This window comes from Lentzea sp. NPDC037011, assembly GCF_055607425.1.
Genome location: NZ_JBVJRT010000005.1, coordinates 224186 through 653033, shown reverse-complemented (window position 1 = coordinate 653033; position 428848 = coordinate 224186). Strand labels below are relative to the sequence as shown.

426 protein-coding genes, 4 tRNA genes and 1 riboswitch (1 of these 431 only partly in view) are annotated in these 428848 nt (G+C 70.6%); of the genes, 180 read left to right on the top strand and 250 right to left on the bottom strand.

The features are described 5' to 3' along the window. Window positions 1–158 precede the first annotated feature (158 nt). From ACZ7CH_RS18695 to ACZ7CH_RS18680, 4 genes are all read right to left on the bottom strand, one after another. Complete coding sequence (locus ACZ7CH_RS18695; RefSeq protein WP_470374406.1) at window positions 159–422, bottom strand: hypothetical protein; 264 nt, start codon at window positions 420–422, stop codon at window positions 159–161. Between the two features lie 198 nt (window positions 423–620). Continuing rightward, window positions 621–3758, bottom strand: a complete 3138-nt coding sequence (locus ACZ7CH_RS18690; protein ID WP_470374405.1) for an ATP-dependent helicase — start codon at window positions 3756–3758, stop codon at window positions 621–623. A 196-nt stretch (window positions 3759–3954) separates the two neighbouring features. After that, window positions 3955–6075: a putative bifunctional diguanylate cyclase/phosphodiesterase gene (locus ACZ7CH_RS18685; protein WP_470374404.1), complete on the bottom strand. Its 2121-nt coding sequence runs from the start codon at window positions 6073–6075 to the stop codon at window positions 3955–3957. Between the two features lie 105 nt (window positions 6076–6180). Next, complete coding sequence (locus ACZ7CH_RS18680; RefSeq protein ID WP_360386375.1) at window positions 6181–6993, bottom strand: SAM-dependent methyltransferase; 813 nt, start codon at window positions 6991–6993, stop codon at window positions 6181–6183. Window positions 6994–7155: 162 nt separating this feature from the next. On the opposite strand from ACZ7CH_RS18680, the gene ACZ7CH_RS18675 reads away from it, so the two are divergent. After that, complete coding sequence (locus ACZ7CH_RS18675; protein ID WP_470374403.1) at window positions 7156–8469, top strand: cytochrome P450; 1314 nt, start codon at window positions 7156–7158, stop codon at window positions 8467–8469. A gap of 18 nt (window positions 8470–8487) precedes the next feature. Continuing rightward, window positions 8488–9486, top strand: coding sequence for an alpha/beta hydrolase (locus ACZ7CH_RS18670; RefSeq protein WP_360386369.1), 999 nt, complete (start codon window positions 8488–8490; stop codon window positions 9484–9486). A 17-nt stretch (window positions 9487–9503) separates the two neighbouring features. On the opposite strand, the gene ACZ7CH_RS18665 is transcribed toward ACZ7CH_RS18670, so the two are convergent. Further along, entirely contained in the window at window positions 9504–11585 is a 2082-nt protein-coding gene (locus tag ACZ7CH_RS18665; RefSeq protein ID WP_470374402.1) for a putative bifunctional diguanylate cyclase/phosphodiesterase, read from the bottom strand. A gap of 235 nt (window positions 11586–11820) precedes the next feature. Between ACZ7CH_RS18665 and ACZ7CH_RS18660 the strand changes: the two genes are divergently transcribed. Beyond that, window positions 11821–12138: an MGMT family protein gene (locus ACZ7CH_RS18660; protein WP_360386363.1), complete on the top strand. Its 318-nt coding sequence runs from the start codon at window positions 11821–11823 to the stop codon at window positions 12136–12138. Window positions 12139–12169: 31 nt separating this feature from the next. Here the strand turns inward: ACZ7CH_RS18660 and ACZ7CH_RS18655 are convergent, their stop codons facing one another. From ACZ7CH_RS18655 to ACZ7CH_RS18605, 11 genes are all read right to left on the bottom strand, one after another. Next, window positions 12170–12817 carry a sirohydrochlorin chelatase gene (locus ACZ7CH_RS18655; protein ID WP_470374401.1) on the bottom strand — a complete coding sequence of 216 codons (648 nt, stop codon included), beginning with the start codon at window positions 12815–12817 and terminating at the stop codon, window positions 12170–12172. Next, complete coding sequence (locus tag ACZ7CH_RS18650) at window positions 12814–13908, bottom strand: uroporphyrinogen-III synthase (protein ID WP_470374400.1); 1095 nt, start codon at window positions 13906–13908, stop codon at window positions 12814–12816. The genes ACZ7CH_RS18655 and ACZ7CH_RS18650 overlap by 4 nt, the downstream gene beginning before the upstream one ends. After that, complete coding sequence (gene nirD, locus ACZ7CH_RS18645; RefSeq protein WP_360386357.1) at window positions 13905–14219, bottom strand: nitrite reductase small subunit NirD; 315 nt, start codon at window positions 14217–14219, stop codon at window positions 13905–13907. The genes ACZ7CH_RS18650 and nirD overlap by 4 nt, the downstream gene beginning before the upstream one ends. Further along, on the bottom strand, window positions 14216–16672 hold the full coding sequence (nirB, locus tag ACZ7CH_RS18640; protein WP_470369374.1) for a nitrite reductase large subunit NirB: 2457 nt from the start codon (window positions 16670–16672) through the stop codon (window positions 14216–14218). Before nirB ends, nirD begins: the two co-directional genes overlap by 4 nt. A gap of 73 nt (window positions 16673–16745) precedes the next feature. Then, window positions 16746–18047 (bottom strand): MFS transporter, encoded by a 1302-nt coding sequence (locus ACZ7CH_RS18635; RefSeq protein WP_470374399.1) that lies wholly within the window; start codon window positions 18045–18047, stop codon window positions 16746–16748. Window positions 18048–18145: 98 nt separating this feature from the next. Then, window positions 18146–19684 (bottom strand): FAD-dependent oxidoreductase, encoded by a 1539-nt coding sequence (locus ACZ7CH_RS18630; protein WP_470374398.1) that lies wholly within the window; start codon window positions 19682–19684, stop codon window positions 18146–18148. After that, entirely contained in the window at window positions 19669–21600 is a 1932-nt protein-coding gene (locus tag ACZ7CH_RS18625) for a molybdopterin oxidoreductase family protein (RefSeq protein WP_470374452.1), read from the bottom strand. The genes ACZ7CH_RS18630 and ACZ7CH_RS18625 overlap by 16 nt, the downstream gene beginning before the upstream one ends. 105 nt (window positions 21601–21705) lie before the next feature. Beyond that, window positions 21706–22503, bottom strand: a complete 798-nt coding sequence (locus ACZ7CH_RS18620; protein WP_360386346.1) for a TIGR02569 family protein — start codon at window positions 22501–22503, stop codon at window positions 21706–21708. A gap of 154 nt (window positions 22504–22657) precedes the next feature. Further along, window positions 22658–23830 carry an adenylyltransferase/sulfurtransferase MoeZ gene (moeZ, locus tag ACZ7CH_RS18615; RefSeq protein WP_360386343.1) on the bottom strand — a complete coding sequence of 391 codons (1173 nt, stop codon included), beginning with the start codon at window positions 23828–23830 and terminating at the stop codon, window positions 22658–22660. A 79-nt stretch (window positions 23831–23909) separates the two neighbouring features. After that, complete coding sequence (locus ACZ7CH_RS18610; RefSeq protein ID WP_470369377.1) at window positions 23910–24902, bottom strand: DUF3152 domain-containing protein; 993 nt, start codon at window positions 24900–24902, stop codon at window positions 23910–23912. Between the two features lie 40 nt (window positions 24903–24942). After that, window positions 24943–25896: an alpha/beta fold hydrolase gene (locus tag ACZ7CH_RS18605; protein ID WP_360386339.1), complete on the bottom strand. Its 954-nt coding sequence runs from the start codon at window positions 25894–25896 to the stop codon at window positions 24943–24945. A gap of 127 nt (window positions 25897–26023) precedes the next feature. On the opposite strand from ACZ7CH_RS18605, the gene ACZ7CH_RS18600 reads away from it, so the two are divergent. Beyond that, complete coding sequence (locus tag ACZ7CH_RS18600; protein WP_360386336.1) at window positions 26024–26653, top strand: TetR/AcrR family transcriptional regulator; 630 nt, start codon at window positions 26024–26026, stop codon at window positions 26651–26653. Between the two features lie 59 nt (window positions 26654–26712). Here the strand turns inward: ACZ7CH_RS18600 and ACZ7CH_RS18595 are convergent, their stop codons facing one another. Both ACZ7CH_RS18595 and ACZ7CH_RS18590 read right to left on the bottom strand, forming a co-directional pair. Continuing rightward, entirely contained in the window at window positions 26713–27501 is a 789-nt protein-coding gene (locus ACZ7CH_RS18595) for an alpha/beta fold hydrolase (protein ID WP_470369381.1), read from the bottom strand. After that, window positions 27474–28361 (bottom strand): AurF N-oxygenase family protein, encoded by an 888-nt coding sequence (locus tag ACZ7CH_RS18590; protein ID WP_360386331.1) that lies wholly within the window; start codon window positions 28359–28361, stop codon window positions 27474–27476. The genes ACZ7CH_RS18595 and ACZ7CH_RS18590 overlap by 28 nt, the downstream gene beginning before the upstream one ends. Before the next feature lie 61 nt (window positions 28362–28422). Here ACZ7CH_RS18590 and ACZ7CH_RS18585 point away from each other — a divergent pair, with 61 nt between their 5' ends. Both ACZ7CH_RS18585 and ACZ7CH_RS18580 read left to right on the top strand, forming a co-directional pair. Then, window positions 28423–29106 (top strand): TetR/AcrR family transcriptional regulator, encoded by a 684-nt coding sequence (locus tag ACZ7CH_RS18585; protein ID WP_360386328.1) that lies wholly within the window; start codon window positions 28423–28425, stop codon window positions 29104–29106. After that, entirely contained in the window at window positions 29106–29420 is a 315-nt protein-coding gene (locus tag ACZ7CH_RS18580) for a DUF4873 domain-containing protein (protein WP_360386325.1), read from the top strand. Before ACZ7CH_RS18585 ends, ACZ7CH_RS18580 begins: the two co-directional genes overlap by 1 nt. A gap of 60 nt (window positions 29421–29480) precedes the next feature. On the opposite strand, the gene ACZ7CH_RS18575 is transcribed toward ACZ7CH_RS18580, so the two are convergent. Further along, window positions 29481–29705 (bottom strand): DUF3107 domain-containing protein, encoded by a 225-nt coding sequence (locus ACZ7CH_RS18575; protein WP_053739329.1) that lies wholly within the window; start codon window positions 29703–29705, stop codon window positions 29481–29483. 43 nt (window positions 29706–29748) lie between these two features. Continuing rightward, window positions 29749–30393: a ferritin-like fold-containing protein gene (locus ACZ7CH_RS18570; RefSeq protein WP_360386323.1), complete on the bottom strand. Its 645-nt coding sequence runs from the start codon at window positions 30391–30393 to the stop codon at window positions 29749–29751. Between the two features lie 265 nt (window positions 30394–30658). Between ACZ7CH_RS18570 and ACZ7CH_RS18565 the strand changes: the two genes are divergently transcribed. Genes ACZ7CH_RS18565 through ACZ7CH_RS18555 form a run of 3 tightly spaced genes read left to right on the top strand, consistent with a single transcriptional unit; the run spans window position 30659 to window position 34583 of the window. After that, window positions 30659–32362 carry a DEAD/DEAH box helicase gene (locus ACZ7CH_RS18565; RefSeq protein ID WP_360386320.1) on the top strand — a complete coding sequence of 568 codons (1704 nt, stop codon included), beginning with the start codon at window positions 30659–30661 and terminating at the stop codon, window positions 32360–32362. 5 nt (window positions 32363–32367) lie between these two features. Beyond that, window positions 32368–33699 carry an Rv3212 family protein gene (locus ACZ7CH_RS18560; protein ID WP_360386318.1) on the top strand — a complete coding sequence of 444 codons (1332 nt, stop codon included), beginning with the start codon at window positions 32368–32370 and terminating at the stop codon, window positions 33697–33699. Window positions 33700–33707: 8 nt separating this feature from the next. After that, window positions 33708–34583 (top strand): alpha/beta fold hydrolase, encoded by an 876-nt coding sequence (locus ACZ7CH_RS18555; RefSeq protein WP_360386315.1) that lies wholly within the window; start codon window positions 33708–33710, stop codon window positions 34581–34583. Between the two features lie 206 nt (window positions 34584–34789). Here the strand turns inward: ACZ7CH_RS18555 and ACZ7CH_RS18550 are convergent, their stop codons facing one another. Together ACZ7CH_RS18550 and ACZ7CH_RS18545 are read right to left on the bottom strand one after the other, a co-directional pair. Continuing rightward, the gene (locus ACZ7CH_RS18550) at window positions 34790–35089 is read right to left on the bottom strand and encodes a hypothetical protein (protein WP_360386312.1); all 300 of its coding nucleotides are present in this window, start codon (window positions 35087–35089) and stop codon (window positions 34790–34792) included. Between the two features lie 54 nt (window positions 35090–35143). Beyond that, the gene (locus ACZ7CH_RS18545) at window positions 35144–35983 is read right to left on the bottom strand and encodes a RecB family exonuclease (protein WP_360386310.1); all 840 of its coding nucleotides are present in this window, start codon (window positions 35981–35983) and stop codon (window positions 35144–35146) included. Between the two features lie 84 nt (window positions 35984–36067). Here ACZ7CH_RS18545 and ACZ7CH_RS18540 point away from each other — a divergent pair, with 84 nt between their 5' ends. Beyond that, window positions 36068–36370 carry an ArsC/Spx/MgsR family protein gene (locus ACZ7CH_RS18540; RefSeq protein ID WP_360386308.1) on the top strand — a complete coding sequence of 101 codons (303 nt, stop codon included), beginning with the start codon at window positions 36068–36070 and terminating at the stop codon, window positions 36368–36370. 5 nt (window positions 36371–36375) lie between these two features. Here the strand turns inward: ACZ7CH_RS18540 and ACZ7CH_RS18535 are convergent, their stop codons facing one another. From ACZ7CH_RS18535 to ACZ7CH_RS18520, 4 genes are all read right to left on the bottom strand, one after another. Beyond that, complete coding sequence (locus tag ACZ7CH_RS18535; RefSeq protein WP_360386305.1) at window positions 36376–36990, bottom strand: MarC family protein; 615 nt, start codon at window positions 36988–36990, stop codon at window positions 36376–36378. A 7-nt stretch (window positions 36991–36997) separates the two neighbouring features. Then, complete coding sequence (locus ACZ7CH_RS18530; RefSeq protein ID WP_360386303.1) at window positions 36998–37855, bottom strand: PHP domain-containing protein; 858 nt, start codon at window positions 37853–37855, stop codon at window positions 36998–37000. Between the two features lie 36 nt (window positions 37856–37891). Beyond that, window positions 37892–38452: a PH domain-containing protein gene (locus tag ACZ7CH_RS18525; protein WP_360386300.1), complete on the bottom strand. Its 561-nt coding sequence runs from the start codon at window positions 38450–38452 to the stop codon at window positions 37892–37894. A gap of 76 nt (window positions 38453–38528) precedes the next feature. Continuing rightward, window positions 38529–38687 (bottom strand): hypothetical protein, encoded by a 159-nt coding sequence (locus tag ACZ7CH_RS18520; protein WP_170067890.1) that lies wholly within the window; start codon window positions 38685–38687, stop codon window positions 38529–38531. 141 nt (window positions 38688–38828) lie between these two features. Here ACZ7CH_RS18520 and ACZ7CH_RS18515 point away from each other — a divergent pair, with 141 nt between their 5' ends. Next, the gene (locus ACZ7CH_RS18515) at window positions 38829–39242 is read left to right on the top strand and encodes an NUDIX hydrolase (RefSeq protein WP_360386298.1); all 414 of its coding nucleotides are present in this window, start codon (window positions 38829–38831) and stop codon (window positions 39240–39242) included. A 29-nt stretch (window positions 39243–39271) separates the two neighbouring features. Here the strand turns inward: ACZ7CH_RS18515 and ACZ7CH_RS18510 are convergent, their stop codons facing one another. Both ACZ7CH_RS18510 and ACZ7CH_RS18505 read right to left on the bottom strand, forming a co-directional pair. Then, entirely contained in the window at window positions 39272–40267 is a 996-nt protein-coding gene (locus ACZ7CH_RS18510) for a DUF2332 domain-containing protein (protein WP_470369385.1), read from the bottom strand. A gap of 15 nt (window positions 40268–40282) precedes the next feature. Continuing rightward, window positions 40283–40789, bottom strand: coding sequence for a MaoC family dehydratase (locus ACZ7CH_RS18505; RefSeq protein ID WP_360386292.1), 507 nt, complete (start codon window positions 40787–40789; stop codon window positions 40283–40285). A gap of 290 nt (window positions 40790–41079) precedes the next feature. Here ACZ7CH_RS18505 and corA point away from each other — a divergent pair, with 290 nt between their 5' ends. Then, window positions 41080–42153 (top strand): magnesium/cobalt transporter CorA, encoded by a 1074-nt coding sequence (gene corA / locus ACZ7CH_RS18500; protein ID WP_360386290.1) that lies wholly within the window; start codon window positions 41080–41082, stop codon window positions 42151–42153. A gap of 140 nt (window positions 42154–42293) precedes the next feature. After that, window positions 42294–42671: a hypothetical protein gene (locus ACZ7CH_RS18495; protein WP_360386287.1), complete on the top strand. Its 378-nt coding sequence runs from the start codon at window positions 42294–42296 to the stop codon at window positions 42669–42671. Here ACZ7CH_RS18495 and ACZ7CH_RS18490 read toward each other — a convergent pair. After that, a complete protein-coding gene (locus ACZ7CH_RS18490; protein WP_470374397.1) occupies window positions 42655–43731 on the bottom strand; it encodes a DUF2332 domain-containing protein in 1077 nt (358 codons plus the stop codon). The genes ACZ7CH_RS18495 and ACZ7CH_RS18490 overlap by 17 nt on opposite strands. A 64-nt stretch (window positions 43732–43795) precedes the next feature. On the opposite strand from ACZ7CH_RS18490, the gene ACZ7CH_RS18485 reads away from it, so the two are divergent. Both ACZ7CH_RS18485 and ACZ7CH_RS18480 read left to right on the top strand, forming a co-directional pair. Next, window positions 43796–44467, top strand: coding sequence for a metallophosphoesterase family protein (locus ACZ7CH_RS18485; RefSeq protein ID WP_458429289.1), 672 nt, complete (start codon window positions 43796–43798; stop codon window positions 44465–44467). Next, window positions 44457–45323 carry a ParB N-terminal domain-containing protein gene (locus tag ACZ7CH_RS18480; protein ID WP_360386279.1) on the top strand — a complete coding sequence of 289 codons (867 nt, stop codon included), beginning with the start codon at window positions 44457–44459 and terminating at the stop codon, window positions 45321–45323. Before ACZ7CH_RS18485 ends, ACZ7CH_RS18480 begins: the two co-directional genes overlap by 11 nt. A gap of 651 nt (window positions 45324–45974) precedes the next feature. Here ACZ7CH_RS18480 and ACZ7CH_RS18475 read toward each other — a convergent pair. The 11 genes from ACZ7CH_RS18475 to ACZ7CH_RS18425 all read right to left on the bottom strand — a co-directional run bounded on the left by ACZ7CH_RS18475 (window position 45975) and on the right by ACZ7CH_RS18425 (window position 55419). After that, on the bottom strand, window positions 45975–46247 hold the full coding sequence (locus ACZ7CH_RS18475; protein WP_360386276.1) for a hypothetical protein: 273 nt from the start codon (window positions 46245–46247) through the stop codon (window positions 45975–45977). A 167-nt stretch (window positions 46248–46414) separates the two neighbouring features. Then, window positions 46415–47407, bottom strand: a complete 993-nt coding sequence (locus ACZ7CH_RS18470) for a hypothetical protein (RefSeq protein WP_360386274.1) — start codon at window positions 47405–47407, stop codon at window positions 46415–46417. A gap of 139 nt (window positions 47408–47546) precedes the next feature. Further along, complete coding sequence (locus ACZ7CH_RS18465; RefSeq protein ID WP_360386271.1) at window positions 47547–48434, bottom strand: SDR family NAD(P)-dependent oxidoreductase; 888 nt, start codon at window positions 48432–48434, stop codon at window positions 47547–47549. A 308-nt stretch (window positions 48435–48742) separates the two neighbouring features. Beyond that, a complete protein-coding gene (locus ACZ7CH_RS18460) occupies window positions 48743–49927 on the bottom strand; it encodes an ABC transporter ATP-binding protein (protein WP_360386268.1) in 1185 nt (394 codons plus the stop codon). Between the two features lie 8 nt (window positions 49928–49935). Beyond that, the gene (locus tag ACZ7CH_RS18455) at window positions 49936–50781 is read right to left on the bottom strand and encodes a carbohydrate ABC transporter permease (RefSeq protein ID WP_360386265.1); all 846 of its coding nucleotides are present in this window, start codon (window positions 50779–50781) and stop codon (window positions 49936–49938) included. Further along, complete coding sequence (locus ACZ7CH_RS18450) at window positions 50781–51734, bottom strand: carbohydrate ABC transporter permease (protein ID WP_360386262.1); 954 nt, start codon at window positions 51732–51734, stop codon at window positions 50781–50783. Before ACZ7CH_RS18450 ends, ACZ7CH_RS18455 begins: the two co-directional genes overlap by 1 nt. After that, window positions 51731–52984, bottom strand: a complete 1254-nt coding sequence (locus tag ACZ7CH_RS18445; RefSeq protein ID WP_470374396.1) for an ABC transporter substrate-binding protein — start codon at window positions 52982–52984, stop codon at window positions 51731–51733. Before ACZ7CH_RS18445 ends, ACZ7CH_RS18450 begins: the two co-directional genes overlap by 4 nt. Window positions 52985–53159: 175 nt before the next feature. Further along, window positions 53160–53678, bottom strand: coding sequence for a YflT domain-containing protein (locus ACZ7CH_RS18440; protein ID WP_360386258.1), 519 nt, complete (start codon window positions 53676–53678; stop codon window positions 53160–53162). A gap of 120 nt (window positions 53679–53798) precedes the next feature. Further along, window positions 53799–54089 carry a barstar family protein gene (locus ACZ7CH_RS18435; RefSeq protein ID WP_470369386.1) on the bottom strand — a complete coding sequence of 97 codons (291 nt, stop codon included), beginning with the start codon at window positions 54087–54089 and terminating at the stop codon, window positions 53799–53801. Beyond that, entirely contained in the window at window positions 54086–54553 is a 468-nt protein-coding gene (locus tag ACZ7CH_RS18430; protein ID WP_470374395.1) for a hypothetical protein, read from the bottom strand. Before ACZ7CH_RS18430 ends, ACZ7CH_RS18435 begins: the two co-directional genes overlap by 4 nt. Before the next feature lie 236 nt (window positions 54554–54789). Further along, complete coding sequence (locus ACZ7CH_RS18425) at window positions 54790–55419, bottom strand: hypothetical protein (protein ID WP_470374394.1); 630 nt, start codon at window positions 55417–55419, stop codon at window positions 54790–54792. A 26-nt stretch (window positions 55420–55445) separates the two neighbouring features. On the opposite strand from ACZ7CH_RS18425, the gene ACZ7CH_RS18420 reads away from it, so the two are divergent. After that, complete coding sequence (locus ACZ7CH_RS18420) at window positions 55446–55688, top strand: hypothetical protein (protein WP_360386248.1); 243 nt, start codon at window positions 55446–55448, stop codon at window positions 55686–55688. Between the two features lie 19 nt (window positions 55689–55707). Here ACZ7CH_RS18420 and ACZ7CH_RS18415 read toward each other — a convergent pair whose 3' ends face one another. Further along, complete coding sequence (locus ACZ7CH_RS18415; protein ID WP_360386246.1) at window positions 55708–56904, bottom strand: acyl-CoA dehydrogenase family protein; 1197 nt, start codon at window positions 56902–56904, stop codon at window positions 55708–55710. Window positions 56905–57105: 201 nt separating this feature from the next. On the opposite strand from ACZ7CH_RS18415, the gene ACZ7CH_RS18410 reads away from it, so the two are divergent. Continuing rightward, complete coding sequence (locus tag ACZ7CH_RS18410) at window positions 57106–57489, top strand: DUF4190 domain-containing protein (protein WP_458429294.1); 384 nt, start codon at window positions 57106–57108, stop codon at window positions 57487–57489. A gap of 8 nt (window positions 57490–57497) precedes the next feature. Here the strand turns inward: ACZ7CH_RS18410 and ACZ7CH_RS18405 are convergent, their stop codons facing one another. Both ACZ7CH_RS18405 and ACZ7CH_RS18400 read right to left on the bottom strand, forming a co-directional pair. Continuing rightward, window positions 57498–57674 (bottom strand): hypothetical protein, encoded by a 177-nt coding sequence (locus ACZ7CH_RS18405; protein ID WP_360386241.1) that lies wholly within the window; start codon window positions 57672–57674, stop codon window positions 57498–57500. 147 nt (window positions 57675–57821) lie between these two features. Beyond that, a complete protein-coding gene (locus ACZ7CH_RS18400) occupies window positions 57822–58781 on the bottom strand; it encodes an HpcH/HpaI aldolase/citrate lyase family protein (protein ID WP_360386239.1) in 960 nt (319 codons plus the stop codon). Window positions 58782–58891: 110 nt separating this feature from the next. Between ACZ7CH_RS18400 and ACZ7CH_RS18395 the strand changes: the two genes are divergently transcribed. From ACZ7CH_RS18395 to ACZ7CH_RS18380, 4 genes are read left to right on the top strand one after another with little or no spacing between them, the layout of a single operon-like run. After that, on the top strand, window positions 58892–59230 hold the full coding sequence (locus ACZ7CH_RS18395) for a hypothetical protein (protein ID WP_470374393.1): 339 nt from the start codon (window positions 58892–58894) through the stop codon (window positions 59228–59230). Then, window positions 59227–60060: an aminoglycoside phosphotransferase family protein gene (locus ACZ7CH_RS18390; protein WP_470374392.1), complete on the top strand. Its 834-nt coding sequence runs from the start codon at window positions 59227–59229 to the stop codon at window positions 60058–60060. Before ACZ7CH_RS18395 ends, ACZ7CH_RS18390 begins: the two co-directional genes overlap by 4 nt. A gap of 15 nt (window positions 60061–60075) precedes the next feature. Then, window positions 60076–61329 (top strand): magnesium transporter MgtE N-terminal domain-containing protein, encoded by a 1254-nt coding sequence (locus ACZ7CH_RS18385; protein WP_360386232.1) that lies wholly within the window; start codon window positions 60076–60078, stop codon window positions 61327–61329. Then, a complete protein-coding gene (locus ACZ7CH_RS18380) occupies window positions 61322–61807 on the top strand; it encodes a DUF1003 domain-containing protein (protein WP_360386229.1) in 486 nt (161 codons plus the stop codon). The genes ACZ7CH_RS18385 and ACZ7CH_RS18380 overlap by 8 nt, the downstream gene beginning before the upstream one ends. A gap of 24 nt (window positions 61808–61831) precedes the next feature. Here ACZ7CH_RS18380 and ACZ7CH_RS18375 read toward each other — a convergent pair whose 3' ends face one another. Next, entirely contained in the window at window positions 61832–62230 is a 399-nt protein-coding gene (locus ACZ7CH_RS18375; protein ID WP_360386226.1) for an NUDIX hydrolase, read from the bottom strand. Then, complete coding sequence (locus ACZ7CH_RS18370; RefSeq protein ID WP_360386224.1) at window positions 62227–62694, bottom strand: MarR family winged helix-turn-helix transcriptional regulator; 468 nt, start codon at window positions 62692–62694, stop codon at window positions 62227–62229. The genes ACZ7CH_RS18375 and ACZ7CH_RS18370 overlap by 4 nt, the downstream gene beginning before the upstream one ends. 103 nt (window positions 62695–62797) lie before the next feature. On the opposite strand from ACZ7CH_RS18370, the gene ACZ7CH_RS18365 reads away from it, so the two are divergent. Beyond that, entirely contained in the window at window positions 62798–63943 is a 1146-nt protein-coding gene (locus ACZ7CH_RS18365) for an Mrp/NBP35 family ATP-binding protein (RefSeq protein ID WP_360386221.1), read from the top strand. A gap of 66 nt (window positions 63944–64009) precedes the next feature. Here ACZ7CH_RS18365 and tatB read toward each other — a convergent pair whose 3' ends face one another. From tatB to sigE, 4 genes are all read right to left on the bottom strand, one after another. Continuing rightward, entirely contained in the window at window positions 64010–64387 is a 378-nt protein-coding gene (gene tatB / locus ACZ7CH_RS18360) for a Sec-independent protein translocase protein TatB (RefSeq protein ID WP_360386219.1), read from the bottom strand. 17 nt (window positions 64388–64404) lie between these two features. Beyond that, on the bottom strand, window positions 64405–65931 hold the full coding sequence (locus ACZ7CH_RS18355; protein WP_360386217.1) for a S1C family serine protease: 1527 nt from the start codon (window positions 65929–65931) through the stop codon (window positions 64405–64407). A 65-nt stretch (window positions 65932–65996) separates the two neighbouring features. Continuing rightward, the gene (locus ACZ7CH_RS18350; protein ID WP_360386214.1) at window positions 65997–66539 is read right to left on the bottom strand and encodes an anti-sigma factor; all 543 of its coding nucleotides are present in this window, start codon (window positions 66537–66539) and stop codon (window positions 65997–65999) included. Further along, on the bottom strand, window positions 66536–67138 hold the full coding sequence (gene sigE, locus ACZ7CH_RS18345; protein WP_045312713.1) for an RNA polymerase sigma factor SigE: 603 nt from the start codon (window positions 67136–67138) through the stop codon (window positions 66536–66538). Before sigE ends, ACZ7CH_RS18350 begins: the two co-directional genes overlap by 4 nt. 198 nt (window positions 67139–67336) lie before the next feature. On the opposite strand from sigE, the gene ACZ7CH_RS18340 reads away from it, so the two are divergent. After that, window positions 67337–67969: an O-methyltransferase gene (locus ACZ7CH_RS18340; protein ID WP_360386211.1), complete on the top strand. Its 633-nt coding sequence runs from the start codon at window positions 67337–67339 to the stop codon at window positions 67967–67969. A 185-nt stretch (window positions 67970–68154) separates the two neighbouring features. On the opposite strand, the gene glgC is transcribed toward ACZ7CH_RS18340, so the two are convergent. Continuing rightward, entirely contained in the window at window positions 68155–69369 is a 1215-nt protein-coding gene (gene glgC, locus ACZ7CH_RS18335; RefSeq protein ID WP_360386208.1) for a glucose-1-phosphate adenylyltransferase, read from the bottom strand. An 88-nt stretch (window positions 69370–69457) separates the two neighbouring features. Between glgC and glgA the strand changes: the two genes are divergently transcribed. Then, window positions 69458–70609, top strand: a complete 1152-nt coding sequence (gene glgA / locus ACZ7CH_RS18330; protein WP_360386206.1) for a glycogen synthase — start codon at window positions 69458–69460, stop codon at window positions 70607–70609. 1328 nt (window positions 70610–71937) lie between these two features. Here glgA and ACZ7CH_RS18325 read toward each other — a convergent pair. Continuing rightward, window positions 71938–73185: an MFS transporter gene (locus ACZ7CH_RS18325; RefSeq protein WP_470374391.1), complete on the bottom strand. Its 1248-nt coding sequence runs from the start codon at window positions 73183–73185 to the stop codon at window positions 71938–71940. A 52-nt stretch (window positions 73186–73237) separates the two neighbouring features. Here ACZ7CH_RS18325 and ACZ7CH_RS18320 point away from each other — a divergent pair, with 52 nt between their 5' ends. Beyond that, window positions 73238–74131: a LysR family transcriptional regulator gene (locus ACZ7CH_RS18320; RefSeq protein ID WP_470374390.1), complete on the top strand. Its 894-nt coding sequence runs from the start codon at window positions 73238–73240 to the stop codon at window positions 74129–74131. On the opposite strand, the gene ACZ7CH_RS18315 is transcribed toward ACZ7CH_RS18320, so the two are convergent. The 3 genes from ACZ7CH_RS18315 to ACZ7CH_RS18305 all read right to left on the bottom strand — a co-directional run bounded on the left by ACZ7CH_RS18315 (window position 74113) and on the right by ACZ7CH_RS18305 (window position 77541). Further along, complete coding sequence (locus ACZ7CH_RS18315) at window positions 74113–75711, bottom strand: hypothetical protein (protein WP_470369393.1); 1599 nt, start codon at window positions 75709–75711, stop codon at window positions 74113–74115. The two genes, ACZ7CH_RS18320 and ACZ7CH_RS18315, sit on opposite strands and share 19 nt — an antisense overlap. Before the next feature lie 78 nt (window positions 75712–75789). Further along, window positions 75790–77208, bottom strand: coding sequence for a leucyl aminopeptidase family protein (locus ACZ7CH_RS18310; protein WP_470374389.1), 1419 nt, complete (start codon window positions 77206–77208; stop codon window positions 75790–75792). A gap of 165 nt (window positions 77209–77373) precedes the next feature. Next, window positions 77374–77541 (bottom strand): DUF3117 domain-containing protein, encoded by a 168-nt coding sequence (locus tag ACZ7CH_RS18305; RefSeq protein ID WP_065914675.1) that lies wholly within the window; start codon window positions 77539–77541, stop codon window positions 77374–77376. A 208-nt stretch (window positions 77542–77749) separates the two neighbouring features. Here ACZ7CH_RS18305 and ACZ7CH_RS18300 point away from each other — a divergent pair, with 208 nt between their 5' ends. Together ACZ7CH_RS18300 and ACZ7CH_RS18295 are read left to right on the top strand one after the other, a co-directional pair. Next, window positions 77750–78547, top strand: coding sequence for a PaaX family transcriptional regulator (locus ACZ7CH_RS18300; RefSeq protein ID WP_470369395.1), 798 nt, complete (start codon window positions 77750–77752; stop codon window positions 78545–78547). A gap of 12 nt (window positions 78548–78559) precedes the next feature. Further along, window positions 78560–79345, top strand: coding sequence for an enoyl-CoA hydratase-related protein (locus ACZ7CH_RS18295; protein WP_360386192.1), 786 nt, complete (start codon window positions 78560–78562; stop codon window positions 79343–79345). Between the two features lie 64 nt (window positions 79346–79409). Here ACZ7CH_RS18295 and ACZ7CH_RS18290 read toward each other — a convergent pair whose 3' ends face one another. Genes ACZ7CH_RS18290 through ACZ7CH_RS18275 form a run of 4 tightly spaced genes read right to left on the bottom strand, consistent with a single transcriptional unit; the run spans window position 79410 to window position 81259 of the window. Continuing rightward, window positions 79410–79958: a DNA-3-methyladenine glycosylase I gene (locus ACZ7CH_RS18290; protein ID WP_470369396.1), complete on the bottom strand. Its 549-nt coding sequence runs from the start codon at window positions 79956–79958 to the stop codon at window positions 79410–79412. Further along, the gene (locus ACZ7CH_RS18285; protein WP_360386186.1) at window positions 79945–80247 is read right to left on the bottom strand and encodes a DivIVA domain-containing protein; all 303 of its coding nucleotides are present in this window, start codon (window positions 80245–80247) and stop codon (window positions 79945–79947) included. Before ACZ7CH_RS18285 ends, ACZ7CH_RS18290 begins: the two co-directional genes overlap by 14 nt. Next, entirely contained in the window at window positions 80244–80936 is a 693-nt protein-coding gene (locus ACZ7CH_RS18280; protein WP_470374388.1) for a permease prefix domain 1-containing protein, read from the bottom strand. Before ACZ7CH_RS18280 ends, ACZ7CH_RS18285 begins: the two co-directional genes overlap by 4 nt. Then, window positions 80921–81259: a PadR family transcriptional regulator gene (locus ACZ7CH_RS18275; protein WP_360386180.1), complete on the bottom strand. Its 339-nt coding sequence runs from the start codon at window positions 81257–81259 to the stop codon at window positions 80921–80923. The genes ACZ7CH_RS18280 and ACZ7CH_RS18275 overlap by 16 nt, the downstream gene beginning before the upstream one ends. Window positions 81260–81365: 106 nt before the next feature. Here ACZ7CH_RS18275 and ACZ7CH_RS18270 point away from each other — a divergent pair, with 106 nt between their 5' ends. From ACZ7CH_RS18270 to ACZ7CH_RS18255, 4 genes are read left to right on the top strand one after another with little or no spacing between them, the layout of a single operon-like run. Beyond that, window positions 81366–82526 carry a cytochrome ubiquinol oxidase subunit I gene (locus ACZ7CH_RS18270; protein WP_470374387.1) on the top strand — a complete coding sequence of 387 codons (1161 nt, stop codon included), beginning with the start codon at window positions 81366–81368 and terminating at the stop codon, window positions 82524–82526. Beyond that, the gene (locus ACZ7CH_RS18265) at window positions 82526–83149 is read left to right on the top strand and encodes a cytochrome d ubiquinol oxidase subunit II (protein ID WP_470374386.1); all 624 of its coding nucleotides are present in this window, start codon (window positions 82526–82528) and stop codon (window positions 83147–83149) included. Before ACZ7CH_RS18270 ends, ACZ7CH_RS18265 begins: the two co-directional genes overlap by 1 nt. Then, the gene (locus ACZ7CH_RS18260) at window positions 83119–84468 is read left to right on the top strand and encodes an ABC transporter ATP-binding protein/permease (RefSeq protein WP_470374385.1); all 1350 of its coding nucleotides are present in this window, start codon (window positions 83119–83121) and stop codon (window positions 84466–84468) included. The genes ACZ7CH_RS18265 and ACZ7CH_RS18260 overlap by 31 nt, the downstream gene beginning before the upstream one ends. Next, window positions 84465–85766 carry an ATP-binding cassette domain-containing protein gene (locus ACZ7CH_RS18255; RefSeq protein ID WP_470369401.1) on the top strand — a complete coding sequence of 434 codons (1302 nt, stop codon included), beginning with the start codon at window positions 84465–84467 and terminating at the stop codon, window positions 85764–85766. Before ACZ7CH_RS18260 ends, ACZ7CH_RS18255 begins: the two co-directional genes overlap by 4 nt. Here ACZ7CH_RS18255 and ACZ7CH_RS18250 read toward each other — a convergent pair. Continuing rightward, the gene (locus ACZ7CH_RS18250; protein ID WP_470374384.1) at window positions 85698–86609 is read right to left on the bottom strand and encodes a glucosyl-3-phosphoglycerate synthase; all 912 of its coding nucleotides are present in this window, start codon (window positions 86607–86609) and stop codon (window positions 85698–85700) included. The two genes, ACZ7CH_RS18255 and ACZ7CH_RS18250, sit on opposite strands and share 69 nt — an antisense overlap. Further along, entirely contained in the window at window positions 86609–86947 is a 339-nt protein-coding gene (locus ACZ7CH_RS18245) for a hypothetical protein (protein WP_458429308.1), read from the bottom strand. Before ACZ7CH_RS18245 ends, ACZ7CH_RS18250 begins: the two co-directional genes overlap by 1 nt. Window positions 86948–87064: 117 nt before the next feature. On the opposite strand from ACZ7CH_RS18245, the gene ACZ7CH_RS18240 reads away from it, so the two are divergent. Continuing rightward, window positions 87065–88558 (top strand): CocE/NonD family hydrolase, encoded by a 1494-nt coding sequence (locus tag ACZ7CH_RS18240; RefSeq protein ID WP_470374383.1) that lies wholly within the window; start codon window positions 87065–87067, stop codon window positions 88556–88558. Between the two features lie 10 nt (window positions 88559–88568). Next, on the top strand, window positions 88569–89618 hold the full coding sequence (locus tag ACZ7CH_RS18235) for a winged helix DNA-binding domain-containing protein (protein WP_470374382.1): 1050 nt from the start codon (window positions 88569–88571) through the stop codon (window positions 89616–89618). Here ACZ7CH_RS18235 and ACZ7CH_RS18230 read toward each other — a convergent pair. The 3 genes from ACZ7CH_RS18230 to dapE are packed head-to-tail and all read right to left on the bottom strand — an operon-like array spanning window position 89589 to window position 91988. Then, window positions 89589–90122, bottom strand: a complete 534-nt coding sequence (locus ACZ7CH_RS18230) for an LOG family protein (RefSeq protein ID WP_458434247.1) — start codon at window positions 90120–90122, stop codon at window positions 89589–89591. The genes ACZ7CH_RS18235 and ACZ7CH_RS18230 overlap by 30 nt on opposite strands. Next, complete coding sequence (locus ACZ7CH_RS18225) at window positions 90122–90904, bottom strand: LOG family protein (protein ID WP_470374381.1); 783 nt, start codon at window positions 90902–90904, stop codon at window positions 90122–90124. The genes ACZ7CH_RS18230 and ACZ7CH_RS18225 overlap by 1 nt, the downstream gene beginning before the upstream one ends. A 16-nt stretch (window positions 90905–90920) precedes the next feature. Next, window positions 90921–91988, bottom strand: a complete 1068-nt coding sequence (gene dapE, locus ACZ7CH_RS18220; protein WP_470374380.1) for a succinyl-diaminopimelate desuccinylase — start codon at window positions 91986–91988, stop codon at window positions 90921–90923. 60 nt (window positions 91989–92048) lie between these two features. On the opposite strand from dapE, the gene ACZ7CH_RS18215 reads away from it, so the two are divergent. The 3 genes from ACZ7CH_RS18215 (at window position 92049) to ACZ7CH_RS18205 (ending at window position 94471) form a co-directional block, all read left to right on the top strand. Continuing rightward, the gene (locus tag ACZ7CH_RS18215; RefSeq protein WP_360386148.1) at window positions 92049–92462 is read left to right on the top strand and encodes a hypothetical protein; all 414 of its coding nucleotides are present in this window, start codon (window positions 92049–92051) and stop codon (window positions 92460–92462) included. Window positions 92463–92532: 70 nt separating this feature from the next. Beyond that, window positions 92533–93489, top strand: coding sequence for a 2,3,4,5-tetrahydropyridine-2,6-dicarboxylate N-succinyltransferase (dapD, locus tag ACZ7CH_RS18210; RefSeq protein ID WP_360386145.1), 957 nt, complete (start codon window positions 92533–92535; stop codon window positions 93487–93489). Between the two features lie 76 nt (window positions 93490–93565). Continuing rightward, the gene (locus ACZ7CH_RS18205) at window positions 93566–94471 is read left to right on the top strand and encodes a hypothetical protein (RefSeq protein WP_360386142.1); all 906 of its coding nucleotides are present in this window, start codon (window positions 93566–93568) and stop codon (window positions 94469–94471) included. A 30-nt stretch (window positions 94472–94501) separates the two neighbouring features. Here ACZ7CH_RS18205 and dapC read toward each other — a convergent pair whose 3' ends face one another. Then, window positions 94502–95593, bottom strand: a complete 1092-nt coding sequence (dapC, locus tag ACZ7CH_RS18200; RefSeq protein WP_360386687.1) for a succinyldiaminopimelate transaminase — start codon at window positions 95591–95593, stop codon at window positions 94502–94504. 2 nt (window positions 95594–95595) lie between these two features. Next, window positions 95596–95925 carry a ferredoxin gene (fdxA, locus tag ACZ7CH_RS18195; RefSeq protein ID WP_218130387.1) on the bottom strand — a complete coding sequence of 110 codons (330 nt, stop codon included), beginning with the start codon at window positions 95923–95925 and terminating at the stop codon, window positions 95596–95598. Between the two features lie 150 nt (window positions 95926–96075). Between fdxA and ACZ7CH_RS18190 the strand changes: the two genes are divergently transcribed. Continuing rightward, entirely contained in the window at window positions 96076–96795 is a 720-nt protein-coding gene (locus ACZ7CH_RS18190) for a GNAT family N-acetyltransferase (protein ID WP_470374379.1), read from the top strand. Here ACZ7CH_RS18190 and ACZ7CH_RS18185 read toward each other — a convergent pair. The 9 genes from ACZ7CH_RS18185 to typA all read right to left on the bottom strand — a co-directional run bounded on the left by ACZ7CH_RS18185 (window position 96771) and on the right by typA (window position 108452). Further along, complete coding sequence (locus tag ACZ7CH_RS18185) at window positions 96771–97202, bottom strand: hypothetical protein (protein ID WP_360386137.1); 432 nt, start codon at window positions 97200–97202, stop codon at window positions 96771–96773. The two genes, ACZ7CH_RS18190 and ACZ7CH_RS18185, sit on opposite strands and share 25 nt — an antisense overlap. Further along, the gene (gene mshB, locus ACZ7CH_RS18180) at window positions 97192–98028 is read right to left on the bottom strand and encodes an N-acetyl-1-D-myo-inositol-2-amino-2-deoxy-alpha-D-glucopyranoside deacetylase (protein WP_360386134.1); all 837 of its coding nucleotides are present in this window, start codon (window positions 98026–98028) and stop codon (window positions 97192–97194) included. Before mshB ends, ACZ7CH_RS18185 begins: the two co-directional genes overlap by 11 nt. A gap of 56 nt (window positions 98029–98084) precedes the next feature. Then, on the bottom strand, window positions 98085–99077 hold the full coding sequence (locus ACZ7CH_RS18175) for an ABC transporter ATP-binding protein (protein WP_360386131.1): 993 nt from the start codon (window positions 99075–99077) through the stop codon (window positions 98085–98087). After that, entirely contained in the window at window positions 99074–100240 is a 1167-nt protein-coding gene (locus ACZ7CH_RS18170; protein ID WP_360386128.1) for an ABC transporter ATP-binding protein, read from the bottom strand. Before ACZ7CH_RS18170 ends, ACZ7CH_RS18175 begins: the two co-directional genes overlap by 4 nt. A gap of 2 nt (window positions 100241–100242) precedes the next feature. Next, the gene (locus ACZ7CH_RS18165; RefSeq protein ID WP_458429314.1) at window positions 100243–101175 is read right to left on the bottom strand and encodes an ABC transporter permease; all 933 of its coding nucleotides are present in this window, start codon (window positions 101173–101175) and stop codon (window positions 100243–100245) included. Continuing rightward, a complete protein-coding gene (locus ACZ7CH_RS18160) occupies window positions 101168–102166 on the bottom strand; it encodes an ABC transporter permease (RefSeq protein ID WP_360386125.1) in 999 nt (332 codons plus the stop codon). Before ACZ7CH_RS18160 ends, ACZ7CH_RS18165 begins: the two co-directional genes overlap by 8 nt. A 174-nt stretch (window positions 102167–102340) precedes the next feature. Next, window positions 102341–104125, bottom strand: coding sequence for an ABC transporter family substrate-binding protein (locus ACZ7CH_RS18155; protein WP_470369409.1), 1785 nt, complete (start codon window positions 104123–104125; stop codon window positions 102341–102343). Window positions 104126–104547: 422 nt separating this feature from the next. Continuing rightward, window positions 104548–106209, bottom strand: a complete 1662-nt coding sequence (locus tag ACZ7CH_RS18150; RefSeq protein ID WP_360386119.1) for an ABC transporter family substrate-binding protein — start codon at window positions 106207–106209, stop codon at window positions 104548–104550. Between the two features lie 347 nt (window positions 106210–106556). Then, window positions 106557–108452, bottom strand: a complete 1896-nt coding sequence (gene typA, locus ACZ7CH_RS18145) for a translational GTPase TypA (protein ID WP_360386117.1) — start codon at window positions 108450–108452, stop codon at window positions 106557–106559. Window positions 108453–108616: 164 nt separating this feature from the next. On the opposite strand from typA, the gene ACZ7CH_RS18140 reads away from it, so the two are divergent. After that, window positions 108617–108769, top strand: a complete 153-nt coding sequence (locus tag ACZ7CH_RS18140) for a hypothetical protein (RefSeq protein ID WP_360386115.1) — start codon at window positions 108617–108619, stop codon at window positions 108767–108769. A 133-nt stretch (window positions 108770–108902) separates the two neighbouring features. Here ACZ7CH_RS18140 and ACZ7CH_RS18135 read toward each other — a convergent pair whose 3' ends face one another. After that, window positions 108903–109208 (bottom strand): YciI family protein, encoded by a 306-nt coding sequence (locus ACZ7CH_RS18135; protein WP_360386113.1) that lies wholly within the window; start codon window positions 109206–109208, stop codon window positions 108903–108905. Window positions 109209–109379: 171 nt separating this feature from the next. Between ACZ7CH_RS18135 and trpS the strand changes: the two genes are divergently transcribed. Continuing rightward, window positions 109380–110303: a tryptophan--tRNA ligase gene (gene trpS, locus ACZ7CH_RS18130; RefSeq protein ID WP_360386110.1), complete on the top strand. Its 924-nt coding sequence runs from the start codon at window positions 109380–109382 to the stop codon at window positions 110301–110303. Here the strand turns inward: trpS and ACZ7CH_RS18125 are convergent. From ACZ7CH_RS18125 to ACZ7CH_RS18115, 3 genes are read right to left on the bottom strand one after another with little or no spacing between them, the layout of a single operon-like run. Further along, complete coding sequence (locus ACZ7CH_RS18125) at window positions 110296–111075, bottom strand: (deoxy)nucleoside triphosphate pyrophosphohydrolase (RefSeq protein WP_470374378.1); 780 nt, start codon at window positions 111073–111075, stop codon at window positions 110296–110298. The two genes, trpS and ACZ7CH_RS18125, sit on opposite strands and share 8 nt — an antisense overlap. A 9-nt stretch (window positions 111076–111084) precedes the next feature. Further along, window positions 111085–112344 (bottom strand): sensor histidine kinase, encoded by a 1260-nt coding sequence (locus ACZ7CH_RS18120; RefSeq protein WP_360386104.1) that lies wholly within the window; start codon window positions 112342–112344, stop codon window positions 111085–111087. Then, window positions 112341–113042, bottom strand: coding sequence for a response regulator transcription factor (locus ACZ7CH_RS18115; RefSeq protein WP_360386101.1), 702 nt, complete (start codon window positions 113040–113042; stop codon window positions 112341–112343). The genes ACZ7CH_RS18120 and ACZ7CH_RS18115 overlap by 4 nt, the downstream gene beginning before the upstream one ends. Before the next feature lie 190 nt (window positions 113043–113232). Between ACZ7CH_RS18115 and ACZ7CH_RS18110 the strand changes: the two genes are divergently transcribed. From ACZ7CH_RS18110 to ACZ7CH_RS18100, 3 genes are read left to right on the top strand one after another with little or no spacing between them, the layout of a single operon-like run. Continuing rightward, the gene (locus ACZ7CH_RS18110; protein ID WP_458429319.1) at window positions 113233–114300 is read left to right on the top strand and encodes a LolA family protein; all 1068 of its coding nucleotides are present in this window, start codon (window positions 113233–113235) and stop codon (window positions 114298–114300) included. Then, window positions 114297–115301 carry an ABC transporter ATP-binding protein gene (locus ACZ7CH_RS18105; protein ID WP_360386096.1) on the top strand — a complete coding sequence of 335 codons (1005 nt, stop codon included), beginning with the start codon at window positions 114297–114299 and terminating at the stop codon, window positions 115299–115301. The genes ACZ7CH_RS18110 and ACZ7CH_RS18105 overlap by 4 nt, the downstream gene beginning before the upstream one ends. Then, entirely contained in the window at window positions 115298–116098 is an 801-nt protein-coding gene (locus ACZ7CH_RS18100) for an ABC transporter permease (RefSeq protein WP_360386094.1), read from the top strand. The genes ACZ7CH_RS18105 and ACZ7CH_RS18100 overlap by 4 nt, the downstream gene beginning before the upstream one ends. A gap of 24 nt (window positions 116099–116122) precedes the next feature. On the opposite strand, the gene ACZ7CH_RS18095 is transcribed toward ACZ7CH_RS18100, so the two are convergent. The 4 genes from ACZ7CH_RS18095 to ACZ7CH_RS18080 are packed head-to-tail and all read right to left on the bottom strand — an operon-like array spanning window position 116123 to window position 120438. Further along, complete coding sequence (locus tag ACZ7CH_RS18095; protein ID WP_470369411.1) at window positions 116123–116881, bottom strand: SDR family oxidoreductase; 759 nt, start codon at window positions 116879–116881, stop codon at window positions 116123–116125. A gap of 10 nt (window positions 116882–116891) precedes the next feature. Beyond that, complete coding sequence (locus ACZ7CH_RS18090) at window positions 116892–117842, bottom strand: ABC transporter ATP-binding protein (protein WP_360386089.1); 951 nt, start codon at window positions 117840–117842, stop codon at window positions 116892–116894. Beyond that, complete coding sequence (locus tag ACZ7CH_RS18085; RefSeq protein WP_470374377.1) at window positions 117842–119458, bottom strand: ABC transporter permease; 1617 nt, start codon at window positions 119456–119458, stop codon at window positions 117842–117844. Before ACZ7CH_RS18085 ends, ACZ7CH_RS18090 begins: the two co-directional genes overlap by 1 nt. Further along, window positions 119434–120438, bottom strand: a complete 1005-nt coding sequence (locus tag ACZ7CH_RS18080) for a thiamine ABC transporter substrate-binding protein (RefSeq protein ID WP_458429323.1) — start codon at window positions 120436–120438, stop codon at window positions 119434–119436. The genes ACZ7CH_RS18085 and ACZ7CH_RS18080 overlap by 25 nt, the downstream gene beginning before the upstream one ends. 131 nt (window positions 120439–120569) lie before the next feature. On the opposite strand from ACZ7CH_RS18080, the gene ACZ7CH_RS18075 reads away from it, so the two are divergent. After that, window positions 120570–120863, top strand: a complete 294-nt coding sequence (locus tag ACZ7CH_RS18075; RefSeq protein ID WP_360386084.1) for a 4a-hydroxytetrahydrobiopterin dehydratase — start codon at window positions 120570–120572, stop codon at window positions 120861–120863. A gap of 12 nt (window positions 120864–120875) precedes the next feature. Here ACZ7CH_RS18075 and ACZ7CH_RS18070 read toward each other — a convergent pair whose 3' ends face one another. The 6 genes from ACZ7CH_RS18070 to ychF all read right to left on the bottom strand — a co-directional run bounded on the left by ACZ7CH_RS18070 (window position 120876) and on the right by ychF (window position 130454). Then, window positions 120876–122177 (bottom strand): mannosyltransferase, encoded by a 1302-nt coding sequence (locus tag ACZ7CH_RS18070; RefSeq protein WP_470374376.1) that lies wholly within the window; start codon window positions 122175–122177, stop codon window positions 120876–120878. Between the two features lie 231 nt (window positions 122178–122408). Next, on the bottom strand, window positions 122409–122564 hold the full coding sequence (locus ACZ7CH_RS18065; RefSeq protein WP_170067891.1) for a DUF6131 family protein: 156 nt from the start codon (window positions 122562–122564) through the stop codon (window positions 122409–122411). A gap of 66 nt (window positions 122565–122630) precedes the next feature. After that, entirely contained in the window at window positions 122631–125333 is a 2703-nt protein-coding gene (locus ACZ7CH_RS18060) for an AfsR/SARP family transcriptional regulator (protein WP_470374375.1), read from the bottom strand. Next, entirely contained in the window at window positions 125330–128080 is a 2751-nt protein-coding gene (locus ACZ7CH_RS18055) for an AfsR/SARP family transcriptional regulator (protein WP_470374374.1), read from the bottom strand. Before ACZ7CH_RS18055 ends, ACZ7CH_RS18060 begins: the two co-directional genes overlap by 4 nt. A gap of 77 nt (window positions 128081–128157) precedes the next feature. Next, window positions 128158–129294 (bottom strand): Fic family protein, encoded by a 1137-nt coding sequence (locus tag ACZ7CH_RS18050; protein ID WP_458429328.1) that lies wholly within the window; start codon window positions 129292–129294, stop codon window positions 128158–128160. 80 nt (window positions 129295–129374) lie between these two features. Continuing rightward, on the bottom strand, window positions 129375–130454 hold the full coding sequence (ychF, locus tag ACZ7CH_RS18045; RefSeq protein ID WP_360386074.1) for a redox-regulated ATPase YchF: 1080 nt from the start codon (window positions 130452–130454) through the stop codon (window positions 129375–129377). A gap of 80 nt (window positions 130455–130534) precedes the next feature. Between ychF and ACZ7CH_RS18040 the strand changes: the two genes are divergently transcribed. Together ACZ7CH_RS18040 and ACZ7CH_RS18035 are read left to right on the top strand one after the other, a co-directional pair. Next, entirely contained in the window at window positions 130535–131821 is a 1287-nt protein-coding gene (locus ACZ7CH_RS18040; RefSeq protein ID WP_470374373.1) for a bifunctional transcriptional activator/DNA repair enzyme AdaA, read from the top strand. Further along, window positions 131818–132315, top strand: coding sequence for a methylated-DNA--[protein]-cysteine S-methyltransferase (locus tag ACZ7CH_RS18035; protein WP_458429329.1), 498 nt, complete (start codon window positions 131818–131820; stop codon window positions 132313–132315). The genes ACZ7CH_RS18040 and ACZ7CH_RS18035 overlap by 4 nt, the downstream gene beginning before the upstream one ends. A gap of 322 nt (window positions 132316–132637) precedes the next feature. Here the strand turns inward: ACZ7CH_RS18035 and ACZ7CH_RS18030 are convergent, their stop codons facing one another. Together ACZ7CH_RS18030 and ACZ7CH_RS18025 are read right to left on the bottom strand one after the other, a co-directional pair. Beyond that, entirely contained in the window at window positions 132638–135514 is a 2877-nt protein-coding gene (locus tag ACZ7CH_RS18030) for an AAA family ATPase (RefSeq protein ID WP_470374372.1), read from the bottom strand. Next, window positions 135511–136650, bottom strand: a complete 1140-nt coding sequence (locus ACZ7CH_RS18025; protein WP_470374371.1) for an exonuclease SbcCD subunit D — start codon at window positions 136648–136650, stop codon at window positions 135511–135513. The genes ACZ7CH_RS18030 and ACZ7CH_RS18025 overlap by 4 nt, the downstream gene beginning before the upstream one ends. Window positions 136651–136748: 98 nt before the next feature. Here ACZ7CH_RS18025 and ACZ7CH_RS18020 point away from each other — a divergent pair, with 98 nt between their 5' ends. Both ACZ7CH_RS18020 and ACZ7CH_RS18015 read left to right on the top strand, forming a co-directional pair. Then, a complete protein-coding gene (locus ACZ7CH_RS18020) occupies window positions 136749–137660 on the top strand; it encodes a DNA recombination protein RmuC (protein ID WP_470369420.1) in 912 nt (303 codons plus the stop codon). Window positions 137661–137749: 89 nt separating this feature from the next. Next, window positions 137750–138469, top strand: coding sequence for a DUF6542 domain-containing protein (locus ACZ7CH_RS18015; RefSeq protein ID WP_470374370.1), 720 nt, complete (start codon window positions 137750–137752; stop codon window positions 138467–138469). A gap of 134 nt (window positions 138470–138603) precedes the next feature. Here ACZ7CH_RS18015 and ACZ7CH_RS18010 read toward each other — a convergent pair whose 3' ends face one another. Beyond that, window positions 138604–139548, bottom strand: a complete 945-nt coding sequence (locus ACZ7CH_RS18010; RefSeq protein ID WP_458429332.1) for a 4-hydroxy-3-methylbut-2-enyl diphosphate reductase — start codon at window positions 139546–139548, stop codon at window positions 138604–138606. Between the two features lie 63 nt (window positions 139549–139611). Between ACZ7CH_RS18010 and ACZ7CH_RS18005 the strand changes: the two genes are divergently transcribed. The 7 genes from ACZ7CH_RS18005 to ACZ7CH_RS17975 all read left to right on the top strand — a co-directional run bounded on the left by ACZ7CH_RS18005 (window position 139612) and on the right by ACZ7CH_RS17975 (window position 144494). Further along, complete coding sequence (locus tag ACZ7CH_RS18005; RefSeq protein WP_360386061.1) at window positions 139612–140103, top strand: lipid droplet-associated protein; 492 nt, start codon at window positions 139612–139614, stop codon at window positions 140101–140103. After that, complete coding sequence (gene xseA / locus ACZ7CH_RS18000; protein WP_360386059.1) at window positions 140100–141347, top strand: exodeoxyribonuclease VII large subunit; 1248 nt, start codon at window positions 140100–140102, stop codon at window positions 141345–141347. The genes ACZ7CH_RS18005 and xseA overlap by 4 nt, the downstream gene beginning before the upstream one ends. After that, on the top strand, window positions 141337–141681 hold the full coding sequence (locus ACZ7CH_RS17995) for a sugar ABC transporter substrate-binding protein (protein WP_360386057.1): 345 nt from the start codon (window positions 141337–141339) through the stop codon (window positions 141679–141681). Before xseA ends, ACZ7CH_RS17995 begins: the two co-directional genes overlap by 11 nt. Then, window positions 141678–141905, top strand: a complete 228-nt coding sequence (locus tag ACZ7CH_RS17990; RefSeq protein WP_360386055.1) for an exodeoxyribonuclease VII small subunit — start codon at window positions 141678–141680, stop codon at window positions 141903–141905. Before ACZ7CH_RS17995 ends, ACZ7CH_RS17990 begins: the two co-directional genes overlap by 4 nt. A 67-nt stretch (window positions 141906–141972) precedes the next feature. Then, window positions 141973–143013: a class II fructose-bisphosphatase gene (gene glpX, locus ACZ7CH_RS17985; RefSeq protein ID WP_360386053.1), complete on the top strand. Its 1041-nt coding sequence runs from the start codon at window positions 141973–141975 to the stop codon at window positions 143011–143013. 131 nt (window positions 143014–143144) lie between these two features. Then, a complete protein-coding gene (locus tag ACZ7CH_RS17980; RefSeq protein WP_360386051.1) occupies window positions 143145–143915 on the top strand; it encodes a S1 family peptidase in 771 nt (256 codons plus the stop codon). Window positions 143916–144074: 159 nt separating this feature from the next. Continuing rightward, window positions 144075–144494 carry a L,D-transpeptidase gene (locus ACZ7CH_RS17975; protein ID WP_470374369.1) on the top strand — a complete coding sequence of 140 codons (420 nt, stop codon included), beginning with the start codon at window positions 144075–144077 and terminating at the stop codon, window positions 144492–144494. A gap of 58 nt (window positions 144495–144552) precedes the next feature. On the opposite strand, the gene ACZ7CH_RS17970 is transcribed toward ACZ7CH_RS17975, so the two are convergent. After that, complete coding sequence (locus ACZ7CH_RS17970; RefSeq protein WP_470374368.1) at window positions 144553–145491, bottom strand: Glu/Leu/Phe/Val dehydrogenase dimerization domain-containing protein; 939 nt, start codon at window positions 145489–145491, stop codon at window positions 144553–144555. Window positions 145492–145601: 110 nt separating this feature from the next. Between ACZ7CH_RS17970 and ACZ7CH_RS17965 the strand changes: the two genes are divergently transcribed. Further along, window positions 145602–146057 (top strand): Lrp/AsnC family transcriptional regulator, encoded by a 456-nt coding sequence (locus ACZ7CH_RS17965; RefSeq protein ID WP_360386045.1) that lies wholly within the window; start codon window positions 145602–145604, stop codon window positions 146055–146057. Window positions 146058–146077: 20 nt separating this feature from the next. Here the strand turns inward: ACZ7CH_RS17965 and ACZ7CH_RS17960 are convergent, their stop codons facing one another. Beyond that, the gene (locus tag ACZ7CH_RS17960; protein ID WP_360386043.1) at window positions 146078–147046 is read right to left on the bottom strand and encodes an NAD(P)/FAD-dependent oxidoreductase; all 969 of its coding nucleotides are present in this window, start codon (window positions 147044–147046) and stop codon (window positions 146078–146080) included. 62 nt (window positions 147047–147108) lie between these two features. On the opposite strand from ACZ7CH_RS17960, the gene ACZ7CH_RS17955 reads away from it, so the two are divergent. Then, on the top strand, window positions 147109–148503 hold the full coding sequence (locus ACZ7CH_RS17955; RefSeq protein ID WP_470374367.1) for a class II fumarate hydratase: 1395 nt from the start codon (window positions 147109–147111) through the stop codon (window positions 148501–148503). 209 nt (window positions 148504–148712) lie between these two features. On the opposite strand, the gene ACZ7CH_RS17950 is transcribed toward ACZ7CH_RS17955, so the two are convergent. Both ACZ7CH_RS17950 and trhA read right to left on the bottom strand, forming a co-directional pair. Beyond that, window positions 148713–149000 carry a hypothetical protein gene (locus ACZ7CH_RS17950; protein ID WP_470374366.1) on the bottom strand — a complete coding sequence of 96 codons (288 nt, stop codon included), beginning with the start codon at window positions 148998–149000 and terminating at the stop codon, window positions 148713–148715. An 82-nt stretch (window positions 149001–149082) separates the two neighbouring features. Continuing rightward, window positions 149083–149757 carry a PAQR family membrane homeostasis protein TrhA gene (gene trhA / locus ACZ7CH_RS17945; RefSeq protein ID WP_360386037.1) on the bottom strand — a complete coding sequence of 225 codons (675 nt, stop codon included), beginning with the start codon at window positions 149755–149757 and terminating at the stop codon, window positions 149083–149085. Window positions 149758–149834: 77 nt separating this feature from the next. Between trhA and ACZ7CH_RS17940 the strand changes: the two genes are divergently transcribed. After that, entirely contained in the window at window positions 149835–150614 is a 780-nt protein-coding gene (locus ACZ7CH_RS17940) for an isoprenyl transferase (protein WP_360386035.1), read from the top strand. Between the two features lie 62 nt (window positions 150615–150676). On the opposite strand, the gene ACZ7CH_RS17935 is transcribed toward ACZ7CH_RS17940, so the two are convergent. Continuing rightward, entirely contained in the window at window positions 150677–150946 is a 270-nt protein-coding gene (locus ACZ7CH_RS17935; RefSeq protein ID WP_360386033.1) for a hypothetical protein, read from the bottom strand. A gap of 94 nt (window positions 150947–151040) precedes the next feature. Further along, the gene (locus tag ACZ7CH_RS17930; protein WP_360386031.1) at window positions 151041–151355 is read right to left on the bottom strand and encodes a hypothetical protein; all 315 of its coding nucleotides are present in this window, start codon (window positions 151353–151355) and stop codon (window positions 151041–151043) included. A 227-nt stretch (window positions 151356–151582) separates the two neighbouring features. Here ACZ7CH_RS17930 and ACZ7CH_RS17925 point away from each other — a divergent pair, with 227 nt between their 5' ends. Together ACZ7CH_RS17925 and ACZ7CH_RS17920 are read left to right on the top strand one after the other, a co-directional pair. Continuing rightward, on the top strand, window positions 151583–152836 hold the full coding sequence (locus ACZ7CH_RS17925) for a DUF885 domain-containing protein (protein WP_360386029.1): 1254 nt from the start codon (window positions 151583–151585) through the stop codon (window positions 152834–152836). A gap of 387 nt (window positions 152837–153223) precedes the next feature. Then, window positions 153224–154516 carry a PhoH family protein gene (locus ACZ7CH_RS17920; protein ID WP_360386027.1) on the top strand — a complete coding sequence of 431 codons (1293 nt, stop codon included), beginning with the start codon at window positions 153224–153226 and terminating at the stop codon, window positions 154514–154516. Between the two features lie 75 nt (window positions 154517–154591). Here ACZ7CH_RS17920 and ACZ7CH_RS17915 read toward each other — a convergent pair whose 3' ends face one another. Genes ACZ7CH_RS17915 through ACZ7CH_RS17895 form a run of 5 tightly spaced genes read right to left on the bottom strand, consistent with a single transcriptional unit; the run spans window position 154592 to window position 159435 of the window. Continuing rightward, the gene (locus ACZ7CH_RS17915; RefSeq protein ID WP_360386025.1) at window positions 154592–155362 is read right to left on the bottom strand and encodes an ABC transporter permease; all 771 of its coding nucleotides are present in this window, start codon (window positions 155360–155362) and stop codon (window positions 154592–154594) included. Beyond that, window positions 155359–156312 carry an ABC transporter ATP-binding protein gene (locus ACZ7CH_RS17910; RefSeq protein WP_360386023.1) on the bottom strand — a complete coding sequence of 318 codons (954 nt, stop codon included), beginning with the start codon at window positions 156310–156312 and terminating at the stop codon, window positions 155359–155361. The genes ACZ7CH_RS17915 and ACZ7CH_RS17910 overlap by 4 nt, the downstream gene beginning before the upstream one ends. A 3-nt stretch (window positions 156313–156315) precedes the next feature. Beyond that, complete coding sequence (locus tag ACZ7CH_RS17905; protein WP_360386021.1) at window positions 156316–157755, bottom strand: GuaB1 family IMP dehydrogenase-related protein; 1440 nt, start codon at window positions 157753–157755, stop codon at window positions 156316–156318. Window positions 157756–157798: 43 nt separating this feature from the next. Beyond that, window positions 157799–158575, bottom strand: a complete 777-nt coding sequence (locus tag ACZ7CH_RS17900; RefSeq protein WP_470374365.1) for a GNAT family N-acetyltransferase — start codon at window positions 158573–158575, stop codon at window positions 157799–157801. Further along, window positions 158572–159435, bottom strand: a complete 864-nt coding sequence (locus tag ACZ7CH_RS17895) for a DMT family transporter (RefSeq protein ID WP_470374364.1) — start codon at window positions 159433–159435, stop codon at window positions 158572–158574. The genes ACZ7CH_RS17900 and ACZ7CH_RS17895 overlap by 4 nt, the downstream gene beginning before the upstream one ends. Window positions 159436–159482: 47 nt before the next feature. Between ACZ7CH_RS17895 and pdxR the strand changes: the two genes are divergently transcribed. Continuing rightward, a complete protein-coding gene (gene pdxR / locus ACZ7CH_RS17890; protein ID WP_470374363.1) occupies window positions 159483–160829 on the top strand; it encodes a MocR-like pyridoxine biosynthesis transcription factor PdxR in 1347 nt (448 codons plus the stop codon). A gap of 118 nt (window positions 160830–160947) precedes the next feature. On the opposite strand, the gene ACZ7CH_RS17885 is transcribed toward pdxR, so the two are convergent. Next, window positions 160948–161088, bottom strand: a complete 141-nt coding sequence (locus ACZ7CH_RS17885) for a hypothetical protein (protein ID WP_470374362.1) — start codon at window positions 161086–161088, stop codon at window positions 160948–160950. A gap of 90 nt (window positions 161089–161178) precedes the next feature. Between ACZ7CH_RS17885 and ACZ7CH_RS17880 the strand changes: the two genes are divergently transcribed. Next, window positions 161179–162810, top strand: a complete 1632-nt coding sequence (locus ACZ7CH_RS17880) for an ATP-dependent DNA ligase (RefSeq protein ID WP_470374361.1) — start codon at window positions 161179–161181, stop codon at window positions 162808–162810. On the opposite strand, the gene ACZ7CH_RS17875 is transcribed toward ACZ7CH_RS17880, so the two are convergent. The 3 genes from ACZ7CH_RS17875 to ACZ7CH_RS17865 all read right to left on the bottom strand — a co-directional run bounded on the left by ACZ7CH_RS17875 (window position 162794) and on the right by ACZ7CH_RS17865 (window position 166073). Further along, window positions 162794–163381 carry a hypothetical protein gene (locus ACZ7CH_RS17875; RefSeq protein WP_470374360.1) on the bottom strand — a complete coding sequence of 196 codons (588 nt, stop codon included), beginning with the start codon at window positions 163379–163381 and terminating at the stop codon, window positions 162794–162796. The two genes, ACZ7CH_RS17880 and ACZ7CH_RS17875, sit on opposite strands and share 17 nt — an antisense overlap. Window positions 163382–163480: 99 nt before the next feature. Then, window positions 163481–164035 carry a hypothetical protein gene (locus tag ACZ7CH_RS17870; protein ID WP_470374359.1) on the bottom strand — a complete coding sequence of 185 codons (555 nt, stop codon included), beginning with the start codon at window positions 164033–164035 and terminating at the stop codon, window positions 163481–163483. Between the two features lie 58 nt (window positions 164036–164093). Beyond that, window positions 164094–166073, bottom strand: a complete 1980-nt coding sequence (locus tag ACZ7CH_RS17865) for a thioredoxin domain-containing protein (protein ID WP_470374358.1) — start codon at window positions 166071–166073, stop codon at window positions 164094–164096. 55 nt (window positions 166074–166128) lie between these two features. Here ACZ7CH_RS17865 and ACZ7CH_RS17860 point away from each other — a divergent pair, with 55 nt between their 5' ends. Both ACZ7CH_RS17860 and ACZ7CH_RS17855 read left to right on the top strand, forming a co-directional pair. Next, the gene (locus ACZ7CH_RS17860) at window positions 166129–167466 is read left to right on the top strand and encodes a 3' terminal RNA ribose 2'-O-methyltransferase Hen1 (protein ID WP_470374357.1); all 1338 of its coding nucleotides are present in this window, start codon (window positions 166129–166131) and stop codon (window positions 167464–167466) included. Next, window positions 167466–169934, top strand: coding sequence for a polynucleotide kinase-phosphatase (locus ACZ7CH_RS17855; protein WP_470374356.1), 2469 nt, complete (start codon window positions 167466–167468; stop codon window positions 169932–169934). The genes ACZ7CH_RS17860 and ACZ7CH_RS17855 overlap by 1 nt, the downstream gene beginning before the upstream one ends. Before the next feature lie 48 nt (window positions 169935–169982). Here the strand turns inward: ACZ7CH_RS17855 and ACZ7CH_RS17850 are convergent, their stop codons facing one another. Together ACZ7CH_RS17850 and mca are read right to left on the bottom strand one after the other, a co-directional pair. After that, complete coding sequence (locus ACZ7CH_RS17850) at window positions 169983–170231, bottom strand: hypothetical protein (RefSeq protein ID WP_458429349.1); 249 nt, start codon at window positions 170229–170231, stop codon at window positions 169983–169985. 2 nt (window positions 170232–170233) lie between these two features. After that, complete coding sequence (mca, locus tag ACZ7CH_RS17845) at window positions 170234–171103, bottom strand: mycothiol conjugate amidase Mca (RefSeq protein WP_360386001.1); 870 nt, start codon at window positions 171101–171103, stop codon at window positions 170234–170236. A gap of 96 nt (window positions 171104–171199) precedes the next feature. Between mca and ACZ7CH_RS17840 the strand changes: the two genes are divergently transcribed. Together ACZ7CH_RS17840 and greA are read left to right on the top strand one after the other, a co-directional pair. After that, the gene (locus ACZ7CH_RS17840; protein ID WP_360385999.1) at window positions 171200–171622 is read left to right on the top strand and encodes a DUF4307 domain-containing protein; all 423 of its coding nucleotides are present in this window, start codon (window positions 171200–171202) and stop codon (window positions 171620–171622) included. Between the two features lie 184 nt (window positions 171623–171806). After that, complete coding sequence (gene greA / locus ACZ7CH_RS17835; protein WP_360385997.1) at window positions 171807–172304, top strand: transcription elongation factor GreA; 498 nt, start codon at window positions 171807–171809, stop codon at window positions 172302–172304. A gap of 24 nt (window positions 172305–172328) precedes the next feature. Here greA and ACZ7CH_RS17830 read toward each other — a convergent pair whose 3' ends face one another. Then, window positions 172329–172838 carry an Lrp/AsnC family transcriptional regulator gene (locus ACZ7CH_RS17830; RefSeq protein WP_458429350.1) on the bottom strand — a complete coding sequence of 170 codons (510 nt, stop codon included), beginning with the start codon at window positions 172836–172838 and terminating at the stop codon, window positions 172329–172331. Window positions 172839–172912: 74 nt separating this feature from the next. Between ACZ7CH_RS17830 and hppD the strand changes: the two genes are divergently transcribed. After that, on the top strand, window positions 172913–174094 hold the full coding sequence (hppD, locus tag ACZ7CH_RS17825) for a 4-hydroxyphenylpyruvate dioxygenase (protein WP_458429351.1): 1182 nt from the start codon (window positions 172913–172915) through the stop codon (window positions 174092–174094). A 54-nt stretch (window positions 174095–174148) separates the two neighbouring features. After that, window positions 174149–174397, top strand: a complete 249-nt coding sequence (locus ACZ7CH_RS17820; protein ID WP_360385992.1) for a hypothetical protein — start codon at window positions 174149–174151, stop codon at window positions 174395–174397. A 241-nt stretch (window positions 174398–174638) separates the two neighbouring features. On the opposite strand, the gene ACZ7CH_RS17815 is transcribed toward ACZ7CH_RS17820, so the two are convergent. The 3 genes from ACZ7CH_RS17815 to ACZ7CH_RS17805 all read right to left on the bottom strand — a co-directional run bounded on the left by ACZ7CH_RS17815 (window position 174639) and on the right by ACZ7CH_RS17805 (window position 178363). Next, a complete protein-coding gene (locus tag ACZ7CH_RS17815; RefSeq protein ID WP_360385990.1) occupies window positions 174639–175784 on the bottom strand; it encodes a cystathionine gamma-synthase in 1146 nt (381 codons plus the stop codon). A gap of 97 nt (window positions 175785–175881) precedes the next feature. Then, complete coding sequence (locus ACZ7CH_RS17810) at window positions 175882–176904, bottom strand: RDD family protein (protein ID WP_470374355.1); 1023 nt, start codon at window positions 176902–176904, stop codon at window positions 175882–175884. 88 nt (window positions 176905–176992) lie between these two features. Then, entirely contained in the window at window positions 176993–178363 is a 1371-nt protein-coding gene (locus ACZ7CH_RS17805; RefSeq protein ID WP_360385986.1) for a cystathionine beta-synthase, read from the bottom strand. Between the two features lie 115 nt (window positions 178364–178478). On the opposite strand from ACZ7CH_RS17805, the gene ACZ7CH_RS17800 reads away from it, so the two are divergent. From ACZ7CH_RS17800 to ACZ7CH_RS17790, 3 genes are all read left to right on the top strand, one after another. Next, window positions 178479–179351, top strand: a complete 873-nt coding sequence (locus tag ACZ7CH_RS17800) for an SGNH/GDSL hydrolase family protein (protein WP_360385984.1) — start codon at window positions 178479–178481, stop codon at window positions 179349–179351. Window positions 179352–179443: 92 nt separating this feature from the next. Further along, entirely contained in the window at window positions 179444–180664 is a 1221-nt protein-coding gene (locus tag ACZ7CH_RS17795; protein ID WP_458429354.1) for an acetyl-CoA C-acetyltransferase, read from the top strand. A 167-nt stretch (window positions 180665–180831) separates the two neighbouring features. Then, window positions 180832–181044 carry a hypothetical protein gene (locus ACZ7CH_RS17790; protein ID WP_360385980.1) on the top strand — a complete coding sequence of 71 codons (213 nt, stop codon included), beginning with the start codon at window positions 180832–180834 and terminating at the stop codon, window positions 181042–181044. Here the strand turns inward: ACZ7CH_RS17790 and ACZ7CH_RS17785 are convergent. Together ACZ7CH_RS17785 and ACZ7CH_RS17780 are read right to left on the bottom strand one after the other, a co-directional pair. Next, complete coding sequence (locus ACZ7CH_RS17785; protein ID WP_470369446.1) at window positions 181041–181430, bottom strand: GNAT family N-acetyltransferase; 390 nt, start codon at window positions 181428–181430, stop codon at window positions 181041–181043. The genes ACZ7CH_RS17790 and ACZ7CH_RS17785 overlap by 4 nt on opposite strands. A 94-nt stretch (window positions 181431–181524) precedes the next feature. After that, a complete protein-coding gene (locus ACZ7CH_RS17780) occupies window positions 181525–182328 on the bottom strand; it encodes a Bax inhibitor-1/YccA family protein (RefSeq protein ID WP_360385976.1) in 804 nt (267 codons plus the stop codon). A 354-nt stretch (window positions 182329–182682) separates the two neighbouring features. Between ACZ7CH_RS17780 and ACZ7CH_RS17775 the strand changes: the two genes are divergently transcribed. From ACZ7CH_RS17775 to ACZ7CH_RS17765, 3 genes are all read left to right on the top strand, one after another. Next, entirely contained in the window at window positions 182683–184047 is a 1365-nt protein-coding gene (locus ACZ7CH_RS17775) for an MSCRAMM family protein (RefSeq protein ID WP_458429355.1), read from the top strand. After that, complete coding sequence (locus ACZ7CH_RS17770; RefSeq protein WP_360385972.1) at window positions 184044–184745, top strand: class F sortase; 702 nt, start codon at window positions 184044–184046, stop codon at window positions 184743–184745. Before ACZ7CH_RS17775 ends, ACZ7CH_RS17770 begins: the two co-directional genes overlap by 4 nt. Before the next feature lie 82 nt (window positions 184746–184827). Further along, window positions 184828–185964, top strand: coding sequence for a polysaccharide deacetylase family protein (locus tag ACZ7CH_RS17765; protein ID WP_360385970.1), 1137 nt, complete (start codon window positions 184828–184830; stop codon window positions 185962–185964). Between the two features lie 116 nt (window positions 185965–186080). Here ACZ7CH_RS17765 and ACZ7CH_RS17760 read toward each other — a convergent pair whose 3' ends face one another. Beyond that, the gene (locus ACZ7CH_RS17760; protein WP_470369447.1) at window positions 186081–187118 is read right to left on the bottom strand and encodes a PQQ-dependent sugar dehydrogenase; all 1038 of its coding nucleotides are present in this window, start codon (window positions 187116–187118) and stop codon (window positions 186081–186083) included. A 289-nt stretch (window positions 187119–187407) separates the two neighbouring features. On the opposite strand from ACZ7CH_RS17760, the gene pqqA reads away from it, so the two are divergent. The 6 genes from pqqA to ACZ7CH_RS17730 all read left to right on the top strand — a co-directional run bounded on the left by pqqA (window position 187408) and on the right by ACZ7CH_RS17730 (window position 191793). Continuing rightward, window positions 187408–187530: a pyrroloquinoline quinone precursor peptide PqqA gene (gene pqqA / locus ACZ7CH_RS17755; protein ID WP_360385966.1), complete on the top strand. Its 123-nt coding sequence runs from the start codon at window positions 187408–187410 to the stop codon at window positions 187528–187530. Window positions 187531–187700: 170 nt separating this feature from the next. Continuing rightward, complete coding sequence (pqqC, locus tag ACZ7CH_RS17750) at window positions 187701–188399, top strand: pyrroloquinoline-quinone synthase PqqC (protein ID WP_458429357.1); 699 nt, start codon at window positions 187701–187703, stop codon at window positions 188397–188399. Further along, window positions 188393–188662 carry a pyrroloquinoline quinone biosynthesis peptide chaperone PqqD gene (gene pqqD / locus ACZ7CH_RS17745; RefSeq protein ID WP_360385962.1) on the top strand — a complete coding sequence of 90 codons (270 nt, stop codon included), beginning with the start codon at window positions 188393–188395 and terminating at the stop codon, window positions 188660–188662. The genes pqqC and pqqD overlap by 7 nt, the downstream gene beginning before the upstream one ends. Then, window positions 188655–189734, top strand: coding sequence for a pyrroloquinoline quinone biosynthesis protein PqqE (pqqE, locus tag ACZ7CH_RS17740; RefSeq protein ID WP_470374354.1), 1080 nt, complete (start codon window positions 188655–188657; stop codon window positions 189732–189734). The genes pqqD and pqqE overlap by 8 nt, the downstream gene beginning before the upstream one ends. Then, entirely contained in the window at window positions 189731–190609 is an 879-nt protein-coding gene (gene pqqB, locus ACZ7CH_RS17735; RefSeq protein WP_470374353.1) for a pyrroloquinoline quinone biosynthesis protein PqqB, read from the top strand. The genes pqqE and pqqB overlap by 4 nt, the downstream gene beginning before the upstream one ends. 35 nt (window positions 190610–190644) lie before the next feature. Continuing rightward, window positions 190645–191793, top strand: coding sequence for a PucR family transcriptional regulator (locus tag ACZ7CH_RS17730; RefSeq protein WP_470374352.1), 1149 nt, complete (start codon window positions 190645–190647; stop codon window positions 191791–191793). Here ACZ7CH_RS17730 and ACZ7CH_RS17725 read toward each other — a convergent pair. After that, window positions 191747–192592 (bottom strand): SGNH/GDSL hydrolase family protein, encoded by an 846-nt coding sequence (locus ACZ7CH_RS17725; protein ID WP_470374351.1) that lies wholly within the window; start codon window positions 192590–192592, stop codon window positions 191747–191749. The two genes, ACZ7CH_RS17730 and ACZ7CH_RS17725, sit on opposite strands and share 47 nt — an antisense overlap. Before the next feature lie 116 nt (window positions 192593–192708). On the opposite strand from ACZ7CH_RS17725, the gene ACZ7CH_RS17720 reads away from it, so the two are divergent. Next, window positions 192709–193458: an inositol monophosphatase family protein gene (locus tag ACZ7CH_RS17720; protein WP_470374350.1), complete on the top strand. Its 750-nt coding sequence runs from the start codon at window positions 192709–192711 to the stop codon at window positions 193456–193458. Next, a complete protein-coding gene (locus ACZ7CH_RS17715) occupies window positions 193455–194135 on the top strand; it encodes an SDR family NAD(P)-dependent oxidoreductase (RefSeq protein WP_360385950.1) in 681 nt (226 codons plus the stop codon). The genes ACZ7CH_RS17720 and ACZ7CH_RS17715 overlap by 4 nt, the downstream gene beginning before the upstream one ends. Window positions 194136–194141: 6 nt before the next feature. On the opposite strand, the gene ACZ7CH_RS17710 is transcribed toward ACZ7CH_RS17715, so the two are convergent. From ACZ7CH_RS17710 to ACZ7CH_RS17695, 4 genes are all read right to left on the bottom strand, one after another. Then, complete coding sequence (locus ACZ7CH_RS17710) at window positions 194142–197726, bottom strand: DUF4082 domain-containing protein (RefSeq protein ID WP_470374349.1); 3585 nt, start codon at window positions 197724–197726, stop codon at window positions 194142–194144. Window positions 197727–198024: 298 nt separating this feature from the next. Continuing rightward, a complete protein-coding gene (locus ACZ7CH_RS17705) occupies window positions 198025–199851 on the bottom strand; it encodes a DEAD/DEAH box helicase (RefSeq protein ID WP_470374348.1) in 1827 nt (608 codons plus the stop codon). Further along, window positions 199848–201242, bottom strand: coding sequence for a ParB N-terminal domain-containing protein (locus ACZ7CH_RS17700; RefSeq protein ID WP_470374347.1), 1395 nt, complete (start codon window positions 201240–201242; stop codon window positions 199848–199850). Before ACZ7CH_RS17700 ends, ACZ7CH_RS17705 begins: the two co-directional genes overlap by 4 nt. 49 nt (window positions 201243–201291) lie before the next feature. Continuing rightward, a complete protein-coding gene (locus tag ACZ7CH_RS17695; RefSeq protein WP_470374346.1) occupies window positions 201292–201996 on the bottom strand; it encodes a hypothetical protein in 705 nt (234 codons plus the stop codon). A 284-nt stretch (window positions 201997–202280) separates the two neighbouring features. On the opposite strand from ACZ7CH_RS17695, the gene ACZ7CH_RS17690 reads away from it, so the two are divergent. Further along, window positions 202281–203090, top strand: a complete 810-nt coding sequence (locus tag ACZ7CH_RS17690; protein ID WP_470374345.1) for a hypothetical protein — start codon at window positions 202281–202283, stop codon at window positions 203088–203090. 28 nt (window positions 203091–203118) lie between these two features. On the opposite strand, the gene ACZ7CH_RS17685 is transcribed toward ACZ7CH_RS17690, so the two are convergent. Further along, window positions 203119–204501, bottom strand: a complete 1383-nt coding sequence (locus ACZ7CH_RS17685; RefSeq protein ID WP_470374344.1) for a DNA cytosine methyltransferase — start codon at window positions 204499–204501, stop codon at window positions 203119–203121. Window positions 204502–204604: 103 nt separating this feature from the next. Here ACZ7CH_RS17685 and ACZ7CH_RS17680 point away from each other — a divergent pair, with 103 nt between their 5' ends. Beyond that, window positions 204605–205084, top strand: a complete 480-nt coding sequence (locus tag ACZ7CH_RS17680; protein ID WP_470374343.1) for a very short patch repair endonuclease — start codon at window positions 204605–204607, stop codon at window positions 205082–205084. A gap of 155 nt (window positions 205085–205239) precedes the next feature. Here the strand turns inward: ACZ7CH_RS17680 and ACZ7CH_RS17675 are convergent. The 12 genes from ACZ7CH_RS17675 to ACZ7CH_RS17620 all read right to left on the bottom strand — a co-directional run bounded on the left by ACZ7CH_RS17675 (window position 205240) and on the right by ACZ7CH_RS17620 (window position 215026). Beyond that, a tRNA-Leu gene (locus ACZ7CH_RS17675) sits at window positions 205240–205316 on the bottom strand. Window positions 205317–205435: 119 nt separating this feature from the next. After that, window positions 205436–206539, bottom strand: coding sequence for an ATP-grasp domain-containing protein (locus tag ACZ7CH_RS17670; protein ID WP_360385946.1), 1104 nt, complete (start codon window positions 206537–206539; stop codon window positions 205436–205438). Further along, window positions 206536–206658 carry a hypothetical protein gene (locus ACZ7CH_RS17665; protein WP_360385944.1) on the bottom strand — a complete coding sequence of 41 codons (123 nt, stop codon included), beginning with the start codon at window positions 206656–206658 and terminating at the stop codon, window positions 206536–206538. Before ACZ7CH_RS17665 ends, ACZ7CH_RS17670 begins: the two co-directional genes overlap by 4 nt. Window positions 206659–206889: 231 nt before the next feature. After that, window positions 206890–208215, bottom strand: coding sequence for an NAD(P)/FAD-dependent oxidoreductase (locus tag ACZ7CH_RS17660; RefSeq protein WP_360385942.1), 1326 nt, complete (start codon window positions 208213–208215; stop codon window positions 206890–206892). A gap of 142 nt (window positions 208216–208357) precedes the next feature. After that, complete coding sequence (locus tag ACZ7CH_RS17655; protein WP_470369455.1) at window positions 208358–208819, bottom strand: hypothetical protein; 462 nt, start codon at window positions 208817–208819, stop codon at window positions 208358–208360. Beyond that, entirely contained in the window at window positions 208813–210042 is a 1230-nt protein-coding gene (locus ACZ7CH_RS17650; RefSeq protein WP_470374342.1) for a DUF58 domain-containing protein, read from the bottom strand. Before ACZ7CH_RS17650 ends, ACZ7CH_RS17655 begins: the two co-directional genes overlap by 7 nt. Then, window positions 210039–210980 carry an AAA family ATPase gene (locus ACZ7CH_RS17645; RefSeq protein WP_360385936.1) on the bottom strand — a complete coding sequence of 314 codons (942 nt, stop codon included), beginning with the start codon at window positions 210978–210980 and terminating at the stop codon, window positions 210039–210041. Before ACZ7CH_RS17645 ends, ACZ7CH_RS17650 begins: the two co-directional genes overlap by 4 nt. Window positions 210981–211089: 109 nt before the next feature. Then, a complete protein-coding gene (locus ACZ7CH_RS17640; protein WP_360385934.1) occupies window positions 211090–211440 on the bottom strand; it encodes a hypothetical protein in 351 nt (116 codons plus the stop codon). Beyond that, window positions 211437–212288, bottom strand: coding sequence for a hypothetical protein (locus tag ACZ7CH_RS17635; protein WP_470374341.1), 852 nt, complete (start codon window positions 212286–212288; stop codon window positions 211437–211439). The genes ACZ7CH_RS17640 and ACZ7CH_RS17635 overlap by 4 nt, the downstream gene beginning before the upstream one ends. 16 nt (window positions 212289–212304) lie before the next feature. Beyond that, window positions 212305–213129 carry a hypothetical protein gene (locus ACZ7CH_RS17630; protein WP_470374340.1) on the bottom strand — a complete coding sequence of 275 codons (825 nt, stop codon included), beginning with the start codon at window positions 213127–213129 and terminating at the stop codon, window positions 212305–212307. Beyond that, entirely contained in the window at window positions 213126–214256 is a 1131-nt protein-coding gene (locus ACZ7CH_RS17625) for a type IV toxin-antitoxin system AbiEi family antitoxin (protein WP_470374339.1), read from the bottom strand. The genes ACZ7CH_RS17630 and ACZ7CH_RS17625 overlap by 4 nt, the downstream gene beginning before the upstream one ends. Before the next feature lie 62 nt (window positions 214257–214318). Beyond that, entirely contained in the window at window positions 214319–215026 is a 708-nt protein-coding gene (locus ACZ7CH_RS17620) for a uracil-DNA glycosylase (RefSeq protein ID WP_470374451.1), read from the bottom strand. Between ACZ7CH_RS17620 and ACZ7CH_RS17615 the strand changes: the two genes are divergently transcribed. Beyond that, a complete protein-coding gene (locus ACZ7CH_RS17615; RefSeq protein WP_360385930.1) occupies window positions 214982–216439 on the top strand; it encodes a S10 family peptidase in 1458 nt (485 codons plus the stop codon). The two genes, ACZ7CH_RS17620 and ACZ7CH_RS17615, sit on opposite strands and share 45 nt — an antisense overlap. Continuing rightward, entirely contained in the window at window positions 216436–216864 is a 429-nt protein-coding gene (locus ACZ7CH_RS17610) for a GNAT family N-acetyltransferase (protein ID WP_458429427.1), read from the top strand. Before ACZ7CH_RS17615 ends, ACZ7CH_RS17610 begins: the two co-directional genes overlap by 4 nt. A 99-nt stretch (window positions 216865–216963) precedes the next feature. Here the strand turns inward: ACZ7CH_RS17610 and ACZ7CH_RS17605 are convergent, their stop codons facing one another. The 13 genes from ACZ7CH_RS17605 to ACZ7CH_RS17545 form a co-directional block, all read right to left on the bottom strand. Continuing rightward, on the bottom strand, window positions 216964–217959 hold the full coding sequence (locus ACZ7CH_RS17605; protein ID WP_360385926.1) for an ABC transporter ATP-binding protein: 996 nt from the start codon (window positions 217957–217959) through the stop codon (window positions 216964–216966). Further along, window positions 217952–218938: an ABC transporter ATP-binding protein gene (locus tag ACZ7CH_RS17600; RefSeq protein ID WP_360385924.1), complete on the bottom strand. Its 987-nt coding sequence runs from the start codon at window positions 218936–218938 to the stop codon at window positions 217952–217954. The genes ACZ7CH_RS17605 and ACZ7CH_RS17600 overlap by 8 nt, the downstream gene beginning before the upstream one ends. 10 nt (window positions 218939–218948) lie before the next feature. Next, complete coding sequence (locus ACZ7CH_RS17595) at window positions 218949–219923, bottom strand: ABC transporter permease (RefSeq protein ID WP_360385922.1); 975 nt, start codon at window positions 219921–219923, stop codon at window positions 218949–218951. Then, on the bottom strand, window positions 219916–220845 hold the full coding sequence (locus tag ACZ7CH_RS17590; protein WP_360385920.1) for an ABC transporter permease: 930 nt from the start codon (window positions 220843–220845) through the stop codon (window positions 219916–219918). Before ACZ7CH_RS17590 ends, ACZ7CH_RS17595 begins: the two co-directional genes overlap by 8 nt. A gap of 122 nt (window positions 220846–220967) precedes the next feature. Further along, a complete protein-coding gene (locus ACZ7CH_RS17585) occupies window positions 220968–222587 on the bottom strand; it encodes a peptide ABC transporter substrate-binding protein (RefSeq protein ID WP_360385918.1) in 1620 nt (539 codons plus the stop codon). 170 nt (window positions 222588–222757) lie between these two features. Then, window positions 222758–223705, bottom strand: coding sequence for a Ppx/GppA phosphatase family protein (locus ACZ7CH_RS17580; RefSeq protein WP_458429429.1), 948 nt, complete (start codon window positions 223703–223705; stop codon window positions 222758–222760). Window positions 223706–223708: 3 nt separating this feature from the next. Beyond that, entirely contained in the window at window positions 223709–224260 is a 552-nt protein-coding gene (locus ACZ7CH_RS17575) for a GNAT family N-acetyltransferase (protein ID WP_360385914.1), read from the bottom strand. A gap of 49 nt (window positions 224261–224309) precedes the next feature. Continuing rightward, window positions 224310–224867, bottom strand: a complete 558-nt coding sequence (locus ACZ7CH_RS17570) for a GNAT family N-acetyltransferase (RefSeq protein ID WP_360385912.1) — start codon at window positions 224865–224867, stop codon at window positions 224310–224312. Between the two features lie 104 nt (window positions 224868–224971). Further along, on the bottom strand, window positions 224972–226294 hold the full coding sequence (locus ACZ7CH_RS17565) for a lytic transglycosylase domain-containing protein (RefSeq protein WP_470374450.1): 1323 nt from the start codon (window positions 226292–226294) through the stop codon (window positions 224972–224974). 152 nt (window positions 226295–226446) lie between these two features. Then, window positions 226447–226950, bottom strand: coding sequence for a DUF501 domain-containing protein (locus ACZ7CH_RS17560; RefSeq protein WP_458429431.1), 504 nt, complete (start codon window positions 226948–226950; stop codon window positions 226447–226449). Beyond that, window positions 226926–227420 carry an FtsB family cell division protein gene (locus ACZ7CH_RS17555; protein WP_360385906.1) on the bottom strand — a complete coding sequence of 165 codons (495 nt, stop codon included), beginning with the start codon at window positions 227418–227420 and terminating at the stop codon, window positions 226926–226928. Before ACZ7CH_RS17555 ends, ACZ7CH_RS17560 begins: the two co-directional genes overlap by 25 nt. 3 nt (window positions 227421–227423) lie before the next feature. Further along, window positions 227424–228710: a phosphopyruvate hydratase gene (gene eno, locus ACZ7CH_RS17550; protein ID WP_360385904.1), complete on the bottom strand. Its 1287-nt coding sequence runs from the start codon at window positions 228708–228710 to the stop codon at window positions 227424–227426. Window positions 228711–228857: 147 nt separating this feature from the next. Next, window positions 228858–230078, bottom strand: a complete 1221-nt coding sequence (locus ACZ7CH_RS17545; RefSeq protein ID WP_360385902.1) for a cytochrome P450 — start codon at window positions 230076–230078, stop codon at window positions 228858–228860. A 16-nt stretch (window positions 230079–230094) separates the two neighbouring features. Between ACZ7CH_RS17545 and ACZ7CH_RS17540 the strand changes: the two genes are divergently transcribed. Then, the gene (locus tag ACZ7CH_RS17540; protein ID WP_360385900.1) at window positions 230095–230796 is read left to right on the top strand and encodes an alpha/beta fold hydrolase; all 702 of its coding nucleotides are present in this window, start codon (window positions 230095–230097) and stop codon (window positions 230794–230796) included. On the opposite strand, the gene ACZ7CH_RS17535 is transcribed toward ACZ7CH_RS17540, so the two are convergent. The 3 genes from ACZ7CH_RS17535 to ACZ7CH_RS17525 all read right to left on the bottom strand — a co-directional run bounded on the left by ACZ7CH_RS17535 (window position 230781) and on the right by ACZ7CH_RS17525 (window position 233591). Continuing rightward, complete coding sequence (locus ACZ7CH_RS17535) at window positions 230781–231521, bottom strand: SDR family NAD(P)-dependent oxidoreductase (RefSeq protein WP_360385898.1); 741 nt, start codon at window positions 231519–231521, stop codon at window positions 230781–230783. The two genes, ACZ7CH_RS17540 and ACZ7CH_RS17535, sit on opposite strands and share 16 nt — an antisense overlap. A 50-nt stretch (window positions 231522–231571) precedes the next feature. Further along, complete coding sequence (locus ACZ7CH_RS17530) at window positions 231572–233089, bottom strand: BTAD domain-containing putative transcriptional regulator (RefSeq protein ID WP_458429433.1); 1518 nt, start codon at window positions 233087–233089, stop codon at window positions 231572–231574. 61 nt (window positions 233090–233150) lie between these two features. Beyond that, window positions 233151–233591, bottom strand: a complete 441-nt coding sequence (locus tag ACZ7CH_RS17525) for an Lrp/AsnC family transcriptional regulator (protein WP_360385894.1) — start codon at window positions 233589–233591, stop codon at window positions 233151–233153. Between the two features lie 81 nt (window positions 233592–233672). Between ACZ7CH_RS17525 and ACZ7CH_RS17520 the strand changes: the two genes are divergently transcribed. Together ACZ7CH_RS17520 and ACZ7CH_RS17515 are read left to right on the top strand one after the other, a co-directional pair. After that, entirely contained in the window at window positions 233673–234827 is a 1155-nt protein-coding gene (locus tag ACZ7CH_RS17520; protein WP_470374338.1) for a MalY/PatB family protein, read from the top strand. 107 nt (window positions 234828–234934) lie between these two features. After that, window positions 234935–235318, top strand: a complete 384-nt coding sequence (locus ACZ7CH_RS17515; RefSeq protein ID WP_360385890.1) for a tetratricopeptide repeat protein — start codon at window positions 234935–234937, stop codon at window positions 235316–235318. A 7-nt stretch (window positions 235319–235325) separates the two neighbouring features. Here the strand turns inward: ACZ7CH_RS17515 and efeB are convergent, their stop codons facing one another. From efeB to efeU, 3 genes are read right to left on the bottom strand one after another with little or no spacing between them, the layout of a single operon-like run. Next, a complete protein-coding gene (gene efeB / locus ACZ7CH_RS17510) occupies window positions 235326–236564 on the bottom strand; it encodes an iron uptake transporter deferrochelatase/peroxidase subunit (protein ID WP_470374337.1) in 1239 nt (412 codons plus the stop codon). Beyond that, complete coding sequence (efeO, locus tag ACZ7CH_RS17505; protein WP_470374336.1) at window positions 236561–237676, bottom strand: iron uptake system protein EfeO; 1116 nt, start codon at window positions 237674–237676, stop codon at window positions 236561–236563. Before efeO ends, efeB begins: the two co-directional genes overlap by 4 nt. A gap of 20 nt (window positions 237677–237696) precedes the next feature. Next, window positions 237697–238515, bottom strand: a complete 819-nt coding sequence (gene efeU / locus ACZ7CH_RS17500) for an iron uptake transporter permease EfeU (protein ID WP_470374335.1) — start codon at window positions 238513–238515, stop codon at window positions 237697–237699. Window positions 238516–238645: 130 nt separating this feature from the next. On the opposite strand from efeU, the gene ACZ7CH_RS17495 reads away from it, so the two are divergent. Then, on the top strand, window positions 238646–239452 hold the full coding sequence (locus tag ACZ7CH_RS17495; protein ID WP_458429435.1) for a lysozyme family protein: 807 nt from the start codon (window positions 238646–238648) through the stop codon (window positions 239450–239452). Here the strand turns inward: ACZ7CH_RS17495 and ACZ7CH_RS17490 are convergent, their stop codons facing one another. Genes ACZ7CH_RS17490 through mfd form a run of 5 tightly spaced genes read right to left on the bottom strand, consistent with a single transcriptional unit; the run spans window position 239453 to window position 248759 of the window. Next, window positions 239453–240085, bottom strand: a complete 633-nt coding sequence (locus ACZ7CH_RS17490; RefSeq protein WP_470374334.1) for a hypothetical protein — start codon at window positions 240083–240085, stop codon at window positions 239453–239455. Between the two features lie 41 nt (window positions 240086–240126). Beyond that, window positions 240127–243303, bottom strand: coding sequence for a S41 family peptidase (locus tag ACZ7CH_RS17485; protein ID WP_470374333.1), 3177 nt, complete (start codon window positions 243301–243303; stop codon window positions 240127–240129). A gap of 29 nt (window positions 243304–243332) precedes the next feature. Continuing rightward, window positions 243333–244253, bottom strand: a complete 921-nt coding sequence (locus tag ACZ7CH_RS17480) for a nucleoside triphosphate pyrophosphohydrolase (RefSeq protein ID WP_470374332.1) — start codon at window positions 244251–244253, stop codon at window positions 243333–243335. Further along, the gene (locus ACZ7CH_RS17475) at window positions 244250–245191 is read right to left on the bottom strand and encodes a hypothetical protein (protein WP_360385875.1); all 942 of its coding nucleotides are present in this window, start codon (window positions 245189–245191) and stop codon (window positions 244250–244252) included. The genes ACZ7CH_RS17480 and ACZ7CH_RS17475 overlap by 4 nt, the downstream gene beginning before the upstream one ends. A gap of 13 nt (window positions 245192–245204) precedes the next feature. Continuing rightward, window positions 245205–248759: a transcription-repair coupling factor gene (gene mfd / locus ACZ7CH_RS17470; protein ID WP_360385873.1), complete on the bottom strand. Its 3555-nt coding sequence runs from the start codon at window positions 248757–248759 to the stop codon at window positions 245205–245207. 95 nt (window positions 248760–248854) lie between these two features. Between mfd and ACZ7CH_RS17465 the strand changes: the two genes are divergently transcribed. After that, complete coding sequence (locus tag ACZ7CH_RS17465; protein ID WP_470374449.1) at window positions 248855–249187, top strand: DUF4291 family protein; 333 nt, start codon at window positions 248855–248857, stop codon at window positions 249185–249187. A 7-nt stretch (window positions 249188–249194) separates the two neighbouring features. Further along, entirely contained in the window at window positions 249195–250304 is a 1110-nt protein-coding gene (locus tag ACZ7CH_RS17460) for a PQQ-dependent sugar dehydrogenase (protein WP_458429440.1), read from the top strand. A 123-nt stretch (window positions 250305–250427) separates the two neighbouring features. Here ACZ7CH_RS17460 and ACZ7CH_RS17455 read toward each other — a convergent pair whose 3' ends face one another. Then, a complete protein-coding gene (locus ACZ7CH_RS17455) occupies window positions 250428–251027 on the bottom strand; it encodes a TetR family transcriptional regulator (RefSeq protein ID WP_458434252.1) in 600 nt (199 codons plus the stop codon). A gap of 73 nt (window positions 251028–251100) precedes the next feature. On the opposite strand from ACZ7CH_RS17455, the gene ACZ7CH_RS17450 reads away from it, so the two are divergent. The 9 genes from ACZ7CH_RS17450 (at window position 251101) to ACZ7CH_RS17410 (ending at window position 259019) form a co-directional block, all read left to right on the top strand. Further along, window positions 251101–252240 carry an alpha/beta hydrolase family protein gene (locus ACZ7CH_RS17450; RefSeq protein WP_470374331.1) on the top strand — a complete coding sequence of 380 codons (1140 nt, stop codon included), beginning with the start codon at window positions 251101–251103 and terminating at the stop codon, window positions 252238–252240. Window positions 252241–252340: 100 nt separating this feature from the next. Beyond that, window positions 252341–252411, top strand: a tRNA-Gln gene (locus ACZ7CH_RS17445). Further along, window positions 252382–254124 carry a GGDEF domain-containing protein gene (locus ACZ7CH_RS17440; protein ID WP_360385867.1) on the top strand — a complete coding sequence of 581 codons (1743 nt, stop codon included), beginning with the start codon at window positions 252382–252384 and terminating at the stop codon, window positions 254122–254124. The genes ACZ7CH_RS17445 and ACZ7CH_RS17440 overlap by 30 nt, the downstream gene beginning before the upstream one ends. Before the next feature lie 47 nt (window positions 254125–254171). Continuing rightward, complete coding sequence (gene glmU / locus ACZ7CH_RS17435) at window positions 254172–255641, top strand: bifunctional UDP-N-acetylglucosamine diphosphorylase/glucosamine-1-phosphate N-acetyltransferase GlmU (RefSeq protein ID WP_360385865.1); 1470 nt, start codon at window positions 254172–254174, stop codon at window positions 255639–255641. A gap of 14 nt (window positions 255642–255655) precedes the next feature. Beyond that, the gene (locus ACZ7CH_RS17430) at window positions 255656–256627 is read left to right on the top strand and encodes a ribose-phosphate diphosphokinase (protein WP_360386664.1); all 972 of its coding nucleotides are present in this window, start codon (window positions 255656–255658) and stop codon (window positions 256625–256627) included. Window positions 256628–256926: 299 nt separating this feature from the next. After that, a complete protein-coding gene (locus tag ACZ7CH_RS17425) occupies window positions 256927–257532 on the top strand; it encodes a 50S ribosomal protein L25/general stress protein Ctc (RefSeq protein WP_360385863.1) in 606 nt (201 codons plus the stop codon). Window positions 257533–257594: 62 nt separating this feature from the next. Further along, window positions 257595–258101: a DivIVA domain-containing protein gene (locus ACZ7CH_RS17420; RefSeq protein ID WP_470374330.1), complete on the top strand. Its 507-nt coding sequence runs from the start codon at window positions 257595–257597 to the stop codon at window positions 258099–258101. Further along, window positions 258091–258669, top strand: a complete 579-nt coding sequence (gene pth / locus ACZ7CH_RS17415) for an aminoacyl-tRNA hydrolase (protein WP_360385859.1) — start codon at window positions 258091–258093, stop codon at window positions 258667–258669. The genes ACZ7CH_RS17420 and pth overlap by 11 nt, the downstream gene beginning before the upstream one ends. A gap of 35 nt (window positions 258670–258704) precedes the next feature. Beyond that, window positions 258705–259019 (top strand): hypothetical protein, encoded by a 315-nt coding sequence (locus ACZ7CH_RS17410; protein WP_470374329.1) that lies wholly within the window; start codon window positions 258705–258707, stop codon window positions 259017–259019. Here ACZ7CH_RS17410 and ACZ7CH_RS17405 read toward each other — a convergent pair. Then, window positions 259016–260629, bottom strand: coding sequence for a fatty acyl-AMP ligase (locus ACZ7CH_RS17405; protein WP_470374328.1), 1614 nt, complete (start codon window positions 260627–260629; stop codon window positions 259016–259018). The genes ACZ7CH_RS17410 and ACZ7CH_RS17405 overlap by 4 nt on opposite strands. 100 nt (window positions 260630–260729) lie before the next feature. On the opposite strand from ACZ7CH_RS17405, the gene ACZ7CH_RS17400 reads away from it, so the two are divergent. After that, window positions 260730–262064 carry a DivIVA domain-containing protein gene (locus ACZ7CH_RS17400; protein WP_470374327.1) on the top strand — a complete coding sequence of 445 codons (1335 nt, stop codon included), beginning with the start codon at window positions 260730–260732 and terminating at the stop codon, window positions 262062–262064. 64 nt (window positions 262065–262128) lie between these two features. On the opposite strand, the gene ACZ7CH_RS17395 is transcribed toward ACZ7CH_RS17400, so the two are convergent. The 10 genes from ACZ7CH_RS17395 to metG form a co-directional block, all read right to left on the bottom strand. Then, window positions 262129–262536: a hypothetical protein gene (locus ACZ7CH_RS17395; RefSeq protein ID WP_458429447.1), complete on the bottom strand. Its 408-nt coding sequence runs from the start codon at window positions 262534–262536 to the stop codon at window positions 262129–262131. A 111-nt stretch (window positions 262537–262647) separates the two neighbouring features. Then, window positions 262648–264414: an ABC-F family ATP-binding cassette domain-containing protein gene (locus tag ACZ7CH_RS17390; protein WP_360385851.1), complete on the bottom strand. Its 1767-nt coding sequence runs from the start codon at window positions 264412–264414 to the stop codon at window positions 262648–262650. Between the two features lie 186 nt (window positions 264415–264600). Next, the gene (locus tag ACZ7CH_RS17385) at window positions 264601–265563 is read right to left on the bottom strand and encodes a 4-(cytidine 5'-diphospho)-2-C-methyl-D-erythritol kinase (protein ID WP_360385849.1); all 963 of its coding nucleotides are present in this window, start codon (window positions 265561–265563) and stop codon (window positions 264601–264603) included. A gap of 57 nt (window positions 265564–265620) precedes the next feature. Beyond that, complete coding sequence (locus ACZ7CH_RS17380) at window positions 265621–266421, bottom strand: MetQ/NlpA family ABC transporter substrate-binding protein (RefSeq protein WP_360385847.1); 801 nt, start codon at window positions 266419–266421, stop codon at window positions 265621–265623. Between the two features lie 28 nt (window positions 266422–266449). Next, window positions 266450–267133 (bottom strand): methionine ABC transporter permease, encoded by a 684-nt coding sequence (locus tag ACZ7CH_RS17375; RefSeq protein ID WP_360385845.1) that lies wholly within the window; start codon window positions 267131–267133, stop codon window positions 266450–266452. After that, window positions 267130–268128, bottom strand: a complete 999-nt coding sequence (locus ACZ7CH_RS17370) for a methionine ABC transporter ATP-binding protein (protein WP_360385843.1) — start codon at window positions 268126–268128, stop codon at window positions 267130–267132. Before ACZ7CH_RS17370 ends, ACZ7CH_RS17375 begins: the two co-directional genes overlap by 4 nt. Before the next feature lie 218 nt (window positions 268129–268346). Next, window positions 268347–268440: riboswitch (SAM riboswitch) on the bottom strand. Between the two features lie 88 nt (window positions 268441–268528). Beyond that, window positions 268529–269350, bottom strand: coding sequence for a 16S rRNA (adenine(1518)-N(6)/adenine(1519)-N(6))-dimethyltransferase RsmA (rsmA, locus tag ACZ7CH_RS17365; protein WP_360386659.1), 822 nt, complete (start codon window positions 269348–269350; stop codon window positions 268529–268531). A gap of 213 nt (window positions 269351–269563) precedes the next feature. Continuing rightward, a complete protein-coding gene (locus tag ACZ7CH_RS17360) occupies window positions 269564–270973 on the bottom strand; it encodes a transglycosylase family protein (protein ID WP_360385841.1) in 1410 nt (469 codons plus the stop codon). A 301-nt stretch (window positions 270974–271274) separates the two neighbouring features. Further along, window positions 271275–272069 carry a TatD family hydrolase gene (locus ACZ7CH_RS17355; protein ID WP_360385839.1) on the bottom strand — a complete coding sequence of 265 codons (795 nt, stop codon included), beginning with the start codon at window positions 272067–272069 and terminating at the stop codon, window positions 271275–271277. Window positions 272070–272095: 26 nt separating this feature from the next. Then, complete coding sequence (gene metG, locus ACZ7CH_RS17350) at window positions 272096–273889, bottom strand: methionine--tRNA ligase (RefSeq protein ID WP_360385837.1); 1794 nt, start codon at window positions 273887–273889, stop codon at window positions 272096–272098. Between the two features lie 54 nt (window positions 273890–273943). Here metG and ACZ7CH_RS17345 point away from each other — a divergent pair, with 54 nt between their 5' ends. Genes ACZ7CH_RS17345 through ACZ7CH_RS17335 form a run of 3 tightly spaced genes read left to right on the top strand, consistent with a single transcriptional unit; the run spans window position 273944 to window position 276189 of the window. Further along, window positions 273944–274495, top strand: coding sequence for a PadR family transcriptional regulator (locus tag ACZ7CH_RS17345; protein ID WP_360385835.1), 552 nt, complete (start codon window positions 273944–273946; stop codon window positions 274493–274495). 58 nt (window positions 274496–274553) lie between these two features. Continuing rightward, a complete protein-coding gene (locus ACZ7CH_RS17340; RefSeq protein ID WP_470374326.1) occupies window positions 274554–275486 on the top strand; it encodes an ATP-binding cassette domain-containing protein in 933 nt (310 codons plus the stop codon). Beyond that, window positions 275476–276189: an ABC transporter permease gene (locus ACZ7CH_RS17335; RefSeq protein WP_458429451.1), complete on the top strand. Its 714-nt coding sequence runs from the start codon at window positions 275476–275478 to the stop codon at window positions 276187–276189. The genes ACZ7CH_RS17340 and ACZ7CH_RS17335 overlap by 11 nt, the downstream gene beginning before the upstream one ends. Window positions 276190–276256: 67 nt before the next feature. Here ACZ7CH_RS17335 and rsmI read toward each other — a convergent pair whose 3' ends face one another. Next, complete coding sequence (rsmI, locus tag ACZ7CH_RS17330) at window positions 276257–277102, bottom strand: 16S rRNA (cytidine(1402)-2'-O)-methyltransferase (RefSeq protein ID WP_458429452.1); 846 nt, start codon at window positions 277100–277102, stop codon at window positions 276257–276259. Between the two features lie 24 nt (window positions 277103–277126). Here rsmI and ACZ7CH_RS17325 point away from each other — a divergent pair, with 24 nt between their 5' ends. Then, complete coding sequence (locus tag ACZ7CH_RS17325; RefSeq protein ID WP_470374325.1) at window positions 277127–278668, top strand: dolichyl-phosphate-mannose--protein mannosyltransferase; 1542 nt, start codon at window positions 277127–277129, stop codon at window positions 278666–278668. 175 nt (window positions 278669–278843) lie between these two features. On the opposite strand, the gene ACZ7CH_RS17320 is transcribed toward ACZ7CH_RS17325, so the two are convergent. From ACZ7CH_RS17320 to ACZ7CH_RS17305, 4 genes are all read right to left on the bottom strand, one after another. Further along, window positions 278844–280817, bottom strand: a complete 1974-nt coding sequence (locus ACZ7CH_RS17320; protein WP_360385825.1) for a serine/threonine-protein kinase — start codon at window positions 280815–280817, stop codon at window positions 278844–278846. A 243-nt stretch (window positions 280818–281060) separates the two neighbouring features. Further along, the gene (locus ACZ7CH_RS17315; protein WP_360385823.1) at window positions 281061–281645 is read right to left on the bottom strand and encodes a hypothetical protein; all 585 of its coding nucleotides are present in this window, start codon (window positions 281643–281645) and stop codon (window positions 281061–281063) included. Further along, on the bottom strand, window positions 281642–281905 hold the full coding sequence (locus ACZ7CH_RS17310) for a hypothetical protein (protein ID WP_360385821.1): 264 nt from the start codon (window positions 281903–281905) through the stop codon (window positions 281642–281644). The genes ACZ7CH_RS17315 and ACZ7CH_RS17310 overlap by 4 nt, the downstream gene beginning before the upstream one ends. 45 nt (window positions 281906–281950) lie before the next feature. After that, window positions 281951–282784 (bottom strand): hypothetical protein, encoded by an 834-nt coding sequence (locus ACZ7CH_RS17305; RefSeq protein WP_360385819.1) that lies wholly within the window; start codon window positions 282782–282784, stop codon window positions 281951–281953. A 63-nt stretch (window positions 282785–282847) separates the two neighbouring features. Here ACZ7CH_RS17305 and ACZ7CH_RS17300 point away from each other — a divergent pair, with 63 nt between their 5' ends. The 3 genes from ACZ7CH_RS17300 (at window position 282848) to ACZ7CH_RS17290 (ending at window position 286342) form a co-directional block, all read left to right on the top strand. Next, on the top strand, window positions 282848–283510 hold the full coding sequence (locus ACZ7CH_RS17300) for a Crp/Fnr family transcriptional regulator (protein ID WP_470374324.1): 663 nt from the start codon (window positions 282848–282850) through the stop codon (window positions 283508–283510). Between the two features lie 94 nt (window positions 283511–283604). After that, window positions 283605–284333, top strand: a complete 729-nt coding sequence (locus ACZ7CH_RS17295; protein WP_360385813.1) for a nucleotidyl cyclase domain-containing protein — start codon at window positions 283605–283607, stop codon at window positions 284331–284333. Beyond that, window positions 284330–286342, top strand: coding sequence for a hypothetical protein (locus ACZ7CH_RS17290; RefSeq protein WP_470374323.1), 2013 nt, complete (start codon window positions 284330–284332; stop codon window positions 286340–286342). The genes ACZ7CH_RS17295 and ACZ7CH_RS17290 overlap by 4 nt, the downstream gene beginning before the upstream one ends. A gap of 595 nt (window positions 286343–286937) precedes the next feature. Here ACZ7CH_RS17290 and ACZ7CH_RS17285 read toward each other — a convergent pair. The 7 genes from ACZ7CH_RS17285 to ACZ7CH_RS17255 form a co-directional block, all read right to left on the bottom strand. Then, window positions 286938–287309, bottom strand: a complete 372-nt coding sequence (locus ACZ7CH_RS17285; protein WP_360385809.1) for a cupin domain-containing protein — start codon at window positions 287307–287309, stop codon at window positions 286938–286940. 89 nt (window positions 287310–287398) lie between these two features. Continuing rightward, window positions 287399–288160, bottom strand: a complete 762-nt coding sequence (locus tag ACZ7CH_RS17280) for an excalibur calcium-binding domain-containing protein (RefSeq protein WP_470374322.1) — start codon at window positions 288158–288160, stop codon at window positions 287399–287401. Between the two features lie 130 nt (window positions 288161–288290). Next, window positions 288291–288363, bottom strand: a tRNA-Ala gene (locus ACZ7CH_RS17275). Between the two features lie 58 nt (window positions 288364–288421). After that, entirely contained in the window at window positions 288422–289150 is a 729-nt protein-coding gene (gene sepX, locus ACZ7CH_RS17270; protein WP_360385805.1) for a divisome protein SepX/GlpR, read from the bottom strand. Between the two features lie 155 nt (window positions 289151–289305). Next, window positions 289306–289959 (bottom strand): GNAT family N-acetyltransferase, encoded by a 654-nt coding sequence (locus tag ACZ7CH_RS17265; RefSeq protein ID WP_470374321.1) that lies wholly within the window; start codon window positions 289957–289959, stop codon window positions 289306–289308. Beyond that, window positions 289959–291182: a molybdotransferase-like divisome protein Glp gene (gene glp / locus ACZ7CH_RS17260; protein ID WP_470374320.1), complete on the bottom strand. Its 1224-nt coding sequence runs from the start codon at window positions 291180–291182 to the stop codon at window positions 289959–289961. The genes ACZ7CH_RS17265 and glp overlap by 1 nt, the downstream gene beginning before the upstream one ends. A gap of 32 nt (window positions 291183–291214) precedes the next feature. After that, window positions 291215–292099: a UTP--glucose-1-phosphate uridylyltransferase gene (locus ACZ7CH_RS17255; RefSeq protein WP_360385799.1), complete on the bottom strand. Its 885-nt coding sequence runs from the start codon at window positions 292097–292099 to the stop codon at window positions 291215–291217. 38 nt (window positions 292100–292137) lie between these two features. Between ACZ7CH_RS17255 and ACZ7CH_RS17250 the strand changes: the two genes are divergently transcribed. From ACZ7CH_RS17250 to mscL, 4 genes are all read left to right on the top strand, one after another. Then, window positions 292138–292704 (top strand): 5-formyltetrahydrofolate cyclo-ligase, encoded by a 567-nt coding sequence (locus tag ACZ7CH_RS17250; RefSeq protein ID WP_360385797.1) that lies wholly within the window; start codon window positions 292138–292140, stop codon window positions 292702–292704. Window positions 292705–292798: 94 nt separating this feature from the next. Next, a complete protein-coding gene (locus tag ACZ7CH_RS17245; protein ID WP_470374319.1) occupies window positions 292799–293119 on the top strand; it encodes an FmdB family zinc ribbon protein in 321 nt (106 codons plus the stop codon). Between the two features lie 72 nt (window positions 293120–293191). After that, a complete protein-coding gene (locus ACZ7CH_RS17240) occupies window positions 293192–293746 on the top strand; it encodes an SAF domain-containing protein (protein ID WP_360385793.1) in 555 nt (184 codons plus the stop codon). Next, window positions 293746–294195, top strand: a complete 450-nt coding sequence (gene mscL, locus ACZ7CH_RS17235) for a large-conductance mechanosensitive channel protein MscL (RefSeq protein ID WP_458429461.1) — start codon at window positions 293746–293748, stop codon at window positions 294193–294195. The genes ACZ7CH_RS17240 and mscL overlap by 1 nt, the downstream gene beginning before the upstream one ends. A gap of 195 nt (window positions 294196–294390) precedes the next feature. Here the strand turns inward: mscL and ACZ7CH_RS17230 are convergent, their stop codons facing one another. The 8 genes from ACZ7CH_RS17230 to ACZ7CH_RS17195 all read right to left on the bottom strand — a co-directional run bounded on the left by ACZ7CH_RS17230 (window position 294391) and on the right by ACZ7CH_RS17195 (window position 302381). Next, complete coding sequence (locus ACZ7CH_RS17230; protein ID WP_458429462.1) at window positions 294391–294576, bottom strand: hypothetical protein; 186 nt, start codon at window positions 294574–294576, stop codon at window positions 294391–294393. A gap of 7 nt (window positions 294577–294583) precedes the next feature. After that, the gene (locus ACZ7CH_RS17225) at window positions 294584–295084 is read right to left on the bottom strand and encodes a MogA/MoaB family molybdenum cofactor biosynthesis protein (RefSeq protein ID WP_360385787.1); all 501 of its coding nucleotides are present in this window, start codon (window positions 295082–295084) and stop codon (window positions 294584–294586) included. A 5-nt stretch (window positions 295085–295089) separates the two neighbouring features. Next, window positions 295090–295950, bottom strand: a complete 861-nt coding sequence (locus ACZ7CH_RS17220; protein WP_360386657.1) for a sensor histidine kinase — start codon at window positions 295948–295950, stop codon at window positions 295090–295092. A gap of 23 nt (window positions 295951–295973) precedes the next feature. Continuing rightward, a complete protein-coding gene (locus tag ACZ7CH_RS17215; protein ID WP_360385785.1) occupies window positions 295974–296660 on the bottom strand; it encodes a response regulator transcription factor in 687 nt (228 codons plus the stop codon). Between the two features lie 225 nt (window positions 296661–296885). Continuing rightward, window positions 296886–298454 carry a S1C family serine protease gene (locus ACZ7CH_RS17210; protein WP_470374318.1) on the bottom strand — a complete coding sequence of 523 codons (1569 nt, stop codon included), beginning with the start codon at window positions 298452–298454 and terminating at the stop codon, window positions 296886–296888. Window positions 298455–298520: 66 nt separating this feature from the next. Then, entirely contained in the window at window positions 298521–299603 is a 1083-nt protein-coding gene (gene galT, locus ACZ7CH_RS17205; RefSeq protein WP_470374317.1) for a galactose-1-phosphate uridylyltransferase, read from the bottom strand. Next, a complete protein-coding gene (locus ACZ7CH_RS17200; protein WP_360385779.1) occupies window positions 299600–300397 on the bottom strand; it encodes a DeoR/GlpR family DNA-binding transcription regulator in 798 nt (265 codons plus the stop codon). Before ACZ7CH_RS17200 ends, galT begins: the two co-directional genes overlap by 4 nt. Before the next feature lies 1 nt (window position 300398). Continuing rightward, the gene (locus ACZ7CH_RS17195) at window positions 300399–302381 is read right to left on the bottom strand and encodes a beta-galactosidase (RefSeq protein ID WP_470374316.1); all 1983 of its coding nucleotides are present in this window, start codon (window positions 302379–302381) and stop codon (window positions 300399–300401) included. A 248-nt stretch (window positions 302382–302629) separates the two neighbouring features. Between ACZ7CH_RS17195 and ACZ7CH_RS17190 the strand changes: the two genes are divergently transcribed. The 3 genes from ACZ7CH_RS17190 to ACZ7CH_RS17180 are packed head-to-tail and all read left to right on the top strand — an operon-like array spanning window position 302630 to window position 305792. After that, entirely contained in the window at window positions 302630–303940 is a 1311-nt protein-coding gene (locus tag ACZ7CH_RS17190; protein ID WP_470374315.1) for an ABC transporter substrate-binding protein, read from the top strand. Beyond that, window positions 303937–304893: a carbohydrate ABC transporter permease gene (locus ACZ7CH_RS17185; RefSeq protein ID WP_360385773.1), complete on the top strand. Its 957-nt coding sequence runs from the start codon at window positions 303937–303939 to the stop codon at window positions 304891–304893. The genes ACZ7CH_RS17190 and ACZ7CH_RS17185 overlap by 4 nt, the downstream gene beginning before the upstream one ends. Continuing rightward, on the top strand, window positions 304890–305792 hold the full coding sequence (locus ACZ7CH_RS17180) for a carbohydrate ABC transporter permease (RefSeq protein WP_470374314.1): 903 nt from the start codon (window positions 304890–304892) through the stop codon (window positions 305790–305792). Before ACZ7CH_RS17185 ends, ACZ7CH_RS17180 begins: the two co-directional genes overlap by 4 nt. 56 nt (window positions 305793–305848) lie before the next feature. Here ACZ7CH_RS17180 and lepB read toward each other — a convergent pair whose 3' ends face one another. The 8 genes from lepB to ACZ7CH_RS17140 form a co-directional block, all read right to left on the bottom strand. Beyond that, a complete protein-coding gene (lepB, locus tag ACZ7CH_RS17175; protein ID WP_360385769.1) occupies window positions 305849–306700 on the bottom strand; it encodes a signal peptidase I in 852 nt (283 codons plus the stop codon). A gap of 9 nt (window positions 306701–306709) precedes the next feature. Next, window positions 306710–308095 carry a sensor histidine kinase gene (locus ACZ7CH_RS17170; protein WP_458429467.1) on the bottom strand — a complete coding sequence of 462 codons (1386 nt, stop codon included), beginning with the start codon at window positions 308093–308095 and terminating at the stop codon, window positions 306710–306712. After that, window positions 308092–308787 carry a response regulator transcription factor gene (locus ACZ7CH_RS17165; RefSeq protein ID WP_360385767.1) on the bottom strand — a complete coding sequence of 232 codons (696 nt, stop codon included), beginning with the start codon at window positions 308785–308787 and terminating at the stop codon, window positions 308092–308094. Before ACZ7CH_RS17165 ends, ACZ7CH_RS17170 begins: the two co-directional genes overlap by 4 nt. An 81-nt stretch (window positions 308788–308868) precedes the next feature. Continuing rightward, the gene (locus ACZ7CH_RS17160) at window positions 308869–309480 is read right to left on the bottom strand and encodes a trimeric intracellular cation channel family protein (RefSeq protein WP_360385765.1); all 612 of its coding nucleotides are present in this window, start codon (window positions 309478–309480) and stop codon (window positions 308869–308871) included. Between the two features lie 19 nt (window positions 309481–309499). Then, a complete protein-coding gene (locus ACZ7CH_RS17155) occupies window positions 309500–310261 on the bottom strand; it encodes a nucleotidyltransferase domain-containing protein (RefSeq protein WP_360385763.1) in 762 nt (253 codons plus the stop codon). Between the two features lie 69 nt (window positions 310262–310330). Continuing rightward, window positions 310331–311500 carry a GNAT family N-acetyltransferase gene (locus ACZ7CH_RS17150; protein ID WP_470374313.1) on the bottom strand — a complete coding sequence of 390 codons (1170 nt, stop codon included), beginning with the start codon at window positions 311498–311500 and terminating at the stop codon, window positions 310331–310333. 10 nt (window positions 311501–311510) lie between these two features. Beyond that, complete coding sequence (locus ACZ7CH_RS17145) at window positions 311511–312326, bottom strand: 3-hydroxyacyl-CoA dehydrogenase family protein (RefSeq protein WP_470374312.1); 816 nt, start codon at window positions 312324–312326, stop codon at window positions 311511–311513. Beyond that, on the bottom strand, window positions 312323–312643 hold the full coding sequence (locus ACZ7CH_RS17140) for an EthD family reductase (RefSeq protein ID WP_458429470.1): 321 nt from the start codon (window positions 312641–312643) through the stop codon (window positions 312323–312325). Before ACZ7CH_RS17140 ends, ACZ7CH_RS17145 begins: the two co-directional genes overlap by 4 nt. Before the next feature lie 74 nt (window positions 312644–312717). On the opposite strand from ACZ7CH_RS17140, the gene ACZ7CH_RS17135 reads away from it, so the two are divergent. Continuing rightward, window positions 312718–313365, top strand: coding sequence for a histidine phosphatase family protein (locus tag ACZ7CH_RS17135; RefSeq protein ID WP_360385755.1), 648 nt, complete (start codon window positions 312718–312720; stop codon window positions 313363–313365). Here the strand turns inward: ACZ7CH_RS17135 and rpmF are convergent. From rpmF to ACZ7CH_RS17120, 3 genes are read right to left on the bottom strand one after another with little or no spacing between them, the layout of a single operon-like run. Further along, the gene (rpmF, locus tag ACZ7CH_RS17130; protein ID WP_360385753.1) at window positions 313362–313523 is read right to left on the bottom strand and encodes a 50S ribosomal protein L32; all 162 of its coding nucleotides are present in this window, start codon (window positions 313521–313523) and stop codon (window positions 313362–313364) included. The two genes, ACZ7CH_RS17135 and rpmF, sit on opposite strands and share 4 nt — an antisense overlap. Further along, window positions 313523–313774, bottom strand: a complete 252-nt coding sequence (locus tag ACZ7CH_RS17125) for a type B 50S ribosomal protein L31 (protein ID WP_360385751.1) — start codon at window positions 313772–313774, stop codon at window positions 313523–313525. Before ACZ7CH_RS17125 ends, rpmF begins: the two co-directional genes overlap by 1 nt. Beyond that, window positions 313771–314655 (bottom strand): GTP-binding protein, encoded by an 885-nt coding sequence (locus ACZ7CH_RS17120; RefSeq protein WP_470374311.1) that lies wholly within the window; start codon window positions 314653–314655, stop codon window positions 313771–313773. Before ACZ7CH_RS17120 ends, ACZ7CH_RS17125 begins: the two co-directional genes overlap by 4 nt. A gap of 66 nt (window positions 314656–314721) precedes the next feature. On the opposite strand from ACZ7CH_RS17120, the gene rpmB reads away from it, so the two are divergent. Genes rpmB through rpsR form a run of 4 tightly spaced genes read left to right on the top strand, consistent with a single transcriptional unit; the run spans window position 314722 to window position 315639 of the window. Then, window positions 314722–314952, top strand: a complete 231-nt coding sequence (gene rpmB / locus ACZ7CH_RS17115) for a 50S ribosomal protein L28 (RefSeq protein WP_360385748.1) — start codon at window positions 314722–314724, stop codon at window positions 314950–314952. Then, a complete protein-coding gene (gene rpmG, locus ACZ7CH_RS17110; RefSeq protein ID WP_065914914.1) occupies window positions 314952–315119 on the top strand; it encodes a 50S ribosomal protein L33 in 168 nt (55 codons plus the stop codon). The genes rpmB and rpmG overlap by 1 nt, the downstream gene beginning before the upstream one ends. Further along, on the top strand, window positions 315119–315412 hold the full coding sequence (gene rpsN, locus ACZ7CH_RS17105) for a 30S ribosomal protein S14 (RefSeq protein ID WP_360385745.1): 294 nt from the start codon (window positions 315119–315121) through the stop codon (window positions 315410–315412). The genes rpmG and rpsN overlap by 1 nt, the downstream gene beginning before the upstream one ends. Then, window positions 315406–315639, top strand: coding sequence for a 30S ribosomal protein S18 (gene rpsR, locus ACZ7CH_RS17100; protein ID WP_360386651.1), 234 nt, complete (start codon window positions 315406–315408; stop codon window positions 315637–315639). Before rpsN ends, rpsR begins: the two co-directional genes overlap by 7 nt. Here rpsR and ACZ7CH_RS17095 read toward each other — a convergent pair. Then, complete coding sequence (locus tag ACZ7CH_RS17095) at window positions 315587–315943, bottom strand: hypothetical protein (protein ID WP_360385743.1); 357 nt, start codon at window positions 315941–315943, stop codon at window positions 315587–315589. The two genes, rpsR and ACZ7CH_RS17095, sit on opposite strands and share 53 nt — an antisense overlap. An 83-nt stretch (window positions 315944–316026) precedes the next feature. Here ACZ7CH_RS17095 and bluB point away from each other — a divergent pair, with 83 nt between their 5' ends. Together bluB and ACZ7CH_RS17085 are read left to right on the top strand one after the other, a co-directional pair. Beyond that, window positions 316027–316659, top strand: coding sequence for a 5,6-dimethylbenzimidazole synthase (bluB, locus tag ACZ7CH_RS17090; protein WP_360385741.1), 633 nt, complete (start codon window positions 316027–316029; stop codon window positions 316657–316659). A 44-nt stretch (window positions 316660–316703) separates the two neighbouring features. Further along, the gene (locus tag ACZ7CH_RS17085) at window positions 316704–318203 is read left to right on the top strand and encodes a tetratricopeptide repeat-containing diguanylate cyclase (RefSeq protein WP_360385739.1); all 1500 of its coding nucleotides are present in this window, start codon (window positions 316704–316706) and stop codon (window positions 318201–318203) included. A gap of 36 nt (window positions 318204–318239) precedes the next feature. On the opposite strand, the gene ACZ7CH_RS17080 is transcribed toward ACZ7CH_RS17085, so the two are convergent. After that, on the bottom strand, window positions 318240–318887 hold the full coding sequence (locus ACZ7CH_RS17080) for a response regulator (protein ID WP_470374310.1): 648 nt from the start codon (window positions 318885–318887) through the stop codon (window positions 318240–318242). 134 nt (window positions 318888–319021) lie between these two features. After that, window positions 319022–319654: a peptidoglycan recognition protein family protein gene (locus tag ACZ7CH_RS17075; RefSeq protein WP_360385737.1), complete on the bottom strand. Its 633-nt coding sequence runs from the start codon at window positions 319652–319654 to the stop codon at window positions 319022–319024. Window positions 319655–319787: 133 nt separating this feature from the next. On the opposite strand from ACZ7CH_RS17075, the gene ACZ7CH_RS17070 reads away from it, so the two are divergent. Next, window positions 319788–322985 carry a penicillin acylase family protein gene (locus ACZ7CH_RS17070; RefSeq protein WP_470374309.1) on the top strand — a complete coding sequence of 1066 codons (3198 nt, stop codon included), beginning with the start codon at window positions 319788–319790 and terminating at the stop codon, window positions 322983–322985. 46 nt (window positions 322986–323031) lie between these two features. Here the strand turns inward: ACZ7CH_RS17070 and ACZ7CH_RS17065 are convergent, their stop codons facing one another. Next, window positions 323032–323889, bottom strand: coding sequence for a hypothetical protein (locus ACZ7CH_RS17065; RefSeq protein ID WP_458429475.1), 858 nt, complete (start codon window positions 323887–323889; stop codon window positions 323032–323034). 162 nt (window positions 323890–324051) lie between these two features. On the opposite strand from ACZ7CH_RS17065, the gene ACZ7CH_RS17060 reads away from it, so the two are divergent. Next, window positions 324052–324127: transfer RNA gene (locus ACZ7CH_RS17060), tRNA-Arg, on the top strand. 135 nt (window positions 324128–324262) lie between these two features. After that, entirely contained in the window at window positions 324263–325840 is a 1578-nt protein-coding gene (locus ACZ7CH_RS17055) for a site-specific integrase (protein WP_470374308.1), read from the top strand. Here the strand turns inward: ACZ7CH_RS17055 and ACZ7CH_RS17050 are convergent. Further along, window positions 325815–327104, bottom strand: a complete 1290-nt coding sequence (locus ACZ7CH_RS17050) for a hypothetical protein (protein ID WP_470374307.1) — start codon at window positions 327102–327104, stop codon at window positions 325815–325817. The two genes, ACZ7CH_RS17055 and ACZ7CH_RS17050, sit on opposite strands and share 26 nt — an antisense overlap. Window positions 327105–327124: 20 nt before the next feature. Here ACZ7CH_RS17050 and ACZ7CH_RS17045 point away from each other — a divergent pair, with 20 nt between their 5' ends. The 4 genes from ACZ7CH_RS17045 to ACZ7CH_RS17030 all read left to right on the top strand — a co-directional run bounded on the left by ACZ7CH_RS17045 (window position 327125) and on the right by ACZ7CH_RS17030 (window position 329583). After that, the gene (locus ACZ7CH_RS17045; RefSeq protein WP_470374306.1) at window positions 327125–327463 is read left to right on the top strand and encodes a hypothetical protein; all 339 of its coding nucleotides are present in this window, start codon (window positions 327125–327127) and stop codon (window positions 327461–327463) included. Beyond that, window positions 327460–327720: a hypothetical protein gene (locus ACZ7CH_RS17040; RefSeq protein ID WP_470374305.1), complete on the top strand. Its 261-nt coding sequence runs from the start codon at window positions 327460–327462 to the stop codon at window positions 327718–327720. The genes ACZ7CH_RS17045 and ACZ7CH_RS17040 overlap by 4 nt, the downstream gene beginning before the upstream one ends. A 122-nt stretch (window positions 327721–327842) precedes the next feature. Next, the gene (locus ACZ7CH_RS17035; RefSeq protein ID WP_470374304.1) at window positions 327843–328727 is read left to right on the top strand and encodes a helix-turn-helix domain-containing protein; all 885 of its coding nucleotides are present in this window, start codon (window positions 327843–327845) and stop codon (window positions 328725–328727) included. Further along, the gene (locus ACZ7CH_RS17030; protein ID WP_470374303.1) at window positions 328720–329583 is read left to right on the top strand and encodes a helix-turn-helix domain-containing protein; all 864 of its coding nucleotides are present in this window, start codon (window positions 328720–328722) and stop codon (window positions 329581–329583) included. Before ACZ7CH_RS17035 ends, ACZ7CH_RS17030 begins: the two co-directional genes overlap by 8 nt. A gap of 224 nt (window positions 329584–329807) precedes the next feature. Here ACZ7CH_RS17030 and ACZ7CH_RS17025 read toward each other — a convergent pair whose 3' ends face one another. From ACZ7CH_RS17025 to ACZ7CH_RS17005, 5 genes are read right to left on the bottom strand one after another with little or no spacing between them, the layout of a single operon-like run. Further along, window positions 329808–331976 (bottom strand): cell division protein FtsK, encoded by a 2169-nt coding sequence (locus tag ACZ7CH_RS17025; protein ID WP_470374448.1) that lies wholly within the window; start codon window positions 331974–331976, stop codon window positions 329808–329810. Then, a complete protein-coding gene (locus tag ACZ7CH_RS17020) occupies window positions 331969–332799 on the bottom strand; it encodes a hypothetical protein (protein WP_470374302.1) in 831 nt (276 codons plus the stop codon). The genes ACZ7CH_RS17025 and ACZ7CH_RS17020 overlap by 8 nt, the downstream gene beginning before the upstream one ends. Beyond that, window positions 332796–333125: a hypothetical protein gene (locus tag ACZ7CH_RS17015; RefSeq protein WP_470374301.1), complete on the bottom strand. Its 330-nt coding sequence runs from the start codon at window positions 333123–333125 to the stop codon at window positions 332796–332798. The genes ACZ7CH_RS17020 and ACZ7CH_RS17015 overlap by 4 nt, the downstream gene beginning before the upstream one ends. Beyond that, window positions 333122–333460: a WhiB family transcriptional regulator gene (locus tag ACZ7CH_RS17010; protein ID WP_470374300.1), complete on the bottom strand. Its 339-nt coding sequence runs from the start codon at window positions 333458–333460 to the stop codon at window positions 333122–333124. Before ACZ7CH_RS17010 ends, ACZ7CH_RS17015 begins: the two co-directional genes overlap by 4 nt. After that, window positions 333457–333738 (bottom strand): helix-turn-helix domain-containing protein, encoded by a 282-nt coding sequence (locus ACZ7CH_RS17005; protein WP_470374299.1) that lies wholly within the window; start codon window positions 333736–333738, stop codon window positions 333457–333459. Before ACZ7CH_RS17005 ends, ACZ7CH_RS17010 begins: the two co-directional genes overlap by 4 nt. A gap of 152 nt (window positions 333739–333890) precedes the next feature. Between ACZ7CH_RS17005 and ACZ7CH_RS17000 the strand changes: the two genes are divergently transcribed. Further along, window positions 333891–334289, top strand: coding sequence for a helix-turn-helix domain-containing protein (locus tag ACZ7CH_RS17000; protein WP_470374298.1), 399 nt, complete (start codon window positions 333891–333893; stop codon window positions 334287–334289). 228 nt (window positions 334290–334517) lie between these two features. Next, window positions 334518–335615, top strand: coding sequence for a tetratricopeptide repeat protein (locus tag ACZ7CH_RS16995; protein WP_470374297.1), 1098 nt, complete (start codon window positions 334518–334520; stop codon window positions 335613–335615). Here the strand turns inward: ACZ7CH_RS16995 and ACZ7CH_RS16990 are convergent. Continuing rightward, window positions 335580–336155: an NUDIX hydrolase gene (locus ACZ7CH_RS16990; protein WP_470374296.1), complete on the bottom strand. Its 576-nt coding sequence runs from the start codon at window positions 336153–336155 to the stop codon at window positions 335580–335582. The two genes, ACZ7CH_RS16995 and ACZ7CH_RS16990, sit on opposite strands and share 36 nt — an antisense overlap. Window positions 336156–336435: 280 nt before the next feature. On the opposite strand from ACZ7CH_RS16990, the gene ACZ7CH_RS16985 reads away from it, so the two are divergent. Then, the gene (locus ACZ7CH_RS16985; RefSeq protein ID WP_470374295.1) at window positions 336436–337746 is read left to right on the top strand and encodes a pentapeptide repeat-containing protein; all 1311 of its coding nucleotides are present in this window, start codon (window positions 336436–336438) and stop codon (window positions 337744–337746) included. Between the two features lie 359 nt (window positions 337747–338105). On the opposite strand, the gene ACZ7CH_RS16980 is transcribed toward ACZ7CH_RS16985, so the two are convergent. After that, window positions 338106–338591 carry a hypothetical protein gene (locus ACZ7CH_RS16980; RefSeq protein WP_360385723.1) on the bottom strand — a complete coding sequence of 162 codons (486 nt, stop codon included), beginning with the start codon at window positions 338589–338591 and terminating at the stop codon, window positions 338106–338108. A 35-nt stretch (window positions 338592–338626) separates the two neighbouring features. Next, window positions 338627–339097, bottom strand: a complete 471-nt coding sequence (locus tag ACZ7CH_RS16975; RefSeq protein ID WP_360385721.1) for a GNAT family N-acetyltransferase — start codon at window positions 339095–339097, stop codon at window positions 338627–338629. Between the two features lie 183 nt (window positions 339098–339280). Here ACZ7CH_RS16975 and ACZ7CH_RS16970 point away from each other — a divergent pair, with 183 nt between their 5' ends. Next, entirely contained in the window at window positions 339281–340201 is a 921-nt protein-coding gene (locus ACZ7CH_RS16970; protein ID WP_458429497.1) for an LCP family protein, read from the top strand. A gap of 251 nt (window positions 340202–340452) precedes the next feature. After that, the gene (locus tag ACZ7CH_RS16965; protein ID WP_470374294.1) at window positions 340453–344262 is read left to right on the top strand and encodes a WD40 repeat domain-containing protein; all 3810 of its coding nucleotides are present in this window, start codon (window positions 340453–340455) and stop codon (window positions 344260–344262) included. Here ACZ7CH_RS16965 and ACZ7CH_RS16960 read toward each other — a convergent pair. Next, window positions 344246–345304 (bottom strand): glycosyltransferase family 4 protein, encoded by a 1059-nt coding sequence (locus tag ACZ7CH_RS16960; protein WP_470369509.1) that lies wholly within the window; start codon window positions 345302–345304, stop codon window positions 344246–344248. The genes ACZ7CH_RS16965 and ACZ7CH_RS16960 overlap by 17 nt on opposite strands. Before the next feature lie 31 nt (window positions 345305–345335). Here ACZ7CH_RS16960 and ACZ7CH_RS16955 point away from each other — a divergent pair, with 31 nt between their 5' ends. Then, window positions 345336–345833, top strand: coding sequence for a DUF2165 domain-containing protein (locus tag ACZ7CH_RS16955; protein ID WP_360385713.1), 498 nt, complete (start codon window positions 345336–345338; stop codon window positions 345831–345833). Here ACZ7CH_RS16955 and ACZ7CH_RS16950 read toward each other — a convergent pair. From ACZ7CH_RS16950 to ACZ7CH_RS16940, 3 genes are all read right to left on the bottom strand, one after another. Beyond that, entirely contained in the window at window positions 345808–347802 is a 1995-nt protein-coding gene (locus ACZ7CH_RS16950) for a diguanylate cyclase domain-containing protein (RefSeq protein WP_470369510.1), read from the bottom strand. The genes ACZ7CH_RS16955 and ACZ7CH_RS16950 overlap by 26 nt on opposite strands. 175 nt (window positions 347803–347977) lie before the next feature. Further along, entirely contained in the window at window positions 347978–350290 is a 2313-nt protein-coding gene (locus ACZ7CH_RS16945; protein WP_470369511.1) for a helix-turn-helix transcriptional regulator, read from the bottom strand. Between the two features lie 31 nt (window positions 350291–350321). Next, complete coding sequence (locus tag ACZ7CH_RS16940) at window positions 350322–351509, bottom strand: Hsp70 family protein (RefSeq protein ID WP_458429502.1); 1188 nt, start codon at window positions 351507–351509, stop codon at window positions 350322–350324. Between the two features lie 224 nt (window positions 351510–351733). Between ACZ7CH_RS16940 and ACZ7CH_RS16935 the strand changes: the two genes are divergently transcribed. The 7 genes from ACZ7CH_RS16935 to ACZ7CH_RS16905 all read left to right on the top strand — a co-directional run bounded on the left by ACZ7CH_RS16935 (window position 351734) and on the right by ACZ7CH_RS16905 (window position 359452). Then, window positions 351734–352657 carry an IniB N-terminal domain-containing protein gene (locus ACZ7CH_RS16935; RefSeq protein ID WP_470374293.1) on the top strand — a complete coding sequence of 308 codons (924 nt, stop codon included), beginning with the start codon at window positions 351734–351736 and terminating at the stop codon, window positions 352655–352657. A gap of 195 nt (window positions 352658–352852) precedes the next feature. Further along, complete coding sequence (locus tag ACZ7CH_RS16930; protein ID WP_360386645.1) at window positions 352853–354661, top strand: dynamin family protein; 1809 nt, start codon at window positions 352853–352855, stop codon at window positions 354659–354661. Then, window positions 354658–356052, top strand: a complete 1395-nt coding sequence (locus ACZ7CH_RS16925; protein WP_470374292.1) for a GTPase family protein — start codon at window positions 354658–354660, stop codon at window positions 356050–356052. The genes ACZ7CH_RS16930 and ACZ7CH_RS16925 overlap by 4 nt, the downstream gene beginning before the upstream one ends. A 31-nt stretch (window positions 356053–356083) precedes the next feature. Beyond that, window positions 356084–357364 carry a PhzF family phenazine biosynthesis isomerase gene (locus ACZ7CH_RS16920; RefSeq protein WP_470374291.1) on the top strand — a complete coding sequence of 427 codons (1281 nt, stop codon included), beginning with the start codon at window positions 356084–356086 and terminating at the stop codon, window positions 357362–357364. Between the two features lie 247 nt (window positions 357365–357611). After that, a complete protein-coding gene (locus ACZ7CH_RS16915; RefSeq protein ID WP_360385691.1) occupies window positions 357612–358562 on the top strand; it encodes a LysR family transcriptional regulator in 951 nt (316 codons plus the stop codon). A 61-nt stretch (window positions 358563–358623) separates the two neighbouring features. After that, a complete protein-coding gene (locus ACZ7CH_RS16910; RefSeq protein WP_470374290.1) occupies window positions 358624–359304 on the top strand; it encodes a Scr1 family TA system antitoxin-like transcriptional regulator in 681 nt (226 codons plus the stop codon). Further along, on the top strand, window positions 359279–359452 hold the full coding sequence (locus tag ACZ7CH_RS16905; RefSeq protein ID WP_360385687.1) for a DUF397 domain-containing protein: 174 nt from the start codon (window positions 359279–359281) through the stop codon (window positions 359450–359452). Before ACZ7CH_RS16910 ends, ACZ7CH_RS16905 begins: the two co-directional genes overlap by 26 nt. On the opposite strand, the gene ACZ7CH_RS16900 is transcribed toward ACZ7CH_RS16905, so the two are convergent. Then, the gene (locus tag ACZ7CH_RS16900; RefSeq protein ID WP_470374289.1) at window positions 359449–360207 is read right to left on the bottom strand and encodes an SDR family oxidoreductase; all 759 of its coding nucleotides are present in this window, start codon (window positions 360205–360207) and stop codon (window positions 359449–359451) included. The genes ACZ7CH_RS16905 and ACZ7CH_RS16900 overlap by 4 nt on opposite strands. A 108-nt stretch (window positions 360208–360315) precedes the next feature. Here ACZ7CH_RS16900 and ACZ7CH_RS16895 point away from each other — a divergent pair, with 108 nt between their 5' ends. The 10 genes from ACZ7CH_RS16895 (at window position 360316) to ACZ7CH_RS16850 (ending at window position 368953) form a co-directional block, all read left to right on the top strand. Further along, on the top strand, window positions 360316–360627 hold the full coding sequence (locus tag ACZ7CH_RS16895) for a winged helix-turn-helix transcriptional regulator (protein ID WP_470374288.1): 312 nt from the start codon (window positions 360316–360318) through the stop codon (window positions 360625–360627). 250 nt (window positions 360628–360877) lie between these two features. Continuing rightward, on the top strand, window positions 360878–361840 hold the full coding sequence (locus ACZ7CH_RS16890) for a gamma-glutamylcyclotransferase family protein (RefSeq protein WP_360385681.1): 963 nt from the start codon (window positions 360878–360880) through the stop codon (window positions 361838–361840). A 65-nt stretch (window positions 361841–361905) separates the two neighbouring features. Next, a complete protein-coding gene (locus ACZ7CH_RS16885; protein WP_360385679.1) occupies window positions 361906–362508 on the top strand; it encodes a DUF4232 domain-containing protein in 603 nt (200 codons plus the stop codon). Between the two features lie 197 nt (window positions 362509–362705). Continuing rightward, window positions 362706–363137: a hypothetical protein gene (locus ACZ7CH_RS16880; RefSeq protein ID WP_470374287.1), complete on the top strand. Its 432-nt coding sequence runs from the start codon at window positions 362706–362708 to the stop codon at window positions 363135–363137. 238 nt (window positions 363138–363375) lie between these two features. Beyond that, window positions 363376–363636, top strand: a complete 261-nt coding sequence (locus ACZ7CH_RS16875) for a hypothetical protein (protein ID WP_360385675.1) — start codon at window positions 363376–363378, stop codon at window positions 363634–363636. Next, a complete protein-coding gene (locus ACZ7CH_RS16870; RefSeq protein ID WP_360385673.1) occupies window positions 363636–363887 on the top strand; it encodes a hypothetical protein in 252 nt (83 codons plus the stop codon). Before ACZ7CH_RS16875 ends, ACZ7CH_RS16870 begins: the two co-directional genes overlap by 1 nt. Then, window positions 363887–366706, top strand: coding sequence for an FtsK/SpoIIIE domain-containing protein (locus ACZ7CH_RS16865; protein ID WP_360385671.1), 2820 nt, complete (start codon window positions 363887–363889; stop codon window positions 366704–366706). The genes ACZ7CH_RS16870 and ACZ7CH_RS16865 overlap by 1 nt, the downstream gene beginning before the upstream one ends. After that, entirely contained in the window at window positions 366703–367146 is a 444-nt protein-coding gene (locus ACZ7CH_RS16860) for a hypothetical protein (protein WP_470374286.1), read from the top strand. Before ACZ7CH_RS16865 ends, ACZ7CH_RS16860 begins: the two co-directional genes overlap by 4 nt. After that, entirely contained in the window at window positions 367147–367860 is a 714-nt protein-coding gene (locus ACZ7CH_RS16855; RefSeq protein WP_470369517.1) for a GNAT family N-acetyltransferase, read from the top strand. A gap of 85 nt (window positions 367861–367945) precedes the next feature. Then, window positions 367946–368953, top strand: a complete 1008-nt coding sequence (locus ACZ7CH_RS16850) for an NADP-dependent oxidoreductase (RefSeq protein ID WP_470374285.1) — start codon at window positions 367946–367948, stop codon at window positions 368951–368953. Between the two features lie 61 nt (window positions 368954–369014). On the opposite strand, the gene ACZ7CH_RS16845 is transcribed toward ACZ7CH_RS16850, so the two are convergent. Next, on the bottom strand, window positions 369015–370583 hold the full coding sequence (locus ACZ7CH_RS16845; RefSeq protein ID WP_470374284.1) for an FAD-binding oxidoreductase: 1569 nt from the start codon (window positions 370581–370583) through the stop codon (window positions 369015–369017). Here ACZ7CH_RS16845 and ACZ7CH_RS16840 point away from each other — a divergent pair. Together ACZ7CH_RS16840 and ACZ7CH_RS16835 are read left to right on the top strand one after the other, a co-directional pair. Then, entirely contained in the window at window positions 370582–371148 is a 567-nt protein-coding gene (locus ACZ7CH_RS16840) for a TetR/AcrR family transcriptional regulator (RefSeq protein WP_458429516.1), read from the top strand. The two genes, ACZ7CH_RS16845 and ACZ7CH_RS16840, sit on opposite strands and share 2 nt — an antisense overlap. Beyond that, window positions 371145–372530 carry a glycerol-3-phosphate dehydrogenase/oxidase gene (locus ACZ7CH_RS16835; protein ID WP_360385659.1) on the top strand — a complete coding sequence of 462 codons (1386 nt, stop codon included), beginning with the start codon at window positions 371145–371147 and terminating at the stop codon, window positions 372528–372530. The genes ACZ7CH_RS16840 and ACZ7CH_RS16835 overlap by 4 nt, the downstream gene beginning before the upstream one ends. Before the next feature lie 73 nt (window positions 372531–372603). Here ACZ7CH_RS16835 and ACZ7CH_RS16830 read toward each other — a convergent pair whose 3' ends face one another. Genes ACZ7CH_RS16830 through ACZ7CH_RS16820 form a run of 3 tightly spaced genes read right to left on the bottom strand, consistent with a single transcriptional unit; the run spans window position 372604 to window position 375148 of the window. Beyond that, window positions 372604–374370: a WXG100 family type VII secretion target gene (locus ACZ7CH_RS16830; RefSeq protein WP_470374283.1), complete on the bottom strand. Its 1767-nt coding sequence runs from the start codon at window positions 374368–374370 to the stop codon at window positions 372604–372606. Next, a complete protein-coding gene (locus ACZ7CH_RS16825; RefSeq protein ID WP_360385655.1) occupies window positions 374367–374675 on the bottom strand; it encodes a hypothetical protein in 309 nt (102 codons plus the stop codon). The genes ACZ7CH_RS16830 and ACZ7CH_RS16825 overlap by 4 nt, the downstream gene beginning before the upstream one ends. 20 nt (window positions 374676–374695) lie before the next feature. Continuing rightward, window positions 374696–375148: a YbaB/EbfC family nucleoid-associated protein gene (locus ACZ7CH_RS16820; protein ID WP_360385653.1), complete on the bottom strand. Its 453-nt coding sequence runs from the start codon at window positions 375146–375148 to the stop codon at window positions 374696–374698. 129 nt (window positions 375149–375277) lie between these two features. Between ACZ7CH_RS16820 and ACZ7CH_RS16815 the strand changes: the two genes are divergently transcribed. Next, window positions 375278–376186, top strand: coding sequence for an ABC transporter ATP-binding protein (locus tag ACZ7CH_RS16815; RefSeq protein ID WP_360385651.1), 909 nt, complete (start codon window positions 375278–375280; stop codon window positions 376184–376186). Continuing rightward, complete coding sequence (locus tag ACZ7CH_RS16810) at window positions 376183–377364, top strand: ABC transporter permease (protein ID WP_470374282.1); 1182 nt, start codon at window positions 376183–376185, stop codon at window positions 377362–377364. The genes ACZ7CH_RS16815 and ACZ7CH_RS16810 overlap by 4 nt, the downstream gene beginning before the upstream one ends. Here the strand turns inward: ACZ7CH_RS16810 and ACZ7CH_RS16805 are convergent. The 4 genes from ACZ7CH_RS16805 to ACZ7CH_RS16790 all read right to left on the bottom strand — a co-directional run bounded on the left by ACZ7CH_RS16805 (window position 377354) and on the right by ACZ7CH_RS16790 (window position 381736). Further along, the gene (locus ACZ7CH_RS16805) at window positions 377354–378601 is read right to left on the bottom strand and encodes a cryptochrome/photolyase family protein (RefSeq protein WP_470374447.1); all 1248 of its coding nucleotides are present in this window, start codon (window positions 378599–378601) and stop codon (window positions 377354–377356) included. The genes ACZ7CH_RS16810 and ACZ7CH_RS16805 overlap by 11 nt on opposite strands. Before the next feature lie 68 nt (window positions 378602–378669). Then, window positions 378670–379983: a citrate synthase gene (locus ACZ7CH_RS16800; protein ID WP_360385647.1), complete on the bottom strand. Its 1314-nt coding sequence runs from the start codon at window positions 379981–379983 to the stop codon at window positions 378670–378672. A 223-nt stretch (window positions 379984–380206) separates the two neighbouring features. Next, window positions 380207–381139, bottom strand: a complete 933-nt coding sequence (locus ACZ7CH_RS16795; RefSeq protein WP_360385645.1) for a carbohydrate kinase family protein — start codon at window positions 381137–381139, stop codon at window positions 380207–380209. A gap of 6 nt (window positions 381140–381145) precedes the next feature. Beyond that, window positions 381146–381736: a TetR/AcrR family transcriptional regulator gene (locus ACZ7CH_RS16790; protein WP_360385643.1), complete on the bottom strand. Its 591-nt coding sequence runs from the start codon at window positions 381734–381736 to the stop codon at window positions 381146–381148. Window positions 381737–381818: 82 nt separating this feature from the next. On the opposite strand from ACZ7CH_RS16790, the gene ACZ7CH_RS16785 reads away from it, so the two are divergent. After that, complete coding sequence (locus ACZ7CH_RS16785; RefSeq protein ID WP_360385641.1) at window positions 381819–382958, top strand: acyl-CoA dehydrogenase family protein; 1140 nt, start codon at window positions 381819–381821, stop codon at window positions 382956–382958. Here the strand turns inward: ACZ7CH_RS16785 and ACZ7CH_RS16780 are convergent. Both ACZ7CH_RS16780 and ACZ7CH_RS16775 read right to left on the bottom strand, forming a co-directional pair. After that, the gene (locus ACZ7CH_RS16780) at window positions 382955–384169 is read right to left on the bottom strand and encodes an amidohydrolase (protein WP_470369526.1); all 1215 of its coding nucleotides are present in this window, start codon (window positions 384167–384169) and stop codon (window positions 382955–382957) included. The two genes, ACZ7CH_RS16785 and ACZ7CH_RS16780, sit on opposite strands and share 4 nt — an antisense overlap. 702 nt (window positions 384170–384871) lie before the next feature. Beyond that, complete coding sequence (locus tag ACZ7CH_RS16775; protein WP_458429522.1) at window positions 384872–385756, bottom strand: aldose 1-epimerase family protein; 885 nt, start codon at window positions 385754–385756, stop codon at window positions 384872–384874. 38 nt (window positions 385757–385794) lie between these two features. Between ACZ7CH_RS16775 and ACZ7CH_RS16770 the strand changes: the two genes are divergently transcribed. After that, the gene (locus ACZ7CH_RS16770) at window positions 385795–386571 is read left to right on the top strand and encodes an MBL fold metallo-hydrolase (protein WP_360385635.1); all 777 of its coding nucleotides are present in this window, start codon (window positions 385795–385797) and stop codon (window positions 386569–386571) included. Window positions 386572–386650: 79 nt separating this feature from the next. On the opposite strand, the gene ACZ7CH_RS16765 is transcribed toward ACZ7CH_RS16770, so the two are convergent. Further along, a complete protein-coding gene (locus ACZ7CH_RS16765) occupies window positions 386651–388045 on the bottom strand; it encodes an APC family permease (protein WP_360385633.1) in 1395 nt (464 codons plus the stop codon). Window positions 388046–388149: 104 nt separating this feature from the next. On the opposite strand from ACZ7CH_RS16765, the gene ACZ7CH_RS16760 reads away from it, so the two are divergent. Then, a complete protein-coding gene (locus tag ACZ7CH_RS16760; RefSeq protein WP_470374281.1) occupies window positions 388150–388944 on the top strand; it encodes a hypothetical protein in 795 nt (264 codons plus the stop codon). On the opposite strand, the gene ACZ7CH_RS16755 is transcribed toward ACZ7CH_RS16760, so the two are convergent. From ACZ7CH_RS16755 to ACZ7CH_RS16720, 8 genes are all read right to left on the bottom strand, one after another. Continuing rightward, a complete protein-coding gene (locus tag ACZ7CH_RS16755) occupies window positions 388928–390181 on the bottom strand; it encodes an MFS transporter (RefSeq protein WP_458429525.1) in 1254 nt (417 codons plus the stop codon). The genes ACZ7CH_RS16760 and ACZ7CH_RS16755 overlap by 17 nt on opposite strands. A 67-nt stretch (window positions 390182–390248) precedes the next feature. Next, window positions 390249–392183, bottom strand: a complete 1935-nt coding sequence (gene asnB / locus ACZ7CH_RS16750; RefSeq protein WP_470374280.1) for an asparagine synthase (glutamine-hydrolyzing) — start codon at window positions 392181–392183, stop codon at window positions 390249–390251. 186 nt (window positions 392184–392369) lie between these two features. Continuing rightward, a complete protein-coding gene (pdxH, locus tag ACZ7CH_RS16745) occupies window positions 392370–393026 on the bottom strand; it encodes a pyridoxamine 5'-phosphate oxidase (RefSeq protein ID WP_360385627.1) in 657 nt (218 codons plus the stop codon). 156 nt (window positions 393027–393182) lie between these two features. Then, on the bottom strand, window positions 393183–393884 hold the full coding sequence (locus ACZ7CH_RS16740) for an urease accessory protein UreD (protein WP_360385625.1): 702 nt from the start codon (window positions 393882–393884) through the stop codon (window positions 393183–393185). After that, window positions 393881–394543 carry an urease accessory protein UreG gene (ureG, locus tag ACZ7CH_RS16735; protein ID WP_360385623.1) on the bottom strand — a complete coding sequence of 221 codons (663 nt, stop codon included), beginning with the start codon at window positions 394541–394543 and terminating at the stop codon, window positions 393881–393883. Before ureG ends, ACZ7CH_RS16740 begins: the two co-directional genes overlap by 4 nt. Beyond that, the gene (locus ACZ7CH_RS16730) at window positions 394506–395117 is read right to left on the bottom strand and encodes an urease accessory protein UreF (protein ID WP_360386636.1); all 612 of its coding nucleotides are present in this window, start codon (window positions 395115–395117) and stop codon (window positions 394506–394508) included. Before ACZ7CH_RS16730 ends, ureG begins: the two co-directional genes overlap by 38 nt. Beyond that, a complete protein-coding gene (locus tag ACZ7CH_RS16725; RefSeq protein ID WP_470369677.1) occupies window positions 395114–396793 on the bottom strand; it encodes an urease subunit alpha in 1680 nt (559 codons plus the stop codon). Before ACZ7CH_RS16725 ends, ACZ7CH_RS16730 begins: the two co-directional genes overlap by 4 nt. Then, window positions 396793–397392 (bottom strand): urease subunit gamma, encoded by a 600-nt coding sequence (locus ACZ7CH_RS16720; protein WP_470369533.1) that lies wholly within the window; start codon window positions 397390–397392, stop codon window positions 396793–396795. The genes ACZ7CH_RS16725 and ACZ7CH_RS16720 overlap by 1 nt, the downstream gene beginning before the upstream one ends. A gap of 197 nt (window positions 397393–397589) precedes the next feature. On the opposite strand from ACZ7CH_RS16720, the gene ACZ7CH_RS16715 reads away from it, so the two are divergent. From ACZ7CH_RS16715 to serC, 5 genes are all read left to right on the top strand, one after another. Beyond that, window positions 397590–398414 (top strand): ABC transporter ATP-binding protein, encoded by an 825-nt coding sequence (locus ACZ7CH_RS16715; protein ID WP_470369534.1) that lies wholly within the window; start codon window positions 397590–397592, stop codon window positions 398412–398414. Continuing rightward, entirely contained in the window at window positions 398411–399208 is a 798-nt protein-coding gene (locus tag ACZ7CH_RS16710) for an ABC transporter permease (RefSeq protein WP_470369535.1), read from the top strand. Before ACZ7CH_RS16715 ends, ACZ7CH_RS16710 begins: the two co-directional genes overlap by 4 nt. Next, entirely contained in the window at window positions 399187–400242 is a 1056-nt protein-coding gene (locus ACZ7CH_RS16705) for a sensor histidine kinase (protein ID WP_360385615.1), read from the top strand. Before ACZ7CH_RS16710 ends, ACZ7CH_RS16705 begins: the two co-directional genes overlap by 22 nt. After that, the gene (locus ACZ7CH_RS16700) at window positions 400239–400841 is read left to right on the top strand and encodes a response regulator transcription factor (protein WP_470374279.1); all 603 of its coding nucleotides are present in this window, start codon (window positions 400239–400241) and stop codon (window positions 400839–400841) included. The genes ACZ7CH_RS16705 and ACZ7CH_RS16700 overlap by 4 nt, the downstream gene beginning before the upstream one ends. Window positions 400842–401080: 239 nt before the next feature. Beyond that, complete coding sequence (gene serC / locus ACZ7CH_RS16695; protein ID WP_360385611.1) at window positions 401081–402208, top strand: phosphoserine transaminase; 1128 nt, start codon at window positions 401081–401083, stop codon at window positions 402206–402208. Window positions 402209–402265: 57 nt separating this feature from the next. Here serC and ACZ7CH_RS16690 read toward each other — a convergent pair whose 3' ends face one another. From ACZ7CH_RS16690 to ACZ7CH_RS16675, 4 genes are read right to left on the bottom strand one after another with little or no spacing between them, the layout of a single operon-like run. Further along, the gene (locus ACZ7CH_RS16690) at window positions 402266–403378 is read right to left on the bottom strand and encodes an ABC transporter permease (RefSeq protein WP_360386632.1); all 1113 of its coding nucleotides are present in this window, start codon (window positions 403376–403378) and stop codon (window positions 402266–402268) included. 29 nt (window positions 403379–403407) lie between these two features. Further along, on the bottom strand, window positions 403408–404058 hold the full coding sequence (locus tag ACZ7CH_RS16685) for an ABC transporter ATP-binding protein (RefSeq protein ID WP_360385609.1): 651 nt from the start codon (window positions 404056–404058) through the stop codon (window positions 403408–403410). Continuing rightward, entirely contained in the window at window positions 404055–405107 is a 1053-nt protein-coding gene (locus ACZ7CH_RS16680) for a peptidoglycan-binding protein (RefSeq protein ID WP_470374278.1), read from the bottom strand. The genes ACZ7CH_RS16685 and ACZ7CH_RS16680 overlap by 4 nt, the downstream gene beginning before the upstream one ends. Continuing rightward, window positions 405104–405589 carry a hypothetical protein gene (locus tag ACZ7CH_RS16675; protein WP_470374277.1) on the bottom strand — a complete coding sequence of 162 codons (486 nt, stop codon included), beginning with the start codon at window positions 405587–405589 and terminating at the stop codon, window positions 405104–405106. The genes ACZ7CH_RS16680 and ACZ7CH_RS16675 overlap by 4 nt, the downstream gene beginning before the upstream one ends. An 89-nt stretch (window positions 405590–405678) precedes the next feature. Here ACZ7CH_RS16675 and ACZ7CH_RS16670 point away from each other — a divergent pair, with 89 nt between their 5' ends. From ACZ7CH_RS16670 to ACZ7CH_RS16645, 6 genes are all read left to right on the top strand, one after another. After that, entirely contained in the window at window positions 405679–406338 is a 660-nt protein-coding gene (locus ACZ7CH_RS16670) for a response regulator transcription factor (protein ID WP_470374276.1), read from the top strand. Next, window positions 406335–407483 carry a sensor histidine kinase gene (locus ACZ7CH_RS16665; protein ID WP_470374275.1) on the top strand — a complete coding sequence of 383 codons (1149 nt, stop codon included), beginning with the start codon at window positions 406335–406337 and terminating at the stop codon, window positions 407481–407483. The genes ACZ7CH_RS16670 and ACZ7CH_RS16665 overlap by 4 nt, the downstream gene beginning before the upstream one ends. Before the next feature lie 101 nt (window positions 407484–407584). Next, window positions 407585–408508 (top strand): septation protein SepH, encoded by a 924-nt coding sequence (gene sepH / locus ACZ7CH_RS16660; protein ID WP_360385599.1) that lies wholly within the window; start codon window positions 407585–407587, stop codon window positions 408506–408508. A 49-nt stretch (window positions 408509–408557) separates the two neighbouring features. After that, window positions 408558–408875: a hypothetical protein gene (locus ACZ7CH_RS16655; RefSeq protein ID WP_470374274.1), complete on the top strand. Its 318-nt coding sequence runs from the start codon at window positions 408558–408560 to the stop codon at window positions 408873–408875. 64 nt (window positions 408876–408939) lie between these two features. Then, a complete protein-coding gene (locus ACZ7CH_RS16650) occupies window positions 408940–409323 on the top strand; it encodes a hypothetical protein (RefSeq protein WP_458429535.1) in 384 nt (127 codons plus the stop codon). A 76-nt stretch (window positions 409324–409399) separates the two neighbouring features. Continuing rightward, window positions 409400–409822 (top strand): hypothetical protein, encoded by a 423-nt coding sequence (locus tag ACZ7CH_RS16645; RefSeq protein ID WP_360385593.1) that lies wholly within the window; start codon window positions 409400–409402, stop codon window positions 409820–409822. Here ACZ7CH_RS16645 and ACZ7CH_RS16640 read toward each other — a convergent pair. Then, window positions 409809–410033: a hypothetical protein gene (locus tag ACZ7CH_RS16640; RefSeq protein WP_458429536.1), complete on the bottom strand. Its 225-nt coding sequence runs from the start codon at window positions 410031–410033 to the stop codon at window positions 409809–409811. The two genes, ACZ7CH_RS16645 and ACZ7CH_RS16640, sit on opposite strands and share 14 nt — an antisense overlap. A gap of 124 nt (window positions 410034–410157) precedes the next feature. On the opposite strand from ACZ7CH_RS16640, the gene ACZ7CH_RS16635 reads away from it, so the two are divergent. The 3 genes from ACZ7CH_RS16635 (at window position 410158) to ACZ7CH_RS16625 (ending at window position 414733) form a co-directional block, all read left to right on the top strand. Next, window positions 410158–411930: an ABC transporter ATP-binding protein gene (locus tag ACZ7CH_RS16635; RefSeq protein WP_360385589.1), complete on the top strand. Its 1773-nt coding sequence runs from the start codon at window positions 410158–410160 to the stop codon at window positions 411928–411930. Further along, window positions 411927–413768 carry an ABC transporter ATP-binding protein gene (locus ACZ7CH_RS16630; RefSeq protein WP_470374273.1) on the top strand — a complete coding sequence of 614 codons (1842 nt, stop codon included), beginning with the start codon at window positions 411927–411929 and terminating at the stop codon, window positions 413766–413768. The genes ACZ7CH_RS16635 and ACZ7CH_RS16630 overlap by 4 nt, the downstream gene beginning before the upstream one ends. Window positions 413769–414121: 353 nt before the next feature. After that, a complete protein-coding gene (locus tag ACZ7CH_RS16625; RefSeq protein ID WP_458429539.1) occupies window positions 414122–414733 on the top strand; it encodes a DUF2537 domain-containing protein in 612 nt (203 codons plus the stop codon). On the opposite strand, the gene ACZ7CH_RS16620 is transcribed toward ACZ7CH_RS16625, so the two are convergent. Then, window positions 414730–415521, bottom strand: a complete 792-nt coding sequence (locus tag ACZ7CH_RS16620) for a TrmH family RNA methyltransferase (RefSeq protein ID WP_360385583.1) — start codon at window positions 415519–415521, stop codon at window positions 414730–414732. The genes ACZ7CH_RS16625 and ACZ7CH_RS16620 overlap by 4 nt on opposite strands. A gap of 209 nt (window positions 415522–415730) precedes the next feature. Here ACZ7CH_RS16620 and ACZ7CH_RS16615 point away from each other — a divergent pair, with 209 nt between their 5' ends. Then, window positions 415731–417227 (top strand): glutamate-cysteine ligase family protein, encoded by a 1497-nt coding sequence (locus ACZ7CH_RS16615; protein WP_360385581.1) that lies wholly within the window; start codon window positions 415731–415733, stop codon window positions 417225–417227. A 64-nt stretch (window positions 417228–417291) separates the two neighbouring features. Here ACZ7CH_RS16615 and ACZ7CH_RS16610 read toward each other — a convergent pair whose 3' ends face one another. Next, window positions 417292–417702: a hypothetical protein gene (locus ACZ7CH_RS16610; RefSeq protein WP_360385579.1), complete on the bottom strand. Its 411-nt coding sequence runs from the start codon at window positions 417700–417702 to the stop codon at window positions 417292–417294. Window positions 417703–417706: 4 nt separating this feature from the next. Further along, window positions 417707–419350: an ABC-F family ATP-binding cassette domain-containing protein gene (locus ACZ7CH_RS16605; RefSeq protein WP_470374272.1), complete on the bottom strand. Its 1644-nt coding sequence runs from the start codon at window positions 419348–419350 to the stop codon at window positions 417707–417709. 91 nt (window positions 419351–419441) lie between these two features. Between ACZ7CH_RS16605 and ACZ7CH_RS16600 the strand changes: the two genes are divergently transcribed. After that, window positions 419442–420065: a superoxide dismutase gene (locus ACZ7CH_RS16600; RefSeq protein ID WP_360385575.1), complete on the top strand. Its 624-nt coding sequence runs from the start codon at window positions 419442–419444 to the stop codon at window positions 420063–420065. 125 nt (window positions 420066–420190) lie between these two features. Here ACZ7CH_RS16600 and ACZ7CH_RS16595 read toward each other — a convergent pair whose 3' ends face one another. Genes ACZ7CH_RS16595 through ACZ7CH_RS16585 form a run of 3 tightly spaced genes read right to left on the bottom strand, consistent with a single transcriptional unit; the run spans window position 420191 to window position 422097 of the window. After that, window positions 420191–420955: an ABC transporter permease gene (locus ACZ7CH_RS16595; protein ID WP_470374271.1), complete on the bottom strand. Its 765-nt coding sequence runs from the start codon at window positions 420953–420955 to the stop codon at window positions 420191–420193. Between the two features lie 9 nt (window positions 420956–420964). Further along, window positions 420965–421726, bottom strand: coding sequence for a Rossmann-fold NAD(P)-binding domain-containing protein (locus tag ACZ7CH_RS16590; RefSeq protein ID WP_360385571.1), 762 nt, complete (start codon window positions 421724–421726; stop codon window positions 420965–420967). Next, window positions 421723–422097, bottom strand: a complete 375-nt coding sequence (locus ACZ7CH_RS16585) for a nuclear transport factor 2 family protein (RefSeq protein WP_360385569.1) — start codon at window positions 422095–422097, stop codon at window positions 421723–421725. Before ACZ7CH_RS16585 ends, ACZ7CH_RS16590 begins: the two co-directional genes overlap by 4 nt. 81 nt (window positions 422098–422178) lie before the next feature. Between ACZ7CH_RS16585 and ACZ7CH_RS16580 the strand changes: the two genes are divergently transcribed. Beyond that, complete coding sequence (locus ACZ7CH_RS16580) at window positions 422179–422769, top strand: TetR/AcrR family transcriptional regulator (RefSeq protein ID WP_360385567.1); 591 nt, start codon at window positions 422179–422181, stop codon at window positions 422767–422769. Between the two features lie 7 nt (window positions 422770–422776). On the opposite strand, the gene ACZ7CH_RS16575 is transcribed toward ACZ7CH_RS16580, so the two are convergent. Continuing rightward, window positions 422777–423040: a DUF2530 domain-containing protein gene (locus ACZ7CH_RS16575; RefSeq protein WP_360385565.1), complete on the bottom strand. Its 264-nt coding sequence runs from the start codon at window positions 423038–423040 to the stop codon at window positions 422777–422779. Between the two features lie 16 nt (window positions 423041–423056). Between ACZ7CH_RS16575 and ACZ7CH_RS16570 the strand changes: the two genes are divergently transcribed. Genes ACZ7CH_RS16570 through ACZ7CH_RS16555 form a run of 4 tightly spaced genes read left to right on the top strand, consistent with a single transcriptional unit; the run spans window position 423057 to window position 426885 of the window. Continuing rightward, window positions 423057–424490 (top strand): NCS2 family permease, encoded by a 1434-nt coding sequence (locus ACZ7CH_RS16570; protein ID WP_360385563.1) that lies wholly within the window; start codon window positions 423057–423059, stop codon window positions 424488–424490. A 40-nt stretch (window positions 424491–424530) separates the two neighbouring features. Next, on the top strand, window positions 424531–424956 hold the full coding sequence (locus ACZ7CH_RS16565; protein WP_360385561.1) for a MarR family winged helix-turn-helix transcriptional regulator: 426 nt from the start codon (window positions 424531–424533) through the stop codon (window positions 424954–424956). Window positions 424957–425014: 58 nt separating this feature from the next. After that, the gene (locus ACZ7CH_RS16560) at window positions 425015–426295 is read left to right on the top strand and encodes an MFS transporter (protein WP_470374270.1); all 1281 of its coding nucleotides are present in this window, start codon (window positions 425015–425017) and stop codon (window positions 426293–426295) included. A 5-nt stretch (window positions 426296–426300) separates the two neighbouring features. Continuing rightward, window positions 426301–426885: a Uma2 family endonuclease gene (locus tag ACZ7CH_RS16555; RefSeq protein WP_470374269.1), complete on the top strand. Its 585-nt coding sequence runs from the start codon at window positions 426301–426303 to the stop codon at window positions 426883–426885. A 3-nt stretch (window positions 426886–426888) separates the two neighbouring features. Here ACZ7CH_RS16555 and ACZ7CH_RS16550 read toward each other — a convergent pair whose 3' ends face one another. Next, window positions 426889–428848: the 3' portion of a sacsin N-terminal ATP-binding-like domain-containing protein gene (locus ACZ7CH_RS16550; protein WP_360385557.1), read on the bottom strand. Its footprint extends 812 nt past the window's final position; the window shows 1960 of its 2772 coding nt (coding positions 813–2772); the start codon falls outside the window, past its right edge; it ends in the stop codon at window positions 426889–426891.

Here is a 428848-nt window from a genome sequence, read left to right as displayed (position 1 = left end):
ACGCCAGCCGACAGCTACACCGCGCTCAACACGCGCACGCCAGTCAACGCGCGCACGCCAGTCAACGCGCGCACGGCGGCCAACGCACGGCCGGTACTCAACGCGCGCTCGAAGCCCGACGCACGGCTCGTGCTCAACGCGCGCACGCCAGCCGACAGCTACACCGCGCTCAACACGCGCACGCCAGTCAACGCGCGCACGCCAGTCAACGCGCGCACGGCGGCCAACGCACGGCCGGTGCTCACCGCGCTCAACGCGCGCATGCCGTCCGACGGCTCCGTGCCGTCCCATGCGCGCCAGCGCGCCAGCCGCTGGGAGCCGCGCCGCGCCAGCAGGCCCCCCAGCACCCACACGTCGCTCCCCCGCCACACGCCCAACGCGCGCACGCCACTCAACAGCCCCACGCCACCCAACAACCCCACACCGCCCACCACGCGCGCGGCATGCGCCCGTGGCAAGGCGCGGCTCATCGCACGAGGCGAAGAGCCGGACCGGGGTGCTGAGCAACGTCACCGGCACATCTTCCTACCTGCTCCGAACGGCTCCGCACCAGCCGGGTGGACGCGGTCGCCCGGCGGTGCGCCGAGAGGGAGGTGCAGGTCACCGGCGGGCCTCACCACCTACTCGCTCACCTGGCGTCCGGACGGGTGGACCGGGCACGTGGTGCGGGCCGGGCAGCGGTCGCAGTCGGCGTTCTCGCGCGCCGTGTACGAGGGGCCGAGCACGGACTCGGCCGCGTCTTGGACGACCTCCAGCCACGCGCGGACGCCCTGTTCGTCCAGGGGGGCCTGGGTGCGTTCCACGGCGCCGGTCTTCTTGTCCTCGCGGGCCACGTACAGCAGGCGGGCGCCGCCCGGTTCGGTGCCGAGGCCGATGTGCGTGAAGCCGCCCAGGGAGGTGGCCAGCTGGTAGACGGCGAGCTGGGGGTGTTCCTGGCCGGCGTCGCGGGAGACCGGGTTCTTGCCGGTCTTGATGTCCACGACGATCGGGCGGCCGTCGGCGTCGTGTTCGAGGCGGTCGACGCGGCCGCGGACCTGGAGCCAGGGGCCGCCGTCGCGCTTCGGGACCTCGACGGACATCTCCTCCTCGACCGCCACCTGGGTGAGCTGGCTGCGGGTCATGGTGAGCCAGGCGAGGAACGTGTCCAGCATCTTCTCGACGCGCATGCGTTCGCGGCGGGAGAACCAGGGGGCGCCCGCGTCGACGGCGGCCCAGGCCTCGTCGAGCTTCACGCGCAGTTCACGGGCGTCGGCGCCCGAGGCGGCGGCCTGGGCGAGGGCGTGGACGAGGGTGCCGGTGACGGAGGCGAGCTCGGCCGGGTCCTGGCCGCCGTGGCGTTCGACGACCCAGCGCAGCGGGCACTTGGTGATCACCTCGATGGTCGAGGGGGTCACGCTGACCTTCTGCTCTTCCGTCCACAGTGGATCTTCCGACGACACGGCGGCGACGCCGTACCAGGACTCCGGGTGCGCGCCGGGAACGCCGGCCTCGGCCAGGCGGGCCAGCTGGGTGGCGGCGCGCGAACGGCGGTCGGCCGGCTCCGCGTCCGAGCACACCACCCGGCGCAGCTCGCCGACCAGCTCGGCGAGCACCAGGCCGCGCTGGGGGCGGTGGAGCTTGCGCTCGTCCTCGGCGGACGACTCGATCTCGTCCAGGAAGCGCGACGGCTGCTCGTCCTCGCCGCGGACGGCGCTGATCAGCAGCTTCGACCGGGCCCGCGACGCCGCCACGAGCAGCAGGCGGCGTTCCTCGGCCAGGATCGGCGCCACCGCGGACACCGACGGCTCCAGGCCGGCCAGCACGTCCACCATCCGCTCGACGCCCAGCACCGTGCCGCGCAGCCGCAGGTCGGGCCACGCGCCCTCCTGCACCCCCGGCACCGCGACGACCTCCCACTCCCGGCCGGCGGCGGCGTGCGCGGTCAGCACCGCCACGGCCTCGCCGACGGGTGCGGCGGCGGCCAGCGTGTCGCCGACGATCCGCTGCGACTCCAGGTAGTCCGCGAAACCGGCCACACCGGAGCCCGGCAACCGGTCGACGTACTTCGCGGCCGCCTCGAACAACGCCACGATCGCGTCGAGGTCGCGGTCGGCCTGCATGCCGGTCACGCCGCGGCGCGCCGACTGCGTGACCCACCGCTCCTGCAGCCCGGTGGCAGTCCACAGCTCCCACAGCACCGACTCGACCGTCGCACCGCGGCCGATCGCCTTGCGCGCCAGCGACAGCAGGTGCGAGATCCGGCGGGCGGGCAGCGACTCGACGTCCTCCAGCGCGGCCAGCCGGTCGTCGGTCAGCAGCACCTCGACCAGCAGCTCCCCGCTCGGCCGGTCACCGCCGGCGGCCATCTCCAGTCGCCGCAGACCACGCCGCAACCGCCGCAGCGCCAACGGGTCCGCACCACCGTACGACGACGACAGCAGCATCGCCGCCGTGTCCTCGTCCAACGCGGACGGTGAGGCCGCCGCACGCACCAAGGCCAGCAACGGGCGCACGGACGGCTGTTGCGCCAACGGCAGCTCGTCCGACGGCACCGCCACCGGTACGCCCGCGGCGAGCAGCGCGCGCTGCAACACCGGTAGCGACAACGTGGCCGACCGCACGATCACGGCCATCTGCGACCACGGCACCTCATCGGCCAGGTGGGACCGCCGCAGCTGGTCCGCCACCCACGTGGCCTCCTGCGCGGCCGAGGCGAGCAGCCGCACCTGCACCGTCCCCTCGCCGTCGACCGGCAGCACCGACCGCGTCGGCGACGCACCGGGCAACCGGGCGGCCAGCCGCGCCACCGCGTCGCGCACCTCGGGCAGCATCCGGTGCGACTGCGCCAGCACCACCGTCTCGCCCGGCACGTCCCGCAGGATGTCCGGGTCGGCGCCGCGGAACGTGAAGATCGCCTGGTCGGGGTCACCGGCGAGAACGAACCGCGCCGCACCCGTCCCCAGCGTCCTGATCAGCGAGTACTGCATCGGGTCGAGGTGCTGCGCGTCGTCGACCAGCAGGTACCGCACCCGCCGCCGCTCGGCCCACAGCAGGTCCTCGTCCGTCGCGAACGCCGCGTAGGCCATCGCCACCAGCTCGGCCGCGTCCAGCGCGGGGGCGAACGCCGTCGCGGAGTCCATCCCCGACAGCAGGTTCACCTCCTCGTACTGCTGCCCGAACCGCCCGGCCGCCACCCACTCGTCGCGCCCGTGCCGCTCGCCCAGCTCGACCAGGTCCTCCGGGCCCAGCCCGCGTTCGGCGGCGCGCAGCAGCAGGTCCCGCAGCTCGTGCGCGAACCCGGGCAGCTCCAGCGCCGGCCGCAACCGCTCCGGCCAGTGCGCGGCGCCCAGCTCGACGTCACCGGCGAGCAGGTCGCGCACCATCGCGTCCTGCTCCGGCCCGGACAGCAACCGCGGCGGCGGCTCGCCGAGCAGCACCGCCTGGTTGCGCAGCACCGCGAACGCGTACGAGTGCACGGTGCGCACCAGCGGCTCGCGCACCGTCGGGAACCGCCCGGTCAGCAGCCGCGTGACGTGGGCGCGCAACGCCACGGACGCGCGCCGGTTCGCCGTGAGCACCAGCACGTTCTCCGGGTCGGCGCCGTGCTCCAGCACCACGTGCGCGGCCAGCTCGGCCAGCAGCGTCGTCTTGCCCGTGCCGGGGCCGCCGAGGACGCGCACGAAGCCCTCGTGCGCGAAGACCCGCTGCGCAGCGGCGTCCCACCGGGGACGCGGACGCGTCTCCGGTCTCCTGCGGACCAGCTGGGGTGGAAGTGCCACGCCTCGATTTCACCACGCTGCACCGACAAGATCAGTCCCGCCCGCCGATCGGAGCACCCACCGCTGCCGTCCACCTCCTCGACAGGGAGCGGTGGTTCAGCCCGTTTTGACGGTGTTGTGAGCCTTGCCACTGCGCAGCCCGCAGCCGGTCCGGACGAACTCCCCGGTGATCGGACGTGACCCCGACCCCGTCCGGTCACCGGGGCTGCAGGCCCTCCAGGAACTCCCCGGCCGCGCGGGCCACGCCGAAGTGGTCGCCGGTCGCGAAGCTCGCCCCCGCCGCACGCCACCACTCCGCCTGCTCGGCGCTGGTGATCCCGTCGACCGCCACCGACACACCGCGTTCCCGCAGCAACGGCAGCAGCGCCGCGACGTACGGCGACCGGTTCTCCACCAGGCCGCGGGCCACCCGCACCGCGCGGACCGGCAGGTCGGAAGCGAGCAGGCCGAAGTCCAGCGGTCCCAGGCCGAAGTCGTCGATCGCCGTCAGCACGCCCATGCGGGTCAGGACGGCGACGTTGTCCGCGGCGTCGGCCATCGGCAGCACCGAGCCGGGCACGCTGATCATCAGCTGGTCGGTGGGCAGCCCGACCTGGTCGAGCACGCCCACGACCCGCGAGACCAGGTCCGCGTCGGCCGACTGGTGCGCGGTGAGCCGCATCGCGAGCGCGCGGTCGAACTGGCCGCGCTGGCGCCACCACACCGACTGGCCGGCGGCGACCCGCAGCGCCCACTCGCCGAGCGGCAGGATCAGCCCGGTCTGCTCGGCCAGCTCCGCGCACCGGTCGTGGCCCAGCTCGCCCGCGTCCGGCCGGTCCCAGTGCAGCGCGGCCTCGACACCGCTGACCACCCCGCCGACCAGGTCGACGACCGGCCGGTACCGCACGGTGATCTCGCCGTCCTCCCACGCGCTCGGCATCGCCACGGCCAGCGCGTCGTCACGGCGTTCCTCGGCGTCCTGGCCCGCGTGGAACAGCTCCCACTGGCCGCGGCGGCCCTTCTTGGCCCTGCGCAGCGCGCGTTCCGCCGAGCGCAGCACGTCGAGCGGCTCGCTGTCGGCGGCCGGCCGGTGCACGACGCCCGCGCTGACCGACACCGCCAGCCCGTGACCGTCCACATAGGTCGGTTCCAGCCCGAGGTCGTCGTTGATGCCGCGCATGACGGCGTCGATGCCCGGCGTGGTCGCGGTGTTCTCGACCAGCACGCCGAACTCGTCGCCGCCGAACCGGGCGATCATGACCTTCTCGTCCGCCAGCAACGCCTTCAGCCGCTGCGTGACGTGCTGCAGCAGGCGTTCGACGACCCGGCCGCCGAAGGTGTCGCGCAGCATGCCGAACGCGTCGAGGTCGAGGTGGAACACCGTGATGCCGTGCTCGGGGTCGCACTTGCGCAGCGCGATCTCCAGCTGGGTCGTGAAGAACTGCCGGTTCGGCAGGCCGGTGAGCACGTCGTGCAGCGCCTGCCGCTTGAGCTCGCCCTGCAGCAGCGCCAGCTCCGTGCCGTCCTCGACCACCACGACGAAGTGCATCGGCTTGTCGTCGGCGCCGCGCAGCAACGACGCCGTCAGCGTCACCCGCGCCGACTCGCCGTCCTTGCGCAGCAACCGCTGCGACTGCCGGACCCGCTCGGTGGCGCCGGCGGCCAGGTCGGCGAGCGCCTCCCGCAGCATGTCGGTGAAACCGGGCTGGATCAGGTCGAGCAGCGGCACACCGGTGAGCTCGTCGGAGGTGCTGCCGAGGATCTGCCCGATCGCGGCGTTGACCTGGAGCAACCGGCCGTCGAGGTCGACGATCAGCACGCCGTTGGTCGAGGAGGTGACCACCTCGTTGAAGCGGGCCTCGCTCTCCCTGAGGTTCCAGTTCGCGTCGCGGACAGCCTTGAGCAACGACTTCTGCATGCCCTCCTGCTGGGAGAGCACGGACTCGGTGCTGGCGGCGGTGAACCCGACGCCGAGGGCGCCCACGGCGAGCGCGACCCGTTCCGCGTACCGCTCGACGGGCTGGAACTCCGGCAGCGCCAGCAGGCCCTTGCCCAGCACCTCGGTGGTGCAGCGCAGACCGGCCTTCCCGAGGTGGCCCAGGCCCACCAGGTCGGCGCCCAGCTGCTCGACCGCGGTCGCGCGGAACGGTTCCTCGTGCAGCAGGGCGCACAACGCGTCGAGCCGGCCGCTCAGCTCCTCGTCGAGCTCCTGGCTGCCGCGCGGGATGACGACGGTGCCGAGCAGCCGGTAGGACCACTTGCGCGCGAGCGTCAGCCGCGCCCGGACGGCGTCCTCGGGCGACGGGGTTGCGTCACGTGCACGACTCGGCTTCGGCATTCGGGGCTGCCTCGTCACGGGCTCGGAGTGTCCGGCAGTTTAGCCACGCACCGTCGGTCCCACCTCAACCGGCGACGTGAATCGACATCACCCTATCGGTATCGGCTATGACTTACGACCGACCCCTGCGAAGGCGATCCGGTTCACCGCCGGGTCGTCGGAGATGTCACCAGGACCGGAAGGTCGCCATTCGGCGTACTTGACCAGTCCCGGTTCGACCAGCTCGAAATCACCGAAGAAGGCTTCGATCTCGGCGCGGTCGCGATAGGCGACGTCACCGCCGCCGGCCTTGCTCATCCGGTCGGTGACGGCCCTGGCCTCGTCGTTGACGTGGTCGCCGGCCATGTGCGAGATCGCGAGGTAGCTCCCGGCGGGCAACGCCTCGCGGTAGCGCTTGAGCAGCCCCTGCGGGTCGGCGTCGTCCGGCACCCAGTGGACCATGAACAGCAGCAGCAGCCCGACCGGCTGGTCGAAGTCGAGCAGCCGCCTGACCTCGCCGCTGCTCAGGATGCTCTCCGGGTCGCGCATGTCGGCCTGCAGCACGCCGACGCGGTCGTTGCCCGCGACGATCAGCTCACCGTGTGCCACGGCGACGGGATCGCGGTCCACGTAGACGACCCGGCACTCCGGAGCCTGCTCCTGCGCGACCTCGTGCACGTTCGCCACGGTCGGGATGCCGGAGCCGATGTCGAGGAACTGCCGCACCCCCTGCTCGGTCATGAACCGCACGGCACGGCGCAGAAAGGCCCGGTTGAGACGGGCCGCGCTGCGCGAGTGCGGCATCATCTCCTCGGCCTTGTCGCCCATCACGCGGTCGACCGCGAAGTTGTGCGCGCCGCCGAGCAGGTAGTCGTAGACCCGCGCCGCACTGGGCACGGACACGTCCACGCTCTGCGGGATCCAGTTCTCGTCGGCCACGGCGACCACCCTCTTGAGGTTGCGGACGCACAAGCTTAGTCATGCACGAAGCGCACTCGATTAGGCCGCAAGTGTGAACACACGCCACCCGAACGGGCACTGTCATCCTCACCCGAACGACTCATAAGGTGGTCCATCCTTTCCACGTCGCGAGGAGCGATGATGTCCGTCCCGGTGGCACCCGGTCGGCTGCCATTTCTCGGGCACACGTTGCCAATGCTCAGGAAAAGATTCGCCTTCACCGGGAATTTGCGTGATCGCGGTGATCTGGTGGAAGTCCACCTGGGTCCGATGCGCACCTATTTCGTCACCAGCCCGCGGTTGACGCACCAGGTGCTGGTCACCGACGCGCCGAAGTTCCACAAGGGCCGGATGTACGACAAGTTCCGCCCGTTCGTGGGCAACGGGCTCGCGGTGTCCAGCGGGTCGTTCCACCTGCGCCAGCGCCGGATGGTGCAGCCGGCGTTCCACCGCGACCGGATCGCGGGCTACGTCACCGTCATGGCCCGCGCGGCGCGCGAGGTCGTCGACGGCTGGCGGCCGGGCGAGGTGCGGCAGCTGGAGGCCGACATGCAGGGCCTCGCCGTCACGATCGTCGGTGAGGCGCTGTTCTCCACCGAGATCGGTCAGCGGGCGATCGACGAGGCCCGGCGGTCCGTCTTCGTGATCATCCGCAACGGCATCCTGCGCGCGTTGTCACCGGGGTTCGTGGAGAAGCTGCCCATCCCGGCGAACCGCGAGTTCGACGAGGCGGTCGACCGGATGCGGGCGATCGTGCAGGAGGTCATCGCGGCCCGCCGCGACGACCCGGCCGACCACGGCGACCTGCTGTCGACCATGCTGGCCGCCAGGGACGCCGAGACCGGCGAGCCGATGACCGACGAGCAGGTCTTCGACGAGGTCATCACGCTGCTGACGGCCGGGATCGAGACCACCGCGCTCGCGCTGGCGTGGATCTTCCACGAGATCGCCGCGAACCCCGACGTGCAGCGGCGGGTCGTGGCCGAGGTCGACGAGGTGCTCGCCGGGCGCGCGGTCACGGTCGACGACGTGCCGAGGCTGACCTACGTCGGCCAGGTGGCGAGCGAGGTGCTGCGGAAGTACCCGCTGTGGCTCGTCATGCGCCGCACCGCCGAGGAGGTCGACCTCGGCGGCGTCCGCCTGCCACCGGGCACCGAGGTGATCCTCAGCCCGCACACCCTGCACCACGACCCCGCGCAGTTCCCCGACCCCGAGCGCTTCGACCCGGACCGCTGGACGCCCGACCGCGTCCGGCAGCTGCCGAAGGGCGCGTTCGTCCCGTTCGGCGGCGGTATCCACCAGTGCATCGGCAACCACTTCGCGCTGACCGAGATCGCCGTCGTCGTTGCGGCGGTCTGCTCGCGCTACCGGCTGGTCCCGGACCGGCCCGTGCGCACCACGTTCACCAATGCGGCCTACCCCAACGACCTGATGATGAAGGTCGTCCCCCGCTAGTTGGAGGTTTGTTCCCCCATGCGTTTCCGTCGGCTCTGTGCCGCCGTGCTGCTCGCCGCGCTCTTACCGGTGCCCGCGCAGGCGAACGCCGCCCAGACCACCTGTGAGGACGTGTACACGCCCGTCCAGTTCGGACTGGTCAAGCAGACGATGTACGGCCGCCTCTGCGTCCCCCGCGGGGCCAGGGCGGTCCAGGTGCTCGTCCCCGGTGGCACCTACACCAGCGGCTACTGGGACATCCCGGTCGGTCCCGAGGCCCGGTCGGTCGTGCGCGCCATGAACAGCGCCGGCATCGCCACCATGGCGGTGGACCGGATCGGCACCGGCAAGAGCACCAAGCCGCTCAGCATCCTGGTCGACGTCCCCAACCAGGCCGAAGCGGTGCACCAGATCGTCGAGCGCCTGCGGCAGCGGTTCGCGAAGGTGCTGATCGGCGGGCACTCCATCGGTTCCGCGATCGCGATGGCCGAGGCCGGCCGGTACCGCGACGTCGACGGCGTGCTGGTCACCGGCATGACCCACCAGTGGGACTACGTCCGGGCCGTGCCCGCGCTGACGAACCTGATCCCCGCCGTGCTCGACGCGAAGCTGAGCCTGCGCGGTCTCGACCTCGGTTACCTGACCACGGCACCCGGCACCCGTTACACCATGTTCCACGCACCGGGCCCGAAGGTCACCGACGTGGTGAACCTCGACGAGTCCACCAAGGACGTCGTGTCGGCCGGTGAGTTCGTCACGACCGCGCTGATGTCGAACATCGTGCTCCCCGCGAGCGGTGCCATCGACGTGCCGGTGATGACCGTGCAGACCTCGGCCGACTACTTCTGCGGCACCCCGCCGCTCGGCGCCGACTGCTCGTCGTCCGCGGCACTGGCCCGCTCCGAGCGGCCGTTCTACCCGCGCGCACCGCGGCTGGACGCCTTCGTGGTCAACGGGTACGGCCACTGCTTCAACTTCTCGGTGACGGCCGCCGACGCCTACCACACGGCCGTCGTCACCTGGCAGCGCAGCGTCTGACGGCATCTGCAAGGGGGCTAGAGCTTCTGCAGGAACTCACCTGCGTCGCGTGGAACGCCGAAGTGGGTGCCGATCGCGAGGTCGGCGCCCGCTCGCGCCCACCACTCGGCCTGGGCGGCGGTCTCGACGCCGTCCACGCAGATGTTCACGCCCAGCTCGTGCACGGCGGGGATGAGCGCGGCGCACCGCTCGTCCTGCTTGCGCACCAGGTCCCCCGGCACCAGCACGGACGCGATCGGCAGCTCCGAGAGCCAGTTCAGGTCGCGCGGGCCGAGAGCGAAGTCCTCCAGCGCGATCCGCACTCCCCTGGCCGCCAGCGTGCCCAGGTTCTCCGCCGCGCAGGCCACGTCCAGCACGCCGACCGGCATGCTCAGCGTCAGCCGCTCGTGCGGCAGACCGGTCTCCTCGATCACCCGCGCCACGCGGGACACGAGGTCGCCGTCGGTCGACTGGTGGCGGGTGAGCCGGACGCCGAACTGCGCGTCGAGCTCACCGCGGTGCCGCCACCACTGGGCCTGACCGGCGACGATCCGGATCAGCCACTCGCCCATCGGCAGGATCATGCCCGTGGCGTCGGCGAGCTCGGCGCAGCGGTCGGTGAGGTCCCAGTGCAGCACGGCCTCCACGCCCGCCAGCTCACCGGTCGCGAGCGCGCGCACCGGCCGGTAGCAGACGCCGATGTCACCCTGTTCCCACGCGCCCGGCATCACGACGGCCAGCGCGTGGTCACGGCGCCGTTCGGTGTCCTGGTTGCTGTGGAACAACTCCCACTGGCCGCGCTGGTCCTTCTTGGCCTGCCGCAACGCGAGGTCGGCCATGCGCAGCAGCTCGACCGGGTCGACGTCCGGCGAGGGCCGGTGCACGACGCCCGCGCTCACCGACACCGCGAGCCCGTGCTCGTCGACGAACACCGGTTCGGCCAGGTCGGCGTTGATCGTGGTCATCATCGTCGCGATGTCCGGTGTGGCGGCGGAGTTCTCGACGACGACGCCGAACTCGTCACCGTCGAACCGGGCGACCATCGCCTGTTCGCGCGACAGCAACGCGCGCAGCCTGCGGGCCACGTGCTGCAGCAGCCGCTCGCCGACCCGGCCGCCGAGGCTGTTGCACACCAGGCCGAACGCGTCGAGGTCGAGGTGGAACACCGTCACGCCGAGCACGGGGTCGGCCCTGCGCAGCACGGTCTCCAGGTGGGTGGTGAAGAACTGCCGGTTCGGCAGGCCGGTCAGCACGTCGTGCAACGACTGCCTGCGCAGTTCTCCTTGCAGCAGCGCGAGTTCCGTGGCGTCGTCGGCGACCACCAGCACGTGGCTGGGCTTGTTGTCGCCGTCGCGCAGCAGTGACGCCGTCAGCGTCACCTTGGCCACGTCGTCCTCGCCGCGCAACAGGTGCAGCGGTTCCCGTTCGAACTCACGGCGTTCGGCCAGCACGCGTTCGACCATCTCGCGGAACACGACGACCGACCCCGGCGCGACCAGGTCCATGAGCCGCGTGCCCGGATCGGGCTTGTGGCCCAGGACGTCGCCGACGGCGTCGTTGACCCACACCACCTTGCCGTCGAGGCCGACGACGAAGATGCCGCTGGTCGACGACGTCGCGATGCCGGCGAACCTGGCCTCGCTGCGCCGCTGGTCCCGCTGCGCGTCACGGGCGGCCTTGAGCAGCGCGAGCTGCATGCTCTCCTGCTGGTCCAGGATGGAACGTGCCCGCGCCGCGCTGAAGGCGCACATCAGCGCGCCCATGCCGCCGACGACGCGCACGACGTGCTGCTTGCTCCCGCTGAACTCGTCCAGGCCCAGCAGGCCCTTGCCGAGCACGTCGACGGTGCGGCGCAGCCCGGGCTCGTTGACGTAGCCGACGCCGGCGAGCCGCTCGCCCACCTGCTCGAACGGAGCGGGGTCGAACGGCTCGCTGTGCAACGCCGTGCACAACGCGTCGAGCTGGTCGCCCAGTTCGGCGTCCAGCTCGTCCCGGCTCAACGCGACCATCACGACGCTGCTGAGCAGGTAGCTCCACTTGCGCGCCAAGGCTTCCCGCGCGCGGGCGGTGGCGGTGCCCGCGGGTGGAGCGGCATCGGGTCTACGGCTCGGTTTCGTCATTCCCGTTGCCCTGTATGGGTTGAAGAGTGCCCGGCAGTTTACCCACCACGAGTCGGCGTCCGTTGCGCCAACAGTGTGAAAGCGCCACTCCTTGGAGTGGTTTTAACCCTTACGACCTACTTCAGCGTACCGGAACACGTTCACGGGCGCCTCCGCAGCGACGCCGCCGGGACCGACCGGCCACCGCGCGGCCGTCGCCTCCTGGGCGGTGCGGATCTGACCCTAGACTCGGCGCATGGACGAAGAGATCCACGAGCGGATCCGCGACACCATCAAGGCGATCCCCCGCGGCCGCGTCGCCACCTACGGCGACATCGCCGATCTCGCCAAGGCACCGTCGCCCCGGCTGGTCGGCCGCATCCTGAACGAGGACGGCCACGACCTGCCATGGCAACGCGTCCTGAAGGCGGACGGCACCTGCGCCCCGCACCTGCGCGACACCCAGCTGCAGATGCTGCACGAGGAAGGGGTGCCGAACCTCGACGGGAAGGTCAACCTGCGGGAGTACCGGTGGGAGGACGCGCGCGAAGAGGAGCTCCCCGGGCTCTGGTAGGCGGCGCGCAGGTCGGCGACCGGCCTCGCGCTCACGCCGACCTGCGCACCCCCGCAACGCCCTCTCGGTACTTCCGCACCAACGCCTCGACCACCAGCGGATGCGCCCCGACCGGTTCCGCCACCACGTCCGCCCCGCACCCGGCCAGCCCGCCCTGGAAGACACCGGGCGCCAGCAACCACGACGCCACCACGACCCGCCGCCCGCCGTGGCGGACCGAGGCCACCACGTCCGCGATCCGGGGCGTGGCCGTGGCGACGTACCCGACGGCCTCCGCCCCCACCAGCACCGCGGCCCGCCGCACGTCCGCCAGGGCCCGCGCGTCCGACGAACCGGCCGCGCCGAGCACCACCAGGTCGCCGCGCCGGACCCCGGCCTCGCGCAACCGGTCCACCACCGCCGGCACCGCGGCCACGCCCAGCGGCTCGGTCACCACGACCCCGGGGCGTGACCCGATCTGCTCCGGGATGTCCACCCGCACGTGGTACCCGGCCGCCAGGAACACCGGCACGACGACGCACGGACCGTCCACAACGGACCGGACGTCCGGCTGGAGCACGTCGGCGTACGCGACCGCGACGGGTGCGTCCACCGCGGCGCGCACCAGGGCCGCGATCTCCTCGCACACCGCGACCCCGCGCGGGTTCCGCGTGCCGTGGAAGGCCAGGACGAGCTTCATGCGGGCTCCATCGCGAGTCGGTATCCGCGCTTGACCACGGTGCACACCATCTGCGGCGCCCCCAATGCCGTCCGCAGCCGTCCGATCGCCGTCTCCACGGCGTGTTCCTCGCCGCCGGAGGGCAGGGCGGCCAGCAGTTCCTGCCGGGACACCACCCGTCCGCGGGCGGCGACGAGGGTGCGCAGCACCGCCATCGGCGCCGGTGCGACGGGGCGCAGCTCGCCGTCGATCACCACGGCCTGGGCGCGCATCTCCATGTCCAGCGAAGCGATCCGCAGCCGGGTCGCCCGCGCGGGCAGCTCGACGGCCAGTTCGCGCACCATCGAGCCGATGCGCGAGCGGGCCGGCTGCACCACCGGGATTCCTGCGGCCACCAGGGGACCTGCGGTGATCGCGCCGACGCCGACCACCAGCACGGTGCGGCGCAGGGTCTCCACCAGGTCGGCGCGGCGGTCTCCGGCCGTGCGCAGCACCGACGAGGCGGCCGGGGCGCTGGTGAACGTCAGCGCGTCCACCTGGCCGTCGAGCACCGCGTCGATCAGCCGCTCCAGCGGGCCGGGGTCGGCGGGCGGTTCCCAGCGGTAGACCGGGATCTCGACGACGTCGGCGCCCGCGGCCTGGAGGGTGCCGACGAAGTCCGGCAGCGGTTCGCCGTGCAGCTGCACGGCCACGCGTTTGCCGGAGACGCCCATCCGCAGCAGGTACTGCAGCAGCTCGGCGTTCGACTCGGACGACGGCGACCACGTCTCGGTCAGGCCGGCGGCCCGCACCGCGCCCTTCGCCTTCGGGCCGCGCGGCAGCACCACGGCCGACGACAGGGCGCGGTGCAGGCGCGCGCCCAGACCCCAGCCCTCCGCGGCCTCGAACCAGCCGCGGAAGCCGATCGCGGTGGTCGCCACGACCACGTCGACCGGCGCCGACAGCAGGGCGGACGTCGCGGCCAGCAACGAGGTGTCGTCCGGCAGCGGCACGATGCGGATGGCCGGGCCGTGCAGGACCGCGGCACCCTTGCGTTCGAGCAGCGCGATGAGCTCGTCGGCACGGCGGGCGGCGGTGACGCCGATGGTGAACCCGGCCAGCGGACCGGTCACGTCAGCTCCACCACACCGTCACGCACACGCACCCCGTGCACGGCGACCGACACCTCGGGCGAGTCGAGGCACTTGCCCGTGGCCAGCTCGAAGGCCTGCTTGTAGACCGGGGACACGACCACGGGCACACCGCCGCGGTCACCGAGGATGCCGCGGGAGAGCACCGCAGCGCCGCTGAACGGGTCGACGTTGTCCAGCGCGTGCAGGGTGCCCTCCGCGGTCAGGAACACGGCCACCTGCGAGCCGTCGGGGAGCAGGGCCGCGACGCCCTGTTCCGGGCGCAGCAGGGCGAAGTCACAGACCTTCGTCATCGCACGACCTCCGGGATGCCGAGCTGGACGGGAACGCGCTGACCGCGTTCGGCGCGGAACGAGATCGACGGGTCGGGGGTGCCAGGGGCGTTGACGAACGACGTGAAGCGCGCCAGCTTCTCCGGGTCCTCCAGCACGCCCTTCCACTCGTCGGCGTACGAACCGACGTGGGCGTCCATCGCGGCCTCCAGGTCGGCGCAGATGCCGAGCTCGTCGTCCACGACCACCTCGCGCAGGTGGTCGAGGCCGCCGTCGAGGCCCTCCAGCCACGCCGAAGTGCGCTGCAACCGGTCCGCGGTGCGGATGTAGAACATCAGGAACCGGTCGATGGTGCGGATGAGCGTCTCCGTGTCCACATCGGACACCAGCAGGTCGGCGTGGCGGGGTGTGAAGCCGCCGTTGCCGCCGACGTAGAGGTTCCAGCCGTTCTCGGTCGCGATGATGCCGAAGTCCTTGCTGCGGGCCTCCGCGCACTCGCGCGCACACCCCGACACCGCGGACTTGAGCTTGTGCGGCGACCGCAGGCCGCGGTAGCGCAGCTCCAGGTCGATCGCGAGCCCGACGGAGTCCTGCACGCCGTAGCGGCACCAGGTCGTGCCGACGCAGGACTTCACCGTGCGCAGCGCCTTGCCGTACGCGTGCCCGGACTCGAAGCCGGCGTCGACCAGGCGGCGCCAGATCTGCGGCAGCTGGTCGACCGTCGCGCCGAACAGGTCGATCCGCTGCCCGCCGGTGATCTTCGTGTAGAGCCCGAAGTCGCGGGCGACCTCGCCGATCACGATGAGCTTCTCCGGCGTGATCTCGCCGCCGGGGATGCGCGGCACGACCGAGTAGGTGCCGTTGCGCTGCATGTTCGCGAGGAACCGGTCGTTGGTGTCCTGCAACGAGACCTGTGCCTCGCCGAGGATGTGCCCGTTGTTCAGCGACGCCAGGATCGAGGCCACGGCGGGCTTGCAGATGTCGCACCCGCGCCCGCTGCCGTGCTTCTCGACCAGCGCGGTGAACGTCGTGATCCGGGTCGCGCGGACGATCTCGAACAGCTCCGCGCGCGAGTGGGTGAAGTGCTCGCACAGCGCCTTGGACTGCTCGACGCCGCAGTCGGTCAGCAGCTTCTTCAGCATCGGCACGCACGAACCGCAGCCCGTGCCCGCCTTGGTGCACGCCTTCAGCTCGGCGACGTCGCACGCCACACCGGACCCGATGGCGTCGGTGATCGTCTGCTTGGTGACGGCGTGGCACGAGCAGACCTGGGCGTCCGCCGGCATGTCCACGTCGACGGCCGCACCCGGCTGCAACAGCGCCGCGGGGACCTCCTTGCCCACCAGCGGGCGCAGCGACGGGTAGGCCGACGCGTCACCGACCAGCACGCCGCCGAGCAGGGTCTTCGCGTCGTCGGACACCACGAGCTTGCTGTACGTGCCCGCGACGGCGTTGTTCACGACGACTTCCAGCGCACCCTCGGTCGTGGCGTGCGCGTCACCGAACGACGCCACGTCCACGCCGAGCAGCTTCAGCTTCGTCGACACGTCCGCACCGGGGAACACCTTCGTGCCACCGGAGAGCTGGTCCGCGACCACCTCGGCCATCGCGTAACCGGGTGCTACCAGCCCGTACGTCACGCCCTCGACCGCCGCGCACTCGCCGATCGCGAACACGTGCGGGTCGGCGGTGCGGCAGGAACCGTCGACCAGGTACCCGCCGCGCGGTCCCAGCTCCAGCCCGAGGTCCAGGTCGGTGCGGGGCCGGATGCCGGCGCTGAACACCACGACGTCGAGGTCGAGCTCCAGACCGCTGGCCAGCTTGGCGATCAACCGCGACCCGTCGCGTTCGATCGAGGAGGCGGAGGTGCCGGTGTGCACGGTCAGGTCGAGCTTCTCGACCAGCCGCTTCAGCAGTCCGGCGCCGCCGTCGTCGACCTGGATCGGCATCAGCCGGGGTGCGAGCTCCACGACGTGCGGCGAGACCCCCATGCCGCGCAGCGCGTTGGCCGCCTCCAGGCCGAGGAGGCCACCGCCGAGCACCATGCCGGAGTGCCGGCCCGGCCGGTCGGCGGCCTGGACCGTCGCCCGGATCTCGTCCAGGTCGTCGATGGTCCGGTAGACGTGGCAGCCGGGCAGGTCCCGGCCGGGGACGGGCGGCACGAACGGCACGGAGCCGGTGGCCAGCACCAGCGCGTCGTAGCCGACCTCGACACCGGAGGCGCCCACGACGACCCGGCGTTCCCGGTCGACGGAGACCGCTTTCTCGCCGAGGCGGAGCTCGCACCCGCTCAGCGCGGGCAGCTCCAGGCCGGCGGAGCTCCACGTGTCCACATAGGACGACAGGGCGACCCGGTCGTAGGCGGGGCGGGACTCCTCGCCGAACACGACGATCCGCCACCCGGAGTCGTGCAGGAGTTCGGTGAGCCGGTGGCCGACCATGCCGTGGCCGATCACGACCAGGGTTCGAGTCATCGGAGTCCCTCCTTCCACCCGGAATCGTCACCGGGCGGTGTGTCGTGCCGAGGTCAGCTGTGTGTCCGAGCTGTTACACGCCCGCGTAGGCCAAGGACGGCCGCGCCGCGAAGACGGTGCGCCGCAGGTAGAACCACCACGTGGTGCCCAGGCAGAACGCGTAGAACACGAGGATCGCGGTCAGCGCGGGCGTCAGCGTCTTCGAGCCCTCCAGCGAGAACTTGAAGACCAGGTTCACCAGCACGCCACCGGCCGCGCCGACCGCGCCCGCGATGCCGACCACGGCGGCGGCTTGGCGCTTGGCGGACTTGTCGTCGTCCGACTGCGTGCGGAAGATCGCCGGAATCATCCGGTACGTCGAGCCGTTGCCGACGCCGGCCAGCACGAACAGCGCGATGAACGAGCCGAAGAACAGCGCGAAGTTCTTCGTGTCGACGCTGATGATCACGCCGATCGTGCCGACGCCGAGCCCCACGAACGTGCCCAGCGTCACCTTCGCGCCACCGACCCGGTCGGCGAGCCACCCGCCGGCGGGCCGGGCGACCGAGCCGATCAGCGCGCCGAGGAACGCGAGCGCCACCCAGCCCCTGTGGTCCACGAAGCTGAGCTTGATCAGCGACGGGAACGCGAACGAGTAGCCGATGAACGACCCGAACGTCCCGATGTACAGGAACGACATCACCCAGGTGTGCTTGTTGGACAGCGCCAGCTTGTACGACTGGCCGTCCGGCTTGGCCTGGGTGAGGCTGTCCATGAAGAACCAGGCGCACAGCGTGGCGACCACGATGAACGGCATCCAGATCAGCGCCGCGTAGGCCAGGTGGATGCCGGTGCCGAGCGTGATGACGACCGGCACGATGAGCTGCGTGATCGCGACGCCGAGGTTGCCGCCGGCGGCGTTCATGCCGAGCGCGAGGCCCTTCTTGCCCTCCGGGTAGAAGAACGAGATGTTCGCCATCGACGACGAGAAGTTCCCGCCGCCCAGGCCCATGGCGGCCGAGGTGAGCAGGAAGAACCAGTACGGCGTGCCGGGCGTGGACACCGCGTGGGCGAGCATCGTGCAGGGGATCAGCAGGAGTCCCGCGCTGATCGTCGTCCAGACCCTCCCGCCGAACCGCGGCACCGCGAACGTGTAGGGCACCCGCAGCACCGCGCCCACCAGGTTCGGCACGATCAGCAGCCAGAACTGCTGGCCGACGCTGAAGTCGAACCCGACCGGGCCGAGGCTCACCACCACGATGCTCATCAGCACCCAGACGCTGAACCCGAGGTTCTCCGCGAAGATGGAGAGCGCGAGGTTCTTGCGTGCGATCCGCTTGCCGGTGGACTCCCAGAACTCGGGCTTCTCCGGCTCCCAGTGGTCGATCCAGCTCATGTACGTCCTCCGCGGGGTCGGCGATTGCCGAGAAACCTAGGAACCGCGCGTTACCAGGGGGTTCTGGTCGATGACGGCGGCGGCAACTCCGCCGCACATCACGCGGTGGCCGGTTGTGAGGCCCCGAGCCAGTCGAGCAGCCCGCACACGGCGTCCTTGCAGCCACCGCAGCCCGTGGTCGCCCGCGTGGCCTCCGCGAGCTGCGGCAACGACTCCGCGCCCGCACGCCACGCGGACACGATCTGTCCTTTGGAGACGGTGTTGCAGCGGCAGATCACCGCGCTGGACGGCAGGTCCGCCGGTGACGCGGCCTCCGCGGGCAGCGCCCGGCCCAGCAGCAGCGCCAGCCGGTCGGTCGGCGCGGGGATGCCGCGGTCGTAGAGCTGGGTGATCGTGGCGGCCGCGTCCGGTGCGCCCAGCACGATCGCGCCGGTGACCCGGTCGTCGCGCAGCACCAGCTTGGCGTAGCGGCCGCGGGAGGGTTCCTGGAAGCACAGGACCTCCGAGTCGGGGCAGTCCACGTCGGTGTGCACGTCACCCAGTGCCGCGAGGTCCACGTCGCGGGCCTTCAACCGGGTCACGACGGACGTGCCGCTGTAGCGCGCGGCCGGGTTCGCGCCGGTCAGCCGGTCGGCGAGCACGGCGGCCTGGTCCCACGCGGGCTGCACGAGACCGGAGACGGTGCCGGGGTGCTGGGCGCAGTCGCCGATCGCGTGGACGCGCGGGTCGCTGGTGCGCAGCGCGTCGTCCACGACGATGCCGCGGTCCACGTCCAGTCCCGCCCGCACCGCCAGCCCGGTCTCCGCCCGCACACCGGCGGAGACGACCACCAGCTCTGCGGGCACGTGCGTGCCGTCGTCGAGGACCAGGCCGTCACCGGGCAGGTACTTGGCGGCCAGCGCGTTCAGCCGGAACTCGATGCCGAGCTTGCCGAGGGTGCGCGCGAGGACACTGCCGGCGCCGGGGTCGAGCTGGCGTTCCATCAGGTGCCCGACCGGGTGCACGACCGTGACCAGGCAGCCCCGCCCGGCCAGGCCGCGTGCCGCCTCGATGCCCAGCAGGCCACCGCCCAGGACCGCGACCGGCATGCCCTTCTGCGCCTTGGCCTCGATCCGCGCGCAGTCGTCCAACGTCCGGAAGGCAACCACCCCGTCGGCGAGCTTCCCGTCCTCGACGAGCCCTTCGGCCGGCGGCACCCACGGCACACTCCCCGTCGCCAACACCAACGCGTCGTACGCGACGGTCACGCGGGGCCCCCGCGTACCCCCCAGGGGAACGCGGGACTCCCGCGTGACATCCAGGGGAAGGTGCACGCGGGGCCCTTCCGTGCTCTCTGAGGGTACGAAAGCGCCCCGCGTGCACCTGACGTCCACCGTTCGGGTGACGCGGTCGAGGGAGACGACCTCGTGGGAGAGGCGGAGGTCGATGTTGTGGGTGGCGGCCCAGGATTCGTCGTGGAGGCGGGTCGCTGAGGGAATCATGGTCCCGGCGACCACGGTTGAGAGCAGCACGCGGTTGTACGCCGCGTGCGGCTCGGCTCCGATGACGGTGATGGAGATGTCCTGGTCACGGCGGCGGAGCTCGTCCGCCAGCCGTGCACCCGCCATGCCGTACCCGACGATCACGACTCGTCGCATGCCCGCTCCAATCGCACCGCGCAGACCTTGAACTCGGGCATCCGGCTCGTGGGGTCGAGCGCGGGGTTGGTGAGCAGGTTCGCCCGCCCGTCACCGGGGAAGTGGAACGGCAGGAACACCGCGTCGACGCGCATGCTCGGCACGCAGCGCACGGTGGCCGTGACACGACCTCTTCTGGACACGACGTGCGCGGGCTCGCCGGGAACGAGTCCCGCCCGCGCGGCCGTATCGGGGTGCACCTCGACGTACGTCCCGGGAACGGCCGCGGCCAGCTCCCCGATCCGCCGCGTCTGCGCACCCGACTGGTAGTGCTGCAAGACCCGCCCGGTGGTGGCCTGCAACGGGAACTCGGCGTCCGGCGGTTCCGCCGGGCCGGTGTGGTCGACCGGGACGAACCGCGCCAGACCGTCGGCGTGGGCGAACCGGTCCAGGAACAACCTGGGGGTGCCGGGGTGGTCGGTCGAGGGCACCGGCCAGTGCAGCTGCTCGGCGTCGAGCCGCTCGTAGGTGATGCCGGAGTAGTCGGACAGGCCGCCCTGCGAGGCCTTCCGCAGCTCCTCGAACGCCTCGCGCGGCGACGTCGGGAACCCCGTCGGCACGCCGAGGCGCGCGGCCAGGCCGTTGATCAGCTCCAGGTCGCTGCGGACACCCGGCGGCGGGTCGAGCGCCTTGCGGCGGCGGATGACCCGGCCTTCGAGGTTGGTCATCGTGCCGTCCTCCTCGGCCCACTGCGTGACCGGGAACACGACGTCCGCCATCGCGGCGGTCTCCGACAGGACGAAGTCGGCGACCACCAGCAGGTCCAGCGCCTTCATCCGCTCGGTGACGTGGGCCGCGCGCGGCGCCGAGACGACCGGGTTGCTGCCGAACACGAGCATCGCCTTCAGGTCGTCGGCGGTGAGCAGCTCGTAGGCGCTGCGGCCGGGACCCGGCAGCTCGTCGACGCCCCAGACGGCCATGACGTGCGCGCGGGCCGCCGGGTCGTCGATCTTGCGGTAACCGGGCAGCTGGTCGGCCTTCTGACCGTGCTCGCGACCGCCCTGGCCGTTGCCCTGCCCGGTCAGGCAGCCGTAGCCGGAACCGGTCCTGCCCGGCAGGCCCAGCGCGAGCGCCAGGTTGATCCACGCGGAGACGGTGTCGGTGCCCGACGCGTGCTGCTCGGTGCCCCGCCCGGTGAGGACGTACGAGCTCCCGGCCAGCATCTGCACGGCCGCGCGCTGGTCGGCGGCGGACACGCCCGTGACGCGTTCGGTCTGCTCCGGCCACCACTGCGCGGCGATCCGCCAGGCGTCGTCGAACCCGGTGGTGCGCTCGGCGACGTACTCCTTGTCGACCAAGCCCTCGATCACCGCGGTGTGCAGCAGTCCCAGTGCCAGCGCCAGGTCCGTGCCCGGTGCGGGCTGCAGGTGCAGCGTGGCGCGTTCCGCCGTGGCCGTGCGGCGCGGGTCGATGACGATCAGCCGGGCGCCTTCGAGGTGCCGCAGGAACGGCGGCATGGTCTCGGCCGGGTTGGAGCCCGCGAGCAGCACCGTGTCGGCGGTCCGCAGATCGGTGAGCGGGAACGGCATGCCCCGGTCCAGCCCGAACGCCCGGTTGCCCGCCGCCGCGGCCGACGACATGCAGAACCGGCCGTTGTAGTCGATCTGCGAGGTCTTCAGCGCGACCCTGGCGAACTTGCCCAGCAGGTACGCCTTCTCGTTGGTCAGCCCGCCGCCACCGAACACGGCGACCTCGTCGGGTTCGCAAGTCCTGATCCTGTTGACCACGTAGTCCATCGCCTCGTCCCACGAGGCGGATTCGCCGTGGACCAACGGCGTGGTGAGGCGGCCTGGATGGCGCAGCAGCTCCCCCGCCGTCCAGCCCTTCTGGCACAGCCCACCGGGGCCGGGGGCCACCTGGCCGTCGATGACGCTCATGGCGCACTGGAGCGCGCAGTACGGGCAATGGGTCACGCCGCTGACGCTAAGAAGCGCGCGTTAACCCGAAGCTCCGCCATGTTTCGGGCCGGGAAAATGGCCCGCTCAGAGCAGCTCGGTCACGTGGTGAGCAGCTCGTTCCAAGCCCGCAAACGACCGCGGCGTTGACAACGGGTGCAACGCGTGCACGGCCAGCCGGTACAGCACCGCCCGCACCAGCGCCTGCTCCCACTCGGCCTGGTGGCTCCACCGGTGGAACAGGCCGGCGTCCGCGCCACCCCACGCGACGGCGTCCACCGCGACCACGGCCGCAGCCCACTCGGCCGGCCGCCAGTACGCGGCGAAGTCGATGACCGCGGGCGGCGCGGTGCCGGCGAACAGCACGTTGCCGAACAGGTCGCCGTGCACGACCTGCGGCTTGAGGTTGATCGGCTTCTGCACCTCGGCGAGCAGCTCGAACAGCCGGCCGCCGAGGTCGGCGTCGAGCGGCACGTCCTCCTCGCCCCACGCCAGGCGGTCGGCGACGGCGAACACGTCGGTGCGCGCGTCGAGGAACCGGGGTCTGGGCAGGTCCGCCGTGGCCTGGTGCAGGCGCTGGGCGACGGCGATCACCTCGTCGTGGCGTGCCTCGGCGCGGCCGGCGAGGAACTTGGTGGCCGACCAGCCGCCGACGACGTAGCGGCCGTCGGTGGACCGCAGCGGGCGGCCGATCCTGAGGTTCGGCACGTCGAGGTTGTCGAGGGTCTTGGCGATCCAGGTGGCCTCGGCGGGCCTGGGCGCCGGGCGGATCGTGGCGTCGCCACACCGCCACGCGGGGCCGCCGTCGATGAGCTCTGGTTCGGCGTCACGTGCCCCGAACGCCGCACGCACGTGCGCTGGGGGCGGTTCGGGACTGCGGGTCACGGCTGGGCACGCTACCTGGCTGGACCGTCCGGGTGGTGGACCACGACACGACCGATTTTCACGTCACCACGTTCGGGTCCCCTGCTCCGGCGTCTGCAAGTACCACCAACAGGGTGGTTGGCAGTACTTGCAGACGCCGTCGAGCGAGGAGGGATCAGTACGTCGGCAGGCTCGGGTCGACCTCGCGGGCCCACGCCAGCACACCGCCGCCGACGTGCACGGCGTCGGAGAAACCCGCCTTGTGCAGCGCCGCGAGCGCCTCCGCGGACCGGGCGCCGGACTTGCAGTGCAGCACGAGCGGCTTGTCCTGCGGCAGCTCCGAGAACGCCTCACCCGAAAGGATCTTGTCCTTCGGGATGAGCACCGAGCCCGGGATCTTCACGATCTCGTACTCGTGCGGCTCGCGGACGTCCACCAGCAGGAAGTCCTCGCCGGACTCCTGCTTGTGCTTGAGCTCGAGCGGCGTGATCGTGTTGCCCGCGGCGGCCTGCTGCGCGTCCGTGGACACGACACCGCAGAACGCCTCGTAGTCGATCAGCTCGGTGATCTTCGGCGACTCCGGGTCCTTGCGGATCTTGATGGTCCGGTAGGACATCTCCAGCGCGTCGTAGACCATCAGGCGGCCCAGCAGCGGGTCACCGATGCCCGTGAGCAGCTTGATCGCCTCGGTGACCATGATCGAGCCGATCGACGCGCACAGCACGCCCAGCACGCCGCCCTCGGCGCACGAGGGGACCATGCCGGGAGGCGGCGGCTCCGGGTAGAGGTCGCGGTAGTTGAGGCCCTGACCGTTCGGCGCGTCCTCCCAGAAGACGCTGACCTGGCCCTCGAACCGGAAGATCGAGCCCCACACGTACGGCTTGCCCAGCAGCACCGCGGCGTCGTTCACCAGGTACCGCGTGGCGAAGTTGTCCGTGCCGTCGAGGATCAGGTCGTAGTCGCGGAAGATCTCCAGCGCGTTCTCGGAGTTCAGGTGCGCCTGGTGGAGCACGACCTTGACGAACGGGTTGATCTCCGCGACCGAGTCGCGCGCGGACTCGGCCTTGGGGCGGCCGACGTCGGACTGGCCGTGGATGACCTGGCGTTGCAGGTTCGACTCGTCCACGACGTCGAAGTCGACGACGCCGAGCGTGCCGACCCCGGCCGCGGCCAGGTACAGCAGTGCCGGGCTGCCCAGGCCGCCCGCGCCGACGACGAGCACCTTCGCGTTCTTCAGCCGCTTCTGCCCGTCCACCCCGACGTCCGGGATGATCAGGTGCCGGCTGTAGCGCGCGACTTCTTCCTTGGTCAGCTCCGCGGCTGGCTCAACGAGCGGCGGAAGCGCCATGCTGGTCCTCCTCGACGAATGTCTCCGTGTCCGAGACAACGTCTACCCTGCCTCGACTCTTCCCCGTTGGAAAGCCGTCTCACCCAGCGGGAAACGCGTTCGGCTTGCACACCTTGCCGTCGGCGGGCACCACGTCCAGACCGGCGTTGAGCTGGGCGACGAAGTCGTTCGAGACGCCGAACGTCTGCTGCATCATCACCGGGGCCGGCGCGTCGGTCTCCTGGCAGGCCGCGTGGCCGCTGCCCAGGGCGTGACCGACCTCGTGGTTGATCACGTAGTTGCGGTACCCGGACAGGTCGCGGCTGTAGACCATGGCGCCGCGCACCCAGCGGGCCACGTTGATGATCACGCGCTTGCTCTGGTTGTCGTAGCACGACGTCTCGAACGGGATCTCCTTGCCGCAGATCGCGTGCGTCGTCTTCGTGCTGGTCAGGATGATCGTGAAGTCGGGGTTCTGGTTCGCCTCGACCCGTTGCAGCGCGACCGTCTTCGTGCCGATCCAGCTGCGCGGGTCGGACAGGAAGCCCTCGACCGTGCGCCCGAACGCCGCCGCGTCGTCGTTGTAGTCCGCGGGCCGCACGCCGTCCTCGATGGCGATCGCGTACCGGCGGAACTTGGCCGCGTTCGCCTCGCCGACGCGCGGGCCGCTGCCCGGCACGGCCTTGAACGTGCCGACGCCGTCCTGCGAGAAGTCCGGGCCCGGCGGCAGCTCGGCGGTGGGGATGTTGAGCTGCGGCTTCTGCCCCTGCACCTCGGTCGCGGGCGGCTCGACGGGGTTGACCGGCGTCTCGGCGGCGTTGGTGCCCCCGGCGTCGCCGGTCGGCGTCTTCGGCTGGACCGTGTCGAGCACCACGAGCGCGGTGAGCACGACCAGCACCGGGATCGCGTAGATCCGCCAGCCGTAGTGGGAGACGAGCCGCTTCACGCCACCGGGCCTGCGGGGTCGCTGCAGCCGCCCGGTGCCCTCCGGCTCCCAGGCGGCGGCGAGCGGTTCCGCACTGGTCCGCCGCGCGCCACGGCGGTAGCGGTCTGCGGGCGGAGCACTTCGTCCTCGCTCGGGGGCGCGATTCACGTCGCCCAGGGTCCCACACCCCCTGTATGGCCGTCGTTCGTCACCACGAGTGCCGGTCGACCGCCTCCCACATGCCCAGCACCGCCCTCGCGACGGTGGCGGGCCGTTCCATCTGGGCGACGTGCCCGGTGTTGGGCAGCACGAGCAGTCGTCCCTTGGGCAGCAGCTGCGCAGTGCGGGGTCCCTTGCGGACGCTGACCAGCCGGTCGTGCTCGCCCCACAGCACCAGCGTCGGCGCCTGGACCTGCGGCAACAACCGCCACAGCGACTTCGCGCCCGGCGTGAGCCAGTGCGTCATCAACCCGACGGTGCTGCGGTTGAGCGCCCGGCCGGCCCACCGCTGCCGCGCGCGTTCCTCGTTCTCCGCGATCGACTCCTCGATCCGGTTGTCGGGCACGATGCTCGGGTCCGCGAAGCAGAGCTGGAGCATCTGCCGGGTGCGGTCGTGCGGGGTCAGCTTCGCGAGCTCGCGGCGCACCCTCGCGCCGATGACCGGCAGCACGGCGAGCGCCATCCGCGGGTCGGACATGCGGTCCAGGCGCGGCCGCAGGTCGGGCACGGCCGGCGAGACCAGCGTGAGCGTGCGGACCAGGTCCGGCCTGGTCGCGGCGACGATGACCGAGATCGCACCGCCCATGGAGTTGCCGAACAGGTGCACGGGCTCGCCGCGGGTCTCCAGGTAGCCGATGACCGTGCGGGCGTGCGTGGCGAGGCTGAAGTCGTAGCCGGGGATCGGCTCCGACCGCCCGAAGCCGGGCAGGTCGATCGAGGAGCCGCTGACGTGGTCCCGCAGCTGCGCCGCGAGGTCTGTCCAGTTGGTCGCGCTCCCACCGAGCCCGTGCACGTAGACCGCGGGCGGCCCGTTCCCCGGCGTGACCCTGACGTGCACCTCGTGGTCGTCGATCCGGCAGAACTCACCCGGCCAGGGCGGCTGGTCGGTGTCCAGCGGCGGCAGCTCGGCCGTGGACAGCGGGGCGGGGATCAGCGTGCTCATCTCCCCAGGATGCGGGAACCGGGCGGGAGATGGTTCCCTCAAGTGGGCTACCAGCGAGTAAGGTTGGCCACGCCGCGGTCGGCCGGCGCTCGACCCGACGGCAGTGATGACCAGTGCTGGAGGCACCATGACGGAGACGGCGCAGAGCGCACCCGCAGGCAGGGGCGTTCGACTGCCGCGCACCGCACGCCGCGCGCAACTGCTGGCAGCGGCGCAGGACGTGTTCGTCACCAACGGCTACCACGCCGCGGCGATGGACGAGATCGCGGAACGCGCGGGCGTGTCCAAGCCGGTGCTGTACCAGCACTTCCCGGGCAAGCTGGAGCTGTACATGGCCCTGCTCGAGTCCCACGTGGACGAGCTGGTCGGCCGCGTGCGCACCGCCATCGGCTCCACGACGGACAACAAGCTCCGCGTCCGCGCCGCCGTGGCCGCGTTCTACGACTTCGTCGACGGCGAGGGCCAGGCCTTCCGCATGGTCTTCGAGTCGGACCTGCGCTCCGAACCGGCGGTCCAGTCCGCGGTCGAACGCGCCACCACCGACTCGGTCGACGCCATCACGGACACCATCACGGCCGACGCGGGCCTCGACCCGGAGCGCGCACGGCTGCTGGCCGTGGGTCTCGTCGGGTTGTCGCAGGTCACGGCCCGGTCGTGGCTCGCGGACAACCGCCGGGTGCCGAAGGAGGACGCGGTGGCGTTGATCTCCAACCTGGCGTGGCGCGGGATCGGCGGCGGGTTCCCGCTGCAGCACTGACGTGACGCGAACGGCCCCTCACCCACGCGGGCGAGGGGCCGTTCGACCGAGTGCGAAGCTCACATCAGCGCGGCGATGCGTCGCGCCACGTCCTCCGACCGTTCCAGCGGCAGCATGTGCCCGGTCTTCGGGTAGATCACGAACTCCGCCGACGGCAGCGCCTCGGCGATGGCCCGCGCGTGCCGCATCGGCGTCAGCAGGTCCCAGGACCCGGCCATCACCACGGTCGGCACGGACGACAGCACCGCGAGCGCTTCCCGGCGCTGGTGCCGGGTGAGCTCCTCGCGGAGGCCGACGAACGCGGTCCCGGTCGTGTTCCCCGCCATGGCCGCGGCGGCGCGCACGTCGGACCACCGGGGACGGCGCCCGAAGGTCACGCGCAGACCGGGCGCGAGCACGCGGCCGAACCCGATCTTCGGGCGTGTGACCAGCCATTTCGCGGCCAAGCGCTCGACGGCGTTCACCGCGGGGAGGTTCCCGCACGACGTGGCGATCAGCGCCACCCCCGTGACGCGCGCGAACAGTTCTGGGTGGGACTCGGCGAGCGCCATGATGGTCATGCCGCCCAGCGAGTGGCCGGCCAGCACGATCCGGCCCGTGGGGGCGTGCTCCGCCAGCACGGCGGCGAGGTCGTCGGCCAGTTCCGCCAGGGTCGGGGACGGGCCCTCGCCGGGGGAACGGCCGTGGCCGCGCACGTCGTAGCGGACGACCCGGCCCGGCAACGCCCCGGCGACGCGGTCCCACGTCGTGAGGTCCATGGTCCAGCCGTGCAGCAGGACGGCGGTCACGCCGGCGGACGAGGGCCCCGACGTGACGACGTTCAGGCGATCAAGAACGAGCGGCGCCACGAGCGCATCCCCGGCTTTCCGACGAGTCCGGCCTCCTGCAGGAACGACATGATCCGCTCACCGGACCAGCGGATGGTCTCCTGGAAGCGGGGGTTGGCGAGCGCCTGGCGGCGGGCCTCGCGCACGTCCAGGCCCACGGCCGCGTAGACGTCCGGGTTGACGATCGTGCGGGTGATCATCATCGAGACGTAGCCGATGAGCCACTTCTGGTACGGCTTCTCGAAGCCGCGCAGACCCTCCATGCCGCGCAGCAGCTCCTCGCGGGCGAACCGGACGTGGCGGGCCTCCTCCAGCACGTGGATGCGGTTCACCATCCGCACGAGCGGCTGCACGGTCTCGTCGTTCATCGCCTCGCGCTGCAGGCGGTCGAGGATCTCCTCGGCGACCAGGATCGAGCCGTACATCGCGGGGCCGTAGCCGATCGCCGGCAGCAGCTTGCCGAGGCGGTGGGTGTGCTTGACCGGGCCGTACGGCGGGCAGCCGACGCGTTCGACCAGGCGCGCGAACATCGTGGAGTGGCGGCACTCGTCGGCCACCTCGGTCAGGGCGTATTGGGCGTGCCGGGTCGTGGGATCGGAGTTGTAGACGACCTTCACCAGCATCTGCATCAGCAGCAGCTCGAACCACAGGCCGACGGACGCGATCGAGGCCAGCTCGTGCTTCGAGAGCTCGATGCGCTGCTCGTGCGTCAGCGAGTCGTACAGGGGTGTGCCGTAGAGCGAGATGCGCTGCTCAGGGATGTAGAAGAGACCGTCGACCAGCGGTGCGGACCAGTCGATGTCCACCTCCGGGTCGTAGAACTTCTCCGCGGACGACTTCAGCAGCCTCTCCGCCGTCTTCTCCCGATCGGCGACCCTCATCGGTTGCCCTCCCCGGTAAGTGTTACTTGAGGTAACGGTTACTTCTGGTAGCGTGCGTCACATGGCACGCACTGTCAAGGGGCCGGACGCGCGACGTGAGCGGTGGAAGGGTCATCGCGAGCAGCGCAGGGCGGAGTTCGTGGAGGCCACGATCGCCGTCGTGGCCAAGAAGGGCCCCGACGTCGGCATGGAGGACGTCGCCGCGGAGGCGGGCGTCAGCAAGCCCGTGCTGTACCGGCACTTCACCGACAAGTCGGACCTGTACCTCGCGGTCGGCCAGAAGGCCACCGAGCTGCTGATGGAGCGGATGGGGCCCGCGCTCGCCGCCGACGGCCCGATCCGCGCCCGCATCGAGCGGATCGTCGACGCCTACCTGTCGGTCATCGAGGAGAACCCGAACCTCTACCGGTTCGTCGTCAAGGGCTCGTTCGTGGACCGCCCGGTGGAGAAGGACGTCGCGCAGGAGGACAAGAACCTCATCGCCGCGACGCTGGCCCGAATCCTCGGCGACTACCTGCGCGCGTTCGACATGGACTCCGGCGGTGCCGAGCCGTGGGCGCACGGCCTCGTCGGCATGGTGCAGAACGCGGGCGACTGGTGGCTCGAACGGCAGACCATGTCCCGCGCGAACCTCAGCGACTACCTCGCCACGATCATCTGGCACGCCATCGACGGCCTGCTGCGCGCGGGCGGCATCCAGATCGACCCCGAACAGCCCCTCACCCAGCTGCGATTGGTGGACTGATGAGCGAGCACGACCACGACGAAGAGGGTTACACCGGCGCGGCCACGCTCGTCTTCGGGGAGGAGGAGGTCGCGGTCGAGGTCGAGCTGCGCGGCTACTTCCAGCCGATCGACGGCCGCTACCACTGGTACGGCCGCGTGAAGAAGAACGACGAGGTCACGAACCGGGTCGAAGCGGGCGCGCGGACCGCGCTGCTGCGCACCCCCACCGGGCAGGCGGAGGGGACGCTCACCGACCAGGACCCGTGGGGCCGGTACCGGGTCGGCGGCACCTCCACGCCGCCCTACCGGGTCGAAGAGCCCGCCGGGCACTGACGCCGAACAGCGAGAAGGGCCCCGGTCGCGGTGACCGGGGCCCTTCTCGTCGACCGTGCTTCAGGCGCCGAACCCGACCTTGCGCGAGTCCTGCGGGCCGATCTCCACGTACGCGACGCGGCCAGCGGGCACGACGAACCGCGCACCCTTGGCGTCCACCAGCGACAGCACGCTGGACTTGCCGGACACCGCGTCCGCCACCAGAGCCTCGACCTCGGACGGGTTGAGCTCACTGGTCACGACGAGTTCCCGCGGGCTGTCCGCGACGCCGATCCTGACCTCCACGCTGACCTCCGTGCTCAAGAGAAAAATCTACGGCCGAGCCTACCTAGCCCAGACCCAGCTGCGTCATGCGCCGCGCGTGCGACTGCTGGAGACGGCGGAACAGCTGACCGATCCCGGCGAGGTCCCCCGACCCCCTGATGATCAGCTCCGAGAGCCCGTCCCGCTCCGCCACCACGTACTGGGCCTGCGTCAACGCCTCTCCGAGCAGCCGGCGGCCCCACAGCGCGAGCCGGTCGCGCACCCGCGGATCCGACTCCACGGCGGCCCGGACTTCGCGCTCAGCGAACGCCGAGTGACCCGTGTCGGCGAGCACGGCGAGCACCAGCTCGCGGGTCGGCTCGTCGTCGAGCCACGCCGCGACCTCGCGGTAGAAGTCCGCGGCGAGGCCGTCGCCCACGTACGCCTTCACCAGCGACTCCAGCCACGACTTGGGGCTCGTCGACTCGTGGAAGGCGTCGAACCCGGTGACGAACGGCGCCATCGCGTCCTCGACCCTGAGGTCGTGCTCGGCCAGGTGCTTCTGCAGCAACGTGAAGTGCCCGATCTCCGCGGCGGCCATCTGCGCGAGCGCGGCACGCCCGGACAGCGTCGGCGCCGAGCGGGAGTCCTCCGTCATCCGGTCGAAGGCGGAGAGCTCGCCGTAGGCCAGCGCTCCAAGAAGATCAACAACACCCTCCGCAACACCCATGGCCCGAACTCTAGTGGCGCGACCGGTGCCCACCGCCCGTCACGCCGCCCGTCACGCGCTCGGCCTGCTCCGAACGCACCCGCCGCGTGCCCCCAGCACGTGCTCGTCAGGCGTGGGAGCGGTCCCGGCGGGCCCCGGTGCCGGTCGTGTTCGGCGTAGCAGGTGGTCAAAGGCGTCTTTCCAGGTAGAATGTGCAACAGGCGCCCGGCGTGACGAGTGTGACGACCACGCTGTGACCCCTGTCGTTCCTGGGCAGGCGCCGCGAATGGGTGCGTGCACACCTTTCCCGCAGCTCCATCGGAGAGCGCGGTCGAGAGGCCCGGCCAGGGCTGAGTGCGCGCTGGTACGAGAGAGGCTGATCACCCTGACCGCTGAAGTAGAAGCACATCTGGACCCGGTTCTCCTGGAGCACAGCGAGACCGTCCCCGTCGAAGACACGTCGCACCCGCTGCAGGCCGACGCCCCGGTGCGCACCGACTCCCCCACGTTCGCCGAGCTCGGCGTGCGCGACGAGATCGTCAAGGCGCTCGGCGAGGCCGGCATCGAGCGCACGTTCGCCATCCAGGAGCTGACGCTCCCCATCGCGCTCGCCGGTGACGACGTCATCGGCCAGGCGCGCACCGGCACCGGCAAGACCCTCGGGTTCGGCGTGCCGCTGCTGCACCGCCTCGACACGCCCGGCGACGGCACCCCGCAGGCCCTCGTGGTCGTACCCACCCGTGAGCTGTGTCTCCAGGTGACGCAGGACCTCACCGCCGCGGCGAAGCACCTGGGCGTGCGCGTGACCGCGATCTACGGCGGCATCCCCTACGAGCGGCAGATCGCACAGCTGCGCAAGGGCGTCGACGTGGTCATCGGCACGCCGGGCCGCCTGCTCGACCTGGCCGAACAGCGCCACCTGGTGCTCGGCAAGGTCGGGATGCTGGTGCTCGACGAGGCCGACGAGATGCTCGACCTGGGGTTCCTCCCCGACATCGAGCGCATCCTGAACATGGTCCCCGACCAGCGCCAGACGATGCTGTTCAGCGCGACCATGCCGGGCCCGATCATCACGCTGGCCCGCACGTTCCTGACGCAGCCGACGCACATCCGCGCCGAGGAGAACGACGCCGGTCAGACGCACGAGCGCACCAAGCAGTTCGTGTACCGGGCGCACTCGATGGACAAGCCGGAGATGCTGGCCCGCGTGCTGCAGGCGCGCGACCGCGGCCTGTCGATGATCTTCGCGCGGACCAAGCGGACCGCCCAGAAGGTCGCCGACGACCTGACCGAGCGCGGGTTCGCCGCGGCCGCCGTGCACGGTGACCTGGGCCAGGGCGCGCGCGAGAAGGCGCTGCGGGCGTTCCGCAGCGGCAAGGTCGACGTGCTGGTGGCCACCGACGTCGCGGCCCGCGGCATCGACATCGACGACGTGACGCACGTCATCAACTACCAGTGCCCCGAGGACGAGAAGACCTACGTCCACCGCATCGGCCGCACGGGTCGCGCCGGTCGCGAGGGTGTCGCCGTCACGTTCGTCGACTGGGACGAGACCGCGCGCTGGAAGTCGGTCAACGACCTGCTGAACCTGGGCCAGGACGAGCCGCTGGAGACCTACTCCACGAGCGACCACCTGTTCGCGGACCTGGGCATCCCGTCCGGTTCCACGGGCCGGCTGCCGCTCAGCCACCGCACGCGGGCCGGTCTGGACGCCGAGGAGGAGGAGAAGCTCGACGACGGCAAGCGCAAGCGCCGTCGCCGCACCGGCACCAAGGGCGCGGGCGAGCAGGCCGCACCCGAGGCGGCCGAGGAGACCAGGCCGAAGCGGTCCCGGTCGCGCACCCGCAGCCGCGGTGGCGTGTCGCTCGCGGGCGAGCAGACCGAGGCGCAGGCACCCGCCGAGGCCGCCGAGAGCTCCGCGTCGGACAAGCCGCGCCGGCGCCGTCGTCGTCGAACCTCTGCCGAACAGGCCGCTCCTTCGGCAGACTGATCACCATGTCCACCCCCGGTTCCGACGTCACCGATGTCGAGGACGTCCTCGACGAGCCCGAGCACGACCCGGCGCCCGTCGAGGAACGTCCGCGTGCCAGGTCCTGGCGCACCCGCGCCGACTTCGTCGCGGTCGCGCTGATCGCGGTCGCCGCGGTCGTCGCGTCCGTGCTGACCTGGGCGTTCAGCGATGCACGGGCCACGACGTCGGTCACCGGGCCGTCCACCTGGCCGCAGCTGCCCGAGGTGGCCGCCCTGCCGCCGACGCTCGGCGAGGTCTGGCGCGCGAAGAGCGGTGCGACGCCGTGGCCGGTGGTCGTCCAGACCCAGCTCAAGGAGACTGGCGAGGAGAAGCCGTCGACGGTCGTGACCGGCGACGGCGGCGAGGTCACCGGGCGCGACCCGCTGACGGGTGACGCGCGCTGGAGCTACACCCGTGACCTGCCGCTGTGCGTGGTGGGCACGGGCTGGGGCCGCGCGATGGCGCTGTACTCCAAGGGCACCAACTGCTCCGAGCTCACCTCGCTCGACGGGGTGAGCGGTGAGCGGAAGGCGCAGCGCACGGGTGACGCCGAACCGGGTGCCGCGCTGCTGAACGAGGGCTCGCACCTCATCACGACCGGCGACCGGTTCGTCGAGGTCTACCGCCGCGACGACCTGGTGCGCTCGATGGAGTACGGCGCGCTGCGGGCGATCGTGAACCCGGGCAAGCAGCCGCGGGTCGGCTGCTCCTACGGCTCGATGGCCGTCACGTCCGGCCGGGTGGCACTGGTGGAGCGCTGCCCGGACGACGGCTCCGACCGGATCACGGTCCTCAAGCCGAACCCGGACAAGTCCGACGAGCCCAAGGTGTTCGCGAGCGTGCTGACCGGCGGCAAGAACGCCCAGGTCGTCGCCGTCACCGACCGGCTGGTCGCGGTCGCGCTGCCCGACCCCGGCCGCATCGTCGTGTTCGACGCCGAGACCGGCTCGCAGGTCTCCGAGGCGCCGGTCGACCTCCCCTCCACCGACTTCACCGACCCGCCGCGCCACGTGGCGCGGTCGTTCACGACGGCCACGAACGTGTTCTGGTTCAGCGGCTCCAAGACGGTCGCGCTGGCGCAGGACTCGCTCACTCCACAGTGGACCGCGGACGCCACGTCCGGTGCCGGCACCACGCTCGCGGGGCGCGCGTTGGTCCCGGTGCGCGAGGGCCTGCGGGTGTACGAGCAGGCCACGGGCGCACTGGTGGGCACGATCCGGGTGAACCGCGACGGCTGGACCGGCCCTGTGCAGCTCGCCACAGCCGGACCCGTGGTCCTCGAGCAGCGTGGCGAAACCCTGGTGGCGCTGCGATAGTTCGTGAGGTGTACTCGCAGATCAGCCCGCACCGGGCAGCACGCGTCGACCTCCCCGGCCGCTACGGCACGATCGCGGCGTTGCGCGCGCCGGCGGTCGACGACGCGCTGCGGGTGACGGCACTGCTGGTGCCGGGGTACACGGGGTCCAAAGAGGACTTCTGCCCGATCCTCGACCCCATCGCGGACGCCGGGTTCGAGGTGGTCGCCATCGACCTGCCCGGCCAGCAGGACTCCGCCGGTCCCGACGACGAGGCGCTGTACCGGCCGGGCCCGCTGGGCGCGGTCGTGGCGGAGCTGGTCGAGAAGATCGCCGCGGAGGGCCGCCGGGTGCTGCTGCTCGGCCACTCCTACGGCGGTCTGGTGGCGCGTGCGGCGGTGTTCGCGGGCGCACCGGTCGCGGGGCTCACGCTGATGTCGTCCGGTCCGGCCGAGCTGCCCGCCGGGGAACGCCGTTCGGTGCTGGAGGTCGGCGAGCACGTGCTGGCCGAGCAGGGCGTCGAGGGCACGCAGCGGCTGAACGAGCTGCGGTCGTCGCGGAACCCGGCGTGGGCCGCGCTGCCGCAGGAGCTGAAGGACTTCTACCGCAACCGCTTCCTCAGGTCGCCGGCCGCCGCGTTGCTCGGCATGGGCAACGGGCTGCGCTCCGAACCGGACCAGGTCGCGAAGCTGTCGCGGGCGCTGCGGTCGTCCGGTGTGCCGGCGCTGGTGGTGTGCGGTGACGCCGACGACGCGTGGAGCCCGGCCGTCCAGCGGGACATGGCCGAGCGGCTGGACGCGGACTTCGCGGTGCTGCCGGGCGTGATGCACTCCCCGAACACCGAGGCACCGCACGAGCTCATCGCCACGCTGCTGCCGACCTGGCGGGCCTGGCTGGCCCCGTGACGAGCACAAGGCCAGCCGGAACGCGCGGTCGGTGGCCGTCACGTCGAGCGTGACGGTCTCGAACCCACCGGAGCAGACCAGGCCCTCGCGGTAGGTGCCGCCGCTCGCGATGCCGCCGGGAGGACGAACGCGAGCAGCACCGCCCAGTCCGCGCACCCGCCGTGCTCCGCGCCGACACTCAAGCCCTCAGGCCCGAGCCCAGCCCTCTAAGCCCACCAGAACGTCCACAGCGTCGCCCCCGACACCGCCAGCACCGCGAGCGAGGCCACCGGTGCGCGCCAGTCGGCGTAGCGGTCGGCCACGATCTGGCCCGCGATGACGAGCACCGCGGCCACCACGTGCGCGGTCACCGAGAGTCCACCGGGGCCCGGCAGGTCGCGGGAGTTCGCGTAGAACTGGACGCCGATGTTCCCCAGGGCGAGCAGCACCAGGCCCACCGCGAGCACCCCGCTCACGGCGCGCAGGACTCCGCTCATCCGCGCCGGCCGCTTTGCTTCGACTTCCACCTCAGCCACCCTACGGGTCCCCGATCACCCGCGGCCGGAGGGCCGCCGGCGGTGTCACGGCGCCAGCAGCGACCACGGCTCGATGGCCGGTGCCGCCGCCTGCCCCTCCGGGCAGCTGCGCCGGAAGTCGCACCACTGGCACTGCCTTCCGGTCTGCGGCGGGAACAGGACGTCCTCGTCACCGCCCGCCTTCAACGTCTCCGCGGCCAGGTCGATCTCGTCCGCCGCCTCCTCGGCCCGCCGCACGTGCCGGGCCAGCGACTCCTCCGTGTGCTCCCACACCGCCACCGACCCCGACGGCAGGTGGTGCAGCTCGACGCGGCGGCACGGCTTGCGCAGCGTGCGGCGCGCGGCCAGCGCGTACAGCGCCAGCGCCTGCGAGCCGCGGGCGTCGTCGGCGTCCAGGACGTGCCGCCCGGTCTTGTAGTCGACGATCACCAGCTCGCCGTCGCGGTGGTCGATCCGGTCGACCCGCCCCTCGGCCACGATCCGCTCGGTCGGCGACGACACCCACCGCTCCACGCCCAGCGGCTCGAAGTCGACGTCCAGCCCCGCCACGTAGTCGTGCACCCACCCGCCGGCGCGGGCCCGGTACTCGGCGGCCTGCTCGGCGTCGCGGAAGCCCTCCGACTTCCACTGCCGGTTCACCAGCGCCACGGCCTGGTCCGGCGTGCGCTTCTCGGCGGGCAGGTCGAACAACGCCTTCAACGCGTTGTGCACGACCGCGCCGAGCGTGTTGTGCGCCCAGGCCCCGCCCCTCGGTGGAGTGGGCCGGTCCAGGTACGTCATCCGGTAGCGGCGCCGGCAGCTCGTCCACGTCGAGAGCTTCGCGGGCGTGACGCGCACGAGCCGACGTGGTGCCGCGGTGCCGAAGTCGAAGCCGAGTTGTTCCACCCCAACCAAGTTACTCAGTCACCCTGACATTTTTGGATTGCCCCTGCTTCGCGGGCGGCGGTGCGTTCGCGGAAGATGAACGGCATGGAGATCTGGCACAACCCGCGCTGCTCCAAGAGCCGCGCCGCCAAGCAGCGCCTCGACGACGAGGGCGTCGAGTACACCGAACGCCGCTACCTCGACGACGCCCCCACCGCGGAGGAGCTCGACCACGTCCTCACGCTGCTGGGCAAGGAGCCGTGGGAGATCGCGCGCACCAAGGAACCGGCCTACCCCGCCACCCTGGAGCACGACCGCGTGAAGTGGATCGAGCACATGGTCGCCAACCCGAGCCTGATCGAGCGCCCGATCCTCATCGACGGCGACAAGGCGCACATCGAACGGTAGAAGCGCTAGACGCCCGACGTGATGAAACCCTGCACGGACGACGCGACGAGCTGCACGGCGATCGCGGCCAGCAGCAGACCGGCGATCTTGGCCATCAGCAGGATTCCGCTCTCCTTGAACACCTTGATCAGCAGCCCGGCCGACCGCAGCGTCCCGAGCAGCACGAGGTGGACGGCCACGATCGCCGCGGCCAGCGCCAGGTAGGAGCCCACCGCCCCGTCGGCCTGCCGGACGAACACGATGGTCGCCGCGATCGCACCCGGCCCGGCCAGCAGCGGCGTGCCCAGCGGCACCAGGGCGATGTTGACGTCCTCGACCTCGGGGTGGTTCGTCGCGCCCTTGCCGGTCAGCAGGTCGAGTGCGATGAGCAGCAACAGCAGCCCGCCCGCGCCCTGCAGGGCGGGGATGCCGATGTGCATGTAGGCCAGGATCGAGTTGCCCGCGACGGCGAACAGCGTGATCACCAGGAACGACACCAGCACGCCCTGCCGTGCGGCGCGTTTGCGGGCGTCGCGCGACTTGCGGCCGACCAGCCCCAGGAACACCGGCACGGTGCCGGGCGGGTCCATGATCACCAGCAGCGTGATCGTGGCCTCGATGAAGAGCCGCACGTTGAACACGAGTCACCTACCCCACGAGGATCTTGCCGCCCGTCGCCCGTTCGGCCAGAGCATCCAGCACCTCCGGCGCCGTCGTCTCCGCGCCGAGCCGGACGGTCTTGTTCGTGCCGTGGTAGTCACTCGACCCGGTGACGAGCAGCCCCAGTGACCCGGCCAGCGACCGCAGCGCCGCCCGCGTCTCCTGGTCGTGGTCGGGGTGGTCGACCTCGACACCGGTCAGGCCGATCGAGGCCAGCCACTCGACCACCGAGGGCGCCACGACCGGGCCGCGCGACCGGGCGAAGGGGTGGGCCAGCACCGTCACGCCGCCCGCCTCGGTGATCATCTCGATCGCGCGCTCGACGGGGGTGTCCGTGCGGCCCACGTAGTAGGCGCCGCCGGTGAGGAACGTCGCGAACGCCTCGTCGACCGACGCCACGACCCCGGCGCGGATCAGCGCCTGCGCGAGGTGCGGGCGACCGGCCGGCGCGTCGAACGGCAGCCGCTGCATCAGGTCGACCGGGTCGACCGGGAAGCCGTCGGCCTGCATCATCTCGGCCATCTTCTGCAGCCGCTGCCTGCGCTCCTGGCGCAGCCGCGACTGCTCGACCATCAACGCCGCGTGCGTCGGGTCGTAGAGGTAGGCCAGCAGGTGGACCGTGATCGTGCGGCCGTAGCCGTCAGGGCACTCGCACGACAGCTCGGCGCCGCGCACCAGCCGCAGGCCGGGTGGCAGCGCCGCCGTGGCCTCCGCCCAGCCGGCCGAGGTGTCGTGGTCGGTGATGGCCACCGCGTCGAGCCCGGCTCTGGCCGCCGCCCTCACCAGCTCGGCGGGGCTGTCGGTGCCGTCGGACTCGGACGAATGGGTGTGCAGATCGATGACCACGTCGTCCAGTGTGGACGACGTGGTGCACAGCCCGTGTTACGGGACCATCTTCTTCCCGCGGGCAGCCCGCTGCGCCTTGATCATCGAGAACCGCTCGGCCTGCGCCTTCTTGTCGCCGAAGGTCAGCTCCGAGATGGCGTCGTAGACGTCCTCCGGGTCGGGCAGGAACTCCAGGCGGTTCAACGCCTGGATCTGACCGGCCGACTCGACGATCAGCGTGCCGTAGCCGAACATGCGGCCGGCCACCGTGCGCTCGTAGGTGAGGTCGGTGACCTTGCCGATGGGCATCATCGCGACCTTGGTCTCGAAGACGCCCGACGTCAGCATGAACCGCTTGTCGGTCACGACGATGCGCTCGACCCACCACTCGATGATGAAGTAGGCGAGCCGCAGGAGCACCAGCAGCGCGCCGTACCACAGCACGTTCTGGATCACTCCGGCGTTGGCCGGGAGCAGGTACGAGATCATCATGAAGCCGGCGAGCAGCGCCGCCGCTTCGAGCACGTCCCAGATCAGGTACGACCAGTGCCTGCGCACCCGGATGACCCGACGCTCACTCGACAGCAGGTAGTCGTCTGGATCACGTGGTGCGAACATGCGCTACCAGCCCTTCCTGGTACCAGCCAGTGCCCTGTCTGCCCTGCTCCTGGCCTCCCAGCGGGAGCCGGGGAGCCTAGAACAATTGTCGCACGAAGGTGATCAGGGCCTCAGCCGCAGTGCGGAGCGAGTTGAGGATGTTCTGCACCAGCTGCGCTGCTTGCTGGGGCTCCGCGATGAGGAAGAACAGCAGCAAGGCAATACCGGCGAAAGTGAGGATCTTCTTCAAGTTCACGGTGTCCACCCCGTCCGCGTTCGCACCCGTTTGGCGCCGTTCGTGACCGTTGTACAGCACGACCGATCGCCTTGGGAGATTTGTACCGCAGCTGGGGTAGTCCACCGCACCGCCGTTCCGGTGTGACTACGCTTCGTGATCATGACGGGGAGCAGCGGGGGCATGATCCGGTGTGTCGGCGGCGTCGTGCATGACTCGAACGGGCGACTGCTGCTCGTGCGACGGGCCAACGCACCAGGTGAGGGCCTGTGGTCGATACCGGGTGGGCGCGTGGAGCCGGGTGAGGCGGATGAGGCTGCTGTGACCAGGGAACTGCTGGAGGAGACCGGTTTGGTGGTCACGGTTGGTCACCTCGTCGGCAGCGTCGAGCGACCGGCCCCGAACGGGGTTTTCCTCATCCACGACTACGAGTGCCAGGTCAGGTCGGGTGTGCTCCGAGCGGGCGATGACGCCTCGGAGGTCGCTTGGGTGGACAGTGCGACCTTGGCCACACTTCGGACCGCCGAAGGGCTCGTGGAAACGCTCTCCGGCTGGAACTGCCTGCCCAGGACCTGATCGGGGTTCACACGAACGGGCGGCGGCCTTCAGCGCCAAACGAGACGTTGCCCGTGCGCCTCGGTCGTCGCCAGGGTCGCACTGGAGGGTTCGCCGTCACGCACCCGGATGAGGCGCACCTCACCCTCCTCGTGCGCCGCCCACCAGGAGTCCCTGCCCAAAGTGGACAAAGCGGGCACCAGGTCGAGTCCCGACCCGCTGGTGACGACCACGAGCGGCGCGTCGATCGGGTCGGCCGCCTTCGCGAGGTCGGTCACCGGGTCGCCGGCGACCAGGCGGGGCGGGTTCTTGCGCAACACCCCCGACGCGACGCCGAAGAGCCGCAGCCGCTCCGGCTGGTCGGCCCACACGCAGGCCTCCAGCCACGCGTAGGCGTCCTCGTCGGCCAGGTCGGCGGGCGAGACCCCGATCCCCGCCTTCGCGGCCACCTTGACCGCCTTGGGCAGCTTCGGCAGGACGGCACCGGGCGCGAGCTCCAGCGCGCAGTGCAGGCCCAGCGCGGCCTTGGCCGGCCCGGCGACGACCTGGCCGGCCTCGGCTGTCTGGTAGCGGTAGGAGTACTGGTCGAGCCCGAGCAGCAGGCCCGCGGTCGTGGCGGCCTCGACGAGCCCGATCGGCCCGCCGGCCTGCTTGGCCGCGGCGGCCACCGCCGGGTAGAGCAACGCGGCCCGGCGCACCTCGTTCGTCTGGACCACCTGGGTGGAGACCAACGCGCGCACGCGTTCGGAACGCTCCAGCAGGAAGTCCCGGAAGAGCGGCCACGTGCTCTCGTCCGCGCCGTAGGTGCCGCCCAGCGACGGGTAGTAGTTCGAGAGCCGGTGGAACGGCTCGGCCTGCACGAGCCGGTGCGCCGCCGCCAGGAGGAGCTCGCCCGTGGCGTGCTCCTCGCCGGCGGCGGTCAGCAGGTCGGCGACCTCCGGATCCTCGGCGGCGCGCGACGCGAGGTGCTCGTAGAGCGGCGAGGTCGCCGCCGCCTCCAGGGCGAACTCGCGCAGGCGCTGTCGTGCCAGGTCCAGAGAAGTCACTTCACTACCCCACAATCAGTCCGCCGCAGGTTCAGGGCGCCCGGGCTGCTCGCCACCGCGGGCCTCGCCGTAGGACTGCTTCGGCACCATGACCTTGCGCCTGAAGATGCACACGACCGTGCCGTCCTGCTTGTAGCCGCGAGTTTCCACGTAGACCACGCCCCTGTCGTCCTTCGACTTGGACGGCGTCTTGTCGAGCACCTCGGTCTCACCGTAGATCGTGTCGCCGTGGAACGTCGGCTTCACGTGCCGCAGCGACTCGATCTCCAGGTTCGCGATCGCCTTGCCGGAGACGTCGGGCACGGACATGCCCAGCAGCAACGAGTAGACGTAGTTGCCGACGACGACGTTCTTGCCGAAGTCCGTCGTGTTCTCCGCGTAGTTCGCGTCCATGTGGAGCGGGTGGTGATTCATCGTGAGCAGGCAGAAGAGGTGGTCGTCGTATTCCGTCACCGTCTTGCCGGGCCAGTGCTTGTAGACCGCTCCGACCTCGAACTCCTCGTAGTACCGACCGAACTGCACCGCGCCTCCAACTACGTGTGATCGAGATCTGTCCCAGGTGGGGAGACAGTGTTATGGGAGGGGGAGTAGTCTCGGCAACCGGTGTGTGAGGATTTCCACCACCGACGACTTCGCCCCGAGGAGGTGAGGACCCCCAAATGAGCAAGGACCCCCACCCTGCCAGTACCAAGCGCGTCCTCACCGAGGTGGCCCGCTAGATCGTTCCAGTTCTAGGCGGTTCGAGCTTTCCCGGTCAGGACGCCCGTCGTGTTCACGATCTTCGACGACGTGTGGCCCTGGAGGAACTCACCATGCCCAGCCTGCCCTCGATCCGCGGCCGCGGTGCGCAGCAGCGCCCCGCACCGCCGCACATCTCCGTGCCGTTGTCGCACTACGTGGTCGACTGCGCGGTCTACGTCGACGGCAAGCGCCTGCCCGGCCGCTGGACCCACACCGACGCGGTGAAGGAGGTCCGCAAGCGCAAGGACGGGTTCGTCTGGATCGGCCTGCACGAGCCGGACGCCGAGCAGATCGAGGGCATCGCCGAGACGTTCGGGCTGCACGAGCTCGCCGTCGAGGACGCGGTGCACGCGCACCAGCGCCCGAAGCTGGAGCGCTACGACAACACGCTCTTCATGGTCTTCAAGACCGTGCGCTACGTGACGAACGAGTCGCCCGACACCGCCAACGAGATCGTCGAGTCCGGCGAGATCATGGTGTTCCTGGGCAAGGACTTCGTCATCACCGTGCGGCACGGCAACCACTCCGGCCTCTCCCGGCTGCGCCACGTGCTGGAGGACGACCCGGAGCGGCTGGAGATCGGCCCCGCCGCGGTGATGCACGCGATCGCCGACCAGGTCGTCGACAACTACCTCGAGGTCACCGACCACATCGAGGACGACATCGACCGCATGGAGGAGCGGGTCTTCGCGCCGCGCACCGAGGTGAGCGCCGAGCAGATCTACATGTTCAAGCGCGAGGTCGTCGAGCTGCGCCGCGCGGTCATGCCGCTCGCGAACCCGTTGCGGCGCTTGGCGGAGGGCTACACGCCGCTCATCCCCGAGCAGGTGCGGGCGTTCTTCCGCGACGTCGACGACCACCTCACCGAGGTCTCCGAACGCGTCACGGCGTTCGACGAGCTGCTGACCACGCTGGTCGACGCGACGCTCGCGAAGATCACGCTGCAGCAGAACACCGACATGCGCAAGATCACCTCGTGGGTCGCGATCATCTCCGTGCCCACCATGGTCGTCGGCGTGTACGGCATGAACTTCGACTACATGCCCGAGCTCAAGTGGAAGTTCGGCTACCCCCTGGTGATGAGCCTGGTCCTCATCGCCTGCCTGACGCTCTACCGAATACTGCGCCGAAATCGCTGGCTGTGAGTCCTGATTTCGCACGCATTCTTCGTTGTAGAAGGGCCCCGTCATGACCAGGCTGCTGACCAACATCCGGTTCTGGATCCTCGCGTTCCTGCTCTGCTGGATCACCACCGTGTTCGTGCTGATCTCCGGAACGCCCTGACGTGCACGACCGGCTGCGCAACCTGCGCTTCTGGATCCTCGTCTTCGCCGTCGGCTGGCTCGCGATGGTGTTCGTCTCCATCGCGACCTGGTCCGAACCCGGTGGGGACACGCCGGAGGAGCTGGCAGCGGAGGTGACGAGTGCGTTGCGCGCCAACGACTTCCACCGGCTCCAGCCGTTGCTCGCCGTCGGCGGCGAGGACGTGGCCAAGTCGACGGTCGAGCACTTCGCGACAGCGCGCGTGGACGGCGGGTTCTACCGCGACGGCGCCGTCGTCGTGCAGTACACCCGTTACGGCACGCGGTCGGAGTTCACGGCGCCCGTCGAGGAGAGGGACGGCCGGTACGTCGTGAACCTGGTGGTCACTCCCACGGGGTGACGTTCCAGGTGAACGGGATGCCGTGGCCCTCGCCGACGCCCAGGCACAGCGAGATCCCGGCCGGCCAGAGCTTGAGCATCAGCGCAAACCTGTAGTCGATCTCGCGGCGCGGTTCGAACACCAGCAGCGCCAACGGTGCCGTGGGCGTCGCCCTCGCCGCCGCGTCGGCGAGCACGGCCCTGCCCATCGCCCGGTCGGCCGGTGAGACGTACTGCCAGACCACCGAGTGCCACACGACGGTGAGCACGTCGCGTTCGGCGCGGGCCAGCTGCCGCGCGAGCCACTCCGGGCCCGCCGACCGGTCGACCCGCACCGGGTCCGCCGCGGCGAGGTCGAGCGCGGCGCGCAGCCGGTTCCACCGCCGCAGCTGGTCGGCCCAGACGAACGAGCTCAGGTGCAGCCGGCCGTCCTCGGTGGACACGTCGACCGGGTCGAGGTCGCAGCCGGCGCGCCCGACGACGCGCAGCCGGTGGCCGAGGTCGGCGGGCGGGCGGCCGGTCCACTCCGGGTCGAGCACGAGGGCGCTGCCGGGGTCGCCGAGCACCCTGTCCGGCAGCCGGTAGCCGACGTGGTGCGGGCGCAGGTTGAGCCCGCCGCTCGCACCGACCTCCAGCAGCCGCACGCAGAACGGCACGTGCCGGCCCGCCGCACTGGCCGCCTCCTGCGCCGCGACCAGCAGGCCGCCGTAGAGGGGCGCGCTGCGGCCGGGTTCGTTCGTCTGCACGACCGTGGCGCCGACCCGCCGCCGCAGCAGGTCGGCGTGCTCGTCGAGGGCGGGCAGCGCGTCCTCCCACAGCCGCGGCAGGTCGGGCCGGCCGCCGACGGACGGGTAGTGCTTCGCGAGCGCGGGCGCGCGTCCTTCGAGGACGAGCCGGTGCACGGCGCCCGCGAACCGCAGGCCGGGCACGCTGCCCTCGCGGTCGCGTTCGGCACCGGCCATGACCCGCGCGGTGACGCCTCCGCGCCGGAGGTCCTCGGCGGCGTCGGTGAGGAGTCGCTGGGTCAGCGGACTGCGGTCGCGGCACCCGTGGGCGGCCGCGGCGAACAGCTCGGCAAGCACGCCGTCGACGCTAGTGGCAGCGCTGTCCCGCGTCATCCCGGCGCAGCGTCATTACGCTGCTGGAATGCCTCGAATCCTGGCGGTGGCCGACGAAGTGGTCGAACAGCTGTGGACCGATCAGGTGCACCAGCACTCGGACGTCGACCTCGTCCTGGCGGCGGGCGACCTGCCGTTCGACTACCTGGAGTTCCTGGCCAACGCCCTGGACAAGCCGCTGGTGTTCGTCCCCGGCAACCACGACGCCGACCTGTCCGGCTACTCGAACGTGCGCGGCCTGTGGACCAAGGCAGGTGTGCCGGTCCGCTGGCCAGGTCCACCCGGTGCGGTGAACGCGGACGAACGCGTGGTCGACGTCGCCGGCCTGCGGATAGCGGGCCTCGGTGGTTCGATCCGCTACAACAGGGGTCCGAACCAGTGGACGGAACGGCAGCAGGCCCGCCGCGCCCGCCGGGTCTCCCGGCTGGCCGGGTGGCGCAGGCTGCGGGACGGACGTGGCGTGGACGTGCTGCTGACCCACTCACCGCCGCTCGGCTGCGGCGACGAGCCCGACCCACCCCACCGCGGCTTCTCCTGCCTGCACGACCTGGTCTCCCGCCTGCAGCCGGGCTTCCTGCTGCACGGCCACATCCACCCGCACGGCGTCCCGCGCCCCGACCGCCTGCTGGGCGGCACGCGCGTGGTCAACGTCGTCGGGCACAAGGTGCTGACGATCCCCGGAGCCCCCGATGAGACGTGACACCGGTTTCCCCCTCGCCGACGCCGAGAACGACTTCACCCGCGCCCGCCGCCGCCAGGTGATGTCCCGCCTGGCGGCCTGGCTGCGCCGCGAGCCGGACGACGTGAACATCATGCTGCCGTTCCACGAGGTCGTGGACGCCCTCGGCATGGTCTCGGAAAAACGCCTCGGCCTGCAGAACATCCGCCTCGACTCGATCGTCGGCAGCGTCGACCGCGGCCGCGACTTCGACCGCCGCTTCCGCCCGACCTCCGGCCGCGTGCGCGAACGCTGGCAACGCCTCGCCCTGGCCGCCCGGCGCGGCGAGAACGTCCCGCCGATCGAGGTGTACCGCATCGGCGAGCTGCACTTCATCATCGACGGCCACCACCGCGTGTCCGTCGCGCACGCCATGGGCCTGTCCACGATCGACGCCTACGTGACGCAGGTGATCACCCGGATCAACGCGGCCGGCATCCGCTACCGCGGCGACCTGATCGTGAAGGACTACCGCCGCCTGTTCCTGGACCGCGTGCCGCTGACCGGGGAGGCCCGCGCGGACGTCGTCCTGTCCGACCCGTGGGACTACGCCGAGCTCGGCGAGTGCGTGGAGGCGTGGGGCTTCCGCCTGTCGCAGGACGAGGGCGAGTTCCTGGACCGCGCCACGGTCGCCCGCCGCTGGTACACCGAGGAGTACCGGCCGGTCGTCGCACTGCTGCGGCAGGCCGACATGATCGGCGACCGCACCGAGGCCGAGGCCTACCTGTGGGTGGCGGCGGAGCGGTACCGCCTGATCAGAACGCACCGCTGGGACCCGGAGGTGATCAACGCCGTCCGCGCGGAGGCACGACCGCCCGGCCGGCCGACGCGCGGGTAGCGGGCTGGGAGTGTGGCGGCGCGGGCGGGGCGTGGGGTGCTGGGTTGCGGGCTAATGGCTTGCGGGCCGGGCGGGTGGTGGGCTGGCGGGTGGCGGGCTGGCGGGTGGCGGGCTGGCGGGTGGCGGGCTGGCGGGTGGCGGGCTGGCGGGTGGCGGGCTGGCGGGTGGCGGGCTGGCGGGTCACGGGCTGGCGGTCGCGGCCGAGCACACCGCCAACGCTGCCCGCGTGCCGGACACGGCTCGCGGGCGACGCGGGTCGCGGCCAAGCGGGTCGCGGCCAAGCGGGTCGCGGCCAAGCGGGTCGCGGCCAAGCGGGTCGCGGATGAGGCAGATCGCGGCCCACGCCGACCGCAGACCGGCGCCAACCGCAGACCGGCGCCCGTCGCGGACCGGCGGGACGCGGGCAGGCGGGACGCGGGCAGGCGGGACGCGGGCAGGCGGGACGCGGGCAGGCGGGACGCGGGCAGGCGGGACGCGGGCAGGCCGTGCGCCGACCACGGCTCACGGGCCGACGCTGATCGCGACCAGCGGGTCGCGGCTGAGGCGGATCGCGGACCGACGCCCGCCGTCACCCGCCCTCTGCCAGCCGCCCCTGCCAGCCGCTCGCTGCCAGCCGCCCGCCGTCACCCGCTCGCCGTCAGCCGCTCGCCGTCAGCCGCCGAACTCCCGCTCCACCACCTCCGGCCAGGTGCCGTCGGCGAGGCCGCCCGCCATCAGCACGTCCCGCCAGTCGACGTGGCTCAGCTCCACGAGCTTCCTCAGCTGCCCAAGGCTCCCTCCTGCCGCCAGCACCACGGCGGCGTGCACCCGTTCGACGTCCTGGTTGCCGGTTTCGGTGCCGGCCAGCTCCCGCAGGGCTTCGCCCGCTTCCTCGGGGCGGAAGTCGGCTCGCACCCGCGCGGCCACCCGCTCTGACGCGTTCATGACCGCGACGGTAACCGGCAACCAGCGCGGCTGGTCGGTGCGCGACCGTTCGGCCGACCACTCGGCGCGGCACGGCGAACGAACGGCCCGCCGCTGTCATGGGCACGCAGGACCACTCCGCCCCGCACCGGGCAGCCGTCGACCGGTCGGCGCGTCCGTCCTGCCGGTCAGCGCGGTGCGACGCGGGGGCTGTCCGCGTCCGGCAGGGGGCGGGCCTGGTCCAGCACCTCGTCGGTGTACTTGTCCAGCAGCCGCGTGCCGATCTGCTGCGCGTAGCCGAAGATGACCGCCCACAGCAGCAGTGCCGCGGCCGAGGGGATGCCGATCAGGCCGCTCGTCACGCCCGCTCCCAGGGCCAGGATGCCGACCACCGCCAGTGCCGCGCCGAGCATGATCTTGATCAGTGCCTGGTAGCCGATCATCACGTACGGCGAGAGCGATGGCCGGCGGCGCAAGAGCAGGACCACGGCGGCCAGCACCGCGCCGAACGCGCCGAGCACCTGCACGAGCCAGACGTCCACTCCGGACGCCTTGGCGGTGCCGCCGGGGCAGACCGTCGGCAGCGCGTTCTCCTTCGGGTCCACGCACAGCGGGATGATGCCCGGCTTCACGATGCTCACCACGCCGAGCACGGTGTTGATGACGAACAGCACCAGTGATGCCGCGATCAGCTTGTTGCGCAACGCTCGCGAGCCCGCGTGGGCGAAGTCCGAGTTGTCGTACGCCGCCCGCAGGGCGTCCACCACGATCGCGCGTTCCACCGCGGGCGTGAACTCCCCCGGCCGCAACGACTCCAGGGCGCGGCGGCGGGGGTCGTCGTCGTCCAGGTACTGCGCCACGCGCGCCTGCAGGCCCGGCAGCCGGCCGAGGAAACCGCGTTCCGCCGAGATCGTCGCCACCTCGGCCTCGTGCAGCGCGCGCCAGGCCCGCTCGATGTACCAGCCCGACCACCACGACGGCACCATGCGCCACCACGGCTCGCGGTCGGTCAGCATCGCCTCCACCACGGCGGCCTGCTCCTCGGCCGTGCGGCGCCAGACGTCGCCCTCCGGGTCGACCGGGTCGGACGGGCCGAGCGCAGCCAGATCCGCGCGGACCCGGTCCAACCGGGACTGCACGACGAGTCGCCAGTCGGTGACTCTGGGTTTGCGATCGGCCATGGACCGATGGTGACAGGCACCACTGACAATTTCCGCAGCCATCCGTGTGACGTGCGGAAACGTCACCCGAGCGCCCCAATCGGTGATCAGGTGCCCTGGAAGCGGACCGTGACGGCAGGTCCGCGCGGCCGCCGCGGGCTCAGGCGGTCTGCGACGGCTCCACCAGTGCGCGGAGCCGGGGAGGCATCCTCTTCTCCAGCCCGTACGGTTCGAGGTGGGCCTGCAGCACGCCCGTGAACGCCCGCTCCACGGAGGCGGTGTCCCAGTTGTCGCTCTCCAGGATCGGTTGCTTGAAGTACGGCTGCCCCACGATGTGCAGCTGCCTGCCGTTGCACCGCACGACCTGCCCGGTGATGCCCTCGGAGCGGTCCGACAGCAGGAACAGCACCAGCGGCGCCACCTTGCCCGGTGTGCGGTCGGCCGGAATGGCGCGCAGGGAACGTTCGGACTTCCACACCATTCGCGTGTGGGCGACGGGGCAGACGGCGTTCACGCGGATGCCCTCGGACTCCAGGTCGAGCGCCCACGAGTAGCTCAGCGACGCGACCGCGCCCTTGGTCGCGGAATAGGTGCCGAGTTTGCGCTGGCCGAAGGAGGCGCCGGAGGAAATGTTGATGATCGAGCCGCCGCCGGACCCGCGCATTGCGCGCATGGCGGCGATTCCGACGTAGATGACGCCGAGCACGTTCACCTCGACGACCTCCCGGATGGTCTCCGGGTCGTCCTCCCACGGCAGCGTCTCGTAGTTCAGGCCCGCGTTGTTGACCAGGCCGTCGATGCGGCCGAACTCGTCGACGCACAGGTCCACGATCTTCGCGGCCTCGCTCGGGTCCGCCACCGTGTGGTTGGAGGCGACCGCGCGGCCGCCGTAGCCGCGGATGTGCTCCGCCACGTTCTCGGCCAGGTCACCGTCGTTGTCGTTGACCACCACCGAGGCGCCCGCCAGCGCCGCGTGCATCGCGTAGGCCTCGCCGAGTCCTCGGCCCGCCCCTGTGATGACGACGGCTTTTCCGTCCAGGATCCCCATTGCACGCTCTCTTTCGGTTCTCGGCGGTGGTTCCCCTGACCCCCCTGTGGCCCTGTACCCGCCTTCGACAAGCGTGCGGACCAACCGAAGCGGTGCTCACCACGTTTCGTTGAGGTGACGCTGCCGAGCGCCCAATGGCGCAGCGAGTTCACCCCGGCAGATGACCCCGACTGATCGGCCCGGTGGTACCCCGGGCTTTTGCCCTCACCTGTTCGAGTGACAAATTGCGAGGAAAACACCCAAATGGTTCCCGAAAGCATCGAAAAGGGCCGCCTCCCGCTGGGGGAGGCGGCCCTGAATTCGACAGTTCACCGGTCCGTGTAGGTCAGGTTCTTGCCGCTGGACGGGTCGAAGAGCTGGATCTTGTCGGCGTCGAACCAGATCTCCGCGGGGGAGCCCGCGGTGGCACCCGACGCCGACGACAGCCGCGTGACGAGCGAGATGCCGTCACCCGGCACGTCGTCCGCGCCCATGTCCGCCGCGAGGTCCTGCAGGTCGGCCGAGGTGACCTGCTCGCCCTTGAGGTTGAAGTAGGCGTACTTGTCCGAGCCCATCGACTCCAGCACGTCCACGTTGGACGTGAACTTGCCGCCGGAGGACAGCACCGCGCCGTCCACCAGCGCCGCGTCCTCGAAGTGCTCCGGGCGGATGCCCATGATCACCTCGCGGGGCGCGTCGGCACCCTCCAGCAGCTGCCGCACCCGGTCGGTCAGCGTCACGTCGCCGAGCGCCGAGCGCAGGCCGCCGTTCTCCAGCGACGCCGGCACGAAGTTCATCGACGGCGAGCCGATGAAGCCCGCGACGAAGAGGTTGGCCGGGTTGTCGTAGAGGAACTGCGGCGCGCCGATCTGCTGCACGATCCCGCCGCGCATGACGACGACCCGGTCGCCGAGGGTCATGGCCTCGGTCTGGTCGTGCGTCACGTACACCGTGGTCGTGCCGAGCTGCTTCTGCAGGCGCGACACCGAGGTGCGCATCTGCACGCGCAGCTTGGCGTCCAGGTTGGACAGCGGCTCGTCCATGAGGAACGCCTTGGGGCTGCGCACGATCGCGCGGCCCATGGCCACGCGCTGCCGCTGGCCACCGGACAGGTTGGACGGCTTGCGGTCGAGGTGCTGCGACAGGTCGAGGATCTCCGCGGCCTCCTTGACCTTCTTCTCGACCGTGGCGTTGTCGACCTTGGCCAGCCGCAACGGGAAGGCCATGTTCTCCTTCACCGTCATGTGCGGGTACAGCGCGTAGGACTGGAACACCATCGCGATGTCGCGGTCCTTGGGCGCCTTCTCGTTGACGCGCTGCCCGCCGATGCGCAGCTCGCCGTCGGTGATGTCCTCCAGGCCCGCGATCATGTTGAGCGTGGTGGACTTCCCGCAGCCGGACGGTCCGACCAGGATGATGAACTCGCCGTCGGCGATCTCGAGGTTGACCTCCTGGACGGCCAGCGCGCCGTCGGGGTACCTCTTCGTCACCTTGTCCAGAACGATCTCTGCCATTGGTCAACTCACCCCTTGACGGCGCCGGAGGTCAGGCCGGCGACGATCCGGCGCTGGAAGAACAACACGAAGAGGATGATCGGGATGGTGATCACGACGGCGGCCGCCGCGATCGACCCGGCCGGGTCCTCGAACTGCGAGCTGCCGGTGAAGAACGACAGCGCCACCGGCACGGTCCGCGACTGCTCGGTCGAGGTGAGCGAGATCGCGAAGAGGAAGTCGTTCCAGCAGAAGATGAACACCAGGATCGCCGTCGTGAACACACCCGGCGCGGCCAGCGGCGCGATGACGCGACGGAACGCCTGCCCCGGCGTCGCACCGTCCATCTTGGCCGCCTTCTCGAGCTCCCAGGGGATCTCGCGGAAGAACGCCGACAGGGTGTAGATCGCGAGCGGCAGCGCGAACGTGATGTACGGCAGGATCAGGCCGGGCCACGTGTCGAAGAGGCCGAGCGAGCGCTCGATCTCGAACAACGGCGACACGAGCGAGACCTGCGGGAACATCGCGATCAGCAGCGAGACGCCGACCAGCAGGTTCTTCCCGGGGAAGTCGAGCCGGGCGATGGCGTAGGCGGCCATGGTGCCGAACACCACGGCGATCGCGGTCGCGATGAGCGCGATGCCGATGGAGTTGATCAGCGCCCGCGTGAACTCGGACGTCGAGAAGATGTTGCGGTAGTTCTCCAGACTCCACTCGCGCGGGATGAAGTTGCCGTCCGCCAGCGTCGCCGACGACTTGAACGACAACGACACGATCCACAGCACCGGCAACAGCGCGTAGATCACCACGACGGCGTTGAGCAGGCCCCAGCCGACCTTCTTGCCGGTGGTCTCCGCTCCTCCGATTCCAGCCATCAGCGCTTCCCCCCGTCGTCACTGCCGGGGGCAGCGGTGCCGAAGAGCTTGATGAACACGAACGCGATGATCGCGACCATGATGAAGATCAGCACGGACATGGTCGATCCGATGCCGAGGTTCAAGCCCTTGATCAGGTTGTTGTAGGTCAGCATCGACACCGACGACGTGCCCTGCGAGCCCGCGGTGAGCACGAAGAGGTTGTCGAAGATGCGGAACGCGTCGAGCGTGCGGAACAGCAGTGCCACCAGGATCGCCGGCTTCATGATCGGCACGGTGATCTTGATGAACCGCTGCCACCCGCTCGCGCCGTCCATCGCGGCGGCCTTGAGCAGGTCGTCCGGCACCAGTGCCAGACCGGCCATCAGCAGCAGGGCCATGAACGGCGTGGTCTTCCAGATCTCCGCGAGGCCCACGACCATGAGCGCGGGGATCTTCTCGGTCAGCACCGGCTCACCGCCGAGGGCCTCCGCGAGGTAGCCGGTGCCGGGCGTCCAGGCGAAGCGCCAGGAGAACGCGGCCACGACCGTCACGATGCCGTACGGGATCAACGTCGTCGTGCGGACGATGCCCCGGCCGACCAGCGCGCGGTGCATGATCAGGGCGAGCGACATGCCCAGCACCAGCTCGATCGCGACCGTGACGACGGTCAGCACGACCGTCACCCACACCGCGTTCCACCAGTACGGGCTGCTGAGCACGGCGACGTAGTTGTCGAACCACACCCATTCGGTGCGGTCGGGGAACTTCAGGTCGAACTTCTGCATCGACAGCAGCAGCGAGTAGAGGATCGGCCAGCCGGTCACCGCGACCATGGTGAGCGCGGCCGGCGCGCAGAGCAGCCAGCCGAGCCTGCGCTCGGCCTTCTTGCCCTCGCTGAGCGCTACCTTCTTCTTGGGAGCGACGGGCTCCGCTGTCGCTGCCCCGGTCTTCTCCGCAGTCGCGTGGCTCACGGCAGCACCCCCTTGGAGTCGAGTGCGTCCTGGAGTTCCTGGCGCAGCCGGTCACCGGTCGCCTTGGGGTCGATGCTCGCCGGCGGCGACAGGACCGTGGCGATCACGGTCGACGCGTTCTGGTAGGCGGGCGTGCGCGGCCGCACACTCGCGTTCTTCAGCGTCTCCTTGATGGTGTCGCGCATGGGGTACGCCTCGGCCATCTCGGGCTCGCCGTAGACGGCCTCGATGGTCGGCGGCACACCGTCCTTGAGCGCGGCGAGCTTCTGGTTCTCCGCGCTGCGCAGGCACAGCACCGCGTCGAACGACTCGTCCGGGTGCCTGGTGTACGCGCTGACGGCGAAGTTGATGCCACCGACGGTGACCTTCGACTTGTCACCGCCGAACGCGGGGTACGGCGCCCACTTGAAGTTCTTCGCGAAGTCCGGCTTCTTCTGCGCCGCCGCGTAGACGTAGGGCCAGTTGAGCTGGAACGCGGCGTTGCCGTTCTCCATGGCCAGGCGCGCGTTGTCCTCCGCGGCGTTGGAGAACGACGGGTCGATCGCCTTGGACGTGGCGAGCTTCTTCAGCGCCGCCAACGCTTCCACGGCCTTGTCGTCGACCACGGCCTTGGTGCCGCTCTCGTCGATGATCTTGCCACCGTTGGAGTTGACCAGGGTGTTGTACAGCACGACGAGCCCCTCGTACTGCTTGCCCTGCCCCACGATCCGGCCGGGTTTGCCCTGTGCGACCAGGTCCTCGGCCATCGTGATCATCTCGTCCCACGTCGTCGGCGCCTTCGGCACGAGGTCCGAGCGGTACCAGAGGAGCTGGACGTTCGTGTTGTCCGGGGCCGCGTAGAGCTTGCCCTCGTAGGTGGCGGTCTCCAGCGGCGTCCTCAGCGTGCCGCTCTCCACCTGCGACTTGACGGACCCGGTGAACTCCTTGAGCCAGCCCGCCTCCGCGAGCTCGGCCGTCCACGTGACGTCAAGACCGAGGACGTCCATGCTGTCGTCCTCGGCGGCGAGTCTGCGCACCATCTGCTCGCGCTGACCGTCCGCTTCCCGCGGCAGCTTGTTGTAGACGATCTTGTAGCGCCCCGCGGCCTTGGCATTGCAGTTGTCGACGATCGCCTGGAAGTTCTCCTGGGGGTATTTGTAGACGTTGACGGTGATGCCGTCGTCGCTCGACCCGCACGCCGTGACGGTTGATGCCGCGAGCAACGCGACCCCCACACCGGCGGCGAGTCGATGGCGTCGGTTCGCACCCATCGGCCCTGCCTCCTTCCCGACTGCACGGAGGAGCCAGACCGCAATGCCCGGCACCTCGTCGTGCCACCGGCCGCACCCGGCGGACCGGTGCACCGAACCTAGGCCTGGTGATCAGGAGCCGCAACCAAGAGAGGCAACGATTCAGAACCAATAGCTGTTCTTCATGTCTCAACAGCTAGGGGTTTGAAGGGCGCATGGCCAGCCTGGCCAGCAGGTCACGGCCCTTCTCCGCCGATTTCGGGTGGCACAGCACGTCGTACCGCCCTGCCACCAGCTGGCTCGCCGACTGGAAGTCCCGCTTGCCCCGCGCCGACCCGTAGCCGACCGCGGCGAACACGAGCCCGAAGAACACACCGGTGATCAGACCCGTGAGCACCGGCCCGACCGTCACCCCCGGTTCCGGGCTGAAGAGGGTCAGCAGCAGGCCGACGAACAGACCGAACCACGCACCGCTGGCGGCACCGGTCATGAGGACGCGCCCCCAGGTGAGCTTCCCGGTGACCCGCTCGACCAGCATCAGGTCCACGCCGACGATCGTCACGTCCTGCACCGGGAAGTCCTCGAGCGCCAGGAAGTCGACCGCCCGCTGCGCCTCCTCGTAGGTGGCGTACGACCCGACCGGCCACCCCGTCGGCGGCGTGGGCAGGCGTGGCGGGACACCGGGTCGGTTCGGGTTGGCGAACGGACTCGTCACAGGGGACCACCTCTGTCGGACGCGCTGATCGTCCCATCCTGCCAGTGCCCGGTGCGCCGTGCTGAGACGCCTACGGGTGTTTTGCCGGATTGCTCCACTGACCGCAACGCCCACAGCGCGCTACTCGAACCGGACGACGAACCTGTGCTCGGCGGGACGCGGCGCATCTCTCTCCGCCACGGCGGAGAGGATCTTGACGATCTTCTCGTACAGCTCGTCGCCGAGCAGTTCCCTGCTGACCTCGGAGTCCACCCACACCAGCTCCACCGGACGTTCGACGTCGGTGCTCAGGCGGTCCCAGAGCGCGGACAGGTTGTTGCCGTAGTACGGCCCGAAGTCGAGCGGGCCGGCAAGCGCATCGTGAAACGCCCGCTCCCCCGTGATCGACTTTCCGTCGACGACCACCTTCACGACTCCTCCTGCTTCGAAGGACGCCCTGCTACCTCGCCGAGGACGACCGTGAGCTCGTCAGCGACGACCACCGCCCGCACGAACACCGATCCGACCGAGAGCTCCACACCGGTCGTCTTACCGCTCTCGACCACCAGCGAGATGTCCTCGACCCGACGTCCTACGAGTTCTCGGTAGTCCCCCTCGGACGACACGTCGAAGGCGGTCCACTTCCCCGAGCGGGCCACGAAGTCCTGGTTCTCGGAGGACAGCGGACCAGCGAACGGGTCAGCCCATTCACCGGTGGACAGGCGGAGCGACTCGCCATCGGAGCCCGACTCGAAGAGGAGGACCGCACCGTTCTCCAGGGTGAGCTCGATCGGTCCCTCCTCGGCCTCGCGGTGGCCGCCGGGACGCACGTAGTTGACGCGTCTGACCTTGGCGATCGCATTGCCCAGCAGCTCTTCGAGCCGTCCGTCAGACATAGAAGCTTCCCCGATGATGATCCGACGACTTCCCACACGATCCGTGGGCCACTTGCCGCCCTCGAACTTAGGCGAAGACCAGCCCGAACCGGTGCACGAACGCACGGTGGGCGCGCGCGTAGGTGTCCTTCCCCCGCTCCCGCTCCTCGATCACCGCGGCGGCCTTGCCGAGGTCGCCGTCGACGACGTGGGTGATCGCCAGCGTGCGCGGCCGGTCGAAGCCGAGCAGCGAGCGGTCAGCGCCGGGTGGTCACCGCGGCCGCGGGAGGCAGGGTGTGCGGGGGTTCGTCGGTGACCCAGGCGTACTCGATGGCGGACAACCGGCCGTTGGCGACCCACAGCAGCAGTTCGCCGATGTACTCGCCGTTCGAGTGCACCTCGGCGCTGACCGGCAGCACGCCGTCGGGCACGTCAGCAGCGGGGCCGGAGGTGTCGAGGTCGAGGCTGGCCGATCCGTCGTACCACGGTGCGCGCACCTGGACGTGGTCGAGCTGGGCGTGCAGGCCGGGGAAGTCGGTGAGCAGGAGAGCCAGCAGTTCGCGTTCGGACGGGGCCAGTGGGCGCGGGTGGGCCGGGAGGTGGCGCAGGAGCTCGGCGGCGAGCAGGCGGAGCTCGGCCCACTGCGCGGCAGTGGCCAGTGAGGTGACGTGCCACACCGGGCCGGGGCCGCTCATCGTCTCCAGCAGGGTGTCGATGCGGTCGACGAACGGGCCGGCGGCCGGCGGGACCGGGTGCCGGCGGACGTCGTCGAACTCCAGGGCGAGCTCGTCGGTGGACGGAGCGGTGCCGATCGACTCCAGATGAGCGCGCTGGGCGGAGGCGGGCAGGGCGAGGCGGCGGGTCGGGCCGGCCAGGGGGTGCGTCATGAGGTCACCAGAGCATCGTCGAACGTGTGGTTCGAGTGTGGACCTGCGGGCAACCGGGTTTCAGTGCGGCACGGGCGGAGGAACGTCGTCAGCTCCGGCGGCACCTCGTCGAGGTGTTCGGTGAGCTGCAACAGGATCCGGCCACCGCCGAGGTGTTCGACGGCACGACGGGGTGCGGTGGCGAGAACCCGTTGCACGCCAACGAGCGCGGCGACCTGGCGCAGTCCCGGTGCGGGCCGGACGGGGAGCGTCAGGGGCCACTCCCGTGAAGGAGCGACCCCCAACGGGCTAACCCCGGCTCTGGTACTCCCGCAGCAGACCCCGGGAGATGATCGTCTTCTGGATCTCCGAGGTGCCCTCGCCGATCAGCAGGAACGGCGCCTCGCGCATCAGGCGCTCGATCTCGTACTCCTTGGAGTAGCCGTAGCCGCCGTGGATGCGGAACGCCTCCTGCGTCACCTCCGCGCAGTACTCCGAGGCGATGAGCTTGGCCATGCCGGCCTCGACGTCGTTGCGCTGACCGGAGTCCTTCAGGCGCGCCGCGTTGACCATCATCAGGTGCGCCGCCTCGACCTTGGTGGCCATCTCGGCGAGCTTGAACGCGATGGCCTGGTGCTCGGCGATGGCCTTGCCGAACGTCCTGCGCTGCTGCGAGTACTCGATCGCGAGCTCGAAGGCGCGGAGCGCGATGCCGCACGCGCGGGCGGCCACGTTCACGCGGCCCACCTCGACGCCGTCCATCATGTGCCGGAAGCCCTGGCCGGTGGCGCCGCCGAGGACCTGGTCGGCGGAGATCTCGAAGCCGTCGAACACCATCTCGGTGGTGTCGACGCCCTTGTAGCCCATCTTGTCGATCTTGCCGGGGATCGTGAGGCCGGGCAGGACCTCCCCGTAGCCCTCCGGCTTCTCCACCAGGAACGTCGTGAGGTTCTGGTGCGGCTTGTCCGCGCCCTCGTCGGTCTTCACGAGCACGGCGGTCAGGTTCGACGTGCCGCCGTTGGTCAGCCACATCTTCTGGCCGTTGATCGTGTAGCCGTCCGCGCCCTTGACGGCCTTCGTGCGGATCGCGGCCACGTCCGAGCCCAGCTCGGGCTCCGACATCGAGAACGAGCCGCGCACCTCGCCCGCGGCCATTCGCGGCAGGTACTTCTCCTTCTGCTCCTGCGTGCCGTGCTGCTTGAGCATGTGCGCCACGATGAAGTGGGTGTTGATGACACCGGAGACGCTCATCCAGCCGCGCGCGATCTGCTCGACGACGAGCGCGTAGGTCAGCAGCGACTCGCCGAGCCCGCCGAACTCCTCCGGGATCGTCAGGCCGAACAGGCCCATCTCCTTCATGCCCTCGACGATGTCGGCGGGGTAGGTGTCGCCGTGCTCCAGCGCCTGCGCGTGCGGGATGATCTCCTTGTCCACGAACGTGCGAACGGTCGCGAGGATTTCTTCCTGGATGTCCGTGAGACCCGCGGTCTGGGCGAGGCGCGCCATCGCACTTCCCTTCCGAAGCAAGAGTTACCGGCGAGTATGGACCGGTTAACGCTCGTTCGCGACCGTGGTGTGCTCTCCGCAACACAGCCATGGCGGCTGTACCGAAACAGCTTCCCCAACAGGTGTGATCGCGCACCCATGCGCGGCGAATGAACAGTGCGGACTTAAGATCCCGCCTCACCACACCTAGGGGGACCAGCGATGACCTACGACCCGTACAACCCGAAGCAGGACCCGTACGGCCAGCAGCCCGGCCAGCCCTACGGCCAGCAACCCGGCCCGTACGGCGCGCAGCCGATGTACGGCTACGGCTACCCGCCGCCCGTGCCGAAGCCGCAGACGAACGCGATCCTCGCGCTCGTGCTGTCCTGCGTGGGCATCGCGACCTGCGGCGTGACGTCCATCATCGGCGTCATCTTCGGCCACATCGCGATGGGGCGGATCAAGCGGGGCGAGGAGGACGGCCGTGGCCTGGCGCTCGCGGGCCTCATCGTCGGGTACCTGGTCATCGCCGGTTACCTGCTGTACTTCGCGATCGTCATCATCGCGATCATCGCGGCGGCCAAGCAGGGCAGCACGTACTAGCGGTGAGCTCAGCCCGCGAGGGCGATCTCCAGCGCACCACCGCAGTGGCGGCACACGTCGGCGAACACGTGGACGTCGGCATCGCATCCAGGGCAGCTGCGGAAGCTGCGCTCGAGCAGGTCGTCCTCGCGGCGCTTGAAGAGCCGCAGGCGCCTGCCCGCCTTGCCGTTACTCGAACGTGACATGCCCCAGAGCATGCACCCGCACCGGGGCGAGATCGCAAACCCCGGTCACGGATTGTGCGTCACCTCACCCGTTTTGAACGCAACCCGTGACGGTCGGCCACGTCCAGTGACATCAGGGGTGAAATGGCGCACAACCCGTGACGGAACTCAGTCCTCCGGGGGCGTCCACACGTTCGCACGCGACATGCCCGCGGCGCGTCCCTTGCCGGAGATCACGAGCGCCATCTTCCGCGACGCCTCGTCGATCATCTCGTCGCCGAGCATCACGGCGCCGCGCTTCCCGCCCGCCTCGGACGTGTAGTACTCGTAGGCGTCGAGGATGTTCTCGGCGTGGTCGTAGTCGTCCTGCTTGGGGCTGAAGACCTCGTTGGCCGCCTCGATCTGGCCGGGGTGCAGCACCCACTTGCCGTCGAAGCCCAGTGCCGCGGACCGGCCGGCGACGCGCTTGTAGCCCTCGACGTCGCGGATCTGCAGGTACGGGCCGTCGATGGCCTGCTTGTCGTGGGCCCGCGCGGCCATCAGGATCCGCATCAGGATGTAGTGGTAGGCGTCGCCCACGTCGTAGCCGGGCGGCTGCTCGCCGACGACCAGCGACTTCATGTTGATCGACGCCATGAAGTCCGCGGGGCCGAAGATGATCGTCTCGACGCGCGGGGACGCGGTGGCGATCGCGTTGACGTTGTTGAGACCCAGGGCGTTCTCGATCTGCGCCTCGATGCCGATCTTGCCGACCTCGTGGCCCATGGTCTTCTCGATCTGGGTGAGCAGGAGGTCGAGTGCCACGACCTGCTCCGGCGTCTGGACCTTCGGCAGCATGATGCAGTCGAGGTTCGCGCCCGCGCCCTCGACGACCTCGGTGACGTCGCGGTAGGTCCACTCCGTCGTCCAGTCGTTGACGCGCACGACGCGGGCCTTGCCGTCCCAGCCGCCCTCGTTGAGGGACGCGACGATGGTCTTGCGGGCGTCCGGCTTGGCCAGGGGCGCGCAGGCGTCCTCCAGGTCCAGGAACACCTGGTCCGCCGGCAGCGTGCGGGCCTTGTCGATCATCTTCTGGCTCGAGCCGGGGACCGCCAGACACGAGCGACGGGGACGCTGCTGGTCGACCACTGGAGTACCTCCTCGTACCGGCCGGTAACTATGTGGGCCACAGTGGCACGCATCGCTGCGGGGCGCATGTCCGCTGAGTCCCGTCTCACAGCCCCTGGCAGTCTGAACCGGTGGAGATCACGCGCATCCTCGACGCGGCGCTGCGGAAAGCGGCCGCCGTGTGGATCACCTCACCCGGCCGCGAACCGAAGCTGGTGCACGCCCACTGGCGCGACGACGCGTTGTGGGTGATCACCGGCGGCACGGAACAGCAGGTGCCCGGACTGACCGATGGCGCCGAGGTCACCGTCACCGTCCGCTCCCCCAGCACGCACTCGCACCTCGTCGACGCGCAGGCCACAGCCCGGCTCGTGGAACCGGACGACGAGACGGCCCAGGCGCTGAAGACCGCGCGGCTCAACACGAAACCCGAGTGGGACGCGGTGTACCGGCTGGAGTTCGGCGCGTGATCACCGTGCCGGAGGGCTTCGGGCTCGAGCTCGGCGAGGGCGCGCCGGAGTGGGTCGCGAAGCTGCCTTCACTGGCCACGAAGGCGTGCGCGCGCTGGCGGCTCACCCCGGACGGCGCGCTGATGAACGGGTTCTGCGCCGTCGTGCTCCCGGTGCGCCGGCCGGACGGGCACCCGGCCGTGCTGAAGCTGACGTGGGTCGACCGCGAGACCGAGCACGAGCCGATCGCGTTGCGGCTCTACGACGGCAACGGCGCGGTCCGGTTGCTCGGCCACGACGCGGAACTCGGCGCGTTGCTGCTGGAACGCCTCGACCAGCACTCGCTCGACGACGAACCGATCGACCTCGCCGTCGGCGTGATCGGCGACCTGCTGCGCCGCCACCGGCACCTCGAAGCGCCCGCGGGCTTCCGCCGGTTCACGGACACGCTGAAGGAGCACCCGGCCGTTCCCCGCAGGCTGCTCGACGCGGCCGGGGAAGCGGGCAGCCGGCCGATGGGCACGACACTCGTCAACGAGGACCTGCACTACCGGAACGTGCTGCGCGGCGACCGGGAACCGTGGCTCGTGATCGACCCCAAGCCGCTGTCCGGCGACCCCGAGTACTGCATGATCCCGTTGCTGTGGAACAGGTTCGGCGAGCTGGGCGGGCGCAGGGGGCTGACCGGCCGGTTCCTCGCGCTGTGCGACGCGGGCGAGCTGGACGTGGCGAAGGCCCGCGACTGGACGTTGCAGCGCGCGGTGGCGAACTGGATCTGGTGCCTGGAGGAGGACCTGCCGGACCAAGCGGCCATCTGCGCCGAGATCGCCGAGTGGGCGGTCAGGTCCTGATCTAGGCTCGCTGTCGTGGTGGCTGTGAACAGGGTCTACATCGCGCAGTTGGCCGGACTCCCCGTCTTCGGCCCCGATGGCGAACCCATCGGCAAGGCCAGGGACGTCGTGATCAGCCTCCGCATCGACCGGCAGCCACCTCGAGTGCTCGGCATGGTCGTCGAGCTCGCCACCCGCCGGCGGATCTTCGTGCCGATGCTGCGGGTCACCACGGTCGAGCCGAACGCGGTGACGCTCGCGACCGGGTCGGTGAACCTGCGGCCGTTCCACCAGCGGGTCAACGAGGTCCTGGTGATCGGCGAGGTGCTGGACGCCACGGTGGAGCTGGAGGACGGTTCGTCCGCGACCGTCACCGACGCCGCGATGGAGCTGACCCGCACCCGTGACTGGCGGATGGTCAAGGTCGCGGTCCGCCGGCGCTCCGGACGCCTCGGCCGGCGCGGACCGGTGCAGGTGTGGCGGTGGGAGGACGTCAGCGGTCTGAGCGTGAACCAGCTCGCCGGCCAGCCGCAGGGTGCGCAGCAGCTCGTCGCGGTGTTCGAGGGCATGCGCGCGGCCGACGTGGCCCACGCCCTCCACGAGCTGCCGCCCAAGCGCCGCCACGAGGTCGCGGACGCCCTCGACGACGAACGGCTCGCGGACGTCATCGAGGAACTGTCCGAAGAGGACCAGAAGGACGTCCTGTCGCACCTGGACGAGGAACGCGCCGCGGACGTCCTGGAGGCGATGAACCCGGACGACGCGGCCGACCTGCTCGCCGAGCTGTCCGAGGTGACGAAGGACCGGCTGCTCGACCTCATGGAACCCGAGGAGTCCGAACCGGTCCGCCGCCTGCTGGAGTACTCGTTCGACACCGCGGGCGGTCTGATGACGCCGGAACCGATCATCCTGACGCCGGACGCGACGATCGCGGAGGCGCTGGCACGGGTGCGCAACCCCGACCTCACGCCGGCGCTGGCGTCGATGGTCTTCGTCTGCCGCTCCCCCTCCGCGACGCCGACGGGCCGCTACCTCGGCTGCGTGCACATCCAGCGGCTGCTGCGCGAACCACCGTTCGACCTCGTCGCCGGCGTGCTCGACACCGACCTGGCCCGGTTGTCGCCGAACGCCTCGCTGAGCGACGTGACCCGTTACTTCGCCACCTACAACCTGGTGTGCGCACCGGTGATCGACGACACCGAGCACCTGCTCGGCGCGGTCACCGTCGACGACGTGCTGGACCACCTGCTGCCGGACAACTGGCGCGAGACGGGACTGAGCCATGCCTGAAGTACTGCCCCGCCGCAGGCTCGACCAGCCGCGCGAACCGAGGGGTTTCCGGTTCTCGATCGACCCCGACACGTTCGGACAGCTCTCCGAGCGGCTCGCGCGCTTCCTCGGCACCGGCAAGTTCCTGTTCTGGCAGACGCTGATCGTCGTCGTCTGGATCACGGTGAACCTCGTCGCGGTGTCGTTGCGGTGGGACCCGTACCCGTTCATCCTGCTGAACCTGGCGTTCTCGACCCAGGCCGCCTACGCCGCACCGCTGATCCTGCTCGCGCAGAACCGGCAGGACGACCGGGACCGGGTGTCGCTGGAGGAGGACCGCAAGCGGGCGGCGCAGACGAAGGCGGACACCGAGTACCTGGCGCGCGAACTGGCCGCGGTGCGACTGGCCCTCGGCGAGGTGGCGACGCGCGACTTCATCCGCGGTGAGCTGGAGAAGCTGGTGAAGGAGCAGGACAACCGCAAGAAGGTCAGGCCGTGACGGCCGACCGGGACCAGCCGCTGCTCACGGCCTGACGTGCCCGGCCTCGACCAGGTCGGCCAGCACGTCGTGGATCGCGGGTGCCGTCTCGGCGTGCGCGCGGTACTCGTCGCGGGTGACGTAGGTGAGCTCGGCGATCTCGCTCGTCGGCTGCGGTGTGCCGAGCAGCTCCGCCGTGAAGCAGGTCATGTCGACGATCGCGCCCTCTCCCTCGCCGTACGCGGGGGCGACGTAGCGCTGAAGGACCTCGGGGCGGTCGAGGTCGGTGCCGAGCTCCTCGCGGACCTCCCTGCGCAGCGCCTCGGCCGGGGTCTCGCCGGGTTCGATCTTGCCGCCGGGGAGGTAGAAGGCCTTCTTGTTGCGTGAGCGCACAACGAGGAGGCGGCCGGCCTCGACGTGCACGAGTCCCACGACGGTGATCACGGGAAGACGTCGTCCGCGGCCAGCCGGTCGCAGGTGCGTCCGAAGGCCTCCAGCTCACCGGGTCCGAAGCTCTCGCCGAAGTGCTCGGCGACGCCCGCCAGGTGGGTGGTGGAGGCGCTGCGGAGGCGTTCGGCACCGAGCGGTGTGAGCACGGCCACGATGCCGCGTCCGTCACCGTCGGCGCGTTCCCGCCCGACGAGCCCCGCGCGTTCCAGCCGGTCCACGAGCCGGGTCACGCCGGAGCGGGACAGCAGGACGGCGTCGGCGAGCTCGGTCATGCGCATGCGCGTGGAGGGCGACTCGGCCAGTTGAACCAGCACGTCGTACGCCGCGAGAGAAAGGCGCTGCTCAGCAATCAGTTCGGTCTCGAGGACCCGCGTGATCCGTGCATGCGCGCGGAGGAACGATCGCCACACCCCGAGCTCGACGCGGGTGGGCAATCGGGAACTACCCGATTCCGGCACGGACGTCGATGTTACGGACAGCGCTCCTCCCGCTACGACCTGGGCCTGCGCTGGAAAGTGACCGGCCGGTAGGACGGGCGTGAACCGGACGTAGCATGGATCGGTGACCACCACGCAGCCCCTCCCCACCGCGGAGGACGTCCGCAAGGCGCTCTCCGGTGTGCAGGACCCCGAAATCCGCCGTCCGATCACCGAGATCGGCATGGTCAAGGACGTCGAGGTGGCCGCGGACGGCTCGGTCGTGGTCGGGGTCTACCTGACGGTCGCCGGCTGCCCGATGCGCGACAAGATCACCGCCGACGTCACCGCGGCCGTGTCCGCGCTGGAAGGCGTCTCGTCGGTGCGCGTCGACCTCGACGTGATGAGCGACGCCCAGCGCACCGAGCTGCGCAAGACCCTGCGCGGCGGCACCGAGGAACCGGTCATCCCGTTCGCCCAGCCCGGCTCGCTGACCCGCGTGTACTGCGTCGCGTCCGGCAAGGGCGGTGTCGGCAAGTCCTCGGTCACCGTGAACCTGGCCGTCGCCATGGCCGCGCGCGGCCTGTCCGTCGGCATCGTCGACGCCGACATCTACGGCCACTCGATCCCCCGCATGCTCGGCGCGGACGGCCGTCCCACCCAGGTCGAGAAGATGATCATGCCGCCGCAGGCGCACGGCGTGAAGGTCATCTCGATCGGCATGTTCACCCCCGGCAACACCCCGGTGGTGTGGCGCGGCCCGATGCTGCACCGCGCGCTGCAGCAGTTCCTGGCCGACGTGTTCTGGGGCGACCTCGACGTCCTGCTCCTCGACCTCCCGCCGGGCACCGGTGACGTAGCCATCTCCGTGGCCCAGCTCGTGCCGAACGCCGAGATCCTGGTCGTCACGACCCCGCAGACCGCCGCCGCCGAGGTGGCCGAACGCGCCGGTTCCATCGCGTTGCAGACCCGGCAGCGGGTCGCGGGCGTGATCGAGAACATGTCGTGGCTGGAGATGCCCGACGGCTCCCGCATGGAGGTCTTCGGCGCGGGCGGCGGTGCGGCCGTCGCCGAGTCGCTGACCCGTGCGGTGGGCTCCGACGTGCCGTTGCTCGGCCAGATCCCGTTGGACCCGCGGCTGCGGGAGAACGGTGACGCGGGCACCCCGATCGTGCAGGCCGTGCCGGACTCGGCGGCCGCGCAGGTCCTCACCGAGGTGGCGACGAAGCTCTCGGTCCGCTCCCGCGGCCTGGCCGGCCGCCTGCTGAACGTCTCACCCGCCGGGCGGTAGCAGAACGAGGACGAGGGGCCCCGCGTCACCGGACCGGTGACGCGGGGCCCCTCGTTCGTTCTCGGGTCAGGTGGCGTCCGGGTCGAACGGCGGGCGTTCGCCGGGGGCCAGAGGGCGCTGCTCAGGGGTGGGAGGAGTGGGCGGCGTCGGGTAGCCGTTCGCCTTCGTCGTCGGCTCCGGGTCGTCGAAGAGGTGCTTCGTCACCGCGCGCTTCGGGTCGAAGTTGCGCAGCTCCCGCAGGTCCTCCAGGGGTTTGCGGAGCTGTTCGAACTCCGGGCCCATCTCCTGCTTGAGCTGCTCGCGTGCGCCGGTCGCGTACTCACGGACCTGGCGGACCGTCTTGCCCAGCCAGGCCGCCGCGGACGGCAGGCGTTCGGGGCCCAGGATGAAGAGACCCGCGACGACGATGATGAGGATCTCGACCCATCCGATGCTGTCGAACACGGGTCCCAGCCTACTTGTCAGTCGGACTTGAGCGTGACGTCGATTTTCAGCTCACGGCCCTGCCGCGCCAGCACGACCTGCACGGTTTCGCCGATTTCGTGTTCCCTGACCGCTACGACCAGTTCGGCGGCGTTGCGGACCATCCGGTCGCCGACCTTCGTGATGACGTCGCCCTCCTGGATGCCGGCGGTGGCCGCGGCCCCACCGGCGGGGACGTTCTGCACCTGGGCGCCCTCGGAGGTCTCGGCGGAGACCGACTTGACGTTGACGTTCATGTCGGCGTGCTTGACCGAGCCGCTGCGGATGAGCTCCTGGCCGATCTTGCGGGCCTGGTTGCCGGAGATGGCGAAGCCGAGGCCGACCGAACCGCCGGTCTCGGTGCGGATCGACGAGTTGATGCCGACCAGGGCGCCGCGCGAGTCGACCAGTGCGCCACCGGAGTTGCCGGGGTTGATGGCCGCGTCGGTCTGGATGGCGTCGTAGGTGACCTGGGGGCCGCCGTTCTCGCCTGCGGCGGTCACGGGGCGGTGCAGCGCGGAGACGATGCCCTCGGTGACGGTGTTCGACAACTGCAGCGGCGAACCGACGGCGATCACGGAGTCACCGACCTGGAGCTCGTCGGAGTTGCCGAACTGCAGCACCGTCGGGTTCGTCACCTCGACCTTGATGACGGCGAGGTCGGTCTTCGGGTCGCGGCCCACGACGCGGGCCGCGGCGCGGGTGCCGTCGGTGAACACGGCGCTCAGCTTCGCCGAGGAGTCCGCGGCGGCGGGGGCGACGACGTGGTCGTTGGTGAGGATGTAGCCGCCGCTCTCGATGACGACGCCGGAACCGACGCCCGCGACGTTCGCACCCTTGAACTCGATGGACACGACGCTCGGGGTCACGCGCTTGGCGATGTCGGACACCGAACCGGCCGGGCGTTCCTTGCCCTCCGAGACCTCGGCGAGGGTGACCGTCGAGTCGGTCAGCGGGTTGCCGGCGCGCCCGATCAGCCAGCCGACGAGGCCGCCGACGGAACCGACCAACAGGGCGGCGACCATCAGCAGGGCGAGGGCGGTGGGCTTCACGCGGCGGCCGAACAGCAGCTCGGGGACGCTCAGCTGGGGACCGGGCTCCTGGGCCTTCTCCGGCTCTCCCGGCGGGTCCTCGCCCACGGCGGGCGGGCCGATGACGGCACCGGCGGCGGGGTCGCGCCACGGGTCGGCGGCGGGCTTGCCGTCCCAGAAGACCGGGTCGACGTCGGGGTCGGGCGTGCTGTGCGGCTGGTGGCCGGGCGGGCGCTGCAACAGCTCACCGGAGCCCTGGCGGCCGAACGCGGTGGCCAGCGACTCGGGCGGGGGCGGCGCGGACTGCACCTGGGGAACCTGCACGGTGCGCGCGGCGAACGCGCCGTCGACACCGGCGGGGCGGCCGAAGGCGGTGGCGTGGGTGGGGTCGACCGGCGGCTGCACGAGCGGTCGCGGGCGCAGCCTGCGGTGTGCTCCGTCGTCCACTCCGGACACAGGTGTGGGCGTCTGGCCGTTGGGCGACTGCTGGCTCATCTCTCCCCGAGTTTTCCGCTAGGAGTGCTGAACCACAGCCTGCCTGACGAGCGGTGAAATAGCTGTCAGCGGGTGCCGACGAGCGCGCCGGTCAGGTCCTGGTGGATCAAGGGCGCCGGCTGCGCGGGCAGCTTCGGCTCGCCGTCCGGGGTGGCGAACGCGAGCGCGCCGAGCAGCATGCCGCTCACGACGACGCCCGCTCCCTGGCGGGCCCTGCGGCCGGTGAACCAGCCCTGGCTGCCCAGCGGCTTGGACGACCCCAGCACGGGACCGGAGCCGAACGCGGGCTTGTCGGTGCGCTGAACGGCGACGAACTGGCCGTCCTCGGTGATCGCGAGCCCGTCCGGTGCGGACGGCAGCTCGACCTCCTGCGGGATGGCGCCGAGCCGGTCGAGCAGCGAGGCCGACGCCGTGGGCGCCGACGCGGTGCGCACGGCTGCGCGCGCCTGCTGCTGCGTGTAGGTCTCGAACGCGCAGAAGCCGCAGCGCTGGATGTGCGCAGAGGCTCGCTCGTGTGCGACCGAGGACAGCTCTCCGTCCACGAACGCGACCACGGCATCCGGCAACAGGTGCTGCTCAGGCAGGCTCCAACCACGGAGGTCGGTCATGCAGAGTCCTCCAGCAACGATTCCCGACGACGGCGTTCCAAAGCGACCTTCAGGGCCTGGCGGCCCCGGTGGATCCTGCTCCTCACGGTACCCATCTTCACCCCGAGAGTGGCGCCGATCTCCTCGTAGGAGAGTCCTTCCACGTCACAGAGCACGACGGCGGCCCTGAACTCCGGGGGGAGCTCGTCGAGCGCGGCCTGCAGGTCCGGGTCGAGGTGGTTCTCGTCGTAGATCTCCTCGGGGGACAGGTCGTCACCCTCGAGGCGGTCGTTGTCCTCGGGCAGCGCCTCCATGCGCACGCGGCTGCGCCGGCGTGCCATGTCCAGGAAGAGGTTGGTGGTGATGCGGTGCAGCCACCCCTCGAAGGTGCCCGGCTTGTACGACGCCAGGGAGCGGAAGACGCGGATGAACGTCTCCTGCGTGAGGTCCTCGGCGTCGTGCTGGTTGCCGGTCAGGCGGTACGCGAGCCGGTAGACCCTGTCCGCGTGCTCGCGGACAATGCTGTCCCACGAGGGCGGCGTCCAGTCGGCCGTCTCGATGGGCGCGACGGCCTCCGGCGAACTCGACTGCGTGCGCATCAGGTGTTTCGGCACCTCCATGTGGGCCGCCCGGCGACCCTTGTGCGGCTCAACGGACGGCGGGTCCGGCTTGTTCCCGACCAGAGCCTGGCTTCTTGCCCCTGTACCTTCTCCCGCGCGGTTTAAACGATCGTGAGAGCTGGCTGAGAGCACCCTGAGAATCTCGGTTCGGGCGGCGTTCACCCGTTTTGGGCACAAGTGGCACTAGCCTTCGTCCTTGTGACACCGGAATCGGCCCTGCGGGAGTACGTCGAGCAGTACCTCCCCGAGGACGACGTGCACCTCGCCGCGCGCGCACGCGGTGAGGAACTGGGCTGCGTGCCCATCGGCGCGGGTGGCGGAGCCGCTCTCAGGTTCCTCGCGGCCGCCCTGCAGGCGAAGGCCGTCGTCGAGATCGGCACCGGCGCCGGCACCAGCGGCCTCTACCTGCTGTCGGGGATGCCGAGGTCCGGCGTGCTGACGTCCATCGACGTCGCCCCCGAACACCAGCGCGCCGCCCGCGAGGCGTACGCCGCCGCCGGCATCTCACCGTCGCGGACCCGCCTGATCATGGGCAAGGCCCTGGAGGTCCTCCCCCGCCTCACCGACGCGGCCTACGACCTCGTCTTCGTCGACGCCTACAAGCCCGAGTACCCGCAGTACCTCGAACACGGGGTGCGGATGCTGCGGCCCGGCGGCGTCATCGCGTTCGACAACGTCCTCTGGCACGGCAAGGTCGTCGACCCGAAGGTCAAGGACGAGTCGACCCTGGCCATGCGCGAGATCGCGCGCTCGTGCCGGGAGGACCCGCGGCTCGTTCCGGTCATCCTGCCGCTGGGCGACGGCCTCCTGGTCGCCGCCCGCCGCCCCTAGGACGGTCACGCGGGACCCCCACGTGCCCTCAGAGGGGAACGCGGGACTCCCGCGTGCCTTTTTGGAAGGGGACGCGGGGCCCTTTCGTGCGCTCCTGTCGCACGCGGGGACCTTTCGTGCGATCCGCGCGTGCGCGGGTTATCGGCGCATGCAAGGGGTGTGTAAGAGAAGAGGGGGTACGGGGGCTAGTAGGCGCGGACGCCCTTGCCTAGGACTGTGACGCCGCCTGCTGAGACGGTGTAGCGCTCACGGTCCATCGGGGCGTCCACGCCGATCAGCGCACCGTCGGGCACCACGACGTTCTTGTCCAGGATCGCCCGCCGGACCACCGCGCCCTTGCCGATCCGCACGCCCGGCAGCAGCACCGAGCCCTGCACGACCGAGCCGACCTCGACCACCACGTCCGACGAGATCACCGAGCCGTGGATCTTGCCGGAGATGATCGCGCCGGGGCCGACCATCGAGTCCTCAGCGGACCCTCCCGCGATGAACTTGGCCGGCGGCAGCGGCGGCGTCGCCGTGCGGATGGGCCACAGCTGGTTGTAGAGGTTGAAGATCGGGTGGACGGAGACCAGGTCCATGTGGGCGTCGTAGTAGGCGTCGATCGTTCCCACGTCGCGCCAGTAGCCGCGGTCGCGGTCCGTTGCGCCGGGCACCTCGTTGTCCTGGAAGTCGTAGACGTGCGCTTTGCCGCGGTCGACGAGCATCGGGATGATGTCGCCGCCCATGTCGTGGTCGGAGTCCGGGTTCAACGCGTCCCCGCGCAGCGCGTCGAGCAGCGCCTCGGTCGTGAAGACGTAGTTGCCCATCGACGCGAACGTCACGTCCGGGTCGTCCGGCACGTGCGGCGGCTCCGACGGCTTCTCCAGGAAGCGGGTGATCTTGCCGGAGGCGTCGGAGTCGATGCAGCCGAACGCCTTGGCCTCGGTCCGCGGCACGCGGATGCCGGCGACGGTCACCGCGGCACCCGACTCGACGTGCTGCGAGATCATCTGGCCGGGGTCCATCCGGTACACGTGGTCCGCGCCGAAGATCACGACGTGGTCCGGCTTCTCGTCGTGGACGAGGTTCAGCGACTGGAAGATCGCGTCGGCCGAGCCGGTGTACCAGCGCGGGCCCAGGCGTTGCTGGGCCGGGACCGGCGTCACGTACTGACCGAGCACATTGGACAGGCGCCACGTCGTCGAGATGTGGCGGTCCAGTGAGTGCGACTTGTACTGCGTCAGCACGCAGAGCTTCGCGAGCCCGGCGTTGACCAGGTTCGACAGCACGAAGTCGACCAGCCGGTAGTTGCCCCCGAAGGGCACGGCCGGTTTCGCGCGGTCTGCCGTCAGTGGCCACAGGCGCTTGCCTTCACCACCGGCAAGCACAATTCCGAGGACGTGCGGCTGCCCCTTCACAACACGTGACCCTATCCGGGCGATCGTCCGCGAACCAGACGCAAAGCAGTTCGTCCCACCGTGTCGCGCTGTGATCTACGGTGGGTGCGTGCGAGTTGCGCTCATGACGCGGGAGTACCCGCCGGAGGTCTACGGCGGCGCTGGTGTGCACGTGGGATTCCTCGTGCCGCACCTCAGAGAGCTGGTCGATGTCGACGTGCATTGTTTCGGGGCGCCCAGGGGAGACGCCACGGCGCACAACCCTCCCCATTCTTTGGAGCACGCAAACGCGGCGTTGACCACACTTGCCGTCGACCTCGAAATGGCGGCGGCGGTGTCCACGGCGAACCTCGTGCACTCGCACACCTGGTACGCCAACATGGGCGGCCACCTCGCGAAGCTGCTGCACGGGGTGCCGCACGTGGTGACCGCGCATTCGCTGGAGCCGCGCCGGCCGTGGAAGGCCGAACAGCTCGGCGGCGGGTACCGGATCTCGTCGTGGGCGGAACGCACCGCCTACGAGCACGCCGACGCGGTCATCGCGGTGAGCGAGGGCATGCGCGCGGACGTCCTGGACGCCTACCCGGCGCTGGACCCCGCGAAGGTCCACGTCGTCCGCAACGGGATCGACTCCGTCGCCTACCACCCGGTCGCCGAGACGGACGCCCTGACGTCCCGTGGGATCGATCCCACGAAGCCGATCGTCGCTTTCGTGGGGAGGATCACCCGGCAGAAGGGCGTCGGGCACCTCGTCGCCGCTGCGCACCAGATCTCGCCGGAGGCGCAGATCGTGCTGTGCGCGGGCGCGCCGGACACCCCGGAGATCGCCGAGGAGACCCGGCTCGCGGTGAGCGAGCTCGCGGCGGCGCGCGAGGGCGTGTTCTGGATCCAGAAGATGCTGCAGCCCGCGGAGGTCCGGCAGATCCTCAGCCACGCGACGGTGTTCGTGTGCCCGTCGGTCTACGAGCCGCTCGGCATCGTGAACCTGGAGGCGATGGCGTGCGGCACGGCGGTCGTGGCCTCCGACGTCGGCGGCATCCCCGAGGTCGTCGCGGACGGTGAGACCGGGCTCCTGGTTCACTACGACGAGCACGACCCGTCGACCTATCGATTGCAGTTGAGTGAGGCGATCAACTCACTCATCGCCGACCCGGAGCGGGCCAAGAGGTTCGGCGCGGCCGGTCGCAAGCGGGCTGAGCAGGAATTCTCCTGGGCCGCGATGGCGGAGCAGACGGTCGAGGTCTACCGCAGTGTGATTTGAGCCACACACGTCCGGGGCAACCCTGAAGTGTGAACGCCGCCTTTAACCAGTAGTGACTTTTGGTTCCAACTGGTGAGGGGCGCGAGGACTGTGCGTTGTGCGGTGCTGGGTCTGGCGGTCGTCCTGGCGGCGGCCGGATGTGCGTCAGCACCGAAGGCGGCCCCGCCCGCTCCCACGCTCACGGTCGACGGCAAGAAGCTCGCCGGCGCCTCCGACCTGCAGTCGGAGGCCGAGGCGCAGATCTCGTTCACGCTGGAGTACGGCTACGTGGCACGGGCGGGTGCCGCGGCGGTCAGCTGCTGGTTCGCCAAGACCGGCGTCGACTCCGAGGTGGACCGGCGGCTGTGGTGCGGCCCGGTGCAGGTGCCCGGCACCGGCGCCTCGACCGACTGGGTGCCCGTGCCGCTCAAGGAGGTCGGCAAGACCGACGACGAGGTCCGCTTCGAGGTCCAGTCGCCGCAGGTGCCCGAGAGCGGCAACCGCAGTTCCCCGGTGGGCACGCTGATCCGCACCGACGGCAAGCAGTTCGACCCGGCCAAGCAGCAGGACCTGACCGCGGGCAGGGACTTCCTCGCCGTGCTGCCCGACGACGGCAAGCGGTCGAACTCCGACCTCGGGCTCGGCAACGTCGACGTGCGGGTGCGCGACGACCTGCTCTCCACGGCCGTGACCGGCTGGGCGAACCCGGACCTGTGGCACACCTCCGACGGCACCGTGCGCGCAGAGCCGGGTTCCCGGCTGCGCGTGCTGCGGATGAAGGTCGAGAAGCTCAACGAGACCGACAGCGGCTACCTGCGCACCAACTGGCAGGGCTTCGCCCCGCAGCCCTCCGAGCTCGCGCTGGAGCTGCCCGGCAAGCGCCAGGTGCTGCCGCAGGACCGCCTGCCGGCCAACGGTTCGGTGTTCGTCGTCTACACCGTGCCCGACCCGCAGGCTGGCACCGAGACGCTCGCGCTGGGCACGCTCGGCGCCAAGTCGCTGGAGCAGCGGGTCGAGGTCCCGTCCGGCAAGCGCGCCGAGAACCCGCCCGCCGTGCTGCTGCGCGCGGCCGGTCCGGCGCAGTTCGCCGAGCAGACGCAGAAGTTCCGGCTCGGCGGCAACGCCATGGGCATGAAGGTCACCGGCGTCAAGCTCGGCCGACAGCGTCCGGTGAAGCTCGGTCCGAGCCAGTACGACGTCGCCACGGCCTCCGCGCCCGACAAGGCGCTGCTGGAGGTCCGGCTGGAGGCCACCGGTGACGTGCCGGACACCGCGGGCGGCCTGCTGACGAAGGACCTGGTCACGGTGACCCTGCCGGACGGTTCGGCGGCACCGCAGGTCGGTGCCCGCTACGACGGCGGCCCGCTGCCGTTCGCGGTCGTGGTGGAGATCCCGGCGGACACCCGCTCGGTCTCGGTGGGGCTGGTCGACGGCAACCCCGACCTGCCCCGGCTCGGCAAGGTCGCGCTGGTGCCGGTCGACGCGCGCCTCACGCTCGCGCTGGAGTTCTGAGCGAGCATCGCGGCGAGCGCCAGCCAGCCCACGACCACGGCGACCAGCCCGCCCCAGCCCCACTCGCCGAACGCCGTGCTGCCCGCCGTTCCGCCGACGCTGCTGCCCACGTAGAAGCCGAGCAGGTACAGCCCGGACGCCTGGCCGCGGGCGTGTTCCGGAGCGCGCGCACCGACCCAGGCGCTGGCCGTGGCGTGCGCGGCGAAGAACCCGCCGGTGACGACCGCCAGCCCGAGCGGCACCCACACCAGGCTCGCGAGCGCGCCCAGCGCGAGGACCCCGATGCACGCGAGCAGCACCCGGCCGCGGCCGAACCGGTCGGAGAACCGGCCCGCGAACGCCGACGCCACGCTGCCGACGCCGTAGAAGAGGAAGACCAGCGACTCGAGCCACGTCGGCCCGCCGAGCTGGAAGCCGACGACGTTGTAGAACGAGATGAACGACCCGACCAGCAGCACCGACACCGCGTAGAGCGACAGCAGCACCGGGTCCCGCAGCGCTGCCTTCAACGCCCGTGGCGCCCGCTTCGGCCGGGTGCGCGCCGGCGGCAGGAAGAACACCACCACGGCCGCCGCCACCAGCCCGAACACCCCCGCCGCCAGCAGCGAGCCGCGCCACCCCAGCCAGTCCGCGGTCAGTCCGGACGCGAGCCGGCCGAGCATGCCGCCCGCGCTGTTGCCCGCGATCATCGCGCCCATCGCCGCGCCGAGGCCGCCGCCGCCGTCGAGCTCGTCGGCCAGGTACGCCATGGCCGCGGCGGGCACCCCGGCCACCGCCGCGCCCTGCAGCACGCGCAGCACCAGGAACACGTCGTAGTTCGGCGCGAACGGCAGCGCGAGCCCGACCAGCCCGGCCAGCAGCACGCTCGCGACGATCACCGGCCGCCGCCCGATCCGTTCGGACAGCGCCGCGACCGGCACGACCACCAGCGCGAGCGCCAGCGTGGACGCCGAGATCGCCAGCGACGCACCGCCCGGCCCGAGGCCGTACTCGTCCGCGATCAGCGGCAGCAGCGGCTGCGGCGCGTACAGCAGCGCGAAGCTCGCGAGTCCGGACGCGGCGATGGACGCGGTCAGCCTGGTCATGCTTCCGACGCTAAAGCATCCGTCCAATACGGAAATGCGTCAGAATCAATCCGTGGACGAATTGGAGCTGGCTCCGAAGCTGGCCGTGCTGAAAGCGCTTGCCGCCGACGAGCACGTGACCCGTGCCGCGGAGCGCCTCGGCCTGCCGCAGCCCACGGTCAGCCGCTGGCTCGCCGAGCTGGGCGACGCACTGGGTGCTCCGGTGGTGGTCAGGTCCGGCCGCCGCGTCCGCCTGACCCGCGCGGGCCGCCTGCTCGCCGACGCCGCCACCCGGTCGCTGGCCGCGCTGGAGACGGGTCTGCGCGAGGTCGAGGAGGAGCTCGACCCGGAGAAGGGCCGCGTGGTGCTCGGGTTCCTGCACATGCTCGGCCGCTCGGTGGTGCCGGAGCTGGTCCGCGGCTTCCGCGCCGAGCACCCGCACGTGCGGTTCGGCCTGGTCCAGGACGCGCGTCAGGGCGTGGTGGACAAGCTCGTCTCCGGCGAGATCGACCTCGCGCTGGTCGCCCCGCCGCCGTCCGGCCCCGAGTTCTCCTCGGTGGTGCTGTTCGAGCAGGAACTGATCGTCGTCGTGCCCGCCGCGCACCGGCTGGCCACGCGCGGGGCGGTGCGGCTGACGGACCTGCGGGACGAGGACTTCATCGTCCTGGAGCACGGCTACGGGCTGCGGCAGATCACCGACGACCTGTGCGCGGCGGCCGGGTTCACGCCGCGCATCGCCTTCGAGGGGCAGGAGACCGAGACCGTGCGCGGGCTGGTGGCGGCGGGACTCGGGGTGGCGTTGCTGCCCCACCCCGAGTTCACGCCACCGGCAGGCGTGCGGGAGCTGCCGCTGACGCCGCGGTCGAGCCGGGTGTTCGGGTTGTCGTGGCTGACGGACCAGCCGCTGCCACCGGCGGTCAGGGCGTTCCGCGAGCACGCCCTGCGCACTCACGAGGTCCAGCGCTGAGTCCCCGACCACGTGCGCAGGTACGACTCCGCCCCGCCCAGCAGGTCCGCCACGACCTGGTCGCCGCCGAGCTGCCGCACCTGCTCGACCCAGTCCGGCAGCAGCCCGATGTGCGCGCCGCCGTCGGTGTTGACGTCCCACACGCGTTCGCCGGTGCGCTGCCGGTCCACCAGCGGGCCGTCCGGGTAGCTGCGGAACGGGTAGGTCACGCCGGTGCGCGGGGCCGGGTGGGAGCCGACGCCGTTGAAGTCGGAGCCGAAGCCGAGACCCACGTCGTACCTGCGGCGCAGGGCTTCGGTGGCGGCGGCCTGGGCGACGTAGCTGTCGGGGTCGTTCTCGTAGCCGGCGATGAACCCGCCGAGCCGGTAGACCTGCTCGGTCCACTGCGCGTCCATCCAGCCGTGGCTGGACAGGACACCGGGGTAGCGCGCGGCGGCGGCCAGCTCCAGCGTGCGGCCGGCGGCCTTCACGCTCATGTGGTCGACCTCGATCATCATGTGCCTGCGCATCATGCCCTGCACCGCGTACTCGCCCAGCGCGGTCAGGCCGCGCACGTTGCAGCGCCGGTCCGGGTCGTACGCCGGGGCGACGACGGTGGCGGGGATCAGGGCGTTCGGGCCGGCGAAGCCGATGGGGTTGTCCTGCTGCGGGCCCCTGCACCGCTCGGTCTGCCACCACGTGCCGGTGCGCAGGAACTGGCCGGCGTTGAGCACGCCGCCCTGCACGCCGGAGTCGAAGCGGACGCCGCACAGGGCGTTGTCGAACTTGTGGCACAGGAACGCGCTGCGCACGCCGAGCGCGTAGACCTCGTCGAGACCGCGGTCGATGTCACCCCGGCCGCACAGCGGGAGGTCCAGGAGCTGGCGGCAGCCGAACAGCTCCGAGGTCTCGATGCCGAGGACGACGGCGAGCTTGCCCTGCTCCACGACCGACCGCGCCTGCTCGGACGTCGTCACGATCCGGAACCAGCCCTTGCCGGGGCCGCCGAACATCCGGTCGACGTGGTCCTGCAGCTCGTACGTGCGCTTGGCCTGCAGCCGCACCGACGTCATCTCGTCGCACGGCCGGTCCTTGAACGGGTAGATCACGCACAGCTCGGCGTTGCTGGTCAGGTCCGTCACCAGGATTCGCTGGCCGCCGCGCCACGCCCGCTCCAGCCAGGCGTAGTAGTTCTGCTGGTGCGAGACGGTCGTGTACGACGGCCAGTCGCGGAACGTCGGCCAGCCCACCGGGTCGTGGCCGTCGAGGTCCGAGGTCACCACGGCCTCGAAGATCGCGCCGAGCCCGGCGGGGTGGTGCTCGGGGCAGTCCCGCAACGCCTCCGGCGCGCCACCCTCGGCGAACGGCGCGCCGCAGATCAGCCGGCCGCCGAACGCCTCGCTGGTCATCAGGTGGTTGTGCGCGTCGACGAGGCCGCGCACCCGGCCCTGGCCGTCGGTCCCGCGGAACGGCTCGCCGGTCACCCCGATCTGCGAGTCCTGCGCGGGCCGGGCCACCGGCTCCCACCACGGCGTGCTCGCCACGGCGGGGGTCAGCGCGGTCAGGAGCAACGAGACGGCGAGTGCCAGGCGGAGTAACACGAGCGCTCCTCTACGGCGTTGTGAAGGAGCTCACATCATGCCGTGAGGCACCGCCGTCTCGAACGGGCCGATCGGCTACTAACGCGAAAAATGTTCAGCAACTTCGACGAGGGTCCGCGCACCGAAGCCCGTGGCACCCGCGACGACCTCCTCGTAGACCTTCTCCGACCGCGCCGGACCCGCGATGTCGAGGTGCGCCCACAGCACGTCGCCCGCGAACTTCTGCAGGAACAGCGCCGCGGTGATGCCGCCGGGACCGGGCGGGCACTGCCGGTAGTCGGCGATCTCGCTGGTCACGGCCTCGACGTGCTCCTCCAGCAGCGGCATCCGCCACCACTTCTCCCCCACCCGCGCACCCGCGTCCACCACGGTGCGGGCCAGCGTGTCGTCAGCGGTGAACAGGCCGCCCGTGCGCAGGCCGAGCGACACCTTCATGGCACCGGTCAGCGTCGCCACGTCCACGACGAGGTCCGGCTTGAGCGTCTTCACCGCGTACGCCATCGCGTCGGCGAGCACCATGCGGCCCTCGGCGTCGGTGTTCTGCACCTCGGTGGTGGCGCCGCCGTAGTGCCGCACGACGTCGCCCGGCCGGTACGCCGAGCCGGAGACGTGGTTCTCGGCGCACGGCACGAGGCCGGTGACCCTGATCGGCAACCCGCGCCGGGCCACGGCCAGCAGCGCGGAGATCACCGCGGCGCCACCGGCCATGTCGGTGCGCATGAGGTGCATGCCGTCGGCCGGCTTCACGGAGATGCCGCCGGTGTCGAACGTGATGCCCTTGCCGACGAAGACCAGGTGCGGGCCGGTGCCGCCGTCGTAGGTCAGCTCGACCAGCCGCGGCGGGCGGGACGAGCCGCCGCCCACGGCGAGGACGCCGCCGAAGCCCTGCTGTGCCAGCCACTTCTCGTCGCGCACGACGGCGGACAGGCCGGGCACCCGGTCGGCGAGCTTGGCCGCGGTGGTCGCGAGCCAGCGCGGGTCCTTGACGTTGGACGGCGTGTTCGCGAGGTCGCGGGTCAGCGCGGTGGCCGTCGCGAGCGCGTGCGCCTTCAGCGCGGCGGAGGTCAGGACCTCCTCGAAGCCCTGGTCGGGCGTCACCAGGCGGAGCGAGCCGACCCGGCGAGGCGCCTCCTCGCCGGTGACCTTGAAGCGGTAGCCGCCGAGCGCCGCGCCCAGCACGAACGCCCGCACCTTGTCGGCGTCGAAGTCGGCGGTCAGCAGCACGTCGGCGGTCTTGGGAGCGTCGTCACCGCCCAACGCGCGCACGAGCGCCGCACCGGCCGTGCGGTAGTCGCTGAGCGTTCCGGTGCCCACACCGAGCGTCCACGTGCCGGTGGCCCGGTGGCGGACCGCCTCGCCGGCCTTGCCCGTCAGGTCGGCGGTGTCGATGCCCTCGCCACCCGGACCGAGCGCGGGACCGGTGCCCGCGAGCACGACCGCCGGCACGTTGCGCCGCGGCGTCACGGCCACCTCGACGTCCACGAGCTTGGTTGGCACTGCCGGAACCGTCGACCCCACGACCTGGACCTCTCGTTGTGCATCAGGGACCGCTCATTCTCACCCAGCGGCGCGGCCGTTCGCCCCCGCCCCTGGTTGCAACAAGCGATGCCCCGGTCTCCACTGTGGAAACCGGGGCTTCACGTGCTTCTCTCGCCGGGTGCCTCAGCCGGCGGCGGCCTTCAGCGCGTCGCCCAAGGCGCTGGCCTCGTCCGCCGACATCTCGACGACGAGGCGCCCACCACCCTCGAGCGGCACGCGCATGACGATGCCGCGTCCCTCCTTGGTGACCTCGAGGGGACCGTCGCCGGTCCGGGGCTTCATGGCCGCCATCGCGTGCTCCCTCCGTCAACTCTTCCCCGTCCGGCCAGGCCGGATCTGCTCCATTCTCCCCTATCGCGACTCAGGGGCGAAACCGAACCGATCTTTTGGCGAGTCCGGGTGACAGTTGTGGATCTTCACTTGTCCCTGGTCAGTACCCGGTTTCACGACCGCGCAACACTTTCGGCACTCCACGGCGCGGCGTGACAGACTCAACAGGGTGCGAGCCCGTTCCGCGCTATTCGACGTCTACGGCGGCCACCTGCGCGAACGCGGTGGTGCCGCCACCATCGCCGCCCTCGTCCGGCTGCTGGAGCCGCTGGGGTTCGCCGCGCCCGCCGTCCGCACGGCGGTCTCGCGCACCGTCCGGCAGGGCTGGCTGCACCCCGTGCGGCTGCCCGACGGGCCCGGCTACGCGATGACACCCCGCGGGGAACGGCGGCTCGACGAGGCCGCTGCCCGCATCTACCGCACCCGGCCGTCCACCTGGGACGGTCGCTGGCACGTCGTGGTCCTGGAGGAGCTGCCCGGCCGCGACTCGCGCGACCACCTGGCCTCCGAGCTCCAGCTGCTGGGCTACGGCGCCCTCGGCCCGGTGACGTGGATCGCACCCCGGCCTTCGCCGGAGCTGGCCGACGTGCTGGCCGCCGGAGAAGTTCCCGCACGAACTTTTCACGGTTCACACGACGGCGCGGACGCCGAGCTCGCGGCGAGGGCCTGGGACCTGGACGGACTGGGCCGCGACTACGCCGCGTTCGTCGCGCACTGGCAACCGGTGGTGTCCGTTGTGGACGAATCGGACGACGCGGCCGCCTTCGCCGCCTCCCAGCAGCTGCTGCACGCGTGGCGCAAGTTCCTGTTCCGCGATCCCGGTCTTCCTGCTGAACTGTTGCCCCAGGACTGGCCGGGCCGGGAGGCAGCGTCGTTCTTCGACGAACAGACGCTGCGGCTGGCACCGGGCACGAGCCGCTTCGTCGACGAGTGCCTGCGCCCGGTCCGCAACGTTTCCACTGCTTGATGGAGGTCCCGAGTGTCCGAGCTCCTCGTCGACGACGCTGACGGAGTGCGCACGTTCACGTTCAACCGCCCGGAGTCGTTCAACGCGTTCACCGTCGCGTTGAAGGTGGCGTTCCTGGAGGCGTTGAAGGAGACGGCTGCCGACTCCTCGGTGCGCGCGGTGGTGATCACGGGCGCCGGCCGGGCGTTCTGCGCGGGCCAGGACCTCAAGGAGCACATCGGGTTGCTCCAGGCCGGTGACCCCGCGCCGCTGCACACCGTGGAGCTGCACTACAACCCGATCGTGCGCGAGCTGATCGGCATGCCGAAGCCGGTGATCGCGGCGGTCAACGGCAGTGCGGCCGGCGCGGGCGCGTCGTTCGCCTACGCGGCCGACCTGCGGATCGCGGGCGCGTCGGCGAAGTTCCTGATGGCGTTCGCGAACGTCGGGCTGACCGCGGACTCGGGTGCCTCGTGGACGTTGCCGCGGCTGATCGGGCACGGCCGGGCGATGGAGATGATGCTGCTGGCGCAGCCGGTCGGTGCCGAGGAAGCGCTGCGGATCGGCATGGTCAACCAGGTCGTGCCGGACGCCGAGCTGCTCTCCACCGCGCACCTGCTCGCCGCGAAGCTCGCCGCCGGCCCGACGACGGCCTACGCGAAGATCAAGGAAGCCCTCGCGGCCGCCGCCGACGGCACGCTGGAGGACGCGCTGGAGGCCGAGCGCCGCACCCAGGCCGACTGCGGCGCCACCGCTGACCACCGCGAGGCCGTGGACGCGTTCGTGACCAAGCGCGCCCCGAAGTTCACCGGCCGCTGACCCCTGCTTGTTCCGGCATCTGCAAGTACCACCAACTCGCAGTTGGCGGTACTTGCAGATGCCCTCAGGAGGAGGCGCGGAAGCAGGTCGCGATGTGGTCGTCGACCATGCCGGTGGCCTGCATCAGCGCGTAGCACGTGGTGGGGCCGAGGAACTTGAAGCCGCGGCGCTTGAGCTCCTTGGCCATCGCCTTGGACTCGGGCGTGATCGCGGGCACGTCGGTGATCGTGGCGGGGCGGACGTGGTCCTGCGGCGCGAACGACCACAGCAGCGCGTCGAGGTCGAGGTCCTGCTCGGTGATCACGCGGGCGTTGTGGACCACCGCGTCGATCTTCATCCGGTTGCGGACGATGCCGGCGTCGGCCATCAGCCGTTCGACGTCGGCCGGTCCGAAACCGGCGACCAGCTCCGGGTCGAAGCCGGCGAACGCGGCGCGGAACGCCGGCCGCTTGCGCAGGATCGTGATCCACGACAGCCCGGACTGGAACGCCTCCAGCGACATCCGCTCGTACAGCTCGTTCGTGCCGTGCAGCTCGACGCCCCACTCGGTGTCGTGGTAGTCGACGTAGTCCGGCGTGGAGCCGCCCCACGGGCAACGCTCACGCTCGCTCATGGCTCTCCGGCTCCAGCTCCCGCACGCGCGCCCGCAGCGTCTCCACCTCGGTCGCGAGCCGTTGCAACGCCCAGTCGACCTCGCTCATCTTGTAGCCGCGGAACACCTGCTGGAACTTCAGCTCGCGGACGTCCTCCGCGGTGATGTCGTCGGCCGGCAGCCGCGTGGGCGAGGCGCCGGGCGGCAGCGGGGCGAGCTCCTCGCCGCGCCCGAACACCAACGCCGCGAGCAGGAACACCACTGCCGCGACGGCCACCATCACGATCAGGTAGATCAGGGCGTTGGTCACGCGACGATCGTGGCACAGCTCAGGCAGCGGCGAGCGAGCAGACCGAGCCGGACGACCACGGTCCAGGTGATGAGGCTGGCGACGCTCATCGGCACCGACTGCAGCAGCCGCGCCGGGTCGAGGTGCGCGGTGGCCGCGATGATCGCGAGGTTGCCCGCGAGCACCATGCCGACCGCGCCCAGCGCCACGCCCGCGCCGAGCCGGGCGAGCAGCCTCGTGTCGCACGTGCGCGCGAGGACCCGGCCGAGCACGAGGGCCACCAGCGCGATCCCGGACGCGACACCGCCGGCCAGGTCGTTCGCCTTGGCGATGAACAGGTACCACTGCGGCGGCACCGTCCCGAAGTCCTGCCACGGCCCGATGAGCAGCATCCGGACGAACTCCCACGCCATGTGCAGCAACGGCAGCACGATCGCGAGCCAGATGAGCGTCCGCGTGCCGTACGCGACGGCCAGTTCGGCCTGGTACTCGTTCGCGATCTCCTTGACCGGCCCGAACTCCGCGACGGCGCGCCGCTGCGCCTCCTGCTCGGTGAGACCGCTCTCGACGTGGGCCTCGGTGGCGTCGGACAGGCTGTCGCGGGTCTCCGCGAGGAGGTCGCGGACCTGCCGCTTCGAGCCACGCAGCCGGGACCCGAGGTCGGTCACGTACCGGTCGATCACGCGGTGGTCGATCACGTCCGGGCCCACCCGCCACCACCTCCCAGCACCCCGTCGATGACCGTCGTGAACTCCCGCCACGCGGTGCGTTCGGCGCTCAGCGCCCGCTGGCCGGCCGAGGTGAGCCGGTAGGTCCGCCGCTTGCGCCCGCCGACCGTGCTCCAGTCGCTCGTCACGTGGCCCGCCCGCTCCAGCCTGCGCAGCGCGGGGTAGACCGTGCCGGTGGGCAGGTCCAGCGCACCACCGCTGAGCTGCTGCAACGCCTCGATGATCGCGTAGCCGTGCAGCTGCTCGCCGTCGAGCGTGGCCAGCAGCAACGCGTCCAGGTGGCCACGCAGCGCGTCGGGCTTCATGAGTAGCGACTCTACTGATGCGCCGCCTCCGGGGAGCCCTGAGATGTCCCTGATGTTGCAGGAGATCCGCCTTGCTGTAGGCACGCTACATATAGCGTCCCTACTCATGAGCGCAGCAGACCTCGCCCGCCTCCAGTTCGCGTTGACGACGTCGTTCCACTTCCTGTTCGTGCTGCTCACGCTCGGGCTCGTGACGCTGCTGGTGGTCATGCAGACCCGGTACGCGGTCACCGGGAACCCGGTGCACGAGCGGATGACGCGGTTCTGGGGCCGCGTCTACGTCATCAACTACGCACTGGGCATCGTGACGGGCATCGTCATGGAGTTCCAGTTCGGCCTGAACTGGTCGGGGCTCGCGACCTACGCGGGCGACGTGTTCGGGGCGCCGCTCGCGCTGGAGACGCTCGTCGCGTTCTTCCTGGAGTCGACGTTCCTCGGCCTGTGGATCTTCGGCTGGGGCCGGCTCAACCGGTGGGTGCACCTGAGCCTGCTCTGGCTGACGGCGCTCACGGCGTTCGCGTCGGCGTTCTGGATCATGGCGGCGAACGGGTTCCTGCAGCACCCCGTCGGCCACCGGGTCGAGGGGAACGTGCTGCGGCTGGACGACTTCCCGGCCCTGCTCACCAACCCGACGTTCACCAGCGCGCTGATGCACGTCGTCTTCGCGTCGATCACCACCGGCGGCGTGTTCGTGACCGGCGTGTCGGCCTGCCACTTCCTCCGGCGCACCACCGAGACCGACTTCTTCCGGCGGTCGCTGCGGCTGGGCGTGGTGAGCACCGCGCTGGCCACGCCGTCGCTGATCGGCGCCGGGTTCGCGCAGTTCCCGGTCATCGCGCGGTACCAGCCGGGCAAGGCCGACGCGGCGCAGTGGCTCGGCGCGCCACTCGGGTTCATGATCATTATCGGGATGGTCCTGACGGCGGTCAGCTGGCTCACGCTGCCGCTGCTCCTGCGGGACGCGGTGATCCGCCTGCGCTTCCCGCTGCACCTCATGGTGGTCGGCATCCCGCTGCCGTTCGCGGCGGCGGTCTTCGGGTGGGTCTTCCGCGAGGTCGGCCGGCAACCCTGGCTCGTCCAGGGGCTGCTGCGGACCGAGGACGCGGTGTCGCACGTGGACGCCGGGCAGGTCCTGTTGTCCCTCATCGTCTTCACGTCCCTGTTCGCCGTGCTGGCCGTCGTCGACTGGACGCTGATCGCACGCGCGGTCCGCCGCGGTCCGGACACGACGCCCGCCCCTGTCTCGCCGTTGGTGGTGACGCTCTGATGGAAGCGCTGTGGCTGACGGTCCTCGGCACGCTGACGGCCGGCTACTTCGCGTTGGCGGGCTTCGACTACGGCAGCGGACTGCTGCTGCCGTTCCGCCGCCGGGACGAGGTGCTGCAGAGGATGACGCCGTTCTTCCTCGGCAACGAGGTGTGGCTGGTCGCCGCGGTCGGGGTGCTGTTCGCGGCGTTCCCGCGGCTGGAGGGCGAGCTGTTGTCCGGTGCGCACAGCGTGTTCACGCTCGTGCTGGCCGGGCTGGTGCTGTTCATGGCCGCGGTGCAGCTGCGGTTGTGGTGGTGGCTGGTGTTCACCGGCGCGCTGGCGGTGTCGGTGGGGTGGGGGCTGTTCCTGGCGCACCTGCTCGACGCGCCGTGGCCTGTCGCGCTGGTGATGCCGGTGCTGTTCGCGGTGCACGGGTGGGTGTTCCAGAGCGGCCACCGGCGGCTGTTCCCGGTGACGGCACTGCTGTGCGCGCTGCCGATCCCGCTCGCGTTCACCCGTGTCGACACGACCGGGCTCATGGCGCACGCCGACACGCTCGGCCTGCTCGCGTGGGTCGCGGTCCCGGTCATCCCGCTGGTGGTGGTTGTGCAGTGGTCGATCGTCGCCATCTCCTCGCGCTGATCCCGGTCCCGTTCCTGGTGCTGGCGCAGGCGGAGCTGCTCGCGTCGGTGCTGGCAGGCGGCACCGGGTACGCCCTGCTGTGCCTGGTCGTCGGCGCGCGGGTGCTGGTGTGGTGGGGGCACCGGGAGTGGGCGCACCGGGCCGCCGAACGCACCCGCACCCGGCTGCGGGAGGCGTTCCTGCGCGACCCCGGCACCAGGGCCGGCGAGGTCGCGACGCTGGTCACGCGCGGCGTGCACGACGTGACGCCGTACGTGACCGGGTACCTGCCGCAGCAGGTCCTCGCCGTCGTGGTGCCGCTGGCGGTGGTCGTCCGGCTGGCGTTCGCGGACCTCGCGGCGGCGCTCACGATCCTCGTCACGCTGCCGTTGGTCCCGGTCTTCGGCGCACTGGTCGGCGCGCACACCCGTGAGCGGACCGCACGGCAGTGGGACGCGCTGGCGACGCTCGGCGGGCACTTCCTGGACGTCGTCAAGGGCATCGGCACGCTGCGGGCGTTCGGGCGGGCGCGGGCGCAGTCGGCGACCGTCCGCGCACTGGCCGCACGGCACCTGACCGAGACGATGTCGGCGCTGCGGATCGCGTTCCTGTCGGCGTTCGTGCTGGAGCTGGTGGCCACGATGGCGGTGGCGCTGGTCGCCGTGCCGGTGGGGCTGCGGCTGCTCGGCGGCGGCGTGCCGCTGCACACCGCGCTGCTCGTGCTCTTCCTGGCGCCGGAGGCGTTCCTGCCGTTGCGCGCGGCCGGTGCGCAGTACCACGCCAGCGCGCAGGGCCGTGCGGTGCTGGACCGGGTCCCGGTCCGCGCCGAGCACACCGGGGTGGCGCCGCCGGACCTCGCCCGCGCCGAGATCGTGCTGGACGGCGTGAGCGTGCGCAGCCTGCGGAACTTCTCGCTGCGGATCTCCCCCGGCGAGCGGATCGCGCTGGTCGGCCCGAGCGGCGCCGGCAAGAGCACGGTCCTGGGGCTGCTGCTGGGGTTCGTGCGACCCGACGAGGGCCGCGTGCTGGTCGGTGGTGTCGACCTCGCGGAGATCGACCACGCGCAATGGCTCGCCGCGCTGTCGTGGGTGCCGCAACGCCCCACGCTCGTGCCGAAGGACCTCTCCTCCGGCGAGCAGCAACGGGTCGCGCTCGCCACCGCGCTCGACCGGCGCCACGCCGGGCTGTTCCTGCTGGACGAACCGACCGCGCACCTCGACGCGGAGACGGAGGCGCTCGTGCTCGCAGCGGTCAGGGAGTTCACCAGGGGCCGCACCGCCGTGGTCGTGGCGCACCGGCCGGCGCTGCTCGCCGAGGTCACGAGGGTGGTGGCGGTGTGAGGCTCGCGATCGTCGTCGGCACCCTCGCCGAGCTCGCCGGCGTCGGCCTCACCGCGACCGCCACGTGGCTCGTGCTGCGGGCCGCCGAGCACCCGCCGGTGCACGCGCTGACCGTCGCGATCGTCGCGGTCAGGGCGCTCGCGCTGGCCAAGGGCGCACTGCGCTACCTCGAACGCCTCACGAGCCACCGGGCCGTGCTCGGCGAGGCCGTCGAGCTGCGCGGCCGGGTCTACGACGACCTGGTGGCGCGCCGGCACGTCCCGTCCGGCACCGCGCTCACCCGGATCGTCACGAACGTCGACCAGCAGCTCGACGCCCGGCTCCGCACGACGTTGCCGTGGTGCACCGCCGTCCTCGCCGGCGTGGTCGTGGTGGTCGTCTCCGGCTTCTCGGTGCCGCTGGTCGCCGGTCTGCTGGTGAACCTCGGCCTGCTCCCCTGGCTCGCCACGCGGCGGGCGGAGGACCTGACGCCGTTGCGCGCCCTGCTCACCGAGCAGACCACCGAACTGGTGCACAGCCGTGAGGAGCTGATCGCCCACGGCCTCTACGACGCCCGGTTCGCGGTGGCGGCCCGGACGGCGAAGACGTTGTCCCGCGAGGAACGCGCCCGCGACCTGACCCCGCTCGCCATCGCCGTCCAGTTCGGCGCGGCGCTGCTGGTGCTGGCGCAGCACGAACCCGCGTGGCTGGTCATGGCCGCCATCGCGACGTTCGAGATCACCGTCCCGCTGGCCGCGCTGAGCAGGCCGGCCCCGGAACCGACCGGCGAACCCGAGCCCGCAGAACCCGCCGACGTGCCGGCACTGCGGGGGAAGACCGCGGTCGTCGGCCCGAGCGGGGCGGGCAAGACCACGCTGCTCAACGCCGTCGCGCGCCGGCTCGAACCCAGTGCGGGCGCGCTGGCCGACGCCCACGTCTTCCACACCACGGTCCGCGCGAACGTCCTGCTGGCCAAACCCGGTGCCACTCAAGAAGAACTGGACCGGGCCGCCGAGATCGCCGAGCTGGACCTCGACTGGGACCGGGTCGTCGGCGAACGCGGTGAGGAGATCTCCGGCGGCCAGCGGCAACGGCTCGTGCTCGCCCGGTCGGTGCTCGCCCGACCCGAGGTGCTGCTGCTGGACGAGCCGACCGAGGGCCTCGACCCCGAGCAGGCCGACCGGGTGCTCGGCAAGGTGCTCGGCCACTGCCGGGGAACGGCGCTCGTCGTGACGCACCGCGAGGAGCAGCTAGCGCTCTTCGACCACGTGCACCATCGGGGGCCGGTCCGCGACGACCACGTCGGTCGAGTCGGGTAGCCACTCGCCGTCGACCTGCACGAACTGCGTCAACGGCCCGGAGTCCGCGGACACCCCGCACCGGGCCAGCGCCGTTCCCATGATCTGCGCGGACATCACGCCGAGCTGCAGCAGCGACCGGTTGCGGTGCTTGCGCACGCCCAGGTTCACCTGCGCCAGCCCGGCCAGCCCGTGCAGGCGGTGCACGTCCAGCAGCAGGCCGATCTCCACGCCGTACCCGGCGGCGAACGGCACGGACTCCAGGAAGGAGCGGGTCGCCGCGTACTCGCCGCCGAGGGGTTGCACCACACCGGACAGCTCCGGCCGCAGGGTGTTCAGCAACGGCCGCGCCACCAGCTCCGTGACGCGCCCGCCGCCGGTGCTCTCCAGCCGCAGCGGCCGCCGGTAGAAGCCCTTCACCAGGTGCACGCCGGGGTCGAGCAGCAACGGCCCGAGCAACGCCGTGACGAACGCGGTCTCCGGGTCCACGAGGTCGGAGTCCAGGAAGACGACGAGGTCGCCGGTGGTCGCCGCGAGCGAGCGCCACAGCACCTCGCCCTTGCCGGGCACCGGTTCCAGCCACGGCACGACGTCCTCGCGCAGCACCACCCGCGCCCCGGCCTCCGCCGCCACGGCGACGGTCCGGTCGGTCGACCCGGAGTCCACCACCACCAGCTCGTCGACCAGCGTGCCGAGCAACGGCCGCACGACCGCGACGACGGCGCCGACGGTCTCCTCCTCGTCCAGCGCCGGCAGCACCACGGACACCGTGCGCCCGCGCTTCGACGCCACCAGCTCGTCGACCGTCCACGGGGGCTGCTGCCAGGTGTGCGTGCCGAACCAGGCTTCGACGGAGGGCAGCATCAGGCCAGCGCCCGCACCGCTCGGGCCGGCGGACGGGTGCCCGCCACGCTCGCGACCATCTCCACGACCTTCCTCGCCTGCCGCACGTCGGACGCCCGCACGGCGCGTGCTCCGGACAGCGCGGCCACCGTCGCGGCCGCCAGGGTGAAGTCCTCGTCGCCCGCGGGGACGGTCACGACGTCCAGCGTCCCGGTGAGCGGCGGCAGCTCCAGCTCGCCGTCGAACTCGACGACGTCGGCACCGTCGGCGACCGCCTGCTCCAAGGCATTCGCGCTGGTCAGATGCGCAACGACCAGCACCCGGTCTTTCGGCAGCTCACTGACGCGGAATCGGTTCACGCCACCCAGCGTAAACAGTGACCTGACTCACAGCTTCTTGCTACTCGCGAGTAGCCATCTGCTTTACTCCCGAACAGCAACCCTGTGTGATCTACGTCATGGTCAAGGAGGACCAGCGTGCGCCGGTCACTTGTTCTGTTCCTGGCACTCCTCACCACCCTGCTCGGTGCACCGGCGGCCATCGCGGCGCCGGGACACCAGATCACCTACCGCACCATCCCCGGCGTCGGCGGCACCGCGCTGAAGGCCTTCGTCATCGAGCCCACCGGCCGGGGTGACGGGCCGTTCCCGCTGCTCGTGATGCCGTCGAGCTGGTCGGTTCCGAACATCGAGTACGTCGGTGCCGCGGCCAAGCTCGCCAAGGAGTCCGGCTACGTCGTCGTGAGCTACACCAGCCGCGGCTTCTGGGACTCCGGCGGTGAGATCGACATCGCCGGTCCGGAGACCGTGGGCGACGTCAGCAAGGTCATCGACTGGGCGATCGCCCACGCCCGTGCCGACGGCACGAAGGTCGGTGCGGCCGGGATCTCCTACGGCGCCGGGCAGTCGTTGCTCGCCGCCGCGAACGACCGGCGGATCAGGGCGGCAGCGGCGCTGAGCACGTGGACCGACCTGGCCCGCTCGCTCTACCCCAACGACACCGTGAACAAGCAGGCCGTCGAGGTCCTGCTGGCGGCGGGCCACGCCACCGGGCGCCCAGGTCCCGTTCTGCTGGAGGCCGAGGACGCCTACCGCGACGGCCGGTTCCACGAGGTCGTGCCGATCTCCGCGGGCCGGTCAGCCGCCTCGAAGATCGCGCAGCTCAACGCCAACGGCACCGCCGTGCTGCTCGGCAACGCCTGGAACGACGGCATCTTCGCCCCCGGCCAGGTCGCGGACCTCTACTCGCGGCTGACCGGGCCGAAGCGGCTCATGCTCTCGCCCGGCGACCACGCCACCGCCGAGCTGTTCGGCGCGGCCGGTCTGCCCAACGAGATCTGGGAGTCGGTCGGCCGCTGGTTCGACCGGTACGTGAAGGGCACGGCCAACGGCATCGACGCCGAGCAGCCGGTGCAGCTCAAGCCCAACAACGGCGGCACGTGGAAGAAGTTCGGCGCCTGGCCGGACGGGGCCGCCGACACGGTGCAGCTCGAAGGCAAGCGGATCCACGCCGGCTGGAACACCGTCGCCGACAGCGGCACGATCCTGCTCTCCGGTGCGCTGCAAGGGTTCCTGAACATCCCGACCGGCGTCTCGCTGCCGTTCGTCGACCGCAACGTCGCCGGCGTCTGGTACGGGCCGCAGTACCCGGCCGGTGCCACGCTCGCCGGCACGCCGCAGCTGCGGTTGACGGTGACGCCGAGCGCGGAGGTCACCACGTTGTTCGCGTACCTGTACGAGGTCGGCCCGCTCGGACTGGGCGCGCTGGTCACGCACAAGCCGGTGAAGGTCACCGGTGCCGGCCGCACGCAGACGCTGGACGTGCCGCTGGAGCCGACGGTGTGGAACGTCGGCGCGGGCAACCGGCTGGCACTGGTGGTCGACACCGTGGACCCGCGGTACCTCAGCGAGTCGACCCGCGGCTCGACCGTCACCTTCGGACCGTCGAGCCTCACCGTGCCGAAGGCGTAAGAATGTCCGGGTGGACCTCACCCGGCAGCAGGTGCTCCTCCACCGGATCCACCAGCACGAGCTGGACCGGCGCGTCGGCGACGCGGCCGAGCTGGCGGTGTTCTCCCTGGGCGTCCAGGACAACACCGCCGGCTCGGCGTTGCTCAGCCTCGCCGCACGCCTCACCGCGCCGGCCACCGACGACTTCACCGTCACGTGGTCGGTGCGCGGTGCCCCGCACCTGCACCGGGCCGGTGAGCTGAAGGCGTTCGCCCGCGCGCTGTGGCCGTGGAGCGACGCCGACGCCCGCGCCCGCGCCTCCCGGCCGAAGGTCGACGACCTGCTGGCGGCGTTGCGGCACGTCGCCACGGCCATGCGGTCGATCGTGACGAAGCCGATGACCAAGGGCGACGTCAGCGCGGCACTGACCCCGTTGGCGCCGAAGCAGACCGTCGAGGACTGCCGGGGCTGCGGGACCGCGCACGTCAGCGACCCGATCTTCCGGCTCGCCGCGCTGCCCGCGGGTTTGCGAATCCTGCCCGAGTGCAAGACCGTCACGTTCGAACGGATTCACGGCTGGCCGGGGGTGCCGCGGCAGACCGCCGGGTTCGACGAGCTGGTGCACCGCTACCTGGCGCTGCACGGCCCGGCCGGACCGTCCGAAGTGGCCTCCTACTTCGGCACGACCGTGCGCGAGGTCAAGAAGAGGTGGCCGGACGACCTCGTCGAGGTGGCCGTGGAGGGGCAGCAGGCGTGGCTGCCGGAGGGTGTGGAGATCGCCGCCGCCGACCCGCCGGAGGTCAGGTTCCTGCCGCCGACCGACCCCTACCTGCAGGCGCGCGACCGCGACCTGCTGCTGCCGGACAAGGCCGCGCAGAAGGACGTCTTCCGCGTGCTGGGCCGGCGCGGCGCCGTGCTGGTGGACGGCGAGATCGCGGGCTCCTGGCAGGGCAGGGTGGTGTCCGGCAAGCGGTTCGCGGTGGCGGTCACGCCGTACCGGCCGCTGCCGGACCTCCTGCCGGAGGCCCAGTTCCTGGCCAGGGTCAGGAGACTAGCGGACGCAAGCGTCGAGAGCCGCTGACACGTCGCCGGTCACGACCAGCGAGGCCAGTGCGGCGGGCGAGACGAAACCCTTGTCCCGCAGCTCGGTCAGCCACTCGACGAGCCCCTTGTAGTGGTCGTCGACGTCGAGCAGCACGACCGGCTTCTCGTGCATCCTCAGCACCCCGGCCGTCCACACCTCGAAGAACTCCTCCGCGGTGCCGATGCCGCCGGGCAGCGTGAGGAACGCGTCGGCCTTGTCGTCCATCATCCGCTTGCGCTCGCGCATGGTGTCGACGACGTGCAGCTCGGTCGAGTCGGTGTCGGCGATCTCCCTGGTGGCCAGGCCCTTCGGGATCACGCCGTAGGTGCTCGCGCCGCCGGCGCGCGCCTCCCGTGCGACCGCGCCCATCATCGAGGTCTGCCCGCCACCCCACACGAGGTTCCAGCCGCGTGCGGCGATCTGCCTGCCCACCTCGGCGGCGACGTCCACGTAGCTCTGGGGAACGGTGGCGAGACTGCCGCAGTACACAGCCACGTACATCAGTGTGCGTCCGCCCATGCCTTGTGCGCTTCCTTGACCACGCGCACCGCGTCGTCGATGTCGTCGGTCAGGTGCAGCAGCGCGAGGTCCTTCTCGCTGACCTTGCCGCCCTCCAGGACCGAGCTCTGGATCCAGTCGTACAGGCCCTGCCAGTAGCTCTTGCCGAACAGCACGACCGGGAACTTCGTGACCTTCTTCGTCTGCACCAGGGTGAGCGCCTCGAACAGCTCGTCGAGCGTGCCGAAACCACCCGGCAGGCAGATGAACGCCTGCGAGTACTTGATGAACATCGTCTTGCGGACGAAGAAGTAGCGGAAGTTCACGCCGAGGTCGACCCACGGGTTGAGCCCCTGCTCGAACGGCAGCTCGATGCCCAGCCCGACCGAGAACCCGCCGGCCTCCGAACACCCGCGGTTGACCGCCTCCATGGCGCCGGGACCGCCACCGGTGATCGCCGCGAAACCGGCCTCCGCCAGCGCTTTCCCGAGGTCGCGCCCGAGCTGGTACTCCGGGTGGTCCCGCCCGGTCCGCGCCGACCCGAACACGGTCACCGCGCTCGGCACCTCGGCGAGCGCCCCGAAGCCCTCGACGAACTCGGCCTGGATGCGCAGCACCCGCCACGGGTCGGTGTGCACCCAGTCCGACGGCCCGCGCGAGTCGAGCAGGCGCTGGTCGGTGGTGGTGAGCTCGTCCTTCTGGTCGCGGCGCAGCACGACCGGCCCGCGCTGCTTCTCCTTGGGATGCTCGTCCACCGCGCCGTTGCTGTTCTTCTCTTCCGTCATCCGATGATCCTAATGATCAGGCCAGCAGAAAACGCTGAAGCACGGTGAAACACCCGGTGATCTGTTCGACCGGCACGTTCTCCTCCTGGGTGTGCGCGAGCGTCGGGTCGCCCGGCCCGAAGTTCACCGCGGGCATCCCCAGCGCCGCGAACCGCGCCACGTCCGTCCACCCCAGCTTGGCCACCGGCGTGCCCCCCGCGGCGGCCACCAACTCCTGCGCGGCGGGGGCGTGCAGCCCCGGCAGCGCACCGCCCGAGAAGTCCGTGACCGTGACGTCGTAGCCCGCGAAGACCTCCCGCAGGTGCTGCTCCGCCTGCTCCACCGACCGGTCCGGCGCGAACCGGTGGTTGACCGTCAGCACCGCCTCGTCCGGCACGACGTTGCCCGCGACCCCGCCGCTGATCTTCACGGCCTGCAGTCCCTCGTGGTAGCGGCAGCCGTCGATCTCGGGCTGCCGCGGCTCGTAGGCGGCGAGCCGGTTCAACGCCTCCCCGAGCCCGTGGATGGCGTTCTGCCCCATCCACGCCCGCGCGGTGTGGGCGCGCTTGCCGGTCGTCCTGATCTCGATGCGCATGGTGCCCTGGCAGCCGGCCTCGACCGTGCCGTTCGACGGCTCGCACACGATCGCGAGGTCGCCCCTCAGCCACTCGACGAGCTCCCGTTCGATGCGGGTGAGCCCGTTGCGCTCGGCCTCGATCTCCTCGCAGTCGTAGAAGACGAACGTGAGGTCGTGGCGCGCGTTCCGGCTCTGTGCGGCGATCGCGAGCATGACCGCGTCGCCGCCCTTCATGTCGACGGTGCCGCACCCGTGCAGCACATCGCCGTCGCGGCGGCTGGGGAAGTTCCGGTTGACCGGCACGGTGTCCAGGTGCCCGGCCAGCACGATCCTCTTGTCCTTGCCGAGGTTCGTCCGCGCCAGCACGGCGTTCCCCGATCGAGTGATCTCCAGGTGCGGCGCGTGCAGCCGCAGCGACCGTTCGACCAGATCGGCGATCTCGTCCTCCTCCCCGGACACGCTGCGCACATCCACCAGCGCGGTGGTGAGCTCGATCGGGTCGGCGAACAGGTCAAGGGTGTCGGACACGACCGCCACCCTAGCGCCGCGCGTTTCGCGCCTGCCCGATCAGCCGCTAGCGTGCGGTGCGTGACCAAACGCACACTTCTCGTCACCGCGCTCGTGCTGACGGCGACCGGCTGCGGCGAGGCGCCCGCGGCGTGCGACCAGCAGTGCGGCGAGATCAGGGCGCTGTTCGCCGCCCCGTGCGGCTCCCAGCACAGCGGCACCCCCGCCGAGTGCGCCGCGTGGGTCTCCCGGGTCGGCGGCATGACCCGCGCGCTCGACCGGTCGTTGCAGGGCAAGGAGGTCGAGCCCGGCGTGAACGAGGTGCTGCCCCGCCTCAAGACCTCGGTCGGCGACTTCGAGGCGAACCGCTGCGGCGAGGTGGCGGTGGACAACGTGTCCAGCACCGACGCCCGGCAGTGGAAGTGCAACGAGGCCCTGATCGCGACGCGCGGCGACCTCGGTTCCCTCTACTTCACAGCCGACGTCCCCGACTGAGCACGACCGCCGCCACCGGCGGTGACCTGCGGAACCCGGCCCCGTCCCACCAGGACTAAGCTCGGTCTCCGTGAGCACCGCATACGGCATCGGCTTGGCCACTGTGACCCCGGACGGCACCGTCCTCGACACCTGGTACCCGTCGCCCGTCCTGGAGGAGACGCCGGACCTGGGCACGACCCGGCTGGCCTCCACCGAGATCGCGGCAGCCCTCGGAGAGGCCGCGGCCAAGCTCCTCGGCGAGGACCCCGAGCGCGGCGTCGAGGTGGTCGGCGTCCGCGTGGCGGTCGACCTGGACGCCGCCCCGGCCGACACCTACGACGTCTGGCTGCGACTGCACCTGCTCAGCCACCGGTTGATCCAGCCGCACGGCGCGAACCTCGACGGCATCTTCGGCCTGCTCACCAACGTCGTGTGGACGAACCACGGCCCGTGCGCGGTCGAGGGCTTCGAGCAGACCCGCACCCGCCTGCGCGTCCGCGGACCGGTGACGGTCTACGGCGTCGACAAGTTCCCGCGCATGGTCGACTACGTGGTCCCGTCCGGTGTGCGCATCGGTGACGCGGACCGGGTGCGGCTCGGCGCGCACCTCGCGTCCGGCACCACGGTCATGCACGAGGGCTTCGTGAACTTCAACGCCGGCACGCTCGGCAGCTCGATGGTCGAGGGCCGCATCTCCGGCGGTGTCGTGGTCGGCGACGGCTCCGACGTCGGCGGCGGCGCGTCGATCATGGGCACGCTGTCCGGCGGCGGCAAGCAGGTCATCTCGCTCGGCGAGCGGAACCTGCTGGGCGCCAACGCCGGCCTGGGCATCTCGCTCGGCGACGACTGCGTGGTCGAGGCCGGGCTCTACATCACCGCCGGCACGAAGGTGACGCTGCCCGACGGCACGGTCACCAAGGCCGTGGAGCTGAGCGGGCAGTCGAACCTGCTGTTCCTGCGCGACTCCACCGACGGCGTGGTGAAGGTGAAACCGCGCAAGGGCACCGGCGTCGAGCTGAACGCCGCGCTGCACGCGAACGACTGACCGGAAACCAGGTGTCCGGGGCCCGGTCTGCGCAGGCAGGCTGGGCCCTTGCCGTCTCGACCCGCAGGAGGTGCACGTGCTGAAACAGCGACTCGAGTTGAACGCTCGCGCCGCCATCGAGCGTGCCCTGCAGGGTGCGCAGTCGGAGGACTCGTTCGTCGAGTTCAAGACGCAGTGGCCGGTCGACCACGGCAAGGCCGCACGGCAGATCGCCGCCCTCTGCAACGCCGCCAGGGGCTCCGAGGCGATGTGGGTGGTCGGTGTCGACGAGAAGGGCCGCTACGTCAAGGGCGCGCCGGCCGAGGAGCTGTCGAGCTGGTGGCCCAAGGTGGAGAGCCACTTCGACGGCGTCGCGCCCGGCCTCACGACCGTCGCGTTCGACTGGGCTCCGCGCCGGACGGTCGTGGTGCTGTCCCTGCAGACCGACAACGCGCCGTACGTGTTCGTCACGAAGAAGGAGCCCTACAGCCGGGAGATCCCGTGGCGCTCCGGTGAACGCACGCGGTCAGCACGCCGCGGCGAGATCCTGGAACTGCTGCTGCCCAGGCTGGAGATGCCGGGCTGGGAGTTCGTCAGCGCCCGCGCGACGCTCAGCCAGCACTCGCCGACGCTGCGGTTCGAGGGCGACCTCTACCTGGAGACGAACCAGCCGCTGAGCCTGCCGCACCACCGCTGCCACTCCTACGTCACGTACGGGCTGGACAGCGAGACCGTCGACCTCGGGTTCAGCTTCCGCACCAACAGCAGGGACGTGCGGGCCGTCGAACGGGTCGTGCGGGTCGCGGAACCGGCCGTGCTCCACGTCAGCGCGGACACCGACGTGGAGCTGGACGCCTTCCAGGACCTGTGGGACCTGCACTGGCACCTCGTGCTGGGCCTCGGCCTGAGCGGCGAGGAGATCAGCACGAGCGTGCGGCTCACCACAGACGCGGTGCCGCCCAACCAGTTCACCCGCCGGGTGTGGTCGGCGCTGAAGCCCTGACGCCCCTGACGCCGCGCCGGCAACGCCGGGTCAGGCCTTCAACCGCTCCGCGGCGGCCGCGACCCGTTCGTCGGTGGCCGTCAGCGCGATCCGCACGTGCCGGGCGCCCGCGGGACCGTAGAACGTGCCCGGTGCGGCCAGGATGCCCCGGTCCGCCAGCCAGGCGATGGTCTCCCAGGCGTCCTCGTCGCGCGAGGACCACAGGTACAGCCCCGCCTCGGAGTGCGACACGGTGAACCCGGCCGCCTCCAGCGCGGGCTTGAGCACCTCGCGCCGGGCCTGGTACCTGGCCCGCTGCTCGGCCACGTGCGCGTCGTCCTCCAGGGCGGCGCGCATGGCCTCCTGCACCGGCCGCGGCACGATCATGCCCGCGTGCTTGCGCAACTCCAGCAGGCCCGCGACCAGCTCGGGGTCGCCGAAGACGAACCCGGCCCGGTAACCGGCCAGCGAGGACGACTTCGACAGCGAGTGCACGGCGAGGACGCCGTCGAAGTCGTCCACGACGGACGGGTGGAGCACCGACACCGGCGCGGAGTCCCACGGCAGTGCGAGGTAGCACTCGTCCGACGCGACAACGGCTCCGGCCTCGCGCGCGGCGGCGACGGCGGAACGCAGCTGTTCGGTCGACAGGACACGGCCGGTCGGGTTCGACGGCGAGTTCAGCCACACCAGCTTCGTGCCGGGCGGAGGCCGCTCGTCGTCGGCCAGCCGGACGACCTCGGCACCGGCGAGCAGCGCGCCGACCTCGTAGGTCGGGTACGCCACCGACGGCACGGCCACGACGTCACCGGGACCGACGCCCAGCAACGTCGGCAGCCACGCCACCAGCTCCTTGGAGCCGATCGTGGGCAGCACCGCGTCGGCGGACAGGCCGGTGATCCCGTAGCGCCGCCGCACGGCCGCCACGAAGGCGGCGCGCAGCTCGGGCGTGCCGTGGGTGGTCGGGTAGCCGGGGACGTCCGCGACGGACGACAGCGCGGACTGGATCACCGCGGGAACCGGGTCGACGGGTGTGCCGACCGACAGGTCGACCACACCGCCGGGGTGCTTGCGCGCCTTGGCGGCGTGGCCGGCCAGCGAGTCCCACGGGAAGTCCGGCAGGCCCGGACCTCGGCGTTGGATGATCAATGCCCCTCAGCAGCCTGCGGTGCGAGTGCCTTCACGAACTCCGGGTCGGCGCTGACCTTGCCGACCTTCGAGGCGCCACCGGGTGAGCCGAGCTCGTTGAAGAAGTCGACGTTCGCCTTGGTGTAGTCCTTCCACTCGTCGGGGACGTCGTCCTCGTAGTAGATGGCTTCCACTGGGCACACCGGCTCGCACGCGCCACAGTCCACGCACTCGTCGGGGTGGATGTAGAGCATCCGGTCGCCTTCGTAGATGCAGTCGACGGGGCACTCTTCGATGCACGCCTTGTCGAGCAGATCCACGCACGGCTGGGCGATCACATAGGTCACTGCGCTCTCCTGCTTCTCACTGGTCCACACCGCGCAAGCCGGAGAGTACGCGGCACGTTCGAGTATCACCCGGTCAGGCTTGCCTTAGCTGCCTGGTGCGCCACGTCACACCACCCACCCCGGCTCGCTCCCTGAGACGAGGATGGACCCGTGCACACAGTGGATCACCTGGAATCGCTCTGCGCGCGAGCATGGCCCGCGGTGGCAGAAGAACGGCTTGGAGACTGGTTGATGCGCGCGGCCGCCGGCTTCACCGGCCGCGCGAACAGCACGCTCACCTGCGGCGATCCCGGTGTACCGGTTCCGTCGGCGCTGTCTGCCGTCGAGGGGTTCGCCCGTGTGCACGGCATCAAACCCACTGCTCACGTCGTGCGTGGCAGCGGTCACGAGCGGGCGATCGCCGACGCGGGCTGGCGGGTGGACCTCGACCACCCCGGCGGGGCGGAGTCGCTGGTCATGACGGGTCCGCTGGAGAAGTTCGCCGACGGTGCCGCCGAAAGCCGCGATCTTCCCGGATGGTGGGAACTGACGGCCGGATCCGAGGTGACCGCCGCGATGCGGCACGTGCTCGGCACCGGCCGGGTGTGCTTCGCGGGCGTCGAGGAGGACGGGGTCGTGGTCGCCGCCGTGCGCGGGGCGGTCGTCGAGGACGTGCTGCACGTGGCCCGGCTCGCCGTGCGGCCGGAGCACCGCCGCCGCGGTCTGGCCACGCGCCTGATGGGCGAGCTGGCCGGGTGGGGTCTCGCCGAGGGCGCCACGACGTGCGCGCTCCAGGTCGCCGAGCACAACACCGCGGCGATCCGGCTGTACGAGGAGCTCGGCTGCTCCGAGCACCACCGCTACCGCTACTGGGTGCCCGCAGGGTCGTAGAGGCCGGGCCGGTTGGCCGCGTTGCGTGCCATCGCCGCGCTCACGGCCACCGCGCCCGGCAGCGCGCCGCCGGCGATCAGCAGCAGCGTGCGCCAGTCGCCCAGCAGGAAGCTGACGCGGGCGACCCGGCCGGGCTCCAGGTAGGCGAGCGCGAAGATCGTGAAGAACCACACCAGCAGCGGCGCCGCGGCGGCGGACACCCGGTCCGACAGCGCCGCGGCCCACATGACCAGCACGGGCGTGGTGACCACCGCCACCACGACCATGACCGGGAACGGCCACGCGCCGAGGTCCGGCAGCAGCGTCCCGTCGAACCGGACGAGCAGGAAGAACACTTCCAGCACAGCGAGCACCGCTGCCTCGACGCACAGGAGCAGCAGCAACACCACTCGCCAGCTAGCGCTCACCCAGTCCTCCGAACAGATCCGCGGCGACGCCGTCCGCCGGTCCCTTGGCGAGCACGTAGTACTCGTTGCCGACCAGCGGCTGGGCGATGCCGTTCGACAACGCGTAACCCTCGTCCCACACACTGACCTGCGTGGAGTGCGCGCGCAACGCACGGCGCTTCGCGATCAGGTGCTCCGAGATGTCGATCACGGTGGTGATGTCCTCGTCCGGCGTCACCGGCAGCTCGCCGGGCTCCGGCAGCCGGAACGCCTCCGGCACCGCGGACAGCGCCGCGATGCCCGCCTCCGTGGCGTCGCGCGAGGTCACCGCGTAGAACACCCGCTCGACGTCCGAGACCTGCGCGCAGGCGGCCATCGTGATCTCGTGCGCGCGGATGTGGTCCGGGTGCCCGTACCCGCCGAACGCGTCGTAGCTCACCACGACCTGCGGCTTCACCTCGCGCAGCACGTCGGCGAGCTGCGCGGCCTGCTCCTGCACCGAGCCCTGGACGAACGCGCGCGGGTGGGCGTTGGACGGCACGTCGACCATGCCGGAGTCGCGCCACCTGCCGATGCCGCCGAGGAACCGGTGGTCGGTCACGCCCAGTGCCGCGCAGGCGGACCTCAGCTCCCCGACGCGGTAGCCGCCGAGCTGGTCGGCCTCCGCGGCGGCCAGGTGGGCGAGTGCGGGCGGGATGATCTCGCCCTCCTCCCCCAGCGTGCACGTGATCACCGTGACGTGGGCGCCGGCCGAGGCGTAGCGCGCGATGGTGCCGCCCGTCCACAGACTCTCGTCGTCTGGGTGGGCGTGCACGAAGAGCAACCGTGGTGGGGCAGTCAGCGTCACCAGAAAAGAGTAAAGGCCACCTTTGTCCAGGGACGAAGGTGGCCTTCACATCGGTCTCACACGACCGTTTTTTCCTCAGCGAAGTGGCAGGCGGACAACGTTCCGTCCGGCGCACCTCGCCTTTCCAGCTTCGGTTCTTCGGTGGCACAGATGTCCTGGGCCTTCCAGCACCGCGTGCGGAACCGGCAGCCCGACGGCGGGTTCACCGGCGACGGCACGTCACCGGTCAGCACGATCCGCTGACGCTTGCGCTCCTGCTTGGGGTCCGGCATCGGCACCGCCGACAGCAACGCCTGCGTGTACGGGTGCATCGGGCGGGTGTAGATCGCCTCCCGCTCGCCGATCTCGATGATCTTGCCGAGGTACATGACCGCGACCCGGTCCGAGATGTGCCGCACCACCGAGAGGTCGTGCGCGACGAACAGGTAGGCCAGCCCGAGCCGTTCCTGCAGCTCCTCCAGCAGGTTCACGACACCGGCCTGCACCGACACGTCCAGCGCGGACACCGGCTCGTCGAGCACCAGGAAGCGCGGGTTCAGCGCCAGCGCGCGGGCGATGCCGATGCGCTGCCGCTGACCGCCGGAGAACTCGTGCGGGTACCGGTTGCGGTGCTCCGGGTTCAGGCCGACGAGCTCCATCAGCTCGTTGACCCGCCGCTGCACGCCGCCCTCGACCCCGTGGATCACCAGCGGTTCCGCGATGATGTCGTTGACCTGCCACTTGGGGTTCAGCGACGCGTACGGGTCCTGGAAGACGATCTGGATGTCCTTGCGCAGCGGCCGCAGCTGCTTGGTGCTGAGCGACGTCAGCTCGCGGCCCTCGAACTTCACCGAGCCCGAGGTGGGCTTGTGCAGCTGCAGGATCGCGCGCCCGGTGGTGGACTTGCCGCAACCGGACTCGCCGACCAAGCCGAGCGTCTCACCGGGGCTCAGCGTGAACGACACACCGGACACGGCCTGCACGGTGCCGACGTTGCGCGGGATGATCCCCTTGCCGCGCACCGGGAACTCCTTGACGAGGTCGGTGACCTCCAACAGCGGGGTGGTCACTTCGACTCCTCGTCCAGCAGGGTTCCGTGCACGGCGGTGACTTCGAGCGACTCGTCGGGGTTGGCCGCGGCGAAGACCGCCGGGTTCTCCACGGTGCCGATCTCGTCGTGCAGGAACAGCCTCTGCGGCTGCTCGTGGGCCGCCAGGTGCTCCCAGCGGTGGCAGCGCGTGCGGTGGTCCGGCCGGCCCGCCTCCTCCAGGTGCGGTTCCCACTCGTGGCACACGTCGGTGACGAGCGGGCAGCGCGGGGAGAACGAGCAGCCGGTCGGCAGGTTCACCAGCGAGGGCGGCGCGCCCTTGATCGGGGTGAGCCGCTTGCCCAGCGAGGCCGGGTTCGGCACGGAGCCCAGCAGGCCCACGGTGTAGGGCATCCGCGGCCGTTCGAACACGTCGTCGACCGGGCCGGACTCGACCACGGTGCCGCCGTACATGACCTGGACGCGGTTGACCATGCCGGCGACGACGCCGAGGTCGTGGGTGATCATGATGATCGCCGCGTCGGTCTCGGCCTGCAGCCGCAGCATGGTGTCGAGGATCTGCGCCTGCACCGTCACGTCGAGCGCGGTGGTCGGCTCGTCCGCGATGATCACGCTGGGGTCGTTGATGATCGCCATCGCGATCACCACGCGCTGCCGCATGCCGCCGGAGAACTCGTGCGGGTACTGCGCCGCGCGCTTGTCCGGCTGCGGGATGCCGACGAGTTCCAGCGCCTCGACCGCCTTCGCCCACGCCGCCTTCTTCGAGACGTCGTGGTGCGCGCGGTAGGTCTCGGCGAGCTGCCACCCGACGCTGTAGACCGGGTTCAGCGACGTCATCGGGTCCTGGAAGATCATCGCGATGTGCTTGCTGCGGAACGGCTGCATCTGCTTGTAGGTGCGGCCGTTGAGCTCCTGGCCGCGGTAGCGGATGGAGCCCTCGATCCGCGCGCTGCCCGGCAGCAGGCCCATGATCGCCATGGACGACACCGACTTGCCGGAGCCCGACTCGCCGACGATGCCCAGCACGTCACCGGCGTTGAGGTCGAACGAGACGTTGCGCACGGCGCGGACGTCGCCGTCGTCGGTCGGGAAGGTGACCGACAGGTCCTTCACCGACAGCAGCGGTGCGGTGGACCCGTTGTCGGCCGGCAGGAAGTCCTCGGTCAGTTCGGGAACAGTGGTCATGGTCAGGCACGCACCTTCGTCTGCCGCGGGTCGAACGCGTCGCGCAGGCCGTCACCGATGAAGTTGACGGCGAGGGAGAGCGACACGAGCACGATGAACGGACCCCAGAACAGCCAGGGCCGGTTCAGGAACTGCCCGTAGTTCTCCAGCACGATCACGCCGAGCGAGGTGTCCGGGGGCTGGACGCCCAGTCCCAGGAACGACAGCGCGGCTTCGGTGAGCACTGCCGCCGCGATCGCCAGCGTGGCGTTCACGGTGATGCTGCCGATCATGTTCGGCACCAGGTGCTTGAAGATGATGCGCGGGGTGGTGGCACCGCAGGCGCGGGCCGCCTCGACGAACTCCCGCTGCGCGAGCGAGAGCGTCTCACCGCGGGTGATGCGGGCGATCTGCATCCACGCGAACGCGGCGAGCACCAGCGCGACCACGTACCAGCTGCCGGAGAAGCCCTTCACCACGATCGCGGCGACCGCGATCTGCGGGATGATCAGCAGCAGGTCGACCAGGCGCATCAGCGCCGCGTCGACGAACCCGCGCAGGTAGCCGGCGAGCGCGCCGAACGTCACGCCGATGGCGGTGGCCAGCGCGGCCACGATCAGCGCGATCTGCAGCGAGTAGCCGGTGCCGCGCATGAGCAGCGCGAGCATGTCCTTGCCGACCTGGGTGGTGCCGAGCGGGTGGGTGCCGCTCATCGGCTGGTAGGACCTGCTGGAGACGTCCTCGAAGTCGTAGGTCCAGATGAACGGGCCGACGAACGCGAAGAGCACCAGGAAGACGAACACGCCGAGGCTCACCATGGCGAGCCGGTGGCGCAGGAAGCGGCGGATGACGAGCTGCCCCTGCGTGCGGGTCTTCGCCGAGTCGAACTCGTGGGCGCCCGCCTCGGGCGCGGAGCTGACCACGCCGCCCTCGGACGCCAGGTTGATGTTAGCCAAGGCGAATCCTCGGGTCGAGGATGCCGTACACGACGTCGGCAACCAGGTTGAACAGCACGATCAGGGTCGCGGTGACCGCGAGCCAGCCCATGAGCATCGCCGGGTCGAACTGGCGCACGGAGTTCACGAGCAGCGTGCCCATGCCGGCCCAGCCGAAGACGGTCTCGGTGATGATCGCGCCGGAGAGCACCGCGCCGAAGTTCAGCGAGAACAGCGTGGCGACGGGGATGAGCGCGTTGCGGAACGCGTGCCGGAAGACCACCCGGCTCTGCGAGATGCCCTTCGCCCGCGCCGTGCGCACGAAGTCCGAGTGCAGGATCTCCAGCATGGAGGCCCGCTCGAACCGGCTGTAGGCGGCGAAGCTGATCAGCATCAGCGCGACCGTCGGCAACAGGAACGTGCCGGTGTACTTGAAGATCACGTCGCCGAGGTCGCCGCTGAAGCCACCCGGCCGCGGACCGGCGGTGGTGAGCCAGCGGTCCAGCCCCATCGACTCCAGGACGTTGTTGAACTGGATGCCGTAGTTCTTCACGATCACGGCGACGCAGAAGATCGGCATCGAGAACATGAGGAACGCGGTGCTGGTGGCGAGGTAGTCGAAGATCGAGTACTGCTTCACCGCGGCGAGCACGCCCACCGAGACGCCGAGGGTCAGCGCGAGGAGCTCGGCCCCGATGACCAGCCGCCCGGTGGTCCACAGCGCGTCGGTGACCGCCGGGAAAACCGCTTGCTTCGCCTGGCCGAGTGCGATGCTCTGTCCCCAGTCACCGGACAGGAAGTCGGTGAGCCAGTTCCAGTAGCGGACGACGATCGGCTTGTCGAGACCGAGCGAGATCTCGGCGGCCCTGATGTCGGCCTCGGTGACACCGGGGCGGAACCGCATCTCCGCCAGCGGGTTGCCCGCCGTGGCGACGAGGACGTAGCAGGCGAAGCTACCGATCAGCAGGATCGGTATGGATATGAGCAAACGACGAATGATGTAGCGAATCACGACAAGCTCCTGTTGGGCGGCACCCGGCTGCCGGGGGGTGAGGCCGGGCACGGGAACCCCGCAGCGCGGAATGTACGCGCGGTGGTGGCGTGCGGGGAACCCAGGCGAACGGGGCCGGACCTGTAGGCCCGGCCCCGTCCCCTCAGTTCAGCCTCGTGTACTGCTCAGGCCCGTCTAGTTCTTGGGCTGCCACTCGTTGGCGTTCCAGAGAGCGCCGTAGTAGCTCTGGAAGTACACGCGGTCGAGACCCTTGAACGCCCACATGTTCGGCATCTGGAACAGCGGGAGCGAACCGTACGCGTTCGCGATCTCCTCGTCGGCCTTCTGGAAGTACTTGAGCGAGTCCGCGATCGAGGTCTGGGACACGGCCGTCTTGAGGGCCTCGTCCGCAGCCGGGACGCTCATGTTCTGCCAGTTCTGGCCACCGCCGGTCTCGTAGATCGACTTCTTGGAGCTCTTGAACGGGTCACCGGACCACGCGAACAGGGCGACGTCGTAGTCACCGTTGGACACGCGCTCGTCGAGGAAGTTCGGGTCGGTGTCGTCCTTGACCTCGATGCCGGCTTCCTTGCACTGGCCCTGGATCAGCTCGACGGTCTGCTTGCGCCGCGGGATGTCGGTGTGGCTGATCCGGAAGGAGGCGCGGACGCCGTCCTTCGCGAACACGCCGTCCGCACCCTGCGTCCAGCCCGCGTCGGAGAGGATCTTCTTCGAGGCGGCCGCGTCACCCTTGGCCTTCTCGCCGTAGACGTCCTTGTAGCCCTCGTCCTTCGGGAAGAAGATCAGGCTGCCGAGCGGCTTCGCGTCGGCCTGGACCTCGGAGATCAGCTTGTCGATGATGTCCTGGCGCTTGACGCACATGAAGAAGGCCTTGCGGATCTCCTCCTTGGACAGCGCCGGGTGCTTGAACTGGATGTCCAGGTGCTCGAACGACAGGCCGGGGCCCGCGCCGAACGTGACGCCCTGGGCGTTCAGGCTCTTCAGCTTGGTGGCCGCGTTCGCGTCCGGCTGCGCGAAGGAGTTGACGGAGACCTCACCGTTCTCCAGCGCCTGCGCCTGCGCGACGGGGTCCGGGATCGCCTTCAGGATGATCTTGGCGGGACCACCGGGCTTGCCGGCCCACTTCGGGTTGCGCTCCAGCGTGACCGACTGGTTGGCCTCGTAGCTCGTCAGCATGTAGGGGCCCGCACCGGGCATGAGCGCCTTGTCGAAGCCGTTCCACTTCTCGTTCCAGAAAGCGGAGGCCTTCTCGAGCTCGGCGGGGTCGCTCGTCGCGGTCAGCTTGGTGACGTCCGCGACGCCGGCACCCTTCTCCAGGATGTGCGCGGGCAGGACGTCGCTGTTGAACAGGCCCTCGTAGTCCGGGTACGGGCTGTCGAAGGTGCCCACGAACGTCTGGTCGTCCTTGCACGAACCGGTCATCAGGTCGTAGCCCGTGGTACCGGCCGGCTTGAAGTACTTGCTGCCGTCGGCCTTCTTGGCCTTCGTGCTGGCCGAGAACCAGGCCAGGTAGAAGTCGTCGCAGTCCCACGCCTCGCCGTCGGACCAGGTGACGCCCTTCTTCAGCTTCCAGGTCACCGTCTGCGGGGACTTCGAGGTGAGCTCGACCCCGTCCATGACGTCCTTGTTCAGGATGACCTTGTTGTTGCCGTTCAGGATGTGCGCACCCGGCTGGACCAGCACCAGCGCGAACGTGTTGTACGAGTTGTTGCCGTCTTCCGTCGCGTTGTTGTACGTCGTGTACGGCTTGTCCGTGGACACGACGACCTGCTCGCTGGACTTCGTGTCCGGTGCGGTGTAGCCGTCTCCGGACTCGCCGCGCGCGGTCGCCATCTCGGCGACGGTCGCGTCGTTCCCGTTCGCGTCCGTGTTGCCGCCGCCACCACCACCGCACGCACCCAGCACGAGCGCCGCGCTGGAGATCAGCGCGATCGCCGGCAGTGCTTTGGTCTTCCTCATCGACACGTGCCCTCCTAGCACTGGGCGGCCGCACCTTCATCCGGTGTGCACACCCGTGACCGTGATGTGCCATACGCGCCCCGAACCGGCACATCGTGGGCAGCACCGTAAGAACCCGTTGAGGCGGCGGTCACTACCTGGGAGGGCGATCGTGACCCAATGGTGACGCCTTGTAGCCCAATGCAATGGCCCGATTACCGGGCGAAGGCGTTCGTTAACCGGGCACCGGGAATTCTGTCAACGAAGGCGACCGAACGTACCAACGCGGAATTGGGCCCACCCGGCCGTTTTTCCCGGCACGACGAGCCCGTTTCGAAGATCGACTTCCTCGGCGGCCGCAGCGAGGGTGCCCACTTCTCCACCGGTTGAACCTGCTCGACGACGATCCCGTGCGCGGTGTGGCTGGACGGCCGGGCGGCCCGTCACTTGGTGTCGAGACGGCGCCACTCGGGCGCACCGCTCAGCACACCCGCGAGCGGCGCTCCGGTGTCCACGCCGGACACCGTCGGCAGCACCCCGAGCAGGTCGGCCACCTGGAACAGCGGCAGCGCCACCGCCTGGGCCTGCAGCTGCGGCTCGATCCGGGTGAGCGCGTCGGCCAGCAGCACCTTGCCGCCCAGCGCCGCGTCGATCTCGGCCTGCAGCACCGGGTCGCAGAACCCGGCGGCGTTGGCCGGGTTCGGCGTGGCACCGTCCGGCGCGTCCCCGGTGCACCCGAACTGGCTCGCGAGCCCGGCCGCCGAGTCGCCCGCGTCCACGCGCGGCCCGACGACGACGTCGACGTCCTTCTGCAGCAGCTGGACGGTGAAGAGCTCGTCGGCCTTGGGCGTGACCACCTCGGCCGCGATCCCCCTGGCCCCGAGCTGCGCCTTGACCTGGTTCGCGACGGTCACGTACGGCTCGATCCCGTCCGCGGCGGCGATCCGCAGCTTCAGCGCCTTGCCCGCCTTGGTCCACCCCTCGGCGCCCTTGGCGTACCCCGCCTCGGTGAGCAGCTGCTCGGTCGCGGCCGGGTCGAGCGTGTTGCCCTGGATGACCGGCCGGTACCCGGCGCGGCTCGGCGGCACGACGTAGGAGTCGGCCCGCAGCTGCGCGCTCGGCCCGCTCTGCGCACCGCTCGCGATCAACGCGTCCCGGTCGAGGGCGGCCACGAGTGCCTTGCGCACCTTGAGATCCGCGAGCTGCTGGCTGGCGGGCCTGAACAGGACCTGCACGACCTCGTTGCGCGGCACGGGTTTCGTGTCGAGACCGGCGACCGTCCTCATGAGGTTGACGTCGGCGGCGTCCGCTCGCAGCAACACCACCTGGTTGTCGCCTTTGGACAGTGACTCGGCCATCGCGCTGTGCGTGGCCCGCCGCAGCACGAGCCGGTCGAGCGTGGTCGGCACCTCCCAGTACCGGTCGCTGCGCTCCAGGATCACCTCGCCGCGCGGCTCGTCGAGGCTCCGCACGGCGAACGGTCCCGCGGTGGCCGGGAAGTTGGTGGCGAGCACGTTGGACCACGTGCCGGGCGCGTCCTTGAGCAGGTGCGCCGGCAACAGGTTGCCGAACAGGCTGCGCCACCCCGGGTACGGCGTGCCGAAGGCGACCTCGACGACCTTGCCGCCCTCGCGGGCGCTGATGTTGTCGATGAGCCGGTAGCCGGCCGGGTCCACCACGCCGGGCTCGCTGCGCATGCGCTGCCAGAGGTAGTAGAAGTCCTCGGCGGCGATCGGCGCGCTGTCCGACCACGAGGCGTCCTTGCGGATCGTGTACGTGACCGTGAACGGCTCGGCCTTGGTGACCCTCGCGCTCACCATGAGGTTCCGGTCGAGCTCCGGCGCACCGTTCGGCCCGCTGCGGAACACCGACGGCAGCAGCAGGGAGCTGAGCGCGGTCGTGATCTGGCTCTGCGTCGCGGTGGCGTGCGGGTTGTAGCCGCCCGCCACGTCGTCGACGCCGACCACCACCTCCTTGACCTTCGGTCCCGTCGTGGTGATGACCGGGGCCTCGGACTTGGGGACCAGCGGTGGCGGAGGCGCGTTCGTGCAGGCCGCGGCGCCGCACAGGACGGCGGCTGCCAGCACTCCCCCGAGACGCCTCATGGGTCCTCACATTGCCAGAAGTGGTGTGAACGCGTGCGGGCAACCCGGTGTACCTGTCACCCGCGTCACTGGGAGGACGTCCCGGTCCGCGGCGGGGTTGCGTCGCTGCCGGGTAGTACGGCTCACCCCGGCGGGCGGTTCGGGCGGGTTCACCGATCAGGCGGGCCCGACCGGCCGCCAAACGCCGGTGGGCGGTTCGGGCGGGTTCACCGATCAGGCGGGCCCGACCGGCCGCCAAACGCCGGTGGGCGGTTCGGGCGGGTTCACCGGTCAGGCGGGCCCGACCGGCCGCCAAACGCCGGTGGGCGGCCCGGCAGGAGCCGGACCGCCCACCGACCGGGCGAAGATCAGCCGCGCTGCTTCAGCCGCGACCGCTCACGGCCGCGCATGTTGGCGTCCAGCGTCACCTTGCGCACGCGCACGACCTCCGGCGCGACCTCCACGCACTCGTCGGAGGCGCAGAACTCCAGCGCCTCCTCCAGCGAGAGCTTGCGGGGGCGGGCCAGGGTCTCCATCACGTCGGCCGTGGAGGACCGCATGTTGGTGAGCTTCTTCTCGCGGGTGACGTTGACGTCGAGGTCCTCGGCGCGCGGGTTCTCGCCCACGACCATGCCCTCGTAGGCGTCCGCGCCCGGCTCGACGAAGAACGTGCCGCGGTCGGCCAGCTGGATCATCGCGTAGGCGGTGATGGAGCCGGCGCGGTCGGCGACCAGGGAGCCGTTGTGGCGGGTGCGGATCTCGCCCGCCCACGGGCCGTAGCCCTCGGCGACGGCGTTGGCGATGCCGGTGCCGCGGGTCTCGGTGAGGAACTCGGTGCGGAAGCCGATCAGGCCGCGCGACGGGACCACGTAGTCGAGCTTGATGCGGCCGGTGCCGTGGCCCGACATGTTCTCCATGCGGCCCTTGCGGTTGGCCAGCAGCTGCGTGACGGCGCCGAGGTGTTCCTCGGGGCAGTCGACGGACAGGCGCTCGAACGGCTCGTGGACCTTGCCGTCGACCGTGCGCGTGACCACCTGGGGCTTGCCGACGGTCAGCTCGAAGCCCTCGCGGCGCATCTGCTCGACCAGGATGGCCAGCGCCAGCTCACCGCGGCCCTGCACCTCCCAGGTGTCCGGGCGCTCGGTCGGCAGGACCTTCACCGACACGTTGCCGACGAGCTCGGCGTCGAGCCGCGCCTTGAGGACGCGGGCGGTGAGCTTGGTGCCGCCGTTGCGACCGGCCAGGGGCGAGGTGTTCACGCCGACGGTCATCGAGATGGCGGGCTGGTCGACCGTGATCCGGGGCAGCGCCTCGGGGTTCTCGGCGTCGGCCAGCGTGTCACCGATGGTGATGTCCGCGATGCCGGCGATGGCGACCAGGTCGCCCGCGCGGGCCGACTCGGCGGGCACGCGGTCCAGCGCCTCGGTGATGAGGAGCTCGGTGATGCGGACCTTGACGGGCTCGCCGTCCTCGCGGCACCACGCCACGGTCTCGCCCTTGCGCATCGTGCCCTGGTGGATGCGGCACAGCGCGATGCGGCCGAGGAACGTCGAGGCGTCGAGGTTCGTGACCAGCGCCTGCAGCGGGCCGTCCACGTCGACGTGCGGCGCGGGGATGTGCTCCATCAGCACCTGGAACAGGGTGTCCAGGTTCTCCTCGTCCGGCAGGCCGCCGTCCTCCGGCTGGGTCAGCGAGGCGCGACCGGCGCGCGCGGAGGCGTAGACGACCGGCAGGTCCAGCACGGACTCGTCGGCGCCGACCTCGGTGGCCAGGTCGAGCAGCAGGTCGTGGGCCTCCTCGACGACCTCGGAGATCCGGGCGTCGGGGCGGTCGACCTTGTTGACCAGCAGGATCACCGGCAGGCCGGCGGCCAGCGTCTTGCGCAGCACGAAGCGCGTCTGGGGCAGCGGGCCCTCGGACGCGTCGACGAGCAGCACGACGCCGTCCACCATCGACAGCGCCCGCTCGACCTCGCCGCCGAAGTCGGCGTGGCCGGGGGTGTCGACGACGTTGATGATCACGTCACCGTCGGGCGTGTGACGACGCACGGCGGTGTTCTTCGCGAGGATGGTGATGCCCTTCTCGCGCTCGAGCTCGCCGGAGTCCATGACCCGGTCGACCAGCTCGGCCCGCGCGGAGAAGGCGCCGGACTGGCGCAGCATGGCGTCGACGAGAGTCGTCTTGCCGTGGTCGACGTGCGCGACGATAGCGACGTTGCGCAGGTCAGTGCGCGTCTGTAGGGCGGACGCGGTGGCCGTGGGCACGCAGAACTCCTAGAGCTTGAAAGTCGTGGAGGGGGCTCGCGCCGGACACGTCGATGCGCACAGCCGTACACCAGAGTACCGGCCGGGGCGGCATTACCACACAAGAGTGCCAGTGAAGTGAGCCTCACCTACTGTAGCGGCAGGAGTGAGGGGGAGTTCAACACGTGGGTAAAAAGCTCAAGAAGAAGTGCTGCAGGTCGAAGCCGCAGTGCAAGCGCTGCCCGGTGCCCTTCCTGCTCAAGGAGCGCGACAAGGCCAGGAAGAAGGCCGCGAAGAAGGCGGCGAAGGCCGCCAAGAAGGCCCAGAAGGCGGCGTGAGACCGCCTGCCGTCCACGCGTGGACGGGCCGTTCCACGTGCGCAAGCTCACTCCGCGAGGCCGTTCCCGGCACGAGCGGCACCCGCGGTCGAGGGCTCGACGCCTCGATCGGGTGGCAGGCCGGCCAACCGGGCTAGTGGGCCGGCAGCACGGCCTCGTTCAGCTTGGCGAGCTCGTCGGCGGTCCGCGTCGCCTCGAACTCGATGATCTTGTACTTCACCAACTTCTGCTCGGCCCACGGGTCCGTGGCGAGCAGCGCTTCGAGCCTGCCCCGGGGCATCGGGCGTGTGATGATCACGCCCCCGGTCCTCGGCACCTGACGCCCGGACGCGAGGAAGAGCCCCCGCCCGTACTGCTCCTCGACCCACTCGCGGTGGTCGGGGAGGGCGTAGTCGATCTGTTCCAGCGGCGCGGCGTACTCCAGCAACACTATGAACATGGAGCAACGGTAGTCCTATACTGCCGGGCATGCGCACGATGAACGCGTTCTGGTGGGCCGCTTCCAGGCGGCCGTAGCAGCTGTGCGCTGACGCGAACACAGGCCGCCCGGCAGGGGCGGCTTTTTCATGCGTTCCGTGCGGGCGGTCCCGAACCTCGAAGGGACCCGACCATGATCAGGCTGTCGGCCATCACCCCGTCCGGCCAGGTGCACCTGGGCAACTACCTGGGGGCGCTGCGCACGTGGGCGCGTGAGGGCACCAAGGACGACGTCTACTTCATCAGCGACCTGCACGCGATGACGTCCTCGCACAACGCGCAACGGCTGCGATCGCTCACCAGGGAGCAGTTCGCGGTGCTGATCGCGTGCGGCATCGAACCGGAGAGCACCTGCGTGCAGTCCGACCTGATCCGCGAGCTGGGGGCGTTGAACTGGGTCCTGGAGTGCACCTGCACCTACGGCGAGGCCGCGCGGATGATCCAGTTCAAGGAGAAGTCGCTCGGCCGCGAGTCGGTGCGGCTGAGCCTGCTCACCTACCCGGTGCTGATGGCGGCGGACATCCTGCTGCAGGGCACCGCGGAGGTACCGGTCGGGGAGGACCAGCTCCAGCACGTCGAGCTGGCCCGCGCGCTCGCCCGGCGGTTCAACCACGCCTACGGCGACGTGTTCGTCGTGCCGACCGCGGTGGTGCCGAAGGTGGGCGCGCGGATCAAGGACCTGTCCGACCCGGCGCGCAAGATGGACAAGTCGGCGCAGAGCTCGGCCGGCGTGGTCTTCGTGCTCGACGAACCGGACCTGGTTCGGCGCAAGATCCGGCGCGCGGTGTCGTCGACCGACGGCATCGCGAACCTGACCGACGTCCTCGCCTCGTGCACCGGTGCGGAACCGGAGGACTTCACGGGCCGGTTCTCCGAGCTCAAGGAGGCCGTGGCGGAGGCGGTGGTCGAGGAGCTGCGCCCGGTCCGCGACCGCACGCTCGCGCTGCTCGCCGACCCCGCGGAGCTGGACCGCATCCGCCGCGCGGGTGCCGACCGGGCCCGTGAACGCGCGCAGCCCCGCCTCGACGCGGCGCTGCGGTTGTCCGGGCTCAGCTGAGGAGGTCCAGCAGGGCCGGCACCAGCACCCGGTCCGCCGGCAGCCAGGGCAGTCCCGGCAGCTCGTCGGCGGTGAGCCACCGGACGGCGTTGTGCTCCAACGCCTCCGGCTCACCGCCCGCGGGGTCGAGCCGGGCGGCGTGGATCCGCAGCACGAGGTCCCGCTTCAGCGGCACGTCCGGTCCGACCCGGTCGCCGACCACGACCGGCACGCCGAGCTCCTCGACGCACTCGCGCACCAGCGCGTCCTCCGGCCGTTCCCCGTCCTCGACCCGGCCACCGGGCAGTTCCCACTGCCCCGCCTGGCCCTCCGGGTACGACCGCTGCTGCGCGAGCAACCGTCCGCCCCGGACGACGGCCGCTCCGACGACGACCCGCGCGGCCACCAGCTCGGCGCACCGCTTGGCCAGCGCCGCCGACCGCTTCTCCAGCAGGCGCAACGCCATCCCGCGCCCGACCACGACGTCGGCGAACCGCCCGACCGCGCCGCCGACGGTCGTCCAGCCCACCCGGTCGACCACCATCGTCCCGGCACCGGTGACCACGAGGTCCGTGTGCAGCTCCAGGAACGCCCCCGCCGCCGACACCCCGGACAGGTCGGCGCGCGTGACGGTGAGCTTCACCCCGAACGGCCCGGTGAGCACGTCCCCGGTGCACAGCAGCGGCCCCGGCACCCTCACACCGAGACCGGTCAGCAACGAGGTGTCCAGCAGGGCACCGGCGACCACCGCGACGGGCGCGTCGACCAACGCCGACGCTCGCAACTCAGGCACCCGCGTTGACTACCAGGACGGCCAGCGGATCTCCAAACGCGCGCCACCGGCCGGTGACTCGGCCGCGAGCACGGTCCCGCCGCGCCGCTGCACGAGGTGCGCGACCAGCGCGAGCCCCAGCCCGAAGCCGCCGGAGGCCCGCCCGCGGTCCTCCTCGACCCGGTAGAACCGGTCGAACACCTTCGCCCGGTGCTCCGCGGGGATGCCGTGCCCGTCGTCGTCGACGATGAGCCGCACGTCCCGCCCGACCGGCGCCAGCGTGACGGTGACCGTCGAGTACGCGTACCGCCCGGCGTTGCGCAGCAGGTTGTCCAGCACCAGCTCGACCTCGGACCGCGTCGCCGACACCAGGCACGCCGAGGGCGGCGCGTTCAGCCGCACCAGCAGCTCGGTGTCGAGCCGGGAGATCGCCGCCTCCGCCTCCAGCACCAGGTCGACCGCCTCGGCCCGTCCCGGTGCCGCGGTGTCCGCCCGCGCGAGGATCAGCAGCGAGTCGACGAGCCGGCTGAGCCTGATCGACTCCTCGACCACCGACTCCAGCACCTCGATGGAGAAGTCCGGGTCCGGGTGCGCCACCGCGACCTCGGCCTGCGCCCGCACCGACGCCACCGGTGACCGCAGCTCGTGCGCCGCGTCCCCGGTGAACCGCCGCAACCGGTCCGACGCCTCGTCCCGCCGCGCCAGCAACGCGTTCAGCGCCTGCGCCAGCGCCTGCAGCTCGTCGCGCGACGGCGGCACCGGCAACCGCTCCCCGTGCGGCAGCGCCCCCGCCGCCACCCGCATCCGCTCCACCGGCAGCAGCGACGACCGCACCGCGAGCCACGTGGCGGTGCCGACCAGCCCGGCCACCAGCACGGCGGCGACCGCGAGCCACCGCGTGCCGACCGTGTTGGCGTTCTCGTACCCCAGCAGCTTGTCGCCGTAGACCTCGAGCCGCGGCGTCCCGTCGCCGAGGAACACCACCTGCCCCCGCCACCGGTACGCGGACGCCCCGTCGAGCCGCAGCACCGGTTCCCCCGCCTTCAACGCGCGGACGTCCTGCCCGGTCAGCGGCAGCTCCGGCTTGCCGTCCACCGGCGTTCCCGCGAGGTCCAGCACCCGCGGCGGCTCCTGCGCCAGCTCCCGGTCCACCGCGGTGAGCTGGACCAGCCCGATCAACGACGGCGCCAGCCCCGTGAGCGCCAGCAGGCACAGCAGCGCCACCCCCGTCGCCACCACGGTGATGCGGAACCGCAGGCTGCGCCGCGACCACCAGCGACGAGGGTTCACCTGTTCCCCAGCGCGCTGTCCAGGTCCGGAGTCGACGCGATGTACCCGTGCCCCCTCACGGTCCGCACCACCTCCCCGGCCCCGACCGCCTCCAGCTTCCGCCGCAGGTACCCCACGTACACCTCGACGGCGTTGCGCGTGGCCGCCTGCTCATCGCCCCACACGGTCCGCAGCAGCTCGTCCTTCGTCACCACCGACCCGGCCCGCGACGCCAGCACGTCCAGCACCGCGTACTCCCGCGGGCTCAGCGACACGTCCTGCCCCGCCCAACTCACCTCCCGCAACCCGCGGTCGATGACGAGCTCCCCCAGCGTCAGCCTGCGGCGCGCACCCCCGCCCCTGCGCAGCAACGCGCGCACCTGCGCCACCAGCACCACGAAGCTGAACGGCTTCACCAGGTACCCGTCCGCCCCGAGGTCGAGCCCGTCGGCCTGGTCGACCTCACCGTCCTTGGCCGACACCATCAGCACCGGCGTCCGCACCCCGTCGGCCCGCATCCGCTGCAGCACCCGGTACCCCGACAGCCCCGGCAACATGATGTCCAGCAGCACCACGTCGAACGCCCCGGTCAACGCGACCCGCAACGCCGTCGGCCCGTCCGCGGCCGTGACGACTTCCATGCCCTCGGCCGACAACCCGCGCTCCAACGCCCGGCGCACGCCGGCTTCGTCGTCCACGACCAGCACTCGAGGCTTCACGAGATCAGCATGCACCCACGCCACCCCGGTCGCTCGCACGGTCTCAGCCGACTCTCAGCGGACCGGTGCCGGGCACGGGGCGACGCCGCGTCCCGATGCCGCCGACCAGCGACGACGTTAGTCTCAGCACCATCTCAGCTCGCCCCCAGCAAGCTGGTCCCACAAGCCCATGGAGGAGGGGACCACAGCGATGAACAAGCGAAAGGTGACCCTGGCCGCGGCAGCGGCCACGGTGGTCACCGGCGCGGCAGGCCTCAGCCTGCTCGCCATGCCCGCAGGCGCAGGTCAGCCGCCGACGCTTCCGCCCATCACCCCGGAAGCGCTGGTCGAGCAGGTCCTGACGACGAAGCCGGCCGCGTTCGGCGGCACCGTGCAGGCCGAGAACAAGCTCGGGTTGCCTGCGATCGCCGAGATCCCGCAGCTGGCCGACGGCAACCACACCGCGCGGATCTGGACCGACGGGGACGAGAAGTTCCGCCTCGCCCTGCCGACGGGCCAGTCCGAGCAGACGATCGTCAACGACGGCAAGACCACCTGGTCGTGGAACTCGCAGACCAACGAGGTCACGAAGGCCGAGCACGGGGCCGACGCCGGGAAGGCGCCCGCGGAGGCGAAGGCCGTCGACCCGACGACCGCGGCCAGGGAGATCGTGAACCTGACGAAGGAGTCGAGCGACCTCAGCGTCGACGGCACCGCGCGGGTCGCCGACCGCGCGGCCTACGAGCTCGTCCTCACCCCGAAGCCGACCGAGAAGACCCTCGTCCGCGAGGTCCGCATCGCCGTCGACTCCGAGACGAAGATGCCGCTGCGGGTCGCGATCCACACGAACGGCGCCAGCTCCCCCGCTGCCCAGGTCGGCTTCACCCAGCTGACCGTGGGACCGCAGGACGCGAAGCTGTTCGAGTTCACCCCGGCCGCCGGTGCGAAGGTCACGACGCCCGAGGCCAAGGAGCAGCGGGGTGACCGCAAGCCCGAGGCCGCGCTGGAGCAGGCGTTGCAGGGCAAGGACCCGCAGTTCTTCGGCGACGGCTGGGACACCGTGGTCGGCGCGCGCATCCCGGCTCAGGCCATGACCCGGGTGCCCGCCGAGGCGCAGGGGCTGGTCGACCGGTTCACGAAGAAGGTCAGCGGCAGCTGGGGCACCGGCAAGCTGTTCACCACGAAGGTCGCGAACGTCCTGATCGCGGACGACGGCCGCGTGGTCGCGGGTGCCGTTCCCGAGCAGGTCCTGTTCGACACGATCGGACAGGTGAAGTGACCACCTCGACCAGCGCGCCGGCGGCCGCACCGGTGCAGACCGGGGTCGCCGCGCGGACCAGGGGTCTGCGCAAGGAGTACGGGAGCACGGTCGCCGTGGACCGCGTCGACCTGGAGCTGCCGGAGGGGGCCGTGCTCGGCATGCTCGGCCCCAACGGGTCGGGCAAGACGACCACGATCCGGATGCTGCTCGGGTTGGTGCGGCCCACCAAGGGGGAGATCGAACTGCTCGGCCGGCCGCTTCCGGACGGGGCCGAGCAGGCGCTGCCGCACGTGGGCGCGCTGGTCGAGGGTCCGGGGTTCCACCCGTTCCTGAGCGGGCGGGAGAACCTCATCCGCTGTGCCGCGTTCGAGCCGCTGCTGCCGAAGAAGCAGGTCAAGCAGGCGGTGGAGGACGCACTCGAACGCGTCGGGCTTGCCCAGGCGGCCCACCGCAGGTTCCGCGGGTACTCGCTCGGCATGAAGCAACGTCTCGGCCTCGCCGGGGCGTTGCTCGTGCCGCGCAGGCTCGTCGTGCTGGACGAGCCCACCAACGGGCTCGACCCGGCCGGCACCAGGGAGATCCGCAAGATCATCGCCGAGCTGCACGCGAGCGGCAGCACCGTGATGGTGTCGAGCCACCTGCTCAGCGAGGTCGAGGCGACCTGCACCCACGTCGCCGTGCTGCACCGGGGAACCGTTGTGGCGCAAGGAGAGCTGACCGAGCTGCTGCAGGCGGGCGGTTCGGCGCTGCAGGTGGTCACGCCGGACGTGGAGGACGCGCTCGGCGCACTGCGCCAGGCCCGCATCTCCGCGCGGCCGCTCGGCGAGGGCCTGCGGGTCGAGCTCGCGGGGACCAGTGCCCCGCAGGTGATCGAGACGCTGGTCAAGGCCGGCGTGCACGTCCACGAGGCGACGCGCTGGAAGACCGGCCTGGAGGAGCTGTTCGCGCGGCTCACCGAGGCCGAGGAGGCCGAGCGCGGGATGTCCGCCGTGGACACGCTGGACGGGGGAACGCGATGATCACGCGTCAGCTGGGGTCCGAGGTGCGCTGGATGCTGCGCAGGCCGCGGACCCTCATCGGGTTGTTCGGCCTGGTGCTCGTGCCCATCGTCATCAGCTTCGGCATCTGGACGGCCGACGGCGACGGCGGCGGGCCCGGCCTGTCCGCGATCCTCACCGGCAACGGCCTGGTCGTGTCCATCTTCACGCTGTTCCTGTCGCTCAACCTGCTGCTGCCGCTGGTGGCGTCCATCTGGGCGGCGGACGGGCTCGCGGGCGAGGCGCAGCACGGCACGTTGCGCGGGCTGCTGGTCGCGCCGGTGTCACGGGTGCGGCTGCTGTTCGTGAAGCTGTTCGGCATCAGCGCGATGTCGCTGCTGGCCGTCACGCTGATGGCGGTCGTCGGCATGGCCGCGGGCACGGCGTTCCTGGGCAACGACGGCATGATGACGTTGTCCGGCAACACCCTGTCGACCGGTGAGGGCCTGCTGCGGATCGCGTTCTTCATCGTGCTGGTGACGTTCCAGATGATCGCGGTCGGCGCGGTGGCGCTGGCCGTCTCGTCGACCACCGAGCACCCGCTGGTGGTGCAGGCGGCCACGATGACCGGGATCATCGTGTTCCAGGTGCTGGGGCAGTTCCCGTCGCTCGACTGGCTGCACCCGTTCCTGCTCACGACCGGGTTCCCCGGCTTGGTCGACGTGATGCGCGACCCGATGCCGCTCGACCAGATCTGGGACAGCACCCTGCTCGCGGGCTGCTACCTGCTGATCGGCACCGGCCTGGCGGCGGCTCGCCTGATCACGAAGGACAACTGACGTCTGCCTGGGCAGGCAGGGGGGTCAGCGGAAGCCGCCCTCGCTGTTGATGACCTGGCCGGTGACCCAGCCGGCGTCGTCGGTGCAGAGCCACGAGACCAGCCGGGCGGCGTCGTCCGGCTGGCCCCAGCGGCCCAGCGGCATCCGCTCCCGCACCCACTCGTGCGCCTCCGGCGTCGCGTAGCCGGTGTCCGTCGGGCCGGGGTTCACGGCGTTGACCGTGATCCCCTGCCTGATCAGGTGGTGCGACAACGTCGGCAGGATTCCCACCAGGGCCCCCTTCGACGCCGCGTACGCGACCTCACCGGGCATCGGGCCCAGGTTCTGACCGGACGTCATGAGCACGACCCGTCCGCCGCGAGCACCGTCGTGCTGCCGGGCAAACGCTTGCGCGAGCAGGATCGTCGACCGCGTGTTCACCGCGTGGTGCGCGTCGAGCATCGCCGCGTCCAGCTCGCCCAACGGCCCGTCACCGCCGGAGCGGGCGTGGTTGCAGACCAGGACGTCGACCCGGCCGTACGCCTCGACCGCGGCCGCCACCAGCCGGTCGGGCGCGTCCGGCTCGGCCAGGTCGAGGCCCAGGTGCTCGACCCGTCCGCCGATGCCCGCGACGACCTCGTCGACCGAGTCGGCACCCCACGGCTGTTCGGCGTCGTGCGGCACGTGGTGCTGCACGAACAGCTCCGCGCCGAGTCCGGCCAAGCGCGTGGCGATCGCGTACCCGATGCCCTGCCGCCTGCTCACGCCCGTGACCAGTGCGACCCGCCCGTCGAGATGTCCCATGGGCCAACAACTACCCGACGCGCGCGACACCGTCCAAGTCGATTGCGAGCCGCACCCGGTCACCGACCGACACCGGTCCGACGGCCTCGTACTCCTCGCCGTCGATCTCCACGAGCAACCGCACGTGGTCGCGCCGGTGCACCCGTTCCACCACCGTCCCGGACAACGGCCCGTCGGCGTCGACGCGCAACGCCGTCGCCCGCAGCCCCACTCGCGCAACGTCCAGCCCGACGAACGAACCGGGCACGAACTTGCCGCACCCCAGGAACTTCGCCGTCTCCACGTCGACCGGCGCCGACCAGACCTCCGCGGGCGGCCCGACCTGGACGACCCGGCCGCGCGACATGATCGCCACCCGGTCGGCCAGCGTGAACGCCTCGTCGTGGTCGTGCGTCACGACCAGCGCCGTCGTGGCCGACTCCCGCAGCAGCCGCGCCAGGTCCACCGCGAGCTGCTCGCGCAACGCCCGGTCCAGCGCCGACAGCGGTTCGTCCAGCAGCAGCAACCGCGGTGACGGCGCCAGCGCCCGTGCCAGCGCCACCCGTTGCTGCTCGCCGCCGGACAGCTGCGTCACGCGCCGGTCGGCGTACCCGTCGAGGCCGACGAGCTCCAGCAGCGACACCACCCGCTTGTCGCGCTCCTCGCGGTCGACGCCCCGCATCCGCAGCCCGAACGCCACGTTGCCCGCCACCGACCGGTGCGGGAACAGCTGCCCGTCCTGGAACACCAGCCCGAACCCCCGCCGGTGCACCGGCACGCCGGCCAGGTCAGCGCCGTCCCAGCGCACCGCGCCCGCGGACGGCTTCTCCAGTCCCGCGACAGTGCGCAGCAGCGTCGACTTGCCGCAGCCGGACGGCCCGAGCAGCGCCACGACCTCGCCGTCGGCGACCTCCAGCGACACGCCGTCGACGGCCGTCGTCCGTCCATACCGGACGGTGATCGAGCCGAGTGCCAGTGCCATCAGAACTCCCCGCTGCTCGGCACGCGCAACCGCTCGATCAGCAGCACGCACCCGACCGTGACGACCATCAGCAGCGCGCACGCCGCGTAGGCCATCTGGCTGTTCAACTCCCCCGGCCGCGACATCAGCCGCGCGATCACCACCGGCAGCGTCGGCGACTCCGGCCGCGCCAGGAAGCTCGTGGCACCGAACTCCCCCAGCGCCACCACGTACCCGAACCCGGCCGCCGCCGCGAGCGAGCGCCCGACCAGCGGCAGGTCGACCTCGCGCCACACGCGGGCGGGCGAGGCGCCCAGCGTGGCCGCCGCCTGCCGCAGCCGTTCGTCGACCGCCCGCAGCACGGGCAGCACCATCCGCACGACCAGCGGCGTCACGACCAGCGCCTGCGCCAGCGGCACCAGCAGCGGCGAGGTGCGGAAGTCGCCCGGCAGCGCGTCCATCGTGATGAGGTACCCGAAGCCGACGGTCACCGCGGACACGCCCAGCGGCAGCATCAGCGCGGTGTCCAGCACCTCGGCGAACCGGCCGCCCGCGCGCCGCAACCCGACCAGCACGACCGCCGAGAACACCCCGACCACCAGCGCCACGGCGGTCGCGTCGAACGCCGTGCGCACCGAGTTGAGCGCCGCGTCGATCCCGGTGACCGCGAGCGTCCCGCGGTCACCGCGGGTGGCCAGCGCGGCGTACCCAGCGAGGCTCCAGCCGTCCCTTGTGGACAGCGAGCGCGTGACCAGCCCCACCACCGGCGTCAGCAGCGCGGCCACGACGGCGAACGCCGCGAGGACCACGTACCACTCACCACCGGACGGCCGGCGTGCCAGCTCCTCCCTGCCGCGCAACGACAGCGCGGTCTCCCGCCGCCTGCGGGCCAGTGCTCCGAGCACCAGCACCGCCAGCACTGCGGCGAACTGGAGCAACGACAGCGCGGCGGCACCGGACAGGTCGAACAGCTCGACCGTCCGCAGGTAGATCTCGGTCTCCAGGGTCCGGTACCGCGACCCGCCGAGCACCAGCACCACACCGAAGCTGGTGGCGCAGAACAGGAACACCACCGCCGCGGCCGACCCGACCGCGGGGGCCAGCGCCGGCAGCACCACCGACAGGAACGCCCGCGGCCGTGACGCCCCCAGCGCACGGGCGGCGTCCTCGGCCCGCCGGTCCGTGTGCGCCCACAGCCCGCCGACGGTCCGCGCGACCACGGCGACGTTGAAGAACGCGTTCGCCAGCACGATCGGCAGCACCCCGCCGTCGGGCCAGAACGTCCGGAACGCCAGGCCCACCACCACGGTCGGCAGCACGAACGGCACCATCACCGCCGCGCGCACGAACCCGAGCCCGCGAATCCGGCACCGGGCCAGCACGAACGCGAGCGGCATCCCGGCGAGCACCGCCACGGCCGTCGAGGCGAGGGCCTGGCCCAGGGTGAACCCGACCAGCTCCCAGGTCTCCCCGGCGAGGACCGCGTCGAGCACCCCGCCCTCGCGCAGGCCGAGGGTGACGATCGCCAGCACCGGCCACGCGAAGAAGAGTCCGAGGAAGGCCAGCGGCAGCAGCGCCGCCGCCGACCACCCGGTGCGGGCCGAGACCAGCGTCAGCCCTGCACGAGCTTGCGCCACTGCTCGACCCAGGCTTCGCGGTTGTCCTTCACCTTGTCGGCGGGCAGCGTCTGCGGGTTCGCCGGCAGCGGGGCGTCCTTCGTCCACGACTCGGGCAGTGCGACGCCCTCGCGCGACGGGTAGACGTACATCTGCTCGGCGACCTGCGCCTGGAACTTCTCGCCCAGCAGGAAGTCGAGGACCTTCTTCGCGTCCTCGGAGTTCTTCGCGCCGGACAGCACGCCCGCGTACTCGACCTGGCGGTAGCAGGTGCCGAGCACGGCCTTGGTCTTGCCGCCCTCCGCCGACGGCGACGACGCGTACGACACGACGATCGGCCGGTCGCCCTTGGTGGCGGAGAACTCCTGGTTGTAGGCCTCTTCCCAGCCGCTCACGACCTTGACGCCGTTGGCCTTGAGCTTGGTCCAGTACTCCTGCCAGCCGTTCTCGCCGAACTTCGCGATCGTGCCGAGCAGGAACGCGAGACCGGGCGAGGACGTGGCCGGGTTCTCCACGACCAGCTTGTCCTTGAACTTCGGGTCGACCAGGTCCTCGTAGGAGGCCGGCTCGACACCGCCGAGCTTCGCCGGGTCGATGTTGAGGCACACGTCACCGACGTCGACTGCCTGCAGCCGGTTCGTGCCGTCGACCTGGTAGCGCTGCGCGCCCTTGGCCGCCTCCGGTGAGGCGTACTCGGCGAAGACGCCCTCGGCCAGCGCCCGCGACGCGAACGTCGAGTCGACGCCGAACGCGACGTCGCCGATCGGGTTCGCCTTGGTGAGCACCAGCTTGTTGGTGAGCTCACCCGCGTCACCGCTCGCGATCTGCTTCACGGTGATGCCGGTGGCCTGCTTGAACTCGTCGAGCAGGCCGTCCTTCACCGCGAACGAGTCGTGCGTCACCAGCGTGACCTCGCGCGCCTGCGGGGCGGTCGACGTGCCGGCCGAGCACCCGGTGACCAGCGCCGCAGCGGTCAGAGCAGCGAAAATCCTTCTCATCATCTCTCCCTACGCCGGTATGACCCGGATCAGGTGGACGGTCGAGGGCTTGCGAGCCCTCCTCTCAGCCCGGCGCTTCACCGGACTCCCGTGGCGAACGCGCAGCTTACGTGACGTGGTGGGACGATCAGGACATGGCCGAGCTGTTGAGCGACGATCAGTTGAACGACGTGCTGCCCAAGCTGCCCGACTGGACCGCCCAGGACGCGGCACTGGTCCGGACGGTGGAGCTCGCGAGCTTCGCGCAGGCGATCATGGTCGTGAACCGGGTCGCGGAGATCGCGGAGAACGACAACCACCACCCGGACGTCGACATCCGGTACAGGACGCTGACATTCCGCCTGAGCACGCACTACAAGGGCGGGATCACCGCGCTGGACGTCTCCCTCGCCGAGGAGATCGACGGGGTGGTGGACGCGCTCTCCTGAGGGAGGCTGCCGTCAGCCGGCGACCCGGCTCGGTGCGCCGTCGGCGGCCTTCTCCTCACCGGAGGGCGGGCCGCCGGCCCGGCGCCGGGCCGCGAGCCCGATCGCGACCAGCGTCAGCAGGCCCGCGGCCGGGTAGCCCCAGCCGAGCACCACGAGGTACCAGGGGCGGGCGAAGTCCCAGATGTTCGGCTGGGCGAGCAGCAGGAACGAGATCAGGAAGCCGCCGGTCAGCAGCACCCACAGGCCGGCGGTGATCGTGCAGAGCACGTGGCCGCCCTCGTAGACCAGCCACAGCAGGGCGGGCACCACCCACACCCAGTGGTGGCTCCACGAGATCGGCGAGACCAGCAGGCCGAGGAACTGCACGCTGACGATCAACGCCAGCACGTCCCTGGTCCTGCTGACGGCGAACCACGTGAGCGCGGCCGCGACGACGACGGCGACGAGGTAGAGCGGCCCGGTCTGCACGTCGTGGCCGACCGTGCGGCTCAGCGCGCCGCGCATCGACTGGTTGATCGCGCTGCCGACCGGCCCGACCCGGCTCGCGTCGCCGAGCAGCTGGAACCAGAACCTGTCCGACTGCGACGGAGAGATCGCCCAGCCGATGCCGTACGTGGCCGCGAAAGCGACGAACGACCAAACGGCCGCCATCCACCTCTTCGTGATGAGGAAGTACAAACCGGAGATCGCGGGCGTCAGCTTGATGCCCGCGGTGAAACCGACACCCGCGCCACCGACCCAGTTGCGCGCGCTCGCGAGCGTGCCGATGAGGATCGCGCACAGCACCAGGTTGATCTGCCCGTAGTTGAGCGTGGTGCGCACCGGCTCGATCCACAGCACCAGCGCGGTCCACAGCATCGCGCGGCGCGGGTCGTCGAGCCTGAGCAGCTTCAGGCTCGTGCGGACGATGAAGTACAGGCACCCGAGGCAGATCAGCTGCCAGATCCAGCGGGAGGCCTCCCACGGCACCCAGCTCATCGGCGTGAAGATCGCGGCCGCGAACGGCGGGTAGGTGAACGGCAGCGGGAAGACGTCCGCGTACTGGTCGAGCCGCCACTCGTAGAGGTCGCCCCGGAACAGGTGCGGTGATCCGTTGCGGTAGACGAGCAGATCGATCATGGTCATCTTCGCCTGGAAGGCGACCATGAGCAGGTGTCCGACCACCGACAGGGCGAGCAGCCACGGCGCTACGGAGAGCACACGCGCTTCCACAGCACGGAGTTTCACGCGGAAAACGTTACTCGATGCAACGCGAGTGGGTACCCGAGCGTCATCAGAACGGGAGAGATCGCCGTAGGGAGTTTTTCTGATCATGTCTGTTGATCTTGTTGTTGCCGCTGTCGCCGCTCTGGGCATGCTGGGAGTCGCGTTCGGAGTGTTCGCGGCGGCCGCTCGGAGCAAGAGCAGCCTTTAGGCAGCTGAAGCCGGAGCAACGTCCACAAACCGTTGCCGCCCAAGCCGAAAGGGGGAGCCTCCACAGTGGAGGCTCCCCCTTCTGGCTTCGTAGCCCTGCTTCAGGACCGCGGTCCTGGCGTCAGGACCTTCTTAGAAGTAGTGCGCGCGACCGCCGATCGGCTTGCCGACCGCGCCGAGAACGGCGAGGATCGCGCCGATGACCAGCAGCACGACACCGATGGTCGTCAGAATGCTGATGCCGGCGAGCCATCCGACGACGAGCAGGATCAGTCCGAGGACGATCATGACACCTCCAGGTGGGGAAATCCTCAACTCGGATACCCCACGAAGGTCGGTACAAACACGAATTTTCTAGCCCCGCACCATGTTCAGCTCTCTGCGCACGTCTCGTGACGATCCGTCATCACGTTCGCCGATGATGTATTCCGCCTCGTGCAGACATTCCTCGCACCGCCGCAGGTCACCGGTCTGCTTGAGGACCTTCCCGAGCAGCACGAGCGTGTGCGCCAGGTCGTAGGTCGCCCGCATCTCCCGCAGCAGGCCCACGGACTCCTCGTAGTACGCGATGGCCTCGGCGTACCGCCCGGCCTTCAGGTGCAGGGCGGCGAGCCCCTCGATGTTGCGGCACAGCACCGGGGTCGGCCGGACGCCGGCCTCCCGCATCGCCGCCCGCGCCTGTTCCCCGACCACGAGCGCCTGCTCGTCGTCACCGGACATCAGGTAGAAGTCGCCGAGGCTCGCGAGGTAGTTCGCCCGCTCCACCCGGTCGGCGAGCCCGTCGGCCAGGTCCCGCACCCCGAGCAGGGCGGCCAGCCCGTCCGCCGCGCGGTCCTGGAACTGGTAGATCTGGGCGAGGCCCCTGGTCAGGTTCACCCTGGAGGCGGGGTCGTCCTCCTCCAGCCGCAGCGCCGCCCGCAGGTGCAGCTCGGCGTCGTCCAACGCTCGCATGGCGATGTACGTGCCGATCAGGCAGCGGTGCATCCGCGCACGGCCCCAGCGGCTGCCGGCGCGTTCCGCCGCCGCGAGCCCCTGGAGGTTGAGCGCCACGGCCACGGCGAGGTCACCGGCCCGCAGGACCGCCAGGTGCATCGAGAGAGCCAGCGCCCACGCGACGTCGTCGGCGCCGGATCGGGCCGCGTGCGCCACGACCCGCAGCAGCGCCGGTTTCTCCGCGGCGAACCACTCCCCCGCGGCGGCCAGGTCCGCGACCGGCCGGACCACCGCGTGCGCGACCGGCGGTGCGACCGGCGGCTCGACGACGACCGACCGGACCTGTGTCCAGGCGAGCAGCGAGGTGTGCAGGTAGTGGTCGAACATGCCGCGCAGCGCGTGCTCCCGTTCGGTCTCCGGCAGCTCGGCGGCCCGTTCCGCCGCGTAGTCGCGCAACAGGTCGTGCAGGGAGTACCGGTCGTCCGCGCCGTGCTGGACGAGGGTGCCGGCGACGAGCTCGCCGAGCGCCGCGCGAGCGGTCTCCACCGGCACCGCGGCGAGGCTGGCCGCGGCGTCGGCCGTGAAGTCGGGGCCGGGGTGCAGGCCGAGGAGCACGAACACCCTCGCCGCGGTCGCGCTGACCGACCGCAGCGACCACGAGAACACGCCGCGGATGCCGGTCGTGGGGTCGTCGATGTCCAGCGCGTCGAGCCGTTCGCCGTCCAGCTCGCCGGCGAGGGTGCCCAGCGCGTCGCCGTACGCGGCACGGGCAGCGACGATGCTCAGCGCGAGCGGCAGACCCGCGCAGCGCCGCACCAGGCGGGCCACCGCCTCGGGTTCCGCCGCCACCCTGGCCGGCCCGATCCGTTCGACCAGCAGGTCGACCGACTGCCGGTCGTCGAGCACGTCCAGCGCGACCGGCAGCGCACCCTCCCGTTCCACCAGCCCGCTGAGCCGGTTGCGACTGGTGACGACCACGAGGGTCGCCGCACCGCCGGGCAGCAACGGCCGCACCTGCTCGACATCACGCGCGTTGTCCAACAGCAGCAGCACGCGGCGTTCGGCCAGCGCCGACCGATAGGCCGCGAGGAGGGCGTCCTCCGCCGCCGGCACACCGGCCGCGGCGAAACCGAGCGCCACCAGGAAGTCACGGGCCACCGACAGCGGGTCGACCGGCTCGGCACGCGAGTCGAACCCGCGCAGGTTCACGTAGAGCTGCCCGTCGGGGAACCGGTCAGCCTGCTCGTGCGCCCACCGCACGGCCAGCGCGGTCTTGCCGACCCCGCCGATCCCGTTGATCGCCGAGATCAGCACCGGCTCACCCGGCCGCGCCCGCACCAGCTCGGTGAGCCGGTCGAGCTCCCGCTCCCTGCCCACGAAGTGCGGGACACCGGCCGGCAGCTGCCGGGGCACGTCGTCGGGCGGCACCTCACCGCTGAGCACCTGCCGGTGCGCGTCGCGCAGCCGTTGCCCGGGACCCGTTCCCAGCTCGGCGGCGAGGCGGGCGCGGACCTCCTCGTAGACCGCCAGCGCCTCCGCCTGCTGGTCCGACCGGTGCAACGCCAGCACCAGCTGCGCCCAGAACACCTCCCGCAACGGGTACCGCGCGACCAGCGCCCGCAGCTCGGGCACGAGCGCGCCGGTGTCGCGGGCGAGGTCCTGGTCGATCCGGCGTTCCAGCGCCACGACCTGTTCTTCGAGCAGCGGTGGCACGTCGTCGCGGTGCAGCGGCTCGGAGACCACGTCGGCCAGCACCGGGCCGCGCCACAGCGCCAGCGCCGCGTGCAGCTCCCCCTGCTCCACCAGCACGCGGAACCGCGTGAGGTCCAGCTGTTCCGGCGCCACCACGGCCGCGTAGCCGCCGCTGCGGGTGGTGACGCAGCCGGCCGCGCCGAGCGCCTGCCGCAGCCGCGTCACGACCATGTGCAACGTCTTGTGCGCCCGGTCCGGTGCGGGCGGTGCGCCGTCCCACAGTCGGTCCACCAGCTCGTCGACGGACACGAACTCGTTGGCGCGCAACAACAGCGTCGCGAGCAGCACCCGGCAGCGGCCGGCCGGGACGGTGACCGGCGCACCGTCGAGCAGGACCTCCAGCGGCCCCAGCACCCGGTACTCGGCCTTCACGCCGTCGTCCCGTCGGCGTCCTCGATCCGGTCGAGCCGGGCGAGCAGGTCCTGCAGGTCCTCCGCCCCCTGGTAGTACGTCGAGTCCTGGCTGCCCTTGATGATCTGCACGGCTTCGAGGAGGCACTCGCGCGCCTGGATGGCGTCCCCCATGGCGATGAACGCCTCGCTCATCTTGCGCAGGCAGTCGGCGATGTTGGTCCCGGTCCGCATGTCCCGCCACATCTGCAACGCCCGCCGGTAGATCACGACGGCCTCGGTGTGCCGCCCCAGCGCGTGGTGGATGTCGCCCAGCGTCTCCGTGTTGCCGCACGGTCCCTCGTCCTGGCCGTTGAAGTCGGTCTCCGCGAACTTCTCGGCCGCCTGCAGGCAGAGCTCCAGGGCCCGCTCGTGCTGCCCGACGGTGTGGTGGGCGCGACCCAGTGCGGCGAGGTGGCGGCCGACCTCGTAGCTGTCGTCCTGGCCCACGATCCGCGGGTGGATCTCCGCCAGCACGTCGAGCGCGTCCGCCAGCCGCCCCTGCCGTTCGTAGGCGAACGCGAGGCCGCGCCGCAGGTGCGCCTCCGCGAGGACGTTGCCGCCGGGCCGGGCGCACCGGATCGCCTCGCGCAGGTGGAACTCGGTCTCCCCGTAGTCGTCGAAGCTCATGAGGATCGCGGCGATCCTGCGGTGCATGAGGCTCTGCGCCTCCACGTCGCCGAGCCGCTGCGCCGCGGCCAGCCCGAGGCGGTGCAGGCCCACCGCCTCCCGCATGTAGCCCTGCCGGGAGAGGTAGCCGTGCAGCATGAACGGCACTCGCCAGACGACGTGGTCCGCACCCAGCTCGTTCGCGCGCTCGACGGTGCCGAACAGCACCGGGTACTCGGCGCCGAACCGCGCCCACGCCACGTCCGAGTCCGGGACCTCCTCGACGACCACCCCCGGCGAGGGCGGCTCCGTGACGACCGGCGGGATGTTGAACTGCAACCGCTGCCAGCAGTTCTGGGTCAGGTGCAGGTAGTGCTCGAACATCCGGTGCACCGCCGCGTCCCGCACCTGCGCCGGCAGCTCGGCCGCCCGTTCCGCCGCGTAGTCGCGCACCAGGTCGTGCTGCGAGTACCGGCCGCTCGCACCGACCTGCACGAGGCTGCCCGCGACCAGCTCGGCGAGCGCGCGCCGGGCCTCGGCCGCCGGCAGCGCGGTGAGGCTCGCCACGGCGCTCAACGCGAAGTCGGGGCCGGGGTGCAGCCCGAGCAGCACGAACGTCCTGGCCGCCGGCTCGCTGACCGACCGCAGCGACCACGAGAACACACCGCGGACGCCGGTGGTCGGGTCGTCGATGTCCAGCGCGTCGAGCCGTTCGTCGTCCAGCTCGTCGGCGAGGGTGCCCAGCGAGTCCCCGTACGCGGCACGCGCCGCGACGATGCTCAGCGCGAGCGGCAACCCGGCACACCGCTTGACCAGCCGCCGCACCGCGTCCGGCTCGGCCTCGACCCTGGCGGCGCCGACGCGTTCGACCAGCAGGGCGACCGCCTGCCGTTCGTCGAGCACGTCCAGCGCGACCGGCAGCGCCCCCTCCCGCGCCACCAGCCCGGCAAGCCGGTTGCGGCTCGTGACGACCACCAGGTTCGCCGCGCCACCGGGCAGCAACGGCCGCACCTGCTCGACGTCACGCGCGTTGTCGAGCACCAGCAACATCCGCCGCTCGGCCAGCGCCGACCGGTACGCCGCCACGAGCGGCTCCCCCGACGTCGGGATCTCGTGCGACGCGAAACCCAGCGCCACCAGGAAGTCGCGGGCCACCGACATCGGGTCCGCGGGCTCGGCCTGGGAGTCGAACCCGCGCAGGTTCACGTAGAGCTGCCCGTCGGGGAACCGGTCGGCCTGCTGGTGCGCCCACTGCACCGCGAGCGCGGTCTTCCCGACGCCGCCGATCCCGTTGATCGCCGAGATCAGCACGGGCTCACCCGGCCGCGTCCGCAACAACTCGGTGAGCCGGTCGAGCTCGCGCTCCCGACCGACGAAGTGCGGCACACCGGCCGGCAACTGCCGCGGCACACCGCCGGACGGCACCTCACCGCTGAGCACCTGCCGGTGCGCGTCGCGCAACCGCTGACCGGGGTCGACCCCGAGCTCGTCGGCGAGGCTCCTGCGCACCTCCTCGTAGACGGCGAGCGCCTCCGCCTGCTGGTTCGACCGGTGCAACGCCAGCACCAGCTGCGCCCAGAACGTCTCCCGCAACGGGTGCTTCCCGATCAACGCCCGCAGCTCGGGCACCAGCACGTCGGTGTCCCGCGCCAGGTCCTCGTCGATGCGCCGCTCCAACGCCACGACGTGCTCCTCCACCAGCGGCGGCACGTCCTCGCGGTGCAACGCCTCCGAAGCGACGTCGGCCAGCACCGGCCCCCGCCACAACCCCAGCGCCGCCCGGAACTCCCCCTGCTCCACCAACGCCCGGAACCGCGTGAGGTCCAGCTGCTCCGGCGCGACCTCCGCGCGGTACCCACCGGACACCGTCCGCACGCAGTTGGCCGCCCCCAACGCCCGCCGCAACCGCAACACGACCGTCTGCAACGTCTTGTGCGCCCGTTCCGCAGCCGGCGGCGCCCCTTCCCACACCCGGTCCACCAACTCGTCGACGGACACGAACTCGTTGGCGCGCAACAACAAGGTGGCCAGCAACACCCGTCCCCGCCCAGCCGGGACGGCGATCGGCTCGCCGTCGGCCAGCACCTCGAGCGGTCCCAGGACGCGGTACTCGACGATCACACAGCGAGAGTCTAGGTGTGATCGTCAACCGAGTACCCGCGCGTTCCGACCGCGCGAGCCGGGAGTCCAGGTCACCGTCAGGACGCGTACGGGTCGATAAGCGTCAGCGGTGTCCGAGCCGCTTCGAGGGCCGGTTCCGGAAAAGCCGAACCGGCCGTGTAGAAGCGCGCACGGGTGCGACCGACAGGTGTGAGGACCCCGGCGGCGACCAGGTCCCTGAGATCACGCTGGGCTCGTTGCAGGCCCAGGTCCTCGGCTCGCTCGTAGCGGGTACGGCGCACCCGGCCCGACATCGCGACGTCGTGCAGAGCCGACACCACCCTCTGCTCCAGCCCCCGGGACGCGGCGAACTCGTCGAGCAGCACCCACACGCGACCAGAACGGTCCAGGCGACTGCGCACGGTCTGCGCCTGCTGGTGGTAAGCGGTGAGGTTGAACCGAACCCAGCCGGAGACGTCCTGGTCAGGACGGTAGATCGCCCCGCGGCTCTGCAGTTCGCGGTAGTACTCCCAGGTGTTGCCCGGCCGCCCGAGCCACGCCTCGATCGAGGAGAACTCCGGCGCCAGCTCTCCCTCCCTGGCGATCATGAGCGTCTGGAGCGACCGGGACATGCGGCCGTTCCCGTCCGCCCACGGGTGGATGGAGACGAGGTGGAGATGCGCCATCGCGGCACGCACGAGCGGATGACTGCCGTCGTCCGCGTTCAGCCACTCCACCAGCTCGCCCATCAAATCCGGCACGTCGGCCGCTTCGGGCGCCGTGTACACCGCGATGCTGGGGTCTCGGGCATCCGTCACGTACACCGCGCCGCGACGCCACTGGCCAGCCGGCTTGCGCGGGGTGTTGCGGTGCCCCTGCAGCATCCAGTGGAGCGCGTTGAGGAGCTCCTTGCCGTACCGGAAGTCCTCGACGTCGTGCAGCGTCTGGATGTACGTCATCATCCGCTGGTAGGCGAGCGTCTCCTCGCGATCTTCTTCGGAGACGTCGACGTCCCGTTCACCGTCGATCAGGTCCTCGACGTCCACGGTGGACACCTTGAAGCCTTCGATCGAGTTGGAGGCGGCTACCGCGTCAGCGGTCAGGAACTTGCGCAGCCCGTCGGTCCACTTCGTCGGAGCGGACCGGACCTGGAGGCGCAACGAGCGCCGCAGTTCCTCGATCTCGTGCAGAACACGCTGATCTTCGGACCTGAGGGCGGGCGTGGGGTACAGCATCGACCAACAATAGAATGACGCAAACATTGCGTCAATGCGTCAGGTGCCGGACCTCCACGATCCGGCACCGTCGTCCGGGGTCAGACGTTGAAGCGGAACTCCACGACGTCGCCGTCCGCCATCACGTAGTCCTTGCCCTCCATGCGGACCTTGCCCGCCGCCTTCGCGTCGGCCTTCGAGCCCGCGGCCACCAGGTCGTCGAACGACACGACCTCGGCCTTGATGAAGCCCTTCTCGAAGTCGGTGTGGATGACGCCCGCGGCCTGCGGGGCCGTCGCGCCCTGCGGGATGGTCCACGCCCGCGCTTCCTTCGGGCCCGCGGTCAGGTAGGTCTGCAGGCCGAGGGTGTGGAAGCCGGCGCGGGCGAGCGAGTGCAGGCCCGGCTCGTGCTGGCCGATGGACTCCAGCAGTTCGAGGGCCGACTCCTGGTCGAGCTCCAGCAGCTCGGACTCGACCTTGGCGTCGAGGAACACCGCGTCGGCCGGGGCGACCAGCTCGCGCAGCTCCTTCTGGCGGGCCTCGTCGCCCAGCACGCCCTCGTCGGCGTTGAAGACGTAGAGGAACGGCTTGGTCGTGAGCAGGGACAGCTCGCGGATCAGCGCGTGGTCCACCTCGGACTTCGCGGAGAACAGCGTGCGGCCGGAGTCGAGGATCTCCTTGGCCTTCTGCGCGGCCTCGAGGGCGGGGCGGCGGTCCTTCTGCATCCGCGCCTCCTTCTCCAGGCGCGGGACGGCCTTCTCCAGGGTCTGGAGGTCGGCGAGGATCAGCTCGGTGTTGATCGTCTCCATGTCGGAGGCGGGGTCGACGCGGCCGTCGACGTGCACCACGTCGGGGTCGTCGAACACGCGGATGACCTGGCAGATCGCGTTGGCCTCGCGGATGTTGGCGAGGAACTTGTTGCCGAGGCCCTCGCCCTCCGACGCGCCCTTGACGATGCCTGCGATGTCGACGAACGACACCACGGCCGGCACCTCGCGCTCCGAGCCGAAGATCTCGGCGAGCTTGGTGAGGCGCGCGTCCGGCAGCGGCACGACGCCGACGTTCGGCTCGATGGTCGCGAACGGGTAGTTCGCGGCGAGCACGTCGTTGCGCGTCAGTGCGTTGAAGAGGGTGGACTTGCCGACGTTGGGCAGGCCGACGATACCGAGGGTCAAACTCACGGGTGACGAGTCTACGGCAGGCCACGGTGGTGTCCGATTCCCGCGAGCCATAGCGCGTTCTCGCTGGCAGGATCGCTGACATGGTCATCGACGAAGAACACGCGTACCGGGTGTGCGCCGCACGTGACGCCCGGTTCGACGGGTGCTTCATCCACGCGGTGCGCACGACCGGCATCTACTGCCGGCCGTCGTGCCCCGCGGTGACCCCGAAGCGCCGCAACAGCCGGTTCTTCCTCACCGCGGCCGCCGCGCAGTCCGCTGGCTTCCGCGCCTGCCGCCGCTGCCTGCCCGACGCCACGCCCGGTTCGCCGGAGTGGAACCTGCGCGCCGACCTGGCCGCCCGCGCGATGCGGCTGATCAGCGACGGCGTGGTCGAACGCGACGGCGTGTCCGGCCTGGCGACGAAGCTCGGCTACTCGGAACGCCACCTCACGCGGGTGCTGACCGCCGAGCTGGGCGCGGGTCCGCTGGCGCTGGCCCGTGCCCATCGCGCGCACGCCGCCCGTTTGCTGATCGAGACGACCGAGATGGCATTCGCCGACATCGCGTTCGCGGCCGGGTTCGCCTCGGTGCGGCAGTTCAACGACACCATCCGCATGGTGTTCGCCTCCACCCCCTCCGACATGCGCGGCCGCGGCAAGGCGCCGGTCGGCACGCCGGGCCGGATCGTGCTGCGCCTGCCCTACCGGCCCCCGTTCGACGTCGTCGGCCTGCTCGCGCACTTCCGCGCGCACGCACTGCCCGGCGTCGAGGAGGTCACCGACGACTCCTACGCGCGCACGCTGCTCCTGCCGCACGGCGAGGCGACCGTGCGGCTGACGTTCCCGGCCGACCACGTCCTGTGCTCGCTGCGCTTGGCCGACGTTCGCGACCTGGGCGCCGCCGTAGCGCGGGTGCGGCGCCTGCTGGACCTCGACGCCGACCCGGTGGCCGTGGACTCGTTCCTCGGCGCCGACCCGCTGATCGGCCCGCTGGTCCGCGCGGTCCCCGGCATCCGCGTCGCGGGCAGCGTCGACGGCGCCGAGACCCTGCTGCGCCTCGTGGCCCCGTTCGCGGGCGTCCCGCTGCGGGTCCCGGACGGCGCGCTGACGCACCTGTACTCGGCGGGTGACCACCCGGTGGCCGAGGCGCTGGCGAGCGGCAGACTCGTCGTGGACGTGGGCCGCTCCCTCGAAGACCTGACCGAAGAGCTCGCACCCCTGGTCGGCGCCCAGAACGCCGACGAGGTGGCCATGCGGGTCCTGGGCGCACCGGACGTCCTGGTGCTCCCCGCGCGACTGCGCGACCTGGCTCCCCACGGCCCGGACTGGCGGCCGTGGCGCTCCTACGCGAGCGCACACCTGACGAGGAAGGCAGCAACCCCATGAGCGTCGCCCACACGTCCACCGTGGACACCCCGACCGGCCCGTTCACCGCGGTCGTCGCGGCGGACGGAGCGGTGCTGGCCAGCGGCTGGACCGCGGACCTCGCCCTGCTGACGCCGCAGATCCACGCCTCGCTGATGCCGTCGGAGATCGTCCCGCGCCCCGACCTCGGCACCGTGACGAAGGCCGTCGAGGCCTATCACGAGGGTGACCTGGAGGTGATCGACACCGTCGAGGTGCGGCAGAAGTCCGGACCGTTCCTGCAGCACGCGTGGGACGTCCTGCGCACCGTCCGCGCCGGCGAGCCGGTCACCTACAGCGAGTACGCGTCCCTGTCCGGGCGTCCGGCGGCGGTGCGGGCGGCGGCGTCGGCGTGCGCGCGGAACTCCGCAGCCTTGTTCGTGCCGTGCCACCGCGTGATCCGGATCGGTGGGGACCTGGGTGGGTTCCGCTGGGGGTTGGACGTGAAGCGCTGGCTGCTCGCGCACGAGAGCTGAGCCCCGGGCGATAGGGACCGGGCGCGGAACGGCAGTTCGGGCAAGGCGGCGGAGCGAGACGCGTCCGGGCGAAGCGGAGCCAGCGACGAAGCGCGGCGCGTACGGGCGAAACACGAGCGGGCGAGGCGCAGGGCCGCTGTGCGGGCGGAGCGGTCGCGAGTGGCACCTGAGCAAAGCGGGTGGACGCGAGCGGAGCGCGAGCCTGCGGGCGCGCAGGCGAACCGCGTGCGAGCCGACGGCGGCGCGACGAACACCGAGCGAGCTGGTCGCGGCGCGACCAACCGCGTGACACCGGCTCCGCGCTGGAGGTGGTGCGGGACGGTCAGGCCAGCGACACCTCCAGCGTGGAACCGGTGCGGGCCTTGCGGACGCGCAGGCGGGTGGGGATGCGTTGGCGGAGCTCCTCGACGTGGGAGACCAAGCCGACGACGCGGCCACCGGCGCGGAGCTCGTCGAGGGTGTTCATGACGATGTCGAGGGTGTCGGAGTCGAGGGTGCCGAAGCCCTCGTCGACGAACAGGGTGTCGAGGAGGGCGCCGCCGGTCTCGTTGGCGACGACGTCGGCGAGGCCCAGGGCCAGGGAGAGGGAGGCGAGGAACGACTCGCCGCCGGACAGGGTCTTGGCCGGGCGTTCGCGGCCGGAGTAGTCGTCGAGGACGTCGAGGGTGAGGCCGCCGCGGGTGCCGCGGGCGCCGGCCGAGTCGGAGTGCACGAAGCTGTAGCGGCCCTGGCTCATGCGGTGCAGGCGGGCGGAGGCGGCGACGGCGACCTCCTCCAGGCGGGCGGCCAGGACGTAGGAGCGCAGCGTCATCCTCTTCGAGTTCTGGCCGCGGCCGTTGATCACGTCGGTGAGCGCGTCCAGCTCGGCGTAGGCGGCTTCCAGCGGTTCCAGTGCCTTGCGTTCGGCGCGCAGGCGGGCGGCCAGTTCGCCGACGCGGTCGAACGCGCCGCGGGCGCGGGCCAGGCGGGTGGCGGCCTCCGAGGCGGTCGTGCGGGCCGCGGTGGCCTGGGCGACCACCTCGTCGAGGTCCACGGCGGTGGCCGGGTCGACGCCGGCGAGCTCCTCCAGGGTGGCGGTGGCGCTGGCGCGGGCGCGTTCCCAGGCGGCGATGCGGTCGTCCAGGGCCTGCAGCTTCACCGGCGGGCGGGCGGCGGCCAGGGCGGTGGGCACGTCGGCGAAGCCGGCTTCCGCGGCGAGAGCGGCGACCAGCGCCTCCTGCTCGGTCACGCGGGCCAGCGCGGCGTCGCGGGCGGAACGGCGGTCGGCCAGCTCCACCAGGGCCTTGGCCAGGCGCAGGAGGTGGTCGCGGCGGGTCAGCACGTCGTCGTGCTCACCGCGCGCGGCGTCCAGGCGGGCGGCGCGGACCTCGACGGTCGTGGTCAGGGCGGTGTGCTCGGTGCGCAGGCCGACCAGGTCCTGCTCGACGCGCGACTTCTCCGCGCCCAGGTCGCGGGTCTTGGCCTCCAGCGCCACGAACTCCGTCTGCCGCTGCGACCGGGTCCGGGCGAGCTCCGCCGCTGCGCGGTGCTCGGCGACCACGACGGCGGGCTCGTCGGAGCCCAGCACCTCCCAGCACGACTGGATGCGCAGCTCGGCTGCGTGCTGGGCCTTCTCGGCCGCGTTGCGCTGCTCCAGCGCGGCCTGCTCGTCGCGCGCCGCGTCCTCCTCGTCGGCGGCACCGACACCGCCCAGCATCGGTTGCGCGGGGGCGGGGTGGCTGGGCGACCCGCACACCGCGCACGGCTTGCCCCGCTGCAACGCCGACGCCAGCTCGATCGCCATGTTCTCCAGGCGCTGCTGGCGGACCTGCTGCAGCACGTCCTTGGCCTTCTGGTGCACGTCGATCGCCTGGTGCAGCTCGTTCTTGCGCGCCTCCAACGCCTTCAGCGCACCGGGCAGCGCCTCGGCCGCGTCCGCCTTGGCCTTCAGGCCCTCCAGCCGCGCGGACGCCTCGGCCGCGGCGTCGAGCTGGGCACGGCACCGCGCCAGCTCCTCCGGCAGCACCTCCAGCTCGGCGTTCACCGCGAGCAGCCGCCGCTCGACCTGGTAGGACGCGTGCTTGAGCTCCGACAGCCGCCGCTCGTCGGCCTTCTGCCGCTCGGCCTCCGCGGCCAGCTCACCGAGCCCACCGGCCTCCTCGCGGAACCGCTCGGCGTCGGCCCGCAGCTCCGTACCCGCGTACCCCAGCCGCTCCAGCGCCTCGGCGGCCCGCGCCTCGTCGCGCAGCGCGAACTCGTGGGACTGCCGCAGCTTCGCGATCTCGCCATGCGCGGGCACGACCGGGACGGCCCGGCGGGCGGCGTCGCGTTCGGCGAACCAGGCGGCGGAGTCCGCGTCCTCCACCCGCTGCAACAGGTCGCGGGCCTCGCGGACGCGGCGGATCTGGTCGGCCTGCACGCGCGCCTGCGCGAGCAGCGCGTCGGCCGAGTCGGCGAGCCCCGCGGTCTCCACCGACCGCTCCTCCAGCTCCTTCACCGCGCGGGACAGCCGGTCGAGCAACGACTCAAGCCAGTCCGGCTCGTCGGACGGCTCCTCGCCTGCGGCCTCGGCGACCCGGTGCACCAGCTCGTTCGCACCGCGCCGGCGCTCGTCCAGCGCGCGGCCGGCCGTCAGCCGCCTGTCGCGGAACCACTTCTCCACGTCGAGGAACCGCTCGGTGCCGAAGAGCTTCTCCAGCAAGACCTCCCGCTCGGCCGTGTCCGACCGCAGGAACTTCGCGAACTCGCCCTGCGGCAGCAGCACGACCTGGAAGAACTGCTCGTACGACATGCCCAGCAGGTCCTCGACCGCGCGTGCCACGTCGTCGATGCGGGTGATGCCCTCGCCGTCCCAGCCCTCCAGCCAGGTCAGGGAACACTTCGCGGGCTGCGTGGTGAAGCCGCCGCCGCGCTTCTTCGGCCGGTCGAACTCCGGCGAGCGCACGATCCGGAACCGACGCGCCTGCACGGTGAGCTCCAGCGACACCTCGGTCGGCGTCTGCGGGTCGGCGTACTCGCAGCGCAGCTTCTTCACGTCGCCCCGAGCGCCAGGCACCCGGCCGAACAACGCGAACGCCACCGCGTCGAGCAGTGTCGTCTTGCCCGCGCCCGTGTCCCCGTGCAGCAGGAACAGCCCGTCCGCGCCGAGCTGGTCGAAGTCGACCGCCTCGGGTCGCGGGTAGGGCCCGAACGCCGTCAGCTCCAGGCGGTGCAGCCTCATCGCTCCCGCTCCCTCGCGACCGACGCGAAAGCCTCGCGCAGCAACGCCTTCTCCGCTTCCGACGGCTCGGACCCGCGCGCGTCGGAGACGAAGCAGCAGGCCACCTCCTCGTCGGTGCGGCCGCGCACCCGCTCGGCGTAGGTCATGGTGTGCTGCTGGCCCTGCTCCGGCCGCCACTCCACGTGCACCGCGTGCTCGAACCGCTTCTGCAGCTGCCGCAACGCGTCCATCGGCCGCACCCGGTCGGTCAGCACCACCGACAGGAAGTGGTCCTCCAGCGGCGTGTGCACCGGGTCGGACAGCACGTCCTCCAGCGTGCCCGTCACCGTCGCGAGCGCCCGCGGCACCGGCAGGTCGCGCCGCTCCACACCGACCAGGCCGCCCTCGTCGAGCTCCACCAGCCACACGGACTTGCGGTGCCGCGCCTCGGAGAACGAGTAGGCCAGCGGACTGCCCGAGTACCGCAGGTTGTCCGCCAGCGTCTGCGGCCCGTGCAGGTGCCCCAGCGCCACGTAGTCCACGCCCTCGAACACCCGGGAGGACACGTCCTGCACGCCGCCGACCGCGATGGTGCGCTCCGACTCCGACGGCGCCCCGCCGGTGACGAACGCGTGCGCCAGCACCACCGACCGCGCCGCGCGACCGGCCAGGTCGGCCCGCACCCGCCGCATCGCCTCGGTCAGCACCCCGGCGTGACCCTTCTCCACGACTCCCAGGACGTGCCGGGCCGGCTCCGGTTCCAGGAACGGGATGCCGTACAGCACAACGGGTCCGTGCTCGTCGGCCAGCTCGACGGGCGTGGCCAGCTCGGCGATCGAGGTGCGCAGGTGCAGCCCGCCGGCCGCCGCGAACTCGCCGAACACGCCGATCCGCGCCGCCGAGTCGTGGTTGCCCGGCGTGATCACGATCCGCGCGCCGGCCGCCCTGATCCGCATCAGCACCCGCGCGCACAACGACACCGCGTCCGCCGACGGCACCGCCCGGTCGTACAGGTCGCCGGAGATCACGACCACGTCGACCCGCTCGGAGGCGACCAGGTCGGCGAGGCCGCCCAGCACCGACTCCTGCTCCACGAGCAGGTCCCGGCCGTGGAACGTCCGCCCCACGTGCCAGTCGGAGGTGTGCAGGATCCGCATGGGCCCAACCGTAGAGACGGGGTCCGACAAAACTCCGCCAGGGTTCCCGGCGTGTCACCCGATCGAGTTCACATCGGTGGTGGAGCATCATCGGTGCCGTGACCGCAGTGATCATCACCGCCTCCCTCGTCCTGGCCCTCGTGTGCGCCGGGGCGCTGGTGTTCGTCTGGCGCCTGTACCAGGACGGCGTCCGCCGGACCGACGAGGCCATGCTCGCCATCCAGGCCGAACGCGCGCGCGTGGACGCCCAGCAAGCGGCTTTGCAACGGTACGAGGTGGCGTTCTCCAGCGTCTCCGGCCGCGGCGAGCTCGGCGAACAGGTGCTCGTCGAGACGGCGCGCGCGCTCGGCCTGAGGGAGAACCTGCACTACACGTTGCAGACGGACGTGGCCGGCGGCGGCTCGGTGCGGCCGGACATGGTGCTCAACGTCGGCGGCGGCCGCGCGGTCCCGGTCGACTCGAAGATGTCGATGGCGACCTGGGCGGAAGCGGTCGAGACCGACGACCCGCAGGAACGCCAGGACGCGCTGCGGGTGCACGTCCGCAACATCCGCTCGCGCGCCGCGGAGCTGGCCGGCAAGGGCTACCAGCGCTGGGCCGACGCGATCTACGGCACGATCATGTTCGTCCCCAACGACGGCGCCGTCGTCGCCGCCCTGGACACCGACCCGGAGCTGCTGCGCTGGCTGCTCGACCGCCGGGTGTTCCTGTGCGGCCCGACCGGGTTCGCGGTGATCGCGTCCTCCGCGATGTTCGCGGTGACCGAACGGGCACTGGCCGACGACGTCGAACAGGTCCGTGTGCAGGCCGGGCGGGCCCACCGGGCCGCAGACGCCGCGATCGACGCGGTCAACCTCTCCTCCACCCACCTGCAGCGCTTCCTCAGCGCGCGGCGCCGTGAGCTCGACGCGCTGGAGGGGTTCCGCGCGAGCGTGGAGCCGCTCACCGACGCCTCCGCCACCCCAACGCCCCTCCCGATCGTCCGAAGGGCGGACGAACAGTCCGCATAAAACGCACAGAGCGTGCAGTCGGGTTGCTTTCTCGTGAGATAACCACGGACTGACGAACACCGAATGGCCGAACGGCTACCGTGTGCCTCGTGAGTGAGCTGCGTGACCGTCAGGACGACCTCGACGAGGTCGAGGACTACGACGCCGTGCCGTGGAACTACCGGCCCATCGGCGGGTCGTTCAAGGGCATCCCGTGGTGGGCCGCGATCCTCTGCGCGTTCATCCCGGCGGCCATCAGTGCGTTCATCGACATCAGCGGCACCAAGACGGTCGGCTGGACGTTCAACGTGGCGTTCTTCCTCGGCGCGCTCGCCGCGATCCTGCTGGTGCAGCGCCGCAGCCTGTTCGCGCCGATGGTGCAGCCGCCGCTCGTCCTGGCCGCCACCGTGCCGCTGCTGGTCCTGATGACCGGCGGGGTGGAGAAGGGCGGCCTCGCCGCCATGGCGCTGGGCCTGGGCAAGCCGCTGATCGACAGCTTCCCGGTCATGGCGATCACCACCGCCGTCACCGTGGCGCTGGGCATCGTGCGGATCTTCCTGCAGAAGGACCCGAACCGGCCGAGCGCGGACGAGGTCCGCGAGGCGAAGGCCGAGATCAAGTCGCGCAACAAGCCCGCTCGCAAGCCCGCGCGCGAAGAGGTCGTCGACGAGCCGGAGGAGCGTCCGCGCCGCCCACGTCCCGAGGGGGCCCCTGCGCGCCGTCCGCGTCCGGAGGGCGCTCCGGCCCGCCGCCCGCGCCCGGAAGGTGCCGCCCGCGGCGAGCGCCCGGCCGGCCAGCGCCGTCCCCGCCCCCCACGCGACGACCGCTGAGCTGCTGCAACACCCGTGACTCATTGTCCGGGCCCGGCCCGCTCAACGCACCCCGCACGACCTCGGCTGAACGCACGCGGGGACCTTTCGTACTCAGTGAGAGTACGAAAGGTCCCCGCGTGCACTTCGGAGGACTAGCGGACGAGGTCCTTGCGGAGTTCGCGCGGCAACGAGAACGTGATCCGCTCGTTCGCCGTGGTGATCTCCTCGACCTCGCCGAAACCGTGCGTCTCCAGGAACTTCAGCAGCTCCATCACGAGCAGGTCCGGCACCGACGCGCCCGAGGTGACGCCGACGGTCTCGACGCCTTCGAGCCACGCCAGGTCGACCTCCTTGGCGTAGTCGATGAGGTACGAGGCCTTAGCGCCGTGCTGCAGCGCCACCTCGACCAGGCGGACCGAGTTGGAGGAGTTCTTGGAGCCCACGACCAGCACCAGGTCGCACGACGGCGCCATCGTCTTCACCGCGGTCTGGCGGTTCGACGTGGCGTAGCAGATGTCGTCCGAGGGCGGGTCCTGCAGCTCGGGGAAGCGGTCCTTGAGCTGCCGGACGCGCACCATGGTCTCGTCGACCGAGAGCGTCGTCTGCGACAGCCAGATCACCTTGTTCGGGTCGCGCACCTCGACGGTGGCCGCGTCCTCCGCGGTGTCGACGAGCTGCACGTGGTCGGGTGCCTCACCGGCGGTGCCCTCGACCTCCTCGTGGCCCTCGTGGCCGATCAGGAGGATGTCGTAGTCCTCCTTGGCGAACCGCACGGCCTCCTTGTGGACCTTGGTGACCAGCGGGCAGGTCGCGTCGATGGTGCGCAGCGACCGCTGCTCGGCCTCCGCGTGCACCGCGGGCGACACGCCGTGCGCCGAGAACACCACGAGCGCGCCCTCGGGGACCTCGTCCGTCTCGTTGACGAAGATCGCGCCTCGGTCGGACAGGGTCTCCACGACGTACTTGTTGTGGACGATCTCCTTGCGCACGTAGACGGGAGCGCCGTACTTCTCGAGGGCGAGCTCGACCGTCTCGACGGCACGATCAACGCCCGCGCAGTAACCACGCGGCTTCGCCAACAGGACTCGCTTGGGCATGCCTCCAGGGTACCCAGGACCGTTCCTAGGCATTTGCCGCGCTGGTGCGGCAGGCTAGGAGGTATGAAGCCACTGCCACTGGGTGTCCGAGTCGCCGCCGGGCTCGCGGTGACCGCCCTCGAACAGGCCCGCAAGCTGCCGCAGCAGCTGGCCGGACTTCCGTTGACGGTGGTCAGCGAGGCTATGCAGCTCTCCATGCGGGTGCAGCAGCATGTGACCGAACTCGCCATCAAGGGCGACGACGTCCTCTCCGGACTGAGGCCCGCGGAGGAGGAGCCGGAGTGGGCGACGTTCGACGAGGACGAGACGCCGGTCACGACTTCTCAGGAAACCCCCGCCGGTGACCCGTGGGAGGAAGAGGAACGCGCGCTCGCCGAGGTGCCGGAGTTCCTGCCGTCCTACGACGAGCTGACGATCGCCCAGCTGCGCGCCCGGTTGCGGAACCTGTCGCTGGAGCACCTCGAAGAGCTGTTGCGCTACGAGCTGGACCACGCCGCGCGGCCGGAGTTCATCGGCATGCTCAACCGGCGGATCGCGACGGTCAAGGCTCAGTGACCGACAAATCCACGCCGGAGAACCCGTGGCCGGTGCGGACGGTCGCGCGCAAGCTGCTCGACTGGATCAACCGGCTCGGCGAGGTCTGGGTCGAGGGCCAGGTGACGCAGCTGAACGCCCGCAGCTCCACGGCGTTCCTGACGCTGCGCGACCCGAGCGTCGACATGTCCATGTCGATCACCGCGAGCTCGGGGATGGTGCGCGAGCTGCAGCTGACCGAGGGCAGTCGCGTGATCGTGCACGGCAAGATCAGCTTCTACCCGAACCGCGGCACGCTCTCGTTGCGCGCGGACGAGATCCGCGCGGTCGGCATCGGCGAGCTGCTCGCCCGCATCGAACGGCTGCGCAAGCTGCTGCACGCCGAGGGCCTGTTCGACCCGCGCCGCAAGCGCAGGCCGCCGTTCCTGCCGCAGAAGATCGGGCTCGTCACCGGACGCGCCTCCGCGGCGGAGCGGGACGTGCTGACGAACGCGCGGAACCGCTGGCCCGGCGCGCACTTCCGCGTCATCAACGTCGCCGTGCAGGGCCCGACCGCGGTCACCCAGGTGATCACCGCACTGTCCACTTTGGATCGCGATCCGGAGTGCGACGTCATCATCATCGCCCGCGGCGGCGGCAGCGTGGAGGACCTGCTGCCGTTCTCCGACGAGGCGATGTGCCGCGCGGTCGCGTCGTGCCGCACTCCGGTGCTGTCCGCGATCGGGCACGAACCGGACACCCCGCTCATCGACCACGTCGCTGACGTGCGGTGTTCGACGCCCACCGACGCGGGCAAACGGGTGGTTCCCGATGTCGCCGAGGAGGGTGAACGGGTCAGGCAGATGCGCGACCGCGGCCGGCGCGCGCTGCACGGCTGGGTCGACCGCGAACGCCGCTTGCTCGACCAGCTGCGCTCACGACCTGTGCTTTCGGACCCGCACGGTCCGCTCGACCGCAGGGCAGAAGAGGTGAACCGGCTGCGGGAGCAGGGACGGCGAGCGGTCACGCAACGTCTCGACCGCGAGGACGTCCACCTCTCCGGGACGAAAGCCCGCTTGACGACCCTCGGACCAGCCGCCACGCTGGCGCGCGGATATGCCGTTGTGCAACTCGTCACACCCGACGGGCCGGACGGTGTGTTGCGGTCCGTGACGGACGCCCCCGGCGGAACACAGCTGCGGGTGCGCGTCGTTGACGGAGCAGTGCGCGCTGTGGTGACCAGCGCGGGAACCGATGCGGGAGGGGGAGGTACCGATGATGCGTGATGCCGTGTTCCTGCCCCTGACCATGGAGGCGGCCGGCGCGTGCGCGTCCGGGCTGCGCACCAAGGCGGAGGCGGCGAACAGGGCCGCGGCGGAGTGCTGGACCGATCTGGTGGGCGACTGCGACACCGCGAGCCGCCGGACGCTGATCCTGACGTTGCACGACCTGAGCGAGGCCACCGCGGGCACGGTGCAGTACCGGCGTGTCGCGGAGGCCGAGGCGCTCATCGACGAGGCGGTGCGAGAGGGTGACGGCGAGGAGTTCGCGGAGGCGCTGGTCGGGTACGACCTGGCCGTCGCGACCGTGCTGAGCCGTCTGAGGAGCCAGTCCGCGTGAGTCCGGAAGCGCAGAAGGAAACACTGGGTTACGAAGCCGCCCGCGACGAGCTGGTCGAGGTGGTCCGCAAGCTGGAGGCCGGTGGCCTGTCGCTGGAGGACTCGCTCGCGCTCTGGGAACGCGGTGAGGCGCTCGCCAAGACGTGTGAGCAGCATCTCGCCGGTGCGCGCGAGCGAATCGATGCAGCTCTCGCCGTGGTCGAGGAGGACGTTTCGCAGGCGTGATCCCGTGCAAGGATTCAGATTGCCGATCACAAGCCCGGCACGCTGAGTAGTCGCATGGAGGCGCGCAATGGTGAACACCCCCGCGGAACGACGTCGCGAAGCCCCGGACCGGAACCTGGCGCTGGAGCTCGTGCGCGTCACCGAGGCCGCGGCGATGGCCGCCGGCCGGTGGGTGGGACGCGGCGACAAGAACGGTGGTGACGGCGCCGCGGTCGACGCGATGCGCAAGCTGATCCACACCGTGTCGATGCGCGGTGTCGTCGTGATCGGCGAGGGCGAGAAGGACGAGGCGCCCATGCTGTTCAACGGCGAGGAGGTCGGCAACGGCGAGGGCCCCGAGTGCGACGTGGCCGTCGACCCGGTCGACGGCACCACGCTGATGTCGAAGGGCATGCCGAACGCGCTGGCCGTGCTGGCCGTGGCCGAGCGCGGCGCGATGTTCGACCCGTCCGCCGTGTTCTACATGGAGAAGCTGGCCGTGGGCCCGGAGGCGGCCGACGTCATCGACATCACCGCCCCGATCGCGGAGAACATCCGCCGGGTGGCGAAGGCCAAGCACAGCGACGTGTCCGACGTGAACGTGTGCATCCTCGACCGCCCCCGGCACGAGTCGATCGTGCGGGAGGTGCGCAAGGCCGGCGCGCGCATCCACTTCATCTCCGACGGCGACGTGGCGGGCGCGATCGCGGCTGCACGCCCCACGTCCGGTGTGGACATGCTCGTGGGCATCGGCGGCACGCCGGAGGGCATCATCGCGGCGGCGGCGCTCAAGTGCGTCGGCGGTGCGATCCAGGGCCGGTTGTGGCCCAAGGACGACGAGGAGCGCGAGAAGGCGATCGGCGCGGGCCACGACCTGTCGCGCGTGCTCACGACGAACGACCTCGTGTCGGGTGACAACGTCTTCTTCTGCGCCACCGGCGTGACCGACGGCGACCTCCTGCGCGGTGTGCACTACCGGGCGGGTGGCTGCACGACCCAGTCGATCGTCATGCGGTCCAAGTCCGGCACGGTGCGCATGATCGACGGCTTCCACAGCCTGCACAAGCTGCGCGAATACGCCTCGGTGGACTTCGACGCCCCCGAGAACGTCCAGCAGCCGCTGCCGTAGGTCGCTGTGAATCTGTGAACCGTCAACGGACTGTCACCCTCCGAGTGACCCTAGTGACCGGGTCGGTTTTGTCCTTAGTTTCCGTCCTGACCCCGGCAACCCTGCGCCGGGTTCAGGAAAGGAACTCAACGATGAGGGCACGTTCGTTGTTCTCCGCATTCGTCGTGGCCGCGGGCGCTCTGCTCGCCTCGGCCGTCTCGGCGACGGCGGCCCCCACCCCCACCGCTGACGGCGAGGTCTCGCCGATGATCGTGGGTGGCGGCAACGCCACGCAGGTCTACTCCTGGATGGTCTCCCTGCAGAGCACCTCCGGCAGCCACTTCTGCGGCGGCACGCTGATCAAGGCCAACTGGGTCGTGACGGCGAAGCACTGCGTCCAGGGCTCCTCGGCGGCCTCGATCCGCACCCGGATCGGCACGACCAACCGCACCAGCGGCGGCACGGTCACCGGCGCGTCCCGGATCGTCACGCACCCGTCGGCCGACCTGGCGCTGGTGCAGCTCAGCACCTCGGTCAGCCAGGCGCCCGCCCCCGTCGCGGCCACGTCCGGTCCGGTCGGCACCGCCACCCGCATCATCGGCTGGGGCCAGACCTGCCCGGTCCGCGGTGCCTGTGGCGCTCCGGTCACCCTGCAGGAGCTGAACACCTCGATCGTCTCGGACAGCCGTTGCTCCGGCATCAGCGCCGCGTCGGAAATCTGCACCAACAACACCGACGGCAACAAGGGCGCCTGCTACGGCGACTCGGGTGGCCCCGAGGTGAAGTCGATCAACGGCCGCTGGGAGCTCATCGGCGCGACCAGCCGCTCCGGTGGCGGCGCGAACTGCGCCCAGGCCCCGTCGATCTACGTGGACGTCCCGTACTTCCGCTCGTGGATCAGCCAGTACGCCGGCACCGTCTAGTCGCACGGCGGTAAGCGCAGCCCCGAGGACCCGTCTCCCCTTCATCGCGGGAGGCGGGTCCTCCGCGTCGCGACCGCCGCTCGTGCCGTGGCCGGGGTGCATCCGAACATGATTGAAGTCACCTGAGGGTGGTTATCCCATCACCGAGGGGTGATGAGGATGCGAGTTCTGATCACGACGGTGCTCCTGCTCCTCGGTGTGGCGGCCTTCGCCACTCCCGCTCAGGCTCAGGCGGGGTGCACCGTCTACAACGGAGCGTGTCTGGAGAAGCACTCGAACCTGGCATGGCTCGTCTACAACGGGAAGACGAGCTACGGCCCGGTGGAGGTGAGCCACGGCAAGCCGGGGCACGAAACCCCCGTCGGCACGTTCTCGGTACTGCGCAAGGTGAAGAACGACTGGAGCGTCCCCTACAACGGCCCGATGCCGAACGCGGTGTACTTCACCACGACCGGTATCGCGTTCCACCAGGGTGACATCGCGGTCCAGTCGCACGGTTGCATCCGGATGACGCTCGACGCCTCGCAGGTGTTCTACGACAACCTGGTGGTCGGCGAGCAGGTGCAGGTCCTTCCTTGATCGAGCGGTGACGTGCCCGCCGGGGTCCGAAGTGGACTCCGGCGGGCTCGTCGCGCGGTCAGCCGCCGTGCAGCAGGCGCCGGACGGTCCCGGCGATGCCGTCCACGCGCTTGAGGGCCGCCTCGTGGTCGAGGCCCTCGTCCTCCCGTGCGAGCGTGTAGACGACCCCGCCCGCGCCCGCGACGTGGTCGGGCACCCACACGATCCCGCGTTCGGCCAGCAGGTCCGCGACACCGTCGTCGGTCAGCTGGTTGTTCGCCGGGCCGACTACCAGCCGGACGTCCAGCGACCGCACCACCTCCGGGCTCAGCACTCCGCCGACGGCCGCGGGCACCAGCACGTCGGCCTTCGTCGTGTACGCCTGCTCCGGCTCCACCCAGCCGAACTCGCCGGTCCGCCTGCTCCGGTCCACATCGGACACCACGACGTCCGCGCCAGGAAGCCCCCGTGCGACGAGCTCGCCGACCGACCCGAACCCGCTGATGACGACCTTCCTCCCGGTCAGGTCCGCGCTCCCGAACACCTCCTCGGCCGCCGCGCGCAGCGCCGCCAGCACCCCGCGCGCCGTGGGCCCGCTCGACGAGCCCGTGCCGCCGTGCTCCTCCGGCAGGCAGTACGCGTGCGGGGTGATCTCGCGCAGCACCAGCATGTCGTCCGGCCCGGTCCCGACGTCCGGTCCCGCCCGGTACTGCCCGCCGAACTCCTCGATGAGCTCGGCGTGGTCGAGCAGCACCGCCCGCCGCAGCTCGGGCGTGAGCGGCCGGTCGGCCACGATCACGCTCTTCGCGCCTCCGTGCGCGAGGCCGGCCGCGGCGCACTTGAGCGTCATCGCCCTGGACAGCCGCAGCACGTCGGCGATGGCGTCCCCGACCGCCGGGTAGGCCTTCATCCGGCAGCCGCCGACCGCAGGGCCCGCCGCGGACGAGTGGACGGCGACCATCGTGGTCATCCCCGACCTCCGCCCGGTGCGCACGACCAGCCGCTCGTGTTCCCACATCTCGCGTCCTCCCCGAACTTCCGACAACATCCACACTTGAAGTTAGGGGGATGACCAAGGTCGTGGAGGCTGTGCTGAACGTTGTTCGGCAGAGGCAGGCAGGAGGCGTGGTGGACGAACTTGATTCGGCGATCGTGCGGGAACTGCAGCGCGATGCCCGGCAGTCGAACCGCGACATCGCGCGCAAGGTGGGCGTGGCGCCGTCGACGTGCCTCGAACGCACCCGGCTGCTGCGCGAACGCGGCGTGATCCGCGGCTACCACGCCGACATCAACCCGATCGCGCTGAACCGCTCGGTGCAGGCCCTGGTGTCGGTGCAGGTCCGCCCGCTCAGCAGAGCCGTGATCGACGCGTTCCAGAACTTCGCCGCCGGACTGCCGGAGGTGCAGTCGGTGTTCGTGATGGCGGGCAGCGACGACTTCGTGATCCACGTGAGCGCGCAGGACAACGAGCACCTGCACGCGTTCCTGGTGGACCGGCTGAGCCAGCGCAAGGAGATCGTCGGCTTCCGGACGTCGATCATCTTCCAGGCCATCGCGAAGCACGACCCGGCACCGCTGCCGTAGCGCGCGGTGCCGGGTCGTGGTCAGCCGGCGTTGCTGGAGTGTCCCGGGAAGAGGTGGGCGCCAGGGTTGAGCGCCACGGCGATGTTGTTGACCGCCGTGGCCGCCTCGCCGAACCCGGTCGCGATCAGCTTGACCTTGCCGGGGTACTGCGCGACGTCACCCGCCGCGTAGACGCGGTCGATCTTCGTCTGCATGGTGGTGTCGACGACGACCGCGCGGTGGTCGAGCTCCAGGCCCCACGACTCGATCGGTCCGAGGTCGGCGGTGAACCCGAGCGCGGCGACCACGGTGTGGGCTGGCAGCGTCTTGACGTCCTCGCCCTTGACCTTGACGTCCACTTCGGACAGCGGTGTGCCGCGCAGCGCGAGCACCTCGGCGTCGGTGATGATCTCGATGCCCAGCTCCCGGACCTGCCGCACGGTCGCGGCGTGTGCGCGGAAGTTCGCCCTGCGGTGCACCAGCGTGACGCTCGCGGCGATCGGGTGCAGCGCCAGCGCCCAGTCGAACGCCGAGTCGCCGCCGCCGACGATCACGACGTGCTGGTCGGCGTGCTCGGCGAGCACCGGCACGAAGTGCACCATGCCGCGCCCCAGCCAGCCGTCGCCCGCGGGCAGCGGACGCGGGTTGAACTCGCCCATGCCGGCGGTGATGAGCACCGCGCCGGCGTTGAGGGTGGTGCCGTCCGCGAGCCCGACCCGCAGACCGTCCTCAGTGGACTCGCAGGTGCGGGCCTGCCGCCCGAGCAGGTAGGTGGGCTTGAACTGGCCCGCCTGCTCGACGAGCCCGTTGACGAGGTCGCGGCCGCGGACCGCGGGGAACCCGGCCACGTCGAAAATCATCTTCTCCGGATACATCGCCGTCACCTGGCCGCCCGGTTCGGGCAGGGCGTCGACGAGTGCGACGGAGAGTTCCCGGAAGCCTGCGTAGTAAGCGGCGAACAACCCCGTGGGACCAGCGCCCACGATGAGGAGGTCGACGTCACGCTCCATGAGTGGTGCCCTTCTGCCAGTGGTGGGTGGCAGTGCTGTGATCGAGCGTAGAGACTCGGGGTATGTCTGAACAGGAGTACCGCGTCGAGCACGACACGATGGGCGAGGTCCGCGTGCCGGTCGACGCATTGTGGCGTGCCCAGACCCAACGCGCGGTCGAGAACTTCCCGATTTCCGGTCGAGGCCTGGAACGCGCGCAGATCCGCGCCCTCGGCCTGCTGAAGGCCGCGGCGGCCCGCGTGAACGCCCGCCTCGGTGTCCTCCCCGACGACGTCGCCGCCGCGATCGCCGCGGCCGCCGACGACGTCGCCTCCGGCGCCCACGACGAGCACTTCCCGGTCGACGTCTTCCAGACGGGCTCCGGCACGTCGTCGAACATGAACGCCAACGAGGTCATCGCCACCCTCGCCACGCGCTCCCTGGGCCGTGACGTCCACCCGAACGACCACGTCAACGCCTCCCAGTCGTCCAACGACACGTTCCCCACGACCCTGCGCGTGGCCGCCACGGAAGCCGTGGTGACCGACGTCGTCCCGGCACTGGAACACCTGGAGTCGGTGCTCGCGCAGCGTGCTCTTGAGTGGTCCGACCTGGTCAAGTCCGGCCGCACGCACCTGATGGACGCCGTGCCGATCACCCTGGGCCAGGAGGCGGGCGCCTGGGCCGCCCAGGTCCGCTACGGCGTCGAACGCCTGAACGCCTCGATCCCGCGCCTGGCCGAGCTCCCGATCGGCGGCACCGCCGTGGGCAGCGGCCTGAACGCCCCCGAGGGGTTCGGCGCCGCGGTCGCCGCCGAGCTCGCCACCGCGACCGGCCTCCCCTTGACCGAGGCCCGCGACCACTTCGAGGCCCAGGCCACCCAGGACGGCGTGGTCGAGATCTCCGGCCAGCTCCGCGCGACCGCCGTGGCCCTGTTCAAGATCGCCAACGACCTCCGCTGGCTCGGCTCCGGCCCCCGCACCGGCCTCGGCGAGCTCGCACTGCCCGACCTCCAGCCCGGCAGCTCGATCATGCCCGGCAAGGTCAACCCGGTGATCTCCGAGGCCACGATGATGGTCGTGGCCCAGGTCATCGGCAACGACGCCGCGGTCGCGTTCGCCGGCTCCCAGGGCAACTTCCAGCTGAACGTGATGCTGCCCGTGATCGCCCGCAACGTCCTGGAGTCCTCCCGCCTGCTCGCCGCCGTCGCCCGCCTGCTGGCCGACAAGGTGCTCTCGGGCGCCGAGGCCCAGGAGTCGCAGATGCGCGAGTACGCCGAGTCGTCGCCGTCGATCGTGACGCCGCTGAACCGCTACCTCGGCTACGAGGAGGCCGCCTCCATCGCCAAGCAGTCGCTGAAGGAGCGCAAGACGATCCGCGCGGTGGTGCTGGAGCGCGGTCACGTGCCCGGGAAGCTGAGCGAGGAGCAGCTGGACGAGGCGCTGGACGTGCTGCGGATGGCCCGCGGCGGACGTTGACGCCCAGGTCGTCCGTCGGGGCACGGCAGGACCGGGTGCGCGGGGGCGTCGCTTCGACGACCTCCGCGCGCTCGCGGCGGATCTGGCGCTGAGGGTGGAGTTCCCCGGAGGCTGGACGCGTCCGGTCCGTCGCGTCTACACGCACCTGATGCCGTTCAGCGGGCCAAGAGCAGGAAGGCCGTCAGCTTGGAGACGGCGTGATGCTGCAGCTAGGCACGGATGAGCTGACTTGGTGCGACCGTGAACCGGTCTCGGCCGGTCTCCGTTTCAACGCCCCGGGGACGCCGGGTCGAGATGATGATCAGATCGCGGCCGCCGGCGTCGGCTTGGCGCGACACGATCTCGCAGTCCAGCTCGACTTCGACCGGGTACACCGCGTCGGGCGTCAGCCGGTCATCCGCATCGAACACCGGCGGCTTGTCGAAGAGGCTCCAGACCGCTCCGTCGGCGTCGGTGAGCTGAACCTCGACCCAACCCGGCTGAGGTTCATCGCTCACCCAGCGCACCGCTTGGCATCTCACTCGTGTCATGCGGACGAGTATGACGGCCTGGAAGATCAGCTAGACCGAAAACAGCAGGTCAGGAGTACATCGCGAGCCAGATGGCGATGTAGTGGCAGATGGCCGCCACCACGGTCGCCGCGTGGAAGAACTCGTGGTACCCGAACACCTGCGGCCACGGGTTCGGCCACCGGGTCGCGTAGAACACGGCCCCGGCGGTGTACAGCAGCCCGCCGACGAGCAGCAGCACCAGAGCGGCCGCCCCGGCGTGGTGCAGCAGTTCGGGCAGGACGAAGACGGCCACCCAGCCCAGGGCGATGTAGATGGGCACGCCGAGCCAGCGGGGGGCGTGCGGCCAGACCAGTTTCAGGGTCACGCCGGCCAGTGCGCCGAGCCAGACCACCCAGAGCACGACGTGGCCGGTGTCGCGGTCCATCGCCAGCAGTGCGAACGGGGTGTAGGTGCCGGCGATGAACACGAAGATCATCGAGTGGTCGAGGCGCTTCATCCACGTGCGGACGCGTTCGGACTGCCACGTCACGCGGTGGTACAGCGCGGAGACGCCGAACAGGCCCACGACGGTGGCGCCGTAGACGGAGGTCGCCAGTGCGGCGAGGCCGGACACCGTGGAGGCCGCCAGCGCGATGAGCGTGGCACCGGTGGCGACGGAGACTATGAAGGACCAGAGGTGCAGCCATCCACGCAGGCGCGGCCGCAGTCCGGGCTGTGGGGGAAGAGGCGCAGCAGCGGTCACAGGACAACAGGTTACGCCACCGTAGGTTTCCGACCATGGATCAGTGATGAACTCCGCACGGCGTACGCTGTTCGGACGTGGCACTCCGCACGCGTGTGAAAGACGTCGCTATCCACCTCTACGAGTGGATTCTCCGGCGCGAGCTGAGCGGGACGCAGGTGCCCAAGCACGTCGGTGTCGTGCTCGACGGGAACCGGCGGTGGGCGCGGGAGGCCGGGTTCACCGACGTCGCGCACGGGCACCGGGCGGGGGCGCGGAAGATCCTGGAGCTGCTCGAGTGGTGCGGTGACGCGAAGGTCGAGGTCGTCACGCTCTGGATGTTGAGCACGGACAACCTCAACCGGCCGTCCGACGAGCTCGCGCCGCTGCTGGACATCATCGCCGACATCACCGACGAGCTCGCCGCCGACGGCAACCCGTTCCGGGTGCGGCACGTGGGTGCGATCGACATGTTGCCGCGGGAGCACGCCGAGCGGCTCACGACCGCGGCGGCCAAGACCAGGGACCGCACCGGCATCCAGGTCAACGTCGCCGTGGCGTACGGGGGGCGGCAGGAGATCGCGGACGCGGTCCGCAAGCTGTTGCAGGCGCACGCCGAGCGCGGCGGGACGATCGAGGAGCTCGCGGAGGTCTTGGACGTCGACCACATCGCCGAGCACCTCTACACCTCGGGGCAGCCGGACCCGGACCTGATCATCCGCACGTCCGGGGAGCAGCGGCTGTCCGGGTTCATGCTGTGGCAGTCGGCGCACTCGGAGTTCTGGTTCTGCGAGGCGTACTGGCCCGGCTTCCGGCGCACTGACTTCCTGCGGGCGATGCGCGAGTACGCCAAGCGCCACCGCCGTTACGGCGGTTAGTGACCCGCACGCGGAACGGGGCGCCCACGGCGAAGGTGGGCGCCCCGTTGTGCGTGAGGACGTCAGCCCTCGAAGTTGACGTCGTCGCCGTCCACGATGCCGCCGGCGGCGCAGGTCTCGGTGATGCTCGGCGAGTTCACCGGCACGGCCGCACCCAGCACGCCGACGTTGTTGCCGCAGACACCGACGACGGCGTCGACGTTGTTGCCGTTCAGCACGCTCAGCAGCCCGCCGTTGGACTGGTCGAAATCGGGGGCCGCGGAGGCCATGCCGACGCCGAGCATCATCAGGCCAGCCGCGGCGGCCGCAGCGGCACACGCCTTCTTCAGCATTTCTTCTCCTCGTGAACGGGTGCTACTGCCGGAAACGGTCCAGGGACGCCATCAAATGACGTCCCTGGACCCGGGAATTACCTGAAGGCGGAAATCAGCCCTCGAAGTTGACGTCGTCGCCGTCCACGATGCCGCCGGCGGCACAGGTTTCCGTGATGCTCGGCGAGTTGATCGGCACCGCGGCGCCCAGCACGCCGACGTTGTTGCCGCAGGCGCCGACGACGGCGTTGACGTTGTTGCCGTTCAGCACGCTGAGCAGCGGGCCGTTCGACTGGTGGAAGCCGTGGTAGTAGTTGTGGTGGCCCTGGTCGTGGCCGTGGTGGTCGTCGCCCTCGCCGGCCATGGCGGCCGGGGCGAACGCGAGCGACAGAGCGGCAGCAGCGGCGACCGCGGCGAAAACCTTCTTCACGTCGTTCTCCTTCATGTCGGGTCTCCCCGTCATTTCCGGAGTCTTCGGGGATCTCCGGACGGTGGGGTTCTCGTGCAGAAAAGCTACCCGCGGGAATCTGGCTTGATGCTCCCGTTGCCCCCATTGTGTGACGGCATGATCAACAACATTCCCCCTTCAGGTGGTGTTCGTTTCGCGATTCGGCCGCGACCGGGACGCTGTGGTACACGCTCTACGCTCTCCTGCTCATGGACGCAGGCGAGCTGGTGCGCAGGTACCTGGTGCTGGGGCTGCGGCTCGGGCGGCTGAGGTCGGGGTTCGTGGACTCGTACACCGGCGACCCGGCGCTGAGCCGCGCGGTCGACAACGAACCGCGCCTGGACCCGCGGGCGCTCGCCGGGCACGCCCGGCAGCTGCGCGCGGAGTTGCTGGACTGCGCCGACCTCGCCGACCAGCGCAAACAGTTCCTCGACGCGCACCTGAGGGCGATGGAGTGCAACGCGCGCAAGCTCGCCGGCGAGCGCATCTCGTTCGTCGACGAGGTGGAGCAGTACTTCCAGGTGCGCATCCGCCCCGGTGACGAGGACGCGTACGCGCAGGCGCACCGCAACCTCGACGCGCTGCTGCCCGGTCGCGGGTCGCTGGGCGACCGGCTGGCCGACTTCCGCGCGGACGACGAGGTGCCGAAACGGCGGCTCCAGGGGTGCGTGCAGGCCCTGTCCAGCGCCCTGCGGGACCGCGTGCGGCACCGGTACGCGCTGCCCGAGCAGGAGATCGTCGAGTACCAGGTCGTCACGAACAAGCCGTGGAGCGGCTTCAACTACTACCTGGGCGGCTACCGGTCCAGGGTCGCGATCAACGCCGACATGGGCCACCGCATGTCGAACCTGCCGCACCTGGTCGCGCACGAGTCCTACCCCGGCCACCACACCGAGCACTGCCGCAAGGAGGCCGGGCTCGTCCACCGGCGCGGGCACGCCGAGCAGTCGATCTTCCTGATCAACACGCCGCAGTGCCTGATGGCCGAGGGCATGGCCGACCTGGGGCTGCACGCCGTCGTCGGGCCCGGCTGGGGCCTGTGGACCGAGGAGGTCCTGCGCGACCTCGGGTTGCGAATGGACGGCCGACTGTCCGAAGAGGTCGAGGCCGCGGCGGCCGGTCTGCTCACCGTGCGGCAGGACGCCGCGCTGATGCTGCACGACCGAGGTGCCGACCAGGACGACGTCGTCGCGTACCTGCGCAAGTGGCTGTTGGTGCCGGACCGCCGCGCACGGCAGATGGTGCGTTTCCTGGCGGACCCGCTGTGGCGCGCGTACACGACGACGTACGTCGAGGGGGTGCGCCTGGTCAGGGCCTGGCTGGACGTCCGCGCGCCCGGTGAGTCGCTCGAGTCCCGGTACCTGAGGCTCCTCGACGAGCCGCTGGTGCCGGAGTCCCTGCGGGCCCAAGTGCGCGAAGGGCTGTCGTGGCTCGCCCGCAACGCCGCCGAGAGCGGCTCCTGACCTGCGGATAAACCTCTGCGACCACGTTTCGTCCAGTTTTCGCGGAGATGACAAGTTCGGATTCACCTGTGTGGCTTCATGCACACGTGGCACTTCCGCAGGTAACTTCGGAAGTGGCGGGACGCGACCACTGCGGACCGCGCAGGGAGGCTCTGATCGTGGCAGACGACGTCGCGAGGGGGCCGGCACCCGGCCCTCGTGGCCGACCAGCCTGAAAGGGCGGGACGGTCGATCAGGGTGGTGCCTGGCCCAGCGAGGAGCGGACGCGGGTGCCGCGTTCGTGAGGGAGTTGCCGTGAACGCACGACGTCCCGCGAGCCGTTCCTCAGGCTCATCGCGCACATCCTCCTCCCGGCGCAAGTCCGCCGCTCCGGCCATCACCACGTATGTGCTGGACACGTCGGTACTGCTGTCCGACCCGCTCGCCCCCACCCGGTTCGCGGAGCACGAGGTCGTGCTCCCGCTCGTGGTGATCAGCGAGCTGGAGGGCAAGCGCCACCACCCCGAACTGGGCTGGTTCGCGAGGGAGGCCCTGCGCCTGCTCGACGACCTGCGCTTGCGGCATGGTCGCCTCGACTCGCCGATCCCCATCGGGGATCTGGGGGGCACCTTGCACGTCGAGCTCAACCACTCCGACCAGGAGGTGTTGCCATCAGGCTTCCGAACGGACTCCAACGACGCCCGGATCCTCGCGTGCTCCCTCAACCTCGCTGCTGAGGGGCGCAACGTCACCCTGGTGACGAAGGACATGCCGCTGCGGGTCAAGGCCGGATCGGTCGGCCTGCCCGCGGAGGAGTACCGGGCGCACGACGTCACCTTGTCCGGCTGGACCGGGATGTCCGACCTGGACGCTCCGCAGTCCCTGGTGGACGGCCTGTTCAAGGAGAACGTCGTCGACCCGGCCCAGTACGAGGGCCTGGAGCACGTCGCCGAGCTGCCCTGCCACACCGGTCTGCGGTTGCTGGCGGGCACGTCGAGCGCTCTGGGCCGGGTGACCGCGGACAAGCAGATCAGGCTGGTGCGCGGGGATCGGGAGGCGTTCGGACTGCACGGGAGGTCCGCTGAGCAGCGGATCGCGCTGGACCTGCTGCTCGACGCCGATGTCGGCATCGTCTCGCTGGGCGGACGTGCGGGCACCGGCAAGTCGGCACTGGCGCTGTGCGCCGGTCTCGAAGCGGTGATGGAACGACGGCAGCACCGCAAGGTCGTGGTGTTCCGGCCGCTCTACGCGGTCGGCGGCCAGGAGCTCGGGTACCTGCCCGGCAGCGAGAACGAGAAGATGGGACCGTGGGCGCAGGCGGTGTTCGACACCCTCGGCGCGCTGGTGAGCCAGGCGGTGCTGGAGGAGGTGCTGGACCGCGGGATGCTGGAGGTCCTGCCGCTCACCCACATCCGCGGCCGCTCGCTGCACGACTCCTTCGTGATCGTGGACGAGGCGCAGTCGTTGGAGCGCAACGTCCTGCTGACCGTGCTGTCGCGGCTGGGCAGCAACTCGCGGGTGGTGCTGACGCACGACGTGGCGCAGCGCGACAACCTGCGGGTCGGGCGGCACGACGGCGTGGCGGCGGTGATCGAGAAGCTGAAGGGCCACCCGCTCTTCGCCCACATCACCCTGACCCGCTCGGAGCGGTCGCCGATCGCGGCGCTCGTCACGGAGATGCTGGAGGACTACGCCTCGTAGTGTCCTGAGTGGACGGAACGGCCCCGCGTTCCCACCGCGCGGGGCCGTTTCCCGTTCTCTGCCAGGACACAGACCCTAGTCGAGCGCGCGCCTCATGAAGCCGCGCAGACCGAGGCCGCCGAAGCCCGCGATCGCCACGACGAGCACCAGCAGCACGACCGGCAGCGGCATGTGCGGCACCTCCGGCACCAGCTCCGCCCGCATGCCCTCGCTGACGTACGTCAACGGGTTCAGCGCGCAGACCACCTTGAACCACAGCAGGTCGTCGCTCAGCGACCGCCACGGGAACTGCGACGAACCGGTGAACAGCAACGGCGTCAGGATCACCGCGAACATCACGTTGACCCGGCGCGCGGGCACCGACGTGCCGATGACCATGCCGACCGACCCGCCCGCGAGACAGCCCAGGACGATCACCAGCAGCGCACCGGGGATTCCCGACCACTGCCAGGAGACGTCGAGCATCACGAACCCGACCGGCACCATCAGCACCGCGGCGAAGAACCCGCGGATCGCGCCGAACACGATCTTCTCCACCGCGACCAGCGGGATGGAGATCGGCGCCAGCAGCCGGTCCTCGATCTCCCGCGTCCACGAGAAGTCCAGCACCAGCGGCAGCGTCGTGTTCTGCAGCGCGCCCAGGAACCCGTTCATCGCGATGATGCCGGGCAGCAGCACCTGCGCGAAGTCGTCCTGGACGTACCCGATGTCCCCCAGCACCTTCGCGAAGATGAAGAGGATGAAGAACGGCTGGATGATGACCTGCGCGAGGAAGCTCGGCAGCTCGCGTCCGGTGACGAAGACGTCGCGCCACAGGATCGCCTTGAACGTGCGCAACTGGCTCACCGCAGCTCCCGCCCGGTCAGGTGGATGAAGACGTCCTCCAGGCTGGGCTTGCCGATCGCCACGTCGCTGACGACGACGTCGAGGTCGCGCAGCACGTTCAGCACCGCCGGCAGCGTGACCGCGGTGTCGGCGTCGGTGTACACGCGGTACATCCCGCCGACCTCCTCGACCCGCTGCGCACCGTCCACCTCGGACAGCACCTGGTTGATCTTCGCGGGCTCGTGGCCGTTCGGGCTCACCGTGACGCTGACGGTGTTGCTGCCGGGCAGGTTCCTCGTGAGCTCCGCGGGCGTGTCGAGGGTGAGCAGCTTGCCGTGGTCGACGATGCCGACCCGGTCGCACAGCTTCGCCGCCTCGTCCATGTCGTGCGTGGTCAGCACGACCGTGACGCCCTCGGCGTGCAGTGCGGCGACGCGTTCGTGGACGAAGAGCCGGGCCTGCGGGTCGAGCCCGGTGCTCGGCTCGTCGAGGAACAGCACCTTCGGGCGGTGCATGAGCGCGCGGGCGATCATCAGCCGTTGCGCCTGACCGCCGGAGAGCGTGTCCACGAGCGCGTTGCGGTGGTCCTTCAGCCCCATGCGTTCGAGGATGTCGTCGGCGAGCTGCTGGCGTTCCTTCGGTCCGATGCCGTGGTAGGCGGCGTGGAACAGCAGGTTCTGCCGTGCGTTGAGCGAGCGGTCGAGGTTGTTGCGCTGCGGCACGACCGCGAGCAGCTGCCGTGCGCGCTTGGAGTCGGCGACCACGTCGACGCCCTCCACGAGCGCCTGCCCCGAGGTGGGGCGGACGCGCGTGGTGAGCACGCCGACCGTGGTCGTCTTGCCGGCCCCGTTCGGGCCGAGCAGGCCGAACACCTCACCGCGGCGGACGGTGAAGCTCAACCCGTCCACCGCCGGCTTTTGTCCTGGTTTGTAGATTTTGCGGAGTTCTCTCACGGAGACCGCGTCGTCCATTTCTCACCAACCCCCTGGCAACGGCCGCCCTTCCGCGAAGCCAGCAGCGGACTGGATGCCGAGAACTGCCTTGTCGTGGAACTCCTCCAGCGAGGTCGCACCCGCATACGTGCAGGCCGAGCGAACGCCGGACGTTATCGCGTCGAGCAGATCCTCCACGCTCGGGCGCGCCGGGTCCAACCGCATTTTCGACGTCGAGATGCCTTCTTCGAACAGGCCCTTCTTCGCACGGTCGAACGCGTTGTCGCTGCGCGTGCGCGCCGTGACCGCCCGCTTCGACGCCATTCCGAAGGATTCCTTGTAGAGATTCCCGCGTTCGTCGCGCTGCAGGTCACCGGGCGACTCGTAGGTGCCGGCGAACCAGCTGCCGACCATGACGCTGCTCGCGCCCGCCGCCAACGCCAGCGCCACGTCCCGCGGGTGCCGCACGCCGCCGTCGGCCCACACGTGCTTGCCGAGCCCGCGCGCCTCGGCGGAGCACTCGGCGACGGCGCTGAACTGCGGCCGGCCGACGCCGGTCATCATGCGGGTGGTGCACATCGCGCCCGGTCCCACGCCGACCTTGATGATGTCCGCGCCGGCCTCGACGAGGTCCCGCACGCCCTCCTTCGTGACCACGTTGCCCGCGGCGATCGGCACGGTCGGGCTCGCCTCGCGAACCGCGCGGATGGCGCCGATCATCTTCTCCTGGTGCCCGTGCGCGGTGTCGACGACCAGCACGTCCACCCCGGCCTTGAGCAGCGCCTCCGCCTTGGCCCTGACGTCGCCGTTGACCCCGACCGCCGCGGCGATCCGCAGCTGCCCGTCGTCGTCGGTGGCGGGCTTGTAGATCTCCGCCCGCAACGCCGAGAGCTCGGTCAGCACGCCGCGCAGCCGTTGCTGCTCATCGACGCCGAGCGCGATCTTGTGGGTGCTGTGGTGCAGGTGCTCGAAGACGTCCTGCGGCTTGGTGTCGAGCGGCAGCAGGAGGACGTCGGTGTTCATGACGTCGCCGATGCGCGCGAACCGGTCGACCCCGGTGCACGCGGCCTCGTCCACCACACCGATGGGCCGCCCACCGTCGTCGACGACGACAACCGCGCCGTGCGCACGCTTGTGCATGAGGTTGCGCGCGTCCGCCACGGCGTCACCGGTGGTGAGGGTGAGCGGCGTGTCCCAGACCGGGTGCCGCTCCTTGACCCAGGCGGTGATCTCCGCGACGGCCTCCGTGGGCACGTCCTGCGGGATGACCACGATCCCGCCGCGCCGCGCGATGGTCTCGGCCATCCTGCGCCCGGCCACGGCCGTCATGTTCGCCACGACGATCGGGATGGTGGCGCCGGTGCCGTCCGAGGTGGACAGGTCGACGCCGAACCGCGACTCCACGGCGCTGCGGCCGGGGACGAGGAAGACGTCGTCGTAGGTCAGGTCGTAAGAGGGTCGATGCCCTTCGATGAACCGCACGTGCTTCCACGATACGCGCAGCGCCCGGGATGGCCAGCCGCGTCTACGGCCGCCACACGTACGGCGTCGTGGTCGTCACAGCCGTGAACCCGAGCTGTTCCAGGATCGGCCGTGAGTCCTCCGACGCGTCCACCTGCAGGTACCGGACGCCGCGCTCGACCGCGATCCGCGCCCGGTGCGCCACCAGCGCCCGGTAGATGCCGCGCCCGCGCCACCGCTCCAGCGTCGAGCCGCCCCACAGCCCGCCGAACTCGGTGCCCGGCACGACCTCCAGCCGGGCCGACGACACGACCACGTCCCCGGCCTCCGCGACGACGATCACCACGTCCGGGTCGTCCTTGATCGACACCAGCCGGTCGACGAGCGCGCCGCAGTCCTTGCCCCACACTTCGCCGAGGCAGTCGCCGATGCGCCGCAGGTCGGCCTCGGCCCGCGTCTCCCGCAGCACCACGCCGGCGACCTCGACCGGCGCCGTCATCTCCTCGGCGAGGCCGATCAACACCGTCTCCCGGTCCTCGGCGGCGAACCCGGCGGCCTCCAGGCGCCGCGGCAGGCCGGCGGGCCGGTCGTGGGCCCAGGTCTTCCACTCGACCGGCTGACCGCGCCGCGCGAAGACGTCGCGCTGCCGTGCGATCAGGGCGTCCAGCTCGGCGCCGGTGACGCCCAGGTCGGGCAGGCCCGCGACGGTGCCTCCGTGCGGGCCCTCCACCCGGAACACCGGGCCGTCGCGGTGCACGGGGGCGCCGGGGACCGCGTTCGCCCACTCGGCGGGACGGGCCTGGGTGTCGTAGGCGCTCAGCAGAGCGGCAGCGTCGGTCACTGACCCAACGCTATGGGCGCCGGTTCCTCGATCGCACGCGATTTACCGCCCTTGTGCAGCGCGATGCCGCACCCGAGCGTCACGGTGACGACGCCGACCGCGGACGCGAACGTCAGGTCCTGCACGCCGAGCAGCACGGACGCCGCCAGCCCCGCGACCGGCATCAGGCCGATGAGCACGCCCGCGCGGTCGGAGCCGAGGCGGTGCACGGCGAAGTACCAGAGGCCGAACGCCAGCGCGGTGACGAGGACGGCGAGCGACACGAGCGCAAGCGCCTGCTTCGCGTCGGGCACCTGCCAGCCGCCGACGAACGTGCCCAGGACGGACCCGATGACGGCCGCGATGATGCACGTCCAGGTGGCCACGCCGAGCACGCCGAGCCGTTTCACCACACCGACCGCGAACAGCGTGAAGCAGACCTCGCCGGCCATCGTGAGCAGGGCGAGCAGCAGGCCGGGGCCGTGCCACGCGCCACCGCCGGACAACACCACCACACCCGCGGCCACCACCACCGCGCCGACGATCGCGGCAAGCGACCGTTGCCGGGCGAGCAGGGCGAGGGCGATCGGCGAGGCACCCATGACGGCGGCGACGAAACCGGGTTCCGCGTACTGCTGGGCGGCGATGAGCAGGGCGTTGAAGCCGAGCATGCCGGTGAGCACCACGCCGAGCAGCGGCGGGAGGTCGCGCCACGACGGCACCGGCAGCCGGCGCGCGACCAGCAGCAGGATGGCCGCCGCGAGGGCGTAGCGCAGGGCCTGGCCGGTCAGGACCGGGTAGCCGGCCAGCATTCCCGTGATCGGAACCGACGCACCGACGATCGTTGCCGCTGTCGCTCCCGCGGCCACCCCGAGTCTCATGCACCAGAGCTTTGCCGCGGACTGGTCCAGATTTAAGCTCCACTTCGATGTCTGCGAACTGGACCACTTTCCGCGAGCTGCTGCTGCCCGAGCACCAGCGGCGCCGTGGCGTGGAGGCAGCGCTGCGGCGGGCGGTCCGGGACGGGCGGCTCGCACCGGGCACGCGGCTGCCGTCGTCGCGCGACCTGGCCGCGCAGCTCGGCGTCGCGCGCGGCACCGTCACGTCGGCGTACGCGCAGCTCGTGGCGGAGGGCTACCTCACGGCCCGGCGCGGGTCGGGTACGACGGTCGCGGCGCTCGGGCCGGCCGGGGTGTGCGGGGTGCCGGAGCCGCCGCGGCGCTGGCGGTACAACCTGCGGCCGGGACTGCCCGCGCTGAGCGCGTTCCCGCGCGCCGACTGGGTCGCGGCGCACCGCGCGGCGCTGGCCGAGCTGCCCGACGACGACCTCGCCTACCCCGACCCGGCCGGGTTCGTGGGGCTGCGCAAGGAGATCGTCGACTACCTGGCGCGGGTGCGCGCGGTCGTGGCGCGCGACGCGGTGATCACCAACGGCTCGGCGGACGGGCTGCAGCTGACCGCGCGGATGCTGAACGGCAGCATCGCGATCGAGGAGCCGAGCCACTTCGGCGGCGCGGACCTGCTGCGGTCGCACGGCCTCAAGCCGGTGTCGGTTCCCGTTGACGACAAGGGAATCCGGGTCGACCTGTTGTCCAGAACGGACTGTCGCGCGGTGCTGGTGACGGCGGCGCACCAGTTCCCGCTGGGGGTGGTGCTGCACCCGGAACGGCGGCGGGCGCTGGTGGAGTGGGCGCGCGAGCGGGACGGCCTGATCATCGAGGACGACTACGACGCCGAGCACCGCTACGACCGGCCGGCGCTGGGCGCGTTGCAGGCGCTGGCGCCCGACCACGTCGTGTACCAGGGGACGACGAGCAAGGTGCTCGCGCCGGCCCTGCGGCTGGGGTGGCTGGTGGTGCCGGAGCGGTTGCGCGCGGGCGTCGTGGACCGCAAGAAGTACAACGACATGGGCACCGGCACGATCCCGCAGGCCGCCTTCGCGCACCTGCTGCGGACCGGTGGCTACGACCGGCATCTGCGCCGTACGCGCGCGCTCTACCGCAAGCGCCGGGATGCGTTGCTCGACGCCGTTGCGACGCACTTGCCGTCGTGGCAGCCGATCGGTGTCGCGGCCGGGTTGCACGTGGTGCTGCGCATGCCGGACGGCACGGACGACATGGCGTTGAAGCGCGTGCTGGAGGCGCGAGGTGTGCACGTGTGGGCGCTCGCGCAGTACGCGCGCACGCCCATGTGGCCCGGACTGGTGCTGGGCTACGCCGCGCTGACGCCGGACCGCCTGCGCGAGGCAGTCCGCGAGATCGCCGCGGTGGTCTAGAGGGCTGGTCTGAGCACCTGGCCAGAAGCCTTGCCCGCCCCTCCCCCTCCTTGCAGACGCCAGCAGAGCCAGGAGTGGGAGCTCGGAGGCGTCACAGGCACAACAGCTGGCAACCTGCTCAGAGGATGTGTTCGCGCTTCTCGGCGACGGTGTTGCCCTGGAGGATGTGCTCGCGGGCCTGACCGGCGGTGGCACCGGCCGTGACAGCGGCGACGGTGGCGACGAGCAGGGCGGCGGCGATGATCTTGACGGCTCGCATGGCGCGGTGAACCCCCAGGTAGAACGAATGTCGGGCCCAGCCTAGTCCGGCCCTCGAGAAATTGTCAGTGCACGGGTGCACCATGAAACCGTGCACCTCTCCGAAGTAGTCGACACGTCGGCCGCGGTGGCCGCGACGCGGTCGCGCCTGGCCAAGGTCAAGGCGCTGGCCGCGGTGCTGCGCGCGGCGGTGGCCCCCGCGGACGCCGAGGACGTTGCAGGGGCCGGAGGCGCCGCTGGCACCGGGGACGCCGCAGGAGCCGAGGGCACCTTGGACGCCGAGAACGCCGCCGGCACCGCGGACACGGTGGTCGCCGTCGTGTCGTTCCTCATCGGCACGCCCCGGCAGGGCCGCATCGGCACCGGCTGGCGGACGGTCCTCGACCTGTCCGTGCCCCCGGCCGCGGAGCCGTCGCTGACCGTGGCCGAGGTCGACCTGACGCTGGGGGCCGTCGCCACGACGTCCGGCAAGGGGTCGGCGCAGCGGCGGGTCGACCTGCTGGTGGGGCTGTTCGGCCTGGCCACGGCCGCCGAGCAGGACTTCCTGCGCCGCCTGCTGACCGGTGAGCTGCGGCAGGGCGCGCTGGAGGGCGTGATGCTCGACGCCATCGCCTCGGCGGCGGACGTGCCGGGTGAGGCGGTCCGCAGGGCGTTCATGCTGTCCGGTCGCCTGCCGGAGACGGCCGTGGCGGCGTTGCGGGGCGGTGCCGGGGAGCTGGAGGCGTTCCGGCTGGAGGTCGGCCGGCCGCTGCGCCCGATGCTGGCCTCCCCCGCCGAGTCGCTCGACGCGGCGCTGACCGAGCTGGGCGGCTGCGTCGTGGAGCACAAGCTCGACGGGGCCCGCATCCAGGTGCACCGCTCCGGCGACGAGGTGCACGTCTACACCCGCACGTTGCGGGAGATCACCAAGACCGTGCCGGAGCTGGTCGAGCTCGTCCGCGGCCTGCCGTGCACCTCGGTCGTGCTGGACGGCGAGACGCTGGCGCTGACCGACGAGGGCCGCCCGCGCCCGTTCCAGGAGACGATGAGCCGCTTCGGCGCGCAGGACGAACGCGAGCTGCTGCTGCACCCGTACTTCTTCGACTGCCTGCACCTCGACGGGGAGGACCTGCTCGACGAACCGCTGCGCGACCGCCTCGCCGCCCTGCGCTCGGTCGCGGGTGAGCACGTCATCCCCGGCGTCCTCGACCCGTCACCGGAAGAGGCAGGCGCGGTGGTGGCGGCGTCGCTGGGCGCTGGCCACGAGGGTGTGATGGTGAAGTCGCTGTCCTCGGTCTACGCGGCGGGCCGGCGCGGCCGCTCCTGGCAGAAGGTGAAGCCGGTCCACACCCTCGACCTCGTGGTCCTGGGCGTCGAGTGGGGCTCCGGGCGCCGCCGCGGCTGGCTGTCGAACCTCCACCTCGGCGCCCGCGACCCGGACGGTGGCCCGCCGATCATGGTCGGCAAGACCTTCAAGGGCCTCACCGACGAGCTGCTGACCTGGCAGACGAAGGCCCTGCAGGAGATCGCGGTCTCCGAGGACGAGTGGGTCGTGATGGTCCGCCCGGAGCTCGTGATCGAGATCGAGCTGGACGGCGTGCAGGTCTCGCCGCGCTACCCCGGCGGCGTGGCCCTGCGCTTCGCCCGCGTGGTCCGCTACCGCCCGGACAAGGACCCGTCCGAGGCCACGACGATCGAGGAGGTGCGCGCCCTCCTGCCGACGGCGCTCAGCACCGGCCCGTGACGACCGCGATCTGCGCGGCGAGCGCGAGCAGCTGCCGCAGCTCGTCGTAGCGCTGGTAGTCGTGCGTGCCGGCGGCGGCGAAGCGCTCCTCCAACCCGGCGTGCACCTCGTCTAACACGGCGAGCTGCATCGCCGTGAGCCGTCCGCGCCGCACGAGCGCGGCGGCGAGGCAGTGCAGGTCGACGTCGGCGATGGTGCCCTTCGAGTACCGGAACCAGACGGCGTGCAATGCCGCTTCCCGCCGTGCGCCGTGCCAGTGCGACGGCCGGTTGGGGTTGGGCGCGGCCGGGTGCGGCACCCGCAGACCGAGCCGCTTGGCCCGCCGCCGCAGCACGGCGTAGGCGCGGACCTCGGCCTGCCACGCGTCCCGGCCGGCCGTGAGCACCTCCACCGCCAGCGGCAACGCCGCCGGGTCGGAGGCGAAGTCACCGGCCACGGCCTCCAGGAAGCTCATCGACGCCGCGAACCCGATGGGGTGGTAGCGCTCGACGCAGCCCTTCAGGCCGTTGACCCGCTGGTTCAGCGGCAGCGAGACGTCGAGCGCCTTCCTGGCCGACCGGGCGCAGCTCACGCCGCAGGGCAACCGGACGGCGGCACCGAGCCGGGATGCGGCAGCGGCTCCCCCGCGGACGGAAGTCGCGGGGGGAGCCGGTCCACGCCGCCCTGGACCTCAGGTCAGGTCCGGGCCCTGCTCCCGCAGGTCGTCCACCTTCGACATCGCGTCCCGCAGCTCGGCCAGCCACGAGTCCGCGTGCTCCCCGACCAGCCGCACGGCCCACGCCAGCGCATCGGCCCGTGACCGCGCCACACCGGCGGCCACCAGGGTGTCGAGCACCTGGCGCTCCGGCTGACGCAGGCGCGTCATCACCGGCACGGCCAGGTGCGTGAAGAGCTCGCGGGTGCCGCCCTGCACGGCGCCCCACGCCACCTTGCGGCCGTAGCGGTGCTCGGCCTGGCGGGCGATCTCGATGCGTTCGTCGCGGGTCTGCTCGCGCCACCGGGAGATGCGGCCCGACTCGGCCGCCGCGCGGGAGACGTCGTCGAACTCGCCCTCCAGGTCGGGCAGCGTGCCGACGACGGTGATCTCCTCGCGGTCGACGACGACCTCGGGGGCGCCGGTGAACCAGCCGTCCGGCAGCCGGCCTGTGAACCAGGCCGCCGCGTCGTCGGCCGGTGGCAGGTCAGCCTGCTGCCAGCCTCCTCGTCCGCGCCATCCACGTCCCATTTCCACCACACCCTTGATTACATGATTACGTCGTTACCGACGTTACGCCTGCAATCAGTCAGAGGGTGTTCGCCGACAGTGAAGTGACCAGCGCGTCCACCGACACCACCGGCCGGTCGCACACGTAACCGCGGCACACGTACGCGGCGGGCGCCTCGTCCACCGGCGGACGGTCCTCCAGCAACGGCGCCGAGCCGGGTTCGCCGGCCACCACGACCCCACCGCCGGGCACGTGGGCCACCGCCGTCGCGAACAGCTCGACCAGGCGCGGATCGTCGACCGCCCCCACCACGGCGACCTGCACCGGGCCCGCCACCAGCGCCTCGGCGACGGTGAGCCAGTGACCCGCGAACCGGGGCGCGCGTGCGGCCAGCAGACCCGCGCGGGTCACCGCCGCAGCGGCGGCCTCGGCGTAGTGGGCCGACCGGTCCGCGCCGACCAGCAGGGACGCGGTCAGCAACGCCGAGGCCAGCGACGAGGCACCGGAGGGTGAGGCGTTGTCGGTCGAGTCGGCCGGACGGCGCACCAGCTCCTCGGCGTCGTCCGCGGTGTCGAAGTAGGCCCCTGCGGTGCCGGGGACGGCGAAGCGCGCCAGTGCCGTGTCCAGCAGGCCGCACGCCGTGTCGAGCCACCGCACCGACCCGGTGACCTGGTGCAGCGCGAGCAGGCCGTCCGCCAGGCACCCGTAGTCCTCCAGCACGCCCGCGGACGGGCCGGCGACACCGTCGCGCGAGGTCCGCAGCAGCCGTCCCTCGACCAGGTGCACGCCGGTCAGCGTCGTGGCCGCCGTCGTCGCCGCGAGCACCCAGGACGTCTCGCCGAAGAACGCGCCCGCCTCGGCCAGCGCCGCGATCGCCATGCCGTTCCAGGCCGCGACCACCTTGTCGTCGCGGCCGGGCTGCGGGCGCTCGGCACGCCGCGCGAGCAACGCCGCCCGCACGTCCTCCCCCGGCTCGGACACGAACCGCAGCGTGGACCTGCCGTCCTCGAAGTTCGGCTCCTCGGTGACGCCGAAGGCTTCTGCCGCCGCCGCACCCAGCTCGTCGTACGACCACACGTAGGTCAGGCCCTCGACGCCCTCGGTGTCCGCGTCCAGCGACGCCGCGAAGCCGCCCTCGTCCGTGCGCAGCTCGCGCAGCAGGAACCCGGCCGTGTCACGCGCGACCCGCTCATAGCGCGAAGAACCCGTGACACGCGTGAGGTGCGTGTAGAAGCGGAGCAGCAAAGCGTTGTCGTACAACATCTTCTCGAAGTGCGGCACGACCCAGGACGCGTCGACGCTGTATCGGGCGAACCCACCACCGAGCTGGTCGTACATGCCGCCGTCGGCCATCGCGTCGGCCGTGACGGTCGCCATCGACAGCGCCTGCACCGAGCCCGTGCGTTCGTGGTGGCGCAGCAGGAACTCCACCACCATCGACGGCGGGAACTTCGGTGCGCCGCCGAAGCCGCCGTTGCGCCGGTCGAACTCGCCCAGCAACGACACCACCGCACCGCCCAGCACCTCGGCGTCCACAGTGGATGGCGGTAGCGGCGTGGCGCGGCGCGAGATCTCCTCCACCACGGCCGAGGCGGACGCCAGCACCTCGTCACCCTGCGTCGTCCACGCCGAGGAGACCGCCTCGACCAGCTGCCGGAACGACGGCATGCCGGGCCGCGGCGACGGCGGGTAGTAGGTGCCCGCGTGGAACGGCTTGGCGTCGGGGGTGAGGAACACGGTCATCGGCCAGCCGCCGTGGCCGGTCATGGCCTGCGTGACCTCCATGTACACCGCGTCGACGTCCGGGCGTTCCTCGCGGTCGACCTTCACCGCCACGAAGTGCTCGTTCACGTACGCGGCGATGCCAGCGTCCTCGAACGACTCGTGTGCCATGACGTGGCACCAGTGGCAGGCCGCGTACCCGACGGAGAGCAGCACCGGGACGTCGCGCCGCCGGGCCTCCTCGAACGCCTCGGGGCACCACGGCCACCAGTCGACCGGGTTGTCCGCGTGCTGCAGCAGGTAGGGGCTGGTCGCGTCCGCTAGCCGGTTCGTCATGCGAACAACACTAAATGAGCAGCGGAAACGGCGACTCTCGATCAGACTCGACCGGGTGTTGCTCACCTTGACCACCACCCACCGGCCGGCAACCGACCTCGGTCACCTGCTGCACAAGCACCCGGACCGGGCCCAGTCGTTCACGACGAGCTCGGGTGTCGCGCACGTCTTCTACCCGAAGGCGACGCACGAGGAGTGCACGGTCGCCCTCCTGCTGGAGGTCGACCCGGTCGCGCTGGTGCGAGGTCCCGGCAGCACGCTCACCCAGTACGTCAACGACCGCCCGTACGCGGCCGGGTCGTTGCTCACGGTCGCGCTCGGCAGCGTGTTCCGCACCGCCATGAACGGCCGCAGCGACAGCTACCCGGAGCTGGCGCGCACGCCGATCCCGCTGGTGGTCCGCATTCCCGCGCTGCCGCACCGGCTCGCCGACCGGCTGTTCACGCCGCTGGGCTGGACCGTCGAGGTCGACGAGCACGGCGACTCCCGCTACGGCGACGTCACGCTGACCGGCACGGTCAAGCTCAGCGACGCGCTCCGGCACCTGTACGTGCTGCTGCCCGTGCTCGACGGCGGCAAGCACTACTGGGTCGCCGCCGACGAGGTCGACAAGCTGCTCAAGGCCGGTGACGGCTGGCTGGCGCGGCACCCGGACAAGGAACTGATCACCACCCGGTACCTGGCGCGCAAGCGGCCGCTGGTGCTGTCGGCGCTGGAACGGCTCGCCGAGGTCGACGAGGTCGAGCCGGAGGAGCTGGACAACGCGCTGGCCGAACCGGAGGTCTCGCTCGCCGCGCAGCGCAAGGTGGCCGTGGTCGAGGCGCTCAAGCAGGCGCGGGCCAAGCGCGTGCTCGACCTCGGCTGCGGTGGGGGCGCGCTGCTGCGGGTGCTCGTCGACGAACCCGAGTTCACCGAGCTGCACGGCGTCGACGTGTCCGCGAAGGCGCTGCAGGAGGCCGCGCGCAAGCTGAAGCTCGACCGCGTGAACGACCGGGCGCGCGAGCGGATCACGCTGCGGCAGTCGGCTCTGACCTACGCGGACCCCGAGCTCGCCGGGTACGACGCGGCGGTGCTGATGGAGGTCGTCGAGCACGTCGACCCGTCGCGGCTGCCCGCGCTGGAGCACTCGGTGTTCGTGGTCGCGCGCCCGGCGACGGTCCTCGTGACCACGCCGAACGTGGAGTACAACCCGCTCTTCGACACGTTGCCGGAGGGCCGGTTGCGGCACTCCGACCACCGTTTCGAGTGGACTCGCGCGGAGTTCCGGGAGTGGGCGGGAGGTGTGGCCGCACGACGCGGTTACACCGTGCGACATGTGCCGATCGGGCCGGAGGACGCCGAACGTGGCGCACCGACCCAGATGGCCGTGTTCAGCCTGGGGGCGGAGAACTGATGGAACTGAAGATCCCGGACCTGTGCCTGGTGGTGCTGGTGGGCGCCTCCGGCTCGGGCAAGTCCACGTTCGCGCGCAGGCACTTCCTGCCCACGCAGGTGCTGTCCAGCGACTACTTCCGCGGGCTCGTCTCCGACGACGAGAACGACCAGTCGGCGTCCGCGGCGGCGTTCGACGTGCTGCACCACGTCGCGGCGAAGCGGCTGGAAGCCGGCAAGGTCACCGTGGTCGACGCGACCAACGTGCAGGCGCCCGACCGCGCGAAGCTGGTCGAGATCGCGAAGCGCGCGAACGTGCTGCCGGTGGCGATCGTGCTGGACACGCCGGCCGACGTCTGCCTGCGGCGCAACGCATCGCGGCCGGACCGCGACTTCGGCGCGCACGTCGTGAAGCGGCACCGGGCCGCGTTGCACCGGTCGTTGAAGCATCTGGGCAAGGAGGGCTTCAAGCGCGTGCACGTGCTGCGCTCGGAGTCCGATGTGGACAACGCGACCGTCGTGCACGAGAAGCTGCTCAACGACCTGCGGCACGAGACCGGCCCGTTCGACGTGATCGGTGACGTGCACGGCTGCCGCGCCGAGCTGGAGGAGCTGCTCACCGAGTTGGGCTACGCGCTGGTCCGCGACGAGGAGGGGCGCGCGGTCGACGCGCTGCCGCCGGGTGACCGCAGGGCCGTGTTCGTCGGCGACCTGGTCGACCGCGGCCCGGACACGCCCGGTGTGCTGCGGCTCGTCATGGGCATGGTCGCGAACGGCCACGCGCTGAGCGTGCGCGGGAACCACGAGGAGAAGCTGGTCCGCGCGTTGCGCGGGCACAAGGTGACGGTCCGGCACGGGCTGGAGAAGTCGCTGGAGCAGCTCGCGCACGAGCCGGAGGAGTTCCGCCTGGCTGCGCAGAAGTTCTGCGACGGGCTGATCGCGCACTACGTGCTGGACGACGGCAAGCTCGTCGTGGCGCACGCGGGCCTGCCCGAGCGCTACCACGGCCGTGCGTCGGCGAAGGTGCGCAGCTTCGCGCTCTACGGCGACACGACCGGCGAGACCGACGAGTACGGCCTGCCCGTGCGGCTGCCGTGGGCGAACGACTACCGCGGCTCCGCGATGGTGCTGTACGGGCACGTGCTGGTGCCCGAGGCCGAGTGGGTCAACAACACCATGTGCCTGGAGACGGGCGTGGTGTTCGGCGGGAAGCTGACCGCGTTGCGCTACCCGGAGAAGGAGCTCGTCTCCGTCAAGGCGCACCAGGTCTGGTACGAGAACGACCGGCCGTTCCCGCCGCCGGTCGCCGAGCGCGCGCCGGACGTGCTGTCGCTGACCGACGTCACCGGCCTGCGCCGGATCGAGACGTCGGTGATGGGCGCGGTGACGGTGCGCGCGGAGCAGTCGGCCTCGGCGCTGGAGGTGATGAGCCGGTTCGCGATCGACCCGCACGACCTGCTGTACCTGCCGCCGACGATGGCGCCCACGGCGACCTCGCGGCGCGAGGACGTGCTGGAGCACCCCTCCGACGCGTTCGCCGAGTACCGCGCGGCCGGTGTCGCGCAGGTCATCTGCGAGGAGAAGCACATGGGCTCCCGCGCGGTGCTGCTGGTGCGCGAGGAGGGCGGGGCGGTGTACACGCGCACCGGCCGCGCGTTCTTCGACGGCGCGTTGGGCGAGGAACTGCTCGACCGGGTGCGGGAGGCCGTCCGGCCGCTGTTCGCCGAGCTCGCCACCGACTGGCTGCTCCTCGACGCCGAGCTGCTGCCGTGGAACGCCAAGGCCTCCGGCCTGATCCGCGAGCAGTACGCGGCGGTCGGCGCGGCGGCCGGTGGCGCGCTGCCGGTGGCGGTCGAGGCGTTGTCGGCTGCGGCGGCCCGTGGTGTGGACGTGTCGGACCTGCTGGCGCGTACTTCGCGTCGTGCCGCGAACGCCGTTGCGTACCAGGAGGCCTACTCGCGCTACTGCTGGCCCACGAACGGTCTGGAGGGCGTGCGGATCGCACCGTTCCAGCTGCTGGCGGCGGCCGGGCAGACGTTCCACGACCGCTCGCACCTGTGGCACCTGGAGAAGCTGGGTGCGCTGGAGGGTCCGCTGTGGCAGCAGACGCGGCACCTCGTGGTCGACGTCACCGACGAGTCCTCGGTGGCGCGCGGGGTCGGGTGGTGGGAGTCGCTGACAGCGGACGGCGGTGAGGGGATGGTCGTCAAGCCGCTGGCGAACCTGACCCGGCGGGCACAGCCGGGCGTGAAGGTGCGCGGGCGCGAGTACCTGCGGATCATCTACGGCCCCGACTACACCGGGCCGGCGAACCTGGCCCGTCTGCGCAAGCGCAGCCTCGGCCGCAAGCGCGGGCTGGCGTTGCGCGAGTACGCACTGGGCATCGAGGCACTGGAACGGGCAGCACGCGGCGAGCCGTTGTGGCGCGTGCACGAATGCGTGTTCGGCGTGCTGGCACTGGAGTCGGAACCGGTGGACCCGCGACTGTGACGGCCGGGACGCACGCCTGCCTCCTGGCGGGCGTGCGCCGGAACCCGGTCAGTCCTTCTTCGGCGCCTTCGCCGGCTCCGCGGTCTCCGCCGGCTCGTCGAACGACGCGGGCAGCTTCCTCAGGTGCTTGTTCATCGAGCGCACCAGGAAGAACACGGCGACGAAGAACAGGATGAGCAGGACGAGGCCGACCGGGGAGGACTTGCCGAAGTCCTCCCCCTGGCCGCCCTTGTCGTCGTTCGTGTTCGACGGCTGCTGAACAGCGACGATCGCAACCGTGTCGGTCCAGGGGTTCACCCCTAGACCTTAACTCCGGCGAACAGGTCGTCTTCGGGCAGCGTCGAGTCGACCTGCGAGCGCACGAGCTCGTACTCCTCGGTGGGCCACACCTCGACCTGGATGTCCATCGGGATGGCGAACCAGCGGCTGGTCGGGTCGATCTGGGTGGCGTGGGCCTTGAGGGCCTCGTCACGGACGTCGAAGTACTCGGAGCACTGGACGCGGGTGGTGACGCGGTCCATCACGTCGGGACGGGCGGCGTCCCAGTTCGCGAGCCACTCGGTGTAGGGCGACTCCAGGCCGCGGGCCTCCAGCGCCTCGTGGAACGCCACCAGCTTCGCGCGGGAGAACCCGTGCGAGTAGTAGACCTTCACCGTGTCCCACGCCCCGCCGAGCTCCGGCTTGTACGAGGCGTCGGCGGCCGCGTCGATCGCGGCCATCGAGATCTCGTGCGTGCGGATGTGGTCGGGGTGCGGGTAGCCGCCGTTCTCGTCGTAGGTGACGATCACGTGCGGGCGGAAGTCGCGGATCGCCTCGACCAGCGACGGGACCGACTCCTCCAGCGGGACGAGGGCGAAGCAGCCCTCGGGCAGCGGCGGCTTCGGGTCGCCCTCGGGCAGGCCGGAGTCCTTGAAGCCCAGCCAGCGGTGCTGGATGCCGAGGATCTTGGCCGCGTTGGCCATCTCCTCGCGGCGGACCTCGATGATGTTCTCGAGCACGTCCGGCTTGTCCATCGCCGGGTTCAGAATGCTGCCCGCACCACCGTCGGTGCAGGTCACAACCATGACGTCGTGCCCTTCCGCGATGTAGCGGGCCATCGTGGCCGCGCCCTTGCTCGACTCGTCGTCGGGATGTGCGTGCACTGCCATAAGGCGCAGCTTGTCGGCCATGACCCCCGTGGTCCTCCTGTGTGAACGGTCCTGCGACACTCAACAACTGAACGTCGAGCACCATTGTTCCCCAGAGGCTTGAGGAGGCGCGGGATAGTGGCACAGCGCGCTCTCCCCGAGGGGCGGTACGGCAAGAGCAGCCGCGCGGCGATGCCCAGGCTCGCGCGGTGGGCGTTACTCGCCGTAGCCGTGGTGGTCGGTGCGGTCGTCGCGTTCGTCGGTTACCGAAATCTCGGCACAAAACCGATCGAGGCCGAACAGACGGCGTTCCAGATCCTCGACAGCGAGCGGGTGCAGGTCACTTTCCAGGTTTCCCGAGACCAACCGGAGCGACCGGCCGTCTGCATCATTCGGGCCCGGTCCAAGGACGGGGACGAAGCGGGTCGGCGTGAAGTTCTGATCCCGCCGGGGAATTCGACCGTTGTCGAGACAACTGTTGTTCGCGGTTCGAAGCCGCCGGTCACCGGCGAAGTGTTCGGCTGCTCCTACCAGGTTCCCGCCTACTTGTCCACGACCTAGCGGCCAAGCGGGTGATCTGCGGTTTAAGCGGCGAGATGAGGAACAAATCGCCGTCGCTGAACGTTGTCTCCGTGTTACTATTGCAGCTCAAGCACGGCCCCGGCGCGGGCCGTGTTTTTCCGTTCCGGGCTGGCGGCCCGGGAACTATCTGGCACACACGCGTGCGCCGGAGCAAGACGAGGAGTTGGTGACCGTGAGCGACACCCAGGTGACCTGGCTGACCCAGGAGGCCTACGACCGGCTCAAGGCTGAGCTGGACGAACTGATCGCGTACCGCCCGGTCATGGCTGCCGAGATCAACGCTCGTCGCGAAGAGGGCGACCTCCGCGAGAACGGCGGCTACCACGCGGCTCGCGAGGAGCAGGGCAAGCAGGAGGCGCGCATCCGCCAGCTGCACGAGCTGCTCCAGGCCGCGAAGGTCGGCGAAGCTCCCACCACGAAGGGTGTCGCGGCACCGGGCACGGTGCTCACGATCCGCTACGAGGGCGACGACGAGACCGAGACCTTCCTGCTGGCGACGCGGGAAGAGGGCGCGCACGGCGAGATGGAGGTCTACTCCCCGTCCTCACCGCTGGGCAAGGCGCTGAACGGCTCGAAGGACGGCGAGACCGTCGAGTACGAGCTGCCCAACGGCAAGCTCCAGAAGGTCACGCTGATCTCCGCGGTGCCGTACTCGGGCTGATCACACGACGTTGCGGAGGGGCGGTCACTGCGGTGACCGCCCCTTCACGCGTTCCAGGAGCGGTCGCACCCGCGGCGGCACCGGCGTGGAGAGCGCGATGGAGGTCGACAGCCTGCGCACGTGCGGCACGTCGACGATGTGGTCGACCACGCGCTGCAGGTCCGCGTTGGACCGCGCGACCATCCGCACGAAGAGGTCGCCCTGCCCGGTCGTGGCGTGCACCTCGCACACCTCGCTGATCGCGGCCAGGCCCTCGCACACCTCCTGCCGGCGGCCCTGCGCGATCTCGACCGTCGCGAACGCGGTCAGCCCGTAGCCCATCGCCCCCAGGTCCAGCGCGGGCGGGAACCCGGTGAGCACACCGCGGCCGGTCAGCCGGTCCAGCCGGGCCTGCACGGTGCCACGTGCGACACCGAGCCTGCGGGAGCATTCGAGGACGCCCAGCCGCGGCTCGTCGGTGAGGAGCAGCAGCAGCCGTGCGTCCAGTTCGTCGACTGTCTGGTCAGAGTGCTCACTCTGCTGGTCTTCGGCCACGCATCACTGTACAAAATGCGCAGCTAAATTGAAGACTGTTGCTCACCCTGTCGGGTCATCTCATGCTGATGAGCATGACGCAGCAGCTTGACGACGTGAGCTACGACCAGCTCCGGCAGCTCGTGGGGTTGGTCGACTACGACGCGACCAAGGACCCCTTCCCCGTGCGCGCCATGGACGCCGTGGTGTTCGTCGCGGGCAACGCCACGCAGACCGCGTGGCTGTACCAGGTGGCGTTCGGCATGGAGCTCGTGGCCTACGCGGGCCCTGAGACCGGCCAGCGCACGCACAAGTCGTTCGTGCTGAAGTCGGGTTCGGCCCGCTTCGTGATCCACGGCGGCGTGCAGCCCGGTTCCCCGCTGCTCGACCACCACCGCAAGCACGGCGACGGCGTCGTCGACCTGGCGCTGGAGGTCGGCGACGTCGACCAGTGCATCGAGCACGCCCGCGCGCAGGGCGCGACCGTCCTGGAGGAGCCGCACGACGTCTCCGACGAGCACGGCACCGTCCGCCTCGCGGCCATCGCCACCTACGGCGAGACCCGCCACACCCTCGTGGACCGCTCGAAGTACACCGGCCCCTACCTGCCCGGTTACGTGGCCAAGACGTCGACCGTGAAGCGGCCGGAGGGTGCGCCGAAGCGCCTGTTCCAGGCCGTCGACCACTGCGTCGGCAACGTCGAGCTCGGCAAGATGGACTACTGGGTCGAGTGGTACAACCGCGTCATGGGCTTCGTGAACATGGCGGAGTTCATCGGCGACGACATCGCCACCGACTACTCGGCGCTGATGTCCAAGGTCGTCTCCAACGGCAACCACCGCGTCAAGTTCCCGCTGAACGAGCCGGCGGTCGCGAAGAAGAAGTCGCAGATCGACGAGTACCTCGAGTTCTACGAGGGCGCGGGCGTCCAGCACATCGCGCTGGCCACCAACGACATCATCAAGACCGTCACCGCCATGCGCGAGGCGGGCGTGGAGTTCCTGGAGACCCCGGACTCCTACTACGACGACCCCGAGCTGCGCGCCCGCATCGGCGAGGTCCGCGTGCCGATCGAGGTCCTCAAGGAGCACCGCATCCTGGTTGACCGCGACGAGGACGGCTACCTGCTGCAGATCTTCACCAAACCGATCGGCGACCGCCCCACCGTGTTCTACGAGCTGATCGAACGGCACGGCTCGCTGGGCTTCGGCAAGGGCAACTTCAAGGCGTTGTTCGAGGCCATCGAGCGGGAACAGGAGCGCCGCGGCAACCTCTGATGCGCGTTCCCCGGTAGGCTGCCTTACGGGGGACTCACATCGTGGGGAGGTGGCATGGCACTCGTACGACGCGTGGCCGCGGTGATTCCGCTGGTCGGAGCCGTGACCACGGCTGCGGCGCTGACCGGCGCGGCGTTCCTGACCGTGGCCCACGCGGGTTGCGACGAGGCCGGCCGCTTCGTCCGCACCGGCGAGTCGATCGAGTTCGTCGGCGGCTGCGTCAACGGCGCCGACCTACCGGCGGCGCCCACAGCCGACACCGCGGACAACGTGGACAGGTTCGGCGGCTCGAAGAAGCCGTAGTAGCGCTGAGGGCGTCTGCAAGTACCACCAACTCCACGTTGGCCGTACTTGCAGACGCCCTCTTCCCGTTGCTCGGAGTGCACGCGGGGCCCTTTCGTGCACCAGGAGCGCACGCGGGGAGCTTTCGTACTCCTGGTGTACGCGGGGAACTTTCGTGCTCCTGGAAGTGCACGCGGGGAGCTTTCGTGCACCAGGAGCGCACGAAAGGGCCCCGCGTGCGGTGGGGCAGCGGTGGGCGGGGTTAGCCGAGGGCGGCCAGCAGGTCGGACACCAGGTCGTCGCCCGACTCGATGCCCACCGAGACGCGGACCAGGTCGGCGGGGACCTCCAGCATCGAGCCCGCGGTCGAGGCGTGCGTCATCTTGCCGGGGTGCTCGATCAGCGACTCGACGCCGCCGAGCGACTCGGCCAAAGTGAAGAGCTTGGTGCGCGCGCAGACCGCGAGCGCCGCCTCCTCGCCGCCCTCGACGAGGAACGAGATCATGCCGCCGAAGCGGCGCATCTGCTTGGCCGCCACCGCGTGGCCGGGGTGCGACTCCAGGCCGGGGTAGATGACCTTCTTCACGCGCGGGTGGCGGGTGAGGGCCTCGGCGACCAGCTCGGCGTTGTCGGAGTGCTTCTCCATGCGCAGCTCGAGCGTCTTGAGGCCGCGCAGGGTCAGGTAGGCGTCGAACGGGCCGGGGACCGCGCCCGCGCCGTTCTGCAGGAAGCCGAACGCCGCGTCGGTCTCCTCGTCGGAGGTGACGAGGGCGCCGCCGACGACGTCGGAGTGGCCGCCGACGTACTTGGTGGTGGAGTGCAGCACCACGTCGGCGCCGAGCTCCAGCGGGGTCTGCAGGGCCGGGGACGCGAAGGTGTTGTCCACCACCAGCTTGGCGCCCGCGGAGTGGGCGACCTCGGCGATCGCGGCGATGTCGCCGATGTTCAGCAGCGGGTTGGTCGGCGTCTCGATCCACACGAGCTTCGTGGCCGGCGTGATGGCGGCGCGGATCGCGTCGACGTCGGAGACCGGGGCCGGCGAGTGGGTGACGCCCCACTGCGAGAAGACCTTGTCGATCAAGCGGAACGTGCCGCCGTAGGCGTCGTTCGGGATGACGATGTGGTCGCCGGGCTTGAGGAACGCGCGCAGGGCCGTGTCGGTGGCACCCATGCCCGACGAGAACGCACGGCCGAAGCGGCCGCGTTCCAGGGAGGCGAGGGCGGTCTCCAGTGCGCGGCGGGTCGGGTTGCCGGTGCGCGAGTACTCGAAGCCCTGGCGCAGCCCACCGACGCCGTCCTGGGCGTACGTCGACGTCGCGTAGATGGGCACGTTCACCGCACCCGTGGTCGGGTCCGGGTCCTGACCGGCGTGGATCGCCCTGGTCGCGAAGCCGTATGGGGTGCTCATGTCCGAAGGGTACTCACCCGTCCGGCCGCCGACCGGCAGGAGTGCGGAACAGAACAGCCCCCGGTCACGGGGACCGGGGGCTGTTGCTGGTGAGGTCTTACCAACCCTGCTGCTGGCCGTAGCCCTGCTGCGGCGGCTGGCCGTAGCCACCCTGCTGCGGGTAGCCGCCGGTGCCCGGCTGCTGGAAGCCGCCGGTGCCACCGCCGTACGGCGAGGCCGTCTCCGGGGCGTTGATCACGATGGTCTTCATGATCTTGTCGGCCCAGGTCTGGTTCTTCGGCTCCCACAACGGGGCCAGGAAGCCCGCGTTGCACGGCAGCGAGTCGACGACGTGGCACAGCTGGCGCACGAAGGTGGTGCCGGCGCCGAGCGGCTGCAGCGTCTCCTCGGAGACGAGCTTGATCTTGGCGATCTTCTTGCCGATCGTCTGACCGGTCGCGCCCTGCCTGATGATCAGGTTCCAGATGTAGAACCCGAACAGCGCCAGGTAGAGCACGATGCCGATGATCGCGAAGATCCACGCGGCGTCGGGGCCGATGCCCGCGCCGACGAGGCCCAGCACGAACGCGACGAGCCACACCACGACGACCGGCGCCGCGACGTCGATCAGGTAGCCCACGAACCGCGAACCCCACTCGGCGTAACCGGTGGGAGGCGGCGGCGGGAAGCCGGGAGCGCCGCCGTAGGAGGGCTGGCCGTAGGGCTGCTGCTGCGGCTGGCCGTACGGGCTCGACTGCGCGGGCTGGCCGTACGGGTTGGACTGCACGGGCTGCCCGTACGGGTTCGACTGCGGAGCGCCGTAGGCGGGCGGCTGCGGAGCACCGTACGGGGGCGGCTGCTGGGCGGGGAACCCGCCGGAGCCGGGACCCTGTGCCGGGAAACCGCCGGAGCCGGGAGCGCCGGCCGGGGGCACCTGCCCCGGGCTGACGACCTGGGTGGCGTCCGCGTTCTGCTGCGGCGCGGCAGGCGTCTGACCAGGCGAGACGACCTGCGTGGCGTCCGGGTTGTGGGACGCCTGCGGCTGCCCACCCCCTGGGACGACCTGCGTGGCGTCCGCGTTTGGCTGCTCGTGCTGCGGCTGACCGCCGAACGGATTTCCTGGCGGCTGCGGAGCGTTCATCCGGTTTCCAACCCCCTTGGCTGGGCCGTGTGTGTATGAGTCTGGTTGATCTGGGGCGTCACGCTATCGGACGTACGGCCTTCTACGTTCAGCGACCAGCCAAGAAACCGAGAATGTCCTGCCTCGTCACGACACCGGCGGGCTTCCCGTCCTCCAGCACCAGCGCGCCGTCGGCGTGGGTCATGGCGTTCATGGCCACACTCACCGGCTCACCGGCGCCCAGCGTGGGCAGCGGTGCGCCCATGTGCTTGTCGAGGCGGTCGGCCAGCTGGGCCTTGCCGGTGAACAGCGCGTCGAGCAGGTCGCGCTCGTTGACCGCGCCGGCGACCTCGGCCGCCATGACCGGCGGTTCGGCGTTCACGACGGGCATCTGCGAGACGCCGAACTCGCGCAGGATCGCCACCGCGTCGCCGACGGTCTCGTTCGGGTGCGCGTGCACCAGGTCGGGCAGCTGGCCGCCCTTGCGGCGCAGCACGTCGCCGACGGTCGCGCCGGTCGAGTCGGGCGGCAGGAAGCCGTAGGAGGCCATCCAGCGGTCGTTGAAGACCTTCGACAGGTAGCCGCGGCCGCCGTCGGGCAGCAGCACGACCACGACGGCGTCCTCGGGCAGGTCCCGCGCGATGCGCAGCGCCGCGGCGGCGGCCATGCCGCAGGAGCCGCCGACGAGCAGGCCCTCCTCGCGGGCCAGGCGCCGGGTGACGTCGAACGAGTCCGCGTCGGAGACCTCGACGATCTGGTCGCAGACGGTCTTGTCGTAGGTCTCCGGCCAGAAGTCCTCGCCGACACCCTCGACGAGGTACGGCCGGCCGGTGCCGCCGGAGTAGACCGAGCCCTCCGGGTCCGCGCCGATGATCTTCACCGCGCCGTCCGAGACCTCCTTGAGGTAACGGCCGGTGCCGGAGATCGTGCCGCCGGTGCCGACGCCCGCGACGAAGTGCGTGATCTTGCCCGCCGTCTGGCGCCACACCTCGGGGCCGGTCTGGTGGTAGTGGCTCGCCGGGTTCTCCGGGTTCGCGTACTGGTTGGGCTTCCACGCGCCGGGGATCTCGCGGACCAGCCGGTCGGAGACGTTGTAGTACGAGTCCGGGTGCTCGGGCGCGACGGCGGTCGGGCACACCACGACCTCGGCGCCGTAGGCCTTGAGGACGTTGCGCTTGTCCTCGCTGACCTTGTCGGGGCACACGAACACGCACTTGTAGCCCTTGCGCTGGGCGACCAGCGCGAGGCCGACACCGGTGTTGCCCGAGGTGGGCTCCACGATCGTGCCGCCGGGCTGCAGCTCGCCGGACTTCTCGGCCGCCTCCACCATGCGCAGCGCGATGCGGTCCTTCACGCTGCCGCCCGGGTTCAGGTACTCGACCTTGGCCAGGACGGTCGCCTTGATGCCCGAGGTCAGGGAGTTGAGCTTGACCAGCGGCGTGTTGCCCACCAGGTCGACGACGTGCTCGACGTACTCCACCGCTGTACTCCCCACTCCCACTCTCCGAGATAGCGCACGAAGCGTAGCTCTAGTGGCAGCGGAGGTTGATTCGAACGGTGATGCCGACGATTCCAGGGGAGAGGGGGTGGTGCGGATGCTCGGCACGGGACACCTGCGCGCGGCCGCCATGACCGCCGCGACGCTCGGCGGGCTGTCCGGGGCGCTCGTCGGGCTGCTGAACGAGCAGGGCAGACGGGCCCGCGTGGCCATCGGCGTGCTGGAACACCTGTGGCCCGCACCCGACGGCGTGTACCGCGACGACGGCCGGGACCCGCTGCGGCTGGCGGTGCTCGGCGACTCGATGGCGGTCGGCGTCGGTGTGACGCACCCCTCGCAGATGCCGGGCGTGTTGCTGGCCGGGGCGCTGGCCGAGGAGGCGGACCGGCCGGTGCGGCTGTCGACGTACGCGATCAGCGGCTCGACGACCCGCGACCTGGTGCCGCAGGTCGACGCGGCGCTGCCGGGCGAGCCGCAGGCGGCGCTGGTCATCATCGGCGCGAACGACGTGACGACGCGGACGCGGGTGCGCGACTCGGCGGCGTTGCTGGGCGAGCAGGTCCGCCGGCTGCGCGCCGCCGGGTGCGGTGTCGTGGTCGGCACCTGCCCCGACCTCGGGATCGTGCGGCCGATCCCGCAGCCGCTGCGGGCGATCGGGCGGCGGTACAGCCTGCGGCTGGCGGCGGCGCAGACGGCGCAGGTGCGGCGGGCCGGCGGTGTCGCGGTACCGCTGGGGAACCTGCTGGCACCGGAGTTCACCGCGCGGCACGCCGACATGTTCAGCTCCGACCGCTTCCACCCCAGCGCCGCCGGCTACGAGGCGGCGGCCGGTGTGCTGCTGGCGCCGTTGTGCCGGGTGGCGGGGTTCCTGCCGGAGTGGGCGGCGGCGCCGGTGCCGTTGCGCTCGGCGGCGGCGCTGGCGGTGGGCGCGTCGCGGTGGCCCGCGTGGCTGCACCGGCGGCACGCGTGAGTTCCGGAAATCCTCGTCACGTGCGCTGGCCGGGGTGAGCGGGCGTTAACTAGGCTCGGCTGCGACCTTGACCCCCAACGAGGAGCTCCCCGATGCCTGAGGCCGTGATCGTCTCCGCCGCCCGCTCCCCCATCGGTCGCGCGGGCAAGGGCTCGCTGAAGGACGTGCGGCCCGACGACCTCGCCGCGCGGATGGTGAAGGCGGCGCTGGACAAGGTGCCGCAGCTCGACCCGGCGCAGATCGACGACCTGATGCTCGGCTGCGGCCTGCCCGGCGGCGAGCAGGGCTTCAACATGGCGCGCGTCGTGTCCGTGCTGCTGGGCCACGACACCCTGCCCGGCACGACGGTCACCCGCTACTGCGCCTCGTCGCTGCAGACCACGCGCATGGCCCTGCACGCCATCAAGGCGGGCGAGGGCGACGTGTTCATCTCCGCGGGCGTCGAGACGGTGTCGCGCTTCGCCAAGGGCAGCTCCGACTCGTGGCCGGACACCCACAACCCGCTCTTCGCCGACGCCGAGGCCCGCACGGCCTCCGTCGCCGCCTCCGGCGCCTCGACGTGGGACGACCCGCGGGTGTCCGGTGCCCTGCCGGACGTCTACGTCCCGATGGGCCAGACCGCGGAGAACCTGGCACTGCTGAAGGGCGTCTCCCGCAAGGAGATGGACGAGTTCGGCGTCCGTTCGCAGAACCTCGCCGAGAAGGCGATCGCCGACGGCTTCTGGGCCCGCGAGATCACCCCGGTGACGCTGCCGGACGGCACTGTCGTCTCCACCGACGACGGCCCGCGCGCCGGCGTCACCTACGAGGCCGTGTCGCAGCTCAAGCCCGTGTTCCGCCCGGACGGCCGGATCAACGCCGGCAACTGCTGCCCGCTCAACGACGGCGCGGCCGCCCTCGTGGTCATGTCCGACACCAAGGCCCGCGAGCTCGGCATCACGCCGCTGGCGCGGATCGTCTCCACCGGCGTCTCCGGCCTGTCGCCGGAGATCATGGGCCTCGGCCCGGTCGAGGCCTCGAAGCGCGCGCTGGCGCTGGCGGGCCTGTCGATCTCCGACATCGACCTCGTGGAGATCAACGAGGCGTTCGCGGCCCAGGTGATCCCGTCCTACCAGGACCTCGGGATCGACCTGGACCGGCTGAACGTGAACGGTGGCGCCATCGCCGTCGGCCACCCGTTCGGCATGACCGGCGCGCGGATCACCACGACCCTGATCAACTCGCTCCAGTTCCACGACAAGCAGTTCGGTCTGGAGACGATGTGCGTGGGCGGTGGCCAAGGCATGGCGATGGTGCTGGAACGCCTCAGCTGATCCTGGACCGATTCCAAGATCTGCAATTTGCCACTTGCAAGTAGCTCCGTTTCACCCGAACGGAGCTACTTGCCCACCACCGTTCTGCCGATGACCTGAATCGTCCAGCAATGGCGTCATCGGGCGAGGGGAAGTCCGTCCCTACCGACGAGTCAGGAGGTTGGGACATGCCCTATGTGTGGTGGCAAAGCGAATACGACCTGCAATGCCACGCGTTCTCGCTCGACCAGGCCCGTGGTTCCCGCCGCAGTTTCTACGAGGCGGTGTGCGAGCACTCGGTGCCCGATGAACGGGTGTCGCGTTCGCAGGTGGGGGCCCTCTGCACGGACTGCCTGATCAAAATCGGCACCGAGCTGCCGGACGTGCGCTGGCGGGTCTAGCGCACGAGCCGCATGCCGACCGACGCCGGGGCGCTCTCGGTGAAGCCGTGCCGTTCGTAGAGACGACGGCCGGGCGGGTCGGCGAGCAAGCTGACGTACGCGTCGGGCGAGTGGTCGCCGATGCGGTCCAGCAATGCGGTCATGATCGCGTCACCGATGCCTTTGCGCTGGTGGCGCGGCAACACCGCCATGTCGATGATGTGGAAGTACCAGCCACCGTCGCTCAGCACGCGACCCATGCCCACGGTTTCACCTGATTCCGCGTGAATCGCGCGAACAGTGGCCCACGCGCCGTTGATGCCGTTCTCGGCTTCCTCACGACTGCGCGCGCTCAGGCCGGATTCCTCGCGCAGGCGCAGGTAGTCGTCGACGGTCGGCGGACTCATCTCCAGGCGGTACCCGTTTTCCACGCGACCCAGCCTACAAATGCAGAAGGGCGCCCCGCCGCAGCGGAACGCCCTCCGATCGGATGCCCGGACGTCAGTCCGAGTTGAAGTACGAGAGCAGGCGCAGGATCTCGGTGTAGAGCCACACCAGGGTGACCGTGAGACCGAACGCGATCTGCCACGCGAACTTGGCCGGCACGCCGGCCCGGATCGCCTGGTCCGCGGCGTCGAAGTCGATCAGGAAGCTGAACGCCGCGAGGCCGATGCAGACGAGGCTGAAGATGATCGCGAGCGTGCCGCCGGAGCGGAGGCCGAGGCCGCCGGTCGTGAAGAAGCTCATGATCAGGTTGAAGAGCATCAGGACGGCGACGCCGATGATCGCGCCGGTGATCCACTTCGTGAACTTCGGCGTGACGCGGATCGCGCCGGTCTTGTAGACGACCAGCATGCCGGCGAAGACGCCGATCGTGCCGATGATCGCCTGGCCGATCACCACGACACCCTGGCCGGGGTTGCCGGTCCAGCCGTCGATCAGCCGCCCGATGATCCCGCTGAACGCGCCGAGGAAGACACCCTCGACGGCGGCGTAGGCGATGACGAGGGGCGGGCTCGGGACGCGCTTGAACGAGATGATCAGCGCGAGCACGAGTCCGATGATCGCGGCCGGGAACAGCAGTACCCAAGCCTGCATCAGGTAGGTGATGACGGCGGTGACCGCCACCACGGCCAGCGTGATGCCGGTCTTGGTGACGACGTCGTCGATCGTCATCGGCCGCTCGCTGGTCAGCGGCGGCGGGGCCTGCTGGTAGCCGGCTTCGGGCTGTCCGAAGCCTGCATAGCCTCCGTACCCGCCGCCGGTCGGCAGGTTACGGAAAGCCGGGTTGCTGCTGGAGCGCACCTGGTCCTCCTGGGGCGTTGCTTTACGCCGTCACGGGTACAACGAGCACGCTGGGTGCCAGGTTCCCCGTCGGTAAAGCCGACTTTACTCGCACAAGCGATCACACGTGCGCTAATAGTGTGCGAACTCGCGCGAAGACTCCGGAGCGTGACCTGACCACGGCGTGTCGCGGCGTGTCCGGCCCCGTGCGCGTAACGCCGATCACATAACATTCACGATCACACCCTGCGCAGCGCCCTAGTTCCCCCTCGTGGCGGCTTGTCCCCGAAGTGGGCTACCGACAAGCTCGCACGCGGGATATGTACAGGTCAGAGGGGACCACGATTCACCATGGGCTGGAAACGTCTTGCCGCAGTGGCTGCGGTCTCGGGGCTCGCGCTCCTGACCGCCCCCGCGACGGCGACAGCGGTCGGCGTCAAGGGCATCGGCTACAACGCGACAGAGGTCCAGCCCAACGCCACCACGGGTTCGGAGTGGCACGGGTCGTACGTGTGGCAGGACAAGCACGTGTGGTGCGTGCAGTACGCCCTGCCCGCTCCCGACAGCGCGGTGGGCTACCAGCCCGGTGACGAGCTGCTGACGAAGGCGGGCAAGAAGCTCGCGCCCGACGTGGCCGCGAACATCTCCTACCTCCTGCTGCGCTACTCCACGACCAAGTCGGCGGAGGAGGCGGCGGCGCTCGCGCACCTGCTGCACAGCTGGACCGCGGCGCCGGACGGTGCGGTGAACTTCGACACGAAGGACCCGCGCTACCTCGCCTACAACGCCGAGTGGTACGCCGCCCGGCTGCCCGCGCCCGTGCTGGAGGCGGTCGCGCGGATGCGGGCCGACGCCGAGGCCAACCGCGGCCCGTGGAAGCTCGCCGCGACCGCGCCGCAGGAACCGCTCGTCATCGGCACCGAGTCGACGTGGACCGTGTCGCTGCTCAAGCAGAACGACAAGGGCGTCTCCGGCGCGCCGATCAGCTTCGCGCTGACCGACGCCACGCTCGTCGACGGCAGCGCGGAGGGCAAGGTCACCACCGACGCGAACGGCAGCCCGGTCGCGCTCAAGGTCGTCCCCACCGGCCCGAAGCCGGCGATCGCGGTCACCGCCGACTCCCCCGCGGACAAGCCGGTCGTGCACCAGCCGATCCAGACCGAGAACATGCAGCGGATCGTCACCACCGGCGGCGAGAAGAAGCTGACCGCCGCCGCCAACGCCCAGGCCAAGACCGCTCCGGGCGCCGTGAAGATCACGAAGATCGACTCGGAGACCAAGAAGGCCATCGCGGGCGTCGCGCTGCGCGTCACCGCCAAGGACCAGACGAGCCCCGCGCTCAAGCAGGACGACAGCCCGCTGGTCGGCACGGACGGCAAGCCGCTGGTGCTGCAGACCGGTGCCGACGGCACGGTCGAGGTGCCGGACCTGCGCACGCCGCAGGAGATCTGCCTCGTCGAGGTGGCCGCGCCGAAGGGGTACGAGGAGTTCTTCGACGCGAAGGCACCACCGGCCGCGTGCGGGTCCGTCGGCCCCGGCTCGACGCTCGCGCTGGAGCTGGTGAACAAGCCGAACACCCCGGTCGTGCCCAGCACGATCCCGGCGGGCACGGAGGGCAGCACGCCGGTCGCGACCGCGTCGTTCGACTCGCAGCTGCGCCCCGGTCTGCTGCTCTCGGTGGGTGGCCTGGTGCTGCTCGGCGGGGCACTGGCAGGCTTGCTGGTGTGGCGCAGGCAGTGAGTTCCCGGGCTTTCCTGACCGGCGTGCTGGTGGTGGGCGTCGCCGCCACCAGCGTGCTGGTCACCTCGTCCGAGACCGACGTCCTCGCGGGACGGCCGGTCGCGGACGAGATCCCCGTGGTCGGGCCCGGTCCTGTCGGCGACAGCATGAGCACCGGCAGGGGCGCCGACCTCACCGGGTTGATCGGCGGCGCGAACACCGGCAACGCCAAACCGGTCGAGCCCGCACCACCGCAGCAGCAACAGCCCGCGCCGCCCAAGGCCGGTCCCGGTTCGGTGCGGCTGCCCGCCGGTGGCTCGGCCACTCTGGTGCGGCGCGAGGTCAAGGACGGCGTGCTGCCGGTGCCCGACGGCATCGGCGAGGCGACCTGGTGGGGCACCGAGCTGGCGGGCGCCGAGGGCGCGACCGTGCTGGCCGGGCACGTCGACTGGAAGGGCGCGAAGGGACCGTTCGCCGAGCTGTGGCAGGCGCAGAACGGCCGTGAGGTCGTCGTCGCCGACAGCGCGGGCGAGGAGTTCCGGTTCAAGATCCGGCAGATCGAGACGGTCCGCAAGGAGGAGCTGCCGGCCCGCGCGCTGGAGCTCTTCGGGCCGCGCGGCCCGCACCGGCTGGTGCTGGTCACGTGCGGGGGTACCTGGATCGGTGGGCAGCAGGGCTACGAGGCGAACCGAGTGGTGATCGCCGACCCCGTCAGGTGACCAATCGCCTCCCCGGCGCAACCCGTTCGGGTGACCGATCGTCTCCTACTGTGTGAAGCGCTGGGGATGGTTGACCACGGGCGTGGCTCTGGCACTGGCACTCGTGCTGGTGATGACGCTGAGTCCGCACGACGACCCGGACCAGCAGGCGGAGAACGGCCCGCTGCCGATGGCGCCCCGCCTTCCGACTCCGAAGGAGTCCGGACCCGCACCGCGGGTGCCTGGGCCCACGCCGGAACAGCTCGCGAAGCAACCGTGGATGCACAAGCTGGCTCAGGGTGAGAAGCCGCCGCAGTTCGTGCTCTTCTCCTTCGACGGCGCGGTGTCCAAGCAGCACTGGGACAAGGTGCTCCCGGTCGCCAGGCAGACGGGCGCGCACGTCACCGGCCTGCTGTCCGGCGTGTACATGCTGGCCGACCAGGACCGGACGCTGTACCAGCCGCCCGCGGGTCTCAAGCGGGGCCGGTCGGACATCGACTTCGGCGGCAGCAGGCAGGACATCGAGGCCAGGATCGGCTACCTGAACCAGGTGATCGCCGACGGCCACGAGATCGGCACGCACTACAACGGCCACTTCTGCTCCGGTGGCAGCCAGCCCTCGGTGGACAAGTGGGACAACGCCGCCTGGAACGCGGAGCTGGCGCAGTTCCGCCTGATCGTCGACAAGGCGCGGTCCGAGGGCTTCCGGTTGCCCGCCGACGCGGTCCGGGGTGGACGGACGCCGTGCCTGGAGGGCAACTGGGACGAGGCCTTCCCTGCGATGGCCGCCCACGGCCTGGTCTACGACACCAGCCAGGTCGCGCTCGGCGTCCAGTGGCCGTCCGTCCAAAGGGGACTGTACGAGTTCCCGATGCCCGAGGTGCGCGTCCCCGCGCTGGGCCGGCAGGTCGTGATGATGGACTTCAACCTCTGGTACGCGCTCAACGGCGCCAAGGAGGAACCGGCGCGTGCCCCGGAGTTCACGCAGATCGTCGTCGACACGTACCGGTCGGTGTACCGGGCGGCGCTGAACGGCAACCGCGCGCCGCTGGTGATCGGCAACCACTTCAACGAGTGGAACGGGTCGGCGTTCTCCACGGCGATGGAGCAGTTCCTCGGCGAGGTGTGCGGCAAGCCGGAGACGGTGTGCGCCACCTACACCGAGGTCATCCAGTGGATGCAGCTGCAGGACCCGGCGGTCCTCGACCAGCTCCGCCGGATGCCCGCCGCCCGCAACTGACCCCACCTCCCGACGTCACCCACTCGTGTCCGCCTACGGCACGCGGGGACCTTTCGTACCCCAGAAGCGCACGAAAGGTCCCCGCGTGCCGAAGCAGCGGTGCGCGAACGGGTGGGTCAGGCGTCGGTGGAGACGATGCGGTCGTCGGTTGAACCAGGTTGGCCGTTGGCGTCCTGGTTGGACGTGCCGAACCACAGGGTGCCGTCCGGTGCGGGAGCGATCGAGCGCACCCGGCCGTAGGCGCCGGTGAACAACGCCTGCGGCGTGCCGAGCGTGGTGCCGTTGACCGGGACCTTCCAGATCCGGCGGCCGGTGACGGCGCCGACGTAGAGCGCGTTCTTGTGCAGGGCGATGCCGGTCGGGCCCGCCAGCCGGTTGGACCACGTGACGGCCGGGTTCGTCATGCCGGCGACGTTGCAGTTGCCTTCGCACGTCGGCCAGCCGTAGTTCTTCCCGGCCTCGATGCGGTTGATCTCGTCGGTCGTGTTGTTGCCGAACTCGGTGGCGTACGCGGTGGTGCCGACCCAGGTGATGCCCTGGGGGTTGCGGTGGCCGATCGTGTACACGACGCTGTTCGCGCGCGGGTTGCCGCTCGCCGGCCTGCCCGCGGTGTCGAAGCGCAGCATCTTGCCGCCCAGCGAGTTCCAGTTCTGCGCGTTGGCCGTGTTCTGGGCATCGCCGGTGGTCGCCCACAGGTAGCCGTCCGGACCGAACTCCAGGCCGCCGCCGTTGTGGTAGCGGTTCTTCGGGATGCCGGTGACGATCGGCTGCGGCGTGCCGCCCAGCACGAGCTTGGCGATCCGGTTGTCGGTCGCCGTCGAGTAGTAGATGAAGACCGAGTTGTCGGTCGCGAACGTCTTCGACACCGCGAGGCCGAGCAGTCCGCCCTCACCGCCCGTGCTCTGGGCCGCTTCCACGGTGTCGAGCTCGGTCACGGTCGTGCCGCTGAGCTTCTTGATCTTGAACGTGTCCCGTTCCGTGAAGATGCCACTGCCGTCGGGCAGGAACTCGATGTCCCAGGGGATGTCCAACCCGCTGGCGAGGGTCCGCTCGGCCTGCGCGGAGGGTCCGTCCTGCGCGGAGGCCGGGATCACGCAGAGGGAGGCGGCGACGGCGGTGCAGGCTGCCGCTGCCGCGATACGACGAGCACGCATGTGTGCTCTCCTTCGGGTCCGCTCGTGGTTTCAGTCTGCGGCGGAGGTGTTGCAGGGCGTGTTTACCCAATCACAGCTCGCACAAACCCACAACGCTCATCGGATGTTTCGATACAACCGTCCGTCGTCTCAGGCCTGAAAGGCGGTTCCGCTCCGATGATCTTTGGGAACCTTGTGAACGGTCTAGCGCGATCCACGCGGGACGTCCTACGGTGAAAGTCGCCGCCGCGCCCCACGGAAGAGCCGCGCGTGCCCTTCCCGGGCACGCCGTAGACCCGAGGAGTCGCGCATGAACGTTGCCGCTACCGCTACCGAGCACAAGCTTCCCGAGGTCAAGCGCGAGTGGGTGAAGCCCGACTTCCGCGACTTCGACACGCCCATGGAGGTCACCGCCTACGCGGCCCGCAGCTGACGCGGCCCGCACCGGGACCCTCGCGGCGGCGGGGGCCCCGGTCTCCCGCACTCCCCCTGCCGGCAACGGCATCTGCAAGTACCACCAACACATGATCGAATCGCCGTCGAAGCCAGGGGAGCGAACGCGACGGGTACGACTTCTGGCCAACCGCTGAGGAGTGCACGCTGATGAAAGCCGTGTCCGCCCAGGAGTTCGTTGCGGAGCTCCGCGCGCTGGCCCCGCGGTACTGGGACAGCCACCCGTTCCACCTGCGCATGCACGAGGGCGGCCTGAGCAAGCACGAGCTGCAGGCGTGGGCCGCGAACCGCTGGTACTACCAGCGCTGCATCGCGCAGAAGGACGCCGCGATCCTGTCGAACTGCCCGGTGCCGGAGGTCCGCCGCCAGTGGCGCGAGCGGATCGTGTGGCACGACGGCACGGGACCCGGCGAGGGCGGCGCAGAGAACTGGCTGCTGCTCGCCGAGGCGGTCGGGCTGACCAGGGACGAGGTGCTCGACGAACGGCACGTGCTGCCCGGCGTCCGGTTCGCCGTCGACGCCTACGTGAACTTCGCGCGCACCAGGCCGTGGGTCGAGGGGGTCGCCTCCGGGCTGACCGAGATGTTCTCGGGTGCGTTGATGCGCAAGCGACTCGCGGCGTTGCGGGAGCGGTACCCGTGGATCGCCGAGGAGGGGTTCGCCTACTTCACCGACCGCATCCGGGCGGTCGCCGGCGAGGGACAGGCCACTGTGGACGTCGTGGTCGAGCACGCCCGCACCCGCGAACAGCAGCTGGCGGCCGTGGCGGCGCTGGCGTTCAAGTGCGACGTGCTGCGGGCCGTGCTGGACGCCGTCGACTACTACTCGGGCAGGGGCAGGCCGTGCTAGCGCTCGGCGCCGTGCCGCGCATCCGGCGCGGGGTGAAGCGCGGCTACGACCAGATCCGCTCCGCGCACGTCGTGCTGTTCCCCGAGGGCGTGCTGGTGCTCAACGAGACCGCGGCCTCCGTCGTGGCGCTGTGCGACGGCGTCCGGTCGGTGGGGGACATCGCGCTGGCGCTGGGCGACGAGTACGCGGGCGTCGAGCCGGCGGACGTGGCGGAGCTGGTGGCGCGGCTGGTGGACCGGAGGGTGGTCGACGTCGATGGCTGAGGCACCGTTCGGCCTGCTCGCCGAGCTCACGCACCGCTGCCCGCTGCAGTGCGGGTACTGCTCGAACCCGGTGGAGCTGGTGCGCAGGGGCGCCGAGCTGCCCACCGAGGACTGGCTGCGCGTCTTCGACCAGGCCCGCTCGCTGGGCGTGTTGCAGGTCCACCTGTCCGGCGGGGAACCGCTGCTGCGACCGGACCTCCCGGAGCTGGTGGCGCACGCGAACAGCCTCGGCTGCTACGTCAACCTCGTCACGTCCGGCGTGGGCCTGTCCCGCGACCGGCTGCACGACCTGGCCGGGCGCGGCGTCGACCACGTGCAGCTCTCCTTGCAGGACGCGACCAAGGCAGGCAACGACCGGATCGCGGGCATCAAGGCGTTCGACCGGAAGGTCGAGGCAGCGGCCCTCATCCGCGCCGAAGGCCTGCCGCTGACCGTGAACACCGTGCTGCACCGGCAGAACCTCGACAACGTCGCCGGGATCATCGCGCTGGCCGAGCGGCTGGGCGCGGAACGGCTGGAGCTCGCCAACACCCAGTACTACGGCTGGGCGCTGCGCAACCGGGCGGCGTTGCTGCCCACGCGCGACCAGCTGGCGGCGGCCGGCCCGGTCGTCGCCGCGGCGCAGGAACGGCTGCGCGGGGTGATGGAGATCGTCTACGTCATCGCCGACTACCACGAGGCGCACCCGAAGCCGTGCATGTACGGGTGGGGTGCGCGGCAGCTGACCGTGGCGCCCGACGGCTCGGTGCTCCCCTGCCCCGCCGCCACCGTGATCCCGACGCTGCCGGTCGAGAACGTGCGCGACTCGTCGTTGCACGACATCTGGCACGACTCGCCGTCGTTCACCGCCTTCCGCGGCTTCGACTGGATGCGGGACCCGTGCCGGTCGTGCCCGCGCAAGGAGGTCGACTTCGGCGGCTGCCGGTGCCAGGCGTTCCAGCTCACCGGTGACGCCGCCGCCACCGACCCGGTGTGCTCGCTGTCGCCGCATCGGTCCACTGTGGACCTGATTCTGGCGACCGAGGTGGCACCGGCGGTCGAACCGGCCATGGCCATGCGGAGGATGCCGTGAAGGCGGTCCTGCTCGGCACCGCGGCCGGCGGCGGGTTCCCGCAGTGGAACTGCGCCTGCGCGCTGTGCGTCCGCGCCCGGTCCGGTGAGCTGCCCGCCCGGTCGCAGGACTGCCTGGCGGTCAGTGCCGACGGCACGCGCTGGTGGCTGGTCAACGCCTCGCCGGACATCCGCACGCAGCTCGCCGCCTGCGCGCTGCTGAACCCCGGTCCCGGCCCGCGCGAGACCCCGGTGCGCGGCGCCCTGCTCACCGACGCGGAGCTCGACCACGCGCTCGGCCTGCTGACGTTGCGCGGCGGCACGGACCTGGCGGTGTGGGCGCCGGGCCCGGTGCTGCACGCGTTGCGCGACCGGTTCGACCTGCGCTCGGTGGTCGACGGGTACGCACCCGTGGACTGGCGCGAGGTCACCACCGCCGAGGTCGAGCTCGACGGCCTGCGGGTGACGGCGGTCCCGATCAGCGGCAAGCGCCCGAAGTACGCGCGGTCATCCACCGTGGAGGGCGACTGGGTGGTCGCCTACCGGTTCGCCGACCCGGTCACCGGTGGTGTGCTGGTCTACGCGCCGTGCCTCGCGCACTGGCCGGACGGGTTCGACGACGTGGTGGCCGGGGCGGACTGCCTGGTGCTCGACGGCACGTTCCACGCGGCCTCCGAGATGGGCACGGCGACGGGCAGCGGGTCAGGGCAGGCCGCGATGGGCCACCTGCCGATCACGGCGAGCCTGCCGCGGCTGCGGCGGTTCCCGGCCGTGCGGCGGCTCTACACGCACCTCAACAACACCAACCCGGTGCTGGACCCGGACTCGCCGGAGGCGGCACAGGTGCGCGCGGCGGGGGTGGAGCTCCCGCAGGACGGCACGGTGCTCGAACTCTGAGGTGCCCCGAGCCCCGAACGGGCCAGAATGGGCGGATGTCCTTCGTGATCGGTGGTCGTCCGCTGGCCGAGCGGATCGTCGCGGAGCTGCCGTCGTTCGTGCGGCTCGTGCTCGCGGAGATCACCGACCGGGTGCCCGGCTACCGGCAGCTGCCCGCCGAGGAGCTCTCCGGTGACATCGCCCGCGTGATCGAGGGGACGCTGCGGGCGTTCGCGCGGGTGCTGCGCAGCCGGGAGCTGCCGACGGCCGACGAGCTGCGGTTCCTGCGCGAGTCGGCGGCCCGGCGTGCGGAGGAGGGCGTGCCGGTCGACGTCGTGCTCACGGCGTACCACGTGGGCATCCAGGTGGTGTGGGACGTGCTGGTGCCCGAGGCGCGGCCGGAGGAGGTCGGCGAGGTGCTGGCGCTCAACGCGCTGGCCATGCGGTACCTGCAGCTCGTGACGCCGGTGGTGAGCGCCGGGTACCTCGACGAGCGGCAGACGATGTTCGACGACGAGCGGTCGGCGCGGCACACGCAGCTGACCGGGCTGCTCGACGGCACGCGGGTCGCGGACGGGCCCGTGGTGGTGCTGGCGCTGCACGTGCCGCCGCACCCGGACGAGCTGACCGACGGGGTGGACGCGGCCGTGGCCGGGCGGCGCAAGCTGCGGCGGCTGCGCACCGAGCTGGAACGGCACAGCCGCGAACCGGTCCTGTCGGCGCTCACCCCCGACGGCGGGATCGTGCTGCTGCCGGGTGAGGACGAACGGGCCGACCGGGTCGTGGCGGACGCGGCGCGGGCCGCCGGGGTGCCGTTGACGGTGGCGGCGGTCGCGGCCCCGCCGTCCGGGGTCGCGGCCGCCGCCGGGCTCGCCCGCGAGGTGCTCGCCGTCGCCGTGCGCTCGGGTCCCGGCCTGTACCGGCTGGCCGACGTGCTGCTGGAGTACCAGCTGTCCCGGCCGAGCGCGGCGCTGGAACCGCTGGCCGCGGTCGTGGCGGCGTTGTCCGACGAGCTCGTGCAGACGCTGGAGGTCTACCTGCGGCGCGGGTCGCGCCGGCCGGCCGCCACCGAGCTGCACGTCCACCCGAACACCGTGGACTACCGGCTGCGCAGGGTCGCGGAGCTCACCGGCCTCGACCCGACGCGGATCGAGCACGTCACGCTGCTGGCGGCTGCCCTGGCCGCGCGGCGCGCGCGACCGTAGCGCCGAACGCGGCCATGCCGGCGGCGTTGGGGTGCAGCGGCGCGGCGGCGGTCGTCGGCACCAACCCCTCCAGGTAGCGGTCTGCGGGTGCGGCGCAGATGTCGTGGCCCGTGGTCACGGCGGCGAAGTCCACGTACGTCGCGCCGCGCTTCTGGGCCTCGGCCCGCGCGGTGGCGCTGACCCGGTTGAGCACGCCCTGGAGGTAGTCGGCGTCCCGGCTCCACACCGGCTGCACCGGGTAGCAGCCGCCCGGCCTGATGTACGTGCCGTAGCCGGTGACCAGCACCTTCGCCCGCGGTGAGCGGCGCTTGACCTCGTCGAGCGCGGCGCCGAGCTCCGGCCCCCACGCGTCCACGGCCGCGGCCAGCCGGTCCGTCCCACCGGAGGTGTAGCGGTCCTTGCAGGAGACCCCGATCGGCTGGGGCAGCAGGTTGATGCAGCTCAACGCCGTCTGGAACAGGCCGACGTCGTTGGCGCCGACCGTCAGCGACACCAGGTCGGTGGACGGCTTGAGCGCGGCGAACTGCGGTGCCACGAACCCGAACTGGCGGCCCGTGAAGTCGTCGGTCTTCGCACCGGAGCAGGTGACGTCGGTCAGCCGCGCGCCGAGCAGCTCCGCCGCCACCCGCGGGTAGTCGCGGGCCGACCGCAGGCACCACAGCGCCGGGTCCTGGGCCGGGACCAGCGGACCGGCCGCCGCCGAGTCGCCCAGTGCCACGTACTCCACGGTGTCCGCCTGGGCGGTGGTTGTTCCGGCGACCAAACCCGCCACCAGAGCCAACCCGGCCACGATCCGCATCCCGAACCTCCAACGTCGTCGTCAGGTCAGCTCATCGTGGTGGTTCCGGTCACGTGCGCGGGTGGGACGTTGCCCAGAGTCGGCCGGTCGGGTTTGTGACCGATCACAATGGGGGCGTGACTCCTGGCGAACTCCTCGACCTCGCCGCGCAGGCCTGCGTGGACGCCGCGAAGCTGCTGCGCGAGCTGCCGGTGGACGTTGCCGCGAAGGGCGCGTTCGACCAGGTCAGCAGTGCCGACCTGGCGATCGAGGCGTTCCTGCGGCGTGCGCTCGACGTGCCCGGTTCCGCCGTCGTCGGCGAGGAGCTGGGCGCGGAGCAGGCTCGGATCACCTGGTACGTCGACCCGATCGACGGCACCCGCAACTTCGTCCGCGGGCTGCCGCTCGCGTGCCTGTCGGTGGCGGCGGCGGTGGACGGGCGGCTGGTGGCGGGGTGCGTGCTGGACCCGTTCCGCGACGAGCTGTTCACCGCGGCCGAGGGCGTGCCGTTCGCGGTGCGGTCGGCCGGGCTGGTGATCCCGCCGGGACCGAGCCCGCGGCCGGTGGTGCTGACCGACGTCCCGTTGCCCGGCAGCCCCTACAGCGGCGAGGTGGAGCTGCTGGCCGACCTGCTCGCCGTCGCGGACGTGCGGCGGGTGTACGTGACGGCGCTGTCGCTGGCCTGGATCGCGGCCGGGCGGGCGGACGCGGCGGCGAACCTGGGCATCCACCCGTGGGACGTGGCGGCCGGCGCGGTGCTGGTGCGGGCGGCCGGCGGCGTGTTCCACCACGTCGGCGGCGACGCGCTGGGGGCGGCGGGCTTCGTGGCCGGCCGTGGTGAGATCGTCGACTGGTTGCGCGACCGGTTGGAGGGCATCGTCTCGTGATCGACCTCAGCGGCCGGGTCGTCCTGGTCACCGGTGCGGGCGGCACGATCGGGGCCGGCATCGCACGCCGGTTCACCGCGGCCGGCGCCGTCGTCGTGCCGCACCGCGGCCGTGCCGACGGCGACCTGCGGTTCGCGGCGCGGCGCGTGGTCGAGGAGGCCTTCGCACTGCACGGCAGGCTCGACGCGGTGGTGAACAACGCCGGTGTGCAGCCCGTGGAACCGTTGCCGGGCATGAGCACCGAGTCCTGGCAGTCCGTTGTGGACATCAACCTGACCGGGCCGTTCGCCGTCACCCAGGCGGCCGCAGAGGTCCTGCCGCAGGGCGGGTCGATCACGCACATCGCGTCGATCGAGGGCACCCACCCGGCCGCGGGCCACGCCCACTACAGCGCCTCCAAGGCCGCGCTGGTCGTGCACGCGCGGGCCGCGGCCCAGGAGTACGGGCCGCGGCTGCGGGTGAACACCGTGTCCCCCGGCCTGATCAGCCGCCCCGGCATCGAGGAGCAGTGGCCGGAGGGCGTCGCGCGCTGGCACGACGCCGCCCCGTTGCACCGCCTCGGCACGCCCGAGGACGTGGGGAACGCGTGCGTGTTCCTCGCCTCCGACCTGGCGGCGTGGATCACCGGCCACGACCTGGTCGTCGACGGCGGGGTGACCGCACGCCCCACCTGGTAGCCCTGCTCAGCCGGCCTGCACGACCACGTCCACCCAGTAGTTCGTCGAGTCGAAGCTGGACGCGGGGAACGACCCGGCCGGGCCGTAGACGAACACCCCGTTGCCGCCCGCGCTCGCACTCGACGGCGCCGTCAGCGAGCCGACCACCCTGGCATTGGCGAAGTAGCCGTTCGTCACCGAGTAGCGCGTCGTCGTGTGGTACGCGGCGATGTAGGTGGTGTTGGCCGTCAACGGCACCGGATTCGCGAAGGTCACCGTCTGCCAGCCGCTCGCCGACTCGCCGGTGAACGTCGCCGTGGCGAGCAGCTGCTGCGTGGCGGCGTTCCACAGGTGCGCGACGTGCGTGCCCGTGTTCAGGGAACCCTTGTAGAACTTGATGCCCGTCGCCGTGGCGTTCGCCGAGGACGTGCGGAACTTGACGCCCAGCTCCAGCGGGCCGACGTCGCCGGAGTTCACGATCGCGGGCACGTCGGAGCCGCTGAACAACGAGACCGGTGCCGACGGCTGCACCGGGACCGCGGCGATGACGTCGACGAAGTAGTTGCTGGCCGCGAACGACGACGAGGGGAAGCTGCCCGCCGGGCCGTAGGTGAAGACGCCGTTGCCGCCCGCGCTCGCACTCGACGGTGCGACGAGCTGCCCCGCCGTCCGCGCCGAGGTGAACCCGTTCTCGGTCACCGAGTACTTCGTCGTCGTGTGGTACGAGACGACGTAGAACTGGTTCTGCGTCAACAACACCGGTGACGGGAAGGCCGCGCTCTGCCAGCCGCTCGCCGTCTCACCGCTGAACGTGGCGGTCGCGAGCAGCACGCCGGTGGTGGCGCTCCACAACCGGCCGGTGTGCGGCCCGGTGTTCAGCGTGCCCTTGTAGAACTTCACACCGGTCGCGCTCGCCCCCGCCACCGTGCACTGGAACTTCACGCCGAGCTCGACCGGGCCGTTGTCGGTGGAGTTCGGGATGGCGGGCACGTCGGCGCCGGTGAACAGCGACTGCGTGGTCATCGCGACACCGACGTTCAGGCTCACCGTCGTCGAGGACTGCAGGAACCCGTTGGTGATCGTGTACTGGAAGCTCGCGGGCCCGGAGAAACCGGCGGTGGGCGTGAACGTGACGGTCTGGGCGCCCGCGTCGAAGCTCACCGTGCCGTTGGTGGCAGAACCCGCCGACACCATCGAGATCGGGTAGCCGTTGGGGTCGGAGTCGTTGGCCAGCAACGTCGCCGCGGGGATCGTGAGCGCGGTGCCCACCGGCGTGGTGAAGCCGCTGTTGCCGACCGCGACGGGCGCCAGGTTGCCAGCACCGCCCGCCCGCGCGAACACCACGTCGACCCAGTAGTTGGACTTCAGGAACGTCTCGGTGGGCATGGTGCCGCCCGCGCCGTAGCGGAACACGCCGGCGTCGGCGGGCGCGGTGATCGCACCGCACGTGCGCGGGACGTGGAAGAAGTTGTGGTCGGAGTTCTCGAACTTCGCCGAGTGCACGCTGACGGTGTAGGTCTCGCCGGGCGTCAGCGCGACCGGGGCGATGTTCACCTGCTGCCAGCCGCTCGCGGTCTCACCGGTGGAGCCCACCTCGGCGAGCTTGGTGCCGGCCGCGTTGTAGAGCCGGGCGGTGTGCGCACCGGTGTTGTACGGGTTCTTGTAGAACCGCAGCGCGGTGGCGGAACCGGGCGTGTTGACGGAGAACCGCATGCCGTGCTCCAGCGGGTTCTCGTCGGGCGCGTGCAGCCCGTACGGCACGTCGGTGGGCTGGAAGAGCCGCACCGAGCCCGCGGGCGTCACCGTCACCGTGCGCGTGGGCCCGTTCTCGACGTTGAGGCTGTCGTCGACGGCCCGCACCTTGACCGCGTACGTGCCCGGCAGGTGCGGCCACCAGGAGAACGACCAGCTCGTCGTACCCGTGGCCGCCCGCCAGGACTGGCCGTTGTCGGTGGACACCTCGACGGTCGCGACGCGGCCGCCGACGTCGCTCGCCGTGCCGCTGATGATCACCTGCGCCTGCTGTGTGAACGTCGCACCGTTCGCGGGCGTCGTGATCACCGTGACCGGCGGCGTGGTGTCCGTCGAGGCCGTGGCGGGCGTCAGGTTGCCCTGCAACGTCTCCGGCTGCACACCCATGTCCGCGAACAGGTTCACGGTCGCCTGCTGCGCGTCGCGGTCCTCGGACACCACGGGCATGGACGGGTCGGTGCTGGTGTAGTCGTGCACCGCGTCGAGTGCGAACGACCAGAACACCGTGCCGGCGCCGAAGACCAGGGCACCACTGGGCGCCCGGTAGAGCGTGAGGTGGTGGGTGGCGTCGCCGTCACCGGTCGTGGTGCCGTAGTCGAGGAGGTACTTGGCGCCGATGAACCGGTCGGTGCGGGAGAGCTTGACGAGCGTCGGCGGCCGGAACCGGTTGTCCGGCGACTCGTCCCACTCGTAGCCGAGCACGCCGTCCTCGACGTACCCGACCTGTCCCGCGGTCAGCGCGGCCATGCCGGTGTTGCGCCAGAACCGCAGCTTCCCGTACGCCTCCGGCACCTCGATCCGGTCGGCCTGGTGCGAGTCGACGGAGAAGCTGGTGCCCGTCAACCGGTTCTCCGCGACGCCGCCGTTCGAGGGCGGTGAGAACGCCGGGTCGCGCCAGGTGCCCGTCCACTCCGGACTCGGGTCGATCTTGGCGGCGTTCCTGGTCTCCTTGTAGCAGACCATGGTCCGGTTCGGCGTGCCGGTGACGTCGGGCTCCCAGCGGACCCGCCAGTAGACCTCGTTGCCGCTGAAGAAGCACAGGTGCACCCCCGCGTCCCTGGCCGCCTCGACGCGCGCACGCTGCGCCCCCGACCAGTACTCGTCGTGCCCGACGGAGAGGTACACGTGGTGGTTGGTGAGGACGTAGTTGCCCGGCCCGACGTCCAGGCCGGTCACGTAGGCCACGTCGTACCCGTTGCGCTCCAACCACCTGATCATCGCGTACTCGGCGCTGAGCACGAAGTCCTGCGGCCCGGCGTCCACACCGCCCTGCGCGAGCCGCGTGCTGAACGGCCGGTTGCAGCTCACCTTGAACGCCCGCCCCGTCGGCGTCCCGGTCGCCGCGTTGCCGCCGTAGAGGTTCGCGCCACCCCACCCGTTGTAAGCCTGCCAGGTGGTGTCCGAGGTCTGGAAGACGATGTCGCGCTGCGTCCCGTCGCCGCGCACGACGAACGGGATGTGACTCGCCCCCGCGACCCCGTCCTGCCGCACCAGCTTCGCGAGGAACACACCGGACACCATGGTCGCGGGCACGGCCCACGAGGCGGTGACCGACCAGTTCGACGCGTCCCACAACCCGGTGCCGAGGTCGTTGAACGCGGCCGGCTGCACCGACGAGGTGGTGCGCTGGATCGTGTGCACCTTCCGCGCGCCGGCACCCCCGTAGTAACCGAGCCGGTATATGTCGATGCGGTAGTTCGCGGAGTTCGAGTGGATCTTGAAGTCGATCGTCTGGCCCCTGTTGACGCTCAGCTTCGTGGTGAAGCCCGCCAGGGTGGGATCAGCGGCCCCGCTGATGCCGTCCCACTCGGACTTCGGACTCCCCGGCAACTGGTTCTCGGTCACGATCGGGTTCGGCATCCCGGCCCCCTTCGTCCCCCTCTGGACATGCTCGTGACCGGGATGTATGCCTCTCCGTAGTCGTCGTTAGCCCAGTGGGCACGCTGACACCCGAATGGATTAGTTGACGATGAAAGGTTTGCCAAATCCTGTAACGGAGGGGGTCTGAGCTGCGAGAACTCTCGGCATCAACAGAACGCAGGACCGGCCGGGCGCCGGGGCCCGAGGTGGTCCTGCGTTCCACACGACGAGCGCCTCGCCGGGCGCTTCGCAGTGGCTGACCGCGCGCGGAGGAACACGCGATCTGCGCGCAAGCGGGCTAACGCGGAGATCGGATGTGGCTGAGCAGAGCCTGGATGTCGCCCGGTTCGAGCCCACTGGCGACCGCTGGCTCCTCCTCGAGGTCCGAGAGCACCTGCACCGAGGGGTCGTCGAGGATCTTCCCCATGAACTCGAGCTTCTGACCGAGCTGCATCTCGACGACCTCGTCGATCGTGTTCCGGACGGCCAGAACGGTCACGCGTGTTTCGGTGTCAGGGGCGAGGCCGAGGCGGTGGATGCGGTCGAGGCTCTGCAGGAAGCGCCCGGCCGCGAAGTCGCGGTCGACGTAGACGGCGTCATGGCACACGTGGTGCAGGCTGATGCCCTCACCCAGCGTCGCGGGGTTGGACACCAGCACCAGGCAGTCCGGATCGTTCTGGAACCGCTCCAGCTCTTCGCTCCTGTTGCCGCTGCTGCCGTACACCACTGCTGGCTGGTACTCCGCCAGCAGCTTCTGAAGGGTGTTCAAGCTGCGCACGAAAGTCGTCCAGACCAGGGTCTTGCGCCCCTTCGCGGCATTCGCCGCCACGATGGCGACGGTCTCCTTGTACTTCGGGGACAACTCGAAGTCCGGCAACCGCTTGATGAGGTCGAGCATCGACCCGGCGTTGGGGATCTCCTCCTCCAGCGGGGGCAACTGATAGGTCAGAGGCTCGTACCTCGAGACACCTTCGACCAGGAGAGCCGGGCTGGTGGCCGCCATCAGCAACCGCAACGCCGTCTTGCCGAGCGTGCCCAGGTCGTGCCGCATCCCCTGCAGCGCCACCTTCCCCACCAGCGCGTCGTACACCTGCGCGTGCAAGGGCGGCATGTCGACGTAGCGCACCTTCGGCTCCATCGGCGGCAGGCCGAGCTCGAGCTTCGTCGTGCGGGCGAACAGCGGCCGCAACACCGTGCTGGCGTACGAGAGATCGCCGCCCGACACCGCGGACGCGACCGTGCGGTGGCCGTACCCGGGCCAGGCGAAACCCATCAGGCTTTCCAGGTCTTTGGCCCCGTTGGGTGCAGGCGTACCCGTGAGGATCAGCCGTCGCCGGGCGAGCGGTCCCAGCGCCATGCACGCGGCGCCGTACATGCCGCGTGAACCCAGCTTCATGCGGTGCGCCTCGTCCAGGATCATCATGGAGGGCTTGGCCTTCAGCCAGGACGCGAGCGTGCCGAGCGAACGCGCCAGCCGTTCGTAGTTGATGATCAGAACCTCGGCCCACGGGTCCATGCCGCGGTCGAGGATGAGGGTGCGCAGCGGGCGCTCGAAGCACGCGCCGCTCTCGAACAACCAGGAGTCATAGGCGGATTTGGGGCACACGACCAGAAGACGGCTGACCCTCCCCTCCTTCCGCTGCGCCGCGTACACGGCGAGCGCCACCCTGGTCTTACCCGCACCCGGAACGCTGAAGTTGGCGCCGTGCCGCAGCGCCAGCAGCTTGCCGATGTCCCGGCGCTGGAACTCCCGCAGGTTGCCGATCCAGTCGTCGCCGAGCACATCGGCCACCCGGTCAGCGGGGAGGCCGATGGCGGAGCCCGGCTCACTGAGCTGCTGCCTCACGACCTCCGCGTCCTCGACGTTGCCGCGAACGAGATCAGCCAGCTCCTCCGACCAGACCACGGTCTCCGGCCGCGGCCAGGTCGACAGCACGCCGAGCTGCGCCAGCAGCTCTTCGAGATCGACGGCCACCTCGAGAACTGCCAGCTGCGAACCGGTGCGGAAGCGCGTCGCCAGCTGGACGAGGTCCGCTCGGTGCTCGGGAGTCGTTCTCAGCGTGACCTTCGTCCTGGTCTCGTTGAAGTCGAGACGCAGCGACGGCTGCACCGAGGCGTCGGTCACCTGGTTCCCCCCAGCCCGGCAGCGTCGATCAGCCAGCTGACGCCGTCACCGGGGTCCTGCACACCGCGGCCAGCCTGGTGAGCGAGCTTTCGCAGGCTCTCGCGCAGTTTGACCACGGCGTCGTCGAAAGCTTCCTCGTCGAGGGCGCGCGATGCACGGGCCTGCACCAGGTCGACCACGCACTGGTCGATGCTCGCGCAGGCATCGGCCAGCCTGGCCGGCGCCAACTGCTTCTTCTTCCGGACCCGCGCGTCGCGCCCAGCGAGGTCGATCGCGTCGTTGAACACGTCTTTGAGCTCCGTGAACGTTCTTTGCGCCGCGAGCTGACCGTCTGCGTCCGCGTCGGACGCGGCCTGTGCTTCAGCCTTCGACCGGAGGACCTTGTCGTTCAGCGCGCGGGCGGTGGCGATGACCGACGACGTGGCCGAGACCGAAACGCCGAGCCCGGGCACCACGACGGGCGCAGCGGCAACGGTTCCGGCCGGGCGCAGGTGTGCCGGCAGCGTCCGGCTGAGGTAGGCCTCGTAGAAGTTCTCCTCGATGTGGCGGACGTCGGTCTTCGAGAAGCCGAGGGTGATGGCAGCCAGCCGCACCTCCTTGAAGAGGTCCGCCTCGTCCGGGTTCGCCGCGCTCTTCTTGACGTACGCCCGGTGCAGCTCCTTGAGCTTCTCCTGGTGGGCCTCGAAGTCCATCAGCCGCAACGAGGGACCTCGTTCACCGGACCTGCTGCGGTCGACCAGCGCCCGGAGCTCACCCAGGATCCACCGTTCCTGCTCGTAGGTGGACACCCGGATCCTGAACTCCTTCGCGATGTCCTCCGGGGAGATGCCGAGAGATGCTTGCTCCTCCATGGCCAGCAACCGGTTGACGTAGCTGTAGTCGCGGCGGTGGTCCTTGCGCAGCTGGAGCGACAGCTCGACCGCGTTGATGTCCGCCCACGTGAACGACTCGGGCAGCACGCCGGCCCGCATGTGCTGGACGCCGATCTCCTTCAGCGCGGCGGCCCTGGTGTTGCCGTTCACCAGGATGCCGTCGTGCGTGATGAGGCCGGGATCGTTCTGCCCGAACTCCCTCAGGCTCAGCAGCAGGTCGTCGAACGCGGGGTCCCGCCTGTCCGGGTTTGCCGGCTCGGCCTGCAGGAGGTGCTTGAGGTACGCCTGGCTGTCGCTGCTGTACGGGTCCTCGTGCAAGCACCTGTCCCGTTCGGGGTAGTGCTCGCGCTGGGCGCGGATGCGGTGCGTCGCGGGGTTGAACAGCAGCATGGCCAGCGGCACGTCGATCACGTCGACGTGGATGCGCTGGTCGTGCCACTCCACGGTGACGGTTTCCCTGGTTCCCGCGGCTGTCCGCGTGTCGGCGAGGCGCTTCTTGACGAAGTCGCTGAACTCCATCGCCGACGGTGGAGGTGGGTACTCCTGCACTGTTACTCGTTCTCCCCGTTCAGTTGCCTGCACCGAGCTCGTCACGCACGGCCGCCCGCGAGTCGGCCGGCAACGCGCGGTACCTGCCCCACAGTCGCTCCAGCCCGCCGAGCTTCCGCTGGTCCGCGGCGACCCAGCCCATGAAGACCTTGCGCTCAAGAGGCCCCAGCAGCTCGACGTCGCGGAGCACCGAGCCGAGGTCCACGGTGCGGTTGCGCCCTCCGACACGGCACCGGTTGCACTCAGCGATGAGCTGCGTGTCCGTGGTGCCGTCCGGCAAGCGGACGAGCCGTCGTGCGATGTCGAGCTGCGCGGTCGCCATGTCGTCGTCCTCGTAGGGGTCACCCGGCGCGATGCCGCAGGTCCTGCACAGGAAACCGTCGTCGTGGAGAACCTTGCTCCGCTGCGCAGCGGTCAGGCTCGCCCTCGACTTGGCCTTGGCCTGACCGGGCAACCAGACCTCGGCGCCCTTCAGCACGTACCGCTGTTCCTCCTGCCGCAGTGACGGGTCCTCACGGCTGGTGTCGACCTTCCAGCCGTGAGCGCGGAGGTCCCTGGCCCGCCGGTCGATCTGAGCCACGTCGGGGAACGCCTCGCGCAGGCGCGCCTTGGTGAACACGTTGCCCACCCCGACCACCTGTTCCAGCCACAACGCCACCCGGATCATGCTTCCGAAACGTTCGTCGGTCCACGACGGCATGGTCGGCACTCCGGTCCTCCTCATCTGCAGCACGAATCCAATCGACGACAAGGCACCGATGGAACATGTGTCCGTGCGACGTCATCGCGCCGTGCGTGTTCTTTGGGACTTGGAGGCCTAACTAGACATCATCAGCAGCCAAAAAGCTAGCAGCAATTCCAATATCTTCATGTTGCGCGAAAATAGGCGCAACATCGGATACCGAATTGCCCGTTATGCGATGTTGCTCGACAAGACGAGCAATATGTTCGACGCTTCCAATCGAGTACGATCGAACGCTCCTATGAGACACGCCAGGGGGACTGCGGATGCGGCTGGGCGACGTGGGGAACACCGACAACGCGAGCACCGAGCAACGGCGGGAGCTGGCAAAAGCCTTGCGGGAACTGCATCAGCGCCTTGAGCCGAAGCTGTCGCTCGCCGTCCTGGCCAGCAAGCTGGCGGAGCCCATCAGCAAAGGCGGAGGGGGCTACCACAAGCCGGTGACGGCCGATGTCCTGTCGCGCAACCTCAACGGCAAGCGCGTCCCGTCGGCTGAACTGCTGGAGGCGCTGTACACGCTGGTCAACGCCGGAAAAGCAACCGATGTCGCGGAGTTGGAGCGGCTTTGCGCACTTCGGGATGCCGCCGAATCCTCCAGGGGCAACAGGAGAGTGGAGCTGGAACACCGCAACGGGGAGCTGATGAGGACCGTTGAGCAGCTGAAGCACGATCTGGCCACGTCAACTCGGACGCCGCAGGTCGTCGAGAATCCTCGAACGTCGGCGGCCGCGCACCTGCCGGTCCCCCCTGCCGACGGGGACCGGCCGAGTGAAGATTTTGAGAAGCGGGTGGAGCAGTCGCTGGCGGCACAGGAGTACATCAGCCTGTCCTCCGGCGGCGACCACGCGGCCGTGCTCGACGGCCTGAGGCACATCCCCGACGAGCACCCGGCGGCGTGGACAGCCGCGTTCCTGGCCGAGCTGCGCCATCGCGGGCAGGACGACATCGCGGGAACACTGGTCAACATCTACGGTCGCGACCGGACGCCCCAAGAAGCGGTCGAACTTGCGATCGAGCTCAAAGCCACCGGATTGCCCGAGTACGCCGACATCCTGCTGCGCACGATCGTTCGCTAGCGAACGATCGTGCCGGCGAGACCGCCGCTCAGCTGATCTTCGACTTGTTCAGGCTGAAGAGATCGTGCCGGACGTGGTCGGCCTGCCCGACGAACGCCTTGAACCGCCCGATCTTGAACGCGGCCACGCCACTCTTGCCGACCTGGATCTCGACGTCGAAATCCTTGCTCAGCAAGGAGATTCGGCGCTCCAGCTCGTGTGCCTCGATCTCGAAACCGATCGCCCTGGAAATCTGCGCGGCCGTCAGGAAGTCGCCGGCGTTGCGAAGGGCCCGGTAGACCGGATCGTGATCGGTGTCGATTTCACGGTCCACCGCGGTGCCCTCCTTGAGCAGCGCCGACTTGATCGCGGCACCCACGGCCCTGGCGACGGGCGGCGGGAACGCGTTGCCCACCTGCCGGTACCTGGAGGTCTTGAGCCCGACGAACTGCCACTCGGCCGGCTGCCAGCCCTGCAGCAGCTGCACCATCTCCGTGGTGAGCTTCGGGCCGGGTGCGTCACCGAAGTCGGCGCCCGGTGCCGGCGCCTCGTTCGCGATGCCCATGGCATCGACCCCGAGCTGAGCCCACGCCCTCTTGGCCCGAGTCGGCCCCAGGTCAGCACCACCGTGCTTCTTCGAGCCGCCGACGATCGTCGGGGCGATGTCGTTGGCCTTCGCGGCCCACTCGTCCACGCCTTCCCAGCCGCGCGCCCCCATGAGCTCGCGCAGGGCTTCGCCGACGGTGGGCGGCTTCCCCTGGGACTCGGGCCAGTGGAAGTAGGGAGCGAACTCCTCCTGGAGCGCCACGAGGACGAACCGGGGACGCAGCTGCGGCACACCGAAGTCGGAGGCGTGCAGCAACCGCCATTCGGCGACGTACTTCATGTCGATCAGCTTGTCGAGGATCTCCTGCCGGTACCCGGAGAACCTCGGCATGCTCAGCCCGCGCACGTTCTCGAGGAGCAGAGCGCGAGGTTTGAGCGTCTGGCACTGCTGGACGGCCCAGGCGAAGAGGTCGCGCTCGTCGGCTGATCCGAGCTGCTTCCCGGCCAGGCTGAACGGCGGGCAGGGCACGCCCCCTGCCAGCAGGTCGAAGCTCTCCGGAAGCGCGAGGCCTGATTTGTGCGCCTTGTCCCACACCTCGGGGGCCGCGACGTCACCCGTGATCACGCCGTCGACGATCTCGACCGCGGCAGCTTCGGGCACCGGCTTCCTGGGGCGGGGCTTCGCACGGAAGGGCTTCAGCTCGGGCTTGGCGGCGATGCCGTGCCGGGCACGCAGGTTGAGCCGGAGGGTGTCGGCCGCTGTCGGGTCCAGCTCGATCGCGAGCTCGTGCTCGAACCCGGCCTGCATCAGCCCGAGAGCCTGTCCACCAGCGCCGGCGCAGATCTCGACGACCTTCAACGGCTTGCCGGACTCAGGGGTTTCCACAGGCCCTCCTCTCGTACTTCAGTCTTCAGGCGCATGCGCGGCCTGGGGTATCTTCCGGCACTGACCACGAACAGCGCAAAGGCGCCTGCCAGACGGGATGAGCGTGCCGGACGAAGATCACAGCGCTCGCCGGGAGAAGGCCCACGCCAAAGGCCTTTATCCCGCACCCCTCAACGAGGGCCGGTCGCGGAACATGCAGGCGAACCGCAGGTCCGGCACCAAACCCGAGGTAGCGCTGCGCAGCGCGCTGCACCGGCGCGGCTTCAGGTACCGGAAAGACCACCTGCTGCGGTTCGAGGACGGTGTCAAGGTCAGGCCGGACATCGTCTTCACCGCCCGCAAGATCGCGGTGTTCGTCGACGGGTGCTTCTGGCACGTCTGCCCTGAACACGGACGACAGCCCACGACGAACGACTGGTACTGGACGCCGAAGCTGCGGCGCAACGTGGAGCGGGACCAGCGGGCCAACGAGGTCTTGGCCGCGGCGGGGTGGTCCGTGATCCGCATCTGGGAGCACGAGCACCTGGACGCCGCCGTGGAGCGCGTCACGACCGCCGTCGAACACGGGTTCGAACCTAACTGATCTCCGATGAGAGTGCACGCATTCACGCCGACCTGAAAACGCACTTCTGCACCATCGCGGAAGATCGGTGACCAATGGTTGTCACCGACGGTTACAAGATCAACTCTGCGGCACGGTCGCGCTGGTCAACGCCGTGGTCGACCGGGTGATGCGCATGGTGCCCCCGACGGGATTCGAACCCGTACTGTGATCCTTTTAAGGGACCTGCCTCTACCGATTGGGCTACGGGGGCGACGGGGAGCCTAGGCCTTGATCGTCGGCTTGTGTGCGCGGATGGTCGTTTCTCGCCCGAGCGGCCCAGTGAATTGGACTAGAGCGAGCATCCGGCTAAGCATCGAACGGACCCGAACATCAGCGCGTCCTCCCCGCTCCGAGCAGCTCCTTGAAGCGCAGCGCGACCCAGTCGTGGACGGCGGCGGACACGGAGTTGTCGCCGGCGCGGTGTTCGAACCAGCGCCAGTCGCAGTTGACGTTGATCTCCAGGAACACGTGGTCGCGGCCGGTGACGAGGAGGTCGAAGGCGGCGACCTGGACGCGCCAGTGGCGGGCCAGTGCCAGCAGGCGGTCCGACAGCGAGGTGGGGACCGAGGTCGGGGTCACGCGGACGGCGTCCGGGTCCACCCACAGCTGGGCCGGGTCGAGCTTGTCGACCTGGTAGGCGATGCAGCGTTCGCCGATCACGAAGACGCGCAGCTCGGTGTCGGAGGGGACGTACTCCTGCACGATCACCGGGGCGGGTTCGGGGGCGTCGGAGGCCCTGGAGGTCTCCAGCGGGCGCGGGAACAGGCCGTGCTGGACGCCGGGGCGGGGTTCGAGCAGGTGGCGGCCCGCGGTCTTGACGATGCAGCGGCCACCGCCGGGGCGGGTGCGGCCGGGGCGGGTCGTCACGGCGGTGCGGGGCACGCGCAGGCCGAACGCGGCGGCGTCGGAGAGCTGCGTGAGGCGGTCCAGGTGCGTCGAGAAGCGCGAGGGGTTCACGTGGGCCCAGTCGGAGCGGGAGGACAGCCAGTTGGCCACTGAGGCCCACTGATCGACCGCGTAGGCGCCGGCGAGGGTGCCGGGCTCGACGGGGACCGCGGAGAGCTCGAAGTGGCGGCGCCAGACCAGCAGGGGGCGCAGCAGCCAGCGGTCGAGCTCGACGAGGGGCTGGTCGGTGTAGACCGACAGCGGGAGGTCGACGCAGCGGTCGGCGTCGATGCGGGCCATCCGGATGCCGCGCTCGGCCAGTGCGATGGAGAGCTCGTTCATCTCCATGTCGGCGGCGCGCGCCAGGACCAGCACGCACGGCTGGGGGTTTCCGTCGCCCTCGTCGACCATGCCGAGGCGGTGGACCTGCTCCTGGAAGTCCAGGCACTTGGGAGGAGAGCGGAAGAGGTAGTCCTGACCCTGCAGCAGCAGTGGTCTGGCAGCCTCGGACGGGGCACTCGGCACCCGCCCGTCAGCCGACCTGCTCAATCGTCCTTCTTGCTGCTGAAACTCTTCCCCGCCTGTGCGTACTCCGCGGCGTACCGCGCCAACGCGGGGTCCTCGATCTCGCCGCGACGAAGCTGTGCGGCCAGCTCCTCGAGAGACATCGGGATCACCTCTTTCCCACACGGGCGCACCACGCATTCAGGTGATGCACCAGCCGTAGTCTCAGGTTCACGTAACGCAATGTCAAGGCAGGCGTCAGCGCTTTACTCCGATTGGGCGCTCAAGTTCCGCCTCTGGGCCATAAGAGTGCCCCGGACGAGGTGTCGTCCGGGGCATCTTCACACTCACAGCGAGTGGCGGTCACGCGTTCGGCCCACTGGACCGAACCAGGATCAGCTCTGGACCGCGCGGTCGAAGTCCGACTTCGGGTCGTTGATCTGGCCGAGCGCCACGACCTCGCGGCCGTAGAACAGCGCCTGCGTCCAGTCCATCAGCACGCGGAGCTTGCGGTTCACGGTCGGCATGAACGCCACGTGGTAGCTGCGGTGCATGAACCACGCCGGCAGGCCCTTGAAGCGCAGGCCGAACACGTCCGCGACGCCCTTGTAGAGGCCGAGGCCGGCGACCGAGCCGAGGTACTTGTGGAAGTAGTCCTTCGGCTTCTGGCCGCGCAGCGACGCGACGATGTTCTTGGAGAGCAGCTTCGACTGGCGGATGGCGTGCTGCGCGTTCGGCACGCACGTCGCCGTCGGGTCCTCGTCGGTGCGCGAGAGGTCCGGCACCGCGGAGCAGTCACCGGCGGCCCACACGCCTTCGAGGCCCTGCACCTGCATGGCGGCGGTGCAGCGGACGCGACCGCGCTCGTCGAGCGGCAGGTCGGTGTTGCGCAGCACCGGGTTCGCCTTCATGCCGGCGGTCCAGATGATCGTGTCGGAGTCGAACTCGGTGCCGTCGTCGAGGACGACGTGCCCGTTCTCCAGCGACTTCACGCGGGTGTCGAGGTAGATCTTGATACCGCGCTTCTCCAGCGCCTCGACCGTCCACGCACCGAGCTTCGCGGAGACCTCGGGCATGATCCGGCCCATCGCCTCGACGAGGACCCAGTTCATCTCTTCGGGCTTGATGCCCTCGTAGTACTTGAGCGCATACCGCGTCATGTCCTCAAGCTCGGCGAGCGTCTCGATGCCCGCGAAGCCACCACCGATCACGACGAAGCTCAGGAGCTTCTTGCGCAGGTCCGCGTTGTTCGTGCTGGCGGCCTGGTCCAGGCGCGACAGCACGTGGTTGCGGACGTAGATCGCCTCGCCGATCGTCTTCATGCCGATGCCGACCTCGGCCAGGCCGGGGATCGGGAGCGTGCGCGAGATCGCACCCAGCGCGGAGACGAGCACGTCGTACTCGATCTCCTCGACGTGGCCGTCCGACAGCTCGGCGGTCACGATCTTGCGCGCGTGCTCGATCTTGGTGACGCGGCCCGTGACGACGTGGCAGCGCTTGAGCACCTTGCGCAGGGGGGCGACGACGTGGCGCGGCTCGATGGAGCCGGCCGCCGCCTCTGGCAGGAAGGGCTGGTAGGTCATGTGCGGCTGCGGGTCGATGACGGTGACCGACGCCTCACCGGAACGCAGCTTCTTCTGCAGTCCGAGAGCCGTGTACATCCCGACGTACCCACCGCCGACAATGACGATTCGCGTGGGTTGCGACTTCACAGCAGCCATACACACATGGTTGCACCACGACCCCATTTTTCGCGCGTCCGGAGGGGCCGTTGTGACTACCGTCGCCGGGTGACGCCGGACACCCTCGGCACTGACCTGCGCCGGGAGCCCGGTTCGACCGGTTCTCGCTGAGAGGAACGGTTCAGATCCTCAGTGCGACGACCCCGATGAGCACCGTGAGAGAGCCCAGGCCGAGCAGTTCCACGAGCCCGGTCCGAGTCCCTGATGGGATGAACGCGGTGAACGCCGCAACAACGAATGTGATCGTCTGGACAATGGCGAACCGGCGTGCCGGTGCTTTCAGCGCGGCGGGTTCCACATTCGTTTTCACCGGAACGACCGCCGCGAGCGCGGACGTCACGTGAACGAGGTGCAACAACGGGATCATCACCAGCACCCCGAGCCGCAGCGGGTGCCCGTCCCCGAACGCCATCGTGACCGCCGCGTACCCGATGAGCAACGCCGGTCCCGCGCTCGCCGGCAGGAACACCGACAACGCGGTCAGCCCCGCGACGACGACCAGCGGCACGATCGAGTCCGCTTCGGCGTTGAGGATCAGGGCCACCGGGAGCGCGGCCAGGACGAGCGCGAGCCGCATCAGCATCCGCTCGTCACCCTCACGCCGTGCCGCGCCATCCGCCGCAGCCGCACCCGGTGCTCCGCGGCGATCAGCTCCGCCGCCACCTCACCCCACGGGGTCTCGCGGTCGGGTTCGAGCGGCGAGGGCAGCGTGTCGACCGCCAGCACCAGGTGACCGCGTTTCGCCGTCTGCACGGCCAGGTCGGCGATGTCGTCGTCGATGAACGGCGACAGCAGCACGACCACGCAGCCGTGCGGGAGGGCGCGCAGCACGGGCTTGGCCGACCACCCCGCGGCCTGCGCGCACACGACGAGCTGCGTGCGGATGCGCATCAGGTGGCGGCGCCCGACGCCGGAGCGGACGTTGAGCTGCGGGCGGCCCAGGTCCACCAGCGCCACCCGGTCGCCCTGCCGCAGGTACCCGGCGGCCATCGACGCGGCGCCGCGCACCGAGCGGTCCAGGCTGCCGTCCAGGCGGGTGGTGGCGCCGTGGCGGACCGACGCCCACTCGCCGACCTCGGCGCCGAGGTCGGTCCTGGTGTCCACCGCCAGCACGACCTCCGCGTCGGCCTCGGCGTGCCGTTCGCGGACGTGCAGCGCGCCGGTGCGGGTGGTGACCCGCCAGTCGATCCGCCGCAGCCGGTCGCCGGGCTGGAACGCGCGGATGTCGCGCAGCTCGGTCGAGTCGCCGGGGCGTGGTGAGCGGTGGACGCCGACCAGGCCGGCCGGGCGCGGCGGTAGCGGGCCGGCCGGGTGGTGCTCGACCGGCGGCAGGATCGTGCGGACGTGCTCGACGCCGACGACCGGGCCGTGGACGTGCAGGCCGTCCGGTCCGGCGAAGAGGTGGTCGAGCCGCAGGTCGACGCCGGGTCCCCAGGCGTCGCGGCGGACCTCGACGGGCAGGTCGGGCACCTCGGCGGGCAGCGCGACGACCTTGCCGGACAGCTTCACGACGGCGATCTCGGCGTCGGCGCCCTCGACGTGGGCGACGGTGTGCACGAGCCCTGCGCCCGCACCGCGCGGGACGGGCCGGACCTCCACCGTCGGCGTGCCCTTCGGCCTGGTCGTGAGCAGCACCGACAGCACGAGCGGGGTGCCGAACAGGACGAGCTCCACCTCGTGCAGGAACAGCCCGGCCAGCACCAGCCCGAGGCCCAGCCACACCGCCCGCACGTAGGCGTCGGTCGGGTGCCAGTGCGCGCCGTGGGAGGCGGCGAACGCCTCGCGAACCCGGTCGGCCCTGCTCATGCGCTCGGTGGTCCCGGCACCCTGCCGAGCAGCTCGGTCACGACCTGCACGCCGCTCACGCCGGAGGTCCACGTCTCCGGCTTCAGCACGAGCCGGTGCGCGAGGACCGCGACGGCGCACTCCTTCACGTCCTCTGGCAGCACGTAGCCGCGTCCGTCCAGGGTGGCCAGTGCGCGGGCGACGAGCACGAGCCCCTGCGCGCCCCGCGGGGAGGCGCCGACCTCGACCGACGGGTGCTGCCGCGTCGCGCGGGCCAGGTCGACGCAGTACCGCAGCACGTCTTCGTCCACAGTGGACAGTTCAAGCTCCCGCTGCAGCTCGGCGAGCCGGCCGGGCGCCAGCACCGGCGGCACCTCGGCGTCCTCGCGCTGCCGGGCGATGCGCCTGCGCAGGACCTCGACCTCCTCGTCGACCGGCGGGTAGCCGATGTCGAGCCGCACCAGGAACCGGTCGAGCTGCGCCTCCGGCAGCGGGTAGGTGCCCTCGTACTCCACCGGGTTGGAGGTGGCCAGCACGTGGAACGGCGCCGGCAGCGCGAACGTGCGGCCCTCGACCGTGACCTGCCGCTCCTGCATGGCCTCCAGCAGCGCCGACTGCGTCTTGGGCGGCGTGCGGTTGATCTCGTCGGCCAGCAGCAGCCCGGTGAACACCGGCCCCTCGCGGAACTCGAACTCGCGCGTGCCGGGGTCGTAGAGGAACGACCCGGTGACGTCGGCGGGCAGCAGGTCGGGCGTGCACTGCAGGCGCCGGAAGTCGAGGCTGAGCGCCTGCGCGAGCGATCGGGCGATCAGCGTCTTGCCCAGCCCCGGCACGTCCTCCAGCAGCACGTGGCCACCGGCCAGCACCGCCGCGAGCGCGAGCCGCACCGTGCGCCCCCGCCCGACCACGACCCGGCCGATCTCGTCGAGAACGGCCTCGGCCTCCAGCTCGATCGTCACTCGCCCCTCCCGGGTGGTTCGTCCGCCGCGGTCCCGGTGCTCCGCACGCGCCGCAGCGCCGGCAGGGCCTCGGGCAGCCACACGCCGTGCGTGCCGGTCTCCCGGACCCTCACTCGACCCTCCTGAGCCGTTCCGCGAGGTCCGCGGGGTCCGGCATGCGGTCCGCGTCGACGCCGAGCCGCCGCAACCGCGCGCGGAACCGCTCGTCGAACCGGGTCTGGTCCCCCGCGGCCTCCTCCAGCCTGCTCGCGAGCGTGCTGGCGTGGGCGGTGCTGATCGAGCCCGGCACCTGCGGTCCCGCGCTCCACAGCACGTCGGTGGCCCTGGGCAGCCGGGTGACCAGCACGGCGAACGCGGCGGGCGGCACGGCGAGCGCGGTCGCCCAGAGCGGCGTGGCGCCCAGCCACCACAGCACGCCGCCGATGACGACCCCGGCGCCCAGTGCGAGAACGGTCCTCACGCGAGCTCCCTGATGATGCGGTCCAGCTCGTCCCTGGCGGCGCGCGCCTGCTGGGCGGTGACGTCCTCGTGCCCGAACCGCGCGCGTTGGTAGAGACCTCTGAGCACGTCGGCGTCGACGCCCAGGCCCCCGGTGAACTCGGTCGGCGTCTGGTGCGGCTCGCGCGTACGTGTTCCTTCGAGCGCCAGCCAGGCAGCGATGACGGCGTCCCGCGGCGGCCGGTCCGGGTGCTCCGTGAACTCCTGCAACGCCTTCTCGGCCCGCCGGACGAGCGCCTGCTCCGGCGGCAGCGCGGTGTCCCCCACCTCTACCCCGCGGATGCCCCCGCGCCGGCGCCACCGCGGCAGCTCGACCGCGAGCACGAGGCCGACCAGTCCGAACAGGACGAGCACCAGCAGCACGAACAGGAACACCGTGAACGGCACCGCCACCACGTCCGGCAGCTCACCGGGCACCTGCAGGTCCACCGGCAGCGAGTTGTCGGCGGGCCGCGGCGGCGAGGAGCCGGTGCGCGGCACGAACCGCACCGGCGACGCCCCGCTCGCCGCGGCGGCCACGACCAGCAGCGCCGCGACGGCCACACCGGCCCGCCACCACCTCATGCGCGCCAGCGTCGCACGCCCGCGCGCGTTTCCCCACCGGTTCGCAGGATCGAGCCGGTCGGTCCCGGTGCGGGAACACCGCGCGGCGCCGGGTGTGCTCTTCGTGCCGGTCCTCCAGAACTCGACCCGCCGCCCCGGCCAGCTCGCGGCCTGGTCCAGCAGCCGCAGCCCGGCACACAGCGGCTCGCTGAACTCCTCGTACAGCGGGTGGCCGAGCAGCGTGCCGTCCTCGTGGCGGACGGTCAACGCGTTCAGCGGCCGGTCATCCGCGGTGCAGACGGCGGAACTCCTCCAAGAGGTCGCCGACCAGCAGCACCATCGACATCTTGATCTCGTCCGGATCGCTGAAGCCCCTCTCCGCGTCCGCCGCCAGACGCGGGAGCAGGTCCTCTGGTGTGGACGCCAGCTCGCGGAGGTCCTCGACGGCACCCGCGACCACGGCACGCGACAGGTCGTGCGACGCGATCGTCGTGAAACTCGCGGCCAGCGCCGGCAGGTCGGCGGAGCGGAGCAGCCGAAGCACGTCGAGGCCGTCCTTCGGCTTCAACCGATGCGGCTGTTGCTCACGCCGTTCGGCGATCTTGACCACCTTGGAGACGACCAGAGCCGCCGGTCCCGCCACCTTGATCTCGAACGCCCTGGCGTCGGCGCGGTCGAAGGCCCGGATCAAGCGGACCTCGTTGTCCACCACCGCGGGTTCCAGTCCGGGCGTTCGGCGAGCCGTCGCCGTGGCCTGGTGCGGTGGCCGCAGGTGAGCGGACCTCCGACCTCCTGCGCCGCACAGGGCCTCCGGAGCCATGAGGTCGACCGTGATGTCGCCGCGGCCCCTCCAGCTACCGGGTTGCCCACCCGGGAAGAACCCGGCCGCGTGCATCGCGTCGACGATCGACGGCTCGTCCGCGAGCCATCCGGGAACGAGCGCGAGGTCCGCGTCTGTGGTGGTGGGCGCCGTCACGAAGTCCGCAACGTCCGTGTGCAGGTAGACCGCCTGTGCGCCAACCAGAACGAGCGCTTCCCGGTGTGGTCCCAGCCCTTCCAGGGCGTCGAGGAGCACCGACCGCGCCTCGACGTACTCCTGCGGGATCATCCTTCCCAACCCGGTTCGCTCAGGGCGAGCGCCGCCATCAGCTGCTCGGCCTCTTCGGTCGACCGCCCAGGCCCTGTCAGCAGATCCGCCACAGCCTGGGCAGGTGGTGCGTACTCGACGCCGTCGACAAGGCGTGACCTGCGCTGGACGACCTCGTCGTACGGCCTCATGACGAGCACGTTGGCTCCACGATCAGCGGCTCTCAAGCTGAGCTGCTTCATCAGTTCGAGGGGGTCTTCGGCGTACAGGCTCAGCGATACGATCGGCGACACAGGTGTCATGTGGTCAGGCAGATACGCCCGCGCCGCTGCCGAACCGGTGACGACGACTGAGGTCTTGAGGTCTGCCAACGACTTCAGCGCGTGGCTCAGTCCCCTCGGGTCCAGCGTCGTGATCACTTCGTTCGAAGCCATGACGTTGTAGTCCTGCACCCAGCGCTCCAGGAGCAGTCGTTTGCGGACCGCGACGACAGCGCCGTCCTCGCTCCTGGTGATCGCCGCTTCACGATCCAGCAGCTCCAACACCCTGGCGCTCGTGGCCACGCCGACCTCCGCGCGCTCCGCGAGTTCGCGGACGCGCACCGGCACCGCGGTTTCGGCGAGTTCGAGCACGACCTTGGCGGCGGCAGGCCCGCGGAGGGACTTGAGCAGTCGATCGGCGGGATCGCGGAACCCGCTGCGCTCGGCTCCGGACCGGTCGAGGAAGACCACGGGTTCGTCGAGCCGCACGCGCAGGTTCCCGGTGAGGTCGAACCAGCCGATCCCGTGCTGGTCGAGCTGCGCGCGCGTGGTCGGCGACACGAACGGCGTGGCGACCACCGCCCCGCGAACAGGAATGTGATGGCCTGACATGGCCGCTGTGTGCGCGTCCAACTTCTTGGCGATCCGCGCGACGTCCCGCGGCACGACCACGCCCTTGCACTCGACCAAGACCATCACACTCGTCCCGTCCGGTGCCGTGACCACCACGCCCGCATCAGTTTCGAGGAGGCGTTGACCTCCGGAAGCGCGCGGACGCAGTTCATGCCGCACTGACCACGTGGACGGCAGCAAGGAGCGAACCAGTCGCTCGAAGGAGCCGACCAGCTCAACTGTGGTTGTTCCGCGTTCCTCGCCGTTCCGTGACACCTGGAACATGCTAATTCGTGGAACAGCTCCAAGGCGACCATTGCCGTCACACGTCCGGCTGGTCAGCTCAGCCTCGCGTGCTCCTTGGCCCGCAGCAGCAGCCCTTGCAGCATCTCCTGCGTCAACCGTCCGGTGTAGGTGTTGTGCGGCGACACGTGGTAGCACCCGAACACGCGCACCCCACCGGCCTCCACCTCCACCCCGTGCCCGAACTTCACCGGCGGGCCACCCACCAACGGCAGGAACGCCTTCCACCCGAACCCGCCCAGCACCACGACGGAACGCAGGTTCGGCAGCAGCGCCATCTCCTCCCGCAGGTACGGCAGGCACCGGTCGCGTTCCTCCGTCGTCGGCTTGTTCTCCGGCGGCGCGCACCGCACCGGGGAGGCCATCCGCAGGCCGTGGAGCTCCAGGCCGTCGTCACGGGAGGTGCTGGTGGGCTGGGAGGCGAAGCCCACCTCGTACAGCGCGCGGAACAGGAAGTCGCCGGACGCGTCGCCGGTGAACATGCGGCCCGTGCGGTTGCCGCCGTGGGCCGCGGGGGCCAGGCCGACGATGAGGACGGAGGCGTCCATCGGGCCGAAGCCGGGGACCGGGCGGCCCCAGTAGACCTGGTCGCGGAAGGCGGCGCGTTTGGTGCGCGCGGCGGTTTCGCGCCAGGCGACCAGGCGCGGGCACGCTCGACAGGACGTTATTCGATCGTCGAGTTCCGTAGTGTTGCTCCCATGTCCGAGGAGAAGACCGAAGAGAAGCCAGTATCTCCTGCCGATGATCTGGTCACCACCCAGCACAGCACCACCGTCAAGGGCCGGGAGCTGAACTACACCGCCACCACCGGGCGTGTCGTGCTCAGGGAGGAGGTGCTCAAGGACGGCGTCTTCGAGGGTCACAAGCCGAAGGCGGAGGTGTTCCTGACCGCCTACACGCTGGACGGCGCCGACCCGTTGAAGCGGCCGGTCACGTTCGCGTTCAACGGTGGTCCCGGCAGTGCCAGCGTGTGGCTGCACATGGGTCTCCTCGGACCGCGCCGGGTGCTGTCGGGCGACGTCGGCAACCTCACGCCGCCGCCGTACGGCATCGCGGACAACGAGGAGACGTTGCTCGCCGAGAGCGACCTGGTGTTCATCGACCCGGTGTCGACGGGCTACTCGCGGGCTGCGGAGGGGCAGAAGCCGGGCGACTACCACGGCTACCAGCCGGACATCGACTCCATCGCGGAGATCATCCGGCTGTGGACCGCGCGCAACGGGCGGTGGATGTCGCCGAAGTTCCTGTGCGGCGAGTCGTACGGCACGTTGCGGGCGGCAGGGCTGGCCGAGCACCTGCAGAAGAAGCACGGCATGTACCTCAACGGGCTCATGCTGATCTCGTCGGTGCTGGACTTCGCGACGCTGCAGTTCAACGAGGGCCACGACCTGGCCTACGCGCTCTACCTGCCGACGTACGCGGCCATCGCGCACTACCACGGCCTGCACGGCGACCGGCCGCTCAAGGAGGTGCTCGCCGAGGCCGAGGAGTTCGCCTCGCGCGACTACCCGTACGCGCTGGCCCGCGGCAACCGCCTGCCCGACCACGAGCGCGCGGCGGCGATCAGCAGGATCGCGCACCTCACCGGCCTGTCCGAGGAGTACGTGGACGCGGTCGACCTGCGCATCGAGCACATCCGGTTCTTCACCGAGCTGCTGCGCAAGGACCGCAAGACCGTCGGCCGCATCGACGCCAGGTTCACCGGGTGGGACAAGGACTACGGCCGCGAGGAGATCTCCGCGGACCCGTCCATCGACGCCATCCTCGGCCCGTACGCGGCGGTGCTCAACCACTACCTGCACGCCGAGCTGGGCTACTCCAGCGACCTGCCCTACGAGGTGCTCTCGCGGGTCATCGAGCAGTGGTCCTACAAGGAGTTCGAGGGCCGGCACGTCACCACGGCGGGCAAGCTCTCGGCCGCGATGCGCTCGAACCCGCACCTGAAGGTGCACGTGGCGTTCGGCTGGTACGACGGCGCCACGCCGTACTTCGCCGCCGAGCACCTGATCGCGCACCTGCAGATCCCGAAGGAGCTCACCGCGAACATCGAGTCGGCCTACTACCCGGCCGGCCACATGATGTACGTGCACGAGCCCAGCCGCATCCAGCAGTCGGAGGACCTGGCCGCGTTCGTCCGGAACTCGTCGAACACGTGATCCTGGACCTGACCGACGACACCGTCCTGCGCGAGCTGTGGACGGTGCAACGGCTGGCGTACGCCGTCGAGGCCGAGCTGATCGGCTTCGACGGCATCCCGCCGCTGCACGAGTCGCTCGACGAGCTGCGCGCGTGCGGTGAGACGTTCCTCGGGCTGTACGACGGCGAAGGTCTCGCGGGCGCGGTGTCCTACGTGCTCGACGGGTCCACCGTGGACATCCACCGGCTGGTCGTGCACCCGCGGGCGCACCGCCGCGGCATCGCGACGAAGCTGCTCGACGCGTTGCCGGAGGGGCCGCAGTCGGTCAGCACCGGCACCCGCAACGAGCCCGCCCTGCGCCTGTACCGCGGCCGCGGTTTCGTCGAAACCGGCACGCACGAGGTCGCCCCCGGCGTGTCGATCACCCACCTCGCCCGGCCCTGAAGCGCACGCGGGGAGACCCCGTACCCCAGAAACGCACGCGGGGAGCCCCCGTACCCCAGAAGAGTACGAAAGCTCCCCGCGTGCACCTGGGAACGACGGTCAGACGACCGCGCGCTCCTCGGCGAAGTGGCAGGCCGACGGGTGGTTCGCGACCCGCGTGACGAGCTCGGGCACCTCGGTGGCGCAGATGTCCTGCGCCTTCCAGCACCGCGTGCGGAACCGGCAGCCCGACGGCGGGTCGATCGGCGACGGCACGTCACCGGTCAACCGGATGACGTCGCGCCGGCCGCGCTGGGTCGGGTCCGGCACCGGCACCGCGGACAGCAGCGCCTGCGTGTACGGGTGCGTCGGGTGCTCGTAGATCTGCTCCTCGGTGCCGATCTCCACGATCTTGCCGAGGTACATCACCGCGACGCGGTCCGACAGGTGCCGCACGACGGACAGGTCGTGCGCGATGAACACGTACGACAGGCCCATCTCCTGCTGGAGGTCGCCCAGCAGGTTCATGACCTGCGCCTGGATCGACACGTCGAGCGCGGACACCGGCTCGTCGCACACGATCACCTTGGGCTTCAGCGCCAGTGCTCGCGCGATGCCGATGCGCTGGCGCTGGCCGCCGGAGAACTGGTGCGGGTACCGGTTGATGTGCTCCGGGTTGAGGCCCACGATCTCCAGGAGCTCCTGGACCTTCCGCTGCCGGTCGCCCTTGGGCGCGACCTCGGTGTGGATCTCGTAGGGCTCACCGACGATGTCGCCGACCGTCATGCGCGGGTTCAGCGACGTGTACGGGTCCTGCAGCACGATCTGGATGTCGCGGCGCAGCTTGCGCAGCTCCGCGCCCTTCATGCCGAAGATGTCGCGGCCCTCGAAGCGCGCGATGCCCGACGTCGGCGGTTCCAGGCGCATCAGCACCTGGGCCAGCGTGGACTTGCCGCAGCCGGACTCGCCCACGACGCCCAGGGTCTCGCCCTTGCCGAGCGAGAACGAGACGCCGTCGACGGCCTTGACGTGGCCCACGGTGCGCTTGAACAGCACGCCGACGCGGACCGGGAAGTGCTTGACGAGGTTCTCCACCTCGAGGATCGGCTCAGCCACGAGCGACGACCTCCTCCGCGATGTGGCACCGGCTGGTGCGGCCCATGCCGAGGTTGTGCACGGCGGGGACCTCGGTGACGCACCGGTCGAACGCGCGCGGGCAGCGCGGGTTGAACGGGCAGCCGGGCGGGATGTTGGTCAGCGACGGCGGCAGACCCTTGATCGTCTTCAGCTCCTGGCCGCGCAGGTCCACGCGGGGCAGGGACTCGAGCAGCGACTCGGTGTACGGGTGCCCCGGCGCGCGGAACAGCTCGTAGACGTCGGCGTGCTCGACGATGCGGCCCGCGTACATGACCGAGATCCGGTCCGCGACGTCGGCGACGACGCCGAGGTCGTGGGTGATCAGGATCATGCCCATGTCGCGTTCCTTCTGGATCTCCGCGAGCAGGTCCATGATCTGGGCCTGCACCGTGACGTCCAGTGCGGTCGTGGGCTCGTCCGCGATCAGCAGCTCCGGGTCGAGCGCGAGCGACATCGCGATCATCGCGCGCTGCCGCATGCCGCCGGAGAACTGGTGCGGGTAGTCGTTGACCCGTCCCTTGGCGTTCGGGATCTTGACCTGGTCGAGCAGCTCGACGGCGCGCTTGCGGGCGTCCGCCTTGGACATGCCGCGGCGGACCTTGAGCTGCTCCTCGATCTGGAACCCGACGGTGAAGACCGGGTTCAGCGCGGAGAGGGCGTCCTGGAAGATCATGGCGATGCCCTCGCCGCGGACCTGCCTGCGGTCCTCCGCCGACTTGGTCAGCAGGTCCTCGCCGCGGAACTTGATGGTGCCGTTGGTGATGAACGCCGGCGGCATGTCCAGGATGCCCATGATGGTCTGGGCGGTCACGGACTTGCCGGAACCGGACTCCCCCAGCACGGCCAGGGTCTCGCCGGCGGAGACGTGGTAGGACACGCCGTTGAGCACCTTCGCGACACCGTCGCGGGTGCGGAATTCCACGTGGAGATCCTCGACCTCCAGCAGTGGCTGAGTCACGAGATCTCCCCTATCGGGACTTGGGGTCGAGTGCGTCGCGCACGGCGTCGCCGAGCATGACGAAGGCCAGGACGGTGATCGTCACGAAGCCCGCGGGGAACAGCAGCATGTGCGGTGCCGCCTGGAAGTAGTCGCGGGACTCCGAGATCATCACGCCCCACGACACGACCGGCGGGCGCAGGCCGATGCCGAGGAACGCGAGCGTCGCCTCGGCGCCGATGAAGGCACCCAGCGCGATCGTCGCGTACACGAGCACCGGCGCGACCGTGTTCGGCAGCAGGTGCCGGAACACGATGCGGATCGGCGAGGCGCCGAGACCGCGGGCCGCCTTGACGTAGTCCTGCTGCTTGGCCACGAGCGTCGCGGACCGCATGATGCGCATCGCGACCGGCCACGACAGCACCGCGATCGAGAGCACCACCTGCGTGACGATCTTGACCACACCGGGGTTCTCGGTCGGGGCGTTCAGCGTGGTCAGGATGACGATCGCGCCGAGCACGAACGGGATGCCGGCGAAGATGTCGGCGAACCGGGACAGCACGCTGTCGATCCAGGTCTTCGCGTACCCGGCGATGATGCCGACGGTCGAACCGATCAGCACGGTCAGCAGGGTCGCGAAGATGCCGACGAGCAGCGACGCGCGGGCGCCGTGCATGGCACGGGCGTAGACGTCGTAGCCCTGCAGGTCGTAGCCGAACCAGGCGTCACCCGACGGCGGCGCCAGCGACTTGTCGAGGTTCGCCGCGCGCGGGTCGACCGACGTGAACAGCGTCGGCCAGATCGCCATCAGCACGACGACCGCGATGATGACCAGCGAGATGATGAACGTGGGCTTGCGCCGCAGCTCGCCCCACGCGTCGCTCCAGAGCGAGCGGGGCTTGCGCTGCTTCTGCGACGAGTCGTCGACGTGGCTGAGCTGGTCGACACCGGCCGCCGCGGACGCCTCGAGTCCGGCTCCACCGGACACGGATCCTGGGTCACTCATAGCGAATCCTCGGGTCGAGAACGGCGTACAGGAGGTCGACGAGCAGGCTCATCAGCAGGTACACGAGCACCAGCAGGGTCACGATGCCCGTGACCATGACGCCTTCCTTCTCCTGGATGCCGCGGAAGATCAGGCCGCCGATGCCGTTGATGTTGAAGACGCCCTCGGTGACGATCGCGCCACCCATGAGGCTGCCGAGGTCGGTGCCGAGGAACGTGATCACCGGGATCAGCGAGTTGCGCAGCAGGTGGACGCCGACGACGCGGGACTGGGGCTGGCCCTTGGCGATCGCGGTGCGCACGTAGTCGGACCGGCGGTTCTCCACGATGCTGCTGCGGCTCAGGCGGGCGACGTAGGCCATCGAGAGGCTGCCGAGCACGAAGCCGGGCAGGATCAGCTCACCGAACGTCGGGTCGGAGCTGACCGAGGTGTCCATGAAGTCGAAGCCCTGCGGGCCGAGGTACAGGCGCAGCACGAAACCGGTGACGAACACCGGCAGCGAGATCAGGAACAGCGTCGAGATCAGGACCAGGTTGTCCAGGAAGCCGGACTTGCGCAGACCGGTGAGGACACCGGCGATGATGCCGATGACCGCCTCGATGATCAGCGCGATGATGCCCATCTTCAGCGTGATGGGCCACGAGGTGGCGATCTGCTCGCCGACGGACACGCCGTTGAAGGTGGTGCCGAAGTCACCGACGACCAGGTTGCCCAGGTACTTGAAGTACTGGACGACCAGCGGGTCGTTCAGGTTGAGCTTCTCGCTCATCTCGGCGACGTAGGACGGGTCGCACGGACGCTGGCCGCACTTGCCGGCGAACGGGTCCTGCGGAATCGCCCAGACGAGGGCGTAGATCAGGAAGGTGGTCCCCAGGAAGACCGGTATCAGCTGCAGCAGACGGCGCAGCACATAGCGACCCATGAGGTCGGCTCCTTGCGTGGTGGGGGGCGTCTGAGCCTGAACACCGCTCCGGCCCCGCGCCCGTGACGCTCAGTGGACGCGAGGCCGGATCGTGCTAGCTGCTCACAACGGGTGTTCGGCTGTCAGCCCTTGACGCGGAACGACGCGAGGTCGGCGTCACGCTTGAAGGTCAGCTTGGCGGCGAGCAGGTTCTTCGAACGACCGCCGATGCCCTTCTCGTTCCAGGTCGGGATGGACGGCATGTCCTTCGCGATCTGGTCCTCCGCCTGCTGGTACAGCTTGATCGCGGCGGCCTCGTCCGCGGTGCCGTCGGCCTGCTCCAGGAGCTTGTCGACCACCGGGCTCGAGTAGTTCGAGTCGTTGGACGAACCACCGGTGCGGTACAGCGGGTTGAGGAAGTTCTCGATCGACGGGTAGTCGGCAGACCAGTCGGAACGGCTCATGCCGGTCAGCTGCTTGCCGTCGACGATCTGGCGGAACGCACCGAAGTTGGTGGCACCGACGAACTCGCACTCCACGCCCAGCGCCTGCTTGATGCTGTTGCAGGCCGCCTCGAGCGGCTCCTTGCGGCCACCGTCCTGGTTGGACTGGATGGTCAGCTTGCCGGTGAAGCCGGACTCCTGCAGGAGCTGCTTCGCCTTCTCCGGGTTGTACGTGCAGTACTCGCCGCAGACGCCCTTGCGGTAGCCGTTGATGCCGGGCGAGACCCAGCCGTCGGACGGCGTGAAGGAGCCGGCGAGGACGGTCTTGGTGATCTGCTCGCGGTTGATGGCCATGGAGATGGCCTGGCGGAGCTTCACGTTGTCCTTGAACGCCGGGACGTAGTACGGCAGGGCGATCGCGCTCTGGCCCAGCAGGTTCGCGGTCAGGACCTGGTCACCGAGGTCCGCCTTGTACTTCTCGCCGACCTTGGCCGACGGGGGCAGGGCCTCCATGAAGTCCAGCTTGCCGGCCACCAGGTCCTGGTAGGCGGTCTCCTGGCTGGAGTAGATCTTGATGTCGAGGGTCTTGAAGTGGACCTTCTCGCCCTTGTAGTCGTCGAAGCGGTCGAGCTTGATGAGCGAGTTCGGCGTGCGCGAGACGAACTTCAGCGGGCCGTTGCCGATCGGCTTGGCCTCGAACGCCTTGGGGTCCGCGAAGAACGCGTCCGGCAGCGGCGAGAACGGCAGGTAGCCGACCATGGTGGTGAAGACCGAGGTCGGCGCGTTGAGCGTGACCTTGAACTCGTAGTCGCTGACGACCTCGAGGCCGGACATCTTGTCGGCGGTCGGCTTCGCGGCCTCGTCAGCCGGGTGCACGTCCTTGAAGCCCTGGATGACCGAGAAGAACGAGGCGGCCTGCTGCGCGTTGTTCGCGTTGGCCGACCAGTTCCAGCCGTCGACGAAGTTCTTCGCCTTGACCTCGGTCCCGTCGTGGAACTTCCAGCCCTGCTTGATCTTGACGGTGTAGACCTTGGCGTCGGTCGACTCGATCGACTCCGCCATGAGGTTGGTGGGCTTGCCGTCCTCCGGCGCGTAGTCCACGAGGCGCGCGAACAGGGCCTCGGTGACCTTGGAGCCACCGGCCTCGGTCGTGTTGGCCGGGAACAGCGTGCTCTTGGGCTCGGTGCCGTAGATGGACACCGTGCCTTCGGGGTTCTCCTTGCCCTCGGAGGTGGACGAACCGCCACCCCCGCCGCACGCGCTGAGCGTCATGGCCAGCGCGGCCGGCAGAGCCACCCACGCAACCCGTGATCGCGACATCAATCTCTCCCGCCTATTCCCGGCGGCGCCGCAAGTGGTGCGGGCGCACGCCTCCCCGGGAGGTCTCGTCCACCTCCCAAAACGTGAGAGGACGTTAACCGGGGTGTCCAGGAGTACGCGCACTGAAACCGGTCACAAACTCGTCACGATCGTCTCAAGTCGACCTTAATTCAGCGCTGGACCAGCGAAAACGCGATGCCGTCGAGGATGTCGTGCTCACTGCAAACGAGCACGTCAGTTCCCGCGCGATTGTGCAGCTCCTCGGCAATCGCGCGCAGAACGATCGCTCCACCGCAGATGACGTCCACCCGGCCGGGATGCATGGGTCCCAACCCGGCCCGTTCATCATGCGTCATGGAGAGAACACTGTCAGTGATTTCACGAACATTGTCAAGTGTGATGCGGGAGAGGTGGATTTCGTCGCTGTTGTACACCGCCAACCCCTGGACCAGGGCGGACAACGTCGTGACCGTTCCGGCAACGCCGATCCACGTGCGCGTCTTCTCGACCGGAACTGTTTCGAAGGCCAATTGGACCTGCTCGCGCGCAAACGCTTCCGCCTTGTCGACCTCGCCCTTCTCGGGCGGGTCGGAGTGGAGGAACCGCTCGGTCAGCCGCACGCAACCGATGTCCATCGACCGCGCCGCCTCGACCTCCGCACCGCTGCCGAGGACGAACTCGGTGCTGCCACCACCCAGATCGGTGACGAGGAAGGGTCCCCCGTCCGGGTCTAGGTCGGCGACCGCGCCGAGGTAGGACAGCCGCGCCTCCTCGTCCCCGGAGATCACCTCCGCCGGCGCCCCGAGCACCTCCTCGGTCATGCCGAAGAAGTCGTCCCGGTTGCTCGCGTCCCGCGTGGCACTCGTGGCCACCATCCGCACGCGCTCCACGCCCTTGCGCTGCATCGTGCGCGCGTAGTCCAGCAGGGCGTCCTTCGTGCGCTTGATCGCGTCGGGGTGCAGCCGCCCCGTGGCGTCGACCCCCTGCCCGAGCCGGACGACCTGCATCTCGCGGTGCACGTCCCGCAGCCACACCGTGCCGTCGTCCCGCGTGGTCACGTCAGCGACCAGCAGCCGGATCGAGTTGGTCCCGCAGTCGACGGCGGCAACCCGCGCCATGGCTCACTCCTCGTTTCGGTGTTCTTCGGCAAGCATGGCGTAGACGAAGAGGTCACCCCACTCGCCCTTGAAGACCTCGTTCTGCCGGAAGTGCGCCTCCCTGCGCATCCCGAGCCGTTCCATCAACCGCCACGACGGCTCGTTGCGCGGGTCGCACTGCGCGATCACCCGGTGCAGCCGCACCTGCTCGAAGGCGAGGTGGAGCATCTGCTCGGCCGCCTCCCGCGCGTACCCCCTGCCCTGGAACTCGGGGTTGAAGATGTACCCCAGCTCCCCCTGCGCGTGCTCCCGGCTCAGCCACTTGATGTCGACCTCGCCGATGACCGTGCCGTCGAGCACGGCGGCGAGGGCGAGCGACTGGCCGTCCCCGGTGAGCTCGTCCATGGCCGACCACCTGAGCAGCTTCTCCGCGGTCTCGTCGCGGGTCAGTGCCTCGTCGTAGAGGTAGCGGGCGACCTCGGGCAGGCGGCGGTAGGCGTGGACGTCGTCGAGGTCCGCGGGGGTGAAGGGGCGCAGGAGGAGGCGGTCGGTCTTGATCGGGTAGTCAGGGCGCACGGTCACACCTTGCCAAGGAACACCGGCGGTGCCTCCTGGTTTTCCGGTGTCAGCGGCGTGCCCGCCACTCCTGTGCGAGCACCGCGTAGGTGTAGAGGTCGGCCCACTCCCCCTTGACCACCCTGTTCTGCCGGTAGTGGGCCTCCCTGCGCATCCCGAGCCGTTCCATCACCCGCCACGACGCCTCGTTGCCCGGGGCGGCCCTGGCGATGACCCGGTGCAGCCCGAGCTCCTCGAACCCGAACCGCAGCAACGCCCCCGCCGCCTCGCCCGCGAGTCCCCTGCCCTGGAACTCGGGGTTGAAGACGTACCCGATCTCGCCCTGCCGGTGCTCCTCGCTCAGCCACTTGAGGACGACGTCGCCGACCACCCGCCCCGCCTCCGGCCAGTGCACGGCGAGGGAGAGCCCCTGGCCGTCGCCGGTCAGCTCGGTCTGGGCGGCCTTCCTGGCGAGCAGCTCGGAGGTCCCGGCGCGGTCGGTCACCACGGTGAGGAGGTAGCGGTTGACCTCGGGATCGGTGCGGTAAGCCGCGTAGTCGTCGAGGTCCGCCGGGGTGAAGGGGCGCAGGAGGAGGCGGTCGGTCTTGATCGGGTAGTCAGGGCGCACGGTCACACCTTGCCAAGGGACACGGGCGGTGCAGGGCGGATCGCGGTGTGACGAAGGTCAGTCCCGCTCCGGGCGCGCAGCACGAGGGCCGAGCGGACAACGGATCAGGTCGTCGTGCTCATGACCGGACCGCTCGCCCCCGTGGTCGGCACGACACTGCTGGCCGCTGCCGTCGTCGTCACCGCAGTGGTCGGCTCGACGGTCGTCGTCGGCTCCACCCGCGTGGTCGTCCCCTGCGACTGGCTCGACGACCCGGCCGGCGGGTTCGACGGTTCCTGGGCGGGCGGGTTCGAGGACGAGGGCGGGGTGGACGAGGAGGACGACGGCGGCGTCGAGGAGGACGGCGGGCACGACGGCGCGGACGAGGAGGACGGCGGCGTGGACGACGAGGGCGCGGAAGAAGAGGTCGTCGGCGGCGGCGTGCACGGGTTCGAGGACGACGGCGGGGTCGACGGGTTCGAGGACGACGACGGCGGCGGGGTCGACGTGCTGGGGTTGCCCGGGTTCCCGGAGTTGCCGGGGTCACCGGAGTTGCCCGGCGTCGGGTTCTGCACGTTGTTGCCGGTGTCGGGGAGCAGGGGCAGCGTGTCGACGTTGTCGGTGTACTGCTTGGCCCACTGCAGGACCGTGCGGACGTAGGAGTTCGAGTTGTTGTAGCGGAAGATCGCGGCCGAGCGGGCGGAGGGCTGGGACAGGTCGCCGCCGCCCGCGCAGAGGTAGCGGCCGGCGCCGAGGGCGGCGTCGTAGACGTTGTTCGGGTTGATGACGCCGTCGTCGTTGCCGTCGGCGCTGTAGCCCGCCCAGGTGCCGGGGATGAACTGCATGGGGCCGACGGCGCGGTCCCAGGTGGCGTCGCCGTCGAGGCGGCCCCCGTCGGTGTCGCGGATGGCGGCCATGCCGGGGGCGCCGTTGAGGACCGGGCCGAGGATCTTCGGGGTGGCGTCGCCGATGGCGTTGACGCGGCCGTTGTTGGCGTGGTTCGACTCGACCTTGCCGATGCCCGCGAGCAGGGCCCAGTCGAGGTTGCAGCCGGGGACCATGGTGGCCATCTTGTCCTCGGCGCGCAGGTACGCCTCCAGCACGACGCCGGGGATGCCGTGGTCGCCGGGGAAGTCCTCGATGACGCCGGGGTCGTTGTCGAGGTCGTCGAGGTCGCCGTCCTCCAGGTCGAGCAGCAGCGCGGCGCTGAGCTCGTCGGACAACGGCAGGCGGCCGGTCGCGCCCAGCTCGGACGGGTCGCGCCGCAGGGCGCCGAAGACGTCGGCAGGGCCCAGGGAGACCGCGATGTCGGTGTGCTTGGAGAGGTTGACCCAGTCGACCAGCCTGGTGCCCACGATCAGCGCCGGCGCGAGCATGGCAGCCAGTGCGGCCACGGCGAAGCCCTTGTGACGGGCTGACAGGGCCGCGGGACCGCGCAGTTTGGCCATTGCCACGAATACTCACCTCTCGTGCGTCATCGCGGCGCGCCGTCCGACAGTTACGGCGTGCGCCCCCTCGCTGCCCTGGTCCCAGCCTGCCTCACTCGCGAGCCCAGGTGTACCCAAGACGGAGTGAAGCGCCTGTTCGGTTCCGTTGACCGTTAACCGGCCGCGCAGTCACCGACCGGCCACAGGGCCTGCTCGCGCAGGACCGCCAGCGCCTCGTCGCCGAACGGGTTGACGCCGGGGCCCTTCGCCAGCGAGTGGGCCACGTGCACGTGCAGGCACTTGACCCTCGTGGGCATGCCGCCCGCGGTGACCTGGGTGCCCAGCGGTTCGAGGGCGTCCCGCTCCGCGAGGTACGACTCGTGCGCGCGCTGATAGGCGGCGGCGAGTTCGGGGTCCTCCGCGAGCCGGTCGGTCTGCTCCCTCATCAGCCCGTTGCCCTCCAGCGTGCTGACCAGGGAGTTCAGCTTCGGGCAGGTCAGGTAGAACATCGTCGGGAACGGCGTCCCGTCCGGCAGGCGCGGGTGCGTCTGCACGACGTTCGGGTGTCCCGAGGGGCACCGCGACGCGATCGCGCGGGTTCCGCGCGGCGTCCGGCCCAGCTGCTTCGCGACCACTTCCAGGTCAGCAGCAGTTACTTGTGCGTCACCGATTGCCAAAGTTCCTCGTACCAAGACTGGTTCGCCGACGGCTTGCCCGACGGACGCTCCGATTCAGTGTTGCGGTTCTCGTCGCCCGGCAGCTGCACGATGTACGGCGTCTCGCCCGGCCGCACCCAGTGCAGCCGCTTGCGCGCCTCGATCTCCACGAACGCCGGGTCGTTCAGCTGCGCCTTGCGGTGCTCCAGCGCGGCGACCTGGTCGCGCAGCTTGTCGGACTCCGCGTTCGCGTCGCGCAGCTCGTCGCGCTGGGACAGGTAGGTCCGCAGCGGGACCGCGATGCTCAACGCCAGTGCGCACAGCACCATCGCGAACATCGCGGCCCGCCGCGTGCCGGTCATCCCGAAGGCGCCGCCCGTGCCGTCGGAACGGCGGGCGGGCCCCTTCGGACGGGGTGGCTTGCGCGCGCGGGTGGGCCGCGCCTCCCGTTCGGCACGGGGGCGGCGTGGTCGGCGCGCGCGCTCAGCCATGCGTCAGCCCTCCGGCGTGTACCGGGGGAACGCCAGCTCGCCCGCGTACCGCGCGGCGTCGCCGAGGCTCTCCTCGATGCGCAGCAGCTGGTTGTACTTCGCGGTGCGCTCACCGCGGGCGGGGGCACCGGTCTTGATCTGGCCGGCACCGGTCGCGACGGCGAGGTCGGCGATGGTCGTGTCCTCGGTCTCGCCCGAGCGGTGCGACATCATCGACTTGTAGCCGTAGGAGGTGGCCAGCGAGACCGCGTCCAGCGTCTCGGACAGCGTGCCGATCTGGTTGACCTTCACCAGCAGCGCGTTGGCGGCGCGGCGGGAGATGCCCTCCTCCAGGCGCTCCGGGTTGGTGACGAACAGGTCGTCGCCGACGATCTGGACCTTCTCGCCCAGCTCGGCGGTCATCTGCACCCAGCCGTCCCAGTCGTCCTCGGACAGCGGGTCCTCGATGGAGACCATCGGGTAGTCGCGGACCAGCTCGGAGTAGTAGCCGATCATCTGCTCGGCGGAGCGCTTGTTCTTCTCGAACGTGTAGGCGCCGTCGGAGAAGAACTCCGTGGCGGCCACGTCGAGCGCGAGCGCGATGTCGCGGCCGGCGCGGTAGCCGGCCTTCTCGATGGCTTCGAGGATCAGGTCGAGCGCGTCGCGGTTGCTGCCGAGGCTGGGGGCGAAGCCGCCCTCGTCGCCCAGGCCGGTGGCGAGGCCCTTGCTCTTCAGCACGGACTTCAGCGCGTGGTAGACCTCGGCGCCCCAGCGCAGGCCCTCGCGGAACGTCTCCGCGCCGATCGGCGCGATCATGAACTCCTGGATGTCCACGTCGGTGTCGGCGTGCGAGCCACCGTTGAGGATGTTCAGCATCGGGACCGGCAGCACGTGCGCGTTCGGTCCGCCGATGTAGCGGAACAGCTCCAGGCCGGAGCTCGTCGCCGCCGCCTTCGCGACCGCGAGGGACACGCCCAGGATCGCGTTGGCGCCCAGGCGGCCCTTGTCCGGGGTGCCGTCCAGGTCGACGAGCTTCTGGTCCACGACGCGCTGCTCGACGGCCTCGATGCCGACCAGCTCGGGGCCGATCTCGTCGAGCACCGCGGTCACCGCACGCTCGACGCCCTTGCCCAGGTACCGCTTGGCGTCGCCGTCGCGCAGCTCCACCGCTTCGTGCTCACCGGTCGAGGCACCCGACGGAACGGCGGCGCGCTCCAGCGTGCCGTCGTCCAGCGCCACCTCGACCTCGACGGTGGGGTTGCCGCGCGAGTCCAGGATCTCGCGTGCTCCGACCTGCTCGATGACCGCCACTTGCGCTCCCTGTTTCTCCTGCGTCTCGTCTCGCGACGAGCCTACTTGGGCCAGGTGACCGACCGGGGCTCGACACCGTCAGATCACAGCGGGCCGCCGGAGCCGGTCTACTGAATCGTGCCAGACGCGCCCCGGTGCCGTACACGGCTACGACAGCGACACCGGCAGGTGCTTGACGCCGTTCTGGAAGTTCGACCGCAGCCGGACGACCTCGCCGTCGAGCCGCAGCCGGCCGGGCAGGTCGAGGACCGCCTCGAAGACCGCGCGCAGCTGGGTGCGGGCCAGCTGCGCGCCGAGGCAGAAGTGCGGGCCGTGGCCGAAGCTCAGGTGGTCGGCCTCGCGGCGGCCCACGTCGAACCGGCCGGGGTCGGTGAACACGCGCTCGTCCCGGTTGGCCGCCGAGAACCACACGACGACCTTGTCCCCCGCCCTGATCTCCACTCCCGACAGCGACGTGTCGCGGACGGCCGTGCGGCGGAAGTGCATCACCGGCGTCCACCACCGCAGCACCTCCTCGACCGCCGTGCCGAGCAGCGACCGGTCGGCGCGCAGCCGGTCGTACTGGCCGGGGTGCTCCAGCAGGGCGATCAGGCCGCCGGGGATGCCGTTGCGCAGGGTCTCGTTGCCCGCCACGGAGAACAGCCAGAACAGGTTCTCGAACTCCTCGATCGACAGGTCCTCGCGCATGAGGTTGCTGATCACGTCGTCCGACGGGTGCGCACGCTTGTGCTCGCCCAACGCGTGCGCGTAGGCGTAGAGGTCGGGCATGCCGTTGCGTGCGCGCGGGTCACGGCCGTCGTCGGGACGCAGCTCCAGCGCCGCCAGCGCCATGTCCGTCATCCCGGTCGTGTCGCTGGAGGACAGGGCGTACTCGGCGTCCTGGAAGCCGATCACGCGGTTGCTCCAGTCGTAGAGCAGCGCGCGGTCCTGGCGCGGGACGCCGAAGACGTCGGCGAGCGTCAGCAGCGGCAGGTCGGCGACGTCGGCGGCGAAGTCACCGGACGGCTCGGCGACGATGCGGCGGGCGTTCTCCCGGATGCCCTCCTCCAGCCGCGCGACCGCACGCGGGGTGAACGCCCCGGTCAGCATGCGCCGCAACCGCGAGTGCTCCGGCGGGTCCTGGTTGAGCATCATCCGCTGGACGTAGGCGAGGTCGTCCGGCCGCGGGTCGCGGATCTGCGTGGCGCCGCGGTGCGAGGAGAAGACGCCGGGCGAGCGCAGCACCGTCTTGACGTCGTCGTACCGGAACACCGCCCAGAAGTCGTCGATGCGCACCACGTTCTTTTCGCGCAGCCGGGTGAGTGCGTCGTGCGGGACACCGGAGGTATATGTGTCCGGGTCGAGGATCAGCTCGGCATCGGTACGCATAGAACAGGATTCTGACGTGCTCCATGTCGAACGTGGCGGGAACGGACCGCTGCTGGTGCTGCTGCACGGCCTCGGTGCCACCGGTGAGGTCTGGGAGCAGGTCGTCGCGGACTGGCACGGCAGCTGGCTCGTGCCGGACCTGCCCGGTCACGGCAGGAGCGCGCCCCTCGACCGGTACTCGTTCGGCTCTCTCGCGGCCGCCGTCGCGACCGTGATCCCTCGCGAGCCCGTCACGGTCATCGGCCACTCGCTGGGCGGTGTGGTCGGCCTGGCGCTGGCGAGCGGCTGGTTCGGGGTCGAGGTCACGACCGCGGTCGGCGTCGGGGTCAAGGTGCGGTGGACCGACGAGGAGCTGGCCAAGGCCGCCGCGCTCGCCGCCAAGCCGGCCAAGGTCTTCGGCACCGAGGCGGAGGCCGCCGACCGCGCCGCGAAGATGGCCGGCGTGCCGCTGCGGCACGGCGTGACCGAGGTGGACGGCGGCTGGGCGCCCGCGCTGGACATGCGCGCGTTCGGCGTCGGCCGCCCGGACATGGCCGGGCTGGTCATGGCCGCGCAGGCGCACGTGGTGCTGGCGGCGGGTGAGAACGACCCGATGAGCCCCCGGGAGCACCTGGAGGAGCTGGTGCCCGAGCCGGTGGTGTTCACCGGCGCGGGCCACAACGTGCACGTCGAGTCGCCCTCGTCCCTGTCCCCCGTGCTCGCTCAGCTCGCGAGGTAGCCGCCGTCGGCCGCGAGGACCACGCCGGTCACGAAGCTGGACCGGTCCGACGCGAGGAACAGCACGGTGTCGGCGATCTCCTCCGGCTCGCCGACGCGGCCCAGCGGCAGCTGCGCGCTGAACTCCTCGAACACCTCACCGGCCTGCACGACCGCGGCGTCGGTGCGGACCGGTCCGGGTGCCACCGAGTTGACGCGGACGCCGTGCCCGCCGAACTCGACGGCCCACGAGCGGGTGAACGCGTCCACCGCGGCCTTGGAGGCGCTGTACACGCTCGTGACCGCGTTGCCGGCAGCAGCGCCGATGGACGAGATGTTGATGATCGCGCCCTTCTTCTTCGCGACCATCGCCGGGGCGAGTGCGGCCGTGAGGAAGTAGGTGCCGCGCACGTTCACGTCGAACACCTGCTCGTAGGTCTCCACCGACTGCTCGGGGGTCGAGGAGAACGGGAAGATGCCCGCGTTGTTGACCAGAATGTCGACCTCGCCGACCTCCTGGGCGAGCTTGCGGACGTCGTCGAGGTCGCCGACGTCGGAGACGATGAAGTGCGCGGTGCCGCCGGCCTTCTCGACCAGCTCGACGGTCTCCTTGCCCAGCTCGGCGCGGCGACCGGTGAGGTAGACGGTGGCACCCGCCTCCGCGAGCCTGACCGCGATCGCGCGGCCGATGCCCGAGGTGGCTCCGGTGACGAGTGCCTTCTTGCCTGCGAGTTCCTTGGTTGACATGTCCACAAATTTGGCGCAGCCGGATGGTCGAGCCGTGAATTTCGGATGAATCAGCTGGTCAGGACGGGTGTGCGGAGTCCGAAGTACAGCTGCACGAACCGCGGCAGCCGGTAGCAGCCGAGCACCACCGGTTCGATCAGGTGCACGTCGGCGAGCGACTCCAGCAGCATCTCGATGCACGCCACGTCACCGCCGTAGAGCTCGGCCGCCTCGCACACGGTGACCACGTCCCGGTCCTGGCGGGCCAGCAGGCGCAGCAGGTGGCGTTCCTCGTCGGTGAGCTGCAGCGCGGCCTTGTCCAGCGGCGCCAGCACGGCCCGGCAGTCGGACGGGACGGCGGTGCCGAGCCTGCTCTCCCGCTCCATTTGCAGCTGCAGCATCTCGACGGTCCACTGCGGTCGGGAGGACAGCTTGCCGCCGAGCACCCTGATCGGGTTCGGCAGGTGCGAGACGCGGGCCAGCACCTCGGCCGCGCGCTCCGGTTCGGCGTCGATCCGCCGAGGGTCGAGGACCTTGCGGAAGAACTCGTGCGCCTCGGTCTCGGTGAGGCCAGCGGTCCTGACCCACGTGACGGCGGGCAGCTCGTTCAGCCTGCGCACGCTCGTCAGGACGAGCGCGGAACCCGGGGTGTGCAGGTCGCGCACGGACGCCGCGTCGGTGACGTCGTCGACGACGACCAGGAACCGCTTGCCGCGCGCCTTCTCCCGCCACAGCGCGGCCCGGTCGCCTGCCGGGTTCTCGACGCCGACCGCGCGCAGCAGCTCGGTCGCGACGTCCTTGCCGCGCACGACGATCTGCCCGTCGGGGAACCGGTGCCTCACCAGGTGGCCGATCCGCACGGCCAGCGCGGTCTTGCCGCTGCCGTGCATGCCGGTGATGCCGACCGTGCCGGGCAGGACCCGCAGCGCCTGCGCGATCTCCTGGGCCCGCCCGGTGAAGTCGGGCAGGTCGGGGGGCAGCTGCTCGGGCTTGCGCGGCAGGTGCAGGTCGCCGGTGAGGATTTGGGCGTGGACCTTGCGCAGCTCGGGACCGGGTTCGAGCCCCAGCTCGTCGTTCAGCAGTGCGCGCGCCTGGTGGTAGTGGTCCAGCGCCTCGGCTTGCCGGCCGTCGCGGTAGAGGGCGTGCATCAGCAGCGCACGCGGGCGTTCCCGCAACGGGTTCGCGGCCACGTGCTTCTGCAGCTCCAGCACGTCGAGCTCGCGTTCGAGCCAGTCCTCGCGGGCCTTGAGCCGCTCCTGCGCGAGCCTGACCCGCTGCGCCTCGAAGTACGTGCCGGTCAGGCCTTCCAGCGGTTCCCCGCGGCAGTCGTCGACGAGCTCGGCGCGCACGGTGTAGCCGCCGTCCTTCGACCTCAGGTCCAGCTCCGGCAGGGCCTTGCGGATCTTGTACGTGTACGTGCGCAACGCCGTCAGCGCGCTCGGCGTCGGGTCGTCCCAGACCATCCCGATCAGCTGGTCGTTGCTCAACCGGATGCCGTTGTTCAGCAGCAGCGCCGCCAGCACGGCCCGCTGCTGCCGCGGGCCGAGGTCGACCTCCTCGTCCCCTCGCCAGGCTCGTACTGGACCCATCAGTGAGAAGCGCAGGCTCATGCAACGGCACAACGCCCCCGCGCATTCCCCGCTTCCCGGCTCACGGCAACGGGCGCGGTTCGACCACCTGCTTCATCACAATGGTCGACGTCAGCCCGCGCACACCGGGCAAACGGGCCAGCGTGCCCTCGTACAACCGCTGGTAGTCGGCGAGGTCGGCGGTGACCACCCGCAGCAGGTAGTCGGGGCTGCCGAACAACCGCTGCGCCTCCACGACGTTCGGCACCCCGGCGAGCGCGTCGTCGAAGTCGTCCAGCGACTCCAGCCGCACCTTCGCGAACACCAGCGCCTCGAAGCCGAAGCCGATCGCCGCCGCGTCCACCACGGCGCGGTAGCCGCGGATCACGCCCCGGTGCTCCAGCTCGCGCAGCCGGCGCTGGCAGCGGGAGACGCTGAGCTGCACGCGGTGGGCGAGGTCGGTGACGGTCATGCGGCCGTCGCGCTGCAGCTCGGCAAGGATCTTGCGGTCCACGGCGTCCATTCGCACATCCTGGCCTGTCCTCAGCGCTCATGCAGCAAAGAAAGCAAACACCTCCTGCGCGATCTCTCCTAGCTTTGCGGAATGAACCCGTTGCGCGAGCTCACCCTCGACCAGTTGCGGCAGCGGACCAGCATGAAGTGGCGGCACTACCCGCCCGACGTGCTGCCGGTGTGGGTGGCCGAGATGGACGTCCTGCTGGCCGAACCGGTCGCGCGGGCGGTCACCGACGCGGTGGCGCTGGGCGACACCGGCTACCCCGAGGGCAGCGCCTACGCCGAGGCGCTGGCCGGGTTCGCGCGCGAGCGCTGGGACTGGGAGCCGGCCGTCGACCGCACCGCGATCGTCCCCGACGTGATGATGGGCGTCGTCGAGATGCTCCGGCTCGTGTCGGCACCGGACGCGCCGGTCGTGGTCAACTGCCCGGTCTACCCGCCCTTCTACCAGTTCGTCACGTCGATGGGGCGGCGCGTGGTCGAGGCGCCGCTGGACCCGGCGGGGCGGATCGACCTCGCCGTGCTGGAGGAGGCCTTCGACCGGGCCGGACGGGGTGCGGCGTACCTGCTGTGCAGCCCGCACAACCCGACCGGGACCGTCCACACCGCCGACGAGCTGGCCGCCGTCGCGGACCTGGCCGGACGGCACGGCGTGCGGGTGGTCGTGGACGAGATCCACGCGCCGCTCGTGGCTCCCGGTGTGCGGTTCGTGCCGTACCTGAGCGTGTCGGGCAACGCGCTGTCGCTGATGTCGGCGTCGAAGGCGTGGAACCTGGCCGGGCTCAAGGCGGCGCTGGCCATCGCGGGCCCGGAGGCGGCCGGTGACCTCGCGCGGTTGCCGGAGGAGGTCGGCCACGGGCCCAGCCACGTCGGCGTCCTCGCGCACACCGCGGCGTACCGGGACGGCGGCGACTGGCTGGACGCGGTGCTGGCGGGCCTCGCCGAGAACCGGCGGGTGCTGGCCGCGCTGCTGGCCGAGGAGCTGCCGGGGGTGCGCTACGAACCGGCGCCCGGCACGTACCTGGCGTGGCTCGACTGCCGCGGGCTGGGGCTCGGCGACCGGCCGGCCGGGGAGTTCCTGCGCCGCGGGCGGGTGGCGGTGAACTGCGGCGTCCCGTTCGGCACCGGCGGGGCGGGGTTCGTGCGGCTGAACCTCGCGACCTCGCCGGAGATCCTCACGACGGCGGTGCGCAGGATGGCAGCGAGCCTGCCGGCCGGTGCCGCCACGTCCGAATCGGACTGAGGTGTCCCGCTCGCGCAGCGGGTTCGACGCCCCGCGACCACCCCTTTCGAGTTCTGTCGCCCGGACGGCAGTCGAAGAACCCGCCCGCGGTGGGTACCGTTGATCGAATGACGGACGGCACCTTCGAAGCTTTCCGCAGGGCGGAGGCGTTGCTGGGCCAGCAGCGGCCGTTGGACGCGCTGCGCGAACTGCGGCAGGTGCTGGACGAGGCCCCGGACGCGCCGTCCGTGCAGCTGCTCGCCGGCCGCGCCTACCTCGGGACCGCGCAGCTGCGGCGGGCGGAGGAGGCGTTCCGCAAGGTCCTCGACCTCGACCCGAGCGACCACTACGCCCGGTTCGCGCTCGGCAAGACGCTGCAACGGCAGCAGCGGCTCACCGAGGCGCTGGCGCAGCTGCGGATGGCGGTCGCGATGAACCCGTCGCCGGAGTACCAGGAGGCGCTCGGCGAGGTGAAGGCCAGGCTGGCGCTGGGCGGCGGCCGGCCGGGCTGAGCACCGCCTACCGGAACAGCGCCTCACCCCAGTAGCCGCCCGGCTGCACGCCGCGGGGCACGGCGAAGTGCCCGGAACCGGTGTGCTCCAGGTACTCCATCATCTTGTCCTTTGTGGACAGCGCCTGCTGCATCGGCACGAACGCCGTGCGGGAGTCCCGGTTGAACGCCACGAAGAACAGGCCGGCGTCGAGGTGCCCGAGCCCGTCGGAGCCGTCGGTGAAGTTGTAGCCGCGGCGCAGTATCCTGGCGCCGTTCAACGACTCCGGCGACGCGAGCCGGACGTGGGCGAGCTCGCCGATCCGCGGCACCCCGCCCGCGCCCTTGACGTGCAGGTCCGGCTCGTCGAACTCCCGGGCCTGCCCGAGCGGGGCGCCCTCGCCCTTGGAGCGGCCGACGATCTGCTCCTGCTCGTTCAGCGAGGTGCGGTCCCAGATCTCGACGTGCATGCGGATCCGGCGGGTCACCAGGTAGGTGCCGCCGCGGATCCACTCGGGGCCCTCCGCGACCCACACGTGGTCGCGCAGCAGGTCGGTGTCCTCTGCCTTGATGTTGCGGGTGCCGTCCTTGAACCCGAACATGTTGCGCGGTGTGGCCTGCGCCCGCGTGGTCGAGGACGTGCGGCCGAACCCGAGCTGCGACCAGCGCACCGCGACCCGGCCGAAGCCGATCCTGACCAGGTTGCGGATGGCGTGCACGGCGACCTGCGGGTCGTTCGCGCAGGCCTGGAGGCAGATGTCGCCGTTGCTGCGAGCCGGGTCGAGGTCGTCCTTCGGGAACCGCGGCAGGTCGATCAACGCCTCCGGCCGCTGACCGGCCAGCCCGAACCGGTCGTCGAAGAGCGACGGGCCGAAGCCGATCGTCAGCGTCAGCGCGGAGGCCGGGAGACCGAGCGCCTCGCCGGTGTCCTTGGGCGGGGCGTCGGCGTTGCCGCCGACGGCACCGTTCTCGGCGGCCTCCTGGCCCGCGGTCATCCGTTCCGCGGCCCGCGTCCACTGCTTGAGCAGGTCGACGAGCTCGGCCCGGTTCTTCGTCTTCACGTCGAGCGCGGCGAAGTGCATGTGGTCCTGGGCGGGCGTGGTGATGCCCGCCTGGACGTCGCCGTGGAACGGCACCTGCGCCGCCGCGGCGTTCTCGGCCTCCGGCGCCGCCCTGACGGCGAACGCGCCGGCCGCCGCACCGGTCCCCGCGAGCGCCACCCCGGCGCCCGCGTACCCGAGCACCCTGCGCCGTGACACCCCGCTCACTTGGCCGACACCACCTCGGCGACCCTGCTGACCGGCTCGCCCAGCGCGTCGACGGCCTCGGCCAGCGCCTTGACCTCGTCCTGGGAGAGCTCGGTGTACAGCGCGAACCCGTCGCCCCTGCGGTGCTTCTCCAGCGCCTCGTCGAGGGCCTTGAACTTCTCGTCCAGCGTGGACACGAGGGTCGCGTCCCGCTGCTGCACCACCGGTCGCAGTGCAGCGACGGCGGCCTGCGAACCGTCCACGTTGGACCGGAAGTCCCACAGGTCGGTGTGCGAGTAGCGGTCCTCCTCGCCGGTGATCTTGCCGGTGGCGACCTCGTCGAGCAGCTCCTTGGCGCCGTTGGCGAGCTGCACGGGCGTGAGCTCGACGGCCTTGGCCCTGCCCACGATCTCCTTGACGTCGGCCAGCAACTGGTCGGCGATCCTGTCGGAGTCGGCCTGCAACCCGGACGCCCACAGGTCCTTCTCCAGGCGGTGGTAGCCGGTGAAGGCCATGCCCTCCTCGATCACGTCCTCGCGGCCGTCGATCTTCGGGTCGAGGTCGCCGAAGCTCTCCGCGACCGGTTCGATGCGCTCCCAGTAGATCCGCGACACCGGGTACAGGGCCTTGGCCTCGTCGACCTTCTTGGCCTTGACGGCGCCCACGAACTCCTCGGTCTTCACGAGCAGCTGGTCGGCCTGCGAGGAGACGTAGCGCTGGTAGCTCTTCGTCGCCTCGGCCAGCAGCGCGTCGCCGTCGGTCGACTTCTTGGCGTCACCGGTGACGGTGAAGTCGCCGCGGATGCCGTCGCCCTTCATGCCGGGCTTGCAGGCGGTCTGGAACTTGCCGGCCTCGGTGACCTCGACGATCAGCTTGCGGGTGAGGCCGGGGCCGATGTTCTCGACCTCGCCGAGGATGCGGTCGCCCTCCGCGTACAGGTAGAACTCGGTGACCTTGGTGCCCTTGTTCGTCACCTCGAACGCGACGTTGCCGGTCCCCGCCTCGGTCTTCGCGACCTTGCACGCGCTGTCGCTCGCCTCGACCGCGATGGCGCCGCTCGCGGCGTTGTCCGGAGCGCTGCCGCAGGCGGCCAGCACCACGAGTGAGCCCAGGACGACTGCTGCCTTCCGCACGGCAACTCCAGTGATCTGTTTCAGGCGGCCGCGCGAGCGCGCGGCCGGACGAGGAAGAGGGACAGGACGACCGCCACGTAGGAGACCCACGCGACGGCCTGCAGCACCGACGTCCGCTGCGAGTAGTTGAAGAAGCCCTTGAGCAGCGCGCCGTACCAGGAGTCCTCCGGCAGCACGTCGCTGATGTCGAACGCGAGCGTGTCGAGCCCCGGCAGGATCGCCGCCTCCTGCAGGTCGTGGATGCCGTAGCTGAGCACCCCGGCCGCGACGAAGACGAGCAGCACGCCCGTGACGGTGAAGAACCGGCCGAGGTCGAACCGGATGGCCCCCGCGTAGAGCCCGGCGGCGATGGCGACCGCCACCGCGATCCCGCCGAGGAACCCGATCAGCGGCTGCGTCGTTCCCCCACCCGCGGCCTGCACGCTGGAATAGAAGAAGATGGCGGTTTCGAGCCCTTCCCGGGCGACCGACAAAAAGGACACGACAACGACCGCGAGCGGTCCGACGTTGAGCGCTTCGTCCATTTTGCCGCGCAGCTCGGCCGCGATCGTCTTGGCGGCGCGCCGCATCCAGAAGATCATTCCCGTGACGAACGCGACCGCGATGACCGACATCGTCCCGCCGAACGCTTCCTGCTGCTCAAAGGTCATGCTCGCACCGGCGAAGGTGATGACCGCCCCCGCCGTCACGGAAAGCACCAGCGCGGTCACCACGCCGACCCAGACCCACTTCAGCGCGTACCTTCTGTCCGTTTTAACCAGAAATGCGATCAGGATGCTCACCACGAGTGCGGCCTCAAGCCCCTCCCGCAGCCCGATCAGGCCATTTGCGAACAGCATCCGACGCCTCCGTGAATCAGGTCGGCCTGAATTTAGGTAAGGCTCACCTGTATGTCCAGCCGCCGACAGTGCCGTTTGCATCACGGTTCACGCAGCCACCCGCTTGCCGGGAGCACGTAGCCTGGGTCTCGTGGTCCCGCCGTCCGCACCCCGAAGCCGCTCGCGCAACGCCGCCATCTTCGGCCGCATCGTCCTGGTGCTGCTGCTGATCGTGGTCGTGGCAGCAGGAGCGTGGGGCCTGGGCGCCCTGAACCGCCGCTCCGCAGCCCCCCTCGGCCCGCCGCCGTTCCTCGTCCCCCTCCAGGAGGTCGAGCCCGGCGCCGCCGCCCCGGGCAACGCCGTCGCCCCGAACCCCGCCACCGGAGACAGCCCGCTGACCGAGTGGGCCACCCGCGTGGCGTCGAAGACCGACATCCCGGCCCGCGCCCTGCACGCCTACGCCAACGCGGACCTGACGATGCAACGCGACGCCCCCGCGTGCCGCATCTCCTGGGCCACCCTCGCGGGCATCGGCCGCATCGAGTCCCACCACGGCAACATCAACGGGGCCCGCCTCCAGGACAACGGCCTGCCCTCCCGCCCGATCATCGGCATCCCCCTGGACGGCTCCCCCGGCGTCAAGGCCATCCACGACACCGACGGCGGCCGCCTGGACACCGACACCACCTGGGACCGCGCGGTGGGCCCGATGCAGTTCATCCCCGGCACCTGGAACCGCTGGGCCAAACGCGCCGCCCCCGACGGCCTCCCCGCCGACCCGCAGAACATCGACGACGCCGCCCTCACCGCGGCCCGCTACCTGTGCGGCGGCGGTGCCCGCGACCTCGGCACCGGTGCCGGCTGGTGGGCCGCCGTGCTCGCCTACAACAACTCCGTGGAGTACGGGCAGAACGTGTTCAGCGGGGCTGACGCGTACGCACGGGCCAGCATGCCCTAGTCAGGCCTGGTTGCGGTGGCTCGCTGAGCCGGACGGCTGGCTGGGGTCGGCGGCAGAACCGGGGCGCGCCCTTCCCGGAGCCGACGACGGCACCGTCGTCTCCGAAGGAACCACCGACGCAGAAGAAGGCGGCGGCGGCGGAACCACGCTGGACGTCACCACCGGCCGAGAGCTGTCCGAAGTAGACGGCGAAACCGAAGAGTCCTCGTCCCCGGGCACATCGGGCTCCTCGTTCCGCCCCACCGCCGACGGCTTGGACGAGGACACCGGCACCCGCACGGTCTCGGTCACCGTCGTGCCCACCACCCGCGTCCGCGTCGCCGGCGGCGCCCCCTTCAGCTCACGCGCCTGCTTTTGCACCACAACGGTTTCGGTGATCGTGGAGGTGGTGAGCGCGTCGAACGGCTCGGTCCACCACTGCGAGGTGGGCCTGGTGGCCGGCGGGGCCGCCAGAGGGGCTTCCTCCGGCGACCCCGTCAGGGCGATCAGTGCGAACATGCCGGTGAGCGCCAGGAACGGGACGACGACCACGGCCCCGAAGCACCCACGGCCACTGCGCGGCTCTTCACGGTGACTCATCTGCGACACACCCCCGCACGAGGACAACTGTTCCGTCTTGTTGATCGTCCACAAGGAACAGTGCGTCACAGTTCTTCAGCCACACGATGGTGTACTCACGCGAGAGGCGGCAACTCCGGAGCGTGAGCTGCCGGTGAAGACGAAAGCCTTTCCAGAGCGAGGGAGACGGCGCGTTCGAGTTGGGGGTCGCGGCCGGAAACGCGGTCCGCGGGGGTCATGACCACCTCGATGTCCGGGTCGACGCCGTAGTTCTCGACGTCCCAGCCGTGGCCGTTGAAGTACGACGCGTACCTCGGCTGGGTGACCATCGTGCCGTCGACCAGGGAGTAGCGCATGTCGATGCCGATCACGCCGCCCCACGTGCGGACGCCGATGACCGGGCCGATGCCCAGCTCCTTGATGGCCACGTTCACGATGTCGCCGTCGGAGCCCGCGAACTCGTCGGCCACCGCCACGACCGGGCCGCGCGGGGCGTCCTGGGGGTAGCTCTCGGACGCGGTGTAGCCGCGGGCGACGGACCAGCCGATGACCTTGCGGCCGAGCTTCTCGATCACGAGCTGGGAGGTGTGGCCGCCGCCGTTCTCGCGGACGTCCAGCACCAGGGCCTCGCGGGTCAGCTCCACGCGCAGGTCGCGGTGCAGCTGGGCCCAGCCCGCGCCCATCATGTCCGGAACGTGCAGGTAGCCGACGCGACCGCCGGACTTCTCGTGCACGAATGCGCGTCGGCCAGCCACCCAGTCGTGGTAGCGCAACGGCTCCTCATCGGCCAACGGCACGACCACGACCCGACGCAGTTCGCCACCACCACCGGGGCGCACGGTCAGTTCGACGGGCTTGCCCGCCGTGCCCACCAGCAACAGTGCGGGGCCGCCCAGTCCGACCGGACGACCGTCCACGGCCACGATGGCGTCGCCCGCGCGCACGGCCACTCCTGGCGCCATCAGCGGTGAACGGGCGTGCGGGTCGGAGGTCTCGCCGGGGATCACCCGGCGCACGAGCCACGAGCCGTCGACGCGTTCCAGGTCGGCGCCCAGCAGGCCCTGGCGGCGGGACGTCGGCACGTGGTGCGCCGAGCCCCAGACGTAGGCGTGGGACGTGCCGAGCTCGCCCTGCACCTCCCACAGCAGGTCGACGAGGTCGTCGTGGCTGCCGAGCTTCTCGACCAGCGGGCGGTAGCGGTCGAGCTCGCCCTGCCAGTCGACGCCGCCCATGTCGGTGCGCCAGAAGTTGTCGCGCATGAGACGGCCGTTCTCGGCGTACATCTGCGCCCATTCGAGCGCCGGGTCGACGACCACGCGCACCCGCGCCAGGTCGATCTCGACGTAGTCGGCCGAGTCCTCGTCGGCCTTGCTGTCGGTCGGCACGACGCGCAGGTCACCGCGGTCCTCGACGACCATCCGGCGGCCGTCACCGGACACCGCGAACGCGTCCGCGCTGTCGGCCAGGCACTCGGTCTTCTGCTTCGCGAAGTCGAACCGCTCCAGCACCGTGCGCGGCGGGCGGGCGTCCGGGGTGGCCAGGTTGTCGCCGAGCACCCCGAGCAACGGACGGCGCAGCCACAGCAGGCCGCCGCGGGCCGCGCGCAGGCCCGAGTACTCCGCACCGGGCACGGGCACCGGCACCACGCGGCCGGCCAGGCCGTCGATGTCGACCTTCGACACCGGGGGCTTGTCGTCGTCGTCCGAGGAGTCCTTGTCGTCGTCCTCGTCGTCCACGGGACGGCCGCCGCGCGTCGGGGCGAACGGTGACGGCGTCGTCGCGGCCAGCGGCACCAGGTACGGGCGGCAGCCGGTCGGGAACGACAGGTCGAAGACGTGCGCGTCGTAGACCGGGTCGAACGTCCGGACCGACAGGAACGCCAGGTGCTTGCCGTCCTCGGTGAAGGCCGGCGAGAAGTCGGCGAACCGCAGCGGCGTCACGTCCACGACCGACAGGTCCGTCACGTTCGCCATCTTGATGTGCCGCAACGGCGTGGGGCCGGGGTGCGACCACGCGAGCCACGCCGAGTCGGGCGAGAACGCCAGGTTGCTCACGTTCGCGTTGGCGCCGGAGACGACCTCCCGCACCTCGCCGGAGGCGATGTCCACCAGCAGCAACCGGCCGTCGTGCGTCCCGACCGCCACGCGCGACCCGTCCGGCGCGGCGACCAGCGACAGCACCCGGCCGAGCTGACCGGACGCGACGCGGCGGGCGGTGTTGCCGGGCTCGACACCGCCGACGGGCGCGATCTCCAGCGCCTCCTCGCCCTCGACGTCGGTCACCCACACCACGTGGCCCGTCTCGCCGAGGACCTTCGGCAGCCGCGCGCGCACGTCGGAGCGTTCGGCCAACGCGCGCACGGGGCCGTCGCGGTGCGTCACCCAGTGCACGGAACCGCGCACCTCGACGGCGGACGCGCGGCCGGTGTGGTCGACGCTGAACGAGTCGACGTTGCCGGAGGCCTTGACGTGGTGCTGCTGCAGGCCGGTGCGCGGCCCGCCCAGCCGGATGTCGAGCTTGCGCAGCTCCGACAGGCCCTCCAGCAGCCACAGCTCACCGGCGGAGTGGAAGATCACCCGTGAACCGTCGGTGGAGGCGTTGCGGGCGTAGAACTCCAGCTCGGTGTGACGCCGCAGGTCCGTGCCGTCCGGCGCCACCGAGTACACGCTGCCGACGCCGTCGTGGTCGGACAGGAACGCGATCCGCCCGTCCACCCACATCGGGTTCGTCAGCGGCGACTTCAGGTCCGCCAGGATGCGGGCGAACTCGCCGTCGCCCGCCTCGTCCACCCACAGCTTCCCGGCGGTGCCGCCGCGGTACCGCTTCCAGTAGGAGGGGTCCTGCATGTAGCTGGACGAGGTGACGACCTGCCCGTCCGGGCCGAACGAGACGTCGTTGACCCACCCGAACGGCAGCAGCTCTGGCGGTTCGCCGTCGAGCGGCACGGCCCAGGCCTGCTTGCGGTGCCGGGACATCTGCCCGGTCGTCGAGACGGCGACCACCCGGCCGTCCGGCGTCCAACCCGACACCGCCGTGCGGGCGACGCCGAAATGCGTCAACCGGCGTGCGGGGCCACCGTCCACAGGGGCCACCCGCACCTCGGGGGCCCCGTCGATCCAGCTGGCCCAGGCCAGCTGGGTGCCGTCGGGCGAGAACCGCGGCGAGCGGACGGGTACCTGGTCGGCGGACGCGCGCCAGGCCCTTCCTCCGCCGACGGGGGCGAGCCACACGTCGTCCTCGGCCACGAACGTCACCAAGTCACCGCGAAGGTGCGGATACCGCAGGTAAGTCACGTGATCGACGTTAGCCCACCGTCACCGGTTCAGGAGGGCCAAAAGCGACGCCAGTCCTCCGCTGTCACAGATTCCAGACCTTCGGCCCGTGCTTTCGCTTCGGCATCCCGCACCCTGGCGGCGAACTGCCTGCACACCTGGCGCAGCTCCGTCTCCGGGTCCTCACCGGCGAGCCTGGCCAGTGCGGTCACGGCGAACAACGTCGTGCCCGTGTCGTCGCCTTCGGGCAGCAGGTCGACCGGGAGACCGGCGCGTCCGGTGCGCTGCACCAGCTTCGCGGCGAGCGCGACCGCCGGCTGACCGAGCGCCACACCGTCCACACTGGACTCGCGGCGCTTCTCGGCCTGCTTGAGCTCCTCCCAGCGGTGCTCCTGCGAGGTCGCGTCGTGCACGGCCGGGTCGTGGCCCTCGAACACGTGCGGGTGCCGGCCGACCAGCTTCGCGACCAGCTCGGCGGCCACCGCGTCGATGTCGAACGGGTCCTCCGCGTGCTCCGCCGCGACGCGCGCGTGGAACAGCACCTGCAGCAGCACGTCGCCGAGCTCTTCGCGCATCGCTGCCCTGTCGCCGTCCTCGATGGCTTCGAGCAGCTCGAACGTCTCCTCGACCAGGTACTGGCGCAGCGAGTCGTGGTCCTGCTCGGCGTCCCACGGGCACCCGCCGGGCGACCGCAGCCGGTGCATCACCGCGGCCGCGTCGAGCAGCCCGGCACCCAGCGGCTCCGGCGTGGTGATCACGGTGGAGCCGGGGTAGGCGGCGGAGGAGGTCGTCAGCACCACGGCACCGTCTTCCGGCACCTCGGGAGCGGCCCCGTCGACGCCGTACGCCGACCAGGACTCCACCGGCACGCCCTCGCCCGCGTACACGGCGGTGGCCGTGCGCAACGCGGGCAGGGCGGCAGCAGGGAGCACGGCGCCGAGCCGCTCGCCGAGGACGACGACGGTGATCAAGACTTCTTCTGGTTCGCGCTCACGCCGACGAAACCGGCCTGCTCGCCGGCCTTGCCGACGACGGTGGCACCGGTCGGGTCCCACACGCCGTAGCGGGGGTTGACCTCGATGTCGAGGTCGGCCGCGTGGAACTGGGCGATCCGCAGGCCGAACGCCGCGAGCAGCCGCGGGTCCATCCGGTCGGCCAGCTCGTCCTCGCCCGGCGTCGCCGGGACCGTGGTGCGCTCCTTGACCAGCGCGACCATCCAGCTGGCCTGCTGCTCGTCGGCGGGGAACGCGACGACCGTGCCGGGCTTCACGCCCCACAGCATGGTGTGCACGAGCGAGGCGTTCTCGGAGACGCGGACCTTCTGGTTCGTGGCCGAGGCCTGCTGACCGCTGGAGGTGCGCGGCGCCTCCTGCACGAACCTGGCGAACTTCGCCGGGTCCGCCGCGGCCTCCCTGGCCTTGTCCTTGGCTTCCTTCGGGTCCTTGACCTGGAAGAAGTCGATCGTGATCTGGAGGGTGGAGAGGTTGCGGCGGGCCAGCTCACCCATGATCATCGCGTCGCGCTGGCGGCGGTGGATCGTGGTGGCGTCCTGCTCGCTCTGCTTGGCCGCCTCCTCCGGACCGCCGCGCTCCTGGATCGCGTCGTACACCTTGGTCTCGTCGACCGAGATGTTCTCGCGCTGCCCGGCGTACTCGGCGATCTTGTGGGTGATCTCGTCGGCCAGCACGAGCCGCGAGACCTGGTCCAGCTTGCCCTGGTCCTGCATCTGCTGGGCGGCGGGTTCCTTCTTGAGCACCGTGATGGTGCGATCCTGGACGGTCTTCAGATCGATCGCCTGACCTCCGACGATCGCGGCCGAACCGGCCTTCGCGGGCCCGGCGGCGCATCCGGTGGCCAGCAGGGCCACAGCAACACCGACCAGCGAGAAACGCTTCAGAACAGTGCTCACGGGGATCAGCCTCTCACGCCGTGGTGACTCCGGTCACGGGAGTCCCCGCCAGAGAGCCGAGGAACGCGCCACACCAGTCGAGCAGCTCCTGGTCCCGCAGCTGCGGTGCGCCCATCCGGCCGCCCGCCGCTCCCTCCGTCGGCCTAGGCACGGTGACCGTGCCCACCGCCTGCTTGTAGACGGCCTTGGGGAACAGCCGGCGCAGCCGGACGAGCTGCGAGTCGAGCAGCTCCAGCTTCGCGAACCGGATGTTCTGGCCCATCGCGATCACCTCGGTGACCCCGTGGCGGCGACAGGTGTGCCGCAGCCTGGCCACGCCGAGCAGGCGCTCGACCGGCTCCGGCGGCGTGCCGTAGCGGTCCTTGAGCTCGTCCCAGACGGACTGGAGCGCGGCCTCGTCGGCGGCGGCCGCGATCTTGCGGTAGGCCTCCAGCCGCAGCCGTTCGCCGGGCACGTAGTCGTGCGGGATGTGCGCGTCGACCGGGAGGTCCACCCGCACCTCGGCGAGCTCCTCCTCCTCGGCACCGCCGTCGGCGCCCGCGTGCTTGCGGAACGCCTCGACCGCCTCGCCGACCAGGCGCACGTACAGGTCGAAGCCGACGCCCGCGATGTGACCGGACTGCTCGGCGCCGAGGATGTTGCCGGCGCCGCGGATCTCCAGGTCCTTCATGGCGACCGCCATGCCGGCTCCCAGCTCGGTGTTCTGCGCGATCGTCGCGAGCCGGTCGTGCGCGGTCTCGGTCAGCGGCGTCTCGGGCGGGTAGAGGAAGTACGCGTACCCGCGTTCGCGGCCGCGGCCGACGCGACCGCGCAGCTGGTGCAGCTGGGCGAGGCCGAGCAGGTCGCCGCGCTCGACGATCAGCGTGTTGGCGTTGGAGATGTCGAGACCGGTCTCGACGATCGTGGTGCAGACGAGGACGTCGAACTCGCGTTCCCAGAAGCCCTGGATGATCTTTTCGAGCTTGTCCTCGTTCATCTGGCCGTGCGCGGTGACGACCCGCGCCTCCGGCACCAGCTCGCGGATGCGGCGCGCGGCCTTCTCGATCGACGAGACCCGGTTGTGCACGAAGAAGACCTGGCCGTCGCGCAGCAGCTCGCGGCGGATCGCGGCACCGACCTGCTTGTCGTCGTACGCGCCGACGTAGGTGAGGATCGGGTGCCGCTCCTCCGGCGGGGTCAGGATCGTCGACATCTCGCGGATGCCGGCGAGCGACATCTCCAGGGTGCGCGGGATCGGCGTCGCGGACATGGTCAGCACGTCGACGTGCGTGCGCAGCGCCTTGATGTGCTCCTTGTGCTCCACGCCGAACCGCTGCTCCTCGTCGACGATCACGAGGCCGAGGTCCTTGTACCGCACGGTCTTCTGCAGCAGCCGGTGCGTGCCGATGACGATGTCGACCGCGCCGTCCGCGAGGCCCGCGACGGTCTGCTCGGACTCCTGCGGGTCGGTGAAGCGGGACAGGCCCTTGATGTTCACCGGGAACTGGCGCATGCGCTCGGAGAACGTGTTGAGGTGCTGCTGGGCCAGCAGCGTCGTCGGCACCAGCACCGCGACCTGCTTGCCGTCCTGCACGGCCTTGAACGCCGCGCGCACCGCGATCTCCGTCTTGCCGTAGCCGACGTCACCGCAGATGACGCGGTCCATCGGCACGCCGCGCTCCATGTCGGCCTTGACCTCGTCGATCGCGGCCATCTGGTCCTGCGTCTCGGTGAACGCGAACGCGTCCTCCAGCTCGCGCTGCCACGGCGTGTCGCTCGCGAACGCGTGGCCGGGCGCCGACTGCCGGGCCGCGTAGAGCTGCACCAGCTCGGCCGCGATCTGCTTGACCGCCTTGCGCGCCTTGGACTTCGTGTTCTTCCAGTCGCTGCCGCCGAGCTTGTTGAGCGTGGGCAGCTCACCGCCGACGTACCGGCTGACCTCGTCGAGCTGGTCGGTCGGCACGAACAGCCGGTCGCCGGGCTGACCGCGCTTGGACGACGCGTACTCCAGCACCAGGTACTCGCGGGTCGCTCCGGCGACGGTGCGCTGGACCATCTCCACGTACTTGCCGATGCCGTGCTGCTCGTGCACGACGAAGTCGCCGGCCTTGAGCGCCAGCGGGTCGACCGCGTTGCGCCGCTTGGACGGCATCTTGCGCATGTCCTTCGTGGACGTGCCGCCGCGGCCACCGGTCAGGTCGGTCTCGGTCAGCACGACCAGCGCGAGGTCCGGCAGCACGAAGCCGTCCTCGAGCGCACCGCGCACGACCGTGACCAGGCCTGCCTTCGGCGCCTCGTCGAGGGACTCGACGCAGACGGCCGGGACCTCGGCCTCCTTGAGCCGTTCCTCGGCCCGGTGCGCGGTGCCGGCGCCGGGCACGACGAGCACGGCCGCGCCGCCGGTCGCCGTGTGCGCCTTGAGGTCCGCGAACGCGCGCTCGACGTCGCCGGAGTAGGCCTCGACCGGCTTGACGTCGAGGTGCACCACGTCGGTGGCGTCGGTGGTGAGCCGGCTGAGCGTCCACCACGGACGGTCGCCGGCCCGCGCGCTCTCGGAGACCTCACCGATCCCCTGGTACGCGCTGCGCCCGAGGTCGATCGGCGCCTTGCCGCCGCCCGCGGCCGCCATCCACGACGCCTCCAGGAACTCCTGGCCGGTGCGCACCAGGTCGGCGGCGCGGGCGCGGATCTTCTCCGGGTCGTTGAGCAGCACGTGCGTGCCCCTGGGCACCACGTCCGTGAGCATCTGCAGCTCGCCGGGGCACAGCGCGGGGATCAACGCCTCCATGCCCTCGACCGCGATGCCGCCGGAGATCTTCTCCAGCATCTCCGCCAGGTGCGCGTCCGACCGGTGCTCCTGCGCCAGCTCGGCCGCGCGGTGCCGCACGTCGTCGGTCAGCAGCAGCTCACGGCACGGCGGCGCGACGAACTCCTGCACCTCCTCGGGCAGCGACCGCTGGTCCTGCACGGAGAACGGCCGGATCTCGCTGACCTCGTCGCCCCAGAACTCGACGCGGTAGGGGTGCTCGGCGGTGGGCGGGAAGATGTCGAGGATGCCGCCGCGGGTGGCGTACTCGCCGCGCTTCTCGACCATGTCGACGCGGGTGTAGGCGTTCTCGGCCAGCCGCGTGACGAGCTCGGCGAAGTCCTGCTCCTCGCCGACCACCAGGTGCACCGGCCTGAGGTCGCCCAGGCCGGGCGCCATCGGCTGGATGAGGCTGCGGACCGTCGTGACCAGCACCTTGATCGGGTTGCCCTCGGGGTGCCTGAGCCTGCGCAGCACCTGCAGCCGCGCGCCGACGGTGTCCGCGCGCGGGCTGAGCCGCTCGTGCGGCAACGTCTCCCAGCTCGGGAAGAACGCGACCCGGTCGTGGCCGATGAGGTCGCGGACGACGTTGGTGAGCTCCTCGGCCTCGCGGCCGGTCGCGGTGACGGCCAGGACGGGCCGGACGGTGGACAGCGCGGCGGCCACGAGCGGGCGAGCGGCCAACGGGCCGTCGAGCGCCAGCTCGGGCACACCGGCGGAGTCGATCAACGTGCGGAGGGCCTTGTCGGGCAGGACACCGTCGAGCAGGCCGAGCAGCGGCATGATTTCCAAACCCCGTCGAGTGGGAGACGCCAGACAGACCCCTGCCTGGGGCGAGGGGTCTCGGCTGCCCACCATAGCCCGTTCCGCGACCACTCATCGGGTGGCTCCGGCGGGGGTCGAGCGGTCACGCTGGGTGCGCGGGGAAGAGACGGATCAGGGCTGGCTTCGACGACCAGACCATCGTGGTCCACCAGGCCTGCTCGCCCGCGATCGCCGGTCCGACCGTTGCGGCGCAACGGTTCGTGCCGCCGTTCAAGCTGGAGCGGGTGCCGGCCGTGTGGATCACCGAGTGGACGGTCAGCATCACGGACGTGACCGGCCTTGCGCGCGAGGTGCACGCGGCGGTCCGCGCGAACGACGACGACACGGCACGCGCTCTGCTGCCGATCGAGCGGCCTTACGGCGCCGCAACGGCACAAAACGCATAGTTGGGACATGCGCGCACTCGTTGCTGCTGTCTCGGTCCTGGCCCTCGCCGCCTGCTCCTCCCCCGAACCGGGCGGCACCGCGCCGTCGAAGGCCCCCGCGCCGCAGGGCCTCCGGGTGGAGGAGGTCGCGGGCGGGTTCCAGCACGCCTGGGACCTCGGCTTCCTGCCGGACGGCTCTGTGCTCGTCACCGAACGCCCCGGCACGCTCAAGCTCGTCAAGAACGGCCAGGTCACGCCGGTCGACATCGACCTGACCGACCTGCAGGCGCGCGGCGAGGGCGGCCTGATGGGCCTCGTCGTCCACCCGGACGGGCAGCGCTTCACCACCTGCTACAACACGACCGGGGACGTCCGGCTGGTGACGTACCGGCTCGACGGCACCAAGGCGACGAAGGCGAAGGACCTGCTCACCGGCATGCCGTCGAACTCCAGCGGGCGGCACTCCGGGTGCCGGCCGACGCTCGGGCCGGACGGTGCGATGTGGGTGGCCACCGGTGACGTCGCGCAGGGGCGCAACCCGCAGGACCGGACCAGCCTGGGCGGCAAGGTGCTGCGGATCGACCCCGAGACCGGCGAGGGCGCCAAGGGCAACCCGTTCGAGTCGTCGGCCGACGCCAACGAGCGGCGGGTCCACAGCTTCGGGCACCGCAACGTGCAGGGCGTCGCGTTCCGGCCGGGCACGGACCAGGTGTTCTCCAGCGAGCACGGGCCGTCGGTCGACGACGAGGTCAACCTGCTGAAGGCGGGCGGCAACTACGGGTGGGACCCGTCCAAGGGCGGCACGCAGGGCGGGTACGACGAGTCCGTGCCGATGACCGACCTGCAGCGGTTCCCGGACGCGGTGCCCGCGGTGTGGTCGTCCGGGTCGCCGACGGAGGCGATCTGCCAGGCGGCGTTCTGGGGCGGCAAGCTCGCGATCACCGCGTTGAAGGGCTCGAAGCTGCTGCTGTTCACCCTCGACGAGGCCGGGAAGGTGCGGGACGTCAGCATCCCCGAGGAGCTGAACGACCGGTACGGCCGGCTGCGCGCCGCCCGCACCTCACCCGACGGGGCGCTCTACGTCACGACGTCGAACGGGTCGGGCGACAAGCTGCTCAAGCTCACCGGGGCCGCCTAGGGCCCGCAGCACCGCGGGCCCTCTCCACCACGTGGCCACCGCCGTGCCGCTCGACCCCTCGACGTACGGCGCGGTGCGTCCACCCGGGACATCGCTGCGCGGGGCCCGTTCCGTTTCGCCCTCTCAGGAACGGGACCGCAGCCGGGGCTCGTGCTCCAGCGCCGACAGGCCGTTCCAGGCGAGGTTGACCAGGTGCGCCGCCACCTCGTCCTTCTTCGGCCTGCGCGCCTCCAGCCACCACTGCCCGGTCAGGGCGACCATCCCGACCAGCGACTGCGCGTACAGCCCCGCGAGCCCGCGGTCGTAGCCCCGTTCCGCGAAGTGCAGGGCGAGGATGTGCTCGACCTGCGAGGCGATGTCGTTCAGCAGCGACGAGAACGTGCCGGAGGTGGAGGCGACGGGCGAGTCGCGCACCAGGATGCGGAACCCGTCGGTCGAGCCCTCGATGTAGTCGAGCAACGCGCAGGCGGCCTGTTCGAGCAGCTCACGCGGGTGGCTGCCGACCACCAGCGCGGTGCTGATCAGGTCCATCAGGCGGCGCATCTCGCGGTCGACGATGACGGCGTAGATGCCCTCCTTGCCGCCGAAGTGCTCGTAGACGACCGGTTTCGAGACGCCGGCGCGGTGCGCGATCTCCTCGACCGAGGTGGCCTCGAAGCCCTTCTCGGCGAACAGGGAGCGGGAGACGTCCAGGAGCTGCTCGCGGCGTTCCCCGCCCGTCATCCTGACCCGTGCCACCGAGCCAGCGTACGTGGCCGGGCTCACGGTCCGGCCCGCGGCGGTGGATGATCTGGCCATGGCCAGACGCAAGATCATCCGGATCACCGCAGCCACGCTGCTGTCCCTTCTCCTGCTGGTCACGGCGGCGCTGGGCGGCATCGGCTGGTACTACAGCGATGAGCTGCTGGTACCGGCCGAGGTGCCGCAGCGGTACCCGGAGACCTCCCTCGGCGGGGACGGCGACACCGTCGTGCTGGCCGAGTCGAGGCTGTCCACCCTGGCCGGCACGTTCGGCCTCGTCTGGCCGGGCGGCAGCGCCAAGGTCGGCGACGTGGCCGCGACGCGGAACGGCCGCGTCGAACGCCCGCTGCTGGAGGGCACCGCGCCGCCGGAGGGCACGCGGGTGCGCATCGAGACCGACGTCTACGAGGGCGACCCCAGGACCACGCTGGGCCTGACCTACAGCGAGGTCCGAGTGCCCGGTGAGCTCGGCGAGATGCCCGCGTGGCTGGTGCCGGCCGAGAACAGCGACACGTGGGTCGTCACCGTGCACGGCCGCGGCGCGTCGCGGGAGGAGGCGCTGCGCGTGGTTCCGCAGTTGCACAGCGCCGGGCTGCCCGTCCTGCTGATCACCTACCGCAACGACGCGGGCGCCCCCGCCTCCCCCGACGGCTTCTACCACCTGGGTGACACCGAGTGGCGCGACGTCGAGGCGGCCATCCGGTACGCGCAGGGCAGGGGCGCGCGGGAGGTCGTGCTCTACGGCTGGTCGATGGGCGGCGCGATCGTCGGGCAGACCCTGGCCCGCTCCGGCACGGCCGCCGCGGTCAGCGGGGTCGTGCTCGACTCCCCCGTCACCAGCTGGTCGAAGACGCTGGACCTGCAAGCGCGCAACCGGGGCGTGCCCACGTGGCTCACACCGGTCGCCGAGCTGGTCTCCGGCTGGCGCGCCGACCTCGACTTCGACCGCTTCGACCTGGTCCGCAACCCACCGGCGGTCAAGCCCCCGACGCTGGTCCTCCACGGCACCGCGGACGGCACCGTGCCCGCGCAGTCCTCGCGCGACCTCGCCGCCGCGGCGGGCGGTCTCGGGTGGCCGCTGCGGTACGTGGAGATCCCCGGTGCCGACCACACTTCGGGATGGAATGTGGCGCCGGACACGTACCGCAGGGAGCTCGGCGACTTCCTGACCAGCACGATCGGCGTGCGGCGGTGATCTCGCGGCGGATCACCGCCACGGCCGGTCGAGTGGTGGTTGGACAAGCGGAGCGGGTCTCGTGACAACATGTGCGCAGGACGGGCTCCGGCTCGTCCGTTCCGCCATGGTGTAAAGGCAGCACCTCGGATTTTGGTTCCGATGGTCCAGGTTCGAATCCTGGTGGCGGAGCTGGACACTGGTTCGCGTGGGTCTTCAGGAGGTGCGGAGCTGCCCGAGGAGACGGTCGACGAGCAGGGCAACGTGGGCCGCCGCCACCACGAGATGTCCGACGCGTGGCTGGTGGGCCGCGCGAGCGAGCTCGTCGCCGTGGCCCAGAGCAGCCACCTCGCCGCGCAGCTCGACGCGGCCAACGAGATCGACCACATCCTGGCCGAGGCGCAGGGCCGCGGTGAGCCCCGCATCGTCGCGCAGCTGCTGCGCGCCGCCGCCGTGGTCCGGCTGGTCACGCCCGGCCTGGTCGACATGTCGGACCCGCAGCTCGACGAGATGCTCGCGCACTGCCGCCGGCACGGCCTGATCGTGCTGGAGGCGGACGCGCGGGCGTTGCGCGGCCGCCGGTTCCTGCTGGGCAACGCCGAGGACAAGGCGCTCACCGAGATCGCGGCGGCGCTCGCGATGATGCTCGACGAGGAGCCGGAGCCCGACCCGGTCTTCGACAAGCGCACGTGGGACCAGCTGCTGGCCACGACGCTGCAGGACATCGCGCTGGTGCTGACCCAGCTGGGCGTCTACGAGATGGCCGACGACGTGCTGGCCCGCGCGCACAACGCGCTGTGGGAGAGCGGCCAGCCGCACCAGATCTACGTGCACCTGGTGAACCGCACGCGGTTGCGGATCGGCTGGGGCCTGCGCCTCGAACGGGTGAACTTCCGGCAGGAGGCCGACGAGCAGTTCCGGGTCGCCGCCGGGCTCGCCGAGGCCGCGGAGGTGCCGTTCCGGCAGTCGCTGCACCCCGGCCGGCGCGACCTCGACGCCGCCGAGCAGGTGCCGATCCTCGGTGCCGCGCAGGCGCTGACCCGCCCGAGCGAGGACCACCTCGACCGGCTGTGGTCGCTGCGCGGGCTGTCGATGTACGCGCGGGAGCTGATCATCGTCGCGATAGCGCTGGCCCGGTGCCTGGTCGAGGCCAACCGGCTGGACGACGCGCTGAAGGTGCTCGGCGACACCCGCACGCAGATGGAGCACGACACGTCGGAACCGTCGCTGTTGCTGTCGCTCGAACGCGAGTACGCGCACCTCTGCGGTCCACACACGACGTCCGCTTTGGAGGCCTACAACGCGGCGCTGGAGCTGGAGCTCTGGCAGATGCGCGAGTCGCGGGTCGCCACGCTGACGACGCGACGTGAACACGAACGGCTGACGCGCACCCACGGTGCGATCGCGCAGCAGGCATTGCAGGACCCGTTGACCGGGCTGCCGAACCGGCGCGCGCTCGACGACAAGATGCGCGAGCTCATCTCGGGCGAGGTCTACCCGTTCTCGGTCGCGCTGGTGGACCTCGACGGGTTCAAGGGCGTGAACGACCGGCATTCCCACGCCGAGGGTGATGATGTTCTTCGGGTGATTGCCAGCACACTCCGCCAGGCCCTGCGCGGCGACGACATGGTGGCCCGCTACGGCGGCGACGAGTTCGTGGTGCTGCTGCCGGGAGCACCCCTGCACGCCGCGGAGGCCGCGCTCGGACGGGCGGTGGATGCGGTGGCAGGCCTGCCAATCGACCTCTCCCGCGGGGTGACGCTGTCGGTCGGCGTCATCTCGCTGCGCCCGCGTGAATCCGCCAACCAGGCCCTGTCGAGGGCCGACTCGGCGATGTACGTGGCGAAGCGCCAGGGCGGCTGCCGGGTCGCGGCCGTGGCGGGGGAGCCCTCCGCGGAGGCTTAGGCTGGTCCGCGGACTTCGAACCACCCAGCCTGTTAGGGAGAGCATTGATGCTCGAAGGCCCTGTCAGCACGGTCGTGCTCGCCGCCGGGGAAGGCACCCGCATGCGGTCGTCCACGCCGAAGGTGCTGCACCGGATCGCCGGACGGTCTCTCGTCGAACACGCGGTGCGTGCGGCGGCGGGCACAGACCCCGACCACCTGGCCGTCGTCGTCGGACACGGCCGTGAAGCGGTCACCGAGCACCTGGAGGCGCTGTCCGGCGCGCTGGGCCGCAAGGTCACCGTCGCCGTGCAGGCCGAGCAGAAGGGCACCGGGCACGCGGTCTCCTGCGGTCTGGCGGAGCTGCCCCACGACCTGGGCGGGACCGTGGTCGTGAGCTACGGCGACGTCCCGCTGCTCGACACCGGGACGTTCAGGGCCCTGCTGGCCGAGCACTCGGCCGCCGGCAACGCCGTGACCGTGCTGACCGCCGTGGTGGACGACCCCACCGGGTACGGCCGGATCGTGCGCGACCCCGACGGAACCGTGCAGGGCATCGTGGAGCAGAAGGACGCCTCCGCGACCGAGCGGCTGATCACCGAGATCAACTCGGGCGTGTACGCGTTCGACGCCGCCGTGCTGCGCGACGGCCTGTCGCGGCTGTCGACCGACAACGCCCAGGGCGAGCTGTACCTGACCGACGTGCTCGGCATCGCCCGCGGCGACGGCCTGCGGGTCGGCGCGCTGGTCGCGTCCGACCGCTGGCTGGTCGAGGGCATCAACGACCGCGTGCAGCTGGCCGCCGTGGGCGCCGAGATGAACCGCAGGATCGTCGAGGGCCACCTGCGCTCCGGCGTCACGTTCGTCGACCCGTCCTCGGCGTGGGTGGACGCGGACGTGAGGATCGGCCAGGACGCGCTGATCGAGCCGAACGTGCAGCTCCGCGCGGGCACGGTGATCGGCGCCGGTGCCGTGGTCGGCCCGGACACCACGCTGTCCGGCGTCACGGTGGGCGACGGCGCGTCGGTCGTGCGCACGCACGGCAGCGACTCGGTCATCGGCGAGCGCGCGAGCGTCGGCCCGTTCGCCTACCTGCGCCCCGGCACGTCTTTGGGGGTCAAGGGCAAGATCGGCACGTTCGTCGAGACGAAGAACTCGACGATCGGCGAGGGTTCGAAGGTCCCCCACCTGTCCTACATCGGTGACGCCACGATCGGTGATCACAGCAACATTGGTGCAGCATCGGTAACCGTCAACTACGACGGGGTGAACAAGCACCGCACGATCGTCGGATCCCACTGCCGCACCGGCTCGGACAACATGTTCGTAGCGCCGGTGACGGTGGGCGATGGTGCTTACACCGGCGCGGGCACGGTCCTGCGCCGCAACGTCCCACCGGGCGCGCTCGCCGTGTCCGGCGGCCCACAGCGCAACCTCGAAGGCTGGGTCATCAGCCGGCGCGAGGGCACGGCAGCCGCCCAGGCAGCTGCCGCGGCACTCGCGCAGCAGAATTCCGAGAAGACTGAGGAGGGTCGCTGACCGTGAACCCGCAGATGCCCGGCACACCGAAGAAGAACCTGATGCTCTTCGGAGGGCGTGCCTACCCGGAGCTGACGGAAGAGGTCGCGAAGCACCTCAACGTCACCGTGACCCCGCAGCAGGCCTACGACTTCGCGAACGGCGAGATCTTCGTCCGCTTCGAGGAGTCGGTCCGCGGCTGCGACGCCTTCGTGATCCAGTCGCACACCGCGCCCATCAACCAGTGGCTGATGGAACAGCTGATCATGGTCGACGCCCTGAAGCGCGCCTCGGCCAAGCGCATCACCGTGATCCTGCCGTACTACCCCTACGGCAGGCAGGACAAGAAGCACCGCGGCCGCGAGCCCATCTCCGCCCGCCTCATCGCGGACATGTTCAAGACCGCCGGCGCCGACCGCCTCGTCTCGGTCGACCTGCACACGGCCCAGATCCAGGGCTTCTTCGACGGCCCGGTCGACCACCTGTGGGCCATGCCGCTGCTCGCGGACCACATCCGCGGCAAGTACGCGGGCCACGAGCTCACCGTCGTCTCCCCCGACGCCGGCCGCACCAAGCTGGCCGAGAAGTGGGCGGACACGCTCGGCGGCGCGCCGATCGCGTTCATCCACAAGACCCGCGACCCGCTGCGACCCAACGAGGTCGTCTCGAACCGCGTGGTCGGCAAGGTCGAGGGCCGCCTCTGCATCGTGATCGACGACATGGTCGACACCGGCGGCACCATCGCCGGCGCCGTGAAGCAGCTGCTCAGCGAGGGTGCCGCCGACGTGGTCATCGCCGCGACGCACGGCATCCTCTCCGGCCCTGCCACCCAGCGCCTGCAGGACTCGGGTGCCCGCGAGGTCGTGTTCACCGACACCCTGCCGATCCCGGCGGAGAAGCGGTTCCCGAACATGACCGTGCTGTCCATCGCGCCGCTGCTCGCGCGCGTGATCCAGGAGGTCTTCGAGGACGGCTCCGTCACCTCGCTGTTCGACGGCAACGCCTGACCTCCGTTCTTTGACCGCACGCGGGGACCTTTCGTACCGTCTGGGAGTACGAAAGGTCCCCGCGTGCGTTCGCGAGGACCCCCCGATTAGGCCTGTCGACGCCACTCACCTACACTGGTCGGGTTGCCTCGGCGAGGGCGAGCTCCACAGCTCGGCGTGATCGACGCGGTGGCTTGATGCCGCGCGTGTTGACCGTTTCCGCGCTGCTCGCCGCCGCTGGCCACCACCCCAAGCCTCAACCGCTGATACTTGTGCACCGCCCCGACGTACAAGGCCAGACTTGTAAGGAGTACCCCACCGTGTCCGAGGTTCGTCTCGCCGCTGAGCAGCGCACCGAATTCGGCAAGGGCGCCGCCCGCCGTACCCGTCGCGCCGGCAAGATCCCCGCGGTCCTCTACGGCCACGGTTCCGACCCGAAGCACCTGGCCCTGCCGGCGCTCGAGTTCGCCCGTGTCGTCCGCGAGCACGGTCAGAACGCCGTCCTCACCCTCGCCCTCGACGGCGGTAGTGAGCTGGCGCTGACGAAGACCGTCACCACGCACCCCATCAAGAACTACATCGAGCACGTCGACCTGCTGCTCGTCCAGCGCGGCGAGAAGGTCACCGTCGAGGTGCCGCTGGTCATCTCGGGCGAGCCCGCTTCGGGCACGCTGCTGACGCAGGACCTCAGCACGATCCAGATCGAGTCCGACGCGATGAACATCCCGGAGCAGATCGAGCTGTCGATCGCCGACGTCGCCGCGGGCACGCAGATCCACGCCAGTGACCTGACGCTGCCGGAAGGCGCCGCCCTGATCACTGACGCCGACGCTCTCGTCGTCGCCGTCAACGAGGCGCCGTCCGCGGCTCAGATGGAGGGCGACGACACCGCTGCAACCCCGGCCGAGGCCACCGAGGAGAGCTGAGCCCCATCACGTCGGGCCGGACACACGGCGCGCCACCCCCTCACGAGGGGGGAGGCGCGCCGTTGCAGTACCTGAGTCCGGCCGAGATCCGCGGTCGCACGTTCCGCCGCAAGCGCCAGGGCTACGACCCCGGCCAGGTGAACGAGTTCCTGCTGATCATCGCCGACGCGCTGGCCGGCCGGATGCGCCTCAACCCCGAGCACGTGCAGACCGTCCGGTTCGCCGCGGTGCCCAACGGCTACGACCCGCAGGCCGTGGACGAGCTGCTGCACCTGCTGGAGTTCCAGGTCCGCAACGGCGTCGTGCCGCCGACCGGCCTGAACACCGGCGCGGACCTGACGGCGCGCAAGATCCCCAGGTCGAGCACCGGCTACGATCGCGTCGAGGTCGACGCCTTCCTCGCCCGTGCCGCGGCCAACCTGGACGGCAGGGGCGCGATGACCTCCACCGAGGTCCGCAACACCCGGTTCAGCACCACGTCCGGTCTGCTGGGTCGCGGGTACCAGGTGCAGGCCGTGGACACGTTGCTGGACGAGATCGAGCAGGAGCTGCGCTTCCGTGGACGATGAGCTCGCCCGAGACGGCCTCGCGCTGATCGTCGGCCTGGGCAACCCGGGCCCGAAGTACGAGGGCAACCGCCACAACATCGGCTTCCTCGTCCTCGACGAGCTGGCCGCCCGCGTCGGCGGCAAGTTCAAGGCCCACAAGTCCGGCGCCGAGGTCGTCGAGGGCCGCCTGTCCGGCCGCCGCGTCGTCCTCGCCAAGCCGCGCAGCTTCATGAACCTCTCCGGCGGCCCCGTCTCCAGCGCGGCGAAGTTCTACAAGCCGGGCCTGATCGTCGTCGTCCACGACGAGCTCGACCTCCCGTTCGCCGCGGTCAGGATGAAGCTCGGCGGCGGCGACAACGGCCACAACGGACTCCGCTCCATCACGAAGTCGTTGGGCACCAAGGACTACCACCGCGTGCGCTTCGGCGTGGACCGCCCGCCGGGCCGCATGGACCCCGCCGACTACGTGCTGAAGGACTTCTCCACCGTCGAACGCAAGCAGCTCGCCCTGGAGATCGACCGGGCGGCGGACGCGACGGAGGCCCTCATCTCGAAGGGCCTGGAAGCCGCACAAAACGCCTTCCACTGAGCCGTGCGCTGAGCGCATGACCAACCGAAAGGGCCATGCCGCGTAAGCGCCGCCCCGACGTGCTCAAGGGCTTGTCCGGCCGGCTCCTCGCCGACCTGGGCCGCGTCGAACGCTCCCGCAACTACCTCAGCCCCGGCTCGGTCGAGCTCGCGCTCCGCGTCTGGACCAGCTGGCTCGCCTCTCCGGCACGGCACCGGTGGATGGACGAGACGCCGTGGGAGTGGGACCACTACCCGGAAGAAGATCCGTTCAGGGCCCGCGACCTCCTCGACGCCGTCGCCTGCGCGCTCCCCCGCACGAGCGCGCGGGAGCTGCGCAGGCGACTCGACGAACTCGATGACCTCTACTAGACCAGTGCGGCCGCCGCGGACCGCCGCAGCTTGCCCGACGGCGTCTTCGGCAACGTCCCCGGCGGCTGCACCACGACGGAGAACGGCCGCAACCCGACCGCGTCGACCACGCGGGCCGTGATCTCCTTGACCAGCCCCTTCTCCGCGTCCGCGTCGCCGGCGAGCTTCGACTCGACGACCACGGCGAAGCGTTCGCGCTGGGTTCCGGCGTCCAGCCGCACGGCAACCGCGTTGCCCGCGCGCACGCCCTCGACGGAGCACGCGGCGCGTTCCACGTCGGTGGGGTAGATGTTGCGGCCGCCCATGATGATGACGTCCTTGCGGCGGCCGCAGACGACGACCTGGCCGTCCTCGACGACGTAGCCGAGGTCGCCGGTGGACAGCCAGCCCTCGGCGTCCTGCGTCGCCAGTGGACCGTCCACGGTCAGGTAGCCGGGGGTGACGGCGTCGCCGCGGAGCTGGATCTCGCCGACGCCGCGCAGGCCCATGACCTGACCGGTGTCGGTGACGACCCGCAGTTCCAGGCCGGGCAGCGGCGGGCCCAGCAGCGGGTAGGCGCGGCCCGTCTCGGACGGCACGGCCTGGCGTGAGGCCTCCAGCTCGTCGGCGTCGACGACGTCGACTTCCAGGCCGGTGTCCAGCGGTGCGAAGGCGACGCCCAGCGTGGTCTCGGCCATGCCGTAGGCGGCGAGGATCGACTCCGGGCGCAGGCCGAAGCGGGCACCGGCGTCGATGAACGACTTCACGGCGGCCGGGTCGATCGGCTCGGCGCCGTTGAGCGCCAGGCGCAGGGTCGACAGGTCGAACGAGTCGGACGAGGACGCCAGGCGGCGGGCCACGATCGCGTAGGCGAAGTTCGGCGCGGCGGTGATCGTGCCCCGGTGGCGGGTGATGAGGTCCGCCCACAGGGTGGGGCGGGCCAGGAAGTCGACCGGCGTGACCTTCACGAGCTCCAGGCCGAACAGCATCGGCACGGTCAGGAAGCCGACCATCCCCATGTCGTGGAACAGCGGCAGCCACGACACCATCACGTCGGACTCGGGGTCCAGCGCCGCTGCCTCGCGCATTCCGAGCGCGTTCGACATGAGGTTGCGGTGGGTGATCCGCACGGCCTTCGGGTCGGCCGTGGAACCACTGGTCAACTGCAGCAGTGCGGTGGCATCCTCGGAGGTGGGAACAGGGTTTTCGATCGGCTCGCCGTCGAGCTCGGACAGCTTCCGGTAGGCGATCCCGTGCTGCTCCAGCACGGGGGCCAGCGCGTCGAACGGGCTGCCGAGCAGCACCAGCCGCGAGTCGATCATGGCGAGCACCCGCACCGTGTCCTCGGCCCACTCGGCCAGGTCGGTGCGCGGTGTGGGTTGATGCAACATCGTGACGCTGCCGCCGCACAGCCACGCGGCCTGCACGGCCGGGGCGATGGCGGCGGGTTCGGCGGCGAGCACTGCGATCGCGGTGCCCGGCGCCACGTCGAGCGCACCGGCCACCCGCCGGGCGCGTTCGTGCACCTCGGCCCAGGTCCGGCGGACGGGCGCGGCGGGTTCCCCCGTCGTCATGCCCCTGTCCCTGCCGTTTGCGGCCGTCGCCAGCATCACATCCACGAACTGACTCATGTTCGTGATCGTAGTGGCGGCCTTTGGTCCATCAGGGCGAAACGTTGTGCCACGCGAAACGCGATACTCCCGAGTACAGGTACGCAGGAGGAGGTCATTGGTGGATCGGGGCGGCCCCGGAGCGCAGCATCGTCTGCCCGCGCATCCGGCACCTCTGCTCTCCGCGCAGGACGTGGCGCTCGTCGCGTTCCACCGCCCCCCGCAGGGGCGGCGCGGCTACGACGCGGCTGAGGTGGACGCATTTCTCGACCGGGTCGAGGACACCATGCGCAGCAAGGACATCCTCACGCGCGAGGACGTGCTGAACGTCAGGTTCCGCACGGCGACCCGTGATCCGGGTTATGACGTGAACGAGGTCAACGTGTTCATGGAGCTGGTGGCGGACACGCTGCGGTCCACTCCGCAACGCCAGCAGGCCGCCGCACCGGCCCAGGGCGCGCACGCCACGTCGCAGGCGCTCAGGCCCGCGGTGCGACTGTCCCCCGACGACGTTGCCGCCGTGCGCTTCCACAAGCCCAGACCGGGGACCCGCGGGTACCACGAGGGCCAGATCGACGCGTTCCTCGACCGCATCGAGGCCACCCTGCGCGGCGAGGACAACCTGACCGCCCAGCAGGTGCAGGACGCGGTGTTCGGTGAGACCGCTCCCGGCACGTTCGGCTACGACTCCGAGGACGTCGACACCTTCCTCGACCTGGTCGTGCTCATGTTCGAGACCGCTCCCCCGCCCGCACCCGCGGCCCCTCCGACGGCGCGGCTGCCGCAGCAGCGCCCGCTGCTCCAGGGACCGCCGCCGCGGCAGCAGCCCGCACCGAAGCCCCCGGCGGCACCACGTCCGCAGCTGGCCCCGCCGGTGCAGCCGCAGGCCGCACTGCCCGCCTCAGCGCGCCCCGAGGCCGTTGCGGACGGGAAGCTCACCGCGAAGGACATCCGCAACGTCGCGTTCCACCGCCCTCCCCGTGGCCGCCGCGGTTACCAGGAGTCCCAGGTGGACGCTTTCCTCGACCGCATCGAGGCGACCCTGCTGGGGCAGGACAACCTGACGGGCAAGGACGTCCGCGACGTCCGCTTCTCCCGTCCGCTGATCGGCCGCCGCGGGTACGACGAGACCGAGGTGGACGCGTTCCTCGCCCAGATCGAGCAGCAGCTCTCCGGGCCGGTGCGCAGCATGCCGCAGGTGAAGTCGTGGAAGGACCTGCGCCAGCTGCGCATCCCGCAGGCGGCGTCCGGCCAGCGCGGCTACCGCACCGCGCAGGTCGACCGGGTGCTGGAGGAGATCGGCGTCGCGCTCGACGGCATGCTGGGGGCGACCTCCGAGGAGGTCGTGAAGACCCGCTTCAGCTACGCGCTGCTGACCGGTCAGGGCTACGACACGTCGTTCATCGACGAGCTGCTGCCCCAGCTGGCCGACGAACTGCGCCGCCGAGGCCGCTGACCCCTGTTGCTGCCGGCGTCTGCAAGTACTACCGACTCGCAGTTGGTGGTACTTGCAGACGCTCTCAGCCGCACAGGGAGTTGGGCGAGGAGAAGTAGCTGATGCCGTACGCGGTGTCCGTGCCGCCGTTGCGGCTCCAGGCCGTCACGCACGGGTGCTTGTCGGCCGAGCTGTAGAACTTGCCGTCTTCCTTCCACTGGCCGGACAACGTCCGCGTCCTGACCTTGAACAGCAGGCCGCGTCCCTTGTCGACCGACGCGCAGTACCCGGGAGCCGCCTCACCCGACGCGCCGTGCGACCCGAGGAACACGATCTGGGCCCTGGCGCTGCTGCCCTTGCTGATGCACACGCTGTAGCGCAGCGTGTCGGCCGCCGCGGCGGTGCCGGCACCGGCCAGGGTCAACGCCCCGGTCGCCGCCAGCACACTGGCCGCCGCGACGATCCGCCTGCTCCACAACACCTTCACACCCATGGGATCCGCACTCTCCATCCGTTCGCAGTGGATCACCGGTGAGTCTGGTGCCGTGCGGGACCGGCTGGCGAGCCTCCGGCAGCGCCCGTAAGGATTCCGTTCTGTTTGCGGTCAGCCCTCGACGGCCTCGGCGGCTTCCATCCAGGCGGCCTCGACGTCGGACTCCTCGGCCAGCACGGACTTCAGCTCGGCGTCGAGCTTCAGCAGCCGGTCGGGGTCGGTGGCCGCCTCGGCGAGCGCCGCGTGCAGCTCGGCCTCCTTCTTGTGCAGCTGCTCCAGCCGCCGTTCCAGCCGGGCCAGCTCCTTGCGGGCGGCACGCTGGTCCGCGGCGTTCGACGGGGCCTTCTCCGCCGCGGGAGCGGCCGACTGCCGGTCGCGCACCGAGTCGCGGCGCCGCAGGTACTCCTCGATGCCGCCGGGCAGGTCGGTCAGGCCGCCGTCGCCGAACAGCGCCACGACCTTGTCGCACACGCGCTCGACGAGGTACCGGTCGTGCGAGATCACGACCAGCGTGCCCGGCCACGAGTCGAGCAGGTCCTCCAGCTGCTGCAACGTGTCGATGTCGAGGTCGTTGGTCGGCTCGTCGAGCAGCAGCACGTTCGGTTCGGCCATCAGCAGCCGGCACAGCTGCAACCGCCGCCGCTCGCCACCGGACAGGTCCGACACCGGCGTCCACTGCTTCTGCGACGAGAACCCGAACCGCTCGCCCAGCTGGGACGCGGACATCTCGTACTTGCCGAGCACGACCCGGCGTGCGACCTCCTCGATCGCCTCCAGCACGCGCATGGACCCGTTGAGGTCGAGCAGCTCCTGGGAGAGGTGCGCGATCTTCACGGTCTGACCCTGGATCCGCTTACCCGTCTCGGGTGCGCGCTCACCGGCCAGCAGCCGCAGCAGCGTCGTCTTGCCGGAGCCGTTGACGCCGACCAGGCCGATCCGCTCGCCGGGCCCGATCCGCCACGTCAGGTCGCGCACCAGCACACGGTCCGGAATGGACAGTGTGACGTCCTCGACCTCGACCACCGTGCGGCCCAGCCGCTTCTTCGCGAACGCGACGAGCTCGACGGTGTCGCGCACCGGCGGCACGTCCGCGATCAGCGCCTCGGCGGCTTCGATGCGGTAGCGCGGCTTCGACGTGCGGGCGGGAGCGCCCCGGCGCAGCCACGCGAGCTCCTTGCGGGCCAGGTTCTGCCGCTTCTCCTCGGCCGCGTCCGCGAGCCGCTGCCGCTCGGCGCGCGCGAAGATCCAGTCGGCGTACCCGCCCTCGTACTGCTCGACCTTGCCCTGCACCACTTCCCACGTGCGGTTGCAGACGGTGTCGAGGAACCACCGGTCGTGGGTGACGACGACGAGCGCGCACTTGCGGGCCAGCAGGTGCTCGGCGAGCCACCGCACACCCTCGACGTCGAGGTGGTTGGTGGGCTCGTCCAGCACGAGCAGCTCGAGGTCCTGGATCAACGCGGCCGCGAGCGCGACCCGGCGCCGTTCGCCACCGGACATCGTGGAGACCACGGAGTCCAGGCCCAGCGCCGTGATGCCGAGTCCGTCCAAAATGGACCGAACACGCGCGTCGGAGGCCCACTCGTGCTCGGCGTCGAAGCCGAGCGGGTCGATGACCGCGTTGCGCACGGTCGACCCCTCCGGCAGCTCGGTCCGCTGCGTCACGACCGCCATCCGCAGGTCGCGCGAGCGCGACACCCGGCCGTCGTCGGCGGGTTCGACCCCGGCCAGCACCTCGAGCAGCGTCGTCTTTCCGCCGCCGTTCAGGCCGACGACGCCGATGCGGTCGCCCTCGTTGACGCCGAGCGACACGCCGTCGAGCAGCGGCCGGACGCTGAACGACTTCGACACGGACTCCAGGTTGACCAGATTGGCCATCAAAACCTCACGACTCGTAAGAAACTGCCCGGTGAAGGCTACCCAGCACCGCCAACGCCCCCGCTCCCCGACCGCACGCGGGGACCCCACGTAACCCCCGAAGTGCACGCGGGGAGCTTGCGTACTCGTAGAGGGTACGAAAGCTCCCCGCGTGAGTTCCGAGATGCGGAAAACGGAGGGCGGGGGTCAGGCGTGGACCTCGGGAGGGGTGGGCTTCGGTTCCTCGGTCGTGATCACCCGCGCACCGGGCACCGGGCCCTGTGCGACGCGCACGGTCCGGCACACACCCGCGCCCGCGAGCTCGGCGGCGACGCGCACGGCCGTGTCGTTGTCCTCGCACAGGAACGCCGTCGTGGGGCCCGAACCGGACACGATGCCGGCCAGCGCGCCCGCGTCGACGCCCGCGCGCAACGTGCGGCGCAGGTTCGGCCGCAGCGAGACGGCGGCGGCCTGCAGGTCGTTGCCCAGCAGCAGCGCGAGCTGGCGCGGGTCACCGGAGGACAGGCCCTCCAGCACCGCCTCGACCGCGCCGACGCGGGGCGGGTCGCCCTCGGTGCGCAGCCGGTCGAGCTCGTCGAACACGTCCGGCGTGGACAGTCCGCGCCGGTCGAACGCCAGCACCCAGTGGAACTGGTGGCGGGCCAGCACCGGCACGATCCGCTCGCCGCGGCCGGTGCCGAGCGCGGTGCCGCCGTAGAGGCAGAACGGGACGTCGGCGCCGAGCTTCGCGGCCAGCTCGGCCAGCTCGTCGCGGCTGATCTCCAGCCGCCACAGCGCGGCCAGGCCGACCAGGGTGGCCGCGGCGTCCGCGCTGCCACCGGCCATGCCGCCGGCGACGGGGATGGCCTTGCGGATCACGACGCGGACCTTGGGGTCGTCCGGGTCCTTGCCGACGTGGGCGGCGAGCAGCCGCACGGCACGCCAGGCGAGGTTGCCGGCACCGGTGGGCACCTGGTCGGCGCCCTCGCCGTGGACCTCGACGCCGGGCTCGTCCGCGACGGCGACGGTGACCTCGTCGGCCAGGGACAGCGCCTGGAAGATGGTCACCAGGTCGTGGTAGCCGTCCGGTCGCACGTCGCCGACGGCCAGGTGCAGGTTGACCTTGGCCGGGACGCGGACCGTGACCGGAGGGGGAACGACAGCGAGCACCTCGTCAGCCTACGGGCGATCGGCGTGTGCGGACTCCTCCCCCGGTCACCACGGGCCTCAGACCGGGATGACGGAGCCGTTGAAGGTCTGCTTGATGTAGTCCTTGACCTGCTGCGACGCCAGCAGCTCGGCGAGGTCCCTGATCCGCTTGTCGTCCTTGAGCTCGCTGCGGGTGACGAGGCCGTTGGCGTTGGGGTTGCCCTCGGCCTTCTCCAGCACCAGCGCGTCGGTGGCGGGCTTGAGCTGCGCGTCGATGGCGTAGTTGCCGTTGATCACCGCGGCGTCGGTGTCCTCCAGCGAGCGCGGCAGCTGGGCCGCCTCCAGGGGCACGAACTGCAGGTTCTTCGGGTTCTCCGCGACGTCGCGGACGGTCGGCTGGTCCACGGCCTTGAGCTTGATCAGGCCGTTGGCCTCCAGCAGCTTCAGGCCGCGGGCCTCGTTGGTGGCGTCGTTGGCGACCGCGACCTTGGCGTTCTGCGGCAGCTCGTCGACCTTCTTGACCTTCTTGGAGTACAGGCCCAGCGGCTCGACGTGCACGCCCTCGACCCACTCGACCTTCGCGCCGCTCTCCTTCGTGAACGTCGCCAGGTACGGGACGGTCTGGAAGTAGTTGGCGTCGAGCGAGCCGTCGACCAGTGCCGTGTTCGGCTGGACGTAGTCGGTGAACTCGACGACCTCGATCTTCAGGCCCTTGGACGCCGCGAGGTTGTCGGCGACGTACTTGAGGATCTGCGCGTGCGGGACCGGCGAGACGCCGACCTTCAGCGTGTCCGAAGCGGACGAACCACCGGACGAGCAGGCGGACAGAGCAGTCAAACCGGTCAAAGCGGCAGCGATGAGGGCAGCACGAATGCGCATGACGTTCCTTTTGAGAATTGCTACTGGGTCAGACGGAGGCGTGCCGGCGTCGGTCCGACGCACGGGCGGCACGGGTGAAGCCGAACTGGATCACGGTGGTGAGCACGGCGAGCCACGCCACGGTGCTCCACAGGATCCGGTCGTTGAAGCGCTGGTAGCCCTCGCGGATGGCCAGGTCGCCGAGGCCACCGCCGCCGATCACGCCCGCCATGGCCGAGTAGCCGATGAGGGCGATGACCGTGACGCCGATGGCGTTGATGAGCGCCGGCAACGACTCGCGGATGAGCACGCTGCGCACGATCCTGAGCGTCGAGGCACCGGTCGTGATCGCGGCCTCGACCACGGTCACGTGCACCTCGGACAGGATGTTCTGCACGAGCCGCCCGACGAACGGGATCGCTCCCACGGCCAGCGGCACGATGACCGCCGTGCTGCCGATGGACCCGCCGACGATCAGGCGGGTCACGGACGTGAGGGCGACGAGCAGCACGATGAACGGCATCGAGCGGCCCAGGTCGGTGACGAAGCTGAGGGCCCTGTGCACCGCGGCGTTCGGCCGCAGCCCGCCCTTGGCGGTGAGCTGCAGCCAGACCCCGACGGGAACTCCGAGAACTGTGGCGATCACGGTGGAGACGCCGACCATGTACAGCGTCTCCCCGGTGGCCTCGACGAGGTAGCTCACCACGTCGGACCAGGGTGTTGCAGACCTCACGCAGCTACTCCCTGCGGCCCCTTCAGGGACCTCTGAACCGCGCCGCCGGCCTCACCGATCCACTCCAGCGCCGAGTCGGACCGCTCGCCGTTCAGGCCGAGGCGGAACCGCGCGACGGGGGTCTCGCCGAGGCGGGTGAGCCCGCCACCGACGATGTTCAGCTCGACGCCGAACCGGTGCGCGGCCTCGGGCAGCAGCGCGCCGACCGCGGCGAACCCGACGAGCACGACGTCCGCGACGCGGTCGTAGGCGTTCTCGTTGATCGGGTTCAGGTCGACGGCGGGCAGCAGCGCGGAGCTCGTGCGGCTGGCGGCGTTGTTGACGAGGTCGAGCACCTTGCCGTGCTCGACGACCTGGCCCTGCTCCAGGACCGCGACGTCATCGCAGATCTTGCGGACCACACCCATGTCGTGCGTGACGACGAGGACGGTCACACCCAGCTCTGCGCGCGCACGGTCGAGCACCGCCAGCACGGACCCGGTGGTCTCCGGGTCGAGTGCGCTGGTGGGCTCGTCGGCCAGCAGGACGGACGGGTTGGCGGCGAGGGCGCGCGCAACGGCGATGCGCTGGCGCTGCCCGCCGGAGAGCTGGTCGGGGTACGCGGCGGCCTTGTCGGTGAGCCCGACGAGGTCCAGCAACTCGCCCACGCGGGTGCGCCGCTGCGGTCCCGGCACGCCGGCGGACTCCAGCGGCAACGCGATGTTGCCGGCCGCGGTCCGCTGCCGCAGCAGCGAGTCCCCTTGCGGCACAACGCCGATCTGCCGGCGGGCGGCACGCAGCGCCGAGCCGTCGAGCGAGGTGATGTCGGTGCCGTCGACGCGGATCGCACCCGAGTCGGGGCGCTCCAGCAGTGCGACGCAGCGGGCCAGCGTGGACTTGCCGGCGCCGCTCGGGCCGACGACGCCGAGCACGGTGCCGGCCTGGACGTCGAGGGTGACGCCGTTCAGCGCGTTGACACCCTGGAAGGACTTGGTGAGGTTTTCGACAGTGATCACTTCTGCTCCACGGCTGCGCGCGACGGCGCACGCTCCCGTTGTGCGGGGGTGCGCGGTCGAAGTTCTGCTCAGGTGTGTGCGCCACTCAGCGACCGAGTGCGCGTCAAAGGACTTTGAGAAGGCGCCTTAGACGAGGTGGCGACGACATGCAGAAGCGGTGCGACGGCACTGGTCGACGACTCGACGGCGCGTCAGCATTCGCGAGGTACCCACGTGATCCTCCATCGGTCCTGGCGTTAGCACCTGCCCGCATCCAGCGGGTGGTTGCTGCGACGTCGTAGAGCCAGGTCTCTCAGTCGCTCCGGATGGCAGTTAGCAGTCAACCGGACGGACGTTCGGTTGCGCAAGCCAGATTCGGATTCGTTCGACAGATCACACTGTTGGCCGAAGGATCGCCGGATCAGACCTCGGCGATCCGGACAAAGTCGATCACGCTCAACTGCTCGCCCCTGACCTGGGGATCGATGCCCGCTTCGGCCAGCAGTTCGTCGACGTGCGGCGTGTAGCTCTTGAGGGCGGCCCTGAGGGTCTTGCGGCGTTGCGCGAAGGCCGTGTCGACGATCTTGAACAGCTTGTTCTTGTCCACTGTGGACAACAGCTTTTCGTGGCGCTGGAAGGCAACCAGCCCGGAGTCGACGTTGGGCGCGGGCCAGAAGACGTTGCGCCCGACCGACCCCGCCTTGCGCGCGTCGGCGTACCAGGCGAGCTTCACGCTGGGCACCCCGTAGACCTTGCTGCCGGGCTTCGCCGCCATCCGGTCGGCGACCTCCGCCTGGACCATGACGAGCCCCTTGCGCAGGCTCGGCAGCTCGTGCAGGAGGTGCAGCACCACGGGCACCGCGACGTTGTACGGCAGGTTGGCGACGATCGCGGTCGGTTGTACCGGCAGGTCCTCTTGGGTGACTTTCATGGCGTCCTTGAGGACCACGTGGAGCTTGCCGGCGTTGGCCGGGTCGTGCTCCTGGACCGTCTGGGGCAGCCGGTGCGCCAACGGCGGGTCGATCTCGACCGCGACCACCTCAGCGGCTGCCGGGAGGAGCGCGAGGGTCAGCGAGCCCAGGCCGGGGCCGACCTCCAGGACGACGTCCTCGTCGGTCAGACCGGCGGCGGCGACGATCTTGCGGACCGTGTTGGGGTCGTGCACGAAGTTCTGGCCCAGCTTCTTGGTCGGGCGGATGCCCAGCTCTTCGGCTAGACGGCGGACTTCGGCGGGTCCCAACAGGCTCACCGGGGCATTGTCTCAGGTCACTCACCAAAGACCTCAGGTTGCCCACCGAAGACCTCAAGTTACCCACCGAAGACCTCAAGTTACCCACCGAAGACCCCCGCCCCCCTGCTGCGTCGAGTGCACGCGGGGAGCTTTCGTACTCACCTGGAGTACGAAAGGTCCCCGCGTGCGGTCAAGCAGAGCGGAGGGATGGGTGGGGAGGCGGGGTTACGGCAGGCCGAGCTTCGCGCGGCAGCCGGGCCACGCGGAGTACGTGCCGCCACGGCCGTCGCGGAGCTTGGTGGCGATGGCGATCTGCTGTTCGCGGGTCGCCTGGTGCGGCAGGGCCGCGTAGGCGGTGCCGCCGTAGGCCGCCCAGGTGCTCGCGTTGAACTGGAGGCCGCCGTAGTAGCCGTTGCCGGTGTTGATGGCCCAGTTGCCGCCGGCCTCGCACTTGGCCAGGCGGTCCCACACCTCGCCGTCGGGGAGGGGCTTGGTGCCGACCGCGATCTTCTTCGGCTTCGGCTCCTTGGTGACCTTGCCGCCGATCTTCTCGCGGTTGATCTCCTTGCCGTTCTTCACCGTCACGCGGTAGGTGGAGATCTGCTCGCCGGCCTCGCCGGGCTCCAGGACCTTCTGCTGACCCTGGTTCAGGGTCGGGTCGTTGGTCTTCTCGACGGGCGGGGCGACCGGCTCGTTCACGTTGATGACCGTGACGCCGGTGCGGGAGATGTAGACCTCGGCGCCGGAGGCCAGGCGCACGTCGGTGCCGGCCTGGACCGCGTCCTCGGGACCGAGGGTGAGGTTCTCGCTCTTCAGCAGCTCGTCGACGGTGACGGCGGTGGTCTGGACCTCGCGGACCGGGTTCGCGCCGTCGAAGAGCTTGACGACCTTGCGGGTCTTCACCTCGAGGTTCATGCCGTCGAGGGGGACCTCGGAGCCGGTGGGCGCGGAGAACCACGAGCCGTCGACCGGGACGCCGAGCTGCTTGGCGGCCTCCTCGACGGTGACCGAGCGGACCCAGTCCTCACGGGACTGGCCGTCGACGCTCATCTTGAGCAGGCGGCCGCGGTCGAGGGTGATCTTGCCGCCGTCGGAGATCGGGGCGTTGAGCGACGGGGACAGCGCGTCGTGCTCGCCGACCCTGATGCCCTCCTCCGCGAGGACCTCGCCGACCGTGCCCTCGTAGGAGTGGACGGTCGAGGTGATGCCGTCGATGTCCACGGCCACGGACTTGTCCATCGCCATCGCGGTCACGCCACCGCCGGAGATGGAGACCAGAACCGCGGCGACCGCGCCCTTGAGGAAGCGGCGCTTCCAGGACGAGACGGCCGTGACGAGGAGCTGCGGGTCCTCCTTCTCCTCTTCCTCCGTGGGGAGGACGAGGGGCGGCATGATCGTCGTCTCGGCGTTGATGAGCCGGATCAGCTCGTCGACGTCGACGTTCGCCGTCGCGAGGAGCTCGTCGGCGTCAGGGCCGAGCACCTCGAGCACGTCCGCGGGCGAGATCGTCAGCGCACCGGCGGGGAAGCTCGGGTGGGGGTCGGCCACCGCGACCGCGGTGTTCCCGACCGGCGTGAACCAGTCGGTGTCCTCGTTGAAGTCGTACGGAGCGGCAGTTCTGTCGCTACCAGACAAGGGTCGATACCTCCATTGCGGAAGCTCCGAGGCCACCGCACAGTTGGCGTTGACAAGATCATTCGAGTTGCAGCTCGAAGGTTCCCGGCAACTCCTCCTACGTGGTCTCGCTGCTTCGCGCTTCCGGCTTGGGACCCGCCCCGACTGCGGGCGTGCTCCGAACCGACAGGGTCGGTTCAGGTGGCACGGTCACGGGACAGTAACGGGGCAGCCGACGTTGCGCAAACACCCCCACCGATGTTGTGACCTCAGTCACCCGTAGAGGTAGGAACCCTTTGCTCCGTTCGTCTCAAGTCGCATCTCAGTGGCCAAGCCCGAAGACTCGTTGAGCAGTACGGGTGACGGCGGCAGCGAGTTCAGAAAGATCTTCGCCACGCAGGGTGGCCAAGGCCCGAACTGTGTAATTCACACAATAGGGTTCGTTCGGCCGCCCCCGGAACGGGTGGGGCGTCAGGAAAGGCGCGTCCGTCTCGACGAGCAGCTGATCCTGCGGCACCAGCCGGGCCGCCTCCTGCAGGGCACGGGAGTTCTTGAACGTCACCGGGCCCGCGAACGACAGCACGTACCCCGCGTCCACGCACCGGCGCGCGAAGTCCGCGTCACCGGAGAAGCAGTGGAAGACCACTGTGGACGGTGCGCCCTCGGCGTCGAGCACCTTGAGGACGTCCTCGTGCGCGTCCCGGTCGTGGATCATCAACGGCTTCCCGACGCGCTTGGAAAGGTCGATGTGCCAACGGAAAGCGTCTTGCTGCGCGGCCGGCGGCGAGTAGTCCCAGTAGTAGTCGAGACCGGTCTCGCCGATCGCCACGACGCGGTCGAACCGGGCCAGCCGCTCCAGCTCGGCCTTCTCCGCGTCGCCGAACGCGGCGGTGCGGGTCGGGTGGACCGCCACGGCCGCGTAGACCCGCGGGTCCCAGGTGGACGCCTCCGCGGCCCACTGCGCGGACTTCAGGTCGTCCGCGACCGTCACCACGTGCGAGACGCCGGCGGCCTCCGCCCGGTCCAGCAGCACGGCCACGTCGGCGGCGTCGACGGCACCGCACGCGTCGAGGTGGGTGTGGGCGTCGACCACCGGCACCGGAAGGGCTTCCGGCACCGGCGGTCGTTCCCGCTTCTCCGCCACTAGTCGGTGACGATCGGGGCCCACTCGGGCCCGGTCTCGCCCAGCTTCGGGTCGAGCTTCGCGAACAGCGGCGAGGGCTTCTGCAGCGGCCGGCCGACCTCGATCGGCGTCGACTCCCACTTCGCCTGCTCGCCCGCGTAGTCACCGGTCAGCACCGGGTACGAGCGGTCGGGCACGTCGAGGTCGGTGACCTCGTCCATCGACGGCTGCGCGGCCCACACGCCCGTGCCGCCCAGCGCCTCGTGCACCTGCTGCGCCGAGTGCGGCAGGAACGGCGTCATGAGCGTGTTCGCGTCCTGCACGACCTGCAACGCCGTGTGCAGCACGGAGTCGCGGCGGTCCGGGTCGTCCTTGAGCTTCCACGGCTCCTGGTCGGACAGGTACTTGTTCGCCAGCGAGATCACGCGCATGGCCTCGCCGGAGGCCTGCTTGAACCGCGAGCGGCGCAGGTGCGCGCCGACTGTGTCGAACGCCGCCTTCGACTGGCGCAGCAGCTCGTGGTCGGCGTCGGTCAGCGCGGTCGCCTTCGGGATGGCGCCGACGTTCTTGTGCGCCATGGAGATCGAGCGGTTGACCAGGTTGCCCCACTCGTTCGCCAGCTCGAAGTTGGTCCGGCGGACGAACTCCTCCCAGGTGAAGTCGGTGTCCTGGTTCTCGGGACCCGCGACGGAGATGAAGTACCGCAGCGCGTCCGGCCCGAACTCCTTGAGGAAGTCGCCGACGTAGATCACGGTGCCGCGCGAGGTGGAGAACTTCGAGCCGCTCATCGTCAGGTACTCCGACGACACGACCTCGGTCGGCAGGTTCAGCGTGCCGAACCGGCCGGGCTCGCCGCCCTTGTCGCCCGCGCCGTTCTGGCCCAGCAGCAGCGACGGCCAGATGAGCGAGTGGAAGACGATGTTGTCCTTGCCCATGAAGTAGTAGCCCTGGGCGTCACCGGTCCAGAACTCCTTCCAGGCGTCGGGGTTCCCAGTGCGCCGTGCCCACTCGACGGACGCGCTCAGGTAGCCGATGACGGCGTCGAACCACACGTAGAACCGCTTCATCGGCTGGTCGCTCCACCCGTCGAGCGGGATCGGCACACCCCAGTCGAGGTCGCGGGTGATGGCGCGCGGCCGCAGGTCCTTGATCAGGTTCTGCGAGAACTTGAGCACGTTCGGGCGCCACTCGGACCGCGTGCCCATCCACGAGCCCAGCGACTCGATGAACGAGGGCAGGTCGAGGAACAGGTGCTCCGTCTCGACGAACTTGGGCGTCTCGCCGTTGATCCGCGAGCGCGGGTTCTTCAGGTCGATCGGGTCGAGCTGGTTGCCGCAGTTGTCGCACTGGTCGCCGCGCGCGCCGTCGTAGCCGCAGATCGGGCAGGTGCCCTCGATGAAGCGGTCGGGCAGCGTCCGGCCGGTCGACGGGCTGATGGCGCCCATCTCGACCTTGGGGATGACGTAGCCGTTCTTCCACAGCGCGGAGAACAGGTCCTGCACCACCTGGTAGTGGTTGCCGGTGGTGGTGCGGGTGAAGAGGTCGTAGGACAGGCCGAGGCCCTGCAGGTCGGAGGCGATGACGCGGTTGTACTTGTCGGCGAGCTCGCGGGCCGTCAGGCCCTCCTTCTCGGCCTGCACCTGGATGGGCGTGCCGTGCTCGTCCGTGCCGCTGACCATGAGCACCCGGTGTCCGGACATTCGCATGTAGCGGGAGAAGACGTCGGACGGGACACCGAAACCGGAGACGTGACCGATGTGCCTGGGGCCGTTGGCATAAGGCCAGGCCACCGCGGTCAGTACGGAGGCACTCATGTGCATAGCCTACGGAGGCGGTGCCAGCCGCTTTTCACTGCATGGGAGGTCGGTTTGTCCGCGACCAGGATGCTGGTGCTCGGCGTGGTCAAGCTCGTCGGCGAGGCGCACGGCTACCAGGTGCGCCGTGAGCTGCAGTCGTGGTCGGCGGAGTCTTGGGCGAACGTGCAGCCAGGTTCGATCTACCACGCGCTGAAGTCGCTGGCCAAGGACGGACTGCTGGAACCGGTCGGCACCGAGTCCCGCGAGGGCCCCGCCCGCACCTCCTACCGGATCACGCCGTCCGGTGAGCACGAGCTGGACGACCTCCTCGCGCACGCGCTCGCGAACCCGGCCGCCGGCAACGACGAGGTGTCCGCGGGCGTCGCGATGCTCACCCTCGTCCCGCGCAAGCAGGCCGTCGTGCTGCTGAAGAACCGCCTCGCAGGCTTGGAGGGGCAGCTCACCCCGACCCGGCACGGCATCACCTCGATGCCGGAGATGGGCAAGCCGGCGCACGTCAGCGAGCTGTTTCGACTGTGGCTCGTCCACCTCGAAGGTCAGGTCCGGTGGACTCGGGAGCTGATCGAACGCCTGGAGGCCGGTGCGTACGAACTTCGGGACTAGTCAAACTTGAATAGTCCCGACTAGCCTCTGGTCAAACTTGACTAGAGGGGGTTCCGGCATGATCAAGGCACGCGGCCTCGCACGCCGCTTCACCACGAAGGCCGGTCCGGTGGACGCGGTGCGCGGCGTCGACATCGACGTCGCCGAGGGCGAGCTCGTCGGGTTCCTCGGACCCAACGGCGCCGGCAAGTCGACGACGCTGCGCATGCTCACGACACTGCTGCGGCCCACGGCGGGCGAAGCGCTCGTCGCCGGGCACGACCTGCTCACCGACCCGGCGGGCGTGCGCCGCAACATCGGCTACGTCGGCCAGAAGCCCGGCGCGGGCCTGGACCAGCGGGTCGCCGACGAGCTGGAGCTCCAGGCCCGGTTCTACGGCCTCTCCCGGCACGACGCCCGCAGGAAGGTCGCCGGCCTGCTCGAACGGTTCGACCTGACCGGGCTGGAGCAGCGCGGCGTAGGCACGCTCTCGGGCGGCCAGCAGCGCAGACTCGACCTCGCGATGGGCATGCTGCACGACCCGCGGCTGCTGTTCCTCGACGAACCGTCCACCGCGCTCGACCCGCAGAGCCGCCGCAACCTGTGGGACCACATCCGGCAGCTCAGGGCCGACGGCGTGACGGTCTTCCTGACCACCCACTACCTCGACGAGGCCGACCACCTCAGCGACCGGCTGCTCGTCATCGACCAGGGCGCGATCGTCGCCGAGGGGTCGCCGGACGAGCTGAAGCACCGCGTCTCCGGCGACCTGGTCGTGCTCGGCACGCCGCAGGCCGCGCTGGTCGCGACCAAGTTCGCCGACGCCGCCGTGGACGGCGAGGAGGTCAGCTTCCGCATCCCGAACGGCGACCGCGCGCTGCCGTCGTTGCTGAAGGACCTCGACAACATCGGTGTCGAGCTGCACTCCGTCCAGGTGCACCGGCCGACGCTCGACGACGTGTTCCTGACCATGACCGGCCGCTCACTGCGGGAGGACAGCAATGCTGCGTGACACCTGGCTCGTGTTCTGGCGGGTGATGCTGCCCGTGCTGCGCAACCCCGTGGCGGTGGTCTTCGGCATCGCCCAGCCGTTGCTCTACCTCGGGCTCTTCGGGCCGTTGCTGGGCGAGGGCGGCTGGCAGTGGTTCGTGCCGGGCCTGCTGGTGCAGATGGCGTTGTTCGGCACGGCCTACGCGGGCTTCTCGCTGCTGCCGGAGGTGCGCACGGGCGTGATGGAACGCCTGCGGGTCACCCCGGTCAGCCGGGTCGCGCTGCTCGTCGGGCGGGTCGGCAAGGACGTGGTGCTGCTGGTCGTGCAGAGCCTGTTGATCATGCTGGCCGCGATGCTGTTCGGCTTCCGGGCGTCGGCGGGTCAGGTGCTGCTCGGCCTCGGGCTCGTGGCGTTGCTCGGCGTCGCGATCGGCTCGGTGTCGTACGCGATCGCGTTGAAGGTGAAGCTGGAGTACGTCTTCGCGTCGGTGCTGTCGGCGTCCATCGTGCCGTTGATGCTGTTGAGCGGCGTGCTGCTGCCCATGTCGAACGGCCCGCAGTGGCTCTACTGGCTGTCGCGGGTCAACCCGCTGGCGCACGTCGTGGACGCCGAGCGGTCGATCTTCAACCCCGGCACGGTGACGTACGGGCTGGTCTCGGTCGCGCTGCTGGTCGTGGCCGGCGTGCTCTACGGCATCCGCACGTTCAACCGGGAGTCAGCTTGAGGAACGCGGGGGCCCCGCGTTTCCCCAGGGGGAACGCGGGAGTCCCGCGTTCCCCTGAAAAGGCAGGTCAGCTTGACCTGACCGCCGCGTCGTAGAGAGTCTTCTTGCTGATCCCGGCCGCCTCCGCGACCTCGGCGGCGGCCGACTTCATCCGCTCCCCGTCGGCGACGCGCTGCCTGACCTCGGCGACGAGCGTGTCGAGGTCCGGCGTGTCCGCCACGGGGGCGGGGCCGAGCACCACGGTGATCTCGCCGCGTGCGCCGTCCACGGCCCACGCGGCGAGTTCGGCCAGCGACCCGCGCACGACCTCCTCGTACTTCTTCGTGAGCTCGCGGCACACGGCGGCACGGCGGCCGGGCCCGAGCACCTCGACGGCGTCCTGGAGCGTGTCCGCGAGCCGGTGCGGGGCCTCGAAGAAGACGACGGTGCGCTGCTCGGTGGCCAACGGGGCGAACCAGCGCTTGCGCTCACCGGACTTGCGCGGCGGGAACCCGTCGAACGCGAACCGGTCGCTCGGCAGCCCGGACAGCGCCAGCGCCGTCGTGACCGCGGACGGCCCCGGCAGGCACGTGACGGTGATGTCCTGCTCGACACACGCGGCGACGAGCCGGTAGCCCGGATCGGACACCGACGGCATGCCGGCGTCCGTCACGAGCAGCACGGTCTCGCCGCCGTGCAGCGACTCGAGGAGCCCCGGCAGGCGCGCCTGCTCGACCTGGTCGTAGAAGCTGATCACCCGCCCGGAGGGTTTGACCTGCAGTGCCGCCGCGAGGCTGTGCAGTCTGCGGGTGTCCTCCGCGGCGATGACGTCCGCCGTCGCCAACGCCTCCACCAGGCGCGCGGAGGCGTCGCGGATGTCGCCGAGCGGAGTAGCGGCGAGGACCAGACGGCCTGAACCGGATACAGGACTCACGTGGTTCACCCTACGATCGGCGACGTGACAGTCCTCGTGCAGCCAGGAGAGGCGCCCGCCGCCGTCGCGGAGGAACCGCGGACGGACCGCGCGGCGGCCCTCGACCCACCTCCGCACGGCGACCGGTTGCGCGGGTGGCTGGTCACGATCGCCGTGACGCTGATCGGCGCGGTCGTGCGGTTCTGGAACGTCGGGTACCCGACGGACAAGGGCACGCCGATCTTCGACGAGAAGCACTACGTGCCGCAGGCGGCGCAGGTGCTGCGCAACGGCGGCTACGAGGACAACCCCGGCTACGAGCTGATCGTCCACCCGCCGCTCGCCAAGCAGCTCATGGCCATCGGCCAGGCTCTCTTCGGCTACGACGGCATCGGCTGGCGGTTCGCCTCCGCACTGGCGGGCGCGATCACGATCCTGCTGATCGTGCGGATCGCCCGCCGCCTGACCCGCTCGGACCTGCTGGGCGCGCTGGCGGGCGTGCTGCTCATCGCGGACGGCGTCTCGCACGTCCAGTCCCGGATGGGCATGCTCGACATCTTCCTGGCGCTGTTCGTGGTCGCCGCGTTCGGCTGCCTGGTCGTGGACCGCGAACAGGTGCGGGAACGGCTCGCGGTCGCCGTGCGCGAGGGTTTCGTGACGAACTCGGCCTTCGGCCCGTGGCTGGGCTTCCGCTGGTGGCGCTTCGGCGCGGGCGTGATGCTCGGCCTGGCGTGCGGCATCAAGTGGTCGGGCATCTGGTACATCGCGGCGTTCGGCCTGCTGACGGTCGTCTGGACCGCACTGGCACGGCGGGCGGCCGGCGTCGAGGAGCCGTGGCTCGGGTCGATCGCGAAGGACGTCCTGCCCTCGCTGGGCGGTCTGGTCGCGATCCCGGTCCTGGTGTACCTGGTGACGTGGTTCCCGTGGATGGCCAGCGAGACCGGAATCGACCGGCACGTGGTCGGCACGAAGGTGCAGGACATCAGCTACGTCCCGGACGTGCTCCAGTCGCTCTGGTACAACGCGAAGAACGTCTACAAGTTCCACGTCGAGCTGGTCACCTCGGAGACCAACCGGCACCCGTGGGAGTCGAAGCCGTGGACGTGGCCGATGGGCCTGCGCCCGATGCTCTACTACTACGACAACTCGGTGACCGGCTGCGGCCAGGCCTCGTGCCTCGGCGCGATCATGCTGATCGGCACCCCGGCGCTGTGGTGGGTGGCGTTCCCGGCGATCGGCTGGGCGATCTGGCGGGCCGTCGGCAGCCTGGACTGGCGCTACGCCGGCGTGCTCGTCGGCTACCTGGCGGGCCTGCTGCCGTGGTTCCTCAACCTCGACCGGCAGATGTACTTCTTCTACGTCACGCCGATGGCACCGTTCCTGGTGCTGCTGATCGTGCTGGCGCTGGGCGAGGTCCTCGGCCGTGCGCGCGCGGGCTCCGAACGCCGCGGCACCGGTCTGCTGGTCGTGGCGCTGTACGTCGGCATCGTGGTGGCGAACTTCGTGTGGCTGTGGCCGATCCTCAACGGCAACCCGATCACGCCGGAGATGTGGCAGCAGCAGCTGTGGCTGCCCAGCTGGCGCTGAGCGGTCGCGGCCGGTGCGCGGGTGAGTGGTGAGGCGATCGGCGGAAACCGCCTCACCACTCTTCGCGGGGCATCGCGGTGGTGCTCCGATGCCGGGGCTTCGCGGGTGGACCACCGCCTAGGTCGTTGGCGACGAAACAACCGTTACCGCCCCGCGAGGGGTTCACCCGGTTCGCCTACATCGGCATGTGCTTCGTCGGCGGCGGTCCCGGCTTGCTGATGAACTTCGTGACCGGCCCCTCCTTGCTCATCCCGGCCCGTTCCAGGAACTGCGCCATCTCGCCGCGCACCTGCGCCAGCGTCGGGCGGCGGCCCGGTTCCGGGTCCATCGCCGCCAGCAGCAGCCGCGCGTGGGCGCTGTTCTGCGGCAGCTTCGTCACCGGTTCGCCCTGGGCGGCGGCCATCAGCGAGGAGATCGGGTTCTCGCGGGAGCCGCGCGGCGGATGGCCGGTGAGGGCGTAGGACACGGTGGCGGCGAGCTGCCACGAGTCCGAGGCGGGGGACGCGGCCTCACCGCGTGCCGTCTCCGGCGCGAGGAAGTCGGGGGTGCCGACCATCATGCCGGTGGCGGTGAGGGTGCTGTCGCCCTTGGAGCGGGCGATGCCGAAGTCGATCAGGTGGGCGGTGCCCTGGACGTCGACGATGACGTTGGACGGCTTCACGTCGCGGTGCAGGACGCCGCGGGTGTGGGCGGAGGTGAGGGCGTCGGCCATGTTCAGCCACAGCCGGGCCGCCAGCTTGTCGTCGATCAGGCCGTTCTTCATGACCGTCTCGGACAGCGACGCGCCCTCGATGTACTCCATCACCAGCGCGAGGCCGTCCGGGTCTTGGACGATGTCGAACACCCGCACGCAGTTCGGGTGGCGGACCGCGGCCAGTGCGCGGGCCTCGCGGAGCATGCGCTGCTCGGTGTCGTTGTCCGGGGCGTGCGCGAGCTTCACGGCGACGGTGCGGTCGAGCTGTTCGTCGACGGCGAGCCAGACCGTGCCGAAGCCGCCGGAGCCGAGCTGGCGGACGCGGCGGAACCGGCCGTTGCCGGGGTTCCACACCTTGCCCGACTTCTGCACCGGTGCGGGCGACTCCGCGTTCGCGGCGCCGGGGCCGAACGGCAGCGGGCCGGGGGTGTCCGCGAGCACCGCGGGCCGGGACGGCTGCGGTGGCTGCGGGTTCGCCTGGGACGGCTGCTGGAGCACCTCGGCCACCCGCGTCGGCGGGTACTGCTGCGGCGGGGGCGGCGGCTGGTTCACCGGGCGCATCGGCCGGTTCATCGGCGCCGGCTGGTACTTCGGCACCTGTGCCGGCTGGTAGGGCGGCGGCTGCTGCTGGGCGGCCGTGATCGGCTTGGTCGCCGCCTTCTTCTGCGGCAGCTGGGGCTGCTGAGAGGGCTGCTGCGCGGTGTTGCGCGCCACCGGCTGGGGTGGCGCCTGGTTCGCGTTGCGGTCCTGGGACCGGTCACGGCCGGGGCGGTTCAGCATGGCGGTAGTCAACCCGAAGATGCGCACGACGATCGACCCGATCACCGCGATCGGGAAGAACCCGAGCAGGACGTGCCCCACCAGCGTCACGGGCAGTGCCGACGTGGACGCGAGGAGCACCAGGAACGGCGGCCAGAACACCCGGCGCGGCCAGTTGGGCCCGAGCCGGAACGCCGACCCGGCCTGCAGCATGACGAACAGCAGGCACAGCAGGCCGAGCACGATCGTGATTCCGGCGGCGACCAGGAACAGCCACTCGTCGCCCGGCGCGCGGAACACGCCGAGGATCGACGGCGTGCCGTCGACGAGGTAGGCGCCCTGGGAGAACTGTCCGAAGCAGGTCGCCTGGTCGAGCGAGTCGGACCCGGCGATCGTGCGCTGACCGAGGCCCTGCACGGTGCCGCGCAGGATCAGCCACGGCAGCACCAGCGTGCCGGCGACGCCGAGCACGGCGAAGACGGCGCCCGTCACGGCGCCGTAGGAGTTGCCGACCACCCGGCGCACCGCGATGGCGAGCAACGCGGCCACGGTGGGGAAAAGGCCGAGAACGGCACCGAGCGCCGTCGTGGTCCACACCCAGTCACCGGGGCAGACGCTGGCGCCCACGAAACCGTGCAGCCACGTGAGCAAGGACTCCGCGAGCCCCACGACCCGAACCACCCCTTCCGCGATCATCCCCAGCCTAGGTGCCGATTCAGCCTACGGTGCGTGATCGGTGTGCGGCCGACGCCACAGCAACCAAAATCGCGTCCACTGCGTTGCACCTCCCGCACCTGGCCGGACCTCGCGAGAAATGCGCTCTTCTGCCCTCTAGGACGTGTCCGCAGCCTTGTCCGTTGAACGGCGGCTCATCACGGTTGGAGCCGGTTTGCGACTCGGAAGCGTCACGTGCCACGACCTGCGGTGTGGAATCGCCGCTCAGTTGCTGCGCAGCCAGTGCCGGTACCGCGCGGCCAGGGCGAGCGAGGTCAGGACCCCCTCCACGTGCGGTTTCGCCATGAAGTCCGCGGCACGCGACCTCGCCGGCCCCGGCTGGGCGGCGGGCTCCGGAGCGGCGGGCACGGGTGGTGGTGGTACGGCCGGGCGCGGCACCAGCGGGACGAACGGCGGCGCGACCAGCACCGGCAGCTCCGACCGGACGTTCCACAGCTCCTCCGCGGCCCGGTCGACCGCGCGGACCGCCAGCCGTTCCTCCCCGGCCCGCTGCTGGTCGAGCCGGTCGAGCAGCTCGCCGTCGGCGCCCAGGCCGAGCCGCACGACCTCGGCGACCGTGTGCAGGTAGGCCTCGACGGCGTCGTGCGCGGACCCGAACGCCTCGGACGTGTCGAGCCACCTCATCCGCGCCCGGTGCCGGTAGTCGTCGAACGCCTCGCTCGCCGCCCCGCGCCACGCCGGTGCCGTCGCGGCGGCGTGCGCGGCCGCGGCCGATGCGCTCTCGTCGCGCATCCGCCTCAGCCACTCCTGGACGGTCCGCAGGGAGTGGAACTCGTCGGGGAGCGTCACGCCGGCGGGGTGTCCACCTGCTCGTACAACCGAGCGGTGTCCCTCAGCCGGTGCACGGTCTCGTCGGCGTCGCCGCCCAGCACGCCGGTCGCGTGGCCGGCCGCACCGCGGAACCTGCTCAGCGCCGCGAACAGCTCACCGCGCCGCCCGTCCACCTCGCCGTCCGGGTGGACCGCCTGCTCCGCGACCTGCTCGACCGCCCTCGCGAGCGGTCCGGTGAGCGCTCTCAGCTCGGCCGGGTCGACCTCGAACCCCCGCACGGCACCCTCCACACCGGAAGTTTGACGCTGAACGATACCAACCTGTTACCTGATGAGCGCGCCGACGTCCGAACTGGACAGGAAGACGGTCTCCTCCTCCGCGGCGCCCGCGTCGACCACGACCGCGAGCCGCGCCGACGCCACGAACGGCAGCAGCTCCGCGCCCTCGACCTCCAGCCACCGGTCCTCCCACGGCAGCTCCTTCGCCCGCCGGTAGGCCACGAGCCGGTCGAGCCCGGTGAACACGAGCACGGCCTTCTCGTAGCCGTCGACGCTCGTGGTGACCAGCCCCGGCTCCCCAGGGTCGGGCAGGAACACGGTGGTGCCGAGCAGCTCCGCGGCCACGCCGGGATCACCTGCCCGCGCCAGCTCGCGGACCCGCGGCTCCGCGCGCGGCCTGCGGTACATCGGCCGCCCGTGCAGGACGTGCTCCAGCTCCACGGCGGTCGACGGCACCGAGGGGTCGACGCGGAAGTGCGGCACGCAGTTCAGCGCGAACGGGATGTCGTCGACGCTCGCGCCCGGCAGCACCGCGACGACGACCTTGCGCTTGAACTCCTCGGGCTTGCGCATGAGCATGCCGCGCAGGTGCTTGAGCTCGTACTCGGCACCGGCGCTCATGGGGCTGTCACCGCGGAACGCGAGCCGCCACCCCGCCGACACAGCGACCACGATCCGGTCCGCGTCCTCCATGCGCTGCAGGCAGTACGTGGACCAGTCGACGGGCAGGTGCTGGTTGAACAGGTCGAGGTCGGCGTCCACGCCGAGGCGGTGCAGCAGCTGCGCGAACGCGTGCACGGTGTCCCGCCACGCCTGGACGCGGGCGGCGTCCCAGCCGGGGCTGCTGTGCGCCCAGACGACGAAGGCTTGCGGCTGCATCGCGGAATCATGGCAGCCGGTCGTATGGACTCCAACGGATTAAGCCGGGCACGATGGACGATCGTGGCGGATTCCTCGGCAGCCCGCGGACGCGGCGCGTTGCGCACCGCGGGTGCGCTGCGGCCGTTCGCCGCGGGCGAGCACCTGATCAACGCGGGTGAGCGCAGCGACGAGGTGCTGCTGCTCGCCTCGGGCCTGGTCAAGGTCGTGCTGCCGACAGCGGGCGACCGGGAGCCGATCACCGGCCTGTTCGGCCGCGGCGACCTGCTCGGCGAGCTGGGCGTCACCGGCGGCGTCCCGCGCAGCGCCCACGTGATCGCGCTCGCCGCAGGCTCGGCGTGGCACGTGGCAGGCAGCCGGTTCGTGGCGCTGCGGGCGACGAACCCGGACGTGCAGCGCCTGGTCGACCAGACGTGGCGCGACCGCCAGCGCAACGCGGACGAGCTCCAGCGGCTGCTCGTGCGGCCGGTGCCGGAGCGGGTGGCGCTCTGCCTGCTGCGGTGGGCCCTGGCGTTCGGCGAGGAGGTCGACGGCGGAGGTCTGGAGCTGCGCGGCCTGAGCCAGGACGAGCTGTCCCAGGCGGTCGCGGCATCGGTGCAGCACGTCCAGGAGACGTTGAAGGCACTGCGGTCCGAGGGCCTGCTGCACACCGGCCGGCTGCGGTTCTGGCTGCCGGACCCGGACCGGCTGGGACATTTCATTGCCAAAGCGGACCGCGGGAACTGACAACTTGTTGTCCCGGTTTTCCGGTGATGGCCACCGCCGCGAGCCGCCAGACTCGACAGCTCAGTTCGGGCGCGAGCACCTCGGAGGCAGTGAGTTGAACCCCGTTCCCCAGCACCGCACCTTGCTCGGTGTCGACGTCATCGGCTCGGCACAGCTGCCGCCCCACCTGCTGGCGGCAGTCCCCACCACCGTCTCGGAGCTGCTGCACGCCGCCCTCTCGGCCGCGGGCATCGACCGGTCGGACGTGCTCGCCGTCGAGTCACCCGGCGACGGCGCCCTGCTCGTCCTGCCGAGCGAGCTGCTGGGCGCCGCCGTCGACGCGGCCGCGCACCTCGACCAGCTCACCACCGAGCACAACCGCTGGCGCAAGCCGGAGGTCCGCCTGCGCGCGGCCGTCCACACCGGTCCGGTCGGTGCGGACGGCGGCTTCTACCAGGCCAGGATCACCCACACCCGGCTCCTGGACGCCAGGGAGTTCAAGGCCCTGCTCACCCGCTGCCGCGAGGAGGGCGGCGAGGAGACCGCCAACACCGGCCTCATCGTCTCCGCAGAAGCCCTCGACACCGCCTTCAGCGGCAACCACACCCGCCTGGCCCGGCGCGCCGAGTTCGGCCCGCTCCCGGTGGCCAACAAGGAGTACCGGCACACCGCGTGGGTGCGCGTGCCCGGCTTCGACCCGCGCGCACTGACCGCGCTGACCACCACGCCCGCGCCGCCGGAGAGCGCGGCGCGGGTGGTGAACACGGTGCACGGCACCAACCACGGGGTGCAGGCGGGCGACATCCACGGCGGGGTCACGCTGTACGCGGGGCACCGGCCGTGAGCGAGGAGAAGAAGGACCAGCCGCAGCCGGAACCGCAGAAGGTCCCGGCCGACGCCGCGCCGCTGTCGCCGGGCGAGGGCCGGCACACGTCGAACGTCTCGCACGGCGACATGCACGGGATGCAGACCGGGGACGTGGCCGGCGACGTCAACTACTACGCCGCCGTGAGCAAGTCACAAGCCGACCTCATCGTGCGCTACGCGGCGCCTCAAGACATCGAGGACGTGCAGCGCGAGTTCGTGCCGCCGGGAGGCTTCGCGTCGGCGCTCGCCGCGCTGCGCCGGGACAACATCGTCGTCCTGTGCGGTCCGGGCACCGGGCGCACCTTCGCCGCCCGCCGGTTGCTGGCCTACGAGCTGCGGGTCGCGCGGATCGCCGACATGAACCGGTCCCGCACGCTGGGCACCCTGCGGGCCACCGAGCTGGAACCGGGCACCGGTGTCGTGCTGGACGTCCGGGACAGCCGCGACCGGCCGTTCACCGACCAGGACTTCTCCCAGTGCCGCAACGTCCTGAAGGACGCGGGCTGCCACCTCGTGGTCCTGCTGGACCACCTGGGCCAGGTACCCGCCGGTGCGGCGAAGGACGCCGTCCTGCTCACCGCACCGGCACCGGTCGAGGTCGCGCAGGCGGAGCTGCGCCGGCGCGAGCACGCAGGCGAGGCGGAGCTGCAGACGCTCAAGGACGAGCTGGCTCCCGCGCTGGACGGTGCCTCTCCGGACAAGGCCGTGCGCGCAGCGGACCTCGCCGTGCAGATCCACGAGGAAGGCCTTCCCGTCGCGGAGGCGCTCGCGTCGCTGCGGGAGGAGGTCACCGCGGCCGTCGCGCGGTGGTTCGAGGAGCTGGACGTCCGTGCGCACGCCTACTCGTTCGCGGTCGCTGTGCTGGAGAACCAGCCCTACGAGCACGTCATGGACCGGGCCTGGGCGCTGGACATGGACATCAGGAAGGCGCGGCTCGCCGAGGGCCGCAGGTTGCGGCCGTGCTGCGTGCTCCACAAGCCCAAGGACCAGCTGCTGCGGGAGATCAGGGCGACGACCGAGGTCCGCGCCCACCCGAAGCACAAGGACATGTTCGAGGAGACGGTCCGGTTCGAACGCCACGACTGGGCGCGCGGCGTGTTCAAGCACATGTGGCGCCAGTACCCGGCGGCCCACCAGGTCCTGCGCGACTGGATGTCCGCGGACGCCGCGCTCGACCGGTTCGAGGAGGAGAGCGCCCAGGCCGTGTGCGAGGTGGTGCGGACCGTTCCGGCCCACGAGCCGCTGGCGATCGTCGAGAACCTCGCCCTGCAACGGTATTACGGCCGCCGCAGGTTGGCGGCGCGGGCGTTGGAGGTGCTGATGGACGACGTCGTCGTCCAGCCGCTCGCCGAGAAGGCGTTGGAGAAGTGGGTCAGGTCCGACTACGCCTACCAGAGGGCGACGGCAGCTCGGGTGTACTCGTCCGCGTTCGGCCGCCGGGACCTCACCACCGCACTCGCGAAGCTGACCGAGATCGGCAAGTCCGAGCAGTACACACCGCAGCGCGAGGTGGTCCTCGCCGTGCTGGCGATGCTCGTGGAGGAGGACATCCGCGGGATCGCGCTCGACACGGTGGTGTCCTGGACCGCGGGGCGTTACCGGCGCACCGGCCTGCAGCCGATCTCCCTCGTGCTGGGGCTCTGGGTCTCCGGGATCTACCGGACCCGCCACGAGTACTTCGTCGAGTTCGGCCGCGCGTTCCCGAAGCAGGTCAGGGACCTGCTCAAGCACGTGCTCGCGGACGAGGAGTTCGGCGGTTACGTGCTCGAACACCTGGGGGAGCTGGCACTGCACGCCCGGTGGGACGCCGTGAAGGCGGCCGAGCTCGTCCGGCTCACCCGGCTGATCGCGCCGGACCTGTCGTGGTGGCGGCGCAGGGACGCGGTCGACGCGGTGTGCTTCCAGCACCCGGCCAAGCGCTCGGAGATCCAGCGGATCTTCCGCATCGCGTGCAAGGTGCAGAAGGGCCGGGCTCAGCCGTCGTAGACCTCGTGCTCGGCCAGCAGCCGGGTGCGTCGACCGCGGCGTGCGAGGCGAGGTGCCCGTCCCGACGCGTCACGGCTGGCGTGCGCGGGGTGGCGCGCGCGAGGCGAGGTGCCCGTCCTCGACGCGCCACGGCTGGCGTGCGAGGTGGGATGTCCGTCCTCGACGCGCCACGGCTGGCGTGTGGGGCGAGGCGCCCGTCCGGGAGCGCGGGCCGGTTCGAGGCGGGCGACCGGGTTCGGTTCCCGTCCCCCGGCCCGCGAGTCGCGGTGCAGGGCCGTGGGTGCGGGCGGCGAGGGCGGCGCGGAGGACGACGGGCTCGCCGGCCGTGCTACCGACCAGCACCCGCGCCTCGACCGCCGTCGCGCCGGGCACGACCGTGGGGTGGGCGGCCGCTCACCTCGCGTGCGGGGTCGTGGCTGACGCCGGTGACCCGCCGGAGGTGGCGGCCCCGAGTAATAAGGCGGCGACCACCGATTCCATGAGACCAACCTAGCCCCGACCGGCGCGTTCGCCGACCAGCTTCACCCCACGGGCGGGTGAGCCCGGAAACGTTGTACCGCAGGTGACTCAGGGTTCCGAGTCCACACCGGACGGGTCAGTGCCCGTGGTCGTGCTTCGGCGCGAACGGCTGGAAGACGTAGAACATCGTCACCGGCTGGTCACCCGCGACCGTCTCGTGGTCGACACCGGGCGGGACGACGGCGTAGGAACCGGCCGTGGCCTCGACGCCGCCGATGCTGACCGTGCCGTCGACGACCCACGTGTGCTGCGCGGCCGTCGGGTGGACGTGGCCGGCGTCCCGTGCGCCCGGTGCCATCTGGATCAGGCCGACGACCGTGTCGCCGGTGGGCGACCTCCACAGCATGCGGTTCTGCAGCCCTTCGTCGCCGTGCAGCGGGAACGGCTTCATCTGCGCGAGGGCATCCGGCGAGATGACGGTGACCTTGTCCTGCGGCGTGTCACTCACGGGCACGGCCTTTCCGGATCGGGGGCTATGACCGTTGTATAGGCGAAAAGGCCGCGGGCATTACGCCTGTGGACGCCCGTGTCCTTGCGCTATTCGCACGCCACGCCGTCGTTGTCCCGGTCGAGTGCGGACCGGTAACCCGGCTGGCCGCGGTAGAGCGGCGCCGCGCCGGCCGCCCTGGCCGCTGCGCAGTTCGCGTAGTACGCGGGAGCGGGCGCCGGCTGCGGCTGGGGTTGCGGCTGCGGCTGGGGTGCGACGGGCTGCGGTGCGGGCTGGGGCGCCACGGGCTGCGGGGCGACCGGTTGCGGGACAACGGGTTGCGGAGCGGGCTTCACGTCCAGGCCGCCGCACGACGGGCCCCAGAACCCCAGCGCGGCCTGCTTCGCGACCGCCTGCGCCTGCTGGACGGCCGTGTCGGCCTCGGCCAGCGCCCGCGCGGCGCCCTGGCTCACGGCGAGCACCGAGTAGTCGTTGCCGTCGGGCAGGAGCAGCCGCAGCCCCGACACCTTCACCGGCTCGCCCACCAGGGTCCTCGTCGCGAACTCGGCCGACGCCGCTGCCCAGCACTCGCCGGGCACGGCCAGTCCGGCGACGACCACCTTGCTGCCGTCCGACAACGCCACCGTGCGACCGTCCACAACGGACGCGACGGTCACCGGCGGCGGCGTCGTCGTGGTCGTCGTCGTGGTGGTGGTCGTCGTCGTCGTGTTCGACGTGGACGTGGAACCGGCGAGGTCGACGGGTTCCTGCCCACAGCTCGCGACGACCATCAGGGACACGGCCGTGATGGCGACCAGGACGATGCGGGGGTTCTTCGGCAGTTGTCGCCAGAGGGCGCGTGCGGCGGTCATGGCCGTCACATCGCGATGCCCCGCACCCGGTGTTACCCGTGTCACTCAAAAGGCCCAGTGGACCGAACGTCCATTCAGGACAAAAAGAAGAAGTCCGGTGGTCGTGGTGACCACCGGACTTCTTCTTGCGTGGAGCTGAGGGGAATCGAACCCCTGACCTTCTCGATGCGAACGAGACGCGCTACCAACTGTGCTACAGCCCCTTGCGGTGTTACGAGAGAACTATAGCAGGGCGGAAAGAGGTGTTTCACCACCCCCCTCCTATGCCCCGACAGCACCCCGGTACCGCAGCGACTCCACTCCGTCGAGCTCGACGAACACCGGGTCCTCGTCGTCGGAGTCGACCGGGATCGTGCCCGGGAGCACGTGGTGCTCGTAGCGCGGCAACGGCGGCAGCGCCGGGAGGTCGTCGGCCACCTCGGCGACGTCGACGACCTCGACCTCGGTGGTCTCCAGCGCCTCGACGACCACCGGCGCGTCCGCCTCGACGGCCGGGGTCTGCTGCTGCGGGCCCGTCGCACGGCGGCGGCGGACCTGTTGCAGGCGGGCGAGCCGGCGGGCGCGGATCTCCTCCTCGATCCGCACCTGGCGGCGCAGGTACGTCAGGTAGCCGGCCAGCAGGAGGTCGAGGCCCGCGTGGGCGTACCAGAGCGGCGTCCAGAAGACGCCGGCGACCACACCGGTCGCCACGGCGGCGACCAGCAGGAACGCCACGACTCTGCGGCGGAACGCGTACTTCGCCTGCGCGACCAGCGCGGCGGTCTCCGGGTCGTAGCCACCGCGGCCACGCCGGAACGGGCGTTCGACGTACTCCTCCTCGTCGAAGTAGTCGTCGTCGATGTCGTGGATGTCGTCGTACTCGGCGTCGGGCATGGCGTCGTACTCCTCCCCCACGCTGCGCGCACTCTCCTGGCGCTTGCGGGCCACCATGGGGACGAGGACGACCAGCCACGCCACTACCAGCGCAACGATGATCAGCGAACTCGGCATTCCCCGTTCACCTCCCCCGGCCCACGCGTGGTGCTGTCACCACGCTAGTCACAACAGTCACACCTGTGTCGGAGGCTCGCCGAGCGCGGTGCGTACCAAAGTGTGGTGTATCACCCACTTTCGGGTGAAGCGATTAGGACGAACGGAAGCGGATGTCAGGGAAGACGGGCCTCTCCGCGTGCGACCAAACGGCGCACTAGGCCATCGGGGACCTCTTCGACCGTGATGGCGAGACAGAGGTGGTCACGCCACTGTCCGGCAACGTCCAGATAACGCTTGAGGAGGCCCTCCTCGCGGTACCCGGACTTGGCGAGCACCCGTAAGGAGGGCCCGTTCTCGGGCCGGACGGTCGCTTCGAGGCGGTGCAGACCGGCCCCGCGGAAGGCGTGGTCGGTGAGCAACGCCACAGCGGCCGTCGCGACGCCGCCGCCTGCCCGGTCGGCGGCCACCCAGTAGCCGATCCAGGCCGAGCGCAGTCCCCCGCGGATGATGTTGCCGACAGTGATCTGGCCGGCCACCTCGCCGTTGACGAGGATCATGAACGGCAGGGCGGTGCCGTGCCGGGCCATGGAGCGCAGCGTCGACCACTGGGCGGGCCAGGAGAGCACGGCGTTGCGCTCGTCCCAGCCCTCCACGGCGGTCTGCTCCCACTGCTCCAGGTACTCGCGGTCGCGGATGCGCAGCCGCGACCACCGCGCGCCGTCGAAGAGCCGCGGGCCGCGCAGCACGACGGTTCCCGCGCGCACGTCGAGCGGCCCCAGCCGGACGGGCCAGCCGGGGTGCCGTCCGAGATCGGCGAAGGCGCTCATCAACTCCTCTGGGCCAGGAAGCTGACCCGCACTTCCTCGCCGGCGGAGACGTCCGTGACGTCCTCGTCGACCATGACCAGGCAGTTCGCCTCGGCGAGGGAGGCGAGCAGGTGCGACCCGGAGGTGCCCAGCGGCTGCACCAGGTACTCGCCGTTGTCGGCGTCGCGCAGCAGCTGGCCGCGCAGGAACCCGCGGCGGCCCTTCGTCGACTGCAGCGGTGACAGCAGGCGGGCCGACACCGCGCGGCGGTACGGGTTCTTCTTGCCGAGCGCGGCCCTGATCAGCGGCCTGACCAGCACCTCGAACACGACCAGCGCGCTCATCGGGTTCGCCGGCAGCAGGAACGTCGGCACCGCGTCCGGTCCGAGCCGGCCGAAGCCCTGCGCGGAGCCGGGGTGCATGGCGACGCGGGTGACGTCCATGTCGCCCAGCTCCGACAGCGCCGCCCTGACCTCGTCGCCGATCGCGCCGCCCACGCCACCGGCGATGACGACGATCTCGGACAGCAGCAGCCGGCCCTCGACGACCTCGCGCAGCCGGCGCGGGTCGGCCGACGTGATGCCGACCCGGCTGACCTCGGCTCCCGCGTCGCGGGCGGCGGCGGCCAGCGCGTACGAGTTCACGTCGTAGACCTGGCCCTGGCCGGGCGTGCGGTCGACGTCGACGAGCTCCTCGCCGAGCGAGATCACCGACACCCGCGGGCGCGGGTGGACGAGCACCTTGTTGCGGCCGACGGCGGCCAGCAGGCCCACCTGGGCGGCCCCGATGGACGCGCCGCGGCGCACCGCGACGTCACCGGTCTGCACGTCCTCACCGGTGCGGCGGACGAACCCGGCGGAGGGCACGCTGCGGTTGACGGTGACCTTGGCGTGGTGGCCGTCGGTGTAGCCCAGCGGCACCACCGCGTCGGCCAGCGTGGGCAGCGGCGCACCGGTCGCGACCCGCACCGCCTGGCCGGGTTGCAGCCTGCGCGGCTGCCGGGAGCCCGCGGGGATCTCCCCCACGACCGGCAGCTGCACCGAGTCCGCGTTCGCACCGGACACGTCCACGCTGCGCACCGCGTACCCGTCCACCGCCGCCTGGTCGAAACCGGGCAACGCGCGTTCCGCCACGACCTCTTCGGCGCAGAGCAGGCCCTGCGACTCGGAGATCGCCACCCGCACCGGCGCGGGCCGCACCGCGGCCGCGATCACCCGGGCGAGCTGCTCGTCCACTGACCTCATGTGATTGGTCCTCGCGCCCAGAATGGTGTTGATCAGGATTTGTCGAGGCGTTCCCGCAACCACTCGCGCAGGTCGGGTCCGTACTCCGGGGTGTTGAGTGCGAAGTCAACCGCAGCCCGCAGGAATCCCGCGGGATTGCCGAGGTCGTGTCGCCCACCGCGGTGGACCACGACGTGCACCGGGTGCCCCTCGTTGATCAGCAGCGCGATGGCGTCGGTGAGCTGCAGCTCGCCGCCCGCACCGGGGGTGATGCGCTTGAGCGCGTCGAAGATCGCCCGGTCGAGCAGGTAGCGCCCGGCGGCGGCGAACGTCGAGGGCGCCTCCTCCGGCTTCGGCTTCTCGACCATGCCGACGACCTGCTTGACGTCGTCGGAGCCGGTGTCGCGGACGTCGAACACGCCGTACGCGGAGATCTGCTCGCGCGGGATGTCGAACGCCAGCAGGACGCTGCCGCCCTTCTCCTCGCGCACCTGTGCCATCTTCTTGAGCGCGTCCGTGGGCAGGATGATGTCGTCGGGCAGCAGCACCGCGACGGCCTCGTCCTCACCGGTCAGGTTGGCCTCTGCGCAGCCGACCGCGTGGCCGAGGCCCAGGGCCTGCTCCTGGATCGCGGTCTCGGCCTTGATCAGCTGAGGGGCACGCCGGATCTTCTCGACGAGCTCGGGCTTGCCGCGGTCGGCGAGCGTCTGCTCGAGCTCGGGGTTCTCGTCGAAGTAGTTGGCGACCGACGCCTTCTCCGGCGAGGTCACGATCACGAGCCTGGTGGCACCCGCACCGGCCGCCTCCCTGGCCACGTACTCGATGGCGGGGGTGTCGACGAGCGGCAGCAACTCCTTCGGCACGGCCTTGGTCGTGGGGAGGAAGCGAGTGCCCAGGCCGGCCGCGGGCACGATGGCGGTGTGGAAAGCGCTGCTCATGGGCTGCGATGCTAACGACATACCGGGGGATACCCACCATGACGTCCGATCTTCGTGACCGGAAGGCCACCCTGCGTTCGCGGTTGCTGGCGCAGCGCCGCGCGGTGCCCGCCGACGTGCGCGCCCGTGAGGCCGCCGCGCTGGCCGCGCACGTGGCCCGGCTGGAGGTGGGGCCCGACCAGACCGTGTGCGCGTTCCTGCCGGTCGGGTCGGAGCCCGGTGACGCCTCGTGGCTCGACGGGTTGCGGTGCCGGGTGCTGCTGCCGGTCGTGACGGGTGACTCGCCGCTCGACTGGGCGGTCCACACCGGTCCCGCCGACCTCGCCCCGGCGGCGTTGCGGCTGCTCGAACCCACCGGGCCCCGGCTCGGCGCCTCGGCGATCGCTGGAGCCGCGCTGGTGCTCGTGCCCGCGCTCGCGGTGTCGGTGGACGGGGTGCGGCTCGGGAAGGGCAAGGGGCACTACGACCGGTCGTTGCCGCTGGTCACCGCGCCGCTGGTGGCCGTGGTGAGGGATGCGGAGGTGCTGGAGTCGGTGCCCGCGGAACCCCACGACGTGCGGATGAACGGCGTGCTGACGCCCGCCGCGGGCCTGCGGTGGCTGTGACGTTGACCTGTGGTGTTTGCGCTCGGGGAAGGTCCTGGGCGAAAATCGTGTTGGCACTCACAACGGTCGAGTGCCAGATCTAGGAGCGAACCCAGTGCCTACGTACCAGTACGCCTGCACCGCGTGTGAGCACCGGTTCGAGGCGGTGCAGTCGTTCAGCGACGCCTCCCTCACCGAGTGCCCGGAGTGCTCGGGCAAGCTGCGCAAGCTGTTCGGTGCCGTCGGTGTGGTCTTCAAGGGCAGCGGTTTCTACCGCACGGACAGCCGTTCGTCGACCAAGGCCCCCGCCGCCTCGTCGACCTCGACCTCGACCTCGTCGACGTCCTCGTCCACGGAGTCCTCGTCGTCGTCCACGGCGTCTTCGTCGAACTCCGCGAAGTCCTCGACGAGCTCCCCGGCGGCCGCGGCCTCCTGAAGATCGCGAGTTGTCCACAACCTCGCGGCTCGACACCTCCGTCATGCCCTCGCCGGTCCTACCGTCGAGGGCATGACGCTGTCCCCGACCCCGTCCGACCGCCTCCGCTCGCTGCTCCGCCGCGGTGTCCCGCCGTTCTGGCGCCGTCTCCTGGCGCTCGGGCTGACCCTGCTGGCGCTCTCGACGTTCTTCTGGCCCGACGTGGGCCACCCCGCGGTCGTCGCGACCCGCGACCTGCCCGCCGGCGTGCCGCTCGGCCCCTCCGACGTCCGCGTGCAGCCGCTGTCCGTCCCACTACCGGGGTCGTTCCCCTCACCCGGTGCGGTGATCGGTCGCACCCTGTCCACCCCGACCCGCGCGGGCGTCCCGCTGACGGACTTCGCCCTCGCGACCGGTCCACCCGACCTCGCCTCCGTGGCCGTCCGCGTCGCTGACCAGGAGCTCGCCGCCGTGGTGCGGGTGCAGGACCGCGTGGACGTCGTGTCCGCGGAGGGTGAGGTCCTCGCCTCGGACGCCTCCGTCCGCGAGACGAGGGGCCAGGTCGTCGTCCTGACGTTGCCGAGACGAAACGCGACGCGCGTGGCCGCGGCATCACTGGAGCACGCCTTAGCCGTTACTCTCCGCTGATGCTGAAGGGTTTCAAGGACTTCCTGATGCGCGGGAACGTCGTCGACCTGGCCGTGGCCGTGGTCATCGGCACGGCGTTCACCGCGATCGTCACCGCGTTCACCACGAGCATCATCAAGCCGCTGATCAACGTGTTCGGCGGCGCGGAGACCAAGGGCCTCGGTTTCTCCCTGCGCACCGACACCCAGGCGCTGAAGGACTCGACCTTCATCGACCTGAGCTCGTTCATCAACGCCGTCATCAACTTCCTGATCGTGGCCGCGGTCGTCTACTTCGTGCTGGTGCTGCCGATCAAGAAGATCCAGGAGCGCCGCAAGAGGGGAGAGGAGAGCGGCCCAGCCGAGCCCACCGACGTCGAACTGCTCAAGGAGATCCGCGACCTCCTGGCCGCCCAGGCCAGCCAGCCGCCGACCACCCCCACCCGCGACCGCCGCGACCCGGCGATCTGAGTCCCCACCGGCCGCCGTCCCGACGGCGGCCGGCCCACCCACCTCTCACGCGCCGTGCGGGGGCAAGCGCCGTGCGGGCGAGGCGGCGCTGGTTCAGCGCACCCGCCGGTGGTTCGGGTGCCGAGGTCGGGCGGGGTGCGGTGCGAGGGCGGGACGCGCTGCGTTCACCGGCCGGAGCGCCGAGGCGCCCCGGCCTCAACCGCCGTGGTGCGGCGGCCGGTTCTCCCGGTACCAGGCCTCGGAGTCCCCGCCGGTCTCCCCGCGCTCGTCCGACGTGGTCTCCGGCAGCACGTCCCCGAACACCTCGGCCAGCCGACGCCGCCGCCGACGCCGGTCCGCGTCGTCGCCGTCATCGGCTGCCCGTGTTCCCTGCTCCGCCACTGCTACTTCACTCTTCGTCGAGCCCGGACAGCTGCTCGATCACGTAGGGCACCAGCGACGACAAGGTCGCCATGCCGTCGCGGACCGCGGAGCGCGACCCGGCCAGGTTGACGACCAGCGTGCTGCCCGACACGCCGGCGAGGCCGCGCGAGATGCCCGCGTCGACCGCCCCCGCGGCCAGGCCGGAGGCCCGGAGGGCTTCCGCGATGCCGTGGATGGGGCGGTCGAGCACGCCCTGCGTGGCGTCGGGGGCGACGTCGCGGGGTGAGACGCCCGTGCCGCCGACGGTGACCACCAGGTCGACGCCGCCGATGACGGCGGTGTTGAGGGCGGCCCTGATGTCGACGACCTCGCCCTCGACGGCGACGGTGCCGTCGACGATGAAGCCGGCTTCTTCCAGGAGTTCGGTGACGAGGGGGCCGGAGCTGTCGTCCTGCTCGCCGTGCGCCACCCGGTCGTCCACGATCACGACCAAAGCGCGGCCAAGGCGCTGCGCGCTGCGTTCCATACCGATCACCGTAGCGGGAGTCGGACTTCGAAGCGGCAGCCAGGACCGTGGTTCTCGACGCCGATGCGGCCGTGGTGGGCGTCGACGAGGCCGCGGGCGATCGCGAGGCCCAGGCCCGCGCCCACCGGGTTGCGGTGGACGGCGCCGCGGAAGCCCACGTCGAAGACCTGCGGCAGCACGTCGGCGGGGATGCCGCCGCACGCGTCGTCGACCCGCACCACCGCGTCGGGTCCGTCCACATCGACCTGCACGGCCACCGCCTCGCCCTGCGGGGTGTGGCGGATCGCATTCGACACGAGGTTGCGCACGACCCGCATCAGCTCCGGTTCGGTGCCGCGGACGACCGGCCATTCACGGGCGTCGGCGCGCAGTTCCACGCCCCTCAGCGCGGCCACGGGAGCGGAGGCGGCCACGACGTCGCTCACCACGTCGGCCAGGCGCACGTCGTGCAGCGTGAGCTTCAGGGCGCCCGCGGTGATGCGGGAGAGCTCGAACAGGTCGTCCACCATCTTCGACAGGTGGTCGGCCTCCTGGGCGATCTGCTTCGCGTAGACGGCGACCTCGCCCGGTTCGGACACGACGCCGTCCTCCAGCGCCTCCGTCATGGCCCTGATGCCCGCCAGGGGCGTGCGCAGGTCGTGGCTGATCCACGCCACCAGCTGGCGCCGCTGGGCCTCCGCCTCGCGTTCCCAGACGCTGCGGCGGGCGATCGCGCGGCCCAGCATGATCGAGAACGGCACCGTCACGACGGCCACCAGCGCGCACGCCAGCAGGGTCGCCGTCAGCATCGGTGTGAACATGAAACCGCTGACCATCAGCACGCCCGCGATGGTCGCCACGACCGGCACGATGACCATGACGGTCATCGCGCTCGTCAGCGAGACGCGGCTCAGCCGGTCGAACACGGGTCGTACCGGTAGCCGACGCCCCACACGGTGCTGAGCCGCACGGGCCGTGCCGGGTCCTGTTCGATCTTCTCCCGCAGCCGTCGCACGTGGACGGTCACGGTCGACTGGTCGCCGAACTGCCAGCCCCACACGCGTTCCAGCAGCTCGGCGCGGCCGAACGCGCGGCCGGCGTTGCCGATGAAGAACGCCAGCAGGTCGAACTCGCGGGTCGTCAGCTGCAACGGCATGCCGTTCAACGTCGCCGTGTGCGCGGCCAGGTCGAGCACGAGGTCGCCGTCGCGGACCGTGCGCGGTTCGTAGGCGCGGTTGGCCCTGCGCAGCACCGAGCTCACGCGCAACGCCAGCTCGCGCGGGCTGAACGGCTTCGTGACGTAGTCGTCCGCGCCGATCTGCAGCCCGGCGATCCGGTCCTCCTCCTCGCCCAGCGCCGTCAGCATCACCACCGGTGTCGCCCCGCGCTCGCGGATCCGCCTGCACACCTCGAGGCCGTCGATGCCGGGCAGCATCAGGTCCAGCACCACGATGTCCGGTTCCCGCACGGCGAGCACCCGCAACGCCTGTTCCCCGTCGCCGGCGAGCTCCACCTCGTACCCGGCGTGTTCGAGGTACCGGCGCACCACGTCCCGCACCGTCGTGTCGTCCTCGACGACCAGCACCCGTTCCACCACGTCACCACGCTAGGCCACGAACGACCCCGTCACCCGCACCCGTCAGCACTCCGTAATCAGGTCACGCGGGAGTCCCGCGTTCCCCTGTGGGGCACGCGGGACTCCCGCGTGACCTGAAAAAAAGGGGGCCACATCTGCGCGCGGGGCAGGTGCGTGCAGATGTGGCCTCCGGGTCGTCACGCCCGGCTCGGACGGGCGGTTGTCCGAGCCGGGCGTGCCCCCGACCTACCCCACCTCGACTCCGCCGAGGGTGGCTTCCACGGTCTTGCCGTCCGACAGCGTCACGGTCACCTTGTCGCCGGGCGCCTTGGAGCGGACGGCGGCCACGAGGGTGTCCGAGCTGTCGATGCGGCGGTCGCCGAACTTGGTGATGACGTCGCCCTCCTTCAGGCCGGCCTGCTCCGCGGCACCGCCGGAGGTGACCTTGCTGATCTGGGCACCGCCGTCCTGGGCCTCGCGGACCTCGACGCCGAGCACGGTCTGCTTGGGCTTGCCGGTCTTCACGATCTCGTCGATCGTGCGGCGGGCCTGGTCCATCGGGATGGCGAAGCCGATGCCGACCGAACCGGCCTGGCCGCCCGCGGAGTTCGGGCTGTAGATGGCGCTGTTGATGCCGACGACCTGGCCCTGCATGTTCACCAGCGGGCCGCCGGAGTTGCCGGGGTTGATCGCGGCGTCGGTCTGGATGGCGTTCAGCACGGTGGCCTGCGAGTTGCGGGCGTCGCCGCCGGCGGAGACCGGCCGGTTGAGCGAGCTGACGATGCCGGACGTGACGGTGCCGGACAGCTCGAACGGCGAGCCGATGGCGACGACGCTCTGACCGATCTTCAGGTCACCGGAGTTGCCGAGCTGCACGACCGGGGCGCCGGAGACGCCGTCGGCCTGGATCACGGCGATGTCGGAGCTGGGGTCGCGGCCGAGGATCTTGGCGGTGGCGGTCTTGCCGTCCTGGAAGACGACCTTGATGCTGCCGCCGCTCGCCGCGCCCTCGATGACGTGGTTGTTCGTCACGACCTGACCGTTGCTGGAGATCACGAACCCGGAGCCCTCGCCGGCACCGGACCGCGTGACGACCTGGATCTGCACGACGGACTGCAGCATCTTCGCCGCGACCTCCTCGACCGAGCCGGGGGCCGCGTTGCTCGTCTGCGAGGCGGGGCGCGGGGTGTCGAGCGAGCTCACCGCGGACGACTCGTTGGCGAACGTGTACCCGAGGTAGCCGCCGACACCGCCGGAGGCACCGCCGACCAGCAGCATCAACGCCGCCACACCGGCCACGACCTTGCCGCGGCCCTTCGGGCGGTTCGGCACCGACGACTGGTAGCCGGGCGGGAGGTAGAAGGCACCGGTCCCGGGCTGACCGGGCTGACCGTGCTCACCGGGCGGGCCGAACGGACCCGGCTGGCCCGGCTGACCGTGCTCACCGGGTTGGCCGTGCTGACCGGGAGGGCTGAACGGACCCGGCTGACCGGGGGTGTCGAACTGCGCGGTGGTGCTCCCCAGCCCCAGCGGGTGCGCCGGGGGAAGTTGGCCTGACCCGGTGGGCGGGAACTGCTGCCGGCCGGGTCCGGACCCGCCGAGCTGCGCCTGGCCCGCGTCAGGTGCGTGCACCTGCGGCTGGGCCGGTGGAGAAGTTGTCCCGGCCTGGCCGGATCCCCCCTGCAAAGGATCCGGCTGGCCGGGTTCCGGCGGCTGCGGGCCCTGCTCCCGCGCACCGGAGTCGGGGTGACCGGCGGTCGGCGGCACGGAGCGGGACTCGTCCGGCTGCTGCGCTGGCTCGTTGCTCTCGGTCATACCCATAGTGTCGGGTGCCGTCCTGAGAGCAGCCTTAAACCAGCCTTTGAGGTCCGTGAGGGTTCCTCAGAGCGCGCGCAGCCGCTCCGCGATCTGCTCCGGCGTCACGTCGTTGATCCACACCGCCTCGCCGGACTCGGAGCCGGCGAGGTACTTCAGCTTGTCCTTGGTCCGCAGCACCGAGAACACCTGGAGGTGCAGCCACATCTCCGCGCGACCGGCGTTCACCGGCGCCTGGTGCCAGGCCGCGATGTAGGGCAGCGGCCGGTCGTAGAGCGCGTCCAGGCGGTGCAGCACCTTCAGGTACAGCGCGGCCAGGTCGTCACGCTCCACAGAGGACAGAGCGGCCAGGTCGGGCACCTGGCGGCGGGGTGCCAGCACGACCTCGACCGGCCACCGCGCCGCGGCGGGCACGAACGCCACCCAGTGCGCCGACTCCTCCACCACCCGCGTGCCCGCGCAGAGCTCCGCCTCCAGCACGTCGCCGAACAACGGCCGCCCGTGCTGCTCGTGGTAGTCCAGCGCCGCCGAGAGCATCCGCTCGGTCCGCGGCGTCACGAACGGGTAGGCGTAGATCTGCCCGTGCGGGTGCGAGAGCGTCACGCCGATCTCTTCGCCGCGGTTCTCGAACGGGAAGACCTGCTCGACCCCTGGCAACGTTGACAAGAAGGCGACGCGGTCCGCCCACGCGTCGACGACGGTCCGCACGCGCGACTCGGACAGCTCGCCGAACGACTTGCCGTGGTCCGAGGTGAAGCACACGACCTCGCACCGCCCACGCCCCGGCGCGCGCACGAACAGCTCCTCGCCATCCACAGTGGACGGCACGTCCGGCACGTTCTGCGCCAGCGACGGGAACCGGTTCTCGAACACGACGACGTCGTAGTCGGCCTCGGGGATCTCGGTGGGCCGCCCCGGTGTCGACGGGCACAGCGGGCACAGGTCGGCCGGCGGCTTGTAGGTCCGCGTCTGCCGGTGGGCCGCCATGGCGACCCACTCGCGGGTCAACGGGTCCAGCCGCACCTCGGACATCGGCTGGGTCGCGGGCAGGTCCCGCGTGTCCGCCGCGACCCGCGGTGGTGCCTCAGCGCTGTCGTCGAAGTAGATGATCTCCCGGCCGTCCGCCAGCTTCCCCGCGGTACGCCTCACGCCAACTCCTCGCCACTTCCCGGTACATGGGCCAGCACCATCTCGCCCACCTGCTCGGCGAGCACTGCGCGCGCGGCGTCCGGCAGACCCTCGTCGGTCACCAGCACGTCCGCCTCGTCGAGATCGGCAATCGTGGAGATGCCCACGGTGCCCCACTTGGTGTGGTCGGCGACCACCACGACCCGGCCCGCGGCGTCGACCAGCGCGCGGTCCGTCTCGCTCTCGTTCAGGTTCGGGGTGGTGAAGCCGGAGCGCTCGGCCATGCCGTGCACGCCCAGGAACACCACGTCCAGGTGCAGCGACCGCAGCGCCTGCACGGCCACCGGGCCGACCAGCGCGTCGGACGGCGTGCGCACGCCACCGGTGAGCACCACCGTGCGGTCGGTGCGCCCGCTCTGCTGCAGCACGTCCGCGACCCGGATCGAGTTCGTGACGACCGTCAGGTCGGGGATGTCGTCGAGGAACCTGGCCAACGTCCACGTCGTGGTGCCCGCGGACAGGCCGATGGCGGTCCCCGGCCGCACGAGGCCCGCGGCCTGGGCCGCGATCGCTTCCTTCTCCGGCAGCTGCCGGACCGACTTCGCCTCGAACCCGGGCTCGTCGGTCGAGCGGCCGACCACCGTGGTGGCGCCGCCGTAGACCTTCTCCACCAGTCCGCGGGAGGCGAGCACGTCGAGGTCGCGGCGCACGGTCATGTCGGAGACGCCGAGGCGGACGACCAGGTCGCTGACGCGCACCGCTCCCGTCCGCCTGACCTCTTCCAGGATCACCGCTTGCCGTTGACGTGCCAGCACCTCACACCTCTTCCCTGAGGACGACGACGTCCCCGGCCCGCACGGTGAGGCGCCCGGAGACCTGCGTGCCGGACACCACGTCGACACCGGACGCCTCGATCTCCGCGTCGGTGTCGGTGTGGTTGACGGCGAAGAGCCACGATACGGCCCCGTGCCGCCGCACGAGCTCGATCCCGGTCCGTGACACCGCGACCCCCGCACCGGAAAGCGCGCTTTCCACCGTTCGGCGGAGACCTGCCTCGTCGAGGTCACATGCGACGTACCACGCGACGCCGTTCCCAAACGCGTTCCGCGTGACCGCCGCGACGCCCGGCAGCGGCCCGTCGGCGTAGGAGGCGATGACCTCGGCGCTGCGGGTGTGCAGGTGCTCGGTCCACAACGAGCAGGTCGACCCGTCGGTCAGCGAGACGGTTTCCCCCTGCCGCAGCGGGAAGAACTCCTCCGAGTACGCGCCCAGCACGTCGCGGAACGCACCGGGGTAGCCGCCCAGCCGCACCCGCGTGTGCTCGTCGGTGACCCCGGACAGGTAGGTCACCAGGACATGACCGCCGCCGGCCACGTAGTCCGCGACCACCGCCGCGTGCGCGTCGGACACCGCGTAGAACGCCGGGACCACGACCAGGGAGTACTTCGAGAGGTTCGTGCCGGGCGCGACGAAGTCGACGGTGACGCCGGCCTGCCAGAGCGCCTTGTAGTAACCCAGGACGTGCTGCCAGTGGTCGAAGTCCGCGGTGGGGTGCGCGTCCTGGCGCAGCGCCCAGCCGGACTGGAAGTCGAACAGCACCGCCACCGCGGCGTCCACAGTGGAACCGACGACGTCGGCCAGCTTCGCGTACTCCGCGCCGACCTGGCGGACCTCGCGGTGGACCTTGGTGTCCGGGCCGGCGTGCGGGACCATCGCCGAGTGGTAGCGCTCGCTGCCGCCGCGCGACTGCCGCCACTGGAAGAACAGCGTCCCGTCCGCGCCGTGCGCGACGTGCTGGAACGAGTGCCGGCGCATCTCGCCGGGCAGCTTCGCGATGTTGCGGTGCTGCCAGTTGACCGCCGACGTCGACTGCTCCATCAGCAGCCACGGCCTGCCGCCGGCCAGCCCGCGGGTGAGGTCGGCGGACATCGCGAGCTCGACGTGCCGGTCAGGCGACTCCGCCTGCGTGTAGTGGTCGTTGGAGACGAAGTCGACCTCGCGCGCCCACTTCCAGTAGTCCAGCGCGCCGAACGTCCAGTTGACCATGAAGTTCGTCGTGACCGGCACGTCCGGCGTGATCATCCGCAGCACGTCGCGCTCGGCCTTGTAGAGCTCCAGCAGCGCGTCGTCGCTGAAGCGGTCGAAGTCGAGCACGTGCGCGGGGTTCGCGAACGTCGGCGTCACCCGCGGCGGCAGGACCTGCGCGAAGTCGGTGTAGCCCTGGCTCCAGAACGCCGTGGACCACGCGTCGTTGAGCTGGTCGAGCGTGTAGCGGGCGGCCAGCCACTCGCGGAACGACGCCGCGCACGTGTCGCAGTAGCAGCGGTTGACGTGGCAGCCGTACTCGTTGCCGACGTGCCACGCGGCCAGCGCCGGGTGGTCGCGGTAGTGCCCGGCCATCTCGGCCGCGAGCGCCGTCGCCCGGTCGCGGTAGACCGGCGACGACGGGCAGTAGGCCTGCCGTGAGCCGTGCGAGAGCCGCACGCCGTCCGCGCGGACGGGGAGCATCTCGGGGTACTCGGTCGTCAGCCACGGCGGGGGCGCGGCGGTGGCGGTGGCGAGGTCGGCGCGGATGCCGTTGTCGTGCAGCAGGTCGAGCACCCGGTCGAGCCAGCCGAACCGGTACTCGCCCTTGCTGACCTCGATCTTCGCCCAGGAGAAGATCCCGACGCTGACCAGGTTGACCCCGGCCCCGCGCATGAGCTCGACGTCCTCCGCCCAGACGTGTTCCGGCCACTGCTCGGGGTTGTAGTCGGCACCCCAGCCGAGGCCTGGCATGCCCGTGGGCCAAGTCGTCACGGCGGCAAGCGTGGCCGACAACAACCCCCAACGTCAACACAAGCAAACAACACTTCGCGTTTGGCTCTGTTCGGCGGTTGACCGCAACGAGTACCGGGAACGGTCCGGATACGGCGCGTGCACTGCGTGTGCACTGGTTTAACAGCTCCGTAACGGGACTTGACATGCTGTGTGGCTGGGACCACATTGTGCGCAACTTTGTTGGAGTTCTGTTCGGTTCGCACGAGCGAGTGTCACCTGTAGGAGCGATGATGGTTCAGTACGCGTCGGGTTCCACTCCCCTGCCGCACTTCGGCAGGCGCACCATGCTGCGCGTCATGCTGGCCGGTGCGGGTGTCGCCGCCACCGGTGGCCTCGCGGCCTGCGGCGGCGGCTCGGGCTCCGGTGCGGACTCGAAGGTCGTGACGTTCGGCAACAACCTCAGCGACCAGGTGCCGAAGGACGCGATCACCGCGGCGCTGAAGGCGTTCGAGGCGAGCTCGGGCGGCCTGTCGGTCACGATCAACACCAAGCAGCACGAGCAGTACCAGGAGCAGATCAACAACTACCTGCAGGGCAAGCCGGACGACGTGCTCGCGTGGTTCGCCGGCTACCGGATGCGGTTCTTCGCCGACCAGGGCCTGACCGGCGACCTCAGCGACCTGTGGGGCAAGGTCGGCGGCAACTACTCCGACGCGCTCAAGCAGGCCTCCACCGGCACCGACGGCAAGCAGTACTTCGTGCCGTTCACCCAGTACGCGTGGGGCATGTTCTACCGCAAGAGCCTGTGGCAGGAGCGCGGCTACGAGGTGCCCAAGACGCTCGACGAGCTCGTGGCGCTGTCCACGAGGATGAAGGCGGACGGCCTGATCCCGATCGCCTTCGCGCAGAAGCAGGGCTGGCCGGGCATGGGCACGTTCGACCAGCTCAACTTCCGCATCAACGGCTACCAGTTCCACGTCGACCTGCTGGCCGGCAAGGAGGACTGGCAGGACAAGCGGGTCAAGGACGTCTTCGACACCTGGAAGCGGCTGCTGCCGTTCCACCAGGAGAACGCGCTCGGCCGCGAGTGGCAGGAAGCCGCGCAGACGTTGCAGCAGAAGAAGTCCGGCATGTACCTGCTGGGCGCGTTCGTGGGCCAGCAGTTCCCCGACGCCGACAAGGCCGACCTCGACTTCTTCCCGTTCCCGGAGATCAACCCCGCGCACGGCACCGACACGGTCGAGGCGCCGATCGACGGCTACCTGATGGCGAAGAAGCCGGCCAACTCCGAGGGCGCGCTCAAGCTCCTGGAGTACCTGTCCTCCGCCGAGCCGCAGCTCGCCTACCTCAAGGCCGACCCGACCGCGGTCGCGACCAACCAGAAGGCGGACCAGGCGAGCTACAGCCCGCTGCAGAAGAAGGTGGCGGACACCATCAAGAACGCCAAGCACATCACGCAGTTCCTCGACCGCGACACCGACCCCGGCTTCGCGAGCGAGGCGGCGACCAACGGGCTGATCGCGTTCATCAAGGACCCGAACAGCGTCGACTCCGTGCTCAAGGGCATGGCCGACCAGGCGAAGAACATCTTCAAGTGACCGCGGTCCAGGAGAAGCCGAAGGCGGTGGTCCCCAGCGGGCCGCCGCCTCGCCGGCGTGGGAAGCGCGCCACCGCGCTGGCGGGCACGGACAAGCTGGTGCTGGCGCTCATGCTCGGCATCCCCACGCTCGTGCACCTCATGTTCGTGTGGGTCCCGGCATTGGGCTCGGTCGCGCTGTCGTTCAGCAAGTGGAACGGCATCGGCGGCTTCGAGGACATCGAGTGGATCGGTGTCGGGAACTACGCCGAGATCTTCACCGAGTACCCGCGGTTCTGGCCCGCGGTGCAGCACAACCTGGTGTGGCTGGCGTTCCTGCTGGTCGTCCCGACCTGCGCCGGTCTGCTGCTGGCCGTGCTGCTCGACCGCGAGCTGCGGTTCAGCCGGGTCTACCAGAGCGCGCTGTACATGCCGATGGTGCTGTCGCTCGCGCTGGTCGGCTTCATCTGGCAGCTGATCTACACGCCCGACGGCGGCCTGCTCAACTCGCTGCTGGGGCTCGGGGACAACCCGGTCGACTTCATCGGCGACTCGGACATCAACCTGTACGCGGTGCTCGTCGCGGCGGCGTGGCGGCACACCGGCTACATCATGCTGCTGTACCTGGCGGGCCTGAAGGCGGTGGACCCGGCGCTCAAGGAGGCCGCGGCACTGGACGGCGCGTCGGCGGCGCAGACGTTCTTCCGCGTCACCTTCCCGGTGATGAAGCCGGTCAACATCGTGGTGGCCGTCGTGACGGTGATCGAGGCGCTGCGCGCGTTCGACATCGTCTACGTCATCAACAAGGGCCGCAACGGACTGGAGCTGCTGTCGGTGCTGGTGACCGACAACATCATCGGCGAGGCCTCCCGCATCGGCCGCGGCTCCGCGGTCGCGGTGATCCTGTTGACGATCTCGCTCGGCGTCATCATCCCGTACCTGTACCAGGTGTTCAGCAAGGAGAACCGGACGTGACGGCCACGCTGGAACGGCCCTCGGTGCCGGCCGTGAAGAAGCACCCGGTGACCCCCGCGCGGGTCGCACTGCACGTGTTCCTGGTCCTCACCTGCCTGGCGACCCTGGCGCCGCTGCTGTGGGCGGTCTACGCCTCGCTGCGCACCTACGACGACACGTCGGTCAACGGCTACTTCTCCATCGCGAAGTCGCTGACGCTCGACAACTTCGCCAAGGCGTGGGAGGTCGGCGACCTGCCGCACTTCTACTGGAACACGTTCCTGATCACCGTCCCGGCGCTGGTCGTCACGCTGGTGCTCAGCTCGATGGTCGCGTTCGGCGTGTCCCGGTTCAGCTTCAAGTTCAACATCGCGCTGCTGATGATCTTCACGGCGGGCAACCTGCTGCCGCAGCAGGTGATCGTGACGCCGCTGTGGCGGCTGTACCGGCTGATCGAGCTGCCGGCGTGGCTGTCGGAGAGCGAGTCGCTGATCGACTCCCCGCTCGGCGTGATCCTGATCCACATCGCGTTCCAGATGGGCTTCTGCACGTTCGTGCTGTCGAACTACATGAAGACCATCCCGTACGAGCTGACCGAGGCCGCCCGCGTGGACGGCGCATCGGTGTTCCGGCAGTACTGGCAGCTCACCCTGCCGCTGTGCCGTCCGGTGCTCGCCGCGCTCGCGACGCTGGAGTTCACCTGGATCTACAACGACTTCCTGTGGGCGTTGGTGCTGATCCAGGACGGCGACAAGATGCCGGTCACCTCGGCGCTGCAGAACCTCAAGGGCACGTTCTTCACCGACAACAACCTCGTCGCAGCCGGCTCGCTGCTCGTGGCACTGCCCACGCTGGTGGTGTTCTTCGTGCTGCAACGGCAGTTCGTCGGCGGCCTCACGCTGGGGTCGACGAAGGGCTGACCGGGCAACGCGCAACGCCCCCGGGCCATCGGCTCGGGGGCGTTGTCGTGTGCGGACTACTTGCCGCCGGTCTGCGGGTTGTGGTCCGAGATGGTGCCCCACCGGCTGACCGGGATCACGATCACCCGCGCCTTGCCCACGACGTTGTCGATCGGGATCGCACCGTCGGCGGGCGTCGGGTCGCCGTGCTTGCGCGAGTCGGACGAGTTGTTGCGGTTGTCGCCCATCACCCACAGCTTGCCCGCGGGAACGGTGACCTTCTCGAACGTCTCCTGCTGCTTCGGGCCGGGACCGAAGTTGATGTACGGCTCGTCCAGCGGCTTGCCGTCGACGAGGACGCGGCCCTTGTCGTCACAGCACTCGACGGTCTGCCCGCCGACGGCGATGACGCGCTTGATGAAGTCGGTGCCGCTGGGCTCGGAGAGGTTCACCATCGAGCCGAGGTCCTGCAGCGTGCCCTGCACGAAACCGGGGGGCTGCTTGCCGCCGGTCCAGTTCGGCGGGCCGCGGAAGACGATCACGTCACCGGGCTGGGGGTCGCGGAACAGGTAGGTGATCTTCTCGACCAGCACCTTGTCGTTCACGCAGCCCGTGCAGCCGTGCAGCGTCGTCTCCATCGAGGCCGACGGGATGACGAACACGCGCGCGATGAACGTCTGGATGACGACGGTCAGCAGCAGCGCCACGCCGAAGATGACCAGCAGCTCTTTCCAGAACGGCTGCTTCTTCTTCGGCTTCTTCTTCGAGAACCCCGGCGTCGAGTCGTCGTCGGGTGAGGACGACGACGACTGCGCGGAGGACCGGGACGCGGACGTGGAGAAGCGCGACGTGGGCTCGGCAGGACCGTCCCCGGCCGGCGGGGTCGTCTCCCAGGTCGACGAAGAATCGTCGTTCACGCGATGACTCACACCCCCACCTTACGGACGTCCGGGTAGGCGCAACGTGAACAGGGCACCGCCCTCGGGCGCCCTGCCCGCGGTGGCCGTGCCGCCGTGCCGTTGCGCGACCTGCTTCACGATGGCGAGCCCCAGCCCGGAACCCGGCAGCGTGCGCGCCTCCGACGAACGGTAGAACCGCTCGAAAACGTGAGGTAGATCGGCATCCGCGATGCCGGGGCCCGCGTCCGCCACCTCCACCGCGGCACTGCCGTCGCCGAGCTGGCGGAGCTCCAGCCGCACCGCCGAGCCCGAGGGGCTGAACTTCACCGCGTTGTCGAGGAGGTTCAGCACCGCGCGTTCGAGCGCACTCGAATCACCCAGAAGTGTCCACGGTTGCAGCCGCACGTCGAAGGTGACGGCACCGGAGGCACGGCGGCGGGCGCGGTCCAGCGCCCGTTCCACGACCTCCACGAGGTCGACGGGCTCGTGCACGACCTGAGGTGCGTCCTCACGGGCCAGTTCGACCAGGTCACCGATGAGCGTGGTGAGCTCGTCGAGCTGAGCGCGCACATCGGACTGGATCTCCCGCTTGTCCTCTTCGGACAACGTGGGTGAATCCGGGCGTTCCGACGCGAGCAGCAGCTCCAGGTTGGTGCGCATCGACGTCAGCGGGGTGCGCAGCTCGTGGCCCGCGTCGGCGACCAGGCGGCGTTGCCGTTCCTGCGACTCCGCGACCGCGCCGAGCATGGCGTTGAAGCTGTGCGTCAACCGGGCCAGCTCGTCGTCGCCGGAGACCGGGATCGGCGTGAGGTCACCGGTGTTCGCGACGCGTTCGGTGGCCTCGGTCAGCCGTTGCACCGGCCGCAGACCGGTGCGTGCCACGGCCGTGCCCGCGATGGCAGCGAGCAGCACGCCGGCACCGCCGATCAGCAGCAGCACGATGCTGAGCTTCGCGAGCGTGGCGCGCTGTGGCTCCAGCGACTGCGCGATCACGATCGCCGAGCCGTTGCGGTAGCCGACGGCGATCGCCCGCGTGTCCGTCTTGTAGTCGGTCCACAGGAAGTCGCTGCGCAGGCCCTGCGCGACCTCGCGCGCCTGCGGTGCGTTCGGCGGCTCCTGCGAGTTCTCCGGGTAGCGCAACGTGCCGGTCGAGCCGGACAACAGGCCCATCCGCACGTCACCGGCCGCGAGGAACGCCGCCGGGTACGTCGTCACCTGGGCGTCGTTGATCGCCACGCCGTTGACGACGGCCACGGCGCGTTCGCGCAGGCTCTCGTCCAGGGCGTCGTAGACGTTCTTGCGCACGATCATGTACGCGCCGAACGACACCAGTGCGACCGCGCCGGCGACGCAGAAGGCCGCCAGCCAGGTGACCCGAGCCCGCAGCGACGCCCGTTGCAGCCGTCCCTGGGGTTCGGCGATCACGGAGGCGTCTCCCGCAGGACGTAGCCCACCCCGCGCACCGTGTGGATCAACCGGGGCTCGCCCTCCGCCTCCGTCTTGCGGCGCAGGTAGCCCACGTAGACCTCCAGCGCGTTGCCCGAGGTCGGGAAGTCGTATCCCCACACGTCCTCCAGGATGCGGCCGCGGGTGAGCACCTGGCGCGGGTGCGCCAGCAGGAGCTCGAGCAGCGCGAACTCGGTGCGGGTCAGGCTGATCGGCCGCTCGCCGCGGCGCACGTCCCGCGTGGACGGGTCGAGCTCCAGGTCGGCGAACCTCAGCACGGCGGCGGAGCCGGACGCGGCCTCGGTGTCGTGGGTGGCCCGCCGCAGCAGCGCCCGCAGCCGGGCGAGCAGCTCCTCCAGCGCGAACGGCTTGGGCAGGTAGTCGTCGGCACCGGCGTCCAGACCGGACACCCGGTCGCTCACCGCGTCCCGCGCCGTGAGCACGAGGATGGGCAGGTCGTCACCGGTGCTGCGCAGCCTGCGGCACACCTCGAGCCCGTCGAGGCGCGGCATCATCACGTCGAGCACCATCGCGTCCGGCCTGGCGGCGGTCACCGACTCCAGTGCCTGCATGCCGTCACCGGCGGTCTCGACCTGGTAGCCGTTGAACTGCAGCGAGCGCCGGAGCGACTCCCGGACCGCCCGATCGTCATCGACAACGAGGATGCGCATGTGGGTCAGTCTTGCCGAGGGAACTGAGAGGCGCCTGAGAAGGTCCTCAACAGCGGGTGTGAGTTCGGCGTTAGCCGCCGCTCAGCCGTCCAGGCCCCGCGCGACGGGGGCGTTCCACTTCCGCCACAGCGCCACCAGCCGCACGGTGATGATCAGCACCGCACCGGCCAGCGCGACCAGGCCCTTCGGCAGCCGCGCCCACTCGCCGACCGCCACGACCACCGCTCCGGCCAGCGCGGCGACGGCGTAGATCTCCCGCCGCAGCACCAACGGGATCTCCCGCAGCAGCAAGTCGCGCAACGCGCCACCGCCGATGCCGGTGGTCATGCCGACCAGGCACGCCGCGTACGGGGGTGCGCCGAGGGTGAGCGCGGTCGTCGTGCCGGAGGTGACGAACAGCCCCAGGCCGACGGCGTCGAGCACCAGCACCGAGCGCCGCAGCTTCGCCACCTGCGGGCTGAACCAGAAGACGAGCACCCCGGTCACGCCGGCGACCAGCAGGTACGGCCAGGTCCGCAGGCTCGTGGGCGGGTGCACGCCGAGCAGGACGTCGCGCACGATGCCGCCGCCCAGCGCCGTGGTGAGCGCCAGGATCACGACGCCGAACACGTCGAGCCTGGCCCGCACGGCGGCGAGCGCGCCGGAGGCGGCGAAGACGGCGATCCCGATCAGCTCGAGTGCGGTGAGCAGCACGGACGAGAAGGGTACGTGGTCACCGGGGTGGCGCCTCCCTGCGGTAACCGGCCTCCAGCCGCCCTCCCGCAGCGGCCAGCACGCGTTCGACGCACTGCGCGAACCACTTCGGGTCACCGCCGCGCGCCAGCGCCCGGTAGGCGTCCACGAGCTCGCCCTCGCCCGCGTCGCGCAGCCGGCGCAGCAGCCACTTGCCGTGGCCGAGCCACCGGTTGCGCACCACCAGCGCCAGCTCGCCCGCGCCGGTCAGCAGCTTCGCCGCGACGAACAGCAGCTCGTCGTCGTCCCGCGCGGAGACGAGGTCCTCCAGCATGTCGGTGACGGCGTAGCGGCGGTCCTCCAGCTCGGTCACGGTCGGCGGCGGCGGGCCCGCGTCGAGCAGGAGTCGCGCCTCGGCCCGCAGCCGCGCGCCGGTGCCGTCCGCGTCGAGCATCATCAGCCCCTCCGCGCACATGTACAGCAGCGGCGGGCGGCGTTCCTTCGTGTCGCGGGCGACGAAGTCCAGGAAGGACTCGACGGTGTGGCAGAACAGCTCGACCGGCCAGCCGCGGTGCACGAACGTCTCCCGGTACGCGCCGCGCAGCCCGTCGATGATCACGACGAGGTCGAGGTCGGAGTTCGGTGTGTAGTCACCGGCGGCGGCACTGCCACCGAGGAACGCGGCCCGTGCGAGCGCGAAGTGCTCGTCGAGCAGGTCCCGCGCGGCGGCCACCGGTTCCCGGTCCCGGCACAGCGGGTGCCCGTTCGGGTACCACTGCGCACGCCTGATCTCCCCAGACATGCCGCCATTGTCACCCGATGGGGGCGGTCGGGCGACGAGTGACATGCGGGACGGCCGGTAACGGCGCCGTCAGAAGAAGTCGGCCAGCCGCGGCACGCCCGCCGAGCCGACGAGCCGGTCCAGCGCCACCGCGTCCGCCGGGTCGCCTTCGAGCAGCCCGGCCCGCCGCAGCGCGTGCGTGTTCTGCAGGCCGGAGAACCACGGTCCCAGCGCGCGGGCGTGCACCCGCACCGCGCCCGACCCGCCCGGTTCGACCCGCACCACGCCGTCCGAGGCGACGATCCGGCACGGTCCGGCGTGCCACGGCGCCCGCGGGTCGACGACCTCCAGGTCCACGGCCAGGTCCGCGGCCGGGTCGCCGGTGCACGACCAGCCCCGTGCGGCGACGGCGGCGGGCAGGTCGACGACCCGCAGCATCCAGGTCGAGGTCAGCACCGAGTGGCGCACCGGGGTCGCGCCGAGCAGGTCGATCGTCGCCGGGTCCACGATCCGCAGGTCGACGGCCTCCAGCGTGCCCGCCCACGACTTCAGCGACGCGAGCAGCGTCAGCTGGGCGTCGAGGTCGGCGCCGACGAGGTCGAACACCTTGAGCCGGCCCATGCCGTCGCCGGGTTCGCGCTTGGCGGTGAGGTAGCCGCGCAGCCCGTCCGGTCCCGGCAGCACGGTGACGACGTCCAGCTCCAGCACCTCGGCCGGGTCGATCCGGGGTGGCCGCCGGTCGGCGAGGCCGTCGACGGTCCGCGCCACCTCCAGGTAGCACTCGTGGATCGCCGCCAGGTCGCTCTCCCGCGCGGGCCGCGCCGGGACCCGCTCGGCAGGACCGGGGATCGAGAGCACCCGGTCCATCGGCAGCTCGACCCACTCGAAGCGCCCCGCGCGTTCCCAGCCGAAGCCCCGGTAGAGCGCGGGCACGGTCGGGTACAGCGCGGAGACGACCTGACCCTGCTCCCGCATGACGCCCAGCGCCGCGTCGAGCAGCGCGCCCGCGACGCCCCTGCCGCGGAACGACCCGTCCACGGCGACACCGCCGATCCCGCCCATGGGGACCGCGGCGCCGCCGTAGAACTGGGCGTACGCGCCGATGCCGAGGACGCCGGCGACCTGGCCGCCGACCTCGGCGACCAGGCCGTGCGTGCCGGGGCGCACCAGCCGTTCCGGCCGCTCGGTCGAGTTGAACGCGACCCTCCGCAGCCGGAACACCGCGTCCAGGTCGTCCTCGCCGTACTCACGGATGTGCACGGGCACCTCTCTACCAGGTGAAGAAGCCCTGGCCGGTCTTGCGCCCCAGCTCACCGGCCGCCACCTTGTCGCGCAGCAGCCGCGGCGGCGCGAAGCGCGGTCCGAGCTGGGCCGCGAGGTGGTCGGCGATGGCCAGCCGCACGTCGAGCCCGACCAGGTCGGTGAGCTCCAGCGGGCCCATCGGCCAGCGGTAGCCGAGCTTCATGCCGGTGTCGATGTCGGCCGCGGAGGCGACCCCCTCCTCCAGCATCCTGATGGCCTCCAGGCCGACCGCGACGCCGAGCCGGGACGTCGCGAAGCCGGGCGAGTCCCTGACCTCGATGACGGTCTTGCCCAGCTGTTCGGCCCAGGTCCGCACCTTGGCGACGGTGGCGGGGTCGACGCCGTCGTGGTGGACGAGCTCGACGAGCTGCTGCACCGGGACGGGGTTGAAGAAGTGCATGCCCAGCACGCGTTCGCCGGGCAGTCCCGCGGCGATCTCGGCGATCGACAGCGACGAGGTGTTGGACGCGAGCACCGCGTCCGGGCACCGCCGGGCGGCGTTGCCGAGGACCTGCTGCTTGAGCGGCACGTTCTCCGGCACGGCCTCGACGACCAGCTCGGCGTCCGCGGGCAGCTCACCGGTGCTCAGGTTCGCGAACACCGCGTCGGCGTCCGCGAGCTTGCCCTTCTCCTGCGCCTTGTCGAGCGACCGCTTGACGGTGCGCGCGCCCTGTTCGGCCCGCTCGGCGTCCGCCTCGGCCAGCGTGACCTCGTGGCCGCCCGCGAGCAGCACGTGGGCGATGCCGGCGCCCATCGTGCCGCCGCCGATGACGACGGCCTTCACCGTTCGACCACCTCGGCGCTGAACATCGCCACGAGCTCCATGCCGCCGATCTCGGCGAGGTTGGCGCCCGACGAGGCCCACTCCGGCGTCTGCACGGCGGCCCTCATCGACTCGGCGGACTCGAAGTACATCTCGGCGACCAGGTGCGGCTCGGTGTCGCCCAGGAATCCGGCGAAGAACACCTGCTGCACCCTCGCGACCTCGGCCCGCACCAATCCGGGCACGGAGGCGACGATCGGCAGGTGCGACTCGAAGTACCTCTGGTCGAAGCCCTCGGGGTCGGCGGGCCTCTTGTACAGCGCGATGTACTTGATCATGTGACGGCTTCCTCCTCGACTCGCCGAGCACTGTAACGCCGACGGCACCCGCGGGCGCAGGGCACGATGGGGAGGTGCGGATCATCCTGCTGCGCCACGGCCAGAGCCTCGGCAACGTCGACGAGCTCGCCTACTGCCGCATCCCCGACCACGCCCTGCCGCTGACCGAGACCGGTGAGGAGCAGGCCCGCGCGGCCGGCCCGGTGATCAGGGCGCTGGCCGGCGACGAGCCGGTCGCGGCCTACGTGTCGCCGTACCGCAGGACGAGGCGGACGTTCGAGCTGCTGGGCCTCGACACCGAGCGGGTCGTCACCGAGCCGCGGGTGCGCGAGCAGGACTGGGGCAACCTCCAGGACCCGGTGCAGCAGGAGGTGCTCAAGCACCAGCGGCACGCGTTCGGGCACTTCTTCTTCCGGTTGCCCAACGGCGAGTCCGGCGCGGACGTGGACGACCGCGTGGCGGCGTTCCTCGACGGCCTCACGGTGCGGATGCACGAGGACGAGGAGCACCCGAAGACCGTGCTGGTCGTGTCGCACGGGCTGACGATCAGGTTGCTGTGCCGCAGGTTCTTCGACTGGAGCATCGACCTGTTCGAGTCTCTGTCCAACCCGGACACGTGCGAGCACCGCGTGCTCGACCACGACGGGACGCGGTGGAGGCTGGATCGCCCGTTCGTCCAGTGGCGCGACTCACCGGACGGGACGACCCAGCTGGCCCACTAGAGGAGTCCGCGCTTGTAGGCGGCGACGAGACGGCGTGGGACGAGGAGTTCCTTGCCGTCCAACGTCTTCACGCGCACCAGGTCCGGTGCGGTGGCCTTCCACTGCGAACGGCGGTGGCGGGTGTTGGAACGCGAGGTCTTGCGCTTGGGAACGGCCATCAGCGCTCACGCTTCCCGTAGCGGCGGTTGAACTTCTCGACCCGGCCCGCGGTGTCGACGAGCCGTTGCGTGCCCGTCCAGAACGGGTGCGAGTCGGCGGTGATGTCGACGGTGAGCAACGGGTAGGTGTTGCCGTCCTCCCACTCGACCGTCCGGTTCGAGGTGGCGGTCGAGCGGGTCAGGAACGTCCTTCCGGTGGACGCGTCCTGGAAGACCACCGGGTGGTAGTCGGGGTGGATGCCGGGCTTCATGTCTGCAACTTCCTGATCGAGTCCACGAAGGACAGTTCGTCGTCGGTGAGCAGTGCGTCGGCGAACGCCGCGGTGATGCCGTCCGGCTCGCCCACGGTGATCGCCACGATCTGGGTGGTCCTGCCCTCGCGCGGCCCGCCGGTGCCGACGTGCAGGCCACCGCCCGCGGACTCCAGGTGCAGCGCGATGTCCGGTTCGTCGGCGACCCACAGCCGGCCGCGCGAGCGCACGACCGTGCCGTCGAGCAACGCGTCCAGCGCGTCGTCGAGCCGCTTCGGGTGGAACGGGCGGTCGGCGGTGAAGACCGCCGTGGAGACGCCGCACTCGGGGACGAGCGGGATCATCCGCGGCCTGGTGCCGCGCCTGACCTCCACGGTGTCGGGCGTGCAGCGGTGCGCGCCGGGAGCCAGCCGGTCGAGCACGGCGAGGGTGCGGTCGTCGGCGTCGCCCTTCAGCACCAGCACGTCGGCGGCCTCGGCCTGCGCGACCACGACCTGGGCGACCGTGCGCTGGTCGCTGACCACCGAGGCGTCACCCAGCGCGTCGTCCAGCCAGGTCGCCGCGTCCAGCACGGTGATCACGCACTCGACGTCCACGTCGAGGTCGCGGCGCACGACGTCCGGTTCCAGCAACGGGTCCAGGTGCAGCACGACCGTGTGACCTCGGAGTGCTTCGAGCAGCGCCTTCAGGTCGTCGCGCACGGTGCAGGACACGCAGCCGTGCAGCAGGTCGACCTCGGTGGCGACGCCGTCGACCCAGCGCCGGACCGCGGTGGGCGTGGCGACGTGCCGCACCAGCACCGATCCGGGCCGGTCGCGCCACACCCGCACGGCCACGTCGTGCTCGACCAGCCCCGCCACCATGACGACAACGGTTTCCATGTGCGCTACCGTAGTTGAAAACGAATGTCGTTTCAATCTGTGTTGTTCCGACCTGGGAGGTACGCAATGCGCTGCCAGCTGACGGGCCGTGAGCCCGGCTTCGGCAACCGCGTCTCGCACTCGCACCGCAAGACGCGGCGGCGATGGAACCCGAACGTCCAGCGCAAGCGGTACTGGGTGCCGTCGCTGAACCGGTTCGTGACGCTGACGCTGTCCACGAAGGCCGTCAAGACCGTCGACAAGCGCGGCATCGAGGCCGTCGTCGCCCAGCTGCGCAAGCAGGGGGTGAAGGTCTGATGGCGAAGGGCAACGACGTCCGGCCGATCATCAAGATGCGGTCGACCGCGGGCACCGGGTTCACCTACGTGACCCGCAAGAACCGCCGCAACGACCCGGACCGGCTGGTGCTGCGCAAGTACGACCCCGTGGCGCGCAAGCACGTCGACTTCAAGGAGGAGCGCTGATGGCGAAGAAGTCCAAGATCGCGGCCGACCGGCGCCGGCGCGAGGTCGTGGCACGCCACGCGTCCCGCCGCGCCGAGCTCAAGGAGATGCTGCGGCACCCCGAGACGCGCGCGGAAGCGTTGCGGGGCCTGCAGAAGCTGCCGCGGGACGCGTCGCCGACCCGGCTGCGCAACCGGGACGTCGTGGACGGACGGCCACGCGCCTACTTCCGCGCGTTCGGGCTGTCGCGGTTGCGGCTGCGGGAGATGGCCCACCGCGGCGAGCTCCCCGGCGTGTCGAAGGCCAGCTGGTGAAGCCGCCGCGGCCTGCGAAGCGCAGGCAGAACCTGCTCGCGAGGGAGGGCGTGGCGGTCGTCGACTGGAAGGACGTCGCGCTGCTGCGCAAGTTCATCTCGGACCGGGGCAAGATCCGGTCGCGCCGGGTGACCGGCCTGACGCCGCAGCAGCAGCGCCAGGTCGCCACCGCGGTCAAAAACGCACGGGAGATGGCTTTGCTGCCGTACCCGTCACAAGGGCGATGACGCGGATCGCCGCGCTGGCCAGGAAGGCCAGCGCGGCGAGCTGCACCAGCAACGCGAGCACCCAGGTCGTGTGTTCGTCGACCGTGAGATCGCCCCGAACACCGACCAGGAAGGTCGCGTACAGACCCCAGCACTGCAACGCGGCCAGCGCGGCACCGAGGACCGTCGTGCGCAGCGACACGACCACCACGACCGCGGCCAGCCCGGCGAGCGCCAGCACCGGCCAGGCACCGGTGAACGCGGTCACACCGACCCCGGCGCCGAAACCCAGGGCGGAGCCATAACCACCTGCCATTCTCGTCATCCGTGGTCCATATCGCGAAGTTGAGATCGGCGCCACCTCTCCGGTGTGAAGTTGGTGCTTTCGTGTGAGGCACGATCACGCGAATGAACCTGTACGAAGCTGTGCACCGCCGCCGCGACACCCGCGCGGAGTTCACCGGTGCGGAGATCCCGCCCGACGTCCTGCGCCGCGTGCTGACCGCCGCCCACGCCGCCCCCAGCGTGGGGCTCTCCCAGCCGTGGGACTTCGTGCTGGTGCGCGACGACTCCGTGCGCCGCGCGTTCCGCGACCACGTGCAGGCCGAGCGCAGCGTGTTCGCCGCCTCGCTGGACGCCGAGCGCGCCGAGACGTTCTCCCGCATCAAGGTCGAGGGCGTCCTGGAGTCCTCGCTGGGCATCGTCGTCACCTACGACCCCGACCGCGGCTCACCCGCGGTGCTCGGTCGGCACGCCATCGCCGACGCCGGGCTGTACTCGGTGTGCCTGGCCATCCAGAACCTGTGGCTCGCCGCCACCGAGGAGGGCCTCGGTGTGGGCTGGGTGAGCTTCTACCGGGAGGATGTGCTGCGCCGGCTGCTGGGCATCCCCACGAGGGTCCGCCCGGTCGCGTGGCTGTGCGTGGGTCCGGTCCGATCACTGCCCGACACGCCTGATCTGGAACGTCACGGTTGGCGCAACCGCCTACCCCTCGATGACGTCCTGCACCACGATCGGTACGGGGCGCGACCGACCCGGTAGCCTGTGCGGGCCGCTCGGCGAGTCGGAACGGAGTCGATGAACGAGTGGAGCAGCGCGATCCGCTGGTAGCGGGCGAGGTACCGCGGCTGGACCGGGAGGTCCGCGCGTTGCTCGACGCTGGCCGCAAGCCGGAGGCCAACAGCCTGTTCGACGAGGTGGTCACCAAGGTGTCCCCCGGAGCAGACCGCTGGGTGCGGTCGGCCGTGCTGGTGAACCGCGCGGTCATGGCGTGGCGCCTCGGCCGCATCCCCCTCGCACTGGAGCTGGCCGCGGAGGGCTGGACCGACCTCGACACCGACCGCGCCGACAGCCCCGCCGTCGCCGAGACCATGGCCGGCCTGGGCTACCTCATGGAGGGCATCGGCAACCGCCGGGCATCGCTCGACATGCTGCGGCTGTCGGTGCAGGTGGCCCGCCGCGCGGGCAACACCGACACCCTGGCGCGCTGCCTGCAGCGCCTCGGCGGCTCGCTGAACTTCCGCGCCTGCTCCGGTCCGCCCGCCGCCGCACCGGCGATCTTCGAGGAGGCCCTCGCCCACCTGGAGGAAGGCCTCGGGCTGGTGAAGGACGAGAAGATCCGCCGTGCCCTGATGGGCGCCTGCGGTCGTTCCCTCGCGGGCGTCGGCCAGCTGGAGAAGGCCGACGAGTTCGGCGAGGAGACGCTGCGCCTGGCGCTCGACGCCGCCGACCTGTGGGGCATCTCGGTCGGCAACTGGGTCCTCGCCGTGGTCCGCCGCGAGAAGGACGTGCTGGACGAGGCCCGCACGTTCGCCGCCCGCGCGGTGGCGAACGCCGAGCGCATCAACGACACCTCGCTGCTGCTGCGCTTCTCCACCGAGCTCGCCGACATCTGCCACGCACTGGGCGACTCCGTCGGGGAGGCCGAGGCGCTGCGCCGGTCGATGACCGCGGCCCGCACCGCCACCGAGACCCTCCAGGAGGGACTCGGCCAGGCGCTCGAACAACGCCGGGTGGCCGTCCAGGCGCAACGCCTGGCGGTGGCCGCCCAGGAAGCCGCGGCCCGCGACCCGTTGACCGGCCTGGCCAACCGGCTGGGCCTGGAACGCGCGGCGCAGGCACTGCTGGAGTCGACCGCGGCCCGCGGCCGGGTTCCGTGGCTGGTGCTGGTGGACGTGGACTGGTTCAAGGGCGTGAACGACGACGCCGGTCACGCCGCGGGCGACGCCGCCCTGCGCGAGATCGCCGCGCTGCTGCGCCGCGAGTGCCGTTCCGACGACCTGGTCGCCCGCTGGGCGGGCGACGAGTTCGTGGTGCTGCTCGGCGACACCGGCCCGAACATGGACGTGGGCCCCACCGTGGCCGAACGCATCCGCGCGGCCGTCGACGGCCACGACTGGACCATGGTGCTCGGCGCGGTCCGCCGCCCGACCGTGAGCATCGGCGTGGCGGCCGGCCCCGCGAAGCTCGACCAGCTGTTCGCGGCAGCGGACATGGCGCTCTACCGGGCCAAGCGGCACGGCCGCAACCGGGTCGAGGTCGAGCCCTCCGCCGACGAGGTGCAGGAGATCGTTTCCGGTGGCTGAGCCGGGCCCCGTGCGGGAGCCCGGCCCAGCCCGTCCTCAGGCGATCAGCCCACCTCGGTAGGCCACCAGGGCGGCCTGCACGCGGTTGACCGCGCCGATCTTGCCGAGCACCGACGACACGTAGCCCTTCACCGTCGCCTCCGACAGGTGCAGCGTGCCACCGATCTCCGCGTTCGACATGCCCTGCCCGATCAGCACGAGCACCTCGCGCTCGCGTTCCGACAGCGACGCCAGCAACCGGCGGGCCGGCTCGGCCATCCGCTCACCGTCGGCGACCGCGGCCAGGACGCGGGCCGCGACACCGGGGTCGAGCACCGCTCCCCCGCGCGCGAGGTCGCGCACGGCCTTCACGAGCTGTTCCGGTTCGGTGTCCTTGAGCAAGAACCCGGAGGCCCCGAGTCTCAACGCCTCCGAGACGTACTCGTCGACGTCGAACGTGGTCAGGATGCACATTCGTGGTGGTTCCGGCAGGGTCCGCAGCCGCCGCAGGGCCGCGAGTCCGTCCGAGGTGCGCATCCGGATGTCGAGCAGGACCACGTGGGGACGGTGCTGGCGCGCCAGGTCGGCCACCAGGTGCCCGTCATCGCATTCGGCGACGACTTCGATGTCCCCGACACTGCTCAGGATCATGCGAAGGCCAGAACGGACGAGGTCCTCGTCGTCGGCCAGCAGAACCTTGATCACGACGCCTCCCGCATTGGCGTTCCGTGCTCCCTCATGAGCCGTGATCTTCGCGTACAACCGCCGAAGGTCACGTTAATTCTCAGTTATCTCATCATGTGGTAACCGTTTTTCGAGATGGCGGGAGGCGTTCACAGTTACCGGAATAGCGCGGTGACTTCGCTGCGTAGGCGCGGCAGCAGGGCATAGAGGGCATCACCTGGACACTGAGTGACCATGAAGTCCCGATGGCCGAAAATCTCACCTGTTGGAATGCCGTACCGGAAACACAGGTGCGCGCAGAAGGCGACCAGTGAATCCCACTGCGCCAGCGGTGGGGAGACGTCCACGTAGAGGCCTTCGTTCTCGATTCCGATGGCGCAGTCGTTCTGACCTGGACAATGCGCGCCGACCACGATGCGGTCGCCGAGCTCGAGGGCGTTGAGGCTGCCGTGCCGCCCCTCCAGGACGAACCCGCCGCGGCTGTTCGAGAAGTGCTGACCTGAGTCGACCCAGCCGTTTTGGTCCATATGAAGGTTCTGAATCCACTGCGCGTGCTCATAGGCCCGGCCTATCGACTGGTTGTCGAGGTTCGGGGAAGTTGAATGGTGAATCACAATGCGTTCCGGCTTTCGGACCACCACCTCGATGCCTTCGCCCGGAGGGCGGGCACCCCAGTCGGCGCAGGAATAGATCTGAACAGGGGCTTGCGCGGTCGCGGGCGTGACGGACAGGGCCGGGACGGCGGCGGTCGCGGTGAGGGATGTCAAGAGCGTGCGTCGGCGGATCATGCTGATCTTCGTCGCATACGTGATCGATACAGCGCATCTGGAAGCAGTTCCAGAAATGCGAAGGTCTTTCGCAATAGGCGTGCCAGAAAGTAATCTGCGCCACATCAGCCCTGCACGGAGAGGAGCTTCGCGGATGCGGAGAGCCAACCCGGTGACGTCCCTGCTGGCCTCCGCCGCCGTCACCGCCTCCCTCGTCATCGTCCCCGGCACACCCGCCCAGGCGGCGCCCGCGCCCACGTTCACCGCCGACGACTACTGCCTGGGCCAGTGCGGCGACGTCCTGCCGCCCGGCAACAACGGCAACGCGACGCTGGCCGAGATCCTCGCCCACAAGGCGTTCGGCACCCGGCCCGCGCACTCCGCCGACCAGCTCGGCAAGTACGACGCCCTCGTCGCCGGCTACGGCGGCCTGTCCAACGCCCAGCTGACCGACTTCTTCAACGACGCGTCGTTCGGCGTGCCCGCCGACCAGGTCGAGAGCACCGTCAAGCCGCGCGCGGACGTGACGATCGTGCGCGACAAGAAGATCGGCATGCCGCACATCACCGGCACCACCCGCTCCGGCACGATGTTCGGCGCCGGCTACGCGGCCGGCCAGGACCGGATGTGGCTGATGGACCTCTTCCGCCACCTCGGCCGCGGCCAGCTCAGCGGCTTCGCGGGCGGCGCGCCGGGCAACCGGGTGCTGGAGCAGTCGTTCTACAACCAGATCCCCTACACCGAGGCGGACCTGCAGAAGCAGATCGACACCGCCGCGGCCAAGGGCGGTGACCGCGGCCGGCAGGCGCTGGCCGACGTCAACGACTACATCGCCGGCATCAACGCCTACCTGACCCAGGCGATCAGCGCGCGGAACTTCCCCGGCGAGTACGTGCTGACCGGCCACGCGGACGCGATCACGAACTGGAACGACATCCAGCCGTTCAAGTCGACCGACATGGTGGCCATCGCCGCGGTCGTCGGCGGCCTGTTCGGCGCGGGCGGCGGCGGTGAGGTGCAGTCGGCGCTGGTGAAGCTGGCCGCGCAGAACCGCTACGGCGCCGCGGTCGGCGAGCAGGTGTGGAAGGCGTTCCGGGCGCAGAACGACCCCGAGGCCGTGCTGACCCTCCACAACGGACAGTCGTTCCCGTACGCGGCCTCCCCTGCGTCCCCCGCGGGCGTGGCACTCCCGGACGCGGGCAGCCTGACCCCGGAGCGGATGATCTACGACGAGGTGGGCGGAACGGGTGCCGCGGTCTCCGTTCCCGCACCGGACGAGCTGAAGAAGGCTTCCGGCATCTTCGCGGACGGCGTGCTGCCGGCGGACCTGCTGAACAAGAAGCACGGCATGTCGAACGCGCTGGCCGTGTCCGGCGCCCACACCGACTCCGGCAACCCGGTCGCCGTGTGGGGCCCGCAGACCGGGTACTTCGCGCCGCAGCTGCTGATGCTGCAGGAGCTCAACGGCCCCGGCATCCGCTCGCGCGGCGTGTCGTTCGCGGGCGTCTCGATGTACGTGCAGCTCGGCCGCGGCGTCGACTACTCGTGGAGCGCGACCTCGGCGGGTCAGGACATCGTCGACACCTACGCCGTGGAACTGTGCAACCCGGACGGTTCCGCGCCCTCCAAGGCGTCCTCGCACTACCTGTACCGCGGCGCGTGCCTGCCGATGGAGCGGCTGGAGCGCAAGAACGCGTGGAAGCCGACCGTCGCGGACGGCACGCCGGCCGGTTCGTACACCCTGGTAATGTGGCGGACCAAGTACGGCCTGGTCGCGAGCCGCGCCACCGTGGGCGGCAAGGTCGTGGCGTACACGACGCTGCGCTCGACCTACCTGCACGAGGTCGACTCGATCATCGGCTTCCAGGAGCTCAACGACCCGACCGCCATCCGGTCGGCGACCGACTTCCAGCGGGCGGCCGACCGGATCGGGTACGCGTTCAACTGGTTCTACGTCGACTCGAAGGACACGGCGTACTTCAACTCGGGCCTGAACCCGGTGCGCAAGTCCACTGTGGACCCCAACCTGCCGGTGTGGGGCCGCCAGGAGTTCGAGTGGCAGGGCTTCGACGGCGACGAGAACACCGCGCAGTACATGCCGTTCGCCGGCCACCCGAACTCGATCAACCAGGACTACTACATCTCGTGGAACAACAAGCAGGCCAAGGACTTCACGTTCGGCGGCTTCGGCCACAGCGCCGTGCACCGCGGTGACCTGCTCGACGGCCGCGTCCGCGCGCTGATCGCCTCCGGCCAGAAGGTCACGCGGGCGGCGCTGACGAAGGCGATGGCCGAGGCCGCGGTGGCCGACCTGCGCGCCGAACAGGTGCTGCCCGAACTGCTGCGCGTCGTCGAGTCCGCACCGGTCGACCCGGCGCTCGCCCCGGTCGTGCAGCAGCTGAAGGACTGGCAGCGCTCCGGTTCGTTGCGCAAGGAGACCGCCAAGGGCAGCAAGACCTACGCCCACGCCGACGCGATCCGCGTGCTGGACGCGTGGTGGCCGCTGCTGGTCGCCGCGCAGTTCCAGCCGTCCCTCGGCACCGACCTGTACACCGCCCTGGTCGGCGCCATCCAGGTGGACGAGGCCCCGTCCGACACCCACGGCGCCGCCCCGCACAAGGGTTCCTCGTTCCAGTACGGCTGGTGGGGCTTCGTCGACAAGGACCTCCGCAAGGTCCTCGGCGACCCGGTCCAGGGCGCGTTCCCGCAGACCTACTGCGGCGGCGGCACCCTGTCCGGCTGCCGGACGGCACTGGTCGACTCCCTGAAGCAGGCCGCGGCCAAGCCCGCCACCCAGGTCTACCCCGGCGACGCCGACTGCGCCGCTGGCAACCAGTGGTGCGCGGACACGATCATCCACCGCGCGATGGGCGGCATCACCCAGGACAAGATCCACTGGCAGAACCGCCCGACCTACCAGCAGGTCGTGCAGTTCCCGTCCCGCCGCGGCCAGAACATCACCAACCTGGCCACCTCCGCGACGGCCACCGCGTCATCGCACGAGACCGGCTGGAACACCCTCCCGCCACAGCACGTGGTCGACGGAAACCCGCAGTCGCGCTGGGCCAGCAATTGGAGCGACGACCAATGGATCCAGGTCGATCTCGGCTCTGTGCAACGGGTCGGTCGCGCTGTGTTGCAGTGGGAATCGGCCTACGCCACCGGCTACCGCATCGAGCTGTCCAGCGACGGGACAAACTGGCGCAACGTTTTCGCGACAAGTAGTGGCGACGGCGGCTCCGATGTCGTAGCGTTTACGCCACAGGACGCGAGACACCTCCGGATGACCGGTACCCACCGGGCCACTCGGTACGGATACTCCCTGTACGAACTTGAGGTCTACAGCTCGTAGGCCTTCGAGATGAGGCCGCCGATCCACCCCCAGGGGTCGGCGGCCTCTACTTATGCCCGTTGTTGTGTCCGTTGTGGACACCGTCGTCCTGCTCCCCGGCCGGCAACCCCACCTGGTCGGCGAACTCGGTGGCGATCCGGCTGCCCCCGTACACGCTCAACGCCTTGGCCAGGTGCTGCTGCAACTCCACCCGGTGCTGGTCCCCGAGCTCCGGCAACGCCTTCTCGACGCTGCTGATCAGCGACTCCGCCCAGTGCTTGGCCGGCTGCTGCTGCGCGATCCTCACCAGCTGCGCCAGCTCGTCCGACAGCTTCACCGCTTCCTCGACCCGGTACCCGTTGCGCTGCAACCACCAGATCGTCGCGGTCCCGACGTCCGTCAGCACCTCGTCACGCAGGTACCGGATCTCCTGCCGCTCGATGTCCCGCTCCGCCAACTTGAACGTCGAGCTCCGCAACAACTCGATGTGCTTGCGCGCCATCTCCAGGTCCCCGTCGTCCACCTCGACCTTGACCTGCTCGGCCCGCGCCCACACGTGCGTCCCCGGCACCTGCTGCTCACGCGCCAACTCGTCCCCGAGGTGCACCTGCAACGCCGCGTGGTGCACCAACATCCGCGACGAACTGATCTCCGTGGCCCGCTGCACCACGTGGTGGATCGCAGCACTCTTCGGCGAGTTGTGCCGCAACCCGGTGGCCAGGTCGAACCGCCACACGACGTTCATCTTCAACAGGAAGTCCAACCCGTACACCGCACTGGGCAACGGCGTCTCGAACTCCTGCTGATGACTGCTCGCCGGCGGCACGTACGTGTAGTCGTCACGCCGGTTCGGCACCCGCCGCCGCCACCAGGACCGGACGGCTCCCAGCGGGCCAGGACGAAAGTCGGGCCAGGGTCTGCTCACGCCCTCTGCGTACCCGACGCATCCCGCCGGGAGAAGGTGGCCTGCCTCACTTCCTTCGAACGGCCGCACCCAACTCGTTCGGTCCCTTACCGAGCGTGATGGCCTTGCGAGGCGGGGGCCTGGTCAACTCGGTGGCGGTGGACCGCTAGACTGCTCACGCCAGCCCTAGTAGCTCAGGGGATAGAGCATCGGTTTCCTAAACCGTGTGTCGCAGGTTCGAATCCTGCCTGGGGCACCACCTTTCGCCGGGTGAATTTACAGCCGCTGACCTGCACAAACGGGTCAGCGGCTGTAGTTTTCAGCGGCCACTGAAGTCGATCTCCAGTCCGTGACGTGACAGGACTTGTGACATGAACGGGCGTACGTTCCCGTCATGGCCTCCTCCAAGCAGGGGCGCAAGCCCCGTCAGCGCGGCAGCATCGACACCCTCCCCAGCGGCAACCTGCGGGTCCGCGTCTACGCGGGTACCGACGCCCTGACCGGCAAAGAGAACTACATCACCGCCGTGATCCCAGCCGGTCCCAAAGCCGCGAAGGAAGCCGAGAAGGAACGAACTCGAATAGTCAACCAGATAGATGAGCAACGCAATCCGAAAACCAAGGCGACCGTCAACCAACTCATGGACCGCTACCTGGAGTTGCTTGATGTCGATGACACCACGCGGATCAGCTATGAGGGGTACATCAAGAACCACGTCCGCCCTCTGCTTGGGAAGCACAAGCTCACCAGACTTCTTGACGGCGAGACGCTGGATTCCTTCTATGCAACCCTGCGGCGCTGCCGCAAGCACTGTGACGGCAATCCGTACTTCGAGCACAAGACCGACGGAGAGCACACGTGCGACCGAAGGTGCAAGCCGCACAAGTGCAGCCCTCTCGCAACCTCGTCAATCCGTCAGATCCACTGGTGCCTGAGTGGAGCGTTCAAACGCGCCAAGACGTGGCGCTGGATCTCAGAGAACCCGTTCTCCGGCGACGCTCACAAGCAGAAGTCAGTGACCCCAAACCCGAAACCGCCGACCGCCAAAGAAGCAGCGGCGATCATCAATGAGGCGTTCCGCATCGGCCTCGAATGGGGAACGCTGGTGTGGATGACCTTCATCACCGGCGGCCGACGTGGTGAAGTCTGCGCTTTCAGGCTCGATCTTCTAGACCTCGACTCCGCCGTACTTCCACTCACTTCGAGCATTGCGCAGTACGGCAAGAGGACTTGGGAGAAGGAGATCAAAACACACCAACAGCGACGAAACACCCTCGACCAAGTGACCGTCGCACTGCTTCACGCGTACCTGGCTCACATAACCGCCAAAGCGCAAGCGATCGGCGTGAAGCTCCACAAGAAGGGGCGCCTGTTCTCGCTCGATGTTGACCACTCCACATGGATCAAGCCGTCCACCGTGTCCCAGCGGTTCACGCGGATGTGCACTCGCCTTGGACTTGACATCTCAATGCAGAACGTCCGCCATTATTCCGCCACCGAGTTGATCGCTGCCGGTGTGGATGTTCGCACCGTGGCCGGTCGTCTCGGACACGGCGGAGGCGGAACCACAACGCTTCGCGTGTACTCCGCCTGGGTTGCCGAAGCGGACCAACGGGCAGCAGGAACACTCATTGCGCACATGCCTGAACTTCCCATAGAGATCGACGCAACGGGCACCTCAAGACTTGCTGTCGAACCGCAGCGCAACGATCCCTACCAGCGCATATTTGCCGATCTTCGAGGCGCGATCGCTTGCGGCGCCTTAAAGCCGGGTGACCTGATCCCGACGAACATCGAACTTCAAGGGCGCTACGGCGTGAAGGCCGGAACTGCTCACCGCGCAATTTCCGAACTCAAAGCAGCAGGCCTGATCAAAGTCAGTCGCGGAAAGCGCGCTGTCGTACTCGGCCCGGATGAGAGTCCGGATATTGCAGATGTGGTCAACCTCAGCCGGAGGCGAGAAGCGAAGTAAGCCGCTTATGCTGTCGCTGAGAACCTATCTGTGTCGCCAGCAACCGCGCACGCTTAGCGTGTGCGGTTGCTTCATCTTCACCACCTGTCGCGGTGAACACCTGAACGAGGTCGACCCTCAGCGCGGTCTCCGCACGCGTGAACGTCGGATCAAGCCTATCCAGTACGTCGGATAGCACATCGATTGCTTCTCGTGCTCCGAGCCGAGCGAGCGCACTGCCACGCCAGCGCGCCAAATGAGTTGAATCAAATACGAGGTAGGGCGTGTTAGAGTTGTCGATGTCAGCAGGCATGATGTGCAGCGCTTCATCGAACGCACGCAAGCACTTTTGATGGTCCCTGCTCGCCGCGCAAGCCTCGCCGTAGCCCGCAGTCAGCCAAGAAAGTAGAAGACTAGGGACTCTCCCCTTGGCAATATTGCGCGCATACTCCGTCAACTCGACGGCCGCGGCCACTTCCCCGATATCCAGCAATACAACGGCCTGCCCTGCACAGGCATAGGCCTCAAGCGCGGGTGAACGCGCTTCTCTCGCCGCCGTCTGCGCAGTGTCGTAGCGGTCCCACGATTCACTTACGAAACCTTGATCGAGCGATTGCCACCCAGCCAGTGCCGATGCGTCAACGATCACTTCGGCCAAGCTCGAACGAACCGATTGATTGAGCACGTGACGCTTGGCTTGTTCCATTTGGTCTATCTGCGCGCGAAGCTCCCCAAGCAATGCCGACGCCCCAAGCCGGCGGTCAATCACCCGTGTGATGTCGAGCTTCTGCCGCAGAAGGTCGACAGTCTCCAAATCAAGATTCCGTCCGGAAGCTAGCCGCGCCTGCAATCCGAGGTCCTGATCTGTTACGGCAGGCGCAGTTTCCGGTACCGGCTCAAGCAGGCGCTCAATTGGCACGCTCAGCATGTCTTCAAGCAGTCGACGTAGCGGCGGCTGGGGAAGTCCAAGGGGTCGACCGTCCGCGCGACGGCCGGAAGCAAGGCGTTGCACATGTCGCGCGCTGATCGTTGCGCTCAACCCGCGCTCACGCGCGAACCGCATTGCCTCGTCCCTGAACTCTTCGGCCGTTTGCCGCCTCTGGCGCAGCAACTCACCGAACAACGTCTGTGGCTGCCGCCGCTCATCGCTCGAAGTCATCGGCTGACCTTCCGTCTCACTGATGTCAGCGCCGATCAGTATAGGTCGCGAAATGTCGCCAGAGGTCGCACGCAGGTCATTTACACCCGGCGCTCCCGAAGAGACGCTGATGTCTGCGGTTCGCATGTCAGGAAGGGCGGTGGACAGTGGTGGTGTGGGACGCAACCGGGATCGTGCTGTTCGTGGTGTGGCTGCTGCTGCCGCTCGCGTACACGGTGACACTCGGCCGGAAGTACGTCCGACAGTCCCGAGCGGCTGCCGAGGAGGCCGTGAACGCCGCCCAGGAGGCTGCGTGGGCGCACGCGGACGTCCAAGACGCGCTGGACGGCTGGGAGCCCCCGCACAGGCCTCAGGAGGACGTTCCGGTCTCGTTGCCGACGGCACGGACAGCAGACACACAGGAGTTGCCCGCAATCCGGCCGCCCGTGTCGGTCGGGAAGCACAGGCTTGACGAGTCATGGCCCGTGCAAGGGGTTATGTCGTGACTCCCGACGAGACCGAACTGATCACCGAGTTCGGGAAGGTCTCCAAGCTCATGCCAAACGTGCTGTTCGACTTCGTCATGGGCATCCTGGCACCGGAGCGACAGCGGGAGTTCGGCGAGATTCTGATCGTGCTCGGAGAGCTTCTGGTCAACCACGCCGACGACCGCAAGCACTCCGAACAACCGACGACGGTTGACGCTGTCGAGAACCAGGCCGAGCAGGCCGCAGGGCTCACCAAGCGATTGCCGCCGCGATAAAGCCGCCAGCCTCCGGGGCTCCGTCTCACCCCATCCGAGGTTGGTCAGGGAGAGCCGACGCGGTGCGCGTCGCCGCGTCGGCTTCTCGCGTCGCCTCTTCGAACCAGTGCAAGGAAGTTGGTATGCCTAAGCGGATCTCTACTGCGCGTGGTCGTGAGTTCGGTGCTGGTCTGAGGGCGGCGATCGAACAGACCGGCCTGACCTCGCGTGCGCTCGCTGACATTGCGGGCTGGGACGAGTCCAAGCTGTCGAACGTGTTGAACGGCAAGGCTGGCGCCAGTCTGGTCGAGATTGCCGCGCTGTTGGGTGCCTGCAGGATCAAGGCCGCTGAGGCCGCTCATCTGTTGGCGCTGTGCCCGGACATGCGCATCAGGGGCTGGTGGCAGCAGCACGGCGTGCACGCGCCGATCCAGAACCGCACGGCTGTCGAACACCTGAAGCTGGCCATGACCTTGACGGACTGGCGCCCGCACATGGTGCCGCTGTTTCTTCAGACGGCCGACTACATGCGTGAGGTGCTGCGCGTGTCCTCCACAGTTCCGGCGGACGAACTGCAAGACCGAGTGAAGGCGGGGCTTGCTATGCAGGCATCGCTGTCATGCGGCGCGCGGTGCACCTTCTTCCTCCACGAGTTGGCGTTGCATCTGCCTGTCGGTGGTGCTGAGGTGCACGCCGGACAGTTGCTGCACCTATTGTTCATGGCGAACCGGCCGAACATCACGATCCGGATCGTGCCTGCCTCTCTTGGCGCACACGCGGGCTTGGCTGGACCGTTCACGTACTTGACGTTTGCGAAGTACGAACCGCTGGTGTGGATGGAGAACGAGAACTCCAGTCTCTTCGCCGAGGCGGTGGACGCGATCAAGGGCTACGACAAGGTCGTTCGTGCGCTTGCTGCCAGCAGCCTGGACGATGCCGCCTCCCGAGAGCTGATCGTCCGCCTGATCGACACCTCGTGGGCTGCTGACGCTGAACTGTTGAGGATGCAGGCGGCGCACGATGCCTAAGGGGTTCAAGTCGAGTCTGGCGAACCGGGCCGTTGCACGTGCGCTTGCATTGTGGCGCAGGGAAAGTGGTCTGAGTCTGGCGGAGGTGACCGAGCGCGTGAAGTGGTCCGCCGCGAAGACCTCGATGATGCAGAACGGGCTCGTCCCGATCACCGCCGCCGACGTGATGGCGCTCGCGCTGGTCTACGGGATCGACAGTGTTCGGCGTGAGCCGGTGTTCTGGGCTGCGCAGCGCGCACGTGATCCACGCACATTCGATCTGACGATCAACGACGCGGTGCCCTGCGTGGACTGGACGTACTGCGAGGTTGAAGCCGAGGCCAGCTACGTACGCGCCGTGGCTCTGGACATCTTGCCCCCGCTGGTCCGGACACCCGAGTACTCCGCTGCGACCGAAGGCGAGGCCTTCCTCGAACTAGGTCACCGCCGGTATGACGACCTGCACCGCGCGCAGGTGCAGTCCCAGTTAGACGAAGATCCGACGCTACGAGTGGATCTCGTGCTGGGACAGGCGGTGTTGCGGCGGCCCGTCGGCGGTGCGCTGGTGATGGCAGACCAGTTGTTCCAGTTGGCGGTGTTCGCTCAGCTTCCCGGCGTGAACGTCTACCTCGTACCGGACAGTGCGGGCGTCGTCGCGGGCATGACCTCGTTCGCGTTGCTGTCGTTCCGCGAGGCGCAGTTCGACGACGTGGTCTACCTCGACTGCCCCCACGGCGATGTGTGGCTTGAGAACGAGTCTGAGCGGCGCCCGTACCTGGAGTTGTTCGGGCGGCTGATGTCCACGACGCTCACAGCCGCCGAGACAGCTGAGCACCTTCACAGCGCGGCACAAAACCTCAAAGACACCGCACGCTGACCAGCACGCGACATCGGCGCGCGGTCCTGTAGTGACGGGTCAGCCGTGTGCGACGCACCTCTGTCAGGAGTGCGACGCACACGGCCGTTTCCCGTGGTTGTGACGGGTCATCCGTCACGCGTCACACCCGTCACGGCGGGCCGTTTCCGCTGGTGAGCATCGGTTTTGCACCTGTCACAGGGCATGTGACGGGTGACGGGTCCGCTGGGACGGGTTGTGACGGGTCAGCGGTCATCGTCGATCACCTCCGCGTCGATCACTGCCGCGTCGCGGGCACGCCGGATCGCCGCACGGATGTCGGCGACGGCGTATCCGCGTACCTGTTTGACGCCGTCCTGTGTGGGCACGCGATCGCGGGTCGGGCTGCAGCCGAACCCAACCATGTCGAGGCCGAACCCCTTGGGTTCAACTCCGAGCGCTTCCACAAGTTCGGCAGTGGGAACGAAGTCCCTGCCTTCCTCACTGTCGAGGTCATCAGCGAGGTAGTCCACAACGGACGCCAACGGTTCGGGCAACTCGACCTCGTCCACACGTTCCGCATCCGTGATCGCGGGCGCGGCTGCACCGATGGCCTTCGCCACGGCCGCGTGATCGAGCACCGGTTGCGTTTCCTGCCCCGCCGCGTGCCCGGTGAGCGTTCCTTCCGCTTCCCGCAACGCGCGCCCGCGTAGGCAGATCTCCCTCCAGTCCTCGTTGGGCATGTAGAACGTCCGCACGGTCAGCGCGAGCAGGTCCGCGCCCGCTTGGGTCTCCCCGTCAGGTCGCAGGATGCCCACACCCTTGTGCGAGGGCAGCAGGCGACTGGAGTCGTACCCGCGCGTGTTCATCTGCTCGCCCAGGATGATGTTGCTGTCACGCCAGTCCATCACCCGCAAGGCGAACCGCGACCCAAGCACCGCGCGGAGGCTGGACGGGATGGTCTTGCTGTCCGGCCGCTGCGTCGCGAGCACCAAGATCACACCGGCCGCCGGCGCCTTCTTCGCGAGCCACGTCAGCAGCTCGCCGATGTACTCACCTGCCGTGAGCTTCTTCCCCTGTACCTCAACAGGAGTGCGGTCCTCCAGCGGGATCTGTACCTCGTCCACGATCAACGCCGTGATCGGCATGTCCAACGATGGATCACGGGACATGTCCGGCGTCACCTTCGACTCGGGACACGTCATGTCGTCAAGGTCTTGCATCCTGCGGTAGCGGCCCTGGACGGCCGCGACCAGTTCCACCAGCCAGTCCAGGAACGCCAGCACGTGTTCGCTGTCGTCGCCCGACATGAACCGGTGCACGACCTGTTCAGCAGCCTTCCAGTCCTTGCCGTTCTTGAAGTCCGCCACGTACAACCGGGTGTGCGGGTCCAAGATCAAGCCTGCGGCCGCGAGCCGTTCGGCCATCGTCTTGCCCTGCCGAGGAATCGCGCCAATGAGCACCGACGTCCACACCATCGGCAGATCGATCCGGCGTCCACGCGCGTCGGTACCGAAAGGCACCGGCCGCCACGCATCCCACCTGAGCACCCCGAGCAACGGGGTACGGATGGGCGGCGTGGCGTAGGGGTCCTCATCGGCCACCCACATGGCCACCCGTCCGGCGTGCCCGCCGTTGCCACGCACCCGCTCCACACTGAGCTGAATTTCATCCACGGCCAGCGCGGATGCCAAGGCCTCCCGATGCTTGACGACGTCGGCCGCCTTGCGGGTCGCGGGCAGGTCAACCGTGACTGCCCATCCCTGACCTCTGCGCGTGGCCCGGTCGACCAGGCGCAGCGTCTCGTCCTTGCCGATCAGCTTCGCGTCCCGGAACGCGTCCACGAGTACCTGAGGGTCCATCGTCCAGGTCAACGTTCGCGGTCCAGCGAGCACCGCCTTACGTCCGGGACTGCCGTCCTTGCGCCTGCCGAGGACCGCCAGCGCCACGGCGCAGACGCCGCCGGCGATCCACAGCACCCGATTCCCGTACAGGAGATCGAACACCGCGACCACGACCGCCACCGTGACCACGGTCGCGCCGGTGACCTTCCACCGGAACAGCGTCAGCTCCCGAATGTCGGTGAACTTGTCCGCGAGCTTCTCCGACTGCTCGGCTGCATCCCGGTAGTCACGCACGGTCACCCAGGAACGCCACCACCGGACCGCGACCACCAGGCCGCGCACGACCGCGCCCATGAACCGGAACGGTGAACGCACCACGAGCACAACGAGGTCCTTCGCAGCCTGCACCGCGTGAACGCGATCCTTCGCCCACAGTGGCACACGCGGTGAACGTCGCCACGCGTTCATGAACCGCTGTAGCCAAGTCGGCTGCGACGCTGGCGAAGCGTCGTTCACGAACTCTCCCTCGAACACCGCTCGCACCGGCAACGGCCCGTCCGGGCTGACGAACTCCCGGCCGTGGTCACTCATCACGACCACCGCCACTCACCTCAGCCGCCAGCGCGGCGGACAGGCGAGACGACAGCCCGCGCGAGCAGCCGGTAACACCACGGACCCATGCCGGGCTCACCACCACATCAGACGTCCACGCTTCGCGCGCAACCATCAGATAGTCATCAAAGGTGACTCGACTCCGTGGACGATTATTGTTGCGCTGCCTGGGTTTCCTCCCTGCCGGCCTGGGCTCCGCGGGGCGGTCCGCGGTGACCATTGCTGAGCGTTCCGACGCTTCCGTGAATGCCGCTGAAACGGCCTCTGTCAGCTTGTCCCGCAGGTCCGTCACAGCCTCCGCCGCGACGAACACCACGAGCGGCGGGACCGAGTGCAGGACCACGCCCGAGACCGAACCGGCCGCCCATGAGTGCCACGTGTTCATGACGTAGGTGGCGGCGAGCGTGAACCACTTCGCCCGCCGCGTCCACGCACCCGTGCGCACCTGATACCGGGCGGTCACCTGCTCGGCTCGAAGGATCGCCAGCAGCACCAGCGACACCGTTGGATCGAGCAGCCACGCCGCCAGCCACGGCAGCGACCACACAGGCGTGCCCGCCGCCGCGAAGCTCTGGACGTTGGTCATGGTGAACCCGAGACCAAGCACGATGCCGGACCAGCACAGCCGGTCCACCTGAGCGCGCACCCGCTCGACTCGCAACGCGATCACGTCCGGGTGCGTCGCGTATGCGCGCAGCTCCGCCGCCTCCGCTGCCTCAGCCGCGAGCCTCTCGGCCGCCGAGGCGGCGGGTGGCCGCCCGAAGGCGACCACCCTTTCCCGACTCTTGCCCAACGTGCTCATCGCCGTTCACCCCGACCACGCGGGTTGTCATGCGTGGTGATCGTGAGTGCCTTCGTCAGCGTGTACGCCGCGAACAAGGCGGGCAGGCCCAGCACCACGAGCAACAACGTCACGTCGCCCCGGTGCGTGATCACCACCCACTGCACACCCACGATCGCCCCGGCCATCAGCAGCACCCGCCCGGTCAGCGACAGCAACCGAGCACCAGCACGTGCCGCGTTCGCCGCTGCCTTCGCCCGCCGGGCGCTGGCCCGCCAGACCCACAGCAGCACCACGACCACACCCACCACAGCGAGGATCTGCGTCGGAGTCAGGTTGATGGTCATGACGACCCACCACCCTCACGGCGGGCACGCCACACCCGGAACACCTCGCGGCGGTCTTCCTGCGACAGACCGCCCCACACACCCACCGTGTCCTCACCGGCCGTGCGCAACTCCAACTCCAAGCACACACCCCGGACCGGGCAGTCCGCACACAACCGCGCAGCAGCCTCGCGGTCGGTGATCTTCTCCTGCTCCCACTCGGGACCTTCGTCGTCGGCCCACAGCCACATGCACGCGCCGTCCCGCGTCACGATCTCCAACAGGACCTGGTCCGGCACCTTCTCGTAGCGGTCGAGCTCCGCCGCCACAAGCTCGTAGTAGTTCTCCGGGTTCACCACGCACCCCCGGCCTTCTGCTCGAACTCACGAGCGCTACGCCGCGCGGCGACCATCTCCGCGATGTCGACCACGCCGCCCGACTCAGCGGCTCGCTGGATCAGCTCCTCCACAGCACGCGCCGGAATGACGTACCGGCTGCGCAGCCTCACGGCGGGGAAGGCGTCGTCGTGGATCGCCCGGTAGACCGTCTGCGCGTCCACCCTGAACAACCGCGCGGCCTCCGAGACTGTGTAGAACAGCGGCGGGTTGCTTCCCGCTTCACTTGTTGCAGTCATGATGTGAGTGCCTTTCAAAGAGTGATTTCTTCTCCGAAGGCGCTGACATTGGCGTCAATTAACGTCCGATCGCCGCTGACATCAGCGCTTTGTCCGTTTGCGGCGCGGTTTGCGCGCTAACGTCGGCGCTGAGGCGGAGCACGGAGGCGTACGTGGAAGAGGACTGGTCGTCGGTCGCGGAGGCAATCAATGCCCGCGCTGACGAGCTGGCAATGAAGCAGAAGGAACTTGCCGAGAGATCCGGCGTTTCGCTGGCGATCGTTCGCGAGATCCAGCAAGGACGAATTCAGCGACGACGAAACCCACGAACCCTCGAAGCGCTGTCCATCGCGCTCGAATGGCACCCGCAGCACCTCATTGCAGTGCTGCAAGGAAAGACCCCGCCAGCGGCTGATCCGACCGACCAAGCAGCCGAGGACCCGCTGGTTCCGCTGCTGCAAACGGTTATCCGCGAACTTCGCGGTCTCCGTGCCCAGGTCGGCGCACTCACCAGCCGCCTTGACGAGTCCGCAAGCAATGCCCGCAAGAACTCGCAAAGGAAGGACAATTGAGTCCATTCCGCTCGGTGATTTCTGCGTCGCTGTCATGGCTACAGCAGACCGCCGCAGGAGGGGTCAAAATAATTGCTGGCACCTAACAGGGGGCGTGTTAGGTCGAGTTAGGTGCCCAGCTCAGAAGGGGTCGGGGGACTCAGGAAGATGGGGAGACGGAAGCGCGGCGAACCACCACTCACGAAGCTTCAAGGCATCCGTGAGGAGCTTGGACGCACACAGGAACAGGTGGTGCGCTACTTCCTCGCACGCCGCGAACAGATCCACGAAGTTCCTCAGGCGACCGAGCACGCGCTATACATCATGCTCTCTCGTTGGGAGAACGGGCATGTAACCGTCACAGAGCCTGGGTACAGGCGGATGTTCCGCGAGTACTACGGCCGAACAAACGAAGAACTCGGCTTTCCGCCAGACCAAGAGAGTGAAGCACTCGAAGAACTGCGCGACCGCCTGATTGTGGCGCGCAGCATCGATGATGAAACCGTTGAGATGTTTCAACATCAGATCAACAGTGCGCGTGGATCAGACAAGCGCTTCGGTTCTTTGCTGGTGCTCGACCAACTCAACAGTCACATCCGCCAACTCGAAAGCGTCCGCGCGTTCAGTGTTCGGGAAAGCCACCGGCGCCGAATCGCAGCCATCCTGACCGACGCGCGCACGCTCGCCGGCTGGACCGCCCTTGACCGGGGCTCGCAGCTCCAGGCCTGGCAGTACCACGAGGATGCCAAGGTGTCCGCCCGCGAGGCGGACTCACCGCACCTGCTGGCTCACGCGTCCGCCCAGCAAGCGGTGATCCTGCTTGATATGGGCGAGTACCAAATGGCCGTCGAACTGCTGGAGTACGCGCGGTACGTAGCCGAACATCGCGTGCCATCCCTACTCAAAACCTGGCTAGCGGCGGCACATGGCGAAGGACTCGCGGCGGCCGGACAGCACGACGCCGCATTGCGAGCATTCGACGATGCAGACTCTCTAATGCCCTCTGATCCCGTGGACCCAGCGATGCCGTTCCTTCTGCTGAACGAAGGGCACCTCAGCAGGTGGCGTGGAAGCGCGCTACTACGGCTTGGCAATCAGGACGCAATCAACCACTTGGAAAGCGCTGCGAAGGCACTGGATTCCACGCCGAACTCTGCGATCCGCGGACAGACTGGAATGTACGTCGACCTTGCCTTTGCCTACGCCGCCGCTGGCGATCGGGAAACAGCTCTTGCCTATGCACGCAAAGCTCGGCAACTTGCCTCGCGCATCGGCTCCGACCGCCAGCGGCAACGGCTGGCGAACTTGGAACTACCCGGCGGCGGGACCGCTGCCGGTATTGCGTGATGCCAAGTAGTAGAGCAGCGGGATGATTGCACCTGAACCCAGGACCTCACCTTGCTTCACAAGGTCAAGCACTCGGTCAGCAGGAATCCATTCGATCCGCGCGGCTTCCTCACCATCGGTTGGTTCGCCAACTTTTTCGAAGGTCCGCCATAGGTAGGCATCCACCGACGCATCGATCATTCCAGGCAACGGCTGGAAGTTCACGATGTGCTCAGGTTCGCCGATCGGGCGGTAGCCGGTTTCTTCCTCGGCTTCTCGCTTGGCCGTAACTGACGGATCTTCACCAGCCTCGACCAAGCCGCCGATCAGTTCATATCCCCACTGATCAACGGCGAATCGGTAGCGCCACAGGGTCAAGACTTCCTCTTGCTCGTTAACAAGCAAGGCCACTGCAACGCGGTCCAGCTTCACAACGTGATGCTCGAATCTACTGCCGTCGGGTGGCTCCACGTCTACGAGGTTAAGCTTGATCCAACGATTGTCGTAGACGGTCCGCTCACCATGGACCTTCCACTTAAGTTCCTCCGGGTACTCCGTCACCACCGCAGCCTACGAGCCGGCTGGGAGGGCGATCACTCGCCTGGTCGGTGGTACGACTGGATACCCCCAGGAAGTCACGCTGCGCTCCAGACACAAGCGGGCCCGATGAAGCGTTATCTCGTCCTCTAGCGATCAGCTAGGTGTGAACGATCGAACCGGACAACCACCCGCATCAACTGGCCGCCTTAGCACACCCAGGCCTGCAACAGCAAGTGCGCCACGCTCGCCGCTGCCGCGCTGGACAGTGCCAGTGGTCGCGCTTGCGGTCCTCGGGGTGTCCGTGATCGTGCTAGTGGCGTTGTGGCATTGGATTGATACTCTCACATGGATAGACAATGAGAAGAAGGCCACAGCTCACCTAGATGCAGTGAAGGTCGCCGCCTCAATTGCCGTCGGCGGCGGCGGACTCTTCGCCCTGTATCTAGCCGCTCGGCGTCAAAGGACGCAGGAGCTGGAGCTGGATGCACGACACGCCGAGTTGCAGCACCGCGAAGCGGAGATCAATCAGCGCGACCGCGCTCAAGCTCACGCCGAACAGGTCGCAGAGAACGACCGCGTGCGGGCTGAACGTGTAGCGGACACTAACGAACGCGATGCGGCCGATAGACGAATTACCGAACTATACGCCAAGTCAGTGGAGCAGCTAGGATCAGAGAAGGCACCGGTCCGATTGGGCGGACTTTACGCACTAGAACGACTTGCTCAAGAAAATCCGTATCAACGGCAGACCGTGGTTAATGTACTTTGTGCATATTTGCGCATGCCATACAAATTACCCGGTGATCCCCCACTCGATGACGTCGACGAGTCAGTTCACGCAACGCATAGCCAACGTATGCAGGAACAAGAGGTACGACTCACCGCTCAGCGCATCATAGGAGATCATGTGCGCGAAACTGCTCGCGGACGCTCGCTGGCGGAGACTTACTGGCCGGGCATGGAGATCGATCTGACCGGCGCACTCCTCATAGATTTCAAGCTGGACAACTGCCGAATAAACCGAGGCAGGTTCCGTAACACCAAATTTGTACGTAGCGCAAATTTTACGGGCGCCACCTTTTCAGACAGCAGCGAGTTTGAATCGGCACATTTCACCGGATACGCGAGTTTCAAAGAAGCAACATTCAAGGGAGTGACCAACTTCGAACGCTGCTTTTTCGGAGATAGCGCTATATTCACATCAACAAAGTTCAGCATATTCACCACCTTCGGCCACGCCACATTGACAGGTCAGGCACTATTCGACCTAGCCGAATTCTCCGGACATGCATGGCTCGGGGAAATGAGATTCTCCGACCGGGCGAGCTTTATGGATGCACGTTTTTCCAAAGCATGCGTTTTTAAGGATACCTTTTTCGATGGACCCGCATACTTTGCTAGAACATTGTTCGAAGAGGCGCTCGATTTCGACTTCACACACTTCGCCCAAGCTCCAACCTTCACGGGAGCACTCGTAGCACACTCAGCACGAACGGGCTCAATTCCGCCGCTCGACTGGAGCCTCACCGAGGGCCACGAAGCCGTTGAAGGCAAGGAAGGCACCTGGCACCGACTCATCAAGACACAAGATGACCTGCCGCAGGGCACTTAGCATCACGGCAGACTTCCCTGCGCACGCGCGCTGCCTCGCAGTCCTTCCCGCCGCTGCACCACGAGACACCACACGCGGCCTGCCTTACGACAGGCAGTCCCGCCGCAGAAGCACCAGAGGCCACGTGACAGGAGTCGTGACACGAACTGTAGTAGAACCGTGATGATTTCTGTGGCGTGACATGATCATCAACAAGACGAAGCCGCAGGTAGAGCCATCTTCAGCCGTCGAGGAAGACATTCCTAAACCGTGTGTCGCAGGTTCGAATCCTGCCTGGGGCACCACCTTTCGCCGGGTGAAATCAAGCTCTGACCAGCGGCAACGCGGTCGGAGCTTGATCTTTTCCCACCGAAGACGGATCACCTCACCTGCGACCGCACGAAGTCGACGTACGGCTCATAGGCCGAAACATCCCGCCCAGGCTCATAAGTGCTGAGGTAGTAGTAGTCGGCCATGATGTTGGCCTGCTGCTCCGAGTTGAACTCCTCGAACGTCTTCCCCCGCAGCCCCTCGACCCCGCCGTAGTCGTAGAGCCCCTTCACGAAGAACCCGGCGAACGCCGTCGGCAGCAGGCTGAGGACGCTGCGGCCGTGCTGGTACTGGTAGGCGTGGGTCAGTTCGTGGACCAGCCAGCGTTCGTAACGGGCCTGGTTCTGCGGCGAGGTGAGGATTCCCCTGGGGAACGTCACGAGGCGGGGCAGGGTGCGGGCGACACCGAAGGCGCCGAGGAGGCCGCCTTCGGCGAGGGTGAGGGCGCTGATGTCGAGGGCGTCGCCGAAGACCTTGCGCGCGATGTCGGCTTCGCGGGACTCAAGGGCGCGGCGGAACACCGGTCGGAACACCACGGCGGCTCCCCTGCTCGGCGGATGCCCGATCGTAGTCATGCGCGGTGGTAGCGGACCTCGTCGAGCACGGCGTCGCCGAGGGTTTCGCGGCGGGTGGTGCCGTCGGGGGTGAAGCCGAGGCGTTCGTAGAAGCGGCGGGCGCGCTGGTTGCCGGCGAGGACCCAGACGATGGTGTCCGGGAGGCCTTCCAGTGCTGCGGCGGCCAAGGGGTGGGCGAGGCCGGTGCCCTGGGCGGACTCCAGGAAGTAGATCGCGTACAGCTCGTGGGTGGCGTCCGGTTCGCGGGACGGGCCGGCGCTCGCGAAGCCCACCACCTCGTCGTCGGCCAGGGCTACCCAGACGGTGCCGGAGGGGATCAGGCGTTCCCACATGGAGGTGCGCGACTCCACGGACAGGGCGTCGAGGACGTCGTCGGGCATGTGGCCGCGGTAGGTGGTCCGCCACGAGTCGACGTGGACGGCGGCGACGGCGGGTGCGTCGGAGACCACGGCTTTGCGGATTGTCATCGGTGCCCCCAGTGGTGTGATCGGATCATCGTCGGCGCGGACCGCGGCATTGACGATGCCCTCGCTTTGTACTACCTGAAGGCGAGGTGGTCGCCATCGGCACGGACGGGCTCCGCGAGGCTGTGACACAACCCTGACAAATCCCCTACCGGGTCCGGACAAAGTGCCGGGACCGTTGGGGGTGTGAACGTCCACTGGAAACGATGGCTGGTGGTCTCGGGGGCCGCTGCGGTCATCGCGGCGGGCGTCGTCGTCTGGGGGTCCTACGCACGGCTTGAGGGCAACCTCCAGACCGTCGACCTCGCCGAGGAGCTCAGCGGCAACGCCCGGCCGCCGCGGCCCACGCAGACGCCGTCGACGCCGGGCAGGCCGCTCAACATCCTTCTCATCGGCAGGGACGACGGGCGGTCCGACACCGCCATGGTCGTGCGACTGAACGCCAGGGGCGACGCGGCCAGGGTGATCAGCATCCCGCGCGACACGATGGTGCCGCGGCCGCGGTGCGGTGACCACCCGCCGGCGCGCATCGCCATGTTCAACAGCGCCTTCTCCACGGGTGGGGCGGCGTGCACGGTGGCGACGGTCGAGCAGATGAGCAATCTGCGGATGGACCATTTCGTGCAGATCGACTTCAACGGTTTCCGCGACGTCATAGACCGCCTCGGCGGAGTCGACATCACGTTGCCCGAGGCGATCGACGACGACAAGAGCGGACTGCGCGTTCCGGCCGGGCCGAACAGGTTGAGCGGAACCCAAGCACTCGCATTCGTGCGGACCCGGTACAGCATCGGGGACGGAAGCGACCTGAACCGGATAAAGAACCAGCAGCTTTTCCTGACCGCACTCAGTCAGAAACTCGCGGACGAGAACTGGCTCGGCAGCCCGCAGCGGACGTTCGAGCTCGCCGACGTCATGACGAGGTCGATCGTGACGGACGCGGAGCTCGGATCGATCAGCGCGCTGGCGGGCCTCGCCGGCAAGCTCACGGCGTTGCGACCGGGGAGCATCGGCTACGTGACGCTGCCGGTCGAGCAGTACCTGCCCGACCCCAACCGGGTCCAGCCGAAGCAGCCGGAGGCCGACGCGCTCTGGACGGCCGCCTGACTAGCAGGCAGCACCCTGCCACTCACTCGGTCGAGGCCACGGCTGAGGAGACCCCCAGCGCTCCTCAGCCGTGGAAGATCTTCCCCAGCTAGCCGCTACCACTGTGACGGTCTCCCGGTCTCGTGAAAGGACGTGCGGTCGAGGTTGTCAGACCATCTCGTTAGGGTGGGTTCGGAAGGGCCCGTCCGGCGCGTGCGCCGCAGCTCAGGCGGGTGGTGTGCGTTTTCCGGTCCGGACGAGGTGGAGGGCGATTGGGACCCCGTGGCGTCTTCGCGGAGCGCTTCGCGCTGCTGTACGCGGAGGCAGGTGACCCGCCGCTGAAGCGGGTCACGGAGTCGGTGACCCGCGCCCGCCGGACGGACGAACAGGGCAGACCGGTCCGCGTGCCGGCGCAGCGGGTCAGCGACTGGCGGCGCGGGCGGAACGTGCCGGCGAGGTTCAGCGGGTTGAGCGCCGTGCTGGAGGTCCTCACCGGCGAGGCGCGCAAGCGCCGGCCGCAGCCCGCGGTCGACGGGCTCTACGACGTCGAGGTCTGGCGCACGCTCTGGGAGGAGGCGCTCGCCAGCCCGGTGGGTGACGCGGACACACCCCCTCAGGACGAAAACGCGGTGTGCCCTTACATGGGTCTCAGCGCATTCGGACCGCAGGACACGAATTGGTTCTTCGGACGGGAAAGAGCGACGAACGCACTTCTCGCCCGGATGAACGACAACGGTCTGACAATGCTCGTCGGCGCGTCGGGTGCCGGTAAGTCGAGCCTGATCAAAGCGGGCGTGCTGCCCCGCCTACGCAAAGAGGCGGTGGTGATTTCCCCCGGCACCGATCCGTTGAAGGAGCTCGCGCTCCAGCTGCCGGAACTGATAGCGGTGCTCGAAGCCGCCGCCGACTCGGACGCGCTGGTCGAGTTCGCGCAGGAGGTGCAGATCGCGGTCGGCGAGCGGGTGGTGGTCGTCGACCAGTTCGAGGAGGCGTTCACGCTCGGCGGCGACGCGAACCGGCTGCGGGTGTTCGTGCAGGCCCTGCACGCGGCCGCGCAGAAGACGGCGGTCGTGCTGGGCGTGCGGGCCGACTTCTACGCCCGCTGCCTCGACTTCCCCGAGCTCGCCGAGGCGCTGCAGAGCAACCAGATGGTGCTCGGCGCGATGTCGGCGGCCGAGGTGCGCGACGCGGTCACGAACCCGGCGAAGGCCGCAGGGTTGCAGCTCGAAGCGGGCCTGGTCGACCTCATGCTGCGCGACCTGGGCGCCCAGAACCGGCGCGGCAAAGACGCCTACGACGCGGGGGCGTTGCCGCTGCTCAGCCACGCCCTGCTGGTCACCTGGCAGCGCCGGCAGGCCGGCCGGCTCACGATCGCGGGCTACCGGGCGGCCGGCGGCATCCAGGGTGCCGTCGCCACGACGGCCGAACGGGCCTGGGCCGACCTCGACGACCCCGGCCAGCAGGCAGCGAAGCAGCTGCTCCTGCGCCTGGTCAGGGTCGGCGACGACACCCAGGACACCCGGCGCCGCTCCAGCCGCCACGGCCTGCTGGAGGCGAGCACGAACCTGCCGGCGACCGAACGCGCGCTGGAGGTGCTGGCCAGGGCCCGGCTGATCACGCTCGACGCCGGCAGCGTGGAGATCACGCACGAGGCGCTGCTGCACGCGTGGCCGCGGCTGCGCGGCTGGATCGACGAGGACCGCGCGGGCAACCTGACCCGGCAGCGGCTGGAGGAGGACGCGGCCACCTGGTCCGCGCACGACCGCGACTCGTCGATGCTCTACCGCGGGGCCCGGCTGGAGGGCGTGCGGCAGCAGCGGAACGTCACCGTGCTCGCCAGGGAGTTCGTGCGCACGTCGGAGCGCCAGCACCGCAAGAGCACCTGGCTGCGCCGCAGTGCCGTCGCGCTGGTGGCGGTGTTCGCGCTGATCGCGGCGGGTGCGGCGGTGATCAGCGTGCAGCAGCGCAACGACGCCCAGTACCGCCAGGTCGTGGCGGAGGCGGACCGGCTGGCGACGACGGACGTGTCGTTGTCGGCGCAGCTGCTGCTCGTGGCGCACCGGATGCGCCCGGACGACCAGGCGGTGGCCGCGAAGGTGCTCGCCACCCAGCAGGTGCCGCTCGCGGTGCCGGTGCTCGGGCACACCGGCGCGGTCTACCTGACGACGTTCAGCCCGGACGGCACGCTCCTCGCGACCGCGAGCTACGACCGCACCGCGCGGCTGTGGGACGTCCGGGACCGCAGCCGCCCACGGCAGGTCGCGGTCATCAGCGGGCACGAGGACTGGCTGAGCTCCGCGGTCTTCTCCCCCGACGGCAAGGTGCTCGCGACGACCGGCCAGGACGCGACGATCCGGCTCTGGGACGTGGCGGACCCCGGCTCGCCCCGGGCGCTCAAGACGATCGAGACCGGCAACGGCCCCACCTACCTGCTGGAGTTCAGCCCCGACGGCAGGCTGCTCGCGGCGGCGAACGAGGACCGGTCGGCGCGGCTGTGGGACGTGAGCAGTCCCGCGAACGCCACACCGGTCGGGGAACCGCTGCGCGACCACAGCGCCGCGGTGCGCTCGCTCGCGTTCAGCCCGGACGGCAGGACGCTGGCCACCGCCGGCGACGACTCCACGATCCGGCTGTGGGACGTGGCCACCGGGACCAGGACCGGCAAGCCGCTGACCGGCCACCGCGACGGCATCCACTCGGTGGCGTTCAGCGGCGACGGGAAGCTCCTCGCGAGCGGCTCCGAGGACAAGACGGTGCGGCTGTGGGACCCGGCCACGCAGGAACCGGTCGGCCTGCCGCTCGCCGGGCACACCGAGGCCGTGTGGTCGGTGAAGTTCAGCCCCGCCGAGCCCGTGCTCGCCTCCGCGGGCGCCGACGCGACCGCGCGCCTGTGGAACATCAGCGACCCCGCGGTGCCGAACCCGCTCGGGCGCCCGCTCACCGGGCGCGGCGGGTCCCTGTTCGCCGTCGGGTTCAGCGGGGACGGCGCCACGCTCGCCACGGGGTCGCAGGAGAGCGGCGCGAACCTGTGGTCGTTGCCGCGCGAGTGGTTGCTCGGCCACACCGCGCGGGTCGGCGAGCCGTCGTTCCGCCCGGACGGCCGGCTCCTGGCGACCGGGTCCGCGGACAAGACGGTGCGGCTGTGGGACCTGTCCGACCAGCACCACCCGAAACCGGCGGGACCACCGCTGCTGGGCCACGAGCGCTCGGTCGGGCCTCCGGCGTTCCGGCCGGACGGGAAGGTGCTCGTGTCCGCGGCGGGCGACCAGACCGTGCGCCGGTGGGACGTGGCCGACCCGAGCCGCCCGCGGCCGTTGGGCGAACCGGTCCTGCTGCCGACCCGCTTCGCCACGGCCGCGCGGTTCGACCCGGCCGGGACGGTGCTGCTGACCAGCCAGGACGACAACTCGGTGCGGCTGTGGGACGCCGCGGACCCGGCGCACCCCGTGCCGCTGGGCGAACCGCTGACCGGGCACGACGCGTACGTCAACGGCATGGACTTCAGCCCCGACGGCCGCACGGTCGCCACGGCGAGCAGCGACCGGACGGTGCGGCTGTGGGACGTGAGCGACCCGACGCGGGCGCGGCTGATCGGCACGCCGATCCAGGACCCGCAGATCGTGCACAAGGCGGTCTTCACCGCGGACGGGGACACGCTGATCACCGCGGGGCAGGACCGGGTGATCCGGTTCTACGACGTGCGCGACCGCGAGCACCCGCGGCTGGTGAGCGAGCTGCGGGGGCACACGGGCGTGATCACCACGATCTCGGTCAGCGCGGACGGCCGGCTGCTCGCGAGCAGCAGTGCGGACAAGTCGTTCCGGCTGTGGGACATCAGCGACCCGGCCAAGCCGTTCTTCACCGGTCAACAGATCACCGGCGACTGGACGTCCGAGCCGTACGTGCGGTTCTCGACGCAGGGCCGGTTGCTGGCCACCGGCAACGCCGACGGCGTGGTGCGGCTGTGGGACCTCGACGTGCCGCACCAGGTCGACCGGATCTGCACGGCCACGCGCGGCGCGCTCACCCCCGCGGTGTGGCAGGAGAAGCTGCCGCAGATGGACTTCAGGGACCCGTGCTGAGCCGGACGGCGTCCTCCACCAGCCCCGCCAGCACGCGCGGCAGCTCGCGCAGGTCCAGATGTCGTTGCACTGCGGCGAGGTTGGCGTCGAGCACGGCGTCGGTGGCGGCGAGCAGACCGTCGAGGTCGGAGGGGTCGAACACGGTGAGGCCGAGCGCGCGGATCTCGTCCAGCACCGGATAGGGCCCTGCCACAACGGGTTTCCGCGCCGCCGCGGCCTCGCAGACGGGCAGCCCCCACCCCTCCCAGGTGGACGGCAGCAGCACGAGGTCGGCGGCAGCGTAGAGGTCGGCCTGGTTCGCGACGCGCCCGCGCAGCACACCCGGGAGCCGGTCCGCAGCAGGGCAGGGAGCGTCGTCGGTGAGCCAGTAGCGGACGTCCGGGCGGCGCGCGGACAGGCGCCGGACGAAGTCGACGGCACCGGGGATGTTCTTGGACGTGCCCTCGACGCGGGCCGGGTGCACCACGAGGTAGTCGCCGGGTGCGGCACCGAGGGCGGCGCGGGTGCCGTCGCGGTCGCCGTGCGCGAGGCCGGCGACGTCGACCCTGTTGTGCACCACCCTGGTGTGCACCGAGGGCCAGCGCGCGCGGAACTCCCGCTCTGTCAACGAGTTGATCAGCACGTGCAGGTGCGCGGGGTGGTGCAGCGGCACGACGTCACCGTCGACCGGCCGCAGCTGGACGCGCTGCCACGCCGGGTCGTGGTGGCGCAGGACCACCGGAACGCGGGCCGCGAGAGCGTGCTCTTCCCACGCCACCGAGGCTTCCGGTGCGCTCCACAGCGATCCGGCGTTGTCGAGCACCACCAGGTCGTGCGTCGCGCAGAGCTCACGGATCAGGGCGTGGTCGACGGGTGGCGGGTCACCGCCGGGCCGGTCGGCCCACAGGCCGCGGACGACGACCCCGGAACCCGAGGCGAAGTGACCGGCGGCGAGCGTGACGTCCCAGCCGAGCACCGCGAAGGCGTGCGCCCACTTCGCGGCTTCGACGCTGACGCCGTCGAACCCGCCCAGCCGGTGGGAGACGACACAAACACGGCTCACCGCCCGCACCCTATCGGTTACTGTCCGCGCCATGCGTTTACTTGCTCGGGTCGGCAGCTTGCGCGCGGTCGTCGCGGTGACCGTCGGGTTCATCGCGTTGAACATGGTCCTCGTCGTGATCGGCAACGTCACGGACTACGGCACGAACGAGGCGTTCGTGCAGCACGTGCTCGCGATGGACACCACGTTCGGCGAGGGGCTGAAGTGGCGGGCCATCACCAGTTCCGCCGTCGTGACGCTGGTCTACGTCGCGATCATCGCGTGGGAGGCGGTCTCCGCGCTCCTGCTGACCGCGGGCACCGTCGCGTACGCCCGCAACCGCGACGACAGCGCGCGCAGCTTCGCGTCGGCGGGCCTGCTGATGGTCGTGGCGCTGTTCCTGGGCGGGTTCATCACGGTCGGCGGCGAGTGGTTCGCGATGTGGCAGTCGAAGGACTGGAACGGCATCGGCGCCGCGCTGCGCATGGTGACCGTCGCGGGCTTCGCGCTGGTCCTCGTGCACCTCAGCCCGCGGCGGGCCAGCTCGTAACCGGTTCCCGGCAGAACACCGGGCCGACCCCCGCGTCGGCTCCCAGACCACTCCACCAGTCGCGCTGCTCGGCGTCCTCGACCGGGTCGACCACGACCAGCCCACCGGCCTCGTGCACGAACCCGATGACGTCGCTGAGCACGCGCGACACCAGCTCGTCCGATGTGCGGCTGCGGCCGGTCATCCGCACCGCCATCACGCCGAGCGAGCGGACGAGCTCGATCTCCGCGGTCGACCCCCCGAAGTCACGGGCGCCGATGTGGATTCCCATGTCCGACAACAGTTCCAGGTTGTCGGCGGCCTCGCTGTCCTGCGCGGCCAGCACGCGCACCGGGAAGCCGAGGAGCAACCGGCCGGCGGGCAGCCCGGTGTCCGCGAGCACCCGCCGCACGTCGCGCACGAGGTCCGGGCTGTTCGCAAGGCCCTCGGTCAGGCACACGGCGAGCACCTCGTCGTGCCCGCACGCCGCTTCCGCCGCCCTGCGCAACATCCACTCGCCCAGCGGCAGCATCAACCCGGTGTGCTCGGCCATCGACACGCACTTCTCGTGCGGGATCAGCCCGGCGTCGCGGTGCCGCCAGTGCAGCTCGGCCTCGACGCACACCCGTGCCGCGCCGTCGAGCCGCATGACCGGGGTGAACACGACGTCGATCTCGCCGCTCTCCCACGCGCCGGGCATGACGGCGGCGAGCGCGAACTCCTCCTGCTCCCGCTTGTCGAGCGTCGCGTCGTGCAGCCCCCACTGCCGGCGCCCGCTGCGCTTGGCCCTCCTGAGCGTCATGTCCGACGCCCGCAGCACCTCGGCCGGGTGGCCGCCGGGGTGCAGCCGCGGCAGCACGCCGATCGACGCCGACACCGCGACGCCGTGCCCGGCGAAGTAGACGGGTTCGGCCAGCTCGTGCTCGATCGTGCGGATGGTGCTGTCGACGTCCGGCGTGTCCGGCCCGTTCTCGACGAGCACGGCGAACTCGTCGCCCTCCAGCCGCGCCACCATGGCCTTCTCGCCGGCGAAGACGGCGCTCAGCCGTTCCGCGACGAGCTTGAGCACCCGGTCGCCGATCTCACGCCCGAGCCCGTCGGTGATCACGGCGAACGCGTCGAGGTCGAGGTGGTAGAGCGTGACGCCGTGCTCCATGTCGCTGTGCAGCAACGACTCCAGCCGCGTCGTGAGGTACTGCCGGTTCGGCAGCCCGGTCAGCGCGTCGTGCAGCGACTGGTACTGCAACCGCCCGCCGAGCAACGTGAGCTGGCTGTCGTCGTCGATCATCACGACGTAGTGCCTCGGGGTGTCCTCCGCGTCCTTCTGCACGGTCGCCGCGAGCAGCACCCGGAAGTGCTCGCCGTCGCGGTCGATGAGCCGCGGCCGTTCCTGGACCCGCCGCATCCGCCCGTACCGCAGGCCGGCCAGCGCGTTCTCGACCAACGGCAGGTCGGGCGGCGCGATGAGGTCGCCGAGCGTCATCCCGCCGACCTCCTCGCGCCGCAGGATCGTGCACAGCGCCTCGTTGGCCCGCTCCAGCCGCCCGTCGAGGCCGACGATCGCGATCCCCGTCGACGAGTGCGCGAAGATGTCCTCGAACCGCTCCTCGCTCGCCCGCAGGTCGAGCTGCGCGGCCCGGGTCGCGCGCAACATCGCCTGGCTGACGCTTTCCTGCTGCTCCAGCACGAACGCCTGCATCGCATCGGTGTACCCGGCGGACATCTCCCCGATGACCAACGCGCTCTTGTGCGCGTCCTCCGTCTCGTGCGCCACGAACCCGGCCAGCACCTCGACGGACCTGCGCAGGCTGTCCGCGCCGACGCAGTGCATCTCCACCAGCCGCGTGCCGACCCGCGCGGCGGTCTTCGCGTCCCCGGCGAGCGCTTCGGCGATCAGGTTCACCAGCTCGCGCAGCTCCTCCGCCAGCTTCGCGGAGGACAGGGGGATGTAGGAGGTCCGGCTGACCTCGCGGGCCCAGTCGCGCGCCACCTCGTCACGTCCCGGCGGGCGTGACGATCTCGCGTCGTCCTGGCTCGGCAAAATCGTTCCACCTGACCTGCTCGACGAGCAACGGTGCGGAAGCCTACCGCCAGCAAACCACATCGTCCCGCCGCACGGCGGCGTTCGCCCCTTCGGGCGAGGAACGACCTCGCGCGAGGTGCTTTCAGGAACCCACGATGTGCCGCAGCTGTGCCAGCAGGTCGCTCCGGCTCGTGCTCCCCAGCCGCTGCCGCATCCGCGCCATGTGGTGCTCGACGGTCTTGGCCGAGATGAACAACCGGTCCCCCACCTGCTTGTACGTCATCCCCTCCAGCACCAGCCCTGCGACCTCGCGCTCGCGTTCGCTCAGCTTCCCGGCGTCCTCGACCACGACGGGGGCGTCGGCCTCGGCGCGGCGGGCGGACACCGGGCGGCCCTGGAGCAGGCGGGCGCAGTCGAGGAGGCGGACCATCGCCTGGCGGTCGGAGGTGCGGATCGCCGCCTGACCGGCCAGGCGCGCGGCGTCCCACCACAGGCCGACGGCGTGCAGGCTGCGGGCGGCCTCTTCCACGCGGTCGGCGTCGACCTCGCCGGCCACGACGTCGAGCCAGCTCTCGGCCGCGGTGGAGATGATCGCGCAGTAGCGGCTGTGGTCGCGGGACGCCGCCAGCACCGCCGCGTGTTCCTCGGCGGAGGTGAGGTCGTCGTCGATGATCGCGGCGTGCAGCAGGCTCCAGCGCAGCTGCGTGGACCACAGGGGCGGGGTGCCGAGCGACTGGAGCAGTGCCAGGGCCTGGGACAGGTGCGGGGCGAGGCGGTCCTGGTCGCGCAGGCGGGCGGCGGCCGCGGCGAACTCGCCCAGCGGCAGCAGGGAGAACAGGTCGACGGGGTGGCGGAGCACGGCCTCGCAGGCCTGCTCCCAGGTGCGGCGCAGGGTGGCGAGGTCGCTGTTGCGGCGGGCCACGCCCACCTCCAGGGCCACGGCGAAGATCCAGTCGCGGGGCTCGAACGTGCCGCGGACGGACATCAGGGTCTCGCGGGCCACGGCGAGGTTGCCGCGCAGCATGTGCAGCCAGGCCTGCAGGAGCCGGTGGCGCACGGACATCAGGACGCCGCCGGTGCCGGCCTCCACGGCGCGGTCGAGGACGGACTCGGCGACGTTCGGCTCGCCGCAGTGCAGGGCGACCAGCGCGGCCAGCGACGCCGGGCTGTCGGGGAGCAGGACGGCGCCGCCCGCCGGTTCGAGCAGGGAGGATGCGCGGACCAAAGTGGACAGTGCGGCGGTCTCGGAGCCGGAGACGGACTGCCGGACGCCTTGCAGCATCAGGGATGCGGCGCCACCCAGGAGGGTCGGGGGCTGGGCGGGGGTGTCGTCGGACGGGGTGCCGGTGCCGAGGGCGCCGATGCCGGCGAACGCCGCGGCGTAGGGGGTGGCGGCCCAGCGGAACAGCTCGGTGCTGCGGGCCAGCTGGCCGCGGTGGGCCAGCGCGACGGCGGCCACCTCGGCCGCGGTGCGGCGGTGCGGGGAGTCGGGGGCGCTGATCACCTGGTCGGCCAGGCGCAGGGCGGAGTCGAGGTCGCCCGCCATCGCGGAGGCGGTGGCCCACTGGGCGGCCGTGTCGGAGGGGACGACACCGCCGCCGGTCGAGGCCTTGAACAGGCGCGCGGCCAGTGCCGGGTCGGAGGACAGGGCCTCGCGGGCGGCCGCGGCGAAGACCGGGCCGCCGATGCCGGTGTCGACCAGCGGGCGGACCAGGTCGAGGACCGGGCCGCCGCGGTCGAGCTGCAGCTGGGCGAGGCGCTGGCGGACGGCGATGCGGCGTTCGGTGCGGGTCAGGGCGCCGACCGCGCGCTGCGCCAGCGGCAGCAGGGTGCCGTCCTCGGCGAGCAGGCCGGTGGCGCGTGCGGCCTCGATGATGTCGCTGACCTCGTCGAAGTCCTTGTCCAGCAACGCCGACAGCAGGTCGAGGCGCTGGGCGGCACCGGCTTCCGCGGCCAGCAGGAACTTCTGCAGGTCCGGGTCGAGCCAGTCGAGGTCGCCGCGGAACGCCGACAGCACCTCGGCGGTGACCTCGGAGGCGGCACCGAGCCGTTCGACGTACGCGGGCACGCCGCCGGTCTGGGCGTGGACGAAGTCGACCACCGGCCGCGGGGCGTGCAGGAGCTCGCGGACCTGGTCCTTCGAGAACGGCGCCAACGGCACCACGACCGCGCCACGGGTCAGCTCGGCCAGCACGGCACGGCGCGGCCACGGCCGGTAAGCCAGCACCAGCAGCGGTTCCGCGGCCAGCGCGCGCAACGCGGCGTCGTCCAGCAGGTGGGCGTCGTCGACCACGCGGACCGCGGGGTTGCCGATCTCACCGAGGAACGCTGTCTTGCCGTGACCTCCGGGCGCCGCGACGACCACGCGCAGGCTTGTGCCCGGCGCGGCGTCGTTGATCCGGTCGAGGACACCCCTGGTGGAGTCGTCCAGCACCAGTCGGGCTCGCGTGGTCACGCTCAACGGCCATCCTCTTCTGTGGGGGAAGTCAGTCGGAACGGGAGCCGGACCGGCGACCGGTCGGCTTCAGCACCCGCGTCACGCGCTTGGACCGCGGCGGCGGCAGCTCCAGCGGCGGGACGTCCACGGGCGGGCGCGGCGGCGGTGCGGTGAACTCCTCGTCGTCGGGCTTCTGGACCTCGCCGACCGGGAACCGCAGGGACGCCTCGCGGGTGTGCACGAGCACGGACGTGTCGCTCGGCTCCGGCTCGGCCTCGGGGCCGACGACCACGAGCCGCGCGGCGACGGCGGCACCCTTCGCGACCGAGTGCTCGGGGGCGGCCTCGGCGAGGACCCGGCAGTCGACCGTCGCGGACAGCGCGTCACCGATCACCGGTGTCCGCACCGCCCCACCGACCATGAGCACCGCTTCCGGCCGGTCCGCGCCGACCGCGCGCACGAACGTGCTGACCAGCTGGTCCACCGCGGGCCGCAGCTCCTCGGCGAACTCGTCGCGGGTCACCTCGGCGCCGGCCACCACGACCGCGGGCCCGAACGCCCGCTTCGCCGCCTCGCACTCCGCGGCTGACACGAACGCGTCCTTGCCGAGCCGGCCGCGCACCAGCGCCGCCAGCACGTCGTCGAAGTCGGCGCCGGCCGGGTGGTCGACGGCGTCGACGTGGTTGAGCAGCTCGAACGTCCTGCCCGGGGTGCGCCGCACGACCGAGGCGGAGAACGCGTGGCTGCCGAGCGAGAAGACCGCCAGGGTCGAGCCGGGCAGGACGCGGGCGAGCACGGCGTGGTTCTCCGCGGCCGCCAGCGGCTCCGGCACGAGCGTCACCTCGGGCAGCCCGACCTGCCGCAGGGCGGCGTGCAGCAGCCCCCGGCGATAGGGGCCCCACCCGGCCGGGTGAGTCACGGCCACGTGCCGGGGCTGTTCACCCTGTCGGGCGACGACCTCGCCGACGACCCACAGGACGAGCAACGCGGTCAGCTCCTCGGCCGGGACCACCTCGGGACCCAGCGAGAACGGCACCGCGTCACCGATCCGGCGGGCGAACCCGGAGGCGAGCCAGCCGCCGGGGTCGACGTCGCCGACCGAGAACGTCCCGGCGTCCGTGAGCTGCAGCAACGAGGGCACGACCAGGGCGATCTCGGCGTCCCGGCCGCCCTCGAGACGGCACGCGGCAGCCGTGGTGCGGGTGGTGCCCACATCGACTCCGAGTACGTACGACACGTCTCTTCCTCACCTGTTCGCAGCAGCGACCAGTACCTACACGGGTGAAGGAAGCACGCTCAAGCGATGCCCCTAACCCCTTAGGGGGTCAACGAGCGTCACCCCATCGGGGAACGGGGATTCACTGGGAGTTATCCCCGATGTTCGAGACGGGCCGGTTCTCCTACGTTCTGCGACAGCCAGCCGCCAGACCCCGACCCGTGCTTCCACCAGGAGATCCTTCGATGATGTCGTCGCCCGGCACGCTCCACGACTTCGTGCTCAACCTGCTCAGCGACCCGGCGCTGAAGGCCGCGTTCGCGGCGGACGCCCAGGGTTGCCTGGAGCAGGCCGGCCTGGCCGACATCACCGCCGTGGACGTCCAGGAGGTCATCCCGCTGGTCCTCGACCTGGTCCCGGACGTCGACGGCCTGCCCGCCGTGGACGGTGTGGACCTGGACCTGCCGGCCGACGAGCTGCTCGCGGACGGTCCGCTCGGCGCCATCAGCCAGCTGCAGGCCGTCGCGTCTCAGCTGACCTCGTCGGGCCTGTCCCTCAGCGACATCCACACCTCGTCGGCCGGCGTGCTGGCCGCGGACGGCAACGGTCTCAACATCATCGCCGCCAACCGGACGCTCGGTGAGTACACCTCGACCAACATCGGCCTGGACGGCGACTTCTCCGCCGTCGGCGACGTGGCGAGCGTGCTCGACCAGACCACCTCCCCGCTCACCGGCTCCGTCCTCGACGTGGCCGACACCGGCGTCTCGACGATCGACTCGGCCGCGCTGGACACCGTCTCCTCGGTCGTCCCCGGCACCGACTCGGTGGTGGGCCACCTGGGCGGCGTGACCGGCCTGGCCGACGGCCTGCTCGGCACCGTCGGCGGCGGCGACGCGGGCCTCGGCAACGTGCTCGGCGTGTCCGGCCTCGACGACCTGTCGCACGGCGCGCTGAACGTCCACTCGACCGAGACCGTCGTCTCCGCGCAGGGCGTCGCGGGCAGCGTCGTCGGCACCGCCACCGGTGTCGCGCACAGCGCGACCGGCCTGGCCGGTGACACCGCGGGCGTCGGCAACGTGCTCGGCGGCGTCACCGACACCGTCGGCCAGGTCACCCACGGCGTGCCGGTCGTCGGCGACCTCGGCCTCGACGGCCTGCTCGGCTGATCTTCTCCCCCTCCCGCACGAGGAACCGGCCCTGTCCCCCGCGGACAGGGCCGGTTCTGCTTCTCCGGTCCCGGCGGGCGGCCGGTGAGCAACGTCACCCGGCTGCGCCGACCGGCCGCATCGCGCCGGTCGGCACCCGGTTGTGCACTCCAGGCTTTCACCCAGGGGGGTGAACACGGCACTATGCGTCACGTGATGGCACCGCCTTGGCTCGACGTGCTGGACGAGACGATCGGCGCCTGCGTCACGCACCGGCGGCCCGACCTGGAGGCCCGGCTGCGAGAGAAGCGGGCCCAGCAGCTGGACCCCAGGCTGCGCGTCCTGGTCGTCGGCGAGTCCAAGCAGGGCAAGAGCCAGCTCGTCAACGCGCTGATCAACGCCCCCGTCTGCGCGGTGGGCGACGACATCACGACCACCGTGCCGACCTACGTGCAGCACGCCGAGACGCCCTCGGCCGCGCTGGTCCGCAACGCCTCCGCCGGCGGCTCGATCTTCCACGCGCCGACCGAGCGCATCGCCGTGCCGATCGAGCAGGTCACCAAGCAGGTGTCGACGCCGCAGGCGCGCGAGGTCGTGCGGGCCGAGGTCGGCATCCCGCGGGCGCTGCTCGACAACGGCCTCGTCCTCATCGACACCCCCGGGGTGGGTGACACCCGATCAGCGCACACCGCCAGCACGTTCGCGACGCTGGTGCAGGCCGACGCGGTGCTGATGGTGTCCGACGCGACCGGCGAGCTGACCGGCGCCGAGATGACGCTGCTCAAGAAGGTCATGCAGGCCTGCCCGAACGTCACGGTGGTCGTCACGAAGATCGACCTGGTGCCGAGCTGGCGGGCCGTCGTGGAGCGCAACAGGGCGCTGCTACAACGCGCCGGCGTCCCGGCGAAGCTCATCCCGGTGTCCTCCGCGCTGCGGCTGCGCGCGGCGAAGACCGGTGACCAGGGGTTGAACGCCGAGTCCGGCTTCCCCGACCTGCTGGCGTGCGTGCAGCGCGACATCGTCGCCTCCGCCGACCTGCTGGCCCGCCGCGCCGTCGCCGTGGTCGCGTCCTCCGCGCTGACGCAGCTGGTCACGCCGCTGCGCGAAGAGCTGACGGCGCACGACTCGGCGCGCACCGCGGACACGGTCGCGACGCTGCAGGAGGCGCAGCGCCGGGTCGACGAGCTGCGCCGCCGGTCGGCGCGCTGGCAGAACGTGCTCAACGACGAGATGGCCGACCTGATCTCCGACGTCGAGTACGACCTGCGCGACCGCACCCGCCGAATCCTGCGCGAGGTCGACAAGACCTACGACGAGGCCGACCCCGCGATCGGCTGGGACAAGTTCGAGCAGTGGCTGGAGGACAACCTCAACGAGGCCGCCACCACGAACTTCGCCTGGCTGATGGAACGCGCGGAGTGGGTGGCCGCGAAGGTCGCGAAGAACTTCCCCGTCTACCGCGAGGACCTGCTCCCCGGTTCGGTGCTGCCCGACGACCTGCTGGAGCCGGTCAGCCGGCTGGAGAAGCCGAAGATCGAGCCGTTCTCGGTGTCGCAGAAGCTCTTCACCGGTCTGCGCGGCTCCTACGGCGGCCTGCTGATGTTCGGTCTGGTCACCTCGCTGGCCGGGATGCCGCTGATCAACGTGGTCTCGCTCGGCGCCGGTGCGCTGTTCGGCGGCAAGTCGATCCTCGACGAGAGCGACGCCCGGCTCAAGCGCCGCCAGGCCGCCGCGAAGGCCGCGGCGCAGCGCCACGTCGACGACTTCTTCGTCAAGTTCTCCAAGGACGTCCGCGACTCCGGCCGGCACATCCAGCGTGCGCTGCGCACCCACTTCAGCACCCTGGCCGAGGAGCTCCAGGAGACGTTGCTGGAGTCGGCCCGCAGCGCCAAGCGCGCCATCCAGGACGACCAGACCGAACGGGAGCGGCGGTTGCGCGAGGGCCGCAAGGAGCTCGACAAGCTCGTCAGCCTCTACAAGCGGGTCCAGGCGCTGGGCGGACCGGTCATGGAGCTGTCGGCGTGACCCTGGACCGCGTCGTCTGGTCGATGCTGCAGGAGGCCTCCGCCGTCTACCGCGACAGCCCGCGCGCCACCGGCTGGCTGCGCTCGCAGGTCGAGCGCTACACCGAACCGGTGCGGATCGCGGTGGCCGGCCGGCCGGGGATCGGCAAGTCCACCGTCGTCAACGCGCTGGTCGGCGACGAGTTCGCGCCGCTGGACTCGTTCGTCTGGTACCGCGGCGGGGCGCAGGCGCGGGCGCACGTGTTCGCCGGGCCCGGCCGTCCGCACGAGGTCGCGGTGACCGGGCGCAACCACCGCCGGCACGTGGAGGTCGGCCAGTTCGACCGGCCGGACCGGGTCGTCGTGGAGTGGCCCTCGCGGTCGCTGCGGGACGTGGTGCTGATCGACACGCCGGCGTCGGCGGCCCCGGAGCAGGTGCTCGGCGACGCCGACGCGTTGCTGTACCTGATGCGGCACGTGCAGGACGACGACCTGAAGTTCCTCCAGGCCGCCAACGACCACCCGATCGCCCGCACCGCCGCCGTGCACACGGTCGCGGTGCTCGCGCGGGCCGACGAGATCGGCGCGGGGCGGATCGACGCGCTGTCGTCGGCCAAGCAGATCGCCCGCCGCTACCGCAGGGACGTCGCGGTGCAACCGTTGTGCCAGAACGTGGTCTCGGTCGCCGGGCTGCTCGCGGTGGCGGGCAGGACGTTGCGGGAGGACGAGTTCGCGGCGCTGCGGGCGTTGTCGGCGCTGGGCCGCGAGGAGCTGGAGGACCACCTGCTGTCGGCGGACCGGTTCGTCGGCGAGGTGTTCCCGGTGCCGATGGAACCCGCTGTGCGCCAGGCGTTGCTGGGCCGGTTCGGCATCTTCGGGGTCCGGCTGGTCACCGCGCTCATCCGGCAGGGCTTCGACACGCAGGTGAAGCTCACCGGCCAGCTCGTGCAGCGCAGCGGCCTGGGCGAGCTGCGCGACTCGATCGCCGTGCACTTCACCGAACGCAGGGAGATCCTCAAGGCCCGCTCGGCGTTGCTGGCGCTGGACGTGCTGTTCCGGGTGGAACCGCGGCCGGCCGCCCGCAAGCTGATGGCCGACCTCGAACGCGTGGTGGCCTCCGCCCACGACTTCCGCGAGCTGCGGCTGGTCGCGGCACTGCAGTCCGGGCGCACGAGGCTGCCGGCCGAGGTGCAGGCCGAGGCCATGCGGCTGGTCGGTGCCGAGGGCACGAACACGTTGGCGCGCTTGGGCTTCGACTACGACGCCGACCCGCGCGAGCAGCGCGAGGCGTTGCTCGACGCGCTGGTGCGGTGGCAGGCGCGGGCCGCCGACGTGCACGCGCCGAACGACCAGCGCCGGGCCGCCCAGGTCGTCGTCCGCAGCTGCGAGGGGCTGCTGCCGCAGCTGCCCTGACCGGACCGGCGGGTGGGGCACCATGGTCGGCATGGAACTCGTGCGGTGGCGGGACGAGCACTTCGAGCACATGCTGCGGTGGGGTGCCGACCCGCGGATGACCGAGTACGTCGGCAACGGCCGGCCGTGGTCGCCGGAGTACGTGGCGCAGCGGCACGAGCAGGCGTTGCGGCACTGGGAGGAGCACGGCTTCGGCCTGCACGCGGTCGTCGAAGACGGCGAGGTCGTCGGGCTGGCGCAGATGCTCGACGCGCCGGGTGAGGTCGAGATCGGCTACTGGGTGGCGCCCGAGCACTGGGGCCGCGGCGTCGCCACCGAGGTCGCCGCGCTGCTGCGGGACAAGGCGCTGGCGGTCAAGGACCGGGTGGTCGCCGGTCACCAGGCCGAGAACACCGCCTCCGGCCGGGTGCTGGAGAAGGCCGGGCTGACCTACTTCACCAGCCGGTACGTGTTCGGAAGACTTCAGCACGGCTACGCGTTGGACCGGGGTATGAGCGACACGGGGGTACTGCGGTACAGCGCGTTCACGACCGATCCGGCGGGCGGCAACCCGGCCGGTGTCGTGCTCGACGCGACCGAACTGACCGACGACGAGATGCTCGCCGTCGCAGCGAAGGTGGGCTACTCGGAGACCGCGTTCCTGTTCCCGGGCGCGGAGGACCGCGAGTTCGTCGTCCGGTACTTCAGCCCGCGGGCCGAGGTGCCGTTCTGCGGGCACGCCACCATCGCCACGTCCGTCGCGCTGGCCGAGCGGATCGGGGACGGGCCGCTGACGTTCCACACGCTCGCCGGCGACGTGACCGTCGAGACGGCGAACGGCACGGCGACGCTCACGAGCGTGCCGACCAGCACCGAGGAGGCGGACCCCGAGCTCGTCGCACGGGCGTTGAAGGCGTTGCGGTACCGCGAGGTCGGCGACGGTCCGGTGCACGTCGGCTTCGGCGGTGCGCGGCACCTGCTGGTCCCGGTGCGCAGCCGCGAGCAGCTGGCGGACCTCGACTACGACTTCGACGCGTTGCGCGACCTGATGCTCGACCACGACCTCACGACCGTGCACCTGTTCTGGCGCGAGTCGCCGGAGCTGGTCCACGCGCGCGACCCGTTCCCGGTGGGCGGTGTCGTGGAGGACGCGGCCACGGGCGCGGCCGCCGCGGCGTTCGGCGGCTACCTGCGCGACCTCGAAGGGCCGCAGCGGTTCGTCATCAGCCAGGGCGAGGACATGGGCCGCCCGTCCCGGCTGGAGGTCGACGCCACGCGCGCCGACCGCCGGGTGTCGGTGACCGGCGCTGCCGTCGTCATCCCCTCTTCCTGACACCACGAGCCGTCACAGCCGGTCCCGGTTCCAGGGACCGGCTGTGCGCTCCCCTGCAAGGGACCGCGAGGGCCCGACGCTGCTGCCGCGCCTTGCAGGGTGCCCGGCAGCAGCGTCGAACCGAAGGGGTGCGCACCCTCCCGCGCCGGACCCGGTGCTGCCGCAAGCACCGGGCCGGAAGATCGCGCAACCACTATGACCCGTTAGAAGGGTGGCGGCTCATACAGAACCGGGATACAAGGTCTTTATGCCCGAGTTGGAGCTCCGCCACCTCCGAGCGGTCCGCACGATCGCCGAGGAGGGCAGCGTCACCAGGGCGGCCACGCGGCTGGGTCTGACCCAGCCCGCGCTGTCCGCCCAGCTGCGGACCGTCGAACGGCTCGTGGGAGGTCAGCTGTTCGACCGCACCCGCAACGGCTGCGTGCCCACCGACCTGGGCCGGCGCGTGCTGGGCACGGCCAGGCTGGTGCTCGACGAGATGGCGCAGCTGATGAGCACCACCAGGGAGGCCGACCGCCGGGGTCCGCTGTTCTTCGGCAGCGTCTCGTTCCTGTACTTCGCGAAGCTCGTGGAGAACCTGCGCCAGCTCAACGCCGACGTGCGCGCCGAGGCCCGCATCTCGTCGGCGGAGGTCGTGGACATGCTGGAGGCGGGCCAGATCCACGTGGCGCTGTTCGAGTTCTTCGACGGCATGCCCTCCCGCGACCTGGCGGGCATCGAGCTGCGCAGGCTCGTGGCCGAACCGGCGTTCGTCGCGGTCTCCGAGCACGACCCGCTGGCACAGCAGGACGAGATCGACCTCGCCCAGCTCGCCGACCGCGACTGGGTCACCCCGCCGGCCCAGCAGCAGGGCAACCGGATGCAGATGTTCCAGGCCTGCGCGGACGCCGGGTTCGTGCCCCGGCTGACGCACCACACCGGTGACGCGGGCATGGCCCGGGGCTTGGTCGCCAGCGGCGCCGTCTCGTTCGCGGCGGCCCCGTCGCGCACCGGCGACGGCATCGTCATCCGGCGGCTGCGCGGCGTGCCGCTGATGGTCGACATCTTCGTGGCGACCCGCCGGGACTCACCGGTGGCGGGACGGGCGCACGAGGTGTTCGCGTGCGCCGCCGACGCCTACCGCTCGGTGCTGGACCGCAACCCGGAGTACCGCAAGTGGTGGGACTCGCACCCGGAGGCGCACCCCGAGTTCACGTAGACCGTTTTCACCCGGATGAGTCCGTACCGTGGAACAAGTCCTAGTCATAGCGTCCATGGTCATGGCGCCCACCACCCCGTCCACCGCGTACAGCCGGGACCTCGGCGACGAGCTGAAGAAGCTGCGCGAGTCCACCACGAACCTCACCGGTCGCGCCCTCGCCGTCCGACTCGGCTGGGACCCGAGCAAGGTGTCCAACATCGAGAACGGCAAGGTGCGACCCAGCGAGGTCGACCTCATCCAGTTCCTGATGATGTGCGGCAAGGACCTGCCGTTCTTCGAGGACTTCAAGCAGCGTTACCGACGCGCGTTCGACGACTACATCGTGCTGGTGCCGGAGAACCTGCGCACGGTCGCCATGGCTGAGGCGAGCGCGACGACGATCACCGCCTACGACGTGCTGACCATCACCGGTCTCCTGCAGACCGACAGGTACGCGGATGGTCTCTACCGGCACTCCGGACTCGTCGTGGAGGAGCGAATCCCGGCCCTCGTGCAGATCCGGGGTCATCGCCAGGCGGTTCTGCGGCGGCAGTTCGAGAAGGCGTTGCCGGTCGCGTTCAACGACTCGGACCTCGCGAAGGTGTTCGTCCAGGAACCCGGAGCCATCGCGCGGATCAGGTTGACCTTCGATCGCTTGAAGCAGGTCGCCCTGGATGAGGAACAATCGCGGCAGAAGCTGATGGAGTACATCAGCCTGCCGCGAGAGGGTGTCGATGAGCGAGGACCGCGAATGGCGTAAGAGCAGCCACAGCGGCGGCAGCGAGGACAGCGCCTGCGTCGAGGTGTCCCTCGGCCACGACGCGCTCGTCCGCGACTCGAAGAACCCGACCGGTGAGGTGCTGGTCTTCAGCACCCCGGCCTGGCGCGCGTTCCTGCGCCGTCCCTAGACCGCGATCGGGGTGGTGGGGCGGCCGATCAGCTTTTCCAGGTCCGGGCGGACCTGCGCGAACACGCCGTTGCGGATGGCGGTGAAGAAGTCGACGGCGAACGCGGGCACGCCGGCCGCGATCAGGTCCTCGTCGCTGACGTCGCGGAACCGGTCGCCGGCGAGCTCGGGGAACGACCAGGTGGTGGAGCCGGTGAGCTCGTAGGTCTGGTTCTCGTGGCCCCCGGTGCTCAGCGCGACGGCGGCGCCCAGGGCGTAGTCGTCGCGGACGGCGCTGGCGATGCGGCCGTCGCCGGTGGAGACGGCGACGGTCTCGGCGGACAGCGGGCCGAGGTAGTTCTCGTGGTACATGCCGTTGCGCAGGAACGTCCAGGTCAGGCCGGAGTCACGGATGATCTCCTCGGTGGCCTTGTGCACGACGGCCGCGCCCACGGTGGAGGTGTCGGCGTCGGTGATGCTCGTGTAGAAGACGTGGCCCACGCCGTGCTCGACGGCCTTGGCGACGGCGTTGGCGTGCTGCTGGATGCGGACGTCGGAGTCGTGCGCGTCGGCCGAGACGATGAGCAGCCGGTCGGCGCCGCGGAAGTCGAGGGTCTCGGGGCGGTCGAAGTCGCCCTGGCGGACCTCGACGCCGGGGACGTCGAACTTCTTCGGGTCGCGCACGGACACGACGAGCTGCTCGTCGGTGCGGGCGAGGAGGTGGCGGACGACGCCGCCGCCGAGCTGACCGGTCGCGCCGGTGATGAGGATCGTCATGGCGTCGACGTTATGGTTAGCGCTAACCTGCGGAAAGTACCTACTTCTGAGTGGGGTACTTACCCGGAGGTGAGCATGCAGGTCACGATCTGTCCCGAGCGAGCGGTCATGGAGCACGTCACAAGCAAGTGGGGCGTGCTCGTGCTGCAGGCGCTGTTCGACGGGGCGTCCTGGCGCTTCAGCGACCTGCGCCGCGAGTTGGAGGTCGTGAGCGAGAAGATGCTCACCCAGACGCTGCGGACGCTGGAGCGCGACGGGTTCGTGCACCGCGAGGTCCACCCGGTGATCCCGCCGCACGTCGAGTACACCCTCACGCCGCTCGGCAAGGGCGCGGCCGTCCACCTCGTGGCGCTCGCCTCGTGGATCTCCGCGAACAGCGCCGAGGTGGCCGAAGCGCAGGAAAGCTATGACGCCTCCTGAGCTTCACCGGAACATCTCGCCGCAGACATCGGGTCAGTCACCCGTTTGCGCAGTGAACGTTCTCACTTAACCCGCCTCGGTCGGCAGCAGAGATCGGATAGGTCACGATCTGGGGGCGGCAAACCGAGCGAATCCTTGGCACAATGGACCAATGGCCCAACCGTTCACCGACGAAAGCCATCCGGCGGAGCCCTATCCGGGCACTCGTCCAGACCACTGTTTCGTCCACGTCGACGAAACGGGCTGGCCAGTGCGACCGGACCTCACGATGGAGTCGGGATGGCGGGTCGAGCCGGATGACATCGATCTGGACCAATGGCTCATCAGCCGAGGTGAACCGCCCCTCGCGGCCCGGATGCCGGTGCTCGGCTACGGCTCCAACGCGAACCCCAGCAAGGTCACCTGGCTCCGCGAGGAACTGGGTCTCGAAGGCCCCGCGGTCGTGCTGCGCGCGCGTTGCGAGGGCATCTCCGCGGTGTGGGCCGATGGCACGCGTGCGCGCGATGGCCAGCGCCCGGCCACCCTGGCAGCGGCTCCCGGCGTCGTCGAGGAGCACTCGGTCTGGTTCGCCACGCCCGAGCAGCTGCGCGTGCTCGACCGCTGCGAGGGCCGCGGTCTGCGTTATCGCCTTGTACGCCTGCACACGGGCCGTGTGGTGCTTTACAACGGCGGTGTCGTCGACAGCGTTCTGGCCTACACGGCCGGTTCGAAGAAGCGCATGCCGATCCTCGTCAACGGGCGCATGGTGCCGTGCTCGAACCTCTCGCAGCGGCACGCCCTCCACCTCGGCGGCCGTCCTGCGCCGACTGACGGCTTGGACGTGACCGAGGTGCAGGGCGACCCGTCGGCGGACGACTGGCCGGAGCTGCTCTTCGCCTACGGCACGCTCCAGCCGGGCGCAAGCGCTTGGCACCTGATGGAGCCGCACGTCGTGGACTCCGAGGAGACCCACCTGCCCGGCAGGTTGCTCGACACCGGCCTGGGCTACCCGGCCCTGCGGCCCGGCGCCGGCCTGGGCGTGCCCGGCTTCGTGCTGCGGCTGCGGTCGCCCGAGGTGGCGCTGCCGCAGCTCGACGAGTACGAGGGCGCGGACTACCGGCGGGTGCGGGTCGTGCTGCCCGACGGCCGGATCGCCTGGACGTACCTGTGGACCGCCGCCGTGGAGGGGCTCGCCGAGCTGCCCGACGGGTGGGACGTCCACCAGATCCGGTGAATTTCCGGCAGGTTGTGTGAGCTAGTTGGTGAATGGGCACATCCTCACTGGTAGGAGGTGCACCCATGACCCGACGGTTGATCGCTTGCAGCCTGCTGGTGCTCGCTTCCGTGACGGCCTGCGGCGACAGAAGCGCGGAGGTCGGATCGGGCACGCTGCCGACCGCGGCTCCGTCCACGTCGAGCTCTTCGAGCTCTTCGAACTCATCGGCCACACCGTCCACGGCAGTCGGCAACGCGGGCGGCGAGGTCTCGAACCGCTGCAACGCCACCGTGCTCAAGGGCGCGGTGGAACCCACCGACGCGGGCGCGGGCAACCGGTACGGCAAGTTCGTCGTCACGAACACCGGCTCCCAGCCGTGCACGCTGAACGGCTACAGCGGCTTCCAGCTGGAGAACGGCGCCGGAGCGGTGCCGACGAAGCTGGAGCGCATGGCCGATCCCGGCCCCAAGCCGCTGAACCTCGCGCCGGGCGCCAAGGCCGCCGCGAACCTGCACTGGGGTGTCGTGCCCGCCGGCTCCGAGCCGGTGCAGGGCGCGTGCCAGCCGGAGCCGTCGAAGGTCGCGGCCATCCCGCCGAACGAGACGGCGCCGCTGAGCGTGCCGTGGACGTTCGGACCGGTGTGCTCGGGCGGCCACATCACGATCAGCGCGTTCTACGCGGTCTGAGGAACCGGCGACGGGCTCGTCGTGCTCCGGCACGGTGAGCCCGCCGCCGTTCGTCCCGGCGGAAGTTCTCACCCCATCGGCCTATGAAGTGGGTCTTCCACGCTAACGATGCGCGCGCAGGGGGCCACAATCATCCGTACGGCGCAAGCGGCCCGGTACCGGGACTCCGTCCGCGCTGAGGGACAATCACGCCCGAGATGAGCGATGACGACCTCGTGCTGCTGATCACCGTGGTGGTCGAGGCGGCGGACGAGCACCAGGCGCGGGCAGCGTGCGACGCGCTCAGCAGCCGTACCGGCGCGCGGGTCCTGGACGCCAGGGACTGCTCGGACGAGGAACCGAACTGCTGGGCCGTGGTCATCACCGAGCCCAGCGCCGAGAAGACCACGCACAACGTGTCCGCGGCGCTCGCGCGAGCGGTGCGGACGTTCGTGCGCGGGCTGGGCGACGGGTTCCCGACACCGCGGGTGGCGTGCGAGCCGCCGACGGCGTGGACGGTGCTCGACGAGCCCGAGCTGATCAACGGGCTGGTGCCGGGGGCAGAGCGCGTGCTGGTCGAGGCGTGGGCCGGCGATGACCCGTTCGGGGCAGGCACTCCGCGTGACAGGTCACCTGGAAGAAAGTCGTGAGTCACCCGGCCGGCGGGGTGCGGCGACCACGGGCCGTGAGGCGTGCGAGAGCGTCACTTCACGTTCGGGGCAAGGGTTCTGTGACGCGGCTAACTGATCATTAAAGCAAGGCCCGTTCGAGTGCATTCAGGCATCCACCCGGTTAGCCGATCTTCGTTATGAACTGTGAAAATCTGGGCACAATCTCTACTGGGGTGGCCGTGCGACCACCCTGTTCCGGGAGGGTTCGGGAGTCGACATGGCCAGCATCGAAGAGGTCCGTGCCGCAATTGCCCAGGCGATCGACAAGGCGAGCCAAAGCCAGTCGGCCCTCCAACAGGCGGCCGATCTCGCCGAGGACGCGCAGCAGCTGCTGACATCGGTCACCCAGGGCTCCGTGCAGGCGGACGTCGAAACGACGAACGCGCAGTTCCAGCAGGTCGTCTCCGGTGTGAGCGAGCTGCAGAACTACCTCGGCGCCGGCATCTCCGGGGCCGAGGGCATCAACAGCAGGCTTTGATGGCATCGATCGGCGAGGTCCGCGCCGCGCTCGAGCAGGCGAGCGAGATCCTGCGCGAGGCGTACCGCAGTGTGCGCAGCGCCCAGGACGGTCTCGACGAGGCGGTCGCCATCCTCGCCGAGTCGAGCGAGAACCACCACGAGTCGCTGCTTCCAGCGGAGTTCGTGCGCGCGAAGGAAAGATTCCCCGAACAGCTGGAGCTGATGGTGGGAACCCTCGAGCGCATCCAACGACTCACCGTGGAGCTGTGATGAGCAGGCGGGACGACCGGCGGCGCCGGATCGAGGAGGCCTTCGCGGACTTCCAGCGCGCCGTAGCGGCCGCGCTGGGCTCCGTGGCACGGGAGCACCGCGCCCTCGCCACGGAGCACGCGAAGGACATCGTCGAGTTCACCGTGCGCGGCGTGGGCATCGACCGGGCGTTGCGGGACGCGGCGCTCGCCGACGTGACCGCGTTCCTCACCGTGGACGAGAAGCGGACCGGGCACCCGCGCCAGGCCCCGCTGTCCATGCCGGAGTTCGCCGAGCGGCTCGACCAGATCAGGCACGACTGGCAGCAGTCCTACCACGAGTGGTCCGCGACCGGGCCCGACCAGCTGACCGCGCTGGTGAGCTCGGTCGCCGCCGGACCGGCGTCGTGGCCGCACGAGTCGTGGCTCGGCACGCCGGGCGCGCACGACGGCAGCGAGGGCGTACCGGAGCTGTGGCGGATCGGCACCGGCGTGGTCACCTCCGCGCCGGAGGCCCAGCCGTTCCCGGTCGCCGTGCCGCTGCTGGACCAGTCGCACCTGCACGTGGCGTCCACACCGGACAGCCGCCAGCTCGCGGACACGCTGGTGGAGAACCTGTTGCTGCGGGTCCTCTCTCACTTCCAGCCGGGTCTGGTGCACGTGCACGTGTGGGACGTCGGGCAGCTGACCGGGTCGTTGCCGGGGCTGTACCCGCTGACCCGCGCCGGTCTGCTGACGGTGCACGACCCTGCGCGCCTGCACGAACTGCTCGACGAGCTGTCCGAGCACATCCGCCAGGTGCACACCAAGGTCCTGGTCGACGGGCACCTCACCGTGCGGTCGGTCAGCGGTGAGGGCCGGCGCACCGAGCCGTGGCGGATCGCCGTGCTGTTCGGCAACCGCAAGGCGTTGCGCGAAGAGCACCAGCAGCAGCTGCAACGCGTGGCGCGCAACGGTTTGGCGTGCGGCGTGCAGCTGTTCATCGTGGACATCCCGATCACGGTCAACTCGCCGGTGGAGACGGTGTCGTTGCGCGGCGACGGAACCGCGACCTGCACGATGACCGGCAAGCACGTGACCGTGACGCTGGACCCCGCGCTGCCGCGGACGCTGGTGCCGCGCGCGTGTGCCGCCATCGCGGACAAGCGCGAGGAACGCCGTTCGCGGATGGGCAAGTTCGGCGACCTGCTGCCGGAACGCCCGTGGACGGAGAACTCGGCGGCCGGAGTCGTTGCGCCCGTGGGATTCGACGACGGCCAGCAGGTCTGCGTGCAGCTCGGCGACACCTCGCCGCACGCGTTGATCGGCGGGCCCTCCGGCTCCGGCAAGACGAACTTCCTCTACGCGATGCTCGGTTCGCTGTGCGCGCGCTACTCGCCCGACGAGCTCGAGCTGTACCTGCTGGACTTCAAGGAGGGCGTGTCGTTCGCGCAGTTCGCGCCGGGCCGCAAGGACCCGTCGTGGCTGCCGCACGCGCGCCTGGTCGGCGTGAACGTCAACACCGACCGCGAGTTCGGCGTGGCGCTGCTGAAGTTCCTGTCCGACGAGATGCGCAGGCGCGCGGACGCGGCCAAGCAGCACGAGGTGACGAAGCTCGAACACCTGCGGGTCGAGGACCCCGGTGGCCGGTGGCCGCGGATCGTCGCGGTGATCGACGAGTTCCAGTACCTGTTCGGCGAACGCGACCAGGTCACGGCGGCGGCCACGCAGCTGCTGGAGGACGTGGCGCGGCGCGGCCGGTCGCAGGGCATCCACCTGGTGCTGTCGTCGCAGGACGTCTCGGGCATCGAGGGGTTCTGGGGCAAGTCGGCGATCTTCGAGCAGTTCACGGTCCGCATCGCGCTGCCGAAGGCCCGCCGGGTGCTGGCCGAGCCGCAGAACGACGCCGCCGTGGAGCTGCCGCGCTGGCACGCGGTGATCAACCACGAGTCGGGTGTGAAGCCGGGCAACGAGATCGCGCGCATCCCGGACTCGACGTCCAAGGGCACCATGGACTTCCTGCAGTCCGAGCTGTGGCGGCGCGAACCCGGCCAGGCACCCGGCCTGTTCGACGGCAGCAAGGTCCCGCTGCTGGACGCGACACCGGACTTCCTCGACCTGCGACCGGGCGACGCATCGCCCACGGTGCTCCTCGGACAGGTCATCGACGTCGCGGGCAGCGCGGCGAAGGTGCGCTTCGCCCGCACGCCGGGACGCAACATCGCGGTGATCGGCTCCGTGGTCCAGGACGCGGCCGCGGTGCTCGGTGGAGCGGCCGCGTCGCTGGGCCGCCAGCACCACCCGCACGAGGCGGTGTTCACGCTGGCCTGCCTGGTCGAGGAGGCGATGCCCTCCGCGCTCCACCTGATGAAGCGCCTGAGCCACGACGGGCACGACGCGGACGTGGTCCAGATCGACCGCATCCGCGAGGTGCTGGACCAGACGGCGGCCCGGCTGCAGTCGATCGGCACGGGCCAGGCCGAGGCGCCGTTGAAACCGCACTACCTGGTGCTGTACGGCGTCGACGCGGCGCTCACGCTGCTGGAGCAGAAGGACCCGGCGACGCGGTCGTCCGGTGTGGACAGCCTGCGGGCGGTGCTGAAGCACGGTCCGGAGCACCGCACGCACGTGCTGGGCTGGTGGCGCGGTGTGCAGCGGCTGAAGTCGAGTCTTCCGCCCGGTGTGTACGACGACATCGGCGCCTGGGTGGCGTTCGACGTCCAGGGCAAGGAGCTGCTGTCGCTCGGACCTGAGCAGGTGATGGCGTGGTCGCCACGACCGCGGCGCGGCCTGTTCTTCGACCGGTTCGAGCACTCGCGACCGCAGGTGATCATCCCGTTCGACACAGGTGAGGTGTCATGAACCCGATGACTACGGCGATGTTCGAGTCGGTTCCGGCTCAACGCCAGAGCGGGGAGGTGGTCGAGGCGCCGGCGCTGTCCGCGGTGGAGCGCTACAAGGAGATCATCGCCATCGCCACGGAAGCGGCGGCACGCCAGCGCAAGCTCGACGAGGTGCGCTGCGCCGAGCTGGCCGAGCGGATCGCGGCCACGCAGCGGCAGATCGCCGAGGTCCGCGACCGCGAGCGGGTGGTGCGGATGGGTGCCGCGCTGCACTGGGAGCAGGCCGTCGAGCAGCTGTGGAACGAGCGCTGGTTGCAGATGACCACGCCGCCGCTGCCGGACGAGTCGGTGCAGCCCCGGCCGCAGAGCGAGTACAACGAGCGGATGGACCTCGCCTACCAGGCGCTGGAGAACGCGCTGGCCAAGCGCACCCTGTTGCGCCGCAAGCAGAAGGACTGAGTGCGCCGGTTGCGCACCACCGCCGACGTGCTCGACGCCTGCGCGGACCCGCTGGTCCGGTGGGCCGCTCAGGCGTTGTCGGCGGGCGGTGCGGCTTGGGAGCACCGCGGCGCGGTCGCCGTGCACGCACCGTGCCTGACCCGCCGGCGCAGGCTGGTGCTGTCCGGTCCCAGCGAGGGCGTGGCGTCGCTGCTGGCGGCGCACGGGCGCGGTGTCTCGTTGCGGCCCATGCTGGAGCGGTCGGTGGCGGCGGAGGTGCGGACGCTGATGCCGGAGCCGTGGGTGGAGGACGGGCCGTTCGGGTGGATGGACCGCTCCGGTTCGCTGGCCGCTCCTCCCGGAGTGGGCTGGCTGTCCTCGGACGACGAGGTGGAACCGTTGCTGCGCAAGGCGTTGCCGTCGTCATGGGCGTGGCCGGGCGAACCGGGCGTGCGCCGCTGGGCCGGTGTGGTCGAGGACGACGCGCTGGTGGCGACGGCCGCGGAGGCGTGGTCGTCGGTGGACGTCGGTTTCATGATGGGCGTGGCGGTGCACCCTTCCCACGCGCGGTGCGGTCTGGGGCTGCGGGTGTGCCAGTTCGTGGCGTCGGCGCTGCTCGACCTGTACGGCACCTGCGCGCTGCTGGTGGAGAGTTCCAACCAGCCGGCCATCGCCCTGTACCGCAAGCTGGGGTTCGCGTACCGCGACGTGACGACCCTGCTGCCTGCGACCTAACTCACAAAGTGGAATCTTTATCCGTTTACGGGGCGTTGTGCGGGGTACCGACGTTCACACGACTCTGGATGGAGATGGTTCGACCATGACCAGCACCGCACTCGAGGTCCGGCTCGCGTCCCGCCCGACCGGCTGGCCGACCGAGGACACCTTCGAGATCGCCGAGGTGGAGATCCCGACGCCGGGCGAGGGGCAGGTCCTGGTGCGCAACGTGTTCATGAGCGTCGACCCGTACATGCGCGGCCGGATGAACGACGTGAAGTCGTACGTGCCCCCGTTCCAGGTCGGCGCCCCCCTCGACGGCGGTGCGGTGGGCGAGGTCGTGGCCTCGAACGCCGAGGGCTTCGCGGTCGGCGACCACGTCCTGCACGGCCTGGGCTGGCGCGAGTACGCCGTCGTCGCCGGCACGCACGCCGTGAAGGTCGACCCGTCCGTCGCTCCCCTGTCGGCCTACCTGGGCGTGCTCGGCATGCCAGGGCTGACCGCCTACGCGGGCCTGCTGACCACCGCGGAGTTCAAGGAGGGCGACGCGGTCTTCGTCTCCGGCGCCGCGGGTGCCGTGGGCCAGCTCGTGGGCCAGATCGCCCGCCTGAAGGGCGCCTCCCGCGTCATCGGCTCGGCCGGCTCCCCCGAGAAGGTCGAGTACCTCGTCGAGGAGCTCGGCTTCGACGCCGCGTTCAACTACAAGGACGGCCCGGTCGCACCACAGCTCGCGGCCGCCGCGCCCGACGGCATCGACGTGTACTTCGACAACGTCGGCGGCGAGCACCTGGAAGCCGCGATCGGCGCGCTGAACCTCAACGGGCGCATCACGATGTGCGGTGCGATCTCGCAGTACAACGAGGCCGGGACGCCCACCGGCCCGCGCAACCTGATCCAGGTCCTGGCGAAGCGGCTGACGTTGCGCGGCATGCTCGTGGGCGACCACAAGGCGTTGCAGCCGCAGTTCGTGGCCGAGGTCGGGGCGTGGATCGCGTCCGGGAAGCTGAAGTACAGCGAGACCGTCGTCGAGGGCGGCGTCCGGCAGGCCCCGGCGGCCTTCCTGGGCATGCTGCGCGGCGACAACACCGGAAAGATGCTCGTGAAGTTCTGATTTCGAGTGCACGCGGGGCGCTTTCGTACTCTTCTGGAGCACGAAAGCGCTCCGCGTGCGTTCACAGCAGCAGCAGTTTGCCGGGGTTGAGGATGCCGGTCGGGTCGAGGCGGGTCTTCACGGCGCGCAGCACGTCGACGCCGATGGCGCCGATCTCGTGCTCCAGCCACGGCCGGTGGTCCCGTCCTACCGCGTGGTGGTGCGTGATGGTCCCGAGCCGGGAGATCGCCTCGGACGCCGCCACCTTCGCCCGCGCCCACTGCCCCACCGGGTCGGCGAGGTCGCGCGGCACCAGCACCGTGAAGTACAGCGAGGCACCCGTCTCGTACGCGTGGGAGATGTGGCACATGACCACCGCGTCCCCCAGCTTGCCCAGCAGGGCCTCCCGGACCGCGTCCCGCAGCTGCGAGACCCGCGACCAGTGCGTGGCGGTCTCCAGCGTCTCCACGGCCACACCGGCGTCGAGCAGTGCGTCGCGTTGGCGCGGCCCGTTGTATCGGCCGTGCAGCCAGGACGCCCCCATGGCGCGACCGAGGCGCACGACGCGGTGGCCGCTCAACGAGCGCATGGTCGCCGACCGCGAACGGCACTCCCAGCCCAGGATGACCAGGCACGGGTTGCGGACTCCCCGTAGGCGCAGATAGCGCGTCACCACGGAGGCCTTGCTACCGGCCAACGCCAGCGCGACCTCCGTTTCGTGCTCATCGGACAGACGGGTGATGTCGGCCAGAGCGCCGTTCTGGGCCAGCGTGCGCACGAGCTCGACGCCCGCCTCCCAGCCGTCGACCACGAAGCCCTCGTAACGCGGGCCGTTCGGCTTGGGGCGCACCCGCACCGACACCTCGGTGATCACGCCGAACTGGCCCTCCGAGCCGATGACCAGCTGTTTCAGGTCCGGGCCCGCGGCGGAGGCCGGTGCGGTGCCGACAACCCACTCACCGGTGGGGGTGGCGATGCGGACCGACTCGACCATGTCCTCGAAGCGGCCGTAGCCCGAGGAGGCCTGGCCGGCGGAGCGGGTGGCCGCGAACCCGCCGATCGTGGCCCGTTCGAACGACTGCGGGAAGTGGCCGAGGGTGAAGCCGTGCTCGCCGAGCAGGCGTTCGGCCTCCGGGCCGGTGACGCCCGCCTGGAGCACGGCCACGCGGGAGACCGGGTCGACCGACACCAGGGAGCCGAGTCCGGCCAGGTCCAGGGCGACGACCGCGTCCTTGGGACCGCGCAGGGCCTCGACACCGCCGACGACCGAGGTGCCGCCGCCGAACGGGACCACGGCCACGTCGTGCTCCACGCAGACGCGCAGGACCTCGGCGACCTCCTCGGGGGAGGCGGGGACGACCACGGCGTCGGGCACGGGCAGGTCGCCGTGGCCGCGGTGGCGCAGCAGGTCGAGGTACGAGAGGCCGCCGGCGTGTCCGAGGCGGTCGGCGGGCAGGACGCTGATCGTGCACACGGCTTCCAGGGCCGTGAAGGCGTCCTCGGAGAGCGCGGACGGCGGTGCCTGCACCGGGGCGGGCGTGAAGGGGTCGCCGAGGCCCACGCGGGCGCTCAGCCAGGCCAGCGCGTGCGGCGGCAGCGGTGTGGTCTCGGTGGTCCAGCGGGCCCTAGTCACTGCTACAGTGTTACACATGACGTCTCAACGTCACACCGACGAGGACCTGCTGGACGCGACCCGCGAGTGCGTGCTGGAGGTGGGGGTGCGCCGCACGACCCTCACCGACGTCGCAAAACGGGCAGGCGTGAGCCGCATGACGCTGTACCGGCGGTACCCCGACGTGGACCACCTGGTGCGGGCGTTGATGACGCGCGAGTTCGCGGCACTGCTGGAGCGGACGCAGGGGCGCGGCAACGCCCGTGAGCAGCTGGTCAGCCGGGCCGTGGACGCGATCCGGCTGCTGGGCGCGAACCCGCTGATGCAGCGGGTGCTCCAGCTCGACGCCGAGCTGATGCTGCCGTACCTGGTCGAACGGCTGGGCAGCACGCAGCGGCTGGTCGAGGAGTTCCTGGTCGCGCAGATCGAGGCCGGGCACCTCGACGGGTCGATCCGGTTCGGCGACGCCAAGACGCAGGCACGCGTGGTGCTGCTGACGACGCAGGGCATGGTGCTGTCGACGCGGCCGGCGACGTCGGGCCTCGACCCCGCCTCGCTGCTGGACGAGCTCGCCCGGCAGCTGGACGGGGCGCTGAGGCCGTGAACACGTCGCTGAACGCCGCCCGCCGCCAGGAGGACCTGGAGGCGGCGCAACGGGAGGTCGTCGACGTGCTCGTGGTCGGCGGCGGGGTCACGGGTGCGGGCGTCGCGCTCGACGCGGCCTCGCGCGGGCTGCGGACCGTGCTGCTGGAGGCGCACGACCTGGCGTTCGGGACGTCGCGGTGGTCGAGCAAGCTCGTGCACGGCGGGCTGCGGTACCTGGCGAACGGGGACGTGAAGCTCGCGCACGAGAGCGCGGTCGAGCGCGGCATCCTCATGACGCGCACGGCACCGCACCTCACCCGCACGTTGCCGATGCTGTTCCCGTTGCACGACAAGGCGAACAACCTCGTCCTGGCCGGGCTCAAGGCGGGCAACGCGCTGCGCATCGCCGCCGGCACGTCCGCGCGGGTCCTGCCGCGGCCGCGCCGGGTGGACCGGCACGAGGCGCTGGCGCTGGTCCCGGGGCTGAGCCCGCGCAACCTCCTCGGCGGCCTGCTCAGCTACGACGGCCAGCTGACCGACGACGCCCAGCTGGTCGTCGCGCTGGCCAGGACCGCGGCGGGGCACGGCGCGCGGATCATCACCCGCGCGAAGGTCACCGCGCTGGAGGGTGACGGTGCCGAGGCGGTGGACACGCTCACCGGCACCGCGTTCACGGTCAGGGCCAGGGCGGTGGTCAACGCCACCGGTGTCTGGGCCGGGACGCTCGCACCGGTGCGGCTCACGCCGTCGAGGGGCTCGCACCTGGTGGTCGACGCGAAGGGCGTCGGTCTCGCGGGGACGGCGGTCACGATCCCGGTCCCCGGTGAGCGCAACCGGTACGCGTTGCTGCTCCCCCAGCCGAACGGCCGCGCCTACCTGGGTCTCACCGACGAGCCGGTCGACGACGTCCCGGACGTGCCGGTCGTTCCCGAGTCCGATGTGGACTTCCTGCTGCGGACCGCTTCCCATGTGCTGCGGCGGGAGCTGACGAGGCAGGACGTGATCGGCAGCTACGCGGGGCTGCGGCCGCTGCTGGAGGCCGAGGGCCGCTCGGCCGACCTGTCGCGCAACCACACCGTCCTCACGGCACCGAACGGCGTGCTCACGATCGTCGGCGGCAAGCTCACCACCTACCGCAGGATGGCGGCGGACGCGGTGAACGCGACGGGCCTGACCCGGATGCCTTGCCGCACCAAGGACATCCGCCTGGTCGACGACCGGCCGCACCCGACCACGCCGATCGCTCCCGGCGTGACGGAGGCGGACGTGCTGCACGCCGTCCGACACGAGGGCGCGCTCACCGCCGACGACGTGCTCGACCGGCGCACCCGCATCGGCCTGGTGCCCGCGGACCGCGCCAGGGCGGAGCCGGAGATCGCGAAACTCCTCGCCACCGTGTGAAAAGGGCGTCTGCGAGTACTACCGACACGAAGTCGGTGGTACTCGCAGACGCCCTCAGCGCGAGGAACGCGGGTTATTCGCCGATGACGGGCTTCGCGGCCTTGGGCGGGTCGACCAGGGCGTCGCCCTCGATCCGCACCTTCCGCTTGTGCTCGTTGGAGCCGCCCTGCTGACCGGCGGCACCGGCCATCGGAGCGCCACCCATCATGCCGCCCGCGGCACCACCACCGCCGCCACCGCCACCACCGGCGGGAACAGCGCCACCGACGCCACCCGTGGCGGTCGGCATGACACCGGCCGCGCCACCGTGCTGCATCGCGGTCGCACCCGTGCCACCGCCACCGCCACCGAAGGCACCGGCGGGGATGCCGCCGCCTCCGCCACCCATGCCCTTGGGGATGCCGCCGCCACCGCCGCCACCGCCCGCCGCGGACGTGGCCGAGTGCGCCGACGTGGACGATGCGGGCGACGCCGGGTGCTCGACGGCCGGCCGGTACCAGTCACCCGTGCTCGGGGTGCCGATCGACGGCGGCCTCGTCCCGGTGTTGCCACCGGCCGTGGTCGTCTGGTCGTACTCCCAGTGACCGGGGACCCAGCGGCCGGGACCCTGGCTGCCGGTGCCACCGGAGCCGCCACCGGGTCCCTGGGGGTAACCGGGGTAGCCGCCGGAGCCGCCACCGGGTCCGGGCACCCACTGACCGCCGGAACCGCCGGAACCACCGCCGGGACCGGGCACCCACTGACCGCCGGAACCGCCGGAACCACCGCCGGGACCGGGCACCCACTGACCGCCGCCCGATCCCTGGCCGGGCGGCGTGTACGGCGGGCGGACCACCGGGCCGCCGGTGCCGGACGTGCCGGTGTTGCCGCCGCCCGCGCCGACGGGGACGCCACCGGGGTTGTAGACCGGCTGGACCTGCGGACCGCCGCTGCCGCCACCGGGGCCGCCGCGGTAGCCGCCCTGGTCGTGCGAGTACTGGCCGTTCGCGCCGCCGGACACCCGGTCGAGGTGGCCCGCGTCGATGCCCAGACCGCCGGAGGACGGGCGGGTCACGCCACCGCCGCCACCGCCCGCGCCCTTGTGCGCCATCGCGGAGATCGCGTTGATGACCTGCTCGGCCGTCTGGGCGATCTTCTGCACGCTCTGGACCAGCTTCATCAGCTTCTGCAGCGAACCGGAGAGCTTCTGCAGGAAGTCGGCCAGCTTCTTCGCGTACTTCACCGCGGTGGTCACGATGTCGGAGATCGCGCCCGCGATGGCCGCGCCGAAGGTGAGGAACGAGGCCGCGAGCCACTGGATGATCTTCATGACCATGTCGGACACGGCCTGGCTGATCATGTCCATGATCATCTTGCGGACGGTGCCGACCAGCTGGCCCGCGCCCTCGACGGCACCCGCGATGCCGTCGGCGGCCTTGGCCAGCGACTCCAGGCCGCCCGCGTGCTTCTGGGCGGCCGCGCGGTAGCCGTCGGCGGCCTTGCCCTCCCACTCGCGGGTCTGCTCGACGCAGATCTTCTTGTACTCGGCCGCGATGTCGTGGACCTGCTTGCCGGCCGACCGGAACGACCCGGCCATCTTGCCGATGGCCTCCGGGTTGCCGAGCAGGACGTCGAACGGCTCGCGCAGGAAGTCGACGTGCTGGATGGCCCAGCTGAAACCGGCGGAGAGGAAGCCGCTGAGCGGGTTCGACGCCATGCCGACGATGCCCATCGCGGTGTTGGCGATGCCGAGACCGCCCTGCACCCAGTCACCGCGCTCGATCGCGGAGTAGGTGCTCGAAATGGTGCTGATCAGCTGCTGCGGGTCGGTTCCCGCGGCCTGGGTGGCGGGCGCGTTCATCCTCGGCCCTTTCCGGTGAAGCCGAACATGTTGTCGAGGTCGACCTGCTCGTACTGCTCGATGGTCTCCTTGAGCCCGATGCCCATGTCCATCAGCGAGTTGGCGGCCTTGCCGAGACCGTCCTGCGACAGCCCGGCGGTCTTGAGGATGTGCGAGGCCAGGAAGCCCGCGAACACGCCGAACGCCTCGGTCGTGAGAGCACCCGGATCACACGTCTCGGTGGCCTTGCGCATCCGATCGGTCAGCCGTTCCACGCTCGCGGCGTGGCGTCTGAGCTCGTCGAGATCGAGATTGAACTGGCTCATGCCTTAACCCCCTCCTGCACTCAGGCCATGACGTCGGGCGGGTTCGTGAAGTACTCGTCGTCGGGCCGCGTGTCCTTGCGCTCCAACTCCGACTTCGGTTCGTCCTCGTCGGTTCCGTCGCCCTTGTATCCGTTCGGCATCTGTTGCTTCACGAAGTCCAGGGCCGGGCTCTCGCCGACGAAGTCGGTCATGATCTGCACCACCCGCCCGGAGGCCTCACGCTGGGCCTTCGCCGAGGCGGTGAGGATCTCGGACGCGATCTGACCGGGGTCCATGCCGCGGGCTTCCGGCTTGATGCGGAGATCTGTCAACACGCCGGTGGCGTTGACGGTCACCGTGATCATCCCGTCCGGCGAGCTGGCGCTCCCGCCCACGCCTCCGAGCTGGTCGCGGGCCTGCTCGGCCTGCTGCTTGGCCTGCTCGATCTTCGCCCCGTACTGGGCGAGCCACTGGTCGGGCTCGATGGGCTGCATGGTCACCCCCGTTGAGTGAATCAGTCGTTCGTTCGATTCGCCGTAGACGCCCGTATCGTTTCACCCGTTCCCTGCTCATCGATACTTTGAGTCCGATTACCGCCATCCGGGCTAACGAAGGGGTGCACCGTGCCTGAGGGGGTGCTGGAGATCGACGCGGTCTCCAAGCGCTACGGAGAGGTCGTCGCCCTGCGGGACATGTCGTTCGACGTGCGTGCGGGCGAGCTCTTCGGGTTCGTCGGCAGCAACGGCGCCGGGAAGACCACGACCATGCGGATCGCGCTGGGCGTGCTCGCCGCCGACTCCGGCGAGGTGCGGTGGAACGGCAGAGCCGTCGACCTCGACACCCGGCGGCGGATCGGCTACATGCCGGAGGAACGCGGGCTCTACCCGCGGATGAAGGTCCTCGACCAGCTCGTCTACCTGGCCGAGCTGCACGGCCTGGGCACGAACGAGGCGCACCGCAACGCCGAGAACTGGATCGCCCGGCTCGGGCTGCGCGACCGGCGCACCGACGAGGTGCAGCGGCTCAGCCTCGGCAACCAGCAGCGCGTGCAGCTCGCCGCGGCCCTGGTGCACGACCCGGACGTCCTGGTGCTCGACGAGCCGTTCTCCGGGCTCGACCCGGTCGCGGTGGACGTGATGAGCGGCGTGCTGCGCGAGAAGGCCTCCGCCGGGGTGCCCGTGGTGTTCTCCAGCCACCAGCTCGACCTGGTGGAACGGCTGTGCGACCGGGTCGGCATCGTGAGCGAGGGTGCGATGGTCGCCGTCGGCACCGTGGACGAGCTGCGGTCGGGCGGTGTGCCGCGCCTGGTCGTCGAATCGCCGACGACCGACTGGGCTGCCACGCTGGACGGCGTGCGGGTGATCGAGGAGAACGGGACGCGCTGCGTGCTGGAGCTCGTGGACGGCACCGACGACCAGGCCGTGCTGCACGCGGCCCTGTCGGCCGGTCCGGTGCACGAGTTCTCCCGGCAGCGCCCGGCGCTGACCGAGCTCTTCCGCAACGTCGTGACCACCGGGGAGAGGACCGCATGACATCCGCCAGGGCGGTCGGACTGGTGGCGCGGCGCGAGTTCGTCACGAAGGTGCGCACGAGGTCGTTCCTCATCGGCACCGCGGTGATCATCGCGGTGCTCGCCGGGTACGTGGTGCTGCAGTCGGTGCTGTTCGACGACCACCAGCGCAGCGTCGTCGGGTTGTCCGGCCAGGCCACGCAGCTCGCGGAACCGCTGCGGGACAAGGCGATGTCGTTCGGCGTCGAGCTGGAGACGCGCGACGTCACCACCGACGCCAACGCCGAGCAGCTGGTCCGCGACGGCGCGCTCGACGCGCTGGTGACCGGTGCGCCGCCGGAGCTGAAGATGATCGTCAAGGGCTCCGGCGACTCGGTGCTGACCACGGCGCTCAACGACGTGCTGCGCCAACAGGTCCTGGTCGCGCAGCTCGCGGAGGCGGGCATCACCCCGCAGCAGGTCGCGGAGAACCTCGCCAACGTGCGGGTGGGCGTGACAGCGCTGGAACCCGTTGACCCACAACAGGGTCAGCGCCTCGCCATCGGGCTGGTAGTGGCCGCGCTGCTGTACTACTCGTTGCTGGTCTACGGAACCATGGTCGCGCAGGGCGTGGTCGAGGAGAAGTCGAGCCGGGTCGTGGAGATCCTGCTCGCGACCGTGCGGCCGTGGCAGTTGTTGCTGGGCAAGGTGATCGGCCTCGGCGCGGTCGGGTTGCTGCAGCTGCTGGTGATCTCCACGGTCGGGCTCGCGCTGTCGTCGGGGTTCGACGTGGTCGACGTCGGCGCGGTGGGCGTGACGGCGCTGGCGACCGGCGTGCTCTGGTACCTGCTCGGGTTCTTCCTGTACGCCACGGTGTTCGCGGCCGCCGCGTCGCTGGTGTCGCGGCAGGAGGAGCTGCAGTCGGTGCTGACGCCGATCAGCATGACGATCATCGTGGCGTTCGTGGCCGGCATCAACCTGATGATCGGCAGCCCGTCCGGGGTGACCGTGACGGTCCTGTCGCTGCTGCCGCCGTTCGCCCCGATCCTGATGCCGGGCCGGATGGCATTGGGCGTCGCCCCCGCCTGGCAGGTGGTGCTGGCCGTGGTGCTGGCGCTGGTGGCCATCGCGGCGACCACGTGGCTGGGCGGCAAGGTCTACGCGAACGCCGTGCTGCGGACCGGCGCTCGCGTCAAGCTCCGCGAGGCGTTCAGGACTTGATGGCCTGGTAGCGGTCGAGCGCGACCTGGCGTTCGACCGCGTGGTCGACGATCGGCGTGAGGTCCGCCGAGTCGGGCGCGTACCTGCGGACGTACGCGCCGTCCGGGTCGAACTTCTTGGCCTGCGTGATCGGGTTGAAGATCCGGAAGAACGGCGCCGCGTCCGTGCCGCAGCCGGCGACCCACTGCCAGTTGTGCTGGTTCGACGCGAGGTCGCCGTCGACGAGGTGCTCCATGAAGTGCCGCGCGCCCCACCACCACGGCAGGTGCAGGTCCTTCACGAGGAAGCTGGCGACGATCATGCGCACCCGGTTGTGCATGAAGCCTTCCGCGAGCAGCTGGCGCATGCCGGCGTCGACGATCGGGTAGCCGGTGCGCCCCTGCTTCCAGGCCTCGAACAGCTCCCGGTCGTCGTCGTGGACCATCCGGTCGAACTTGCGGTCGAGGTTCTGCCGCGCGGTCTCCGGCTTGTGCCACAACACGTCCGCGTAGAACTCGCGCCACGCGAGCTCGCTGCGGTACGTGCCGTCGCAGTCCCGCAGGAGCGTGCGGGGGTGCAGCACGCCCCACCGCAGGAACGCCGACAGCCGGCTCGTGGCGTCGAGGTCGGGCCGGTCGCGGGTCTTGTCGTAGTCGGGGAGCCGTTCGTCGCGGAACTCCTCCCACAAACGCATGGCGTCCGGCAGCTTCTCGGTGGTCTTCGGGATCGCGGTGCTGTGCGGCGGTTCGAGCCAGTCCACAGTGGAGGCGCCGGTGTCGGCGGGCGCGCGCCAGCCGTGGTCGAGCCAGGCGTTGCGGAACGGCGTGAAGACCTTGAACGGCGTGCCGTCGCCCTTGAGCACCCGGCCGGGCGCGACGGCGTAGGGCGAGCCGGAGCGGACGAGCTCGACGTCGCCCAGCGCCTCCTCGACGGCCTCGTCGCGACGCCGCCCGTACGGCCCGTAGTCCGCGGAGATGTGGACGCTGCCCGCGCCGATCTCCCGTGCGATGCGCGGGACCGTCTTCACCGGGTCGCCGTGCACGACCATCAGCCGGCCGCCCAGCTGGTCGTTCAGCGCGTGCAGGCAGCGGTGCAGGAACTCGATCCGCGGCTGCCCCGACGGCTTCAGCAACCGGTCGTCCAGGACGAACAAGCCGAGCGCGCGGGGAGAACGCCCGGCGGCGGCGAGGAGGGCCGGGTGGTCGGCCGTCCGCAGGTCGCGGCGGAACCAGACGATCGAGGGGGAAGAGCTCACCAGGCGACGCTAAGACGAACGGGGCGCGCCTGCATGACAGGCGCGCCCCGCACGGGTGAAGCGGTGGGTGACTAGCGGTTCTCCATCGGGATGAAGTCGCGCTCGGTCGGGCCGGTGTAGATCTGCCGCGGGCGGCCGATCTTCGTGGCCGGGTCGTTGATCATCTCGCGCCAGTGCGCGATCCAGCCGGGGAGCCGGCCGAGCGCGAACAGCACGGTGAAGAACTTCGTCGGGAAGCCCATCGCCCGGTAGATCAGACCCGTGTAGAAGTCCACGTTCGGGTAGAGCTTGCGGGAGATGAAGTAGTCGTCCGCGAGAGCGGTCTCCTCCAGCTGCTTCGCGATGTCGAGCAGCTGGTCGTCGGCGCCGAGCTTGTTGAGGATCTCGTCGGCGGTCTTCTTGATGATCGCGGCGCGCGGGTCGTAGTTCTTGTAGACCCGGTGGCCGAAGCCCATCAGGCGGACGCCGTCCTCCTTGTTCTTGACCTTGTTGACGAACGACGCCACGTCGCCGCCGTCGGCCTTGATCTTCTCCAGCATCTCCAGCACCGCGCTGTTCGCGCCGCCGTGCAGCGGGCCGAAGAGGGCGTTGATGCCCGCGGAGATGGACGCGAAGAGGTTCGCCTCGGAGGAGCCGACCAGGCGCACGGTCGACGTGGAGCAGTTCTGCTCGTGGTCGGCGTGCAGGATGAACAGCAGGTCGAGCGCGCGGACCAGGTCCGGGTCGAGGTCGTAGGCCTCCGCCGGGAACCCGAAGGTCATCCGCAGGAAGTTCTCCACCAGGCCAAGCGAGTTGTCCGGGTAGAGGAACGGCTGGCCGACCGACTTCTTGTAGGCGTAGGCCGCGATCGTCGGGAGCTTCGCCAGCAGGCGGATCGTGGAGATCTCGACCTGGTTGGCGTCGAACGGCGACAGCGAGTCCTGGTAGAAGGTCGACAGGGCCGAGACCGCGGAGGACAGCACCGGCATCGGGTGCGCGTCACGCGGGAAGCCGTCGAAGAAGCGCTTGAGGTCCTCGTGCAGCAGCGTGTGGCGGCTGATCTTGGAGGTGAAGTCCTCGAGCTGCGCGGCGGTCGGAAGCTCGCCGTAGATCAGGAGGTAGGAGACCTCGGCGAAGTTCGAACGCTGGGCCAGCTGCTCGATCGGGTACCCGCGGTAACGCAGAATGCCCGCGTCACCGTCGATGTAGGTGATCTCGGAGGAGCAGGAGGCCGTGTTGACGAAACCGGTGTCCAGGGTCACCAGACCGGTCGTCGACAGCAGTTTGCCGAGTTCGATGCCGGACGCGCCTTCGGTCGCCGGCACCACCTTCATCTCGAGCTCTCCGCCCCCGTGGCGCAGCGCGACGGTCTGGGTGTCGTTCGGCGCAGTCGTCGCGTCGGGCATTCAAGTCCCTCTCAACGCTCGGACGGGGTGGCGGCAGCCCGCGCGGACTGCCGTCGTCTCGGACCACCCCGTTGGGATCTGAGTCTTCAAGTTCATCCACGCTAGTCGGCGGAAGGCCCGCCTCGCAGCAGCGGTGTGAACCGATTCTGTGAGATGGGACCGGCATCACATCCGCGATGCAGGTTTCTAGCGCGGCTCCCCCACGGTAGTCCGGTTCGGCGCTTTATCCACCCAACGCGGCGGTGAGTTCGCTCGCAAAGGGCGGCTCGGCACCCGCACGCGAACATGTGATCGCGGCGGCCGCACCGGCGTAGGTCAACGCGCTGGTCCACTCCTCCGCGGACAGCGCGCGGACCTTCTCGGCGGACAACGCGTCGTGGTCGTGCAGCCACGCGATCAGGGCGCCCTGCACGGTGTCGCCGGCACCGATGGTGTCGACGACGTCGACCTCCACCGGCGGCACGTCGACCCGGTCCGTGGCGGTGATCACGGAGAGACCGTCACCACCCCTGGTGAGCACGACGGCGGCGGGTCCCTGTGAAATCCAGGTGCGTGCGATCTCGATCACGTCGCCGTCCTCGGCGAGCCACTGAGCGTCCTCGACGGACACCTTCAGCAGCCCGACATCGGGCAGCCACGACGTGAACCGCGTGCGGTAGGCGCCCGGATCGTCGATCAGGCCTGCCCGGATGTTGGGGTCGAGAACGGTCAGCAGCCGCTTGCTCTCCCGCCGCAGCACCGTCTCGTAGACGCTCGCACCGGGTTCGAGGACGAGGCTCAGCGTGCCGAACGACACGGCCTTCACGCCCTCCGGCAGCGGGCCGGGGTCCTCGACGAGCCGGTCGGCCGTGCCGTCGACGTAGAACGAGTAGCGCGCGCTGCCGTCGTCCGCGAGACCGACGACCGCGAGGGTGGTGTTCTCCTGCCCGCGCTGGACGAGGTCCGTGCCCACGTTCGACGCGTGCAGCCGTTTCACGAGCTGCTCGCCGAAGTGGTCGGCCGACACCCGCGACAGGAAACCCGTCGGCACACCGAGCCGCCCGAGCGCGACGGCGACGTTGTACGGGCCGCCCCCCAGCTTGGGCGCGAGCGGCGCCAGCTCGTCGTCCCCCACCGGCACCATGTCGACCAGTGCCTCACCAGCAACCACGATCACAGCGTCCTACTCCCTCTGGCCGGCCCCGGTCCTCTGCAGACCATCCAACAGCAGTTCCCCCAGTGCGGTGAACGCCTCGGCATCCGAAACACCCGCCCGTTTCGTGAGGACCCCCGTCTGGATGCTCTCGATGAGCAGACCGGCCATCTCGGCGAACAACGTGGCATGCACCTCGCGGAACACGTGCAGCTCGACGCCGTCCTGGATGAACGCCTTGATGCGCTCGGCGGCGGCACGGGCGTTGCGCTCGTAGGTGGCGCGCGTGGGCGGGAAGTCGGACACGTCGGCGATGAACGCGGCCGAGGCCCTGTTCAGCTCCTCCGCGGCGGCAGCGAGGTAGCTGCCGATGCGTTTGCGCACGTCGTGGAGGCCCGCGATGCGCTTCTCGATGCGTTCGGCCGCGCCTTTGAAGTACCGGCCGACGACCCGCACGGCGAGCTGTTCCTTGCTGCCGGCGAGCGCGTAGAGGGTGGATTTCGAGCAGTGCAGCCTGCCCGCGATGTCGTCCAGCGTGAGGTGACCGAAGCCCTCGTCGAGGAAGAGGACCTCCAACCGGGAGAGCAGCTCGGCCTGCCGCTGCGTGAGAGCCCGCGTCATGTGACGACCTTGCCACACTGACTGGCAGGTGTACTGCAGTACGTCCTACAGTACAGCTACCAGTACACACCGGAGGTCGACGATGCCCGCCGAGCGGCTGCTCCCCACCCAAGAGGCCGAAGACCTGATCGCGCTGGTCAAGGAGATCGCGCGGGACGAGCTGAAGCCGCACGCGGCGGACGCGGAGGAGAACGAGAAGTTCCCCCGCGAGGCGTTCCGGCTGCTGGGCCGCAGCGGTCTGCTGGGCCTGCCGTACCCCGAGGAGTTCGGTGGCGGCGCGCAGCCCTACGAGGTGTACCTGCAGGCGCTGGAGGAGGTCGCCTCCGCGTGGATGACGGTCGCTGTCGGCCTCTCCGTGCACGTGATGTCCTGCTACGGCCTGGCCACGTTCGGCACCCGCGAGCAGCAGGACCGCTGGTTGCCGGAGATGCTCGAAGGCGAGCTGCTCGGCGGTTACGCGCTGTCGGAGACGCAGGCGGGGTCCGACCCGGCCGCGATGTCGACCCGCGCGGTGCGCCAGGGCTCGGAGTACGTCGTGAACGGCACCAAGGCGTGGATCACGCACGCCGGCGCCGCCGACTTCTACACGTTGATGGCCCGCACGTCCCCCGACGCCGGCCGCGGCATCTCCTGCTTCCTGGCCCCCGGTGAGGCGCCCGGTCTGTCCGCCGCGCCCGCCGAGCGCAAGATGGGCCTCACCGGTTCGATCACCGCGCAGCTGTCGTTCGACGGCGTGCGCTTCGGCACCGACCGCCTGATCGGCGCCGAGGGCGACGGCCTGAAGATCGCTCTGTCCGCTTTGGACTCCGGCCGGCTCGGCATCGCGGCCTGCGCGGTCGGCCTGGCCCAGGCGGCACTGGACGAGGCGGTGGCGTACGCCAAGTCCCGCACCCAGTTCGGTCGCCCGATCATCGAGTTCCAGGGCCTGGAGTTCCTGCTCGCCGACATGGCCGCCGCCGTCGAGTCGGCGCGGGCGACGTACCTGATGGCCGCCCGCCGCCGCGACGCCGGTCTGCCGTTCCGCCAGCAGGCGTCGATCGCCAAGCTCGTCGCCACGGACGCGGCGATGAAGGTGACGACCGACGCCGTGCAGGTCCTCGGCGGCGCCGGCTACACCCGCGACTTCCCGGTCGAGCGCTACATGCGCGAGGCCAAGGTGCTGCAGATCTTCGAGGGCACCAACCAGATCCAGCGCCTCGTGATCGGCCGCGGCCTGCGTTAGCCCAGGTTCTCCCGGTAGAAGGGATCGGCGACGGTCCCTTCGCCCTTGCGCTCGTCGAACGCGTAGACCTCGCGCCCCTGGATGTAGACGTGCAGCGCGCGGCTCATCACGTCGAGCGGGTCCCCCGACCAGATGACGACGTCACCGTCGAGACCGGGCTTGAGCGCCCCGACCCGGTCGTCCAGCCCCATGATCCGCGCGGGGTTGGTGGTGATCGACCGCAGCGCGACGTCGCTGTCGAGCCCCTCCTTCACCGCCAGCGTGGCCTGGTGCACCAGGAAGTGGATGGGGATGACGGGGTGGTCGGTCGTGATGGCGAGCTCGACCCCGGCCCGCGCGAGGATGCCCGGGTTGCGCAGCCCGCGGTTGCGCAGCTCCACTTTGGACCGGGTGGTGAACAGCGGACCGATGATGACGGGGATCTGCTTCTCGGCGATGAGGTCCGCGATCAGGTGGCCTTCGGTGCCGTGGTTGAGGATCAGCCGGTAGCCGAACTCGTCCGCCAGCCGGATGGCCGTGGCGATGTCGTCGGCCCGGTGCGCGTGCTGGCACCACGGCAGCTCGCCGGTGAGCACCTTGCCGAGGACCTCCAGCGTGGTGTTGCGGTCGAAGGCCTTGCCGTCCGCCTCCGCCTCCGCCTTCTTCGCCAGGTAGTCCTGCGCCCTGGTGAGCTCGTCGCGGATGACCGCCGCGACCCCCTGCCGCGTGGACGGCAGCTTCCCCTTGTCGCCGTAGACCCGCTTCGGGTTCTCCCCGAGCGCGCTCTTCACGCTGACCGGTTCCTTGACGAGCATCTCGTCGACCGTGCGCCCCCAGCACTTGATCGCAACCGTCTGCCCGCCGATGGGGTTGCCCGACCCCGGCTTGATCACCGCGGTGGTGACACCCCCGCTGAGCGCGTCGGCGAACCCGATGTCGGCGGGGTTGATCGCGTCGAGCGCCCGCATCCGCGCCCCGACGGGGTCGGTCATCTCGTTGGTGTCCTGCCCGGCCCACCCCTCGGCCTCCTCGTGGACGCCGATGTGCCCGTGCGCCTCGACGAAGCCCGGCAACACCCAGGCCCCGTCCGCGTCGACGACCCGCACCCCGTCCGGGATGTCGACGTCGGCGCCGACCGCGACGATCTTCCCGTCCTGGATCAGAACAGTGCCGCCTTCGACGGGCTCCCCGTCGACCGGCACGACGTAGCCCCCGGTGATCGCGATGTTCATGGTTAGCAACGCTAACGGTTGGACGCCGCTCGGGCCAGTCCGCCCTCGTGGCTCTCGCTTTGCCTGCGTTTCGTGCGCGGTCGCCTGATCGGGTGAAGGTTGTCCTGATTTGCACGCCTGGGCGTCTGTTGGGATGTCCGGATGCAGGTGGTTCGTTCGCCCGCAGACAAGGAAGCGCGGGAGGGGCGCACGGCACGTTGTTGGGGATCGCGTCGAGGGGGTGGAGGTGAGGGTGCGATGGAAGGAGGGGGTTGGGGCGCACTGGGGAGGCGCGTCGGGGTGCGTGGGGATCGGGTGGGGAGCCGGGGCGGGGAGCCGCCGACGGAAGCAGCTGGGTGCGAGGCGCCAGGGCGGGAAGCCAGGGCGGGAAGCCGGGGCGGAAGCAGCCGGGTGCGAGCGGGAGTGCCTGGGGGTGAGCGAGCACCGAGAGCGGTAGCGGAGACGTGCCGACCCGCCCCGAAACCTCCGCCAAGGACGCGCCGAAGGCCGCGTTCGGGGAATCGGCTTGTGATCGAGCTGAAGGCGAGGCGTGAAGGGCTTTCCTCGGGCGGTTCCGCGCTAGGCGGGGCAGACGCCCACCGCAACGCAACCGGCAGCCGCACAAAGCAACAGGCGTGCCATCAACCCGCGAACGGCGCCGGCGGCTTCTTTGGGAGTGTCGGGGTCTGGGGCGGAGCCCCAGGAACAGCCACCCTCAGCGAGTCACAGCGGCCGAACCCCCCACCGGGCTCCCCAGGACTCCCCCGGAGCCACCCAGATCAAATCCACCCCGGAGTTCAACGCATCCGGCGGACAGGTCATCGGCTCAACGGCCACCGCCCGTCCCCGCCCCGGATAAGCCTCCGGCGTGTACACCTGCACCCACCGGAAGTCCGGATCGGCCCACAGCTCGACCCCCCAGCCGTCACCGGCGAGCGAGTGCCGCACCAGCCCGTCGCGGCCCGGTTCGCAGCCGCCGAACGGCGTGTCGAGCTGGACTCCGGCCAGTGGGCGGCCGGCGCGGAAGTCGTAGGAGGTTCCCTCGACGGGTACGGCGGGGCCGGAGGGCACCATCCGTTCGAGGTCCAGTGGGAGGACCGTCGTGGCCGCCAGGGTGAGCGTGCAGGAGTCCGTGGAAGCGTTCCCAGCGCGGGGGTAGGGGTGGGTGCCGACGCCGAAGGGGGTGGCGAGCTCGCCGACGTTCGTCACGTGGTGGGCGATGGTCAGGCCGTTGTCGTCCAGGGCGTAGGAGACGGTGGTGCGCAGGGCCGCAGGCCAGCCGGGCTGGGGGTCGATGACCGTTTCGAGGGTCACCAGGGAGCCGGTGTGTTCGAGGACGGACCAGGGGCGGCGGCGGACCAGGCCGTGGATGGCGTTGCCGCGGGCCGGTTCGGTGACCTCCAGGTGCTGGACCTCGCCGTCGAGGGTCCAGCAGGCGCCGGCTGTGCGGTTGGGCCAGGGCACGAGGACTGCGCCGGCGGACATCGGTGGTTTCTCGTCCGGGCCGAACGTCTCCACGTACGGGACGCCGTTCACCTCGAAGGACCGCAGGCCCGCGCCTACAGTCGTGATCACAGCGGTGGCACCCTCGTACGAGATCCCCAACATGAGGCTGAAGCCTACGGGGCCAACGGAAGGAATTGCCCATGAAGGTCCATCACCTCAACTGCGGTTCGATGCGGCCGCCGCTGGTGCCCGGCGGGCTCGTGGCGCACTGCCTGCTGATCGAGGCCGACGACGGGCTGGTGCTGGTCGACACGGGCTTCGGCACGCACGAGGTGAAGGACCCGGCGCAGACCATCGACGGGCTCAGCCGGCGGTTGCTGCGGCCGCTGCTCGACGTCAACGAGACCGCGGTCAGCCAGGTCGAGAAGCGCGGGTTTCGGGCGAGCGACGTGCGGCACGTGCTGCTCACGCACCTCGACATGGACCACGCGGGTGGGCTGCGGGACTTCCCCGGTGCGACGGTGCACGTGCTGGACACCGAACTGGAGGCCGCGACCAACCCGCGCACGACCAAGGAGAAGATGCGGTTCCCGAAGGCGCAGCGCGAGGGGGTCACGTTCCGGACGCACCACGCGACCGGCGAGGAGTGGTTCGGGTTCGAGGCGGTCCGCGACATCCCGGGGCTGCCCGCGGACGTCCTCATCGTGCCGTTGGTCGGGCACACCCGCGGCCACAGCGGCATCGCGGTCAGGTCGGACGACGGCTGGCTGCTGCACGCCGGGGACGCCTACTTCTACCGCGGTGAGGTCGAGACGCCGCCGAGCAGCATCTTCGCGCTCAAGATGACCGCCAGGCAGACGGAGACGATCCGGGTGCAGCGGCTGTCCAATGTGGAGCGGTTGCGGGAGCTGAAGGCGACCGGTGAGGTCGAGGTGTTCTGCGCGCACGACCCGGTCGAGCTGGCCAGGCTGGGATGACGGCCGTCCGCGCGCTCGGGCGCGACAAAGGCAGCGGAACCGGTCGGGCGTGCCCGACCGGTCCCTCGTGCCGAACCGGTCACTTCGACAGGTTCTCCGGGCTGATGTCGACCTTGCCGTGCAGCACCCGGTTGATGCCCCAGAGCACCAGGCCGGCGAGCAGCAGGTAGCCGGCGATCTTGTAGTCGTCCCACGGCCGGCCGGACGTGAACGGCAGCGCCAGGTACGCGCAGGTGATGGCGCCCAGCACCGGCGCCCAGGTGGGTGCGCGGAAGTGCTTGTGCTCGGACTTCTCCTTGCGCAGCACCAGGCACGCGATGTTGACGATGGTGAAGACGACGAGCAGCAGCAACGAGGTCGTGCCGCCGAGCTTGCCGATGTCGGCCGTGGACACCAGGATCACCGCGATGCCGGTGGTGAAGACGATGGAGATCCACGGCGTGCGGCGGAACGGGTGCACGGCGCTGAAGAACTTCGGGATGATCTTCTCGTTCGCCATGCCGTAGAGCAGGCGGGACGCCATCAGCATGTTGATCAGCGCCGAGTTGATGACGGCGAGCAGGCCGATGAGGGCGAAGACCCACAGCGGGAAGCCGGGTGCGCCGACGGTGACGACCTTCAGCAACGCGCCGGAGCCGGCTTTGGCGAGCTCGTCGGACGGGATCAGCAGCGACGACGTGATCGCGACCAGGACGTAGATCAGGGCGGCGATGCCCATGCCCCACAGCATCGCGCGCGGGAAGATCCGGACCGGGTCGCGGCACTCCTCCGCCATGTTCACCGAGTCCTCGAAGCCGACCATGGCGAAGAACGCGAGTGCCGTCGCCGAGGTGACCGCGAGCAGGACGTTGGAGCCGGACGGCGTGTGGATCTCGGTGAGCCGCGAGGGGTCGCCGTCGCCGACCATGACCGCGTAGGCGCCGATCGCGATGATGATGATCAGGCCGGACAGCTCGATGCAGGTCAGGACCACGTTGGCCTTGACGGACTCGGACACGCCGCGGAAGTTGATGATCGCGAGCGCCGCGATGAACACGATCGCGATGCCGGTGATGACCAGCGACTCCGGGCTGAGCGCGATGTCGAAGAACTCCACGAGCAGCTGCCGCAGGTAGGTGCGGCCGAACGCGAGGGCGGCGCTGGAGGCGGACGTGATGCCCGAGCACATGACCGCGAACGCGACCATGAACGTCAGGAAGTGGATCTTGAAGGCCTTGTTGGTGTAGAGCGCGGCGCCCGCGGCTCTCGGGTACTTCCCGACCAGCTCCAGGTAGCTGAACGCGGTCAGGAACGCGACGACGAACGCGAGCAGGAAGGGCAACCAGAGCGCGCCGCCGATCTTGCCGGCGACGTTGCCGGTCAGCGCGTAGATCCCGGTGCCGAGGATGTCGCCGACGACGAAGAACAACAGCAGCTTGGGCCCGATCGCCCGGTGCAGCCCCGGTTGTTCCGTTTGTGGAGTCGCTTCAGCCATGCCGTGGAATTGTGCCGGTTCGGTGTGACGACCAGCACTGATGACTGCTTTCCTCACCCGTATGGTGTAATCGACCGGACTCGTTCCGACCTGGGGGTGTCGCGATGAAGCGCGCGGTCCTGCTGATCTCGACCGCGGTGCTGGCGGCCTGTTCCTCCCCGCCGCCGGCCGCTCCGGGGCCCACCGCCGTGGTGCACGAGGACATCGCCTCGCTGGTGTCGGCGACCACCCGTGCCGTGTCGGAGAAGACCTCCTACCGCTTCACGGTGACCGCGCCGGTGGGCGGTGGCGCCGTCGCGTCGGCGTCGGGGGTCGTGCGGCTCACGGCGGGTGACGGCGCGGACGTCGAGGCCACGACCGAGCGACCGGTGCAGACCGGTGGGGCGCCGCAGAAGCTGCACTACGTGTCCACGAGCGAGGACAACGCGTACGTCGAGCTGCCCCCGGTGTTCGGGCTGCCCGCGGACAAGCCGTGGGTGAAGCTCACCCGCGCCGACACCGACGAGTTCACGGACACCATGCTGGGCTTCTACGACCTGGTCCACCAGGAGGCCGTGTTCACCCGGTACCACCTGCCGATCATCGCGGCCGGCGGTGTGGTGCGGTTGTCCGGCCAGTTCGGCGACCGCACGCTGTACACGGTGGACATCGACCACCGGAAGGCCTACGACTCGCTGCCGGACGGTTTCCTGAAGAACGAGGTCAAGATCGCTCTCGACCAGGGCGTGCAGGCGTCGGTCGCCGAGCTGGACTTCGACCGGGCCGGTCTGCCGACCCGGTTGAAGGTCTCCCGGCAGTTCGGCCAAGCGACGATCGTCGACGACGCCAGGTTCACCGACTGGGGCACGTCGGCGCGGGTCGTGGACCCGGTGCCGGCCGTGGTCAGCCAGCGGAACTGACGCGGTAGCGCCAGATCGCGGGCAGCAGCAGCACCGCGACGACGGTCGCCACGACCACCAGCACGCCGCCGGCCGTGACCGCCGCGGCCGTGCCGAACGCCGCACCGCCCGTGCCGTGCAGCAGGTCGGCGATCCGCGGGCCGCCCGCCACGACGACGATGAACACGCCCTGCATGCGGCCGCGCATCTCGTCCGTGGCCGCCGATTGCAGGATCGCGCCGCGGAACGCCATCGACACCATGTCCGCCGCGCCCGCCAACGCGAGGAACGCCGCCGCCACCCACAGGTTGCCGGAGAGCCCGAACCCGGCGATGGCCACGCCCCAGGCGACCACCGACACGGTGACCGCGACGCCGTGCCTGCCGACGTTCGCGATCCACCCGGACGTCAGCCCGCACAGCACGGCACCGATCGGGATGGCGGCGAACAGCACGCCGAGGGCGAACCCACCGCCGGGTGGGTCGCCGAACGTGTGCTGCGCCATCTCCGGGAACAGCGCCCGCGGCATGCCGAACACCATCGCGATGATGTCCAGCAGCATCGACGCGAGCAGCACCTTCTGCGCCCACAGGTAGACGAAGCCGGCCAGCACGTCCTTCAGCCCTGCCCGCCGCACCACGCCGTCGAGCGGGGGCATCGGCGGCAGCTTCCACACCGCGTAGACGGTGACGACGAGCGCGATCGCGTCCACGAGGTACAGCGTGGGCAGCCCGACGACGGGCATCAGGGCGCCGGCGAGCAACGGCCCGAGCACGGCGCCGAACTGCATGACCGTCGAGCCGAGCGCGCCCGCCGACGGCAGCAGCTCCGCCGGCACGAGCCGGGCGATGGAGGCCGACCGGGCGGGCGCGTTGGCCGCGAAGAACACCTGTTGCAGGCCGAGCAGCGCGATGACGAGCCACACCGATCGGACGTCGAGCGCGGCCTGCACCCACAGCAGCACGGAGGAGACCGCGATGCCGGTGTTGGTGACGAGCAGCAGCTTGCGCCGGTCGACGGTGTCCGCGATCGCGCCGCCCCACAGCCCGAAGACCAGCAGCGGCACCAGCGCCACGCCCGCGGCGATGCCGACCCACGCGGACGAGCCGGTGAGGTCGTAGACCTGCTTGGGCACGGCGACGGCGGTGAGCTGGGAGCCCACCGCCGTGACGATCGTGGAGAGCCACAACCGGCGGTACGCGACGATCTTCAACGGTCGCGTGTCGATCACGAACGTCGAGCGCGCGCTTCTCCCCACAGTGGCCACTTCGTTAGGCTATGACAACTAACAAGCACTTCACGTGAGGTGTCACCAAGACCACTCGTCAGAGGCGGACCGGGTACACCGGCTCCGGCACCTTCGGGCTGATCCGGCCCTCGACGAAGATCCCGTGCCAGATCATGAAGCACAGCACGGACCACAGCTGGCGCGACCGGTCGAACTGCTCCGACTTGTGCTCGGCGAGCAGGTCGAGCACGGCGTTCTTGTCGAGCAGGTGGCCGGTCTGCGAGTCGGCGATGATCCCACGCGCCCAGTCGTACATCTCGGCGCGCAGCCAGTGCCGGATCGGCACCGGGAAGCCCAGCTTCGGCCGGTTCAGCACGTGCGAAGGGATGATCTTGGCCAGCGCCTTGCGCAGCGCGTACTTGGTCGTGCCCTCGGTGAGCTTTTGCTCCAGCGGCACCTCGGCGGCCACCCGGAAGACCTCGGGGTCGAGGAACGGCACCCGCAGCTCGATCGAGTTGGCCATGGTCACCTTGTCGGCCTTGACCAGGATGTCGCCGCGCAGCCACGTGAACAGGTCGATGTGCTGCATGCGCGCGACCGGGTCCCAGCCCTCCGACTCGCGGTACCAGGGCGCGGTCACGTCCTGGAAGCCGACGCCCTCGACGTAGCCGGGGAACACGGCGCGGACCTGCGCGTCGCTGAAGTTGCGGGCGTTGCCGTAGTAGCGCTCCTCCAGCCGCAGCGAGCCGCGCCGCAGCAGGTCCTTGCCCCGCACACCCTCCGGAATGGACTTCGACACCGCGCCCATCAGCTTGCGCACACCGCCGGGCACCTTCTCGAACGGCGACAGCGACAGCGGCTCGTGGTAGATCACGTACCCGCCGAACAGCTCGTCCGCGCCCTCGCCGGACAGCACCGCCTTGACGTACTTGCGGGCCTCCCGCGCGATGAACCACAGCGGCACCAGCGCCGGGTCCGCGACCGGGTCGTCGAGGTACCAGAGGATCAGCGGCAGCTCGTTCATCATCTCGTCCGGCGACACCGTGCGGACCACGTGCCGCACGCCGATGGCCGCCGCCGTCTCGGCCGCGACGTCCACCTCCGAGTAGCCCTGGCGGTCGAAGCCGCTGGTGAACGCGATGAGGTTGGGGTTGTGCAGCTTCGCGAGCGTCGCCGTGGCCGTCGAGTCGATGCCGCCGGACAGGAACGCGCCGACCGTGACGTCCGGGTCGGAGATCATGTGCTTGGCCACCGAGTCGCGCATGACCTCGGCGATCCGCTCGTGCAGCGCCTCGGCCTCGTGCTCGCCGTTGACCGGCCGCGGCGCGAACACCGGCTTGAAGTACCGGTTGAACAGGACCGGCCCGCCCGGCGTGACGCGGAACGAGGTGCCGGACTCGACGCGGCGGATCGCCCTGTGCAGCGACTCGGGCTCCGGCACGTACTGCAGGACCAGGTAGTGCTGCAGCGCGGTCTGGTCGAGCTCCTGGCTGATGCCGAGGGTGCCGGTGAGCTGCAGCAGGCTCTTCTTCTCCGACGAGAACGCCACCCCGCCGGGCCCGGACGCCCAGTACAGCGGCTTGATGCCGAACGGGTCGCGCGCGCCGAAGACCACCCGCTCCTGCGCGTCCCAGATCATGAACGCGAACATGCCGCGCAGCCGCTTGACCGAGTCGGCGCCCAGGTAGTGGTAGGCGGCGACGATCGACTCGCCGTCGCCCTGGGTGCGGAACTGCGCGCCGAACCGCAGGGCCAGCTCGGCCCGCAGCTCCTTGTAGTTGTAGATCTCGCCGTTGAAGTTCAGCGTGTACCGCGCCGGGTTCTCCGGCGGGCCCCAGACCAGCGGCTGGTGCGAGTGGTCGAGGTCGATGAAGCCGAGCCGGTTGAACCCGTAGACGACCTCCGCGTCGGCCCAGGTGTCGCTCTCGTCAGGACCGCGGTGCCGCTGGCAGCGCAGTGCGGCGGCCACTGAGCCGCGCGCCGAGCCGGCGCCGGCTTCGGTGGGGCAGATGAGTCCGAGCACTCCGCACACGTGAAGTCACACCTCGTAGTTCGCTGTGGCTGAGCGCCCAGTATGCCGAGGGGTGGTTTGGGCGCTTAGGTCAGCCTGAGGACGTGTGAGGCCGCCACCAGGTTCCGCGACAGTGTGTCAAGGCCACGCGAAAGGGCGCCTCCCGCCCACAGGAGACGCCCCCTCGCGAAAGCCTCGCGCCGCGGACTACGGCGCTACTCGCTCGACCTGCCAGCCGTCGCGGCCCAGGCGGAACCGCAGCCGGTCGTGCATCCGGTCGCGGCGGCCCTGCCAGAACTCGACCTCCTCCGGCCGGACCCGCCAGCCGCCCCAGTGCGGGGGGACCGGGATCTGCTCGGTGTCGGCGAACTGCCGCTCGATCTTGTGCAGCGCCGAGTCCAAAGTGGAACGGCCGGCCACCACGCGCGACTGCGGCGAGGCCCAGGCACCGATCTGCGACCCGCGCGGCCGCGAGTTCCAGTACTCGGCGGTCTCGACGGGCCCGACCTTCTCGACCGTGCCGCGGACGTGCGCCTGGCGCTGCATCGCGAACCACGGGAAGGTGGCGGAGGCGTAGCGGGTCGCCATCAGGTCGTGCGACTTGTTCGAGGTGTAGTTGGTGAAGAACACCACGCCGCGCTCGTCGAGGCCCTTGAGCAGCACCGTGCGCGAGGACGGGCGGCCCTGGGTGTCGGTGGTCGCGAGGACCATGGCGTTCGGTTCCGCCAGACCGGCGCGGGAAGCGTGGTCGAGCCACAGCTGGAGCTGTTCGTGCCAGGTGGCGGCAAGCTCCGACTCGGCGAGCGAGCCCTGCTCATAAGACACGCGCATCGCGGGCAGAGCGATGTTCGTGGTCTCCGTCATCGGCGAACCTCCCAGCACAGCGCAGAACTCGTGGTCCTTGGACCCGCGACCATACGCACGGCGACCCGATCCCGAAACCGCCTGCGCGGTGATGACCACCACCTGAACAGTGACTGTCCGTGGTTTGAACGGATCTGGATCGAATACGTGATCGAGTCAGATGGCGTCGAGCACACGTGTGACGGTGACCACGTCTTCACCCAGTGCGGTGGCAAGGGATCCGCCCGCCGCCAACGGCACGACGTTCCACCACTCACCGCCGTCAGCGGGGCGCTCGACGGCGTCCAGGTGCACCTGGCTGCCCAGGACGCGCTTGCCGGCGAGCCCGGCCGCGGACGCGTCGACCGCCGGGTCGCCGACGACGAGCTGCTGGTGCAACAACGGCGTGCCGCACCGGGTCGCGCGCACCGACGTGGAGAGCACACCGGCTTTCTCGCCGACGCGGCCGAGCACCAGCACCTCGCGCAACGACAACACCGCGTGACCGTCCAATTCGGCCTCCACCACTGCGGTGTGACGCGCGCGGCCCGTCACGACCGTGGGCTCCGGCAGGTACCGGGCAATGCCCTCGATCGTGAACCGCACGACCGAGGACGACTCCGCACCGGACGGGCCGGGCAGCGCCAGCGTCGCCGCCACGCCCCGCAGGTCCAGCGCGGCACCGGGACCGACCGCGACGTCCAGCTCCAGGGCGTCCCCGCCGAGCGGGGACGTCACGGAGCTGACGAGGTGCACCAGCGCGACCGGACCGGCGCGGCGGTGCGGCACCAGCGTCAGGGGCGCCTGGGAGCGCAGGACGCGCACGACGCTGTTGCCGTGCCGGTCGAGCTCGACGACCAACCGCGCGGACGCCCTCACAGCTGCGCCAGCACCCACTTCGCGACCTCGGGCGCGTCCGGTGTCTCCACCAGCGACTGCGCGATCACCGGCAGCTCGCCGCGCATCCGGTGCGCGTCGGAGGTCATCACGTCCAGGTCGGCGCCGACCAGCGGGGCGAGGTCGGTCTTGTTGATCACCAGCAGGTCGGCGGTCGTGACGCCGGGGCCGCCCTTGCGAGGCACCTTGTCGCCGCCGGCCACGTCCACGACGAAGATCTGCCTGTCGACGAGGCCGCGGGAGAACACGGCGGTCAGGTTGTCGCCGCCGCTTTCGATGATCACCAGGTCGAGGCCGGTGAACCGGTGTTCCAGGCGTTCGACGGCGTCGAGGTTCGCGGTGATGTCGTCGCGGATCGCGGTGTGCGGACAGCACCCGGTCTGCACGGCCTCGATGCGCGCCGGGTCCAGCACGCCCGCGCGGCGCAGGAAGTCGGCGTCCTCGGTCGTGTAGATGTCGTTGGTGACCACCGCGAGCTCCAGCTGCGCGCCGAGAGCACGGCACAGCGCGGCGGTCAGCGCGGTCTTGCCGCTGCCGACGGGGCCGCCGATGCCGATGCGCGGCGCCTTGCCGTGGTGGTGGTCGTGCGGGTCAGGACCGTGGTCAGCTCCCAAAGAGACGCACCCCTTCACGTCGAACATGAGCCTCCGCCAAGAGGTCCAAGGCGGGTGAACCGAGCGCGGGCAGCTCCTTCGCGGCCCGCGCGGCGACCTCTTCCACCGGAAGCGCCGCCACGATCGCGTTGACCCCGAACGGGTCGAGTCCCAGCAGCCGCACCGCCGCGGACGCCGGTCCGCTGACGGCGAGGTAGGCGCAGGTCAGCGCGGCCTCGACCGGGTCGTCGACCAGCACGCCGATGACCAGCGGCTGGTGCGGGTCCGGCGGCAGGTCGCGCAGGCGCGCGGACGGCCACGCCCGCCGGGCCGCCCGCAGCATGCCGCGGCCCTGCGCCCGCGACGCCGCGCGCTGGGCGGGCGAGGGCGTGCGGGCGTCGAGCTCGGCGTCCAGCGTCGGGAGGTCCTCACCGCGGGCCGCGGCGGCGGCGAACCCGGCCGCGAGCAGCCCCGCGGTCTGCAACCGCCCGCGCAGGAACGACTCCAGCGACGGCTCGTCGTGCACGAGCCGCCGGGTGGCCGCCTCCTCCAGGCCACCGGAGTGCACGTGCCCGCCGCCGGGGAAGCGGGAGTCGGCGAGGATCAGCGCGGTCAGCATCAGAACAGGAAGTACCGCTGGGCCATCGGCAGCTCGGCGACCGGTGCCGGTTCCACCAGCTCGCCGTCCACGTGCACGGCGAAGCTGTCCGGGTCGACCCGCACGTCCGGCAGCGCGTCGTTCAGCACCATGTCCGCCTTGGACACCGAGCGGGTGTTCTCCACCGGCAGCACCCGCCGGGCGTACCGGTCGCCGATACCGGCCTCGACCGCCTCCGGTGCGACGAAGAAGACGCTCGACGCGGCACCGGCCGTGGCACCGAACATCGGCCGCGCCCACACCGGTTGCGGCGTCGGGATCGAGGCGTTCGCGTCACCCATGGCACCCCACGCGATGAAGCCGCCCTTCAGCACGACCGATGGCCGCACGCCGAAGAACTTCGGTTCCCACAGCACGAGGTCGGCGAGCTTGCCGGGTTCGACCGAGCCGACCTCGCCGGCGATGCCGTGCGCGATGGCCGGGTTGATCGTGTACTTCGCGACGTACCGCCGGGCCCGCAGGTTCGGGTCGAGGGTGTGGCGCTTCGACATCACGTGCGCGGTCTGCCAGGTGCGGATGACGACCTCGCCGACCCGGCCCATCGCCTGGGAGTCGGAGCTGATCATCGAGATGGCGCCCAGGTCGTGCAGCAGGTCCTCGGCGGCGATCGTGGTCGGGCGGATGCGCGACTCGGCGAACGCCAGGTCCTCGGGCACCGACGGGTTGAGGTGGTGGCAGACCATCAGCATGTCGAGGTGTTCTTCGAGCGTGTTGACGGTGTGCGGGCGGGTCGGGTTGGTCGACGACGGCAGCACGTTCGGCAGTGAGACGACCCGGATGATGTCCGGTGCGTGCCCGCCGCCCGCGCCCTCGGAGTGGTAGGCGTTGATCGACCTGCCACCGATGGCGTCCACTGTGGACTCCAGGAAGCCGGCCTCGTTCAACGTGTCGGTGTGGATGGCGACCTGGACGCCGGACTCGTCGGCGATGCGCAGGCACGCGTCGATCGCGGCGGGCGTGGTGCCCCAGTCCTCGTGCAGCTTGAACCCGCCCGCGCCACCGCGGAGCTGTTCGCGCAGAGCTTCCTCGGAGACCGTGTTCCCCTTGCCCAGCAACAGGACGTTGACCGGCATGTGGTCCATCGACGTCAGCATCCGGTCGAGGTACCAGGCGCCCGGCGTGACCGTGGTGGCCTTCGTGCCCTCCGCAGGGCCGGTGCCGCCGCCGACCAGCGTGGTCAGGCCGGACGCCAGCGCCTCGTCCACGACCTGCGGGCAGATGAAGTGCACGTGGCAGTCGATGCCGCCCGCGGTGAGGATCTTCCCGTTGCCGGACAGGATCTCCGTCGACGGGCCGATGACCAGGTCGGGGTGGACACCGTCCATCGTGTCCGGGTTGCCCGCCTTGCCGATCGCGACGATCCGGCCGTCCCGCACGCCGACGTCGGCCTTGACCACACCCCAGTGGTCGAGCACCACGGCACCGGTGATCACCAGGTCCGGCGCGCCCTCGGCACGGGTGGCGATCCCCTGCCCCATCGACTCGCGGACCACCTTGCCACCACCGAAGATCACCTCGTCGCCGGAGCCGGTGCCGCGGCTCAGGTCCTCGGTGACCTCGATGAACAGGTCGGTGTCGGCCAACCGGACCTTGTCGCCGACGGTCGGGCCGAGCAGCTCGGCGTAGCGCTCCCGGTCGATCACCGCTGCAACCCCCTGACGATCCGCAGGCCGGCCAGCGGAACGAGCGACACCTCGCGCTCGACGCCGGGTTCGAAGCGCGTCGCCGTGCCGGCCGGGATGTCCAGCCGGTAGCCGAAAGCGGCCTCCCGGTCGAACTCCAGCCCGGCGTTGACCGACGCGAAGTGGAAGTGCGAGCCGACCTGCACGGGCCGGTCGGCGGCGTTGACGACGGTGAGCGCGACCCGCGGCCGGCCCGGGTTGAGCTCGACCGGTTCGCTGCCGACGACGACCTCGCCCGGGGCGGGACCGGCGGACGGCGCGATCGGGTGGTGCACCGTGACGAGCTTCGTGCCGTCCGGGAACGTCGCCTCTACCTGCACCGAGTCGATCATCTCCGGCACCCCGCGCATGACCTGCTCCGGTGCGAGCACCGTGCGGCCGCTCTCCATCAGCTCGCTGACCGTCCGCCCGTCCCGCGCGCCCTCCAGCACGTGGTCGGTGATCAGCGCGACGGCCTCGGGGTAGTTCAGCAGCACTCCGCGTTCGAGCCTCCGCCGCGCCACGTCGGCAGCGACGTGCACGAGGAGCTTGTCCCGTTCATGCGGCGTCAGGTGCACAGCTTCGTTCTACCACTCGAAAGCCGTTTACCGCCCAGTGGAAACCTCGCCGAAACATGAACGCACGCGGGGAGCTTTCGTTCACCAGGAGCGCACGAAAGGGCCCCGCGTGCCGCCGTGTCCACCGACCGGTGGACAACCGGGGTCGGCGGGGCGGTCGTCCCGGCCGGAGGGGGTGGAGAAGCAGGATTTGTGGCATGAACGCGATTCGAGTGCGAGGGCTGGAGAAGGCCTACGGGGGGCACCGGGCGGTGGCCGGGGTGGACCTCGACGTCGCCCGCGGTGAGGTGTTCGCGGTCCTCGGGCCGAACGGGGCCGGCAAGACCACGACCGTGGAGATCCTGGAGGGGCACCGCGACCGGGACGCCGGGGAGGTGAGCGTGCTCGGCGGCGACCCGGCGAAGGCGGGGCGGGTGTGGCGCTCGAAGCTCGGCATCGTCCTGCAGAGCGCGAGCGACGCCGCGAACCTCACTGTCCGCGAGGCCGTGCGGCACTACGCCGGGTACTACGCGGACCCGCGTGACCCGGAGGAGGTCATCGACCTCGTCGGGCTCACCGAGAAGGCCAAGGCCCGCGCCGGCACGCTGTCGGGGGGTCAGCGGCGTCGGCTGGACGTGGCGCTCGGCATCATCGGGCGGCCGGAGCTCGTGTTCCTGGACGAGCCGACCACCGGGTTCGACCCGGAGGCGCGCCGCCAGTTCTGGGACCTGGTCCGGCTGCTGGCCGCCGAGGGCACCACGATCCTGCTGACCACGCACTACCTCGACGAGGCAGAGGCGCTCGCCGACCGCGTGGCCGTGCTCGCCGGCGGCCGGATCGTCGCCGAGGGCACGCCGCGGACGCTCGGCGGCCGCGCACACGCCGACGCCACCGTGCGGTGGCTGTCCGACAGCGGCTACACCGAGATCCGCACCTCCGAACCCACCAAGGCCGTCGCCGAGCTGTCCCGCCACGGCGAGCTCGCCGAACTCACCGTCACCCGGCCGTCGCTGGAGGACGTCTACCTGGAGCTGATCAAATGACCACCGCCGTGCTTCCCGGAACCCTGCGGCTCGGCCTCGCGAGGGGTGCGGCCGAGCTGAGGGACTTCTTCCGGCAGAAGGAGAACCTCATCTTCACGGTGTCGTTGCCGGCACTGCTGATGCTGCTGCTCGGCACCGTCTACGTGAAGGAACCGGCCGCCGCGCAGATGTTCGCCGCCAGCATGATCGGCGCGGGCATCATCTCGACCTCGTTCGTCGGGCTCGGCATGAGCGTCGTGGCCGACCGCGAGGACGGCACCCTCAAGCGCCTGCGCGGCACGCCGATGCCGTTCACGTCCTACTTCATCGGCAAGATCGTCCTGGTCTTCGTGACGAGCCTGTTCGAGGCGGTGCTGCTGGTCGCGGTGGGCGTGCTGCGGTTCGACCTGGAGCTGCCGGCGACCGCGGCGAAGTGGGGCACGTTCGCGTGGGTGTTCGTGCTCGGCGTCGTCTCGTGCTCGCTGATCGGTGTCGCGCTCAGCTCGATCGCGACCTCGACCCGCAGCGCGGCGGGCGTGCTGAACCTGCCCTACATCGTGCTGCAGTTCCTCAGCGGCGTGTTCATCATGCAGTCGGCGCTGCCAGAGTCGCTGCGCACGGTGGGGTCGTTCTTCCCGCTCAAGTGGGTGTGCCAGGGTTTCCGCTCGGTGTTCGCTCTGGACGAGAACTACGCGGTCATGGAGGCGGCGGGATCATGGGAGCTCGGCAGGACCGCCCTGGTGCTCGGGGCGTGGACGCTGGTGGGCCTGGTGGGGGTCAGCCGGACCTTCAGGTGGACGAACGGCAGTCGCTGATCACCTGGTACGTGCTCTTCGCGGTCACCCAGGCCACCGCGCTCGTCCTCATCCTGATCGACAACAACACCCTCGCAGACCGCCTGACGGCGGCGGGGTTGCTGGGACTGAACGCGCTGTGGTTCCTGTTCTACGGCCGCAAGCTGGTCCGGCGCGGGCACGAGGACTGGCACGGGTTCGTCTACGCCGCCGGCTCGCTCGCCACGTTCGCGCCGGCGGTGTGGTTCAGCGGCAACGCGACCTTCGCGCTGTTCGGCCTGGTGCCGCAGATCTACATGGTGCTGCCGACCGCGTGGGCGTTCCTGCCGATGGCGGTGTTCGTGTTCACGCCGCAGATCCTGACCTGGGCCGCGGGCGCCGTGCCCGCGCTGCCCTGGCCGGCCGCGCTGCTGATCATCGGCTTCTCGCAGGCCTTCGGGTGGGCGATCAGCCAGATCTCGCGGCAGAACGCGCAACGCGGTGAGCTGCTGCACCGCATCGAGGCGCTGACCATCGAGGCCGAGCGGGCCCGGTGGTCGGCGGAGATCCACGACACGCTGGCGCAGGGCTTCACGTCGATCATCACGCTGCTGCAGGGCGCGCAGCCGAACGTGGAGCTGGCACTGGCCACGGCACGGGAGAACCTGCGCGAGGCACGGGCACTGGTCGCCTCCACCGCACCGTCGCCTTTGGACGGTTCGTCGCTGGAGGACGCGTTGCGGCGCCTGGTGACCGGTGCGGCGCTGCCGTCGGCGTTCCGGGTGATCGGCGACTCGGTCGCGCTGCCGACGTCGGTGGAGGTGGTGCTGCTGCGGACGGCCCAGGAGGCGCTGACCAACGTGCTGCGGCACTCCGGTGCGTCCCGGGTGGACGTCGTGCTGCGGTTCGACGCCGACGGCGTGTCGCTGGAGGTCCGCGACGACGGCCGCGGCTTCGGCGACGCACCGGAGGGCTTCGGCCTGCGGGGCATGCGCGCCCGGCTGGAGCAGGTGGGTGGCAGGCTGTCCCTGTCGTCGGACGAGGGGGCCTCGGTGCTCGTGGAGGTGCCGCTGTGATCAGGATACTGCTGGTGGACGACCACCCGGTGGTGCGGCAGGGCCTGCGCGGCATGCTCGTGGCCGCGGACCTGGAGGTGGTCGGTGAGGCCGGTTCCGGTGCCGAGGCGATCTCCCGGGCCGCAGCGCTGCTCCCGGACGTCGTGCTGATGGACCTGCGCATGCCGGAGATGGACGGTGTGGCCGCGACCGCCCGGATCGTCGGGACGGGTCCGCGCGTGCTCGTGCTGACCACCTACGAGACCGACTCGGACATCCTCCGCGCGGTGGAGGCGGGCGCGTCGGGCTACCTGCTGAAGGACTCGACGACCGAGGACCTGATCGCCGCGATCCGCGCCGCCGCGCGCGGGGAGACGGTGCTGGCGCCGTCGATGGTCGCCAAGGTCGTCGGCCAGGTCCGGACCCCGCCGCTGTCGGCGCGGGAGGCCGAGGTGCTGCGGCTGGTCGCGAAGGGCCTGTCGAACGTCGAGATCGGACGGGCGCTGTTCATCTCCGAGGCCACGGTCAAGACGCACCTGCTGCGCGTGTTCAACAAGCTCGGGGTGTCCGACCGGACCGCGGCGGTCACCACGGCGATGGAGCGCGGGATGCTGCGGTGACGCGCCGAGTTCTCCGGACCGCGGCACCCCGGTGGAACGGGCCGCCGTTCACGACGCTGCGTCAACCGCGGTGACGGATCGTAGTTGATCAAGAACCCCATCGCACGCCGGGTGCCTGCCGGCAGTGACCCAGGACACCCGCCTGTCACCTGCCGGCCACCGGCCTGCAACACTGTGAACTCCGGCAACGGCGCCGGTCAGGTCCGTTAGAAGACTCACCGCCCCGGAGGCGTGACCACATGACCCAGACCGCCGATCCGACCTCGTTGGTGCTGCCCGCCGACCTCAAGCCGTCCGACGGCCGCTTCGGCTGTGGACCGTCCAAGGTGCGCCCGGAGGCCGTGCAGGCCCTGGCCACCGAGGGTGCGGCCCTGCTCGGGACGTCGCACCGGCAGAAGCCCGTCAAGAACCTCGTGGGCCGGGTGCGGTCCGGTCTGCGCGAGCTGTTCGCGCTGCCCGACGGGTACGAGGTCGTGCTCGGCAACGGTGGCACGACGGCGTTCTGGGACGCGGCGTCCTTCGGGCTGGTCCGCGAGACGGCGCAGCACTTCACCAACGGTGAGTTCTCGTCGAAGTTCGCGAAGGTCACGCAGACGGCGCCGTTCCTGAAGGACTCGCTCGTCACCAAGGCCGAGCCGGGCACGGCGCCGGAGCTGTTCTACGCCGAGGGCGCCGACCTGGTCGGCTGGGCACAGAACGAGACCTCGACCGGTGTGGCCATGCCCGTCACCCGCATCGAGGGCTCCGAGCAGGCGCTGATCGCCATCGACGCCACGTCGGGCGCGGGTGGTCTGCCGGTCAAGGCCGAGGACTTCGACGTCTATTACTTCGCGCCGCAGAAGTCCTTCGCGAGCGACGGCGGGCTGTGGCTCGCGCTGATGTCGCCGAAGGCCCTGGAGCGCGTCGAGGAGCTCAAGGACCGCTGGGTGCCGGAGTTCCTGTCGCTGCCGACCGCGCTCGACAACTCCACGAAGGACCAGACGTACAACACGCCGTCGGTGGCCACGCTGTTCCTGCTGGCGCACCAGATCGACTGGATCAACGGCAACGGCGGCCTCGACTGGGCCGTCGCGCGCACCAAGGACTCGTCGGACCGGCTCTACTCGTGGGCCGAGAAGACCGCGTACACCACGCCGTACGTCGAGAAGGCCGCTGACCGCTCGCAGGTCGTCGGCACGATCAACTTCTCCGACGACGTCGACGCCGCCACCGTGGCGAAGGTGTTGCGCGCCAACGGGATCGTGGACGTGGAGCCGTACCGCAAGCTCGGCAAGAACCAGCTGCGGGTGGCGATGTTCCCGGCCATCGAGCCGAGCGATGTCACGACCCTGACCCAGGCGATCGACTGGGTCGTCGGCCAGCTCTGACAGCGCACGCGGGGAGCTTTCGTACTCTCGGAGAGTACGAAAGGTCCCCGCGTGCGTTCAGGCGAGGGCTTCGGTGGGGGATTGGCGGGCGGCCCGCACCGCCGGGTAGAGCCCGGAGATCGCGCCGATGAGGATCGCGGCGCCCACTCCGCCGAGCAGGGCGGGCCACGGCAGTGCCGCCGGCCACCGCTGGCTGATCGAGTACCCGGCTGTGACCGCGACACCCACGATCACGCCGACCAGCCCGCCGAGCCCGGACAGCAGCACCGACTCGGTGAGGAACTGCCACCGGATCTGCCGCCGGGTCGCCCCGAGCGCCCGCCGCAGACCGATCTCCCTGCGCCGTTCCAGCACCGAGATCACCATCGTGTTCGCCACGCCGACACCGCCGACGAGCAGCGCGACCCCGCCCAGACCGAGGAACAGGGCGTTGTAGGAGCTCTCCGCGAGCTTCTGCGCTTCCAGCGCCTCCGAGGGCCGCGACACCTTGACCTCGTTGGCCTGCTTCGGGTTCAGCGTCGGGCCGAGCAGCCTGCGGACGTCGTCCACCTGGTCGGGTGTGGTGCGCACGTAGACCGTGCCGGCGTTGCCCTCGAACCCGAACGCCTCCTTGGCCGCCTCCCAGCCGACCAGCGCCGAACGGTCGATCTCCGGCGAGAGCGGCAGCGGGCCGAGAATGCCGACCACGGTGAACCACTGGCCGTCGATCCACAGCTGCACACCGGGCTCCTGCACGCCCAGGCGCGCGGCCGCGGTGCCCCCGAGCACCACCGACTTCTCCCCCGGCGACAGCCACCGGCCGGCGCGGACCTCGGCGTGCAGCACCGCGAGCAGGTCCTGTTCGGCGGCCTGCACCTGCAGCCCGAGCGTGTCGCTGGCGGGCACCAGGTCGTTCTTGCGGACGCTCGCGGAGATCTTGCCCGTCGCGCTCGCCGCCGACACCGCGCCGATCCGCCTGGCCATCGGCACCGCGGTCTCCGGCAGCTTCGCGTCCTGGCCGAAGAAGTCCTGGCCGGGTGCGGCGGTGAGCAGGTTGGTGCCCAGCCTGGACATCTCCTCCCGCAACGCGGCGGCGCTGGAGGCGGGGATGCCGACGACCGCGACGACGGCGGCGATGCCGATCGCGATGCCCAGTGCCGACAGCACGGCGCGGACCGGGCGGGTCCTCATGCCGAAGAACCCGAGGCGCAGCAGGTCGATCACACGACCACCCCGTCGCGGACCTCGACCCTGCGCGGTGCCCACGCGGCGATGTCCCGGTCGTGGGTGATCATCACGATCGTCGTGCCGTCGGAGTTGAGGCTGTCCAGCAGCTCCAGCACGCCCGCGCCGTTCTTCGTGTCCAGGTTGCCGGTCGGTTCGTCGGCCAGCAGGATTCTCGGCGTGTTCACCACGGCCCGCGCGATCGCGACCCGCTGGCGTTCACCACCGGAGAGCTCGTGCGGCTTGTGCAGCGCCCGGTGGATCAGCCCGACCCGGTCCAGTGCGGACATCGCCATCGAACGCCGCTTGGAGCGCGGCACGCCGGCGTAGACGAGGCCGGAGGCCACGTTCTCGATGGCGGACAAGCCGTCCGTGAGGAAGAACTGCTGGAACACGAACCCGATCGTGCGGGCCCGCAGCGCCGAGAGCGCGTTGTCCGACAACGACGAGATGTCGTGGCCGTCGATCTCGACCCGGCCCGTCGTGGGCTTGTCGAGCGTGCCCATCAGGTGCAGCAGCGTCGACTTCCCCGAACCGGACGGTCCCACGATGGCGAGCATCTCCCCGCCCCCGACGGTCAGGGAGACGTCGCGCAGCGCCTGCACGCCACCGGGGTAGGTGCGGCTCGCGCGGTCGACGGTGATCACTCGGTGGTCACCACCTTCACGCCCTCGCGCAGGCCGTCGCCCTGGACCTCGACCTGGCCCTTGGCGAAGATGCCGACGGTGACCGGGATGGTCCTGCCGTCGTCGGTGACGACGCCGTAGCCGCCCTCGGCCGACGCGAGCAGCGCGCCGATCGGCACCGCCAGGACGTCCTGCTTCTTCGCCACGGTGAACAGCGCCGTGACGTTGGCGGTCTCGACGCCTTCCGCGGCAGCGGGGTCGTCGACGGAGATCGTCAGCACGATCTTGGCCTTCTGACCCTGGTTGGGGTCGCCCGCCGTGCGGGTGATGCCGGTGATCGTGCCGGTGGTGGGCTTGCCGCCGGTGATCGACAGCTCGACCTTCTCGCCCTGCTTGGCGAGGCGCTGCTTGGCCGTGTCCAGCTCGACGGTGACCGCGCGTTCGGTGCCGGTGACCTTCATCAGGTCACCGCCGGCGGGGGCGCCGAGCTGGGCGGTCAGCGCCGCGACCCGGATGGCGCCCGGCTGGACGACGACGTCGCCGGTGCCGAGCTTCCCGGTCTGCTCCAGGCCGTTGGCCTTCTGCCACTTCTTCAACGCCGTGGCGGTGTAGTAGGTGAACTTCTCATCCGGAGTGCCGAAGTCCTTGTACCCCAACGCGGCGAGGTTCTCCTCCACCACCTTGACGTCGGGTCCGTTCGACATGCCCTGTTCGAGGTCGCGGTAGAGCGGCAGCGCACCGTAGAACAGCGGCACCGGCTTGGCGTCCGCGTGGAACACCGGCTTGCCCTGCTCGATGACGGCACCCTGGTTCGGCAGCCCGGTGACGGTGCCGCCCTTCCGGCTCGCCAGACCGCGCTCGGCACCGAAGCCGAGCTGGCCGGTCAGCTGCTGCTGGTCGGCGAGGTCCGTCCGCTTCACCGGCACCGTCTTCGCCGGGTCGTTCCGCAGCGGTGCGGCGTTGGCCTGATCGGCCGCGACCCTCGTGAGGACCACGACCCCGCCGGTGCCGAGCACCACCGCGGCGACGAGCGCGGCGACGACGACCTTCCTGTTGACGCGGCGGGTCATCCGACGGGCCTCGCCGCGACCATGCCCTCACCGAGGCCGCAGTCCTTCATGTCCTGCTTGACCTTGTCGTTCTCCAGATCGGGGAGCTCGATCGTGTCGGTGGGGCCGCCGCCCTCGAACTGCGGGTCCGGCCAGTTGTAGCCCCTGTCGCGCATGCACTTCGCCTCCTGGCGCAGCTTGTCCTGCTCCTCGGGCGACGGCGGCTTGAGCTCGCCGCCGTTGGGCAGGTGCTGCTTGCAGGCCTCGTGGGCGGTCTTCATCTTGTCCTGGTCGAGTGCGACGCCGTCCTCGCCGCCGATCGCGATGCCGACGCGGCCGTCGTCCTGCGGGTCCGGCATGTTGATGCCGTTCTCCCGCATGCACTGGGCGAACTCGACCATGTCGCCCCTCTTCTGGTCGTTCTGGGCGGCCGGTTGTTCTTCCGTCCCGCAGGCGCTCAACGCGAGGAGCAGCCCCAGCAGCACAGCGGTGGTGGTCTTCATGGCGACAGGTCTACGGAGGACGTCATTCGACGGCGTTAAGCGAAAGGCTTTATCCAGTGCTTATGCCCCGTTCGCGGAGACTGTGCGACATGCGTGTGCTGGTGGTCGAGGACGAACGGCTGCTCGCGGACACGGTCGCCGAGGGCCTGCGCCGGTTCTCGATGGCGGTCGACGTCTGCTACGACGGGGAGGCGGCCCTCGAACGCGTGGGCGTGCACGCCTACGACGTGGTGGTGCTCGACCGGGACCTGCCGCTGGTGCACGGCGACCGGGTGTGCGGGGCCGTGCACGCCCGCGGTGGTGAGGCGCGGGTGCTGATGCTGACCGCGGCGGCCGAGGTGGACGACCGGGTCGCCGGGCTGGGGCTCGGCGCCGACGACTACCTGACCAAGCCGTTCGCGTTCGCCGAGCTGGTGGCACGGGTGCAGGCGCTGGGACGGCGGGCGCGGCCCGCGTTGCCGCCGGTGCTCGAACGTGCGGGCGTGACGCTGGACCTGCCGCGGCACCAGGCGTCGCGGGACGGGCGGTTCCTGCCGCTCTCACCCAAGGAGTTCGCGGTGCTGGAGGTGCTGATGCGGGCGGAGGGCACCGTCGTGAGCGCGGAGGAGCTGCTGGAGAAGGCGTGGGACGAGCACGCCGACCCGTTCACCAACGCCGTGCGGGTGGCGGTGATGACGCTGCGCCGCAAGCTGGGCGCACCGCAGGTCATCGAGACCGTGCCCGGTGCCGGCTACCGGTTCGGCCCGTGACGCTGCGGACCAGGCTGACGGCCTGGTACGCGGGGGTGTTCCTGATCGCGGGCGTCGCGCTGGTCGGGCTGAACTACTGGCTGCTCGCCGACTGGTTCCTGCCCGCCGACGGGGTCGCGCTGGCCACGCAGGGGATGGTGACGCGGCCACTGGAGTTGGAGCCGGTGCAGCAGACGGTGGACGTGACCAGGCTGCCCGCGGACGCCGTGGTCATGACGGCCGCGGCGGTCAAGACCGACGTCATGGGCACCGTGCTGTGGCAGTCCGCCATCGCGCTGGTGGTCGCCGCCGTGCTGGCCGCCGGGCTGGGCTGGGTGGTGGCCGGGCGGGTGCTGGCGCCGCTGCACGAGATCACCACGACCGCGCACCGGCTGGAGGCGACCCGGCTCGACCAGCGGATCGAGCTGGAGGGCCCGCCGGACGAGCTCAAGGAGCTCGCGGACACCTTCGACGGCATGCTCGACCGGCTCGCCTCGTCGTTCGACAGCCAGAAGCGGTTCGTCGCGAACGCCTCGCACGAGCTGCGCACCCCGCTGGCCGTGCAGCGGACCCTGATCGAGGTGGCGCTGGCCGACCCGGACGTCACCGAGGAGACGCGCAGGCTCGGCGCGCACCTGCTCGACACGAACGAGCGGAGCGAGAAGCTCATCGACGGGCTGCTGGTGCTCGCGCGGAGCGACCGCGGACTCACCACGCGTGAGCTGGTGTGGCTCGACGAGGTCGTGGAGGACGAAATCGAGGCGTGCGCGGCACTTTCCGCCGAGAAAAAGGTCACGTTTGCGGTTCGGACACGCAGGTATCTGGTCGACGGCGACCCCGTCCTACTTGCCCAGCTCGTCGGCAACCTGGTGCGCAACGCGGTGCTCTACAACGAGCCGGGCGGGTCCGTCACGGTAGAGCTTGATCAAGACCTCGTCGTCGCGAACACCGGTCCCACCGTGCCTGCGCAGGCGGTACCCGGTTTGTTCGAGCCCTTTCGACGTCTGCGCGACCGCACGGGCACGGCCGGATCGGGCCTCGGGCTGTCGATCGTGCAGTCCGTGGCGAAGGCGCACGGCGGCTCGGCGAAAGCTCGTCCGAACGGGGGAGGAGGGCTGGTGGTCCAGGTGAACCTTCCGGAAACCGGCGTGCGGCAGGGCCCGTGAACTGGCAAGATCACGTAAAGATATCGGCGAGTCTCCCACCTCTTGGCGGCTCGTTGTCTTAACGTTCTTCGCTGGCGAGGTGCAGATTCAGGGAGGCCACGATGCGAGCGCTGCGAGTCATCGGGCTCGACGAGGACGGCAAGTCCGTCATCCTCGAGGACCCCGAAAACCGCGGCGAGCGCTTCAAGCTCCCCGCCGACGAGCGCCTGCGGGCGGCACTGCGCGGTGACCTGGCCCGTCTCGGCCAGATGCAGATCGAGTCGGGCGAGGCCCAGATGCGGCCGCGCGAGATCCAGGCCCGCATCCGCGCCGGCGAGTCGATCGAGCAGGTCGCCGCTGCCGCCGGGCTGCCCACGCACCGCGTCGAGCGCTTCGCCTACCCCGTGCTCTTGGAGCGGTCGCGCACGGCCGACATGGCCCAGCGCGCGCACCCGGTGCGCGAGGACGGGCCGGACGTCCAGACGCTGGGCGAGGTCGTCGCGCACTCCTTCGGGCTGCGCGGCCACGACCTGAGCGACACGTCGTGGGACTCGTGGCGTGGTGACGACGGCCGCTGGATCGTGCAGCTGCACTGGAAGACCGGTCGTTCGGACAACCGCGCGCACTGGGCGTTCCACCCCGGTGCGCAGGGCGGCACGGTCACGGCGCTGGACGAGGCCGCGGTCGACCTGATGGACCCGAACCCGAACCGCACGCTGCGCACGGTGCGGCCGGTGACGCAGCTGGCCCGGCAGGCGCTGGAGGCGGCTCCGGTGATCATCGGCCCCGGTCCCGTGGTGGACGAGCCGGTCGCACCCGCACCGCCGGCACCGGTGGTGGAGAAGCCCGCGCAGGAGGACCTGCCCGAGCCGGAGCCCGTTCCGGCCCAGGCGACGGACTCCCCCGCCACCGCGGTGGCGGAACCAGAGGCACCCGCGGCGGAGAAGCCGGTCCGCAAGGACGCTCCGCCCAAGAGGGGGAAGAAGAACCACCCCATCGTGCCGTCGTGGGAAGACGTTTTACTCGGCGTGCGGTCGAACCGCTGACTGAAGGGCCGACGCCGTCATGGGACGTCGTGTCGCGCTGGCTGCCGGAGTGGGTGCACTCCTCGGGCTGGTCTGGTGGGGGGTGTTCGGACTCATCGCGTCCGGCGCCGTCTGCACGAAGGACGATTACGGGTGCCTCGGCACCGCCGTCATGACCGTGCCGATCTTCACGGTCGTGGCGTCGGCGCTGGGGTGGCTCGCGCTGCGCGCGGCGAAGCTGGCCCGGCCGTGGCTGGCCGTGCCTGCGGTGGTCATGGCCGTGGCGACGACGGTATTCTTCGCGCTCGGGTTCTTCTGGGCGGCCGTGCCGATCTTCGCCGTGTTCTTCGCGCTGGCCGCGGTGCTCACCACCCCGCCGCGGTCGTGAAGGTGTTGTGGAGGTTCCGTGCACAACGGCCTGACCAGGTGCTTGATCAGGTAGTCCTGGGCGCATGGTGGTGCGCGTGGTCGTGGGGGCGGTGACCGGAGCGGTCGTCGGCGCGGGTTTTCTGGTGACGCTGCACCAGCTGCCGTCCAGGGGACCTGCCTACCTGGTGTTCTCGGCGATCCCGGTGCTGTTCGCGTTCTGGACGTTCGTGGCCGGTGTGCTGATCGCCGGCGGGTTCCGGCTGGGGCGGCAGGAGCGCGGCTGGTGGGCGACCGGGATCGGCAGCGGGCTGTGGGTCGTGGTGGTCGTGTCGCTGGTGATGGCGCGGACGTTCTCGAAGCACGCCCACCCGCAGTACGCCGAGACCGCGTTGATCCTCGTGCCGTGCGTGGCCTACGCGCTCGCGGCGCTCTTCACATCGAGACGTCCCGTGGAGTCACACAGCTGAAAGGTGTGGGACGGCCGCTGCCAGGGGTACCCGTCGGCAGGTTTTTCGGGTCCCCACGAGCGATTACGGTGGCAACGTGACGGAACAGAGCACCGCGGGCAAGACGGGCAAGGCGGGGCGCCGGTTGTTGCTGCGCGTCGTCCTGTCGATGGCCGTCGGCGCCGGGCTGGTGCTCGGCTGGACGTGGGCCTACGAGGGCGGCGTGCTCAAGTCGTGGCTCGACAGCCAGTCGATGTCGGAGTTCCTGCTGCTGGTGCTGGTCGGGCTGCCGCTCGCGCTGGTGTCGTCGCTCGTGCTCGCCGGCCCGGTGCTGTGGGTGTTCGGGGTGCGGCCGGTGTGGCCGGTCATCCTGCTCGGACCGGTGCTGCTCGGCATCGGGCTGTACCTCAAGGTGCACGAGCCGCTGCTCGCGTGGTTCTCGAACCGGCACCACGCCGAGGCGCTGCTCGCGGCCGTGGCCTACGGGCTCGTGGCGTTGTTCACGTTCAAGAAGGCGTAGGCACCTCGTCCAGCAGGTGCAGGTCCCAGCCCTCGCGCTCGCACCAGTCCTCCGCCTCCTCGCGGGAGAGGACCGCCGCGTGCTTCGGGCGCTGCCCGCCGAGGTGGTCCCAGCCGTCGGGCGCCAGGACGTAGTTCACCCCATCGCGTGAGGCGATGAGCCGTCCGTGTGGAAACGCCATCGTCTGCTCGGTGCGCAGAAACCGCGTCATGGTGGTCATCGTGCCCTTGACCTCGACCTATGTCGAGCCGGGAGGGTCGGGGCAGCGAAAAACCGGATGCTGAGTGTCGGTGCTCCTTCGTACTGTCGAGGAACACCAAGAGGGGGCTCATCGCGTGAGCGATCAACGAAACACGACGATCAGGACGTTGCGGAGGTTGTGGCCGTACGTGCGGCCGTACCGCGCGCGGATGACCGTCGTGCTGACGGCGACGATGCTCGCGATGCTGTGTGGGCTCGGCATCCCGTTGCTCACCCAGCGCATCGTCGACGGACCCATCCAGAACAAGGAGACCGCGGTCCTGCCGTGGCTGATCCTGGGCGTGCTGGTGCTCGGGCTCGGCGAGGCGGGCCTGTTCTACGTGCGGCGCAAGCTCGCGGCGCGACCCGCCGCCGAGGTCGAGGCCGCCATGCGCGCCGACCTCTACCGGCACCTGCAGCGGTTGCAGGTCTCGTTCCACGACCGGTGGCAGTCCGGTCAGCTGCTGTCCCGCGCCACGAACGACCTGAGCACCATCAGGCGGTTCGTGGCGTTCGCGATCGTGTTCCTGATCGTCAACTCCGTGGTCATCGTCATCGGCATGGGGATCATCGCGTTCCTGTCGCCGTGGCTGGTCGTCGTGTCGTTGTGCGGCGCGCTGCCGTTGATCGTCATCTCGTACTTCTTCGAGGCGAAGTTCAAGGTCGTCGCGCGCAAGGCGCAGGACCAGGCGGGCGACCTGACCACGACGGTCGAGGAGTCGGTGCTCGGCATCCGGGTGCTGAAGGCCTTCGGGCGCGGCCCGGAGCTCTCGAAGCGGTTCCTGGCGCAGGCCCGTGAGCTGCGCGGGACCGAGCTGAACAAGATCTCGATCCTGGCCGCGCTGTGGTCGGTGCTGATCGTGCTGCCGGAGCTCTCCATCGCGGGCATGCTCGCGGTCGGCGCGGTCGGCATCGTGAACGGCTGGCTCACCGTCGGTGCGCTGGTGGCGGCGGTGGCGGTCAGCGCGTACCTGCGGTGGCCGATCGACTCGATCGGCTGGCTGCTCGCCGAGACGAACCAGGCTGCGGCTGCCGCCGAGCGCTACTGGGAGGTCCGCGACGTCGAGGTGACGATCAGCGGGCCGGAGCGGCCGGTGTCGCTGCCGGAACCGGTGCGCGGGCACGTGCGGTTCGAGGACGTGCGCTTCGCGTTCGAGGACGGCCGCGAGGTGCTCGCCGGTGTCGACCTCGACCTGCGGCCGGGCGAGACGCTGGCGCTGGTCGGCGCGACCGGGTCGGGCAAGACGACGCTGACGGCGCTCGTGCCGCGGCTGGCGGACGTGACCGGTGGCCGCGTGACGATCGACGGCGTGGACGTGCGGGACCTGTCGCTGGAGGAGCTGCGGCGAGTGGTCGGCACGGCGTTCGAGGAGCCGGTGCTGTTCTCCGCGTCGGTGACCGAGAACGTGGCGCTGGGCGTGCCGGACGTCGACGAGGACCGGGTGCGCGAGGCGTTGCGGGTGGCGAAGGCCGAGGAGTTCGTGGACGCGCTGCCGTGGGGGCTCGCGACGCGGATCGGTGAGCAGGGGCTGTCGCTGTCCGGTGGGCAGCGGCAGCGGCTGGCGCTGGCGCGCGCGGTCGTCGGCAGGCCGGCGGTGCTGGTGCTGGACGACCCGCTGTCGGCGCTGGACGTGCACACCGAGGCCGAGGTCGAGGCGGCGCTGCGGCGGGTGCTGCACGGCGTGACGGCGCTGGTGGTCGCCCACCGCCCGTCCACGGTGCAGCTGGCCGACCGGGTGGCGTTGCTGGTCGACGGCCGGATCGCCGCGGTCGGGTCGCACCGGGAGCTGCTGGAGACGAACGACGAGTACCGGCGCCTGCTGTCCAGCACGGACGACGAACTGGTGGAAGAGGAGGTGGCGTCGTGAGCGACGTGGTCGTGCAGCAACAGCGGGAAGAAGAGTGGCGCGGCGTCGCCGCCGAGGAGATCGAGGAGCTGTCGCACTCGACGGGGCTGCGGTTGCAGGCCCGGTCGCGGCGGCTGCTCGGCTCGCTGCTGCGCCCGCACGTCGGCCGCGCCTCGGTCGCGGTCGCGGCGGTCGTCGGCGGCAACCTCGCGAACCTCGCGGGCCCGCTGCTGATCGCCGCGGCGATCGACAAGGGCATCCCGGCCGCCGTCGACGGCGGCACGTCGATCCTGGTGTGGTGCGTCGCCGGGTACGCGGTGTGCGCGGTGCTGATGACGTTCCTGCGCTGGGCGTTCCTGCGGGTGTCCGGCCGGGTCGGCCAGGACCTGCTGCTCGACCTGCGCGGACGGATCTTCCGGCACTCGCAGCGGCTGTCGGTCGGCTTCCACGAGTCGTACACGTCCGGCAAGGTCATCTCCCGCCTGACCAGCGACGTCGACGCGATGCAGGACCTGCTCGAAGAGGGCCTCGACAGCCTGTTCAACGCGGCGCTGTCCGTGGTGGGCATCGCGGTCGTCCTGCTGTGGCTCGACGCACCGCTGGCCGCGGTCGTGCTGGCGGGCTTCCTGCCCGCGTACCTGATCTGGCGCTGGTTCCGCCGCCGTTCGATGGAGGCCTACCGCGGCACCCGCGGTGCCATCGCCAAGATCATCGTGCAGATCGTCGAGTCGATGAACGGCATCCGCGCGGTGCAGGCGTTCCGCCGCCAGCCGCGCAACGAGCAGATCATGACGGGCCTGAACGCCCGGAACCGCGACGCGAACACCGACGCGCTGGGCGTGATGGCCGCGTTCACCGCGACGATCCGCGTCATCGGCAACGTGTCGCTGGCCGTGGTGCTGGCGTGGGGCGCGTACCGGGTGACGTCCGGTTCGCTGGAGCTGGGCGTGCTCGCCGCGTTCACCCTGTACCTGCGCCGCTTCTACGACCCGTTCGACGAGCTGGCGATGTTCGCGAACTCCTACTCCGCGGCCGCGGCCGCGCTGGAGAAGATCTCCGGTGTCCTGGAGGAGGAACCGTCGGTGCCCGAACCCGCGTCCCCGGTGGCCCTGCCGCACGCCCGCGGCGCGGTCCGGTTCGCCGACGTGGAGTTCACCTACCCCGGTTCCGCGCGGATGGTGCTGCCGAAGTTCACGCTGGACGTGCCGGCCGGCCAGACCGTGGCCCTGGTCGGCGCGACCGGTGCCGGCAAGACCACCCTGGCCAAGCTCGTGGCCCGCTTCTACGACCCGTCGGCGGGCGCCGTGCAGCTCGACGGCGTGGACCTGCGCTCCCTGGCGGACGAGGACCTGCGCCGCGCGGTGACGATGGTGACCCAGGAGAACTTCCTGTTCTCCGGCTCGGTCGCCGACAACATCGCCCTCGGCCGCCCCGAGGCCTCCCGCGCCGAGATCGAGGCGGCGGCAGCGGAGGTGGGCGCACACGAGTTCATCGCAGCCCTTCCCGCCGGCTACGACACCGACGTGCGCAAACGCGGCGGCCGCCTCTCCGCGGGCCAACGCCAGATGGTCGCCTTCGCGCGCGCCTTCCTGGCAAATCCCGCGGTCCTGGTCCTCGATGAGGCAACATCGTCGCTGGACGTCCCGACCGAACGCGCCGTCCAGGCCGCCCTGGAAACCGTCCTGGCCGACCGGACCGCGTTCATCATCGCCCACCGCCTGTCCACGGTCCTGATCGCCGACCGCGTCCTGGTCGTGGACGGTGGCATTGTGGTGGAAGACGGCTCCCCCGCGGAGCTGATCGGTGAGCGGGGCCGGTTCGCGGCCCTGCACACGGCCTGGCGCGACTCGCTCGCGTAGCGGCCTGGGTCGCGTTCGCGCCAATGGGGATCTGGCGCGAACGCGATCCCACGACGGCGGCTGGGCGCTGCCTGGCGGGCGGCGTTCGAAGGCCTTGGCGGTCGCCTGCGGTGGGCCAGGAGCCCCCGGCTGTCGCCTTGAGAGCAGGGCCGGGGTGGGCCCGTCGCCTGCCGCGTTGCCACCAGGACTGGGCTGAGCCCGGACCATGCCGGTCCGTCTCGCTTCGCTCAACCGGCTCCGCCGGTGTCACCAGGCGGAAAGCGGCCGGCTTCCGTCGAACAGCGCGGTCGATCGTTCTCCCCGCCCTCCCCCGTCCGATAGGTTCTGCGACGTAACCACCGGAGGAGGGGTTCGTGGAGTTGCGAGTTCGGGACGGCCGCGCCGTGCTCGCCGGGGAGGACGAGACCGGCGAGCGTGAGGTCGACCCGCACAGCCTGCCCCTCGGCGCTGATCTGGCCGAGGCACTGCACGAGTGGGCGAAGGTCGCCGATGCCGTCGTGCGGACCGAGACGCCCGCGGACGGGGTGGCCAGTGCGCTGGTCGCGCGGCGGGGCAAGCAGCTCGCGGGCAGGCTCGCGGCGGTCATGAACACGCCGGTGCGGTACACGGACCCGGTGAGCGGCGAGCAGGTCAGCGTCGACGCGCCCGAGGAGGCGGTGGCGGAGCAGGCCGTGCAGACGGTGGTGGAGGACCGGGAGGAAGAGCCGGAGCCGACGCCGTGGGGGACGGGGCTGACGGTCAGCTTCATCACGGCCGCCATCGTCACGGTCACGGTCGTGTCGTTGTCGCTCGGGCTGGGTGAGACGAGCCGGTGGCTGGCGCTCATCGCCAACGTGCTGGTGGTGGGTGGCTTGGCGCCGAGTGTGTGGCTCGGGCGCAAGGTGCCGGTGTGGCGGTGGGTGTCCTACGGCGTGGTCACCGGGGTGCTGGTGGCCTGGGTCGTGCTGATCCTGACGCTGCTCTAGAGGAGCGCGTAGAAGGCGACGGCGCCGGCGGTGGCCACGTTCAGGGAGTCCACGCCGGACGACATCGGGATGCGGACTGCGAGGTCGGCCGCGGCGATGGCCTCGTCGGTGAGGCCGGGGCCCTCCGAGCCGAGGAGGACGGCGACGCGGCGGCCGCGCAAATTGGCGTCTGCAAGATGCAGGGCAGCGGGGCGTGGCGTGAGGGCGGCAACTGTATAACCCTTTTGCCTCAACATGTTCAGCGTCACGGGCCACTGATCCGTGGTAGCGAACGGGACGCGCAGGACGTGGCCCATCGAGACGCGCACGCTGCGGCGGTACAGGGGATCGCTGCAGCCGGGGCCGAGGACGACGCCGTCGATGCCGAGCGCGGCGGCGTTGCGGAAGATCGAGCCGAGGTTCTCGTGGTCGCCGACGCCCTCCAGGACGGCGAGGCGCTGGGCGCCGTCGGTCAGGGTGTCCAGGTCCACGGCGGGAGCGCGGTCGGCGGCGGCCAGCACACCGCGGTTCAAGTGGAAACCGACGACCGACGCCATAACCTCCGCTGACGTCACGTAAGCAGGAACGTCCAGCTCAGAGAGGTCGAGCGCCTCAACGCGGCGGCGCACGCCGAGCAGTCCGCGCACGGGGTACGGGGAGGCCAGCAGACGTTCCACCACGACCACGCCCTCGGCGATCACGAGACCGCGCCCACCCGGCCGGTCGGGCCTGCGGTCGGCCGTCGACAGGTCGCGGAAGTCGTCCAGCCGGGGGTCCGCGGGGTCGTTGATCTCGATCACTGTTGCCACGCGGGAAGTTTTGCACCCGGTCCGTCGTGGAACAGGCCGGGTAGTCCGGAGGGCGGAACGCCGCACGCCCGACCAGGGGATGATCGCTGGTTGTTACCCCGACGTGACAGAGAGCACCGATTTGGGCGATGTCAACGAGGTTACCGCTGTGTCAAGTTGGGCGTTCCGCCTGGCCCGCGCCCACCGGCGCCGAGCGAAGGGGTAGCGGCATGGGAAGTGAAGTGTCCAGCCGCACGTTCACCAGAGACGATCGTCAGCGTTACCGCTCGAAGATGCAGCGGAGTCTGGACGCCTTGGCGACGATGCTCGCAGAAGACACGTTCTCCTTTCCCCGTCAGCAGATGGGTCTCGAGATCGAGCTGAACCTCGTCGACGACGCGATGCGGCCGGCGATGACGAACTCCGAGGTGCTCGAGAAGATCGACGACCCCTCCTACACCTTGGAGCTGGGGCAGCAGAACCTGGAGATCAACGTCCCGCCGCGCGAGCTGGCCGGCGGTGAGATGCTCGGCCTGGAGGAGGAGCTGCGCACCTCGCTCGACAACGCCGACGCCAAGGCCAACGACGTCGGCGCCAACCTCGCCATGATCGGTGTGCTGCCCACGCTGAGGGAACGGCACTTCGACCGGAAGTGGCTCTCGGAGAGCCCGAGGTACGCGCTGCTCAACGACACCATCTTCGCCGCACGCGGCGAGGAGATGGTGCTGCACATGGAAGGCCCGGCGATGCCGGGCAAGGGCCCGGAGAAGCTCCTGACCTACGCGGAGTCGATCCTGCCCGAGGCGGCGTGCACGTCGGTGCAGCTGCACCTGCAGGTGGAACCGACCGACTTCGCCGCGCACTGGAACGCGGCGCAGTGCCTGGCCGGGGTGCAGGTCGCCATCGCGGCGAACTCCGCGTTCCTGCTGGGCAAGGCGCTCTGGCACGAGACGCGCATCCCGCTCTTCCAGCAGGCCACCGACACCCGCCCGGACGAGCTCAAGAACCAGGGCGTCCGCCCGCGCGTGTGGTTCGGTGAACGGTGGATCACGTCGATCTTCGACCTGTTCGAGGAGAACGTGCGCTACTTCCCCAGCCTGCTGCCGGAAACCGACGACGAGGACCCGATCGAGAGCCTCGAAGCCGGTGGTGCGCCACGGCTTTCCGAGCTGCGCTTGCACAACGGCACGATCTGGCGCTGGAACCGGCCCGTCTACGACGTCGTCGACGGCGTGCCGCACCTGCGCGTGGAGAACCGGGTGCTGCCGGCGGGCCCGACGGTCCTCGACACGATGGCGAACGCCGCGTTCTTCTACGGGACCCAGCGCGCGCTCACCGCACAGGAACGTCCACTGTGGACGCAGATGTCGTTCCAGGCGGCCGAGGAGAACCTCTACACCGGCGCACGCCACGGCATGAACGCCCAGCTGTACTGGCCGGGCATCGGCTGGATCCCGCCGGACGAGCTGGTGCTGCGCCGGCTGCTGCCGATGGCGCACGAGGGGCTGCGCGACTGCGGTGTCTCCGACGAGGCCCGCGAACGCTACCTCGGCGTGATCGAGCAGCGTTGCCTCGCCCGCCGCACCGGGTCGTCGTGGCAGCGGGAAACCGTTGCGCTGCTGGAGGAACGCGGCATGTCGCGGGAGGCCGCGCTGTCCGGGATGCTCAAGCGGTACATGGAGCTGATGCACGCGGGCGAGCCCGTGCACTCGTGGCACGTCGGGTAGGTCCGCACCGGTCGTCCCCTGTGGCCGGCGTCAACGGCGCCGCCGGCCACGAGCACCGCATCGACTAGCGGCGGCGGCCCGCCTTCAGCGGCGCGACGTCGGCGCCGTCGTGCGAGATCCGGCACTCCTCCGGCGTCACGGCCTCGACGGCCAGGGTCAGCTCGCCCTTCACCCCCGTGTAGATCGACTCGCCGCGCGAGGCCAGCGAGGCGTGCACGCGGTTGGAGTCGGTGAAGTCGCGCTCGTCCTTCACCCGCTTCTTGCCGGTCTCCTCCGGGCGCGTCGCGCTGCGCAGGTTGACCTCGAGCCAGGCGGCCACCTCGGCGGGCGAGGTCAGCACCTCCTCCGGCGTGCGCTCCAGGCGGACCTGGCGAGGAGAGGCGTGGTCGAGCGAAGTGTGCTCCACATAGGCGTGCCAGTGGGTGTTGCGCATCGACCAGGTCTGTTCGACCGGCCAGTCCTCCTCGGTGGTCATGCTCCTATCTTCCACCCTTAGCGCGTGGAAACGTGAGGAGGTCACGCACGTTGATCTCGCGGTCCACCCGCACGGCCGAAGCGAGCCGCCGGTCGTGGGTCACCAGCAGCAACGTCCCCTCGTAGGTGTCCAGGGCCTGTTCGAGCTGCTGGATGGCCGGCAGGTCCAGGTGGTTGGTCGGCTCGTCGAGCACCAGGCAGTTCGTCCCGCGCGCCTGCAGCAGCGCCAGGCCCGCGCGGGTGCGTTCGCCCGGTGAGAGCTCACGGGCGGGGCGCAGCACGGCGTCCGCGCCCACCCGGAACTTCGCCAGCAGCGTGCGCACCTCGACGTCCTCCAGGCCCGTCGCGTCGGCGACGATCCGCAGCACGGGCGTGCTGGAGCTGAACTCGGCGCGCAGCTGGTCCACCTCGCCGACGACGACGCCCGGCCCGATCGAGCGTTCGCCGCTCACGAGCGGGATGCGGCCGAGCAGGGCGCCCAGCAACGTCGACTTGCCCGCACCGTTCGGGCCGGTGATCCGCCACCGCTCCCCCGCGCCGATCGTGAGGTCGACCGGTCCGAGCGTCACGTCGCCGCGGCTCACGACGGCCTGGCGCAGCGTGAACGCGACCGAGCTGCCCCGTCCCGCGCTCGGCAGGGTGAGGCGCAGCTCCCAGGCCTCGCGGGGTTCCTCGACCTCCTCCAGCCTCGCGAGCCGCCGGTCCACAACGGACGCCTTCGCGCCGAGCGACTCCGCGGCGCGCTTGCGGCCGGCCCGGACGTTGCGGTCCGGTTCGTCGTTCAGCGCCTTGGCGTTCGTGGCCCGGCGGGCACCCTTGCGCGACCACTCCCTGGTCTGCCGCGACCGCTGCACGAGCGAGTCGCGCTGGGCCGTGTAGCTCTCGTACTCCTCGTGCGCACGCCGTTCCGCGTTCGCCCTCTCCTCGACGTAGGCGTCCCAGCCGCCGCCGAACACGGTGAGGCCGTGGGTGAACTCGTCGAGCTCGGCGATCTCGGTCGTGGTGCACGCCAGGAACTCCCGGTCGTGGCTGACGAGCACGATCGCGCCCGGGTGGCCGTTCACGTGCGCCTCCAGGAGGTCGAGCCCGTCGGCGTCCAGGTCGTTGGTCGGTTCGTCGAGCAGCAGCACGTCGGCGCGCGTGAGCAGCACCGCCGCCAGCCGCAGCCGCGCCTGCTGGCCGCCGGACAGCTCGTCCGGCGCACGGCTGTCGAGCAGGTCGGCGGGCAGGCCGAGGCGCTGGCACACGGCCTCCGCGCGGTCGTCGAAGTCACCGGCACCGATGGCGGTCCAGTGGTCGAGCGCGTCCGGGTAGTCCGCGCCGCCGCCCGCGGCCAGCTGCTCGGCCGCGCGCTGCAGCCACGCCTCCGCGGGCGCGACGCCGGTGCGGCGGGCGAGGTGGTCGCGCAGGGACTCCCCGGCCACGGGGAGGGTCTCCTGCGTCAGGTGCGCGACCGTCCCGGTGGCCGAGACGGTTCCGGTCTCCGGCGGGAGCTCCCCCGCGAGCAGGCGGAGCAGCGTGGACTTGCCGACACCGTTGGGTGCGATCAGGCCGACGCGGTCACCAGGCGAAACATCGAGATCAACCTCCGAGATCACGGTCCTCGGACCGAACGACAGCGAAATCTTCCTGGCTGTCAGCACGGACACGCTCACGACGCTACTGGCCGCGGCAACTGGTTAACTGGACCTTGTTGCTAGTAGGTTGCAAGAACCAAGAGATTGCAATTGGAGAGATGACATGGCCCAGTACGTGCTGCCGGATCTCGACTACGACTACGGCGACCTGGAGCCGGCGATCATCGGCGAGATCAACGAGCTGCACCACGGCAAGCACCACGCGGCCTACGTGAAGGGCGCGAACGACACGCTGGAGCAGATCGAGGAGGCCCGCGACAAGGAGGCCTTCGGGTCGATCGTCGGACTGGAGACGACGCTCGCGTTCCACCTGGCCGGCCACGCGCTGCACCAGGTGTGGTGGAAGAACCTGAGCCCGAACGGCGGCGACAAGCCGGTCGGCGAGCTCGCCGCCGCCATCGACGAGCACTTCGGCTCGTTCGACAAGTTCCGCGCGCAGCTCAACGCCGCCGCGTCGTCCATCCAGGGTTCCGGCTGGGGCGTCCTCGCGTGGGAGCCGATCGCCCAGAAGCTGATCACGTTGCAGCTCAAGGACCACCACTCGAACCTGTCGATCGCGGTCACGCCGCTGCTCGCGTTCGACATCTGGGAGCACGCGTACTACCTGCAGTACCGCAACCTCAAGGCCGACTACATCAGCGCGCTGTGGAACGTCGTCAACTGGGAGGACGTCTCCGCGCGCTTCGAGGCGGCGCGCACCGGCCGCAACGGCCTGCTGCTGCCCTGACGCTTCGGCGGTGGATGCTCCGACAAGCCCCCGCTGCCGGACACGACGAGGCCCCCGCTCTGCCCAGAGCGGGGGCCTCGTCCGTTCCCGAACTGACTGCCGCTCCCACCACGAAGCGACGAGACTTAGGTTAGCCTAACTTCTCCTTCTTGGGAAGTCCTCCGCACCAGACCCCGCGCGACCAGCTCGACCACGGTCGCGACGGCGGCCACCTCGACCGCGAGCAGGGCGAGCAGCACGAGCAGCTGCAACGCGCCCGCCTGCCACACCGGTGCCCCGCCCAGCAGCATGCCGACGAACGCGCCGGGGAGGGTGACCAGCCCGACCGTCCTGGTCTGGTCGAGCGGCGGCAGCAGCGCCTCGGCGGCGGGCTGGCGGACGAGGAACCGGACCGCCACCGGCTCGGCGAACCCGAGCGCCAGCGCCGCCTCGTACTCGCCGTGCCGGTCCCTGAGCGTGTCGAGCGCCCTCCTGACCGCCAGGATCGTGGTGGTCATGGCGCCGCCGATGAGGATGCCGCCGATCGGGATCAGCGCGATGCCCTTGACCGGCACGAGCCCCAGCCCGACCAGCAGCCCCAGCGCGGGAACGGTGCCGATCAGGACGGCGGCCCCGACCCACGCGCCCTGCCAGCCGGTCTTGGTGCGCGCGGCGGCCGTCGCGGTCGCCACCGTGGCCATCACGACGAGGAACGCGGCGGTGAGCCCCAGGTGGGTCAGGACGACCGTGATGACCGCGCTGACGGCGGCGAGCTGGAGCACGGCGCGGACGGCGGCCTTGACGAACGGTGCGGGCCTGGTGAGCCCCGTCGCCCACGCGACGCCGGCGGCCGCGGCCGTGAACACGAGGCAGACGACCAGCAGCCGGACCCAGTCAGTGGTGATGACCATGCACGGGATTTACCACCGGTCGCGGTGCGCGGCCACGAACGCCCCGAACGACCTGGGCGGATGCCCGGTGACGTCCTCGACCGCACTGGTCACCCGGTCCTCCGCGCCGCCCGCGATGGCCTCGTCCAGCGCGGCGAGCAACGCGGCGAACTCCGGTGGCAGGTGCTGCCCGAGCCGCTCGGCCAGCTCGGCCGCGGGGATCGAGCGGTGGCGAACCCGGACACCGGTCTGCTCGGTGATGATCGCGGCCGCCTCGGCGTACCCGAGCGCCTGCGGACCGGTCAGCACGTGCTCGGTGTTGTGCGCGTCCCCGGTGAGCGCCGCGACGGCCACGGCGGCGATGTCGCCGGCGTCGACGAAGGCGACCCGCCCGTCACCCGTGGCGGTGACGATCTCGCCCTGCCGCACGCCCTGCGCGACCGCGTGGTCGCCGAGGAAGTTCTGCATGAACCACGAGGGGCGCAGGACCGTCCACTCCGGGAGCTGCCGCACCAGCCGGGCGTTCGGGTCGTCCGGCAGCGCGGACGAGCTGAGGAGCACGACCCTGCGGTCACCAGATGCGGCGAGGAACCGCTCGACGTGCGGCGCGGGGTCGATCTCGCCGACGGGCGGGACGAGGTAGACGGCGTCGGTGCCCTCCAGCGCGGGCGCGAACGTCTCCGGCCGGTACCAGTCGAACCCGGTGCGGCGCGAGGCGATGCGCGGGTCTTCGAGCCGTTGTGCGACGCGACTGCCGGTCGTGCCGGTGCCGCCGATGACGAGGACGGTCACGAGAGCTCCTCGACGGCCAGCGGGTTCCAGTAGTCGCGCCACTCGGCGATCTGCCCGTCCCGCTCGGTGATCACCACGACGTAGCGGTTGCGGAACGGCTTGCCGGAGGCCACGAGCTCTCCCCCGAGGTCGAACTCCGCCACGGTCACCGCCGGGTCGGCCGTCCGGTGCACCCGCTGCCAGAGCACCTCCCTGACGTCGATCATCTTCGGGTAGTCGCGCATGTAGTGGCGGACGCCCGCCCGGCCGGTGACCTCCCTCGGCCAGCCCTCCGGCGCGAACGGGAACTCCATCCGCCCGTCCTCGGCCCACAGCCCGGCGAACCCGGCCATGTCCTTCTTGATCAACAGGTCAAGCGCTCGGTCCAGCACGACGCCCCTCCGGATAGGACGATACGGTTTCGTCTCGACCTACGTTAGACGGGACGGGACCGTATCGTCCACACTGAGGGCGTGACCAAACGCGCCCCCACCGGAGCAGCCGTCCTGCAACCGCACGTCACCGCCGCGATCTCCGAGGCGGTGCTCGACGAGCTGGCCGCGTCCGGCTACGGCCGGCTGTCCATGGAAGCGGTCGCCAAACGCGCAGGCGTCGGCAAGAGCGCGCTGTACCGGCGCTGGCCGTCCAAGCAGGACATGGTGATCGCCGTACTGGCGGAGCTGAGCGTGCCCGCGGCCGAGGTGCCGCAGACCGGCACGTTGCGAGCTGACCTGCGCGCGATGCTGCAGGCCGTGCACGACTGGCTGGCGCACCACCGGATCTCGGCGATCCTGCCGGACCTGATCGCCGAGGGCGGGCGCAACCCGGTGCTGGCGGACGCCATCGCCGTCGGCGTGGGACAGCCGCGGCGCGACATCGCGTCGGTGACGCTGACGCGGGCGGTGGACCGCGGGGAGCTGCCAGCCGACCTCGACGTCGACGTGGCGCTGGACGTGCTGGCGGGGCCGATCTACTGGCGGCTGGTGGTGCGGCACGCGCCGGTGGACGACGGGTACCTCGACGGGCTGACCGAGTTCCTGCTGCGGTCGCTGGGCGCGAGCTAGTCCCGGACTAGGCGTCGTCGAGGCCCTGCTGCGCCCCGCGTGATCCGCGCCTCGCCGCCCCGCGTTGCCAGTAGAAGACTCCGTACCCGATGATCCCGAGCAGACCGCCGCACAGGGTCGTCCAGAGCAGGGTGCTGTTCGAGCGGTCGACGACGAGCACCACGAGAAAACCGAGGAACCACAGCGCCGTCCCCCCGAGCACCACGGGCACGGGATCGGCCAGCCGGTGCGGCAGCGGCGGCGGGCTGGGGGCGGGGTCGCGTTCGGACACGGGGTTAGGAGACCAGATGCTGGACGGGTTCTTCAAGATTTCCGAGCGCGGGTCCACCGTGGCGCGGGAGGTGCGCGGCGGTGTCGTGACGTTCTTCACCATGGCGTACATCGTGGTGCTGAACCCGCTGATCATCGGCAGCTTCGCCCCGACGGGGCCCGGCGCGCACCCGGACGTGCTGGGCAACATCCTGCCGGTCGGGCAGGTCGCGGCGGTGACGGCGCTGGTCGCCGGTGTGATGACCATCCTCTTCGGACTGGTCGCGAACTACCCGTTCGCGTTGGCCACGGGGCTCGGCATCAACTCGTTCGTGGCGGTCAGCGTCGCGGCGAAGGTCAGCTGGCCGGAGGCGATGGGACTCGTCCTCGTCAACGGCCTGGTGGTGCTGCTGCTCGTGCTCACGGGCGTGCGGACGGCCGTGTTCAACGCCGTGCCGAACGAGCTCAAGGCCGCCATCGCGGTGGGCATCGGCCTGTTCATCACCTTCATCGGCCTGGTCGACGCCGGGTTCGTGCGCAGGCTGCCGGACGCGGCGAACACGACGGTGCCGGTCGGGCTGGGCATCAACGGGTCGATCGCGAGCTGGCCGACGCTGGTGTTCGTGGTCGGCCTGGTGGTCACGGGCGTGCTGTTCGCGCGCAAGGTGAAGGGCGCGATCCTCATCGGCATCGTCGGCACGGCGATCTTCGCGATCGTCCTGGAGGCGGTCGTCAAGGCGGGACCGTCGGCCGGCACCAACGCCAAGGGCTGGAACCTCGGCTACCCGGCGCTGCCCGACCAGGTCTTCGGCGTCCCCGACCTGTCGCTGCTCGGTGACGTGTCGTTCGGCGCGTGGACGCGGCTGCCCGCGCTGGCCGCGGCGTTGATCGTGTTCACGCTGGTGCTGACCGACTTCTTCGACACCGTCGGCACGATGACCGGTCTCGGCAAGGAAGCCGACCTCATCGACGAGGACGGCCAGCTGCCGAACGTGAGCAAGGCGCTGTTCGTGGACGGTCTGGGCGCGGTCGCCGGTGGTGCGGCGTCGAGCTCGTCGAACACCGTCTACATCGAGTCGGCGTCGGGCATCGCGGAGGGCGCGCGGACGGGTCTCGCGAACGTCGTGACCGGCGTGCTGTTCCTGCTGGCGATGTTCTTCACGCCGCTCTACGAGGTCGTGCCGATCGAGGCGGCCGCACCGGCGCTGGTGGTCGTCGGCGCGCTGATGATGATGCAGATCCGCGAGATCGACTTCAGCGACTTCACCGTGGCGCTGCCCGCGTTCCTCACGATCGTGGTCATGCCGTTCACCTACTCGATCGCGAACGGCATCGGCGCGGGCTTCGTCAGCTACGTGCTGCTCAAGGCGCTGACCGGCCGTGTCCGCAGCGTCCACCCGCTGATGTGGGTCGTGTCGGCGGCGTTCGTCGTCTACTTCGCACTGGGCCCGATCCAGGCGCTGCTGTCCTGACGTTCGGCGAGAAACCATTTTCGTGAGGTATGCTAACTACGTGGCGAACGAAGAGCACGGTCTGGCGAGCAGGCTCAGGCTTGCCGTCGTCCGCCTCAACCGCCGGCTGCGCGCGCAGCGCACCAACTCGGCGGTGTCGCTGACCCAGGTGTCCGCGCTGTCCACACTGCACAAGTGCGGACCGCTGACGCCCGGTGAGCTCGCGGCCAAGGAAGGCGTGCAACCGCCGTCGATGACGCGGGTGATCGCGGCGCTGGAGGAGTTCGGCTTCGCCACGCGCAGCCCGCACCCCACCGACGGCCGTCAAGCGATCGTCGAGCTGACCGGCGAAGGCTTGTCCTACCTCCAGGACGAGATCACCGCGCGCGAGGCGTGGCTGGACAAGCGGCTGGCCGAGCTGCGGCCGGAAGAACGCGAGCTGCTCTCCAGGGCGGCCGAGATCATCGACAGGATGGCGGGGCAGTAAGGACGTGTCGGGTTACGCGGGTGGTGGAGCGGAGACCTCGTCACCTCGGCGTACCGGGATGTTCTCCTCACTTCGCATCCACAACTACCGCCTGTACGCCTCCGGGCAGATCATCTCGCTGGTCGGCGTGTGGATGCAGCGCGTCGCCCAGGACTGGCTGGTCCTGGAGCTGACCGACGGGTCGGCCGTCGCGCTCGGCATCGCCGCGTCCCTGCAGTTCCTGCCCGTCCTGCTGCTGTCCATGTGGGGCGGTGTGCTGGCCGACCGCATGGACAAGCGGAAGCTGCTGCTGTGGCTGGAGTCGGCGCTCGGCCTGTGCGCGCTGGCGCTGGGCCTGCTGGACGTGACCGGTGTCGTGGCCCTGTGGCACGTGTACGTGCTGTGCTTCCTGCTCGGCTGCTTCTCCGCGGTGGAGACGCCGGTGCGGCAGTCGTTCGTCGTGGAGATGGTCGGCCGCGAGTCGCTGACCAACGCCGTCGCGCTGAACTCGATGATGTTCAACCTGGCCCGGATCATCGGCCCGGCGGTCGCGGGCCTCGCGATCGTCGCGATCGGCACCGGCTGGGTGTTCGTCGCGAACGCCGTCAGCTTCGTCGGCGTGGTGCTCGGCGTGTGGCTGATGCGGACCTCGGAGCTGCTGCGCTCCGACCCGGTGCCGCGGGCCAAGGGCCAGCTGCTGTCCGGGCTGCGGTACGTGCGCAGCCGGCCGGACCTGATGACCGTGATGCTGCTGGTGTTCTTCATCTCGACGTTCGGCTTCAACTTCTACCTGACCCTGGCGATCATGGCCCGCAACGTCTTCGGCGGCGACGCCGACGCCTACGGCCTGCTGTCGACCCTGATCGCGGTGGGCACCCTGGCCGGCGCGACGGTCGCCGCCCGGCGCAAGACCCCGCGGATGTCGGTGTTCATCGGGTCCGGTGTGGTGTTCGGCGCGCTGGAGGTCGTGTCCGGCCTCATGCCGACGATGCTGCTGACCGGCCTGATGATGATCCCGGTCGGCGTGGCGATGATGACCTTCAACACCACCGCGAACGCCACCGTCCAGCTCGCCGTCGAACCGGAGATGCGCGGGCGGGTCATGGGCATCTACATGCTGGTGTTCCTGGGCGGCAACCCCGTGGGCGGGCCGTTGATGGGGTGGCTCGGGGAGGTCAACGGCCGCGCGCCGATCATCGTCGGCGGGGTCCTGTCGGTGCTGGTGACGGTGACCGCGTGGGTGATCCTGGTGCGCCGCGGGGACGTTGCTTGGCCGTGGTCCAAGAAACGCGGATCGGGTGAAGACCCCGTTTTCGCAGATCAGGCTGAGTGCGCGGGAACGCAGAAGTCACTATCCTGATGGACATGACGGCTCTGCCTGACTGGATGCGCCCACCGCGCCCCGAAGGCTGGTACGCGGAGGATCTCGACCGCCTGCCCGAGGCCCCTCGCCACACCGAACTGATCGACGGAGCCCTCGTCTTCATGATGTCGCCGCAGCGGTCGTGGCACGCCCGCATCGTCACCGGGCTCACCGTCGAGCTCGCCGCGCAGGCACCGGACGGCGTCCTGGTCGAGCGCGAGATGACCATCCGGCTCGACGAGCGCAACCGCCCGGAGCCCGACCTCCTCGTGTCGAGCGCTCCCTACGTCCGGGACCGGACGTGGTTCGAACCCACCGACGTCCTGCTGGTCGTCGAAGTCGTGTCGCCGGAGTCCGAACACCGCGATCGAACCGTCAAGCTCCGCAAGTACGCGGAGGCGGGGATCCGGCACTACTGGCGTGTCGAGGACGAGGACGGGCTCTCGGTGGCCCACGTGTACGAGTTGGATGAGGCCACCCGTGCCTACGCGCCGGCGGGCATCTTCCGCCACGTGCTCGAGGTGTCCCTGCCGTTCGCGATCAGCATCGAGCTGGACGCCCTGGAACAGGGCCGCTACCGGCGCTGACCGTCAGCCCAGCAGGGTCGCCGCCGTCGGTTCGGTGATCAGCGCCGCGAACGTGTGCCGGTCCTCCCACCGCTGCGTCACCCACGCCAGCGCCCGTGCCAGGCCCTCCGGGGTGTCGGCCGCGTGCGGGACGTCCGCCATCCACCAGTCCACCCGCTGACCGTCGACCAGCAGCTGCTCGTGCACCACCACGACACCGTCGGGCAACGGCACTTCGAGCAGTTCGCAGGCCATCCGCACGGCCGCGAGGTCGTGCCACTGCACGATCTCACCGACGTGGTCGGGTGAGCCGTCGAACTCCTCGGAGGCCAGTGCCAGGTCCAGCAGGTCGGCGAGCTCCTCCGAGCCCTCGGCGAGCAGGACGCGGGACGCGGGTACGACGCCCAGGAGCCACGGGTGGTCCAGGACCACCACGTCGTCGGCCGGGACGACCTCGCCGGACAGCACGCGGACGCGTGCGGGGGGTGCGAAGTCGCCATCGGGCAGTGCCGCGTGGGCGCGGAGCACCACGGCGTCCGCGATGGTGCGGCCGGGGTCGGCGAGGCGGCTCAGGACCAGCTCGGCATCGTCGTCGTCGAGGATCTCCAGGCGGGAGCGGACGCCGGCGGCGCGCAGCACGTGGTCGGGGAGCTCCAGGTCCGGCACGACGTCGAACAGGCCCTCCAGGGCCGTGGCGCCGGGCAGGCGGTACTCCTGCGGGGCGCGGCCCGCGAGCGTGGCGTGGCGGGCGATCCACCAGCCCGTGTAGCCGTCGGGTTCGGTGACGGCACGCCAGGTCACCGGGTCGGCGGCGAGCAGGCGCAGGGCCGCGGGCCAGTCGGCGACCAGGTCGAGGTCGCGGACGGCGACGACGCGTGCCGGTTCGTCGGGGCCGGCGGTCCACCAGGCCTGTTCGTCGGCCAGGTCGTGGTCTGGGCCGGCCGGTTCGTCGTCGACCACCAGGGTGAAGCCGTCGACGACGCCGAGGGCCACCAGCGCGGTGCGCGGGTAGGTGTCGGCGACCTCCTTCGACAGCACCGGGAACGCGTCCGACTCCAGCACGCCGACCAGCGGCGAGTCGGGCAGCAGCAGCTCGTCGGCGCGGTGCCACTCGCCGGCGGCGTCGGGCAGGGCCAGTGCGCCGAGCCACGGTTCCTCACCGGCGCGCAGGGCGGCGCGGTCGACGAGGCGCAGCACGGTGTCGATCAGGTCGTCGGCGTCGAGGCCCGCTTCGGCGTCCTCCAGCGACCGCGCCACGTTCTCGCGCAGCGACGGGTCGGCCAGCAGCTCGGTGGCACCCGCCTCGACGGCGCCCAGGCGGACCAGCAGCGGGTGCACGGCGTCCGGGTGCACGACGCGCAGGCCGGGCAGCGGTTCGTCGGCGATCAGGGTGGTGCGCGGGCCGGTCACGGTGCGGCCGTCGGCCAGCGGCACCGGCAGCGACTGCAGGGCCTCGCGCACGTCCGGGTCGACCTCGGCCAGCGGTGCGAGGGCTGCGTAGACGTCGTGCCACCAGCCGGGGTCGCCGTCGATGCCCGCCAGCGCGGCGACCACCTCGGCGATCGAGACGCGCGGGACCTCCAGCGCGGCCAGCGCCTTCGCGTGCACGGGAGCGGACAGCTCGGCGTCCAGCAGGCCGGGCAGGGCGTCCTCGACCAGCTCGACGAGCTCCTCGGAGCCGACGTCCAGGACGCGGGCGCGGGCCGGGGCGATCCACTCGCCCGACGCCAGCGGCAGCCATTCGGCCGAGCGCAACGCCCGCAGCACCGCCGCGCGCAGCCGGTCGTCCACTTCGGACAGCGGGAAACCGGGCAGCGGCACCAGTGCCGTGCGCTCGACGGCGGGAACGCGGGCGACCAGCCGCGGGTACAGGGCCGCGGCCGACTCCAGCACCGCCCACGCGGCGGCACCGGGCAGCACCCGGCGGCGCGAGGGTTCGACCGGCACGGTCGCGATCAGGCGGGCGGGCAGCGACAGGCGCTCG

Coding starts and splice junctions, on each gene's coding strand:
- ACZ7CH_RS18685 (WP_470374404.1), bottom strand. CDS start 6,075: ATGCCGAAGCCGAGTCGTGCACGTGACGCAACCCCGTCGCCCGAGGAC.
- ACZ7CH_RS18675 (WP_470374403.1), top strand. CDS start 7,156: ATGTCCGTCCCGGTGGCACCCGGTCGGCTGCCATTTCTCGGGCACACG.
- ACZ7CH_RS18670 (WP_360386369.1), top strand. CDS start 8,488: ATGCGTTTCCGTCGGCTCTGTGCCGCCGTGCTGCTCGCCGCGCTCTTA.
- ACZ7CH_RS18665 (WP_470374402.1), bottom strand. CDS start 11,585: ATGACGAAACCGAGCCGTAGACCCGATGCCGCTCCACCCGCGGGCACC.
- ACZ7CH_RS18660 (WP_360386363.1), top strand. CDS start 11,821: ATGGACGAAGAGATCCACGAGCGGATCCGCGACACCATCAAGGCGATC.
- ACZ7CH_RS18655 (WP_470374401.1), bottom strand. CDS start 12,817: ATGAAGCTCGTCCTGGCCTTCCACGGCACGCGGAACCCGCGCGGGGTC.
- nirD (WP_360386357.1), bottom strand. CDS start 14,219: ATGACGAAGGTCTGTGACTTCGCCCTGCTGCGCCCGGAACAGGGCGTC.
- nirB (WP_470369374.1), bottom strand. CDS start 16,672: ATGACTCGAACCCTGGTCGTGATCGGCCACGGCATGGTCGGCCACCGG.
- ACZ7CH_RS18635 (WP_470374399.1), bottom strand. CDS start 18,047: ATGAGCTGGATCGACCACTGGGAGCCGGAGAAGCCCGAGTTCTGGGAG.
- ACZ7CH_RS18630 (WP_470374398.1), bottom strand. CDS start 19,684: ATGCGACGAGTCGTGATCGTCGGGTACGGCATGGCGGGTGCACGGCTG.
- ACZ7CH_RS18625 (WP_470374452.1), bottom strand. CDS start 21,600: ATGAGCGTCATCGACGGCCAGGTGGCCCCCGGCCCCGGTGGGCTGTGC.
- moeZ (WP_360386343.1), bottom strand. CDS start 23,830: ATGGCGCTTCCGCCGCTCGTTGAGCCAGCCGCGGAGCTGACCAAGGAA.
- ACZ7CH_RS18605 (WP_360386339.1), bottom strand. CDS start 25,896: ATGAGCACGCTGATCCCCGCCCCGCTGTCCACGGCCGAGCTGCCGCCG.
- ACZ7CH_RS18600 (WP_360386336.1), top strand. CDS start 26,024: ATGACGGAGACGGCGCAGAGCGCACCCGCAGGCAGGGGCGTTCGACTG.
- ACZ7CH_RS18590 (WP_360386331.1), bottom strand. CDS start 28,361: ATGAGGGTCGCCGATCGGGAGAAGACGGCGGAGAGGCTGCTGAAGTCG.
- ACZ7CH_RS18585 (WP_360386328.1), top strand. CDS start 28,423: ATGGCACGCACTGTCAAGGGGCCGGACGCGCGACGTGAGCGGTGGAAG.
- ACZ7CH_RS18580 (WP_360386325.1), top strand. CDS start 29,106: ATGAGCGAGCACGACCACGACGAAGAGGGTTACACCGGCGCGGCCACG.
- ACZ7CH_RS18570 (WP_360386323.1), bottom strand. CDS start 30,393: ATGGGTGTTGCGGAGGGTGTTGTTGATCTTCTTGGAGCGCTGGCCTAC.
- ACZ7CH_RS18565 (WP_360386320.1), top strand. CDS start 30,659: ATGGGTGCGTGCACACCTTTCCCGCAGCTCCATCGGAGAGCGCGGTCG.
- ACZ7CH_RS18560 (WP_360386318.1), top strand. CDS start 32,368: ATGTCCACCCCCGGTTCCGACGTCACCGATGTCGAGGACGTCCTCGAC.
- ACZ7CH_RS18540 (WP_360386308.1), top strand. CDS start 36,068: ATGGAGATCTGGCACAACCCGCGCTGCTCCAAGAGCCGCGCCGCCAAG.
- ACZ7CH_RS18525 (WP_360386300.1), bottom strand. CDS start 38,452: ATGTTCGCACCACGTGATCCAGACGACTACCTGCTGTCGAGTGAGCGT.
- ACZ7CH_RS18515 (WP_360386298.1), top strand. CDS start 38,829: ATGACGGGGAGCAGCGGGGGCATGATCCGGTGTGTCGGCGGCGTCGTG.
- corA (WP_360386290.1), top strand. CDS start 41,080: ATGCCCAGCCTGCCCTCGATCCGCGGCCGCGGTGCGCAGCAGCGCCCC.
- ACZ7CH_RS18485 (WP_458429289.1), top strand. CDS start 43,796: ATGCCTCGAATCCTGGCGGTGGCCGACGAAGTGGTCGAACAGCTGTGG.
- ACZ7CH_RS18480 (WP_360386279.1), top strand. CDS start 44,457: ATGAGACGTGACACCGGTTTCCCCCTCGCCGACGCCGAGAACGACTTC.
- ACZ7CH_RS18475 (WP_360386276.1), bottom strand. CDS start 46,247: ATGAACGCGTCAGAGCGGGTGGCCGCGCGGGTGCGAGCCGACTTCCGC.
- ACZ7CH_RS18470 (WP_360386274.1), bottom strand. CDS start 47,407: ATGGCCGATCGCAAACCCAGAGTCACCGACTGGCGACTCGTCGTGCAG.
- ACZ7CH_RS18465 (WP_360386271.1), bottom strand. CDS start 48,434: ATGGGGATCCTGGACGGAAAAGCCGTCGTCATCACAGGGGCGGGCCGA.
- ACZ7CH_RS18460 (WP_360386268.1), bottom strand. CDS start 49,927: ATGGCAGAGATCGTTCTGGACAAGGTGACGAAGAGGTACCCCGACGGC.
- ACZ7CH_RS18455 (WP_360386265.1), bottom strand. CDS start 50,781: ATGGCTGGAATCGGAGGAGCGGAGACCACCGGCAAGAAGGTCGGCTGG.
- ACZ7CH_RS18445 (WP_470374396.1), bottom strand. CDS start 52,984: ATGGGTGCGAACCGACGCCATCGACTCGCCGCCGGTGTGGGGGTCGCG.
- ACZ7CH_RS18430 (WP_470374395.1), bottom strand. CDS start 54,553: ATGTCTGACGGACGGCTCGAAGAGCTGCTGGGCAATGCGATCGCCAAG.
- ACZ7CH_RS18425 (WP_470374394.1), bottom strand. CDS start 55,419: ATGACGCACCCCCTGGCCGGCCCGACCCGCCGCCTCGCCCTGCCCGCC.
- ACZ7CH_RS18415 (WP_360386246.1), bottom strand. CDS start 56,904: ATGGCGCGCCTCGCCCAGACCGCGGGTCTCACGGACATCCAGGAAGAA.
- ACZ7CH_RS18410 (WP_458429294.1), top strand. CDS start 57,106: ATGACCTACGACCCGTACAACCCGAAGCAGGACCCGTACGGCCAGCAG.
- ACZ7CH_RS18405 (WP_360386241.1), bottom strand. CDS start 57,674: ATGTCACGTTCGAGTAACGGCAAGGCGGGCAGGCGCCTGCGGCTCTTC.
- ACZ7CH_RS18380 (WP_360386229.1), top strand. CDS start 61,322: ATGCCTGAAGTACTGCCCCGCCGCAGGCTCGACCAGCCGCGCGAACCG.
- ACZ7CH_RS18355 (WP_360386217.1), bottom strand. CDS start 65,931: ATGAGCCAGCAGTCGCCCAACGGCCAGACGCCCACACCTGTGTCCGGA.
- ACZ7CH_RS18350 (WP_360386214.1), bottom strand. CDS start 66,539: ATGACCGACCTCCGTGGTTGGAGCCTGCCTGAGCAGCACCTGTTGCCG.
- sigE (WP_045312713.1), bottom strand. CDS start 67,138: ATGGAGGTGCCGAAACACCTGATGCGCACGCAGTCGAGTTCGCCGGAG.
- ACZ7CH_RS18325 (WP_470374391.1), bottom strand. CDS start 73,185: ATGACCAGGCTGACCGCGTCCATCGCCGCGTCCGGACTCGCGAGCTTC.
- ACZ7CH_RS18305 (WP_065914675.1), bottom strand. CDS start 77,541: ATGGCGGCCATGAAGCCCCGGACCGGCGACGGTCCCCTCGAGGTCACC.
- ACZ7CH_RS18290 (WP_470369396.1), bottom strand. CDS start 79,958: ATGAGCGAGCGTGAGCGTTGCCCGTGGGGCGGCTCCACGCCGGACTAC.
- ACZ7CH_RS18275 (WP_360386180.1), bottom strand. CDS start 81,259: ATGAAGCCCGACGCGCTGCGTGGCCACCTGGACGCGTTGCTGCTGGCC.
- ACZ7CH_RS18270 (WP_470374387.1), top strand. CDS start 81,366: ATGAGCGCAGCAGACCTCGCCCGCCTCCAGTTCGCGTTGACGACGTCG.
- ACZ7CH_RS18265 (WP_470374386.1), top strand. CDS start 82,526: ATGGAAGCGCTGTGGCTGACGGTCCTCGGCACGCTGACGGCCGGCTAC.
- ACZ7CH_RS18250 (WP_470374384.1), bottom strand. CDS start 86,609: ATGCTGCCCTCCGTCGAAGCCTGGTTCGGCACGCACACCTGGCAGCAG.
- ACZ7CH_RS18230 (WP_458434247.1), bottom strand. CDS start 90,122: ATGTACGTGGCTGTGTACTGCGGCAGTCTCGCCACCGTTCCCCAGAGC.
- ACZ7CH_RS18225 (WP_470374381.1), bottom strand. CDS start 90,904: ATGACGGAAGAGAAGAACAGCAACGGCGCGGTGGACGAGCATCCCAAG.
- ACZ7CH_RS18170 (WP_360386128.1), bottom strand. CDS start 100,240: ATGACCACTGTTCCCGAACTGACCGAGGACTTCCTGCCGGCCGACAAC.
- ACZ7CH_RS18155 (WP_470369409.1), bottom strand. CDS start 104,125: ATGAGGAAGACCAAAGCACTGCCGGCGATCGCGCTGATCTCCAGCGCG.
- ACZ7CH_RS18150 (WP_360386119.1), bottom strand. CDS start 106,209: ATGAGGCGTCTCGGGGGAGTGCTGGCAGCCGCCGTCCTGTGCGGCGCC.
- ACZ7CH_RS18135 (WP_360386113.1), bottom strand. CDS start 109,208: ATGTTCATAGTGTTGCTGGAGTACGCCGCGCCGCTGGAACAGATCGAC.
- trpS (WP_360386110.1), top strand. CDS start 109,380: ATGATCAGGCTGTCGGCCATCACCCCGTCCGGCCAGGTGCACCTGGGC.
- ACZ7CH_RS18110 (WP_458429319.1), top strand. CDS start 113,233: ATGAACAAGCGAAAGGTGACCCTGGCCGCGGCAGCGGCCACGGTGGTC.
- ACZ7CH_RS18100 (WP_360386094.1), top strand. CDS start 115,298: ATGATCACGCGTCAGCTGGGGTCCGAGGTGCGCTGGATGCTGCGCAGG.
- ACZ7CH_RS18095 (WP_470369411.1), bottom strand. CDS start 116,881: ATGGGACATCTCGACGGGCGGGTCGCACTGGTCACGGGCGTGAGCAGG.
- ACZ7CH_RS18090 (WP_360386089.1), bottom strand. CDS start 117,842: ATGGCACTGGCACTCGGCTCGATCACCGTCCGGTATGGACGGACGACG.
- ACZ7CH_RS18080 (WP_458429323.1), bottom strand. CDS start 120,438: ATGATGAGAAGGATTTTCGCTGCTCTGACCGCTGCGGCGCTGGTCACC.
- ACZ7CH_RS18075 (WP_360386084.1), top strand. CDS start 120,570: ATGGCCGAGCTGTTGAGCGACGATCAGTTGAACGACGTGCTGCCCAAG.
- ACZ7CH_RS18070 (WP_470374376.1), bottom strand. CDS start 122,177: ATGATCAGAAAAACTCCCTACGGCGATCTCTCCCGTTCTGATGACGCT.
- ACZ7CH_RS18065 (WP_170067891.1), bottom strand. CDS start 122,564: ATGATCGTCCTCGGACTGATCCTGCTCGTCGTCGGATGGCTCGCCGGC.
- ACZ7CH_RS18050 (WP_458429328.1), bottom strand. CDS start 129,294: ATGCTGTACCCCACGCCCGCCCTCAGGTCCGAAGATCAGCGTGTTCTG.
- ACZ7CH_RS18040 (WP_470374373.1), top strand. CDS start 130,535: ATGGTCATCGACGAAGAACACGCGTACCGGGTGTGCGCCGCACGTGAC.
- ACZ7CH_RS18035 (WP_458429329.1), top strand. CDS start 131,818: ATGAGCGTCGCCCACACGTCCACCGTGGACACCCCGACCGGCCCGTTC.
- ACZ7CH_RS18030 (WP_470374372.1), bottom strand. CDS start 135,514: ATGAGGCTGCACCGCCTGGAGCTGACGGCGTTCGGGCCCTACCCGCGA.
- ACZ7CH_RS18025 (WP_470374371.1), bottom strand. CDS start 136,650: ATGCGGATCCTGCACACCTCCGACTGGCACGTGGGGCGGACGTTCCAC.
- ACZ7CH_RS18010 (WP_458429332.1), bottom strand. CDS start 139,548: ATGCCCAAGCGAGTCCTGTTGGCGAAGCCGCGTGGTTACTGCGCGGGC.
- ACZ7CH_RS18005 (WP_360386061.1), top strand. CDS start 139,612: ATGAAGCCACTGCCACTGGGTGTCCGAGTCGCCGCCGGGCTCGCGGTG.
- ACZ7CH_RS17995 (WP_360386057.1), top strand. CDS start 141,337: ATGATGCGTGATGCCGTGTTCCTGCCCCTGACCATGGAGGCGGCCGGC.
- glpX (WP_360386053.1), top strand. CDS start 141,973: ATGGTGAACACCCCCGCGGAACGACGTCGCGAAGCCCCGGACCGGAAC.
- ACZ7CH_RS17980 (WP_360386051.1), top strand. CDS start 143,145: ATGAGGGCACGTTCGTTGTTCTCCGCATTCGTCGTGGCCGCGGGCGCT.
- ACZ7CH_RS17975 (WP_470374369.1), top strand. CDS start 144,075: ATGCGAGTTCTGATCACGACGGTGCTCCTGCTCCTCGGTGTGGCGGCC.
- ACZ7CH_RS17970 (WP_470374368.1), bottom strand. CDS start 145,491: ATGTGGGAACACGAGCGGCTGGTCGTGCGCACCGGGCGGAGGTCGGGG.
- ACZ7CH_RS17960 (WP_360386043.1), bottom strand. CDS start 147,046: ATGGAGCGTGACGTCGACCTCCTCATCGTGGGCGCTGGTCCCACGGGG.
- ACZ7CH_RS17955 (WP_470374367.1), top strand. CDS start 147,109: ATGTCTGAACAGGAGTACCGCGTCGAGCACGACACGATGGGCGAGGTC.
- ACZ7CH_RS17935 (WP_360386033.1), bottom strand. CDS start 150,946: ATGCTGAAGAAGGCGTGTGCCGCTGCGGCCGCCGCGGCTGGCCTGATG.
- ACZ7CH_RS17925 (WP_360386029.1), top strand. CDS start 151,583: ATGGACGCAGGCGAGCTGGTGCGCAGGTACCTGGTGCTGGGGCTGCGG.
- ACZ7CH_RS17910 (WP_360386023.1), bottom strand. CDS start 156,312: ATGGACGACGCGGTCTCCGTGAGAGAACTCCGCAAAATCTACAAACCA.
- ACZ7CH_RS17895 (WP_470374364.1), bottom strand. CDS start 159,435: ATGAGACTCGGGGTGGCCGCGGGAGCGACAGCGGCAACGATCGTCGGT.
- pdxR (WP_470374363.1), top strand. CDS start 159,483: ATGTCTGCGAACTGGACCACTTTCCGCGAGCTGCTGCTGCCCGAGCAC.
- ACZ7CH_RS17885 (WP_470374362.1), bottom strand. CDS start 161,088: ATGCGAGCCGTCAAGATCATCGCCGCCGCCCTGCTCGTCGCCACCGTC.
- ACZ7CH_RS17870 (WP_470374359.1), bottom strand. CDS start 164,035: ATGGGACGTGGATGGCGCGGACGAGGAGGCTGGCAGCAGGCTGACCTG.
- ACZ7CH_RS17865 (WP_470374358.1), bottom strand. CDS start 166,073: ATGACGAACCGGCTAGCGGACGCGACCAGCCCCTACCTGCTGCAGCAC.
- ACZ7CH_RS17855 (WP_470374356.1), top strand. CDS start 167,466: ATGGAACTGAAGATCCCGGACCTGTGCCTGGTGGTGCTGGTGGGCGCC.
- mca (WP_360386001.1), bottom strand. CDS start 171,103: ATGGCCGACAAGCTGCGCCTTATGGCAGTGCACGCACATCCCGACGAC.
- hppD (WP_458429351.1), top strand. CDS start 172,913: ATGACGCAGCAGCTTGACGACGTGAGCTACGACCAGCTCCGGCAGCTC.
- ACZ7CH_RS17820 (WP_360385992.1), top strand. CDS start 174,149: ATGGCACTCGTACGACGCGTGGCCGCGGTGATTCCGCTGGTCGGAGCC.
- ACZ7CH_RS17815 (WP_360385990.1), bottom strand. CDS start 175,784: ATGAGCACCCCATACGGCTTCGCGACCAGGGCGATCCACGCCGGTCAG.
- ACZ7CH_RS17810 (WP_470374355.1), bottom strand. CDS start 176,904: ATGAACGCTCCGCAGCCGCCAGGAAATCCGTTCGGCGGTCAGCCGCAG.
- ACZ7CH_RS17800 (WP_360385984.1), top strand. CDS start 178,479: ATGCTCGGCACGGGACACCTGCGCGCGGCCGCCATGACCGCCGCGACG.
- ACZ7CH_RS17795 (WP_458429354.1), top strand. CDS start 179,444: ATGCCTGAGGCCGTGATCGTCTCCGCCGCCCGCTCCCCCATCGGTCGC.
- ACZ7CH_RS17790 (WP_360385980.1), top strand. CDS start 180,832: ATGCCCTATGTGTGGTGGCAAAGCGAATACGACCTGCAATGCCACGCG.
- ACZ7CH_RS17785 (WP_470369446.1), bottom strand. CDS start 181,430: ATGAGTCCGCCGACCGTCGACGACTACCTGCGCCTGCGCGAGGAATCC.
- ACZ7CH_RS17760 (WP_470369447.1), bottom strand. CDS start 187,118: ATGCGTGCTCGTCGTATCGCGGCAGCGGCAGCCTGCACCGCCGTCGCC.
- pqqA (WP_360385966.1), top strand. CDS start 187,408: ATGAACGTTGCCGCTACCGCTACCGAGCACAAGCTTCCCGAGGTCAAG.
- pqqC (WP_458429357.1), top strand. CDS start 187,701: ATGAAAGCCGTGTCCGCCCAGGAGTTCGTTGCGGAGCTCCGCGCGCTG.
- pqqE (WP_470374354.1), top strand. CDS start 188,655: ATGGCTGAGGCACCGTTCGGCCTGCTCGCCGAGCTCACGCACCGCTGC.
- ACZ7CH_RS17730 (WP_470374352.1), top strand. CDS start 190,645: ATGTCCTTCGTGATCGGTGGTCGTCCGCTGGCCGAGCGGATCGTCGCG.
- ACZ7CH_RS17725 (WP_470374351.1), bottom strand. CDS start 192,592: ATGCGGATCGTGGCCGGGTTGGCTCTGGTGGCGGGTTTGGTCGCCGGA.
- ACZ7CH_RS17710 (WP_470374349.1), bottom strand. CDS start 197,726: ATGCCGAACCCGATCGTGACCGAGAACCAGTTGCCGGGGAGTCCGAAG.
- ACZ7CH_RS17700 (WP_470374347.1), bottom strand. CDS start 201,242: ATGGAGTTCAGCGACTTCGTCAAGAAGCGCCTCGCCGACACGCGGACA.
- ACZ7CH_RS17695 (WP_470374346.1), bottom strand. CDS start 201,996: ATGAGGAGGACCGGAGTGCCGACCATGCCGTCGTGGACCGACGAACGT.
- ACZ7CH_RS17690 (WP_470374345.1), top strand. CDS start 202,281: ATGCGGCTGGGCGACGTGGGGAACACCGACAACGCGAGCACCGAGCAA.
- ACZ7CH_RS17665 (WP_360385944.1), bottom strand. CDS start 206,658: ATGTCTCTCGAGGAGCTGGCCGCACAGCTTCGTCGCGGCGAGATCGAG.
- ACZ7CH_RS17660 (WP_360385942.1), bottom strand. CDS start 208,215: ATGGCTGCTGTGAAGTCGCAACCCACGCGAATCGTCATTGTCGGCGGT.
- ACZ7CH_RS17655 (WP_470369455.1), bottom strand. CDS start 208,819: ATGCTGATGCGGCTCGCGCTCGTCCTGGCCGCGCTCCCGGTGGCCCTG.
- ACZ7CH_RS17650 (WP_470374342.1), bottom strand. CDS start 210,042: ATGAGCAGGGCCGACCGGGTTCGCGAGGCGTTCGCCGCCTCCCACGGC.
- ACZ7CH_RS17630 (WP_470374340.1), bottom strand. CDS start 213,129: ATGATCCCGCAGGAGTACGTCGAGGCGCGGTCGGTGCTCCTCGACGCC.
- ACZ7CH_RS17615 (WP_360385930.1), top strand. CDS start 214,982: ATGTCCGAGGAGAAGACCGAAGAGAAGCCAGTATCTCCTGCCGATGAT.
- ACZ7CH_RS17595 (WP_360385922.1), bottom strand. CDS start 219,923: ATGAGTGACCCAGGATCCGTGTCCGGTGGAGCCGGACTCGAGGCGTCC.
- ACZ7CH_RS17590 (WP_360385920.1), bottom strand. CDS start 220,845: ATGGGTCGCTATGTGCTGCGCCGTCTGCTGCAGCTGATACCGGTCTTC.
- ACZ7CH_RS17585 (WP_360385918.1), bottom strand. CDS start 222,587: ATGTCGCGATCACGGGTTGCGTGGGTGGCTCTGCCGGCCGCGCTGGCC.
- ACZ7CH_RS17580 (WP_458429429.1), bottom strand. CDS start 223,705: ATGGCGCGGGTTGCCGCCGTCGACTGCGGGACCAACTCGATCCGGCTG.
- ACZ7CH_RS17565 (WP_470374450.1), bottom strand. CDS start 226,294: ATGGCCAAACTGCGCGGTCCCGCGGCCCTGTCAGCCCGTCACAAGGGC.
- ACZ7CH_RS17555 (WP_360385906.1), bottom strand. CDS start 227,420: ATGGCTGAGCGCGCGCGCCGACCACGCCGCCCCCGTGCCGAACGGGAG.
- ACZ7CH_RS17545 (WP_360385902.1), bottom strand. CDS start 230,078: ATGCGTACCGATGCCGAGCTGATCCTCGACCCGGACACATATACCTCC.
- ACZ7CH_RS17535 (WP_360385898.1), bottom strand. CDS start 231,521: ATGTCAACCAAGGAACTCGCAGGCAAGAAGGCACTCGTCACCGGAGCC.
- ACZ7CH_RS17530 (WP_458429433.1), bottom strand. CDS start 233,089: ATGGGTCCAGTACGAGCCTGGCGAGGGGACGAGGAGGTCGACCTCGGC.
- ACZ7CH_RS17525 (WP_360385894.1), bottom strand. CDS start 233,591: ATGGACGCCGTGGACCGCAAGATCCTTGCCGAGCTGCAGCGCGACGGC.
- ACZ7CH_RS17520 (WP_470374338.1), top strand. CDS start 233,673: ATGAACCCGTTGCGCGAGCTCACCCTCGACCAGTTGCGGCAGCGGACC.
- ACZ7CH_RS17515 (WP_360385890.1), top strand. CDS start 234,935: ATGACGGACGGCACCTTCGAAGCTTTCCGCAGGGCGGAGGCGTTGCTG.
- efeU (WP_470374335.1), bottom strand. CDS start 238,515: ATGCTGTTCGCAAATGGCCTGATCGGGCTGCGGGAGGGGCTTGAGGCC.
- mfd (WP_360385873.1), bottom strand. CDS start 248,759: ATGCCGCTGCTCGGCCTGCTCGACGGTGTCCTGCCCGACAAGGCCCTC.
- ACZ7CH_RS17460 (WP_458429440.1), top strand. CDS start 249,195: ATGCGCGCACTCGTTGCTGCTGTCTCGGTCCTGGCCCTCGCCGCCTGC.
- ACZ7CH_RS17455 (WP_458434252.1), bottom strand. CDS start 251,027: ATGACGGGCGGGGAACGCCGCGAGCAGCTCCTGGACGTCTCCCGCTCC.
- ACZ7CH_RS17450 (WP_470374331.1), top strand. CDS start 251,101: ATGGCCAGACGCAAGATCATCCGGATCACCGCAGCCACGCTGCTGTCC.
- ACZ7CH_RS17440 (WP_360385867.1), top strand. CDS start 252,382: ATGGTCCAGGTTCGAATCCTGGTGGCGGAGCTGGACACTGGTTCGCGT.
- glmU (WP_360385865.1), top strand. CDS start 254,172: ATGCTCGAAGGCCCTGTCAGCACGGTCGTGCTCGCCGCCGGGGAAGGC.
- ACZ7CH_RS17430 (WP_360386664.1), top strand. CDS start 255,656: ATGCCCGGCACACCGAAGAAGAACCTGATGCTCTTCGGAGGGCGTGCC.
- ACZ7CH_RS17410 (WP_470374329.1), top strand. CDS start 258,705: ATGCCGCGTAAGCGCCGCCCCGACGTGCTCAAGGGCTTGTCCGGCCGG.
- ACZ7CH_RS17405 (WP_470374328.1), bottom strand. CDS start 260,629: ATGAGTCAGTTCGTGGATGTGATGCTGGCGACGGCCGCAAACGGCAGG.
- ACZ7CH_RS17395 (WP_458429447.1), bottom strand. CDS start 262,536: ATGGGTGTGAAGGTGTTGTGGAGCAGGCGGATCGTCGCGGCGGCCAGT.
- ACZ7CH_RS17390 (WP_360385851.1), bottom strand. CDS start 264,414: ATGGCCAATCTGGTCAACCTGGAGTCCGTGTCGAAGTCGTTCAGCGTC.
- ACZ7CH_RS17380 (WP_360385847.1), bottom strand. CDS start 266,421: ATGCGCATTCGTGCTGCCCTCATCGCTGCCGCTTTGACCGGTTTGACT.
- metG (WP_360385837.1), bottom strand. CDS start 273,889: ATGAGTGCCTCCGTACTGACCGCGGTGGCCTGGCCTTATGCCAACGGC.
- ACZ7CH_RS17340 (WP_470374326.1), top strand. CDS start 274,554: ATGATCAAGGCACGCGGCCTCGCACGCCGCTTCACCACGAAGGCCGGT.
- ACZ7CH_RS17335 (WP_458429451.1), top strand. CDS start 275,476: ATGCTGCGTGACACCTGGCTCGTGTTCTGGCGGGTGATGCTGCCCGTG.
- ACZ7CH_RS17320 (WP_360385825.1), bottom strand. CDS start 280,817: ATGATCGCGGAAGGGGTGGTTCGGGTCGTGGGGCTCGCGGAGTCCTTG.
- ACZ7CH_RS17305 (WP_360385819.1), bottom strand. CDS start 282,784: ATGCAGCCGCAAGCCTTCGTCGTCTGGGCGCACAGCAGCCCCGGCTGG.
- ACZ7CH_RS17280 (WP_470374322.1), bottom strand. CDS start 288,160: ATGACCGCCGCACGCGCCCTCTGGCGACAACTGCCGAAGAACCCCCGC.
- sepX (WP_360385805.1), bottom strand. CDS start 289,150: ATGCCGAGTTCGCTGATCATCGTTGCGCTGGTAGTGGCGTGGCTGGTC.
- ACZ7CH_RS17265 (WP_470374321.1), bottom strand. CDS start 289,959: ATGAGCGCCTTCGCCGATCTCGGACGGCACCCCGGCTGGCCCGTCCGG.
- glp (WP_470374320.1), bottom strand. CDS start 291,182: ATGAGGTCAGTGGACGAGCAGCTCGCCCGGGTGATCGCGGCCGCGGTG.
- ACZ7CH_RS17255 (WP_360385799.1), bottom strand. CDS start 292,099: ATGAGCAGCGCTTTCCACACCGCCATCGTGCCCGCGGCCGGCCTGGGC.
- ACZ7CH_RS17250 (WP_360385797.1), top strand. CDS start 292,138: ATGACGTCCGATCTTCGTGACCGGAAGGCCACCCTGCGTTCGCGGTTG.
- ACZ7CH_RS17240 (WP_360385793.1), top strand. CDS start 293,192: ATGACGCTGTCCCCGACCCCGTCCGACCGCCTCCGCTCGCTGCTCCGC.
- mscL (WP_458429461.1), top strand. CDS start 293,746: ATGCTGAAGGGTTTCAAGGACTTCCTGATGCGCGGGAACGTCGTCGAC.
- ACZ7CH_RS17225 (WP_360385787.1), bottom strand. CDS start 295,084: ATGGAACGCAGCGCGCAGCGCCTTGGCCGCGCTTTGGTCGTGATCGTG.
- ACZ7CH_RS17220 (WP_360386657.1), bottom strand. CDS start 295,950: ATGACCGTCATGGTCATCGTGCCGGTCGTGGCGACCATCGCGGGCGTG.
- ACZ7CH_RS17210 (WP_470374318.1), bottom strand. CDS start 298,454: ATGACCGAGAGCAACGAGCCAGCGCAGCAGCCGGACGAGTCCCGCTCC.
- ACZ7CH_RS17190 (WP_470374315.1), top strand. CDS start 302,630: ATGATGGTTCAGTACGCGTCGGGTTCCACTCCCCTGCCGCACTTCGGC.
- ACZ7CH_RS17165 (WP_360385767.1), bottom strand. CDS start 308,787: ATGCGCATCCTCGTTGTCGATGACGATCGGGCGGTCCGGGAGTCGCTC.
- ACZ7CH_RS17155 (WP_360385763.1), bottom strand. CDS start 310,261: ATGTCTGGGGAGATCAGGCGTGCGCAGTGGTACCCGAACGGGCACCCG.
- ACZ7CH_RS17140 (WP_458429470.1), bottom strand. CDS start 312,643: ATGATCAAGTACATCGCGCTGTACAAGAGGCCCGCCGACCCCGAGGGC.
- rpmF (WP_360385753.1), bottom strand. CDS start 313,523: ATGGCCGTTCCCAAGCGCAAGACCTCGCGTTCCAACACCCGCCACCGC.
- ACZ7CH_RS17125 (WP_360385751.1), bottom strand. CDS start 313,774: ATGAAGCCCGGCATCCACCCCGACTACCACCCGGTGGTCTTCCAGGAC.
- ACZ7CH_RS17120 (WP_470374311.1), bottom strand. CDS start 314,655: ATGGAAACCGTTGTCGTCATGGTGGCGGGGCTGGTCGAGCACGACGTG.
- rpmB (WP_360385748.1), top strand. CDS start 314,722: ATGCGCTGCCAGCTGACGGGCCGTGAGCCCGGCTTCGGCAACCGCGTC.
- rpmG (WP_065914914.1), top strand. CDS start 314,952: ATGGCGAAGGGCAACGACGTCCGGCCGATCATCAAGATGCGGTCGACC.
- rpsN (WP_360385745.1), top strand. CDS start 315,119: ATGGCGAAGAAGTCCAAGATCGCGGCCGACCGGCGCCGGCGCGAGGTC.
- ACZ7CH_RS17095 (WP_360385743.1), bottom strand. CDS start 315,943: ATGACGAGAATGGCAGGTGGTTATGGCTCCGCCCTGGGTTTCGGCGCC.
- bluB (WP_360385741.1), top strand. CDS start 316,027: ATGAACCTGTACGAAGCTGTGCACCGCCGCCGCGACACCCGCGCGGAG.
- ACZ7CH_RS17075 (WP_360385737.1), bottom strand. CDS start 319,654: ATGATCCGCCGACGCACGCTCTTGACATCCCTCACCGCGACCGCCGCC.
- ACZ7CH_RS17070 (WP_470374309.1), top strand. CDS start 319,788: ATGCGGAGAGCCAACCCGGTGACGTCCCTGCTGGCCTCCGCCGCCGTC.
- ACZ7CH_RS17055 (WP_470374308.1), top strand. CDS start 324,263: ATGGCCTCCTCCAAGCAGGGGCGCAAGCCCCGTCAGCGCGGCAGCATC.
- ACZ7CH_RS17050 (WP_470374307.1), bottom strand. CDS start 327,104: ATGCGAACCGCAGACATCAGCGTCTCTTCGGGAGCGCCGGGTGTAAAT.
- ACZ7CH_RS17035 (WP_470374304.1), top strand. CDS start 327,843: ATGCCTAAGCGGATCTCTACTGCGCGTGGTCGTGAGTTCGGTGCTGGT.
- ACZ7CH_RS17030 (WP_470374303.1), top strand. CDS start 328,720: ATGCCTAAGGGGTTCAAGTCGAGTCTGGCGAACCGGGCCGTTGCACGT.
- ACZ7CH_RS17025 (WP_470374448.1), bottom strand. CDS start 331,976: ATGAGTGACCACGGCCGGGAGTTCGTCAGCCCGGACGGGCCGTTGCCG.
- ACZ7CH_RS17020 (WP_470374302.1), bottom strand. CDS start 332,799: ATGAGCACGTTGGGCAAGAGTCGGGAAAGGGTGGTCGCCTTCGGGCGG.
- ACZ7CH_RS17015 (WP_470374301.1), bottom strand. CDS start 333,125: ATGACCATCAACCTGACTCCGACGCAGATCCTCGCTGTGGTGGGTGTG.
- ACZ7CH_RS17005 (WP_470374299.1), bottom strand. CDS start 333,738: ATGACTGCAACAAGTGAAGCGGGAAGCAACCCGCCGCTGTTCTACACA.
- ACZ7CH_RS16975 (WP_360385721.1), bottom strand. CDS start 339,097: ATGACAATCCGCAAAGCCGTGGTCTCCGACGCACCCGCCGTCGCCGCC.
- ACZ7CH_RS16955 (WP_360385713.1), top strand. CDS start 345,336: ATGCGTTTACTTGCTCGGGTCGGCAGCTTGCGCGCGGTCGTCGCGGTG.
- ACZ7CH_RS16935 (WP_470374293.1), top strand. CDS start 351,734: ATGATGTCGTCGCCCGGCACGCTCCACGACTTCGTGCTCAACCTGCTC.
- ACZ7CH_RS16930 (WP_360386645.1), top strand. CDS start 352,853: ATGGCACCGCCTTGGCTCGACGTGCTGGACGAGACGATCGGCGCCTGC.
- ACZ7CH_RS16920 (WP_470374291.1), top strand. CDS start 356,084: ATGGAACTCGTGCGGTGGCGGGACGAGCACTTCGAGCACATGCTGCGG.
- ACZ7CH_RS16915 (WP_360385691.1), top strand. CDS start 357,612: ATGCCCGAGTTGGAGCTCCGCCACCTCCGAGCGGTCCGCACGATCGCC.
- ACZ7CH_RS16910 (WP_470374290.1), top strand. CDS start 358,624: ATGGCGCCCACCACCCCGTCCACCGCGTACAGCCGGGACCTCGGCGAC.
- ACZ7CH_RS16905 (WP_360385687.1), top strand. CDS start 359,279: ATGAGCGAGGACCGCGAATGGCGTAAGAGCAGCCACAGCGGCGGCAGC.
- ACZ7CH_RS16900 (WP_470374289.1), bottom strand. CDS start 360,207: ATGACGATCCTCATCACCGGCGCGACCGGTCAGCTCGGCGGCGGCGTC.
- ACZ7CH_RS16895 (WP_470374288.1), top strand. CDS start 360,316: ATGGAGCACGTCACAAGCAAGTGGGGCGTGCTCGTGCTGCAGGCGCTG.
- ACZ7CH_RS16885 (WP_360385679.1), top strand. CDS start 361,906: ATGACCCGACGGTTGATCGCTTGCAGCCTGCTGGTGCTCGCTTCCGTG.
- ACZ7CH_RS16880 (WP_470374287.1), top strand. CDS start 362,706: ATGAGCGATGACGACCTCGTGCTGCTGATCACCGTGGTGGTCGAGGCG.
- ACZ7CH_RS16875 (WP_360385675.1), top strand. CDS start 363,376: ATGGCCAGCATCGAAGAGGTCCGTGCCGCAATTGCCCAGGCGATCGAC.
- ACZ7CH_RS16870 (WP_360385673.1), top strand. CDS start 363,636: ATGGCATCGATCGGCGAGGTCCGCGCCGCGCTCGAGCAGGCGAGCGAG.
- ACZ7CH_RS16865 (WP_360385671.1), top strand. CDS start 363,887: ATGAGCAGGCGGGACGACCGGCGGCGCCGGATCGAGGAGGCCTTCGCG.
- ACZ7CH_RS16860 (WP_470374286.1), top strand. CDS start 366,703: ATGAACCCGATGACTACGGCGATGTTCGAGTCGGTTCCGGCTCAACGC.
- ACZ7CH_RS16850 (WP_470374285.1), top strand. CDS start 367,946: ATGACCAGCACCGCACTCGAGGTCCGGCTCGCGTCCCGCCCGACCGGC.
- ACZ7CH_RS16840 (WP_458429516.1), top strand. CDS start 370,582: ATGACGTCTCAACGTCACACCGACGAGGACCTGCTGGACGCGACCCGC.
- ACZ7CH_RS16845 (WP_470374284.1), bottom strand. CDS start 370,583: ATGTGTAACACTGTAGCAGTGACTAGGGCCCGCTGGACCACCGAGACC.
- ACZ7CH_RS16830 (WP_470374283.1), bottom strand. CDS start 374,370: ATGAACGCGCCCGCCACCCAGGCCGCGGGAACCGACCCGCAGCAGCTG.
- ACZ7CH_RS16825 (WP_360385655.1), bottom strand. CDS start 374,675: ATGAGCCAGTTCAATCTCGATCTCGACGAGCTCAGACGCCACGCCGCG.
- ACZ7CH_RS16820 (WP_360385653.1), bottom strand. CDS start 375,148: ATGCAGCCCATCGAGCCCGACCAGTGGCTCGCCCAGTACGGGGCGAAG.
- ACZ7CH_RS16810 (WP_470374282.1), top strand. CDS start 376,183: ATGACATCCGCCAGGGCGGTCGGACTGGTGGCGCGGCGCGAGTTCGTC.
- ACZ7CH_RS16800 (WP_360385647.1), bottom strand. CDS start 379,983: ATGCCCGACGCGACGACTGCGCCGAACGACACCCAGACCGTCGCGCTG.
- ACZ7CH_RS16790 (WP_360385643.1), bottom strand. CDS start 381,736: ATGACGCGGGCTCTCACGCAGCGGCAGGCCGAGCTGCTCTCCCGGTTG.
- ACZ7CH_RS16785 (WP_360385641.1), top strand. CDS start 381,819: ATGCCCGCCGAGCGGCTGCTCCCCACCCAAGAGGCCGAAGACCTGATC.
- ACZ7CH_RS16780 (WP_470369526.1), bottom strand. CDS start 384,169: ATGAACATCGCGATCACCGGGGGCTACGTCGTGCCGGTCGACGGGGAG.
- ACZ7CH_RS16775 (WP_458429522.1), bottom strand. CDS start 385,756: ATGTTGGGGATCTCGTACGAGGGTGCCACCGCTGTGATCACGACTGTA.
- ACZ7CH_RS16770 (WP_360385635.1), top strand. CDS start 385,795: ATGAAGGTCCATCACCTCAACTGCGGTTCGATGCGGCCGCCGCTGGTG.
- ACZ7CH_RS16765 (WP_360385633.1), bottom strand. CDS start 388,045: ATGGCTGAAGCGACTCCACAAACGGAACAACCGGGGCTGCACCGGGCG.
- ACZ7CH_RS16760 (WP_470374281.1), top strand. CDS start 388,150: ATGAAGCGCGCGGTCCTGCTGATCTCGACCGCGGTGCTGGCGGCCTGT.
- pdxH (WP_360385627.1), bottom strand. CDS start 393,026: ATGACGGAGACCACGAACATCGCTCTGCCCGCGATGCGCGTGTCTTAT.
- ureG (WP_360385623.1), bottom strand. CDS start 394,543: ATGTTCGACGTGAAGGGGTGCGTCTCTTTGGGAGCTGACCACGGTCCT.
- ACZ7CH_RS16715 (WP_470369534.1), top strand. CDS start 397,590: ATGAACGCGATTCGAGTGCGAGGGCTGGAGAAGGCCTACGGGGGGCAC.
- ACZ7CH_RS16710 (WP_470369535.1), top strand. CDS start 398,411: ATGACCACCGCCGTGCTTCCCGGAACCCTGCGGCTCGGCCTCGCGAGG.
- serC (WP_360385611.1), top strand. CDS start 401,081: ATGACCCAGACCGCCGATCCGACCTCGTTGGTGCTGCCCGCCGACCTC.
- ACZ7CH_RS16690 (WP_360386632.1), bottom strand. CDS start 403,378: ATGAGGACCCGCCCGGTCCGCGCCGTGCTGTCGGCACTGGGCATCGCG.
- ACZ7CH_RS16680 (WP_470374278.1), bottom strand. CDS start 405,107: ATGACCCGCCGCGTCAACAGGAAGGTCGTCGTCGCCGCGCTCGTCGCC.
- ACZ7CH_RS16675 (WP_470374277.1), bottom strand. CDS start 405,589: ATGAAGACCACCACCGCTGTGCTGCTGGGGCTGCTCCTCGCGTTGAGC.
- ACZ7CH_RS16670 (WP_470374276.1), top strand. CDS start 405,679: ATGCGTGTGCTGGTGGTCGAGGACGAACGGCTGCTCGCGGACACGGTC.
- sepH (WP_360385599.1), top strand. CDS start 407,585: ATGCGAGCGCTGCGAGTCATCGGGCTCGACGAGGACGGCAAGTCCGTC.
- ACZ7CH_RS16650 (WP_458429535.1), top strand. CDS start 408,940: ATGGTGGTGCGCGTGGTCGTGGGGGCGGTGACCGGAGCGGTCGTCGGC.
- ACZ7CH_RS16640 (WP_458429536.1), bottom strand. CDS start 410,033: ATGACGCGGTTTCTGCGCACCGAGCAGACGATGGCGTTTCCACACGGA.
- ACZ7CH_RS16615 (WP_360385581.1), top strand. CDS start 415,731: ATGGGAAGTGAAGTGTCCAGCCGCACGTTCACCAGAGACGATCGTCAG.
- ACZ7CH_RS16610 (WP_360385579.1), bottom strand. CDS start 417,702: ATGACCACCGAGGAGGACTGGCCGGTCGAACAGACCTGGTCGATGCGC.
- ACZ7CH_RS16600 (WP_360385575.1), top strand. CDS start 419,442: ATGGCCCAGTACGTGCTGCCGGATCTCGACTACGACTACGGCGACCTG.
- ACZ7CH_RS16595 (WP_470374271.1), bottom strand. CDS start 420,955: ATGGTCATCACCACTGACTGGGTCCGGCTGCTGGTCGTCTGCCTCGTG.
- ACZ7CH_RS16570 (WP_360385563.1), top strand. CDS start 423,057: ATGCTGGACGGGTTCTTCAAGATTTCCGAGCGCGGGTCCACCGTGGCG.
- ACZ7CH_RS16560 (WP_470374270.1), top strand. CDS start 425,015: ATGTTCTCCTCACTTCGCATCCACAACTACCGCCTGTACGCCTCCGGG.
- ACZ7CH_RS16555 (WP_470374269.1), top strand. CDS start 426,301: ATGACGGCTCTGCCTGACTGGATGCGCCCACCGCGCCCCGAAGGCTGG.